Origin of the sequence: Citrobacter sp. On2M, from assembly GCF_018035235.1 — a bacterium.
GTDB lineage: Bacteria > Pseudomonadota > Gammaproteobacteria > Enterobacterales > Enterobacteriaceae > Citrobacter > Citrobacter meridianamericanus.
The window spans coordinates 115344-576716 of the sequence record NZ_WPCV01000005.1 but is presented as its reverse complement, the minus strand read 5'-3'; the positions used below and the strand labels follow the sequence as shown (position 1 = coordinate 576716).

Below are 461373 nucleotides of genomic sequence, written 5' to 3'. Positions count from 1 at the left end.
GTCCGTACCCTGCGACGGGACTTTCGCGAACGGCTGATGTACCTCGACCTTGAGTATCGACGGGGGCAATGCCGCCTGCGCAGTACCGGTGGAGGCGTACAGGGCGAGCTGGATGCGCTGACCTTTGCTCACCGGGCAGGACTGGCCGATATTTTTCCGGGGCTGGACCGGCGTCTGGCGGGCATGCTGCTCACCGCAGGAGGGATGCCCTGCCTGGTGTGGCAGCCCCCACAGTCAGTGTCACCGGCCAGCTCGCTGGTGTTTTACCGCCTCGTCAGTGCCATTACCGCATGCCAGCGGGTACTGCTGCTGGCCGAGGGAGAGCGCTGTGACGGGCTGGCCCCGTACCGCCTGATATCACTCGATGGTTGCTGGTATCTAACAGGTGAACTGAACGGATATATCACCGTGCATCCTCTGACGGCTATTCATGCAGTAACGGTCCTCAATACCACTTTTATCCCGAAAAAACGTCTCAGCCAGCTAACCACACAGGCGGGCTTTATCCGGGCACTTCCGCACTTCAGCTGTATCCGCGAAGTCCTGTCTCCTGGACCCTCTGAGGAGGAGCCGGGCAACACACTGATTTAATTACCTCTGTTAAGAAGGAAAAACAATGACCTGGCATTACGAGAAAAATGGCATACGTCACGACAATGTGACTGAAGACGACATCACCGGCCTGATTATGCGCGGTGAACTGACTGCATCCACTTTGGTATGGCGACAGGGCATGACGGAGTGGCAGCCAATCTCCGCTACCCCGCTGGCTTCGGCGCTGCTCCACAGCACTACACCACCGGCACTGCCAGGAAACCGCATTCCGGGCAGAGTGGTATGGACGCTGGCATTTGCTCCCTTCATTGGTTATGCGCTTGAGCTGTGGACGGCAGGGCTGAACGGAATGTCTTTTGACGAGGCATATGAGGCCGTCTCGGGTGGGCAGTACTGGTTCATCACGCTGCTGCTCAATATCGCACTGGGGTATCTCGATGAACGACGCCTGCGTAAGGCCGGAGTGGATACCACCACGTTCGGCAAACTTGCCTGGCTGGTGCCGTTCTATTTGTGGCGTCGGGCGAAAACCCTCGGTCAGAAACCGGCTTACTTCTGGGTATGGCTTGTGATGCTGGGCCTGACCGTATGGGCCTGAATCACCGCTACCTGATACTTTCTCTGTTAAGGACCAACGTAATGAAAACACTGATTAAAATACTGGGCATTACCGGCAGCCTTCTGCTTTGTGCAGGGGCTCAGGCCCAGCCTTATAACCGGACGCTACCTGCAGTCGTCAATGACAACAACGGGAATATTTTCTGGTGTGATGCGCATCGTCAGGTTACCGGAAAATGCGAAGCCATGTCTGTTGACCGTCTGGGCGGGATGGTCACGGTGCGTTCAGCACCCTTTAAAGACTGCGAAGGCGGCCTGTGGGGCTGGATAACTATTATGCACAACGATGTGTCGAAGGGATTCACCATTACTCCGGACAAGAAATTCGGTCTCACCGTAAAAGACCTGTGCCGTCCGGGCACGGTAGTGACCTTTAAGCCCAACCAGAAGAAGCCGGCATATGACGACCTGGTGGCGCTGTACCAGGGCAAAGAGCTGTTTCGCTACCGGCGCTTCTGATAACACCCGATATCAACCTCCTTCATTTTGCCCGACAGTGGGCTGGATTAATTCAGGAAGAAAACCATGCTGAAAATAATGACCTCTGCTGTACCCGCCTTCATTCTGTCACTTGCCGCATTCAGTGCCGGTGCTGCTCAGCTTCCGGCAAGCCTGATGGATAAAGACAATCCTGGTCAGGAGTACTGGTGCCAGGGAAACGACATCAACACCTCCATGTGCTCACTGACCGGTGTCAGCGACGACCATAAATTTGCTCTGATTCAGGATTTGCCCGGTCCAGCCTGTGAAGATTTAAGTTTCGGGATTATTGACCTGGTATTTAACACCGGACTTAACATCCCTTATGACGGTGGTGACTGCAAGGGAGATGTAAAGGCCGGGTTTGTTCGTGGCACAAAAGATAATGCCCTGTATGTGAAGATTGTCCGGGGCAGCAAAACTTTGCGCCTGTATAAGGTGCAGACGGGTTTTTGATAATCACCCCACACCTGCATACTCCCATAGCCCCTGACGCATCTGCGTCAGGGGCTTTTGCTTTTAAGGTACACCGAATGTCTGAATCTCATATGCTGCCACCGGGACCTTTCACCCGACAGCAGGCCGACGCTATTACCAGCCGGTATCAAAACGTCGCTATAGAAGATGACCAGTGCAGTCACTTCCGCCTGGTAGTTCGTGACTCTGAAGGTCGAATGGTCTGGCGTGCGTGGAGCTTTGAAACCGATGCCGGTGAAGGACTTAACCGCTATATCCGCAAGCCAGGCATCCTCAGAGCATCCTCCTGCTGATCACACCCCTGCATATTCCCATACGCCAGCCATCGTCGCTGGCGTTTTTTATTGACGGAGAATATCCATGACGACACAAACGCAAGGCGAATTGGTGCCCGCTAATGAACCTCAATTTGACCTCACTGCAACACCAGTACCTGACGAACAGCGTCTTGATTTCTGGCCGCTGTACTTTGGCACTATCCCGCAGTGGATAACGCTGGAACCCCGCATTTTCGCCTGGATGGACCGCTTCTGTGATGAGTACAGCGGTGGTATCTGGTCCTTTTACACGCTCAGCAATGGCGGAGCGTTTATGGCTCCCGATGCTGAGGGGGACGATAAATGGCATCTTTTCAACAGCATGAACGGTAATGGTGCGCAAATGAGCGCAGAAGCCGCAGGTATCGCTGTCTGCCTGATTGAATACAGCCATCACGCCTGTCGCACCGAATGCGATGCCATGACGGAGCACTATTACCGCCTGCGGGATTACGCCCTGCAGCACCCTGAATCCAGCGCCATTTTGCGCATTATTGATTAAGGATATTCATGATGGAACAGCCACTTATCCCACAGGCACCGGCACTTCCACTGACCGCACAACGTACGGTAAAACGCGCCTTAACCCTGCTTGACCGACACCTGCGCGAAACAGGCGTGGCATTTACCTCCACTCAGGCTGCCCGTGACTGGCTGAAACTGAAAATGGCGGGGCTGGAGCGCGAAGAGTTTATGGTGCTGTATCTGAACCAGCAGAACCAGTTGATTGCCCATGAAATCCTGTTTGCCGGTTCTATTAGCAGTACCGAGGTACATCCTCGTGAGGTGGTCAAACGAGCCCTGTATTTCAATGCAGCAGCAGTGAACTGGCGCATAACCACCCCTCCGGCGATACCACGCCCAGCCAGGCAGATAAGACCATCACGCAGCGTTTGGTGCAGGCGCTTCAGCTCGTTGATATCCGTGTGCATGACCACCTTATCGTCGGTGGTACGCAGATATTGTCGTTCGCTGAGCATGGTCTGCTTTGAGGTATTACATGAAAATTATCAGTAAACGCCGGGCGATGACAATTTACCGTCAGCATCCGGCCTCACGCATTTTTCGATACTGCACCGGCAGATACCAGTGGCACGGCAGTGTCTGTCATTACACCGGTAAGGTAGTTCCTGACATTCCCGGCGTGCTGGCGGTATACGCCGAACGCCGCCAGGACTGCAACGGGCCCTATGCCTGTCTGATGAGTATCACTCTGAACTGACAATAAAGGTGGTTATAAATGAGCAACATTACATGGGGCCTGCAGCGGGATACCACGCCGCATCTGGGAGCCCGTCTGGTACAGGAGGGGAACCAACTGCATTATCTGGCTGACCGGGCCAGTATCACCGGTAAATTCAGTGACGCCGAATGCCGGAAGCTGGATGAAACATTCCCGCACTTTATCAGCCAGATGGAATCGATGCTAACCACTGGTGAAATGAATCCCCGCCATGCCCACTGTGTCACCCTGTACCACAACGGTTTCACCTGCGAAGCCGATACACTTGGCAGTTGCGGCTACGTATACATCGCCGTTTACCCCACTCAACGTTAACTAACTCCGCAAGAGCAAACATGAAAACTCTACCTGCTACAATTTCGCGGGCGGCGAAGCCCTGTCTGTCGCCCGTTGCAGTCTGGCAAATATTACTGACACGCCTGCTGGAACAGCACTATGGCCTGACACTGAACGACACGCCGTTCGGTGATGAAACTGTTATTAAGGAACATATTGATGCTGGGATTACCCTGGCTGATGCAGTCAACTTCCTGGTGGATAAGTACGAACTGGTTCGTATCGATCGCAGGGAGTTTAACTGGCAGGAGCAATCCCCTTATCTTCGGGCGGTAGATATACTGAGAGCACGACAAGCAACTGGCTTGCTGCGACGGAGCCGTAATAATGCTGTATCGTGAATATTACGGGCGGTATTACTGGCTTTTATCACTACTGGGGGATGCATGCAGCGAGATGAAGTGGGCAGGGAGGCAAATCCTTACCTGACCCATTACCTGACCCGATTCGTATAAAATGAAAAAGGAGTCAGACGATTTCTCATCTAACTCCTTGATATGTCTGGTGGCCCCTGCTGGACTTGAACCAGCGACCAAGCGATTATGAGTCGCCTGCTCTAACCACTGAGCTAAGGGGCCGTGGCGATGGATTATAAAGTAACTCCGCGTTGCAATCCAGACATAAGCGTACGGATGCTGTTTTTATAAACAATGTATTTTCAGTCCGTTATACTTGTTCCTCTGATGTATTGTTCGGAGTAATTATGGTTAAGGACATACTGGCACCGGGGCTGCGGGTGGTATTTTGTGGCATCAATCCGGGGCTCTCTTCTGCGGGTACAGGATTTCCCTTTGCGCATCCCGCGAATCGCTTCTGGAAAGTCATTCATCAGGCGGGATTTACCGATCGTCAGCTTAAGCCCGAAGAGGCGCAACACCTGCTGGACTTCCGCTGCGGCGTGACGAAATTTGTCGACAGGCCGACGGTACAAGCCAATGAAGTGAAGCTCCTGGAGATGCGTAACGGCGGTCGTCTGCTCATTGAGAAAATAGAAGAGTATCAGCCCGCCGCACTCGCAATCCTCGGTAAGCAGGCATTTGAGCAGGGCCTTAGCCAGCGTGGGGCTCAGTGGGGGAAACAGACGTTGACCATTGGCGCGACGCAAATATGGGTATTGCCGAATCCCAGCGGTTTAAGCCGGATCACGCTGGATAAACTGGTGGAAGCGTATCGGGAAGTGAACGACGCCCTGCTCAGGCGGGGACTATAAAGAAAAACGCCACCTTGCGGTGGCGTTTATGCTTAAGCGGCGAGATTAATCGTCGAGGAAGCTACGCAGTACTTCAGAGCGGCTCGGGTGGCGCAGTTTACGCAGCGCTTTCGCTTCGATCTGACGGATACGTTCGCGGGTAACGTCGAACTGTTTACCGACTTCTTCCAGCGTGTGGTCGGTGTTCATATCGATACCAAAACGCATACGCAGAACTTTCGCTTCACGAGCGGTCAGGCCAGCCAGAACGTCGTGCGTTGCGGCACGCAGGCTCTCGGTAGTCGCAGAGTCCAGCGGCAGCTCGAGGGTGGTATCCTCGATGAAATCACCCAGATGCGAATCTTCATCATCGCCGATCGGCGTTTCCATGGAGATAGGCTCTTTAGCGATCTTCAGCACTTTACGGATCTTGTCTTCCGGCATCAGCATGCGTTCAGCCAGCTCTTCCGGCGTCGGCTCGCGGCCCATCTCTTGCAGCATCTGACGGGAAATACGGTTGAGCTTGTTAATGGTCTCAATCATATGCACCGGGATACGAATGGTACGCGCCTGATCCGCGATAGAACGGGTGATCGCCTGACGGATCCACCAGGTTGCATAGGTGGAGAACTTATAACCACGACGGTATTCAAACTTATCAACCGCTTTCATCAGACCGATGTTGCCTTCCTGAATCAGATCCAGGAACTGCAGACCACGGTTGGTGTATTTCTTGGCGATAGAGATAACCAGACGTAAGTTCGCTTCAACCATCTCTTTTTTCGCACGGCGGGCTTTCGCTTCACCGATGGACATACGACGGTTGATATCTTTAACCTGCTCGATGGTCAGGCCAGTTTCTTCTTCAATCTGCTGCAGTTTCTGCAGGCCGCGCTGAACGTCATCTGCCACATCGTGCAGTTTTTCAGACCACGGCTTGTTCATCGCGATTGCTGCGTTGAACCAGGTTTCGCTGGTTTCATTGCCAGTGAACAGAGTGATGAAGTTTTTCTTCGGCATTTTGCACTGCTCAACGCAGAGCTTCATGATCAGACGTTCCTGAGTACGCACGCGGTCCATCATGACGCGCATGCTGTTTACCAGGTAGTCGAACTGCTTCGGCACCAGGCGGAACTGTTTGAACACTTCAGACAGCTTCTGAATTTCTTCCTGCGCGGCTGCATGGCTGCGGCCTTTCGCTTTGATAGTGTCGCGAGTGATTTCGTACTGAGTACGCAGTTCACCGAATTTCTCACGCGCTAATTCAGGGTCGATGCTGTTGTCATCATCGCTGCTGTCGTCGTCCTCTTCTTCATCTTCGTCTTCATCGTCGTCCATCTCTTCCTGAGAGAGTTCAGAACCGACGTGTGTCGCCGTTGGCGCCATGTCTTCTTCCGCGTTCGGATCGACAAAGCCGGTGATCAGATCGGAAAGACGTGCTTCTTCTGCTTCTACGCGATCGTATTGCTCAAGCAGGTAGGTGATGGCTTCCGGGTATTCGGCAACAGAGCATTGAACCTGGTTAATCCCGTCTTCGATGCGTTTAGCGATGTCGATTTCGCCTTCACGGGTTAACAGTTCAACGGTACCCATTTCACGCATGTACATACGGACCGGGTCCGTTGTACGACCTATTTCAGACTCAACGCTGGACAGAACCTGGGCAGCCGCTTCTTCTGCGTCTTCATCGGTGCTGTTGGAGGTTTCAGCAAGCAGCAGATCATCGGCATCAGGTGCTTCTTCCATCACCTGAATACCCATGTCATTGATCATTTGGATGATGTCTTCGATTTGATCTGAATCGACGATATCTTCCGGCAGATGGTCATTGACCTCGGCATAGGTCAGATAGCCTTGCTCCTTACCACGTTGGACAAGAAGCTTCAGCTGTGACTGCGGGTTTTGCTCCATAAGACGGTATCCACACTTAATTCGTTTGATTGGTGTTGGGCGGTAAAACCGCCAACGGCAAAACGAGGGCATACTTATATTTTGCCGCTGCCTCTCCGTGCGGCTGTCGGGGGCTTCCCGATAGGTATTCGGCAGTTAAGCCGTTAAATTCATTTTTTTTCCAGGGCCTGTCTGATTTCCCAGAACTCCCTGCGCTCTTCACTGCTCAAACCGTGCGTGCGATCGCGAGCTATCAACTCTTCCTGTCGCTGTTCAAGCATTGAATCAAAAATTCGGTTTAGCGTGTCGGTGAACATTTTTTCAACATTCTCATCCTTTATATCGTTCCAGGTTGAGAGTTTTTCAAGTGTTGCGTATTCACTTGCTCCGCGATAATTCTCTAACAGTTGACCCGTTGTCAGGCCGGGTTGCGCCACACACAGGTTGACCAGTTCGCTGAACAGGTTGAGCCCCGGTAGCTTTGCCTGAGCCAGCCCATGCATAGGTGGTACAAGTGGTGCCAGATTTGGGTTTTGCACCAGTAGTCCTATAAGTATACGCATAGGCGTCTGTTTTATCTGCTGAGGCGGGCGTACCACGCCACTTTCTGCCTGTTTTGGCATTAAACGATCAAGCGCCGCATCGTCAAAGATGCCCAGCTTCAGTCCCAGCGTCTGGCGCAGCTGAATCCGGTGCGCGTCACCTGGCACCTGGCTTATCAGCGGCAGGGCCAGCGCGGCGAGCTGCGTGCTGCCGTCCGGTGAACTGAGATCAACCTGCGGTAAGAGACTGTTAAATAAGAAGACGGAGAGCGGTTGTGCGTGCTCCATCCGTGCTTCAAAGGCCTCTTTACCCTCTTTACGTACCAGCGTGTCCGGATCTTCACCTTCGGGCAGGAACATAAAGCGTAGCTGACGACCGTCGGTCATGTACGGCATCGCGGTTTCCAGCGCACGCCATGCGGCGTCGCGGCCGGCGCGGTCACCGTCGTAACAGCAAATCACGTTGTTTGTCGCACGGAATAACATATGAATGTGGTCCGCCGTGGTCGACGTACCCAGCGAGGCGACGGCGTAGTTGATACCGTATTGCGCCAGCGCGACAACATCCATATACCCTTCGACAACCAGCAGACGCGGTGGTTCAGCGTTGTGCTGCTGGGCTTCATAAAGGCCATACAACTGACGGCCTTTATGGAAAATATCGGTTTCCGGGGAGTTGAGGTATTTTGGCGTATCGTTACCGAGTACGCGGCCACCAAAACCAATCACCCGGCCTCGTTTATCGCGAATCGGGAACATCACGCGATTGCGGAAACGGTCGTAGGTTCTTCCCTGGTCGTTATTGACCAGCATTCCGGCATCGAGCAGCAGCTTCCTGTTGTCGACATTTCCGCCGAAACGTTTTAAGGCGTTATCCCATCCCGGCGGCGCAAAACCAATAGCAAACTGCTGGACAATCTCGGCACTCAGACCGCGTTGCTCCAGATACTGGCGTGCTGGCTCGGCGATGGGTTGGGCGAAGGATTGCTGATAAAAATCATTTAACCCTTCCATTAGCTGATAGAGATTCTGACGCTGGTGACGCTCTATCTGGCTAAGACCTGTTCCGGCTTCATAAGGCACTTCAAGGTTGTGCATTGCGGCCAGTTCTTCGACGGTTTCCACAAACTCGAGCTTGTCATAGTTCATGAGAAAGTCGACGGCGTTGCCATGCGCGCCACACCCAAAGCAGTGATAAAACTGTTTTTCACCGTTTACAGTGAAAGAGGGGGTTTTTTCGTTATGGAACGGACAGCACGCGTGATAATTTTTGCCCTGCTTTTTCAGCTTTACCCGCGCGTCGATGAGATCGACGATGTCGGTTCTTGCCAGCAGGTCATTGATAAATACACGTGGGATTCGTCCAGCCATATGCCCCGTTATTACACTTCATCCTTCAAACTGTCTCTGCGTTGACTGCACTCGCTCACCCCTGTCACTTACTTAAGTAAGCTCCGGGGATTCACTCGCTTGCCGCCTTGATACAGTGTGAATGATTTTGTGTAATTGCTGATGTATAAACGAAAACAAGCCGCGCATTCCTTCCGGAAGCACGGCCTTACAACTACAACTCAGTCTGAATTGAGAGCTTTGGCTCTCAATAGATTAGTACAGACGAGTACGGCGTGCGTTTTCGCGAGCCAGTTTCTTCGCGTGACGTTTCACAGCAGAAGCTTTAGCGCGCTTACGTTCGGTAGTCGGTTTTTCATAGAACTCACGACGACGAACTTCCGCCAGAACACCTGCTTTTTCGCATGAACGCTTGAAGCGACGCAGTGCTACGTCGAACGGCTCGTTTTCACGTACTTTAATTACCGGCATGTAACTCTCACCTTTAATAAATTCGGTTTGCCGCTGGCATCAACGCCAGCTTATTTCAAAATGGTGCGGAATTTTACTGCAATTGCTGCTGCTTTGTAAAGCACCGACGCGATTTTGAAAGGGACTTTTATAAGGACAAGGAGTATACACGAGCGAAACACCTGGGGCGAACAAAGTTTTACATCAACCCGCATTGGTCCTACACTGCGCGGTAATAAAGCGAGGTAAAACAAGTCATGCGTGTACTGGGTATTGAAACATCCTGCGATGAAACCGGCATCGCCATTTACGACGATGAAAAAGGTCTTTTAGCCAACCAATTGTATAGTCAGGTGAAATTACACGCTGACTACGGCGGCGTAGTGCCAGAACTGGCCTCGCGCGATCACGTACGTAAAACCGTACCGCTGATCCAGGCCGCGCTGAAAGAGGCGGGACTGACGGCAAAAGAGATTGATGCGGTGGCGTATACCGCAGGTCCTGGTCTGGTTGGCGCGCTGTTGGTCGGCGCTACCGTAGGACGCTCCCTGGCGTTTGCCTGGGGCGTGCCGGCAATTCCTGTACACCATATGGAAGGGCATCTGCTGGCACCGATGCTGGAAGATAATCCTCCTGCTTTTCCGTTCGTCGCGCTGCTGGTTTCCGGCGGACATACGCAACTGATTAGCGTCACCGGTATCGGTCAGTATGAATTGCTGGGCGAATCAATTGATGATGCCGCTGGCGAAGCGTTCGATAAAACGGCCAAGCTACTGGGGCTGGATTATCCAGGCGGCCCAATGCTGTCAAAGCTTGCCTCGCAAGGCGTTGAAAAACGTTTTGTCTTTCCGCGCCCGATGACCGACCGTCCGGGGCTGGATTTCAGCTTCTCCGGCCTGAAAACCTTTGCCGCGAATACCATTCGTAATAACGAAAATGACGATCAGACGCGCGCAGATATCGCTCGTGCGTTTGAAGATGCGGTAGTTGATACGCTTATGATCAAGTGCAAACGCGCGCTGGATCAAACCGGTTTTAAACGTCTGGTGATGGCAGGGGGCGTGAGCGCAAACCGTACGCTACGCGCAAAATTGGCCGAGATGATGCAAAAACGTCGTGGTGAAGTATTTTACGCGCGTCCGGAATTTTGTACTGATAATGGGGCGATGATCGCCTACGCGGGCATGGTGCGTTTTAAAGCGGGCGCAACGGCAGATCTTGGCGTGACCGTGCGTCCACGCTGGCCGCTGGCGGAATTACCGGCGGCGTGATTTTTTGCCCGGTGGCGGCTTCGCTTACCGGGCAGACAAAACCGCGGGCTGCCCCCCGGTGATAAACTGCACTACATCCGCAGCATCCCTTTCTCTTCAAGAAACGCGATAATTTTTTCCAGACCCTCTCCGGATTTTAAATTACTGAACGTCCACGGACGCTCGCCGCGCATACGCAGGGTATCGCGTTCCATCACCTCCAGCGAGGCACCGACGTATGGGGCCAAATCGGTTTTATTGATCACCAGAAAATCGGATTTAGTGATCCCCGGACCACCTTTGCGTGGGATCTTCTCGCCTTCGGCAACGTCGATCACATAGATCGTCAGATCTGCTAATTCCGGACTGAAGGTGGCGCTCAGGTTATCGCCGCCGCTTTCTACAAAAATCAGATCCAGATTGCCGAATTTCTCGCTTAATGCCTCTACGGCAGCCAGATTCATCGATGCATCTTCGCGGATAGCGGTATGCGGGCAGCCGCCGGTTTCCACACCGACGATCCTGTCTGGCTCCAGTGCGCCCGCTTCGGTGAGAATGCGCTGATCTTCTTTGGTGTAGATATCGTTGGTGACTACTGCCAGTTGATAGCTGCTGCGCATGGTTTTACATAACGCTTCCAGCAGCGCCGTTTTGCCCGAACCGACCGGGCCGCCAACGCCTACGCGCAGGGGATGCTTGCTGTTACTCATTTTTTCTCCTCAGGAGCGGAATAATCGGGAATATTGCGTTTCATGCCGGGCAGATGCGATTGCAGCCAGCGGCGTTGCGGAGCCGAGACTGGCATCAGGACACGCCAGCGCCTGTGCCAGGCCCTGCGCATAGCGATCGCATAGCGCAATAATCAAACGCTGGGCTGCCTGTTGACCAAAGGGAACCAGTTTGACGCCAGCCATCACTGCGCTCTCAATCCAGCTGTAGCCGAGGCTTAACGCCAGTTCGGTCAGGGGGATTTTCCAGCGCACACCCAGCCAGGCCATGCCGCAAAGCTGGCTGTCGACAAAGAGCGTTCGCCACTCCCGCGAGCAATCTGCTTCCCAATCGGTGACCAGTCGCGTAAACGCTGCGCCCCGACAGCGTTCTTCATCCCGCAGTTCGCGGGTTTCCCGGCAGGCCAACAGGTAAGCGGTCCAGCGGCGCGCTGCGGTGAGATCGCCCTGCTCGCAGGCGCGATACAGCCTCGCCAGCAGCGGTAGGTCGACGGTAAAAAAGTTCTGCTCCATCTGCTGAATTTGCCAGTCAGAGAAGTCATCGACGCTTTTCACCCAGCCGATTTCCACCGCCCATTCCAGGCCCTGGGACCAGGTAAACGACCCCACCGGGAGCGCGCTGCTGGCGAGCTGCATCAGACGTAGCTGTTGGGTGTTATGCATCAGTGTGCATGCCCGTGATGATGCCCGTGGGATTCACTGGCATAAGCGCCTGCTTCCGGTTCAAACGGTAGCTGAGCGAACGTCACCTCGAGGTTGAACTGGCGCAGCATGGCGTCCAGCACGTGATCGTGGTGGTAGCGCAGCTCATCGGGCAGAATTTGCAGCGGAACGTGGCGATTGCCGAGGTGATAACAGGCTTTGGCGAGCAGGAAAGGATCGACGCAGTGCACCACGGAAACCGACTCCGGCGCGGCGATCACTTCGATCACCTCGCTGCCATCTTCGGTGGCCAGCAGGTCGCCACCGCGTAACAGCAAACCGCGCGGTAGCATCAGCCCGGCTTCGCGACCGTCGTTCAGCGCTACTCTGGCGCGACTTTTTACGCGCATATCAATGGGTAGCGTGACGCTTGCGGTGACGCGGTGGGCGTGGTCAAGGCGTTGGGTCAGGTAGATCATCGTCACTCCTCAAAACAGAAAATAGCGTTGCGCCATCGGCAAAACGTTTGCCGGTTCGCTGGTAATCAGTTCGCCATCAATACGCACCTCGTAGGTCTGAGCATCGACAGTGATATTGGGTTGCAGGTCGTTGTGGATCATGTCGGCCTTTTTCACCGTTCTGCACCCTTTGACAACGGCGATGGCGCTTTGCAGGTTGAGCTGCTGCGGGATGTTTTGCGCGTCAGCGGCCTGAGAAATAAAGGTCAACCGGGTGTGATGCCGCGCCGCACCAAGTGCGCCAAACATCATGCGGTAATGTACCGGCTGCGGGGTGGGAATCGAGGCATTGATGTCGCCCATCGGCGCACAGGCGATCATCCCGCCTTTAACGATCGTCGCCGGTTTTACGCCAAAGAATGCCGGTGACCACAGCACCAGATCGGCCAGTTTGCCAGGTTCAACGGAGCCGACTTCATGGGCGATACCGTGGGTTAGCGCCGGATTGATGGTGTATTTGGCGACGTAGCGTTTAACGCGCAGGTTGTCGTTGTCGCCGGTTTCTTCAGCCAGTGGGCCACGCTGCGCCTTCATACGGTGTGCCACCTGCCAGGTGCGCAGGATCACTTCGCCCACGCGCCCCATTGCCTGTGAATCGGACGAGGTCAGGGAAAACGCGCCAATGTCATGCAGCACATCTTCGGCAGCGATCGTTTCCCGGCGAATGCGTGATTCGGCAAAGGCCACGTCTTCGGCGATATCCGGATCGAGATGGTGACAAACCATCAGCATATCGAGATGCTCGTCGATGGTGTTGATGGTATAAGGCAATGTCGGATTCGTGGAGGAGGGCAGGATATTCGGATGTGCGCAGGCGGTAATGATATCCGGCGCATGACCGCCGCCCGCGCCTTCGGTATGGAAGGTATGAATGGTACGATCGCCAATCGCCGCCAGCGTATCTTCCACGAAACCGGATTCATTGAGCGTGTCGCTGTGGAGTGCCACCTGGATGTCCATCTCGTCGGCCACGGTCAGCGCGCAGTCGATAGCGGCAGGTGTGGCGCCCCAGTCTTCGTGGATCTTCAGGCCAATGGCACCGGCCGTGATTTGCTCGCGCAGGGCGTCAGGGTTTGAGCCGTTACCCTTGCCCAGCAAACCAATATTAACCGGCAACGCGTCTGCCGCCTGCAGCATGCGCGCGATGTACCACGGACCCGGCGTACAGGTGGTGGCGTGAGTTCCGGCGGCCGGTCCGGTGCCGCCGCCTACCATCGTCGTCACGCCGGAAACCAGCGCTTCTTGCGCCTGCTGCGGGCAGATCCAGTGAATATGCGTATCCACGCCGCCCGCGGTGACGATCTTACCCTCCCCGGCGATGACTTCAGTTCCCACACCTATCGGGATCGTGACGTTGGGCTGAATATCAGGGTTGCCCGCTTTGCCGATGGCGAAGATCCTGCCAGCTTTGATGCCGATATCCGCTTTCACGATCCCCCAGTGATCGACGATCAACGCGTTGGTTATTACCAGATCCACACACGCTTGCGCGCACATTTGTCCCTGACCCATACCGTCGCGGATCACTTTGCCGCCGCCGAATTTGACCTCTTCGCCGTAGGTGGTGAAGTCTTTTTCCACCTCGATCCACAGGTCAGTATCCGCCAGTCGCACCTTATCGCCGGTGGTTGGGCCAAACATGTCGGCGTACGCCTGCCGGGAAATTTCACTCATTATCTGCCTCCAGCGCGCCCATCACTTCGCTGCGAAACCCGACGATCCTTTGTGCGCCAGCGACGCGCACCAGTTCGACTTCGCGTTTTTGTCCCGGCTCAAAACGTACCGCCGTGCCCGCCGCAATGTTCAGACGAAAGCCGCGTGCGGCCAGCCTGTCAAAGCGCAGTGCCGGGTTCACTTCAGAAAAGTGATAGTGCGATCCCACCTGGATGGGTCTGTCGCCATGATTTTCCACCACGATCGTGCAGGTCTCCCGCCCTTGGTTGAGCGCGATATTGCCTTTTGCGATTTGATATTCACCTGGGATCATTACCGCTCCTTAGACGATCGGGTTGTGGACGGTGACCAGCTTCGAGCCGTCCGGAAACGTGGCTTCAACCTGAATATCCGGGATCATTTCCGGTACGCCTTCCATCACCTGATCGCGACGCAGCACGTGACGTCCGTCTTCCATCAGTGCGGCCACGGTTTGCCCGTCGCGCGCGCCTTCCATGATGAAAGCGCTAATCAGCGCCACCGATTCCGGGTAGTTCAGCTTCAGCCCGCGGGCCAGACGACGTTCCGCTACCAGTGCGGCGGTAAACAGCAACAACTTATCTTTTTCTCTGGGAGTCAGTTCCATAAGGGTTCTCTTAGGTTTGCCAGATTCGCGGTAGTACAGGCGTTTTATGTGTCAGCAGCGGGCGCAGGAATTGCCAGATGTCACGCATAACGCGCTGTACAATCAGGTTGTCGTCGGCAAGAAAGCGGATTGTCAGCAGCGAGTCATTAAGCGTTGCTCCGGCGTAATCGCCAAGTGATGTAAGCCGTTCGCGCGTGCCCTCCAGCATGTGTTCGCTGGCCGGATAACACAGCAACGTGCCGACCCAGGGATGATGCGCAACGCCACTCAGGTCTCCCTCCTGCAACTGCAAGCGTTCTATCAGCAGCGGCTGGCCATCCCGCCACACTTCCAGACGGTTTTGCAGCACGCCGTGGCTGAAGATTTCTTGCATAACCGGTCGCCCGAGACACAGTAGATCCCAGGCCAGCAAGCGACTCTCTGATGCGATGTGAAAGACGGACTGAATAACAGCGTTGGCGCCGGGAAAGAGGATCGTATCCTGCGGCAGCCACTCCAGCGTGGCATTCGAAGCGAGCGTGAAATGCTGGTGCAGCAACGCTTGTGGCCCACGACTGCGATAAAACTTGCCCGCGCCGGGCTGGGTGATTAACGCATGGCTGTTTTCGTCGAGTGTGACGGCAATATGAAGCTCATCTCCGCCAACGATCCCCGCCGGTGGATGAAGCAAATAGAGGTGACAGACGTCCTCTTCCGGGTAAAACGGACGCTGAACCGTCAATGGACCATGATGACGCGCCGAGGCGAGCACCGTTTTGTGCCCAGTGCGGGTAAAATGCAGATCCAGTTCGGCCTGCCAGCCCCTTGTGAGTGTCTCGTGCGCAACCGTGTCCAGAGCGTTTCTCTTATCAGCATGAGGGTGTTTGCATACAAAAAAGTATGCCTCAGCGCATCGGGAAATCGATCATATGAGAAGCTTATGGATTAAGGGGCGACAATACGCCGCCCCACCAGGGTTTTACAGTAAAACGAGGGGCATCCAGACCAGACCGGTGATCACCAGCAGAACGAGAAAAATCAGGCCAAAAATAGCGCCGAGCCGCCAGTAATCCACCGTCGGCAAATAGCCGCTGCCGTAGTAGATAGGGCTAGGACCGGTGGCGTAAGGGGTCAGAATGCTGCCCAGACCAATGGCGGCACCAACCATCAGGCAGAAGACCGGTAATGGGATTTCCGGCATCGCCAGCGCGGCGGCAATCATCATTGGCGCCAGGGCAGAGGTATACGCCGTGGCGCTGGCAAAGAAGTAGCGTAGCAGGTAGAACACCACGATGAGCGCCACCATCACCATCATCGGCGAATAGCCGCTCAGTCCTCCCGCCAGCAGTTTGCCAAACCAGGAGATAAAGCCGGTGTTGTTCAGTCCGGTGGCGAGCGTGATCAGCGAGGCCAGCCAGAAAAAGACGTTCCACGCGGCTTTATTACTGACGATGTCATCCCAACTGATGATGCGCAAAACCAGCATCAAGGCCACTACGCTGTATCCGACCATCGCGGCGTCAATAAAATCGCCGCCGAAGATCCACAGTACCAGCGCGCCGACCATCAGCACCAGCATCTTTTTCTCGCGAGCGCAGAGCGGTCCCATCGCTTTTAGCTCTGTATCCGCCCAGCGTGGAACCTGATCGCCGGATTTCAGTACCGGTGGGTACAACACATACGCCAACCACGGCACGGTCAACACCAGCAAAATGCTCAGCGGCAGCATGCCTAAGAACCAGTCGCCCCAGCTCAGCGCCGTGTGGGACGCACCTTTCATCAGGCCGATCAACAGCAGGTTCGGTGCCATCGCCGTTAAGAAAATGGCGCTGGTGACGCAGTCGGCGACAATGCCCATCCACATGATGTATGAGCCAATGGAGCGTGAACTGGTACTATTGGGCTGTGAGTTATACAGCGGCGGCAGGTTGCGGATAATCGGGTAGATTATTCCGGCTCCGCGCGCGGAGTTGGAAGGTGTGACGGGGGCGAGGATAAGCTCAGAGAACATCACCGCATAGCCGAGAAACAGCGTCCGGTGCCCCATCTTTTTCACCAGCATCAGCGCGATACGCCGACCGAGTCCGGTTTTCTCATAGCCGGTACCAAACATAAAGGCCGCGAAGATCAGCCAGATAACCGAGTTTGAAAAGCCAGATACCGCCCACGACAGTGATTTGGCGGTAAATTTAAAACCGTCCTGCGCGAGTTGCTCCGGGCTGAACAGCAGCCACGGTGAAAGGACGGCGATGATCGAAATGCCAATCATCGCCACTACCGCGCCCGGTACAGGTTCCAGAATAAGCCCGACAATCACACCGGTAAAGACGGCAAAATAGAGCCATGTATGACTCTCAAGACCGGTGGGGACGGGAAGAACAGCAATAATGGCGATGACCACCAGCGGAGTCAGGTATCGCCACCAACCAGCTAAAGGTGCCATTGTTGTACCCCTGCGAAGAGGGAGAGGCATTACGCCCCTCCGGGAGGGTTATTTGATGTAGTGCACGTGCTCGCAGATTTCATCGACGATAGGATCGCGACGTTCAGCGAACTGCTTTTTGTTTTCGGCAATCAGGTTATTGCCGTGGGTATCGATGGAAACGATCAGCGGGCCAAACTCTTTTACCCGGCATACCCACAGAGATTCCGGCATGCCGAGTTCGGTCCAGTGTACCTCTTCAATTTCTTCAACCTGAGTTGCCGCCACGACCGCACAGCCTGCCGGGAAGATGACGTGCAGCGCTTTGAACTGCTTACAGCCTTCTTCCGTCAGCGGTCCCATGCCGCCCTTGCCGACCACCAGCTTGACGCCCGTCTGCTCGATAAAGTCTTTCTCAAACGCTTCCATACGCATGCTGGTAGTTGGGCCAACGGAGACCATCTCCCATTTATCACAGTTCTTACGGACGATCGGGCCCGCATGGAAAATGGCTTTGCCGTTCAGGTCATAAGGAATCGGGCGCTTCAGTTCGATCAGTCGGCGGTGGCAAACGTCACGGCAGGTCACCAGCGTGCCGCTCAGGTAAATGACATCGCCAACGCGAATGTCTGCCAGATCTTCGGCTTTGATCGGGGTTGTGAGGATCTTTTTCATAACGCGCTCCGGGTGTGAGACAGGTTTTCGAAGGAGAGGTCGGCATGAACCAACAGCGTGCCGCGACGATGCGCCCAGCAGCCGGTAGAGACGGCAACGCCGATAGTCGACGGGTGGCGCGCGGCGGATTCGATATGCACGCCCATCACTGAGCTATTCCCGGTCAACCCTTGCGGCCCAATGCCCAGACGGTTAAGCCCTTCTTCCAGACGCAGTTCCAGCTCAGCCGCTTTTGGGTTTGGATGGCGTGATCCGATAGGGCGTAGCACCGCTTTACGAGAAAGCACGGCAGCGGTTTCTACAGAGGTGGCTATACCCACACCTACCAATACCGGCGGACAGGCGTTAACAGCCAGCGTGGAGATATTTTCGAAGACAAATTTCACCACGCCTTCATAGCCTTCAGAAGGCATTAACACTTTTGAGCGCCCTGGCAGCGTACAGCCGCCGCCTGCCATGTAGACTTCGATTTCCGCGTCATCATTATCAGGGATGATGTCCCAGGTGACCCACGGCACGCCCGTACCGGTATTTTTTCCGGTATTCACTTCGTCAAAAATCTCAACCGCGTTATGGCGCAGCGGCGCTTTTACCGTGGCATCTTCAACGGCCTGCTTCAGAATGCTTTGCAGTTCGCCAAGTAGCGGAAAACGGGAACCGACCTTCACGAAGAACATAATCTCCCCGGTGTCCTGACAGGCAGGGCGGTTCAGGTCGATTGCCTTCTGCATGTTGTCAAACATGGTGTGGTAGATGATTTTACCCATCGGCGAGGTTTCGCCTTCACGCAGCTGTTTTAATTTATCCACAACATCGTCAGGCATGCGGGTAGAAATCATGGCGGTAAAGTCGGCGACAATGTTCGTCAGCGTAGTTATCGCATGTTGGTTATTTTGATTGCTCATCTTATTAACTCCAGTTCTTTTATTTGTCTGGAAATAAATTCTCCGCCACAAACTACCACTAAAAATGTGGTTTTATATTATTTGGCACTGTGAATATCTAATTAACAGTTCGTGAATGATGTCCAGATAAGGCAATAAAAATTGCGGCAGAGCAGGGTTTAATACGCATGAGAGAATTACACTGCGGTTAATCACATTACGGATTACCGATCATGCTGAACACGTATCCCCTGGCGAAAGACCTGCAGGTGCTGGTTGAAATTGTTCATAGCGGCAGCTTTAGCGCCGCCGCCGCGACGCTGGGCCAGACGCCTGCGTTTGTGACGAAGCGCATTCAGATCCTTGAGTCTACGCTAGGGGCTACGTTGCTAAGCCGCTCGGCACGCGGCGTGGCGCTAACGGAGAGTGGTCAACGTTGCTATGAACACGCGCAGGCGATCCTCGCAAGCTATCAGCATTTGGTCGATGACGTTACGCAACTCAAAACGCGTCCGGCAGGGATGATTCGTATCGGCTGTAGCTTTGGTTTTGGGCGCAGTTATATTGCACCGGCAATTACAGAATTGATGCACAGCTATCCTGAATTACAGGTACATTTCGAACTTTACGATCGGCAAATTGATTTGGCGCAGGATAATATCGATTTGGATATTCGCATCAATGATGAGATTCCTGATTATTATATTGCGCATTTGTTAACGAAAAACAAAAGGATATTATGCGCGGCACCGACGTATTTACAGAAATACGGTGAGCCGACGACGTTACCAGAATTAATTCGACATGATTGCCTGGTCACCAAAGAACGGGATATGACTCACGGGGTGTGGGAACTGGATAACGGTCAGGAGAAAAAGTCGGTTAAGGTGGCGGGACATCTTTCTTCTAACAGTGGTGAGATTGTGCTGCAGTGGGCGCTGCAGGGAAAAGGGATTATGTTGCGTTCCGAATGGGACCTGCAGCCATTTCTGGCTAGCGGGGAACTGGTGCGGGTGCTGCCGGACTATGCGCAAAGCGCCAATATCTGGGCGGTTTATCAGGAGCCGCTGTATCGCAGCGTGAAGCTTCGCGTGTGCGTGGAGTTTCTGGCGACGTGGTGTCAGCGTCGATTAGGCAAGCCGGTGGAAGGGTATCACATCCCCGAGGCCGGATAAGACGCCGACGCGTCACTATCCGACAATAAAATCACTCGGGGTCTTTTTCGCGTTTTTTCTTCAACTTGGTCCAGATCTTCGGTTCCTGACGACGCCACAGGCGCTGAATGTTGTCATGGTGACGAAGCAGAATTAAGCACGACAACATGGACACCGGGAAAGTGAACTGGGGATTGAACCACCAGACGTAAAAAGGGGCAATCAGCGCGCTGACAATAGCGCCTAACGACGAATAGCCGCTTAACAGGACGGTTAACAGCCAGGTTCCGGCCATCACGCCGGTTAAATCCCAGCCAATCGGCGCAATTGCGCCAAAGGCGGTGGCAACGCCTTTCCCACCTTTAAAACCGAAGAATACCGGCCAAATGTGTCCCAGACAGGCGGCGATTGCGATCAATCCCAGCCAGAAGGGGCTGATGCCTAGCGCATAGGCACCCCAGACGGGTAACATACCTTTCAGGACGTCGAAAATCAGCACCGCGACGGCGGCTCCCTTGCCACCGATTCGCAATACATTCGTCGCGCCCGGATTCCCAGAACCACTGTCCCGCGGGTCCGGCAATCCAGCAAGGCGGCATACCAGAATAGCACTGGAAATTGAGCCACAGAGGTACGCGAAGATAATCATTCCAGGCGCGATTGCACTCATAAGCTGTTCCGTTTTGAAAATGTCGTGTAAAACGCTACTTCTGTGGATAATACGCATATTTCGCCGGAAGTGGTATCCGGGTTAGCCAAAAAGCAGGCAGGTCGTGATGGATATTGTATTTATAGAGCAACTTTCCGTAATCACCACTATCGGTGTTTACGACTGGGAACAAACGATTGAACAGCAGTTGGTGTTCGATATCGAAATGGCGTGGGATAACCGCAAAGCGGCTAAAAGCGATGATGTGGCTGATTGCCTGAGCTATGCTGATATTGCACAAACGGTTGTTAACCATGTGGAAGGTGGGCGTTTTGCGCTGGTAGAACGTGTGGCGGAAGAGGTGGCGGATATGCTACTTAGCCGCTTTAATTCACCATGGGTGCGGATCAAACTCAGTAAACCTGGTGCGGTAGCCCGTGCGGCAAACGTCGGGGTCGTCATTGAGCGTGGCAATAATCTGAAAGAAAATAATTAATTTAATAATTTCTAAATCAAACGGGTATAAAAGAGTCCTTTCGTCGGCTCTTTTTTGCCGTGGTTTCTCTATCTAGGGGTTTATTAATGAGTGATATGCACTCGCTGCTGGTGGCGGCAATTTTGGGTGTGGTCGAAGGATTGACGGAATTTTTACCCGTTTCCAGTACCGGCCATATGATTATTGTTGGCCACCTGTTGGGTTTTGAGGGTGATACCGCAAAAACATTCGAGGTGGTGATCCAGTTGGGGTCTATTCTGGCAGTGGTGGTGATGTTCTGGCGACGTTTGTTTGGCCTGATCGGCATTCACTTCGGCAAGGACCCACATGAAGGGACAGGCAAAGGTCGGCTGACGCTGGGACATATTCTGTTGGGGATGATTCCGGCCGTTGTACTGGGACTGGTGTTCCACGACACCATCAAGTCGCTGTTTAACCCGATCAACGTGATGTATGCGCTGGTGGTTGGGGGCGTGCTGCTGATTGCCGCAGAATGCCTGAAGCCGAAAGAGCCGCGCGCGCCAGGTCTGGATGATATGACCTATCGCCAGGCGTTTATGATTGGCTGTTTTCAGTGTCTGGCGCTGTGGCCGGGATTTTCTCGTTCCGGTGCGACGATTTCTGGCGGTATGCTGATGGGGGTGAGCCGTTACGCGGCTTCTGAGTTTTCATTCCTGCTGGCGGTACCGATGATGATGGGCGCCACGGCGCTGGATCTTTACAAAAGCTGGTCGTTCCTCAGCGCATCAGATATACCGATGTTTGCAGTTGGCTTCGTGACGGCATTTATTGTGGCGCTGGTCGCGATCAAAACCTTCCTGCAGCTGATTAAGCGCATTTCGTTCATTCCGTTTGCGATTTACCGCTTTATTGTGGCCGCTGCCGTTTACGTCGTGTTCTTCTGATGACTAACCTGGTGCCGGATGGCGGCGTTCCGCCTTATCCGGCCTGGGGGTGATATCCGTTCAGGCGGTGGGTTTAGGACACCGCTTCTCCTTCCAGTTAGCCACCGCTGCGATGCGACGTCGGGTCAGTTCTTCACGAATTGCCTGACCTTTGAATCCCGCTTCCACGACATCTTTCGTGGGTACCGCCTGCGCAACCTGCCAGGCCTCGCGCAACAACCTGCCTTGCGGGTAATCCGCCGCTTCAAAACCGGTTCGCCCACGCACGTCGGCCTCGCTGGTCAGGGCGATTTGCTCCACGCGCTGCGGTTTACGCCAGGCATCGATGGAATCAAACAGCTTAACGATGGTTTTCGGCTGCAGGATCGGGAAGGTATGAATCAGGTCGTGGAACTCAGCCACCAGTTTGGCTAAATCACGGATGTCATTCGGCACGCGCAGGCGCTGACACAGTTGCTCGACCAGCTTAACGCCCGCCGGACCGTGGCCGTGATGGCGCGGCCATAGCGCTTTAGGCGTTAATGCTTTGCCAAGATCGTGGCACAGCGTGGCGAAACGCACGTCGACCTCCGGGCTTAACATGGCTGCCATCGACAGCGTCATCAGCGTGTGAATGCCGGTATCAATTTCCGGGTGCCATTGCGCGGGCGCAGGGACGCCGAACAGGGCATCCACTTCAGGAAACAGACCGCGCAGTGCGCCACAGTCGCGCAGGACCTGAAAAAAAACGTGTGGATTACGGGTGGTTAAGGCGCCTTCCGTTTCTTTCCACACGCGCTCTGGCGTCAGGTGTTCCAGCTCGCCAGCGGCGTTCATCTCGCGCATCAGCGTCATGGTTTCGTCGGCAATACGAAAGCCGAGGTGTGCATAACGGGCAGCAAAGCGCGCCACGCGCAACACGCGTAGCGGATCTTCGCTAAAAGCAGGGGAAACATGGCGCAGCAGGCGGTTTTCCAGATCGTCGAGTCCATTATACGGGTCGATAATCTCCCCGTCGTCATCGCGGGCCATTGCGTTGATGGTCAGGTCGCGACGCTGAAGATCGGCCTCCAGCGTCACATCTGGCGCGGCGTAGCAGGTGAATCCGGTATATCCTGAGCCTGATTTACGTTCAGTACGTGCCAGCGCATACTCTTCCCGGGTTTGCGGGTGCAGAAACACGGGAAAATCGCGACCTACCTGCTGGTAACCCGCGTTGAGCATTCCTTGCGGCGTGGCGCCGACTACGACCCAATCTTTATCTTTAATCGGTAGCCCTAATAACGCATCCCGAACTGCACCACCGACCAGATAAATCTTCACGCCACTTTCCTTTTGAAAAAAACATTCCTTAATCATATGTCAGTGTGGCGGAGAAGGCGATTCAGTTCATCCAGCGATCTTTGCGTTTACGGCTTGGGATCATGTGTGGCAGAACCAGACCGAGCAGCAGACCAAGACCCAGCACGCCGCCGCCATACATAAACCATTGCATGATGATAGTACGCTGCTTGTCATCAAGCTGAAGGTTGGCTGCGCTCACCTTCTTTTGCGCCACGATAAGTTCGTTCTTCAGCTTCTGGTTTTCTTGTTTCAGCCCGTCAATCACGCTGTCGCTTTGCGCTACCTTTTGCTGCATGTCGGCGGTACGCTGATTCCATGTGGTATCGATATTATTGAGCTTATCGGTCAAGGTCTTAACCTGGTTTTCCAGGTCGGGAACGCGGGTACGCAGGCTCGGCGTACTGTTCAGCTCTTTCAGTGGGATCCAGGCGGTACGTCCGGTGCTGTCTTTCACCTGGGCGTAGTTGGTGTTGGCATCGGTCTGTAATAGCGTGACTTCCTCGCCGGCGTTAACCGTACCCACGAGGCGATAATTATCTCCCGGACCGCTGCGGACCCAGGTGTTCAGTTCGTCAGAGACATAGCGCTTTTCTTCGGCATGAGAGACTGCAGTGGCGCTAAGTGCGAGTAAAGTTAATCCAATCAGGCGTAATTTTGGCATCAGGCTGTCGTTATTGTCATAGAAAGTGGAACGATAGTAGTGGCATCAGTGTCTCTACGCAAAGCATTCGACATCAATCGGAATCATCTGTGTCCTTTTTGCCACCACCCGAAACTTTTACGCCCGTCAAATTGCTCGTTGCATGGCAATTTGGCGCAAAATACTATCTACTGACCATAAAGAACGAACTTAGTTCGCAGTCAGTTTTCTCAACTGTGACATAACCCATAAGTACAAGACCATGGCCCAGGAAATCGAATTAAAATTTATCGTCAATAGTGACGCTGTAGATGCGCTGCGTGAATGTCTGAATACGCTGGAGGGAGAGCATCATGCGCCCAGCCAGTTGCTGAATATTTACTACGAAACGCCGGATGCGTGGTTGCGTAATCACGATATGGGGCTGCGTATTCGCGGTGAAAACGGTCATTACGAAATGACCATGAAAATTGCCGGACGCGTAACGGGCGGCCTGCATCAGCGACCGGAATTTAACGTTGCGCTGAGCGCGCCTGAGCTGGATCTCGCCTTGTTCCCAACGGAAGTCTGGCCAGATGGCGAACTGCCTGCTGAACTTGCCTCTCAGGTGCAACCACTGTTCAGCACCGATTTTTACCGTGAGAAATGGTGCCTGGATGTTGACGGCAGCCGTATTGAAATCGCCCTCGATCTCGGGGAAGTAAAAGCGGGCGAATGTGCTGAACCTCTCTGTGAGCTTGAACTTGAGCTGCTAAGCGGCGATACCCGGGCGGTACTGAAGCTGGCAAACCAGCTGGTTTCGCAAGCCGGTCTACGCCAGGGCAGCCTGAGCAAAGCGGCGCGCGGCTATCATCTGGCTCAGGGGAATGCGCCGCGTGAACTCAAACCGACGCGCATTTTGCAGGTTCCGGCGAAGGCGAGTATTGAGCAGGGGATGGAAGCGGCGCTGGAGCTGGCATTATCACAGTGGCAGTACCATGAAGAGTTGTGGGTACGCGGCGTCAAAGGGGCGAAAGCCGAGGTTTTGGCTGCAATGGGGCTGGTACGCCACATTCTGATGCTGTTTGGTGGCTGCGTGCCACGAAAAGCGAGCGCTCACTTACGTGATTTGTTGACCCAGTCGGAAGCGATCATCGCGTCTGATGTGTCTGCCGTTTCGGCGGTTTACAGCACCCAAACGGCGATGGCCAAACTGGCGTTAACCGAATGGCTGGTGACCAAAGGGTGGCAGCCGTTCCTTGATGCGAAGGCGCAGGGTAAAATTGCCGACTCCTTTAAGCGTTTCTCGGATACGCATCTCTCACGCCATGCCGCTGAACTGAAAACCACTTTCGCTCAGCCGTTGGGCGATAAGTACGTCGATCAGCTGCCGCGCCTGACGCGCAATATTGATAGCATGCTGATGCTGGCGGGATACTACGACGAAAATGTCGCATCGGTATGGATCGCCAACTGGCAGGGCTTACGTCACGCCATTGCGGCCAACCAATATATTGAAATTGAACACTTCCGCAACGAGGCGATCGCGCTGGAACCGTTCTGGCTGCACAGCGGAAAACGATAATTAGGGTTGAGGCCTCAATACGCAAAGGATGTCCCATACATGAAGCAGCTCTCTTCACCGTTACAGCAGTACTGGCCGACCGTTGTTGAGCGGCTGCCAGCAGCAATCTCTGAGTCCTCGCTTAGCGTGCAGGCGAAGTCAGTGCTTACATTCAGTGATTTTGTCCGCGACAGCATGATTGCCCATCCCGAATGGCTGTCTGAGCTGGAAAGTACGCCACCTCAGGCGGATGAATGGCAACATTATGCCGAGTGGTTACAGCAAGCATTGGTCGATGTCAGCGACGAAAACACGCTGATGCGTGAGCTGCGCTTGTTTCGCCGTCGTATCATGGTGCGTATCGCCTGGGCGCAGACACTGTCGCTGGTGACCGAAGAGAGTATTTTGCAGCAGCTAAGTCATCTGGCTGAAACGTTGATCGTCGCCGCGCGTGACTGGTTATACGCCGCCTGCTGTCGCGAGTGGGGAACGCCCTGTAATCCTGAAGGTGTTGCGCAGCCGCTGCTGATTTTAGGTATGGGAAAACTCGGCGGCGGCGAGCTGAATTTTTCCTCTGATATTGACCTGATTTTTGCCTGGCCGGAGCACGGCAGTACGCAGGGCGGGCGTCGCGAGCTGGATAACGCGCAGTTCTTTACTCGCATGGGGCAGCGGCTCATCAAGGTGTTGGATCAGCCCACAATGGATGGTTTTGTCTATCGGGTGGACATGCGTTTACGCCCGTTTGGCGACAGCGGCCCGCTGGTGCTGAGTTTCTCTGCGCTGGAAGATTATTACCAGGAACAAGGGCGCGACTGGGAACGTTATGCGATGGTCAAAGCCCGCATTATGGGCGATTCCGACGGTACCTACGTCAGTGAACTTCGCGCGATGCTGCGGCCATTTGTCTTCCGCCGCTATATTGATTTCAGCGTGATCCAGTCTCTGCGAAACATGAAAGGGATGATTGCCCGTGAAGTGCGCCGCCGAGGCCTGAAAGACAACATTAAGCTGGGGGCGGGCGGTATTCGTGAAATCGAATTTATCGTGCAGGTATTCCAGCTTATTCGCGGTGGGCGCGAGCCGTCTCTGCAATCCCGATCGCTGTTACCGACGCTCAGCGCCATCAATGAATTGCACCTGCTGTCTGATACCGACGCGGAACAACTGCGCGCAGCCTATCTCTATTTGCGCCGCCTGGAAAATCTGCTGCAAAGTATCAATGATGAGCAGACCCAGACGCTGCCGGGCGATGAACTGAATCGTGCGCGACTGGCGTGGGGGATGAACGTTGATGACTGGCAGCAGTTAACCGATGTGCTGGTCAATCATATGGACAATGTGCGCCGGGTATTCAACGAGCTGATTGGCGATGACGAAGCTGAAACCCAGGAAGAGTCGCTCTCTGAGCAGTGGCGCGAACTGTGGCAGGACGCATTACAGGAAGATGATACCACGCCGGTGCTGACGCATCTGGCAGATGACGATCGCCGGCGCGTGCTGTCTCTGATTGCTGATTTCCGCAAAGAGCTGGATAAACGCACTATTGGCCCACGCGGACGCCAGGTGCTGGATCATTTAATGCCGCATCTGTTGAGCGATGTCTGTACGCGTGACGACGCCTCAATACCGCTGTCGCGCATCACTCCGCTGCTGGTCGGCATTGTGACCCGCACCACCTATCTGGAGCTGCTGAGCGAATTCCCGGGAGCGCTTAAGCACCTGATTTCACTCTGTGCCGCCTCGCCGATGATTGCCAGCCAGCTGGCGCGGTATCCGCTGTTGCTCGATGAACTGCTGGATCCGAACACCCTGTATCAACCCACCGCGACGGATGCCTACCGTGATGAGCTGCGCCAGTATTTGCTGCGCGTACCGGAAGATGACGAAGAACAGCAACTGGAAGCGCTGCGACAGTTTAAGCAAACGCAGCTTTTGCGAATTGCCGCGGCTGATATTGCCGGTACGCTGCCAGTGATGAAGGTGAGCGACCACTTAACCTGGCTGGCGGAAGCCATGATCGATGCGGTAGTCCAGCAGGCGTGGACGCAAATGGTCGCCCGCTACGGGCAACCTACCCATCTTGACGAGCGTGAGGGGCGCGGTTTTGCCGTCGTTGGCTATGGCAAACTGGGCGGCTGGGAACTGGGCTACAGTTCGGATCTTGATTTGATCTTCCTGCATGATTGTCCGATGGACGTAATGACGGACGGTGAGCGTGAGATTGACGGGCGACAGTTCTATCTGCGTTTGTCGCAGCGCATTATGCACCTTTTCAGCACCCGCACCTCGTCTGGTATTTTGTACGAAGTGGATGCGCGGCTGCGTCCATCCGGCGCGGCGGGAATGCTGGTGACATCAATCGACGCTTTCGCCGATTACCAACGCAACGAAGCGTGGACGTGGGAGCATCAGGCGCTGGTGCGTGCTCGCGTGGTATACGGCGACCCGCAGTTGACCTCTCAGTTTGATGCGATTCGTCGCGATATCATGACCCTCGTCCGTGATGGAAAAACCTTGCAGACCGACGTGCGTGAAATGCGTGAGAAAATGCGCGCCCATTTGGGCAATAAGCATCGCGATCGCTTTGATATTAAAGCTGACAAAGGTGGCATTACCGACATTGAGTTTATTACGCAATATTTAGTGCTGTGCTATGCGCATGAAAAACCGAAGCTGACGCGCTGGTCGGATAACGTGCGCATTCTGGAATTACTGGCACAAAACGACATTATGGATGAGCAGGAAGCGCTGGCACTTACCCGCGCTTATACAACGCTGCGCGACGAACTGCACCATCTTGCGTTGCAGGAACTTCCAGGCCATGTAGCGCCGGAACACTTCAACGCTGAACGTACGCTGGTGCATGACAGCTGGCAGAAGTGGCTGGTTGCCGAGTGAAGTGTGCTATTATCGCGCGCAAATTTTAAGACCCTCAGAGAATCTCTCAGGAGACAGGAATGAAAGTAACGCTGCCAGAGTTTGAACGTGCAGGAGTCATGGTTGTCGGTGATGTGATGCTGGATCGCTACTGGTACGGTCCTACCAACCGTATTTCACCTGAAGCGCCGGTTCCGGTGGTGAAGGTCGATACCATCGAAGAACGTCCCGGTGGCGCAGCAAACGTGGCGATGAACATTGCCTCTCTGGGTGCAAATTCCCGTCTGGTGGGTTTGACCGGTATTGACGACGCGGCGCGGGCGCTGAGCAAAACACTGGCGGATGTGAACGTAAAATGCGATTTCGTTTCCGTGCCGACGCATCCGACAATCACCAAACTGCGCGTGCTCTCCCGCAACCAGCAGTTGATTCGCCTGGATTTCGAAGAGGGTTTTGAAGGCGTGGATCCGCAACCGCTGCACGAGCGTATTAATCAGGCGCTGGGCTCTATTGGCGCTCTGGTGCTCTCCGATTACGCCAAAGGCGCGCTGGCAAGCGTGCAGCAGATGATTGCGCTGGCGCGTAAGGCTGGCGTGCCGGTACTTATCGATCCGAAAGGGACCGATTTTGAACGCTACCGCGGCGCAACGCTGCTGACGCCCAACCTGTCTGAGTTTGAAGCGGTAGTCGGTAAATGCAAAAGCGAAGATGAACTGGTTGAGCGCGGCATGAAATTGATTGCTGATTTCGACCTTTCCGCACTGCTGGTTACCCGTTCAGAACAGGGTATGACGTTGCTGCAACCGGGCAAATCGCCACTGCATATGCCGACGCAGGCGCAGGAAGTGTATGACGTGACCGGTGCGGGCGATACGGTAATCGGTGTGCTGGCGGCGACGCTGGCGGCGGGTAATTCACTGGAAGAGGCGTGCTATTTTGCTAACGCTGCAGCCGGTGTTGTGGTCGGTAAACTGGGAACCTCCACCGTTTCTCCGATTGAACTCGAAAACGCTGTGCGTGGTCGGGCTGATACTGGTTTTGGCGTGATGAACGAATCTGAGCTGAAACAGGCCGTTGCCAGCGCGCGCAAGCGTGGTGAGAAAGTGGTGATGACCAACGGCGTGTTCGACATCCTGCATGCGGGCCACGTTTCTTATCTGGCGAATGCGCGCAAGCTGGGCGATCGCCTGATCGTGGCGGTAAACAGCGATGCATCGACCAAACGTCTGAAAGGCGAAACGCGTCCAGTCAACCCGCTGGAACAGCGCATGATCGTGTTGGGCGCGCTGGAATCCGTCGACTGGGTGGTCTCGTTTGAAGAAGATACACCGCAGCGTCTGATCGCCGGCATCCTGCCGGATCTGCTGGTTAAAGGCGGTGACTATAAGCCGGAAGATATTGCGGGTAGCAAAGAGGTATGGGCAAACGGCGGTGAAGTGCTGGTGCTGAACTTCGAAGATGGCTGCTCAACGACCAATATCATCAAGAAGATCCAGAAAGACAGCGATAAGTGAGCTCTGACCTGATAGCCGGATAGCGACACTATCCGGCATTATTACGGTTTATTCCTGAGTCACAGCGTTGCTTTCCACAGATTTCAGCGGCTCGGCCAGTGCCGACAGTGAACCGCCGGATAAGCCAATTTCATTTAACAGCGAATCAATCAGCGGCGCTTGTGTACGATAGGCAAGAGCTGCTGATAATGCCTGCTCAGCCAAATTTCCACTGCTTACGTTACCTGCGCTTACTTCACCGACGGCGCCGCCACGATTCAGGCCATCAACCTGAATAATCTTGATTCCGTCGATAGACTTCATTGGCTCAACGGATTTCTCAATAACCGCTGGCAGAGACTGCAGCAGAGCCAGCTTAAATTTCAGGCTGGTCTGTTCGTCGGAAAGCACGTTGATGGCATCGTTGAGCGCACGCTGGGCTTCGGCTTCCGCCAGACCTTTTTTCCGCGTCGCTTCGGCCAGTTCAACAATTGCTGCCGCCTGCAATTCTGCGGCTTCTTTTTCGGCTTTTGCCCGGACGGTCAGTTCAACCGCCTGGGTTTCTGCATCCTGCGCAGCGGCGATCAGCGCAACCTGTTTGGCTCGATCCGCTTCTGCGGTCTGGCGGGTGGTTTCTACGTTCTGCTGGGCGCGAACCGCTTCGGCCAGGGCATCGTTAGCACGCGCTTCGGCCTGAGACTGCTGTTCGGACTTGGCGGCAATGGCGATGGACTTGGTTTGGTTGGCGATCTCCGTTGCCTGCTGCTGTTCGATCTCTTTGATGCGAACTTCACGCTCGGCCTCGACTTTTCTTGATCGCACCGCCTGTTCGCGCTCGATTTCCGTTTCCTGAATCTGGCGTTCGGCAAGAATGCGTGTCTGCTCAGCTTCACGATGACGTTCAGCTTCGAATGCGGCAATTTTGGCGTTTTGCTCGGCCGTGCGGGTCTTCACCTGCTGATCCTGCTCAAGCGTCATGAAGGCTTCCTGCTGCTCGATCTCCAGCTTGCGCGCCAGCGCATCACGGTTTTTCTCGCGCACCGCAACTTCAACGTCCTGCTCGACTTCGTTACGTTCGCGGCGACGGCGTTCTGTTTCCTGGGTCAGCTTGGTCAGACCCTCGGCATCAAAGGCGTTATTCGGGTTGAAATGGACTTTTTCGGTCTGGTTAAAGTTGGTGAGTGAAACGCTCTCGAGTTCCAGGCCGTTTTTGGACAGGTCTTCCGCGACGGTATTTTGTACGCCCTGAACGAAGTTTTCACGCGTATCCTGCAGTTCATGCATGGTCATCTGCGACGCAGTGGCACGCAGGGCATCGACAAACTTATCTTCTATTAGCACACGTAAATCCTCTGGTGACAGCGTTCGCTGTCCCAGCGTCTGTGCGGCGGTAGCAATCCCTTCAACAGACGGTTTTACACGCACGAAAAAGGCGACGACGACATCCACGCGCATACGGTCTTTGGTGATGAGGCTGTCGACAGTCGAACGGCTCACCTCAAGTTTGAGGGTGTTCATGTTGATAGGAATAATTTCGTGGAAGATGGGCATGACAATTGCGCCGCCGCTCATCACCACTTTTTGCCCGCCAAGTCCGGTACGTACAAACGCCTGTTCAGCAGACGCGCGGCGATACAGGCGGGCAAAGATAATCCCGATAATTAATAAGACGACCACCGCCACAATGGCGGTAAACATCCATGAAGGTAACATGCCAAAAACATCATCCATTGTGTTATTCCCTTAAAGTAAAAATTACAAAACATTTGGCCAGGGGTTTAGCTCGGCCAGGTAACGCGTTGCGGAGAGTCGGCAGATAATCAGCACCTTGTCTCCTTTTTTGAATTCTTGGCCTGCTTCAGGCTCCAGCAGCACATAGTGAGTCTGCCCGAACTTATCGGTAAATTTGCCTTCGCAGGGGGTTCCTGCACTTGCGGAATGTCCGGTAATAATCGCCATGCAGCCGATAAACTCATCTTCTGCGAGGGCGGTGGTTTCATCCCGCGGCAGCCAGGGAGCAATGATTTTTCCGCTGTAATGCACGGCAAAGACGGCAAGAATAAAACTCACCGGAGCAAGCAGTAGGTTGCTGAGCGGTACTTGCCATAGCGTGATCGAACCATGTTGAAGAAGGATGCCGAAGAGTCCGAAGAACCCTGCGAGTAAACACAGCACGATAAGTGCGGGAATACGTCCGATATTCAAATAGTGCAGCGCCTGGCCGATATTGCCGGAAGTCAGGGCATCGTAATGTTCAAGATGCGCATCAAGCGCACCCGAAAGGAAATGCCCGAAAATAAGAGAGATGACTTCCAGTAAGCCAATCAGCAGGACAAATGAAATAGCAAACAGGTAGGGGGCGTTATAATCCGTGAATAAAACCAACTTTCTTCCTCCTGCGACCGCGTTCCCTGATAGTGTCAAAAGTAATGGTTTTACCTCTTACTTTTACATGACGTTACAATAACATGCGTTCTCCTTGTCTTGAATCCGAAAAGAGGCACATCCCCCCTCTTAGATTTCGTAGGAAACTGTGAAGCTGGTGGTTTTTTTGCGCACAATATGTGCAGAATAACTTCGCATCCAGGGAAATACTGAAATCAGAAAAAGCATATGGCCTTAGCAGATATTCAATAACTGGAGGGTATGCTCATGAACAGTAGTATGTATTCAATGAACAATTTCGATTTCCTGGCCCGCAGTTTTGCCAGGATGCAGGCTGAGGGCCATCCCGTTGATATCCAGGCGATAACTGGGAATATGGATGAAGAACACCGTAGCTGGTTTTGCAAACGCTATGCGCTGTACTGCCAGCAGGCGACGGAGGCCAGGAAGCTGGAACTGGAACACTAACAGAAAACGGGCCTTGCGGCCCGTTGTCGTTTTTACTCTTGCGGATCGACTGACGGGATCGCGGGGGCAGGCTTAGTTTCTGCCGTTGTTTCACGCGATTCCAGCTCGGTCAGACGTTGCTCAAGCAGCGCCAGCTTTTCACGGGTACGCAGCAAAACCTGAGTCTGTACATCAAACTCTTCACGGCTTACCAGATCCAGACGGGTCAGCTGTGACTGAAGCGTTTGACGAATTTTCTTCTCAACGTCTTCGCCAAACTCGCGGATCCCTTTCGGCATCGACTCATGAACCTGACGAGCAATCTGCTCAATTTTTTTCGGGTCAATCATTGTGGTTTCCCTGAACTGGTACGTGTTGCTGCATATTGTAGTGCGAACTGGCACAAGCATAAACCAGAATTGTGTGAAGCTAAGCCGAGCAAAGGCGTTGATGAAGGTAATCAATAGCGTTATAGTTAACGCGCTTATTCTCAGGGCGGGGCGAAATTCCCCACCGGCGGTAAATCAACTGATGTTGAAAGCCCGCGAGCGCTTTGAGTGCAAACTCAAAGGTCAGCAGATCCGGTGTAATTCCGGGGCCGACGGTTAAAGTCCGGATGGGAGAGAGTAACGATCCAGTCGGGCATGGACCCGCTCACGTTATTTTTTGCCGCTTAGACGGTACTCCTAAGACTGCCCTGATTCTGGTAACCATAATTTTAGTGAGGTTTTTTTACCATGAATCAGACGCTACTTTCCTCTTTTGGTACGCCTTTCGAACGTGTTGAACATGCGCTGTCTGCGCTGCGTGAAGGACGCGGTGTGATGGTGCTTGACGACGAAGATCGTGAAAACGAAGGCGATATGATTTTCCCGGCAGAGACCATGACCGTTGAACAGATGGCGCTGACCATCCGTCACGGAAGCGGTATTGTTTGCCTGTGCATCACCGAAGACCGCCGTAAACAGCTCGATCTGCCAATGATGGTTGAAAATAACACCAGTGCTTACGGTACCGGCTTTACCGTGACCATTGAAGCCGCTGAAGGCGTGACCACCGGCGTTTCCGCTGCAGACCGTGTTACAACGGTTCGCGCGGCAGTTAAAGAGGGTGCAAAACCGTCCGACCTGAACCGTCCGGGGCACGTGTTCCCGCTGCGTGCTCAGGCTGGTGGCGTGTTAACCCGCGGTGGTCATACTGAAGCGACCATCGACCTGATGACGCTGGCAGGGTTTAAACCGGCAGGTGTGCTGTGCGAATTGACTAATGATGATGGCACCATGGCGCGTGCGCCACAGTGCATTGAGTTTGCCGGCAAGCACAATATGGCTGTAGTCACTATCGAAGATTTAGTGGCTTATCGTCAAGCGCACGAGCGTAAAGCCAGCTAATTGTAAGACGAACTGGTGAAATAGCAAAAAGCCGATGCAACGCCATCGGCTTTTTTACGCTTAGTTGTAGTTAATTTTAAATAAAACTACTGTTTCAAATGGCCCAGTCTTCACGGTGTCGCCGGTGACCTGACTTAATTCAGCCTGATAGCTTTTCTCTCTGGTCAGTAATTCTGTGTCAAACTCGGCATATTCAGAGTATGCGTTAAAGGTGGATAAGGTATTATCTTCCATATTGCGTATTTTTAACTGCAAACCATTACCGATTCTTAACGATTTATCATCCTCAGCCAATTCTTCTGTCGTATAAAATGAGGACGAAACTTTAAACGTGTCGGTACACCCGCTTTCTGCACCCTGATTCTTGGTTGTCTTAATGGAAAAGCTTTTGGTCAAGGTTTTGGCGTTAATTTCCATATTATTAAAGGTGCCAAAATCGATGGTTTGGTTTTCCGGAAAAATGTTGAATTTTACGCTGCAGTCCAGTACGCGGATTTGATCTAATCCCGTAACATGATATTTGAGATTGGCAGCATCCGGGCTAACGTTAATACCGCCAACGCCATCAAACTGCACCAGAATATAATCGCCGATACTGCTGGTGTAGTCGTGGGGAGGCATGGATATGATTTTTACGTACAGACGCATACGGGCCACAAACGTTCTCGAGTAGTGCGTATCGTCCGCGTTTCCTGAGCAAAGGTAGTGCTCCCAACCACTGGCTCTGATTTGCGCTGGGGTATAGATCTTAAGCTTCTGATTATCAATGCACTGGTGCGTATCAATGCTGACCGCACCTTGCGTGGCGTCATAATCAATGCCTTCATAGGTGACGCCCAGTTGATAATAGGTATCGTTGACTGAGGTGTAGGGGTTTACCCATGCGTAGACGTTTTCGCTGCTATAAGCATTTTCGGAGGTTGCGTTATCGCAGTAGACGGGGATTTTTATATCGTTGCTTTCCCAGATTTTGTCCCCGGGTTTAGCGTTGTTAGGGACTGCAAACGGCTCGATAGCGGTATAACCTTCAACAGGACCACCGGAGGCTCCCAGATAGCAGTGAACCGCCAGCGCGGAACGAAAAGGGATAGCGATGAATATTAACAACAGAAATAACCGTAGCGTGCGGATCATTTTCTGGCCTCCGGCACGATAAGATCGCACTGACCATAGCATTTCACGTTCAGCATGCGCAGTCCGCCATAATCATCCATATATCCCAGTGCGAATGTATTTCCGTTATAACCGCCGGCATTTAATGTGACAGAGGAAAAAGGGGGAATCATCTTACTGCTAAAGCCCGACAATTGGCTTTTGCTGTCTTTGCCAAAAAAAGCCAACGTAATGTAGTAGGCGGTAGGATTATTGACCAACAGCGTATTTCCCTGCTGACTTATTTTAAGCTGATGTTCGACTTCGACTCCCGGTTTTTTCTTTAATGCCGCGGGTCGCCAGAACAATTTCATGCGGGATTGCAATGCCATTTGTACTACGGCATTGCTACCTTTATTTTCTGGCTCAGGTGGAATTTCCCGGACATTAAAATAAAACAACGATTCCCGATCCTGAGGCAGTGAACGCGCTTTATCCTGCTTAACGATCCTCACTTGTGAAATTGCGCCGGGATTTAACCGCTGGATTGGTGGTAGAGCAACTAAAAAGGTGTCATCTTTATTTCCTTTTTCATCTTCAATCCATGAGTAAGCCAGATAAGGCAACTGCTTGCTCTGATTTTCGAGCTTCAGGCTGCTGGCTTTTTCGTTGCCGTTAAATATTATCCGCGTTCTGTCGGGCTGAATTGCCGCCTGGCAGGTGAGTGATAAGGCGAGTAGTACTATTGTTAATCCTTTGAATAATGTCATTTTTCATCCTTAATTAATGACAAGGTAAAATAAGACCTTGCATGGAGATATCCAGCGAGTCCGGTAATGCGATGGTGCAGGTCTGTTTGTCACCCCACTGCACGGTAAATTGCTGCCTACTGTCGACACCACCAAGCCACGCATGGCCATCTTCGCTGACCATTCCCACTTCGGTATTGCTTTCAATCTGCCGCACGATCGCGCCGAGCGGCGGGAAGTCGCCATTTTCCATTCTGATGCCGACGGTAATATTTTTGCCAGCGCGGGATATCAGCCCTTTGTAGCCAATGGCACCTTCGGTCCAGGTTTGGCGGGTGATCGTTTCATCAACGGTCACGCCGTCAGGCAGATCGTTCATATTGACCGCGATGGTTGAGGGCTGGTAGCTGGAAACCATTGGCACCACCGCATAGCCCAAACTGTTGGTGCGGTTGCTATCTCCCTGTACAGGAATGTCGGCCACGCCATCGGCCCCGACCATGACCCTGGGCTCATTGCCAAAGCTACGACGATGCAACGCGATGCCGCTGCCTGTTGCGGTCATTGAACCGCTCCAGCTTGCGCTGGCGGAAGTATAGTCGCTGGCCGCGTAGCTTCCGGAGAACTGTAGTTCGCCAGCGGGGGTGACATGCTGGTAGTTGCCTCTGAATTGCGCGCCGTTATGTGGCCTGTCGGCTGCGGTTCCTGCGGATACGCCCCAGGTATTATACGGATCGGATGAATCATTCCATGAGAGCGTGTTAGTCGTATTGCTACTGTTACGCATGTCATAATTCAACCGTCGACCAAAGTCGAAGGGAGCGGAGAGCGAAACGTAAACTTGCTTATCGTTATCACTCTCCTCGTAGTGCGTTGTGCTGAAGGATGTTGACAGTGATAAACCTTTCCAGTCGCCAATATCGAAATTAAACCCGGCGGTAACCGATGCGGTAGTGGAGCTGTCGCCATCCCACCATTGCTGACGCAGTGCGCTGACGTACAGATTCATCTGCAGAGGATCAATTGGCTGATTGAAGGCGATGCTTACGGTCTGCTTTTCGTCCTGAGTATCAGCTTCATTGTACTGATGGGCGACAAAGTTGGCATAACTATGAAATTCACGTTCGGAAAAACGGTAGGCGGCGAGTGAGATCTGGCTGTTCGTTGCATCAAAACGTTTACTGTAGTTCAGACGATAGCTGAGACCACTTTCTTCATGACCGTCCTCGAAAGTACTGCGGGAGTGCGTAACGTCAAATGAGAGCGCGCCCAGCCAAAGCATGTTTTGTCCAATACCCACTGCCGCTGAGCGATAATCGTTGCCCGCAGCGAGGATCCCGCCATAGAGAGATGTGTTCGACAGCATTCCCCATGAAGCTTCGCTACTCACGAAGGAGTCATCAATCACGTGATGCGAGATGTCCGGGCGTGCACGACCCGCGGCGATTTTGTAGCGAACTTGCCCTTCGCGGGTCAGGAAAGGTGTGGAGGCTGCAGAAACCTGAAATGTATTGGTTCGGCCGTCTTCTTCGGTGATTTTCACGTCCAGCGTTCCCTGTACCGATTGATTGAGATCGGTAATAACAAAGGGACCAGGGGCAACTTTGGTTTGATAAATTACGCGACCGGAATGGCTAACGGTGACTGTGGCATTGGTTTGCGCGATGCCGCTGATTTGTGGGGCATAACCACGTAATTCCCACGGCAGCATACGGTCGTCGCTGGCCAGAGATGCGCCATTATAGGAAAAGCCATCAAAGATATTGGAGCTTAAATCTGTCTCGCCCAGCGTGAGTTTCGCTCCTATTGTAGGGAGGGGGCGAAAAAGATAGGTACGCGAAATACTTCGCGTCGTTTGGATATTTTCGTCGCTGCGATTTTGGCTGACCTGATAATCGCTGCGTAAGCGCCAGGCACCCATGTTCAGGCCCGCGGTGCCATAGGAGTTTAGATTTTCTGTGCTTCCACCTGTGTCGGGGCGATAGGTGCTGGCGAATAGGTTGTAGTCGAACAGCAGACCGTTCACACCATGATCCCAGCTTGAGGGGGGCATCCAGCTTTCTGACTTCCATGCCAATAAAACCTGGGGGACACTGATATCCAGGCGTTGATTTGCCATATCTAAGTTGAAGGCAATATCGTTGTATTCGGCAAAATCTATGCAATCGTGGTGTACTGGCAGTGAATTTAAAATCTTTTCTTTCAACCCCAGTTGCCTGGCGAGGTCAGAAGGAATACAGACGGCAACGCTCTCGCCATGTTTTTTCCAGGTCAACTGGCGGCCTGATGATATTTGGTTTTTATTCACAGCGACGGTAACAAAGTAGCTCCCTGGCGCTATTGCGGAATCATCTTTTAATAGCGAGAGATCAACACTGTTACGCATGGATTTATCCAGCACGTTCAGGTTGAATTCGACGGCCATAGCTGAAAATGACAACAGCAACCCACATCCGCAGGCCGCAATCTTGCAGGTATTCATGGCAATCCTTACCTATACCCAAGCGTTACAAGTGTTAAATGGTGGCCATCCGGCCACCATTGCGTGACTACTTATAAGTGAGTCTGTAGGTTGCCGTTGCGGCGACAGCACCTACGGTGACATCCGTTGAGCCAATTTTTTGCATATAGGCCATAAAGGGAAGGATTTGGGTTGCGGAGGTGGAGATTAAATCAATGCTTTTGGCTGTTCCCAGAGTAATATTTGTACTTGATTTGTCCAACAGACGTACGCCAACATTCTGCGCGCCGCTGGCGAAGGTATTGCTCAACAGGCTGGTGTCTTCCGTTGTAACGCTGTCGCTGTTGAAGGTGACTTCGACTTTACTCACGGGTACGTCGCTGCCATTGTTCGAGTTTGGCAGATTGCAATTGATCAAATGCAGGCTTGAATCTACCGCATCAGAATGCCCGTTAGTATTAATGTAGGAGGCAGGCACTTCACCCAATTCGACCTGCTTATCAATATCGTCAGGTTGAATAGCGCATGGCGCGTTGATAACGGTACCGGTGAAGGTGATTTTGCCGCTACCGCCGTCAACATCGGCGAAGGCATAGCTGGAGGTTAATGTGGCAATAGTAAGAGCCAATAACGCCTTATTTACTGATTTCATATACATTCCTTTAGTGGTGAAAATATCCTTGATATACAAGTCAAAGCACGCCGCTTTTTTTAAAATTATATCATCAGGTATTCCCTGGATGTTCGTGCTTGCACTGAATTCAGAATTTGCCCCGCCACTAATTAAATTTAAATATATATAAATTTAATATTATATTTGCTTTAGTGCTAAAAATCGGAATGTGTGAGGTTTTATTATGTTTTCTTGTACCAGAAGCAGAAAGATATTTCTTTAAAACTGTGAGCTGAATGCACTATTTTTCTTAAAATCAGAATATATCAATATGGAAAAATTATCATTGATGTTAAGAGAAGATAAATTTGGAATGTTTTTAATTCGAAAGGGGGAATACCAATTGAATTGTATAGCTAATGTGAGAAAAGCAGAAGTCTGGATGCAGACCTCTGCTTTAGTATTAGCATTCTAATTATTTGATTCTGGTCATTTTTAAAGCCCAGGCACAGCTCATTATCACCAACAGTAGCAAACATAGGCCAAAGGTCAGTAAGCAAGCCTGTGCCATGTTCATAAAATGCCACGGTGGAAGCAGATACCAGCCTTCAGACTGTTGGTATAGATCGATAAATCACGTTTGCGTACCATAGTGTCACGGTCTTTCTGATATTCGATAACCGAGGTGATGGGACTATAGAAATCGTAACTGCGCTCTTTGCCGTATTCCCAGATTTGCTGAACGGTACCTTTTTTCTCGTCAACTTTATATTCGACGAAACGAGAGTATTTCATCGTCGGCAATGCCGGTTGTTCGAGCCCACGACCATCGCCGTTGTCAAAGATGGTTAATGTTCCTTTGCTCGAGAGCCATGCGGTGTGCTGTGTATAAGTAAAATCGAAATCGGTGTTTTCACACTTGCCGTTTTCGTCACATTTTAGCGCATTGCCTTTACTATCAATCGGTTTTAACAGCTTGCTTGCCAGCGCCTTATTCCAGCCTTTCGACGGAGCGAGGATCCATTTCACCTGTTTATCGCGACCGATTTTGACGACGCCCTGATGGCGGGAAGAGATAATAATGGAGTCATCTTTGGCATCATAGGCAATGGAGTTAACATGCGCCAGTTACGACCCGCACCCACTCCGAGGGCGTCACCGTAAGGAGTATCTGGCTCCAGTTTCGCCTGTTGACCGGCATGAGCGAGGTCAACGTTGACGCTACCGCGCTTGCGTCCAGTGCACCCAGAAGCGCATCACGCATCGGATCAAGTATTTTTGTCAGATCCCATACGTCAACCACACGACCTGACTTGTCTACTTCAATTATCTGATCGCGGATAGTTTGCACATGGATGCCATCTTCTTTGCGATAATCGCGTTTGCCCGCGCGAAGCAACATGGTGTCGTTGATTGTTTCGAGCGATTCATGCGACGCGCGGCGTTTCCCGGATACCCATCAAGTAACCGCGCTTATTGATATCCATGTCATGGCCATTGTAAAAGGTATCTTGATCCAGCCACCAACGATATTCACCTTCCGTATCGACGATAAAGGTGAAGGGGGCAATGTCAAAGGGTAATGCCCGCCCGCAGGACCCGCATCCAGAATGCCGGCATTTTTATCTTTTTCGCCATGCCAGTGGAATTCCGCCCCTTGTGCCGTGAAGATATGGGTATTCACCAGATAGAGACGATCTTTAAAACCAGGCGCTACCTTAATAACTTTCGTTTGCTGTAAATCGGAAACAGAACTATTATCCATGTAGTGATTAACGATGGCGGACGTTTGCACCACATAATCATCCTTCATGGCTTTGCCATTTTCTTTATATTCAACGGTGACCTTATTAGCAAACTTTTGATAAAGACCAAAAATAGGCACGCCGTCATAGGTTGCTAATGATTCTTTGCCAACAGTATAAGTAACAGGAACTCCTTTCTCGCCTTTGCCATGAACGGTGACTTTAACATCTGAAATAACGTGACTGTCTAATTCAACCAGTGCGGTAAGTGGGGCGTTTCCATAAAGATCAACGACTATTGCGCCCAGATTCCCTGCGGGTTGGCGGATTGAAAACCCGCGGCAAAGGAATTTCCAACAGTTAATCTAAACGTCAGTGCCAGAGTGCCTGCGAGAAGTGTTTTTCGATATTGCCTAAACATGGATATATCTCCTTATATTACCTATAAAAATAATCTCAATGAATATATTATGTTTTTAAGGTATGGCTAAAAATGAAAAAGGTACTACTGATGTCACTTTTATTATGGGTATATAAATATTGATGAAGTGTATTATTTTACAAGATCTAATTTTTATTGTTTTCTGGATAGTATGAGTGAGGTATTTTAAGGACAATGTTTATTATTGCTTAGTGTGATCTCGTCGACAGAGTTTTATTTTTTATAACTGTTTTCGCTATTGGCATAGCTGCTGGTTTATATGATCGAAATCATATATTTGTTTCTGAAATATGCCACTATAGGGGTATGTCAGAATAAGCTTATGTAAAATTTTAACGTTAAATGTTTAATGATGTTAAATGTTAAGGGTAAAAGAATGTTTATTGCCTGGTATTGGATCGTATTAATTGCACTCGTTGCATTGGGTTATTATTGCCATATGAAGCGTTATTGTCGGGCATTCCGACAGGACAGAGACGCATTGCTTGAGGCACGAAACAAACTCTTCCGTCGTTCTGGAGAAGATAACAGCGTGATTAAGGAACAGGAATAGTCCTTCACGTTCTGCTATGGATGAGCGGATGCTGTAAAATAGCAGGGTGGCATCCGCCCTCTGGATTATCCGATTCCCATGGACTGGAGGATGACGAGACTTAACCCCATCACCGACATTCCGCACAGGACCCCATAGCTGGGATTATTATTTGGGTCGATCTCTTTTGCCAGTGGCATCAATTCATCGACTGACAGCGCCACCATGATTCCGGCGACCGCCGCCATTATTGCCGCCATTACCACCGGTGAAATCAGACTACCAAGAATTAACCACGCCAGCACGCCGCCCAGTATTTCCGCCATTCCCGAGATCCCGGCCCAGAATATCGCGGTACGTTTTGAACCCGTGGCGGCATAAACGGGCCCGGCAACGGCTAAACCTTCAGGTATATTATGTAATGCGACAGCAAGCGCAATGCCAAACCCCAGTTCGAGGTTGCTGCTGGCGGTAACAAAAGTCGCAATCCCTTCCGGGAAATTGTGCAGGCTAATGCCGAGCGTAAGTAAAATAGCGGTACGTTTAATGGAGCTGGGTAGAGGTTGCTTTGTTTTCTGTACCAGATCCTGAGGGTGGGCGTGTGGCAATAGACGATCCAGGCCAAAATAGCCCAGCAAGCCAAAGATAAACATCCCGTAGCCCAAAACTGGGGACATGCCTTCAGCAGCCAGAGCGGCGGGTAGCATCTCCATCAGGGAGATCAGTAACATTATCCCGGCGGCGAAGCCTAAAGAAAAGGCGAGAACGCGGTTGGAGGGCTTTTGCCCTAACACACCGAGAAATGCGCCAATAAACGTAGCGGCACCTGCCAGTAAAGTCAGAAGTAAAGGTACTGACATCGACAAATCAAACTCCTTATCAATCTACCTTTCGGGCCAGATCGTCAAAATAACTGATGATCTTCATCATGGTTATCTGAGTTCTTCATCAACCGAATAAGCGTATTGTGATGGTATCAAAATGACTCCCTCAGTAAGGATATCATCATGTCTTCAACTCGTATGCCAGCATTGTTTTTGGGCCACGGCAGCCCGATGAATGTTCTGGAAGATAACGTTTATACCCGTGCCTGGCAGCAACTGGGGGAAACGTTGCCACGTCCGAAAGCCATCGTGGTAGTCTCAGCGCACTGGTTTACGCGCGGCACTGGTGTAACCGCGATGGAAGCACCTAAAACGATCCACGATTTCGGTGGTTTTCCGCAGGCGCTGTATGACACACATTACCCGGCACCGGGCTCGCCAGAACTTGCGCAGCACCTGGTTGATTTACTTGCTCCTGTGCCCGTCGCGTTAGACAAAGAGGCGTGGGGTTTTGACCACGGTTCATGGGGCGTGCTGATCAAGATGTACCCGAATGCCGACATCCCGATGGTGCAGTTAAGCATTGATAGTACAAAACCGCCGGCCTGGCATTTCGAAATGGGTCGTAAGCTGGCAGCGCTGCGCGATGAAGGTATTATGCTGGTGGCCAGCGGTAACGTGGTGCATAACCTGCGCACAGCACGCTGGCACGGCGAGAATACACCGTATCCGTGGGCGACCTCATTCAACGATTATGTTAAGGCAAACCTGACATGGCAGGGACCGGTTGAACAGCACCCGCTGGTGAACTATCTCGATCATGAAGGTGGATCGCTGTCGAATCCAACGGCGGACCACTATCTGCCGCTGCTGTATGTACTCGGCGCGTGGGATGGCAAAGAGCCAGTGACTATTCCTGTTGATGGGATTGAGATGGGTAGCCTGAGTATGTTGTCAGTGCAGGTGGGATAAAAACGTAGGCCCGGTAAGCATTAGCGATACCGGGCACAGCGAATTACTCGACAAAAATATGCGGATAGAAACGGGAAAGATCCTGTGTGATCAGCGCGCGGTCTTCGCGAATGCCGATACCTGCAGGTTGATCGTTGATTAGCCAACTGCCGATCAGCATGTAGCTGTCGCCGAACTTCGGTAGCTGATGGAACTGCTGCACGATCATTCCCTCTTCACCGTACGGACCTTCCACCGCTTCGATCGTTTTACCGTTCTCAACGATCGACACGTTAGCGCCTTCACGCGAGAAGATCGGTTTCACGACGAATTTCTCCATCTGCGGATGGTCGTCTTCGGCGAAGTACGCCGGCAGAAGATTCGGATGGTTCGGGAACATTTCCCACAGCAGCGGTAACAACGCTTTGTTGGAGATAATGCTCTTCCAGGCCGGTTCCAGCCAGCGGACGCCGGCATCTTCCAGCTTAGTGGAGAACATCTCGCGCAGCATAAATTCCCACGGATAGAGCTTAAACAGGTTGGCAATCACCTGATCCTCTAAATCCGTGAACTGACCTTTTTCACCAAGACCAATATCTTCAACATAAAGGAATTCAGTGGCGATTTCTGCTTCGGCAGCGCAATCCTGCAGATACTGGATCGTTCCGCGATCTTCAACGGTATCGCGACAACAGGTCAGATGTAGCAACTGAAAACCATATTGCTCACGCAGTGCGGTGAAGCGCTCGATCAGCTTTTCCTGCAGACTGTTGAACTGATCGCTGCCTTCCGGCAAATTGCCTGCATTGAGCTGATCTTCCAGCCAAATCCATTGGAAAAATGCAGCTTCGTACAGCGAGGTGGGCGTATCGGCGTTGTTTTCTAAAAGCTTAGGTTCACCGGTTCCATCCCACGCCAGATCGAGGCGGGAATAGAGCGACGGTTGCTGTGTCAGCCAGGACTGACGGACAAAGCCCCAGGTATGCTTCGGAATGCGAAATTTGGTCATCAGCTCGTCGCTGGCAATGACCTTTTCAACCACCTTGAGGCACATCTGATGCAGCTCAGCGGTGACCTCTTCCAGCTTTTCGACCTGAGCAAGCGTCAGCTTATAGTATGCGTCTTCACACCAGTACGGCTCGCCGTACATGGTGTGAAAGTTGAAACCGTATTCGGTGGCCTTATCGCGCCAGTCCGGGCGCTCGACAATACTGACTCTTTCCATGACGATCAGCCACCCATTGAACGTGTGGTAGTACCGCTTGCGCTACGCTGCATGGTGCTTTGTTTAGCGACTGATTCACCAAATCCGCCGCGGGTTACGGTAGAGGTGGTGGCTGGTTTCGGCGCCATGGCAGTTTTGGGTACGGTCATGGTGCGACCCGGCGTTGCTGCACCGTAGTTTTTGCCGCTGGCGTCAGTATATTTGCCGTATGCAGGGCTGGCTGGGTTTTTCGAGCTGAACAGCGGTTGCTGAGCGCCCATTCCGCCGCCCATCAGTCGGCCCATCATGTAGCCGGCCATCAGCGGCATCCAGAAGCTGCCGCTGCTTTGGTTCTGCGCCTGAGCCTGGCCTTCACCGGTCGGCGCCATGCCTGCTTGCGCAGGTGCCTGCTGGCACTGGCCTTCGCCGAATTCAGCAATACAGTCTTCGCGAGTGGCGTATTTTGGCGCGGTGCGTTCGGCTTCTTTCAGCGCGTTGTTAAACGCGGTGGTACATTCAGCGCTTTTACCCGGATTAGCCGCAGAGCAGTCGTCCGCATTTTGATAAAGCGAAACCGTTTCGTCACTCTTTTCACAGCCCGCGAGCATAAACACTGCGGTAACTGCCAGGGCGACAGGAGTCAGGTGGCGCGCGCTCCAGCTTTTGCGGAACGAGGCGTGATGTATCGATTTTGTCCGTTTCATTTTTGTCTTCCAGGACCCAGTGGTAAACACAGTAAATAATGCTCAGGATAGAGGATGACTGGTCGAAATTGAAGCGGGAAGAGGCGAGAATGCGCAGGAAGAGGCGGATCTTTACGTTGCCTTACGTTCAGACGGGGCCGAAGCCCCGTCTTCAGCATCAATTACGGAACGGGTTGTTACCGTTGCTGCTGGTTGAACGTGCAGCCGTCGGCTGAGCCGCAGGCAGATTGCCAGTGCCGTTATAGTCATTCACGGCGGCATCTTGTTGAGGATTTTGCGGTGCCACGGTATCCGGCGTTGTGGATACCGGTTTACCCAGCGTATTGTTCAGCGCCACCAGATCCTGCTCGTTCAGCGTACCGAGCGCAGATTTGACGTTTAGCTGGTTGATAAGATAGGTATAACGCGCATTAGCCAATTGTTGTTTGGCGTTGTACAGCGTGGTGGTGGCATCCAACACATCTACAATGGTACGTGTACCTACGGAATAACCGGCTTCCATCGCATCCAATGAGCTTTGGGCAGAGACAACCGCTTGTTTGTACGCGTTAATGCTACTAATGGAGGCATTAATGTTGTTGAATGAAGAACGAACGGTCTGCACCACGCTACGGTGCGCGCTTTCCAGTTGTTCACTCGCGCCAACAAAGTTGTACTGCGCTTGTTTCACCTGCGAGTTAACCATTCCGCCCTGGTACAGTGGCAGCGAGAAGCTCAGGCCGATTTTGTTCTGACCCATGTTGCTGTCGTCATACTGGGAGCCGGTTGCACCACGGGTTTTAGATCCACTATAAGAGGTGTCAGACACGCCGGTAGAGGCGGTTAAATCCAGCGTTGGTAAATGACCGTCCTGCGCCTGACGAATCTGTTCGCGCGCCAGATCCTGGCTCAAACGTGCCTGCAATAAGGTCAGGTTGCGGTTTTCCGCTTCTTTCAGTAGCGCATTCACCGCCTGCGGTTTGTTGGTTTTAAAGCCATCAACGTTCAGCGAAGCCAGTTCCGGGTAGTAGTTACCGGTCACCTGACGCAGCTGTTCTACCGCGTTATCCAGATTGTTACGTGCAGTCACTTCATTCGCTAATACGGTATCGTATTGTGAGCGGGCGTTTTGTACGTCAGTGATGGCGACCAGGCCAACGTTAAAACGCTGAGTGGTCTGATCTAACTGACGATAAACCGCATCTTTCTGTGCCTGGGTGTACGACAGCACGTCAATCGCGTTCAGTACGTTAAAATAAGCGGTGGCGGTATTCAGGATCAGCGTTTGCTGATCGGTCTGGTACGTCACGTCCTGGATGCCCGCTGATTTTTCTTGCAGCGTCAGGGCACGCCATTTAGACATGTCGAACAGCGTCTGAGTCAATTGTAATGACGCGCTGGTAGCGTTGGAGTTGACGCCGTTTGCATCACGGTAGCCATTGCTGTAGGTGTAATCGGCACCTAAACCCAGTTGCGGCAGTAATGGGCTACGCGCTTCGTTAATTTTTTCGAATGCAGCATCGCGATCGGCGGCCGATTTACGCAATTCCGGGTTGCTCAGGCGTGCTTGCTGATAAACCTGCATCAGGTTTTCTGCCTGGCTCAAAGTACTGAACCCCGACAGGCTCAGGCCGATAAGGATGGGGAGCAATTTCTTCATTTGCATTCCTTGTTGTGAAGCAGTATTTAGCGCTGATCAAATTATAAAAATATTTGCTGATTCTAGCAGAATCTGCCACTGCAAAAAGTTGGCGTTACGTGCCATACGGCGTTAATTTGCATCAATTTAACACAAGGGCGTTCAAACATCAGTCAAACTACCTTGAAATTCACATTTTAATCACTATTGGTTTCAGGACAGAACAATGCGTAAACCAGACAACTTGCCAATGACTTTCACTAAAAATGATGTAGAAATTATTGCACGAGAAACGCTATACCGCGGTTTTTTTTCACTGGATCTTTATCGGTTCCGTCATCGCCTGTTTAACGGCGGTATGAGCGGTGAAGTAAAGCGCGAAATTTTTGAGCGCGGACACGCGGCAGTCTTGCTACCCTTTGACCCTGAGCGGGACGAAGTTGTACTGGTCGAGCAGATCCGTATCGCGGCGTTTGATACCAGCGAAAGCCCGTGGCTACTGGAAATGGTGGCCGGCATGATCGAAGAGGGCGAAACCGTTGAGGATGTGGCCCGTCGTGAAGCGATGGAAGAAGCCGGGCTGGAAGTTAAACGCACGAAACCCGTTCTGAGCTATCTGGCAAGCCCAGGTGGTACCAGTGAGCGCCTGTCTATTTTAGTTGGCGAAGTGGACGCCACGACCGCGAGCGGAATTCATGGTCTGGCTGATGAAAACGAAGATATTCGTGTTCATGTGGTGAGCCGGGAGCAGGCTTATCAATGGGTAGAAGAGGGGAGAATCGACAACGCGGCTTCTGTCATCGCCTTGCAATGGTTACAGCTGCACTATCAAGAGTTAAAAACTGAGTGGAAAAAATGAAGCGTTACACACCTGACTTCCCTGAAATGATGCGCCTGTGCGAAACCAATTATTCGCAATTGCGCCGCCTGCTGCCGCGTAATGACGCAGCCGGTGAAACAGTGAGCTATCAGGTAGCAAACGCACAATATCGGTTAACGATCGTGGAATCGACCCGATACACTACGCTTGTCACGATCGAACAAACGGCACCGGCTGTCACTTACTGGAGCCTGCCGTCATTAACCGTGCGCCTGTATCATGACGCGAGGGTGGCTGAAGTGTGTTCAAGTCAGCAGATCTTTCGCTTCAAAGCGCGGTATGATTATCCAAATAAAAAGTTGCATCAACGCGACGAAAAGCATCAAATTAATCAGTTTCTGGCCGACTGGTTACGGTACTGTTTAGCACATGGAGCGATGGCGATTCCGGTTTATTAGCGTCGTGAAACCTAAGGACACCATTTGGAAAGCCTGTTAACCCTTCCTTTGGCTGGTGAGGCCAGAGTCAGGATCTTACAAATTACAGACACTCACCTGTTTGCCGAAAAGCATGAAACGCTGCTGGGTGTGAACACCTGGGACAGCTATCAATCCGTACTGGATGCCATACATGCAGAGTCGCCTGAGTACGATCTGATCGTCGCGACGGGGGATTTGGCGCAGGATCAATCCGCTGCGGCTTATCAGCATTTTGCTGAGGGCATCGCAAGCTTTCGTGCGCCCTGCGTTTGGTTACCGGGTAATCATGATTTTCAGCCGGCAATGTACAGCGCGCTTCAGGACGCGGGCATTTCTCCGGCCAAGCGCGTTTTCATCGGCGAACAGTGGCAAATATTATTGCTCGACAGCCAGGTGTTCGGCGTTCCCCACGGTGAATTAAGCGAATTTCAGCTCGAATGGTTGGAACGTAAACTTGCCGATGCGCCTGAGCGCAATACCTTGCTGCTTCTGCATCACCATCCTCTGCCCGCGGGCTGCAGCTGGCTCGATCAGCATAGCCTGCGCAATGCCGCGGAGCTGGATAACGTACTGGTGAACTATCCGCGCGTGAAATATCTGCTGTGCGGGCATATTCATCAGGAACTGGACCTGGACTGGAACGGACGCCGTCTGATGGCGACGCCGTCGACCTGCGTGCAGTTTAAGCCGCATTGTTCCAACTTCACGTTAGATACCATCAGCCCCGGCTGGCGGACGTTGGAGCTTTTTGCTGACGGGACGTTGCAGACTCAGGTTCGCCGTCTGCAGGGTAATCGTTTCCACCCTGATACCGCTTCAGAAGGCTACTGATGTCTACGCTTCTCTATCTTCACGGATTTAACAGTTCTCCTCGTTCGGCGAAGGCGTGCTTACTGAAAAACTGGCTGGCGGAGCATCATCCGCACGTAGAGATGATCGTACCGCAGCTACCACCGTATCCGGCCCAGGCTGCAGAGATGCTGGAATCGATCATTCTTGAACATGGCGGAGAGTCGTTGGGTATTGTCGGCTCCTCGTTGGGCGGCTATTACGCCACCTGGCTGTCGCAATGTTTTATGCTGCCAGCCGTGGTGGTGAACCCCGCTGTACGGCCTTATGAACTACTGGTCGACTATCTCGGTCAAAACGAGAACCCCTACACGGGGCAGCAATATGTGCTAGAGTCACGCCATATTTACGATCTTAAAGTCATGCAGATTGACCCGCTGGAAGCGCCGGATTTGATCTGGCTGCTTCAACAAACGGGCGATGAAGTGTTGGACTACCGCCAGGCGGTGGCGTATTACGCCTCCTGCCGTCAGACAGTTATTGAGGGCGGAAACCACGCATTCACGGGCTTCGAAGATTATTTCAACCCGATTGTCGATTTCCTTGGACTGCACAGTTTCTGACGATCAATTCGAATTGCTTATTTAAACCATGACGCAAACTTATAACGCTGATGCCATTGAGGTACTCACTGGGCTTGAGCCGGTACGCCGTCGCCCAGGGATGTACACCGATACAACCCGTCCGAACCATCTTGGACAGGAAGTGATTGATAACAGTGTGGATGAAGCACTGGCGGGCCACGCGAAACGCGTGGACGTGATCTTACATGCCGACCAGTCTCTGGAAGTCATTGATGATGGCCGCGGCATGCCGGTAGACATTCACCCTGAAGAAGGCGTTCCGGCGGTAGAGCTGATCCTCTGTCGTCTACACGCGGGTGGTAAGTTCTCCAATAAGAACTACCAGTTCTCCGGCGGCCTGCATGGGGTAGGGATCTCCGTGGTCAACGCCCTGTCGAAGCGTGTCGAAGTGAACGTGCGCCGCGACGGGCAGGTGTACAACATCGCGTTTGAGAACGGTGATAAGGTGCAGGATTTACAGGTAGTCGGTACCTGCGGTAAACGCAATACCGGAACCAGCGTGCACTTCTGGCCGGATGAAAGCTTCTTTGACAGCCCGCGCTTTTCCGTTTCGCGCTTAACGCACGTACTGAAAGCCAAAGCGGTACTGTGCCCGGGCGTTGAGATCACCTTTAAGGATGAGGTCAACAACAGCGAACAGCGCTGGTGCTACCAGGATGGTCTGAATGACTATCTGAGCGAAGCGGTGAATGGCCTGTCGACGCTGCCGGAAAAACCGTTTATCGGTAATTTCAGCGGTGAAACAGAAACCGTGGACTGGGCGCTGCTCTGGCTGCCGGAAGGCGGCGAGCTGCTGACCGAAAGCTATGTGAACCTGATCCCAACCATGCAGGGCGGGACGCACGTCAACGGCCTGCGTCAGGGCCTGCTGGATGCGATGCGCGAGTTCTGCGAATACCGCAATATCCTGCCGCGCGGCGTGAAGCTATCGGCGGAAGATATCTGGGATCGCTGCGCGTACGTTTTGTCTGTGAAAATGCAGGATCCACAGTTTGCCGGTCAAACCAAAGAACGTCTGTCTTCACGTCAGTGTGCGGCGTTTGTTTCTGGCGTGGTGAAAGATGCCTTTAGCCTGTGGCTGAACCAGAACGTGCAGTCAGCCGAGCTGCTGGCTGAGATGGCGATTTCCAGCGCCCAGCGTCGTCTGCGCGCGGCGAAAAAAGTGGTACGTAAAAAGCTGACCAGCGGTCCGGCGTTGCCGGGGAAACTGGCGGACTGTACCGCACAGGATCTCAATCGCACTGAATTGTTCCTCGTCGAAGGTGACTCGGCGGGTGGCTCGGCCAAACAGGCGCGCGATCGTGAATATCAGGCGATCATGCCGCTTAAAGGTAAGATCCTTAACACCTGGGAAGTCTCTTCCGATGAAGTGCTGGCCTCACAGGAAGTTCACGATATTTCGGTGGCGATCGGCATCGATCCGGACAGCGACGATCTGAGCCAGCTGCGCTACGGTAAGATCTGTATTCTGGCGGATGCGGACTCCGATGGCCTGCATATTGCCACGCTGCTGTGCGCACTGTTTGTGAAGCACTTCCGCACGTTGGTGAAACACGGTCACGTGTACGTGGCGCTTCCGCCTTTATACCGTATCGACCTGGGTAAAGAGGTGTATTACGCGCTAACGGAAGAAGAGAAAGCGGGCGTACTGGAGCAGTTAAAGCGCAAGAAAGGCAAGCCGAACGTCCAGCGCTTTAAAGGTCTGGGTGAAATGAACCCGATGCAGCTGCGCGAAACGACGCTGGATCCGAACACCCGTCGCCTGGTACAGCTCATCATCGATGATGAAGACGATCAGCGTACCAACGCCATGATGGATATGCTGCTGGCCAAGAAGCGTTCTGAAGATCGTCGTAACTGGTTGCAGGAGAAGGGCGACCTGGCGGATCTTGAAGGTTAATTGACCGTTGAATGCCGGAAAAGCAATGTGCTTTCCGGCGTTATTGTTTATGCCGCTTGCGATACTGCAACGGCGTCTCGCCAATGCCTTTGCCGAAGGCGCTGATAAAGTACGTTACCTCCGAAAATCCCACCTTTTTAGCAACTTCCCGCACGCTGATTTCACTGTGTAACAGCGCTTCACATGCTTTTCGCAGTCGCAGCGTATTGAGATAGTCAAGAATGCTCTCGCCCGTTTCCATCTGGAAGCGTCGGGAAACATAGCTTTTTGATTTATTCAGCTCCTGCGCCAGCGCTGCCAGACTAAATTTGTGAGTGTAATGCTCATCCAGCCAGAACATCACCTGACTGGCAATACCGCTGCTAATTTCCGGCATATTGCCATTATCGTCGGGTAACAGGCCGAGTAAGTTGACTAACAAACAAGCAACCTGTTCTGTATTTAGCGGTTTCTGAGTGACCATTTTTTCATAACGGCTGAAGAGAAAATCAACATGCGGATGAACATCCGCCGCGTCGACGACCCATGCTTCACTGCCGCGAATGCTCAGATTTTGCAGATGCTGCTGAGTGTGTGGCAAGTCGCGAAGCACCTTCAGCACCGCATGTTGATCGAGATGAATGATGGTACGCCGATAACTATCCCGTGCCTGCTCATCGACCCAGATCTTGTGTAGAGTAAACGGCGGGAAAAAGAACATGCGTCCCGGTCGCATGGTGAACTGCTTATGGTCAACCGTGACCACGCCAAAGCCTTCTTCCACATACAGCACTTCCAGACACTGATGCCAGTGGTGATAACGCACGGTATTAGCGAATAAACGACTGAACGATGCAACCGCATCATTGAGGGCGATCAGCTCCAGACGTTCTTGCGGTGAGGATAAAGTCATAGTGCAATAAATTTAAATTTTTGCCGCCGAATGGTAATTTATAAACCCTATTTTTAAATTTTCTCAATCGCTGTTTTACTTTAATTCTGGTGGTGTGATTGACGTAACATTTCTGCTGGTCTGCGATTCACTATTCTTTAGCCACTTAATTCAGAGGGGCAGAGTATGTGGTCAGCAACTGAAGAAAAATCAAATCCATTGTCATCACGCAAAGACGTAATGTGTGCGGTTAACGCCATTTTACGTGCGCTGGATCGGCAGTTTCCGGCGGGGCAGGCTCAGTTTTCTCTTGGCAATACCTGTGCTCACTACAGCGCGGATATTGCCAGTATGGAAGGGCTTTCCCGGGCGTTGTGGGGGCTATTTCCGCTGATGGCTGGCGGGGCTAAAGTGCCGTTTGCCGAAAAGTACATTCAGGCGATAAAACTCGGTACTGACCCACAAAGCCCACATTACTGGGGAGATACCGGTCCTTACGATCAGCGTCTGGTTGAGATGGCGGCTTATGGCCTGGGTCTGGCATTGTTACAGACGCAATTAACGGAGCATTTCTCCCTGAGCGAACGCGAGAATCTGCACCGCTGGCTGAATCAGATAACCGACTCGCAAATGCCGGACAGCAACTGGAACTATTTTGCGATTATCGTTCAGCTTGGTTTCAAGCGTGCGGGTATGCCTTACGATCAGGCGGCTATCGATCGCCGCTTTGAGCTGATGGAAGCCTACTATCTTGGCGACGGTTGGTATTCCGATGGTCCCGGTCGACCGAAAGATTACTACATCTCAATGGCTTTTCACTTCTACGGCCTGTTGTATGCCACCCTCAGCCCGGATGATACCGAACGCGCTGTCGTTCTGCGTGAACGTTCGCGCTTGTTTGCAGAAGATTTTATTTACCTGTCCGCCGCTGACGGCGCATCGGTGCCATTTGGTCGCAGCCTGACCTACCGTTTTGCCATGGTTGCCTTCTGGAGCGCGGTGGCGTTTGCCGAACTGGATGTTCTTTCGCCAGGCATAATCAAAGGAGTGATCCTGCGTCATTTGCGCTGGTGGCAGAAGCAGCCGATTTTCGATCGTGATGGCATTCTGACGCTGGGGTTTGCCTACCCGAATCTGGCGATGTGTGAAGACTACAACTCGCCGGGATCGCCTTATTGGGCATTGAAGGTCTTTTTGATTCTTGCACTGCCGGAGGATCATCCATTCTGGCAGGCTGAAGAGCTGGCGCTACCGCGACTCGCTGAAAAATGCGTTATCCCCCATGCTGCGCAGATCCTGCAGCATAGTGAGCATTCTGAGCATGTCATGATGCTGACCTCAGGCCAGCTTGAACTGAACAACTACGTTAATACCGAAGCCAAATACACCAAATTTGCTTACTCCAGCCGCTTTGGTTTCACCATTGAGCGTGGCCGTTACGGCATCAAGCATGCAGCCTGTGACTCTATGCTGCTGTTGGCGGACGGTGATGGCTACTATCGTGGCCGCCGTCAGTGCGACGAGGTTCAGGTCGATGAGAATTATATCTGGTCCCGCTGGTCTCCCTGGCATGACGTCATGATTGAGACCTGGCTGATTCCGTTTGGCGAATGGCATCTTCGCCTGCACCGTATTAACAGTGCGCGAACGCTGCAAACGGTGGAGGGAGGATTTGCGGTGATGAAAGCCGAGCCTCGGTTACGTGAGCGTGGATGTCTCCTTGCGGCATGCAACGGAACCAGCGTTATCGTTGATCTGTCGCCGTCCATATTTCGTCAGCCAGATAGCGTGGTCACGCCACCGAACAGTAGCATCATGTTCCCGGAATGCGCGTCGATTCCTGTGTTGACCAGCGAAATCCCGCAGGGCCAAAGCTGGCTTTGCTGCGCCGTGAGCGCCAGCGGGCAGCAAAGACAGTACGCCACCGTTCCGCAGCTATCTATCAACAATAACCAGGTTGTTATTCAGCAGCCTGAAAATGCACGCCAGTTGTCGTTCTTTTTATAGCGAGGGTGGTATGAAAAATAATTCAACGGGAAATCGGACTGAATATTATAAAATAAGCAGTTTTATATTCCTCTATTTCTTTACCTGGTCTGCAAGTATTGGCTTGTTGGCTATCTGGTTGGGGCAAAAGGCGCAGTTGAGCGGTACGGTGATCGGCACCGTATTTGCTGTGAATGGTATATTCTCGGTTATTCTGAAACCTATTTATGGCTATATCCTCGATAAAATAGGTATGAGTAAATATCTGCTCTATTTCGTCGTGGTGATGTCAGCGTTAATGGCACCGTTTTTTATTTATGTCTATCAGCCATTATTACTCTCCAATACCATGCTGGGTATTATTGTTGGCGCGATTTACTTGAGCTTTGCATGGTATGCCGGGGTGGCTGCCTGTGAATCTTATTCTGACCGATACAGCCGTCTGAACGGCATGGAGTTTGGGCAGATCCGTATGTGGGGGTCGCTTGGCTGGGCGGTGGCGTCATCGTTCTCTGGCCTGCTGTTTAACCTCTCACCGGCCTATAACTTTATGCTCGGCAGCCTGGCGTCAGTGGTGATGCTGGTTGTTCTGGTGAGTCTGAAAGTCAATGTCAATGCGGCCAATGCCTCGGAGGTGCTAACCAAAGAGAAGATCGCACCCGCGGATGTTTACGCCCTGCTGCGTAATCGCAAATTTTGGGCATTCTGCCTGTACGTTGCGGGCGTGGCGTGGATGATGTTTATCGCGGAGCAGCAGTTCTCCCGGTACTTCGTTACTTTCTTTGCCGATGTACATGAAGGGAACGCCGTCTTTGGTTATCTGGGCACCGTACAATCGGGAATGGAATTTTTCATGTACATGGTCATTCCGCTATTCGTCAATTATGTTGGTGCGAAGCGTGGCCTGCTGATTGTTGGGACGCTGGTGGGCGCACGACTGGTTATCTCAGGCCTGTGCGACTCCCACCTGCTCATTTCTGTGCTGAAGCCACTATACGGTCTGGAGATCTGTTTATTACTGGTTTCTGTCTTTAAATATATTGCCGAGCATTTTGATAAACGTGTCAATGCGACCATGTATTTACTGGGTTATCAGGCCATGCTGTATGTCGGTAACGTGGTGGTTTCCTCTCCCGCCGGATTAATGTACGACCGGATAGGCTTTGAGAAGACATATATCATTATGGGCATTGTGGCGCTGACTTTTACATTGATATCGGCATTTACTTTATCTGCCTGTCAGAGTAAACGAGGCAAAAATATCGCTCTCGATATTGCTGAAAATAACCCTGCAAAATAATTTACGTCATAAGGAACCGAAATATGTTAAATCATATCGTTGAGGAATCGTTGCGCACATTTCCTGGCAGTCCGGTTAATCCCGGCAGTTTTCAGGATCAAATAAGTTGCGCCCGAGAACATGTCCTCGAATTGATTAGCCGTCATTTAACGGAATTCGGTGAACAATTCCCTGCCGAAACCTGTGTGCAAGGTTATTACCCACTGACAGAGAATGTGGAATGGACGACCAGCTTCTGGACCGGGCAGTTATGGCTGGCGTGGGAAATGAGTGGTGAGAGCAAATTTCGTGAGATGGCGGAGAAGCATGTGCGTTCGTTTGGCCTGCGTATTGCCGGACGCCACGATACCAACACCCACGACCTGGGATTCCTCTACACGCTTTCCTGTGTGGCGGCCTGGCGGTTGACGGACAATCGCGATGCTCGAGGTTTTTCCCTGATGGCGGCTGAAGCGCTGTTGGAGCGTTTTCATGAAAAGGCGCAGATCATCCAGGCGTGGGGCGATCTTCGCGATCCCGATCAGGCCGGACGGATGATCATTGACTGCAATATGAATCTGCCGCTGCTGTACTGGGCGAGCGAGCAAACGGGCGATCCGCGTTTTGCGAATGCGGCGAAGGCCCACGTTGCGCAGGCAGCCAAATATCTGATCCGCCAGGATGCGTCGACCTTCCACACCTACTATATGGACGTGCAAACCGGCGCGCCGCGTTATGGTAATACCCAGCAGGGCTATGCTGATGATTCTTGCTGGTCGCGTGGGCAGGCATGGGGGATTTATGGTTTTCTGCTGAGCTATATTTACACTGGCGATAAACAAATGGTGCAGTTGTCGAAAAAGCTGGCCAACTACTTTCTTAATCGCCTGCCGGAAGATGCCGTTTGCCACTGGGATCTGGCATTAGTCGGAACCGATGCGCTGCGCGATTCATCTTCGGCGGCGATTACCGTCTGTGGTCTGCTGGAGCTGATTAAACATCTGCCGGTGACCGATCCGGATCGCGAGCGCTATCAACAGTGGGCGATGGGGATCATGTCCTCGCTGACCAGGCATTATCTGATGGGTAAAGATGAACAGGGGAACGGGCTACTGAAACACTCGGTGTATCACCTGTCGAGCAACAAAGGGGTCGATGAGTGTGCAAGTTGGGGGGATTATTTCTACGTTGAAGCGTTAATGCGCTTCACTCAGAGCTGGAAGCTCTACTGGTAAGGAGTGCCCGGTGGCGCTGCGGTTGAATGCCGGATGGTGGCCTAAAACGCCTCATCCGGCAACTCGGCAATCTTAAATGCCTGACTCCAGAATACGGATATTCATGTCCAGCACATCGCCTTTCACTGCTTCGCTATAGGCTTTCATATGCGGTGTTTGCAAATGCGCTTCAAGGTGCGCAATGCTTTCCCACTGTTCAACCATCACGATTGAGTCCGGTGCCGTGGTCTGAAAACTGACGCCAGCAGCATGATCGACCATCGGCGCGTAGCCGTGACAACCTTCTTCTTTCAGTACGGTCGGAACGATTTTAGCGAACTGGTCAAGTACCGCCTGGCGGTGATGTTGACCTGGACGTGTACGGATTTCTGCAATAACGGTAAGCATGGTTAACTCCTTCTAATTCCAGGTTACCAGTTAACCAAAAATTTCGTTCAGATGCTTGCGATATTCTGCGATATAACGCGGGACGTCTGGCATTTTAATCACGTCATTGGTGATAAAGGTCGGCAGCGCTTCCATTCCCAGGAACTGGTTTGCTTTATGGAACGGGAGATAAACGCCATCAACGCCAACGCCATGGAAGAACTGGTCTTTTTCAGTGAAGGCTTCCATCGGTGCGTTCCAGGTCAGAGACAGCATGTAGGTTTTGCCCTGAATCAGCCCGCCGGATCCGTATTTTTTAGACGCATCTGAACGTGTGCGGCCATCGCTGGCGTACAGCGTGCCGTGCCCTGCGGTGAATACATCATCAATGTATTTTTTCACCGTCCACGGCGCGCCCATCCACCAGCCAGGCATTTGCCAGATAACCGTATCTGCCCAAACAAAATTCTGCACTTCTGTTTGTGCGTCATAGTCGCTGTCTGCGCGTACGACTTTAACATCATGCCCGAGGTCGCGCAGGAAGCCGTCCGCGACCTCGGTCAGGGTGTCATTTAGTTGGCCATTGGAATGGCCGAATTTTTTCGCACCATTGATAATCAGAATGTTGCTCATGTTGTGTCCTCAAAGAATAACGTTTGAGGGCGATTTTACCCCTACCAGCACTGCGGTGAAATTAGCAAAATGTGCAAAGTCTTTTGCTACGTGAGCAACAATAATGCAATTACCAACTGACTTTCGCTTCAAACCCACCTTCCGGCGCATTGCTAAACGAGGCTGACATTCCATGCAGCGTCGCAATACGACGGACGATTGACAGGCCGAGGCCGCTGCCGGTCACGCTTTGTCCCGGGGGACGATAAAAGCGTTCACCGATGTGCGTCAGGACTTCCGGCGCAACGCCTGGCCCGTTATCTTTAATGCTGAAATTTCGGGCGTTGAGCGTCACTTCCACAATGCTTCCCCGCGGGCTGTAGCGAACCGCATTATCCAGGAGATTGCGGACCATCAGGCTGAGCAACAGTGGTTGCCCGGTGCGTGTAATGTCGTGCGCGTTAATCTGCAAACGCACATCGATGTGGGCCTGCTGCGCCGGATGGTAGATGTCCATCACTGCAGATTGCAGGAGCTGCTCCAGCGAGATTTCCGCCACATCCTGAAGATTATCGAGGGAGTCGAGGCGCGAAAGCGTCAGTAGCTGATCGACCAGACGCGTGGCGCGGTCAATTCCCGTTTGCATCTGCATTAACGCTTTTTGTCGTGCCTGCGGATCATCGTCGGACAGCTGCACCACTTCGGTCTGTACTTTCAGCGCGGTCAACGGGCTGCGCAGTTCGTGGGCGGCATCTGAGGTAAAGCGCCGCTCGCGTACCATGGTGGTATGAATACGTGTAAAAAGTTGATTGAGCGATTCAACCAGTGGGCGTACTTCGCTTGGCACACCTTTCGGGTCGAGCGGCTCTTCCGATTCCGGTGAACGCCAGCGCAGAGCCTGCGCCAGTTTTTTTAACGGCCTGAGTTCGCGGCTCAGCATGACCACCAGGATCAGCAACATGAGCGGCAGCGCAATCAGCCAGGGCGTTAGCTGAGCGGTGACGATCGACAGCGCCATATCCTCCCGATACTCCCATTCCTGACCCACCACGATGCGGTATTTACCGTCTGCGGAATTTAGCCACAGAAAGCGCCACGGATCGTTGTCGCCATTGAGTTGGCCATCACTAAAGCCTTCCCGGCTGTAGCTGTAGGGAATATCCTGGCCTTTATCGCCATCGTGCAAGACCATTTTGCCGTCGGTGGAATAGATGGCAAACGCCAGCGCGTCATCATCAATATGGCCGTGCTTCAGCTTCTTCGGCGTGCGGGCCATATTATGAGACGTAGTAACGTCGCTGATATCCAGCGTGCTGAGACGCTTGGCGAACAGCATCAACTGCGTATCAAACAGCTCATCGACATTATCGGTGGTCTGCTTCCAGGCCACAAAGCTGGAAACGGCCCAGGTCGCAGATGCAAGAATCAGAAAAATCAGTGTTAGCCTGATGCGCAGGCTGAGGCGTTGTGTGAGTTTCATGCGTCACCCAGGGTATAACCAATGCCATGCACGGTACGGATAAAGTCGCTGCCGAGCTTACGGCGTAGGTGATGGACGTGTACCTCAACCGCATTACTGGAGACGTTTTCATCCCAGTTATACAGTTTTTCTTCAATATGTTTGCGGGGGAGTACGCGCCCTTTGTTGCGCATCAGTAGTTCCAGCAGTGCGAACTCTTTTGGCTTGAGTGATAATGGCTCATCTGCGAACGTGGCGACCAGCGCGCCGGGGTTAAGCGTCACCTGACCGTGGCGCAGTTCGCTGGTGGCCTGGCCGCTGGCACGGCGCACCAACGCCTCCAGCCTTGCGGCAACTTCGATCAGCGCAAAGGGTTTACACAGATAGTCATCCGCGCCGAGGCGCAGACCTTCCACGCGTTCCGCCAGCGCGTCACGGGCGGTCAGAATCAGCACCGGCTCTTGCTTCCCGTTGGCTCGCCATTCGCGCAAGATGTCCCGCCCATCTATGCCTGGCAGCGTCAGGTCGAGGATCACCGCATCATAAGGGGCGCTGTAGAGCGCTTCTTTTCCCTGACGACCCTCAGTAAACCAGTCGATGCTGAAACCCATTTTACTCAGACCTGTTTTCAGGCCGTCGCCAATCAACGTGTCATCTTCTACCAGTAAAATACGCATATGCTCTTCCCTGCGGTCACTCTCATTACCGTCAAGTAAACCTGTGGCTACAGCCTCTGTACAGCAAAAAAAGTATCTTTTTTTGCCTTAAGAACTTGTTAAGGATTAACTTATTTAATAGTCGTAAACCAACATGAAAGGGAGACATGACGATGAAAAAATTAGCTGCAATGGTTGCCGTAATGGCACTGTGTTCCGCACCTGTTCTGGCCGCGCAGCAGGGCGGCTTCTCTGGACCGACAACGACTACACAAAGCCAAAACGGCGGCTTTGTTGGCCCTAACGGCAGCAGCACGACGGTAGAAAGCGCCAAATCGCTGCGTGATGACACCTGGGTTACCCTGCGCGGGAACATTGTAGAGCGCATTTCCGACGACCTGTATGTGTTTAAAGATGCGACTGGCACAGTGAATGTCGATATCGACCACAAGCGTTGGAACGGCGTAACCGTCACGCCGCAGGATGTGGTTGAAATCCAGGGTGAAGTGGATAAAGACTGGAACTCCGTTGAAATAGACGTGAAACAGATTACCAAAGTTGCCAAATAATCCTCATCAGGGCCGCATTCGTGGCCCTTTTCTTTGTGACTCAACACGCCAGATAGGGTAGTATCTGCGGCAATATTGCCCTTCAATAAAGGGGTACAAAGTTGAGGAACCACGATTAATGAGCGATATGGCAGAGCGCCTGGCGCTGCATGAATTCACGGAAAACGCCTATCTGAACTACTCCATGTACGTCATCATGGACAGGGCGTTGCCGTTTATCGGCGATGGTTTGAAACCCGTTCAGCGTCGCATCGTGTACGCGATGTCCGAGCTGGGGCTGAATGCCAGCGCCAAATTTAAAAAGTCCGCCCGTACCGTCGGTGACGTACTGGGTAAATACCACCCCCACGGCGACAGTGCTTGCTATGAAGCGATGGTGCTGATGGCGCAGCCGTTTTCTTACCGTTATCCGCTGGTTGACGGGCAGGGGAACTGGGGGGCACCGGACGATCCGAAATCCTTCGCGGCAATGCGTTATACCGAATCCCGCCTGTCTAAATATGCGGAAGTCCTGCTGGGTGAACTCGGCCAGGGCACGTCGGATTGGGTGCCTAACTTCGATGGCACCATGCAGGAGCCGAAGATGTTGCCTGCGCGTCTGCCGAATATTCTGTTAAACGGCACTACCGGTATCGCCGTTGGTATGGCGACGGACATTCCGCCGCACAACCTGCGTGAAGTGGCTAAAGCAGCGATCACCCTGATTGAGCAGCCGAAAACGACGCTGGATCAATTGTTGGATATCGTGCAGGGGCCGGATTATCCGACCGAAGCAGAGATCATTACGTCGCGTGCGGAGATTCGTAAGATTTACGAAAACGGACGCGGCTCCGTACGTATGCGTGCGGTATGGTCGAAAGAAGACGGCGCGGTGGTGATTTCCGCGCTGCCGCATCAGGTTTCCGGGGCTAAAGTGCTGGAGCAGATCGCCGCTCAAATGCGCAATAAAAAGCTGCCGATGGTCGACGACTTGCGCGACGAATCGGATCACGAAAACCCGACCCGTCTGGTGATTGTCCCACGCTCCAATCGCGTGGATATGGAACAGGTGATGAACCACCTGTTTGCGACCACCGATCTGGAAAAAAGTTACCGCATCAACCTGAACATGATCGGGCTTGATGGGCGTCCGGCGGTGAAAAACCTGTTGGAGATCCTCACTGAATGGCTGGCGTTCCGCCGCGATACCGTGCGTCGTCGCCTCAACTATCGTCTGGAAAAAGTGCTTAAACGCCTGCACATCCTCGAAGGTTTGCTGGTGGCGTTCCTCAACATTGATGAAGTGATCGAAATTATTCGTCATGAGGATGAACCAAAGCCAGAGCTGATGTCGCGGTTTGGCATTTCTGAAACCCAGGCTGAAGCCATCCTCGAGCTGAAATTACGCCATCTTGCCAAACTCGAAGAGATGAAAATCCGCGGTGAGCAGGATGAGCTGGCGAAAGAGCGCGATCAGTTGCAGGGCATTCTGGCCTCCGAGCGTAAAATGAGTAACCTGCTGAAGAAAGAGCTGCAGGCTGACGCCGAGGCCTATGGTGACGATCGTCGTTCTCCGCTGCAGGAGCGTGAAGAAGCGAAGGCGATGAGCGAGCATGACATGCTGCCGTCTGAGCCGGTGACTATTGTGCTGTCCCAGAGTGGCTGGGTGCGTAGCGCGAAAGGCCACGACATCGATGCGCCAGGATTAAGCTATAAAGCGGGCGACAGCTTTAAGTCGGCGGTGAAGGGTAAGAGCAACCAACCGGTAGTGTTCGTTGACTCGACCGGACGCAGCTACGCCATCGACCCGATTACGCTGCCGTCGGCGCGTGGTCAGGGTGAGCCGTTGACCGGGAAGCTCACGCTGCCGCCAGGCGCGACGGTTGAGCACATGCTGATGGAAGGCGACGACCAGAAACTGCTGATGGCATCCGACGCGGGCTATGGTTTTGTCTGCACCTTCAATGACCTGGTAGCACGTAACCGTGCGGGTAAAGCATTGATTACGCTGCCAGAAAATGCGCGCGTTATGCAGCCGGTAGTGATTGAAGATGAAACCGATATGCTGCTGGCGATTACTCAGGCCGGTCGCATGTTGATGTTCCCGGTAAGCGATTTACCGCAGTTGTCGAAGGGCAAAGGGAACAAGATCATTAATATCCCCGCAGCGGAAGCGGCAAAAGGCGAAGATGGTCTGGCGCTGCTCTATGTGTTACCGCCGCAAAGCACGCTGACTATCCACGTCGGCAAGCGCAAAATTAAACTGCGTCCTGAAGAGTTGCAAAAAGTTACCGGCGAGCGTGGTCGTCGCGGTACGCTAATGCGCGGCCTGCAGCGTATCGATCGCATTGACATTGATTCGCCTCGACGCGCCAGTCACGGCGACAGCGAAGAATAACGCTACCGTCCAGCTCTCCCTGTTTTCGCGCAGGGAGAGCCAACGTTAAAAATTCCCGTGAAACCGTTGTTTATTCGAGCGTTGCGATTAACAATACGCTTTTCCTTAAGAGCCGTTCTTAACAAAGCCCTAACCTGATGCCGAGTTGTGCATCCGGTGACGTAAAACGCCAGGTTCTTAGGCCTTTAGAGGTTGTTATGCTATATATTTTTCGTGTCATCATTACTGTTATTTACTGCGTTCTGGTCTGTATCTTCGGGTGCATATACTGTCTGTTCAGCCCACGAAATCCTAAACACGTCGCCACGTTTGGCCACATGTTTGGCCGCCTGGCTCCCCTTTATGGTCTGAAGGTCGAATGCCGCATGCCGGCAGACGCGCAGAACTATGGTAATGCTATCTATATTTGTAACCATCAGAACAACTACGACATGGTTACCGCTGCGAATATCGTTCAGCCGCCGACGGTAACGGTAGGTAAAAAAAGCCTGCTGTGGATCCCGTTCTTTGGCCAACTTTACTGGCTAACCGGTAACCTGCTGATTGACAGAAACAACCGCGCAAAAGCGCACAGCACCATTGCAGCCGTGGTTAACCATTTCAAAAAACGTCGCATTTCTATCTGGATGTTCCCGGAAGGAACACGCAGCCGCGGTCGCGGTTTGTTGCCGTTTAAAACCGGTGCGTTTCACGCGGCGATTGCGGCAGGTGTCCCGGTTATTCCGGTGTGCGTTTCAACAACCTCGAACAAGATAAATTTAAATCGCCTCAATAATGGTCTGGCGATTGTCGAGATGTTGCCGCCGGTGGATATTAGCCACTTTGGGAAAGATCAGGTTCGTGAACTGGCAGCGCATTGCCGTACGCTGATGGAACAAAAAATCGCAGAACTCGATAAAGAAGTTGCTGAACGGGAAGCCGCCGGTAAGGTTTAATCCGTGCTATTCGGGTTTTTTACAGGAAAAGATTTCCTGTGTGTTAATCGCCAGTTTTTCATGGAGTTTATATGTCATTCAGTCGGCGTCAGTTCATTCAGGCATCGGGGATCGCACTGTGTGCAGGTGCTGTTCCGCTGAAGGCTAATGCTGCCGGTCAGCAACAACCGTTACCCGTACCTCCGCTGCTGGAGTCCCGTCGGGGGCAGCCGCTATTTATGACGCTGCAGCGCGCGCACTGGTCCTTCACGCAAGGCACGCGCGCACCTGTCTGGGGAATTAACGGTCGCTACCTGGGACCGACAATCCGCGTCTGGAAAGGGGATGACGTCAAGCTTATCTACAGCAACCGTTTGACTGAAAATGTCTCGATGACTGTCGCCGGTTTACAGGTACCTGGCCCGCTAATGGGCGGCCCGGCACGCATGATGTCTCCTAATGCGGATTGGGCGCCAGTGCTGCCGATTCGGCAGAATGCCGCCACGTTGTGGTATCACGCCAATACACCAAATCGTACAGCCCAGCAGGTCTATAATGGCCTTGCCGGGATGTGGCTGGTTGAGGATGAAGTGAGTAAATCGCTGTCTATCCCCAATCACTACGGGGTGGATGATTTTCCGATCATTATCCAGGACAAGCGTCTGGACAACTTTGGTGCGCCGGAATACAGCGAACCCGGCAGCGGTGGTTTTGTTGGGGATACGCTGTTTGTCAACGGGGTGCAAAGTCCGTATGTCGAGGTTTCTCGTGGCTGGGTGCGCTTGCGCTTGCTCAATGCCTCAAACTCGCGCCGTTACCAGTTGCAAATGAGCGATGGCCGTGCGCTGCATGTGATTTCCAGCGATCAGGGCTTTTTACCTGCGCCCGTTTCGGTGAAGCAGCTCTCGCTGGCGCCTGGCGAGCGCCGTGAAATTCTGGTGGATATGACTAACGGTAATGAGGTCTCTATCACCTGCGGTGAGGCGGCCAGCATTGTCGACAGGATCCGCGGATTCTTTGAGCCTTCCAGTATTCTTATCTCCACGCTGGTATTGACGCTGCGTCCGACTGGCCTCCTGCCGCTGGTGACCGACAGCCTGCCAATGCGCCTGTTGCCAACGGAAATCCTCAGCGGTTCGCCGATTCGCAGTCGTGACATCAGCCTGGATGATGATCCTGGTATCAATGGTCAGCTGTGGGACGTCAATCGCATGGATATTACCGCTCAGCAAGGCTCCTGGGAGCGTTGGACGGTGCGGGCGGATATGCCCCAGTCTTTCCATATTGAAGGCGTCTCGTTCCTGATCCGTAATGTGAATGGCGCGATGCCGTTCCCGGAAGACAGAGGCTGGAAAGATACCGTTTGGGTCGACGGCCAGGTTGAATTACTGGTCTACTACGGACAACCTTCCTGGGCCCATTTCCCGTTTTACTTTAACAGTCAGACGCTGGAAATGGCGGACCGTGGTTCGATCGGACAGATGTTGGTGAACCCGGCGCCATAATGCGCCGGGATTTCCGTTACGCCCGCCAGAACATGCGCGAGAACAGGATTAGAATGGGGTAAATCTCCAGACGCCCCAGGATCATGGCCGCGCACATCAGCAGTTTTGCTTCATCGTTCAAAGTACCAAATGTCGTTGCGGTGACGCCAAATCCCAGACCCATGTTGTTGATGCAGGCGGCGACGGTGGCAAAAGAGGAGAAAAGATCGTAGCCCATCAGATTGAGCGCCCAGATAAAAAAGCTGGTGAACAAAACGTAAAGAAAGAAGAAGCTCCATACCGAACGCACCACGCGGTCGCTTACCACGCTATTACCCACTTTGATATTCAGTAAAGCGCGAGGATGTGCGAGTTGGTGTAGCTCCTGACGGCACTGCTTGAACATAATTAAAAAGCGCAGCACCTTAATCCCACCGCAGGTCGAGCCCACGCAACCGCCGAAGAAACTGGCGCTGAGCAGCATAAAGATGGTATGCGAGGGCCACTGCGCGTAATCCGCCGTGGACAGGCCATTATCCGTCAGCATGGAGCTGGCGAGAAAAAAGGCATGCACCAGACTGTCCGTTATCCCATACATGCCCGCCCGCCAGACCTGCCAGGTGGCGATCACGGTGACAACCAGCGCAATAAGCAGAAAGAAACGCAGTTCGGCATTGCGACGAAAGGGTTTGAAGGTACGTTTCGCAATAGCCACGTACCAGAGGGTGAAGTTAAAAGCAGACAACAGGGAAAACACCCCAGCGACCAGCTCAATCGCATGGCTGTCATAGAAGCCGATACTCTCACTGCGCGTGGAAAAACCGCCGAGGGAGACCGTCGACAGCCCATGGCACAAGGCGTCGAAAAACGACATCCCGGCTGCCCAGTAGGCCAGAGTACAGATTAGACCCAAAATGACATAGGTCAGCCACAGCGTACGTGCAGTATCGGCAAGTCTTGGCGTGAGGCGTTCTTCTTTAAAGGGCCCCGGCATTTCAGACTGATACAGCTTCATGCCGCCGATACCCAAAAGCGGTAATACCGCCACGGCGAGGACAATAACCCCCAGTCCGCCAATAAAATTGAGCTGGGCCCGATAGTAGAGATACGATTTCGGCAACGCGCTGACGTCGTGAATCACCGTTGCACCCGTGGTGGTTATACCGGAAACCCCTTCAAACAGGGCATCGGCAAAAGAGAGATTTAAGCCGTCGTCCATCCACATCGGCATCGCGCTGATAAACGAAAACAGCAGCCAGAACAGAACGATAATGACGAAGCCATCCCGGGTTCGTAGTTGAATACCCGCATGCTTGGTTGCCAGCCATGCGCCGCCGCCGAGGGTAAAGAAGGTCATAAACGTGCTGAAAAAAGCGAAAAAGCTCCGCTCTTTGTTTAACAAAGCAATGGTCATCGGTGGCAGCATGGAGAAGCTGTAGAGAAGAACCAGAAATCCGCACAGGTGAACAACCACCCGTAACTGGGAAATATGCAGTGAATCGTTGAGTCGCAATGAAAAATCCCCCGCCAAAAAAGAGTGACCTCAGTTGGTCGGCATGGCGTTAATAATGATGGATCAAAATGGGCTGCGTAAAATTTAACAATTTATAAATCTTTCTACTCGTCTGGTTCAGACTCCACTTCATTTCTTGCCGACATACAGCGTATAATCCCCGGCCTTTGATTATTTTTTTACCATTTTTGGAAGCACTATGAGCGCAATATCCCTGATCCAGCCGGACAGAGACCTTTTCTCCTGGCCGCAGTACTGGGCTGCCTGTTTTGGCCCGGCACCGTTTTTGCCGATGTCACGCGACGAAATGGACCAACTTGGCTGGGATAGCTGCGACATCATTCTGGTTACCGGCGATGCCTACGTCGATCACCCCAGCTTTGGCATGGCAATTTGCGGCCGTATGCTGGAAGCTCAGGGCTTTCGTGTTGGGATTATCGCCCAGCCGGAGTGGAACAACAAAGACGATTTTATGCGTTTGGGTAAACCGAACCTGTTCTTTGGTGTAACCGCAGGCAATATGGACTCGATGATCAACCGTTATACGGCCGATCGCCGACTGCGCCATGACGATGCCTATACGCCAGACAACGTGGCGGGCAAACGCCCGGACCGTGCCACGCTGGTCTATACCCAGCGCTGTAAAGAAGCATGGAAAGATGTGCCGGTTATTCTCGGTGGTATTGAGGCCAGTCTGCGCCGTACCGCGCACTACGACTACTGGTCTGATACCGTTCGTCGCTCCGTGCTGGTGGATTCAAAAGCCGACATGCTGATGTTTGGTAACGGTGAGCGCCCGCTGGTGGAAGTGGCGCATCGTCTGGCGATGGGGGAAACCATCGATCAGATCCGCGACGTGCGTAACACTGCGATTATGGTTAAAGAAGCACTACCGGGCTGGAGTGGGGTGGATTCCACGCGCCTCGACACGCCGGGCAAAATTGACCCGATCCCGCATCCGTACGGCGAAGATCTGCCGTGTGCCGACAACAAACCGGTCGCCCCGAAAAAGCAGGAAGCGAAAGCGGTAACGGTACAGCCGCCGCGCCCGAAACCGTGGGAAAAAACCTACGTGCTGCTGCCATCTTTCGAAAAAGTGAAGGGTGACAAAGTGCTGTATGCGCATGCGTCGCGTATCCTGCACCACGAAACCAACCCAGGCTGCGCGCGTGCGCTGATGCAAAAGCATGGCGATCGCTACATCTGGATTAACCCGCCAGCTATTCCGCTTTCTACCGAAGAGATGGACAGCGTCTTTGCGCTGCCGTACAAGCGCGTGCCGCACCCGGCGTATGGCGATAGTCGCATTCCGGCCTACGAGATGATCCGTTTCTCGATCAACATTATGCGTGGCTGCTTTGGCGGCTGTTCGTTCTGTTCGATCACTGAGCACGAAGGCCGCATCATCCAGAGCCGCTCTGAAGATTCGATAATCAATGAGATCGAAGCCATTCGCGACACCGTTCCGGGCTTTACCGGCGTGATTTCCGATCTCGGTGGCCCAACGGCGAACATGTATATGTTGCGCTGTAAGTCACCGCGTGCTGAGCAGACCTGCCGTCGTCTGTCCTGCGTTTACCCGGATATCTGTCCGCATATGGATACCAACCACGAACCGACGATTAACCTTTATCGCCGGGCGCGTGATTTGAAAGGCATTAAAAAGATCCTCATTGCTTCCGGTGTGCGCTATGACATCGCGGTTGAAGATCCGCGCTATATCAAAGAGCTGGCGACCCACCACGTTGGCGGCTATCTGAAGATTGCGCCAGAGCATACTGAAGAAGGCCCGCTGTCGAAGATGATGAAGCCGGGGATGGGCAGCTACGATCGCTTTAAGGAGCTGTTCGATACCTACTCTAAACAGGCGGGTAAAGAGCAATACCTGATCCCATACTTCATCTCCGCGCACCCGGGTACGCGTGACGAGGATATGGTGAATCTGGCGCTGTGGCTGAAACAACGTCGTTTCCGTCTGGATCAGGTGCAGAACTTCTATCCATCGCCGCTGGCGAACTCCACAACCATGTATTACACCGGGAAAAACCCGCTGGGTAAAATTGGTTATAAGAGTGAAGATGTGGTGGTGCCGAAAGGCGATAAGCAGCGCCGTTTGCATAAAGCCCTGCTGCGTTACCACGATCCAGCTAACTGGCCGTTAATCCGCCAGGCGCTGGAAGACATGGGTAAAAAGCATCTGATCGGCGGTCGTCGTGAATGTCTGGTTCCGGCGCCTACGCTGGAAGAGATGCGTGAAGCACGTCGCCAGAACCGTCATACCCGTCCTGCGTTGACCAAGCATACGCCAGTGGCTCATCAGCGCCAGACGCCTGCCGCGAACAAAAAACGCGGCAAAGTTGCGGGGCGTTAATGCCAGATTGAATGCCGGATAAGGTACAAATGCTTTACCCGGCAATCACATCCAACGTTATGCCTCACGAATTCTGGCCGCTAATGCGGCCAGTTTTGCATCATCCGCTCGTTCGTGGTCGTGTGATGACAGATAGCCTTCATACTGCTCGAAAAATTTGGTCTGCCGCGACTCAATCGGTTTCCAGTGGGGGAGATCGCCAGTACCGTGCATAGGGCTTAATTTGCTGTGCACATGGTCTACGCCGAAACCTTCGAAGAACATCCCCGTACGACTGACATCCGGGAAAGCCTTATCCAGTTTCTTAGCCACTTTTTGGGTTGCCATCATCAGGTCAGCCAACGCCTGCGGCGGCATATCGAAGGCATAGCTGGGGTAATGCTTTTTCGGGATCACCACGGTAAAACCGTCAGTGTTCGGGAAAATAGACAGAAAAGCCAGATGGTGCTCGTCTTCCCAGACCTTATGGCAGGGGGCTTTGCCTTCAACTATTTGACAGAAAATACAGGTCATTCCTTTTCTCCGCAGTAAGGTATGTCGTCAGGACGCAGTCAGTTTAGTACAGACCCAATACCTTCCACCACATCAACCCCACGGTGATAAACACCGCCTGGTTAAACAGGCTGATGATAAAGCCTGTGCGCCACCAGACGCCCGTTGGAACGTACCCTGCACCAAACAGGATTGGACCGCGAGCGTGGGTGTACTGGGTGAGCGAGCAGTACAAACTGCTGGTGAAGGCCAGCATTAGCGCCGTGGGGGCAGCGGGGATGTTCAAATGCAGACCGACGCCGAGGAAAACGGCGTACAGCGCGGCAATCTGTGCATTGCCGCTGGCAAAAAAGTAGTGAGTATAGAAATAGGCGGCGTTCAGCAGCAGCAGGACGATTACCCAACTGGTACCGTGCATGGTGCTGCTCAGGCTGTCACCGATCAGATTGCCAAACCAGGTGGTAAAACCCAGTTTTTTCAGCTGGTTTGCCATCATCAGCAGCGCGGCAAACCAAATCAGTGTGTCCCAAGCGCCTTTTTCACTTTTGACGTCTTCCCAGCTCAGAACACCGCTTAGTAATAAAATAGACAGTCCCACGAACGAGGCAGTGGTGGCGTCGACGCCTAACGTATCGCCAAAAATCCACAGCACCAGCAGCACGCCGACGGTAGCCAGCATCAGCCATTCCCCACGAGACATCCGACCCATTTCCACCAGCTCTTTACGCGCCAGATTCGGGGCATCTGGTGTGTGTTTAATTTCCGGGCGTACAATCCAGTAGACCAGCAATGGAACCAGCAGTAAGGAGACCAGGCAAGGCAGCAGCGCCGCCATGAACCAGCCGCCCCAGGTCAGCGTGACGCCCGCATTGGCCGCCAGCTTCACCGCTAACAGATTGCCAGTGTAGCCGGTCATAAATAGTGCGGCAGTAACGTCGTTGACGTTGCCAATACAGGTGATAAGAAAGGTACCGATTTTACTGCGGGACTCATCTTCCGGATTCGAATGAAAACTGCGCGCCAGGGAGTCGGCAATGGGGTAGATGACGCCGCCGCAGCGTGCCGTATTGCTCGGCATTGCGGGGGATAGAATCAGATCGGCAAAGGCCAGACCGTAGGCGAGTCCGAGAGTGCGTTTGCCAAGCAAACGGATCATCTGCAGCGCAATACGTCGTCCGAGGCCTGTTTTGATAAACCCGCGGGCAATCATAAAAGCGACGACGATAAGCCAGATAAGCGAACTGTTCAGTTCGCTTAGCGCTGTGGTGATAGCGCCGCTGGCGGTTTTATCTCCGGCAGCATAGGCGAGTGCAAAAACCGTAATTCCAATAATGCCGACTGCGCCGATGGGTAACACTTTCGCCACGATAGAGGCGATGGTGGCGACGAAGATAATTGCTGAATGCCAGGCTGGCGTACTTAGCCCTGTCGGCGGGGTAAGCTGCCACAGTCCAGCGGAAATGAGTGTTATAAGAATCAATGGGATCCATTTGACACTATTGCTTTTTTTCTCAGTCACGGTTACGCACCTATAGGTGTTATAAATATATTCATATCATGAATATATTTACTGAATAATTAACAGGTTATGTTGCGTAATGCTGCTCCAGGGATTGCAAGAAATACATCAATATATGTGTGTGAATTGTTTCCTGATATTTCAAATCAGAAAAGGCCCGACGAGAGTGTCGGGCTGGAAGGAAGGGGTTAACCGCCGAACTGGTCTGGATCGGGTCCCAGACGTTTACCCTGATCGAGTTTCGCGATTTCGCCTAATTCATCTTTATCCAGGCGGAAGTCCCAGACGTTAAAGTTTTCTACGATACGCGCAGGAGTGACCGATTTCGGAATCACCACCAGGCCGCTATCCAGATGCCAGCGGATGACAATCTGCGCGGGTGATTTGCCATATTTCTCTGCGAGGTCACGGATTATCTTTTGATCGAAGACATCTTTGCCGCCCTGCGCCAGTGGACTCCAGGATTCGGTCTGGATTTTATGTGTGGCGTTCCAGGCGTGCAGTTGGCGTTGTTGCATGAGCGGGTGAAGTTCTATCTGATTAATCACCGGAGGTACGCCGGTTTCATCCATTAGCCGCTGGAGATGGTTTATCTGAAAGTTGCACACGCCGATGCTCTTAATCAGCCCTTCTTTTTGCAGGTCGATCATGCTTTCCCACGCTTCAACGTAGTGGTCGATCGCCGGAACGGGCCAATGCATCAGGTACAGATCGAGGTAATCAAGCTGGAGTTTCTCCATGCTTTCGAGTAAGGCTTCCCGGGGGCGTTTCTGGTCATCATTCCACAGCTTAGTGGTAATGAATAACGCTTCCCGCGGCACGCCTGCATCGCGTATTGCTTTGCCGACACCTTCTTCATTTTTGTACGCTGCCGCGGTATCGATTGAGCGATACCCCACTTCCAGCGCTTTATGAATGGCGGTGATGACTTCTTCGTTGCTTGCCTTCCAGACCCCCAGGCCCAGTTGTGGCATGACGTTGCCATCCTGTAGTTTTATAATGGTTGGAGTGGTCATAATTCCCCCCTTAATGTCTGTCACCGGAACATACTCCGGTGACATAGGTGTGACTTAAGCCTGGTATAAATACCCAAAAACGAAAGGTGGAGGTCAAAAAACCTTAGCGGGCAGCTTCGTAAATCCGACGGCTGACGTCGAGCGTAATGTCCTGATGTTCTCCCAGTTTCGTATTCCCATGGGCTTCCAGTTTTTCCAGTAACGCCGGGATAGAACTGCCGTCCAGACCGTAGTCAGACAGGCGAGTCGGTACGCCCATTTGCTCGAAGAAAGCGCGGGTTGCTGCAATGGCGGCATCGATGCGCTGGTCATCGCTTCCTTCGGTGATATTCCACACGCGTTCAGCATACTGCAGCAGTTTGGCTCGCTTGGCATCGCGTTTTTCATTCCACAGCGCAGGCAGAACGATGGCCAACGTTTGGGCATGATCGAGACCATGCATTGCGGTCAGTTCGTGACCCAGCATATGCGTTGCCCAGTCCTGCGGTACGCCTGCACCAATCAGGCCGTTGAGTGCCTGGGTTGCCGCCCACATGACGTTTGCACGGACGTTGTAATTTTCCGGCTCCTGCAATGCTTTCGGGCCTTCTTCGATAAGCGTCAGCAGAATGCCTTCGGCAAAGCGATCCTGAATTTTCCCGTCGACCGGATAGGTCACATACTGCTCAACGGTATGAACGAACGCATCCACGACACCGTTAGCAACCTGACGCGGCGGCAGTGTATAGGTGTAAACCGGATCCAGCACGGCAAATACCGGCTGCACAAACGGGGTCATAAAGGCCAGTTTATCGCCAGTTGTTTTACGTGAAATTACCGCACCGGAGTTAGATTCAGAGCCGGTAGCTGGCAGGGTTAATACGGAGCCCATCGGGATGGCGCTTTTTACGTCATTACCGTGGGTTTCCAGAATACGCCATGGATCAACGCCGTCCGCGTACTGTGCCGCAGCCGCGATGAATTTGGTGCCATCCAGCACTGAACCACCGCCCACCGCCAGCAGGAACGTCACTTTCTCATCACGTACGATTTTTACCGCGTTCATTAGCGTTTCATAAGACGGGTTCGGCTCAATACCGCCAAACTCAATCACGTCCAGACCTTTTAGCGCGTCCTGAACCTGTGCCAGAACGCCGGTTTTTTTCACGCTGCCGCCGCCGTAGGTAACCAGTACGCGAGCGTCCTGAGGGATTTGATCGCGCAACTGTGCAATTGCGCCTTTACCAAACAGAATGCGGGTTGGGGTATGGAGATTAAAATTGTTCATTGCTCGTTCCCTTATGTGGGTAAAAAAGAGGGCAGGAGAGTATCTGCCGGATGATGAACATTGTGGTCGTCAGTCGCGTAGCTCTCAATGCTCATTTCTGCCGATGCCTTGCCCATTTCTACAGACGACTGGAGAAAAAGTATAAATCTGCGCATTATGGCAGGGTTACAAACCGATGATGAACTGGTGCTCTATGAACCGTGATGAGATCTGCCTTCTGCTGACAGATAAAATTAAGCAGTTGAAAAATAATGAAAATAAACTCAGCGAACTGCTGCCAGATGTTCGTCTGCTCCACGGTACTGAGCCGGCGGCGCGTACACCGGTGATGTATCAGCCTGGCATCATATTTCTCTTTTCGGGGCATAAAATTGGTTATATCAATGAACGCGTATTTCGTTATGACGCCAACGAATATCTGTTGCTGACAGTACCTTTACCCTTTGAATGTGAAACGTATGCGACGCCGGAGGTTCCACTGGCCGGTATTTACCTGAATGTCGATATTCTGCAATTGCAGGAGCTGTTGATGGACATTGGGGAAGACGAGCTGTTCCAGCCCGCCATGGCGGCCAGCGGGATCAACTCCGCGACGCTCTCTGACGAAATTCTCTGTGCCGCTGAGCGTCTGCTGGATGTGATGGAACGGCCGCTGGATGCGCGTATTCTGGGAAAACAGATCATTCGCGAGATCCTCTACCATGTGCTGACCGGGCCGCGTGGCGGCGCGTTACTTGCGCTGGTTAGTCGCCAGACGCATTTCAGTTTGATAAGCCGGGTGTTGAAGCGAATAGAAACCAAATACACCGAAAACCTCAATGTAGAACAGCTGGCGGCAGAAGCGAACATGAGCGTGTCGGCGTTTCATCATAATTTTAAAGCGGTGACCAGCACATCGCCGCTGCAATATCTCAAGAGTTATCGGCTGCATAAAGCACGGATGATGATGATCCACGACGGAATGAAGGCCAGCGCGGCCGCCATGCGTGTCGGCTATGAGAGCGCATCGCAATTCAGTCGTGAGTTTAAACGTTTCTTTGGCGTAACGCCGGGAGAGGATGCGGCCAGAATAAGAATGATGCAGGGGAGTTGACTTCTTGTCGGCCTGACAGGTACACCGTACGCCTTAAAGCTGCGTGCTATAAGGCGAAATGCCGGAGATTATCCGGCCTACGGATGCGATTCAGGCGCTACAGTATTTTTTTTTAATCACCACGAACAGCGTTCCCAACAGACCTGCGGTTAACAGGGCAATCGGCAGGATCATTAAAAAGGTCATCACCTGATCTTCATGGCGTTTGACGAACGGGATCATGCTCAGCGCATAGCCGAAGCCGGTGACGACCGTGACCCACAGCAGTCCGCTCAGCCAGTTAAAAAACTGGAATCGACGATTAGGAAGCCCTGAAATACCCGCCATTGTTGGCAGCAGGGTACGAACGAATGCCAGAAAGCGTCCGGCCAGCAGCGCCATCAACCCATGTTGATCAAACATACAAGTGGCACGCTGATGATACTTTTCAGGTAATTGCGCCAGCCAGCCTTTTACCGTCCGCGTGTTGCCCAGCCATCGTCCCTGAATGTAGCTCAGCCAGCAGCCCAGACTGGCTGCGGCGGTCAGAATAGCTATGGTAGGTAAAAAACTCATCACGTCCTGAGCGATCAGTGCACCTGCCAGCAATAACAGGCTGTCTCCGGGTAAAAAGGAGGCGGGCAGCAGGCCATTTTCTAAAAACAGTGTGGCGAACATAACGAAGTACACCACGCTCACAACGTGTGGATCCGCCAGCGCGGCAAAATCGTGTTGCCAGAGCGCGGAGACAATATCTTGAATGACTACCATGGACTTTCCTGTGGAACAGCGTTTATGTGTGGATTGTACTCCTGAATTGTCCGGTATGCCTTGATCCCGGACGCAACAATTGCAGACTTTTCCACCAGAAGTGTCTGCATATATGTCCATCTATGGCAATTTTACTCGATTCGGGCAAATCCTGCGGCTAAATCGGCAATCAGATCGTCAACATTCTCTAAACCGATATGCAGACGGATGAGCGTTCCACTGAAGTCCACCTCGCCTTGTGGACGAATTGCCGCAATGTGCTCCGGCTGATTAGCGAGAATCAACGACTCAAAGCCGCCCCAGGAGTAAGCCATGCTGAACAGGTTGAAGTGATCCATATACGCGCTCAGCTCCTCATGATTGAGTTTCTTATTCAATACGAACGAGAACAGACCGCTGCTGCCGGTGAAATCACGCTTCCAGAATTCGTGACCCTTACTGCCGGGTAGCGCTGGGTGGTTCACGCGGGCGACCTGCGGATGGCTGGCCAGGCATTCGGCAACCTTTACGCTGCTTTCATGATGCTGACGCAGGCGTACGCTCAGCGTACGCAGTCCACGGCTGGTCATATAGGCAGTATCGGCATCCAACATTTGTCCCATCAGATACGCATTTTCGCGCAGTTGATCCCAGCAGCGGGCATTGGATACCGCCGTGCCGACCATGCCATCGGAATGACCAATCAGATATTTGGTGCCAGCCTGAATAGAAACATCGATGCCAAAATCCAGCGCTTTGAACAGCACCCCGGCAGCCCAGGTGTTATCAATCATGATGATCGCGTCAGGTGCAACGCTTCTGACGGCGGCAACAATAGCCGGAACATCATGCACTTCCATGGTGACAGAGCCAGGCGATTCCAAAAATACGACTTTGGTGTTCGGCTGCATGTGCTTCACTATATCGGCGCCAACCAGCGGATCGAACCAGCCGGTGGACACGCCAAGCTTGCCGAGAATTTTTGTGCAGAAATCCTGGCTGGGTTCATAGGCGGTGTTGGTCATCAGCACATGATCGCCTTGCTCCACAAAAGCGAGGATGGTGTTTGCCACGGCTGCCGCGCCGCAGGGGAATAAGGCGCAACCTGCCCCGCCTTCCAGTTCACACATCGCCTCCTGCAGGGAGAAATGCGTCAGGGTTCCGCGACGTCCGTAAAAAAGTGCGCCGTTAGCCCGGTTATGGGTAGCCTGTTTTTTGGCCTCTAAGGTGTCAAAAACCAGCGAAGAAGCGCGCTGGATCACGCTATTTACCGAGCCCAGCGTGTACTTTTTACTGCGCCCTGCATGCACAAGTTTGGTTTCAAGTTGTTTATCTGCCATGTTGTTTGACCTGTTTTTATACGTCTGGATGTCTAAACTACCATGAATCAAAGATGACGCATCCCGCAGAACAGGCATACAGTAGAAAATAATCTCAAACTGCGTCTGGTGACTTTTTTACTGCGTAAGCGCAAGGAAAAGAAACCAAAGGTGCGGCACTATGTAAATAGTAATGAGAACGACTATCAATTCGACGTCGTTTTGATATCATTACGCACAGATTTTGTGACTTGCGTCCTGGAGATACAGAGTGGGTAATAATTTGATGCAGACGGACCTTTCCGTCTGGGGTATGTATCAGCACGCCGATATCGTGGTTAAGTGCGTGATGATTGGGCTGATTTTGGCGTCAGTGGTCACCTGGGCAATTTTCTTTAGTAAGAGCCTTGAGTTCTTTACTCAGAAACGCCGCCTTAAGCGCGAGCAGCAACTGCTGGTGGATGCTCGCTCTTTAGACCAGGCAAGTGAGATTGCCGCAGGATTCGATGGCAAAAGCCTGGGCGCGCTGTTGATTAACGAGGCGCAGAATGAGCTGGAACTGTCTGAAGGTAGCGACGACAACGAAGGTATTAAAGAACGTACTGGTTTCCGTCTGGAGCGTCGCGTCGCGGCGGTAGGGCGTCATATGGGGCGCGGTAACGGATACCTGGCGACCATCGGGGCTATCTCTCCGTTCGTGGGGCTGTTCGGTACGGTATGGGGCATCATGAATAGCTTCATCGGGATCGCGCAAACCCAAACGACCAACCTGGCCGTTGTTGCGCCGGGTATCGCAGAAGCGCTGTTAGCCACCGCGATTGGTCTGGTTGCAGCAATTCCTGCAGTTGTTATCTATAACGTTTTCGCACGTCAGATTGGCAGCTATAAAGCGATGCTGGGCGATGTCGCGGCGCAGGTGCTGTTGCTGCAAAGTCGCGATCTCGACCTGAACGCTAGCGCATCCGCGCATCCGGTACGTGCTGCGCAGAAATTACGTGTAGGATAATGTTCCATGGCAATGAGCTTTAATGAAAACCTGGACGATAACGGTGAAATGCATGAAATAAACGTGACGCCGTTTATCGACGTTATGTTGGTTTTATTGATCATCTTTATGGTGGCTGCGCCGTTGGCAACGGTGGATGTGAAGGTGAATCTCCCTGCTTCCACCAGCACACCGCAACCGCGTCCGGAAAAACCGGTTTACCTGTCTGTGAAAGCCGATAAGAGTATGTTTATTGGCAACAACCAGGTGACGGACGATACCATGATTAGCGAGTTAAATACGCTGACTGATGGCAAGAAAGACACTACGATCTTCTTCCGTGCGGATAAAACCGTCGATTATGAAACCATGATGAAGGTTATGGATGCTTTGCATCAGGCGGGGTTCCTGAAGATTGGTCTGGTTGGTGAAGAGACTGTAAAAGCGAAGTAATCCTCATTGCCGGGTGGGGGGGCGCCTTACCCGGCCTGCAGCTCCTGATTCAACGTTCTCCACTCGCCCTTATCTGTCTTCATCCAGGGCGACTGTCGTTATCCTGGTTGGCTCGTAGTTGCCTTCAGACAGTTTACACGTCAGGCGAAGGGTGGCTGTTTCTCGCCTGAGAATATGCTGATATGCGCTTTCCAGCCGGGTCATTATTTTGTCCCGCAGTTCCGGTTGCTGCTCCATAATGGCCTCAATGGCGGCGCCGTAGATCTCTTCTTTAGCTTGTAGCGCATAAATCTCACGGCGATTTTGCCATTTCATTCGTACCAGCGCGGCGGGGATAGAAACAATCTCCTGAGCGACGCTTTCCAGCGTCGCGTTTTTATTGGCAATCAACACGGCTAAATTTTGCTTTAAGACAAACTCATCGCTTTTATGGTCATCTAAAGCCAAATAAACATTATTATCCTCAATATCTTTCATTTTATTTCTTTTCCAGAGAATAAAAAATAGGATCGCTGGTTTCACGTGTGATTAAATTAAGCCAAATTTTATTACCTTGCTCATTTATGATAGCTGTTTTTGTGGACAAAATTTTACTTAATTCTTGAGCGTTAATGTCGCCTTCTGCTTGTAGTGAATTGAGCAAGCGAGTGAATGACTCAATTTTCGCGGCACGAAACAAACGCTCTTTTAAATGACGATCACACTCTTCAAATAACATATTGCGTGCCTGACCGGTAGCTGTAGCGCTAATCAAAATATCGGGTTCGTAATCGCTTAACGTTCTCTTTCCCTGATTCAAATTTTCACTATTATCTACGGGTTCAGTATTGGTAGATGGACTGGATAAGTGAAAATGCGAGGGAACAAGATGCTCGGGAAGCATGTTGAAATATCCTTTGATGCCAATGATATGTTGTTTTAAATAAATCAGGCCGCGTTGACAATAGCATGGCGTAATTTTAAAATCAAAAAAAATGGAGCCAGTATATGAACAGTATATTTTATTCTGTTATAACCCTGCTATTGCTGACCTGCGGGGTGCTTTTTTTTATGCGCAGTGCAAATAAAAACCGATATGCAGAAAATGGACATTCTGAAAACCAGCCGGAAATGCTGAGTAAAGAAGAAGGCGAGGACCATTTCTCGGTATTGATGAATTCGATTACCCCAGTCTGGTATTGGCGCGTTAATCACGAATATATCGATTTTATCCACTCCACGATCAAACGGATGACAATGGTGGAGTTGAATGAGATTCCTGGATTATTTGATGCACAGCGGCGTTGCAGCGACCTCAACTCTGCGGTGTATAAATATTACGACAATATTAAAAAACGCTGTTTGAGCGGTGAGAAGGTCCCGCATGCTGACCTGGACGTGCTCAACCTGCGTCAGTGCTTCAGGGAGTTCAGTCTTGAGGCTTATCCTGCACTTGTCGCGCTGGTCTGGCCGGAGTATCAACGCCCGGAGATCAACGCGGAAGAAGTGTGAGGGGACTGTCGGGTCTGCATTACGTGCCGGGGAGGTTAACGACACCTTCCGGCACGGAGTGATAAACAGCTATTTGTCCGATGAGGCCTGCCACAGGTTCAGCTTACCGTCTGCGACGTGCTTATCGATCTGCGCCAGTTCTTCGGCACTGAACGTCAGGTTCGCCAACGCCTGAACGTTTTCCTCCAATTGCTCCGGCCGGCTGGCGCCAATTAACACCGAAGTCACCCGGTTGTCTTTCAGCAGCCAGCTTAAGGCCATTTGCGCCATCGACTGCCCTCGCTGTTGCGCCATCTCATTGAGCAAACGCAGGCTGGTAAGATTTTCTTCCGTCAGCATGTTTTCCGTCAGCCCACGGGCTTTTTTCCCTTCACGTTGCATGCGTGAACCTTCCGGAATGCCGTTGAGGTATTTCCCCGTCAGCAGCCCCTGGGCCAACGGCGTAAATGCGATACAGCCCATGCCGTTGGATTCCAGTGTATCCAGCAAACCGCTACTGTCTACCCAGCGGTTAAGCAGGTTGTAAGAAGGCTGGTGGATCAGCAACGGAATTTTCCACTCCCGCATCAGCTCGGCCATTTTCTGCGTACGCTCCGGGGAATAGGATGAGATACCGACATACAGCGCTTTACCGCTTTGCACCGCATGGGCCAGGGCTGAGGCGGTCTCTTCCATTGGCGTATTTTCGTCAACGCGGTGTGAGTAGAAGATATCGACATAGTCGAGGCCCATGCGTTTCAGGCTCTGGTCGAGGCTGGCGAGCAGGTATTTGCGCGAACCGCCAGAACCGTATGGACCTGGCCACATGTCATAGCCTGCTTTGCTGGAGATGATCAGCTCATCACGATATTGTGCAAAATCCTCGCGCAGTAATCGGCCAAAATTCTCTTCTGCGCTGCCCGGAGGCGGTCCATAGTTATTGGCTAAATCAAAATGCGTGATGCCTAAATCAAATGCTTTACGCAGCAGGGCGCGCTGTGAATCCAGCGCCTGAACGTGCCCAAAACTGTGCCATAAACCCAGCGATAGCGCGGGTAAACGCAAACCGCTGCGCCCACAGTAACGATAGAGCATCTGCTCGTAACGTTCAGGATTGGCAAACCAGGCCATGAGATCTCCTTAGTGCAGGTGAATTTCGAAACAACGTTTCTATTCTAGCGGGTTCCCGCTGAAGATCCCGTTCACCAGGTCACACTGGGATGAAAAACTGGGTAAAAACAGACCACTGTGTTTTGCGTATAAAAACATCAATCAGGAGCGCTGCCATGCCGCGTTTAACTGCGAAAGACCTTCCACAAGAGTTACTCGATTACTATGACGGTATCCAAATTAATGAGGGGACCTGCTTATGAGGAGGCACTCAAGGCCAATAAGAGAGTCTATGAGGCATATATCTATCCCGGCGTTAATCATGGTTTTCATAATGATTCGACACCACGTTATGATAAGACTGCTGCTGATTTATCCTGGAAACGCACTCTTACATGGTTTAATGAATATTTACGATATAAAACAAAGGATTATTAAATGATTTAGGCTAATCATCTGAATAGTAATGCTAGCTAATTTCATTAGCATTCATGTTGATATAGTGTAAATAGATATTGAATGTACTTAAGAAAGTAAAAAAATAAAGAACGCATTATATCTTCTCTGTTGCCTGCCGATAACAAGGATAAGTATCGCCTGATGGCGAATTCCTCATCAATGGCAAGGAAATTATTATGCGTTTGCTGAAAAACTTCACTATTCGTATTGTCATGTTGGCAATACTGGGACTTTTTTGCCTGCTCTGGTCGGGCGTGGGTTTATTCAGTCTTCATTCTTTATCAAAAATATCTGAAGGCAATGATATTGACCGTCATCTCGTCCATCAGATGACGGTGCTCAGTCAGGGGAACGATCAGTACTTTCGCTTCGTTACGCGGTTAAGTCGCGCCATGGACGTCAAAATGAGTGGCGGAACGCCTGATTTTGCGCCGGCGCAGCAGTCCCTTGAGAACATGAGCAAAAAACTCCAGGAGATGAAAACATTGTCTCCAGGCCCCATGGATCCGGAAGTTGCCGCGGCGGTACTGACGAAGTGGCAGACGCTGCTGGACAATGGCGTGATCCCGCAAATGCAGCTGGCAAAGCAGGGCACGCTCACGGCCTTTGCGGAACATGCCAGCACCATAACGCCAGCGCTGAGCCGTGAATTTGGCGCCAGTGCCGAACGTTTTAACGCCACGGCAGGAGAGCGGCTTGATACCACCCGTGTTATGGTCGATGGCAAAACGTCTATCATCCGGACGTTAATTATTACTGCCGTGATCCTCGGTATTGCCCTACTGTTCTTTACCGACCGTTACCTCGTCGCCATGATGGTGAAACCTCTGGGACGCATCCGTCAGCAGTTCCAACAGATTGCGCAGGGCGATCTCAGCCATCCTATTGAAGATTTTGGGCGTAACTGCGTGGGCCAACTGGTGCCGTTACTATGCGCGATGCAGGACAGCCTGCGCGAAGCCGTCAGTACCATTCGTTCAGGTAGTGACAACATCTGGCGAGGAGCTACGGAAATTTCCACCGGTAATAACGATCTCTCCTCACGTACTGAAGAGCAGGCTGCGGCGCTGGAAGAGACCGCTGCCAGCATGGAGCAACTGACCGCCACGGTAAAACTTAACGCCGAAAATGCGCGTGAGGCCAGCCAGCTTGCCGATACGGCGACAGAGACGGCAGGTAAAGGCAGCACGCTGGTTTCTGAAGTGGTTGAGACGATGGATGGCATTGCCGCCAGCTCGAAACAGATCGCCGAAATTACGTCTGTTATTAACAGTATTGCTTTCCAGACCAACATTCTGGCGCTTAACGCCGCAGTTGAAGCTGCCAGAGCGGGCGAGCAGGGACGTGGTTTTGCCGTCGTTGCTGGTGAAGTACGTAACCTTGCCAGCCGGAGCGCCGGAGCGGCGAAAGAAATTGAGACGCTGATTGGCGAATCGTCGCGTCGTGTCGATCAGGGCGCTCGTCTGGTTAAAGAGACGGGATTAACCATGGAGGCAATTCTCCGCGGTGCCACCGAAGTGACCGTTATCATGAAACAAATTGCCTCTGCCTCGGAAGAACAGAACAAGGGCATCTCGCAGGTGAGTGTGGCGATCACCCAGATGGATAGCGTCACGCAACAGAACGCTGCATTGGTTGAGCAAGTCTCTGCCGCGGCTGTGGCGCTGGAACGACAAACGGAAGAGCTGCAACGCTCGGTGCAACAGTTCCGCCTGTCTGCGAATGATGTGCAATACGCTGCTGCGAATACCACTTCCCCTTCAGCAGACAGCAAAACGTCTGCGGCCGCCAAAACGGACGAGTGGGTGTCCTTTTAAGCAGGCGCAAAAAAGTACGTGAAACCTCTGGCCTTTGCTTAAAAAATCGCTATATAATTTATTATATAGCGATTGGGGGTTACGCATGGACAATCATTTTGGAAAAGGTCTGATGGCCGGATTAAACGCGTCAAGCGCGGATAGCGCCCGTATGGTGGCCAATTTTTGTGCTGATTATAAACGCGGTTTTATACTGGGATTTTCACATCGTATGTTTGAAAAAACGGGCGATCGGCAGCTTAGCGCGTGGGAGGCGGGCATCCTCACGCGCCGCTATGGCCTGGATAAAGAGATGGTGATGGATTTCTTTAAAGAGAACCAGTCCAGTACGACAATTCGGTTTTTCATGGCTGGCTATCGGCTCGAAGCTTGATCCGAAAGGGGTATTCCGTTGCTTTAATTAATTACACTATTGACCAACACCTTCGTTTTGTTGCTCCGTCGAAGTAATATATCGCACATAACCATATAAAAAGTGTGGTAAATGGCGCGCCGATCGCAATATGCAACATGCGAATGGTGCAAAATAAAAAGCCAGGTCTTCGCAACGGAATAACTATAAAATGACTGGAGATAACTCTCTCATCAATTCGAACGGCATCAATCGCCGTGATTTCATGAAGCTTTGTGCAGCACTGGCCGCTACCATGGGGCTCAGTAGCAAAGCCGCCGCAGAAATGGCCGAATCAGTTTCTCGTCCTCAGCGCCCACCAGTTATCTGGATTGGTGCTCAGGAGTGTACGGGTTGTACTGAATCGCTGCTTCGCGCGACACACCCTACAGTGGAAAACCTCGTTCTGGAGACCATCTCTCTCGAATACCATGAGGTACTCTCTGCCGCCTTCGGCCACCAGGTTGAAGAGAATAAACATAACGCTCTGGAGAAGTACAAAGGGCAATATGTTTTGGTTGTAGATGGTTCTATCCCACTAAAAGATAATGGTATTTATTGCATGGTTGCCGGTGAGCCGATCGTGGATCACATCCGCCGGGCCGCTGAAGGCGCTGCCGCTATCATTGCCATCGGTTCTTGCGCCGCGTGGGGTGGTGTTGCTGCCGCTGGCGTTAACCCAACGGGTGCAGTCGGCTTGCAGGAAGTTCTGCCAGGCAAAACCATTATCAACATCCCCGGCTGTCCGCCGAACCCACATAACTTCCTTGCAACGGTCGCGCATATCATCACTTACGGTAAGCCGCCGAAGCTGGATACCAAAAACCGTCCGACATTCGCCTATGGCCGTTTGATTCACGAACACTGCGAACGTCGCCCGCACTTCGATGCTGGCCGTTTTGCGAAAGAGTTTGGCGATGAAGGCCACCGTGAAGGTTGGTGCCTCTACCATCTGGGCTGTAAAGGACCAGAAACCTACGGTAACTGTTCAACGCTGCAATTCTGCGATGTTGGTGGCGTGTGGCCGGTGGCTATCGGTCACCCTTGCTACGGCTGTAACGAAGAAGGCGTCGGTTTCCATAAAGGTATTCACCAGCTTGCTCATGTAGAAAACCAAACGCCACGTTCCGAGAAACCTGACGTCAATATGAAAGAAGGCGGCAATGTTTCTGCCGGAGCGATTGGGCTGCTTGGCGGCGTAGTAGGACTGGTTGCCGGTGTCAGCGTGATGGCGGTTCGTGAACTGGGGCGTCAGCAGAAGAAAGATAACGCTGACTCACGGGGAGAATAACCGTGAACAGACGTAACTTTATTAAAGCAGCCTCCAGCGGGGCATTGCTGTTGGGCGCCGCGCCGTCCATCAGCCATGCGGCTGCAGAAAACCGTCCGCCGATCCCTGGTTCTTTGGGGATGCTCTATGACTCGACGCTGTGCGTAGGCTGCCAGGCCTGTGTCACCAAGTGTCAGGATATCAACTTCCCGGCGCGTAACCCGGAAGGCGAGCAGACCTGGTCGAACAACGACAAACTGTCTCCGTATACCAATAACATCATCCAGGTGTGGCGTAGCGGAACAGGTGTGAACAAAGACCAGGAAGAAAATGGCTACGCATATATTAAGAAACAGTGCATGCACTGTGTCGATCCGAACTGCGTCTCCGTTTGCCCGGTCTCCGCGCTGAAGAAAGATCCGAAAACCGGCATCGTCCACTATGACAAAGATGTCTGTACAGGCTGTCGTTACTGCATGGTTGCCTGCCCGTACAACGTGCCTAAGTACGACTACAACAACCCGTTTGGTGCGCTTCACAAATGTGAACTCTGTAACCAGAAAGGCGTTGAGCGTCTGGACAAAGGCGGTTTACCGGGTTGTGTTGAAGTGTGTCCTGCCGGTGCGGTGATTTTTGGTACCCGTGAAGAGCTGATGGCTGAGGCGAAAAAACGTCTCGCGCTGAAGCCTGGCAGCGAATACCACTATCCGCGTCAAACGGTGAAAGCAGGCGATACCTACCTGCATACGGTACCGAAGTATTACCCCCATCTGTACGGTGAGAATGAGGGGGGGGGTACGCAGGTTATGGTGCTGACGGGTGTTCCTTACGAGGATTTGGATCTGCCGAAACTGGATGATCTTTCAACCGGTGCGCGTTCCGAACATGTTCAACATTCCCTGTACAAGGGCATGATACTACCCCTGGCTGCGCTGGCGGGCTTAACCGTGCTGGTTCGTCGTAACACGAAAAACGACCATCACGATGGAGGAGACGATCATGAGTCATGATCCTAAACCGCTGGGCGGAAAAATAATCAGCAAACCGGTCATTATTTTTGGGCCGCTTATCGTCCTGTGCATGCTCCTGATCGTGAAACGTCTGGTCTTCGGATTGGGTTCAGTCTCCGATCTGAACGGCGGTTTCCCATGGGGGGTATGGATTGCATTTGACCTGTTGATTGGTACTGGCTTTGCGTGCGGCGGTTGGGCGCTGGCGTGGGCGGTGTATGTTTTCAACAGAGGACAATACCATCCGCTGGTACGTCCGGCGCTGCTGGCGAGCCTGTTTGGCTACTCGCTGGGCGGTCTGTCGATCACCATTGACGTCGGTCGTTACTGGAATCTGCCGTATTTCTACATTCCGGGTCACTTCAACGTGAACTCGGTACTGTTCGAAACGGCGGTCTGTATGACCATCTATATCGGCATCATGGCGCTGGAATTTGCTCCGGCTCTGTTTGAACGTCTGGGGTGGAAAGTTTCTCTCAAGCGTTTGAATAAAGTGATGTTCTTTATTATTGCCCTCGGCGCGCTGCTGCCAACCATGCACCAGTCTTCAATGGGTTCATTGATGATTTCTGCGGGTTATAAAGTACATCCGCTTTGGCAAGCTTATGAAATGTTGCCGCTTTTCTCGGTATTAACCGCCTTTATTATGGGCTTCTCGATCGTCATCTTTGAAGGCTCGTTGGTACAAGCTGGTCTGAAAGGTAACGGCCCTGACGAGAAAAGTTTGTTCATCAAGCTGACGAACACCATCAGCGTGCTGTTGGCGATTTTCGTGGTTCTGCGCTTTGGCGAACTGATCTATCGCGACAAGCTGTCGTATGCGTTTGCAGGCGATTTCTACTCAGCCATGTTCTGGCTTGAGGTCGTGCTGATGGTCTTCCCGCTGGTGGTGCTGCGCGTCACTAAGCTGCGTAACGACTCGCGCATGCTGTATCTGTCTGCGCTGAGCGCATTGCTGGGTTGTGCGACATGGCGTCTGTCCTATTCGCTGGTGGCGTTCAATCCTGGTGGTGGCTACCACTACTTCCCGACCTGGGAAGAACTGTTGATTTCTATTGGTTTTGTGGCTATTGAGATTTGTGCATACATCGTACTCATTCGTCTACTGCCGATACTTCCTCCTTTAAAACAAAACGATCAAAATCGTCATGAGGCGAGCAAAGCATGAGCCAGAGAATTACTATTGATCCGGTAACCCGTATTGAGGGTCATTTACGCATCGACTGCGAAATCGAAAATGGCGTGGTATCTAAAGCATGGGCTTCCGGTACCATGTGGCGCGGCATGGAAGAGATTGTGAAAAACCGCGATCCGCGCGATGCCTGGATGATTGTGCAGCGTATCTGTGGCGTTTGTACGACCACTCACGCTATCTCTTCCGTTCGTGCTGCAGAAAGCGCGCTGAATATTGATGTTCCGGTAAACGCACAGTATATCCGTAACATCATTCTGGCCGCGCACACCACGCATGACCATATTGTTCACTTCTATCAGCTCTCAGCGCTGGACTGGGTGGATATCACCTCTGCGCTGAAGGCCGATCCAGCGAAAGCGTCTGCCATGCTGAACGGTGTGTCCTCCTGGCACCTGAACAGCGCAGAAGAGTTCACTAAGGTTCAGAACAAGATTAAAGACCTTGTTGCCAGCGGTCAGTTAGGTATTTTTGCCAACGGTTGCTGGGGTCACCCGGCAATGCAACTGCCGCCGGAAGTGAACCTGATTGCGGTCGCTCACTACCTGCAGGCACTGGAATGCCAGCGTGATGCCAACCGCGTTGTGGCGCTGTTGGGCGGTAAAACGCCGCACATCCAGAACCTGGCAGTAGGGGGGGTTGCTAACCCAATTAACCTCGACGGTCTTGGCGTGCTGAACCTTGAACGCCTGATGTACATCAAGTCTTTCATTGATAAGCTGAGCGACTTCGTTGAGCAGGTTTACAAGGTAGATACTGCGGTTATTGCGGCGTTCTATCCTGAGTGGCTGGAACGTGGTCAGGGTGCGGTTAACTATCTGAGCGCACCGGAATTCCCGACTGACGGTAAAAACGGCAGCTTCCTGTTCCCGGGGGGTTACATCACCAATGAAGATCTGTCGACCTATCGTCCGATCACCTCTCACTCCGATGAGTACCTGATCAAAGGGATTCAGGAGAGTGCGAAACACGCGTGGTACAAAGACGAAGCGCCGCAGGCTCCGTGGGAAGGTACAACGGTTCCTGATTACACCGGTTGGTCAGATGACGGTAAGTACTCCTGGGTTAAAGCGCCGACCTTCTACGGTAAAACGGTTGAAGTGGGGCCGCTGGCCAACATGTTGTGTAAACTGGCGGCCAAACGCGAGTCTACTCATGCCAAGCTGAATGAAATCATCGCGATTTACACCAAGCTGACCGGTAAAACTATCGAAGTGTCGCAGTTGCACTCTACGCTGGGCCGTATTATTGGTCGTACCGTTCACTGCTGTGAACTGCAGAACGTTCTGCAGGATCAGTACAACGCGCTGATCGTGAACATCGGTAAAGGCGACCACACCACCTTCGTGAAACCGGATATTCCGGCAACGGGCGAATTCAAAGGTGTTGGTTTCCTCGAAGCGCCGCGCGGTATGCTGTCTCACTGGATGGTGATTAAAGATGGCATTATCAGCAACTACCAGGCGGTTGTACCGTCAACCTGGAACTCTGGCCCACGTAACTTTAATGATGAAGTGGGACCGTATGAGCGCTCGCTGGTAGGAACGCCGATTGCCGATCCAAACAAACCGCTGGAAGTGGTTCGTACCATTCACTCCTTCGACCCTTGTATGTCATGTGCGGTGCATGTGGTGGACGTTGACGGGAACGAAGTGGTCTCAGTTAAGGTTCTGTAATGCGGATATTAGTCTTAGGGGTCGGCAATATTTTGCTGACCGACGAAGCCATCGGGGTACGTATCGTTGAGGCATTAGAGCAACGGTACATCCTGCCAGACTTTGTTGATGTTCTGGACGGTGGTACGGCTGGGATGGAGCTTCTCGGCGATATGGCGAACAGAGATCATCTGATCATTGCTGACGCTATTGTGTCGAAGAAAAACACGCCAGGAACGATGATGGTCCTGCGGGATGAAGAGATCCCGGCGTTGTTTACCAACAAAATCTCACCGCACCAGCTTGGCCTGGCCGACGTTTTGTCGGCCCTGCGTTTCACCGGCGAGTTTCCGAAAAAGCTGACGTTAGTCGGCATTATTCCGGAATCGCTGGAGCCGCATATCGGGCTAACGCCAACGGTCGAAGCGATGATTGAACCTGCGCTTGAGCAGGTTCTTGCCGCGCTTCGCGAATCAGGCGTTGAAGCGATCCCTCGGGAGGCGGCTCATGTCTGAGGAGTTTGTCGGTTTTCAGACGGCCCCGAAGATGCAGATTCAGGCAGCGTTTGAAGAGGTTGCCCGGCGCTCGATGCACGATCTTTCTTTTCTGCATCCGAACATGCCGGTATATGTCTCTGATTTTACTCTGTTTGAAGGGCAGTGGACGGGGTGTGTTATCACACCCTGGATGCTCAGCGCACTGATTTTCCCTGGACCAGACCAGATCTGGCCGGTACGTAAAGTCAGCGAAAAAATCGGGCTGCGTCTACCGTATGGCGAGATGACCTTTACCGTTGGTGAACTGGAGGGCGTATCGCAATACCTTTCCTGTTCACTGATGTCACCGCTTTCGCACAATATGTCGTCGCAGGAAGGCGTACGCTTGACTGACGATTGCGCGCGAATGCTGTTATCGCTGCCGGTGAGCGATCCAAATGCGCCGCAGCTCAATCGCCGCGCGCTGCTGCTGGGTCGTCGGAACTGCGAAAATGCATGAGCTGTCCCTTTGTCAGAGCGCGGTTGAGATTGTTCAACAGCAGGCAGAGCAGCACGGTGTCAAACGAGTAACCGGCGTTTGGCTGGAAATCGGGGCGCTCTCCTGCGTTGAAGAGAGCGCCGTGCGTTTCAGTTTCGACATCGTCTGTCAGGGGACGCTGGCGCAAGGGTGTGAGCTGCATATTGATTACAAGCCAGCCCAGGCATGGTGCTGGGATTGCAGTCAGGTTGTGGAAATCACCCAGCATGATGCGCAGTGCCCACATTGTCAGGGGGATCGTCTGCGAGTTGATGCGGGCGATTCACTGAAAGTGAAAAGTATTGAAGTCGAATAACCCATAGGTTGCTATGGGGCGGAGTCAGATATGTGTATTGGAGTCCCTGGTCAGGTTCTGGCCGTTGGTGAAGATATTCACCAACTTGCGCAGGTTGAAGTGTGCGGCATCAAACGTGATGTCAATATTGCCCTGATTTGTGAAGGTGATACGGCTGAGCTGGTCGGGCAATGGGTGCTGGTGCACGTAGGGTTCGCCATGAGCATCATTGATGAAGATGAAGCTAAAGCCACGTTAGACGCACTTCGCCGCATGGAGTACGACGTCACCAGCGCGTGACAACCGGTTTGTGCCTCATAGTGCTGCGCTTATCGGGCCTATGCCTTAGATGTAGGCCCGATAAGGCATTTATGCCGCCATCCGGCATCTTGCGTTAGCCCTGGCGCTTATCTTCGGTGCTGGTGTCGAAGTCGCTGGCGTCATGGCGCTCATGAAGCTGCTCGTTCAGCGGTCCGTTAGTGCGGTTTACAATCCGACCACGTTTAACCGCCGGACGCGCTGCCACCTCTTTTGCCCAGCGCTGTACGTGCTTGTAGCTTCCGGCGTCAAGGAACTCTGCCGCGTCGTACACGTTGCCCAGAACCACATTACCAAACCATGGCCAGACCGCCATATCGGCAATGGTGTATTCATCTCCGGCGACAAACTGATGCTGCGCTAGCTGTTTATCCAACACGTCGAGTAAGCGCTTGGCTTCCATGGTGAAGCGATTAATCGCGTATTCAATTTTAACCGGCGCATAATTATAGAAGTGACCAAAGCCACCGCCAAGGAACGGGGCAGCGCCTTGTAACCAGAACAACCAGTTCAGCGTTTCTGTACGCTTAGCCAAATCCTGCGGCAGGAAATAACCATATTTTTCCGCCAGATAGAGTAGGATTGCGCCAGATTCGAATACGCGAACCGGTGGGTTTTGCGAGTGATCGCGTAGCGCCGGGATCTTCGAGTTCGGATTCACCTCCACAAAGCCGCTGGAAAACTGATCGCCATCGCCAATGCGGATGAGCCAGGCATCGTATTCCGCGCCCTTCACGCCCTGTGCTAACAACTCCTCCAGCATAATCGTCACTTTCTGCCCATTTGGCGTTCCCAACGAATAGAGCTGCAGCGGATGTTTGCCAACCGGCAGCGTTTTCTCGTGGGTGGCGCCGGAAACAGGGCGGTTGATATTGGCGAACGTGCCGCCGTTCGATTTTTCCCACGTCCAGACTTTCGCGGGCTGATAGGTATTGTCTGACATAGTGATCTGCCTTCTGAGTGGTTGTTTGATGCAGTGTAGCAGCCAGGTAGAACTCAATTTAACAGATTGGGACTTTATGCCGTTTTGTGCTGAAAGGGGAAGATAAATCTAACCCGTTCATTGTACCTGGCCCGTACTCCATGAAGAGGAAATCAATGTTGCACGGAAATTGCTACCGTATTCACCATCAAAAATTGGTGGTGAATAAGCAGTAATAATGAAAAAAGGTGTTCCAGGAGTAAGCGGTTATCAGGGCCCGGCGGGTGGGTGGGGCGCGGTAAAAGCCGTTACTGCTTCGCTGTTTTCGCAAAAGGCTGTCGCCCGCGACATTATCGCGATGTTCAAAATGAACCAGGTTAAAGGGTTCGACTGTCCAGGCTGTGCGTGGCCGGACCCAGAGCATCGGGCGCCAATGGAGTTGTGCGAAAATGGCGTTAAGGCGGTCTCCTGGGAGACAACCAACAAGAAAGCGTCACCGGAATTTTTCAGCCGTCACCCGGTTTCCGCACTCTGGCACTACAGCGATTATGAGCTGGAAAATATCGGTCGTTTGACGCATCCCATGAAATACGATGCCGCATCAGATACCTGGCGAGCGGTGGATTGGGATATCGCATTTCAGGAAATCGGCGAGCGTCTGCACAGTTATGATTCAGCCCAGCAGGTTGAGTTTTACACCTCCGGCAGAACGTCAAATGAGGCGGCGTTCCTGTATCAACTGTTTGCCCGCGAATATGGCAGCAGCAACTTCCCTGATTGCTCAAACATGTGCCACGGACCGACCAGCGCAGGGCTAACGCCGGCTATCGGCCTTGGAAAAGGGACCGTTGAACTTGAGGATTTTGACCACTGCGATCTGGTGATTTGTATCGGGCATAACCCAGGCACTAACCATCCGCGCATGCTGACCACCTTACGCGACGTTGCCAAACGCGGGGCTAAAATTATCTCCATTAATCCGCTGAACGAAAGGGGGCTTGAGCGCTTTAGCTTCCCGCAAAGTCCGAAAGAGATGTTCACCGGTCAGGCGACGGCGCTGAGCCACGACTACTACCAGGTAAAAATGGGCGGTGACGCCTCGCTGCTCAAAGGCATCATGAAGGCGCTGATCGAAATGGATGAGGCACGGATCTTACTGGATCAACAACCGACGCTCGATCATGCGTTTATCGATGATCACACTGCCGGATATGCCGCGTTGTATGATGACTTACGCCAGCGTAGCTGGGCGGAACTGGAACAGGACTCAGGCCTGACGCGCAGTCAGATGGAAGATCTGGCGCACAGCTACAGTAAATCCAGTGCCACTATCGTTTGTTATGGTCTGGGCATCACCCAGCATAAAAACGGCACTGAGAACGTCCAGCAACTGGTAAACCTGCTGCTGCTGAAAGGCAATATAGGTAAGCCGGGGGCGGGGATCTGCCCGTTGCGCGGTCACTCTAACGTGCAGGGCGATCGTTCCGTGGGTATTAACGAAGCGGCGTCCGAAGAATTCCTGCAACGCCTTGAGACGCATTTCTCTATCCGCGTTCCGCGCAAACATGGCCGCTCCAGCGTGGAGAGTATTCGCGCCATTGAGCGCGGAGACGTAAAAGCGCTTATCTGCATGGGTGGTAATCTGGCGGTGGCGATGCCGCAGCCGCAGCGTACCTTTGCGGCGATGAAAAAGTTGGATCTGCAGGTTCACGTTGCGACCAAACTTAACAGATCGCATTTGCTGCTGGCAAAACATAACTACCTGCTCCCCGCGTTGGGCAGAACCGAGCGCGACATGCAGGCGACGGGCATTCAGTCGGTGACCGTCGAAGACTCGATGTCGATGGTTCACGCGTCCTGTGGCGCGCTGAAACCGGCTTCCCGCTGGCTAAAATCAGAGCCCGCGATTGTGGCGGGCATGGCGCGCGCCACGCTGCCGCTTTCGCCGGTAAACTGGGAAGCGTTGACCGGGGACTACGCGCTGATCCGTAATGCCATTGAAGCCGTGATCCCGGCGTTCCACGACTACAACGCCCGTATTGCTGAACCGGGCGGGTTTCGTATGGATACCCCTGCATCGCGCCGTGAATGGCGAACGGTAAATGGCAAAGCCAACTTTATCGTCAGCCATCAGCGGGCGGTAGAGCGGGAGAACCAGCCTGCTGCTGCGCTTGTGCTGGCGACGCTACGCAGCCACGATCAGTACAACACCACGATTTATGGTCTGAACGATCGCTATCGTGGCATTACTGGTCGTCGGGATGTGGTGTTTTTAAGCGCCCAGGAAGCGGCGGCTCGTGGTCTGAGCCAGGGTGATGTGGTTAACGTTCAGGCGCTGGACGACAACGGTCAGCCGTGTGCGGATCGCATCATGTACGGTTTAACGGTGGTGATTTACAACATGGCGGAGGGCTCAATTGGCGCGTATCTGCCTGAAGCGAATGTCCTGCTCTCGTTGGACGCGGTGGATACACAAAGTTTGACTCCGGCCTATAAAAGCGTGCCGGTAATCCTTACCCAGGCGTAGATCCTGCTGTGAATTTTTCGCCTCTGAGCGCCAGCCGCTGCGTTGAGGTGTATGATGGTGTCGACCTCTGTCCGGTTAGTGTCGCAGAGCAGGCAATCAGAGCGAAAAATTCACGCCAACCTGCTCAGGCTGTATTGTTTTGAGGTAAGGTGCATGAGCAAAGGAACGACCAGTCAGGATGCCCCATTCGGGACATTATTGGGCTACGCCCCAGGCGGCGTAGCAATCTACTCTTCAGATTACAGCTCCCTTGACCCACGGGACTACGACGATGATGCGGCATTTCGCAGCTATATCGACGACGAATACATGGGCCACAAATGGCAGTGCGTAGAGTTCGCACGCCGCTTTCTCTTCCTTAACTATGGTGTGGTCTTCACCGATGTAGGCATGGCCTGGGAGATCTTCTCCTTACGCTTCCTGCGTGAAGTGGTGAATGACAATATCTTGCCGTTACAGGCATTTCCCAATGGTTCACCCCGCGCACCGGTAGCAGGCGCGTTGCTTATCTGGCAAAAAGGCGGCGAATTTAAAGATACCGGCCATGTGGCGGTCGTCACCCAGTTGCTGGAAAACAAAATCCGTATTGCCGAACAGAACGTGCTCCATACGCCGCTGCCTCCCGGACAGCAGTGGACCCGCGAGCTGGAGATGGTGGTTGAAAACGGTTGCTACACTCTGCGGGATACCTTTGACGACACCACCATCCTTGGCTGGATGATCCAGACCGAGGATACTCGTTACAGCCTGCCGCAGCCGGAAATCGCCAATGACTCGCTGAAAATTGGCGGTGCGCGACTGGAAGATAACGGACAGTTTGACGGTAAATGGCTGGATGAGCAGGATCCGCTGCAAAAAGCCTACGTGCTGGCCAACGGCCACGTCATTAATCAGGATCCGCATCAGTACTTCACCATTACCGAGAGTGCCGAGCAGGAGCTGATCAAAGCCACGAACGAGTTGCACCTGATGTACCTGCACGCGACCGACAAGGTACTGAAAGACGACAACCTGTTGGCGCTGTTCGATATTCCGAAAATCCTCTGGCCGCGACTGCGCCTTTCCTGGCAGCGTCGTCGGCATCATATGATTACGGGGCGTATGGATTTCTGTATGGATGAACGCGGGCTGAAGGTGTATGAGTACAACGCCGATTCCGCATCGTGCCATACCGAAGCCGGTTTGATCCTCGAAAGATGGGCTGAGCGGGGCTACACAGGGCAGGGACACAACCCGGCTGAAGGGTTGATCAACGAACTGGCGGGTGCCTGGAAGCACAGCCGCGCGCGTCCTTTTGTCCACATCATGCAGGACAAAGATATAGAGGAAAATTACCATGCACAGTTTATGCAGCAGGCGCTGCGTCAGGCTGGGTTTGACAGCAAAATTCTGCATGGCCTCGATGAGCTACGTTGGGATGATGCCGGTCAACTGATTGACGGTGACGGTCGCCTGGTGAACTGTGTCTGGAAAACCTGGGCGTGGGAAACTGCGATAGAGCAGGTGCGAGAGGTTAGCGAAACGGAGTACGCCGCGGTGCCAATTCGTACCGGGCATACCAATCAGGAAGTGCGTTTAATCGACGTGCTGCTGCGCCCGGAAGTGCTGGTCTTCGAACCTCTTTGGACGGTGATCCCAGGCAACAAAGCGATTTTGCCGATCCTCTGGCAGCTTTTTCCGCATCACCGCTATTTGCTTGATACCGATTTCACGGTTAATGAAGAGCTGGCGCAAACCGGTTATGCGGTGAAACCTATTGCAGGACGCTGTGGCAGCAACATCGATCTGGTGAGTCATCAGGAAGAATTGCTGGATAAAACCAGCGGTAAGTTTGCCGAGCAGAAGAACATTTACCAGCAGCTTTGGTGTCTGCCAAACATTGCCGGTAAATATATTCAGGTTTGTACTTTCACCGTAGGCGGTAACTACGGCGGGACCTGCTTGCGCGGCGATGAGTCGCTGGTGATTAAAAAAGAGAGCGATATCGAACCGCTGATTGTGGTAAAGGAAGAGTAATCTTTTGGCATGTTTCTGATTGCAATACGAAAGCCGGAGTCTATCTCCGGCTTTTTTTAATTTACAGTTAACTTGGTGCTGATTATATTTAAATAAGTTACGTAGTGTATATATAAATTCATAAGTATTTTCTTGGGTAATGTTTTATAGCTTAAATGCATTTGGTTGATGAATGCTTTTAACGATGATTAATTCCTGCTGCTTGTATTAAATAAATGTTTTATTGATTTTGATTTTAAATAAATATCACTAATATGTTATTTGGTTGATTAGTGATGCCGATCATGTTTTCCCGCGTGGAATATATCGGATTACATCGACATACTAATTATAATCATTAATTGTCATTAACGGTCATTGTTGACTGCCCACAGAAATGACGTTGTAAGAAACACGTTGAGCAATTGGAAAAGTGCTCCGTCAGGAAATGCAAAACATCGGCAGGAATCGCCGGTCTGAGAGGGACGTATGGGTGACAGTTTTCAGAGTGAAGTGCCGACGGCACGCGTTAATATTAAGTTAGATTTACATACCGGAGGCGTGCAAAAAAAGGTTGAATTGCCGTTAAAGCTTTTGACCGTGGGGGATTTCAGTAATGGTAGAGAACAACGACCATTATCGGAGCGCGAAAAGGTTGATATTAATAAGAATAATTTTAACGATGTGTTGGCTAAGTTCTCACCAGTAGTTAATCTGAGTGTTAAAAATACGTTGGCTGGCGATGACAGAAAAGACGATATTAACCTTACCTTTAAAAATATCCGCGATTTTGAACCCGAACAGGTCGCAAGGAATATCCCACAATTACGCGTTTTGTTAGCTATGCGTAACTTATTGCGTGACCTGAAATCTAACTTACTCGATAACGCCGCTTTTCGTCGCGAGCTGGAAATCATCCTTAAAGATCCAGCCCTGAGTCAGGAACTGCGTGAAGAACTGGCAACCATGATGCCGAAAGAGATTTAACGCTATACAGGGTTTCCTCCGCTTAATCGGCAGGAATAGTAAAGGATCATAAAAGGAATATGCTGATGTCTGTTCAGGAACATACTTCTTCAGTCGCGACCACCACGACCAGTGAACGCAGCGTTTATCAGTCTCTCTTTGACAAAATTAATCTTGCCCCGGTTTCGACATTAAAAAATATCGATGCGTGGCAGAGCGATGAAGCGCTATCTGATGCCGCGCCGGCTGAACGCGTGACCGCTGCGATTCAGGTTCTGGTCTCATGTCTGGCGGATGCTGCGCAGCCCCTGGAACGTCTGGATAAAACGCTGCTCGATGAGCAGATTGCTCGCCTGGATAAGCAGATTAGCGACCAGGTTAATGAAGTTATGCATCATGTAGAATTTCAAAAACAAGAATCGCTCTGGCGTGGTTTGCATTCGATGATTACCGGCATCGATTTTCGCCGAAATGTCCGTGTAGAAATGATGGATATCAGCAAGGATGCGCTACGTGATGATTTTGACGACGCGCCGGAGCTTATTCAGAGTGGGTTATACCGTCATGTTTATATTGAAGAATATGACCAACCAGGCGGCGAACCCATTGCGGCAATGATTTCAGCGTACGAATTTGATAACAGCCCGCAGGATATTGCACTGCTGCGCAATATTTCTGGCGTCTCGGCTGCCTGTCATATGCCGTTTATTGGTTCCGTGGGGCCTAAATTCTTCCTGAAAGAAAATATGGAAGAAGTCGCGGCCATAAAAGATATCAATGATTATTTCGAACGTGCTGAATACATCAAGTGGAAAGCATTTCGTGATAGCGACGATTCACGCTATATCGGGCTGACTATGCCGCGTGTACTGGGGCGTCTGCCGTATGGCCCTGATACCGTGCCGGTACGTAGTTTTAACTATGTTGAAGAAGTTAAGGGGCCGGATCACGAAAAATATCTGTGGACCAGCGCCTCTTTCTCTTTCGCTGTGAACATGGTGAAAAGTTTTATCAAGAATGGCTGGTGCGTCCAGATCCGTGGGCCACAGGCGGGCGGTGCGGTTAAAGATTTGCCTATCCATTTGTACGATCTGGGTACAGGTAATCAGGTGAAAATCCCGTCTGAGGTAATGATTCCGGAAACCCGTGAGTTTGAATTCGCTAATCTCGGCTTTATTCCGCTTTCATATTATAAAAATCGTGATTACGCCTGCTTCTTTTCTGCTAACTCGGCTCAAAAACCTGCGCAGTTTGATACTCCGGAAGCGACGGCTAACAGCCGGATTAACTCACGTCTGCCATATATCTTCCTGCTTTCTCGTATCGCTCACTACCTGAAAATCCTGCAGCGGGAAAATATTGGCACGACTAAAGATCGCCGTCTGCTTGAGCTTGAACTTAATAACTGGCTGCGCAGTCTGGTAACCGAAATGACCGATCCTGGCGATGACTTGCAGGCATCACACCCGCTGCGTGATGGGCGTGTCGTGGTAGAGGATATTGAGGATAACCCCGGTTTCTTCCGTGTGCGCCTGTATGCCATTCCGCATTTCCAGGTTGAAGGTATGGACGTCAGTCTGTCGTTAGTTTCACAAATGCCTAAGTCGAAATCTTAACGACGCAGCGCACAGGAGGTGCGATGAAGATCTACCGTCCGTTATGGAGCGAGGGGGCCTTTCTGGCTCCCCAGCAGTTTCAGCAGCAGACACGTTGGGATGCCTATGTCGCTGACGTAGTGGCACACATGTCACTTTCCTCACCATGGGGTGTCATCAGCGCGGAGTTTGACGAAAGTGCGCTAACGGTTTCCCGTTTGAATCCCGTTAATCTGGTGGTGCGCTTTCCTGACGGAACGTTAGTGGATACAGGTATTTCAGATAACCTGCCTCCGGCGTGTGATTTATCGCACCTTGCTGGTTACAACAGCGTTGATATCGTGCTGGCATTGCCACTGCTTTCGGCTAATGGCGGTAATCTTTCATCAGGCAACGGCGTTAGCCGCCCGTGTCGCTGGCAGCAGGAATGGCTGCCAGTGCAGGATCTTGCAGGCCAGGAAAGGACTGATATGGCGGTGCTGCGGCATGCTATTACCCTTCGGTATGCCCACGACGATAACAGCGCTTATCTGACCTGTCCGGTAGCTTGCCTTATTCGTAATGCTCAGGGGCAATGGGAGCTGGCACGCGATTTTTTACCCCCCTCGCTTTCACTCTCAGCGAGCCCCTCATTAATCAATTCGCTCGGTGATTTGGTACACCGTATCCAGGCCCGTTGTCGCCGCCTGATGGCCTTGCGCCGTGAAAGTAATGAACGAATGGCGGATTTTGCGGTAGCAGACGTTTCATTATTTTGGCTGCTGAATGCGCTTAATAGCTCGGAGCCTGTTCTGAAAGAAATGCTGCAAAACCCAGGCCGTCACCCCGAGCTTTTGTGGCGTGAGCTGGCGCGGTTAGCCGGCAGCCTGCTGACCTTTTCATTAGAAAATGATGTCAGCGTTGTACCTCCATACCAGCACGCAAATCCGCAGCAGGTATTCCCGCCACTGTTTGCACTGCTGGTGGAACTACTGGAAGCCAGCCTGCCATCTCGCGTTGTCGCGATTGAACTGACGCAGGAGCGACAGTTCTGGTATGGCGCTCTGTCGGATGCCCGACTGCGTGAAGGCGCTGATTTTTATCTGTCCGTTCGTTCGGCTCTTCCAGCGCATGTCCTCCTGACACAGTTTCCACAACTGTGTAAAGCCGGGAGTCGGGCTGATGTGTCAGATGTCGTCAATGTGGCACTCAGCGGCATTCCATTAAAACCGCTGACGCATGTACCCGCCGCTATCCCACTACGACTGGAAAATCAATATTTTGCTCTTGAGATTAATCATCCAGCCGCCCAGTCCATGCTGGACGCCGGTAATTGCGCTTTCTATGTGCCGGGAACGTTGGGAGAGATTCAACTTGAGCTATTTGCAGTATTAATGGATTGAAATAAATGAATAAGGATATTGATCAGGTGTTCTGGCCAACCTGGCTTGCTGTAAGCCAATTACGCGATGGGTCGGAAGTCGACGATGGTGCTGCTTTCTATCGCCGGGCCTGCCAATGGATTGATTCTGCACGTAAAGCATTGCGTGACATGGGATACAGCGAACACAGCGTTGAGCACATGCTCTATACGCAATGTGCATTACTGGATGAAAGCGTGTTGAACCGCAACCGTCAGGATAGCGGTTATATCACCTGGCTTGCGACACCTTTACAGGCCCGCTATTTCAACACCACCAATGCCGGGGAAGAACTTTGGGAGCGCATCCGTACCGTTCTGCGCGAGCCCGTTCCTGACACCGCCGTATTAACCTGTTTTTATCGCGCAATCACACTCGGTTTTGTGGGGCGCTATCGTGAGCAAGGTGACGAACGTCGTGAAGATGTTCTTGAAGCGCTGGCGACTCAGGCGATGCCTTTTAAATTAAAGCACGATGCGCCAGTCATCATGCGGGCTTCCGGCTTCTCTGGCGGTAAGCGCCGCTGGTGGCTGGCATGGCTTGTCGGCGCGCTGGCGTTAGGTGCTTTATGGCTCACATTTTCTCATGTCTTACAAGGGCAGATTGCTCAGCTTATTGGGCAGGGTTAAGACATGGCTCAGTTGCGAGGGATCGTGAACTATGTACTGGCGACCGTGCTGGCTTTGTTGCTGGTCTGGGGATTCAGTCCGTTAAGTGCGAGTGTTCGCAGTGGTCTTACCGTCTTTATTTTACTGCTTTCCATTCCTGGAATCATTTATGGCTGGCGCCAGTATGGTCGGTTGACGTCTGCGCATTCTGCTCATGACATTCCTCTCCCTCCAGAGAGTTTCAGTGGGCCTGTTGTGCTGGTATGTGGCGATACTGCCCCCTTATTTGCCGGACGTGGCGATTCCTGCGAGAGTTCACAGGGGTGGTATTTATCTGTTCAATCCCCGGAGCATTATAATGCTCTGGTTCGTCGGATAGCTGTGCAGCGCCCGGGGCTTCTTATGCGCGTTTCCGTGATGCTGGCGTTAATCCCGGAACGGCATAATGATGGTGATGCGCTTAAGCACATGCTACTCAGTTGGCGGCGGGTGGTGACCCAGAGTCGGCGTTGGTTATCAGGTATACCGCCATTTTGGCTGTGTTGTTGGCTGAATTCTCCTCAATGCAATGAGACTGTACGTTGGTTTATTCGCACTCCTCAGGATGCTGAAGTGCAGTCGGCTACAGGACTAGATGATTGTGTTCCTTTCTCATTGCAAGAGCACTCGGCTCGCCATTCTCATCTTACACATGCCGTATGGTTAGATACCTTACTGGGTTGGCTGAAGAGGGTACAAGGCGACGCAGGGCACCATGTTCCGCCACTTTTCTCTGCTTTACGGGTTACGTGTTTCACCTCATTAGCGGTCTGTGAAAATAATCTGTGGCAACGGCATATTACCGATCAGACAACGATTTCTCCTGCGGCTTCTGCAGGGTCCGAGCTGCTGCCTTTTCCTGATTTAGCATTGCCTTTTTTATCCCGCCGCCGGGCGCTGACAGCATTGCAACGAACGGTGGGTATAAGTGGTCTGCTATGCGGCATTTTTGTCGGACTGGCGATGACATGCAGCTTTATCAATAACCAGCATCTCATCAGGGTCACAAACGATCATCTGACGTTATACCGCCATCTTAGCGGCAATACTGTCGAGCCAAAGATTCAGGCCCAGGATCAACTTCGTCGGGATGCGCAGCGGCTTGATCGCTGGTATCGGCGCGGCGAACCCCTTTCTCTTTCAATGGGATTGTACCAGGGGATGAGATTGATCCCACCTTTGCAGGCCGCAATCAGCGACTGGTTGCCACCTGAAAAACCAAAAGCGACCTCCCCGCAAACCGTGCGTCTCGACAGCATGTCGCTGTTTGATACGGGCAAATGGGCGCTAAAAGCGGGTTCAACAAAAGTACTCATTCGAGCTTTGGTCAATATCAAAGCCAGACCCGGTTGGCTGATAGTCATTGCCGGGCATACCGATGATGTGGGTGACGATAAATCTAATCAGCAGCTCTCTCTCAAACGTGCGGAATCTGTTCGCGACTGGATGCGTGATACCGGTGACGTCGCAGAGAGCTGCTTTGCCGTTCAGGGTTACGGTGAATCACATCCCTACAAAACCAACGATACGCTGGAGGGTCGGGCTGCCAACCGCCGTGTAGAGATCAGTCTGGTTCCGCAGGCTGATGCCTGTCGGGTACCGGGAATGAAGGAACCGTCACCGGAAGGCGGTGACGCATTAGCGAAGTAAAAATGGAGAAAGAGTTATGGCAATTCCAGTCTACCTTTGGCTGAAAGACGACGGCGGTGCGGATATCAAAGGCTCTGTTGACGTGAAAGACCGTGTGGGCAGTATCGAAGTAGTGGCTCAGGAACATAACCTGTACATCCCTACCGATAACAACACCGGTAAGTTGACCGGGACGCGTATCCATACCCCATTTCTTTTCACGAAGGAAATCGACGCCTCCAGCCCGTATCTGTACAAGGCTGTAACGACCGGTCAGACCCTGCGCCAGGCAGAGTTCAAATGGTATCGCATTAATGATGCGGGTCAGGAAGTGGAATACTTCAACACCACGCTGCACAACGTGAAAGTGGTGAAAGTAAACCCAGTGATGTACGACATCAAGGATCCGGCTAAAGAGAAGCACAACCACCTGGAGCAGATTGAACTGCGCTACGAGAAGATCGTCTGGACGTATAAGGATGGCAACATTATTCATTCTGACGCCTGGAACGAGCGTACCACCGCGTAATGCACTAACGGATGAGGATTTCCTCATCCGTTTTTTTATGCCCTCTGCTGAGCGTCCGGAGTGAGGGTTAGGCAGAGAGTATCAACGTCACTTATTACCTTATGGGCATTGGATTAAGGCTACGGGCGGTAGCGTGCCTGAATACAGGGAGTCAGGAACCAAATGGAACACCAGTCAGCAGTGTTATTACGTCGTCTCAATCCTTACTGTGCTCAGGCGCTTGAAGCGGCAGCATCGTTATGCCAGACGCGCGCGCATGCAGAAATCACGCCTGAACACTGGTTACTGAAGTTGCTTGAGCAGGGGGAGGGCGATATTACCGTCATCGCTCGTCGCTATGAATGGGATATCGACAATCTCTGGCAGTCGCTGCTGGCGCATCTGGATGTTCAGCCTCGTTCCGTGAAAAGCCGTCCACAGTTGTCTGATGCGCTTCTTTCTTTAATGCAACAAGCGTGGCTTTGCGCCGCAACGGATGAAAATTCGCAGATACGGGGTGTGCATCTGCTGATGGCACTGGTAGGCAAGCCTTCACTACTGAAGTGTGATGGCCTGTGGCCTCTTCTGAGCGCCGGACATACTCAACTGGAACGCCTCCTGCCGCTATTAAATGTCCAGTCTGATGAGCGGCCGGAAAGACAGCAGGAAGCCGCTCTGGCGCAGATTTCTCCTGATGATGAATCGCGTCCTGGCCTGGCTCAGTCGACGTTGTCGCCAGCATTACAAGGCGTGCTCGATAAATTTACGCAGGACGTCACTGCGAAAGCGCGTGCCGGCGATATCGACCCGGTATTTGGTCGCGATAATGAAATTCGTCAAATGGTGGATGTGCTGTCCCGTCGGCGAAAAAACAATCCCATTCTGGTCGGAGAACCCGGCGTCGGCAAGACCGCTCTGGTGGAGGGGCTGGCGCTGCGTATTGCGGAAGGTAACGTGCCGGATAGCCTGAAAGCGGTGACGTTACGCACGCTGGATCTTGGGCTGTTACAAGCTGGCGCAGGGGTGAAAGGTGAGTTTGAGCAGCGGTTGAAAAATATCATTGATGCCGTTCAACAATCGCCAATACCGATTCTGCTCTTTATCGATGAAGCACACACCATCATTGGGGCCGGTAATCAGGCGGGGGGCGCTGACGCAGCCAATCTGCTAAAACCCGCTCTGGCCAGAGGTGAATTACGAACCATCGCGGCGACCACATGGAGCGAATATAAACAGTATTTTGAGCGTGATGCTGCGCTGGAGCGGCGTTTTCAGATGGTTAAAGTGGATGAGCCGGATGATGACACTGCTTGTTTGATGCTGCGCGGTCTGAAATCACACTATGCGGAACACCATGGCGTTCACATCACTGACGACGCGGTTAAAACCGCTGTTACGCTCTCCCGCCGCTACCTTACCGGGCGGCAGTTGCCGGACAAAGCCGTCGACCTGCTGGACACCGCAGGTGCAAGAGTGCGGATGAGCCTTGATACCGTTCCGGAACCACTGACGCGTTTGAGGTCGGAGATCACCGCGCTTGAAATTGAAAAGCAGGCGTTGCTTGCCGATCTCGCGCTAGGAAATGGTCAGCATGGTGAAAGGCTGGCGAGCATTGAACAGCAGGAAAATCGTCTGCTTGTCGAGCTGGATGAACGCGAAACCCAGTATGGCCAGGAATTATCGCTCACCGAGCAACTGCTGGCCAGCCGCCGTGATATTTCCCGTCAGGCGGAAACGGTTGAATTGCAGCAGCAGCTTAGTGTGCTTCAGCAGGGGCATCCTTTACTGTTTCCGGAGGTAGACGCGCGCACTGTCGCAACGGTGATCGCCGACTGGACCGGTATACCGTTGTCTTCACTAATGAAGGACTCCCAGGCAGACTTGCTGACGCTTGAAACTCAGATGGGAAAACGCGTTGTCGGACAGGATTATGCGCTTAATGCCATCGCGCAACGACTGCGCGCATCAAAAACGGGTCTTACGCCGGAAAACGGCCCGCAGGGTGTGTTTCTGCTTACCGGACCAAGTGGAACCGGCAAAACGGAGACGGCACTGGCCCTGGCCGACATTCTGTTTGGCGGTGAAAAATCGCTGATCACTATTAATCTGTCTGAATATCAGGAGCCGCACACCGTGAGTCAGCTCAAGGGCTCGCCTCCGGGATATGTGGGTTATGGTCAGGGAGGGATCCTGACCGAAGCCGTGCGAAAACGTCCCTATAGCGTGGTGCTGCTGGATGAAGTAGAAAAAGCGCATCGTGATGTCATGAACCTGTTTTACCAGGTATTTGACCGTGGCTTCATGCGTGACGGCGAAGGTCGTGAAATTGATTTTCGCAATACCGTTATTCTGATGACCTCCAATCTTGGCGGCGACGCAGTGATGCAACTGCTGGAAGAACAGCCGGAAACCACAGAGTCTGAGTTGCACGAACTGCTGCGCCCACTTTTGCGCGACCATTTTCAGCCAGCACTACTGGCTCGCTTCCAGACGATTATCTACCACCCGCTCGGTGAACCAGCGTTACGTACGATTGTACAAATGAAGCTGGATCAGGTTAGCCAGCGATTGCAGCGCCACTACGGTATCACCACGACGATATCCGAGAACCTTTTTGATGCCCTGACAGCCGCTTGTCTGCTACCGGATACGGGGGCGAGGAATATTGATAGTCTGCTCAACCAACAAATCTTGCCTGTGCTTAGCCAGCAGTTGTTAAAGTATCTTTCCCGGCAGCAAAAACCTCAGCAACTTACTTTAAGTTGGCGTGATGAAGAGGGAATTATGCTGGAATTTAATGATGAGTAAACGTAACGATATTATTGAACCTTACGAGTGGACATCGGATCGTAAAACGGGGCTCGTTTATAGCGAAATATTGGGATGGATAGATATAGGCCATGCGCAGGGAAGCGATATTAAAAACCTACTGTTAGATATAAAACGAGGTGAATCAAGTCGTGATGGTTATTATGAAGTCACCTATAGCCAAAAGATGTTTGTATATCATCGCCAGTTTGGTACAGGAAAATTTGTTAAGTGGCGTATCAAACAAGGTTTATCTGCATGTGAGAAAAGCAGCGTTGCGTTAGCTATGATGATGATGACGGCGCGCTTGTTTGAAAGTTTGCAATCTAATTGGTGTTTTAGTTGGTATACCGACAGTGGATTTAGCGGTGAGGATCTTACATCCGATCTTTTAGGCTTCTACCGGGCAATCCTTCCCTCAAACTACCAGTCAAGACTGAGCTTAGTCAGTAAAGAGCGGGCACTGAGTAGATGGGATTTTTATGGGCCGATAGGTAAATATAAGAATAAAGGATTTTTACCATTACTGTTTCCAGATCCCCTGGATAACTGTGCTGTCCATAAACCCTATAAAGGAAGCCTGCCTTCATTTATGACATGGGTGCAACCGTGGAGTGATTTCACTTCGGGTCGGGTAGAAATTATCACCGGGGATGGCGGTTATTATTCATTCTTGTCAAGGTGAATGGTAATGAACTACTGTAAAATAATACTGGTGACGATTGTTTTTATTTCCTTGTCACCGCTGTTAATACCTTGGCCAGATAAATTAGAATATCGGGAAAGCGATTTTTTTGATTACTATTTCTATACTGATGTGGACATCAAGCAGGCTCCAAGGATATCAAATAATTATTACTTTGAATATATTTCTCCTGATGGAAGTACACGGGAAACAAATCTTATTATTTTTTACGGTGGTGATGCGGGCATTATTCGTGATTATCTGACAGGTCTTGGCTTTCATCACTATGATTATATTGATAATGGAAGAGAAGAGCTTTGGATATCAAATGACAACCGTCGATTTACTTTTTCCATTGTCACTAACAAGAAAAAAGATTTAGTCAGTTTAATAAAGATAATGCGTTGAGGGTAAGTTTTCGTTCTGGAAGTGACTCTTTATAAAATTACAGGGGTTAAATATATGGGAATGGATGAATCACTTGGCGGTGGGATGTCATTTATATCTGAAAATACGTTGAATCGTTATCAATTGTATATCCCTTCATGCAAGTCAGTGCTGGATGTTATTAACTTTAATGGTACAGAGGAAATGAGTTCGCTGTATCGATATGTAGTACATTTTTCCAGCCAGGATAAAGACATTGCGGCCGAATCGATACTTGGAAAATCAACGGCATTGACCATGGGAATGGGGAAGTTAAGTGAGTTAACTGCCCGCAAAATGGTACATGGTATTGTGACATCTTTCCATCGTATCAGTGGTTCAAAAGACCAGGCAATCTATCAGATAATCATTGAACCTTTTGTCGCGTTGTTGAAAAACCAATTTCGCACACACCGCTTCTTTATTAATATGTCAGTTCCTGAAGTTGTTACTAAAATTTTACAAGAACATGGTTTAAAAGACTGGGAGTATAATTTTGATTTGGTAATGGAATATCCCAAAAGAGAACAAATTAATCAGTATCAAGAGAGCGATCTGGTTTTTATTGAACGTCTGCTTTCTGAAGTTGGAATTTTCTTCTTCTTCAGGCTTCAACCTGATGCTGGCACTGAGGTCATCTACTTTGCTGACAAACAAAGCGCATGGGAGTTTGGCAAAACATTACCGCTGAATAGCCCTTCCGGAATGAATGACAATGGCATCGACTCAGTCTGGGATATTCAGTTCCAACAGTCTACGGTGCAGGCATCGGTTACTGCCGGGGACTATAACCATCGCCAGGCTCAGAAAATATTATTTTCTGCACAAACTGATATGACTTACGGTGAAGGTGACGGGGTGACTTACGGGGATGTTTACCACTATCGTCCACGTCATCTTGAAACGGGTGATAAGGTTTCGCCATCGCCTGAGACAGGGAATTTTTGGGCGCGTCTGGAACATGAACGTTACCTCTCCTCACAAGCGACAATCACGGGATTATCGACCGATGTTAGCCTCAGCCCGGCTCAGGTCCTGAATATTACGGAATCCACATCTGTCCCAACGCTTCCTGCCAGTGTGCGTAACAACTTGCTGGTTACGGCGGTTTCATTCAGCGCAAGCCGAAAGGAAGCGCTTCAGGTGGTGTTGATGGCGACCGTTTACAGTGAAACCCGCTGCTGGAGACCACCGCTAAAACCTCGGCCAGTGATTAGCGGCACGCTAATGGCACGTGTTTCAAGCCCGAAAAAGAATGATCAATATGCTCATTTAAATCAGAGCGGGCTTTATTGGGTTAAGTTTGATGCGGATCGCGATGATAAACAGCAGGGTTACGAGAGCATGCCAGTTCGTCTGGCCAAACCCTACGGCGGCGACACTTACGGGATTCACTTCCCGCTGATACAGGGCACAGAAGTGGCGGTGGCGTTCCATGAAGGGGACCCGGACCGGCCCTATATCGCGCATGCGCTGCACGACTCCCGGCATCCGGACCACGTGACACAGGCAAACCACACCCGCAACGTCATTCGCACACCCGCGAATAATAAGCTGCGCATGGAAGACAAACGGGGCGAGGAGCACGTCAAGCTCAGCACCGAGTACGGCGGCAAGACGCAGCTGAACCTGGGGCATAACGTGGATGCACAGCGTGCGCTGCGGGGCGAGGGGGCCGAGTTGCGCACGGATGACTGGGTGGCGGTACGCGGCGGGAAAGGGGTTCTGATAACCGCAGAGATGCAGGCGGAAGCCGTGGACCGGATGCTGGAGATGGACGGTGTGATACGTCAGCTTGAACAGGCGTTGTCACTGGCAAGGAGCCTGCAGCGGTCAGCGGAGACGGCAAAGGCAACGGCGGGAGACACAGCGAGCCAGCAGGCGCTGAATGATGCGCTGGAGGAACTGGCTCAGCCGGGTCTTATTCTGCATGCGCCAGTGGGCGTAGGGATGATGAGTGCGAAGGCCGTACGGGTGTCCTCGGGAACGGACAGCGTGGGGATCATGTCGGGGCACAATACGGACATCAGTACCGGCAGGTCATTTACGGTGGCGGCGAGCGATACGGTGAGTCTGTACGCACAGGAACAGGGAATGCAGCTGTATGCGGCAAAGGGAAAAGTGGATATTCAGGCCCAGGACGATGAAATGGGTGTGACGGCGAAGAAAGATATCACGGTGAGCAGTACAGAGGGAAAAATCACCGTGAACGCCAGCGAGGAGCTGTTACTGAGCTGTGGCGGGGCGTATATCCGGCTGAAAGGGGGGAATATCGAACTGGGATGCCCGAAGAATATCCTGCTGAAGTCGGTAAATGTGCAGAAACTGGGAGCCACGAGTCTGAATACTCCTGTGGAGGAATTACCCCGCGGTTTTTGTGAAGGTTTTACTGTTAAAAATAAAGAAACAGGTAAGCCAATTCCTTTTTCTCAATATCGGATTACCACAGGTGAAGGAGATATTTATGAAGGTGTGTCAGATCAATACGGCAAAACACTGCCAATATATACCGCAACCCCAACAAAACTAAAATTAGAACAAGTAAAAAAAGGTAATTCATAAAATGTGGTTTATGAGGTGAGAGTATGAACTATAATAATGTTAATAGATCTTTTGTTGCACTTCTTTCTATTTTTTTTATTGTATCGTGTAAGAGTTATGATGTAAGAATGCTAGAGGCAATGTCTGAGTCAGGTGATCATAAGGCTCAGGGTAATCTTGGCTTTATGTATCAATATGGTTATGGTGTTCGGGCAAATTATAATGAGTCTTTAAAGTGGTATAAACTTGCGGCAAGTGATGGTGATCCTCTTGCTGAAGGTACAGTAGGCAGGCTTTATTTTGAGAAACAAGATTATAAAAATGCTCTTCCCTGGTTTAAAAAGTGTGCCTTGCATGATATCCAATCTGGTACAGAAAGAAAAACAGAACAGACTATTCTGGCTTGTCAGGGAATGGTTGGCACAATGTATTTATATGGACAAGGCGTTCCAGTAAATAAACCGGAAGCTAAAGTATGGCTGAAAAAGGCAGCAGATCAAGGAGAAGGGTCTGCACAATGCTATGTCGGTGATTTTTATTATCTCGATCGAGATTATAAATCAGCCTATCCTTATCTCCAAAGTGCCCTGGAAAAGGGCTGCGCGAATGCAGCAAAATATTTGAGTGATATGTACAATAATGGCTTTTTTGTTGAAAAAGATAGTCAGCGAGCGAAAGAATTATACGAAAAATATCTCCGCCTCAAGAGTTATGACTAGGATGTCATATTCGTTATTTACACAATGAAATTATAAATGACAGGAATTTTAATTCATCCCTGTCATCTGGCTGTGTATTCGACAGATTATGTTTATCTCATCGCAGATATTCTTAACTGAAATAAACGAAAAGGAATTCTAATTATGACAGAAGTGACAACATCTACTCAGTGCAAATACCCTGATTTTTTTATAGAACATGAGGCATTTGATTGGGTAGAGTTCCAGTTAGTGGACGAATTAGGTGATGCCGTAGCCAATATGGAGTGGTTTGCCGAAAATGATGCTACAAGGTGCGGTTTGATTCCACGCTATACTGGCTATAGTGATGCCAATGGAATAATAAAGATTAAAGATATACATCCATTACCTTTGACATTAAAAGTCCAGTCTCAGCCTTTGGTTGATGAGATGGAGAACCGAGCCTTACGATTTGAAAGAGAAGGCTTTAATTCAGAGGTAAAAAAACTCTCCTCTGAGAATAACTATGGATACCAATATATCAGGGTTGGACAACTTTGCAATGTCAGACCAAAACTAGATAAATGGAATGAAATTGTTCTACCAGATTTTCATTTCCCTTTGGATAAAACGTATAAAGGCGTTACCGTTCATGTGGCGGACCTTAATAAACGTACGATGATCGAAATTTGTCCATTCCGTGCATGGACACTAATTTTGCATCATACCGCGAGTTACTCTCTGACCAATGCTTATAACCTGGGCATTATGGCCGATTTGGCTTACAGTTATGACTCCGAAACTGATCGTAATTCGGTGTATGGATTCTTTTGTATTCAATGTCTGGATCTGTCATCTGTTCCTGTTTTTGAAGATGGCAAACATCGATTCCCTGCTATTGTCACCGATGTTCCTTTTCGTGAACGGCATTCTAAACCCATTTTTATGGATACGGCAGATGAAGAGGAAGGGGAAACTCAGCTATTTTATGTTACGACGAAAACGCAGGCGATTGTGGCCTGGCGTGGTACAGAGATGAGTAAGCTCAGTGATTTATGGACAGACGCAAGTTTTATGCCGGTAGAGTGTTTTGATATTGTTCCTGAAGGAAAGATTCACGGTGGTTTTTTACAGGCATACCAGATTGCGAAGAAAAACTATTCTAAGATATTTAAGCAGATTACGGATGATGGAAAAACATTGGAGCTATTTATCTGCGGACATAGTCTGGGAGGTTCGCTTGGGCTGATTCACAGCGCAGAAATAAGAGATCTTAATCCTTTGCTGTATACGTATGGTATGCCCCGGACGTTGACCGCTTCTGCCGTTAAATTTTTAAAAAATCTCACCCATTTCCGTCATGTTAATGATGCTGACACCGTCCCAAGCGTTCCGCCTGATGCGAATCTCGATAACTGGTTTTATGACTTATGGGGGCCGGTAGGTGGCACGCTGGGTTTTTTCTGGTCGGTAATAGAACTCATGCCTCAAGCGCTAGGGTTGAAGTTTTGGGAATGTTTTTGGCATCATGGAAGTATTGCCGTATTTTTTAACACCACCCAAACGACGGAATGGAAGGAGTGTAAAGTACCCAACAACCCTTCTTCATGCCGCAGGATCCGTAAACGACTTCCTGTTGAGACCAGATTGTATTTGGTTCCTGAACTTATTTTAGAGGCCAGCCAAAAGGCGAATGAAGCACAAAAAAGATTTACGCAGTTATTAACAAAGATAGATAAAGAAGACTGGTTTCCTCCCTATACTAACCCTGATTTAGATCATGCAACGAACCTTGGCAGACATTCCATGCCAGATCAATATTTGAGTTATCTTAATAACCAACTTAAAGAATGTACTCAGCCAACGTTGATCATGATGAGGAAAATAAAAAGAGAGAGATTTTTAAAGCAAATGAAAACGTATGAAAATAGTTCCCCAGTGGAAGAGTTTACAAGAAATAGTGCTTTCATTGAAATTCATGATGTAGTCGCATCGACGCTGGATATGACGCGTGGGGTTAAGGGAGGAAATGAAGCTCTGGAATATATAAAACCACTTAACCTTGAGGAGTTTGAACTATGATTGAGAAATATTTTATTTTAACCTTGGTGATTATCTTATCGGGTTGCGTTTCAGAGCGGAACCGGACATTATCTCCACCAGAAGATACCCAATGGGTTACAGTGGGCGTAAAAATACCTGCCGAACTGCTCGTGCTCCCATTGAAGGTAATTTATCGTTCAGAAATATGTAAACGCACCCGACATAATTCATCCGGAGAAGCTTATGAAGTTCCCGGGTATAACTCAATGGAATTTCCGTTATCCCCAAAAGATAGTACAGAGAATTTCTTTGATGTGAAACTTGCCCGGCAAGGCGGGGGGCGTTGTCAATGGCACCTGTCTGTGGCTGATATACGGTTGCAATACAAAAATACCGTACAGTTTGGCCAGGGTACGGAGTCGGTGTTAAAACGCATCAGGCTGGCATTTGATTACCTTGCGGTGAATCAAGGTGGTGGTCATCAAAGAATCAACAGCGATGGTTTAATTTCAAAAGATTATTTTCCATATTTAAGTGAGGGTTTTATTGGTGGTTATGAAAAAAACATATGGATATATGATGGCGAAATGAACGAGCGGTACTCCGCATTAAATATCAATTCTATTATATTTTATCCCCTGTTACATTCAGATAAATTAGTCCGGAGCATAGGCCCGAAAAAGAAAGAGAAAGGAGTTTACGGGACGTTGATTTATCCTGACGGTACGACTGTTCCGAAAACAGAGACCTTCCCTGACATTGACGTATTGAAGCAATTTATAAAATGATGAAGGACAGATAAATCGATTATATTTTCATAAGTATAGTTCTCTTTTTTCATTTCAACCGTTTTAAGTTAACTATCTGTTTATGGATTAAAACTTTGTCGAGGGATTGGTAGATGATATGGAAATATTTATTTTTCGCTCCACTGGTAATCTTATCGGGTTGTGTTTCAGAGCGGAACCGGACATTATCTCCACCAGAAGATACCCAATGGGTCACGGTGGGCGTAAAAATACCTGCAGAACTGGTTGTGCTTCCATTGAAGGTGATTTATCGTTCAGAAATATGTAAGCACACCCGGCATAATTCGTCCGGGGAAGCTTATGAAGTTCCCGGGTATAACTCAATGGAATTTCCGTTATCCCAAAAAGATAGTACAAAGAACCTCTATGATGTGAAACTTGCCCGGCATGGCGGGGGGCGTTGTCAATGGCATCTGTCTGTGGCTAATATACGGTTGCAATACAAAAATACTCTACAGTTTGGTCAGGATGTAGAGTCGGTAGAAAGTAGCATCAGGCTGGAATTTGATTACCTTGCGGCGAATCAAGGTGGTGGTGATCAAAGAATCAACAGCGATGGTTTAATCTCGAAAGATTATTTTCCATATTTAACTGAGGGTTTTATTGGTGGTTATGAAAAAAACATATGGATATACAATGGCGAAATGGACGAGGGGTACTCTGCGTTAAATATCAATTCTATTATATTTTATCCCCTGTTACATTCAGATAAATTAGTCCGGAGCATAGGCCCGAAAAAGAAAGAGAAAGGAGTTTACGGGACGTTGATTTATCCTGACGGTACGACTGTTCCGAAAACAGAGACCTTCCCTGACATTGACGTATTGAAGCAATTTATAAAATGATGAAGGACAGATAAATCGATTATATTTTCATAAGTATAGTTCTCTTTTTTCATTTCAACCGTTTTAAGTTAACTATCTGTTTATGGATTAAAACTTTGTCGAGGGATTGGTAGATGATATGGAAATATTTATTTTTCGCTCCACTGGTAATCTTATCGGGTTGTGTTTCAGAGCGGAACCGGACATTATCTCCACCAGAAGATACCCAATGGGTCATGATGGGAGAACCATGTACTTGAAGAACTGGTCGTGCTGGCGGGGTTATATTAGATGAATATTGATGTGGGGATATTAGTGAAGAAACTTGGTAAGCCGTATCGAGAAATTTATAGCTAAGGCTTATAGGAGTGGCTGTAGCTTACATATTACCAGCTCCAGAACAAAATATTACGGCTTCATTTGATTATAATATTCATTTGTATAAATAATGACTTTTTGTTTATTGGAACATGCCAAAGGAATTCACACTGCGCAGGAAAACGGTTGGATGGGAATGAGTGAGTGTGCTGAGATGTTTTATTAACATCAGGTATTAATAATTTTTGATGTGCTAATTAAGTATGTTAGATGGAATTCTCTTTATTAAACGGAGTTAACGCTATGAATATGGAAATAACATCAGGGCCCACGCTTAACCGCTACAGTTTATCGGTTTCTTCATGCCCGCATGAACTGGATGTGGAACGTTTTGAGGGGCTGGAGCAGTTAAGCGTCCGTTACCATTATTCAGTCCGTTTTACCTGCAGCGCTTCAGAGCTGACTGCCGGTATGTTCCTGAACCAGCCGGCTTTGCTGACCATGAAAGGCGGGGAATTACTGCATGCCCTGCCCGTGAAATTCGTCCACGGCGTCGTGACTCATTTCCGGCGTCTGACGGAGTCGCGCGACCAGGTCAGCCATGAAATCATCATTGAGCCTTATCTCTCCCTACTGGATAAACAGTTCCGCACGCACCGTTTTTTCATAAACAAATCGGTCCCGGAAGTGGTGGGTGAAATCCTGCAGGAACACGCCCTGCACGGCTGGGAGTATGACTTCACGCTGACGCAGAGTTATCCGAAGCGTGAGCAGATAAATCAGTACCAGGAGAGCGACCTGGCGTTCATTGAGCGTCTGCTGGCGGAAGTGGGGATATTTTACTTCTTCACGCTGCAGCCGGATACCCGGACGGAAGTGGTGCATTTTGCAGACCAGCAGAGTGCCTATGAGTTTGATAAACGGCTGACGCTGAACAGCCCGTCAGGAATGAGCGACAGCGGGGCGGATTCCGTCTGGGGGCTGAACATCCTGCACCAGGTGGCACCGGCGGGAGTGACGACAAAAGACTATAACCACCGCGAAGCGCAGAAGGTGCTGCAGTCGGCGAGGGCGGATACCGTCAGTAGAATGCGTAATGCCGGGCTGCTGGGACTTGCCGAAGGCGCCGAGCTTCTGGAGGCATTACTGACGCATCACTGGAGTGCAATATGGCCGCAGCAAACCCATGCCCGCGTTGAAATCCTGACATGGCTGTCAGCCCGTTTACAGCAAGAATTGCGTACGTTAACGCTATCCTATGCTGATTTATCCGTGGTGTATCGGGTTGAACAGCGTTTAAAACATGCCTGCGAAGTGCTGCAACGGCTTGAACTGAAAGCGCTGAGTAAACTGGAGGTCGTCGTTACCTGGATGCATAACGCAGCTTTACGCCTGGAGAAGTCAGAAGCGGATTCGGGCTCAGCCGTTTTGATGATTCCGGCTTATGGCTCAACCAATAACGCTGAGATCGCTTTGCCCCAGCTGATCTTTGTGGTGAATGAACCCGCGTCGTCCGGGCAATCAAGCACAGCGGTTTTTGCTACTCAAACCGATCACGGAACCCGACGGATGTGGCTGGGGTTTGTCATCGGAGTTATGGTGACTGCGCTAGTGAGTTCAGGCGCTTATCTTGGTATTACGCATATGCGATCTGACGAATATGCGCTGATCAAGCCATTGCCGCAGGTGTTGACGCCTGAACAATTGTCCACATTGAAGCAATCCTCAGATTTGGGAGAGCGGAAACAGGAATTTTTCGCGGCTGCGCAAGGGCAATTGGATGTTATATCCCGCCAGTCACCTCTGTGGTCGAGGGAATATGCTGCATCATTAGCACAGCAGTTAGCCACCCTGTGGCCGGAAGAATCGCAGACTACGGAATTCACAAGCAGATTACAAAAACAGTTAACTACGGAAGCGTTGCCGGAAAGCGCACTGCAAAACTGGCATCAAGCCCAGCAGGGACTGGAAGCGTTAACCGCTCAGCTAAATGCACTCGACGAGCGCAAAGGGAAATATCTGACGGGGTCTGAGCTGAAATCAGCCATTTTCACTATTCGCCGCCAGCTTGACCAGGCACCGCCTACAGAAGAGTTATTACGTCAAATCGATGAGGAATTAAGCCTACAGGGGAGTGTATCACCTACGTTGTATCAGCAGCTCGATATGCGGCTTAATCAGCTTCTTAATCGCTATGCGCTGCTGAAACAAGATGCTATCCGAGGGAGATAGCACTGGAAATCAGCTATCTAAATATCATTAAAAGAATCAGCGCTTTCACTGATTCTGGCTGATGGCATGAGAAAGATTCCCGGCGATTCAGAAGGTTGGGGCAGTATCCATCAAGTCCTGAGCTATGCAGTTCTTTGCATACTTGCTTGATATGAGCATTCAACCGAGAAATTTCGTCAGGGATTATCACTGGGCGTAAATTTTACAATCTCCCTGAATATTTCACTGCCAAGAATCTCAAGCTGATTCATCACCTCATCACTGGCCAGTTCCATTCTTTTTAATGCCAGGGACATATGCTCGTGATCGCCCGAAACAGAATACTCGACTGCCAGAACGCCGGAGTTATGTAACATTTGATGAGGTTCCTCGAGGTTTTTATATCCGGGCAAATGTGCGTAACATTTTCCGTTATCGCCGTAATACCATTTCCCCAGTCTGCATTGACTGTATGATGTCAACGCTTCATCTAATTTATTCTCTGTAAGTTTTTTATATAGATCTATTTTCCATATAACATGGTCCATTTTAATGATACTTAAAAATAGTAAATTTGATATGTAATCAATAATAGATTTCATTGCGGCTGACTTTTCAATTACGCCTTTAATAGAGCAAACAACTTCGTTTATATGTTCAGTTATTCTTGTGATTATTGCTAATTGCGCTTCGATAGATATATCAACCGTGGATCCATTGTTCTGGAGAGTTTCTGTTTGCAAAAATATATGGTTAGTGCATGTTTTGACATTTTCAGCCAATTGTCTAACTTCTTTAGAGATAACGCTGAATCCTCTTCCTGCCTCACCTACTCGAGCGGCTTCAATCGCTGAATTTATTGCAATTAAGTTTGTATGATTGGCAATTTTTTGTATGTCTTTAATTGCATCATTAATTTCAACCAGTGATGACTTTAGATGAGTCATTTGTTTTTTAATTTCTGATGATTCTTTGCCTGCCTCGTTGAACTCAATCACGAGTGATTCAAGAGAATGCATGGCTTTATTATTCTGCTCGTTTAATTCGATTATTTTATCTTTTTCTGTATTTAATTGTTCATAAGTTGAAATTAACGAGGTTCTTATCAGGTTCAGTGTCGATATGCCAGAAGTGAAATGATGGCAGATAATTTTACTATAATTTTCTGTTTTTTGTTCAGCGAGCGAGGTCTCAGCTTCGATGATGTTGGAGGATTTGTTGTAATTATAGCTATTATTTCTTTTGGCAATCTTAGCGATGATTTTCCTGATCATATCATCAATCCTTTTAATAATATTTTTAGGGGGCAATGATTTTATCCGTTTATCGCTTGGGTTATAGCTTTCGTCAATATGTTTTTGGTTAATTTTATTTAATATATCATAATCTCTTGATGTTCATTTTGTTAAATTACTGTACGGAGTGGGATTGTATTTGGTCGTCCTCATTCTAAATTTAAATTTTTCTCTATTAATATAAGTGTTATCTTTCATCTTAACCAAAATATTCTTTCAATATATCTACGTAGTCTGGCTATGAAGATGGATTACAGCATTTTTTTATAAATTGAAAGAACGCGGGAAGTAGCCAGATGTGACGACATAGAACGATTACATACGCAAAACTGAAATTTGATAACTGCGCGTTAAACTTCAATATTATTAATGTGTTTATAATAATGTTGAAATCCTGACTAGTAATAGATTTTGATGTGCAATCACAGTGGTAATCATGGAGGGATTTTGTTTCATAAAATAAAAACACCCTAATAAGGCCTCGTTTGCATAGCATCAAAATTTAACGGTTGAACGGATGTTTTTACGTCCATTTTAATTATTTCTGGTGGCTGACCGTTTACGGACTCGTAGTGAGCACCAGCACTGGTTAAGACCAAAACCCCACCTGTCCAATTTGATCAACCCGCTAACAATTATTTTCACAGGGGTTATTGGTCCCGTAGTTCCAGCTTCCCCCTGAAGACATTCATTACGTCACGTTCAAATACCTCACCTTTGCTCTGATGCAGTTGCTCAAACGTGCTCAGGATATTCTCTTCACTGACTGAAGGAATATCGTCTTTTTCCAGACTGTTGTACCACTATTCACAGACAGCTGCATCCATCACACTGAGCATGCCGGATTTATGCCATTTATCCGAAAACAGTTTCAGAAAATGCAGGCCATGCAGTCCCTTCGTGCTGGACAAAATCGCCTGCTGATTAAACTGAACAAGCTTTTTGAACGCGGCACCATTTTGCCACTGCAAGTGGTCTATCTGGATAAAACTGTGCCTGGCGCCGCTTGATTTTGATGCGATACAAGTTGGTATAACACTTTCGCTGCGTTTGCCGCCACAGGTTCATTATTAGTGCGGCTGACATGGTGTGACGTTAACCCGTAGTCTTGGCATTATCGTGAACCCGTATGCCCGGCGAGGGCGACGGATGATACACAGGTCAGACTAACAGCGTGCGCTGATAATAATATTTTTAAGTAATCTTACAAATGAAAAAATGTTTTCTTATGTTTCAAGTTTTATCGCAATTTAAAATTATTATGCTAAATAAAGCATTAGCATGTCGATTTTAGTCTTTGAGATATGCTGTCATTGATCAAATAATATGTTGTTATTTTTTAAGCAAACGAGAAAACGATAAGCATATTTTTCGATATTCAAAGCGGAAGTATTCCGTATTGGAATATTTATATTCGTTGATTTTTGTGAGGTCAGTTGCATAACATTCTTTACTGTATTTTAAGGAGATGTAATGAGCAGCACAAAATTAACCAATATTACCCGCAGCCGTAAAATTGTAGACTCATTGTTATATCAATGTGACATCATTATAAATGGCGATAAACCTGGCGATATAAAAGTCCATAACCCCCAGTTTTTTAAACGTGTTTTAAAAGAAGGTTCAATGGGATTAGGCGAATCCTACATGGATGGATGGTGGGACTGCGAGTATCTTGACTCATTTTTTTATAAATTATTAAACAAGCGAATCGATAGCAAAGTTACGGGGAACTTCCATGATGCGGTTTATTATGTTGTTTCCAGGATAATTAATTTACAGTCTATTTCACGTTCCCGAAAAGTAGCCAGAGTACATTATAATCTTGGCAATAATCTCTTCGAATCGATGCTTGACCCATGGATGCAATATTCTTGTGCATATTGGAAAGATGCTTATAATCTCGAACAAGCACAGGTTAAAAAGTTATCGTTAATTTGTGATAAATTAATGTTAAAACCAGGGATGAAGGTTTTAGATGTTGGTTGTGGGTGGGGCGGGTTAGCTTCATTTATAGCTAAGAAATATAATGTTTCTGTAACAGGAATAACGATTTCGGACGAACAAAAGAAACTCGCTGAAGACAGATGTGATGGATTAGATGTCGTGATAGAACTCACCGATTATCGGGAGTTACAAGGAAAGTTCGACAGGATTGTATCTGTAGGTATGTTTGAGCATGTTGGATTGAAAAACTATGATATATTTTTCAAAAAAATGCATGACATCTTAACAGATGATGGATTATTTTTATTACATTGCATTGGTAGCAATCAGTCTGGAGGTGGGGTAGATCCATGGATAAATCGCTACATTTTTCCTAATGGACGTCTGCCTTCCATACAAGAAATCGTATCATGTACCGAAGGACGTTTTATAATGGAAGACTGGCATAATTTCGGTGCAGACTATGATATGACATTGATGGCATGGGACAAAAACTTTCTTGATAACTGGGAGTATAACAAAAAAGATTATGATGAAAGATTTTTAAGGATGTTCCATTATTATCTTTGTTCTTGTGCTGGTGCATTTAGAGCCAGAGAAATTCAGTTGTGGCAAGTATTATTTAGTAAGAATGGAGTCAGAGGCGGACTTCGTGTAGCTCGATAGATTGAATCAGATGTAATACAAGGTTAATATGAATAATACTTATTATCGTTCAATGTTTAACAACTCATACCAAGGGATGGTGGCGCTAGCGACGCTTTTTGATGAGCAGAGTGTCAGCTTTGCTGCGTTTGCACTTGGTATAAGTCAGCCATCAATGAGTAAGTTATTAATGGAGATGAGAAAGGAATTCAATGATTTATTATATATTAAATCAAATAACGTTTACACATTGACGCCAGTGGGTGAAGTATTGTGCTCACTTGTAAAAAATACTATCTATGCAAACCAGTCAATCTTAGAGCAATTAAAGAATGGAGTTAAAAAATCATATAATATAATTTTACCACATTGGTTTAATTTGTACGAAGCTCCTACGTTATTGCAAAAGATTAGAACAAACTATACTGATATTTCACTGAACTTCTACCCACCCTATATCTCTGGTTCTAAAGAAATTCTTGAGAATTTGAAACAAGGAAAGATAGATGTTGCCGTCTGTCATTTCTTTCATGATATACCAGCAGGTTTTCACTCTAACATTCTTGGTTTCTCGGAATTGATTTTTCTATGTAAGAAAAATAACAGCCTGTATGCGAGTGAAATCGATCTTGAAAAAATATGCTCTGCACCACTTCTGGTATACAACATTAGCCCCTATTTATTCAATAGTTTTATTGAGAAAAATGGAATAAACAAAAATACGTTAAATATTCTTATGACGGTGACAAATAACTTTAGACAATGGATTTCGCAACTAACGGACGACGATGTAATCTTAGTTACACTCAGAACGACAGGTGAAGAATTACTGAAAGAAGGAGAATACCGAGAGATCAAATTAAATAATGCAACATCATCTTATGCGTATAATCTTATGTGGCATGAAAGGTCGACAAAAGATCCCGTGCATACTCTGATTCGCGCAGCCATAGTAAATATGAATGGTAATATAGACCTGGAGCATTAATAAATACAATGTCAATTTTAAATTGATGTTGGAAATCATTTTCTAGAGGGTATAGTATGCCATTAACAATCAGTGGATATAGAACCTTTTCTCCATTTAATCCTTCAATACTTGGAGCAATGAGGCAAAGAGCCTATTCTCTTAAAGTTATTGAACCTACGGGTAATGTGATATCTTTTAGTAGTCTCAGTACTTTTTCTAAATTCTTGGGGAAAAATATTTCTTATTTACGCTCACGCGCAATATATGCAGAAATGTTTGTTGGTGATAGTTCGGAAATTATATGGCTCGATGAAAATAAAAATCCCTACACCCTTATATTTACACGAATCAAATAGTTATCATTGTTTTCTGTTATAATATGATCATTATAGCTTCTCATATTATGAGTTTGCTATTATTTAAAATAAACAGCCAGTCATCGCTCCTGATATTAAAATGGATAGGCGTTATTCATTTTTGGATTAGATAACATATCCTATAGGTTGATAATATTAGGATGAATTGAGTTTGTTTTTGTTTAGAAAGGTAATAAGGTTCCCTGAATATTTTATAGATGCTTCTGTTTCGGCGGCCAGTGAATACTCATGTATGCACTGGCTGCTGTTATATTAATGTGTTAACAACCATATTATGCATATATGCAATCATTCCGACTCTCAGGTTTGTCTTCTGAGCATAAAGGTAACTCTTCCCCAGTAAATAATTGCGCGATGTAAACTGCCACCAGGCACTTCAGAGTCACTCTCATATATTCTTACCCTTTGCAACTTACACAGTGATATAGCATTCCCACTTTACTTCATCACAATAATGCTCACTACTGCGATATCATGAAGATTGGGATATATGTAACGACCAGATTTTAACGCAAAACGCAATTAATATCACTAATGGAACTACGAGAGCATAAAAACCAATATATTTATTCAATATTGCAGTAATAAAAGCACCAATAAAAAAATGTAAGATTACCAGGAAGTAATGTAAACTTTCAAATTTTAAATTTGTTTTTTCTTTGCTTTTATTTATCAGAAGAGATTGACATAATTTCGTTATCATTAGTATGTAAACTGATGTCACAACAGAAGTTGATGTTGGAAATTTGGTACCACCGTTTTTAATGATGAAATTTTGAATGTACATAAAGACAAGGCCAATTGTAACTAATGGCATTACGTTAATAGTCGGATGACTTAAAAATAAATTATTTACAATCATATAATTTCCCAGAAGTATGAATGTAATCATCAAAAAACAATTTAACGTAAGGCTTATAGCATAAACATGCCACTGACTTTTTATTTTGCTGATGTATTTATATTCGATAACTTGATGGATCGCACTTATCAAAACCCATATAACAATAATTAAAATATGATAAACAGATTCAAAGTCAAAGTTAAATTTTACGAGTGAAGTTATTCCAAAAACCATGTTTGATGTCATAAACCCTATCAAAGCTTTATATAGATATATGAAGCTCATAACTTCCATACAACCACCTATGTATGACATCAAATAGTGGATCTCATGGTTTGTTGAACGATATATTTTGATATTCATATTCCTCACCAAATACTTGATATTCTTAACTTCATAAAAAATCATCTAATGATAACTCCGGAATGATATTAATTATATCATTTGTTTTATAAATGGTGGAATATTAATATTCCTTGTTCCAATACCTGCTTTAGTGGTAGCGTCAGGTTGTAGAAAATCAATACTGTGTAGAGGTGTCGGAATATGATCAAAACAGCATATATTGTAGAAGATAATGACAAAGCCAGTGTTCTAATAGAACACTCAATTATGAAATCATTTGATGATTCTGAAACAGCAGCATTATGGGCATTTTCGTTAGGTTATAGAGTTTACAAAAAAAGTGTCCTTCATGGAAAAGACTTTTGGGTTAAATACACACCATCTTTCCACAAGGGCTAGATAAGATTTATTATCCTGTGATGTATTCTTGTATAATAAATTTATTGTTTGCTTTGGTCAATGATGTGAAATTTATCTTTCATAGCTTTTTTGTAGTATTTTAAAAATTTATTCATCTTATTTTTATGAGATGAGTATAAATGTTGATGTTTATTATTCCCCCCTTGATAGTCTTAACCAGACGGTTGATATCATTAGTTTCCGTATATTCATTGAGAGGCTTTATCACTGGCCTCTCAACAACCACAAAAATATTTTTATGCTACTGATTTAATTAATATGGTGGATAGTTAAACAAGCCATAATGACGACATCATCGCTATTTTTTTCATAGGAATATTCGTATCAGCTAGCAGAATATAATACCCCCTCCATATATTGTGGGCCGCCAGGACTGAAAAAATACCTTCCAGATGTATTTCAAGCAAAAAAAATCCGGCACGGGAGCCGGATAAAAAAGTAAGATAATTATAATGGGAACTATAGATTTGCTTGTATTGCATGCAGCAGATTATCTCAATTTACGCCAAGTGTCCGCATAACTTTTCTCGCAATTTGTGTCATTTTGTTTCAATGCCATATATAAGAAGAGCCCTGAGAATCTTTTTAAAATAATCACCATTTCAATTCATCTTCCTTCTAAACCACTCCCTCAGTCCATCTTATATTTAACCACCTTAATTACCAGTATATTTTTATGCCGATTAGGGCAACGAAAATGTTTTGTGATTTAAGTCACTTTTTTGTTAATTGGTGATTATTTTGTCATATTTGTATTATCGATCTTATCATCTGATTTCATATTGTTTCATAGATCATAGATCTGACATTCGTATCAATATTGAGAATTTATTTTATTTTCTGCTGAATATGAAAGAAATGTAGATCATAGATCTGTTTTAAATTGATTTGGCAGATCTCTATACTGGGTATTAACAACCTCAACGGAGTTTATTGCTTTTTCCGCCCCCGGCGCGGAAAGGACTTTTATTTACATAAAAAGGGGACCGACGGCCTATGGATACCTCCCGTCATCAGTACCGGCGGAGTTTCGCGCAGGACCTGCAACGACTCTTTCCGGGGCTTACGGTGAAATACACCGACTACTATTACCGACTGACAAACCGCTTTACGCACGATGACCTTATTTTCCTACATCTGCAGGAACCACTGACGGAGTTGACTTTGCACCGAATGATGGCCCTGCGTCGTCGTCAGCCGCCACCTGTATTGTTTGCCGCCCTTATGGATCCGGCTGATGAGGGACGTCGCTGGTTTGCCCGGATATTAGGCTGCGAGATTGTGAATGCTGCCAGCAGTTTCCCTCATATTGCTCTGACATTGAATGCCTATGTCACCGGAGGCGCAGAGCCAGTAGACAGTCCGTTGACCTCACTTAGCGAAGCGGAGTGGTTATCCCTGAAACAGGCGATGTGTGGAATGGGTCTGGGTGAGATTGCACGCCATTACGGTGTGACAACCTCTGCTGTACGTCAACGCGTACGCCATGCGCTGGACAAGCTGGGGATGCCTGGGCGTGTTATGCCGACAGCAATGTTGACACCCGTTACCCGTAATCCAGCCAGCCACCTGACACTGATGGAACTCAGTACTGCTGGACTGAATGATGCGGGCTTCCCGGATATGCAGGAACAGTCCGTACCGGATCATCCTCAGGGGCGGGTCTACCCCTTGAAACTGGCATCAGGTGTTTTCTGAGCCTTCGCTCGGCCAGAATATTTCCGGCTGAGTTTATGTAATTTCATTCCCTTTTTTCGCGCCGCGTCGCGAAAGGGATTTGTGCAGCCTTTTTTCAGACAGCAGGCCGTTGGCAGCGTATTTACGAGGATATTTATCGCATGAGCATAAGGGTGTTTTCCCGTTGCAGTTTACTGTCTTTACGCCCGGTTGCCTTGACCAACCGGGGGATCTTTACCGCCTATTTAGGGCTGGCCGTTATGGTCTTTTGGTCAAATCCTTTTTTCGGAGACGCTCGGGCAGCTCTGCCTATTGAGGGACAAGCTGTCAGGATAAAACCCCAAATCCGTGATTATAAGGTGACGCTGGGAGCGACACGGGTGATATACGACCCGGATAGCCGCGGGGCTGAGTTGTGGATAGAGAACAGTCAGGATTACCCGATGCTAGTCCAGTCCAGAACACTTGATGAAAACCAGAAAGAAAGTGCTCCCTTTGTGGTGACACCGCCGTTGTTCCGCCTTGACGGTAATCAGCGAGGTCGCCTGCGCATTGTACGTACGGGTGGGGAGTTTCCGTCTGACCGGGAGAGCCTGCAGTGGTTGTGTGTTAAGGCCATTCCACCGTCAGGCGGTGATGCCTGGTTGAAGGAGAATAAGAAAGCTGGCGAACCAACCATGCCCGCGGTGGGAATTCAGGTTTCGCTGAACAATTGCATTAAGTTACTAACCCGACCAGCTAGCCTGCATGCCACACCGCTAGATGTGGCCGGTGGTTTGAAATGGCAACGTGTGGGTAATCAGATCCGCGCCCGGAATGACAGTCCTTTTTATATCAACCTGATTTCACTGAAATTAAACGGCGCAGAAGTGTTACAGCCGCACTATATCTCCCCTTACGGCGCGCAAACGTTCAGCGTGCCGGCCGGAGTGGCCAGAGTGAAACGGGTGCAATGGCAGATTATCACTGACAACGGTGGTCAGGGACCAACTTATGATGCCGCCATTAACTGACAGGAGTTCCGGACATGCTGCATTTCCGTCTGTCCTGTGTGGTGGCGCTATCTCTGTCAGGTATCTGGTCCGGTCAGCTCCTTGCAGTACCGTATACCTTTGATCCGTCAATGCTGGACGGTGGTAACTCAATGGTTGACCTCTCTTTGTTTGAAGAGGGGGCACAGATGCCCGGCATCTATCCGGTCAATATCGTGCTTGGCGAAGAGACAGTAGATCGTCGGAACCTGGCCTTTCATCTTCAGCGCGAGCCTGACGGAAAGCGTTCCCTGCAACCCTGTCTGACGGTGGAACAGTTATCGCGGTATGGCATTCGCACGGAGAAATATCCAGGTCTGGCGACAGGAGGAGGAGAAGAAGGTGGCGTGCAGTGTGCACGAATAAACGCTATCCCACAGGGCAGTATGACGTTCGCTTTTTTCCGCCAGCAACTGATTATCAGCGTTCCGCAGGCAGCCCTACGACCCCGTTTTGACGGGATCGCCCCGGAGTCGATGTGGGACGACGGTATTCCTGCGCTGATGAGCGGTTACCAGGTTAGCGTCAACCGGTCACAGCAGACCACGGGCGCAGGCAGCCATATGGATTCGGCTTATTTGCGGCTGACCCCCGGAGCCAACCTGGGCCCCTGGCGGCTACGGAACATCCTCAACTGGCAGCGAAACGGGCAAAGCCCTGGACGCTGGGAGCGGCAGCAGAGCTACGTAGAGAGAGGAATTATTCGGTTGAAGAGTCGACTGACGCTGGGAGAAAGCGCTACCCCGTCGGATGTGTTTGACAGTGTGCCGTTTCGCGGCGTGATGCTCGCAACGGATGAGGCGATGATACCGAGTGCCCTGCGAGAGTTTGCGCCAGCCGTGCGCGGGATAGCCCGGAGTCCGGCGCAGTTGGAGATTCGCCAAAACGGGTATCTGTTGTACAGCCGACATGTTGCTGCTGGGCCATTTGCCGTCACAGACTTGCCCGGAATGATGGGCAGTGGTGACTTGCAGGTCACAGTGGTGGAATCCCAGGGGCCGACGCAGCGGTTCACTGTGCCCTATACCGTACCACCAGTGGCGCTGCGTGCTGGCTATATGAAATACAGCGTGATGGCGGGTCAATACCGCTCCTCAGCAGAAACGGCGGGAGGAGATAGCGGGCGTTCATCTCTGGGCCTGGCGACGCTGATGTATGGCCTGCCGTCGAACGTAACCTTGTATGGCGGGATGCTAGGCGGAGAACGGTACCAGTCCGCATCCCTTGGCGCGGGGCTGATGCTGAGTTATCTGGGCGCGGTATCTGCAGATATCACAGCCACCCGGGGACGATTCCGTGACGGACGGCGTGAAGAGGGAACTGCAATACGGGTGCGTTACAACAAATATCTGGAGGCCACAGGAACAGGTCTGTCGGCTAGCAGTGAGTGGTATCCGACCGGTCGATATCACACGCTTTCAGAAGTGATGGACGATACCCGGGGGGACCTGTCGCCGTTTGATGACGATTTTGGGTGGACGCCACAGCACTTTTCCCCGCGTGACCTTCAGGGGCGGCGTTATGCAACCACCATGCAAGTTAGCCAGACGTTGGGCGAACTAGGGACAATATATGCGTCTGGAAGTCGAACACAATGGCAGGACGGGGAACATGAGGACACGTTGAATACCGGGTATGGCTATAGCTACAGCTGGCGGTACATCAGCATGAATCTGAGCGTCAACTATGTGAGTACCCGTAACCGGAGGGAGAAGATGATGGCGCTGTCAATGAGCGTGCCGTTATCACATTGGCTGGGAGGGTCGCCTTCGGCGAATTATCAGGTCCGTTCCGGAGATGGACAAGTGATCCATTCGGTGGGTATCAGCGGGAGCGGATATGACAGTCGTCTGAACTGGGGTCTGAGCCAGCAGATGTACTCTGGTGGGGAGCGCACGCAAGATGCGGTCCGGGGCCTCAGTGCGGGTTGGACAGGTGGATACGGCAGTGTCTCGGGAAGTTACAGCTACAGTCGCAGCCAGCGTTACATGAGTGCAGAGCTAGACGGCGGAATGTTGATACACCGCCACGGTATCACGCTGGGGCAGACGCCTGGAGACACGACCGGGTTAATAGAAATCCCAGGAGTCGCCGGGGTATCGGTTGGCTATATGCCTGGCGTGCAGACAGACCTCTTCGGTTACACCACAGAGAACACCCTTGCGCCGTACCAGATAAATACAGTCAGTCTGGACGTGTCGACGTTGCCGGAAGATGCGGAGGTGGGACAGACGGATGTGAAGGTGGTGCCGACCCGTGGGGCGGTGATTCGAGCGCATTTTGATCCACGGATAGGTGCCCGCGCACTGATAACACTGACCCGAACTGACGGAATGGCGGTGCCATTTGGTGCATTGGTTTCCCTGGCGGGGACAGCGACAGTAGAGAGCGGTATCACGGGTGACGGCGGGACAGTGTACATGAGTGGATTACCGCCATCAGGGAGACTAACAGCGAGCATGGGAACACATGCCTGTGAGGCATTGTATCAGTTACCAGAAAAACCGGGTGGTGGCGGAGTGTACCGGCTAAAGGCGGTATGTCGAGAGAGTGACCAAAAGGCAATAACGGGAGGGCAGAAATGAGATTCGCGACAGGCCAACTGGTCGCCTGGGGGTTACTGACCGCGCTGCTGCTGGCGATGCTGCCAGTTCGCGCTGAAACGGTAAGAGTGGTACTGCAGATGACCCGTCATACCGTGGCTGGCCCGGTGCGGGCAGGGACAGTACTGGGGCGGGGAGAAATCCGCAGTAGTGTCACGCACAGCGGGTATGCGCTGTGGCTGGATAATGAAACGGACGGCGACCGACCGGGGTGTTACCGGCTGACGGGAAAGACAAAGAGAGCTCATGTCGTGCGCGTGTGCCTGTCGGGTGACGGGTGGTACGCCGGAGATATCAGTCCGGAGCAGCGATGGGTGTACCCAGGCAGCGACAAGCAGGCCAGCTTCATACTGGTTTCGTCTGTTGATCAGACGATTCCTGCGGACACGTATGTGATCCAAGTAAAAGGCGATCTGCGCCAGGAATAAGGCACGTGACGGGCGTGCGAGGGCTGGCAATAGTCAGCGCGTTCATCCCGTCAAATAACGTAGAAAACAGTAAGCATACAACGTAAGGAAAACAGAGATGAAAATACAAAAAACAGTCATGGTCGTTGCACTTCTGTCAGCAGGTCTGATGAGCGGTATTTCGAGCGCCGCGACCTCGTCTGCAGTTACCTGGAACCAAGTCAAAGGTGGAGAACAGCCAATATTATGGGTAGTTAATAAACCGATCGCTTTCTCTTTTACGGTAACCCCCAGCGATATTGTCAGTGTGGACATTGCTGGAGTAGTTAATCTGGGAACCGGCGGCGTTGGTAACTACACAAATGGTCCTCAGGCGGTTGTGGCTACTGCGAAAGGACAGACGTATACAACTTTCCCCGGTGGTAACGTAAACCCTTATGCAGTGGGTTATACCATGCCTGACGGGACTGGGCAGTCATCCGACGAAGCTATGATACTGATATGGGCACCGACTGGAGGCGGTAAAGCACACGAGTGGTCCAAAGCGAAAACCGGAGATGGGGTCGAGACAATTTTCAATAAAGATGAAGCAGGAAGTATATCGGGAATGCTGTATGACATGTCAGGTTCTAGTCCTAAGATGATTACGAATATCGATAAAGTCAAATCAAAGAGTTTCGTTCTGAAACTCGACGTCAGTGCAAACAAGGCCTGATCCCGAGTTAGCTGATTGTCAGTCTGTCGGGCATTTGTCCTGATGGTCCGGGATAAGCATCCTTTACCGGGCCATCAACAGGAATATACCACTGGTCGTATTTGACCAGCCTGCTTACGATGATCTTCTTTCCAAATTTACACGGGCTATTACTTTTGCAATCCCGGCTCATCCGGTAAAACGATTTTGCTGATTCCATTGACTTTTGCCATGGCGGAGTAAAATAGTTTTTCCCATAAACTGTTATTTGCCTGTTACCCACAGCGACTGAACCTGAAGGACCTGGAGCCATTCATTTGTTGGTAATGATTCCCCGAATTTACCTGGCTCCCGGTCAAGGAGGTGACGTATCAGGGGATGGGGGCGGCTTCCGATGAACAGAGCAATTACAACGGCACTGGTATCATCCGGCAGTACGTTAAAAAAGACATCAGCGATCGGGAATACCAGACATGTTGCCAGGATTCCCATTGCTGTTGATAGTATGAGTATTTTTCAGTTCGCAGGACCACCTTAGCCCTTCCCGTATCTGAGCATACGGGAAGGATGACGGAATCAGCGTTTTTTGAAGGCGGTTTTACCGGCAAAGATAGCGGCGTCACCTAATTCATCTTCAATACGCATCAGTTGATTGTATTTCTCAATGCGTTCCCCGCGGCTGGGGGCGCCGGTTTTCAGATGACCGGCTCGCAGGCCGACAGTCATATCCGCAATGAAGCTGTCCACAGTTTCTCCGCTCCGGTGCGAAATAAAGGTTCCCCAGTTGTTATCCTGACACAACTGGACAGCTTCAATAGTTTCACTCAGGGTGCCTATCTGGTTCAGTTTTATCAATGCGGCATTGGCCAGGTTTTCATCGATACCTCGCTGGATATATTTCACGTTGGTCACAAAGATATCATCCCCAACCAGCTCAACTTTATCGCCGAGCGCGCGGTGCAGGATCTGCCAGCCAGCCCAGTCGTCTTCCGCCAGGCCATCTTCAATCAGGACAATCGGGAAATCATTCACCAATTGCTCATAGTAGCGGGTCATTTCGTCGGCGCTGAGTCGGGCATTTTCGGTACGCAGGATATATTTTCCATCGGTGTAGAATTCACTGGAAGCCGGATCCATACAAATAACGATATCTTCGCCCGGGCGGTATCCCGCCTTGTTAATTGCTTCCACGATAAGCTCCAGCGGCTGGCGATTTGAGGAAACAGCCGGTGCAAATCCTCCTTCATCGCCTACACCGGTGGATAAACCTTTTTCCAGCAGAACCTGACGCAGGGCCTGGTAAACCTCGCTACCCCAGCGAATAGCTTCACGTATGGAAGACGCCCCCCACGGTGCAATCATAAACTCCTGAAAATCTGCGCCTTGCCAGCGAGCATGAACCCCGCCGTTAATGATATTCATACAGGGAACTGGCAGCAGATTCGCGCCGACGCCACCCAGATAGCGGTAGAGCGGGGTCGAGGAGAGTTGAGCCGCCAGGCGGGATACTGCCAGCGACACGCCAAGGATCGCATTGGCGCCCAGGCGGCCTTTGTTTTCTGTGCCGTCAAGGGCGATCAGGCAGTTGTCAATTTCCTTCTGGCGGCGTACATCGTAGCCCTGCAGAGCATCGTTAATTTCGGTATTGATACAGCGGACCGCATCCTGGACGCCTTTACCGCCAAAACGGGTCTTGTCACCATCGCGATGCTCGATGGCTTCACGGGAGCCGGTGCTGGCACCGGAAGGAACGGAGGCCCGTGCCATACAGCCACCCACAGACGTCACTTCAACCTCTACGGTTGGGTTGCCACGGGAATCCAGAATCTCTCTTGCGACAATACGTTCAATTTCAAAATTCATAAGTTTGACCTTCTTTTAAGGGGTTGGAATATGTTTAATCAGAACATCAACAGAAAGGTGATTGATGAATTCAAAAGAAAAGGAGGAAAAAAAACCGAACAGGTGATTTTTATGCCCCAGCATGACCAGGTCGATATCTTCGTGCTGCACAACGGCTTCGACGTCACGGAAACGATGAATGCTGACGATGGACCTGACTTCGATATCAACACTGCTGGACTCCACCAGGCGGCTCAGCATTGCTTTTGCATCAATAACGTCTTGGGATTGACGATCTTTGATTAATGAATCACTGGTGTAATCCAGCTCTCGGTAGTCAGCGCTGAGATGGCCGACAGTAATACGGGTCCCCATCTCTTTTGCCAGACCTTCTGCCTGCTCAAGCAACAGCAGGCCGTCAGTTTCATTTTCTACAAGTAACAATGCATGCCGATAAATTTGCATAAATCACCTCTTATAAGAAGCGATGCGGTCGGTCAGCCAGGGGAGGATTTCTTTTTTCCGGCTTGTCATGCCGGGCAGCGACTCCTGGCGGGAACCTGTCAGGCTGCTGTCTGAAAAAAACAACACGGAGTTCCGGCTGGTGATGTCTGTCACCATCAGGATCACCATTTCCTGCGCACTGTTCTTGCTGGTTTTATCTATTTCCTGCAGCAGCGCAGGTAACAGGGGAGTGATATCAGCCATGTTGCGTACCTCAATTTGTGACAACAACAGCGGCACATCATGGATCCGGTAATTTTTGGCGTCACGGTTGAGTAATGCTAATGCGGATTGCCCGGCTATATCTGTTTTGGCACGCAGCAGTCCGGCCACAAACTGGCCATAATCGATGTCGGCGATTTCCCGCAAAACAGCTACGGCTTCCTGATCCTGGATGGTGGTTGTGGGGCTGGTCAGCGCAACGGTATCACTGAGGATCGCCCCCATCAGTAGCACAGCCTGAGCGGCCGTCACCGGCATCGGAATGCCATGCTGAAGGATCGAGAGAATCACGGTTGCGCAGCATCCTACCGCCCGCACCCAGACATCCGGTGGATTGTGAGTAATGAGGGTGCCAATACGATGATGGTCAATGATGCCGATGACGTTGCTGTCCATCAGCGAAGAGGGCCCTTGCTCCGCATCTGTAAAATCAACCAGCCATACGGTTTTATCAGTCAGGTCGGCGGTGAGTAAATCGGGCTGTGAAACACCTGCGACGTTTAGGATATATTGGGTCTCTGGGGTGATCTCTCCAAGACGCCATGGGGTTGCAGGACGACCTGTGTAATTAAGCCAGTCAGCCACAACCAGCGCGCTGCAGACAGCATCACTGTCAGGATTTTTATGACCGAAGACATAGATTGAATTCTCTCTTTGAGAAGAGAGAGATTTTGCGGTAAGCGGTAATATGGTTTTATTTTGCATAGCGATACCTGACATACATGCCCGTAATAGGACTAATTTAACTGTATATCAGGCGTCATCATCCGGTATTGAAAACACCGGCGGTTGGGAAAGGTGGAACACCATCACCTTGTAAAACCATCTTATATGGGGCTTTGTATTAAATCAATATTAATTGTTGCGCTCTGATTTTGTGGTCATTCTGAATCATATTGATATCGTAGGCATAACACCCAAAAGATGACTAAAGCTAAATCAATCAGAGTGAAAAATGTTCGGCTTGATATAGGGATTGTTGTTGAGAGCTGGGGGTAGAGTTAGTGCTGGTGGTTCGCGTTTGACTTCAGACCGGACAAAGACCGGATATAGCCATGCAGTAATGAATCTGTCAGCCAGGTACTCATGTGAAATATAGTGTCGATTGGGGATTTGAAGTCTGACAGACAGGGCTATAGCGACCAGAGGGGCTGGTAGCTGCTCAAGAGAAATGCTCATGCTGGATGGTAGAAGCAGGGTAGGGGCATCAGCGGGCATCTCGACCAGATATCTACCGGAACCCCAAACGCAAAAAACCAGCCCTAAGGCTGGTTTTTCTAAATAGTGGTGCCCGGACTCGGAATCGAACCAAGGACACGGGGATTTTCAATCCCCTGCTCTACCGACTGAGCTATCCGGGCAACGAGGCGCATTAAACCCGATTCGCTTCGCTTCGTCAACGAAATTTCTTCAAATCAATGCAGACTGCACAATCTATCACCACATTGCTGGTATTGCACGCATTCTCAGGCAAAAAATGCTGTCCACGCGGCGGAAAGCGGCATTGCCAGCAGCAGGGCAGGAAGCATATTCACAACCGCAAACATTTTGATGCCGCAAATCCGCAAACCGGTTGCCAGTAGCAACAGTCCGCCTACAGCGCTGAAATCAGCCATCATGGCGGGCGTCGTCAGAGGCAAAATTAGTGCAGCACAGGTGGCAAGCGTCAACTGAATTGCCAGCATCGGTATGAAAATGGCAGACACGGCGATCCCTAGCGAGCAGGCGAAGATAATAGCGGTGAAGAAATCGAGAAATGACTTGGCGATTAAAATATTAGGATCGCCGGTCATCCCTTCATGGATCGCCCCGAATATCCCGGTCCCGCTGGCGCAAAACAGCACGATGATCGCCACATAGTTTTGGATAAAGGATTCGTGTGTAACGTTGGTGTCCGAGCGGGTGAAAAGCTGTTGCGCTTTGGCTACTGCGGCATTGATTCCTTTTTCCAGATGGCAGAATTCGCCAATTAATGCGCCGACCAACGTTGCCAGAACCATCACCGGCAAGTTAACGCATTTGATAACCAACAAGATACCAATTCCCAACGAGCACAACCCGAATATTGAGGTCATTGAGATCCGAATACGTTCGGGTAAGTGCTGGCTGAGCAGCGCGCCGAGAACGCCACCAAATAAAATGGCGCTGGCATTAATAAACGGTCCGATTACCACATTAGCTCCTGCATACCCATTATCGTCTTGATGCTAAAGGCAATTAGCTGGGTGAAATTATGTTTCAGATTGAATTATTATGCCGCTATTTTAAGACGAAATGCTTGTTTATCTGTGAGGTTTAAGCACAGGATTTTATCTTGCGCCTGTAGGTGAAAGGTGCCATGATTGCGCGAATTTTATCCTGTCTGAATGGGGCTGCCTGGGATGATATTACTTCCCCTACATCGCCTTCAACATCGCCTTTTTGCGCGACGTTTGCCCCTTTCTGCGACTTATCTTCACGCTCTCACCATGCGGTGAGGGCAGCGTACGCTCACTGCAGGATAACAGTAAAATCAGAGGCTATCTGCTTTTACTGATGTCTGGCGGTCGGGGCTGGTAACCAGTTTGACCCGTCATTTCGTGGGCAAAGCAATGCGGCTTTGTCCGGGACTTTTGATTTTCCCGAAACGGGTTATTGCGCTTATGAAATCAATGAAAATTGCCGCCAGTGGTGAACTGGCTTCTCGTCTTTCCAGCCATCGCCAGGTGGTTTCACTGGACAGCACCGATTTTACTGACGTTGCGGCAGTCGTCATTACCGTTGCGGACAGCCGCAGTGGGATCCTGGCCTTGCTGAAACGTACCGGTTTTCATATACCGGTGTTTTTGTTCGCAGAGTCTGATGTCGATGTGCCTGCGGGCGTTAACGTGGTGATTCACGGTCAGCCTCAGGACTGGCTGGAGCTGGAGTCTGCTGCCTGTCAGTATGAGGAAGCATTGCTGCCGCCGTTCTATGACACGCTCACCCAGTATGTCGAGATGGGGAACAGCACGTTTGCTTGTCCGGGGCACCAGCACGGTGAGTTTTTTAAAAAGCATCCGGCGGGACGACATTTCTACGAGTTCTTTGGCGAGAACCTGTTCCGCGCGGATATGTGCAACGCTGACGTTAAACTGGGCGATCTGCTGATTCATGAGGGATCAGCGAAACATGCGCAGAAATTTGCCGCGAAAGTTTTCCATGCGGATAAAACCTACTTTGTGCTGAATGGGACTTCTGCGGCGAATAAAGTGGTGACCAATGCGCTGCTGACACGCGGCGATCTGGTGTTGTTTGACCGCAACAACCATAAGTCCAACCACCACGGCGCGCTGATCCAGGCGGGTGCGACGCCGGTTTATCTGGAAGCGGCGCGTAATCCATTTGGTTTTATTGGCGGTATTGATGAGCACTGCTTTGATGAGGCGTATCTGCGCCAGCAACTGCGCGAAGTTGCGCCGCACAAGGCTGACCAGCCGCGTCCGTTCCGTCTGGCGATCATTCAACTGGGTACCTATGATGGTACGATCTACAACGCCCGACAAGTGATCGACAAGATCGGTAGTCTGTGCGATTACATCCTGTTTGATTCTGCCTGGGTTGGCTACGAGCAATTTATCCCGATGATGGCCGATGGGTCACCGCTGCTACTGGAGCTCAATGCTGACGATCCGGGGATCTTTGTCACCCAGTCGGTACACAAACAGCAGGCCGGATTCTCGCAAACCTCGCAGATCCACAAAAAGGATAACCATATTCGTGGTCAGGCGCGATTCTGCCCGCATAAGCGTCTGAATAATGCGTTTATGCTGCATGCTTCCACCAGTCCGTTTTACCCGCTGTTTGCGGCGCTGGATGTGAACGCCAAAATCCATGAAGGCGAGAGCGGTCGTCGGCTATGGGCGGAGTGTGTGGCGCTGGGGATCGAGGCCCGTAAAGCGATTATTGCCTGCTGTAAGATGATTCAGCCGTTTATTCCTCCGGTAGTTGATGGCAAACCGTGGGAAAGCTATCCAACGCCGGTGATCGCCAGCGAGCGCCGCTTCTTTAGCTTTGAACCGGGCGCTAAATGGCATGGTTTTTCCGGCTATGCGCGCGACCAGTATTTTGTTGATCCCTGCAAGCTGTTGTTAACCACTCCAGGCATTAATGCGCAAACAGGACAATATACTGAGTTTGGTATTCCGGCGACGATTCTGGCGCATTACCTGCGTGAAAACGGTATCGTGCCGGAGAAATGCGACCTTAACTCGATTTTGTTCCTGCTGACCCCGGCAGAAAGCCCCGAGAAACTGGCGCAACTGGTGGCGATGTTGGCGCAGTTTGAGCAGCATATTGAGGACGATACGCCGCTGGCAGACGTGCTGCCCTCCATCTTCAACAAGTATCCGGTACGTTACCGGGATTACACGCTGCGTGAACTGTGTCAGGAGATGCACGATTTATACGTCAGCTTTGATGTGAAGGATCTGCAAAAAGCGATGTTCCGCCAGGAGAGTTTACCTGCCGTGGCGATGAACCCGCAGGATGCCAACAGCGCCTTTATCCGTGGTGATGTAGAACTGGTGCGTATTTGTGATGCCGCAGGTCGCGTTGCTGCAGAAGGTGCGCTGCCTTATCCTCCGGGCGTGCTGTGCGTGGTACCGGGTGAAGTCTGGGGCGGGGCAGTGCAACGTTATTTCCTGGCGCTGGAAGAGGGCATAAACTTGTTGCCGGGCTTTTCGCCGGAGCTGCAAGGCGTTTACAGTGAAACGGATGCAGACGGTATTAAGCGTCTGTATGGATATGTTGTGAAGTAAGCACAAAAAAAGCGGGTTACCTTTTGGTAACCCGCTTTTCTCTGCGTAAACGTTAGTGCGCGATAGTTTGGGTGCCAGCCGGAACGCGTACGTGTTTGTATTTAAACAGCGCCACGAAGGCAAAAGCCAGAACCAGCGAGTAGCCAGCGAAGATCAGCCATACGGTCTGCCAGTCGGTAATACCGTTCAGCGTATAGTGTTCAACCACTTTACCGCTCACCAGACCGCCAAGAATACAGCCGAAGCCGTTGGTCATCATCAGGAACATACCTTGTGCGCTGGCGCGGATTTCAGGGCGAACTTCTTTCTCTACGAACACCGAGCCAGAGATGTTGAAGAAATCGAAGGCGCAGCCGTAAACAATCATCGACAGAACCAGCAGCACGGTACCGAACGGCGTTGGATCGCCGTAGGCAAACAGGCCGAAGCGCAACATCCACGCCACAATACTGATCAGCATTACATTCTTAATACCGTAACGGCTCAAGAAGAATGGGATGGTCAGGATAAACAGCGTCTCGGAAATCTGCGAGATCGACATCATCACCGAGGCGTGTTCAACGATGAAGCTACCGGAGAACAGCGGGTTGTTATCGAAGCTGTGCAGGAAGGTATTACCGAACATATTGGTAATTTGCAGCTCAGCGCCCAGCATCATTGAGAAGATGAAGAAAATCGCCATGCGCTTGTTTTTAAACAGCGCGAAAGCATCCAGGCCCAGCATGGACGACCAGCTCTGGTTTTTCTGCTGGTTAGCAACCGGAATATGCGGCAGCGTCAGCGTGAACAGCGCCAAAACAACGGACAGCGTGGCACCGATATACAGCTGCATATGACTCAGCTCGAAGCCGGAGAAGCTTACTCCCCACATCGCCATAATAAAGCCGATGGTGCCCCAAATACGAATTGGCGGGAAGTCTGTAACGATATCCATCCCGGCTGACTGCAGGCGATAGTAAGAAATGGTGTTGATTAACCCCAGCGTTGGCATATAGGCCAGGGAGTTAAGCAAGATCACAAAGAACATGGCACCAGGGGTGGTGACTTCGGCTGCGGCGAACAGCGTGGCTGCGCCGACCAGGTGACAAATGGCGTACACCCATTTCGCACTGATCCATTTGTCGGCCACGATCCCTAACAGGGTAGGCATAAACACGGCGGCGATCCCCAGCGAGCTATACACTGCGCCAATGGATGCACCATCGAATTTTAGGGTGACAAACATATAGGAGCCGAGGGTAGTGAGCCAACTACCCCATAAGCAGAACTGCAGAAACGAGAGCACTTTCAGCTGCAGCTTAAGATTCATGTTAATTTCCTCACACCGTAATGCGGATGAATGTTTTAAAAGGCACATTTGCCGGGGCTTGATGATGTGATTCTATCAACGAGAGACACTCTTTTTTTGTTACCTGTGACAAATATTTGCAAACAATTTCTGATTGCAAAGCAAAAGAGTGATGGAGTTAACACTTTACCCTCTTCTGGCCCCGTTTTCCGGGGCAGGAGAGGGGATATATTAGCGGCGTCGATATGATTTTTGTGCGGAATTGACCTTGTAAAGGTATCGGCGTGATTCGGCAGACGGATGTCGGGTGGTCAGCGTTTGATAAACGTCCCCCGGGGTCATGCTGTTGATAATATTTGCGGCCTGAATTTTATCGTTCGAGAAAACGCGTAGCACGCTGCCCGCACCGCCGTTATACGCGGTGATCACCGCATAGCGACGGGAGGTTGGATTATCAATGCCGCCTAAATAGACATTATTGAGCATTGCCAGATAAGCGGTACCGGTATCAATGTTGCTGGCCGGGTCAAACAGGAAGCTACGGCTCGGCGTGCCGGAGCGCCCCTGCGAACGAAATACATCTTTCCCGGCGCTGTGTTGCACCACCTGCATCAGCCCCAGCGCATCGGCATGGCTGACCGCATACGGGTTAAATGAGGATTCGGTTTGCATGATGGCCAGAATCAGTGACTCATCGACGCCATACTTACGCGAAGCCTGACGCACCATGCCGACGTATTTATGGGCGCGCTTATCAAGGTGGTTCGGTACCAGATTGATTGTCACGCTATAGATGATGCGAATACCGTTGCTGCGGCTTTTCAGGCGCGTTTTCAGCAGATAGTCAGCGAAATTGGTGGCGCGGCCCTCCCAACGAATTGGCTGGCCAGTATTATCGACCACTTGCCCGTACAGGAACGGCTCTTTGGAAATCTTAATGTCGTCGACATCGGAATAGAGGTCGATAGACCCCGGATCATCGCCCATCAGCAATGTCTTGATAATCGCCCGACGCAGGTGTCCGGCGGGATCTGTCCCGGCTATGGTTTCGACGGTTATCGTGCCGTCATCAAAGTTGATATGGCTGCGGGTTTGATACTGATCGGTATACTTTACGTAGTCCTTTGGACCCGCAATCAGCACTTCCTTAAACCCCCACAGATTCTCAATGTTATGGGCAAATTGCCCCATCAGAATATCAAAACCGTTGGTATCCTTGACCCAGGCTTCGTTATAGGAATCGCCTTTTTTGGTCGAACTGGAACAGGAGATGAGCAACGGCGCAATAACGGCAAGCGCGAGAAATTTTTTCATCATTCCGGGAGTGCGTGTTGTGTTTGTTATTTGCAAGGACCAGATTAAATCGTAGGCCGGATAAGCACAGCGTCATCCGGCAACGGCTCTTATGACTCTGGTGTATAGCCTTCAATATGCACATCTTTGCCTTCAAACAGGAAATTGATCATCTCCTGCTCAAGCAGTTTACGGTGCTCAACGTTCATCATATTAAGCTTCTTCTCGTTAATCAGCATGGTTTGCTTATGCTGCCATTGCGCCCATGCTTCTTTAGAAATTTCGTTATAGATGCGTTTCCCCAGATCGCCCGGGTACAGCTGAAAATCCTGGCCTTCGGCTTCGCGTTGCAGGAAAGTGCAAAAAATTGTTCTGCTCATAAAAAATCCTCTCTATCGACCGGTACGTTAAACGTGTGTACCGGCACGTAATTGCTGTAACAAACGCTCCACGGGGGCCGCCAGTCCGACCGACGGCGGTTGCGCTAAGTTATACCAGAGCACGTTGCCTTCATCCATGCATGAGCTGAACGAAGACACGGGAAGCCACATAGGCACAATATCTAAGTGGAAATGGCTAAAGGTATGGCGAAACGCATTAAGTTGGGTCAGATTATCTGCGTTAATTTGCCGTTGCGCCAGCCAGTTGCGCAGCCCGTTTTCATCGTCAAACTGCGGAAAACAGTATAAACCACCCCATAAGCCGCTGGGGGGGCGCTGCGCGAGCAATACTTCGTCATTATGCTGCATCAGTAAAAAATAGCCCGTCCGTTCCGGCAGCGTTTGTTTGGGCTTTTTACCCGGGTAAAGCGCCCAGCTTGCATTGGCGCTGGCCACACAGCCATTATCCAACGGACACAGAGAACATTTAGGCTTGGATCGCGTACAGACCATGGCGCCTAAATCCATCATCGCCTGATTAAATCGCTCAACGCCATGGGCGGGCGTCACCTGCTCGCTCAACTCCCACAGCTTCTTTTCGACCTCTTTTTTACCCGGCCAGCCGCTTACAGCATAACAGCGAGCCAGCACGCGTTTGACGTTACCGTCGAGAATCGGAAAATGCTGACCCAGAGAAAGAGAAAGGATCGCGCCTGCGGTTGAACGTCCGACGCCTGGCAGAGCAGCCACCTCATCAAAGGTTTGCGGGAATGTGCCGCCATGTAGCGTGACAACCTGCTGCGCGGCTTTATGCAGATTACGCGCTCGGGCGTAATAGCCCAGCCCGGTCCATAAATGCAGGACTTCATCCAGCGGCGCATGGGCTAAATCTGTTACCGTTGGGAAGCGCGCCATAAAACGCTCAAAATAGGGGATTACGGTCGCAACCTGGGTTTGTTGCAGCATCACCTCAGAGAGCCATACTTTGTAAGGCGTCTTGTCAATTTGCCAGGGTAGCGTTTTCCGCCCGTATTTGTCGTACCAGCTCAACACCTGAGCCGAGAATTGAGACGCTTGCATGATTACCGTTTCATTATTGCCGGGGGCAAGATTGCAGCACAGCGGCAACGGGGTGTAAACCGGAACTTTCCGCTGCCCACTTTCTTCCTTTACTTGCATCCGGCAACTAACTTTGGATAATGCCCGTTTTCAGTACTCAAACACAGCAGACTAAACTTTTATGAAGAACGACGTCATTTCACCGGAATTTGATGAAAACGGCCGCCCTCTGCGCCGGATTCGTAGTTTTGTTCGTCGCCAGGGGCGACTGACCAAAGGGCAGGAACACGCGCTGGAAAACTACTGGCCGGTGATGGGCGTTGAGTTCAGCGAAGAGCCCGTGGATTTCGCTGAACTGTTTGGTCGTGATGCGCCAGTCACTCTTGAAATTGGTTTTGGTATGGGGGCTTCGCTGGTGGCGATGGCGAAAGCGCGTCCGGAGCAAAATTTCCTCGGTATTGAGGTTCACTCCCCGGGTGTTGGCGCGTGTCTGGCTTCAGCGCATGAAGAGGGCGTCGAAAACCTGCGCGTCATGTGCCATGATGCCGTTGAAGTCCTGCATAAAATGATTCCTGACAATTCCTTATCTATGGTTCAGCTGTTTTTCCCTGACCCGTGGCATAAAGCACGTCATAATAAACGCCGTATCGTTCAGGTACCGTTTGCTGAGCACATCTTAAGCAAGCTGAAGCTGGGTGGCGTATTCCACATGGCAACCGACTGGGAAGCTTATGCGGAACACATGCTGGAAGTGATGTCCTCCATTGACGGGTATAAAAACCAGTCAGAGAGTAACGATTATGTACCGCGCCCACAATCGCGCCCGGTAACCAAATTTGAACAACGTGGTCATCGTCTTGGCCACGGCGTATGGGACTTAATGTTCGAGAGGGTGAAATAATGGCAAAGAACCGTAGCCGTCGTCTGCGTAAAAAGATGCACATCGACGAATTCCAGGAAGTAGGATTTTCGGTTGCATGGCGTTTCCCGGAAGGTACATCTGGAGAGCAGGTCGATCAAATCGTTGATGACTTTATCAATGAAGTTATTGAACCGAACAAGCTGGCTTTTGATGGCAGCGGCTATCTGGCCTGGGAAGGTTTGATCTGTCTGCAGGAAATCGGCAAATGCACCGAAGAACATCAGGCAATCGTGCGTAAGTGGCTGGAAGAGCACAAGCTCGAAGAAGTGCGTACCAGCGAACTTTTCGATATTTGGTGGGACTAAGTAGCACAGGGTCGGCAAATGCCGGCCCGATTTGTCTTGAGGGAAAGATATGATGCGCAAAACGCTGCTGGCGGCAGTTCTGACGTTTACGGCGATGGCCGCACATGCAGATTATAAGTGCAGCGTCACCCCGCGTGACGATGTGATTTTGAGCCCACAAACGGTTCAGGTGAAGGGAGAGAACGGCGACCTGGTGATTACTCAGGCCGGAGATATCACCTTCAATGGTAAACAGTACACCCTGAGCGCCGCACAGCGTGAGCAGGCCAAAGATTATCAGGCGGCGTTGCGTAGCAGCCTGCCGTGGATTGACGACGGTGCCAGAGAGCGTGTTGAGAAAGGTCGCGTAGCGCTGGATAAAATCATTGCCAAAGAAGTCGGTGAAAGCAGCAATATGCGCGGGCGTTTAACCAAGCTCGATGCGCAACTGAAAGAGCAGATGAACCGGATCATTGAGCATCGTACTGACGGTCTGACCTTCCATTATAAGGCGATTGACCAGGTTCGCGCGGACGGACAGCAACTGGTGAATCAGGCGATGGGCGGTATTTTGCAGGACAGTATCAACGAAATGGGCGCCAAAGCCGTGCTGAAAGGCGGCGGTAATCCGCTGCAGGGCGTACTCGGAAGCCTCGGTGGTTTGCAGACTTCAATTCAAAATGAATGGAAGAATCAGGAACAAGACTTCCAGCAATTTGGCAAAGATGTTTGTGCCCGCGTCGTGACGCTGGAAAACGATCGTAAAACGCTGGTTAGCACTCTGAAATAATCTTCACCTCTTTTTAACGGCACAGAAACATTCTGTGCCGTTTTATTTTGTATATTTCTGTTTTTTTGATATCCATCTCTAAGAATGACAATTTGATGGAGATATAAATCTGGTTAATTGGATGGCGTCACATTATTCATCTGTGAGATAGACATAATGCTGCAAATTCAAGTAACTGGAGAAATAACATGGAGTTTTTCAAGAGAACGGCACTTGCCGCACTGGTTATGGGTTTCAGCGGCGCGGCGCTTGCACTGCCAAATATCACTATTTTAGCGACCGGTGGGACGATTGCCGGCGGTGGTGATTCCGCGACAAAATCTAACTACACTGCAGGCAAGGTCGGCGTAGAAAATCTGGTTGAAGCCGTACCTCAGTTGAAAGATATCGCCGTGGTTAAAGGCGAGCAGGTGGTGAACATCGGCTCTCAGGATATGAATGACGACGTCTGGTTAACGCTGGCGAAAAAGATTAATACCGAGTGTGATAAAACAGACGGCTTCGTGGTAACACATGGTACGGATACCATGGAAGAAACCGCCTATTTCCTCGATCTGACTGTCAAATGCAACAAGCCTGTGGTGCTGGTAGGTGCTATGCGTCCGTCTACGGGTATGAGCGCTGATGGCCCGTTCAACTTATATAACGCCGTGGTAACCGCCGCAGATAAAGCCTCTGCCAACCGCGGTGTGCTCGTGGTGATGAACGACACCGTTATGGATGGTCGCGACGTGACCAAAACCAACACTACGGATGTCGCTACCTTCAAATCCGTTAACTATGGTCCTTTGGGCTATATCCATAACGGTAAAATCGACTACCAGCGTACGCCTGCGCGTAAGCACACCACATCCACGCCGTTCGATGTTTCTAAGCTGACCGAGCTGCCGAAAGTTGGGATTGTTTATAACTACGCTAACGCCTCCGACCTGCCAGCCAAAGCATTGGTGGACGCGGGGTACGCCGGGATCGTCAGTGCGGGTGTAGGTAACGGTAACCTGTATAAAACCATTTTCGATACGCTGGCAACTGCCGCGCATAAAGGTACCGTTGTGGTGCGTTCATCCCGTGTACCAACGGGCGCCACCACCCAGGATGCTGAAGTTGATGATGCGAAGTACGGCTTTGTGGCTTCAGGCTCGCTGAATCCGCAAAAAGCCCGCGTGCTGCTGCAGCTGGCGCTGACGCAGACCAAGGATCCTAAGCAGATCCAGGAAATGTTTAATCAGTACTAATTGCATAAAAAATGCCCCAACCGTCACGTTGGGGCATTCTCCAGAGATAGCTTGTCTCTGTAACTCTTCGTATTTACATCAACCCCAGCATCTGTGGAATAAACAGAGAGATCTGTGGAATGTATATGATCATCATAAGTGCGACCAGCAATGCGGCGTAAAATGGCAGCAGGGGTTTGATCAATTGCTGAATCTTCACGCCTGAGATTGAACAACCCACAAACAATGCACTTCCTACAGGTGGTGTCAGCAAACCAATACACAGGTTGGCGACCATCATGATGCCGAAATGTACCGGATCCATACCCAGCTCTTGAGCGATTGGCAAGAAAATGGGGGTAAAGATCAGTACTGCCGGGGTCATATCCATAAAGATCCCAACAACCAGCAATACAATATTGATTAATAGTAGAATAATCAGTGGATTATCGGAAATACCCATTAATGTATCACTGATCATATAAGGAATATCGGCATTGGTCATTGCCCAGGACATGCCGACAGAGAAGCCGATCAGTAACAGTACAATAGAGGTCATCACGACTGATTCCAGGATCAGTTTTGGTAAATCACGCCATTTAACTTCCCGATAAATCAGCACCGAGAGAATGAAGGTGTAGATGACAGCAATCGCTGAGGCTTCTGTTGCGGTAAAGATCCCACCCAAAATACCGCCCATCACAATAATGACCAGTAACAGACTCGGTAGCGCATCCAGAAGCGCTTTTACTGCCTGTGCGCAGGTTGGTCTTTCCGACAGGGGATAACCACGGCGTTTGGCGATAATCGCGCATACCACCATGATAGAAAGCCCCATCAGGATCCCAGGTAAATAACCCGCCATAAACAACGAGGCAACCGAAACACCGCCGGCAGTGAGAGAAAACACAATTAACACATTTGATGGTGGGATTAACAGCCCGGTAATACAGGAGGAAACGTTAACGGCTGTAGAGAAGGTTGGATCGTATCCTTGCTTTGTCTGAATAGGATTAAGTGTACCGCCAACGGCAGCAGCAGCGGCAACGGCAGAGCCGGAAATCGAACCAAACATCATGTTTGCCAGCACGTTGACATGACCAAGTGAACCAGGAACTCGTCCAACCATCACCTGCGCCAGGTTAATTAGCCGGATGGCGATCCCACCGCTGTTCATCAGCGTACCCGCGAAGATGAAAAATGGGATAGCCAGTAGGGCAAAATTATCTAATCCATTTGCCAGGCGCTGAGAGACGGTGATAACGGCAACATCCCAGGGAAACATCAGCAGCATGGAGGCCACGGTGGCAATGCCAATAGAGAAAGAGATAGGTACGCCAATAAATACCAGAGCAAAGAAGCAGCCGAATAGGGTAAGTGCGATATAACCGTCCATCAAATTGCTCCCAGAGAAGATTTTTTCAATTGCTGAACATTTTGGTGAATAAACCACAGGGCGTAGAACATCATGACTGCGCCGCTTAGCGGCAGGATGATATACACATAGCCCATCGGTATTTGCATGGCCGCAGAAACTTGTGCCGTTGCCAGTGTTTTATTAATCAGCTTGATACCGCCAGTGACGATGACTGAGCCAGCAAAGCCGAAAATCAGCAGATTAATGAATATGCTCAACAAAGCCTGTTTACGTTTATTGATCGACATGGCCAGTAGATCGATGGACAGGTGGCGTTGGGCACCTACGGTATAGGCTGCACCTAATAATCCGACCCAGATCATTAAGAAGCGCGCCAGTTCGTCAGTTAAGGTACTGGGCTGATTGAGTACGTAGCGGCTAAAAACCTGCCAGACTACGCAGACAACCAGCGCAATCATTACGGTGACCGAAAATGTAGCAATGACGCGGTCTACCGCAAGTTTAAGGCGGTTAAATATCATCATTAGGATCCTGGTGAAACGGGGCCAGTTACTGGCCCTTAAGGTTATTGTGCAGCGTCTTCAAACTTCGCCAGCAGGGCGGCTTGTTTTGGGTCTTTTTTGAAATCATCAAACAGTGGCTGAACGGCAGCACGGAAAGGGGCTTTTTCTACTTTCACGATTTCGCCACCCATGGCTTTTGCCTGAGCACGGGTATCGGCATCGATTTTATCCCACAATTTTTGTTGATAAGCTTCGGAGTTTTTAGCAGCCTGGGCGAGTATTTGTTGTTGCTCTGGCGTCAATTTGTTCCATGTTTTGGTCGAGATAACCAGAAAATCTGGAATAGAGGCATGCTCGTCTTCGGAGAACACCTTGGCAATTTCAATATGGCGGGTTTGTACCCATGACGGGACGTTGTTCTCCGCGCCATCCACTACGCCTTGCTGCATCGCTGTATAAACTTCGCCAAAGGAAATTGGCGTAGGTGATCCCCCCATCAACTCAATCATTTTAATGGTTGTTGGGCTGGGCTGAACACGGACTTTTAGACCTTTTAGATCGTCTGGCTTGGTAATTGGCTGTTTAGCATAAAAACTACGCGTACCGGCAACATAGGCAGACAAAGCAAAGAATCCTTTCTCTTTAGTGGATTCCATAATTTCTTTACCAACCTCACCAAATACAACCTTGTTGAAATGATTTTGATCTTTAAATAAGAAAGGTAAATTATAAATAGCGTAAATATTATCAAAAGACTCTAAATCACTGGCAGAACCTTTGGTCATATCCAGCGCACCATTTTGCAATAGCTCCATTGTTTCACGAGCATTACCCATTTGGCTGCTGGGATAAATTCGCACAGTCATTTTGCCGTCGGACAGTTGTTTCACCTCTTTGGCCATCTCTTCAAAGGCCTGGTGGACAACATGGCTTCGTTCCAGGTTGTGTGCCAGTTTAAGGGTAACTTTCTCAGCAGCATTTACGCCAGCGCTAAGCAACGTCAGTAAGGACGCACAGACCAACGAGCGGGAAAAGGTTCTGATTTTCATAAGTAAGCTCCGTGCTTTAAGGTACAGTAATTGGTTGACATCTCATAATGTCCAAACTGTTTCTGTATGATAAGTCTTCATAGTTGTCAGACATCTATTCGCTATCTTAATCAGATACCTTTCACATGGCAGTAGTTTGATCTTATTTTGTGCGCTGTGTTCAATATATTTACTTTTGAGTGGGGGGGTATTTGAACAACATAAAATAATTAATGCAGGTATTGTTCAGAAATAACTTCTGATATATTCGGTTTTACCGAGTTTATGGTTTTATAGGGCGAAATAAATATGCGCCCGCAGGCGCATCGGTGATTATTCTGCGAGGAACAATTCAAGGAGGGAGTTCAAAAACAGCTTACCGTGTTGGGTAACCTGCCAGTATTCATCGCATTCACTCAGGTAGCCCAGGGCGATAGCTTCATCGATCTGTTGACGAATAACGTCTTCGGTAAGCCCGGTATATTGCGTGAACTCCGCGCGAGGCGCGGCTTCCAGTAGCCGGAAACGGTTCATAAAGAACTCGAATGGTTTATCGGCCTCGGCGACATCACGCTGACTTTCCAGATAACGCCCCTGCATGTACCCGCGCGGATGCCGCGTTTTAGTGGTGCGCAGAATGCGACCGTCAGGGAACGTGACTTTGCCATGGGCGCCACAGCCAATGCCAAGATAGTCGCCAAAACGCCAGTAATTAAGATTGTGCTGACACTGATAGCCCGGCTTCGCATAGGCTGAGGTTTCGTACTGCTGATACCCGGCGGCGGTCAGCAACTGGTGGCCTTGCTCAAAAATATCCCACAGCGCGTCGTCGTCCGGTAATACCGGCGGTCGGGACCCGAACAGCGTGTTGGGTTCGATGGTCAACTGATACCAGGAAAGATGCGGCGGATTGAGCGCGATGGCCTGCTGCAAATCACCCAGCGCCTCTTCCAGCGTCTGATCCGGTAAACCATGCATCAGGTCGAGGTTAAAGCTGCGTAGTCCCAGACCACTCGCCAGGTGCGCTGCGCGTTTGGCTTCTTCCGGCCCGTGAATACGTCCCAGACGTTCGAGCTTGGTGGAGCTAAAGCTCTGTACGCCAATCGAGATACGATTTACGCCAGCGCGTTGATAATCAACAAAGCGAGCGGCTTCCACCGTCCCGGGATTCGCCTCCATGGTGATTTCTGCATCTGCGGCCACATTCAGCCGTGCGCGCACGCCGTCGAGCAGCGTTTGCATTGCCGGGCCAGAAAGCAGGCTCGGCGTACCACCACCGATAAAAATCGTCTTTACTTCACGTCCCTGGGCGTGGGCCACCTCAGAATCGAGATCGCTCAGCAGGTGCTGAACATAGTCGTCATGAGGAACCTCGCCCTTGAGCGCATGCGAGTTAAAGTCGCAGTACGGGCATTTCTGCACGCACCACGGGATGTGAATATAAAGACTTAGCGGCGGAAGCTTAACCATTACGCAGGGCATCCAGCAGCAGCTTCAGCGCCTGCCCGCGGTGAGAAATCGCACTTTTTTCTTCGCGGGTTAGCTCTGCAGCTGTTTTTCCTTCGGACGGCACAAAAAAGATTGGGTCGTAACCAAAACCACCGTTTCCGGCCGGTTCACGGGTAATCACGCCCGGCCAGCTTCCGTGGCACACTAAAGGCGTGGGATCGTCCGCATGGCGCATATACACTAGCACGCAGTGGAATTGCGCCTGACGCTGGTCATCCGGGACATCCCGCAGGGTGTGCAGCAGTTTTTCCAGGTTCTGTCTGTCAGTCGCATCCTCACCGGAATAGCGGGCCGAATAGATGCCAGGCGCGCCGCCAAGGGCATTAACCGCCAGGCCGGAGTCATCAGCAATGGCTGGCAAACCTGTAATTTGTGCGGCATGACGCGCCTTCAGAATGGCGTTCTCAATAAACGTCAGCCCGGTCTCTTCTGCAGAATCAACACCCAGATCCGTTTGGGCAACAACATCAAGACCGAAATCACTCAGAAGAGAGGCGAGTTCACGCACTTTACCGGCATTGCCGGTCGCAAGGACAACTTTTTGCATGGGATACCTAATCAGTTAGTGCCGCAATTTCGGGCGGGATTTGTTGCGGATGAATAATTTTAACCTGTTTATGGCGGCCAAGCTCGCCCTTCTCAATGACGACCTGGCTTTTCGCTACGCGGAACTGTTTGCCGAGAAACTTCACCAGATGACTGTTGGCTTGTCCATCAACCGGTGGGGCGGTAATGGCGACTTTTAGCTCGTCGCCATGTAAACCCACAATACTGTCACGGCTGGCTTTCGGCTGAATGTAGAGCCGTAAAACCAGACCGTCATCGCAGGGTGTTACGGCACTCATAGCGCCATCCACAGCCCCGGCAGCAGTATGTTGCCTGTCGCTTGTAATACTTCCGCGATCCCCATGTTGATGACATAGAGCAGCAGAACCAGGATCATCGGAGAGAAATCGATCCCGCCCATACCAGGAAGGATACGACGAATAGGACGCAACAGTGGATCCGCCAGTTGAATCAGCACGTACTCCACCGGGCTGCGGCCCTGGCTGACCCAGCTCATAATCGCCATCACCAGCAGCACCCAGAAAATCAGCAGCCCAATGGTCTTCAGGACAATCAGTACGGCGGCGATCCAGATGATCGGCTGGAACGTGACCACCTTAAACAGCACGATGGCTTTGATAAAGCTGAGAACGAGTGCAACCAATGCTGATGCGCTGTCAATTGGCCCCATCGGCGGAATAATACGGCGTAACGGGCCGATAATGGGCTGAGTGATTTTCACAATAAACTGCGAGAACGGGTTGTAGAAATCGCAGCGAGACCATTGCATCCACACGCGCAGCAGAAGCGCCATGGTATACAGCTCAATTACCGTTGAGAGCAGGAAGGTCAACGTATTCATGGTGTTCCTTAGTTTTCCTTATTTTTTAGTGTAATCACGAGCACCAAAAATGGCAGTGCCGATGCGCACCATTGTGCTACCCGCCGCGATAGCGGCATCCATATCATCAGACATCCCCAGTGAGAGCGTATCGATATTTGGGTAGCGTGTTTTCAACCCGGCAAATGCTACCGCCATTTGCTGTGCAACTTCAAACTGCCTTACATAATCTGACTCTGGCGCCGGAATAGCCATCAAACCTCGCAGGGTAATGCGCGGCAGCGCGGCGACTTCAGCGGCCAGGGCATCAAGCTCTGCCAACGGAATCCCCGACTTACTGTTCTCATCGCTGATATTAATCTGGATCAGCACATTCAGCGGCGGCAGGCCTTCTGGGCGCTGTTCGCTCAGGCGGGCAGCGATGCGCAGACGATCAATCGTATGGCACCAGTCAAAATGTTCAGCGACCAGACGACTTTTGTTGGACTGCAGCGGGCCGATAAAGTGCCACTGCAGATCGTTGACGCCTTTTTCCTGGAAGTAGCGGATTTTATCCACCCCTTCCTGAACATAGTTTTCACCGAAGGCACGCTGCCCCGCGGTAATGGCTTCTTCGATGGCGCTCGCAGGTTTGGTTTTGCTGACTGCAAGCAACATAACTTCTTCTGAAGACCGCCCGCAACGCGTCGCGGCGGCTGAGATTTTGTCCCGGACATGTGCCAGGTTATGCGCGATATCGTTCATTTTCCGAGGATGTTCATATGAATATGGAAGAAATAGTGGCCCTTAGTGTAAAGCATAACGTGTCGGATCTACACCTGTGCAATGCATGGCCTGCGCGTTGGCGCAGGCGTGGAAAAGTCGAAAGTGCGCCATTTACCGCGCCTGACGTAGAGAATCTGCTGATGTGCTGGCTCAGTGAGCAACAACAGGTACAGTTGCAGGAGCAGGGGCAGATTGATTTTGCCGTTACTCTGACAGACTCCCGGCGGCTGCGCGTCAGCGCATTTGCCCATCAACAGGGAACGTCGCTGGCGTTAAGACTGCTACCGCTGGATTGTCCTCATTTAGACGATCTCCAGACCCCCACGGTCATACCTGAACTGCTGCACAGTGAAAATGGATTAATTCTGGTGACGGGCGCCACCGGCAGCGGTAAATCTACGACCCTGGCGGCGATGGTGGAGTATCTTAATCAGCATAGTGAGGGACACATTCTGACGCTGGAAGATCCTATTGAATATCGCTACACCAGTCGACGTTGTCTGATTCAACAGCGGGAGGTGGGCGTACACTGCACCTCTTTTGCCGCCGGTTTGCGCGGTGCGTTACGCGAAGATCCTGACGTCATTTTGCTGGGCGAGCTGCGCGACGTGGAAACCATTCGGCTGGCATTAACGGCGGCGGAGACCGGACATCTGGTGCTGGCAACGTTACATACGCGCGGGGCGGTGCAGGCTATCGCACGGCTGGTGGATTCCTTTGCAGCAACAGAGAAAGATCCGGTGCGTAACCAGCTGGCAGACAGCCTAAAGGCGGTTCTTTCGCAAAAGCTGGAGGAGGATAAGCAGGGGGGACGCGTGGCGCTATTCGAGCTGCTCGTCAACACGCCCGCCGTGGGCAATTTGATCCGCGAAGGGAAAACACATCAGCTACCCAGCGTGATTCAAACCGGGCAGCAGACAGGTATGCAGTCGTTTGCACAAAGCAAGCAGCAGCGGCAGGCGCTGGGGCGGCTTTAGTAGCCCTGCTCGAAATAGCTTTCCAGGATAATAACGGCAGAAGCGGAGTCCACTTTGCCTTTATTCAATGCCCGATAACCGCCTTGCTCAAACAGGCCTGAGCGGGCTTCGACGGTGCTCAAACGTTCATCGTGCAGCGTTACGGTTACGCCAAAGCGACCATGAATGCGGTTAGCGAATTTACGCGCGCGCGCGGTAAGGGGCTGTTCGGTGCCATCCATGTTGAGCGGCAGGCCGACAATGATTTCATCCGGTTGCCACTCTTTCAGCAGGCGTTCAATCAAATTCCAGTCTGGCGTACCGTCCTGTGCTTTGATGGCGGGCAATGGCCTGGCCGTACCGGTAATACGCTGACCCACCGCGACGCCGATGCTTTTTGTACCAAAATCAAAAGAGAGTAATGTTCCGCTCATCATGCGTGTCCCGCCACGCCGGGCATGGTCTGAATATCTATCCCGATAAGTTTGGCTGCGTCGCGCCAGCGGTCGGCAATCGGCGTTTTAAACAGAATGTTGAGGTCGGCGGGGGCGGTGAGCCAGGCGTTATCCAGTAACTCTTGTTCCAGCTGGCCCTTTTCCCATGATGAATAGCCTAATGCCACCAGCACTTCGGACGGTTGCTCCTGCGTGCCCAGCGTTTCTAATACATCGCGGGAAGTCGTAATGATGGTGTTATCAGAGATGCGAATACTGGACGCAAAGCGCGACGGTGGGGTATGAAGAATAAATCCACGATCTTCTGCCAGCGGGCCGCCGAGCATCACGGGCTTATCCAGACGAATGGCCGGATCGCGTTCTTCTGGAGTAATCTTCAGCTTTTCCAGAATCCCTTCAATTTGTAAGTTTTCCAGAGGCTTATTGACGATAATCCCCATTGCACCGTTCTCATTGTGTTCGCAGATATACACCACGGAACGGCGGAAAATTGGATCCTGGAGAGCAGGCATGGCAATTAGAAAGTGATGCTGTAAATTCATTGTCAGAGGTTCTGTTTCCTGGTTCAAAAAAGCAACAGCGCCCAGTATGCGTACAAACAGGAGCGCTGTCACTATGAGTATTGGTAGGGTCCCTTCTACCGGCGAATTTTTTTATTTTTGCAGACGAGCTTCAATAGCGTCCATCAGCATACCGGTAATCGAAACCGGGAACTCCGCTTCAATCTCGCGAATACAGGTTGGGCTGGTGACGTTAATTTCCGTCAGACGATCGCCAATGATATCCAGACCGACAAAAATCAAACCTTTCGCTTTCAGCGTTGGCCCAATGCGACGGGCGATTTCCCAGTCACTGTCGGTTAAGGGACGCGGCTCGCCACGACCACCTGCAGCCAGGTTGCCCCGGGTTTCTCCACCCTGTGGAATACGCGCCAGGCAATATGGAACAGGTTCGCCATCGACCACCAGGACGCGTTTATCGCCATCTTTAATGGCCGGCAGATAGTTCTGCGCCATGCAGTAGCGGGTACCGTGCTCGGTCAGCGTTTCCGCAATAACGCCAAGGTTCGGATCGCCTTCCTTCACGCGGAAAATAGAGGCCCCGCCCATGCCGTCCAGCGGCTTAAGTATGATGTCGCTGTGTTTTTGCCAGAAGGCTTTCAACTGCGCTTTATTACGCGTGACCAGTGTTTCCGGCGTCAGGTCGGCAAACCATGCTGTGAACAACTTTTCGTTGCAATCGCGCAGGCTCTGCGGCTTGTTGACGATCAGTGTTCCTTTCTCTTCTGCACGTTCCAGAATATAGGTTGCGTAGATGAACTCGGTATCAAACGGCGGATCCTTACGCATCAGAATAACGTCCAGGTCTGCCAACGGGAGATCCTGCTCGCTTTTGAACTCATACCATTTGTCGTAGTTCTGCTCTACGCTCAGGGTACGCGTATGGGCGCGGGCCTCACCGTTAATCAGATAAAGATCGGCCATCTCCATATAATGAATTTCGTAACCGCGACGTTGTGCTTCCAGCAGCATAGCGAAGCTGGAATCTTTCTTGATGTTGATGCTTGCGATGGGATCCATCACGATGCCGAGCTTGATCATTGTTTTTCTCCGTTAGCCCAGATCGCCAAAACGCACCTGTAGCGCGGTAATGGCGGTGAGCGCAGTTGTCTCAGTACGCAGAACGCGAGGTCCTAACAGAATATCAGTAAACTGATACCGTGCGGTCATGGCAATTTCATCTGCCGACAACCCACCTTCCGGGCCAATCAGCAAGCGGATGCGCTCTACCGGGAGCGGCAGCGTGTTGATACTGGCGCTGGCGCGAGGATGTAGATTGAGTTTCAGTCCTGCGTCCTGTTCTGCGCACCATGCTTCCAGATCCATTGCCGGGCGAATTTCAGGCACCCGATTACGACCGCACTGTTCGCAGGCGGCAATGGCGATTTTTTGCCACTGCTGGAGCTTCTTGTTCAGGCGTTCAGTGTCCAGTTTAACGCCGCAACGCTCAGAAAAAAGTGGTGTAATGAGGCTTACACCCAGTTCGATCGATTTCTGGATAGTAAATTCCATTTTTTCACCGCGCGACATCACCTGACCCAGGTGGATATGCAACGGTGATTCCCGATCGTCGAGTTCTGCGTTAAGCACCTTCACCTCCACGCTTTTTTTACTGGCGTGGGTAATTTCGGCGTCGAATACCTGATTGCTGCCATCAAACAGCTGTAGCGGCTGGCCTGGCCCCATACGTAGTACGCGGCCGATATGGTTGGCAGCATCTTCACACAGTGAAATTTGGCTACCGGAAGTGAGTGGCTCTGGGTGATAAATGCGAGGAATGCGCATAGTTAAACATCCGCGTCATGGCCCTGGGCTGCAACAAGCCAGGGCATGGTTAAAAATATTGCCGCTAGTGTAGGTTAGCTCTTTTGCGCCTGGCAAGCGCGTTGCACATAGGGGTTATGATTCCCCTGTACCTTCGCGATGCGTTCGTCGCGCTCACACTCCCAGTCGGTGACCGGATACTGCTTATTCCAGGCGTTAAAAAGCTGGGTTTGCTGGCGGGAGAGCGTCAGGTTGTATTGGTCGCGCATATAAAAATAGGTACGCGCGATGGCGCCACGGGCGCGGGCAGGCGGTTCGGCAACTTTCTCTTTGAAATCAACCTTCATCGCGCACTGCCCATACTGGCCTTCGCCACCGTTCCACTGGCTGTACATAAAGTTTGCGCGATCGCCATTCACTTCACCTACCGCAGGCTGCAGGTTATGCATATCGCTTTCCATTTTGCGATAGACCGGATCTTTAGCGCAGTTTTTACGTCCTCCGTCCTGCCAGCACTGACGCTGATGACCAAACTGCCAGGCGGGGACAACGTGTTCCCATTCAATTCGACTGGCGCGGTTTTCGTTTTTTCGCACTTTATAGCCGCAGGATTCGAGGTCAACGACCCCTTTTTTGCCTTGCCAGTTAATTTTACAGCCACAATAGAAATCGCCAGGCGCATCGGCGTTAACTTTGACGCCCGCCGCTTTTGCCTGAGAAAAGCTGTTGATACCTTCGGCTAAAACCGGGCCTGAAAACGCAGCGGCTAACAGGGCGGCTGCAAAAGAAAGATTACGGTACATCACGAACTCCGTGTCAAAACGAGCCCGCAACGTAGCGAAAGTCATTCCTGTATGCAATCAGTTAGATCAGAAAAGTTCCTGATAATTCTGAAGATTATTCTGCAACCAGCGGTTCGCCGCAGTGAACGCAGCGGTAGGTGGCTTCACCGCGTACCACGCGGTTGTGGCGGCGGATGGTCAGTTGGTGTTCCTGACACTTACAGCGGTAAGTATAGGTCTTACGCTGCACGGATTGCAGTTCGAACTGATGCGTACGCCGGGCAGGTACGCCCAGTACGCTCTCCATCATCCATTTCCACTCTTTCCCGTGCGGCGGCACGCGGCCAAAATACTTCCACACCAGTAAATGCGCCAGTTCATGGGGCACCACTTCGTTAACGAACGCATCAACGTTCTCCATCAGCAGGACGGGATTCAGACGAATTTCGTAGGTTTGTAGCCACGCGGTGCCCGCAGCGGTTCCGCGCTGTTGGTAAACCAGCTTTGGCTCCGGGTAATTGCGTTCGAGCTTGAGATTGGCCTGAGCGAGTTTTTCCCGCAGGCTGCGCATAACGGCTTGCTGGATGGCGATAGGGAGACGGGAGGTTTTCATAACGCCAGAGGATAGTGCGACAGGGAAGGGACTGCAAGAGGAAGGCTTCCCCCCGTGGGGAGGAAGCCTTAGTGATTAGTCGTGTGCGCCAATTTCGCGCAGTTTACGGCCTTTCATCAGGTTACGTTCAATGTGTTCCAGAGAGACATTTTTCGTTTCAGGGATCAGCCACAGAGTCAGGAAGATGAACAGGACGTTCAGACCACCGTAGACCCAGAAAGTGTTGGCACTGCCCAGCGAGTTCAGCATCGTCAGGAAGGTTGCACCGACGATCATATTGGCAATCCAGTTGGTTGCAGTAGAGCAGGTGATACCGAAATCGCGGCCTTTCAGCGGTTGGATTTCAGAGCACAGCACCCAAATCAGCGGACCGGCGCTCATGGCAAAGCCAACGATAAACATCAGCAGCATCAGTACAGCGAGGTATTGTGCGGCCGCCGAGTGAATGCCCACGTGCATCATTGTACCCAGCACGCCCATACCGACGGCCATGACGATAAAGCCGAGGATCAGTGTTGGTTTACGGCCCCAGCGGTCAACCAGGCCAATGGCGATAAAGGTGGCCAGCACGTTGGTCAGACCGACAATAACCGTCCCCCACATCTGCTCGGTGGTGTTGGTGTAACCCGCCAGTTCAAAGATTTTTGGCGCGTAATACATAATGACGTTCATCCCGGTGAACTGCTGCATCACCTGCAACAGAACGCCAAGGAATACCGCGCGGCGGAAGTTGCTGTTTTCTTTAAACAGCGCCCAACCGCTCTGCTTCACCTGCAGGCTTTCACGAATTTCATCCAGCTCGCGTTTGGCTTCTGCGCTGGTATCACGCAGACGCAATAGAACACGTTCAGCATCAACAAAACGACGTTTAGCCGCAAACCAGCGTGGACTGTCTGGCAGGAAGATGACGCCAATTAGCAGCAGCAGGGCAGGGATGATGATTACGCCCAGCATCCAGCGCCATGCGCCGCTGTAGCTAAACGCCGTATCGGAAAGATACGCACCTAAAATACCGATGGTGATCATCAACTGATACATAGAGATCATGCTGCCGCGAATTTTTTCCGGGGCGATTTCAGACAGGTACAACGGCGCGGTATAAGACGCAACGCCTACCGCAAGGCCGAGCAGCACGCGGGAAACCAGCAGTACTTCAACGTTTGGCGCTGCGGCGGAGAACAGTGAACCGGCAACAAACAGAATTGCGCCGATCATCAGGCTCTTTTTGCGCCCCAGTTTGAAGGAGAGCCAACCGCTGCCGACGGCACCCACAGCAGCACCGAACATCATAGAACTCACCACCCATTCCTGAGTGTGTGGGGTAATTTGGAACTCGTCGGTGATGAATGGCAAAGCTCCAGCAATAACACCGATATCCAGGCCAAAAAGTAATCCAGCCAGGGCTGCAAGAAAGCAGACAAAAAATGTCATGGCTTTGTTGGAACGCCCCGTTTTTTTATTGTCAGGCATGATGCCCTCCGGTTGGGTAGCTAGTTTTGTTGATGTTAAGGGTAGGTGAGTACGGAGTAAAAAAATGCGAATCACATCACATTAGTGTAATCGGTTACACTAATATTTATATGGGTTATTGTTTATGTATATGAAAAATAACGATATTTATTTTGCCGAAATAAAGTTAATTGCCTGAATTTAAGACAATGCTGAATTGTAATGTAACGACGATGCAATCATAGTCACAAGGAGATGTTTATTCAGTTTGGATTGAAATTCTGCGGTATGTAATCGCTTTCATTTGTTGTTTAAAACAAGGGAACTTAGCATTGTTCTGGCGATGGGGTATGGAAAAGAAAAGGACATAAAAAAGACCAGCGCGAGGCTGGTCTTCATAAGCGTTGAACTGTGGGGAAATTACTTCAGACCAGCAGCTTCACGCAGCAACTGCGCCTTGTCGGTTTTTTCCCATGGGAAATGCTCGCGACCAAAGTGGCCGTAAGCGGCAGTTTCTTTGTAAATCGGGTGCAGCAGATCCAGCATCTGAATCAGGCCATACGGACGCAGGTCGAAGAACTCGCGAACCAGCAGGGTCAGTTGCTCAGAAGGCACTTTTTCAGTACCGAACGTTTCTACCATGATCGAAGTCGGTTCAGCCACGCCGATTGCGTAAGAAACTTGAATCTCGCAGCGGTCAGCCAGACCTGCGGCGACAATGTTTTTCGCGACGTAACGGGCTGCATAGGCTGCGGAACGGTCAACTTTAGACGGATCCTTACCAGAGAATGCGCCGCCGCCATGGCGCGCCATGCCGCCGTAGGTATCAACGATGATTTTACGACCTGTCAGGCCACAGTCGCCCATTGGACCGCCGATAACGAAACGACCAGTTGGGTTGATGAAGAACTTGGTCGATGCGGTCAGCCATTCAGTCGGCAGTACCGGCTTGATGATCTCTTCCATAACGGCTTCTTGCAGCGATTTCTGATCGATGTCTTCAGAGTGCTGAGTCGACAGAACAACCGCATCAATACCGACGATTTTGCCATCGTCATACTGGAAGGTAACCTGACTTTTTGCATCCGGACGCAGCCAGGATAAGGTGCCGTTTTTACGCACTTCAGCCTGACGCTGCACCAGACGGTGAGCATAGGTAATCGGGGCTGGCATCAGTACATCGGTTTCATTGGTTGCATAACCAAACATCAGACCCTGGTCGCCTGCACCCTGCTCCAGCGGATCGGCACGGTCAACACCCTGGTTGATGTCCGGAGACTGTTTACCAATCGCGCTCAGTACCGCACAAGAGTTGGCGTCAAAGCCCATGTCGGAATGCACATAGCCAATTTCGCGAACCGTGTTACGGGTGATCTCTTCGATATCAACCCATGCGCTGGTGGTGATCTCACCGCCAACTAAAACCATACCGGTTTTGACGTAGGTTTCGCAGGCAACGCGTGCTTTCGGATCCTGCTCGAGGATTGCGTCCAGCACGGCATCAGAGATTTGGTCAGCGATTTTGTCAGGATGCCCTTCTGATACGGACTCGGACGTAAAAAGGTGTTTTGCCATATTTAATTTCACCTAAGGAGAATTTGGTTAGCTCAAACTGTCGAGTGGAATAGCCATGTGTAGAAGATTCTACCATGAGTCTGCAGATGACGGACACTGGCAGTCTGAGTGTTAATCGGTATAGATGGATTAACATCTGGACGGCTATTTTAGGACAGTTCTTCGTCTGATTTCCAGCTTTTTTTGATTGAGGTCGCATTGTACTGAAAATGTAACTGGAAATTTTTCCTGACGGTGCTGGCAATGTGCGTATTTATCTTTTGCTTTTTATGTTCCATATCGGTATAAAACGCGGCGCGCGGCTCATATCCGTCATACTTCAAGTTGCATGTGCGTTGGCTTCCTCGCTCGCCCCAGTCACTTACTCATGTAAGCTCCGGGAACTCCCTGCGTTGCCGCCTTCCCACAACTCGAATTATTTAGGATAGACAAAAGCACACGACGTTTTCATCGTGTTGCCACTTCCAGCCGGGTTAAGACGTTAGCTTTGGCTTGTGGGTTCGTTCCGTCAGGAGCAACCGTGGAGGTGATACGAGATAATGAACCGTTGTATTCTGCTGAATCTGTCGCACCGTTCTGGTGTACATATGTTCCCCGCAATCTGCATCTCTGCTTTGCATACCTGTCGATGTTATATACACAAAATCATTCATGTTGCGTCGAGGCGGCAAGTGAATGAGTCCCCTGAACGTACGAGTAGTACGTGACTGGGGCGAATGAGCGTAGCCAACAAAGAGGCTGCATGAAGGATGAAGTGTATACCCATCTCGGCGTATCTCAGGACTCAAGAGCCGGCTACGGTCACTAAGAACTGAACAAGGGCGCTCTTGGTAAACAAGAGTTTTCTCGTGGTTTCGCCGAACCGTCAGCATTAAGTTCGGTTACGTGTTTACATTGATATGAAAAAGAAACCGGTCGCACAGTCGGAGCGTCAGCACTATCTGCTGCAAATTCTGCCTGTATTTGGGTTGTTATCGCGTCTATGGATTGCGATAGTAGTCAACTGTTTTACACTTGTTAATAAAATTTGAGGTTCGCTATGTCTGACGACATTTCTTTGGGTTCGCCTTCGTCAGCAGGCGAACACGGTGTACTACGCTCCATGCAGGAGGTTGCAATGAGTTCCGAGGAAGCCAGCAAGATGCTGCGTACTTACAATATTGCCTGGTGGGGTAATAACTACTATGACGTCAATGAGCTGGGCCACATCAGCGTGTGCCCGGATCCGGACGTACCAGAAGCGCGCGTTGACCTTGCTGAGTTGGTGAAAGCCCGTGAAGCGCAGGGGCAGCGTCTGCCTGCATTATTCTGCTTCCCGCAGATCCTGCAACACCGTCTGCGTTCGATTAACGCGGCGTTTAAACGCGCCCGTGAATCTTATGGCTACAACGGCGACTATTTTCTCGTTTACCCGATCAAGGTCAACCAGCACCGTCGCGTGATTGAATCGCTGATCCACTCCGGCGAACCGCTGGGGCTGGAAGCTGGTTCCAAAGCTGAATTGATGGCCGTTTTGGCCCATGCCGGAATGACCCGTAGCGTGATCGTGTGTAACGGCTATAAAGACCGCGAATACATCCGTCTGGCGTTGATTGGCGAGAAAATGGGCCATAAGGTCTATCTGGTCATCGAGAAAATGTCTGAAATCGCTATCGTGCTGGATGAAGCTGAACGTCTGAATGTGGTTCCGCGTCTGGGTGTGCGTGCGCGTCTGGCGTCGCAGGGATCCGGCAAGTGGCAGTCCTCTGGCGGCGAAAAATCAAAATTCGGCCTGGCGGCAAACCAGGTGCTGCAGTTGGTGGAAATTCTGCGCGAGCGCGGTCGTCTGGACAGCATTCAGTTGCTGCACTTCCACCTCGGCTCCCAGATGGCGAACATTCGTGATATCGCCACCGGCGTACGTGAATCAGCGCGTTTCTACGTTGAGCTGCACAAGCTGGGCGTGAATATCCAGTGCTTCGACGTAGGCGGTGGTCTGGGCGTGGACTACGAAGGTACCCGTTCTCAGTCTGACTGCTCTGTTAACTACGGCCTGAACGAATACGCGAATAATATCATTTGGGCCATTGGCGATGCCTGTGAAGAGCATGGTCTGCCGCATCCGACGGTAATCACCGAGTCTGGTCGTGCGGTAACCGCGCACCATACCGTGCTGGTATCTAACATCATTGGTGTTGAGCGTAGCGAACACTCCGAAGCCACGCCGCCGGCTGACGATGCGCCGCGTGCCCTGCAAAGCATGTGGGAAACCTGGCAAGAGATGCATGAGCCGGGGACTCGCCGTTCGCTACGCGAATGGCTACACGACAGCCAGATGGATCTGCATGATATTCACGTGGGCTACTCTTCTGGCACCTTCAGCTTGCAGGAGCGTGCGTGGGCAGAGCAGCTGTATCTGAACATGTGCCATGACGTTCAGAAACAGCTCGACCCGAGCAACCGCGCGCATCGTCCGATTATCGACGAGCTGCAGGAGCGTATGGCGGATAAGATTTACGTCAACTTTTCTCTGTTCCAGTCGATGCCGGATGCATGGGGGATCGATCAGCTGTTCCCAGTACTGCCGCTCGAAGGACTGAATCAGGTGCCAGAGCGCCGTGCGGTGCTATTGGATATTACTTGTGACTCCGACGGCGCTATCGACCACTACGTCGATGGTGACGGTATTGCCACGACCATGCCGATGCCGGAATACGATCCGGAGAACCCGCCGATGCTGGGCTTCTTTATGGTGGGGGCGTACCAGGAGATCCTCGGCAACATGCACAACCTGTTCGGCGATACCGAAGCGGTTGACGTGTTCGTCTTCCCTGACGGCAGTGTGGAAGTTGAGCTTTCTGATGAAGGCGATACCGTGGCAGATATGTTGCAATACGTGCAGCTGGATCCGAACACCCTGCTGACGCAGTTCCGTGATCAGGTGAAAAAAACCGATCTGGATGCTGAGCTGCAACAGCAATTCCTCGAAGAGTTTGAAGCCGGTCTGTACGGTTATACTTATCTGGAAGATGAGTAACGATAAATGTCAGGTGGCGCTGCGCTTACCGTTCCTACGAAAGTAGGCCGGATAAGGCGAAGCCGCCATCCGGCAGTCGGAATCCGCGGGGGCAGCATTTGTGGCACTCACTTGAATCCGTACAAAATAACGGCGATAATTTGCCGTAAATATGCAGTTACCAAATCAATCCCTTCCTCGTCGGGCTTAACGACGCGGAGGGGATTTTTTTTCATCGATTTTTAAAGAGGTCAGTACATGAGCACCTTAGGTCATCAATACGACAACTCCCTGGTTTCTAACGCCTTTGGTTTTTTACGTCTGCCGATGAACTTCATGCCGTACGATAGCGACGCCGACTGGGTGATCACCGGTGTACCGTTTGATATGGCAACGTCTGGTCGTGCGGGCGGGCGTCATGGTCCGGCGGCAATCCGTCAGGTGTCCACTAACCTGGCCTGGGAGCACAACCGCTTCCCGTGGAACTTCGATATGCGCGAGCGCCTGAACGTGGTGGACTGCGGCGATCTGGTTTATGCGTTCGGGGATGCGCGTGAAATGAGTGAAAAACTGCAGGCGCATGCTGAGAAGCTGCTGTCTGCCGGTAAGCGCATGCTCTCCTTTGGCGGCGACCACTTTGTCACGCTGCCGCTGCTGCGCGCGCACGCCAAGCACTTTGGTAAAATGGCGCTGGTACACTTTGATGCCCACACCGACACCTACGCGAACGGCTGCGAATTCGACCACGGCACGATGTTCTATACTGCGCCGAACGAAGGTTTGATCGATCCGAATCACTCTGTGCAGATCGGTATTCGTACCGAGTTCGACAAAGATAATGGTTTTACCGTGCTGGATGCGTGCCAGGTTAACGACCGCAGCGTTGATGACATTATCGCCCAGGTTAAGCAGATTGTCGGTGATATGCCAGTGTATCTGACTTTTGATATCGACTGCCTGGATCCGGCGTTTGCACCCGGAACCGGTACGCCAGTGATCGGTGGTCTGACTTCCGATCGTGCAATTAAACTGGTACGTGGTCTGAAAGATCTGAACATCGTCGGGATGGATGTTGTTGAAGTGGCTCCGGCCTACGACCAGTCAGAGATCACCGCACTGGCGGCTGCTACGTTAGCGTTGGAGATGCTGTATATCCAGGCGGCGAAAAAAGGCGAGTAAGCTGTTTTTTGCCGGATGGCGGCGTTTGCGCCGCCATCCGGCACTGTTAACAGATTATTTGATCCCGTCTGCGCTCATGCGATCGCGAATATGTTGCGCACGTTCTGCGGATGCCGGGTGATCGTCAAACATTGAGCTTTGGCGTCCTGCTTCCAGTTTTGCCAGTTTCTCAAAGCTGGTGGCTAAGCCGGCTGGATTGATCCCACGTTTGCGCAACAAATCATACGAGTAATCATCCGCTTCGGACTCCTGGCGCTGGGAGAACTGTGAGTTCACCAGCTTTTCGCCGATATCGCCCAATTGCGACTGCGACAGGCTGCCGACAATACCGCCAGCGGAAGCCGCTGCTGCCCGCACGGCGTTCGTACCCAGCGCAACCTGCATCCCTTTTTTCACGTGACCCAGCGCAACGTGGCCCATTTCGTGGCCGATCACCGCTTCGACTTCGTTGTCGGTCATCATATCCATCAGGCCGCTGTATACGCGGATACAGCCGTTCGCCATGGCAAAGGCATTCACATCTTTCGCCATATACACTTTGTAGTTCACCGGCTGACCGTTAATGTTATCGCCAAGCGCGGCGGCTATTTTGCCAAGACGCGTAGCGTACTCGCTGCCGCTCGGAGCGATAGTAGCCTTGCTGTCCATATCTTTACAGGCCTGATCGCTCAGCGCTTTTACCTGAGCATCGCTCAGACTGTAGGCCTGAAAAGCCTCCGCGCCCGAAGAAAGCAGCCCGTTTGAGTCCATGTTCTGGCAGCCGGTCAAAGCCGCTGCCATGCTCGTAGCAAGCAGTAAAGCGCGAATTTTCATTTTTTCTCTTCCGCACAAGGTCAGGATTATTCTAAAAAATGCGTCGTTTACAGGTGAACCGACGCTCGGCCTAAGTATAAAGAAAAGAACAATAAGCGGGCGAGAAGATTGCGCAACTTTCACGCATGATCCAGAGATTTCTGAAGCGGTAAAAGGATGCTCCATGTACATGACACGCGGCTTGGGTTACATTGTTGGCACTTTTTTCCGGCGTAGCCCAAAACGCGCTGTCGTCAAGTCGTTTAGGGCGTGGCCTTCATTATCCGATCTGGAGTCAAAATGTCCTCACGTAAAGAGCTTGCCAATGCTATTCGTGCGCTGAGCATGGACGCAGTACAGAAAGCCAAATCCGGTCACCCGGGTGCCCCGATGGGTATGGCTGACATTGCCGAAGTCCTGTGGCGTGATTTCCTGAACCACAACCCGACTAACCCGTCCTGGGCTGACCGTGACCGCTTCGTGCTGTCTAACGGCCACGGTTCAATGCTGATTTACAGCCTGCTGCACCTCACCGGCTACGATCTGCCGATGTCCGAGCTGCAGAACTTCCGTCAGCTGCACTCCAAAACGCCGGGCCACCCGGAAGTGGGTTACACCGCGGGTGTTGAAACCACGACCGGTCCTCTGGGTCAGGGCATTGCGAATGCAGTGGGTATGGCTATCGCTGAAAAAACGCTGGCGGCGCAGTTTAACCGTCCTGGTCACGATATCGTTGATCACTTCACTTATGCTTTCATGGGCGACGGCTGCATGATGGAAGGTATCTCTCACGAGGTATGTTCCCTGGCCGGTACGCTGAAGCTGGGTAAACTGGTTGCGTTCTATGATGACAACGGCATCTCTATCGATGGTCACGTTGAAGGCTGGTTCACCGATGACACCGCGAAGCGTTTCGAAGCTTACGGCTGGCACGTGGTTCGTGGCGTAGATGGTCACGATGCTGACGCGATTAAACGCGCAGTTGAAGAAGCTCGCGCAGTAACCGACAAACCATCCCTGCTGATGTGCAAAACCATCATCGGTTTCGGTTCCCCGAACAAAGCCGGTACTCACGACTCTCACGGTGCGCCGCTGGGTGATGCAGAAATCGCGCTGACCCGTGAACAGCTGGGCTGGAAATACGCGCCGTTCGAAATCCCGTCTGAAATCTACGCGCAGTGGGATGCGAAAGAAGCCGGCCAGGCAAAAGAAGCCGCATGGAACGAGAAGTTCGCTGCTTATGCCAAAGCTTTCCCGCAGGAAGCTGCTGAATTCACCCGTCGTATGAAAGGTGAAATGCCGTCTGATTTCGACGCGAAAGCCAACGAGTTCATTGCTAAGCTGCAGGCTAACCCGGCGAAAATCGCCAGCCGTAAAGCGTCTCAGAACGCGATTGAAGCCTTCGGTCCATGGCTTCCTGAATTCCTCGGCGGCTCCGCTGACCTCGCGCCATCTAACCTGACTCTGTGGTCTGGTTCTAAGGCCATCAACGAAGATACCGCCGGTAACTACATCCATTACGGTGTACGTGAATTCGGTATGACCGCTATCGCAAACGGCATTTCCCTGCACGGTGGTTTCCTGCCGTACACCTCCACCTTCCTGATGTTCGTGGAATATGCTCGTAACGCGGTGCGTATGGCTGCGCTGATGAAACAGCGTCAGGTGATGGTCTACACCCACGACTCCATCGGTCTGGGTGAAGATGGCCCGACTCACCAGCCGGTAGAGCAGGTTGCTTCTCTGCGTGTGACTCCGAACATGAGCACATGGCGTCCGTGTGATCAGGTTGAATCCGCAGTGGCGTGGAAATACGGCGTTGAGCGTCAGGACGGCCCGACTGCGCTGATCCTCTCCCGCCAGAACCTGGCACAGCAGGAACGTACCGCAGAGCAACTGGCGAATATCGCTCGCGGTGGCTACGTGCTGAAAGATTGCGCGGGCCAGCCGGAGCTGATCTTCATCGCCACCGGTTCTGAAGTTGAACTGGCTGTTGCGGCATGGGAGAAACTGACTGCCGAAGGTGTGAAGGCGCGTGTGGTCTCCATGCCGTCTACCGATGCGTTCGACAAACAGGATGCCGCCTACCGCGAATCCGTACTGCCGAAAGCCGTTTCTGCTCGCGTCGCTATCGAGGCTGGCATTGCGGACTACTGGTTCAAATACGTGGGCCTGAACGGTGCCATCGTCGGGATGACTACTTTTGGTGAGTCTGCACCGGCAGAACTGCTGTTTGAAGAATTCGGCTTCACCGTAGACAACGTGGTCGCGAAAGCAAAAGAACTGCTGTAACTTCGATTACAGGTGAAAACGGGTCGCTCAGGCGGCCCGTTTTTTAATCGGATTAAATTTAATTTCCTCTGTGCAACTCCCCGTTGTGGATCTGAGTCACAAATATGATATTTAGTGTTATTTGGAATTTGCAATGCATATCACATAATTAATGTTGCATTTTGTTTTTATATTCTCAACTAACTGTTTTTAAAGGCTTCACAAAAAGACATTCCGCGCTGCACGTATTTTCCCCCTCGATTGATTTCATTTTGCCGTACGCGTATTTTATTTTTAACGTTAACTCGTACCCTAAAAATAAAATAAGGAAAATGTATGCGGCTGATTGATTACTTTCCCGAATCATCTATTTCAATAAAAGATTCAGCAAAGAACTGGCAGGAGGCAATTGACTTTTCTATGTCGTCCTTGCTCGCCAATCATTATGTCAATTCAAATTATATTCAGGCGATCAAAGACTCAACGATTAACAATGGTCCTTATTATATTTTAGCGCCTGGTGTCGCTATGCCACACGCTCGTCCGGAATGTGGTGCGTTAAAAACCGGAATGTCATTAACGCTTCTCAAACAGGAAGTGAAATTTTCCGAAGAAGATGAAGGCATCAGATTATTAATCGGATTGTCGGCGGCAAATGCTGACTCTCACATTGGCGCTATTCAGGCTTTAAGTGAATTATTATGTGAAGAGGAAGCGCTAACCGCTTTGTTAGCGGCTAAATCAGAAAAACAACTGGCGGATATTATCGCCTTCGCATAATTCATCGTTTCCTTTCAGGATATTATTATGGAAAACAAGTCTGCTCGTGCCAAAGTCCAGGCTTTTGGTGGGTTTTTGACTGCAATGGTCATTCCCAACATCGGCGCATTTATTGCCTGGGGTTTTATAACCGCATTGTTTATTCCTACTGGTTGGATGCCGAATGAGCATTTCGCCAAAATTGTCGGCCCGATGATTACTTATTTACTGCCCGTCATGATTGGCTCCACCGGTGGGCATCTGGTTGGTGGGAAACGTGGCGCGGTAATGGGAGGCATTGGTTCTATTGGCGTTATTGTTGGCGCGGATATCCCGATGTTCCTTGGCGCGATGGTGATGGGGCCGCTTGGCGGTTGGGTGATTAAGCATATCGACCGCCTGCTGGAAAAACGCATCCCCGCTGGTTTCGAGATGGTTATCAATAACTTCTCTCTGGGTATTGCGGGAATGCTCTTATGTTTGCTGGGATTCGAAGTTATTGGCCCGGCGGTTCTCATTGCCAACAATTTTGTGAAGGAGTGTATTGAAGCGTTGGTTCATGCGGGTTACCTGCCGTTGCTGTCTGTAATCAATGAGCCCGCGAAAATCCTCTTTTTGAATAATGCTATCGATCAGGGTGTCTATTATCCGTTGGGAATGCAGCAAGCTTCTGAAACGGGAAAATCGATTTTCTTCATGGTGGCATCCAACCCTGGGCCGGGGTTAGGCCTGTTACTCAGCTTTGCCATTTTTGGTAAAGGGATGAGTAAAAAATCCGCGCCAGGCGCCATGATTATCCACTTCCTTGGTGGTATTCATGAACTGTATTTCCCGTATGTGCTGATGAAGCCTTTAACCCTGATTGCGATGATTGCCGGGGGAATGAGCGGGACGTGGGTATTCCACCTGTTGGACGGTGGGTTGGTTGCAGGGCCGAGCCCAGGATCAATATTTGCCTATCTGGCATTAACGCCAAAAGGTTCTTTCCTCGCGACCATTGCAGGCGTTACAGCGGGAACCATTGTTACTTTTGTGATTACCTCTGTAATCCTGAAAATGGAAAAGAGTGTAGAAACAGAAACTGAAGATGACTTCGCTGAATCAGCCAGAACCGTCAAGGCGATGAAACAGGAAGGTAAGTTCTCTTATAAAAATATTAAACGCGTTGCTTTCGTCTGTGATGCGGGAATGGGTTCCAGCGCGATGGGGGCTACAACGTTTCGTAAGCGTCTGGAGAAAGCGGGATTGAATATTAATGTAACGCACTATGCTATCGAAAACGTTCCGCAAGATGCAGATATTATTGTAACCCATGCCAGTCTTGAAGGTCGTGTTAAACGTGTGAGTGAAAAGCCATTAGTGCTGATTAAAAACTATATTGGTGATCCTCTGTTGGACGATTTATTTAAACGCATTACTGCGAACTAGCCTTCTTCTATTTTTGGAGTAAGTATGAAAACGAAAGTGGCTGCCATATATGGTAAGCAGGATATTCGGATCCGCGAATTTGAGTTGCCTGCAATTACAGATAACGAATTGTTAGTAAACGTAATATCCGATAGCGTTTGTTTATCCACATGGAAAGCGGCGGCTTTGGGGAGCGAGCATAAACGCGTGCCGGACGATCTGGAAAATCATCCGGTTATTACCGGACATGAATGTGCAGGTATCATTGTTGAGGTAGGAAAAAACCTGACGGATAAATATAAGAAAGGTCAGCGTTTTGTGTTGCAACCCGCGATGGGATTGCCAAGTGGATATTCCGCGGGATACAGCTACGAATATTTTGGCGGTAATGCGACATATATGATTATCCCGGAAGTAGCGATTAATCTGGGATGCGTTTTACCTTACCACGGCTCTTATTTTGCCGCCGCCTCATTGGCAGAACCAATGTGCTGCATTATTGGCGCGTATAACGCGAATTTTCACACCACACCTTACGTTTATGAGCATCGCATGGGGATTAAGCCAGGCGGAAGCATTGCGCTTCTGGCCTGCGCCGGGCCGATGGGTATCGGCGCAATTGATTATGCCATTAACGGCAGTATTCAGCCGTCACGTGTGGTGGTGGTCGATATTGATGAAGCACGACTGGCGCAGGCTAAAAAACTGTTGCCGGTTGAGCTGGCGGCAGAAAAAGGGATTGAACTTATCTATGTGAACACGACCGGCATGGATTCTCCGACCACGATGCTGCGTGCGTTAACTCATGACGAAGGTTTTGATGATGTCTTTGTATATGCGGCAGTACCTGCAGTCATTGAAATGGCCGATGATTTACTCGCGGAAGATGGCTGCCTGAATTTCTTTGCTGGTCCGACGGACAGCAACTTTAAAGTGCCGTTTAATTTTTACAACGTGCACTACAACAGCACTCACGTTGTCGGAACCTCTGGTGGTTCAACGGATGATATGAAGGAGGCTATTGCGCTCAGTGCAACCGGCCAGCTACAACCCTCGTTTATGGTGACGCACATTGGCGGCCTTGATGCGGTTCCGGAAACCGTATTGAATTTACCGGCAATTCCTGGCGGTAAAAAGCTGATATATAACGGCGTAACCATGCCGCTAACCGCCATTGCTGATTTTGCCGAGAAAGGGAAAACTGACCCATTATTCAAAGAGCTGGCGCTGCTGGTGGAGGAAACGCACGGCATCTGGAACGAAAAGGCAGAAAAATACCTGCTGGCACACTTCGGCGTTGATATCGGGGAGGCGGCGATATGATGTCGCTGGCATGGCCGCTATTTCGTATCACGGAGCAGGCTGCGCTGGCAGCCTGGCCGCAAACCGGGTGCGGCGATAAAAACAAGATTGATGGTCTGGCCGTGACGGCAATGCGCGAAGCATTGAACAGTGTTGCCATCCGCGGACGAATCGTCATTGGCGAAGGGGAGATTGATCGCGCCCCGATGCTGTGGATTGGTGAGGAAGTGGGAACTGGCGCTGGACCTGAGGTCGATATTGCCGTCGATCCTATTGAAGGCACGCGAATGGTGGCGATGGGGCAATGCAATGCGCTGGCTGTCATGGCGTTTGCCCCTCGCGGCAGTTTGTTACACGCCCCTGATATGTACATGAAAAAACTGGTTGTTAATCGGTATGCAAAAGGGGCGATTAATCTGGCGCTGCCGTTGGCAGACAATCTGCGCAATGTGGCTGAGGTGTTGGACAAACCGCTGGAGCGACTGCGGATGGTGACGCTGGATAAACCGCGTCTTCAACCGGCGATTGCCGAAGCGACAAGACTTGGCGTCAAAGTCTTTGCGCTGCCCGACGGCGATGTAGCCGCAAGCGTGTTGGCCTGTATGCAGGAAAATCCCTATGACCTGATGTATACCATTGGGGGGGCACCTGAAGGGGTTATTTCAGCTTGTGCAGTTAAAGCGCTGGGGGGCGACATGCAGGCTGAACTGATTGATTTTTGCGCGGCGAAAGGAGATAGCGCAGATAATCGTCTGATTGCGGCACAGGAACGTCAGCGCTGCATGGAAATGGGCGTCGAGATTAACCGTATCTATGCGCTCGACGAACTGGTAGGGGGAAATAAGATCCTCTTCAGCGCGACGGGGGTCACGGGCGGCGATCTTGTGAAAGGGATCCAACAGGTTGCGAATGGTGTGCGCACGCAAACTTTACTGATCGGCGGCGCGGATCGAACGTGTAATATAATAGACTCTCTGCATTCATGGTGATTTATCGGATAACTAATGACGACGCTGACAGAAGACGATGTGCTTGAGCAACTGGATGCTCAAAATAATTTACTTTCGTTTATGACGACGGCACATAACATTTTGCTCCAGAGCATTAAGCGCTTTCTGCCGTCGCTGTTCGTTAATAACGATGAAGAGATCGTGGAATATGCAGTGAAGCCGTTGCTCGCTCAGAGTGGACCGCTTGACGATATCGACGTTGCGTTACGTCTGATTTATGCGCTGGGAAAAATGGATAAATGGCTTTATGCCGACATCACCCATTTTTCCCAGTTTTATCAGTACCTGAACGAGCAGGATAATATTCCCGGTTTTGCCGATGACATCACCTGGGATTTTGTCAGCAACGTGAACAGTATTACCCGCAACGCAACGCTGTACGGCGCGCTGGAGTCAATGAAATTTGCCGACTTTGCTGCGTGGTCCGAGGTGCGCTTTAGCGCAATGGTCAAGACGGCAATGACGCTGGCGGTGACGGCGATTTTAAAGGAATTAACGCCGTGAAAATCGAACTAACGGTGAATGGGCTCCAGGTTGAAGCACATTACCATGATGATGAGATAGAGAACGTCCACAAACCGTTATTACAGCAACTGGCAAAAATACAGGCCGCTAATCCGCAGCGACGTACGATAGTTTTTCTCTGCGCGCCACCGGGTACGGGTAAATCGACGCTGACTACCTTCTGGGAATATCTCTGCGCTCAGGATCCTTGTCTGCCGGAGATCCAGACGCTGCCGATGGATGGCTTCCATCACTACAACAGCTGGCTGGATGCCCATAACCTGCGGGCATACAAAGGTGCGCCGGAAACCTTTGATGTGGATAAGCTTGCGCAGAATCTACGCCAGATAAGGGAAGGGGAAGGCTTCTGGCCGCAATACGATAGGCAAAAGCACGATCCGGTCGAAGAGGCCATACGGGTGACTGCGCCGATGGTGATTGTGGAGGGAAACTGGTTATTGCGCAATGATGACAGATGGCGAGCGTTAGCCGAGTTTTGTGATTACTCGTTGTTTATTCGCGCTCCAGCCAATGCGCTGCGTACGCGACTGGTAGGCCGTAAACTGGCTGGCGGACTCTCACAAGCTGACGCTGAGGCATTTTATGAGCGTACCGACGGACCGAATGTTCGTCGGGTGCTGGAAGATAGCCTGCCAGCAGATCTTATGCTGGAGATGTCGCTTGAGGGCGCATATCGGACGGCGTGAGATTTTTGTTGTGTAGCCGTACTACGCGCGAAAAATGGCGCTGCGTAAATGCAGCGTCATGACTGATCGCTACAACGCTGGCACCACGAGCACGACACACTGCCAGCCAGTTTTCGAAGACGCCAAGCCAGTGCGCATCAAAGTCCCGGCTGGGCTCATCCAGCAGTAGAATAGTGGGGGCGAGGGCTTCCAGGCTGGCGACGGCAACCATGCGTCGTTGTGCAGTATGCAGATCGAGCGGGTGCACGCCGGCGACATCCTCTAACTGACATAATCGCAGCGCCGCCATTGTGCGTTGCGCAATTTCAGTCGCCGGAAGCTTCTGTAGCCGTAATCCGAATGCGACTTCCTCTGCAACCTTGCTGTGAAAAATTTGATTCTCCGCCTCCTGAAACAATACGCCGAGCACCCTGGCACGCTCCCGATTTTTCAGTTGCGCAATCGCGCGATTCTGCACGGTTATTGTGCCGGATGAAGGCGTCAGTAGCCCGGCCATGATGCGCAGAAGCGTGGATTTTCCTGCCCCATTATCGCCCGTTAGCGCCAGCCATTCACCCTCCTGGAGTTCCAGCGAAATATTGTGTAAGCAGTCATCGGTGGCGTTCGGCCAGCGAAAACTGACCTGGTCTAGCGTTAGCATAGTGGTGACAATGCTCCGTCGCGCAGCTGCCATGCCTGCTGGCAGTAGCTGAGAAAAGGTGAAGGGTTGCGTTCGAAAAGTATTACCAAAGCATGTCGTTCCTGTGCCCATTGTTGCAGTCGCGCCAGCAGCATTGCCGTGGCTTGCGCCGTCAGGCGGCTGAACGCTTCATCCAGAATCAATATTTTCGGCTGCATGGCGAGTGCGCTGGCAATGACTACCCGTTGGGTTTCCCCGCCGGAAAGGGTACCGGGATGACGATGGCGCAGGGGCTGACATTCTGTCAGCGTCAGGGCGGCATCTATGCGCTGCATAATTTCAACCTCAGTAAGGCAGAGATTTTCCGGGCCAAATGCCACTTCTTCCTCCACGCTGAAAGTACAACCTGAAAGCTGCAGGTAAGGTGACTGCTGCACAAGCTGGATGGTACTCGACTGCTCGACCAGCGACAGTTGCCCGATGGGATTACCCAGGAGCGTGCCTGTGCCTTCAATATTTCCCGGAAGGAAATCGGGGTACCAGCCAGCCATCAGCTGCGCCAGTGTGCTTTTCCCGCTGCCGTTCTCGCCAAAAACAGCCACCATACACGGTCTGGCGTAATGGAAGTCGTAACAGACGGATGGCCGCATAGCGTGCGTTGGAATATAGCGAAACTGCTCTAACGTAACCATATCCAGACTCCGGTCTCAACCGCCATCAGAACTGCCATGCCGTAGCGGGCCAGACGTTGTAAGGTGCTGTCTGGCGGCGCCCAAAGCGTGGTGCGAGTGCGATGCAGGCGAAATCCCCGCATATCGAGCGCTGCACCGCGAACGGCCAGGTCATTGAGCGCGTTATGGGTAAGCGGCACAATCAATGCCGGTATGGCGCGTAAACGCTGGTACCAGGACTCATCCAGCGGTACGCCGCGTGCGCGCTGAGCCTCATGAATTATTGCCAGCTGTCGTTTGAGTTGTTCAACCACCAGCAGCGGGCCAGCAAACAGGTAGGCAACGCCTGGTGGCAGACGGGAAGCGAACAGAGCACGCATAAAGCGCGAAACCGGTACGTACTGCATCCATATCTGCGATGTCGACACAATGGCCAGGATCCTCAGCCAGAGCGTAACGGCATTGGCCCAGCGCTCTGGCGTGCGTGGCTGTCCGCTAATCCACTCGGTAAGCCATCCGCCGTGTACCAGCCATAGCCCCAGCCCTAAGGGGATCATCAGCCAAAGTACGTATTTCGCTCGCGACCGCGTAGCCTTCATACATAACAAACTGACGAACGTCGCGGCGCCGTACAAGCTGAGCGGCACTCCGGCTGGCAGCAGGAGCGTGGAGCAGGCGGCAAGCGCCCACAGAGTTAACGACGTAAACGGATGCATTTAGCGCACGGCAGACATCGTAGGGAAATGACGCGTGGTGCGCAGCGGAAGTTGTCGCAGCAGCACCCAGACGATGATTGCCGTGAGGATTTTATCGACCAGATTCGCTCCGATGACGGTGATGGCGACGGACTCCACCAGGTTCTGACCGACCGAGTGCATCCAGGCAACAAAAAGATCGGCACCGCTGCCAGTGACGCCGCCAAACAGGGTCGTGCGAATCGGCACGGCAACGAGGGTCACTGCAAGTGTGATGATCACGCCGCTGACCACGACTTTGGGTAAGGTGCGAAACCATCCAGCCCGTGCCAGCCAACCGGCAACCAGTCCAATAACCATCGCCACAGGCGCGAAGGCGGCGGCAATAGGATCGGTCAAAAGCCCCCATAACAGGTTAGTGAGTAATCCGGTTAGCATCCCCACGACCGGGCCTAACAGCACCGCGCTGATCAACGTGCCAATCGAGTCGAGAAAAATAGGCAATTTCAACATGCTGATGAGTTGCCCGCCGACCATGTTGATGGCGATAGCAATGACAATAAGTACCAGAGACTGGCTGGAAAATTGGCGACGCGCCATAGAAGACCTCGAATAAGTGAAGCGTTAGCGGGATGAAATAACCAGTTCGTCATAACCGGAGACGGCGCAGGGCTGTCGGCTGAATGCCAGAGACGCCAACTCGCCAATCACCAGTTCCAGCGTGGTTCGCACGGTACAACCCGGCATCATGTGTCCGCCCAGCATCGCGCCGTGCTGGTCGGCAATCGCCAGATGGAGATGCTCGCCGGTAAGTTCCAGCGTGCCGTTCAGAGAGATAATTTCCCACGTCCCCGTGTGTAAGGTGGTTTCTTCACATCCGGCGAAGCGCAGAGCAACGTTGGTCAAACTGCCGGTGCAACCCGCTATCCAGGCTGCCTGTAGTTGATGTTGCTGGATAAACGCATGTAGCGCTGAAAAGACTTCCTCGCCGGGTAGTAAACGCAGCGCATGAAAGCGAGCTTCAGATGGTTGGGAATAGAATGTTGTCATAGTTGAGGAACTCCGAGACTCGGACGTAGCGCTGATAATATAGACGCGGGTTAAGGCGCTTTCTGATATAAATCAGGATTTGTGACATGGCAATGAAATAATCTTGCTACGGTTATTCGTAATTCTGGAATATGGAATAAAAGTCGCGTTGAAGGACGTTAAAATGTGACGTAAGTCAGATAACTGTGTTCTGTTGCTGGACAATCATTCCTTTTATTCCGCGTTTCGCTTATTCTAGCTGAAGCGTTTCAGTCGATTAAATGTTCGACAATTAACCAATTAGTCGCAGTTTGCGACAGGTAAGGTTTCCCTGAGCGATTTGCTGCATTACTCTGTCTGCCACATCGTTTCTGAGAAATCCTTGCAGGAGACCTATGACCGTACGCGTAGCGATTAATGGTTTCGGTCGCATCGGACGCAACGTGGTTCGTGCTTTGTATGAATCCGGGCGTCGGGCGGAAATCACCGTGGTGGCAATCAACGAACTGGCGGATGCTGCAGGCATGGCGCATTTGTTGAAATATGACACCAGCCATGGGCGTTTTGCCTGGGATGTTCGTCAGGAACGAGACCAGCTCATCGTTGGCGATGATGCGATCCGCATTCTGCATGAGCGAACGCTCGATGCGCTTCCATGGCGCGAACTGGGTGTCGACGTTGTGCTGGATTGTACGGGGGTCTTCGGCAGTCGCGAACACGGAGAGGCGCATATTGCCGCCGGCGCAAAGAAAGTGCTCTTTTCACATCCTGGTAGTCACGACATCGACGCAACCGTTGTGTTTGGCGTTAATCAGGATCAGCTGCGCGCTGAGCACCGGATCGTTTCCAATGCCTCCTGCACCACGAATTGTATAATACCCGTCATTAAATTGCTGGATGATGCTTACGGCATTGAGTCTGGTACCGTCACCACGATCCACTCCGCGATGCACGATCAGCAGGTTATTGATGCTTATCATCCTGACTTGCGTCGCACACGAGCGGCCAGTCAGTCGATCATTCCGGTTGATACTAAACTGGCGGCGGGCATCACGAGAATTTTCCCGCAGTTTAACGATCGTTTTGAAGCGATTGCGGTGCGTGTACCAACCATAAATGTGACGGCGATCGACTTAAGCGTGACGGTGAAAAAACCAGTAAAAGCCAGTGAAGTCAACCAGTTGCTGCAAAAAGCAGCACAGGGTGCATTTCATGGTATAGTTGACTATACGGAATTACCGTTGGTCTCTGTAGATTTTAACCACGACCCGCACAGCGCCATCGTTGATGGTACGCAAACGCGCGTGAGTGGCGCTCACCTGATCAAAACGCTGGTCTGGTGTGATAATGAATGGGGCTTTGCTAACCGTATGCTCGACACGACGTTAGCGATGGCTGCTATTGGTTTCAGGCTCGACGCTTGAGCGTCGACAAAACTTTATGAATCAACGAGAGGATTCACCATGTCTGTAATTAAGATGACCGATCTGGATCTGGCTGGTAAACGCGTTTTTATCCGTGCGGACCTGAACGTACCAGTTAAAGAAGGGAAAGTAACCAGCGATGCACGTATTCGTGCTTCCCTGCCGACCATCGAACTGGCCCTGAAACAGGGTGCTAAAGTGATGGTAACTTCCCACCTGGGTCGTCCTACCGAAGGCGAGTACAACGAAGAATTCTCTCTGCTGCCGGTTGTTAACTACCTGAAAGACAAACTGTCTGCTCCGGTTCGCCTGGTAAAAGATTACCTGGACGGCGTTGAAGTCGCTGCCGGTGAACTGGTTGTTCTGGAAAACGTTCGCTTTAACAAAGGCGAGAAGAAAGACGACGAAGCACTGTCCAAAAAATATGCTGCTCTGTGCGACGTATTCGTTATGGATGCTTTCGGTACCGCTCACCGTGCGCAGGCGTCTACTCACGGTATCGGTAAATTCGCCGATGTAGCTTGTGCAGGTCCGCTGTTGGCTGCCGAGCTGGATGCACTGGGTAAAGCGCTGAAAGAACCTGCTCGTCCGATGGTTGCTATCGTTGGTGGTTCTAAAGTTTCTACCAAACTGACCGTTCTGGACTCCCTGTCAAAAATCGCTGACCAGCTGATTGTTGGCGGTGGTATCGCGAACACCTTCGTTGCTGCTCAAGGCCACAACGTGGGCAAATCTCTGTACGAAGCAGATCTCGTTGACGAAGCTAAGCGTCTGCTGACCACTTGCGACATTCCGGTTCCGACCGACGTTCGCGTAGCGACTGAATTCTCTGAAACCGCACCGGCTACTCTGAAATCCGTTAGCGACGTTAAAGAAGACGAACAGATCCTGGACATCGGCGACGCTTCTGCACAGCAGTTGGCTGACATCCTGAAGAATGCGAAAACCATTCTGTGGAACGGCCCGGTTGGCGTGTTCGAATTCCCGAACTTCCGCAAAGGTACTGAAATCGTTGCTAATGCCATCGCAGACAGCGAAGCGTTCTCTATCGCAGGCGGCGGTGACACCCTGGCAGCAATCGACCTGTTCGGCATTGCTGACAAAATCTCCTACATCTCTACTGGCGGCGGCGCATTCCTCGAATTCGTCGAAGGTAAAGTACTGCCAGCAGTAGCCATGCTCGAAGAGCGTGCTAAAAAGTAAGAATTTAATGGGCAGGGAAACCTGCCCTTATTTTAGCGCGCTTTAGGGCGCGCGCCCTTTCCAAGGCCGAAGATACAGGACTCGTAAAATGTCTAAAATTTTTGATTTCGTAAAACCAGGCGTAATCACTGGTGATGACGTACAGAAAGTTTTCCAGGTAGCTAAAGAAAACAACTTTGCTCTGCCAGCTGTTAACTGCGTGGGTACCGACTCCATCAACGCCGTTTTGGAAACTGCTGCAAAAGTTAAAGCGCCGGTAATCGTACAATTCTCCAACGGTGGTGCTTCTTTCATCGCGGGTAAAGGCGTGAAGTCCGACATTCCTCAGGGTGCTGCAATCCTGGGTGCTATCTCTGGCGCGCATCACGTTCACCAGATGGCTGAGCACTACGGTGTTCCGGTTATCCTGCACACTGACCACTGCGCGAAGAAACTGCTGCCGTGGATCGACGGTCTGCTGGACGCGGGTGAAAAACACTTCGCAGCAACCGGCAAACCGCTGTTCTCTTCTCATATGATCGACCTGTCTGAAGAGTCTCTGGAAGAGAACATCGAAATCTGCTCCAAATATCTGGCACGCATGTCCAAAATGGGCATGACTCTGGAAATCGAACTGGGTTGCACCGGTGGTGAAGAAGACGGTGTGGATAACAGCCACATGGACGCTTCTGCACTGTACACCCAGCCGGAAGACGTTGATTACGCGTACACTGAGCTGAGCAAAATCAGCCCGCGTTTCACCATCGCTGCGTCCTTCGGTAACGTACACGGCGTTTACAAGCCGGGTAACGTCGTTCTGACCCCGACCATCCTGCGCGACTCTCAGGACTATGTTTCTAAGAAACATAACCTGCCGCACAACAGCCTGAACTTCGTCTTCCACGGCGGTTCCGGTTCTACTGCTCAGGAAATTAAAGACTCCGTAAGCTACGGCGTAGTGAAAATGAACATCGACACCGATACCCAATGGGCTACCTGGGAAGGCGTTCTGAACTATTACAAAGCAAACGAAGCTTACCTGCAGGGCCAGTTGGGCAACCCGAAAGGCGAAGATCAGCCGAACAAGAAATACTACGATCCGCGCGTATGGCTGCGTGCTGGTCAGGCAACCATGATCACCCGTCTGGAACAGGCTTTCAAAGAACTGAACGCGGTTGACGTTCTGTAATTCAGTCTGCTGATGACAACAAAAAGGCTTCCGCTGGGAAGCCTTTTTGTTCTTCGCGGTTTACTGTGTCACGCAAGTGCCTTTTTCTCCGGCCAGAATCTGCGGAGCATCTTTCAGAGCGCCGATAAATGCCGCGTTGCCGGTCTGTTTGACAAATTGCATCACCGCCGCCGCTTTAGGCCCCATCGCACCATCAGGTGCAGCAAATGGCGTAAGTTCCTCTACGGTAGCATGTCGTAGTGCACGTGCTTGCGGAGTTCCCCAGTTTTCATACACGGCATCGGCGTCTGTCAGGATCAGCAGATGGTCGGCGTTGATGGATTGTGCCAGAACGGCAGCAGTCAAATCCTTATCAATGACGGCTTCGGTTCCTTGGTAACCATCACCCTGTGCAATAACCGGAATGCCGCCGCCGCCACAGCAAACCACAGTATGTCCCGCATCCATCAGCGTACGGATGGCGTCGCTATCGAGAATTTTCAGCGGAGTTGGTGAGGGAACCACGCGGCGAATATATTGCCCATCGGTTTTCATCTGCCAGCCATAGCGTGCTTCCAGCTCAGCCTGTTGATCCGGTTGATACACGGGGCCAATATACTTACCGGGAGCTGAGAAGGCTTCATCCTGCGGATCCACCTCAACCCGGGTCATAAGCGTTGTGACGGGAGAGTTGCCCGCGGATGACGCCAGTTCCTGAGTAATAGCGAAACCGATCATTCCCTGGCTTTCCGCGACCAGAATATCCAGCGGCCAGGCCGGGGATTCTTTGTATGCTGCATTCTGTAGCGCCAGCAGGCCAACCTGAGGGCCGTTACCATGAACAATGACCAACTGATAGTCACGGGCTAATTCGGCTGCCATCTCAGCAAATACCTGAATGCTCCGCCGCTGGTTTTCTGCGCTCAAAATTTCTCCGCGCTGTAATAACGCATTGCCGCCAAGAGCAATGACAATTCTCTTTTTCATTGAGGACCTCATTATGCAAATTATCTCGCGGTCAAAATAGCGTTTTATTACCTTTATTATGTGATGGGAACGACAGGTCAAATATCTACAAAAATAACTCGATAATTAATTATTATTTAAGTCTTTTTATTTAAATTGCTTTGAAAATGATTATTAGACTTTTTTTAATAATGCTATGGTCAGTTCCCAGGAATTTATAACAATGGATTTTGTGTGACTTTGTTCAAATGAAATGCATTTTTACCCCGATAAGGTAGGCGCAGTTAAAACATCAAACCTCACGTATCGTGTCAGGTAACATGGGGTATTCAGCGGTAATTATTACCGGGAGATTGCTTATGTCTGGTTCATATGAAGTGGCTGAGGCCACAAAGAAAAAGGGAATACCGGCCTGGTGGGTCACCGTTTTCCTGTTCTGGCTCGGATGGATTTTTATGTACGCCGACCGTACGGTGCTCAATCCGGTGATGGGCGAATTAGAAAAGGAATTTGGTTTAAGCGGCACACAGTTAGGTATTCTTAATTCCGTATTCTATTTTTCTTATGCTTTGCTTCAGGTTCCAGCCGGAATTCTGGGCGATAAAATTGGTAAGAAAAAAGTACTGGTTCCAGGATTTATTCTATTTGGTGTTTTCACCGCGGTAACCGGCTGGGCGAAAAGCTGGTATACACTGCTATTTGCTCGTGTGGTAACGGGGGCTGGAGAAGGAACCTACTACGGTCCGCAATACGGTCTCTCTTCCGAGCAGATCCCGAAGAAATATCGTTCTCTTGGCAGTGCGATCATCAACAGTGGTATGGCCTTTGGTATTGCGCTGGGTTTGATGACCTCAAGCTGGCTGGTATACGACCAGGGATATTCATGGCGTATGCCGTTTTATGCGATGGCGGTTCCCTCTGTGTTGGTCGGGGTGGCAATCTGGCTATTCGTGAAAGAGAAAAAACGCACCGCTGACGTCGATGGCGCGCCGGTGAAAAAAGGTAAGTTCAGCGACCTGCTGAAAAATCGTAACTTAATTATCACTTATATAATGGTGTTCTGTAGCCTGTTCGGTTTCTTCGTTATCCTGACCTGGCTTCCCTATTATCTGCAAAATGAGCGTGGAATCGCTGGTAGCGAAACCGGATTTATCTCTTCGCTGGTGGCCTGGATTTCAATTCCTGGCGCGCTGTTATTCTCTAGCCTGTCTGACAAATTAGGCAAACGTAAGCCATTAATTATGTTCCTGGTGCCAATAGCGATTATCAGCATGCTGTCAATTATTTGGATGCCGAATATGACAGGGGTAATCATTGCGCTGTGTGTCTATGGTCTGGTGGGTAAACTGGCGCTTGATCCAGTACTGGTTGCTCTGGTTGCTGACAGCGTGGATGAAAATAACTATAGCACCGCATTTGGTTTATTTAATTTCATCGGCATGAGCTCATCTATTCTTGCCCCCATTATTGCCGGCGCGGCACGTGATATGACCGGAAGCCTGGCTTCCAGCTTTTATGTTTCAGCCACTCTGCTGGCTATCGGTTTAGTTGCAATGCTGTTTTTAAAAGAAAAACGCACATAAAGAGGTAGCGGTAATGATTTACGCCTTTATTAAAAAGGGAAGTTTTCAGGATTCCGTCAGCCTGATGATCATTTCCCGAAAACTCAGTGAACGCCCGGAAGTCGATCAGGTTTCAGTCATGATGGGAACGCCAGCCAATAAATCGATGCTGGATTCCACCGGATTCTGGCACGACGACTTTGCTGACGCCACGCCAAACGATATTTGTGTCGCGGTCCGAACCGAAGGCGAAGAGCCCGGGATATTGGATTTGATCCGTGAGCAGCTGGAAAAAGAGCTGAACGCGATTACCAATGCGTCGGGGAGTTCGCATCAACTGGTTAAAGCACGTCGCTTCGAAAGTGCGTGCCAGAAATTGCCTCAGGCTAATCTGTTGCTGATATCGGTCGCTGGGGAGTATGCCGCGTCCGTTGCCAAAGAGGGATTGTTGGCGAACAAAAACGTGATGCTCTTTTCCGATAACGTACCGCTGGAGCAAGAAGTTGAGCTGAAAACCTTGGCGCGCGAGCGCGGGCTTCTCGTCATGGGGCCAGACTGCGGAACGGCGATGATAGCCGGAAGTCCATTAGCTTTCGCCAACGTACTCCCTGAAGGCGGGATTGGCGTGATTGGCGCTTCAGGCACTGGGATTCAGGAAATTACTTCGCAGATTGCACTGCACCAGCAGGGCGTTAGCCACGCCATCGGTCTGGGGGGCCGCGACCTGAGTGCTGATGTTGGCGGTATCAGCGCATTGACCGCACTGGAAATGCTGGCTACGGATGATGCCACGCGTGTGATTGCATTTGTCTCTAAACCACCGTCACCGCAGGTACGAACCCGCATTATTGCCGCGATGCAAAACGTGGGTAAACCGGTTGTCGCGCTGTTTCTGGGAAGCAAGCCTGAGCAGCGTCGCGAAGGTAACGTCTGGCTGGCGAATTCACTTTCTGATGCTGCACAACTGGCGGTATTGCTGATGCGTGTGGCGCAGCAGAGACAGGTTCAACCTGAAGTGGCAGGTAAAGGTATTTACGGCCTGTACGCCGGCGGCACGTTGGCAGTTGAAGCCGCTATGTTGCTCTCTGCCGGGCTGGGAGTACCCGTTAGCGAAAGCCACGACCAGGGCGTGATGCTTGAAGGCGGTGGTCATCGCATTGTCGACCTGGGGGACGACAGCTACACCTTGGGCAGACCGCATCCGATGATTGACCCTACGACTCGCAGCATTGAGATCGAAAAACTGGCTGCGTTGCCGGATGTGGGCGTACTGCTTCTGGATGTTGTACTGGGCTATGGCGCCTGTGCTGACCCGGCTGGAGCGGTTGTTGAGGCGGTAGAGCAGGTGCGAGCCAAACGTGCCGCCCCGCTGGTGGTGATTGCCACTCTGACCGGAACCGATGCCGATCCGCAGGGGCGCGGTGGGCAGGCGGAGATACTTCGCGAGGCTGGGATAGCGGTGGTAGAAACGCTGGAAGAGGCAGTTTTACTCGCCGTCAACCTGACACATCACCAGGAACGTAGTATCCCGGCATCCCATAGCGCACTCCTTGACGGCGTACAGGTCATTAACGCCGGATTACGCAGCTTTGCGCTGGATCTGCAAAGCAGCGGTACGCCGGTTGTGCATTATCAGTGGGCGCCTGTTGCCGGTGGCAATGCCCGTCTTGCCAGTTTACTCAAACAGTTACATTAAGTTCAGAGGTACGGATATGTATTCATCTATTGCACAGGCCAACGAAGCCATTATCGAACGAATTAAAGCAGCACGTCCTCACTGGGTTGCTGTGCGCCCAGCAAAAGAAGCAGTGGCCGAATTGTCTTCTGGACGCAAATTATTGCACGCTGGCCCGCCGATCGCCTGGGAAGAGATGACCGGCCCAATGCGCGGAGCCTGCATTGGCGCATCATTGTTTGAAGGCTGGGCGGTGACGGAAGAAGATGCCGTGCGGATGCTGGAGCAGGGTGAGATTGATTTTATCCCCTGCCATCACGTTGGTGCGGTAGGTCCGATGGGGGGAATCACCTCCGCTAATATGCCGGTGCTGGTGGTGCGTGACGTAGTGCATGGTAACCAGTCCTGCTGCAACCTCAATGAGGGTATTGGCAAAGTGATGCGATTTGGCGCCTACGGTGATGACGTGCAAAAGCGCTTGCGCTGGATGCGCGACACGCTGGCGCCAGTACTAGAGGAAGCGCTCTCGCAGATGGAAAACGGCGTCGATCTGACAGCAATGATGGCGCAGGCCATCACCATGGGCGATGAGTTCCACCAGCGTAATATTGCCGCCTCTTCTCTGTTACTGCGTACACTTTCTCCGGTGATCGCTGGTCTTGATCGTCCGAAGACGGAAATCATTGAAGTGCTGCAATTCCTGAGCGTCACTGACCAGTTCTTCCTCAACCTGGCGATGGCCTACAGTAAAGCTGTGATGGATGCCGCAGCGGAAATTAAGGCAGGCTCGGTGGTCACCGCTATGACGCGCAACGGTCGTGATTTCGGCATTCGCGTGAGCGGAACTGGCGATCGCTGGTTTACCGCGCCGGTAAATACGCCTCAGGGATTGTTTTTTACCGGCTATAGCCAGGCTGATGCGAATCCGGACATCGGCGACAGTGCCATCACTGAAACGTTGGGGATTGGCGGTGCGGCAATGATTGCGGCACCGGGCGTAACGCGCTTCGTCGGCGCGGGTGGTATGGGCGCGGCGCTGGAAACCTCAGAAGAGATGGCGGAGATCTATCTTGCCAACAACCCGCTGTTCCAGATTCCTTCATGGGATTTCAAAGGGGCATGTCTGGGGCTGGATGTTCGTCGTGTCGTAGAGACAGGAATTACGCCGCTGATTAATACCGGTATCGCGCATAAAGATGCGGGGATTGGTCAGGTTGGGGCGGGAACCGTACGCGCACCGCTTCTCTGTTTTGAAAAAGCGCTTGAAGCGCTGGCCGAACTGCATCACATCACCGCCTGATAGCGAAGGGGCGGCAAAGCCGCCCCGGAGTATTGCTTATGAAGATAATTAATGCTCTGGCCTGCGCTGGGTTTTATCGACTTCCCGATGGCGAATGGAGACGGCATAGCCGTTTTACGCAGGCGATTAACTTTTGCCGTCCTGACGGTGAGTTATTGACGCTGCTCCGTCATGGGAAAGGAATGGGGCCGACAGGCATATTGCTGAGTACCACGCAGTTTCCCCATGTGGAGCAGATTGAATGGCTAATCAAACAAGGAAATACCCTGCGAGGACAGAACATCGAAATTTGCCCGCGTCGCATACTCCAATTTCCAATGAACTCCATCGCCATTGTCCCAGTCGACCTCTCTTTGTGCGCTCACCACAGTGGCCTCTGCGGAGCGCTAAATCAACCGCTTCATACTATGCTGCACTATTCCGAGGTTGTTAAGCAGCTTGATTGTTGGTATTGCGGCATGACCCCCGACTGGAGCTGGCTGATCGGATGTGGACCTGGGCTGACGCCTAGCGGTGATGACATGCTAACTGGCATGCTGGCCGTACTGTATGCAGCAGGGTTTTCTGAGCAACTTCAGTTTTTTTTACCTCCGGCGGTTCAACTGGCAAAACTCACTACATCAGTAAGTTGCAGCTATTTGAACAGCGCCAGAGTGGGAGAGTTTTCTACATCAGTGCAGAAGGTCATACGCGGTTTACAACCGGGGCGTGAGTCTTATTTTGCAATTGCGCATCTGCTTGCTGTTGGTCATACCTCGGGAGCAGATATATTGCTAGGGATAGCAATAGCTCAACAGTGGTTACAGAGGACCGATCCAAGGAGAATGCATGCTCGATCAGGAAACAATACGCACTTTTATTTGGGTTGCAGAGACGGAGAGTTTTTCCCGCGCGGCCAACTCGCTTCATAAAACGCCAGCGGCGATTAGCTATCGTATCAAAACGCTGGAAGAGCAGGTGGGGACTCAACTCTTCATGCGCACTACGCGCACTGTCAGTCTGACATTGGCCGGACAGCATCTGCTAGAGCATTGTCGGCAGTGGCTCAACTGGCTGGATGCGATGCCGGATGAACTTCAGCAAATCAATGCGGGCGTTGAACGGCAGGTGAATATTGTTATCAATAACCTGCTGTACCAGCCGCAAACCACAGCGGATTTGCTGACCTGGCTGCATCAACAGTTCCCCTTTACCCGCTTTCAGATTTCCCGACAAGTGTATATGGGCGTTTGGGATTCACTGCTGTATGACGATTTCCAGCTAGCGATTGGTGTCACCGGTTCGGAGTCGTTGTCCAATAATATTTCTCTGTTACCACTCGGTGACATCAGCTGGCAGTTTGTGGTGGCGCAGAATCATCCTCTGGCTTGCCACCCAGCGCCTGTACTGTCAGACGATATGCTGCGTCGTTACCCGGCGATTAATATTGAAGATACCTCGCGCACGCTTACGCGCCGCGTTGCCTGGCTGCTCAGTGGCCAAAAGGAGATCAAAGTTCCGGATCTCAGCACCAAGCTGGCCTGCCATTTAAGCGGCCTCGGGGTCGGTTTCTTGCCGGAGCGGATGTGTCGTCCTTATGTTGAGTCTGGGGCATTGGTTGCACGTGAAGTAATCAATCCACGTCAGCCGTCACCGCTCTCTATCGCCTGGAAGAATGCTGGTAGTGGAAAGGTGGTCAGTGAAATTGCCGAAATCTTTAAGCAGAAAGATTCACTGGTCTGCGGGTTCTTGCGGATGATTGATCGGCCAACCGATTATTGAGTTTACGAATGCTTTTATTGGATCATGTTGAAAAATGGCATGTTCGGCCTTTTTTGTTTACCTTTAGTAAAGTGTTTTTGTGAGAACGATCTCATGACTTTTTTGACATGACCAAGGAATACTAAATGGAAGATTTGAATGTTGTCGACAGCATAAACGGTGCGGGCACCTGGCTGGTGCGGAACCAGGAACTGCTGTTGAGCTATGCCGTCAACATCGTTGCGGCTATCGCGATTGTCATTATCGGTATGATCGTGGCACGCATTGTATCAAATACCGTTAACCGCCTGATGCTGGCGCGTAAAATTGATGCCACCGTTGCCGACTTCCTTTCTGCACTGGTGCGTTACGGTATTATCGCTTTCACGCTGATTGCCGCTTTGGGCCGTGTTGGGGTGCAAACTGCCTCGGTGATCGCCGTTCTCGGTGCCGCAGGTTTAGCCGTCGGTCTGGCGTTGCAAGGTTCGCTGTCCAACCTCGCTGCAGGCGTGCTGCTGGTGATGTTCCGTCCGTTCCGTGCGGGTGAGTATGTCGATCTCGGCGGCGTAGCGGGAACCGTGCTCAACGTGCAGATTTTCTCCACCACCATGCGTACTGTTGACGGTAAGATTGTAGTGATCCCGAATGGTAAAATTATTGCCGGGAACATCATTAACTTCTCTCGCGAGCCGGTTCGTCGTAACGAATTTATTATCGGCGTGGCTTACGACTCCGATATCGATCAGGTGAAAAAAATTCTCACCGATATCATCCAGTCGGAAGATCGCATTCTTAAAGACCGTGAAATGACGGTTCGCCTGAATGAGCTGGGGGCTTCCTCAATTAACTTTGTCGTACGCGTCTGGAGCAACAGCAGCGATCTGCAAAGCGTCTACTGGGACGTGCTGGAACGCATTAAGCGCGAGTTCGATGCCAATGGTATCAGCTTCCCGTATCCGCAGATGGATGTGAATTTCAAACGCGTGAAAGAGAGCGCTGTAGAATAATTACGCGCCCGGAGGCGCTTTCGCTTTCCGGGCCGACAAAACTTCCTTTCCATTAATTTCCCTAATCTCCGATTAAAATTATCAATTTCCGCTAATGATTTTCTCGCGCTATAGTCTGCTCCTAAGAGAAATAGTTCGGGATAATTAACGTGTTATCGTATTACTTTCAAGGGCTTGCGCTTGGTGCGGCCATGATACTTCCGCTTGGTCCGCAAAATGCTTTCGTGATGAACCAGGGGATTCGTCGCCAGTATCACATCATGATTGCTTTACTCTGCGCTATAAGCGATTTAGTGCTGATTTGTGCGGGGATCTTTGGCGGTAGCGCCTTGCTGATGCAGTCGCCGTGGCTGATGGCGCTGGTCACTTGGGGCGGTGTGGCGTTTCTGCTCTGGTATGGTTTTGGTGCGCTAAAAACGGCGATGAGCAGTAATCTGGAACTGGCCAGCGCCGAAGTAATGAAGCAGGGGCGTTGGAAAATCATCGCCACCATGCTGGCGGTGACCTGGCTCAACCCACACGTTTATCTGGATACTTTTGTGGTGCTGGGGAGTCTGGGGGGGCAACTGGACGTGGAGCCAAAGCGCTGGTTTGCGCTGGGTACCGTTAGCGCATCTTTCCTGTGGTTCTTCGGTCTGGCATTGCTGGCGGCTTGGCTGGCTCCGCGTCTGCGTACTGCTAAAGCGCAGCGCATCATCAATACGCTGGTAGGATTAGTGATGTGGTTTATCGCTTTTCAACTGGCAAAAGAAGGTGTTGCGCACGTTCATGCGTTGTTCAACTAAGTGTTGTCTGATGGACAACGCGGCGAGATCGGCTAAGCTTGCCTGCATGTGCCCTGAGTTTCGGGGTAATTAATGAAACATGGAGGAACGACCGTGAAGTTCAAAATAATGGCCCTGGCGGCATTAGTCGGATTCAGCGCACTATCGGTACAGGCAAATGAGTTGCCAAATGGACCGCACATCGTGACTTCCGGAACGGCAAGCGTGGATGCGACCCCAGACATCGCCACGCTGGCAATTGAAGTGAACGTTGCTGCCAAGGATGCGGCTTCAGCGAAGAAGCAGGCCGATGAGCGCGTGGCGCAATATCTGTCCTTCCTTGAACAGAACCAGATAGCGAAGAAAGATATTAGCGCGGCCAACCTGCGTACCCAGCCGGACTACGACTACCAGAATGGTAAAAGTATTCTCAAAGGGTATCGTGCGGTGCGTACCGTTGAAGTCACACTGCGCCAACTGGACAAGCTCAACGCTCTGCTCGATGGCGCGCTGAAAGCAGGTCTGAATGAGATCCGTTCGGTATCGCTGGGCGTTGCCCAACCGGATGCTTACAAAGATAAAGCGCGTAAAGCGGCAATTGATGATGCAATTCACCAGGCTGAACAGCTGGCTGCGGGCTTTAACAGCAAACTGGGTCCCGTTTACAGCGTACGCTACCACGTTTCCAATTATCAGCCGAGCCCAATGGTTCGGATGATGAAAGCCGATGCCGCGCCTGCTGTCTCTGCTCAGGAAACTTACGAACAGCCGGTTATTCAGTTTGACGATCAGGTTGATGTCGTCTTCCAGATTGAGCCGACGGCGGGGCAGCCAGCCTCAACGCCTGCTAAAACTCAGTAATCGTTCCAGACCCGGCTTTCCAGCCGGGTTTTTTCTGTGAGCAACTGTAAAAATGAGACTTCACATCCGGTCTTTTTTTTCGCCGTAATGAGGATAGGCCATAGCGATTTTTAAGGGGATGCTATGGATATTTTTATCTCAAAAAAGATGCGTAATTTCATTCTGCTGGCGCAAACCAATAACATCGCCAGAGCGGCAGAAAAAATACATATGACCGCATCACCTTTCGGTAAAAGCATTGCCGCACTGGAAGATCAAATCGGCTATACGCTGTTTACCCGCAAAGATAACAACATCAGCCTGAATAAAGCCGGACAGGAGCTGTATCAGAAACTGTTTCCCGTCTATCAGCGCCTTTCTGCCATTGATAACGAAATCCATAACGCTTCTCGCCGCTCGCGGGAAATCGTTATCGGCATCGACAATACCTACCCGACGATTATTTTTGACCAGTTGATCAGCCTTGGCGATAAGTATGATGGCGTGACGGCCCAGGCCGTTGAATTCAGCGAGAATGGGGTAATTGATAACCTGTTCGACCGTAAACTGGATTTTATTATCTCACCGCAGCATGTTTCTCCGCGCGTGCAGGAGCTGGAAAATCTGGCGATCAGCGAACTGTCTCCGCTGCGTCTGGGGTTCCTCGTTTCCCGGCGCTACGAGGAAAAACAGCCGCAGGACCTACTTCGCGAGCTTCCCTGGCTGCAAATGCGCTTCCAGAATCGCGCCAACTTTGAGGCGATGCTGGATGCTTACATGCGACCCTGTGGGATCAACCCGACGATTATCTACCGTCCGTACAGCTTCATGGCCAAGATTAGCGCGGTGGAGCGTGGGCAGTTTTTGACGGTGATCCCGCATTTCGCCTGGCGCCTGGTGAACCCGTCTACGCTGAAATATTTCGATGCGCCAGGTAACCCAATGTACATGCAGGAGTTTCTTTATTCGCTGAAAAATCATCGCTATACCGCCACCATGCTCCAGCATATTGCTGAAGATCGTGACGGTACGGCAAGCTAACCGAGCATTGAGCCTGTTTCCAGAAGGTTGCGATGCAGATCGAACGCATGGCTGAGATCGTGATGGATATGCCCGCCGGGCGCTTTTTCCAGATAGCGGTGCAAATAATCTCTGTAAAGCGGATGCGCACAGTTATCAATAATCGTGTGCGCCCGCTGCATCGGAGATAACCCGCGCAGATCGGCAATCCCTTGTTCGGTCACAATCACCTTAACGCTATGTTCGCTGTGGTCGACATGACTACACATCGGTACGATGGTTGAGATTTTCCCACCCTTGGCAATCGACGGCGCCATAAAGATAGAAAGGTAGGCGTTGCGCTCGAAATCTCCGCTACCACCGATGCCGTTCATCAGGTTCACGCCCGCAACGTGCGTGGAATTGGCATGGCCGTAGATATCAAACTCCAGGCCAACGTTGAGCGCAATGACCCCCAGTCGACGAATGATTTCCGGGTTATTGGAAATCTCCTGCGGGCGCAGCACAATTCGGCTGGCGAAGAAGTCCATGTTGTCGTAAATCTTCTGTAGCGACGGGGCTGAAATGGTCAGACTGGAAGCGCTGGCGCCGGTTATCTTGCCTGTTTCCAGCAGATGTACCACCGACTCCTGCAACACCTCCGAATACATCATAAAGGGCGGGATATCCGGATTCTCCCCCAGTCGCGCCATCACCGCGTTGTTGATATTACCCACGCCGCTTTGTAAGGGCAGAAACTCAGCTGGAATGCGTTTGTGCGCCATTTCTGCCAACAGAAAAGTGACCACGTTATCGGCAATTTGTTGGCTGACCGGATTGGTTTTATCTGACGCTTTTCCGGCATCGGGCAGTTCGGTATCCACCACCGCAACCACTTTCCTGGGGTCTATCTGCACGCACTGGCTACCCACGCGATCCATGGTATGAAAAATGGGCACGCTGTTACGCCGCGGCGGTGCGCCGGGTATTACGATGTCGGCAAACTCTGCCACGCGCGGATTATGGTAATGATTCAGCTCGATAATCACCTTTTTGGCCTGCAGAAGCCACGTGGGCGCGTTACCAATACCGCTGGAAAGCCAAATCCGGCCGTCTGGCGCAATAGCGGAGGCTTCAATAACGGCAACGTCGATCTCGCCAAAAAAGCCGTAATTAACCATCTGTGCGACCTCGCTCAAATGGAGATCGACAAACCTCACCTGGCCCTGGTTAATTTTCTCTCGCAGGCCAGAGGATGTTTGATAAGGCGCACGCCAGGAAACGGCATCCGCCGCAGACAGGGCATCATCAGCAGCGGCACCAATTGATGCTCCGGTCAGCAGGCGGATCTGAAAAGGCTGCCCGGTCTGATGTTGCTCACAGGCGCGTTGGGCAATTGCGGTGGGTAACGCTTTTGGCGAACCCGCGGGGGTAAAGCCGCTGAACGCCACCATATCATCGTGCTGGATAATTTCTGCCGCTTGTTCTGCGCTCATCCGTTTCATGGCCGTCTCCTTCCTCGGACGTGATTAATGGCCGACAAAATTAGGTTTACGTTTTTCCATAAACGCGTTCATCCCTTCCTGATAATCCTCGCTGTCGTACACCGCGCGGCGCATGCCCTGAATACGCTCAAATTCGTCTGAGTTCATGGTGTGCGCTTCCCCCAGCACGCGCAGTTCTTCTTTGATGACGGCGATTGCCAGCGGCGCTTTTTCCGAGATGTGGTGCGCCATTTGCAGGGTGAAATCTTCCAGTTCCTCGGCGGGAACAACATGGTTGAGGATCCCGACCGCCATGGCGCGTTGAGCGGTGATGGGCGAAGCGGTAAAAATCAGCTCTTTAACGATGTGAAAACCGGCGTCGCGCGTCAGGTTGTGAATGCCTACCAGGTTATACGGCACACCGAGGTTGACCGGAGTCATCGAGAAGGTGGAGGTTTCAGCAGCGATGATCAGATCGGAACTCATGATCATTTCAAACGCGCCGCCCCAGACGCTGCCTTCGACCATAGAGATCACCGGCTTCGGATATTTTTGGATCATGCGGGTGATCTGACGCAACGGATCATCATAAGACAGCGGATCGCGACGTCCGGTGGGGAGTTCATGAATATCATGTCCGGCAGAGAACACCTTAGCCCCGCTCGGTGCGCGCAGAATGATGCAGCGAATTTCCGCACGATTGAGGTCGCTCAGCGCCTGCATCAGATCGTCAATAAACACTTTGCTCAGGGCATTGAGCTTGCGGGCGTAGTTGAACTCAATAACCGCGACTTTCTGGATGATGACCACGTTGACGTATTGATAAGACATAATGTTCTCTTTAGTGAAAGTAATGATGCTGGATAAATTCGCTGATATGCCGCAGACCGGTGCGCGGCGACAGATCGTTATTTTTGACGGCCTGTAGCGTCTGCTGGAAATAGCGGTCAAAATCAGTACGGGCAAACAGCAGATGCAGTGCTTCTTCTTCAGCCTGATGGTGTAACCAGTCCACCGCCTGCTGCTGGCGGACTTTTTCCAGTCGACCGCTGGCGGTAATGCATGTTTTAAAGTCGGTTATCGCCTGCCAGACCTCCTCAATACCGCGTTTTTCCAGGGCGCTACAGGTCAGAACCTGTGGCCGCCACTCGTCATATTTGCGGCGCAGAATATGCAGGGCGGATTCGTACATATGACGGGCGATGGCAACGCTGGTACGGTTATCACCGTCGTCTTTGTTGATGACAATCAGATCCGCCATTTCCATCAGGCCTTTTTTGATGCCCTGCAAATCGTCTCCACCGCCGGCAATTTGCAGTGAGATAAAGCAATCCACCATGCCTGCGACTTCGGTTTCTGACTGCCCAACGCCGACGGTTTCCACAATCACCACGTCGAAGCCAGCCGCTTCGCACAGCAGCATTAATTCACGGGCACGCTGGCTGGCGCCACCTAAATGCCCGCTGGACGGAACCGGGCGAATAAACGCAGATTCTGCGCGGGCCAGTTCCGTCATGCGGGTTTTATCACCGAGAATACTGCCGCCGCTGACCGGGCTACTGGGATCCACGGCGATCACCGCCACGCGTAACCCCCGGCGAATTAATAGCATGCCGAAGGCTTCCAGAAAGGTACTTTTACCCGCACCCGGCGTGCCGGTGATCCCTAAGCGCAGGGCGTTACCGGTGAACGGCATAATCGCATCCAGCAATTGCGTACTCAGCGGTTGGTGGCGCGGGTGACTACTTTCGACCAGCGTCATTGCCTGGGCGAGCGTAGCCCGTTCGCCAAGTCGCAAGCGGCGGACGGTATCCTCAAGCGTGGCGGCGTTAATCATGATGCTGACTGATTCGGGTTAACACATCACGAACGCTGTCGAGCATTGGTGTGCCGGGGCCATAAATTGCGGCCACGCCATGCTCGTGCAGGAAAGCGTAATCCTGTGGTGGAATTACCCCTCCGGCGACGACGCATATATCCTCGCGTCCCCAACCTTTGAGCGCGGTGACCAGTTCCGGGATTAATGTTTTATGACCCGCCGCCAGCGATGAGGCGCCAACTACATGTACATCGTTTTCTACCGCCAGGCGGGCGATCTCTTCTGGTGTGGAGAACATCGGGCTGAGATCGACATCGAAGCCGAGATCGGAGTAGGCGCTGGCGATCACTTTCGCGCCGCGATCGTGACCATCTTGCCCCATCTTGGCGATCAGAATGCGCGGGCGGCGGCCATTTTCTGCGAGAAACTGTTCTGTTTGCGCAACAATGGCATCGAACTCATCGGCGGATTTGTCGGACTGGTGGTAGCTTTGCGCAATCACTCCAGTGACGCACTGGCTGGGAACCAGATATCGGTCAAAGGCGGCTTCCAGCGCGTCGGAGATTTCACCGAGCGTGGCGCGAACGCGGGCGGCGTTGACGGCGGCTGCCAGCAGGTTTTCATTATGCTGCGCGGCGTGGGTTAGCGCGGACAGTGCGGCGTTAACGGCATTATTGTCGCGGGTAGCGCGGATATGCTGCAGCGAGGCAATTTGCTCGTTGCGCACCTTCACGTTGTCGATCTCCAGCACCGACGTCTCGTCTTCTTTATCCAGTTTATACTTATTCACCCCGACGATGACGCGCTTACCCTGGTCGATCAGCGACTGTTCACGTGCGGAGGCTTCTTCGATCATCCGTTTAGGCAATCCGGCTTCGATCGCCTTCGCCATGCCGCCAGCCTCATCTATCTGCCTGATGATCGTGCGCGCTTGCTTCACGATTTGGTCGGTCAGAGACTCGACGTAATACGATCCGGCCAGTGGATCAACAGTGCGGCAGATCTCTGACTCTTCCTGAATGATGATCTGCGTATTACGCGCAATACGGGCGGAGAAATCGGTGGGCAGACCGAGCGCTTCATCAAAGGCGTTGGTATGCAGGGACTGAGTACCGCCAAGCGTGGCGCCGAGCGCTTCAATGGTGGTTCGCACCACGTTGTTGTAGGGGTCCTGCTCAGTCAGGCTCCAGCCGGACGTCTGGCAGTGGGTACGCAGAGCGAGAGATTTCGGGTTGGTGGCACCAAAACTGCTGACCGCTTCGCTCCACAAATATCGCGCCGCGCGCAGCATGGCGACGTTCATAAACAGATCCATGCCGATGCCGAAGAAAAACGACAGACGCGGTGCGAAGTCATCAATTTTCAGCCCGGCGGAAAGTGCGGCCTTGATGTATTCAATACCGTCAGCCAGTGTAAACGCCACTTGCTGTACGCAGTTTGCCCCGGCTTCGCCCATGTGATAACCGCTGATGCTGATGGTGTTATAGCGCGGCATATTGCTGGAACACCAGGCGATGATGTCGGCTATAATGCGCATGGAGGGCTTTGGCGGATAAATATAGGTGTTGCGGCACAAGTACTCTTTCAGAATATCGTTCTGAATGGTCCCGGTGAGCTGTTCCGGCGTTACACCTTGTTCTTCAGCAGCGACGATATAAAACGCCAGCACCGGCAGCACAGCGCCGTTCATGGTCATTGATACCGACATCTTATCCAGCGGGATCTGGTCGAACAGTACCTTCATATCCTCGACGGTATCGATCGCCACACCCGCTTTGCCGACGTCACCCGCCACGCGCGGGTTGTCTGAGTCATAACCACGATGGGTGGCAAGGTCAAAGGCGACGGAAAGCCCTTTCTGCCCGGCGGCGAGGTTGCGGCGGTAAAAAGCGTTGGATTCTTTGGCGGTAGAGAAACCGGCGTATTGGCGAATGGTCCACGGCTGCGCGGTATACATGGTGGCGCGTGGACCGCGCACGTAAGGCGGCAGACCGGGGAGGGTGCCTGTTACTTCCAGATTATCGAGGTCCGCTTCGGTGTACAGCGGCTTGATGGCAATCCCTTCCGCCGTCTGTTTTTCCAGGGACTCAACGGTTTTTTCCCGTCGACTGAGTTCTTTGTTGGCGAGTGTTTGCCACTCCTGCACGTTTGCCATTTTCTGCTCCGTATTACGCAATAAGTTGAATCTTTGCGAATACGGTGTGCTTTTTCATTTGGCTTGTCGCCAGCAAAAAATAGCCAACAGGGCGTCGTTTTTTGCCGCGTGGAATATTTTATTTTGTGATGTATTTCAAAGAAGTGGCCGGAATAGCATGAATAGAGGGTAAAGGCTTGTGGGCCGGATAAGGCGTTACGCCGCCATCCGGCACTCTGGCGCAATAAACGGTTTAATCCTGACGCAACACCTTGTGCCCGTATTCCAGCAGCGCGTCGGTAACGTTGCGCATCATGCGGCTTTCCGGTGCAAAACGGTGCCAGTACAGCATCCGACGCTGGAACAGACCTGGCGTTAAGTCGATCAGCTCGCCGCTTTCCAGCTCTTTCTCAATCTGTAAGTGCGGGATCATGCAGCAGGTGGTGCCCTGACGCGCCAACTGCACGAAGGCTTCAGACGAGTTAACGATGTGGCACGGCACGCTTCCCGGCGGCAGGTCGAAGTTTTGTTGCAAGAACGCCTGGTGCATATCATCAAGATGGTCAAACGCTACCGCCGGGGCTTTCAGCAGGGCGGAGCGGGTGACGCCGTTAGGGAAATAACGCTCGGCGAAAGGTTTGGAGCCAACAAACAGGTAGTCCAGCGCGCCAAGTTTATCCACCAGACAGCTTGGCAGTGCCTGATGTTGGATACTCACCGCACCGACCACTTCACCGCGACGCAGACGTTCCTGGGTGCGCGTTTCATCCTCAACTTGCAGGTTCAGGCGAATCGGTGAATTGGCCAGTACCGGGGCTAACGCCGGAAGTAACCAGGTCGCCAGACTGTCGGCGTTCACCGCCAGCGAGAGCAGCAGCGGCGTCGAGCCGGTTTGTTCATCGCCCAACCACTCGTCTTCCAGCAGTTCAACCTGACGCAAAAGCGCCAGCAGTTTCTGCCCCTGTTCGGTAGGGCGTGGTGGTACGGTACGCACCAGCAGCGGTTGTCCGAACATATTTTCAAGCTGTTTTATGCGTTGTGAAACTGCGGATTGCGTAATGCACAGCTTTTGCGCCGCGCGCTCAAATCCCCGTTCACGAATAACCGCATCCAGTGCTTGTAGTGTTCTGTAGTCCGGACGTTTCATTGCTTTGACGCACTCCTGAAATTTTTGCTTGTTCTGCACTATGACACAAATTTAGGTTGGGTAAAGACGAAATCCGCCGCTTGGGAGCGGGTGTGGGGACATTTTTCTGCACAATGTTCTATAATGCGCGTGAATTTTCCCACCATATTCACACCACAGGCGAAACGATCATGACGCAGGATGAACTGAAAAAAGCAGTAGGATGGGCGGCACTTCAGTATGTACAGCCCGGTACCATTGTGGGCGTAGGTACAGGTTCAACAGCCGCACACTTTATTGATGCGCTGGGCACAATGAAAGGTCAGATTGAAGGCGCGGTGTCCAGTTCGGATGCCTCGACCGAAAAACTCAAAAGCCTTGGCATCCACGTGTTCGATCTTAACGAAGTGGACAGCCTTGGCGTATACGTCGACGGCGCGGATGAAATCAACGGCCACATGCAGATGATTAAAGGCGGCGGCGCAGCGCTGACCCGTGAAAAAATCATTGCTTCGGTGGCGAAGAAATTTATCTGCATTGCGGATGCGTCCAAAGAAGTCGATATTCTGGGTAACTTCCCACTGCCGGTTGAAGTGATCCCAATGGCGCGCAGCGCAGTGGCTCGCCAGTTGGTGAAGCTGGGCGGTCGTCCTGAATATCGTCAGGGCGTGGTGACGGACAACGGCAACGTAATCCTCGATGTGCACGGTCTGGAAATCCTCGACGCCATCGCGCTGGAAAACGCCATCAATGCGATTCCAGGTGTGGTAACCGTAGGCCTGTTTGCCAACCGTGGTGCGGATGTTGCGCTGATCGGCACGCCAGACGGCGTGAAAACTATCGTAAAATGATCTGACGGGAGCGTCTTCTCCGGTTAAAAAAATTTTGGCAGGGCAAATTTGGTGACTTGTGTCACGTTTATAATATTGTCCTGCCGATCTCTCCAAAGAAAAAGTTATCGCCAGTATATTCCTCTGACAATCCCCTTTGAATGACATTTCCTCAGCACGGCGACGCAAACGTTCATATTGCCGCAATATTATTTTTTGATATGTTGAAGAGGAGGATGAAAATCCCACACACAACACATTAGTTTGAACAAAAAAGACAGGGTCGGGGAAATGGCAAAGGTATCACTGGAGAAAGAGAAGATTAAATTTCTGCTGGTTGAAGGCGTGCATCAAAAAGCGCTCGAAAGCCTTCGTGCAGCAGGTTATACCAACATCGAGTTTCACAAAGGTGCTCTGGACACTGAACAACTCAAAGAGTCCATCCGTGATGCCCACTTCATTGGCCTGCGATCCCGTACCCATCTGACTGAAGATGTGATTGCCGCCGCAGAGAAACTGGTTGCGATTGGCTGCTTCTGCATCGGCACCAACCAGGTGGATCTGACTGCTGCGGCAAAGCGCGGGATCCCAGTGTTTAACGCGCCATTCTCTAACACGCGTTCCGTTGCTGAACTGGTGATTGGCGAACTGCTACTACTGCTACGCGGCGTACCCGAAGCGAACGCCAAAGCACATCGCGGCGTGTGGAATAAACTGGCTACCGGCTCTTTTGAAGCGCGTGGCAAAAAACTGGGGATCATCGGCTATGGCCACATTGGCACTCAGTTGGGCATTCTGGCGGAATCGCTGGGGATGCATGTTTACTTCTATGATATTGAAAATAAACTGCCGTTAGGTAATGCCACGCAGGTCCAGCATCTTTCCGATCTGCTCAATATGAGCGATGTGGTGAGTTTGCACGTGCCGGAAAATGCATCCACCAAAAACTTGATGGGCGCGCATGAGATTTCACTGATGAAACCGGGCGCGCTACTGATTAACGCCGCGCGTGGGACGGTGGTTGATATTCCTGCGCTGTGTGACGCGCTAGCGACCAAGCATCTGGCGGGGGCGGCAATCGACGTATTCCCAACCGAACCGGCAACCAACAGCGATCCTTTCACTTCGCCGCTGTGTGATTTCGACAACGTGATCCTGACGCCGCACATTGGTGGTTCAACGTTAGAAGCACAGGAAAATATCGGTCTGGAAGTAGCTGGTAAGTTGACCAAGTATTCCGACAACGGTTCTACGCTGTCTGCGGTTAACTTCCCGGAAGTATCGCTGCCGCTGCACGGTGGCCGTCGTCTGATGCACATTCACGAAAATCGTCCCGGCGTACTGACGGCGCTGAACCAGATTTTTGCCGAGCAGGGCGTCAACATTGCCGCGCAGTATCTGCAGACTTCCGCGCAGGTAGGTTACGTTGTTATCGATATTGAAGCGGATGAAGATGTGGCGGAGAAAGCGCTGCAGGCGATGAAATCTCTTCCGGGAACCATTCGCGCTCGTCTGCTGTACTGATTTCCTTTTAACGGGCAGGCTGCTGGCCTGCCCGGCATGTTCCCGGTTTTCCTACCACGCCCAAATTTTGGACGGCGTCACCACCGCAGGCAGCGGGATATCCCACTCTTCAACTGGCAACTTCTCGACTAACTGGCAGTCATGTGCGTAACCCACGGGTTGGATCTTATGCTGCTGCCAGTTTTGTAGCGTACGGTCATAAAATCCGCCGCCCATGCCCAGGCGTTGCCCGTATTCATCAAACGCCACTAACGGTGTAATCAGCACATCCAGCTTTGATAGCGGCAATACGTCGCGTACATCAAGCCGCGGTTCCTGAATTTTTAAGCGATTAGTCACCAGGTCGCTGTGCGGATGATAGTGCAGGAAGAGTAAATTACCGGGGCTGAAGGGATGAAGCACCGGAAGATAGACACGCTTGCCCGCTCGCCACAGCTGATCTATTAGCGGCTGGGTATCGAGTTCGCCATCAAACGAGAGAAACACCGCCACGGTATGCGCGAGTACAACAGGGGGATAACTGAGCATTCGGGTCGCGGCTTGCTGACCGTATTGTCGTTGCTGCTCAGGGGTAAGCGCACGTCGACGCTGACGAATCAGTTGACGAATTTCTTGCCGTGATAAAGGGAGTTCAGATAGTAGCGTCATGGCTGTTGCCAGGTAGAAGGGAATCTCCGAGATGCCGCCGCAGGCTGTAACCCTTGAACCCTTGGTTCAAGGTGAATGTGTCGTCACAGTTTTAAGGCTTCTCGGACGGGCCGAGCATGCTCACCAACCATGGAGCGCCACATTCTTGTGGTATGAAATATCGGCTCAGGGGACTGGCCCGCTTGCAAACATCTCAGAGAAATTTTGTCTTCACGGTCACTCTACCACAGTAAACCGAAAAGTGTTATTCAAAGTTTTGGCCCGTTTTTTCGGTTATGCGACCCTGATCAAGCAACGCCTGTTCGATGGTCTGTTGTAGCATCCGAATACGTTGTTCCATGCTCGCCGCGTACTCACGCGTCTTCGCTTTTTCCTGAGTTAATTCATAGCTGATGTTCAACGCGGCGATGAAAACCAACTGCTCAGTATTTGTGACTCTAGTGCGAACTTTCAGATCTTGCAATCGCTGATTAAGATCGTCCGCAGCCTGATTCAACGCATCCCTTTGTTCAGGCGGGCAATTCACTCGCAGTGAACGGCCAAATATTTGGATATCGACGGGTTGTGCAGACATGCCACCTTCCTGCTGATTGACTGCGCTGCCTTCGTCTCCAGACCTTGGGTCCGCGAAGGGGCGACACTATAGCTACCCTGGTATTAAGATACAAGCCCTTTTCTGGTTCACCAGGGTCCAAAGTGGTAGCATACCATGAATATTCCTCCCTTTGATGACGAATGCTTATGTCTATACAGAACGAAATGCCTGGCTACAACGACGTTAGCCAGTTTTTGAACCAACAAGGGGCTGGATTAACCCCGGCCGAAATGCACGGCTTAATCAGCGGAATGATTTGCGGTGGCAACAACGACAGCTCATGGCAGCCGCTGCTGCACGATCTGACGAACGAAGGTCTGGCCTTTGGTCACGAGCTGGCTCAGGCACTGCTGAAAATGCACTCTGCCACCAGCGATGCTCTCGAGGACGATGGCTTCCTTTTTCAGCTTTATCTGCCTGAAGGCGATGACGTCAGTGTGTTTGATCGCGCCGATGCGCTGGCGGGGTGGGTAAACCACTTTTTGCTGGGGCTTGGCGTTACCCAGCCGAAGCTCGACAAAGTGACAGGCGAAACCGGGGAAGCGATTGACGACTTGCGCAATATCGCTCAGTTGGGATATGACGAAGACGAAGATCAGGAAGAGTTGGAAATGTCGCTCGAAGAGATCATCGAATACGTGCGCGTAGCCGCCTTGCTGTGTCATGACACGTTTACGCGTCAGCAGCCGACCGCGCCGGAAGTCCGTAAACCGACCCTGCATTAAGAACAAAACGCCAAGGAGAGTGTGATGAGCGAAATATCTCAGCAAGAATTCCAGCGCCGCCGCCAGGCTTTTCTGGCACAAATGCAGCCCGGCAGCGCCGCGCTGATTTTTGCCGCGCCTGAAGCGACGCGCAGCGCGGACAGTGAATATCCGTACCGCCAAAGCAGTGATTTCTGGTACTTCACCGGTTTTAACGAACCTGAAGCCGTGCTGGTGCTGATTAAAAGCGATGACACTCATAACCATAGCGTTTTGTTCAATCGGGTTCGCGATCTGACGGCGGAGATCTGGTTTGGTCGTCGTCTGGGCCAGGATGCCGCACCGGCAAAACTCGGCGTTGCTCGGGCGCTGGCCTTCAGCGAAATCAACCAACAGCTTCACCTGTTACTCAATGGCCTGGACGCGGTGTATCACGCACAGGGCGAATATGCCTGGGCAGACGAGATTGTGTGTACGGCACTGGATAAACTGCGTAAAGGCTCCAGACAAAATCTGCATGCGCCCGCCGCAATTATCGACTGGCGCCCAATGGTGCATGAAATGCGCCTGTTCAAATCAGCGGAAGAAATTGCGGTCATGCGCCGTGCCGGAGAGATCACCGCGCTGGCGCATACCCGGGCGATGGAAAAATGCCGTCCGGGAATGTTTGAATACCAGCTGGAAGGTGAGATTCACCACGAATTTACCCGCCATGGCGCGCGTTACCCATCCTATAACACGATTGTCGGCAGCGGTGAAAACGGCTGTATCCTGCATTACACTGAAAATGAAAGTGTAATGCGCGATGGCGATCTGGTGCTGATTGACGCCGGATGTGAATACAAAGGCTATGCGGGCGACATTACGCGTACCTTCCCGGTAAACGGCAAATTTACTCCTGCCCAGCGTGAAATCTACGACATCGTACTGGAATCTTTAGAGACCAGCCTGCGCCTGTATCGTCCCGGGACGTCCATCCAGGAAGTCACCGGCGAAGTGGTGCGTATCATGATTACGGGCCTGGTAAGGCTTGGCATTCTGCGCGGTGAGGTCGACCAACTGATCACCGAAAATGCGCATCGCCCATTCTTTATGCATGGTCTTAGCCATTGGCTGGGTCTGGATGTACATGACGTTGGCGTTTATGGTCAGGACCGCTCACGCATTCTGGAGCCGGGAATGGTGCTTACTGTTGAACCGGGACTCTATATCGCGCCGGACGCCGATGTACCGCCTGCTTATCGTGGTATCGGCATTCGTATTGAAGATGACATCCTCATCACCGAAGACGGCAATGAAAACCTGACCGCCAGCGTAGTGAAGAAAGCGGATGACATTGAAGCTTTAATGGCCGCGGCGAGACTGCAATGAGTGTGATTATCGTCGGCGGTGGTATGGTTGGCGCGACGCTGGCGTTGGCCATTTCTCAGCTTAGCCATGGAACTCTGCCGGTACATCTGATAGAAGCGAGCGCACCCGACACTGATCGCCATCCAGGGTTTGATGCCCGGGCGATCGCGCTGGCGGCAGGGACCTGCCAACAGCTGGCGCGAATTGGCATATGGCAGGCGATTGCCGATTGTGCAACGGCGATCAAAACCGTTCACGTCAGCGATCGCGGCCATGCCGGATTTGTAACGCTGGATGCGCAGGAATACCGTATTCCGGCGCTGGGGCAGGTCGTAGAGCTGCACGATGTCGGGCTGCGTCTGTTTGCGCTGCTGCGTAAAGCGCCGGGTGTAACGCTGCACTGCCCCGACCGCGTAGCCAGCGTGTCACGCACGCAGGAGCGCGTAGAAGTAACGCTGGAAAATGGTGAGATGATTGATGGTCGCCTGTTGGTGGCCGCCGACGGTACGCGCTCCGCACTGGCTACCGCTTGCGGCGTTGACTGGCAGCAACAGCCCTATGAGCAACTGGCGGTGATTGCCAACGTCACGACCTCCATTGTGCACGACGGGCGAGCGTTTGAACGTTTCACGCAATATGGCCCGCTGGCAATGTTGCCCATGTCTGACGGTCGCTGTTCGCTGGTGTGGTGTCATCCGCTGGAACGGCGCGATGAGATTCTGGCCTGGTCCGACGAACGGTTTTGTCGTGAACTGCAAACCGCGTTTGGCTGGCGCTTGGGGCGTATTATCAAGGCAGGTAAACGCAACGCCTATCCGCTTTCGTTAACCTCGGCGCAAAAAGCGATTACCCATCGTACCGTGCTGGTAGGGAACGCAGCCCAGACGCTGCATCCTATTGCCGGACAAGGTTTCAACCTTGGTTTGCGTGATGTGATGAGCCTGGCTGAAACCTTGACCCAGGCGCAGAGCAGCGGGGAAGATGTTGGTGATTATGCGGTGCTGGCACGCTATCAGCAGCGCCGCGAACGCGATCGCGAAACGACGATTGGCGTGACCAACAATTTGGTGTATCTGTTTGCCAATCGCTGGACCCCGCTGGTTGTTGGACGAAATGTCGGGCTGATGGCGATGGAATTATTTACCCCTGCGCGCGATGCGCTGGCGGAGCGAACCCTCGGTTGGGTTGCGCGATAGTCCTGTCACAGCAGGCTATTTTATTTGCCACTTTGGACCAGGGCAGTGCTCACACAAAACTCGACAGAGTTTTGAACGCCCTTCAGGGCGGCCCGAAGGGGGAGCAAAGCGAATCATCCTCACGTACTGCGTGTACGCTTCGGTTGTTCCGCGCTGTCCGTGTCCAAACTGGCTGCAACAATTACGCCTGCTGAGCCAGGCATCAGGAGTGGATTGTGCAAAGTGTTGATGTAGCAATTGTGGGTGGCGGCATGGTGGGACTGGCGGTTGCCTGCGGCTTGCAGGGCAGCGGGTTGCGCGTTGCGGTGTTGGAACAACATGTTCCGCAGCCTTTGGCGGCGGATGCACCTCCTCAGCTTCGCGTATCGGCTATTAATGCCGCCAGTGAAAAACTGCTTACCCGTCTTGGCGTCTGGTCCGATATTGTAGCCCGTCGCGCTTGCTGCTACCACGGCATGGAAGTCTGGGACAAAGACAGCTTTGGCCGTATTGTGTTTGATGACCAGAGTATGGGCTACAGCCATTTGGGACACATTGTCGAAAACGCAGAGATTCATTACGCGCTGTGGCAAAAGGCGCAGCGTTCAGCGGATATCACGTTGCTGGCTCCTGCTGAATTACAGCAGGTGGCCTGGGGTGAGAACGAGGCGTTTCTGACCCTGAAAGATGGTGCGATGCTGACGGCTCGTCTGGTAGTCGGCGCCGATGGCGCTAACTCCTGGCTGCGCAACAAAGCGGATATTCCGCTCACCTTCTGGGATTACCGCCATCATGCGCTGGTGGCGACTATCCGTACGCAGGAAGCCCACGGTGCGGTTGCGCGTCAGGCGTTTCATGGTGAGGGTATCCTGGCATTTCTGCCGCTCAATGACCCGCACCTGTGTTCTATCGTCTGGTCGCTCTCGCCGCAGGAAGCTGAACGTATGCAGCAGGCAAGCGAAGACGAATTCAATCAGGCGCTGAATATCGCTTTTGATAATCGTCTGGGGCTGTGCAGCCTTGAAAGCGAACGTCAGGCGTTTCCGCTGACGGGACGCTACGCACGGCAGTTTGCTGCCCATCGCCTGGCGCTGGTGGGGGATGCGGCGCATACCATCCATCCGCTGGCGGGGCAGGGGGTTAACCTTGGCTTTATGGATGCGGCAGAGCTGATCGACGAGCTTAAGCGGCTACAGCGTCAGGGCAAAGATATTGGTCAGTATCTCTATTTACGCCGTTACGAGCGCAGCCGTAAGCACAGTGCAGCGATGATGCTGGCTGGTATGCAGGGTTTTCGTGAACTGTTTGCTGGCGAGAATCCGGCAAAAAAACTGCTGCGTGATATTGGTCTGAAACTGGCTGATACCCTGCCAGGTGTAAAACCACAGCTCATCCGCCAGGCGATGGGACTGAACGATCTTCCTGAGTGGTTGCGCTAGCGTCCGTAAGGACAATCTTAAGAGTTTGAGACCCGTCACACTTTCCTCTCCCGGCCTGCGCGCCGGGATGCTTCTCTCATTTGAAATAATCTAATTCCACGCCTTTTTTCGCATTAGTTTTTTTTATATTACGTTTTTTTCATAACGCCATTTTTGACATTTTTTCCACATTTAATGTTGATTAATGCGGCGAATTTCAGCTTATCTTTGTTTGTTATTCTAATTTGTCGCTATGATTTTGGGTTTTTATTCTGTCGGCGATTTGGCTATTTTTGGTCATAAGCTAATGTGATGGTTAATTTTGCCTTATGGTTTAGCGTCTGTTTCGGTGGTAAGTTCAGGACAAAGAGAACGTTTGCGTCGTAGCCCCAGGAGCGGCTGCGGTGCTGGGTTTCGTGGTGAAGAATTCACCGCGAAAGAGTTGATAGCCCCGCTTATTCAACGAGGAAAAGATGGCTCAACAGACTCCTTTGTACGAACAACACACGCTATGTGGCGCGCGCATGGTCGATTTTCATGGCTGGATGATGCCACTGCACTACGGTTCTCAGCTTGATGAACACCATGCTGTTCGCACCGATGCCGGAATGTTTGATGTGTCGCATATGACCATCGTCGACCTGCGCGGTAGCCGCACCCGGGAGTTCTTGCGTTATCTGCTGGCAAACGACGTCGCGAAGCTAACGAAGACGGGCAAAGCCCTCTACTCCGGTATGCTCAACGCTTCGGGCGGCGTGATAGATGACCTGATTGTCTATTACTTCACTGAAGACTTCTTCCGCCTCGTTGTAAACTCCGCCACCCGCGAAAAAGACCTCTCCTGGATTACCCAACACGCTGAACCTTACGCCATCGACATCACCGTTCGTGACGACCTGTCGCTGATTGCGGTACAGGGGCCAAACGCGCAGGAAAAAGCCGCTACCCTGTTTACTGACGAGCAGCGCCATGCGGTAGAAGGCATGAAGCCGTTCTTCGGCGTTCAGGCGGGTGACTTGTTCATCGCAACCACCGGTTATACCGGCGAAGCAGGTTATGAAATTGCTATGCCGAATGAAAAGGCGGCAGATTTCTGGCGTGCGCTGGTACAAGCAGGCGTAAAACCTTGTGGTTTGGGGGCGCGTGACACGCTGCGTCTGGAAGCGGGCATGAACCTGTACGGTCAGGAGATGGACGAAGGCATTTCACCGCTGGCGGCTAACATGGGTTGGACTATCGCGTGGGAACCGACCGATCGCGACTTTATCGGTCGGGATGCGCTGGAAATGCAGCGTGAAAAAGGCCACGAACAGCTGGTAGGGCTGGTGATGACCGAGAAGGGCGTGCTGCGTAATGAACTGCCGGTGCGTTTCACTGATGCTTCCGGCAACCAGCAGGAAGGCATTATCACCAGCGGGACATTCTCCCCTACTCTGGGTTACAGCATCGCGCTGGCACGTGTCCCTGCGGGTATTGGTGATACCGCAATCGTTCAGATTCGTAACCGCGAAATGCCGGTAAAAGTGACTAAACCTGTTTTTGTGCGTAACGGCAAAGCCGTCGCGTAATTCATCCTTTTTTGGAGATTGATTGATGAGCAACGTACCTGCAGAACTGAAATACAGCAAAGAACACGAATGGCTGCGCAAAGAAGCTGACGGTTCCTACACCGTTGGTATCACCGAACACGCTCAGGAGCTGTTAGGTGACATGGTTTTCGTTGACCTGCCTGAAGTTGGCTCAACCGTCAGCGCGGGCGATGACTGCGCTGTTGCGGAGTCCGTAAAAGCGGCTTCCGATATCTATGCGCCAGTAGGCGGTGAGATTGTTGCGGTCAACGACGCGCTCAGCGACTCTCCGGAACTGGTTAACAGCGAGCCGTATGCGGGGGGCTGGATTTTCAAAATCAAAGCCAGCGATGAAAGCGAAATTGAATCGCTGCTGGATGCGACCGCATACGAAGCATTGTTAGAAGACGAGTAAATACGCTTCATTTTTCACGTTGCAGGTGTGTTGGCTTACCCGCATACCTGCAACGCGAATTATTTCGCGTATTCAGGTAGTAGAGACACCTACGATTCACTGCACGTTTCAGGAACCATCGCCCATGACACAGACGTTAAGCCAGCTTGAAAACAGCGGCGCTTTTATTGAACGCCACATCGGACCGGACGCCGCGCAGCAGCGAGAGATGCTGAATGCGGTTGGCGCCGAGTCGTTAAACGCGCTGATCGGCCAGATTGTGCCGAAAGACATTCAGCTCGCAACCCCGCCGCAGGTGGGCGAGGCGGCGACCGAATACGCTGCGCTGGCTGAATTAAAAGCCATCGCCGGGCGTAACAAGCGCTTCACGTCCTACATTGGCATGGGCTACACCGCCGTGCAGTTGCCACCGGTTATCCTGCGCAACATGCTGGAAAACCCGGGCTGGTACACTGCGTATACGCCGTATCAGCCAGAAGTGTCTCAGGGTCGCCTGGAAGCGCTGCTCAACTTCCAGCAGGTGACGCTGGATCTGACCGGTCTGGACATGGCCTCTGCCTCTCTGCTGGATGAAGCCACCGCAGCGGCTGAAGCAATGGCGATGGCAAAACGCGTCAGCAAACTGAAAAACGCCAACCGCTTCTTTGTGGCCGCAGATGTCCATCCGCAAACGCTGGATGTTGTGCGCACCCGTGCAGAAACCTTTGGTTTTGACGTCATTGTCGATGATGCGGCAAAAGCGCTGGATCATCAGGATGTGTTCGGCGTGCTGTTGCAGCAGGTTGGCACTACCGGTGAAGTGCACGACTACAGCGCACTGATTACTGAGCTGAAATCCCGCAAAGTTGTGGTCAGCGTCGCGGCCGATTTTATGGCGCTGGTACTGCTGACTGCGCCGGGCAAACAGGGGGCGGACATCGTTTTCGGCTCTGCACAACGCTTCGGCGTACCGATGGGCTACGGCGGTCCACACGCGGCATTTTTTGCTGCTAAAGACGAATTCAAACGCTCTATGCCAGGCCGTATTATCGGCGTCTCCAAAGATGCGGCGGGCAATACCGCACTGCGCATGGCGATGCAGACTCGTGAGCAGCATATCCGCCGCGAGAAAGCGAACTCCAACATTTGTACCTCGCAGGTCCTGCTGGCCAACATCGCCAGTCTGTATGCCGTTTATCATGGTCCGGTTGGCCTGAAACGCATTGCTAATCGCATCCACCGCCTGACCGATATCCTGGCAGTCGGCCTGCAACAGAAAGGATTGAAGCTGCGTCATGCGCATTACTTCGACACCCTGTGCGTTGAAGTAGCCGATAAAGCTGCAGTACTGGCGCGTGCCGAAGCGGCAGAAATCAATCTGCGTAGCGATATTCATAACGCGGTAGGTATTACCCTCGACGAAACCACTACCCGTGAAAATGTTGTGCAATTGCTCAATATTCTGCTGGGCGACAGCCACGGCCTGAACATTGATACGCTGGATAAAGACGTGGCGCTCGACAGCCGTTCCATTCAGGACAGTATGCTGCGTGACGATGCGATCCTCAGCCATCCGGTGTTCAACCGCTACCATAGCGAAACCGAGATGATGCGTTACATGCACTCGCTGGAGCGCAAAGATCTGGCGCTGAACCAGGCGATGATCCCGCTGGGATCCTGCACCATGAAGCTGAACGCGGCGGCCGAGATGATCCCGATCACCTGGCCGGAATTCGCTGAGCTTCATCCGTTCTGTCCTCCAGAGCAGGCAGAAGGTTATCACCAGATGATCGGCCAACTTTCCGAGTGGCTGGTAAAACTGACCGGTTATGACGCAGTCTGCATGCAGCCGAACTCCGGCGCACAGGGGGAGTATGCGGGGCTGCTGGCGATTCGCCATTATCACGAAAGCCGTAATGAAGGCCATCGTGATATCTGCCTGATCCCGGCCTCTGCTCACGGTACTAACCCGGCTTCCGCTCAGATGGCGGGTATGCAGGTGGTGGTGGTCGCTTGTGATAAGAACGGTAACATCGACTTAGACGATCTGCGTGCAAAAGCAGAACAACATGCCGACAACCTCTCTTGCATCATGGTGACCTACCCATCCACGCACGGCGTGTATGAAGAAACAATCCGTGAAGTGTGCGACGTTGTGCACCAGTTTGGCGGTCAGGTTTACCTTGATGGCGCGAACATGAACGCTCAGGTTGGGATCACCACGCCGGGCTTTATCGGCGCGGACGTATCACATCTCAACCTGCATAAAACATTCTGCATTCCGCACGGCGGCGGCGGCCCGGGTATGGGGCCGATCGGCGTGAAATCGCATCTGGCACCGTTTGTGCCGGGCCACAGCGTGGTACAGATTGAAGGGATGCTGACCCGTCAGGGCGCAGTTTCTGCCGCTCCGTTTGGTAGCGCATCTATTCTGCCAATCAGCTGGATGTACATCCGTATGATGGGCGCAGAAGGTCTGAAGCAGGCAAGCCAGGTGGCGATCCTGAACGCTAACTATATTGCCAGCCGTCTGAAAGATGCCTATCCGGTGCTGTATACCGGTCGTGATGGTCGCGTGGCGCATGAATGTATTCTCGACATTCGCCCACTGAAAGAAGAGACCGGCATCAGCGAACTGGATATTGCCAAGCGTCTGATCGATTACGGTTTCCATGCACCGACCATGTCGTTCCCGGTAGCGGGTACGCTGATGGTGGAACCGACTGAATCTGAAAGCAAGGTGGAACTGGATCGCTTTATCAATGCGATGCTGGCAATTCGCGCGGAGATCGACCGTGTGAAAGCGGGTGAATGGTCACTGGAAGATAACCCACTGGTTAACTCACCGCACACGCAAAACGAGCTGGTCGCGGAGTGGAACCACGGTTATAGCCGCGAAATCGCCGTCTTCCCGGCGGGTGTGGCGAACAAATACTGGCCAACCGTGAAGCGTCTTGATGATGTTTACGGTGACCGTAACCTGTTCTGCTCCTGCGTACCGATGAGCGAATATCAGTAATCTGCTGATTCGACTATCTTTTAAAGGCGCTTCGGCGCCTTTATTTTTTGGGAGAAACGTTATGGCTATAGCATTGGTGACGGGCGGCAGTCGTGGCATTGGTCGAGCAACCGCACTGCAACTGGCGCAAGAGGGCTACACGGTCGCGTTGAACTTTCATCACAATATTCGTGCGGCAACGGAGGTGGTGAACAGCATCGCCGCTGCTGGAGGGAAGGCGTTTGCTTTACGGGCAGATATCAGCGATGAAAGCCAGGTGGTGGCAATGTTTGAGTCTATTGACCGTGAAGGCGAGCAACTGACTGCCCTGGTGAATAATGCAGGGATCTTGTTTGAGCAAAGCACGGTCGAAAACTTAACCGCCGAACGAATTAATCGCGTACTGGCAACCAACGTTACCGGCTATTTTCTGTGCTGTCGGGAAGCGGTAAAGCGCATGTCGTTCAAGCACGGCGGTCAGGGTGGATCGATTGTAAATGTCTCTTCGGCGGCATCGCGGCTAGGCGCCCCTTTCGAGTACGTTGATTACGCCGCCTCAAAAGGCGCGGTGGACACGCTCACTACCGGTCTGGCGCTGGAAGTTGCAGCGCAGGGGATCCGCGTGAACTGTGTGCGGCCGGGTCTGATTTACACTGAAATGCATGCATCAGGCAGCGAGCCGGGAAGAGTCGATCGCGTGAAATCTATGTTGCCTATGCAGCGCGGTGGACAACCGGAGGAGGTCGCGCAGGCGATTACCTGGCTGTTGAGCGAGAAAGCATCTTACGTTACGGGGAGTTTTCTGGAGCTGGCAGGCGGTAAGTAGGGACTTGATTGCCGGATGGCGCTGCGCCATCCGGCAAAAAATCACAGGTTCTCGCCGTTGCTGGCAATCACCGCTTTATACCACTCAAAACTCTTCTTCCGCGAACGCGACATATCGCCGGTGCCGTCGTCGTGTTTGTTTACGTAGATAAACCCGTAGCGTTTGCTGTACTGACCGGTGGTAAACGACACGCAGTCGATGCAGCCCCAGGGCGTATAGCCCATCAGGTCTACGCCATCATACGTTACCGCTTTCATCATCTCTTCGACGTGGGCGCGCAGATAGTCGATGCGATAGTCGTCGTTGATGCTACCGTCTTCTTCTACTTTGTCATAAGCGCCAAACCCGTTTTCAACGATAAACAGCGGCTTCTGGTAGCGTTCATACAGCTCACATAAGGCATAGCGCAGACCGACGGGGTCAATCTGCCAGCCCCAGTCGGATGCTTTGACGTGCGGGTTCGGTACGCTGCCCTCAAAGCCGGAAATCGCATCACCGCTGCCACCTTCCGCTTTAACGGCGTTGGTCATGTAGTAGCTGAAACCGAGATAGTCACAGGTACCTTCGCGCAGGATCTGTTCGTCGTTTGCTTCCATTTTGATGTTGAATTCACGACGCCCCCACTCATTCAGAACATAAGAGGGGTAGTAACCGCGCAACTGGACATCGGTGAAGACGTAGCGCTCACGCATCGATTCTTGCGCAAACATCATATCTTCAGGCTTACAAGAGAAGGGATACAGCGGGACCATCGCCAGCATGCAGCCGACTTTCATGTCAGGATTGATGCGACGTGCCGCTTTTACCGCCAGTGCGCTGGCGACAAACTGGTGATGCAACACCTGGTACATGGTCTCTTCCGGGTTTTCATGCTCGGTATACACCACGCCCGAGCAGCAATAGCCAAACAGCGGCGCGCGCCAGTTACGCTGGTTGTTGATCTCGTTGAAGGTCATCCAGTATTTGACCTTGTGCTTGTAGCGCTCAAAAACGACTTCAGCAAAACGGACAAAGAAATCGACGACTTTACGATTGGTCCAGCTACCGTACTGTTGAACCAAATGCAGTGGCATTTCGAAGTGGGAGAGGGTGATGACCGGTTCGATGTTGTACTTCAGCAGTTCATCAAACATGTCGTCGTAGAATTTTAATCCTTCTTCATTTGGCTGGGTTTCGTCTCCTTTCGGGAAGATGCGGGTCCAGGCAATTGACGTACGGAAGCATTTGAAACCCATCTCGGCAAACAGCTTAATGTCTTCTTTGTAATGACCGTAAAAATCGACTGCTTCGTGGTTGGGATAGTATTTACCCTGCACGACGTCCTGAGTAATTTCTCGCGGAACGCCGTGAGCCCCACCGGTCAGGACGTCGCAAATGCTGGGACCTTTGCCACCTTTGTTCCAGCCGCCTTCAACCTGATGCGCCGCCACAGCGCCGCCCCATAAAAAATCGTTTGGTAAGGTAAGTTTTTTCATCTGCGCTCAGTCTCAAATTAATACAATCTGATTTTGAGTCTAACAAAGGAAAGATAAATGTCACGGTATAACAAAATAGCGTAAATGTGATTTGTTACATCAAAAAAACACATTGTTTTTTACGCTATTATTTTCGCCAGCTTGCGCCCGAGTGATTCCAGAATATAAATAACGGGGATCTGCGTGGTTATATCGTATACCCCGGCAATACGTGTTTGTGGAACGTGCCAGGAGATATTAAAGTCTGCCAGCTTCGCCAGGCGAGAGTGTTCATGGCTAGTGACCGACAGAACCTTACAGTTGTGCAGACTAAACTGGCTGGCAAAGCGCAGGATCTCTTCTGTTTCACCAGACACGGAAAGCACGATCGCCAGCGCGTTTCTGGCCATATCGTTAGTTACCGGGAAATAAGGATCATCAATGTGATTACTGAATTTACCGACGTTTGAGAAAAAACGTGCGCCATATTTCGCCAGAGCTCCAGACGTTCCCGCCCCAACGAATATAATACGCTCGGAAGATAATATAATATCAACAGCCTGATCGAGCAGTTTATCGAACTCGTCGTTATTGACGCCTTTAAAGAAACTGATAATTTCGCTGGCACCGAAATTAGCCTGTTGTGGTTCATTCTGCTCTAAATATAATTTGAAGCGTACGCGGAATTCTGAGTAACCTTCACACTTAAGCTTGCGGCAAAAGCGCAGTACGGTAGTGGTGGAAACGCCCACGGCATCAGCCAGCTCGCGAATGGTCATGTACATGACTTTGTCACGGTTTTTGATGACATAGTTGTAGACCAGCATCTCAAGATTGTTGAGACTGGCGATGGCAGCGTGGGAGAACATACTCACAATGGCAAAACTCACTCATCAGACTTCATCTACAAGGAATAATAACATGCAGCCAAATGACATCACTTTTTTTCAGCGTTTCCAGGATGACATTCTGGCCGGACGCAAAACCATCACCATTCGTGACGAGTCCGAATCACACTTCAAAGCCGGGGACATTTTACGGGTTGGGCGCTTCGAAGATGACGGTTACTTCTGCACGATTGAGGTTGTTGGCACCTCAACTGTTACTTTGGATACGCTAACGGATAAACATGCCCAGCAGGAAAACATGACGCTTGAAGAACTTAAACATGTGATTGCCGAGATTTACCCGAATCAGACGCAATTTTATGTGATTGATTTTAAATGCCTTTGATTTAAAGAAACATCTGTTAGTTGAAAAAATAGTTGCAACGCCATGATTTTAAATGATTAATCTTAATGTGATATTTATTTTAGCTAACAGGTGTTCACTGGAACCATTCTCAGTTACGCTAGAGGCGCAATAACGAAAGTGTTCGTTTCTGGGGAGTAACTTATGGTTCAGAAGCCATTAATCGCGCAGGGATATTCGCTGGCAGAGGAAATAGCCAACAGCATCAGCCATGGTATCGGGCTGGTGTTTGGGATTGTCGGACTGGTGTTGTTACTGGTTCAGGCAGTGGATACCAACGCCAGCGCTATGGCCATTACTAGCTACAGCCTGTACGGTGGCAGCATGATCCTGCTGTTCCTTGCCTCAACCTTGTATCATGCGATCCCCCATCAGAGAGCGAAAGTCTGGCTGAAAAAATTCGACCACTGCGCGATTTATCTGCTGATTGCCGGGACCTACACGCCATTCCTGCTGGTGGGGCTGGATTCGCCGCTGGCACGCGGACTGATGATTGTGATCTGGAGCCTGGCGCTAATCGGTATTTTATTCAAACTGACTATTGCGCACCGCTTTAAGGTTCTGTCGCTGGTGACCTACCTGACAATGGGCTGGCTATCGCTGATTGTGGTGTATCAACTGGCGGTTAAGCTGGCGGTGGGGGGGGTGACGCTGCTGGCCGTTGGCGGCGTAGTCTATTCGCTGGGTGTTATTTTCTACGTATGTAAGCGTATTCCTTACAACCACGCGATCTGGCACGGCTTTGTGCTGGGCGGCAGCGTTTGCCACTTCCTGGCAATCTATCTGTACGTTGGTCAGGCGTAATCATTGATGCCGGATGGCGGCTAGCGCCTTATCCGGCCTACAAAACAAAAGCCAGCATGCCTGATAGACGCATCGCAATCAGGCATTATTCATTTACTCTTCCAGCGAATACGGCTGCGGTACGATATGCAGCGTTTTTGCGTCGTCTCGAACGCGGAACACGCTGTCGACTTCCATATCGTTATTCATCACAACCTGCACCAGCACTTGCCCATCAGCCAGCTGCACTGCGGCGAGTATGGTGCCGGTACGACGCCAGTTCTCACCCATTTTCAGCTCCAGGTCTTCACCCGCTTCCGGTACGCGACTGGCCGCTCCTGCCAGAGTCCACATGGCGCGTTTGTTGGCTCCGCGGAATTTTGCGCGGGCAACCATTTCCTGACCGGTATAGCACCCTTTTTTAAAGCTGATGCCGCCTAATGCCTGCAGATTGGTGGCTTGCGGAATAAACTGCGCGCTGTTGGCAGAATCAATAACAGGAATACCCGCTTCGATATCCAGCGCCAGCCACTGTTGGCTGTTATTTAACTCCGCTTCACCACGCAGTTTCTCTGCCAGCGTTTCCGCTGTGGCAGTATCGGTCACTAGTAAGAAGCGTTCGGCTGGGTGTTCAAACCACAATATTGTGGAAGAGCCTTCGGTAATAACCTGCTTATCGCTGCCCGGTAATTCGCTAAAAAGATTGGCCAGTGCCGCACGTGCCTGGAATCCCGCTACGCCCAGCAGGACGCGCTCGTCGTCCGGGGCAATCGCCACTTTCGAAAAGACCGCGTATTTTTTCAGTTCAGTAAGCTGCGCATCGCGCAGGCTACGGCGCTCAACCCAGGCAAAACCGTCACCCTGGCGGAACAGACGCAGGGTGCTCCACATTTTACCTTTGGCGTCACAATGTGCCGCCAACACGTGCTGATGTTCGGTCATCTGGCTGACATCCGCCGTGACCTGACCCTGAATATACTTCTCACTGTCGACACCGGTGATGGTGGCGAGCGCCCAGTCATCGAGCGTCATTAGCGTCAGAGGCAAACGCGTTGACGCGAAAGGCTGGCGAGGAGGAAAAGATGTAAAAGCCATAATAATGTCCTGATTTGCTTAACGCAGTGATAATGACTAATGGTAAAAGAGCTATGGCCCATTGCAAGCGGTTTAAACAGGCTATTTGTGCCATATATTAAGCTTTGCGAGGAGACATCCAAAAATGCTGAATCCTTTGACTTAATGCGGTTTTATTTCGCGAACAAGCTTCCGATTACTGATATTCCCGTCAATGCGCGGGAAAAACACGTTACAATAGCCGGATACTTCGTTTTCGCGAGACAGGGAGAAGAACATGGATATTAACAACAAAGCACGTATTCATTGGGCATGCCGCCGTGGTATGCGCGAGCTGGACATCTCGATCATGCCGTTTTTCGAACATGAATACGACAGCTTAAGTGACGAAGAAAAACGTATCTTTATTCGTCTGCTAGAATGTGATGATCCAGATTTGTTTAACTGGTTGATGAATCATGGGAAACCAGCTGATGCTCAGCTGGAACAGATGGTGCGACTTATCCAGACACGGAATCGGGAACGTGGTCCAGTGGCAATCTGATTTACGCGTTTCATGGCGCGCGCAATGGCTTTCACTGCTCATTCATGGGCTGGTCGCGGTATTTATTTTATTGATGCCCTGGCCATTGAGTTACACCCCATTATGGCTGGTTTTGCTGTCTTTGGTGGTGTTCGATAGCGTACGAAGCCAGCGCCGAATTAACGCCTGTCAGGGCGAGATTCGGCTGTTGATGAACGGTCGTCTGCGCTGGCAGGGGCAAGAGTGGTCTATCGTTAGCGCCCCCTGGATGGTAAAAACAGGCATGATGCTGCGTTTGCGTTCCGATACCGGAAAACGTCAGCATCTATGGCTGGCGGCAGACAGTATGGATGACGCAGAATGGCGGGATTTACGGCGGTTAATACTGCAACAGGCGAAGCAGATGTAGCACTGACGGTAAGGTTGCGACCTTAACCGTCAGTCGGCAGCAACTCAGGACCAGTGCTCGGCCATTTCACCAAGAATTTGCTCGCACCAGGCCTGAATGCGTTCATCGCTGAGGTCGTACTGGTTCGTTTCATCCAGCGCCAGACCAACAAACAGCTGTCCATCGGCAATGACGGGTTTATCGCTGGTGAATTCATAGCCTTCAGTTGGCCAGTAACCCACAAATTTAACGCCTTTTGTAACCAGTTTATCGTGCAGCATACCCAGTGCATCCAGGAACCATTCGCCGTATCCCAACTGATCGCCCATCCCGTAAAGCGCAACAATTTTGCCTTCCAGGTTGAGGTCGTCCAGTTGCGCCCAGACTGCTTCCCAATCCTCCTGAATTTCACCGAAATCCCAGGTCGGGATGCCCAAAATGAGCACGTCATACTGCTCCATTAAGCTCGGGGAATCATCTTTGAGGTTGTGCAGTGTCACCAGTTCGGGACCCAGGATATCGTGGATTTTTTCTGCTGCCATTTCGGTGTAGCAGGTGCTTGAACCGTAAAAAAGACCCATGTTCATGACGTAAACATCTCAATTCTGCTGTAGCGTTGCGGGTAGTGTAACAGAATCGCCGCATTCTCGGCACAATGAGGCATAATGCATCAAAAATGAGAGTGGAATAAGAGGTGCGAGTGGAACAGGATCTGGCGCGCATCGAGCAGTTTCTTGATGCACTGTGGCTGGAACGAAATCTGGCGGAAAATACGTTAAGTGCGTATCGTCGCGATCTGACCATGCTTGTCGAATGGTTACATCACCGCGGTGCTTCGCTGGCGACCGCGCAGAGTGATGACCTGCAAGCATTGCTGGCTGAGCGGATGGATGGGGGATATAAGGCCACCAGTTCTGCACGCTTGCTCAGTGCGACACGGCGCTTTTTTCAGCATCTTTACCGTGAGAAATTTCGCGAAGATGACCCCAGCGCTGCGCTGGCATCACCTAAGCTTCCACAGCGTCTGCCCAAAGATCTCAGCGAAGCGCAGGTAGAACGACTGCTGCAGGCACCGCTTATCGAGCAACCGCTGGAACTTCGCGACAAAGCCATGCTGGAAGTATTGTATGCCACGGGCCTGCGCGTGTCAGAACTGGTGGGGCTGACGATGAGCGATGTCAGCCTGCGTCAGGGCGTGGTTCGGGTAATCGGCAAAGGAAATAAAGAGCGTCTTGTCCCGTTAGGTGAAGAGGCGGTGTACTGGCTGGAAACGTACCTGGAGCATGGGCGTCCATGGTTACTCAATGGCGTATCGATTGATGTGCTGTTTCCCAGCCAGCGCGCGCAACAGATGACTCGTCAAACCTTCTGGCATCGTATTAAACACTATGCTGTGTTGGCTGGAATCGATAGCGAAAAGCTGTCACCGCATGTCCTGCGCCACGCGTTTGCCACGCATCTGCTCAATCATGGCGCTGACCTGCGCGTGGTGCAGATGCTGCTGGGGCATAGCGACCTCTCGACAACGCAGATTTATACTCATGTCGCAACGGAGCGCTTGCGGCAACTACATCAACAGCATCACCCGCGAGCGTGAGTGCTGACAGGAAAGGATAGGTTATGAAAAAACGTTTTATGATGTTCACTCTGCTGGCAACGGCTTTTTCTGGCATGGTACATGCTGACGATGCGGCGATTCGCCAGTCATTAGCGAAGCTGGGCGTTCAGAGTACCGAGATTCAGTCAGCTCCGGTTGCGGGCATGAAAACCGTACTGACCAATAGCGGCGTACTATACGTTACCGAAGATGGTAAACATATTATTCAGGGACCAATGTACGACGTGAGCGGCGCAAGCCCGGTAAACGTCACTAACCAACTGCTGATGAAGCATTTGAACGCGCTGGAAAACGAGATGATCGTCTACAAAGCGCCGCAGGAAAAACATGTCATTACCGTTTTCACCGACATCACCTGTGGCTACTGCCACAAGCTGCATGAAGAGATGAAAGACTACAATGCGTTAGGGATCACCGTACGCTATCTGGCCTTCCCTCGTCAGGGACTGGAAAGCCAGGCAGAGCAGGACATGAAGTCTATCTGGTGTGCGAAGGATAAAAACAAAGCCTTTGACGATGCAATGGCTGGCAAGGGCGTGAAACCAGCGACCTGTGATGTGGACATCGCTAACCACTACGCACTGGGCGTACAGTTTGGCGTCAGCGGTACGCCGGCGATTGTATTGAGCAATGGCTATGTAGTGCCTGGCTATCAGGGGCCGAAAGAGATGAAAGAATTCCTTGACGCACATGCCAAACAAACCAGCGGTAAATAATTCGCGTGAAACAACAGATACAACTTCGTCGGCGTAAAGCCGACGAGACCGCCGAGCTACCTGCCGACCTGCCACCACTGCTGCGTCGTTTGTACGCCAGTCGGGGCGTGCGCAGCGCGCAGGAGCTTGAGCGTAGCGTGAAAGGCATGTTGCCGTGGCAGCATTTAAATGGCGTCGAAAAAGCGGTTGAGATCCTCTATAACGCCTTTCGCGAAGGAACCCGAATCATCGTGGTCGGCGATTTTGACGCCGATGGCGCGACCAGCACGGCGCTGAGCATCCTGGCGATGCGTGCGTTGGGCTGCAGCAACGTTGACTATCTGGTGCCGAATCGTTTTGAAGACGGCTATGGTTTAAGCCCGGAAGTGGTGGATCAGGCCCATGCACGGGGCGCTCAGCTGATTGTTACTGTCGACAATGGCATTTCGTCCCACGCGGGCGTTGAACATGCCAGAACGTTGAAGATCCCGGTCGTGGTGACCGATCACCATCTACCCGGAGACACGCTGCCGGGCGCAGAGGCTATTATCAACCCTAACCTGCCCGACTGTGAATTCCCGTCGAAATCGCTGGCGGGCGTTGGTGTTGCCTTCTACCTGATGCTGGCGCTGCGCACCTTTTTGCGTGACAAAGGCTGGTTTGATGAACGCGGCATTGCACCGCCGAATCTGGCGGATTTGCTCGATCTGGTTGCGCTTGGCACGGTGGCCGACGTGGTTCCGTTGGATGCCAATAATCGCATTCTGACGTGGCAGGGCTTAAGCCGTATTCGTGCCGGAAAGTGCCGTCCGGGTATTAAAGCGCTGCTGGAGATTTCCAATCGCGACCCACTCAAACTGGCTGCCAGCGATTTAGGTTTTGCCCTCGGGCCACGGCTGAATGCGGCGGGGCGTCTGGACGATATGTCCGTTGGTGTGGCGCTGCTACTGTGTGACAACATTGGTGAAGCGCGCGTGCTGGCCAATGAGCTGGACGCGCTCAACCAAACACGAAAAGAGATCGAGCAGGGGATGCAGACGGAAGCGCTGACTCTGTGTGAAAAGCTGGAACGCAGTAGTGATACGCTACCGGGCGGTCTGGCAATGTACCACCCTGAGTGGCATCAGGGCGTGGTGGGGATTCTGGCATCACGCATTAAGGAGCGCTTCCACCGTCCGGTGATTGCGTTTGCGCCTGCCGGCGACGGTACGCTCAAAGGCTCCGGACGCTCGATTCAGGGGCTACACATGCGCGATGCGCTGGAGCGCCTGGACACCCTTTATCCTGGCATGATCCTCAAGTTTGGCGGCCACGCTATGGCAGCAGGTTTGTCGCTGGAGGAGGCGCAGTTTGAGCGTTTCCAGCAGCGTTTCGGCGAACTGGTAACCGAGTGGCTGGATCCCGCCTTACTACAGGGTGAAGTGGTATCAGATGGTGCTCTGAGCGCAGCGGAGATGACCATGGAGGTCGCGCAAATGCTGCGTGATGCCGGACCGTGGGGGCAAATGTTCCCAGAACCGCTGTTTGACGGGCATTTCCGGCTGCTTCAGCAACGCCTGGTCGGTGAGCGTCATCTGAAGGTAATGGTTGAGCCTGTTGGCGGCGGCCCACTGCTGGACGGTATTGCATTTAATGTTGATACCACCTGCTGGCCCGACAACGGTGTTCGCGAAGTTCAGCTTGCCTACAAACTGGATATTAACGAGTTTCGTGGCAACCGCAGCTTGCAGATTATAATCGACAATATCTGGCCACTTTAGCGTCACTAATCGCTATAAAAAAGGGCGTGGATTAGTTACAATCCCGCTCTTATAACCGCATTTTGACTAGTCCAATAAAAGAAATCAGACAATGTTTGAAATTAATCCGGTAAATAACCGCATTCAGGACCTCACGGAGCGCTCTGACGTTCTTAGGGGGTATCTTTGACTATGATGCCAAGAAAGAGCGTCTGGAAGAAGTAAACGCCGAGCTGGAACAGCCGGACGTGTGGAACGAACCCGAACGTGCCCAGGCGCTGGGTAAAGAGCGTTCCTCCCTTGAGGCCATCGTTGATACGCTCGATCAGATGAGCCAGGGCCTGGAAGATGTCTCCGGCCTGCTGGAGCTGGCTGTAGAAGCCGATGACGAAGAAACCTTTAACGAAGCCGTAGCAGAACTCGATACCCTGGAAGATAAGCTGGCCCAGCTGGAATTCCGTCGTATGTTCTCCGGTGAATATGACAGCGCAGATTGCTATCTCGATATCCAGGCTGGCTCCGGCGGTACGGAAGCGCAGGACTGGGCAAGCATGCTGATGCGTATGTATCTGCGTTGGGCTGAAGCGCGCGGCTTTAAGACCGAAATTATTGAAGAGTCTGAAGGTGAAGTCGCGGGTATTAAATCCGTGACCATCAGAATTGCTGGCGAGTATGCTTACGGTTGGCTGCGTACTGAAACCGGCGTACACCGCCTGGTACGTAAAAGCCCGTTCGATTCAGGTGGCCGTCGCCATACGTCGTTCAGTTCGGCGTTTGTCTACCCGGAAGTTGACGATGATATTGATATCGATATCAACCCGGCGGATCTGCGTATCGACGTTTATCGCGCCTCTGGTGCGGGCGGTCAGCACGTTAACCGTACAGAATCTGCGGTGCGTATTACCCACATCCCGACCGGGATTGTGACGCAGTGTCAGAACGACCGTTCCCAGCACAAGAACAAAGACCAGGCCATGAAGCAGATGAAAGCGAAGCTTTATGAACTGGAAATGCAGAAGAAGAATGCCGAGAAACAGGCGATGGAAGACACCAAGTCAGATATCGGCTGGGGTAGCCAGATTCGTTCTTATGTCCTTGATGACTCCCGCATCAAAGATCTGCGTACCGGGGTTGAAACCCGCAACACGCAGGCGGTGCTGGATGGCAGCCTGGATCAATTTATCGAAGCAAGTTTGAAAGCAGGGTTATGAGGAACCAACATGTCTGAACAACACGTACAGGGCGCTGACGCGGTAGCCGACCTTAACAATGAACTGAAAACGCGCCGTGAGAAGCTGGCGAGCCTGCGTGAGCAGGGGATCCCGTTCCCGAACGACTTCCGTCGCGATCATACCTCAGACCAACTGCATGCTGACTTCGATGCGAAAGAAAATGAAGAGCTGGAAGCGCTGAACATTGAGGTCTCCGTTGCTGGTCGTATGATGACCCGTCGTATTATGGGTAAAGCATCATTCGTTACGTTGCAGGACGTTGGCGGCCGCATTCAGCTGTACGTTGCTCGCGACGATCTGCCGGAAGGCGTTTACAACGAGCAGTTCAAAAAATGGGATCTGGGCGATATCCTCGGCGCGAAAGGTAAGTTGTTCAAGACCAAGACCGGTGAGCTGTCTATCCACTGCACCGAGCTGCGTCTGCTGACCAAAGCGTTGCGCCCGCTGCCGGACAAATTCCACGGTCTGCAGGATCAGGAAGCGCGCTATCGTCAACGCTACCTGGATCTCATCTCTAACGATGAATCCCGCAATACCTTTAAAGTGCGTTCACAGATTATGGCTGGCATCCGTCAGTTCATGGTTGGTCGCGGCTTTATGGAAGTCGAAACCCCAATGATGCAGGTAATCCCTGGCGGTGCGGCGGCGCGTCCGTTTATCACCCATCATAACGCGCTGGATCTGGACATGTACCTGCGTATCGCGCCGGAACTGTACCTCAAGCGTCTGGTGGTTGGTGGCTTCGAACGCGTATTCGAAATTAACCGTAACTTCCGTAACGAAGGCATCTCTGTTCGCCATAACCCTGAGTTCACCATGATGGAACTCTACATGGCTTATGCGGACTATAAAGATCTCATCGAACTCACCGAATCTCTGTTCCGTACGTTGGCGCAGAACGTTCTGGGTACGACGGAAGTGCCTTACGGCGAAGAAGTCTTCGACTTCGGTAAGCCGTTCGAAAAACTGACCATGCGCGAAGCGATTCAGAAATACCGTCCGGAAACCAATATGGCCGATCTGGATAACTTCGATTCTGCAAAAGCGATTGCTGAATCTATCGGCATCAAAGTTGAGAAGAGCTGGGGTCTGGGCCGTATCGTGACCGAGATTTTTGAAGAAGTTGCGGAAGCGCACCTGATTCAGCCGACCTTCATTACCGAGTACCCGGCAGAAGTTTCTCCACTGGCGCGTCGTAATGACGAAAATCCGGAAATCACCGATCGCTTCGAATTCTTTATCGGCGGACGTGAAATCGGTAACGGCTTCAGCGAGCTGAACGATGCAGAAGATCAAGCGCAGCGTTTCCAGGATCAGGTTAACGCTAAAGATGCGGGTGATGACGAAGCGATGTTCTACGACGAAGACTACGTTACCGCTCTGGAACACGGTCTGCCGCCGACTGCGGGCCTGGGTATTGGTATCGACCGTATGGTTATGCTGTTCACCAACAGCCACACCATTCGCGATGTGATCCTGTTCCCGGCGATGCGTCCGGTTAAGTAAGATGTGAAATGCCGAATGGCGGCTGATGCATTATCCGGCCTACGATCCGTTACGTAGGCCAGGTAAGCGTAGCGCCATCCGGCAATCAATTCCCGTTGGCAAACTTGCGCAGCAATTCTCGCGCCTTATTATTTGCAACCTGCATTACCATCCACGGGCTAAAGGCCCATGGCGTCGCGTCAATCCCGCTTAAAACATCCTCAAGATTGCTCCATTGGTAATCCATCACTTCATCCGCGTTCGGCTGTAACTGACTGACGATGTGCGCGGTGTAAACCGGGCAGACTTCATTTTCCACTATTCCACTCGGATCCGTCGCGCAATAACGGAAATCAGGATAGACGGGTGTAAGATCGCTAATATCGGCACCCAGCTCGAAGCGAGCGCGGCGGACAATAGCCGCTTCGGTAGTTTCACCCAGCTGTGGGTGTCCGCAAACCGAATTGGTCCAGACGCCTGGCCAGGCTTTTTTGTGCAGCGACCGGCGGGTGACCAGCAGTTGACCTTGCTCGTTAAATATCCAGCATGAGAAAGCGGAGTGCAGGAGGGTTGCGGCGGTATGCGCCGTATACTTTTCCAGCGTTCCACAGGGTTGGTCCTGCTCGTTCAATAAAATGACATGTTCCTGTCGCATTGCGTCCACCCTCAATCTTAAGCACCCATATTATATGCTTAATTAAGGCATATTGATTAACTGAGGGTGTGAAATGCAAGGGCTGACGCTTCGTTGCGCGATATGATTTGGCATCCGGTTTCTGGCTGCTATGATAAAGCGTCTGGAAATGTTGCGAGGTATTGTTTTGAGTGCAGGACGCCTGAAGAAAAATAGCTTAAGTATCGTGATGCTGCTGTGTGTAGGTCTGCTGTTAGTAGGCTGTTCCGGTAGCAAGTCGTCTGATACAGGAAGTTATTCCGGCTCCCTATATACCGTGAAGCGGGGAGATACGCTATACCGTATTTCGCGCGCCACCGGTACCAGCGTGAAAGAGATCGCCCGCCTGAATAACATTCCACCGCCCTATACGATTGAAGTGGGGCAAAAGCTGAAGGTCAGCGGCGGTGCGAAAACCAGTTCAAGCTCTGGCAAAACAACCAAGAAATCCTCGACCAAAACGGCGGCGGTCAGACCGTCTTCATCTGTGCCGCAGTCATCCTGGCCGCCAGTGGGGCAACGCTGCTGGTTGTGGCCTGCCAGCGGTAAAGTGATTCTGCCTTATTCAACCGCGGACGGCGGTAATAAAGGTATTGATATCTCTGCTGCGCGCGGTACGCCGATTTATGCAGCAGGAGCCGGGAAGGTAGTTTATGTCGGGAATCAACTGCGGGGATACGGTAATCTCATTATGATTAAGCACAGTGAGGACTACATCACTGCGTATGCGCATAATGACACCATGCTGGTGAACAACGGCCAAAACGTGAAGGCCGGGCAAAAGATAGCGACAATGGGCAGCTCGGATGCGACGACAGTGCGGCTGCATTTCCAGATCCGCTATCGGGCAACAGCGATCGATCCGCTGCGTTATTTACCGCCGCAGGGCAGTAAACCAAAATGCTAACGGTGAATTAATCGCCAGTCAGACGGTCAGCCCCTTGCCAGGAAGAGCGTAAGGTTTATAATCCCTTACGCACTTCAAAGCGGGCGTAGTTCAATGGTAGAACGAGAGCTTCCCAAGCTCTATACGAGGGTTCGATTCCCTTCGCCCGCTCCAATTTCAGCTGTTCTAAAGTTCTATCATTTCTCCTGTATTCAGAAATCAATAGCAACCTTTTTTATTTCACTACATATGTGTTTTTACGCATGTGATATTGATTTTGTTCCCCACTGGCGTATTCTGATCCGCAAACGAGCAGGGGGAATAATGTCGTTTACTTCCTTACAACTTTTCAAGAATCTGTCTGATGAAACCCGGCTGGGCATCGTATTATTGCTCAGGGAGATGGGAGAGCTGTGCGTGTGCGATCTCTGCACGGCGCTGGATCAGTCACAGCCCAAGATTTCCCGCCACCTGGCAATGCTACGGGAAAGTGGTCTATTGCTGGATCGCAAACAGGGCAAGTGGGTTCACTACCGCTTATCTCCGCATATTCCTTCCTGGGCCGCTCAGGTGATTGAGCAAGCCTGGTTAAGCCAACAGGACGACGTACAGGCCATCGCCAGTAAGCTGGCATCGGCAAACTACTCTGGTAGCGGTAAGGCTGTTTGCATCTAAAAAATTTGCCTGAACATATATGATTTTTCAAATGTGAGGTATTCAGAATGAAAACGTTAACGGTGTTTGACCCGGCAATGTGCTGCAGTACCGGCGTATGTGGCTCAGATGTCGATCAGGTTCTGGTTGATTTTTCTGCTGATGTGCAGTGGCTGAAAGGACGTGGTGTACAGGTTGAACGTTACAACCTGGCGCAGCAGCCCATGAGCTTTGTTCAGAATGAGAAAGCGAAAGCATTCCTCGAAGCATCTGGGGCAGAAGGGCTTCCGTTACTGCTGTTAGACGGTGAAACGGTGATGGCTGGGCGATACCCAAAACGCGCTGAGCTGGCTCGCTGGTTCGGTATTCCGCTGGAGAAGGTAGGGTTAGCTCCCACCAGCTGTTGTGGTGGTAATACTTCCTGTTGCTGAATATGTCAGGGGGACATATGAAATTCATACAGAACATCCCGCCTTACCTGTTCTTTACCGGCAAGGGAGGCGTAGGAAAAACGTCCATTTCCTGCGCGACGGCTGTCCGCCTTGCCGAACAGGGTAAGCGGGTTTTGCTGGTCAGTACCGATCCGGCCTCCAATGTCGGCCAGGTATTCGACCTGGCTATCGGTAACACCATTCGCCCTGTGACAGCAGTTCCTGGACTTTCCGCACTGGAGATTGATCCGCAGGAAGCCGCCCAGCAATACCGTGCCAGAATCGTTGATCCTATCAAAGGTCTTCTGCCTGATGACGTTGTTAACAGCATCAGCGAGCAGCTTTCGGGGGCCTGTACCACTGAGATTGCGGCGTTCGATGAGTTCACTGGCTTATTGACAGACGCTTCCCTGCTGACCCGCTTCGATCACATCATTTTTGATACCGCGCCGACGGGCCACACGATTCGTCTGCTCCAGCTTCCCGGAGCCTGGAGCAGCTTCATCGAAAGTAACCCGGACGGAGCTTCCTGCCTTGGCCCAATGGCCGGGTTGGAAAAGCAGCGAGAGCAGTATGCTCATGCGGTAGAGGCGTTATCCGATCCTGAACGTACCCGCCTGGTTCTGGTTGCACGACTGCAAAAATCTACGCTGCAGGAAGTCGCCCGCACCCATGAAGAACTGGCTGCGATTGGCCTGAAAAACCAGAACCTGGTAATTAATGGTGTGCTGCCCAAAGCAGAAGCTGAACATGACGCCCTGGCCGCTGCGATATGGCAACGGGAGCAGGAAGCACTGGCAAATCTTCCTGCCGGTTTATCCGGGCTACCGACAGATACCCTATTGCTCCAGGCAGTCAATATGGTTGGAGTGGCTGCATTGAAGGGACTGCTGGATACCCGTTCTGAGGTATTACCGTATCCTTCAACGAACGTCCAGTACACGTCTGAAAACCTATCGCTCTCTGGCCTGGTCGATGATATCGCTCGCAGTGAACACGGCCTGATTATGCTGATGGGCAAAGGTGGTGTAGGGAAAACCACGATGGCTGCGGCTATCGCCGTCAGGCTGGCAGACATGGGGTTTGACGTGCATCTCACGACCTCTGATCCTGCTGCGCACCTGAGTACAACGCTGAACGGTAGCCTCAAAAATCTTCAGGTCAGTAGAATCAATCCACATGATGAAACCGAACGCTATCGCCAACATGTCCTTGAGACGAAGGGAAAAGATCTGGACGAAGCAGGGAAACGGCTGCTCGAAGAAGATTTACGCTCTCCCTGTACTGAAGAAATTGCCGTGTTTCAGGCCTTTTCCCGCGTGATTCGTGAAGCGAGTAAGCGGTTTGTTGTTATGGATACCGCCCCTACGGGACACACGCTTTTGTTGCTGGATGCGACCGGGGCTTACCACCGAGAGATTGCCAAAAAAATGGGGAATAAAGGTCATTTTACTACCCCAATGATGCAGCTTCAGGATCCGGATAGAACCAAAGTTCTGCTGGTTACGCTCCCTGAAACCACACCAGTGCTGGAGGCGGCAAACCTGCAGGCTGACCTTGAAAGAGCGGGGATTCATCCGTGGGGCTGGATTATCAATAACAGTCTTTCCATTGCGGATACGCTTTCTCCGTTGCTTTGCCAGCGCGCCCGGCAGGAATTGCCTCAGATTGAGGCTGTCAAGAATCAGCACGCTGACCGTATAGCGCTTGTTCCGGTGCTGGCGTCAGAGCCCGCCGGTATTGAAAAGCTCAGAGAATTGATGCGTTAATTATTTTTGGTTAATGCAGGGCGGCAACGTCGCCCTGTCAGGAGGTTTTATGTTACTGGCAGGCGCTATTTTTGTCCTGACCATTGTTTTGGTTATCTGGCAGCCGAAGGGATTAGGGATCGGCTGGAGCGCTACGCTGGGGGCGGTACTGGCGTTGATTTCTGGCGTTGTCCATTTAGGCGATATCCCGGTGGTTTGGAATATCGTCTGGAACGCGACGGCAACGTTTATAGCTGTGATTATTATCAGCCTGCTGCTTGATGAATCAGGCTTTTTCGAATGGGCGGCATTGCATGTTTCTCGTTGGGGTAACGGTCGTGGCCGTTTGCTCTTTACGTATATCGTTCTGCTTGGTGCAGCGGTGGCGGCACTGTTTGCCAACGATGGTGCGGCACTTATTCTGACGCCAATAGTCATCGCCATGCTACTGGCATTAGGGTTCAGCAAAGGCACGACACTGGCATTCGTCATGGCTGCCGGGTTTATTGCCGATACGGCCAGCTTGCCGCTTATCGTGTCGAACCTGGTGAATATCGTCTCGGCGGATTTCTTTGGTCTGGGATTCACCGAATATGCGTCGGTAATGGTGCCGGTGGATATTGCAGCCATTGTTGCCACACTGGTTATGCTGCATCTTTTCTTCCGCAAGGATATTCCACCGACTTACGACCTGGCTCTCCTTAAGACACCGGCAAAAGCGATTAAAGATCTGGCAACTTTCAGAACCGGCTGGATTGTGTTGATTCTTCTGCTGGTTGGTTTTTTCGTCCTCGAGCCGCTGGGTATTCCCGTTAGCGCGATTGCGGCGGTTGGGGCTGTGATCCTGTTTGCGGTGGCAAAGCGAGGCCATGCCATTAACACCGGTAAAGTGTTACGTGGTGCGCCCTGGCAGATTGTTATCTTCTCGCTGGGGATGTATCTGGTGGTCTATGGCCTGCGCAACGCCGGGCTAACGGAATACCTCTCTTCTGTACTGAACGTACTGGCGGATAAAGGTCTCTGGGCTGCGACGTTGGGTACTGGCTTCCTGACGGCTTTCCTGTCTTCCATCATGAACAACATGCCTACCGTGCTGGTTGGTGCGCTCTCTATTGATGGCAGCACCGCAACCGGTGTTATCAAAGAGGCGATGGTCTACGCCAACGTGATTGGCTGCGATCTGGGCCCGAAAATTACACCTATTGGTAGCCTGGCAACGCTGCTCTGGCTACATGTACTTTCACAGAAGAACATGACCATCACCTGGGGATACTATTTCCGCACCGGGATCATCATGACTCTACCTGTGCTGTTTGTAACGCTGGCCGCGCTGGCGATACGTCTCTCTTTCACTTTGTAATGAGATCCTGAAATGAACAACATCACCATTTATCACAACCCGGCCTGCGGTACGTCGCGTAATACATTGGAGATGATCCGCAATAGCGGTACTGAACCAACCGTTATTTATTACCTTGAGACTCCACCATCGCGCGATGAGCTGGTCAAACTTATTGCAGATATGGCGATCTCGGTACGGGCACTGCTGCGTAAAAATGTTGAGCCTTATGAACAACTTGGTCTTGCCGAAGATAACTTCACTGACGACCAGTTAATTGACTTTATGCTGCAGCATCCGATCCTGATTAACCGTCCCATCGTGGTGACACCGCTGGGAACGAAACTGTGCCGTCCTTCTGAAGTTGTTCTGGATATCCTTCCAGAAGCCCAGAAAGGGGCTTTCGCTAAGGAAGATGGCGAGAAAGTCGTTGATGAAGCAGGTAAACGAGTGCGATAGCAATAGGATAATAAATGCTCTGGTTTTAAGCGTAAATCAGAGCAAATTTCTACTATGATAGAAATTATATTCTGGTGATGTTCAGATGATTTGAATGGTCTGGATAGCATTTATTTTGTTTTTCAACGTTCTATACCTTAATAGTAGTAAATTATATTTTTAGAGAAAACTTGCGTAAAAGTCTATTATGATTTTTATCCGTATTTAGCACTTTGATCATCAACCTTCCAACAACAATTACTATTGTTAAAATTAAAGTAACATCTCGTAAGTTTTTAATGTTTTTATTTCTCATGGACGAAGATTTCAACACCATGGTATAATATGGCGGGAAAACATACAGGTTAATAACTTGTCAGTAATGTAAATAAATTTTCGAGGGGATTATTCCAGTGGGACGTAAATGGGCCAACATTGTTGCAAAAAAAACCGCTAAAGACGGTGCAACGTCTAACGTATATGCAAAATTCGGTGTAGAAATCTATGCTGCTGCTAAACAAGGTGAACCAGACCCAGAATCAAACTCAGCTTTAAAATTCGTTATTGAACGTGCGAAACAAGCCCAGGTTCCAAAGCACGTAATTGATAAAGCCATTGATAAAGCTAAAGGTGGCAGCGATGAAACGTTTGTGCAAGGGCGTTATGAAGGCTTTGGACCCAATGGCTCAATGATTATTGCTGAAACGCTGACCTCCAATGTTAACCGTACCATTGCTAATGTTCGCAACATTTTCAATAAAAAAGGTGGGAATATCGGCGCGGCAGGTTCTGTCAGCTATATGTTCGACAATACTGGCGTGATTGTTTTTGAAGGAACAGACCCTGACCGTATTTTTGAAATTTTGCTTGAAGCTGAAGTTGAAGTGCGCGATGTAACCGAAGAAGAAGGAAATATCGTTATTTATACTGAGTCTACAGATCTTCACAAAGGAATTGCAGCACTAAAAGCAGCTGGCATTACCGAATTCTCTACAACAGAATTAGAAATGATTGCTCAATCAGAAATTGAGCTTTCACCAGAGGATTTAGAAATCTTTGCAGGACTTGTTGATGCCCTTGAAGATGACGATGATGTCCAAAAAGTATATCATAACGTTGCAAATCTCTAATTTTAAATTAAAAGAGTCTGCCATTATGGCAGACTCTTTTAATCTCAATATTTGTTATAAAAAGGTATAGCCAACCAGATACACCTGGAACGGCTTTAAGCAAGCTGATTCCCGGCGTAGTATCACCAGAATAATCAACTGCTATCATTCTTCCGTCAGGCTCGCTATCCGCCAGGCTGGTGGATACCTTCACCCAGGCTGCGTTGAAGTAAAACCGTGTCGAGCCAGCGTCCATGTTTGAAGCCAATGTTCTTCAGCGTGCCGATTTCCGTGAATCCAGCCTGCTGATGGACCTTCAGCGAACCCTGATTATTGCTATCACCGACGATGGCAATCAACTGCCGGTAACCCTGCGTTTCGGCCCAATCAATGACATGGCTTAGCAACGCTTTTCCTGCCCCCTGGCGCTGTGCTGTCGGGTCAATGTAAATCGAATCTTCGAGGGTATAGCGGTAGGCATAACGCTCACGGTAGCGGGTGAGATAGCAATACCCGATGACCTTTTCTTCTTGTAGCGCGACCACCCACGGCAATCCCAGGCTGCGGATTTTTTCCAGGCGTGCCTGCATTTCGCGCAAATCCGGTGGGTCTGTTTCAAAGCTGCCTGTACCGTGAATAACATGATGGGCGTAAATATCGCGTATGGCGGGGATATGCTTTTCTTCTGCGTTAACGATTTTCATTGACCAGCTCCCATTGGCATCTTTATCCAGATTACCTGAAAGTCAGGAGGAGAGGGTAAGTGCAAAAAATTATGCTTCTATTTGCTTTTTCAATGTAAATAGACTTATAGATTGTAGGGAATAAAAATCGATTGCGGTTGATGCTGTCAATAATACGCAAGGTTGGTAAATACAATAACGATCAAAACCATGTACAACTCTTCGCGCGCGTATTCTGCCGGATATCAAAATACTAATTATGGTAGGTTTCAATCATGAGTTAAGAAGTTATTTGATTTCATTGCATTTTTACTGTACTTAGTCACTGCAAGTGACTGTACCTGTATTTTCATTTCATTGACTATGTCTGCTACTTAAAATTAAGTTATATTGTCTACATTGTTGTCTTTACTGTTATCGGAGTCATTATTATCAGAATTTTCTCTATCCGCACATAATAGTTACCGTGCAAACAGTTGCGCAGTGTAGCTATGCTAACCAGCAATAGTTATCATCGTCACAAGGCTTCGTTTCGCAAACTTAATCTAAATCCAGTATTCAATACCAGGTGGATTAGGATAATTTGACCTAAAATACTTTTTTTGCCCAAGAGTATTCTTGTTGCGTAGAAACAACAGGCACTGAATGATAAAATCCCTGGGTTTATACCTCCTTTCCAAGGATTAGAGGATGGGGTGTGGATAGTCAATAAGACGAAAGAATTAATTGCTTCATAACCCTATTACGAAATAAGCGGCAGTGCATCTTACATGGTCGACAACTGTCAGTGAATGACCGTAACTTATTGAAAACGCTTATTTTTACTATGATGTAAGATATAAGGGCAGATATGTTAAGTATGCGTCGACATGCCAATTTTATTAAACGTTTAAAGTCTGTTAGCTGTTTATTTACGGCAAGCGTACTTTTCCCGATGCAAATCTCCGCAGCGGTATCTGATTATGACGCTTTGGTTATTAAAGCTCGGGGAGGTAATAGTGCACCGTTATTGCATTATCTTGAGGATCAGGGAAAGAAAAGCGCGCTAACGCCAAATCAGGTTGCCGACTGGCTGCAGGTTTCCGGTTGGGTTGATAACAACGATAAAACCACCATTGAAATCTGGCTGCAGTATCGTGGGCAGATGGATGTGCCTGCCCGAGGGAAAGTTGCTGCCGCGCGCGCGTATCGTAATCTGAAGAACTGGAATGATTCGTTAGCGGTGTGGAATAGCGTTTTACAGGAAGAGCCTGACAACGTTGATGTACGTACCGGCTGGATAATGACGTTAGCGGATGCTCGCTACAATCAGCAAGCGCTTACTGAAGCGAACAAATGGGCGCAGGCGCATCCGGGGGCTGATTCCGACGCGCTACTTGCCTATGTATATCACTCTCAGGGGAAAAATTGGGACGCGCTGTTGGTTGCCAGCCAGGCGGATGACGTTGAGCCGGGCAACAAAAATGCGCAATCTACGCTGCTGTCTGCGCTGTCAGCAAACCGCGTTTCCGGACCCGCTTTAAATATGGCGGAAGTCGTACCCACGGCGGATCCTGTAAAGCGTCGCCTTGAGCTCGATGCGGCCGCCGAAATGGTGCGTTCTTCCTATACCTCCGCACGTAATGAAGAAGAACGATTCATCGTGGCGGACAAAGCGCTGGCCCGTTATGACCAGTTGCTGACGGCCTGGAAGGATGAACCGTCCGCACAGAATGATGTTCGTCGGGCGAGAATTGACCGCATGGGCGCCCTTCTGGTACGTAAACGAACTTCTGAAGTGATTAAGGAATACGAATCACTGTCTGCGAGCGGCGAAGTGCCAAACTATGCTAAACGCTGGGTAGCATCGGCATGGTTAAGTGAACGCCAGCCGGAAAAAACCGAAGCGATGCTGATGAGCATCTACTACCCCAATGGACCGATTCCTGTGACGCCGCTCGGTCCTGAGGATCAGCAGGATCTGTTCTACGCCCATATTGATAACGAAAACTTTGATGCTGCTAAAAAACAGGTCGAAAACTTAATCAAAGAGAGTCCGTACCTGCGACGCATCTATGGTTCGCCAACGCCGCAGCCGAACGATAACTGGCTGCTCGGGCAGTCGCTGCTGACGCAATACCATATCGCTGCTAATGAACTACCAGAGGCAGAAAAGCTCTCAGAGCATCTGGCGCGAACCGGCTCTGGTAACCAGGGGCTGCGCATATCCTATGCCTCTGTTCTTGAAGCACGTGGCTTGCCGCATGCGGCAGAGAAAGAGCTGAAGCTAGCGGAAGTGATCGAGCCAAGCAACCTTGAGCTGGAGCGTCAACAGGCTTACGTGGCATTGGATCTCCAGGAGTGGAAGCAGGCCGATGAACTAACGGATGACGTTATCGCCCGTAGCCCGGATGATGAAGCGACTCTGCGCCTCGCGCGTATTCGTGATGTTCACAAAATGTCGGAAGTGCGCATTAGCGGCACGCAGGGGATTTCGTCCGATAGCCCAGTCAGCGGTAAGAATGATTTCAACATCAATACGGCTATTTACAGCCCGCCAATTAACGACAACTGGCGACTGTTTACCGGATTCAACTTTGCTACCGGTGAATTTGAAGAAGGGAAGGGAATCAGCCGCGATCTGGCGGCTGGCGCAGAATGGACTTCCCGTGATTACTGGGCGGAAATGGAAGTGTCTGGCCGAAATTTTGGCGATGGTCAGAAGATTGGTGGCCGTCTTTCCGGCTGGCATGACTTCAATGACAACTGGCGCGTAGGCGGTTCGGCCGAGCGCTTATCGCGTAATACGCCACTGCGTGCGCTGCGTAGCGGCGTGTATGCCAACGGCGGAGATATGTTTGTCCGCTGGTATCAAAACGAACGACGTGAATATCAACTGTCGTTTGCCGCCTCACATTTCTCGGACGGTAACGATCGTATCGAATACGGACTCAGCGGAAAAGAGCGCATCTGGACGACGCCGCGCTTCACGCTGGACTTTACTCCGGGCATCGGCGGGAGCACCAACACCAAAGAAAATGTGCCGTATTACAACCCGAAGAGTGATTTTTCCGTGGTACCCGGTCTGAGCGCTGAGCAGGTTCTTTACCGCCACTATGACACAGTGTGGACGCAGCAAGGCCTGGCTGGCGTGGGCGGCTATTGGCAGCAAGGCCAGGACGCAGGCGCTATTGTTCAGGTGGGATACGGACAACGACTCAAATGGAACAACGTCGTAGATGGCGGGGTGATGCTGATTTGGGATAAACGCCCCTACGACGGTAAACGTGAGCGGAATATCTCCCTCGCTTTCGATTTAAATGTCAGGTTTTAAGGATTGTTCATGCTGAAAAGATGCCTGTGGCTTAGCGCATTAATCGCTGGCTGGTTGATGATTACCGCGTGCAGTAGTGCGCACAATACAACGCCTCGTTATGTTCCTCCCGCAGAGAGAACGCCGCTGACGGCTGATCATCCGTGGCCAAAAAATAGCTTCCTGGTACTGGGTTATCACGATGTTGAAGATGGCGCAGCGGATCAGCGCTATCTTTCTGTGCGCACCAGCGCATTGAGCGACCAAATGGCCTGGCTGCGTGATAATGGCTATAACCCGATCAGCGTGCAGCAAATCCTGGACGCCCATGACGGTAAAATCGTACTGCCGGAAAAGGCTGTACTGCTCACCTTTGATGACGGATACAGCAGTTTTTATACCCGAGTCTGGCCGCTGCTGAAAGCCTACAACTGGCCTGCACTCTGGGCGCCGGTAGGCAGTTGGGTCGATGCGCCAGCCAATAAAAAAGTCGATTTTGGCGGCTTAATGACCGCGCGCGATAAATTCGCCACCTGGAAGATGGTCGAAGAGATGGGCAAATCGCCGCTGGTAGAAATTGGTGCGCATACCTGGGCGTCGCATTTCGGTGGTGATGCCAACCCGCAGGGGAGTAAAGAACCGGCGGTGGCGAATCGTCTTTACGATAAGAAAACAGGAACTTACGAAACGGATGAGCAGTATACGCGGCGCATTAATACCGATATTTCACTGATCACCAATAAGATTAAATCGGTGACAGGGAAATCGCCGCGCGCGTGGGTGTGGCCTTATGGTGCGGCCAGTGGCACAACCTTAAATCTGACCAAAGAACATGGCTACAAGATGGCCTTCACGCTCAACGAAGGGTTGGCGAATGCCGCGTTTCTTGATGACATCCCGCGCGTGCTGATCTCTGATAATCCCTCTCTAAAGCGCTTTGCAAGTCAGGTCGCTCAGGTGCGTGAACCGCAGACGATGCGTGTGATGCATGTGGATCTGGATTACGTGTATGACAAAGACCCGACCCAGCAGAAGCGCAACATCGATAAGCTGATCCAGCGCGTTTATGACATGCGCATTTCTCACGTTTTCCTGCAGGCGTATGCCGACCCTAAAGGTGACGGGAATATTCGCGAGCTTTATTTCCCTAACCGCTGGCTGCCGATGCGCGCCGACCTGTTTAACTATATTTCCTGGCAATTACAAACGCGGGCAGGGGTGACGGTATATGCCTGGATGCCGGTTCTGGCTTTCGATCTCGACGCTTCTATTCCACGTGTAACCGCATGGGATCCGAAAACGGGACGTACTGCTATCAATCGCGAGAACTATGTCCGCCTTTCACCCTGGAGCGGCGAAGCGCGTCAGCGCATCACTGAAATCTATGAAGACCTGGCGAAACACGCAAGCTTCAAAGGAATCTTGTTCCACGATGATGCTTTCCTGACGGACTTTGAAGACGCGTCACCGGAGGCGTTAGCCGCCTACCGCGCCGCAGGGCTTCCGGGAAGTATTGAGCAAATCCGTAGCAACCCTCAGACCTTTGAGCGCTGGACGCGCCTGAAAAGTAAGATGCTGATCGACTTCACCAAACAACTGACCCAGTCGGTGCGTAATATTCGCGGTCCGCAGGTGCAAACTGCGCGCAATATTTACGCGATGCCGGTACTGGAGCCGGAGAGTGAGGCCTGGTTTGCGCAGAACCTGAATGATTTCCTCAATACCTATGACTGGACGGCACCCATGGCGATGCCATATATGGAGCAAATCCCGGCCAATGATGCCAACGCCTGGCTCGACAGATTAGTGAATGCCGTTGCACAAACGCCCGGCGCGCTGGACAAAACCGTGTTTGAACTGCAGGCACGAGACTGGCGTAAATCCGGGGACGAGGCAGAAATCAGCGGAAAACAGATCGCCGAATGGATGCGCCAGCTGAAATTAAGCGGTGCAGGTAACTACGGCTATTACCCGGATGATTTCATCAGCGACAAACCTGAGATGTCAGAGATTCGCTCGACGTTCTCCTCATACTGGTACCCGCAAAAATGACCGATCGCATAATTGCTTTCCTGATACTTTGCCTGATGTTCAGCCTGCCGTTTGGCGTGGCTGTCATTTTTACAGGTGAAATGATGTTGAACTTCGTCTTCTTCTGGCCCTTGTTCATGTCTGCACTGTGGATAAGCGGCGGAGCCTATTTCTGGTTTTACCGTGAGCGTCACTGGAAATGGGGAGATAATACACCGCCACCGACCCTGGAAGGGAATCCGCTGGTTTCCATTCTAATCCCCTGTTTTAACGAAGGGATCAATGCGCGTGAAACCATTGGTGCTGCGATGGCGCAGCGATATAAAAATATTGAAGTGATTGCCATCAACGATGGTTCGACGGACGATACATACGAGGTTCTGGAACAGCTGGCCGTGGAATATCCAAGCCTGCGCGTGATTCATCTGGCTGAAAACCAGGGTAAAGCGCTGGCGTTGAAGACCGGTGCGGCAGCGGCGCGCAGTGATTACCTGGTTTGTATTGACGGTGATGCATTACTGGATCGCGATGCCGTCGCCTATATTGTGGCTCCGCTAATCCAGTTCCCGCGCGTCGGTGCGGTGACCGGGAATCCACGTATTCGTACCCGCTCCACGTTAATTGGCCGTGTGCAGGTCGGTGAGTTCTCTTCCATTATCGGCTTGATTAAACGTACGCAGCGAGTCTATGGGCAGATCTTTACCGTTTCCGGCGTGGTGGCGGCGTTTCGTCGCCGCGCGCTGGCGGAGGTCGGTTACTGGAGCCCGGACATGATCACCGAAGATATCGACATCAGTTGGAAGCTGCAATTGCGCCACTGGTCGATATTCTTTGAGCCACGCGCACTGTGCTGGATCCTGATGCCTGAAACGTTAAAAGGACTATGGAAGCAGCGTCTGCGTTGGGCGCAAGGCGGCGCGGAGGTATTTATCGTGAACATGCGCCGCCTGTGGTCGTGGGAGTTTCGTCGCATGTGGCCGTTGTTTTTCGAGTTCTGTTTTTCTACCGCGTGGTCGTTCGCTTACGCGATCAGTATCGTGCTGTTCCTGCTAGGGTTGATGATCCCGATGCCGGACTCACTGTACGTGCAGCATCTGTTCCCGCCAGCCTTTACCGGACTTATCCTTGGCGTGGTCTGCTTAATACAGTTTGCGGTAAGTCTGATCATCGAACGACGCTATGAAAAAGGCATTGGCGCCTCGTTGTTCTGGATTATCTGGTTCCCGGTGGTGTACTGGATGCTAAGTCTTTTCACCACGCTGGTGGCGTTTCCGAAAGTGATGCTCAAACGCAAACGCGGCAGGGCGCGCTGGGTGAGTCCTGACCGTGGCATTGGGAGGATCGAGTCATGAATCAGCCACTGATCTTTACCGAACAGCGTTTTCTGCCAAGGGCGATCGACGTGCTGTTGACGCTGGTTGCCTGGATTGGGTTTATTTACCTGATTTATAAAGGGCTGATCACGGCGCTGACGCACTCGCCCTATATGGGCGTACGACCCTTTTTCACCACGCTGGATACGGTGACGTTTTATATCCTTGTTGCTCTGGTGAATGGCCTGGTGCTGATTGGCTGGGCGAAGTACAACCAGTTTCGCTTCCGGGTGGAACGCCGCAGCCGTAGACCAGGACTGGAAGACCATGAACTGGCGGAAAGTTTACGCATTACCCGTGAGCTGGTGACAGAACTGAACAAGGCGAGAGTGCTGACGGTTCACCATTATGAAAGTGGTGAGATCAGTCATATCGATGTGGACAGGGATATCGCCGATAACCGTCTGCCGCCGCCGACGCCTGCGATGCTGGAGTATTTGCCGCCAGAGCGGGAGCCGTCGTTGCAGAAAAGATCTGAGTGATATTTCTGCTTTCAGCGACCTCCTTCAGCCTCGCATCGGTCTATGATTAGACCCAGACAATAAAAAAATGTGAGGCAATGTCGTGGATAAAGAACTACTGAGTGCCGGTTATCGGGCCTATACCGGCGAGAAGATTGACGTCTACTTCAATACGACGATATGTCAGCATTCGGGAAACTGCGTGCGGGGAAGCGCAAAGCTTTTTAACCTGAAGCGTAAACCGTGGATCATCCCGGATGAAGTGGATGTCGCGACGGTGATTAAGGTCATTGATACCTGCCCGAGCGGTGCGCTGAAATATCGCCAGAAATAAGTGAGGGAACCATGGAGATTCTTGCAGGCCACAATAAGTTTTATGTGAATGATGCTGAGGGCAATCAGATCGCCGAGATTGTCTTTGTGCCGACAGGTGAGCATTTGAGCATCATTGAGCATACCGATGTCGATCCCAGCCTTAAAGGTCAGGGGGTCGGCAAACTGCTGGTGGCGAAAGTGGTGGAGAAAATGCGCGCTGAAAACCGCAAAGTGATTCCGCTGTGCCCGTTTGCCAAACATGAGTTTGATAAGACCCGCGAGTACGACGATATTCGCGCTTGATTATCACACGAGCGCCGGAACGCATCCCCCATCCGGCGCATCACTCCCGATGTAGCAAATCCTGATAAATTCCCGTCAGCACTCCGCTTGGGCCAAATTCCTTTTTAATCCACTGAGTCACTCGACCGGTTGCCGAATGCTGGGTCGCCAGCAGCATCCGTGAGTCCTGACGCGGGTTGTGGATCTGCCGCGTGACCAGCAACGACTTTTCCATCGCCTCGCGCACCATATAGTCCGGCAGAAAACCGATACCCTCACCCAGAATCTGGCACTGGCATTTGGTATTAAAATCGGGAACCAGGATCGACTCCTGTCCGTGTAACAGCCAGCCGACCTTTTTGTTAATGGTGTGCGCGGTGTCTTCCACCATGATGTTCGGGTACAGGCGCAGCTGGCTCTCAGAGATGGGTTCAGGCATAAAGGCCAGCGGATGATCCGGTGCGATCGCAAACGACCAACGGATTGCGCCGATCTCGGTGTAATCAATCCCTCCGCCGTCCAGTAACGTATCGGGCGCACCGATGGCGATGTTGGCGAGGTTGTTGATGATCGAATCCCAGACGCCGTTATACACCTCGGTGGTGACGGTTATCTGGCAGGTTGGAAACTGTTTCTTAAGTACCTGCAGCAGCCGTGCGGTATGCTGCGGGGTGTAGAGCAACTGGTTAATGCAGATGCGCACCCGAGCCTCGATGCCCTGGGCGATGGTATCAATGCTGCGCTTGATGGCGTGGAAATCGTTCAGCAGATCTGTCGCCTTACGGAACAAGTAGCGCCCGGACTCGGTCAGCTCAATGCTGCGAGTACTGCGGGTAAACAGTACCACGTCCAGCCCTGTCTCCATTCGCTTGATGGTGTAGCTAATGGCGGAGGTGGTTAAACCCAGCTCCTCAGCGGCCTTGCTGAAACTGCTGTAGCGCGCCGCCATGGTGAACGCCAGCAGGTTCTCCTCGGTAAAAATTGAATTCATCCTCTCTCCTCCCAGGCCTCAAGGCTACCGCCCCCATACGATGATTGTTGAATGTATTTGTAATCCTTATACAGAGCAATCAGTTTTGAACAGAATTTAACACCAGTTTTACATTTGATTTGAAGGCAATCACACTTCTGTCCTTTAGTTGTAGGCCGCTATCTGCGCAGCATGCCGCTTTTTAACCTGGATGACTGATTAGCGCGTAAAAGAACGTCAGCCATAAGGGAAAGATTGCACTACAGCACGTTTTACTCTCATTATTAAATTATGTTCAACAATCGCCTCGCTAACGATGAATGAAATTTAAGCGGATATTATTCTTATCACTCTGTTGCTATTCTCAGCTTATCGAAATTTTAAAAGCCTTAAAAACTGCAGGAGAGGGACTATGTCAGAGAAAGAACTCATTACTGAATTTTTGCTGGCGGCAGAGCAGGGCAATGCACAGGGATTAAAATCCTGTCTGGCAAAAAATGTGGATATTAATGCCACTAACCGCCAGGGGCGTACCGCCATAATTATCGCCAGTCTGAATAAACATTACGACTGTGTTTCTTTATTGATTGCCGCAGGTGCTGATATTAATAAACAAGATCAAACCTGCTTTAATCCATTCTTGATTAGCTGCCTGACGAATGACTTAACGCTACTGCGTTTGGTATTACCGGCTAACCCCGATCTTAATTGCCTGAGCCGTTTTGGCGGTGTGGGTATTACGCCTGCCAGTGAAAAAGGCCATGTGGACATCGTGCGTGAACTGCTGCTGCGGACCGACATCAATGTTAATCACACCAACTTTGTCGGCTGGACGCCGCTGCTGGAAGCCATCGTGCTGAATGATGGTGGTGCGAAGCAGCAGGAGATCGTCAAGCTGCTGCTCGACCATGGTGCGAATCCGCACATGACGGATAAATACGGTAAATCCCCGCTGGAACTGGCGCGGGAGAAAGGTTACCACGAAATTGCCGAGCTGCTGATTGCGGCCGGAGCCTGACCGAGGAGCGCCACTATCGCTACGCCATCACGGCGATGTGTACGAGCGTTAACCGCAGACGGCGCGTTTCTCGCTTTCCGGGGAATGGCACGGGTTGAACAGGTTTTTTCCCGCGCAGTAAACCTGTTAATACCTGAACCGCAGCAACTGCTGACGTTACTGAGTGAAGATTGTGATAACGCGCCTAACAGCTGTCGGCTGGCGCTGACGCATTGTGAAGACCTGTTTCACTCTGGTGAATGGGTCAGTTTTTCCGAGTCGGGGATAGCCGTTGGCAACGATAAATGGATAGAAACCTCCGGTTGTCTGCGGTGGCGCATACCACGGTGGACGCCAGATACAGTAAGCCTCGCTACAGTCTACTGGCAGCGCTGGGAAGGGGTTATCCGCCAACAGCTAACAAGCGACGACACATTATTTCTGTACCAGGGTGATAACCCGTTTTATCAGGAAATCACCCGTCAATTACTCAATCGCCGACAAAGATTACTGACGGCGTTGCATACAGGAGAAAATATCTCTACAGCGGTCAGTTATTTAATTGGTCTGGGGATTGGTCTGACGCCTTCATCTGATGATTATTTAGTGGGCTTAAGCACTATTCTATTTATTCCTGGACATCCGCTGAGGAAATATCGTGAAGATTTTTTAGCGGCCTTACAATGTGCCGGAAATAATACGACGCTACTCAGCAAAATAACGCTGCAGGAAGCTTTTCATCAACGTTTTCGGGAAAGCGTTGGGCGGCTGGTAAAACATATTATTACTGAGCAACACCCCGTTTCTACACAATATATTATTGACATTAAAAATATTGGCTCAAGTTCTGGCTGCGACATGCTGTATGGCATGGCGGATGCCTGTGCCCTGAGCTACAGGTCCGGAGGGAATTATGTCGATCAGGATAGTTGTTAAAAAGAATACGTATTTTGATTCTGTCTCACTGATGTCTATCTCTACACGCGCAAATAAGCTCGATGGCGTTGAGCAGGCGTTCGTAGCTATGGCGACAGAAATGAATAAGGGCGTGCTGAAGAATCTTGGCTTGCTCACGCCTGAGCTGGAAGAGGCGAAAAGTGGCGATCTGATGATTGTCATTAAAGGTGCCAGCGAAGCGGCGAACGACCAGACGCTGGTGGCGATTGAAGAACTGTTTACGCATAAAGAGCAGGGCGGCCAGCACGAAGCGCGCTATGCCACGCTCGCCAGCGCGAAGAAACATGTTCCTGACAGCAACCTGGCGGTGATCTCGGTCAATGGACTGTTTGCTGCGCGTGAAGCGCGTCAGGCGCTGCAAAATAACCTCAACGTGATGCTGTTCTCTGACAACGTCTCTCTTGAGGACGAGCTGGCACTCAAGCAGCTGGCGCATGAAAAAGGGCTGTTGATGATGGGGCCAGACTGCGGAACCGCCATTATTAACGGCGCGGCGTTGTGTTTTGGCAACGCGGTGCGTCGCGGCAACATCGGAATTGTCGGTGCGTCTGGTACCGGAAGTCAGGAACTGAGCGTACGCATTCACGAGTTTGGCGGCGGGATTTCCCAACTGATTGGTACCGGTGGACGCGATCTGAGTGAAAAGATTGGCGGCCTGATGATGCTTGACGCGATTGGCATGCTGGAGGCTGATCCGCAAACGGAGATCATTGCGCTGATCTCCAAACCGCCTGCGCCAGCGGTGGCGCGCAAGGTGCTGGAACGCGCGCGCGCTTGCCATAAGCCCGTTGTGGTGTGTTTCCTTGGGCGTGAAGCCGCTCCTGCGGATGAAAAAGGCCTGCTGTTTGCACGCGGCACCAAAGAAGCGGCGCTGAAAGCGGTGCTGCTGACCGGCGTTAAAAAAGAGAGTTTGGATCTACATCCGCTCAACTGGCCGCTGATTGAAGAGGTCCGCGCCCGTCTGACCCCGCAGCAAAAGTATATTCGCGGCTTGTTCTGCGGTGGCACGCTGTGCGATGAGGCGATGTTTGCCGCCATGGAAAAACACGCGGAAGTTTACAGCAACATTCATCCGGATCCGGCGTTCCGCCTGCAAGATCTCAACCGCAGCGTCGGGCATACCTTCCTCGATTTCGGTGATGATGATTTCACCAACGGTAAACCGCACCCGATGATCGATCCCACCAACCGCATTAGTCGTCTGTTGCAGGAAGCGCGCGATCCTGAAGTCGGCGTGATCGTGATGGACTTCGTGCTTGGATTTGGAGCGCATGAAGATCCGGTCGGTGTGATGCTCGACGCGATTGTTGAAGCCAAAGCGATCGCTGCCGCAGACGACCGTCCGCTGGAGATCCTCGGCTACGTGTTGGGCACCTCCCTCGATACGCCGTCACTGGAAAAACAGTGCCAGATGCTGACCGATGCAGGCGTCATCTGGGCGAGCAGTAGCACCAACACCGGATTGCTGGCGCGTGAATTTATCTGTAAAGGGGAGGAAGCCTGATGAGCCAGACACTGTTTAACCAGCCGCTGAATGTGATTAATGTCGGCATCGCGATGTTCAGCGATGACCTGAAAAAGCAGAACGTACCCGTGACTCAGCTCGACTGGACGCCGCCGGGACAGGGCAACATGCAGGTAGTGGCCGCCCTGGACGAGATTGCCGATTCGCCGCTGGCAGACAAAATCGCTGCCGCTAACCAGCAGGCGCTGGAACGTATTATCCAGTCGCATCCGGTGCTTATTGGCTATGACCAGGCAATCAATGTCGTGCCGGGGATGACCCGCAACACCATCCTGCACGCCGGACCGCCGATCCGCTGGGAAAAAATGTGCGGCGCAATGAAGGGCGCGGTAACCGGGGCGTTGGTGTTTGAAGGCCTGGCGAAAGATCTGGATGAAGCCGCCGAGCTTGCCGCCTCCGGCGAAATTATCTTCTCTCCATGCCACGAGCATGACTGCGTTGGTTCTATGGCGGGTGTGACGTCGGCGTCGATGTTTATGCACATCGTAGAGAACAAAACCTACGGCAACCGCGCATATACCAATATGAGCGAGCAGATGGCGAAGATCCTGCGCATGGGAGCGAACGATCAGAGCGTTATCGATCGTCTGAACTGGATGCGTGATGTGATGGGACCGATGTTGCGCGATGCCATGAAGCTGGCGGGAGAAATCGATCTGCGCCTGATGTTGGCACAGGCGCTGCACATGGGCGATGAGTGTCATAACCGCAACAACGCCGGGACGGCGCTGCTGATTCAGGCGCTGACACCGTGGATTATTCAGACCGGTTATCCGGTTGAGCAGCAGCGTGAGGTGTTCGAATTCGTCCTTAGCAGCGATTACTTCTCCGGGCCGACCTGGATGGCAATGTGTAAAGCGGCAATGGACGCCGCCCACGGTATTGAATACAGCACCGTGGTGACGACGATGGCGCGTAACGGCGTTGAGTTCGGTCTGCGCGTCAGCGGGTTGCCGGGGCAATGGTTTACCGGTCCGGCGCAACAGGTGATAGGTCCGATGTTTGCGGGCTATAAGCCGGAAGATTCCGGTCGTGATATCGGCGATAGCGCGATTACCGAAACCTACGGCATTGGCGGTTTTGCCATGGCGACGGCACCGGCTATCGTGGCGCTGGTGGGGGGAACGGTCGAAGAGGCGGTCGATTTCTCTCGCCAGATGCGCGAAATCACCCTCGGTGAAAACCCCAACGTCACGATTCCGCTGCTGGGTTTTATGGGGGTACCGACCGCGATAGATATTACACGCGTAGGCAGCACCGGTATTTTGCCGGTGATTAACACCGCAATTGCGCACAAAGACGCAGGGATCGGCATGATCGGCGCCGGAATAGTCCACCCGCCGTTCGCCTGTTTTGAAAAGGCGATCCTCAACTGGCGTGACCGCTACTGCTAATAACAACAATCGGGGCTAACGGCGTTAGCCCCACAGTAGCAAAGCGCAAAACGTTGCTTACCTGCAGGGCTGGGCGATCCCTGAGATCGCAAACGATGCTTAACCTGTGAAGGATATTCCATGAACAGCATAAAACTAGAATGGAAACGTGGTGACTGGGCGGCTTACTTCGGGCTGATGACCAACAACCTGACTAACCTGCTGACAATGATGGGGCTGCTCATTTTTGTCGTCGGGATCCCTACCGAAATTGTGTATGGGCGCATTGCGCCTGCCTTTGGTCTGGCGGTGCTGGTGGCCAGTGTCTGCTATGCCTGGTTTGGCCTGCAGATGGCAAAGCACACAGGGCGTAATGACGTGACGGCACTGCCGTCCGGACCGAGCGCACCGTCAATCTTTACCGTCACCTTCCTGGTACTGATGCCGGTTTATCAGCAAACCAAAGATGCCAACTTCGCGATCCAAATCGCGCTGGTGTGGTGTTTTGTCGAAGCGTTGATCCTGGTGGGCGGCTCCTTCCTGGGCGAGACCATCCGCAAGATGATCCCGCGTACGGTACTGCTTTCTTGTCTGTCCGGCCTGGGATTGCTGCTACTGGCGATGAACCCGATGCTGCAGGCATTTGAAGCGCCGACCGTCTCTTTCATCGTCTTGTTACTGATCTTCATTAACTGGTTCGGTAAGAAGCCGATTTTTGCCCGCATTCCTACCGGCTTACTGCTGCTAATTGCCGGTACGGCCCTGGCGTGGATCTCCGGTTTGCAAAGCCCGGAAGCGATTAAATCCTCGATGTCTTCCTTTGGCTTCAACCCGCCGGAAATTCATGTCGACAGCTTCCTGCAAGGTTTGCCGCACGCGCTGCCGTATCTGGCCTCTGCGGTCCCTTTGGGTCTGGCGAACTACATTTTTGACCTCGAGAACATTGAAAGCGCACATGCGGCAGGTGATGAGTACAACACCCGCAAGGTGATGATGGCGAACGGTTTCGCCTCCATGCTTGGCTGCATGCTGGGCAACCCGTTCCCGGTGACCGTGTATGTTGGGCATGCGGGCTGGAAAGCGATGGGCGCCAGCATCGGCTATACCTTGGCATCTGGTATCACCATGTTCCTGGTGCCGCTGTTTGGCCTGGGCGCGTTTATGCTCGCCATTATTCCGATGACCGCGATCGTGCCGATTCTGGTGTTTATCGGCGTAGTGACCGCCAATCAGGTGGTGCGAGAAACGCCCAAAGTCGAGGTTCCCGTGATCTTCATCTGCCTGTTCCCGTGGATCGCTAACTGGGCGCTAACCATCGTCAACAGCGTGATGGGCGCTGCCGGAACATCTGCGGGGAAACTGGGGAGCGATCTGCTGCACAGCAAAGGTGTCTATTACGACGGACTGGTGCATCTGGGTAGCGGCGCGCCGCTGGCCAGTATGCTGTGGGGCTGCGTCGCTATCTTCGCCATTATGAATAAGCCGTTACGCGGGGCGATTGCCGCAGCCTTTGGGGCGCTGTTATCGCTGTTTGGCGTGATCCACTCCCCGGCGGTTGGCTTTGCTGAAGGCAGCTCGATGATGTTTGTTGTGGCCTACCTGATGATGAGCGGCATGTTTGTCCTCAAGCATGTTCTTGATAGCCGTGAAGCGGTGACTGCGCCTGAGCAGGAACCGTCAAAAACGACCTGAATCGCCTGTAAGCGGAAGATAACACTATGAAAGAACTTGTGGTCGTTGCCATTGGCGGCAACAGCATTATCAAAGATAACGCCAGCCAGTCGATTGAGCACCAGGCTGAGGCGGTAAAGGCAGTGGCGGATACGGTGCTGGAGATGCTGGCATCGGACTACAACATTGTGCTGACACACGGTAACGGGCCGCAGGTAGGGCTGGATCTCCGGCGTGCGGAAATCGCGCACGAACGTGAAGGACTGCCGCTTACCCCACTGGCAAACTGCGTCGCCGATACGCAGGGCGGCATCGGCTATTTGATCCAACAGGCGCTGAACAACCGTCTGGCACGACGCGGCGAGCAAAAGGCGGTCACGGTGGTCACGCAGGTGGAGGTCGACAAAAACGATCCGGGCTTTGCTAACCCGACCAAGCCTATCGGGGCGTTCTTCAATGAAGCGCAGCGTGACGAGCTGCTGCGAGTCAACCCGGGCTGGCATTTTGTGGAGGATTCGGGGCGCGGCTACCGCCGGGTTGTGGCCTCCCCTGAACCAAAACGTATTGTTGAAGCAGAGGCGATCAAAACGCTGACACAGCAAGGCTTTGTGGTGATTGGCGCGGGCGGTGGCGGGATCCCGGTGGTGCGTAGCGATCAGGGGGATTACCAGAGCGTGGACGCAGTGATTGATAAAGATCTCTCCACGGCGCTGCTGGCGCAGGAGATTCGCGCCGACATTCTGGTGATCACCACCGGCGTCGAGCAGGTCTGTATTCATTTTGGCAAACCCAATCAGCAGGCGCTGGATACGGTGGATGTCGCCACGATGACGCGTTATATGCAGGAGGGGCATTTCCCGCCGGGCAGCATGTTACCCAAGATCGTTGCCAGCCTGACGTTCCTGGCGCGTGGCGGTAAGCGGGTGATCATCACCACGCCGGAATGCCTGCCCGCCGCACTGCGCGGTGAAACGGGCACCCATATTGTCCATTCCTGAGAGGAGATGCGAATGAAGGAAAGTAACAGCCGTCGTGAATTTTTAAGTCAGAGCGGAAAAATGGTGACCGCTGCCGCGCTGTTTGGCGCAGTGGCCCCGGTCGCGTATGCTGCTAATCCTGTCGGGAACACCTGCGGGGCGAAGAGCACAATGACGATTAATGATAAGCACTATTACCTTGATAACGTCCTGCTGGAAGTGGGGTTTGATTACGAAAACTCGGTGGTGGTGCATACCCGTACCGCGCTGCAAACTGTTGAAGTCCAGGACGGGAAAATTGTTGCGCTGCGCGAGAATAAGCAGCATCCGGATACGACGCTGCCGCACTACGATGCAGGTGGAAAGCTGATGTTGCCCGCCATGCGCGACATGCACATCCATCTGGATAAAACCTTTTACGGCGGTCCGTGGCGTTCACTGAACCGCCCGGCGGGCACCACCATTCAGGATATGATTCGTCTGGAACAAAAGCTGCTGCCTGAACTCCAGCCTTATACCCAGGAGCGCGCGGAAAAGCTCATCGATCTGCTGCAATCCAAAGGCACCTCGATCGCCCGCAGCCATTGCAATATCGAACCGGTTTCCGGGCTGAAAAACCTGGAAAACCTGCAGGCGGTGCTGGCGCGTCGCCAGTCGGGTTTTGCCTGCGAAATCGTGGCGTTTCCACAACATGGCCTGCTGTTATCAAAATCTGAACCACTGATGCGCGAAGCGATGCAGGCGGGGGCGCATTATGTCGGTGGTCTGGACCCAACCAGCGTGGATGGGGCGATGGAAAAATCACTCGATACCATGTTCCAGATAGCGCTCGATTACAACAAAGGCGTGGATATCCATCTGCATGAAACCAGTCCGGCAGGCGTAGCGGCGGTGAATTACATGGTGGAAACGGTTGAGAAAACCCCGCAACTGAAAGGCAAGCTGACCATCAGCCATGCGTTTGCGCTGTCTACGCTGAACGAACAGCAGGTGGATGAACTCGCAACCCGCATGGCGGCGCAGCAGATTACCATTGCTTCGACGGTGCCGATTGGCACGATGCACATGCCGCTAAAACAGCTGCGCGACAAAGGCGTGGAAGTGATTACCGGGACCGACAGCGTGATTGACCACTGGTCGCCGTACGGCCTGGGGGATATGCTGGAAAAGGCGAATCTGTACGCGCAGCTCTATATTCGCCCGAACGAACTCAATCTGTCGCGGGCGCTGTTCCTTGCAACCGGCGATGTGCTGCCGCTTAACGATAAAGGTGAGCGCGTCTGGCCGAAAGCGCAGGATGAAGCCAGCTTTGTGCTGGTGGATGCCTCCTGCTCAGCGGAAGCGGTCGCGCGAATCTCTCCACGTACCGCGACCTTCCATAAAGGGCAACTGGTGTGGGGGAATGTCGCAAGCTAGTTTGGTTTTCCGCGCAGCGGCAATCGCTGCTGCGCGCTCTTACCGTTAACCGACGATCCCCAGATAGCCGTGAACCCCCATATATACGCCGACCATCGCGATGAGTGCGCTGGAAAAATAGGGCGCTTTACGCGCCAGTGTGTTAAACCCGTTCCAGCGTTTGGCCGCCTGTTGCACGCTGATTGCCGCGGCCACGCCCACCGTTACCAGCGTTATCGCCAGCCCGAGGCTGAAGCACAGCACCATGGTGGCACCCAGCGTGAAGGCTTTGAGCTGGATGCATATCAGCAGCACCGTAATGGCAGCAGGGCACGGGATCAGCCCACCGGTCAGACCGAACAGTAATATTTGGCCGTTGGTGACCTCTTTGCCCGCAAAGCGGCGCTGAATATCGGTGGCATGCGCCCGTTCGTGGGCGTCCTGATACGCTTTCGAACCCTCGCTCAGCCCTGCTAACGCGGCATGGTTATGATCGTGGTCATGATGATGGTGATGATCGTCATCGTGGTCATGATGGTGGTGATGGTCGTCATGATCATGGTGGTGGTGATGCCCGTGATCGTGGTCGTGATGCGTCTGGGCCAGCCAGTTCTGCTCTCCCTGCCAGGTTCGCCAGAACATCCAGAACGCGGTACCAAGAATAATAATTGCCGAGATAAACTGCAGCCAGGGCTCGACGGTCTGGGCAGTAAACGCTTTGCTGATATACATCCCGCCGAGTGCAATCAACCATACCACAGCGGTATGCGACAGCGTTGCCGCCAGTCCCAGCATCACCGCCTGTTTGATGGTTCCCTTAATGGCGATAATAAAGGCCGCCATCATCGTTTTGGAATGCCCCGGTTCAAGGCCGTGTAACACACCCAATAAGATCGCACTGGGAATGAAAAACCAGGCGTTGCCTTGCTGAAGAAGCGTAGAAAATTCACTCATGAGAATGATTCTTAGTTGTTTAATTTCGCCTGATTCTACTCCCCCCCAGTATCAAATACTACCCCCCAGTAGAACGACAATGATATTGTCGCTGTAGTCAGACGTTAAAAAGGTATTGCTATGTCACATACGATCCGCGACAAACAAAAGCTGAAAGCCCGAACCAGTAAGATTCAGGGGCAGGTGGCGGCATTGAAAACCATGTTGGATGAACCGCATGAATGCGCGGCAGTATTGCAGCAGATAGCGGCAATTCGCGGGGCGGTAAACGGATTAATGCGCGAAGTGATTAAGGGGCATCTGACCGAGCACATTGTTCATCAGGGCGATGAAATTAAGCGTGAAGAAGATTTAGATGTAGTTCTGAAGGTACTGGATTCGTACATCAAATAAATCAGTTTAACGGCTCATCCACTTACCGAGGAATGAACCGTTAAACAACACGTTCTAGCCAAAAAACATCACAGATACACACAGCAGACCGACAATCAACGTGACCAGGTTACCCACTGAACGGTACGGTTTCAGCGCCGGGATTAGATAGGTAGATAATGTCGGCATGATAAACAGAATCATGGCGATCAGCGGTCCACTTATCGCGTAAATCATTGAAATAGCATTAGGGTTAATGCAGCAGATGATAAACGTAATGGCCGAAACCAACATAATGGACAGGGCGCGGTTAAAAGCCCGGCTTTTCTTCACTCCCACCTGATGCAACGACGTTTTTACCACTTCCGTTGCCCCTTCAATCACGCCAAAGTAGGTGCCGAGGAACGATTTTGACATCGCCACAACGGCGACAACGATCCCGGAAATCGACAGCCAGGCCGGCGCGTTTGGCATCATCGAAAGCGCTGACAGAATGGTCACGCCTTCATTTTTTGCATCCTCGATATAGTTTGTCGGAATCGAAAGCAAACAGCTGAAAACGAAAAACAGTACGCTCAGGCAGATGATGACGTAGGCTACCTTCATGATTTTTTTGCATTTACCCATGGCCTGCTCGCCGTATTTCTCACGACGGTCGATGGCGAACGTAGAGATAATTGGCGTATGGCTAAAAGCGAAAACCATCACGGGAATAGATATCCAAACCTGATGAAGCGTGTGCCGATCGAAAGACATCTGGCCGGTGAGTAGCGTTGGCTGCCAGCTTCCGGTCAGGTAGAGCGAAAGGAATAAAAAGTATGCGATGAGCGGAAACACCAAAAAGCCCATCACCCGGATGGTAGCTTGTCGACCCATCAGAAAAATTAAATTCAGCACCAGTACCACGCCCAAACTGACCAGCATACGCACGCGAAGATCTATCTCGAAATGTTTTGCCAGCTGTTCGGTGAGTGAATTGGTTATCGCCACGGCGTAGATCAGTACCACCACAAAGAAGGCAATAAAATAGAGGGTGGTGATCAGACTGCCGATCTTCTTACCGTAGTAATGGGTGACTGCGCCAGTGATCCCTTCACCTGCAGAGGTTTTTGACGACAGGATAAACTGGCACAGCGCCTTATGCGGCCAGTAGGTTAAAGGCCAGGCGACGAGTGCGGTGATAAACAACACCACCGCGCCTGCAGAACCCAGCTGTATGGGAAGGAAGAGGGTTCCTGCGCCAACGGCAGTCCCATATAGTGCGAAGCTCCAAAGAGTCTCTTCTTTTGACCAAAATTTCGACATTATTTGAACGTATCAACTATAAAATAAACAAAAAGAAGCGCAATTTACCACAAATGGCAGGGGCTGGGGGAGGTGTGAACAAGCTGGAGGGGGATTGGATGAATAGCCGGAACCAAGAAGATTCCGACTATTGTTTGAGTTATCAGGCAGTAACGCGCTGCTGGCGGCGCTTCATAACGCGCTCGCGTAACGTGTCATATGCCCAGTTATAAAACATGGTGTATGGCAGGAAGAACAGGAAGAAACCTATTTCCAGCGTGAATGCCTGAAGCAGGCTGACGTTCAGCACATACGCCACGATGCTCACCCCGATCACAATAAAACCACTCTCAAAACCTAAGGCGTGGAATGCCCGTACTTTCGCCGTACGTTTCACCAGATGTGACGGCCATAAGCGGTCAAACAGAGCGTTATAAATGATATTCCAGATCATCGCCGTGGTAGCGAGAATAATGGTCAGTCCGCCCATTTCCAGCACCGAGCGCTGCATCAACCATGCGGTGGTTGGTGCGAGGATCGCGGTGGCAATGCCTTCAAAGCAGACGGCATGAAAAATGCGCTCCATTAACGAGCGACGTTGGACTGTATCGTGTTGCATAACCTAAAACCTTCTTTGATGCCTGGATAACGGAATGGTGGCAATTTTATCGTTTTATGTGATATCTAAAAGATAGTATCCATCGATAAAGTAGATAGTTCATGCGTTACTCTCCTGAAGCGTTAACGGCATTTGTAGAGACCGTTTCCTGCGGCTCATTTTCTGCTGCGGCCCGTCGGCTACGCAAAAGCCAGTCCACCATCAGTACAGCCGTTGCGCATCTGGAAGCCGACCTTGGTTTTGCGCTGTTTGACCGTTCATCCCGGCAGCCAAAGCTGACCGAAGAAGGTAAGCGGGTGCTGGGCTATGTGCAGGCAATTTTGACGGCCAGTGAGCGCCTTGATGAGGCGGCGATCTCATTGTCGGGTGAAACGGAAGCGCGCCTGACCTTCGTGTTGTCAGACACGCTGCACCCGGATGTGCTGGAAGAACTGATGGTGCAGTTTGACCGCAAGTTTCCTCATACCGAGTTTGAATGTCTGATTGGCGAAGATGAAGACGTGATCGATCTGCTGCAAAAAGGACGTGCTCAGGTGGGGTTGATCGAAGCGCGGGAGGATTACCCGACCGACATGGGGGTCACTCGTCTGCCGATGCAATCATGGATGGGGTTATATGTTGCGGCTTCGCATCCGCTGGCGGGCCAGGAAAAACTGCAGTGGGAACAGCTCCACACCTGGCGCGAGCTGCGTCTGAATACCTATCTGGAAAGCGGTACCAACGTGGCGCGCGGCCCCGTATGGTCTGCTCCCAACTATTTGTTGCTGCTGAGTATGGCGGTTCAGGGATTCGGCTGGTGCGCGCTGCCTTGCGCGCTGGTAGAAGAATTTGCGGCAGAAAAACCGTTGGTTCAATTGACGCTGCCCGGCTGGCCAAAGGCTATCTCTATCGATCTGTTGTGGAATAAGAAATCCCCGCCTGGCGTGGCGGGAAGTTGGTTGCGCGACCATTTACAGCAGAGTGGCGTTCAGATGACTAATAAATGATACGAATTTCCTTTGTGATAAAAATCACCGTTTTTAAACAACCTTGATAACTATTTTTAACAATCATCTACTATTGCGAGGTTATTTTGCGCTGAGGTGGTGATGAAAGAGGTTGTGATAGTCGGGGCGTTAAGGACACCGATTGGCTGCTTCCAGGGGACGCTGGCGCGCCACTCTGCCGTTGAATTAGGCAGCATGGTGGTCAGGGCGTTACTGGAACGCACGGGCGTGGACGTTCACGCTGTGGATGAAGTGATCCTCGGTCAGGTGCTTACCGCAGGCGCCGGGCAGAACCCGGCGCGTCAGTCAGCCATCAATGGTGGGTTGCCCAATACCGTTTCCGCTATCACCATAAACGATGTCTGCGGTTCGGGTCTGAAAGCGCTGCATCTGGCGACTCAGGCTATCCAGTGCGGCGAGGCCGACATTGTGATTGCGGGCGGACAAGAGAATATGAGCCGCGCGCCGCATGTCCTGACTGATAGTCGCACCGGGGCGCAACTGGGTAACAGTCAACTGGTCGACAGTCTGGTGCATGACGGGCTGTGGGATGCCTTCAACGATTACCATATGGGCGTTACCGCAGAAAATCTGGCGCGGGAATATGGCATCAGCCGTGAACTACAGGATGCCTACGCGCTGCATTCGCAACACAAGGCGCGGATGGCAATTGACGCCGGACGCTTCAAAGATGAAATCGTGCCAGTGGTGACGCAGCGTAACGGGCAATCGTTGGTAGTGGATACCGATGAACAACCGCGCACCGATGCCAGCGCTGAAGGGCTGGCGCGCCTGGATCCTACCTTCGACAGACTCGGTTCGGTCACAGCGGGTAACGCGTCATCTATCAATGATGGCGCTGCCGCGGTGATGATGATGAGCGAAGCCAAGGCGCAGGAGCTGAATTTACCCATACTGGCGCGCATTCGCGCCTTTGCCAGTGTCGGGGTCGATCCTGCGCTCATGGGGATTGCTCCGGTCTACGCGACGCGGCGCTGCCTTGAGCGCGTTGGCTGGCAACTGGCTGATGTTGACCTTATTGAAGCTAACGAAGCCTTCGCCGCGCAGGCGTTATCCGTTGGAAAAATGCTGGAGTGGGATGAACGGCGAGTGAATGTGAACGGCGGAGCTATTGCGCTCGGTCACCCGATTGGCGCATCAGGCTGCCGGATTCTGGTGTCACTGGTTCATGAAATGGTGAAACGTCGGGCGCACAAAGGCCTGGCAACGCTGTGTATCGGCGGCGGCCAGGGTGTGGCACTTGCTATCGAACGAGATTAACGATCTTAGATTTACCGTCTTAAACGCCTTTCTAAGTGTTTCGCTGCACCTGTAAAAAAGCCCTCCAGCAGGAGGGCAAGGCCAGTTACAGAAACATACACTCTAAACACATTCAACTTATCAAAACGTTGTTTCATTTCATGTGATTAACTGCGCACTTTGTTAGAAAAGTTGTCTTTTCGACCGATGATTTCGGCTGAATTTTCCATTTTTATCCCCACTCTTAATGAATGACTCAACTTATCTTATTGTTATTTATCATTTTATTTAAAACGGCTTCGCTATTTATTCGCGCTGGCGTGATCGCACTTACACTTTTGACAATAAGACGCAGAAAAAGTGAAACAACGTTTTACTTATCATTGAAAACCCATTCCGGGAGGGATATCATGAATGCATAAGATAAAACGGAACAGCGTTTTGTTATTCGTTTAAGCATTCACGGTCAATTTATCACTGGAGGTAAATGTGGACGTAAGACAAAGCATCCATAGTGCGCATGCGAAAACCCTGGACACTCAGGGGCTGCGTAATGAGTTTTTGGTCGAAAAAGTGTTTGTCGCAGATGAATACACCATGGTCTACAGCCACATTGACCGCATCATTGTTGGCGGCATTATGCCTGTGGCCAAAACCGTCTCAGTGGGTGGTGAAGTTGGCAAACAGCTGGGCGTAACTTACTTCCTTGAGCGTCGTGAGCTGGGTGTGATCAACATTGGTGGCCCGGGCACGATTACCGTTGACGGTCAGTGCTATGAAATTGGCCATCGTGACGCGCTGTACGTCGGGAAAGGGGCAAAAGAAGTGGTTTTTGCAAGCATCGATGCGGCGAAGCCGGCAAAGTTTTATTACAACTGCGCGCCGGCCCACACGACTTATCCAACCAAAAAAGTCACGCCAGCAGACGTTGCGCCAGTGACGCTGGGCGATAACCTCACCAGTAACCGTCGTACTATCAATAAATACTTTGTGCCAGATGTGCTGGAAACCTGCCAGTTGAGCATGGGCCTGACCGAACTGGCGCCGGGTAACCTGTGGAACACCATGCCGTGTCATACCCATGAACGTCGTATGGAAGTCTATTTCTATTTCAATATGGAAGAAGATACCTGCGTCTTCCACATGATGGGACAGCCTCAGGAAACGCGTCATATTGTGATGCATAACGAGCAGGCGGTGATTTCTCCGAGCTGGTCAATTCACTCCGGTGTTGGCACAAAAGCGTATACGTTCATTTGGGGCATGGTCGGCGAAAACCAGGTCTTTGATGATATGGACCATGTTGCAGTCAAAGATCTGCGCTAGTAGCGGGCGACAGCCTTGCCTGCCTGTGGCGGGCATTATAAAAAATTAAGGATTTACAATGATTTTGAATGCATTCTCTCTTGAAGGTAAAGTCGCTGTTGTGACTGGTTGTGACACCGGTCTGGGTCAGGGTATGGCGCTTGGCCTGGCTGAAGCGGGCTGCGATATCGTGGGTATCAACATTGTTGAACCGACGGAAACCATCGAACGTGTGACCGCACTGGGCCGTCGTTTTTTAAGTCTGACCGCTGACCTGCGTCAAATTGATGGCATTCCGGCGCTGCTGGAGCGCGCGGTGGCGGAATTTGGTCATATCGATATTCTGGTCAACAACGCGGGGCTTATCCGTCGTGACGATGCGATCGACTTCAGCGAAAAAGACTGGGATGACGTGATGAACCTGAACATTAAGAGCGTGTTCTTTATGTCTCAGGCCGCGGCGAAGCACTTTATCGCGCAGGGTAATGGCGGCAAAATTATCAACATCGCCTCTATGCTTTCCTTCCAGGGGGGCATCCGTGTACCGTCTTACACCGCGTCTAAAAGCGGCGTTATGGGTGTCACCCGTCTGATGGCGAACGAGTGGGCAAAACATAACATCAACGTTAACGCAATTGCGCCGGGTTACATGGCGACGAACAACACTCAACAGCTGCGTGCTGATGAACAGCGTAGCGCAGAAATCCTCGATCGTATCCCGGCGGGTCGTTGGGGGCTGCCGAGCGACCTGATGGGGCCTGTCGTGTTCCTGGCATCCAGCGCCTCTGACTACATCAACGGTTATACCGTAGCGGTAGACGGCGGCTGGCTGGCGCGTTAATCAGCTTTCTTGTACCGACAAACCCTGCCATCTGGCAGGGTTTTTTTATATTCGGATCATTAAAATCCATATTGTGGTTATAAATTATTCCATATTACTTTCCCTGTATATGGTTCCTTTATTTTTAATATACATTAATATCAATCAATTAAATTTAATTGAGTGATTATCGATAAATTTTAAAATTGGAATATCCATCACATAACGATGTGGTGCAGCAATTTTATCCATGTTTTTGCCGTTTCCCGCCTGACGCTTCCTGTAAGGGATCCCTTACTTTCAATGCCATGGTTACTCTGTATCTGGCAGGAAAAAATGGTCTCAATTAATAATGATGCTGCTTTAGCGCCGCGCACTGCGCGCGATACGCGACGTATGAATATGTTTGTTTCGATCTCTGCGGCCGTCGCAGGGTTGTTATTCGGCCTGGATATTGGCGTGATAGCCGGCGCATTGCCTTTTATCACCGATCACTTTGTCCTGACCAGCCGTCTGCAGGAGTGGGTGGTAAGCAGCATGATGCTGGGCGCGGCAATTGGTGCGCTGTTTAACGGCTGGCTGTCATTCCGTCTGGGGCGCAAATACAGTCTGATGGCGGGCGCGATCCTTTTCGTCGTTGGATCTCTGGGTTCGGCGTTTGCGTCCAGCGTAGAAATGCTCATTTTTGCCCGCGTGGTGCTGGGTGTTGCGGTGGGGATCGCCTCTTACACCGCGCCGCTCTATCTCTCCGAAATGGCCAGTGAGAACGTGCGCGGCAAGATGATCAGCATGTATCAACTGATGGTGACGCTGGGGATCGTGCTGGCCTTTTTATCTGATACGGCGTTCAGCTACAGCGGTAACTGGCGCGCTATGCTGGGCGTGCTGGCACTTCCGGCGGTGTTACTGATTATCCTGGTTGTTTTCCTGCCAAACAGCCCGCGCTGGCTGGCGGAGAAAGGCCGCCATATCGAAGCCGAAGAAGTATTGCGTATGCTGCGTGATACGTCAGAAAAAGCCCGCGATGAGCTGAACGAAATTCGTGAAAGCCTGAAGCTTAAGCAGGGCGGTTGGGCACTGTTTAAAATTAACCGTAACGTGCGTCGCGCGGTTTTCCTCGGCATGTTGTTGCAGGCGATGCAGCAGTTCACCGGGATGAACATTATCATGTACTACGCGCCACGCATTTTTAAAATGGCGGGGTTTACCACCACTGAGCAGCAGATGATTGCCACACTGGTGGTCGGTTTAACGTTTATGTTTGCTACTTTTATCGCTGTCTTTACGGTAGACAAAGCAGGGCGTAAACCGGCGCTGAAAATTGGTTTCAGCGTAATGGCTATCGGGACGCTGGTGCTTGGTTATTGCCTGATGCAATTTGATAACGGCACGGCTTCCAGTGGGCTGTCCTGGCTCTCGGTTGGCATGACGATGATGTGTATTGCAGGTTACGCAATGAGCGCCGCGCCGGTCGTGTGGATCCTGTGTTCGGAAATTCAGCCGCTGAAATGCCGCGATTTCGGTATTACCTGTTCCACCACCACTAACTGGGTGTCGAACATGATCATTGGCGCAACGTTCCTGACGCTGCTCGACAGCATTGGCGCTGCCGGTACGTTCTGGCTTTACACCGCGCTAAACGTCGCGTTTATCGGGATTACATTTTGGCTCATTCCTGAAACCAAAAACGTCACGCTGGAACATATCGAACGCAAGTTAATGGCGGGCGAGAAGTTAAGAGATATTGGGGTGTAAATGTTGAGACGGAATGTCGGATGACGTCTCATGGAGGCCGGGTAAGCGTAAGCGATACCCGGCTTTTTTATTTAGCACTTTATCCGTGCAGAAAATCTTCGCGAATGGGGGTAAAGGTATCCAGCAGCGTTCCCGGTGTTAAGCAGACGCAGCCATGCATAACATTGGGCTGTTTATACAGGGTGTCGCCTGCTCTAACGATATGTTTTTCGTCACCGATGGTAAATTCAAACTCACCGGACAACACGTAAGTCAGCTGCTCGTGCGGGTGATTGTGCATCGGGCCGATTGCACCTTGCTCAAAGTTTACCTCAACCGCCATCATGTTACCGTCGTGAGCAAGAATGCGCCGGGTAACGCCATTGCCCAGATCTTCAAGCGTGGTCTCTTTATGAAAAATAAACATCCGGCCTCTCCGTTAAATAATAAAACAATGTTTCATTAAATTTATATCATAATAAATCAAAAGAAAATATTGACTAATAGTTGTGGAAAGTTGATCGCATCTTTGGTCCACTGAAAAAACAACAACGAATAAGGGGAAATGATGAAAACGATCGGTCTGTTAGGTGGTATGAGCTGGGAATCCACCATTCCTTATTATCGACTCATTAATGAAGGGATTAAACAGCGTTTGGGTGGTCTGCACTCTGCGCAGATTCTGTTGCACAGCGTGGATTTTCACGAGATTGAAGCCTGTCAGTCAAGCGCTGACTGGCAGCGGGCCGGGGAGATCCTCGCGCAGGCCGCCATCGGACTTCAGCAAGCCGGAGCGGAAGGGATCGTGCTGTGTACCAACACCATGCACAAAGTTGCTGAGGCGATTGAAACTGCCTGTGATGTGCCGTTCTTGCATATTGCCGATGCGACGGGCCGGGCGATACAAAAGCAGCAGATGCGCAACGTGGCGCTACTGGGCACGCGTTACACCATGGAGCAGGATTTTTATCGCGGGCGCTTACAGGCTGAATTTGGCATCAGCACGCTTACTCCTGAAGCTGATGACCGTCAGAGAATAAACCAGATTATTTTCGACGAATTGTGTCTCGGTGAGTTCAATGAAACCTCCCGCGACTATTACCTGAGCGTCATTGATCAGTTGGCGAAACAGGGCGCGCAAGGGGTGATCTTTGGCTGTACCGAGATTGGTCTGTTAGTTCCAGCCGAGCTAAGCCCACTCCCGGTTTTCGACACGGCGGCAATCCATGCGCAAGATGCGGTGGCGTTTATGCTTTCATCTGTGGATGCAAAATAGCCTCCAGCGGATCGATAAGCCTAGGGAGATGGGCTTGCAGATGTGCTGTAAAAGCATCAACCAGCGCTGAGGCGGGGCGATGAAGTGGGTGAATCAGACTGACCGTAAAGGGTACTGAAATACTGAAGCGGCGGATAACGACTCCGCTGCTGGCGTAATCCAGTGCGGTGAGTGGGTTGACCACTGAGATCCCCACACCCGCCCGCACCATCGCGCAAATCGAAGCGGCGCTGTGGGTTTCTATCACCATACGGCGCTTCACCTGATGCTCGTTGAAAAGGGTATCCAGTAGCTGGCGGTAACTGTCGGTCCGCGACAAGCTGATGTAGTTCTCTCCCTGAAAATCCTGCGGCGTTAATACCGCTTTCTTGGTCAACGGATGCCCCTGTGGCAGTACACATACTTCATCCAGCGCCAGCAGCTCGGTGCGTTTTGTTCCGGCAGGCGTTTGCAACGTTTCCGTTAACCCCAGATCGTGGCGCTGTGCCGACAGCCACTCTTCCAGCAGCGGCGATTCCTGCGGCACTATCTGAATATTGACCTGCGGATAGCGCGCGAGAAATGGCTGCAGCAGCGGCGGTAAAAAGGACTGTGAGAATACCGGCAGACAAACAATCGATAATTCTCCCTGGCGAAACTCACGCAGACTCTCAGCGGCGCTCACAATTCTGTCCAGGCCATACCATGAACGTTGCACCTCTTCAAACAGACGTAGCCCCTGTACCGTTGGGTGCAGTCGCCCGCGGCTACGCTCAAACAGCGTTAACCCCAGCACTTTTTCGAATCTTGCCAGTTCCCGACTGACGGTGGGTTGTGAGGTGTGGAGCATGCGTGCGGCTTCCGTCAGATTGCCTGCGGTCATGATGGCGTGGAAAATTTCGATGTGACGCAGGTTAACGGCGGGCATAGCTAATCCTCGAATGATCTAATCCATATCATTTTTGCATAGACTCACGATAAAACGATATTTTTTATTCTTTTCGGGCTGTGGCGTAATCATAAAAAAGCCACTATCGGAGCACAGCATGCCACGCCCACTCAACAGCACAGACACCGACCTGACCGCCGACAATCTGTTACGCCTGCCCGCAGAATTTGGCTGCCCGGTATGGGTTTACGATGCGCAAATCATTCGGGCGCAGATTGCCAAACTCAAACAGTTTGACGTGGTGCGTTTTGCCCAGAAGGCCTGTTCGAACATTCATATTCTGCGCCTGATGCGTGAGCAGGGCGTGAAGGTTGATTCCGTCTCGCTTGGCGAGATTGAACGTGCGCTGGCGGCAGGCTTTGTGCCGGGGAAAGATGAGATAGTCTTTACCGCCGATATGATTGATAAAGCGACGCTTGCGCGGGTACATGAATTGAGTATTCCGGTAAATGCCGGGTCGGTAGACATGCTGGAGCAACTGGGCCAGGTCTCGCCGGGTCATCGCGTGTGGCTGCGCGTAAACCCAGGCTTTGGGCATGGGCACAGTCAAAAAACCAATACCGGCGGCGAAAACAGCAAGCACGGCATCTGGTATAGCTCACTCCCTGCGGCGCTGGAAGTGATTCAGCGCTATAAGCTGAAGCTGGTGGGGATTCATATGCATATCGGCTCCGGCGTAGACTACGCGCATCTGGAGCAGGTATGCGGCGCGATGGTGCGCCAGGTGGTTGAATTTGGTCAGGATCTGGAGGCGATCTCCGCGGGGGGCGGTTTATCAATTCCGTATCGCGAAGGTGAAGAGGCGATCGACACCGATCACTACTTTGGTTTGTGGAGCGCCGCACGAGATCAAATCGCTAAACATCTGGGACACGCCGTCAAACTGGAGATCGAACCCGGGCGCTTCCTGGTGGCGGAAGCAGGCGTGTTGGTGGCGCAGGTGCGTAGCGTAAAAGAGATGGGCAGTCGTCACTTTGTGTTGATCGACGCGGGTTTCAACGATCTTATGCGCCCGGCCATGTACGGTAGCTATCACCATATCTCCGCGCTGGCGGGGGATGGACGTTCTCTGGATCATGCGGCGCAAATTGAGACGGTGGTGGCCGGGCCGCTGTGTGAATCCGGTGACGTGTTTACCCAGCAGGAAGGCGGAAATGTGGAGACTCGTCTGCTGCCTGCGGTGGTGCCGGGTGATTATCTTGTGCTGCATGATACCGGGGCGTATGGAGCTTCAATGTCGTCAAACTACAACAGTCGCCCGCTGCTGCCGGAGGTTCTGTTCGATAACGGCGTGGCGCGACTCATTCGCCGTCGTCAGACTATTGATGAGCTGTTAGCGCTGGAACTTATTTGATTGAATGCCGGATGGCGCTTGCTCGCCATTCGGCATTCAATTACTTAAAGTACGGTCCGGGCGTTACTGAATCACGCAACACCAGTTTGCCGGTAAACGGTGGGATCGGCTCCACGCTTTCGCCGTTGGCCAGCCGGATAGCCTGGTCGATGGCCGTAGTTATCATGGTATCAATCGGCAGATAAACGGTAGACAGCCCCGGCTCCAGCCATTTGGCGCTGGGTGCGTCATCAAAACCAAACAGTGAGACGTCCATTGGGATCCTCAGTCCGGCCTGATGTAACGCTTTTGATGCACCTAATGCCATGTCATCGTTACAGGCGAACAGGGCGCTGAATTTTACCCCTTCCTCCAGCAGTTCAAGACACGCTTCGTAGCCTCGTGTCATCGTGGAATCGCCGTATTTGATCTTGCTCGGATCCCAGGGAATACCGTTTTTTTCCAGCGCCTTACGATACCCCATCAGACGTGATTTGCCGGTAGGGGTATGCCCTGGCACGGTGATGCAGGCAATATCGCGATGTCCCTGCGAGATCAGATAATTAACCGCCTGATACGCGGCGTCTTCTTGTTCGAAGAAAATCGCGCGATCCCGGGCCTGACTGACATCCCGGTTAATGACCAGCAAGGGCATATCAATGCTGTTCATCAGCGACAAAATCGCCTTTTCACTCATATAGCGGGTATAGAGAATAATGGCGTCGCACTGCCTGTCAGCCAGCATTTGTACGGCTTCCAGCTCCCGCTCCGGCGTGTCGTGGCCGTCGGTGACGATCAACTGCTTGCCGTGAGACTCCGTCTGGCGCGAAGCCTGTTGCAGCAGGCGACCAAAGTAGAAGCCATCAAATGTGGAAACCACCAGACCAATGCTGTTGCTGGTGCGATTCGCCAAAGAGCGCGCTAAAAAATTGGGCCGATAATCGAGTGCCTGCATGGCCTTAAACACTTTCTGGCGCGTGCTCTCTTTTACCTGACCCGTGCCATTCAGCACGCGCGAAACGGTCGCTTTTGAGACGCCTGCGTGTCGTGAAACGTCCAACATCGTAGTCATGACGCAATCCTGGTTAATCGTTTGACGTTGAATTCCCTGGCTCTGTCAGCGTCGAAACGGAATGGCGACGCACCAGAGTTGGGTTAAAGATGTGGGTAATTTCAGGCTCGGGACGCTTCTCCGCCAGCGCGAGTGCCAGTTCGGCGGCCTGGGTTGCCATCGTCACGATGGGATAGCGTACTGTGGTCAGACGTGGGCGAACATAGCGGGAAATTAGCACGTCATCAAAGCCAATCAGCGATATTTCTCCCGGCACATCAATGCCATTGTCATTCAATACGCCCATGGCGCCAGCCGCCATTGAGTCGTTGTAGCAGGCTACCGCAGTGAAGTTTTTGCCACGGCCAAGCAACTCGGTCATTGCCTGTTCACCGCCGCTTTCATCCGGTTCGCCGAATGTCACCAGCCGATCGCTTACCGGTATATTGCTCTCCGCCAGCGCGTCGTAATAGCCTTGCAAACGATCTTCTGCATCTGAAATCGTGTGATTGGAACACAGATAACCGATGCGCGTATGGCCTTGCTGAATAAGGTGTCGGGTAGCGAGCCACGCGCCGAATCGGTCATCGAGGGCAACGCAGCGTTGTTCGAATCCCGGAAGAATTCGGTTAATCAAAACCATACCGGGGATTTGCTTCATTAATGAAGCCAGTTCAGCATCCGGGATAATTTTGGCATGGACAACAAGTGCTGCACAGCGGTGGCGAATGAGCTGTTCAATCGCTTGACGTTCCTTCTGTTCGTTATGGTAGCCGTTGCCAATCAGCAAAAAATTTCCGGTGTTATAGGCCACCTGCTCGACAGCTTTAACCATTGCCCCAAAGAATGGATCGGACACATCACCGACCACCAGGCCGATGGTTTCTGTTGATTGTTGTGCCAGCGCCCGCGCATTGGCATTGGGGTGGTAGCTGAGTGATTCCATTGCACTCGTTACGGCCAGACGCGATGCTTCGCTGGCTTTAGGGGAGTCATTGATCACGCGAGAAACGGTGGCGACTGATACACCAGCCAGTCGGGCTACATCCTTTATGGTCGCCATGATAGTACCTGTTGTGGGTAAACGCTTACATTCCGTCAGTGTTACGGAAAATGGCTGACTGTTCAAGCAGATTGCCCGTCAGGACGTCGCAAATGTGAGCGCGCGCGAGCGAGGCAAGACAGAAAAACAGGAAATGCTAATTTTTGCTTACACTTTGCGATGCGCTGTTGCGATTGTTAGCTGGTGGGAGAACGGAGCGGATTGCTAGAGTTGGGATCCCAGAGGTATTGATAGGTGAAATCAACTTTCGGGTTGATCACTAGAATTACACCAGCCTGCGCAGATGCGCAGGTTTTTTTTTATTTTCAGCCTGTCTGTAACAGTAACCGATAATTTACACAACTCGTTGCATTTGGGTTCATTCCTTTGCGTTTTCGCGCTGGCGTATCTGGCTGCTGACGACCACAATCAAGATCCCAGAGGTATTGATTGGTGAGATTATTCGGTACGCACTTCGTACCTGTCTCTTGCACCGACCTGCGCGGATGCGCAGGTTTTTTTTCGGATTGTATTTACCAGTAATCTGTCGCGCCCCTTCTCCAACTCGTATACTCTCCCACCATTGATGGTTATATAATTAATGGCACAGGGAGTTGAGATGCTATTTGGCCTTTTTCGTAATCTGTTTCGCGTGCTTTTCCGCGTTCGCGTCACGGGCGATGTCAGCGCGCTACAGGGAGAACGCGTTCTAATCACTCCCAACCATGTCTCATTTATAGACGGCATCCTGCTGGCACTCTTTTTACCGATTCGTCCCGTCTTTGCTGTTTACACCTCGATCAGCCAGCAATGGTATATGCGCTGGCTAACCCCGCTGATTGATTTCGTGCCGTTAGACCCAACCAAACCGATGTCGATTAAGCATCTGGTTCGCCTGGTCGAACAGGGTCGTCCGGTGGTTATTTTCCCGGAAGGGCGTATTTCTACCACCGGTTCGTTGATGAAAATATATGATGGTGCCGGGTTTGTTGCCGCTAAGTCGGGAGCGACGGTCGTTCCTGTACGCATCGAGGGCGCAGAGCTTACCCGCTTTAGCCGCCTGAAAGGTCTGGTTAAACAGCGATTTTTCCCGCGTATTCAACTGCATATCTTGCCGCCGACCCAAATGCCGATGCCGGAAGCGCCGCGTGCTCGCGATCGCCGTAAAATCGCCGGTGAAATGCTGCATCAAATTATGATGGAAGCCCGCATGGCGGTACGCCCGCGTGAAACGCTGTACGAGTCGCTACTGGCGGCAAAATACCGTTTTGGCGCAGGCAAAAACTGCATTGAAGATGTTAACTTTACGCCGGACAGCTACCGCAAATTGCTGACGAAGACACTCTTTGTGGCCCGTATTCTGGAGAAATATAGCGCCGAAGGCGAAAAAATCGGCCTGATGCTGCCAAATGCGGGGATCAGCGCAGCGGTTATTTTTGGCGCGATTGCGCGTCGACGCATTCCGGCCATGATGAACTACACCGCGGGCGTGAAGGGATTGACCAGCGCCATTACTGCGTCCGAAATCAAAACGATCTTCACTTCCCGACAATTTCTCGATAAAGGCAAACTCTGGCACTTGCCTGAACAGCTTACCCAAGTGCGCTGGGTTTATCTGGAAGACTTAAAAGCTGATGTGACCTTTAGCGATAAGCTGTGGATCTTCTCACATCTGCTGGCTCCGCATCTGGCACAGGTAAAGCAGCAGCCGGAAGAGGCTGCGGTGATCCTCTTTACGTCTGGTTCGGAAGGCCATCCGAAAGGTGTGGTCCACAGCCACAAGAGCATTCTGGCGAACGTTGAGCAGATTAAAACGATTGCCGATTTCACCGCCGATGACCGCTTTATGTCGGCGCTGCCGCTGTTCCACTCTTTTGGCCTGACGGTGGGATTATTCACGCCATTACTGACCGGCGCAGAAGTGTTTCTTTATCCCAGCCCGCTGCATTACCGCATTGTGCCGGAGCTGGTCTATGACCGGAACTGCACCGTGTTGTTTGGTACGTCAACGTTCCTCGGCAACTACGCGCGTTTCGCGCATCCGTATGACTTCCACCGCCTGCGCTATGTGGTAGCGGGAGCGGAAAAACTGCAGGACAGCACAAAGCAGCTGTGGCAGGAGAAATTTGGCCTGCGCGTTCTTGAAGGCTATGGCGTGACGGAATGTGCGCCGGTGGTGTCGATCAACGTACCGATGGCGGCAAAATCCGGCACGGTAGGGCGTATCCTGCCTGGTATGGATGCCCGACTGTTGGCCGTGCCGGGCATTGAGGATGGTGGGCGTTTACAACTGAAAGGTCCTAATATCATGAGCGGCTATCTGCGCGTTGAAAAACCGGGCGTGCTGGAAGTGCCGACGGCAGAAAATGCGCAGGGTGAGATTGAGCGCGGCTGGTACGACACCGGAGACATTGTGCGCTTTGATGAAAACGGCTTTGTCCAGATCCAGGGGCGCGCCAAACGTTTTGCGAAAATTGCCGGAGAGATGGTCTCACTGGAAATGGTTGAGCAACTGGCATTGGCGGTGTCTGCAGACAAAATGCATGCCACGGCGATCAAGAGCGATGTCAGCAAAGGTGAGGCCCTGGTGCTGTTCACTACCGACAGCGAACTCACGCGTGAAAAACTACAGCAGTATGCGCGGGCGCACGGCGTACCTGAACTCGCCGTACCGCGTGATATACGCCACCTGAAGCAACTTCCATTACTTGGCAGCGGTAAGCCGGATTTTGTTACGCTGAAAAGCTGGGTCGACGAGGCGGAAAAACAACATGAGTGAGTCAGTGCACACTAACACGTCAATCTGGTCCAAAGGGATGATGTCCGTGATCGCCGCACAGTTTCTGTCAGCGTTTGGCGATAACGCGCTGCTGTTTGCTACACTGGCGCTGCTGAAGGAGCAATTTTATCCGGACTGGAGTCAGCCAATCCTCCAGATGGTGTTTGTGGGCGCTTACATTCTGTTTGCGCCCTTTGTTGGACAGGTGGCGGATAGCTTTGCCAAAGGCAGGGTGATGATGTTCGCGAACGGCCTGAAGCTGCTGGGAGCGGCGAGTATTTGCTTTGGCATTAATCCGTTCCTCGGGTACACGCTGGTGGGGATTGGCGCGGCGGCGTATTCACCGGCCAAGTATGGCATTCTCGGCGAACTGACCACCGGCGACAAACTGGTGAAAGCCAACGGCCTGATGGAAGCTTCCACCATTGCTGCGATTTTGCTCGGGTCCGTCGCTGGCGGCGTTCTGGCCGACTGGCACGTGATTGCTGCGCTTTCTGCTTGTGCACTGGCCTATGCAGGCGCGGTGGTCGCTAACGTGTATATTCCGAAGCTCGCCGCGGCTCGCCCAGGCCAGTCCTGGCATCTGGGCAAAATGACGCGCAGTTTTTTCTGTGCCGCAACCTCACTGTGGCGCAATGGTGAAACGCGTTTCTCATTGGTCGGAACCAGCCTTTTCTGGGGCGCGGGCGTCACGCTGCGTTTTCTGCTGGTGCTGTGGGTTCCGGTGGCGCTCGGCATCACCGATAACGCCACGCCTACCTATCTCAATGCCATGGTAGCGATCGGGATTGTTGTCGGCGCAGGGGCGGCTGCGAAACTGGTGACGCTGGAAACTGTGTCGCGCTGTATGCCTGCGGGGATACTGATCGGCGTCGTGGTGCTGATTTTTTCTCTTCAACATTCGCTGCTTCCGGCCTACGCGTTGCTGCTGCTTATCGGCGTGTGTGGTGGGTTCTTTGTGGTGCCGCTGAATGCGTTACTGCAGGAGCGGGGTAAGAAAAGCGTCGGTGCGGGCAATGCGATTGCGGTGCAAAACCTGGGCGAAAACAGCGCGATGCTGCTGATGCTGGGTATTTACTCACTGGCGGTTCTGGTGGGGATCCCGGCGGTCGCGATTGGGATTGGGTTTGGCTCGCTGTTTGCGCTGGCGATTGCGGCGCTGTGGATTTGGCAGCGCCGCCGGTAACATTGCCGGATGGCGGCGTTGTCTTATCGGCCTACAGCAAGAACGATATGGAGGCCGGATAAGCGCAGCGCCATCAGGTACACATCATCACGGTGCAGGATAGGTATACACCTGATGCACCGCTTCAATCTCTGCCAATACCTCTTCGCTCAACTCCAGATGTAGACTTTCAACGTTGGTTTTTAGCTGCTCCATCGTCGTGGCGCCCAGCAGGGTGCTGGCGACAAACGGCTGACGCCGCACGAATGCCAGCGCCATTTGCGCAGGATCCAGATTATGGCGTTTCGCGATATCGACGTAGGCAGCGACGGCTTTTTGCGTTTGCTCGCCGCTGTAGCGTGTGAAGCGGCTAAACAACGTATTGCGTGCGCCGGCAGGTTTCGCGCCGTTCAGGTATTTACCGGTTAACGTACCGAAGCCCAGACAAGAGTATGCCAGCAGTTCAACGCCTTCATACTGGCTCACTTCCGCCAGTCCAACCTCAAAGCTGCGGTTCAGCAGGCTGTAGGGGTTCTGGATGGTGACGATACGCGGCAGATCGTGTTTGTCCGCCAGGTGCAGATAGCGCATTACGCCAAACGCGGTTTCATTGGACACGCCGATGTAGCGAATTTTCCCGGCACGCTGAAACTCTGACAATGCATCCAGCGTGTCCAGCAGGGAAACGACCGGGGCGGAGTCCGTCCAACTGTAGCCTAACTTACCAAAGCAGTTGGTCGGGCGCTGTGGCCAGTGAACCTGATACAGATCCAGATAATCGGTTTGCAGCCTTTTCAGGCTGTCGTGCAGCGCTTCACGGATATTTTTACGATCCAGCGCCTGATTCGGGCGAATGCCGCTGTCGTTGTTACGTGATGGTCCACTGACCTTAGAAGCCACAATCAGCTTTTCACGGCTGCCATGTTTGGCAAGCCAGTTACCTACGTATGTTTCAGTAAGACCCTGGGTTTCAGGACGCGGCGGAACCGGATACATCTCGGCAACGTCGATCAAATTTATGCCTTGAGCGACGGCATAATCGAGCTGTGCATGGGCGTCGGCTTCGCTGTTTTGTTCACCAAACGTCATTGTGCCCAGCCCCAGTGTACTGACTTCCAGCGAGCTGTGGGGTATACGGTGATATTGCATAGCCGTTTCCTTTTTATAATCACGACATAAGGATTATAAAAATGGCTGAGGGAAGAGAAAAAGGGAAGTAAAATTGTTAAGGCCAGCGCGCTGCTGACCTCAACCATCAGCGTTCAATGATTTGAGACACATCATCGCGGTTAATCTGCATCGCATTGCCCTGCTGGTCGTGATAGCTCACCAGACCGGTATCATCGTCAATTTCTGGTTTTCCATCGGTCAGGATCATTCGACCATCTTTTGTCGCCATTACATAATCGCTGCTGCATCCGGAAACGGCAAAAGCCAGTCCTACGGCGGAAATCAAAACTGCCCATTTTTTCATCTGCTTATCCTCACATGGCCTGCGTCTTTCAATAGTTTAGTAATAACGCGAAGTTGTGCAGGGTGAAAGCAGTAAAATCTTAAACTGTGAGAAGAGGTAGGTGTGGTGGGCATTCGCTCCCCTTGCGGGGAGCGATGAATTTTATCAGAGCGGATTTTTTTTATTACGCCACAGGTTCAGGGTCTCTACCGCGATAGAGAAGAACATGGCGAAATAGATATATCCTTTCGGAACGTGGACGTCGAAACTTTCCAGAATTAGCGTAAAACCGACCAGAATCAGGAACGAGAGTGCCAGCATTTTCACCGAAGGGTGTCGATCGACAAACTCGCCAATCGGACGTGCAGCAAACATCATTACACCTACGGCAATCACCACCGCCGCCATCATAATAAACAGATGGTCAGACAGGCCAACCGCAGTAATTACGGAATCCAGGCTGAAGATAATGTCTAACAACATGATCTGCACAATTGCGCCCAGGAAAGAAGATACGCGGGTTTTCAGCCCCTCTTCCTCACCTTCAATGGATTCGTGGATCTCCTTACTGGCTTTCCAGATCAGGAACAATCCCCCCAGTAGAAGGATCAGGTCGCGTGCGGATATCTCCTCACCAAACACTTCGAATAACGGGTTTGTCAGCCGCGTTACCCAGGCGATAGAGGCCAGCAGTGCCAGACGCATGATCATCGCCGCTGCAAGCCCAATACGTCGGGCATGATTGCGTTGCGCTGTCGGGAGTTTAGCTACAACCAGAGAGAGGAAAATAATATTGTCGATCCCAAGAACGATCTCCAGCAGCGTCAGCGTACCGAGCGCAAGCCAGGCGTTAGGATCGGTTATCCATGCAAATAACATCGAACAAAGTCCTGCCAAAAAAAAGAAGCGGTAATTATAGGCCCGTAACGCAGCGGGTGAAAGGCCGGAGGAGGCTATTGCGCCTGGAATAAGAAATGTCGCTCAAGCAATGCGTGGGTGAAGTTCTTTTTCAAGTAAAAACCGCGGGGCAGGGTCAGGATGGGTTCGCCATGGGCGCCAATGGCCTCGGTAAGCGCCCGGGCGTTAGCGGCCTTAGGACGCAGTTGCAGTACTTCCCCATGGCGAGCGGTGATGCGTTCGACGTGGCCTAGCACAATCATGTCCATTAACTCTTCCCAGTCCAGACGCAATTGCTGGTCTTCCTCTTCGCTCGGGCTCCATAGCAGGGGAGAACCGACGCGGCGCTCAGCCAGCGGGATGCTGCGTTCGCCTTCTACCGGGATCCACAAGACGCGTTTAAGTTTGTGCCGCACATGGCTGGTTTCCCAGGTGACGCCGGTATTGCCGGTTAATGGCGCAACGCACACAAAGGTGGTTTCCAGCGGTCTGCCAAGATTGTCCACAGGGATTGTCTTCAACTCCACGCCCAGCGCTGCGAAGTCCTGTTCCGGTTTACTGCCCGCGCTGGCGCCGAGCCAGATTTCCAGTAGCACGCCAATCCAGCCTTTATCGCGCTTAAGATCCTTTGGCGTGACGAGCCCCGCCATCGCCGCCAACTCTCCCAACGTGTAGCCTGAAAGCTGCCGCGCCTGGCTCAGCAATTGGGCTTCAGATTCAGGTGGAGAAAGCAACGGATGCAGTTCTGACATCGGGATGACCCTTAGGTGAAAAAATGAGCAATGATTTTATACCGTGTGGATAGAGTTTATCTTTTTCCACATGCTTTATTCAATTCTATGATTTATATTGGTTTTTAAATTCACTTGCGCAGAGTTGCGCAACAGCGAAGCGGGTTTTCCAATTCTGGTCACTGACAATGAACAGGATCTTACACCATGTTATCCACAGAAAGATGGGATAACTGTGAAAAACCCCTACTACTGTTTCAATTTACAGCCTTGACGTGCGACGAAAATCGAATTTTCACACAAATTGTGCCTAACTTATTGGCATAATCTGTGGATAAAACCGACGCTGGTCGATCTTTCATCAGCCTGAAGATCGTGTGCGTGATGCATGTCACATTTCCATGCGTTTATTTGCGATGAATGGTTTTAACTTGATGAATATAGAAGACTATTTTTACTCTGTGACGAATGTCTTATTCGGACTGTTCTGGGTTTTCCCATAGTAATTCCGTACTTCTTCACAACTATATCCACAGAAAAGGTGAATAAAATCGCCTTCGTTGCCCTTCTTCTGTTTATAACTCTGCCCTTAACTGTGAGTTATTCAATTGTTATTAGAATATCGCACCCTTAACAGAGTGGTTTACCGCCCCTCAGGAGTGTGAAACAATCGTTTGTATATAAGGTTTATGTTGAGGTAGTCCGGTGATTGATGACGATGGCTACCGCCCGAATGTAGGGATAGTAATTTGTAACCGCCAGGGGCAGGTCATGTGGGCCCGGCGATTTGGTCAGCACTCCTGGCAATTCCCGCAAGGTGGGATAAACGCAGGAGAGACAGCAGAGCAGGCGATGTACCGGGAACTCTTTGAAGAAGTGGGGCTCAGCCGTAAAGATGTACGGATCCTTGCTTCTACTCGTAACTGGTTGCGTTACAAGTTACCGAAACGTTTGGTGCGTTGGGACACGAAGCCGGTTTGTATCGGCCAGAAACAAAAATGGTTTCTTCTGCAATTGGTCAGCAGCGATGCTGAAATTAATATGCAAACCAGCAGTACACCTGAGTTCGACGGCTGGCGCTGGGTGAGTTACTGGTATCCGGTTCGACAGGTGGTGTCATTTAAACGCGATGTCTATCGCAGGGTGATGAAAGAATTCGCAAGTGTTGTCATGGCGCTTCAGGAGAGCACTCCTAAGCCGCAAAGCGCACCTGCGTACAGACGTAAAAGAGGTTAAGCTACGCAAATTATGCTCACCCGCCTGCGCGAAATAGTCGAAAAGGTGGCCAGTGCTCCGCGTCTGAATGAAGCGCTGAATATTCTGGTTACTGACATCTGTCTTGCGATGGATACAGAGGTCTGTTCGGTTTATCTGGCTGACCACGATCGACGTTGTTATTACCTCATGGCGACCCGGGGACTAAAAAAACCGCGTGGTCGCACTGTCGCACTCGCGTTTGATGAAGGTATCGTTGGCCTGGTTGGCAGGCTGGCGGAACCTATCAACCTCGCTGATGCGCAAAAACATCCCAGCTTTAAATACATTCCTTCGGTAAAAGAAGAGCGTTTTCGGGCGTTCTTAGGTGTACCGATCATTCAGCGCCGCCAGCTTTTAGGCGTTTTGGTGGTACAGCAGCGCGAATTGCGCCAGTACGATGAAAGTGAAGAGTCTTTCCTCGTCACGCTCGCCACGCAAATGGCGGCTATTCTTTCGCAATCGCAGCTAAATGCGCTGTTCGGTCAATATCGGCAAACGCGCATTCGTGCATTGCCTGCCGCCCCCGGCGTGGCGATAGCCGAAGGCTGGCAGGACGCGACGCTGCCGCTGATGGAGCAGGTCTATCAGGCTTCAACGCTGGATCCGGTGCTTGAGCGCGAGCGACTCACCGGTGCGCTGGAGGAAGCGGCGAACGAATTCCGCCGCTACAGCAAACGCTTTACCGCCGGGGCGCAGAAAGAAACGGCGGCGATCTTTGATCTCTACTCGCACCTGCTTTCCGATACCCGTTTGCGCCGAGAGCTATTTGCGGAAGTGGATAATGGCTCGGTGGCCGAATGGGCCGTTAAAACGATCATCGAAAAGTTTGCCGAACAGTTCGCCGCGCTGAGCGATAACTATCTTAAAGAGCGCGCCGGTGATTTACGCGCGCTGGGCCAGCGTCTGCTGTTCCATCTTGACGATTCAGTCCAGGGACCGAATGCCTGGCCGGAACGCTTTGTGCTGGTGGCGGATGAGCTTTCCGCCACCACGCTGGCGGAACTTCCTCAGGACCGTTTAGTCGGCGTGGTTGTCCGGGATGGCGCAGCCAACTCTCATGCGGCAATTATGGTTCGCGCGCTGGGTATCCCTACCGTCATGGGGGCCGATATCCAGCCGTCGGTGTTGCATCGCCGTACGTTGGTGGTGGACGGTTATCGCGGTGAACTGCTGGTCGATCCGGAACCGGTATTGATCCAGGAATACCAGCGTCTTATCAGTGAAGAAGTTGAACTGAGCCGCCTGGCGGAAGACGACGTCAACCAACCTGCACAGTTAAAAAGCGGCGAGCGCGTGAAGGTGATGCTCAATGCGGGTCTCAGCCCGGAGCATGAAGAGAAGCTGGGTAGCCGGATCGACGGTATTGGCCTGTATCGCACCGAAATTCCGTTCATGCTGCAAAGCGGTTTTCCTTCAGAAGAAGAACAGGTTGCGCAGTATCAGGGCATGCTGCAAATGTTTAACGACAAGCCGGTGACCCTGCGTACGCTGGATGTCGGTGCCGACAAGCAACTGCCCTACATGCCGATCAGTGAAGAAAACCCGTGCCTCGGTTGGCGTGGGATCCGCATCACGCTCGATCAACCGGAGATCTTTTTGATCCAGGTTCGAGCGATGCTGCGTGCCAACGCGGCAACCGGCAACCTAAGCATTTTGTTGCCGATGGTAACCAGCATTGATGAAGTCGACGAAGCGCGACGTTTGATTGAACGCGCCGGACGCGAAGTGGAAGAGATGATCGGCTATGCGATCCCGAAACCGCGCATTGGCATCATGCTGGAAGTTCCGTCGATGGTGTTCATGCTGCCGCATCTGACAAACCGGATCGATTTTATCTCGGTCGGAACCAACGATCTCACCCAGTACATTCTGGCTGTCGATCGTAACAATACGCGGGTAGCCAGCATTTATGACAGTCTGCATCCGGGAATGTTACGCGCGCTGGCGATGATTGCACAGGAAGCCGAAAGAAGCGGCATTGATTTGCGCTTGTGCGGTGAAATGGCGGGCGACCCGATGTGCGTGGCCATTCTGATCGGCCTGGGTTTTCGCCATTTGTCGATGAACGGTCGTTCGGTGGCTCGCGTTAAATATCTGCTGCGCCACATCGATTTTGATGAGGCGCAAACGCTGGCGCAGCGCAGCCTGGAAGCGCAGATGGCGACAGAAGTACGCCATCAGGTGGCGGCCTTTATGGAGCGCCGTGGCATGGGGGGGCTGATTCGCGGAGGATTGTAAGCCTGATAAGCTTAGCGCTATCAGGCATTACGGGGGTAAAGATTACTTATACAGATCTTTTACATCTTCCCGGCATCCGCTGCGATCCCCTTGTGCTATCATTCGCACCTTTGGAGCGCCTGAATCATGCAGGCGCGCTTATCAATTGCTGTCTGACTTCAGCGAAATAACAAGAACTTGTGGTGACAGATGACCAGTAGCTATCTGCATTTTCCGGATTTCGATCCGGTCATTTTCTCAATCGGACCCGTCGCGCTTCACTGGTACGGCTTGATGTATCTGGTGGGCTTTATTTTTGCGATGTGGCTGGCGACGCGCCGCGCTAATCGTCCGGGCAGTGGCTGGACCAAAAATGAAGTAGAAAACTTATTGTATGCCGGCTTCCTCGGGGTTTTCCTCGGTGGGCGTATTGGCTATGTACTGTTCTATAACTTCCCGTTATTCCTTGATAACCCGCTGTATCTGTTCCGTGTCTGGGATGGTGGGATGTCCTTCCACGGTGGGCTTATCGGTGTGATCCTGGTGATGATTATCTTCGCCAAACGCACCAAGCGTTCGTTCTTCCAGGTTTCTGATTTCATTGCCCCACTGATTCCGTTTGGCCTGGGCGCAGGGCGTTTGGGCAACTTTATTAACGGTGAACTGTGGGGACGCGTTGACCCGAACTTCAAGTACGCCATGCTGTTCCCTGGCTCTCGCACCGAAGATATTTTACTGCTGCAAACTAATCCGCAATGGCAGTCTATTTTTGATACCTATGGCTCGTTGCCGCGCCACGCCTCACAGCTTTATGAGATGGCGCTGGAAGGGGTGGTGCTGTTTATCATTCTTAACCTGTACATTCGCAAACCGCGCCCAATGGGCTCGGTATCCGGTCTGTTCCTGATTGGCTATGGCGCATTTCGTATCATCGTTGAATTCTTCCGCCAGCCGGATGCGCAGTTTACCGGCACCTGGGTACAGTACATCAGCATGGGGCAGATTCTCTCAATCCCGATGATTGTCGCAGGCATTATTATGATGGTTTGGGCGTATCGCCGTAGCCCACAGCAACACGTTTCCTGAGGAACCATGAAACAGTATTTAGAACTGATGCAAAAAGTGCTGGATGAAGGCACACAGAAAAACGACCGCACCGGAACCGGAACGCTTTCCATTTTTGGTCATCAGATGCGTTTTAATCTGCAGGAAGGGTTCCCGCTGGTTACGACTAAACGCTGCCATTTACGCTCTATTATTCATGAGCTGTTGTGGTTTTTGCAGGGCGACACTAACGTGGCCTACCTGCATGAAAACAATGTCTCCATCTGGGACGAATGGGCGGATGAAAACGGTAATTTAGGTCCGGTTTATGGTAAACAGTGGCGCGCATGGCCTACACCCGACGGCCGCCATATTGACCAGATCACTACGGTGTTAAACCAGCTCAAAAATGACCCGGATTCTCGGCGTATCATCGTTTCCGCATGGAATGTTGGTGAGCTGGATAAGATGGCGCTGGCGCCGTGCCATGCTTTCTTCCAGTTCTATGTGGCGGATGGCAAGCTCTCTTGCCAGCTGTATCAGCGTTCGTGCGATGTGTTCCTCGGCCTGCCGTTTAACATTGCCAGCTACGCCTTGCTGGTGCACATGATGGCGCAGCAGTGCGATCTGGAAGTCGGTGATTTTGTCTGGACCGGCGGCGACACGCATCTGTACAGCAATCACATGGAACAAACGCATCTGCAGCTTAGCCGCGAACCGCGCGCGCTGCCGAAGCTGGTCATCAAACGTAAGCCTGAATCCATCTTTGACTATCGCTTCGAAGACTTCGAAATTGAAGGCTACGATCCGCACCCGGGTATTAAAGCGCCGGTGGCTATCTAACCAGCTTCATGCTGACACAACCGACGCCCGTAAGCGTCGGTTTTTTTTATCTAAAATCACGTTCTTCGGCGTAGATTCCTGAAATAGTGCAACGGCCTGCAACGCGACAAATATTTCCCGTAGCTTGCCGTAGAAACCGAATTTCCCGCTCGTTATTCATTTTCCTCACGCCATACTGGCGGCATGAAAAAACAACAAGGCTACACACTTCTTGGAACCCTGATAGCGATGCTGATCGTCGCGGCGCTTGGTGCATCGGGGCTGTATGGTTGGCAGGGCTGGCAGCAGCAACAGCGACTGTGGCAAACCGCCAGCCAGGTAAGAGATTACCTGCTGCAACTGCGTGACGATGCTAACTGGCGTAACCGAGATCATGTCATCAGCGTGGTTCGGGATGGCACATCCTGGTGTTTTGTCAGCTCTGCGGCTTTGCAAACCACGTGTCGACCTGTTTCGTCTTTGGTTTTTACGCCATTGTGGGACGATGTTGAAATGGCAGAGATAACCCCTTCACTGGCCTTTTTTGGCCTGCGCAATACGGCATGGACCGGACATATTCGCCTGAAAAATGCGGCAGGAGAATGGCGCGTGGTGGTGTCTGGCTGGGGGCGGATCAGGCTTTGTGAGCGCGATGAGGCCAGATTATGTCAGTAAGCGAACGAGGTTTTTCTCTGCTGGAAGTGCTAATCGCCATGGCGATTAGCAGCATTTTACTGCTTAGTTCAGTACGATTTTTACCGGCACTGCAGCAAGAGATTCTGCGCAACACACGCCTGTTAGCGCTGGAAGATGAAATATGGCAACGGGTCTACACCGTAGCGAAGCACCTTCAACGGGCAGGGTATTGCCGGGGAAACTGTGTCGGAGATGGGTTGGTGATATCGGCGAAGGGCGACTGCGTTATTGCTCGCTGGGATGCCAACAGCAACGGCGTTTGGGAGGGCAGTCCCGCGAAAGAGGCCGATGTAATCGGATTTCGTTTACAGGACAAGGTGCTGGAGACCTTGCGAGGAGCAACTGGATGTAATGGAAAAGGGTGGGAGAAAATGACCGATCCAGCCACGATACAGATTGAAGCATTTCAGGTTGAACGGCTGAATCTCAGCGGATATTCACCACTCCTTACTCTGCGTTTGCGCGGAGTGAGTAACGGCGAACCACAAAAGGTTATCGAAGCAGTCTACAGCGTGACAGGATTTAACCTGTGAATCGTGAGCGAGGCGTTTCATCCCTGGGGATGGTCCTGTTGCTGCTGGTGCTCGGTAGCCTACTGCTGCAAGGCGTTAACAGACAGGAGGCCAGTTTTGCTTCACGAGTGGCCACGCAAAGTCAGGCTTTGCAGCGCCAGGCGGTGCTGCAATCTGCTATGGAATGGGGACGTATGCAGCCCTGGAGCATACAACAAGCCGTGCAGTGTCGGCGCTATATCACGCAAGATGCCGTAGTTTGCCTGCGACTGCTGAGCATTAATTTCGTGCTGCTCATTGCCCATCATGAAGGGGGATCGCTATGGCGTCAGGGTATTGTCACCGAGGGCAACCTCGAATTTTTAGCGCATGGCTGGAGCGATTTTTGTCCACTAAAGGATCAAGCGTTATGCCAGATCCCCTGAACAGGCAGCGTGGCTTTAGCCTGCCGGAAGTGATGCTGGCAATGGCGCTGATGATTATGATTGTTACTGCGTTGTCGGGATACCAGCGAGCACTGATGAACAGCTTTATCATCAGAAATCAGTATCAACAACTCTGGCGTCACGCCTGGCAGCAAACCCAGTTGTATCAGTTTTCATCGCCTGTGAACTGGCAGGTTAACCGAATGCAGACAACGCGAGCGGGATGTGTCAGCATCAACGTTAAAATATCTTCACCCTTGGGCAGGCAGGGTCAGATGATGCGTCTGCATTGCCCGAATCGTCAGTAGTCAGGAGTCGCTATGTTAAGGGTCTACCACTCCAATCGTCTGGATGTGCTTGAAGCGTTAATGGAATTTATCGTTGAGCGCGAGCGGCTGGACGACCCCTTTGAACCTGAGATGATCCTGGTTCAAAGCACCGGCATGGCGCAGTGGCTGCAAATGACTCTTGCACAGAAGTTTAGTATTGCCGCCAACATCGATTTTCCGCTGCCCGCGAGTTTTATCTGGGATATGTTTGTGCGTGTGCTACCAGACATCCCGAAAGAGAGCGCGTTCAGCAAGCAGAGCATGAGCTGGAAGTTGATGACGCTGTTACCGCAATTGCTGGATGGCGATGACTTTGCATTGCTGCGCCACTATCTGACGGACGATACTGATAAACGTAAGCTGTTTCAGCTCTCCTCACGCGCGGCTGACCTTTTCGACCAGTATTTAGTTTACCGCCCTGACTGGTTGACCCAGTGGGAGGCTGGAAGACGGGTTGAAGGACTTGGCGAGTCTCAGGACTGGCAGGCGCCGTTGTGGAAAGCGCTGGTAGAATATACCGAGGAAATGGGCCAGCCGCGCTGGCATCGTGCCAATTTATACCAACGATTTATTCAGACTCTGGAAAGTGCGTCCGAGTGCCCCCAGGGGCTGCCTTCTCGCGTATTTATTTGCGGCATTTCGGCGTTGCCGCCGGTTTATTTGCAGGCACTGCAGGCGCTGGGTAAGCACATTGATATTCATCTGCTGTTTACCAACCCTTGTCGCTACTACTGGGGAGATATTAAAGATCCTGCCTGGCTGGCGAAGCTGGTGGCACGTCAGCGTCGACACAGTTTTGAAGAACGGCACCTGCCGCTGTTTCGTGATAGTGAGAAAGTCGAAGGATTATTCAATAGCGATGGTGAGCAGGACGTGGGCAACCCGATGCTGGCTTCGTGGGGCAAACTGGGGCGCGACTACATATACCTGCTTGCAGAACTGGAAAATAGTCAGGAACTGGATGCGTTTGTCGACATTACTCCTGACAATCTTTTGCATAATATTCAATCGGATATTCTGGAACTCGAAAACTATGCTGTGGCGGGCGTTACGCTGGAGGAATATTCCCGTAGCGACAATAAACGAAGGCTGGATCTGAACGATACCAGCGTGACTTTTCATGTCTGCCATAGCCCACAGCGCGAGGTGGAAGTTCTTCATGACCGCCTGCTGGCAATGCTGGAAGCGGATCCAACGCTGACGCCGCGCGATATTATCGTGATGGTGGCGGATATCGACAGCTACAGTCCATTCATTCAATCGGTCTTTGGTAGTGCGCCAGCCGAGCGTTACCTGCCATATGCGATTTCTGACCGTCGGGCGCGTCAGTCTCATCCCGTCTTGCAGGCCTTTATCAGTCTGCTGTCGCTGCCGGATAGCCGTTTTGTCTCTGAGGATGTACTGGCGTTACTGGATGTTCCCGTGCTGGCGGCACGTTTCAATATTGATGAAGAAGGGCTGCGCTATCTTCGCTTATGGGTCAATGAATCCGGGATTCGCTGGGGAATTGACGACGATAACGTGCGTGAACTGGAACTTCCGCCTACAGGTCAGCATACCTGGCAATTTGGTTTAACGCGTATGCTGCTCGGCTACGCGATGGAAAGTGCGCAGGGCGAGTGGCAATCGGTATTACCTTACGATGAGTCCAGCGGTTTGATTGCTGAGTTGGTCGGGCATCTGGCCTCTTTGCTGATGCAGCTAAATCTCTGGCGCAGAGGGTTAGCTCAGGAACGACCTCTGGAAGAGTGGCTGCCCGTATGCCGGGACATGCTTAATGATTTCTTCCTGCCGGACGCGGATACCGAAGCGGCGATGACGCTGATTGAACAGCAGTGGCAGGCTATTATCACTGAAGGTTTAGGGGCCGAGTACGGCGATGCTATACCGCTCTCTCTGTTACGTGATGAGCTGGCGCAGCGTCTTGACCAGGAGCGCATCAGCCAGCGCTTCCTGGCGGGTCCCGTTAACATTTGTACGCTGATGCCGATGCGCTCCATTCCGTTCAAAGTGGTGTGCCTGCTGGGTATGAACGATGGCGTTTATCCGCGCCAGCTTGCGCCGCTGGGCTTTGATTTGATGAGTCAAAAACCGATGCGGGGCGATCGCAGCCGTCGTGATGATGACCGCTATCTGTTCCTTGAAGCATTGATCTCAGCGCAGCAAACGCTCTATATCAGCTACATTGGTCGCTCCATTCAGGACAACAGCGAACGCTTCCCGTCGGTACTGGTGCAGGAGTTGCTGGACTACATCGGGCAAAGCCACTATTTACCGGGTGATGAAGCGCTCACTTGTGATGAAAGCGAAGCCAGGGTCAAAGCGCACATTACTCGTTTGCATACCCGGATGCCCTTCGACGCGCAAAACTATCTCCCGGGGGAACAGCAAAGCTATGCCCGGGAATGGCTACCTGCGGCGAGCCTGTCAGGAAAAGCGCACACGGATTTTGTTCAGCCTCTTCCCTTTGAGATGCCTGAAACACTGACGCTGGAAACGCTGCAGCGATTTTGGGTTCATCCGGTGCGGGCCTTTTTCCAGATGCGTCTGAGGGTCAACTTCCGCTCTGAGGAGAGTGAGATCCCGGACACGGAACCTTTCACCCTTGAGGGATTAACCCGCTATCAGCTTAATCAGCAATTGCTTAATACACTGGTTGAAGAGAACGACGCTGAACGACTGTTTCGCCGTTTTCGTGCGGCGGGCGTGCTTCCCTATGGGCCATTTGGCGAAATTCTGTGGGATACGCAGCGTCAGGAGATGCAGACGCTGGCTGAACGCATTATCGCCTGTCGTCAGCCTTGTCAGAGCATGGAAATCGATCTTACCTGTAACGGCGTGCAAATCACCGGTTGGTTGCCGCAGGTACAAGAGGACGGTTTGTTGCGCTGGCGCCCATCTTTGATCAGCATTGCGCAGGGCGTGCAACTTTGGCTGGAACATCTTGTCTATTGTGCGAGTGGCGGTACGGGAGAGAGCCGATTATTCCTGCGTAAAGACGGGGAATGGCGTTTTCCACCACTGGAAGCAGAACAGGCGCTGCTGTACCTGTCGCAACTCATTGAGGGTTATCGGGAAGGCATGTCATCACCGTTGCTGGTATTGCCGGAAAGCGGAGGCGCATGGATAAAAACCTGTTATGACGCCGCAAATGATGCCATGTTAGATGACGATGAAACGTTGCAAAAGGCGCGCAGTAAGTTTCTGCAGGCCTATGAAGGCAACATGATGGTACGTGGCGAAGGCGATGACATCTGGTATCAGCGTCTTTGGCGTCAACTGGATGCAGGTACGCTGGAGACTATTGTCTTACAGTCGCAGCACTACCTGTTACCGATTTTTCGGTTTAATCAGTCATGATGGTTGTATAAAAATTGCGCAATTTAATGGCTTCCACTATGATGCGCATTCTGTCACGGACTGATTCTTACAAAGAGAAGATGCTGACTTGCTCAGCGCAGAGTCTTGCCCTGTTCAGATCACGTATTTATACGTGTTTTGCAGTGAACAGGTGAATACGTTAATGATGAGGTTTGTGAATGCCCCGCAGCACCTGGTTCAGCGCATTACTGTTGTTCGTCGCCCTTTGGGTTCCCGTAAGTCAGGCAGATACCGGTTGGCAGCCTTTAGCTGAAACCATCCGTAAAAGCGATAAAGACACCCGTCAGTATCAGGCTGTACGCCTTGATAACGGTATGGTCGTATTGCTGGTATCCGATCCGCAGGCCGTGAAATCCCTTTCTGCGCTGGTGGTCCCCGTGGGCTCACTGGAAGATCCGGACGATCATCAGGGGCTGGCGCATTATCTCGAACACATGTGTTTAATGGGGTCGAAAAAATATCCACAGCCGGACAGTCTGTCTGAATTCCTGAAAATGCACGGCGGCAGCCATAATGCCAGCACCGCGCCTTATCGTACGGCTTTCTATCTTGAGGTTGAAAACGACGCGCTGGTGGGGGCGGTAGATCGCCTGGCGGACGCTATTGCCGATCCGTTACTGGATAAAAAATATGCCGATCGCGAGCGTAACGCGGTTAACTCCGAGCTGACGCTGGCGCGTACCCGAGACGGGATGCGTATGGCGCAGGTGAGTGCTGAGACCATTAACCCGGCGCACCCTGGCTCGCGTTTCTCTGGCGGAAATCTTGAGACATTAAGCGATAAACCGGGCAACCCGGTGGTGCAGGCTTTACAAAAATTTCATGAAAAGTACTACTCCGCGAACCTGATGAAGGCGGTGATTTATAGCAATAAACCATTGCCAGAGCTGGCGCGGATAGCGGCTGACACCTTTGGACGCGTGCCGAACAGAAATATCGACAAGCCTGAAATTACCGTACCGGTAGTCACTGACGCGCAAAAGGGCGTCATCATCCACTATGTTCCGGCAATGCCGCGTAAAGTGCTGCGCGTCGAGTTTCGTATTGATAACAATAGCGCGCAATTCCGCAGTAAAACCGATGAGCTGGTGACCTACCTGATTGGCAATCGTAGCCCGGGCACATTGTCTGACTGGTTGCAAAAGCAGGGGCTGGTAGAAGGTATTCGTGCGGACTCCGATCCGGTAGTCAATGGGAATAGCGGCGTGTTAGCCATTTCCGCGACGTTAACCGACAAAGGTCTTGCGAACCGCGATGAGGTTGTTGCTGCAATCTTTAGCTATCTCAATCTGTTACGCGAGAAAGGCGTAGACAAACGCTATTTTGACGAACTGGCACACGTGCTGGATCTCGATTTCCGTTATCCTTCCATCACGCGTGATATGGACTACGTGGAATGGCTGGCAGACACCATGATCCGCGTTCCCGTCGAGCATACTCTGGATGCGGTGAATATTGCCGATCAATACGATGCGAAGGCCGTTGAGCAACGTCTGGCAATGATGACGCCGCAGAATGCGCGTATCTGGTATATCAGCGCGAAAGAGCCGCATAATAAAACGGCTTACTTTGTCGATGCGCCTTATCAGGTAGATAAAATCAGCGACAAAACCTTTGCCGACTGGCAGCAAAAAGCGCAAGGCATTGCGTTGTCATTACCGGAGTTGAACCCCTACATTCCTGATGATTTCACGCTGATTAAGGCGGATAAAAAATACGCTCACCCGGAACTGATCGTTGATGAGCCGGATTTACGCGTGGTGTATGCGCCGAGCCAGTATTTTGCCAGTGAGCCGAAAGCCGATGTCAGCGTGATCCTGCGTAACCCGAAAGCGATGGACAGCGCCCGCAATCAGGTATTATTCGCACTTAACGATTACCTGGCGGGCGTTGCGCTCGATCAGTTAAGCAACCAGGCATCAGTGGGGGGGATTGGTTTCTCTACCAACGCTAATAATGGTTTGATGCTAAATGCTAACGGCTACACCCAACGTTTGCCGCAGCTTTTTCAGGCGCTGCTGAGTGGCTATTTCAGCTACAGTTCAACAGATGAACAACTGGAACAGGCAAAATCCTGGTATGCCCAGATGATGGATTCCGCAGAGAAGGGGAAAGCCTACGATCAGGCTATTATGCCGGTACAGATGCTTTCTCAGGTGCCGTACTTCTCACGCGATGAGCGCCGTAAGCTGCTGCCTTCCATCACCCTGAAAGAGGTAATGGCCTATCGCGATGCCTTGAAAACCGGGGCGCGGCCTGAATTCCTGGTCATTGGCAATATGAGCGAAGCTCAGGCGACGACCATGGCGCGGGATATCCAAAAACAGCTTGGCGCTAACGGGTCACAGTGGTGTCGCAATAAAGATGTGGTTGTAGACAAGAAGCAGTCCGTCATCTTTGAAAAAGCGGGCAGCAGCACGGATTCCGCGCTGGCGGCGGTATTTGTGCCAACTGGCTACGACGAATACACCAGTTCAGCCTATAGCGCCATGTTAGGGCAGATTGTTCAACCGTGGTTCTACAATCAACTGCGTACTGAAGAGCAATTAGGCTACGCTGTATTTGCTTTCCCGATGAGCGTTGGACGTCAGTGGGGAATGGGGTTCCTGTTGCAAAGCAGCGATAAGCAACCATCTTACCTTTGGGAGCGTTATAAAGCGTTTTTCCCGACGGCGGAAGCGAAATTGCGGGCGATGAAACCTGAAGAGTTCGCGCAAATTCAGCAGGCGATTATTGCGCAAATGCTGCAGGCGCCGCAAACGCTGGGGGAAGAAGCCTCGCAGTTAAGCAAAGATTTTGATCGCGGCAATATGCGCTTCGATTCACGTGATAAAATAGTGGCTCAGATTAAACTGCTGACGCCGCAAAAACTTGCCGACTTCTTCCATCAGGCGGTGGTTGAGCCGCAAGGCATGGCGATACTGTCACAGATTTCCGGCAGTCAGAACGGGAAAGCAGAATATGTGCACCCGGAAGGCTGGAAAGTGTGGCAGACCGTCAGCGCGTTGCAGCAAACCTTACCCCTGATGAGTGATAAGAATGAATGATGCCGCTGAGTCCCTTGATCCTCTCCGCTTGCCCCTGACGGGCGAGCGCCTGATTGAAGCCTCTGCGGGCACCGGTAAAACCTTTACCATCGCCGCCCTGTATTTACGTTTGCTGCTTGGACTGGGCGGCTCTGCCGCCTTTCCCCGTCCGCTGACCGTCGAAGAACTGTTAGTGGTCACCTTCACCGAGGCGGCTACTGAAGAGTTGCGCGGTCGTATCCGTAGCAACATCCATGAACTGCGCATTGCCTGCCTGCGTGAAACCACTGACAACCCGCTATACGCCCGTCTGTTAGATGAAATCGCCGATAAAAAACAGTCAGCCCGGTGGCTGCTATTGGCTGAAAGGCAGATGGATGAAGCGGCGGTGTTTACCATTCATGGTTTTTGCCAGCGTATGCTCAGCCTCAACGCCTTTGAATCAGGCATGCTGTTTGAACAACAGCTGATCGAAGATGAATCACTACTGCGTTATCAGGCCTGCGCGGATTTCTGGCGTCGACACTGCTATCCGCTGCCCCGCGATATTGCGCAGGTGATTTTTGAAACGTGGAAAGGGCCGCAGGCGCTGTTAAGGGATATCGATCGCTATCTGCAAGGGGAAGCGCCGGTTATTAAGGCTCCGCCGCCCGATGATGAAACGCTGGCAACCCGGCACGAACACATTCTCGCGCGTATTAATCAAATTAAGCAGCAATGGCGCGATGCCGTTGATGAGCTTGATGGCCTGCTGGAGGCCTCCGGGATTGACCGGCGTAAATTTAATCGCGGTAACCAGGGCAAGTGGATCGAAAAGATCAGCGCATGGGCGCAGGAAGAAACACAAAGCTATCAACTGCCTGATGCGCTGGAGAAATTCTCCCAGCGCTTTTTAGAAGAGCGAACCAAAGCGGGCGGCGTAACGCCTCAGCACCCGCTGTTTGTCGCAATTGATGAACTGCTTAGCGAACCATTAACTCTCCGCGATTTGGTGATCACCCGGGCGCTGGCGGAGATCCGTTTGGCGGTTGCCGAGGAGAAACGCCGCCGAGGCGAGCTGGGTTTTGACGATATGCTCAGCCGTCTGGATGCGGCGCTGCGCAGTGAAAGTGGTGATGCGCTGGCAACGGCGATTCGTACCCGTTTTCCGGTCGCGATGATCGATGAATTCCAGGATACCGACCCGCAGCAGTACCGTATTTTTCGCCGGATCTGGCAACATCAGCCGGATACCGCGCTGCTGCTGCTGATTGGCGATCCGAAACAGGCCATTTACGCGTTTCGTGGTGCGGATATCTTTACCTACATGAAGGCGCGTAGCGAAGTCAGCGCACACTATACGCTTGATACTAACTGGCGTTCGGCTCCTGGCATGGTCAATAGCGTGAATACGATTTTCAGCCAGATGAATGACGCCTTTATGTTCCGCGAAATCCCCTTCAGCCCGGTCAAATTCGCAGAAAAAAACCAGTCGCTTCAGTTTGTTATACACGGTGAAACGCAGCCAGCCATGAGTATGTGGCTGATGGAAGGGGAAAGCTGTGGCGTAGGCGACTATCAGAACTATATGGCGCAGGTGTGCGCCACGCACATTCGCGACTGGCTTAAGGCTGGGCATTCTGGGGCTGCGCAACTGGTCAGCAGTAAAGCGTCCAGGCCGGTACGCGCCTCGGACATCAGCGTACTGGTTCGTAGCCGCCAGGAGGCGGCGCTGGTCCGTGATGCGCTGACGCAACTGGCCATTCCCTCTGTTTATCTCTCCAACCGTGACAGCGTGTTTGAAACGCTCGAAGCGCAGGAACTGCTGTGGGTACTGCAGGCGGTGATGACACCGGAGCGTGAGAACACGCTGCGTAGCGCGCTGGCGACCTCAATGATGGGCCTGAATGCGCAGGATCTTGAAGCGTTAAATAACGACGAAAATGCCTGGGATGCGGTGGTTGAAGAGTTTGATGGCTATCGTCAGATCTGGCATAAACGCGGCGTGATGCCGATGCTGCGCGCGCTGATGTCGGCCCGCCAGATTGCGGAAAACTTGCTGGCGACGGCGGGGGGCGAACGTCGCCTGACTGACATTTTACACATCAGTGAACTGTTACAGGAAGCCGGCTCGCAACTCGAAAGCGAGCATGCGCTGGTGCGCTGGCTATCTCAGCATATTCTTGAACCCGACAGCAATGCCTCCAGTCAGCAGCTCAGGCTCGAAAGCGACAAGCATTTGGTCAAAATCGTCACTATCCACAAATCGAAAGGGTTGGAATATCCGCTGGTCTGGCTGCCGTTTATCACCAATTTCCGCGTCCAGGATCAGGCTTTCTATCACGATCGCAGCTCCTTTGAAGCGGTGCTGGATCTCAGCGATGCCGCGGAGAGCGTTGAGCTGGCCGAAGCGGAACGTCTGGCGGAGGATCTGCGCTTACTCTATGTCGCACTGACCCGTTCGGTATGGCACTGCAGTCTTGGCGTTGCGCCGTTGGTGCGCCGTCGGGGCGATAAAAAAGGGGATACCGATGTGCATCAGAGCGCGCTTGGCCGCCTGTTGCAAAAAGGCGAACCGATGGATGCCGCGGGTCTGCGTGGCGCGATTGAAGCGCTGTGCTGCGATGATATTGCCTGCCAGACGCCAGCACAGCCTGACGGTGAACCCTGGCAGGTTGCGCAGAACGTCAGCGGTGAACTGAGTGCGAAAATACTGCAGCATACGCCCGGCGACAGCTGGCGCGTGACCAGTTATTCCGGTCTGCAACAGCGTGGACATGGTATTGCGCAGGATCTGATCCCGCGACTGGATATCGATGCCGCAGGCGTCGGTGAGGTTATTGAAGAATCAGGACTCACGCCGCATCAGTTCCCGCGTGGCGCTTCGCCGGGTACATTCTTGCATAGCTTGTTTGAAGATCTCGACTTTACCCAACCAGTAGAGCCAGATTGGGTCGAAGAAAAATTGGCGTTGGGTGGTTATGACGCACACTGGACGCCGGTTTTGACCGCATGGTTGGACGCTATTTTGCAGGCGCCTCTCAATGAGAACGGCGTGAGCCTGAGTCAGCTTTCCGCGCGTGAAAAACAGGTGGAGATGGAGTTTTATCTGCCGATTTCGCAGCCCCTGATGGCCAGCCAACTTGATGCGTTGATCCGCCAATACGATCCGCTCTCGGCAGGGTGCCCTGCGCTTGATTTTATGCAGGTGCGCGGCATGCTAAAAGGGTTCATTGACCTGGTATTCCGCCATCAGGGACGTTATTACCTGCTCGATTACAAATCGAACTGGCTGGGCGAAGACAGCTCAGCCTATACACAGCAGGCGATGGCCTCTGCCATGCAGGCGCATCGCTACGACCTGCAGTATCAACTTTATACCCTCGCGCTGCATCGCTACTTGCGCCATCGCATTGCTGATTACGATTATGAACGCCATTTTGGCGGCGTTATCTATCTCTTCCTGCGTGGTGTTGACCGTGAAAATCCGCAGCAGGGAATTTTCGCGACCCGACCAGAGGGGGAGTTGATCGCCTTGATGGACGAGTTGTTTGCCGGTGTGCCGCTGGAGGAGATGTCATGACAATCCAGAAACGATTACTGGAAGCCGTTGAGCAAAAGCAGCTCCGGCCTCTGGATGCCCAGTTTGCACTGGCGGTTGCCGGAAATGATAACCCTGCCGTTGCACTGGCAGCGGCGTTGCTCAGCCGTGAAGCTGGAGAAGGGCACGTCTGCTTACCGCTTTCGCGTCTATCCCGAAGCGAGGACGTGCATCCGCTGTTAAGCGCCTGGCTCGCTGAAGCGGGAGAGCCTGAAGACTGGGCTGAATGCCTGCTGGCCTCCGGGGCGGTAAGCCGTGGCGATCAGCCGACGCCGCTGGTGCTGTACGGCGATCGTTTGTATCTGAACCGGATGTGGCATAACGAACGCGCGGTGGCGCGCTTTTTCGGTGAAGTTAACCACGCCATTGAGGTGGATGAACAACGGCTGATTCACACGCTGGCGGCGCTGTTTCCACCCGTTGAAGGCTTTGACTGGCAAAAAGTGGCTGCTGCCGTAGCGCTGACCCGCCGTATATCGGTTATCTCCGGCGGACCGGGGACCGGAAAAACAACAACGGTGGCGAGGCTTCTGGCGGCGTTGATTCAGATGGCGGACGGTGAACGCTGTCGTATTCGTCTGGCGGCACCCACGGGAAAAGCAGCAGCACGTCTGACCGCCTCGCTGGGCGCGGCGTTGCGTGAACTGCCGCTGACCGATGAGCAAAAGAAGCGCATTCCCGATGACGCCAGTACGTTGCACCGCTTATTGGGGGCTCAGCCTGGTAGCCAACGCCTGCGGCATCATGCAGGAAACCCGTTGCATCTGGACGTGCTGGTAGTGGATGAAGCCTCGATGATCGATTTGCCGATGATGTCGCGCCTTATCGATGCGCTGCCGCCACATGGGCGGGTGATATTTCTAGGCGATCGCGACCAGCTCGCTTCTGTTGAAGCGGGGGCAGTACTGGGAGATATCTGTGCTTTCGTCGGTGATGGTTTTACCCCGGAGCGTGCCCGCCAGCTTAGTCGTCTGACTGAAACCACTATTCCGGCCGGTTCGGGAACTCAGGCGGCTGCTCTGCGTGACAGTTTGTGCCTGCTGCAAAAGAGCTACCGTTTCGGTAGCGATTCCGGAATCGGTCAGTTGGCTGCAGCGATTAATCGTGGTGACAAAGCCGCGATAAAAACGGTCTTCCAGCAGGGATTTAGCGACATCGAAAAACGCTCTCTGCACAGCAGCGAAGATTACTCTGCGATGCTGGAGGAAGCGCTGGCGGGTTATGGTCACTATCTGGATTTATTGCGCGAGCGCGCCGAGCCGGATGCTGTCATTCAGGCCTTCAATGAGTATCAGCTATTGTGCGCCCTGCGGGAAGGTCCGTTTGGCGTGAGTGGTTTGAATGAACGCATTGAGCAGGTGATGGCGCAAAAACGCAAAATTCACCGTGCGACGCATAGCCGCTGGTATGAGGGAAGGCCAGTGATGATCGCGCGCAATGACAGTTCGTTGGGATTATTTAACGGTGATATTGGCATTGCCCTCGATCGTGGGCAGGGTCTGAGGGTATGGTTTGCGCTGCCGGACGGTTCTATCAAATCGGTTCAGCCCAGTCGCTTGCCTGAACATGAAACCACCTGGGCAATGACCGTACATAAATCGCAGGGATCTGAGTTTGACCACGCGGCGTTGATTTTGCCCAACCAGCATTCACCTGTGGTGACTCGCGAGCTGGTCTATACCGCCGTTACCCGCGCGCGTCGTCGTTTGTCGCTGTATGCCGATGAGCGGATATTGAGTGGTGCCATTGCCATCCGCACTGAACGACGCAGCGGATTGTCGGCGCTGTTTAATCAATAACATTTGCTGGCCGGATAAGGCAGTTATGCCGTATCCGGCAACGATCACTACCCTAAATCCGCCATCAGCACTTTTGACCGCCGTTGATAGTTGTACATCTCTTTTTTACTTTCCGGCAGCAGGTCGATATCCACCGGCGTGAAGCCTCGCTCCTGGAACCAGTGAATGCTGCGTGTGGTCAGCACGAACAGCTTGCTCAGCCCCATTTGCCGGGCCTGCGCCGCGATCCGCTCCAGCAACACTTCCCCGCGGGACGAACTACGGTAGTCGGGATGCACAGCCACGCATGCCATTTCACCAATCCGCTCTTCCGGGAAAGGGTACAGAGCGGCGCAGGCGATAGTCAGGTTATCGCGCTGAATAATGGTGAATTTGTCGATCTCCATTTCCAGTTGTTCGCGCGAGCGGCGGACCAGAATACCTTGCTGTTCCAGCGGGCGGATAAGCTCCAGAATCCCGCCGATATCGTTAATGGTAGCGCGACGGATCTGCTCGGCGCTTTCCATTACAATCTGCGTCCCGATGCCGTCGCGGGAGAACAGTTCCTGCAGCAAGGCGCCATCTTCCTGATAGCTGATCAGATGGCAGCGGCGTACGCCACTGCGACAGGCTTTCACTGCTCCGCGCAGGAAACGCACCGTACCGGAGCTGTAATCGCCTTTCTCTTCCTGCAACTCAACGCGAGCCTGAGCTTCGTTAGGAAACAACTCGGAAATAATATCGCCATCATCGTTGGTGACACCCTGAGACGAGCAAAAACCGATCATTTTCTCTGCCTTCAGTTTGATAGCCAGCTGCGTGGCGACCTCTTCTGACGTCAGATTAAAGCTCTCACCAGTGACGGAAACGGCGACCGGGCCCATCAGCACAATCGCGCCGCTGTCCAGCTGGCGGTGAATAGCATCTTCATCAATACGACGAATACGCCCGCTATGGCAGTAATCTACGCCGTCATCAACGCCCAGCGGCTGGGAGATAATAAAATTACCACTGACCACATTGATATGCGCCCCCTGCAACGGCGTATTATTCAGGCTCATCGACAGGCGGGCGGTGATATCAAGCTGAAGTAGCCCCGCAGCCTGTTTGACCAGCTCTAGGGTTTTCGCATCGGTGACGCGCGTGTTTTTGTGGTACACCGGCTCATGATGATGCGCCGCAAGATTGGCATCAATCTGCGGGCGTGCGCCATAGACCACGACCAGGCGGATGCCGAGGCTATGAAGAAGACCAATGTCATTGACGATACTGGAAAAGTTTTCATGCTCGATGGCTTCACCGCCCAGCATAATGACAAACGTTTTTCCCCGATGGGTATTGATATAGGGAACAGAATGGCGGAATCCCTGTACCAGTTCGGTTCTACGCTCCTTCACCACGGTACACCCTCATTGCATGATTATTCGTAATTTGTGTATTTTTATTCTGTTTTAGTCCTGTGCGCAAGCGTAATTTTTACTCATGCTGAAGATTTTTATCAGTAATACCGTGAATATAAAAAGAATGTTTACCCTTTTATAGATGACAGATTATGCGTCATTCGCTAAAGTTTCCGGTCAATTCGGACGTTTTACGTATTACTCAATACAGATTTCTTTTGCTCGGGAGAAGCATGTCGGGATCCAACTCAGCAATCAGTCGCCGCCGTTTACTGAAAGGTGCGGGTGCTATGTGGCTTTTAAGCGTCAGCCAGGTTGGTTTGGCTGCCGCGAGTCAGGTCGTTGCCGTACGTATCTGGCCTGCGTCCAGCTATACCCGCGTCACGGTGGAATCTAACCGTCTGCTGAAATACAAACAGTTTGCCCTGAGTAATCCTGAGCGTGTGGTTGTGGATATTGAAGACGTTAATTTGAACTCGGTGCTCAAGGGTATGGGAGCACAGATTCGTCCTGACGATCCGTATATTAAGTCGGCGCGCGTAGGCCAGTTTGATCCAAAGACCGTGCGGATGGTGTTCGAGCTGAAACAGAATGTGAAGCCGCAACTTTTTGCGCTTGCGCCGGTGGCGGGCTTTAAAGAACGTCTGGTGATGGACCTCTATCCTGCAAATGCTCAGGATGTCCAGGATCCGCTGCTGGCATTGCTGGAAGATTACAACAAGGGCGATCTGGATAAACAGGTGCCACCTGCACAAAGTGGCCCGCAGCCGGGTAAAGCGGGGCGCGATCGTCCCATTGTCATTATGTTGGATCCAGGCCACGGCGGAGAAGACTCCGGTGCGGTGGGGAAATACAAGACGCGTGAAAAGGATGTGGTGCTGCAGATTGCCCGCCGCCTGCGAGCCCTCATAGAGAAAGAGGGCAACATGAAGGTCTTTATGACGCGAAATGAAGATATCTTCATTCCGCTTAAAGTCCGTGTGGCAAAAGCGCAGAAGCAGCGCGCAGACCTGTTTGTCTCTATTCACGCCGATGCCTTTACCAGTCGACAGCCCAGCGGTTCGTCGGTGTTTGCGCTCTCGACCAAAGGCGCAACCAGTACCGCTGCGAAATATCTGGCGCAAACCCAGAACGCCTCGGATCTCATCGGTGGCGTTAGCAAGAGCGGCGACCGCTACGTCGACCATACTATGTTCGACATGGTGCAATCCCTGACCATCGCCGACAGCCTGAAGTTTGGTAAAGCGGTATTAAATAAGCTTGGTAAAATCAACAATCTGCATAAGAACCAGGTTGAACAAGCCGGGTTTGCGGTGCTAAAAGCGCCGGATATTCCGTCCATTCTGGTAGAAACAGCGTTTATCAGTAACGTTGAGGAAGAGCGCAAACTCAAAACGGCGACCTTCCAGCAGGAAGTTGCAGAGTCGATTCTGGCGGGGATTAAAGCCTACTTTGCCGATGGGGCGACGCTGGCGAGAAGGGGATAACAAAAAAGCGCTGAAAAGCGCTTTTTTTACGGATTGCAGATACAAAAAAACACCCGTTAAGGTGTTTAATGTGTTGGTTGCGGGGGCCGGATTTGAACCGACGACCTTCGGGTTATGAGCCCGACGAGCTACCAGGCTGCTCCACCCCGCGTCCGTCTTTTTGCTTCGTATTTCAAACCACATCTGCGTTGGCTTTCCTCGTTCACCTCAGTCACTTACTGGAGTAAGCTCCTAAGGATTCACTGCGTCGCCGCCTTGCTGTGATTTGAACTACTTTGCAAAAATATTACATCAGATTTTAATTGGTTGCGGGGGCCGGATTTGAACCGACGACCTTCGGGTTATGAGCCCGACGAGCTACCAGGCTGCTCCACCCCGCGTCCGTCATTACTCTTCCATCGAGTAACGTTACTGCTTCTGATTTTAATTGGTTGCGGGGGCCAGATTTGAACTGACGACCTTCGGGTTATGAGCCCGACGAGCTACCAGGCTGCTCCACCCCGCGTCCGTGGATGCGCACTATACTCTGCTAATGATTTCATGCAACCCTTTTTTCACCCTGATCACGTTTTTAGGGTGAAAATGAACAAAAACAACGCATTCTGGATTGTTTTTTGCGCAAAATTTGCGTTCGGATAGGTATACGCATTTCATTAGGTTCGGGGGTTTGTTATCTTCGTCTCGCATTCAGGCAACATAAGACGAGAACAATGAAAGGACGTTGGGCAAAATATCTTCTGGCGGGAGTAGTAGTCGCGATGCTCGCCGCGTGTTCCTCAAAACCCACCGATCGTGGGCAGCAGTATAAAGACGGGAAATTTACCCAGCCTTTCTCACTGGTGAATCAGCCTGATGCGGTTGGTGCGCCAATTAATGCCGGTGATTTCGCCGAGCAGGTTAATCAAATTCGCAGCGCATCGCCACGTTTGTACGGTAACCAGAGCAACGTTTACAACGCTATCCAGCAATGGCTACGTGCGGGCGGCGATACGCGCAGTATGCGCCAGTTTGGTATCGATGCCTGGCAAATGGAAGGGGCGGACAACTACGGTAACGTCCAGTTTACGGGCTACTACACGCCGGTAATCCAGGCGCGCCATACGCGTCAGGGCGAATTTCAGTACCCTATCTATCGCATGCCGCCAAAACGTGGGCGCTTACCCAGCCGTGCCGAGATTTATGCGGGTGCCCTGAGCGACAATTATATTCTGGCGTACAGCAACTCCCTGATGGATAACTTCATTATGGATGTTCAGGGCAGTGGTTACATCGATTTTGGCGATGGCAGCCCGCTGAACTTCTTTAGCTATTCCGGGAAAAACGGTCACGCCTATCGCAGTATCGGGAAGGTACTTATCGACCGTGGTGAAGTGAAAAAAGAAGATATGTCGATGCAGGCCATTCGTCATTGGGGTGAAACCCACAGCGAAGCCGAAGTGCGTGAGCTGCTGGAGCAGAACCCATCGTTTGTCTTCTTTAAACCGCAATCTTTTGCGCCGGTCAAAGGGGCCAGCGCGGTACCGCTGATTGGTCGCGCATCCGTGGCTTCTGACCGCAGCATCATTCCTGCGGGCACAACGTTACTCGCGGAAGTCCCCTTACTGGACAATAACGGCAAGTTTACCGGCCAGTACGAACTGCGCCTGATGGTGGCGTTGGATGTGGGCGGGGCGATTAAAGGGCAACACTTCGATATTTACCAGGGCATTGGAGCCGACGCTGGACATCGTGCGGGGTGGTATAATCACTACGGTCGTGTGTGGGTACTGAAAACCGCGCCGGGTGCGGGTAACGTGTTCAGCGGTTAATTGCCGGATAGTGCTGTGCTTATCCGGCCTGGATTATTAAGTAGGCCTGATAAGGCGCAGCCGCCATCAGGCAGTCATATTGCTCGGTATTAATGAATTTGAGGTGTTATGTCTGTGGTTATAAGTGATGCCTGGCGTCAGCGTTTTGGCGGTACGGCGCGTCTGTATGGCGAAAATGCGCTGCAACTGTTTGCCCAATCGCACGTTTGTGTGGTCGGGATTGGCGGCGTGGGATCCTGGGCGGCGGAAGCACTGGCGCGCACCGGCATTGGCGCCATTACGCTCATTGATATGGATGATGTGTGCGTCACCAATACTAACCGCCAGATCCATGCTCTACGCGATAACGTTGGTTTAGCAAAAGCTGAGGTGATGGCGGAACGTATCCGCCAGATTAACCCAGAGTGCCGGGTTAACGTGGTCGATGATTTTGTTACGCCGGACAACGTTGCAGAATATATGAACGCGGGATTTTCGTATGTCATTGATGCGATTGATAGCGTGCGTCCAAAAGCGGCGCTGATCGCTTACTGCCGGCGTAACAAAATCCCGCTGGTGACGACCGGTGGTGCGGGCGGGCAGATCGACCCGACACAAATACAGGTCGTTGATTTGGCAAAAACCATCCAGGATCCGCTGGCGGCCAAACTACGTGAGCGGCTGAAAAGCGATTTTGGCGTGGTGAAAAACAGCAAAGGCAAACTGGGCGTGGATTGTGTGTTCTCGACCGAAGCGCTGGTTTACCCGCAAGCAGATGGCTCTGTATGTGCGATGAAAGCGACGGCTGAAGGGCCGAAACGTATGGATTGTGCATCCGGATTTGGCGCGGCCACGATGGTGACCGCTACCTTTGGTTTTGTTGCCGTTTCACACGCACTGAAGAAGATGATGGCGAAAGCGGCGCGTCAGCATTGAGTTTGATATGCCGGATGGTGACTTCGCTCTCCGGCAAACAACCCTCAAATTTGTCGGGCAACCTCAAAAATCGCCTCGTTCAGGGCATGCAGCCCCTGGCTACGCGAGGCGCTGAGCTGCGTGCGTAAACCCAGCTCGTCAAATAATGCCATTGGCGAATGCGCCAGTAACTCGGTGGCCGTTTTACCTTCGACGGCCGTGAGTAAGACGGCCAACAGCCCGCGCACAATGCGACCTTCGCTATCGCCGAAGAAATGCAGAGTGCCATTCTCATGAAGGCTATGCCCCAGCCAGACGCGGTTTTCGCAGCCCGCAATCTCTTTGGCCTGAGCCTTTAGCGCATCCGGAAGCGCAGGAAGCTGCTTCCCCAGCAGAATCAACTGGCGATATTTATCTTCCCATTGGGTGAGCGGGATAAAGATATTGCGCAATGTATCTTCAGTTACGGTTGTGCCAAACGGGTGTCCGGCGAACAGAGGGCTTGTCATTAATCCACCAATATTTCCAGGGCGCGGTCAACGGCTGCGACCAACGCTTCCACATCATTTTGCGTATTATAAGGTGCAAATGAGGCGCGTAGCGTCCCGGATACGCCCAGTTCTGACAGCAGAGGCTGAGCGCAGTGTTGTCCTGCACGCAGCGCAATACCATATTCGGCCAGCAGCGTCACCATGTCGCTGTGATGAACACCTGCGAAATCAAAGGCTAACAGACTGGAGTCCTGGCAGCGGAAGGACCGAAAACCGGGGCGTTTCGCCAGCGCATCTTCTGCCAGCGTCGCCAGACCACGGCTCCAGTTTTCAGCCTGTGCAGCATCAATGTCATCCAGCCATTCGAGCGCTGCGCTTAGCCCGATAACGCCAGCAACGTTAGGCGTCCCGGCCTCAAGCTTCCATGGCGCAGCCTGAGTGGTGAAACCGTCAAAACTGACTTCACTAATCATCTTACCGCCGCCGAGCCAGGGGGACATGGCTTTCAGCAGTTCCGGTTTTCCGTACAGCACGCCAATGCCAGTGGGGCCGTACAGCTTGTGGCCCGAGAACGCATAGAAATCAATATCTAACTGCTGAACGTCGGCAGGGAAATGGACAATCCCCTGGGCGCCATCGACCATCACCACCATCCCAGCAGCATGGGCGAGCGTAATGGCGCGGACCAGGTCCGGACACCCCCCGGTGACGTTCGACATCTGTCCGAGCGCCAGAATGCGGCTGCGTGGGGTGATGAGTTGCGCGAGGCGCTCAACGTCTGGCAAGAACTGGGCGTTGAGCGGCAGTCTGACGACCTTAGCCCCCGTTTGTTGCGCAACCATTAGCCAGGGAACAAGGTTGGCATGATGTTCCGCCACGCTAACGATAATTTCATCGCCCGGTTGTAAATGCGGCCGCGCATAGCTTTGGGCAACCATATTGATAGCTTCCGTCGTGCCACGGGTCCAGACGATTGTTTTGTCATCCGGCGCGTTAATCAGCCTTGCGACTTTTTCCCGCGCGGCTTCATAGCGAGCGGTCAGGCGCTGTGCTTCGGTAAACTGGCTGCGATGGACGTTCCCGGCGCTGAGGCTATAAAACTGATGGGTAGCCTCAATTACCGCCTGCGGCTTCAGCGCTGTGGCAGCGCTGTCGAGATAAACGCCTGCATCGTTGAGTGCGGGAAATTGTGCGCGAAACTGCGCGGGGTTAAAAGCGTTCATGGTATTCCTCAGTTCAGTAACCCGATCGTGGCGCAAAAAGGGCGCTGATACAAGGGTTGTGCTAACCATCGGAATACTCTGGATATCCTGGCAAAGTCTGCGTAGTGTCTTATGCTAATTAGCGTTAGGCTAGCAATTTAGCCTGTTACGGAGTGTGTTTTTAATAGCATAAATCGCTTTAAGGAGAAGAAGATGAAAAAGACTGCCGCAATTATCTCTGCTTGTATGCTGACTTTTGCCCTGAGCGCCTGTTCCGGTTCGAATTACGTGATGCACACCAACGATGGTCGAACGATTGTATCTGATGGTAAGCCACAGACCGATAATGATACGGGGATGATTTCGTATAAAGACGCTAATGGCAACAAACAGCAGATTAACCGTACCGATGTGAAAGAGATGGTTGAGCTGGATAACTAACCGGTCGTCGTCCATCGACAAAGCGTCTGACAAAAAAAAGCACCGCAATTTGGCGGTGCTACATTAATCACTATGGACAGACAGGGTAAATGTACAGGAAGTGAAAAAGGGTAGCTTTGCTACCATGGTCTGAATCGCAGACCAATTGCAAACACAACAACACAACATCACAACCGTAAGCCAAAAGCCCACCAGAACACGCATTCCGATAAAACTTTTCGTTCCGGCTTCAGGAAGTGCCGCCACTATAGGTATTTGCTGGTAGAACCTCAACGGACAATTTATAATGGCTCAGATAAAAAAAACTAATAGGTTACACCCTGTTAGCTAATTGTTAAATTGATTTAACATCAAAGCCTAAAAGTCATGTCAAAACGATTACCACCCTTAAATGCGTTGCGTGTTTTTGATGCTGCAGCGCGTCATTTGAGCTTTACGCGCGCAGCAGAAGAGCTTTTTGTGACGCAGGCCGCAGTAAGTCATCAAATCAAGTCACTCGAGGATTTCCTGGGGCTGAAGCTGTTTCGTCGACGCAATCGATCTTTACTGTTAACGGAAGAAGGCCAAAGCTACTTTCTCGACATCAAAGAGATTTTTTCGCAATTAACCGACGCGACGCGTAAACTTCAGGCACGCAGTGCAAAAGGCGCGCTTACGGTTAGTTTATTGCCCAGTTTTGCGATCCAATGGCTGGTGCCCAGACTCTCTAGCTTTAATTCAGCTTATCCGGGAATCGATGTCAGGATCCAGGCGGTGGACCGTCAGGAAGACAAACTGGCCGATGATGTTGATGTGGCGATTTTCTACGGACGAGGCAACTGGCCGGGTCTGCGCGTTGAAAAATTGTACGCAGAATATTTATTGCCGGTCTGCTCGCCGCTATTACTTACCGGTGATAAACCGCTAAAGACACCCGAAGATTTGGCAAAACACACACTGTTGCACGATGCCTCGCGCCGCGACTGGCAGGCTTATACGCGCCAGCTTGGCCTGAACCACATTAACGTACAGCAGGGACCCATCTTCAGCCATAGCGCCATGGTGCTCCAGGCTGCTATCCATGGACAGGGAATTGCGTTGGCTAATAACGTCATGGCGCAGTCCGAGATTGAAGCCGGACGTCTGGTCTGTCCGTTTAATGATGTTCTGGTCAGCAAAAACGCATTTTATCTGGTTTGTCATGACAGTCAGGCAGAACTGGGTAAAATAGCCGCCTTTCGTCAGTGGATTCTGGCGAAAGCGGCCACGGAACAAGAAAAATTCCGCTTTCGTTATGAACAATAATTTTACGTAGGGTATTCACATGACCAGCCGTTTTATGCTGATTTTTGCCGCCATCAGTGGCTTTATCTTTGTGGCGCTGGGCGCCTTTGGGGCACATGTTCTGAGTAAAACCCTCGGGGTCGTTGAAATGGGGTGGATCCAGACAGGCCTCGAATATCAGGCTTTTCACACGCTGGCCATCTTTGGCCTGGCCGTCGCCATGCAGCGACGCATTAGCATTTGGTTTTACTGGAGTAGCGTGTTTCTGGCATTAGGGACGGTGCTGTTTAGCGGCAGCCTTTATTGCCTCGCGCTCTCTCATTTACGCCTGTGGGCGTTTGTTACCCCCGTTGGCGGCTTCAGTTTCCTTGTGGGTTGGGCGCTGATGCTAGTGGGTGCTATTCGATTGAAACGTAAGGGCGTTAGCCATGAATAAGGTAGTACTGTTGTGTCGCCCGGGTTTTGAAAAAGAGTGCGCCGCAGAAATTACGGATAAAGCAGGACGTCGGGAAATCTTCGGGTTTGCCCGGGTGAAAGATAATGCGGGTTACGTCATCTTCGAATGCTATCAGCAGGACGATGCCGAAAAGCTCGTGAAAGAGTTGCCGTTTAGCTCGCTGATTTTTGCCCGTCAAATGTTTGTGGTGGGAGAGTTGCTGCAATATTTACCGCCGGAAGACCGCATTACGCCGATTGTCGGCATGTTGCAGGGCGTGGTGGAGAAAGGTGGTGATCTGCGTGTCGAAGTTGCTGACACCAATGAAAGCAAAGAGCTGGTGAAATTTTGCCGTAAATTTACCGTACCGCTACGTGCGGCACTGCGCGAAGCGGGCGTGCTGGCAAAGTATGAAACGCCAAAACGTCCGGTGGTTCACGTCTTCTTTATCGCGCCTGGCTGTTGCTATACCGGCTATTCCTGGCCTGACAATAACTCTCCGTTCTACATGGGGATTCCGCGTCTGAAGTTCCCGGCGGATGCGCCGAGCCGATCAACGCTGAAGCTGGAAGAAGCGCTGCACGTGTTTATCCCTGCCGATGAGTGGGATGAGCGTCTGGCTAACGGAATGTATGCGGTGGATTTAGGAGCGTGTCCTGGCGGTTGGACTTATCAGTTGGTTAAACGCAACATGTGGGTTTATTCCGTGGATAATGGCCCGATGGCGCAAAGCCTGATGGATACCGGACAAGTTACCTGGCTGCGTGAAGACGGATTTAAGTATCGCCCAAACCGCAACAACATTTCGTGGATGGTGTGCGACATGGTGGAGAAACCCGCAAAGGTTGCCGCCCTGATGGCGCAGTGGCTGGTCAACGGCTGGTGTCGTGAGACGATCTTCAACCTCAAACTGCCGATGAAAAAACGCTACGAAGAGGTGTCGCAAAACCTGGCTTACATTCAGGCTCAGCTTGACGAGCATGGCGTAAATGCCCAGATTCAGGCGCGTCAGCTGTATCATGATCGTGAAGAAGTAACCGTACACGTGCGTCGCCTGTGGGCTGCCGTTGGCGGTCGTCGCGACGAACGATAGGTTAAACTCGCAGGCCGGATAAAGCGTCAACGTCTTATTCGGCCTGAATTGTTTCAATCAGCGGCGTATCTGAAACGATATGCGTCACGTCATCCAGATGCCCAATCCGGGCCTCCCCCGAACGATTAAACTTACTTTTATCGATCAGCAATAAAGATTGTGCTGAGCGCTTAAGCAGAATGGACTTGAAGTCGGCGTTTGTGGCATTGGAGTCCCAGAGCGCACCGTCGTTGTCGATCCCCTCACAGGAAAAAATAAACAGGTCAATCTCAAGAGATTTGAGCTGTGAGATGAGCGAGGAGTTAACGTAGCAACCGTATTTTCGCTCAAGGCGACCGCCGGAGCTGATGAGTTGAATGTGTTCACGCTTAGCCAGTTCCTGGCAAATGGGCTGGCTGTTGGTAAAAACGTGAATGTTGATGTCCGGTAGCTGTCGCGCCAGGTACCAGCATGTTGAGCTGGCGTCTAAGGCTATCACCATACCTTCTTCGATCCATGCCAGCGCTTCGCGGGCAATATCCGCTTTGTGGGCATAGTGGCTTTTGAGTCGCATATGAAACGGATCGCCGCTGTCCTTGTTTTCCCGGTGAATAACTTTCGCCCGCCCGTGATTACGTAGCACTTTTCCCTGGGTCTGTAACTCACTGAGATCGCGGCGGATGGTCTCTTTGCTGACGTTCAGTTGCAACGCCAGAGCTTCGGTTGTCAGGCTTTTATGGTTAGTAAGCAGATCTACGATTGCCTGCTGGCGCGCCGCTTTCATGTTCTGATCCTCATTATATGATGAATGCCCGTACCAGACGGGCATTCTGACCAGAGATTACGGCGTTACCCCTTTTTTTAAAAGAATATTCCCGTACTTTGCCCGCTCTCCTGTGATAACGATCGCAAACGCCTTTTGTGCGCGTTCATAGAAGGCGTAGCGATCAATACGCGTAATGTCCGGGCAAGGGGTCTGTAGTGAAAGCGCCTGACGGTAGCGAGCCTCGACGTCGGGATCGAGGGCGTCTCCTTCAACAGCGGCCATCATCACCAGCGGTGGGGCATAGCTGTCCAGTTCAAAGAGTGGAATAACCGCCTGCAGCAGGTCGCTGACTATCAGGCCGTCAGCGCGAATAACCTGCGGCCCCATGCTGTGGGCGGGGAAGTGGGCATCGGAAAAGATAATCTCATCGCCGTGGCCCATTTCAGCCAGCACCTTCAGCAGGTCGGGCGAAATTAAGGGAGATATCGTTTTGAGCATGTTACTCGACTCCTGTGTGTTCGGATTCGGTTTGCGGATAAAAGTAACGGTACTGATACCGCACCTGCGCGCGCGCCTGTTCGGGAGAGGAAAATTCCCCGATGCCTGACCAGGCAAACATCGCGGCACCCGCTACGGTGGTTTCGGCATCATCCAGCACTTTGACCGGCATTTTGAGCACGTTCGCTTTGATCTGATTCCACAATGCGTTGCGGCTTCCCCCGCCAACCAAAAGCAGCTCGGTCGCCTGGAAGTGACCGATTTTTTCCAGCGTGTGCAGATTTCGCTGCAGTTGTTCTGTCAGTCCTTCCAGCGCGGCGCGATAGAAGTGTCCGCGGGTAGTATTGAGCGTGACGCCTTGCCAGCCCGCATTTTGACAGGCCAGCAGGTCGCAGTGCATCTTCACGCCTTCGGCACCTGCCGGGATAGCCCTGGCTTCGTCAATCAGGGTTTGCCATGGGGTATCAGCAGTCCACAACAACTTGCGTACCCATTCGAGGACTCCGGAAGCCAGCCACTGCATACCGGGGTTATTCAGTCCGGGCTGGCTATCCAGTTCACAGGTTGAACCCGCATAATGGCTAAGCTGGGAGGTATCCACCTGCGCACTGCGCACCATCAGAATTTCCCATGTACCGGAAGAGAGCACCGGTTCATTTGGCTGGGCTCCAGCGCCAAATAGCGCAAATTGCGTGTCGTGTCCGGCAGATATGACCGGAATACCCGCCGTAAGCCCAAGCAGGCTGGCGGCCTCCTGTTGCAGAACGCCTATCTGTTCTCCCGCTTCAACCAAACGTGGGAACAGACGGCGCGGTATACCCGTTGCCTGTAAGATGTCATGACTAAAATCGCGCTGCTGGATGTCCAGCATCTGGCTGGTGCCCGCCATGGTGATATCGGTAGTGAACTCGCCGGTTAAACGGTGGTTAATGAGCGACGAGATGAATAGCCAGGCGTGCGCCTGTTCCAGTAGTTGCGGATGGTTTTCTTTTAGCCAAACCAGTTTATACAGTGTGTTGAAGCTAAACGCGCCGACGCCGGAAATTTCCTGCAGCTGCTGCGGTGACATGTAGCGGTGGATATTCTCCATTACCGCCGTGGTGCGTTGGCATTTCCAGCTGATCACCGGATAGAGTTGTTTGCCATTTTTATCAACCAACGCGCCGTCTACGCCAAAGGTGGTGACGGCGATCGCACGAACCTGGCAGGCGGCCAGTTGCGCAGAGAGCCGCTGACTGCAGTCGGCAAAACGTTGCAGAATGGCCTCCAGCGACCACTGATGCCAGGTGCTGTTTTCAGCAGCGATGTCACTGGCGTTTGGGGTCGACGCACGAGCGACAATCTTTCCCTGTCGGTCAACGGCGATAGCCCGTACGTTGGTCGCGCCACAGTCGAGGACCAGGATAACGTCTTGTTTCATAAAAACTCCTGAAACGTTGCCGGATGATGGGGTTAAAGCCGTATCCGGCCTACAAAAGCCACTGCTGTAAGGCCCGGTAAGCTTGCGCCACCGGGCTGAGTCGCATTAACGCTTATAAAGCGGGCCATAGTTCTGGCAGGCGCGGTAATCCTGGCCTTCAGTATCCATACCATGGGCAGCCCAGGAGGAAGGGCGGTAAATTTTCTCATCGATCACGTTGTGCATACACACCGGGATACGCAGCATGGCGGCAAGAGTGATGAAGTCCGCACCCACGTGACCAATCGTCAGTACGCCGTGGTTTGCGCCCCAGTTAGCCATCACGGAATAGACATCGCTGAATGGACCTTTACCGGTTAAGCGCGGGGCAAACCAGGTGGTCGGCCAGGTGGAGTTGGTGCGCGCATCAAGCTGGTCATGCATGTCTTTCGGCAATTCCACGCTCCAACCTTCGGCGATTTGCAGCACCGGTCCCAGGCCCTTGATGATGTTGATGCGGGTCATGGTGAACGGCACGCCGCCTTCGGTCAGGAAGCGAGAAGAGTAGCCGCCCCCACGGAAGTATTCGTGAATAGCAGGACACCATTCGGTTGCCGCCAGGCAATCATCCGCTTCTTTCTGCGAGATTTCCCAGTGCGGTTTCATGGTTGGTTTCCCTTCGCCGTCGCGCTGTTTGCAGGAGCCGTCCAGCGCTGCGGATCCGGAGTTAATCAGGTGAATGATGCCGTGCTCAGCAAGGCCGGTCAGCGGTTTACCCGTGACGCGTTCAACCGCCTCTGGCGACCAGTAGGTACGCACATCGGCAAAGACCTGCGCCGTGCCAGTAAGTTGATGACCGAACAGCATCGCTACACCGTTCAGGCTGTCATTTTCGGTGGCGACAACAAACGGTTCACGTATCCCATTCCAGTCAAAAGAGCTGTTGAGCAGCGCTTCGGCGGTGTCACCATTCGGATATTGATCCGTCCAGTGACGTTGACCCTGAAAGCCTGCGGCAATCGCGTTGTAACCCAGAGATTCTTCGACCAGACCTTTGTCTGCCAGCTTCTGGTTACCCTGCATCATGTCGCGAATGCACATGGCCATCAGCAGACTCTCTTTCAGTACCGCGCGGCTCTGTTCTGCATTGCGTTTATATTGCTGCGCGTTCTGATCCTCGCCGTAGCGGAAGTTTTTGTCCGCCCACGCCAGCGCCATTTCCAGCTCGGTTTCATCATATATTTTCTGGTCAATACGACGACGCAACTCGGTCATATCCACCGCCTGCACCTTCATGCCTAGCCAGGATTCAAAGAAGTTATGGTCGACGATAGAACCTGCAATACCCATAGACACGCCACCGACAGACAGATAGCTTTTGCCTTTCATATTGGCAACGGCTAAACCCGCGCGGGCAAAGCGCAGCAGTTTTTCTTCAACATCAGCAGGAATCGAGGTGTCGTCCGCGTCTTGTACGTCATGACCATAAATGGAGAACGCAGGAAGACCTTTCTGGTTGTGGGCTGCCAACGCGGCCGCCAGATAAACGGCCCCCGGACGTTCCGTGCCGTTGAAGCCCCAGATAGCTTTCGGGCGCATCGGATCCATATCGATGGTTTCGCTCCCGTAGCACCAGCATGGGGTAACGGTAATTGTCACGCCCACGTTTTGACTGCTGAATTTTTCTTCACAAGCGGCAGATTCAGCCATCCCGGCGATGCAGGTGTCGGCAACCACACATTCAATTTGTGCGCCACAGGCATGCCGAAGTTTTTCCGTGATCAGCGTGGCGGTGGCTTTAGCCATATTCATGGTTTGTTCTTCGAGGGACTCACGTACACCCATACGACGTCCGTCAATAACCGGGCGAATACCAATTTTTGGTAAGCTGATTTTTTTCATCACAGATTCCTCACGTTATTCGGATAAATATTTAGTTGGCTGCCGTTTGTGAGCGGAAGCGGGCAAAAATAAAGATGATGGCGAAGCAAAGTGCTGGGACCAGTTCTGCTGTAGGGATATTGCCAGCGGCGTCGCTGACAAAACCCATTACAGGCGTCACAATGCCGCCGCCAATAATGGTCATGACAATAAAAGACGAGCCGTATTTAGTGTCCTGTCCCAGGTTTTTGATCCCCAAAGAGAAAATGGTTGGATACTGAATCGACATAAATGCGCTGCATAACGTCAGAGCCAACAGGCCTATTTGACCACCGGTGAAGGCGGAAATCAGGCACAAGACCATGGCGAGCAGGGCATAAGCGGCCAGCACTTTATGCGGCGCGAAGCGGCTGATAAGCCATGTGCCGGAGAAACGACCGATAAAAAAGCACACCATGGTGCCGGTCAGATAGTTAGCGGCGAAACCTGGGGTCATGCCAGGGATCTCTTCGATAGCGTAACGGATCAGGTAGCTCCAGCAGGCAGTTTGCGCGCCGACGTAGCAGAATTGCGCCAGCACAGCCCAACGCCAGTGACGAATACGCACCAGACGGGAAAGGGATGCGGAGAATGAACTCTGAGCGTTGTCACTGTGGTCGTCACTTTGCAGGGTCGGAAATTTTGTAAACATAATCAGCAGGGCGACCAGTAAAACGACCGCGACGATGATCATATAAGGGGTTTGTACCGATAAAACCAGGCTGTGCTTGTAGGCACTCAGTTGTTCCGGAGCCATTTTATCGAGTACGTCCTGAGATTGATGCGGCACATTAGACAAAATAAGACTTTGCCCAAAAACGACCGCAATAATGGCACCAAATGAGTTAAAAGTTTGTGCCAGATTGAGTCGGAAGTGGCCGCCGCTTTCCGGGCCCAGTACCGTTACAAACGGGTTGGCTGCAGTTTCAAGGCAACCTAAACCAGCAGCGATAATAAATAAACCAATCAGGAACAGGGTGTAATTCATTACCTCGGCTGCGGGCCAGAATAATGCCGCGCCGACGGCGTATAAAAATAGTCCGGTAATAATCCCTGCTTTGTAACTTAATTTTTTCATCAGGATCCCTGCCGGGATTGGAATGATGAAATAACCAAAATAAAAAGCAGATTGAATCAGGCCAGCTTGAAAGTTAGTCAGTGTAAAAGCTTGCTGAAACTGTGGTAATAAGATGTCATTAAGATTATTAGCAACAGCCCAAAGAAAAAACAGAGAGCAGAGTAACGCGAAGGGAATGACATAATTTTTTGTCTGCCCCCGGTCTACTGCACGAAAACTTTGCGTTTGTATTGATGTGTTTCCCATAGCATCCTCATCAGTTCATAAGCATGTTCAACAGCTTAAGAGTAAGGCGGGTGATTTCACCAACCTGCTAATCCAGGTGAGTTCCGGTAATCTGCCAGCCAGAATTGGCCTTCACAAATGAACTCATGAATTCATTTTCAAATAAAAAACGGCTATTAATATGATGACGGTCACACTTATGCTCAGGGCGTGAGTTTATGTGATTATCATCACTTTAATTTCTGTAAAATAATGACCGTTTGAGAAATAAGTTATTAAAACCCACAGAGTAAATGCCCGAATTAATTAGTTGGGAAGAAAACGGGCAGCTTTAACAAATTATTCGCAAATGACCGTTTTATAATGCTTTCATTAAGAACGGACATTTTTACAATATGATATTTATCCTGCTTTTTTTTATTTTGTGTTATTAGTTGATGAAGGTCACAAAATCCAGTGCTAAAAATTCCCTTCTCTTTATTCAGCATGATGATAGTTAGCAAATAGCCGCCTAATTCAACAGAGCGCCGAGGTATTAGCAATGTTCTGTTGTCGCATTTTGACTCACTGAGAGAGGTAAGTAATGGAACGAAATACGCTGGCACGGCAGATTATCGATACCTGCCTGGAAATGACCCGTCTGGGGTTGAATCAGGGGACTGCGGGTAACGTAAGCGTGCGCTTTCAGGACGGGATGTTAATTACCCCGACGGGCATTCCATATGAAAAACTCACTGAATCCCACATTGTCTATATCAATGCTGAGGGACAGCACGAAGAAGGGAAGTTACCTTCCAGCGAGTGGCGGTTCCATATGGCAGCCTATCAAACACGTCCGGATGCTCAGGCGGTGGTTCATAACCACGCCGTACATTGCACGGCTGTTTCTATTCTCAATCGTCCAATCCCGGCAATCCATTACATGATTGCGGCGGCGGGGGGAAACTCTATTCCGTGTGCGCCTTATGCGACGTTTGGCACACGAGAGCTGTCAGAGCACGTTGCGGTAGCGTTGAAAAACCGTAAAGCGACGCTGTTGCAACATCATGGTCTGATCGCTTGTGAAGAAAATCTGGAAAAAGCTCTGTGGTTAGCCCATGAAGTGGAAGTGCTGGCGCAGCTTTATCTCAGTACGCTGGCGATCACCGATCCGGTTCCAGTGCTGGACGACGAGGCTATTGCTATTGTGCTGGAAAAATTCAAAACATATGGATTGCGTATTGAAGAATAGGAGATAAATACGATGGCGAACAGAATGATTCTGAACGAAACGGCATGGTTTGGCCGGGGAGCTGTTGGCGCATTGACCGATGAAGTTATCCGTCGCGGTTATCGCAAAGCGTTGATTGTGACAGATAAAAATCTGCTGCAGTGCGGCGTTGTCGATAAGGTGACTTCCCGAATGGATGCTGCAGGTCTGGCATGGGAAATCTATGCTGGCGTTATTCCTAATCCAACCATTGCAGTGGTGCAGGAAGGATTGGAGGTTTTTCAGCGAAGTGGCGCAGACTATCTGATTGCCATCGGCGGAGGCTCCCCGCAGGATACCTGTAAGGCGATTGGCATTATCAATAATAACCCTGAGTTTGCCGATGTACGCAGCCTTGAAGGGTTATCACCGACGCGTAGCCCGAGTGTGCCGGTTATGGCTATCCCAACCACCGCGGGAACGGCGGCAGAAGTGACCATTAACTATGTGATCACTGACGAAGAAAATCGGCGTAAGTTTGTTTGTGTTGATCCACATGACATCCCACAGGTGGCGTTCATCGATGCTGACATGATGGACGGCATGCCTGCTGCGTTAAAAGCCGCGACCGGCGTGGATGCACTGACGCATGCTATTGAAGGATACATCACGCGGGCGGCGTGGGCGTTGACCGATGCGCTGCACATCAAAGCCATTGAAATTATTGCCGGGGCATTACGCGGTTCGGTTGCAGGTGAGAGCCAGGCAGGTGAAGCAATGGCGCTGGGCCAGTACGTAGCCGGGATGGGCTTTTCAAACGTCGGTCTGGGGCTAGTGCATGGCATGGCACATCCGTTAGGTGCGTTTTATAACACGCCGCATGGCGTAGCGAATGCTATTTTGCTGCCGCACGTGATGCACTACAACGCCGAATTCACCGGAGATAAATTCCGCGATATCGCCCGGGTGATGGGGGTTAAGGCTGAAGGATTAACGTTGACAGAAGCGCGGAAAGCAGCAGTGGATGCCGTCTTTGCGCTTAACCGCGATGTAGGGATCCCCCTGTACTTACGCGACGTTGGTGTACGTAAAGAGGATATACCTGCGCTGGCGCAAGCGGCATTAGACGATGTTTGTACCGGTGGAAACCCGCGTGAAGCGAGTCTTGGTGATATCGTCGAGCTGTACCATACTGCCTGGTAATCACCTGGCGTTTATCTGGCCTACAGGGGACGATAAGTAGGCCGGATAAACGCAGCGCCATCCGGCAATAAGACTACCGCGCTAGCCGTAGCTGCTGTAGGTTTCCATCGATATGTAAGTCCGTTTGCAGCCGTGCGATATCACGACACAGAAACGCCATCTCCTGGTGTATCTCCAGTTTCTTGCGCCACTTCTCCGGTACCTCATCAAGATGCGCGTAAATCCCTTCCAGATGCTGAAACTGCACGAGTAGCTGAGTCGCACTTTTCGGACCAATGCCCGCGACACCGGGCACTTTTGAGCTGCTTATTCCTGCCAGTCCCCAGTAGTCCGGCAATTGTTGCGGAAGCACTCCGAACTCTTTCTCAATGAATGGGGCATCCAGCCAGCGCTTCTGGAAGTAGTCGCGAATGCGCAGCGTAGGGGAGAGCAACTGGCAATAGCCTTTATCAGTGGAGACAATCGTGGCCTGGTGCCCGGCTTGAGTCACCTTTACCGCCAGTGTGGCGGCTAAATCATCGGCCTCATTACCGCTCGACACCCAGCAGCAGACGCCACGCTGTTCAAAAGCGGCCCGTAAGGCGGGCATTTCCTGGTGCAATTCATCAGGCATCGGCGGGCGGCCGGCTTTATAGTCAGGCAATCGTTGATGACGCCAGCCGCTGTTGCGCGCTTCGTCATCAAATACCGCCACGGCGTGGGTAGGCTGACTGTGCACAATCAGCTGATCGAGCGCGTGCTGACACGTCTCCACGCAGGGTGAACCCTGTACGGCGTGAATGCGGCGGATAAGATTCAGTGCATCGACAATGAGCAGGTGGACGGCCACAGTGTTCTCCCTAACAAATCAGTCTGTAGGGTAACATTCACGGCGGGTGGAGGCGAATAGTTGGCAGCAAAACAGGAAGAGGCCTCGCAAAAGAGACCTCTTCAGGGGACTTAATCGCAGGTGACAATCTTCATTGCCAGACCGCCGCGAGAGGTTTCGCGGTATTTGGCGTTCATGTCTTTACCGGTTTCGTACATGGTCTCGATAACTTTATCGAGGCACACGCGCGGCTCACTGGTACGGCGCAGCGCCATACGTGCGGCGTTAACCGCTTTCACGGACGCAATCGCGTTACGCTCAATGCACGGTACCTGTACCTGGCCGGCAACCGGATCGCAGGTCAGACCCAGGTTGTGTTCCATACCGATTTCCGCCGCGATGCACACCTGCATTGGGCTACCGCCAAGCAGTTCAGCCAGACCGGCCGCTGCCATGGAGCAGGCCACGCCGACTTCACCCTGACAGCCAACTTCGGCGCCAGAGATAGAGGCGTTCATCTTGTACAGTGAACCAATGGCGCTCGCGACCAGCATGTAGCGTGCCAGCGAGTTAGCGTTCACTTCGCGGATAAACTTGTCGTAGTAAGCCAGCACGGCAGGAACAATCCCGCATGCACCGTTAGTTGGCGCAGTGACTACGCGTCCACCGGCTGCGTTTTCTTCATTTACGGCCAGTGCGAACATGTTGATCCAGTCAACAACCGCCATCGGATCAGTGGTGGTTTTATCGCTACTAACCAGCATACGACGCAGCGCCGCCGCACGACGAGGAACGCGCAGTTTGCCCGGCAATACGCCTTCGGTGGTGATGCCGCGCTCAATGCCGCTGCGCATGACTTCCCAAACGTTGGCAAAGTGTTGTTCCAGCTCTTCTTTGCTGTGCAGCGCCAGTTCGTTTTGCATCATCAGACCGGAAAGCGACAGGCCGGTTTCCTGGCAATGACGTTGTAAATCAGCCGCAGATTTATACGGATACGGCACGTTTACCGGAGAGTTATTCGGTAAACCAAAATGTTCTTCATCAACGATGAACCCACCGCCAATGGAATAGTATGTCTGGCTGTAAATGGCTTTTTCGCCTGCCAGTGCGGTAATACGCATCCCGTTTTCGTGTAGAGACAAATTGTCCGTATGGAAGTTCATGCACTTGTCGACCGGGAATTCGACCTCATGTTGGCCGTCCGCCAGTAGCAAACGTCCATGAGTATTCACATCCTGGATAAAGGCCGGGATGGCATCAATATCGACGGTATCCGGCAGATTACCCGCCAGGCCCATAATAATCGCGATGTCGGTATGGTGACCTTTCCCCGTCAGAGACAAGGAGCCATAGACATCAACCACTACGCGGGTTACGTCAGTGAGAATTCCGCGTGCAATCAGGTCATCCGTGAATTGTTTGCCTGCTTTCATCGGGCCAACAGTATGGGAGCTGGAAGGGCCAATGCCGATTTTGAAAATATCGAATACGCTAATCATGAGGCGTCCATTGTGTATCGAGGTGCGCCGCCCCAAGGAGCGGCGCAGGGGAATTAACTGAACAGAGAGTAGAAAATAGCGGAGATAGCGATCAGGCCCATAATGACAACGAAGACGTTGCTGATATGGCCGCTGTACTTACGCATTGCCGGTACTTTCTGAATGGCATACATCGGCATCAGGAACAGAATCATCGCGATGATTGGGCCACCCAGGGTCTCAATCATACCGAGGATGCTCGGGTTCAGCGTTGCCACAATCCAGGTGGTGACCAGCATGAACAGCGCAGTGATTTTGTTCAGTTTGTTGATTTCGATGGATTTGCCTTTACCACGCAGAGACTTAATCACCATACCGTTGAAACCTTCACGCGCGCCCAGGTAGTGGCCGAGGAAGGATTTGGTGATAGCGATAATCGCGATGATCGGTGCCATCCAGGCAATGATCGGTGCGTTAAAGTGGTTCGCCAGGTAAGACAGGATAGAGATGTTCTGCTCTTTCGCCGCAGCCAGATCCGCCGGGGTCAGGCTGAATACGCAGCTGAAGACGAAGAACATAACGGTCAGTACCATCATGATGTGAGCGAATGCCAGAATCTTGGAGCATTTCTTCTCAGCTTCATCACCGTATTCTTCACGTTTCGCCACGGCGAAAGAGGAGATGATCGGTGAGTGGTTGAAGGAGAACACCATTACCGGAATTGCCAGCCACAGGGTCAACAGCAGACCGTTGCCGGTGGTTGCTGCAGAGTCAAAGGACAGGGTTTCCAGAACCGCGCCGCTCCACTGAGGGATCAGGTACAGCGCCAGCAGCATCAGGGCTGCAACGAACGGGAATACCAGGATGCTCATCGCTTTCACGATCATCTGCTCGCCGAAACGCACGATGGTCATCATGCCGACAATCAGGATCAGAGACAGAATTGCGCGCGGTGGCGGCGTAATGGCCAACTGGTGGGTCAGGAAGCTTTCCACGGTATTGGTGATTGCTACGCTGTAAACCAACAGAATCGGGTAGATAGCGAAGAAATAGAGCAGAGTAATCAGTTTACCCGCGCCAACACCGAAGTGTTCTTCTACTACTTCAGTGATGTCTTCACCCGGATTTTTACCGGACAGCACAAAGCGAGTCAGGCCGCGGTGTGCAAAGAAGGTCATCGGGAAAGCAAGGATCGCCATGATGATCAGCGGAATCATACCGCCTACGCCTGCGTTGATTGGCAGGAACAATACACCCGCGCCAATCGCCGTGCCGTAAAGGCCCAGCATCCACATGGTGTCTGTCTTGCGCCATGCGCTGCGGGTCTGGCCCGTAACGATAGTGCTGGTTTGAGTGTTTTCCATCTATTTCTCCTGGAGGAAGCTTAAAAAGTCGGGTTTTGGGTCAATCCAATGAAAAAGAACCCGACTGTAAATCAAAATTCGTTGAGCGATTTTTTATGTAATTTTTCGCCGTAATAATTTGCGGGCGGAAAGATACATTTAAGTAATGAATCTATCAGTGATCGCGATCTCAAATGCAATAATCCACCTTTTATGTGGATAAATTTGGACCATTAAGCTGTTAAAAAATAGTCAAAGCGAATTTACTGGCGCGAAGGCTAACATTAACGACATATATCATGAAAGCGAAGGTGCGGGGATACGAGGGTTACGCTACAAAAGATGTTGTTTTTAGAGGAATTTAGCGATTGATAATAATTTCCTAAGATAAATCACGGTTGGATTTTGTAGGCAATCGTTTGCCTTGCGTGTCATTTTTAAAGAAAAATCACTGATATCTATATAATGTTCCGAGCTATGTGACTGGTATCACTAAAAAAAGCCGGGTGGCTGATGCGCCAGCCCCGGCTTCGGTATGGACAAAATTGTCACCGCAAAAGCGACAGCTCGCGGATGTAGGTGGTCAGGCGCTAATCTCGTAGCAAGGGATATACGCAGAGCCTGGTAACTTCATGCGATGCTGTGCGACAAAGCCCTGCAGGAGATCGTCCATGCGGCGCATCATTTCGCGGTCGCCGTGGATTTTATACGGGCCAAACTCTTCAATGGCGCGGATCCCAACTTCCTTCACGTTACCCGCCACAATCCCCGAGAATGCACGGCGCAGGTCGGCCGCCAGTACTTCAACGGGCTGATCCGGGTACAGCTTCAGGTTAGCCATGTTTTCATGGGACGGCTCGAACGGCATCTGCAAATCAGGTGCAATACGAATCGACCAGTTAAAGCTATAGGCATCACCGGTATCGCGGCGGTTCTCTTTCACCAGCGGCATCGCTTTTTTCATCAGGCGCGCCACTTCCGCAGCGTCGTCAATGATAATGCGATAGTGGCGACGCGCGTCTTCTCCCAGCGTGTGCACAATAAATTCGTCCAGCACGCGGAAGTAGTCGGCGCTCTCTTTTGGTCCGGTCAGGATCAGCGGCAACACCTGATCTTTGTTCGCCGGGTTCATCAGGATCCCCAGCAGATACAACAGCTCTTCTGCTGTCCCTACGCCGCCCGGGAAGATGATAATACCGTGGGCGATGCGTACGAATGCTTCCAGACGTTTTTCAATGTCCGGCATGATGATCAGTTCGTTAACCAGCGGGTTAGGTGGCTCAGCGGCAATGATTGACGGTTCGGTCATGCCAATAAAGCGGCTGTCTTTGTATCGCTGCTGGGCGTGACCGACCGCAGCGCCTTTCATTGGCGCTTCCATCGCCCCCGGACCGCAGCCGGTGCAGATGTTCAGTTCGCGCAGGCCTAACTGGGTGCCGACGCGACGAGCGTACAGGTACTCATTTTCGTTGATTGAGTGACCGCCCCAGCAGACGACCATATTAGGCGCTTCACCAACGTGTAGCGCGCGGGCATTACGCAGGATCGAGAATACCAGGTTGGTAATATGCACCGAGCTTTCGAGATCCAGATGCTGAAAACGGCCGGCGTTATGGATTTGACCATTGACGAACAGAATGTCGCGCAGCACGGCGAACAGGTTGGCCTGCAGCGCGCGAATAATGCGTCCATCAACAAACGCATCTTCAGGCGGGTTGATCAGTTCCAGCTTCACGCCCCGTTCGCGGCGCAGCACGTTTATGTCGAAACTTTCAAAGCGTGACAGCAGCTCTTTGCTGTTGTCGGTCAAACTGCCGGAGTTCAGAACGGCAAGCGAACAGTTACGAAACAGTTGATACAGGTCGCTGCTGGCCGTGCGTTTAAGCAATTCGACTTCCAGCTGCGACAACATGTCCATTGAGCCAAGTGGGCTAATATGTGTAATCAAGTAAACTCCTTACGGGACGAGAGACATCATCCTCTATTGATTACAATAGCCCTGGCTTATGACCTTTCACAACCTTGCGCGCGGAATTCGACACGCAAAATTGAGAAAAAAGATTACTGACGTACCAGACGACCGGTTGCCGGAGTGAAATCGGTGTTAGTGCGCCATGGGTTAATGTCCAGGCCGCCACGTCGCGTGTAGCGCGCGTAGACGCTCAGTTTCTCCGGCTGGCAGAAGCGCAGAATGTCATTGAAAATGCGTTCCACGCACTGTTCATGAAACTCATTATGGTGGCGGAAGGAGACCAGGTAACGCAGCAGCTTCTCTCTGTCGATTTTACGTCCGCGATACTGAATTTGTATGGAGCCCCAGTCTGGCTGGTGGGTGATTAAACAGTTGGACTTCAGCAGATGGCTGACCAGCGTCTCTTCCACCGCTTTTTCACCGCTTACGGCATTTTCCAGATACTCAGTGCTGAACTGGTAGTTATCGATGACGATATCCTGATTGTCGATACAGGTGCCGTTAAAGTGGGCTATCGGCTGCCCTTCCATTTCGTCAAGGCGGAACAGCGCCACGCTGACATGGCCTTGAGCACAGGCGCGCAGGTCGTTTTCCAGCGTCTGGCGTACCGCTTCCCAGGAGTCAAAACGGGTCTGGTTAAAACTGTTCAGGTAAAGCTTAAAGCTTTTCGATTCAATCAGGTTGACGCTGGTGTAATCCAGTTCTACATGACCGACCGCGACCTGTGGTAAACCGTTGGCATTCAACCATGACAACTCATACAGCGTCCAGATATCGGCACCGTGAAAAGGCAGATTGTCAGCTTTTAAATCCAACGGATCGCGATTCAGGCTGCGTGGCACGCCCTGAAGCAGGCTGGCATCGTAATTATCCCGGTAATCTGTTGATTTACCGAGAGTCAGGCCGTCAAGCGCCTGATGATTTTCATAAGAGGACATGTTTCACCGTCATAAACCAGATACACTATGCGACAAGTGTATCCTGGCTTTTGTGAAGAGAGAAATCAGTGGACGAATTGACAGCGCAGGCGTTAACAGCCTTTACGACGCGTTATTGCGACGCGTGGCATGAGAAAAATGATAGCTGGCCGCTCAGCGAAGAGCTGTATGGCGTACCCTCTCCGTGTATCATTTCTTCCACAGGCGATGCGGTTTTCTGGCAACCACAGCCTTTTGTTGGCGAAGAAAACGTCAGTGCGGTTGAACGCGCTTTTGATATTGTGATACAACCTGCCATTCACGCTTTTTATACCACTCAGTTTGCCGGGGACATGCACGCACAATTTGCGGATGAGAAACTTACTCTTCTGCAAACCTGGTCTGAAGATGACTTCAGACGCGTACAGGAAAACCTGATCGGCCACTTGGTTACGCAAAAACGCCTTAAGCTCTCTCCTACGCTTTTTATTGCCACACAGGACAATGAGCTTGACGTCATTTCGGTGTGCAATCTGTCCGGTGAAGTGTGCAAAGAAACGCTGGGAACCCGTAAACGGACGGTACTTGCGGCCTCACTTGCGGAATTCCTCACTCAACTTAAGCCAGTTCTGTAATCCAGTTTACTCTGAACCTTGTGAGAGATCTCTTACAAACCCTGTAGGACATTGTCAGATAATGAGTGAAGACTTAATGAATGGGTAAAAATGTAATTCCTTATTATTCATGTTGTTAATGTTTTATTTTCCGCTTTCATACGAAAATAATCTTAAGGGTATGTCTATAAGCGTCTTGTAAGATAAGGCGAAACAGGCGATTCTATACCTGTCGACAAGGAGTCGTACAACGAAGAGAACATCAGGATGATGGCTTTTCGGCAGGACACACCAGGATGGTGTTGCAAGGACAGGCTTCAGGACGAAGCAAAGAGGAAAACGCTGGATGCGTTAAAGGACACCTCCAGGATGGAGAATGAGAGCCGGTCAGGATGTTCGGCGGGTCAGGATGGCCAGGATACTTCAGGATGAAGTTTTCATATCGGGGTGATGTGAGCAGGATGCAAAAGTTCAGGATGAACGCGGTCGCAAGACCACAGGAAAAGTTGTCACGGATGAGCAGGGAGCACTAAAAGTAGCTGGAATGCTGCGAAACGAACCGGGAGCACTGTTTTTACAGTGCTCCCTTTTTTTATTTCCCTTCACTAGTGCTATTCTTCGCGCCAGATTTTTTCATCATTGAGGTTAATTTCATGACGACTCATGACCGTGTGCGCCAGCAGTTACACACGCTTGAAGCGCTACTGCGTGAACATCATCACTGGCGGATGGATGAGCCCGCAGAGCATCTGTTTACCAGCACGCAGCCTTTTTGTATGGATACCATGGAGCCGGTTGAGTGGCTGCAATGGGTATTGATTCCGCGCATGCATATGCTGCTCGATAACGCGCAGCCGCTTCCGCAGGCTTTTGCCGTCGCACCGTATTACGAAATGGCGTTGGCTGCCGATCACCCGCAACGCGAAATTCTCCTGGCGGCATTGCAGGAGCTGGATGCGCTGTTTACCAGTGATAACGCCTGATGCTGGAGATTCTCTATCAGGACGAATGGCTGGTTGCAGTCAATAAACCATCTGGCTGGCTGGTTCACCGCAGTTGGCTCGACCGGGATGAAAAAGTGGTGGTGATGCAAACGGTGCGCGACCAGATTGGTCAGCACGTTTTTACCGCCCATCGACTCGACAGACCAACCTCCGGCGTACTTCTGATGGGGCTATCCAGCGAAGCCGGACGGTTGCTGTCCCAGCAGTTTGAAGAGCATAAAATTCACAAGCGCTATCATGCGATTGTGCGTGGCTGGTTGATGGATGAGGCCGTGCTGGATTACCCGTTGGTAGAAGAGCTGGATAAGATCGCCGATAAGTTTGCCCGTGATGATAAAGGCCCACAGCCTGCCGTCACCCATTATCGCGGCCTGGCAACGGTAGAAATGCCGGTGGCGACCGGACGTTATCCGACCACCCGTTATGGACTGGTGGAGCTGGATCCTAAAACCGGTCGAAAACACCAGCTCAGACGCCATCTGGCGCACTTGCGCCATCCGATTATTGGCGACAGCAAGCACGGTGATTTACGGCAAAACCGCAGCGCCGCGGAGCATTTCGGTTGTCAGCGATTAATGCTGCATGCCAGCCAGCTTGCGCTGACCCATCCTTTCACCGGCGAACCGCTGGTTATTCGCGCCGGGCTGGATGACGTCTGGATGCAGGCATTGTCACAATTTGGCTGGCGTGGACTTCTCCCTGAGAATGAAAGGGTTGAGTTCGTCGAGCGGTCAGGTCAGGATGAGCAGATAGATTCTTAAGTCCCAGGAGATTACGGTTATGGCGGAAATTGGAATTTTTGTCGGCACGATGTACGGAAACGCACTGCTGGTTGCTGAAGAGGCCGAGGCAATTTTGACGGCACAGGGTCATAAAGCCACGGTGTTTGAAGATCCGGAGCTCAGCGACTGGCAGGTATATCAGGATAAATATGTGCTGGTGGTGACCTCAACGACCGGGCAGGGCGATCTGCCCGATAGCATCGTGCCGCTGTTTCAGGGGATCAAAGATAATCTCGGTTTCCAGCCTAATCTGCATTACGGAGTCATTGCGCTGGGCGACAGCAGCTACGTTAATTTCTGCAATGGTGGCAAACAGTTTGATGCGCTGTTACAGGAGCAAAGCGCACAGCGCGTGGGGGAAATGTTGCTGATTGACGCCAGCGAACATCCTGAACCAGAAAGCGAATCCAACCCCTGGGTAGAAAACTGGGGAACCTTGCTCAAATAATCTCTCGCCCGTACGGGCATACAACCCCCATTTGAACCGTAGGCCGGGTCAGGCGAAGCCGCCACCCGGCAATAAAACCCCAATTACGTGAACTAACTTCCACTGCTTTGGGCTTATGCCCCAAACAAATTCTTACTGCCTCTCTAATGTTGTGTTCATGCACGGTGAGGGTAAGAGCCACTCCTTCATATACTTTTCCCGTCAGTTCCCGGAAAGGCAGCGAGTCAGAATAAAACGGCCCTGAGCTGTACCAAAACTGCCACACACTAACCTCTCATTCTGATCACCCTACAGGTGCTGTACAGAATGAACTGGCGACAGCCAAGATTCAGGAGTGCAACAATGAGTTCATTAAGTCAGGCGGCGAGCAGCGCGGAAAAACGCACTAACGCTCGCTACTGGATAGTGGTGATGTTGTTTATCGTCACATCCTTTAACTACGGCGATCGCGCCACTTTATCTATTGCCGGTTCGGAGATGGCCAAAGACATTGGCCTGGATGCCGTCGGGATGGGGTACGTCTTCTCCGCATTCTCATGGGCCTATGTTATCGGTCAGATCCCTGGCGGCTGGTTGCTCGACCGCTTCGGTTCAAAACGTGTTTATTTCTGGTCCATCTTTATCTGGTCCATGTTTACCCTGCTGCAGGGCTTCGTCGATATCTTTAGCGGCTTCGGCATTATCGTTGCGCTGTTTACGTTGCGATTCCTTGTCGGTTTAGCTGAAGCACCTTCCTTCCCTGGCAATAGTCGGATAGTTGCGGCATGGTTCCCGGCACAGGAGAGGGGCACGGCAGTCGCAATCTTTAACTCTGCGCAGTACTTTGCCACCGTTATTTTTGCGCCAATCATGGGGTGGCTGACCCACGAAGTGGGCTGGTCGCATGTGTTCTTCTTTATGGGCGGCCTAGGGATTGTTATCAGCTTTATCTGGCTGAAGGTGATTCATGAACCAAACCAGCACCCGGGCGTAAACCAAAAAGAGCTGGAGTACATTGCTGAAGGCGGGGCGCTGATCAACATGGATCAGGCGGCCGCCAAAGCTAAAGTGCCGTTCAGCGTGAAGTGGGGGCAAATCAAACAGCTGCTGGGCTCACGGATGATGATCGGTATTTACATCGGGCAATACTGCATTAACGCGCTGACCTACTTCTTTATCACCTGGTTCCCGGTTTATCTGGTGCAGGCTCGCGGTATGTCGATTTTGAAAGCCGGTTTTGTCGCTTCGGTTCCGGCCATTTGCGGATTTGCAGGCGGCGTGCTCGGGGGCATTATTTCCGACTGGCTGATGCGTCGTACCGGTTCGCTGAATATCGCCCGTAAAACGCCAATCGTACTCGGCATGCTGCTGTCGATGGTGATGGTGTTCTGTAACTACGTCAACGTGGAGTGGATGATCATCGGCTTTATGGCGCTGGCCTTCTTCGGCAAAGGTATCGGTGCCCTGGGCTGGGCGGTGATGGCTGATACTGCACCTAAAGAGATCAGCGGTCTGAGCGGCGGTTTGTTCAACATGTTTGGCAACATCTCCGGCATCGTCACGCCAATTGCTATCGGCTACATCGTAGGGACCACCGGCTCGTTTAACGGCGCGTTGATTTACGTCGGGGTGCATGCGCTGATTGCGGTGGTGAGCTATCTGGTGCTGGTGGGTGATATTAAACGTATCGAACTGAAACCTGTCGCAGGACAATGATGATGACAACACAATCAAGCCCCGTTATTACCGATATGAAGGTCATCCCGGTGGCCGGTCATGACAGCATGCTGCTAAATATTGGCGGTGCGCACAATGCATATTTCACCCGCAATATTGTGGTTCTTACCGATAACGCCGGCAATACCGGCGTCGGTGAAGCGCCGGGCGGCGAAGTGATTTATCAGACGCTGGTTGACGCTATTCCGATGGTTTTGGGTCAGGAAGTCGCGCGCCTGAATAAGGTGGTTCAGCAGGTGCACAAAGGTAATCAGGCCGCTGATTTTGACACCTTTGGCAAAGGCGCCTGGACGTTTGAGCTACGGGTAAACGCGGTGGCAGCGCTGGAAGCGGCGCTGCTCGACCTGTTGGGCAAGGCGCTCAACGTACCGGTCTGTGAACTTTTAGGGTCGGGCAAGCAGCGCGATGCGGTCACCGTGCTCGGCTATCTGTTCTACGTGGGCGATCGCACAAAGACCGATTTACCGTATCTGGAAAGCACGCCGGGAAACCATGAGTGGTATCACCTGCGTCACCAGCACGCAATGAATAGCGAAGCCGTGGTACGTCTGGCCCAGGCTTCTCAGGATCGCTACGGTTTTAAAGACTTCAAACTCAAAGGCGGTGTACTGCCTGGCGAGCAGGAAATCGACACCGCTCGTGCGCTGAAAAAATGCTTCCCGGATGCGCGTATTACGGTTGATCCCAACGGTGCCTGGTTGCTGGATGAGGCCATCTCCCTGTGTAAAGGCCTGAACGATGTGCTGACCTACGCCGAAGATCCGTGCGGCGCTGAACAGGGCTTTTCCGGGCGCGAAGTGATGGCCGAGTTCCGCCGTGCAACTGGTTTACCGGTAGCAACGAACATGATAGCCACCAACTGGCGTGAGATGGGCCATGCGGTGATGCTGAACTCAGTCGATATTCCGCTGGCCGATCCGCACTTCTGGACCCTTTCCGGCGCGGTACGCGTGGCACAGTTATGCGATGACTGGGGACTGACCTGGGGCTGCCACTCTAACAATCATTTTGATATTTCGCTGGCGATGTTCACCCACGTTGGCGCCGCTGCGCCGGGCACCCCGACGGCTATCGATACCCACTGGATCTGGCAGGAGGGCGATTGCCGTCTGACCAAAAATCCGCTGGAGATTAAGAACGGGAAAATTGCTGTTCCTGACGCGCCTGGACTGGGCGTAGAGCTGGACTGGGATCAGGTTAACAAGGCTCATGAAGCCTACAAGAGACTGCCCGGCGGCGCGCGTAATGACGCGGGTCCAATGCAGTATCTGATCCCCGGATGGACTTTTGACCGTAAACGTCCCGTTTTCGGCCGCCACTAATTTTGAATAAGGACTTAATGATGAGCGCACAATTTACTACCCCAGTCGTGACCGCGATGCAGGTGATCCCGGTTGCGGGTCATGACAGTATGCTGATGAACCTGAGCGGCGCACATGCTCCATTCTTCACGCGTAATATTGTGATTATCAAAGATAACTCCGGCCACACCGGCGTGGGTGAAATTCCCGGCGGAGAAAAAATCCGCAAAACGCTGGAAGATGCGATCCCGCTGGTGGTAGGCAAAACGTTAGGTGAATACAAAAACGTGCTGAATGCGGTACGCAATACTTTTGCCGATCGTGATGCGGGCGGTCGCGGTTTGCAGACCTTTGATTTACGTACCACTATTCATGTGGTTACCGGGATCGAAGCGGCCATGTTGGATCTGCTGGGTCAGCATTTGGGTGTTAACGTCGCCTCTCTGCTGGGTGACGGACAACAGCGTAGCGAAGTTGAAATGCTGGGTTATCTGTTCTTTGTCGGCAACCGTAAAGCGACGCCGCTGCCGTACCAGAGTCAGCCGGATGAGAAGTGCGACTGGTATCGCCTGCGTCATGAAGAGGCGATGACTCCGGATGCGGTAGTGCGCCTGGCGGAAGCTGCGTATGAGAAGTATGGTTTCAACGACTTTAAACTGAAAGGCGGCGTGCTGGCCGGGGAAGAGGAAGCGGAATCTATCGTTGCGCTGGCGAAGCGTTTCCCGCAGGCCCGCGTGACGCTGGATCCAAACGGCGCGTGGTCGCTAAATGAAGCGATTAAAATTGGTAAGTACCTGAAAGGATCGCTGGCGTATGCGGAAGATCCTTGTGGCGCCGAGCAGGGCTTCTCCGGTCGTGAAGTCATGGCGGAATTCCGTCGTGCCACTGGCCTGCCGACCGCCACCAATATGATCGCCACCGACTGGCGTCAGATGGGGCATACCCTGTCATTGCAGTCAGTGGACATCCCGCTGGCGGACCCGCATTTCTGGACGATGCAGGGTTCTGTCCGCGTGGCGCAGATGTGCCATGAATTCGGGTTAACCTGGGGCTCGCACTCTAACAACCACTTTGATATTTCACTGGCGATGTTTACGCATGTTGCGGCGGCGGCTCCGGGCAAAATTACCGCGATCGATACCCACTGGATCTGGCAGGAAGGTAACCAACGCCTGACCAAAGAGCCGTTTGAGATTAAAGGCGGCATGGTGCAGGTACCGGCAAAACCGGGTCTGGGTGTGGAGCTGGATATGGATCAGGTGATGAAAGCCCACGAGCTGTATCAGCAACATGGGCTGGGGGCGCGTGATGATGCGATGGGCATGCAGTATCTGATCCCTAACTGGACGTTTGATAATAAGCGTCCGTGCATGGTACGCTAAGTGAGCTGGGACCGCTCCCAATCGGTGGGCGGTTTTTCTCCTGGTGTATGCTTAACACAGTCAACATGCGTAAGGATGCTTTATGAAAATAGTAATCGCACCGGATTCCTATAAGGAAAGTTTGAGTGCGCTTGAAGTGGCAACGGCTATTGAGATGGGATTTCGTGAGATCTGGCCTGACGCGGATTACGTGAAGCTCCCGGTCGCCGACGGCGGTGAGGGAACGGTCGAAGCGATGGTTGCCGCAACACAAGGTCACCTTGTGCATGTTGATGTTACCGGCCCTTTGGGCAACACGATTCGGGCATTTTACGGTTTATCTGGTGATGAGCGTTCGGCGTTTATCGAAATGGCTGCCGCCAGTGGGCTGGAGCAAGTTCCCGTGGGGTTACGCGATCCGCTGAAAACCACTTCCTGGGGAACCGGGGAGTTAATCCGTCATGCGCTGGACGCTGGCGTTGAGCATATCATTATCGGGATTGGCGGCAGCGCCACCAATGATGGCGGCGCGGGGATGGTACAAGCGCTGGGAGCAAAATTGCTGAATGCGCAAGATAACGATATTGGCCATGGCGGTGCTGGCCTCGAATCGCTCTCGCGGATTGATATATCTCAGTTAGACCAGCGCCTTGCCGCGTGTCGTATTGAAGTGGCTTGCGATGTCACCAACCCGTTGACCGGTGAAGAGGGCGCTTCTGCGGTTTTTGGCCCGCAAAAGGGGGCGACGCCGGAGATGATTACCCGCCTCGATCGGGCGCTTTCGCACTATGCGCAGCTGATCGCTCGCGATCTGGACGTCAACGTGCTGGATCTGGCCGGCGGTGGTGCTGCTGGTGGTATGGGGGCGGCGCTGTATGCCTTCTGTGGCGCACAGCTACGCTGCGGTATTGAGATAGTGACGGATGCGTTACATCTTGACGCCTGCGTTGCGGATGCGGACTTAGTGGTTACTGGTGAAGGACGCATCGACAGCCAGACCATTCACGGTAAGGTTCCGGTTGGCGTGGCAAAAGTTGCAAAGCGTTATAACAAACCGGTGATTGGTATTGCTGGTAGCCTGACGGCCGATGTCGGTGTTGTGCATGAGCATGGGCTGGATGCAGTTTTCAGCGTTATCTATACCATTTGTACGCTGGATGAGGCGTTGAAGAACGCGAGTGAGAATGTCCGAATGACAGCGCGAAACGTGGCTGCGACGCTCAAAGCAGGGCAGCAATTACGTTGAATTTTCAGGCCGGATGCGGTGCTCATTCCGCATCCGGCGATTTTTACCCTAATAAGCGCTTTGCTTCACGGGCAACGTTATCCATTTCATCCAGAAGCTCTAAAAACTCAGGTTCCAGCTCTTCTTCTTTGGTCCCGCTACGTAATTGCTGCTCAATAAGCTGACACAGGTTTTTCATGCGGGGAACGCCGCTATAACCGCAGCTACCGTGCAGCTTATGGATCATATCCACCAGCCCTTCAGGGTTTTCACCGACCAGCTGTTCTTCAATTTTATTACGTACCTCGGGCAGAAAATCGAGCAGCATTTGCAGCATATCCCGCGCCAGATCGTTTTTACCTGCGGCTTGTCTTAATGCCAACTGCCAGTCGAGCGTGGTATTCGGATTGACGATCGGCTCAACGGGGTCAACGGCGAGCGCCCTAAGCGCTGCGCTTGCGCCGGGTTTATAGCGTAACAGCAGATTATGTAGCTTATCTTCCTCGATAGGCTTAGCCAGGTAATCGTTCATCCCGGCGCTGAGCAACTTCTCTTTCTGCCCGGCCATAGCATGCGCGGTGACCGCAATGACCGGCGTCTGTTGTTGATGAGGAAGCTGGTGGATCAGCTCGCAGGCGCGAATACCGTCCATGTCTGGCATCTGAATATCCATCAGGATCAGATCAAACTGCATCTGTTTGGCGCGATCCACTGCCTGGTGCCCGCTGTCGCAGAGCACAACTTGCTGCACTTTATCCTCCAGCAGTGCGCCAATAAGCTTGAGGTTCGCCGGGTTGTCGTCCACTGCCATGACGGTCATCGCGATTTTGCTCTCGTCTGACAACAGCGGATCTATGTTGTGGTTCAGTTGACAATACTCTGTCAATGCAGGCAGTAAACGGGTTGAGGTGAGCGGTTTCAACAGGCACGCCGCCGCGCCGCCCTGTTTCAATTTCTCGGCGTTAATTTGCGCATGGCAAGGCAAGGCCAGTAACAAAAAGTCGGTCATCGCCGCTGCGCTTGCCAGGCGCTCATGCTGCATGGTGAGCGGTTCGCGTAACGTGACCGGTACGCCAAGCAACAGAATATCGTAGTGATCCTTCGGCAGCCCAGAGAATGAAGGGCTGTAAATCACCTCCAGCGGCGTTTCACTCAAGATATCTAATGTGCATTGTGCTGCAGTGGCGTTAGGTTCGACGTAAGCCAGTCGCTTACCGGCCAGACAAAGCGTGGTTGAGCGATCAATGAGAACGTTAGGGTTGAGATCGAGGCTGATATGGAACCAGAACGTGGATCCCCGGTTCGGCTGACTGTGGAAGGAGATATCTCCGCCCATTTCATTGACCAGTTTTTGCGTAATGACCAGGCCCAGTCCGGTACCGCCGTGGCGGCGGGAAATACTGGCATCCGCCTGGCGGAAGGCCTGGAACAGGCGTGACTGATCGCGCTCGGGGATACCAATTCCGGTATCGCGGATTTGCACTTCAATTTGTACTTTTGTATTACTGAGCGCGCGTTTCTCGACCAATATATCGATATTACCGCCTTCGGTAAATTTGATGGCATTGCCGACCAGATTAGTGATCACCTGCTGTAAGCGCAGCGGATCGCCGATGACGTTGTCCGGTACGTCATTCTTAATATTCAGCGTCAGCTCAAGCCCTTTATCGTGGGATGAGTGCGCTAACAGCGTGACGACGTCATCGAGTGTGCTGCGCAGCGGGAATGGGATACTTTCCAGAATCAGCTTGCCCGCCTCAAGTTTGGAGAAGTCGAGCACATCATTGATGATGGCCAGCAGATTGTTGGCCGAGCGTTCAATCGTATTCAGGTGATCGCGCTGCGTGGAGTTGAGCTCGGTTTTTAGTGTCAGACGGGTGAAACCAATCACGCCATTGAGCGGGGTTCGCAGCTCGTGCGACATGTTAGCCAGAAACTCAGACTTAATACGCGCCGCTTCCTGGGCCCGCTTTTTAGCCAGATCCAGTTCGACGTTCTGGATTTCCATCTGTTCCAACGTTTCGCGCAGATCAGAGGTGGCCTGATCGATGTTGTGCTGCATCTCTTCATGGTAGGCCGCAAGTGACATCGCCATCGAGTTAATACCATTTTTGAGCATATCCAGCTCGCCCAGCATGAAACCCTCCACGCGGCTATCGAGCTGTCCTCGTCGTATTCGGTCAACGGTATTCACCATATTGCGAATCGGGCCGGTCACGTCGCGCATCAGGCGCCAGCCAAAAATTAACGCAATCCCGATACAAAACAGCATCATTACGCTGGAGATAAAAATCTCTTTATACTGCTGCAATCTTACTGACTTAAGGTCTAACTCCAGCGCCACGTATCCCAACATATTTTTGTCATTTTTCGCGTCGCTTAAGGCAGATTCATCCGGCGAATACCTTTCCGAGATAATCGGGGTGCGCAGGATCATGATATCTCCGAGTCGCGTGACGCTCAGCTTACGGGGAAACGGTGACCCGGTAGCCAGCTGCATTTCAGACGGATCGAGATGAAAATTGGATGTGACAAACAGTCGGTTATTTTCGTCATAGACAGAAATTGCCCGCACGATATCGGAATGGCGACGATGCAGTACGCTGATCAGTTGGCCGATGGATTCCCTGTTTTGCAGGTTCATGCCATATTCGCTTGAGACCGCGAGTGGCTCAATGATGCTGGCGCCAGCATCTTCCAGTTGACGCTGCAAGTCGTTATAGCGATGCACAACAAAAAAGATACTGAGCAGCAAACCAATCAGGACGGTCGGGGCCAGGATCAGAATCATCATGCGTGCACGCAGGCTGTAGTTGGTCATGGAGTTCCGTTATGGGACAATTAGGGTCACACTGTTAAAAAGAGACATATCTCGTCGATGGCGCAATTCTACTCTGCAAAACGACGCGTGACGACGCGTCAGATCATAACCGTTACCGTCAATGACCTCGATCCTTTTGGTCAGGGTGTTGCTCGCCATAACGGAAAGGCGTTGTTTATACCGGAATTGCTACCTCAGGAAAGCGCCGAGGTGGTGATTACCGAAGATAAAAAACAGTTCGCCCGCGCGCAAGTAAAACGACGTTTGAACAACAGCCCTGAGCGTGAAGTGCCTCGTTGCCCGCATTTTGGCGTGTGCGGTGGCTGCCAGCAACAGCATGCCAGCATCTCGTTACAGCAGCGTAGTAAAAGCGCGGCGTTGTCGCATTTAATGAAATGTGAAGTGTCGGATGTTATAGCTGATACGCCGTGGGGCTATCGTCGCCGTGCACGTTTGAGCCTGAGCTATCGGCCAAAAGAGCAAAAATTGCAGATGGGTTTTCGCAAATCCGGCTCTAACGACATTATCGATGTCAAACAATGCCCTGTTTTGGTGCCCCAGCTTGAGGCGCTATTGCCCCACATCAGGGCGTGCCTGGAAAGTCTACAAGGGTTACGCCATCTTGGGCATGTCGAACTGGTGCAGGCAGGGAGCGGAACCCTGATGATTTTGCGCCACACGGCGCCATTAAGTGCTGTGGATAAAGAAAAACTGGAATGCTTTTCGCATTCTCAGGGGCTGTCTTTGTTTCTGGCCCCGCAAAGCGAGATACTGGAATCAATATCAGAAGAATCGCCCTGGTATGATTCAAATGGACTACGGTTAACCTTCAGCCCGCGTGATTTTATTCAGGTCAATGAAGGGGTAAACCAGCAAATGGTGGCCCGAGCGTTGGAATGGCTCGATGTTCAACCAGGAGAGCGTGTGCTCGATCTGTTCTGCGGAATGGGCAATTTTACTCTGCCGCTGGCGACCCGAGCTGCAAGCGTGGTCGGCGTGGAAGGGGTACCGGCGCTGGTGGAAAAAGGCCGGGAAAATGCGCTGAATAACGGATTACACAATGTGACATTCTTTCATGAAAACCTTGAGGAAGATGTTACCCGGCAGCCTTGGGCTAAAAACGGATTCGACAAAGTTTTGCTCGATCCTGCGCGTGCGGGTGCTGCTGGTGTGATGCAACATATTATAAAATTAGAACCTATACGCGTTGTTTATGTATCCTGTAACCCGGCAACGCTGGCTCGTGACAGCGATGCTTTGCTCAATGCGGGATATGCCATCCGGCGGCTGGCGATGCTCGATATGTTCCCGCACACAGGACACCTGGAATCAATGGTCCTGTTTGAGCGTTTGTAATGAACTTAATACCCATTGGATTTCGGGTTGTAATGCTGTGTGAAAAACAATGGGTTCGGCTTGTCGACTTCGACAGGCCATGCCCCTTAAGGAGAGGACGATGGTTGCGGTAAGAAGTGCACATTTAAATAAAGCTGGTGAGTTTGATCCAAAGAAATGGATCGCGAGTCTGGGGATCTCCAGCCAGCAGTCGTGTGAACGCTTAGCCGAAACCTGGGCGTACTGCCTGCAGCAAACACAGGGGCATCCGGATGCAGAGCTGCTGCTGTGGCGTGGCGTGGAGATGGTAGAAATCCTCTCTATGTTGAGCATGGATATCGACACGTTGCGCGCAGCAATGCTTTTCCCTCTGGCTGATGCCAACGTCGTCAGTGAAGACATCCTGCGCGAGAGCGTGGGCAAATCCATTGTTCATCTTATCCACGGCGTGCGTGACATGGCGGCGATACGCCAGCTTAAAGCCACGCATACCGATTCAGTCTCTTCCGAGCAGGTCGATAACGTCCGCCGCATGCTGCTGGCTATGGTGGATGATTTCCGCTGTGTGGTCATCAAGCTGGCGGAGCGCATTGCTCATCTGCGTGAAGTGAAAGACGCACCGGAAGATGAACGCGTTCTGGCAGCAAAAGAGTGCACCAATATCTATGCCCCGCTGGCTAACCGGTTGGGTATTGGGCAGTTAAAATGGGAGCTGGAAGATTACTGCTTCCGTTATCTGCACCCGGCTGAATACAAACGTATTGCCAAGCTGCTGCATGAACGTCGTATCGATCGCGAACACTACATTGATGAATTCGTCGGTCATTTGCGCTCAGAGATGAAAACGGAAGGCGTCAAAGCCGAAGTTTACGGACGTCCGAAGCACATCTACAGCATCTGGCGCAAAATGCAGAAAAAACAGTTAGCCTTTGATGAACTGTTCGATGTGCGCGCGGTGCGTATCGTGGCGGAGCGTTTACAGGATTGCTACGCCGCGCTCGGAATAGTACATACTCACTATCGCCATCTGCCGGATGAGTTCGATGACTACGTCGCGAACCCGAAACCCAACGGCTACCAGTCAATCCATACGGTTGTGCTGGGGCCGGGCGGGAAAACCATTGAAATTCAGATCCGCACCAAACAGATGCACGAAGATGCCGAACTGGGCGTTGCTGCGCACTGGAAATACAAAGAGGGCACAGCCTCAGGCGCGGCACGCTCCGGTCATGAAGATCGTATCGCATGGCTGCGTAAACTGATCGCCTGGCAGGAAGAGATGGCTGATTCCGGCGAAATGCTGGATGAAGTCCGTAGCCAGGTCTTTGATGACCGGGTTTACGTCTTTACGCCGAAAGGCGACGTTGTAGATCTGCCTGCAGGCTCCACGCCGCTCGATTTTGCTTATCACATCCACAGCGATGTGGGACACCGTTGCATTGGCGCGAAAATTGGCGGGCGCATCGTACCATTTACTTACCAACTGCAGATGGGCGATCAAATTGAAATTATCACCCAGAAACAGCCAAACCCAAGCCGCGACTGGTTGAATCCTAACCTCGGCTACGTGACCACCAGTCGTGGGCGTTCGAAGATCCACGCCTGGTTCCGTAAACAGGATCGCGATAAAAATATCCTGGCGGGTCGCCAGATCCTCGACGATGAGCTGGCGCATTTAGGTATTAGCCTGAAAGAAGCGGAAAAGCACCTGCTGCCGCGCTACAGCTTCAATGAACTGGATGAGCTTCTGGCGGCGATTGGTGGAGGCGACATCCGCCTTAACCAGATGGTGAACTTCCTGCAGGCGCAGTTTAATAAGCCAAGCGCTGCAGAGCAGGATGCCGCCGCGCTGAAACAGCTCCAGCAGAAAACGCAAGCGCCGCAGAGCCGCCGTAAAGACGATGGTCGCGTGGTGGTTGAAGGGGTGGGTAATCTGATGCACCACATCGCTCGCTGTTGCCAGCCGATTCCAGGTGATGAAATTGTCGGGTTTATCACTCAAGGACGTGGTATTTCGGTCCACCGGGCGGATTGCGAACAGCTGAATGAACTGCGCTCGCATGCGCCGGAACGTATTGTTGACGCGGTTTGGGGCGAAAGCTACTCGGCAGGATATTCGCTGGTGGTTCGCGTCCAGGCTAACGATCGCAGCGGCTTGTTGCGTGATATCACCACTATTCTTGCCAACGAGAAGGTGAACGTGCTGGGCGTTGCCAGCCGGAGTGATACCAAACAACAGCTTGCCACCATCGATATGACCATCGAAATCTACAACCTGCAGGTGCTCGGACGCGTGCTCGGCAAGCTTAACCAGGTGCCGGATGTGATCGACGCACGCCGTCTGCACGGTAATTAATACGAACGTAGGCCGGATGGCGGCATAAATGCCTTATCCGGCCTACAGTTACTCAAATCTCCAGGATTGTCACATGAACCAAATCGATCGGCTGCTCGGTATAATGCAGCGCCTGCGTGATCCGGAAAACGGCTGTCCGTGGGACAAAGAGCAGACATTCGCCACTATTGCCCCTTACACTCTCGAAGAAACCTATGAAGTGCTGGACGCGATTGCGCGTGAAGACTTCGATGACCTGCGTGGAGAACTGGGTGACCTGCTGTTTCAGGTGGTATTTTATGCCCAGATGGCGCAGGAAGAAGGGCGCTTCAACTTTGATGATATCTGTGCAGCGATAAGCGATAAGCTTGAACGTCGCCACCCGCATGTTTTTGCTGATGTTTCTGCCAGTAACAGCACCGAGGTGCTAACCCGTTGGGAGCAAATCAAAACCGAAGAGCGCGCTGAGAAGGCACAGCATTCCGCACTCGACGATATTCCCCGTAGTTTACCGGCGTTAATGCGTGCACAAAAAATCCAGAAACGCTGCTCAAATGTTGGCTTCGACTGGAAAACATTAGGACCGGTTGTCGACAAGGTTTACGAAGAGATCGATGAAGTCATGTTTGAGGCGAGGCAGGCTGTTGTCGACCAGGCTAAACTGGAGGAGGAAATGGGCGATCTGCTGTTTGCCACGGTCAATATGGCGCGCCATTTAGGCACTAAAGCAGAGACCGCATTGCAAAAAGCGAACGAGAAATTTGAGCGACGTTTTCGTGAGGTTGAACGAATTGTGGCGGCTCGGGGTCTGGAAATGACTGGTGTTGATCTGGAAACTATGGAAGAAGTCTGGCAACAGGTAAAACGGCAGGAAATTGATCTCTAAGGGATTTCGTCGGTCAAGGGCGATTTGTGTGATTTTTTAAATAACAAGCGCTTGATTTACGTCAAAAACATTTACCCCAAAGGGGCTATTTTCTCACTCCCGATGTTAATGTGAGCCTGGTGAAGAGGAGGAATAATGAAAGTTTGTGGCGCTCGTCATGTTCGGGTATACTACTTTCCCGTCTTGGTAATTCCATCGTTTCACCCTAACTTCTCAGGTCCAGCATGACAACGAACTATATTTTTGTGACCGGCGGGGTCGTATCCTCTCTGGGAAAAGGCATTGCCGCAGCCTCCCTGGCAGCCATTCTTGAAGCCCGTGGCCTCAATGTGACCATGATGAAACTGGATCCGTACATCAACGTTGATCCAGGTACTATGAGCCCAATCCAACACGGGGAAGTGTTCGTTACCGAAGACGGCGCTGAAACCGACCTGGACCTGGGTCACTACGAGCGTTTCATTCGTACTAAAATGAGTCGCCGCAACAACTTCACCACGGGTCGTATTTACTCCGACGTTCTGCGTAAAGAACGCCGTGGCGACTACCTGGGCGCTACCGTTCAGGTTATCCCGCACATCACGAATGCCATTAAAGAACGCGTTCTGGAAGGCGGTGAAGGTCATGATGTTGTTCTGGTTGAAATCGGCGGAACCGTTGGGGATATCGAATCTCTGCCGTTCCTTGAAGCGATTCGCCAGATGGCCGTAGAAATTGGCCGCGAGCACACGCTGTTTATGCATCTGACGCTGGTTCCGTACATGGCGGCGGCAGGTGAAGTCAAAACTAAACCGACTCAGCACTCGGTAAAAGAGTTGCTTTCTATCGGTATTCAGCCAGATATCCTGATTTGTCGCTCCGATCGCGCAGTTCCGGCTAATGAACGTGCAAAAATTGCATTATTCTGTAACGTTCCGGAAAAAGCGGTGATTTCTCTGAAAGATGTCGATTCCATCTATAAAATTCCGGGCCTGTTGAAATCCCAGGGCCTTGACGATTATATTTGTAAACGATTCAGCTTGAACTGTCCGGAAGCTAATCTGTCAGAATGGGAACAGGTTATCTACGAAGAAGCGAATCCGGCAGGCGAAGTGACTATCGGTATGGTCGGCAAGTACATTGAACTGCCGGATGCCTATAAGTCAGTTATCGAGGCACTGAAGCACGGTGGTCTGAAGAATCGTGTCACCGTCAACATCAAGCTGATCGATTCGCAAGATGTCGAAACGCGCGGCGTTGAGATCCTGAAAGGTCTTGATGCAATCCTGATCCCAGGCGGCTTCGGCTACCGTGGTGTTGAAGGTAAAATCGCGACAGCGCGCTTTGCGCGTGAGAACAATATTCCTTATCTGGGCATTTGCCTGGGTATGCAGGTTGCGTTGATTGAGTTTGCACGTAACGTAGTGGGTATGGACAACGCCAACTCCACGGAATTTGTGCCAGACTGTAAGTATCCGGTGGTAGCTCTGATTACCGAATGGCGCGATGAAGACGGTAACGTCGAAGTCCGTACCGAGAAGAGCGATCTGGGCGGCACAATGCGCCTTGGCGCGCAGCAGTGTCAGTTGAGCGACGATAGCTTGGTTCGTCAACTGTACGGCGCGCCGACAATTGTTGAACGCCATCGCCACCGCTACGAAGTCAACAATATGCTGTTGAAACAGATTGAAGCTGCGGGTCTGCGTATTGCAGGCCGTTCCGGTGATGATCAGTTGGTCGAGATCATTGAGGTACCGAATCATCCGTGGTTCGTGGCCTGTCAGTTCCACCCGGAATTTACTTCCACGCCACGTGATGGACACCCGCTGTTTGCCGGCTTTGTGAAAGCCGCCAGTGAACATCAGAAGCGTCAGGCGAAGTAAGAAGTAAATAAGTTAGAACGGCAATGCACCCTTCAGGGTGCATTGTTTGTCTGGAGTTTTAGTTTAACTTGTACTGAGGAAAATCTAATGTCCAAAATCGTTAAAATCATCGGTCGTGAAATCATCGACTCCCGTGGTAACCCGACTGTTGAAGCCGAAGTACACCTGGAAGGTGGTTTCGTTGGTATGGCAGCAGCTCCGTCAGGTGCTTCTACTGGTTCCCGCGAAGCACTGGAACTGCGCGATGGCGACAAATCCCGTTTCATGGGTAAAGGCGTACTGAAAGCTGTTGCAGCTGTGAATGGCCCGATTGCTCAGGCTCTGCTGGGTAAAGATGCTAAAGATCAGGCTGGCATCGACAAGATCATGATCGATCTGGACGGTACTGAAAACAAATCCAACTTCGGTGCAAACGCCATCCTGGCTGTTTCTCTGGCTGCTGCTAAAGCTGCTGCCGCCGCTAAAGGCCTGCCGCTGTATGCTCACATCGCTGAACTGAACGGCACTCCGGGCAAATACTCCATGCCGGTTCCGATGATGAACATCATCAACGGTGGTGAGCACGCTGACAACAACGTCGACATCCAGGAATTCATGATTCAGCCTGTTGGCGCTAAAACCCTGAAAGAAGCTGTACGTATGGGTTCTGAAGTGTTCCACAACCTGGCTAAAGTTCTGAAAGCCAAAGGTATGAACACTGCAGTGGGTGACGAAGGCGGCTATGCGCCGAACCTGGGTTCCAACGCTGAAGCTCTGTCCGTAATCGCTGAAGCGGTTAAAGCAGCTGGCTACGAGCTGGGCAAAGACATCACTCTGGCGATGGACTGTGCAGCGTCTGAATTCTACAAAGACGGTAAATACGTTCTGGCTGGCGAAGGCAACAAAGCGTTCACCTCTGAAGAATTCACCCACTTCCTGGAAGAACTGACCAAACAGTACCCGATCGTGTCCATCGAAGATGGTCTGGACGAGTCTGACTGGGATGGTTTCGCATACCAGACTAAAGTACTGGGCGACAAAATCCAGCTGGTTGGTGACGACCTGTTCGTAACCAACACCAAGATCCTGAAAGAAGGCATCGAAAAAGGCATCGTTAACTCCATCTTGATCAAATTCAACCAGATCGGTTCTCTGACCGAAACTCTGGCTGCGATCAAAATGGCGAAAGACGCTGGCTACACCGCTGTCATCTCTCACCGTTCTGGCGAAACTGAAGACGCTACCATCGCTGACCTGGCTGTTGGTACCGCTGCAGGCCAGATCAAAACCGGTTCTATGAGCCGTTCTGACCGCGTTGCTAAGTACAACCAGCTGATTCGTATCGAAGAAGCTCTGGGTGAACAAGCACCGTACAACGGTCGTAAAGAGATCAAAGGTCAGGCTTAATCCTGTTCTTTAGCTCTTAACGTAAAAACCCGCTGCGGCGGGTTTTTTTATGTCTTTAAAGCAGTAGCGGTAAGGTCGCGCTGGCGGTTTGCTGGCTCACATCACTGTACTTTTCATCCAGCGCAATCAGCGATGTGGTGAGCAGTTCTACCAACAGCATTACTCCCACTTTGGCGTTTAGCGCGCCAGCACTCAATGGACCTTCTGGTTTGGCTGCGACCAGTTGAATATCGCTCAGCGAGGCCAGCGGACTGCGTGGCGTATTACTCAGTGCCAGCACGCGCACGCCTTGCTTACGCGCCAGTTTTACGACGTGCAGCAGATCGCGGGTAGAGCCAGAACTGGATATCGCTACCACGAGCGTGTTTTTGCTAAGCGTAGTGGCATTCATGGCTGCGCGGTGCATGTCGCTGAACAGTTGCGCGGGTTTGCCCAGACGCAGGAGCTTGTAATGTAAATACTCCCCCAGAATGGCGCTGGCAGCCACGCCATAAATCTGTACCGACTGAGCCTGATGTAGCGCCAGAGCAGCAGCTTCCAGTAATGTCCTGTCGAGTAATTTTGCTGTGTCCTGCAGCGCTTGTACGGATTCATTGACTACATTGTCAATTTCATCACCGCTGTGCTCTACCGGCTGTTCTTGCTGGAGATCGAGCGCGAGCGCCATCTTAAATTCGTTGTAACCCTTACACCCCAGCGTACGGCACAGGCGCGTAACGCTTGCCTCGCTGGTATCGCTTTCGCGCGCCAGTTCGGTAATCGTCAGGTAGACAACTTTTGCCGGATCGCTGAGCACGAACTCACCCAGCTTTTGCTGTGTTCGGCTATATCCATCAACGCTCTGGCGCAATCTTAGCAGCAGGTTTTCATTTTCTGACATGCAAAATCCTTAATGCGTTTCTCTGCTGATAGTGTGGCGGAAAGCAGGGGAGAGATGCCAGTCATTTTAAAAAAGTATGATCGGCTTCCTGGTTTTTGATGATAATTTTCATTTTTAAAAATAAATATGGTAAAAATTTTCATCATTGATCGGGAGAGATGAAAAAATGATGCAAATGTTTAGCGGCGCCTCATCAGGGGCATGGTTTGAAAAAGCGCAACGGTTTGGCAAATCGTTCATGCTGCCGATTGCGGTATTGCCCGCTGCCGGATTGTTGTTAGGGATTGGTGGTGCGCTGTCGAATCCAAATACATTAACGGCTTATCCGTTTTTGGATGTCGACTGGTTGCAGGCAATCTTCACAATCATGACCAGTGCCGGTTCCATTGTGTTTGCCAATCTGTCGGTGCTCTTTGCGGTGGGTGTCGCGGTGGGGCTGGCGAAGACAGATAAAGGCACTGCCGGGCTCGCGGCGTTGCTGGCATTTCTGGTGATGAATGCCACCATCAACGCCTTATTGACGCTTAACGGAACGCTGGCACACGAGAATCCAGGTGCCGTAGGCCAGGGGATGACGTTGGGTATTCAGACGCTGGAAACGGGCGTATTTGGTGGGGTGGTGATTGGGCTTGTCACCTGCGCGCTGCATAGCCGTTTCAATAAAGTCTCGCTGCCTCAGTTTCTTGGTTTCTTCAGCGGTTCACGCTTTGTACCGATTATTAGCTCCCTTGCTGCGATAGTCGTGGGTGCCGTCATGACGGTGGTCTGGCCGCATTTCCAGAAACTCATTTTTGGACTGGGTGGTCTGGTGGATGCGACCGGTTATCTGGGCACATTACTTTACGGCTTCATCCTGCGTATGCTTGGCCCACTGGGGTTACACCATATCTTTTATTTGCCGTTCTGGACTACAGCGCTTGGCGGGAGTGAAATCGTCAACGGCCAGTTGGTTGAAGGTACGCAGCGAATTTTCTTTGCCCAACTTGCCGATCCGAATACGCAGCAGTTCTATGCGGGTACCTCGCGCTTTATGTCCGGGCGCTTTATCACAATGATGTTCGGCCTGCTTGGCGCATGTCTTGCGATGTACCATACTGCAAAACCAGAGAATAGAAAGCTTGTCGCTGGACTATTGCTGTCAGCGGCGCTGACCTCTTTCCTGACAGGGATCACTGAGCCTATCGAGTTCTCCTTCCTGTTTGTCGCCCCCGTGTTATACGTCATTCACGCCTTTTTCGATGGTCTGGCGTTTATGATGGCGCATATTTTACATATCACCATCGGGCAAACCTTTTCGGGGGGACTTATCGATTTCCTACTTTTTGGCGTACTACAGGGGGAAGCTAAAACCAACTGGATGTACGTCCCCTTGGTGGGGATCCCGTGGTTCTTCCTTTACTACTTCACCTTCAGCTATTTGATTAACCGCTTTAACTGGCTGACGCCTGGCCGTGAAAACGTAACCCCGATTGAATCCGGTCTGCCGCAAACTGAACGCGCAGCGGCAGTCATCGCCGGGCTGGGAGGCAAAGAGAATCTGGAAGAGGTGGACTGTTGCGCCACGCGCTTACGTGTGACGGTGAAAGAGAGCAGCAAGGTAGATGAAGCTGCGCTGAAAGCGACCGGAGCGCGTGGTGTAATTATTCGCGGCAACGGTGTTCAGGTGATTTATGGCCCGCATGTCACCATCATTAAAAACGAAGTCGAAGAGATCTTATCGTAATGAAAACTGTACTGGATTCCCTGAAAGGTAAATTAATCGTCTCCTGCCAGGCGCTGGAAAATGAGCCCCTGCACAGTCCGTTTATTATGTCGCGTATGGCGCTGGCGGCAGCGCAGGGCGGCGCGGTAGGTATTCGTGCGAACAGCGTGGTGGATATTCGCGCGATCAAAGAGAGCGTCTCCCTGCCGGTGATTGGGATTATCAAGCGCGATTATCCGGGCAGTGATGTGTTTATCACGGCCACGCTCCAGGAAGTGGACGAGCTGATGACCGTTGAGCCGGAGATTATTGCTCTGGATGCGACAGCGCGCCTGCGCCCTGGTGGACAAACGCTGGAAGAATTAGTTATGCAAATCCGCGCTCGCTACCCGTCTGTGCTGCTGATGGCGGATATCGCCACAATAGACGAGGCTGCGACAGCCGAACGTTTGGGTTTTGACTGCGTCGGCACCACGCTCTATGGCTATACCGCAGACACTGCCGGGCATGTGCTGGCGGAAAACGACTGCGGTTTTTTGCGTGAGGTATTGGCGGCGGTCAGCGTGCCTGTCGTGGCAGAAGGAAACGTCGATACTCCGGAACGTGCCGCACGATGCCTGGCATTAGGCGCCCATACCGTAGTGGTTGGGGGGGCTATCACGCGTCCGCAGCAGATAACGGCGCGCTTTGTCGCGGCGATCGCCTCGTAAAGCATCGATGGGGCATGATACTTTGGCGGGGATCTGCGATAATTATCGTTTATCCCCATATTGAGAGCGCTATGCAGTACCCGATTAACGAGATGTTCCAGACCCTGCAAGGTGAGGGTTACTTTACCGGCGTCCCCGCCATTTTTATTCGTTTACAGGGATGCCCGGTTGGCTGTGCCTGGTGCGATACCAAACACACCTGGGATAAGCTTGAGGATCGGGAAGTTTCCCTGTACAGCATCCTGGCTAAGACCAAAGAGAGCGATAAATGGGGGGCGGCGAGCAGTGAAGATCTGCTGGCGGTCATTCAGCGCCAGGGCTATACCGCCCGTCATGTGGTGATAACCGGTGGTGAGCCCTGCATTCATGACCTGATGCCGCTGACTGATCTGCTGGAAAAGAACGGCTTTAGTTGCCAGATTGAAACCAGCGGTACCCACGAAGTGCGCTGTACGCCGAATACCTGGGTGACTGTATCACCGAAGGTAAATATGCGTGGCGGCTATGATGTGCTGTCACAGGCGCTGGAGCGCGCGAATGAAATCAAACATCCGGTTGGTCGCGTTCGCGATATTGAAGCGCTGGATGAACTGTTGGCAACGTTGAGCGACGACAAACCGCGCATCATTGCCTTGCAGCCAATCAGTCAGAAAGAAGATGCGACGCGTTTATGTATTGAAACCTGTATTGCGCGCAACTGGCGTCTGTCGATGCAGACTCATAAGTATCTGAATATAGCCTGATAATTCTGCCGGGGGATTTCACTTACCCGGCCACAGTTTGCTGGTCATTACAGACCGGATAAGACCGCGATGCGTCCCTATCCGGTAATACTACAATCACTCGCCGCGATACACGCAGCCCGCTGTGCAGGTCTCTTTCACCATTACGGCACTCAGCAGAGGGACAATCGGTTTAACCTGATCCCAAATCCATTTTGCCAGCACTTCACTGGTTGGGTTTTCTAGGCCAGGAATATCGTTCAGATAATAGTGATCGAGTCTGTCGTAGGTCGGCTTAAACGCCGCTTTTAACTCAGAAAAATCCATGATCCAACCGGTATGCGGATCGACTTCACCGGTAATTTCAAGACGCACCATAAATGAGTGACCATGCAGGCGACCACATTTATGCCCTTCTGATACATGTGGCAGGCGATGAGCGGCTTCGAAGGTGAAATCTTTAAACAAGGTGGTGGACATTTTTTACTCTCAAGAATGCGAAAAACCGCCGTAGGGTACCGTAAAGTACAATTTTTATCATTAGTTAAAAGGGCGCTAAGCATCAGAACGCTATATTTACGCTGTTAATGTTTAATAACTTTTTAAATATCATATAGTTATTAAATCGTTTTTGTCGTTAATGACTATAACTAAAACAGGTTAGTCCATTTGGTTATTTGTTATTTCTATCCCTTCTTTAATTGTTACTATCCCCGCCGTTAACCTTATCTTCAGTTTGGGTTTTATTGCTGAAATCCGCTTTGCTTACTGGAACATGACAACGCATGACGACACAGGCCCCACCTTCCGCTTTGCTACCGCTAAACCCGGAGCAACTGGCACGCCTTCAGGCAGCCACGACTGACTTCACTCCCGCACAGCTCGCGTGGGTTTCTGGCTATTTCTGGGGCGTGCTGAATCAGCAGCCAGGCAGCAATGCGGTGGCACCAGCGCCTGCCGCTCAAATTCCTGGTATTACGCTTATCTCCGCCTCGCAAACCGGTAATGCGCGTCGAGTGGCGGAAGCCCTGCGTGATGATCTTATCGCTGCGAAGCTCAATGTCACTCTGATCAACGCTGGCGACTATAAATTCAAACAAATCGCCAATGAAAAACTGCTGATCGTGGTGGCATCGACGCAAGGGGAAGGTGAACCGGCGGAAGAAGCCGTGGCGTTGCATAAATATCTGTTCTCGAAAAAAGCGCCGAAGCTTGAGAACACTGCTTTTGCCGTGTTTGGTTTGGGCGATACCTCCTATGAATTCTTCTGCCAGGCCGGTAAAGATTTCGACAGTAAACTGGCTGAACTGGGCGGTGAGCGTCTGCTGGATCGGGTGGATGCTGATGTCGAATACCAGGTCGCTGCCGCGCAGTGGCGCGAGCGTCTGGTTGAGGTTCTGAAAGCGCGTGCGCCGGCTGTACCGTCTGTGCAAGTTGCGGCGAGCGGTGCGGTAAACGAAGTTCACACCAGCCCGTATACCAAAGAAGCGCCGCTGGCGGCGTCACTTGCGGTGAATCAGAAAATCACCGGTCGCGACTCACTAAAAGATGTGCGCCATATCGAAATCGATCTCGGCGATTCCGGTCTGCGCTATCAGCCCGGCGACGCGCTGGGCGTGTGGTATCAGAACGATCCCGCGCTGGTCAAAGAGCTGGTTGAACTGCTGTGGCTGAAGGGCGATGAACCGGTAACGGTTAATGGCAAAACGCTGCCTCTGGCCGAAGCGTTGCAGTGGCATTTCGAGCTGACGGTCAACACTGCAAATATCGTGGAAAACTACGCCACGCTGACGCGCAGTGAGTCGCTGCTGCCGCTGGTGGGCGATAAAACGCAATTGCAGCATTACGCCGCGACCACGCCAATCGTTGATATGGTGCGTTTCTCCCCAGCACAACTGGACGCTGAGACGTTAGTTGATCTTCTGCGCCCGCTGACCCCGCGTTTGTACTCCATTGCCTCTTCTCAGGCGGAAGTGGAAAGCGAAGTACACATCACCGTAGGAGTGGTGCGTTACGACATTGAGGGGCGCGCCCGCGCTGGCGGTGCCTCCAGTTTCCTCGCCGACCGCGTGGAAGAAGAGGGCGAAGTCCGCGTCTTCATCGAGCATAACGACAACTTCCGTCTACCGGCGAACCCGCAGACGCCAGTGATCATGATTGGCCCGGGTACAGGTATCGCACCGTTCCGCGCCTTTATGCAGCAGCGTGCGGCCGATGGCGCGGAAGGTAAAAACTGGTTGTTCTTCGGCAACCCGCATTTCACCGAAGATTTCCTCTACCAGGTCGAATGGCAGCGCTACGTCAAAGAGGGCGTGTTGAGCCGGATCGATCTCGCCTGGTCTCGCGATCAAAAAGAAAAAATCTACGTACAAGACAAACTGCGCGAACAGGGCGCGGAACTGTGGCGCTGGATTAACGACGGTGCCCACATTTATGTCTGCGGCGACGCCAATCGCATGGCGAAAGACGTTGAGCAGGCGTTGCTGGAAGTGATTGCTGAATTCGGTGCAATGGATATCGAAGCGGCGGATGAATTTTTAAGTGAGCTGCGCATTGAGCGCCGTTATCAGCGAGATGTCTACTAATGAGCGAAAAACACCCAGGACCTTTGGTGGTCGAAGGCAAACTGACTGACGCCGAGCGCATGAAGCGTGAAAGTAATTTCCTGCGCGGCACCATCGCGGAAGATCTCAACGACGGTCTCACCGGCGGTTTCCACGGCGATAACTTCCTGCTGATCCGTTTCCACGGTATGTACCAGCAGGACGACCGCGATATTCGTGCCGAACGTGCCGAGCAGAAGCTGGAGCCGCGCCACGCGATGCTACTGCGCTGCCGTTTGCCGGGCGGAGTGATCACCACCACCCAGTGGAAGGCGATCGACAAATTCGCCGCTGACAACACGATTTACGGCAGCATCCGTCTGACCAACCGTCAGACCTTCCAGTTCCACGGCATTCTGAAGAAGAACGTCAAGCCGGTGCATCAGATGCTGCATTCGGTCGGGCTGGACGCACTGGCGACCGCCAACGACATGAACCGTAACGTGCTGTGCACCTCTAACCCATATGAGTCGCAGCTGCATGCGGAAGCTTACGAGTGGGCGAAGAAAATTTCTGAACATCTGCTGCCGCGCACGCGCGCCTATGCGGAGATCTGGCTCGATCAGGAAAAAGTTGCTACTACCGATGAAGAACCGATCCTCGGGGCGACCTATCTGCCGCGTAAGTTTAAAACCACGGTGGTGATCCCGCCGCAGAACGATATCGATCTGCACGCCAACGACATGAACTTCGTGGCGATTGCCGAAAACGGCAAGCTGGTAGGCTTTAACCTACTGGTCGGCGGCGGTCTCTCAATCGAGCACGGCAACAAGAAAACCTATGCCCGCACCGCGAGCGAATTCGGCTTCCTGCCGCTGGAGCACACCCTGGCGGTGGCAGAAGCGGTGGTCACGACTCAGCGCGATTGGGGTAACCGTACCGACCGTAAAAACGCTAAAACCAAATACACCCTTGAGCGCGTCGGCGTCGATACCTTCAAGGAAGAAGTTGAGCGTCGCGCGGGGATCAAATTTGAGCCGATCCGCCCGTACGAGTTCACTGGCCGCGGCGATCGCATCGGTTGGGTGAAAGGGATCGACAATAACTGGCACCTGACGTTGTTTATTGAAAATGGCCGTATTCTGGATTATCCAGGCCGTCCGCTGAAAACGGGGCTGCTGGAGATCGCGAAGATCCACAAAGGCGATTTCCGCATCACTGCCAACCAGAACTTGATCATCGCTGGCGTACCGGAAAGCCAGAAGACGAAGGTAGAGAAGCTGGCGCGCGATCATGGACTGATGAATGCGGTAAAACCGCAGCGTGAAAACTCGATGGCCTGCGTGTCGTTCCCGACTTGTCCGCTGGCGATGGCTGAAGCCGAACGCTTCCTGCCATCGTTCACGGATAAAGTGGAAGCGATTCTGGAAAAACACGGCATTCCCGACGAGCATATCGTGATGCGCGTTACCGGTTGTCCGAACGGCTGCGGTCGCGCGATGCTGGCGGAACTGGGGCTGGTGGGGAAAGCGCCGGGTCGCTATAACCTGCATCTGGGCGGTAACCGTATCGGCACACGTATTCCGCGTATGTTCCGCGAGAACATCACCGAGCCGGAAATTCTTGATTCCATCGATGAGCTTGTCGGGCGCTGGGCGAAAGAGCGCGAAGCGGGTGAAGGCTTCGGTGACTTTACGGTGCGTGCGGGCATTATTCGCCCGGTGCTCGATCCAGCGCGGGATTTCTGGGAATAATGTGAATTGCCGGATGGCGCGCTTATCAGACCTACAGACCTGCTACGCGCGCCATTTGGCAAGGCAAACAGCGAGGAACTTATGTCCAAACTCGATCTCAACGCGTTGAACGACCTGCCAAAAGTCGAGCGCGTGCTGGCGCTGGCCGAAACCAACGCCGAACTGGAAAAACTGAGTGCCGAGGATCGCGTGGCGTGGGCGCTGGAAAACCTGCCAGGTGAATATGTGCTGTCATCAAGCTTCGGTATTCAGGCAGCAGTGAGTCTGCATCTGGTGAATCAGATCCGCCCGGATATCCCGGTGATCCTGACCGATACCGGCTACCTGTTCCCTGAAACCTACCAGTTTATTGACGAGTTAACGGACAAACTCAAGCTGAATCTCCAGGTTTATCGCGCGAAAGAGAGCGCCGCCTGGCAGGAAGCACGTTACGGTAAGCTGTGGGAACAGGGCGTTGAAGGCATTGAAAAATACAATGACATCAACAAAGTCGAGCCGATGAACCGGGCGCTACAGGAACTCGACGCGCAAACCTGGTTTGCTGGTTTGCGTCGCGAACAGTCCGGCAGTCGTGCGCATTTGCCGGTGTTGGCTATTCAGCGTGGCGTGTTTAAAGTGCTGCCGATTATCGACTGGGACAACCGTACGGTTTACCAGTATCTGCAAAAGCACGGCCTGAAATACCATCCGCTGTGGGACCAGGGCTATCTGTCAGTCGGCGATACGCATACCACCCGCAAATGGGAGCCGGGAATGGCGGAAGAAGAGACGCGGTTCTTTGGGCTCAAGCGCGAGTGCGGGCTGCACGAAGGGTGACAGCTAGCAGCCCGGTAACGTTTACATATTACCGGACTGCTTCTTCAGGATTTATCTGCTTTCGCCAGTTCTTTTACCAGCGGCAGCATAATGCGTACCACGTCGCGGCTACGGCGCTCTATCCGGCCCGGTAAGGCTTTATCGATATGCTGCTGGTTATCCAGTCGCACATCATGCCAGCTGTTGCCAGCCGGGAACGAGGCGCTTTTGGCGCGCTGTTGGTAGCCATCTTTCTTGCCCAGGCTCCAGTTAGTCGCTTCAACGGAGAGCACGGCAATACCCGCGTCGTCGAAGACTTCCGAATCGTTACAACATCCTGTTCCCTTCGGATAGTCTTTGTTCAGGCCCGGATTGGTACTGGCTACAATCCCGCGACTATGCGCGATAGCCAGCGCCCGGTCGCGCGTCAGTTTTCGAACTGCTTCCGGGGTTTTCTTACCGCTGTTGAAATAGAGTTTATCCCCGACGATCAAATTATCGAGGTTAATCACCAGCAGCGTGTTTTTCTTCTCGGCGGCACTCATTCGTTTCAGAATGTTTTCTGCGCCGAGTTTGCCTTCTTCCTCGCCGCTGGTGGCAATAAATCGGATGCCGTACTGCGTCGGCACGTCTTTGAGTTTTTCCGCCAGTTCCAGCATTACGCCAACGCCTGCAGCGTTGTCGTCGATACCTTGCAGGGTTAACCCACCCAGATTGGCATCTGAATCGGCGTCGCTTTGTGCAGCGTAGGTGTCGAGATGCGCCATGATAATAATCTGCTGCGGCGCTTTACCTTCATGTGCTGCAATAACGGTGCTTCCCGTTACGTTATGCCAGTTTTTACGGTTATTTTTGGCGGTATAAACATAACGGCTATTAAACGTCCGAATATCACTGCTGTAGCCCATCTGCTGGAATTGCTGACGTATATAATCAGCAGATAACATTTCAGCCGGAGATCCCGTCACGCGGCCCGGGAAAAACGTTGCGATATATCGAGCCTGGGTATTTGCGATATCTCCAGGTTTGGAGGATGTTGCCTGTGCTGGAAGGATAAAACACGCGCCGAGCGCCATGGCAGCAATAAGGTGGCGCGTTGCGGAAAACATAATGAGTCCTTAAATACCAAGCAGAAATTTTCAGCCGCTAGTATGAAACTGTGATCGAGGTAAAACAATTTCATTTGCTCCTAAATGCCCGAAATCCGGTAGCTTAAGCACTTTTTGATATTTGCTTTTCCGGATCGTTATTCCTTTGAGGAACTACTCATTCCAATTCGTAATTTCATTCGCCCTCTTGCCCTCCCTATAGTCAGGTTATCTGAGCATCGTTAGCAAAATAACGGCATTACATAGGAACGGTTATGGATCAAAAACGACTTACCCACCTGCGGCAACTGGAAGCGGAAAGCATCCATATCATTCGTGAGGTGGCCGCCGAGTTTTCTAATCCGGTGATGATGTATTCCATCGGCAAAGATTCCAGCGTAATGCTGCATCTGGCGCGTAAAGCGTTTTATCCTGGCACGCTGCCGTTTCCTCTGCTGCACGTTGATACCGGCTGGAAATTCAGCGAGATGTACGAATTTCGTGACCGTACGGCGAAAGCCTATGGCTGCGAACTGCTGGTGCATAAAAACCCGGAAGGGGTGGCGATGGGCATCAACCCGTTTGTCCACGGTAGCGCCAAACATACCGACATTATGAAAACCGAGGGATTGAAGCAGGCGCTGAACAAATACGGTTTTGACGCCGCGTTCGGTGGCGCTCGCCGTGACGAAGAGAAATCGCGCGCTAAAGAACGCATCTATTCTTTCCGCGATCGTTTTCATCGCTGGGACCCGAAAAACCAGCGTCCGGAACTGTGGCACAACTACAACGGACAAATTAATAAAGGTGAAAGTATTCGCGTATTCCCGCTCTCCAACTGGACCGAACAGGATATCTGGCAGTACATCTGGCTGGAAAACATCGACATCGTACCGCTGTACCTGGCGGCGGAGCGTCCGGTGCTGGAACGCGACGGCATGTTGATGATGATTGATGACGACAGAATCGATCTGCAACCTGGGGAAGTGATTAAAAAACGCATGGTACGTTTTCGCACGCTCGGCTGCTGGCCGCTGACGGGGGCGGTGGAGTCGCATGCGCAGACGCTGCCGGAAATTATTGAAGAGATGCTGGTCTCAACCACCAGTGAACGTCAGGGCCGCGTGATTGACCGCGACCAGGCGGGCTCCATGGAGCTGAAGAAACGTCAGGGGTATTTCTAAGGAGCCGCCATGAATACGACACTTGCACAACAAATTGCTAATGAAGGCGGCGTTGAAGCCTGGATGGTCGCCCAGCAACATAAAAGTCTGCTGCGTTTTTTAACCTGCGGTAGCGTGGATGACGGGAAAAGTACCCTGATTGGTCGCCTGCTGCATGACACGCGTCAGATTTATGAAGACCAGCTTTCATCGCTGCACAACGACAGCAAACGTCACGGCACCCAGGGCGAAAAGCTCGATCTGGCGTTATTGGTTGACGGCTTACAGGCCGAGCGTGAGCAGGGCATCACCATCGACGTGGCTTACCGTTATTTCTCTACCGAGAAGCGTAAATTTATCATTGCGGATACCCCGGGTCATGAGCAGTACACCCGTAACATGGCCACCGGTGCGTCGACCTGCGACCTGGCGATCCTGCTGATCGATGCGCGTAAAGGCGTACTGGATCAGACTCGTCGTCATAGCTTTATCTCCACGCTGCTTGGGATCAAACACCTGGTGGTGGCGATCAACAAAATGGATCTGGTGGACTTTAGCGAAGAGACATTTAACCGCATTCGCGAAGATTATCTTACTTTTGCTGAACAGTTGCCGGGCAACCTGGATATCCGGTTTGTGCCGCTCTCTGCGCTGGAAGGCGACAACGTGGCTTCGCAAAGCGCCAGCATGCTGTGGTACAGCGGTCCGACGCTGCTGGAAGTGCTTGAAACCGTTGAGATTCAACGTAGTGTTGATACGCAACCGATGCGTTTCCCGGTGCAGTATGTGAACCGACCGAATCTGGATTTTCGTGGTTATGCCGGAACGCTGGCCTCCGGTAGCGTGAAGGTCGGGCAGCGCGTCAAAGTACTGCCGTCCGGCGTTGAGTCCAGCGTTGCGCGGATCGTCACGTTTGATGGCGACTTGCAGGAAGCGCATGCGGGGGAAGCGATAACCCTGGTATTGAAAGATGAGATCGACATCAGCCGGGGCGATCTGCTGCTTGATGCCGGCGAGGCTTTGCCGGCGGTACAAAGCGCTGCCATTGATGTGGTTTGGATGGCGGAACAACCACTGTCGCCTGGACAGAGTTACGACATCAAAGTTGCAGGCAAGAAGACCCGCGCACGCGTTGATAGCGTGCAGTACCAGGTCGATATTAATAACCTTACCCAACGTGACGTTGAAGCGCTACCGCTAAACGGCATCGGTCTGGTTAATCTCACCTTTGATGAGCCGCTGGTGCTGGATACCTATCAACAGAACCCGGTAACGGGCGGGCTGATTATTATTGACCGCCTGACCAACGTTACCGTTGGCGCGGGGTTAGTACGTGAGCCAATCATTCAGGAGCACGCGGCGGCTTCTCAGTTCAGCGCGTTTGAGCTGGAGTTTAATGCGCTGGTGCGTCGCCACTTCCCACACTGGGGCGCGCGCGATCTGCTGGGAGGACAATAATGGCGCTGCATGACGAAAACGTCGTCTGGCATGCCCATCCTGTTACACCGCAACAGCGGGAACAACGCCACGGTCATCGTGGTGTTGTGCTGTGGTTTACCGGGCTGTCAGGTTCCGGTAAATCCACGGTAGCAGGGGCGCTGGAAGAAGCGTTGCATAAGCTGGGGGTGAGTACTTATCTTTTGGATGGCGATAACGTGCGTCACGGTCTGTGCAGCGATCTTGGATTTAGTGATGCCGATCGTAAGGAGAATATTCGTCGGGTTGGTGAAGTGGCTAACCTGATGGTGGATGCGGGTCTTGTGGTGTTGACCGCCTTTATCTCGCCGCATCGCGCCGAGCGCAAAATGGTCCGCGAGCGGGTTGGCGAAGGGCGTTTTATTGAGGTTTTTGTCGATACGCCATTAGCAACGTGTGAAGCACGCGATCCAAAAGGGCTGTATAAAAAAGCGCGGGCGGGTGAGTTGCGCAATTTCACCGGAATTGATTCAGTATACGAAGCGCCTGAATCGCCAGAGATTCATCTTAATGGTGAACAATTGGTAACAAATTTGGTACCCCAATTATTAGACCTGCTGAGGCAGGAAGATATTATCAGATCCTGAGACACCCGAGCTCACATGCCCGGTCAGTCACGGTCACAGGATTAGATATGCGTAACAGCCATAACATTACTATTACAGAGTCGGATACCTTCGCCGCCGACGACGAAACCACCTGGTCACTACCGGGGGCCGTGGTCGGTTTTATCGCGTGGTTGTTGGCGCTGGGATTCCCGTGTCTGATGTATGGCCCTAATACACTGTTTTTCTTCATTTATACCTGGCCCTTTTTCCTCGCATTGCTGCCCGTGGCGATTGTCGCGGGTATTGCTTTGCACTCGCTATTGAAGGGACGGTTGCTGCTGAGCATTATCTGCACCCTGTTGGTGGTTGGGGCGATGTTTGGCGCACTATTTCTATGGTTGCTGGGTTAGGTAAACGCCCTTTTTTAACAATCGCCACGTTGTTCACTCTCTGGTCATAATTCAAACCGTAACCAACAATGAGATTATGTTCTCCTTACACGGGGTATACGTAACAATGGGCAAATGTGGTACATTTGCCCGCGTTGTCGCGGCATTCCCGACCGTTGATGTAAAGTTGTCTGCGGAAATTATGGGATGTTAATGCCGTTTTTCAGGGGGCAGGATGGGTAAACTAACGCTGCTGTTGCTGGCTTTATTAGTCTGGCTGCAGTATTCGCTGTGGTTCGGTAAGAACGGCATACATGACTATAGTCGCGTCAACGATGATGTTGCTGCGCAGCAAGCTACAAACGCGAAACTTAAAGCGCGTAACGATCAGCTTTTTGCCGAAATTGACGATCTCAATGGCGGACAAGAGGCTATTGAGGAGCGTGCGCGCAACGAACTTAGTATGACTAAGCCGGGCGAAACCTTTTATCGTCTGGTGCCTGACGCGTCTAAACGCGCTCAGACTGTAGGGCAAAACAATCGATAAACCGTCCAGGGATTTAACATGGCAGCCACTTTATTGGACGTTTGCGCCGTGGTGCCGGCTGCCGGGTTTGGCCGCCGAATGCAAACAGAGTGTCCTAAGCAGTACCTCTCTATAGGCAATAAAACCATTCTCGAACACTCGGTTGATGCGCTGCTGGCGCATCCCCGGGTGACGCGAGTCGTCATCGCTATCAGCCCAGGCGACAGCCGCTTTGCCCAACTTCCACTTGCTGCGCACCCGCAAATTACCGTGGTGGATGGCGGCAACGAGCGTGCCGATTCTGTCCTTGCCGGTTTGCAAGCCGCAGGGGGGGCCCGTTGGGTGCTGGTGCATGATGCCGCGCGTCCGTGTCTGCACCAGGATGATCTGGCCCGTTTGCTGGCAATCAGCGAGTCCAGCCGTACCGGTGGGATCCTTGCCGCACCGGTACGCGACACAATGAAGCGCGCGGAGCCGGGGCGAACAGACATAGCGCATACGGTCGATCGCAACGATTTATGGCATGCGTTGACGCCGCAGTTTTTCCCACGCGAGCTGTTGCACGACTGCCTGACGCGTGCGCTCAATGAAGGCGCAACCATTACGGACGAAGCCTCGGCGCTGGAATATTGCGGCTTTCATCCACAGCTGGTTGAAGGACGTGCTGACAACATCAAAGTCACCCGCCCGGAAGACCTGGCGCTGGCGGAATTTTATCTGACCCGAACTATCTAGACACTTTATCCTTCACGCTGCAACGAGGCAGCTTGAAGGATGATGTGTATACCAGGAGAAGACATAATGCGAATTGGACACGGTTTCGACGTACACGCTTTTGGCGGCGTTGGCCCAATTATCATTGGTGGTGTGCGCATTCCGTATGAAAAAGGATTGCTGGCGCATTCTGATGGCGATGTGGCGTTACATGCGCTAACCGATGCTCTGCTTGGCGCGGCCGCGCTGGGGGATATCGGTAAACTCTTCCCGGATACCGACCCGGCCTTTAAAGGTGCAGATAGTCGTGAATTATTGCGTGAAGCCTGGCGGCGTATTCAGGCCAAAGGCTATACGCTTGGTAATGTGGATGTGACGATTATTGCTCAGGCGCCGAAGATGCTGCCTCACATTCCGCAAATGCGTGTGTTTATTGCCGAAGACCTCGGCTGCCATATGGAAGATGTTAACGTGAAAGCGACCACCACGGAAAAACTCGGTTTTACCGGGCGTGGGGAAGGGATTGCCTGCGAAGCGGTGGCGTTACTCATTAAGGCAACGAAATGACTGCGTTTGAAGATCTGACGTATCTCCATGGCAAACCACTGGGCCATGGCGTCCTGAAAGCAAACCCGGAAGACTTTGTCGTCGTCGAAGATTTAGGCTTTGAACCGGATGGCGAAGGCGAGCATGTTTTGGTGCGTATCCTGAAAAACGGCTGTAACACCCGTTTTGTCGCTGACGCATTGGCGAAGTTCCTGAAAATTCACGCTCGTGAAGTCAGCTTTGCCGGGCAGAAAGATAAGCATGCGGTCACGGAACAGTGGCTGTGCGCGCGCGTGCCGGGCAATGCGATGCCTGATTTAAGCAAATTTGAGCTTGAAGGTTGTAAAGTGCTGGAGTACGCGCGCCACAAGCGTAAGCTGCGTTTAGGGGCGCTGAAAGGCAACGAATTTACGCTGGTGCTGCGTGAGGTGAGTGAGCGAAATGATGTTGAAGCGCGTTTGCAGGCGATTAGCGAGCGCGGCGTACCGAACTATTTTGGCACTCAACGTTTTGGTATCGGCGGCAGCAACCTGCAAGGAGCGTTGCGCTGGGCGCAAAGCGATGCGCCGGTGCGCGATCGCAATAAACGCAGTTTTTGGTTGTCGGCGGCCCGTAGCGCGTTGTTTAATCAGATAGCCAGTGAACGCCTGAAAAAAACAGACTTTAATCAAGTTGTTGACGGCGATGCGCTACAATTATCGGGGCGCGGAAGCTGGTTTGTCGCCACACAGGAAGAACAAACTGAATTACAGCGTCGCGTCGATGAGAAAGAATTGATGATAACAGCGGCATTGCCGGGCTGCGGTGAGTGGGGAACTCAACGCGACGCACTGGCGTTTGAAGAAGCCGCTGTTGCTGATGAAACCGCGCTGCAGTCTCTGTTATTGCGCGAGAAAGTCGACGCGTCGCGTCGCGCTATGTTGCTGTATCCACAACAATTAAGCTGGAACTGGTGGGATGACGTAACCGTTGAGTTACGTTTCTGGCTACCGGCAGGTAGCTTCGCCACCAGTGTTGTAAGGGAACTTATTAACACAATGGGTGATTATGCGTATATTGCTGAGTAACGATGATGGGGTCCACGCACCCGGTATACAAACGCTGGCGAAAGCGCTGCGTGAGTTTGCTGATGTACAAGTGGTTGCCCCGGATCGTAACCGCAGTGGCGCGTCTAACTCGCTGACGCTGGAGTCCTCACTTCGCACGTTTACCTATGATAACGGCGATATTGCCGTACAAATGGGTACGCCTACCGACTGCGTCTATCTGGGTGTGAACGCATTAATGCGTCCGCGTCCGGACATTGTCGTTTCTGGTATTAACGCGGGTCCAAATCTGGGTGATGATGTCATCTATTCCGGTACCGTTGCGGCGGCGATGGAAGGTCGTCACCTCGGGTTCCCTGCGCTGGCTGTTTCACTTGATGGTCATAAACACTACGATACCGCTGCGGCGGTCACCTGCCGTATCTTACGGGCGCTGAGTCGTGAACCGCTGCGCACCGGACGCATTTTAAATATCAACGTGCCGGATTTACCGCTGGATGAGATTAAAGGGATCCGCGTCACCCGCTGCGGCAGTCGTCATCCGGCGGATCTGGTTATTCCACAGCAGGACCCGCGCGGCAATACGCTGTACTGGATCGGGCCACCGGGCGAAAAATGCGACGCCGGGCCGGATACGGATTTTGCCGCGGTCGATGAAGGCTATGTTTCCATCACGCCGCTGCATGTCGATTTAACCGCATACGGCGCACATGAAGTGGTTTCTGACTGGTTAGACAGCGTGGGAGTCGACACGCAATGGTAAGCAGACGCGTACACACTCTTCTTGAACAATTACGTGCGCAGGGCATCAGAGATGAGCTTGTTCTCGATGCGCTCGCCGCCGTGCCGCGTGAAAAATTCATTGATGAGGCGTTTGAACATAAGGCCTGGGACAATATTGCCCTGCCGATTGGTCAGGGGCAGACGATTTCGCAGCCTTATATGGTAGCGCGGATGACCGAACTGCTGGAGTTAACGCCGCAGTCTCGGGTGCTGGAAATTGGAACTGGCTCTGGCTACCAGACGGCGATTCTGGCGCATCTGGTGCATCATGTGTGTTCCGTTGAACGCATTAAAAGTTTGCAGTGGCAGGCGCGTCGTCGCCTGAAGCAGCTTGATTTACATAATGTTTCGACCCGTCATGGTGATGGATGGCAAGGCTGGCAGGCGCGAGCCCCGTTTGACGCTATCATTGTAACGGCTGCGCCGCCTGAGATCCCAACCGCATTGATGATGCAGTTGGATGAGGGCGGCATTCTCGTCTTACCCGTGGGCGATGAGCACCAGTTTTTGAAACGGGTGCGTCGTCGGGGAGGCGAATTTATTATCGATACCGTGGAGGCCGTACGTTTCGTTCCCTTAGTAAAAGGGGAGCTTGCGTAGATATCGGCTGTGAATACCTGGAGTTTTCCTGGATATTCTGGAACAGGTAAGCGTATTGTGACGATGCCTTGCACGGTGATTACGTCATGGGTTTTAACCAATTTTTTTCCTGGGGGATAAATGAGCGCGGGAAGCCACAAATTTACCGTTAGCCGTATTGCGGCATTGTCACTGGTTTCATTATGGCTGGCAGGTTGTTCAAATACCTCGAATCCACCAGCACCGGTCAGCTCGGTTAACGGCGCTGCATCAACGAATACCAGCTCCGGCATGCTGATTACGCCTCCACCAAAAATGGGCTCGACGTCGACGGTACAGCAGACGCCACAGATCCAGCCGGTGCAGCGGCCAACCACACAGCCAACACAAATTCAGCCTGTAGCAGAGCAACCTGTACAGATGGAAAACGGTCGTATTGTATACAATCGTAAGTATGGGAATATTCCGAAAGGTAGCTACACGGGCGGCAGTACTTATACTGTTAAGAAAGGCGATACCCTTTTCTATATTGCCTGGATCACCGGGAACGATTTCCGTGACCTCGCACAACGCAATAACGTTCCGGCCCCGTATGGCCTGAATGTCGGTCAAACTCTGCAAGTGGGCAACGCGTCTGGCGCACCGATTACTGGTGGTAATGCCATCACCCAGGCGGATGCAGCACAGCAAGGAGTTGTGACCAACCCTGCACAAAATTCCACCGTTGCTGTTGCTTCGAAACCAACAATTACGTATTCTGAGGATTCAGGTGAACAAAGTGCTAATAAAATGTTGCCGAACAACAAGCCTGCTGGGACTGTAGTCACAGCGCCTGTAACGGCTCCGGCAGTTAGCGCAACCGAATCAACTGCAAGCTCAACGTCAACCAGTTCGCCAATCTCTACCTGGCGCTGGCCGACTGACGGCAAAGTGATCGAAAACTTTGCGGCTACCGAAGGTGGCAATAAAGGAATCGACATTGCAGGCAGCAAAGGACAGGCTATTGTCGCGACCGCAGATGGACGCGTCGTCTATGCCGGTAACGCGCTGCGTGGTTACGGTAATCTTATTATCATCAAACATAACGATGATTACCTGAGTGCCTACGCCCATAACGATACAATGCTGGTCCGGGAACAACAAGAAATCAAGGCGGGGCAGAAAATAGCTACCATGGGTAGTACCGGAACCAGTTCAACACGCTTGCATTTTGAAATTCGTTACAAGGGGAAATCCGTAAACCCGCTGCGCTATTTACCGCAGCGATAATTCGGCGGAACCAGGCTTTCACGTGCTAGTTCCGTTAGGGATCACGGGTAGGAGCCACCTTTATGAGTCAGAATACGCTGAAAGTTCATGATTTAAATGAAGATGCGGAATTTGATGAGAACGGAGTAGAGGCTTTTGATGAAAAAGCCTTGAGTGAAGAGGAACCCAGTGATAACGACCTGGCTGAAGAAGAGCTGTTATCGCAGGGGGCCACACAGCGTGTGTTGGACGCGACTCAGCTTTACCTTGGTGAGATTGGTTATTCACCACTGTTAACAGCCGAAGAAGAAGTTTATTTTGCGCGTCGCGCACTGCGTGGAGATGTCGCATCTCGCCGTCGCATGATTGAAAGTAACCTGCGTCTGGTGGTGAAGATTGCTCGTCGTTATGGCAATCGTGGTCTGGCATTGCTGGACCTGATTGAAGAGGGCAATCTGGGGCTTATCCGTGCAGTCGAGAAGTTTGACCCGGAACGCGGGTTCCGCTTCTCAACATACGCAACCTGGTGGATCCGCCAGACGATCGAACGGGCAATTATGAACCAAACCCGTACGATCCGACTGCCCATTCACATTGTAAAAGAGCTGAACGTCTATCTGCGTACCGCGCGTGAGTTGTCGCATAAACTGGACCACGAACCGAGCGCAGAAGAGATTGCTGAACAACTGGACAAACCGGTTGATGACGTCAGCCGTATGCTCCGACTCAACGAGCGTATTACCTCGGTAGACACCCCGCTGGGTGGCGATTCCGAAAAAGCGTTGCTGGATATTCTGGCCGATGAAAAGGAAAACGGTCCGGAAGACACCACGCAAGACGATGATATGAAACAGAGCATCGTCAAATGGCTGTTCGAACTGAACGCCAAACAGCGTGAGGTGCTGGCACGTCGCTTTGGTCTGCTGGGGTACGAAGCTGCGACACTGGAAGATGTGGGTCGTGAAATTGGCCTCACTCGTGAACGTGTTCGCCAGATTCAGGTTGAAGGTCTGCGTCGTCTGCGTGAAATTCTGCAGACTCAGGGGCTGAATATCGAAGCGCTGTTCCGCGAGTAAGCACTAGTTCTATCAAGAAAGGCCAGTCTCATTGGGACTGGCCTTTTTCTTTGACGATGTGTCCAGGCCGGGTAAGGAATAGCCGCAATCCGATAAATTACCCCATCATCTTACGCACCAGACGTGTGAACTGCTCACGCTCTTCATCAGATAACCGCCCCAAAAACTCATCATCTACGCCCTTTCCCAGTGGGGTTGCGCTGGCCAGTAACGCTTCTCCTTGCGCGGTCAAATAAACAAACCGCCGACGCTTATCTGCCGGGTCGTGCTCACGCCTGACCAGATCGCGTTTTTCCATTCGGCTCAGCATTTCCGCAAGCGTCGCCTTGGTACAGACTGCTGCCTCGGTCAGGGTAACCTGTTCAATTCCGGGCTGTTCGGCAATGGCGCGCATCACCGCATACTGCGGTTTGGTCAGATCCGGTAATTCATGTTGCCAGCGAGCCGTATGCTGCTGAAAAAGCTGACGTAAAAGGTGGAAGGCTGTGTTTCTTAACGGCATGAGAGCTCCGGAATATCTGTCAGTCTCTATCTTAACGGGTAACGCGTCATAGTTTAACCATTGCTGCTTTAGCAATCTGTGCGAGGTGCTCTTGTCCGGAATGCATCGAGGGAGTATTTTAATAAAATGTTCGTACACGAACAAAATTGAGGGCGAAATGAGACTGATTGTAGGAATGACCGGGGCGACCGGCGCACCGCTTGGTGTGTCGCTACTGCAGGCGCTGCGGGCAATGCCGGGGGTAGAAACCCATCTGGTGCTGTCAAAGTGGGCCAAAACCACCATTGAACTGGAAACACCATACAGCGTCCGTGATGTGTCAGCGTTAGCCGATTATTGCCACAACCCGGCGGACCAGGCGGCGACCATCTCCTCCGGATCGTTTCGTACTGACGGCATGATCATTATCCCCTGCAGTATGAAAACCCTTGCCGGTATTCGTGCTGGCTATGCGGAAGGACTGGTGGGGCGCGCCGCTGATGTGGTGCTGAAAGAAGGGCGCCAGCTGGTACTGGTTCCGCGGGAAATGCCGCTTAGCACTATTCATCTGGAAAACATGCTCGCGCTTTCGCGCATGAGCGTCGCGATGGTCCCGCCGATGCCTGCGTTTTATAACCACCCGCAAACGGTTGATGACATCACGCAGCACATTGTGGCTCGCGTGCTCGATCAGTTTGGTCTGGAACACCCCAACGCCCGTCGCTGGCAGGGATTACGACAGGCGCAGAATTTTGCACAGGAGAATGAATAATGGCATTTGATGACTTGCGCAGCTTTTTACAGGCGCTGGACGACCAGGGACAATTGCTGAAAATCAGTGAAGAAGTCAACGCTGAGCCGGATCTGGCTGCGGCGGCTAACGCGACCGGACGTATTGGTGATGGTGCGCCTGCGCTGTGGTTTGACAATATTCGCGGTTTTACCGACGCCCGCGTGGCGATGAATACTATCGGCTCATGGCAGAATCATGCCATTTCATTAGGCCTGCCGCCCAATACGCCGGTGAAAAAACAAATTGATGAGTTTATTCGCCGTTGGGATAAATTTCCGGTTACGCCGGAGCGTCGTGCCAACCCGGCGTGGGCTGAAAACTGTGTTGATGGTGAGGAGATCAACCTGTTTGATATTCTGCCGCTGTTTCGTCTGAACGATGGTGACGGCGGTTTCTATCTTGATAAAGCCTGCGTGGTGTCGCGCGATCCGCTGGATCCGGACAACTTCGGCAAACAGAACGTCGGCATTTATCGTATGGAAGTGAAGGGCAAACGCAAGCTTGGCCTGCAGCCGGTGCCGATGCATGATATCGCGCTGCATCTGCATAAAGCTGAAGAGCGCGGTGAAGATCTTCCGATTGCCATCACGCTGGGTAACGATCCTATCATCACCCTGATGGGGGCCACGCCGCTGAAGTACGATCAGTCGGAATACGAAATGGCGGGAGCGCTGCGTGAAAGCCCGTACCCGATCGCTACCGCACCGCTTACCGGCTTTGACGTACCTTGGGGTTCGGAAGTGATCCTCGAAGGGGTCATTGAAAGCCGTAAGCGTGAAATCGAAGGGCCGTTTGGCGAGTTTACTGGGCACTATTCCGGTGGTCGTAACATGACCGTGGTGCGTATCGATAAAGTCTCTTATCGCAGTAAACCGATTTTTGAATCGCTGTATCTCGGGATGCCGTGGACGGAAATCGACTATCTGATGGGGCCAGCAACCTGCGTACCGCTTTATCAACAGCTGAAAGCTGAATTCCCGGAAGTACAGGCGGTGAACGCCATGTACACCCACGGTTTGCTGGCGATTATCTCCACCAAAAAACGCTACGGTGGCTTTGCCCGTGCAGTCGGGCTGCGCGCAATGACGACGCCGCATGGCCTGGGGTACGTGAAAATGGTGATTATGGTTGATGAGGATGTTGACCCGTTCAACCTGCCGCAGGTGATGTGGGCGCTGTCTTCGAAGGTCAATCCGGCGGGCGATCTGGTGCAACTGCCGAATATGTCGGTGCTGGAGCTTGATCCTGGTTCCAGTCCGGCGGGGATTACCGACAAGTTAATTATTGATGCTACCACGCCGGTTGCGCCGGATAACCGTGGGCACTACAGCCAGCCGGTATGTGATTTCCCGGAAACGAAAGCCTGGGCAGAAAAACTGACCGCCATGCTGGCCAACCGTAAATAAGGAGTAGCAGATGATTTGTCCACGTTGTGCCGATGAACATATTGAAGTGATGGCAAACTCGCCGGTAAAAGGTGTCTGGACGGTATATCAGTGCCAGCATTGTCTGTACACCTGGCGTAATACCGAACCGCTTCGCCGCACCAGCCGGGAGCACTATCCGGAGGCGTTTCGGATGACGCAAAAAGATATCGATGACGCACCAATGGTGCCGAGTATTCCGTCGCTGCTGGCGGAAGGTAAGCGCTAATACTGAAGGCCCGGGATTCCGGGTCTTTTTTTGCGCGCAGACTCGTAACGTATTGATAAATTGATTTGTTACAGCGGCATCGGGAATAGAATAGCGGCGGGTGCTTGAGGCTTTCTGAGCTTTGAGCATTGGCAAGGTCCCGGAAAGACAAAAGCCCCAAGAGATAGTTCTATCAACCTGAGGCTAGCGTACAAACCTGAACAATTTGGATGTTAGTCTCTTCTTTGCAGGGAGGCAAGACATGCTGACAAAATATGCCCTTGTGGCAATTGTAGTGCTGTGTTTTACGGCGCAGGGATTCACGTTAATGGTGCGAGATTCGTTGTGCGAGTTAAGTATTAAAGAACGTGGTATGGAGTTTAAAGCTGTTCTCGCTTACGAACCGAAGAAGTAGCTACAACGCGGGGGAAACCCCGCGTCTTGATGGTCCGGTACTGTCCTCTCGCACCCATTCCCGTGTAGCCCAATGCCCGATAAGCAAAGCGCCGTCGGGCACTGCATTTTTACACCAGGCTCTTCAACCGATAGATCCACTCCAGCGCCTGACGCGGCGTTAGTGAATCCGGGTCGAGGTTTTCCAGCGCTTCAACGGCGGGGGAGGTTTCTTCAGGCACTGAAAGCAGCGACATCTGCGTACCATCGACCTGGGTCGCGGCAACGTTCGGCGCAATGCTTTCCAGTTCGCGCAGTTTTTGCCGCGCGCGTTTAATAACTTCTTTCGGCACCCCTGCAAGGGCAGCTACTGCCAGACCATAGCTCTTGCTCGCCGCACCATCCTGAACGCTGTGCATGAAGGCGATGGTATCGCCGTGCTCTAACGCATCCAGATGCACATTCGCGACGCCTTCCATCTTCTCCGGTAACTGAGTCAGTTCGAAGTAGTGGGTCGCAAACAAGGTTAATGCTTTGATTTTATTAGCGAGGTTTTCCGCGCACGCCCACGCCAGCGACAGACCGTCGTAGGTGGAGGTTCCACGGCCAATCTCATCCATCAGCACCAGGCTGTTCTCGGTGGCGTTATGCAGAATGTTGGCGGTTTCGGTCATTTCTACCATAAAGGTGGAACGACCCGATGCCAAATCATCCGCTGCCCCCACGCGGGTAAAGATCCGATCGATCGGGCCTATTTCCACTTTCTGCGCCGGAACATAGCTGCCGATGTAGGCCAGTAGCGCAATCAATGCGGTCTGGCGCATATAGGTACTTTTACCGCCCATATTCGGCCCGGTGATGATCAGCATCCGTCGCTGAGGCGAGAGGTTAAGCGGGTTGGCGATAAACGGCTCGGTCAGCACCTGCTCGACCACCGGATGACGCCCCTCGGTAATACGAATGCCGGGTTTATCGGTGAAGGTCGGACAGGTGTAATTCAAGGTATAAGCACGTTCCGCCAGGTTGACCAGTACGTCCAGCTCCGCCAGCGCGCTGGCGCTTTGCTGCAAATCCGCCAGGTGCGGGAGCAGCATGTCGAACAGCTCGTCATACAGCTGTTTTTCCAGCGCCAGCGCTTTGCCTTTTGACGTCAGAACTTTGTCTTCGTACTCTTTCAGTTCCGGAATAATGTAGCGTTCGGCGTTTTTCAACGTCTGGCGACGCACGTAGTTAATCGGAGCCAGATGACTCTGTCCACGGCTGATCTGAATGTAGTAGCCGTGTACGGCATTGAACCCGACCTTAAGCGTATCCAGGCCGGTGCGTTCGCGTTCGCGGATTTCCAGTCTGTCGAGGTAGTCGGTTGCGCCATCGGCCAGCGCTCGCCACTCGTCCAGCTCTTCATTGTAACCCGTGGCAATGACGCCACCGTCGCGAACCAGCACGGGTGGCGCTTCGACGACGGCGCGTTCAAGCAGTTCACGCAGTTCGGTAAATTCGCCCATTTTATCGCGCAGCATTTGCACGGGGGCACTGTCTACGCTTTCCAGTTGTGCACGCAGTTCCGGTAATTGCTGGAAGGCATGACGCATGCGGGCCAGATCGCGCGGACGCGCGGTACGTAAGGCCAGACGCGCCAGGATACGCTCCAGGTCGCCCACCTGTCGCAGCACGGGTTGCAATTCGCTGGTGGTATCCTGCAGCGCGCCGATGGTTTGTTGGCGCTCGGTGAGGATTTTAGTGTCGCGCACAGGCATATGCAGCCAGCGCTTGAGCATACGGCTGCCCATCGGCGTCACGGTGCAGTCGAGTACTGACGCCAGCGTGTTTTCAAAGCCACCTGCCAGGTTCTGCGTGATCTCCAGATTACGGCGCGTGGCGGCATCCATGATGATGCTGTCCTGCTGACGTTCCATGGTGATGGAACGAATATGTGGCAGCGAGGTACGTTGAGTATCTTTTACGTATTGCAGCAGACATCCGGCGGCGCATAATCCGCGTGGGGCATTTTCCACGCCAAAACCAATCAGATCTCGCGTGCCAAACTGTAGGTTTAACTGCTGGCGGGCGGTATCAATTTCAAATTCCCACAGCGGGCGACGACGCAGCCCGCGACGCCCCTCAATCAGCGAAGTTTCAGCGAAATCCTCGGCATACAGCAATTCAGCAGGGTTGGTGCGCTGAAGCTCTGCGGCCATGGTTTCGCGGTCGGCGGGTTCACTGACGCGAAAACGCCCTGAGCTGATATCCAGCGTAGCGTAACCGTAACCTTTACTGTCCTGCCAGATGGCGGCCAACAGGTTGTCCTGACGTTCCTGCAACAGCGCTTCATCACTAATGGTACCCGGCGTGACAATGCGTACCACTTTGCGCTCCACCGGACCTTTACTGGTTGCCGGATCGCCAATCTGCTCACAAATAGCGACAGATTCACCCTGATTGACCAGTTTGGCGAGGTAGTTTTCTACCGCATGGTGAGGAATGCCCGCCATCGGGATTGGCTCGCCCGCAGATGCGCCGCGTTTGGTCAGGGAGATATCTAGCAGCTGAGACGCGCGTTTAGCGTCGTCATAAAACAGTTCGTAAAAGTCGCCCATGCGGTAAAACAGCAGTATTTCCGGATGCTGAGCCTTCAGCTTGAGATACTGCTGCATCATTGGGGTGTGGTTAGAGAAGTCCTTATCAAGTGACTCTTTCATATCTTCTTTGCTCTTTTTTTAATCTTTTTGGGTACCTGGGTAGTCTCATGCAAGCCCCTGGAAACTTGCATAAACCCACAAATTTGTCATTCGAAAGCCGCCTGACGGGCAGTAACGACGAGCTTTGGCTCGGCCAGAATAGTCTATCTTATCACCGACAACGACTGAGATTCACCCGTAGGTTTTGCCGCTACAAAAAATGACATTAAATACGCCTAGTATTTGTGGGAAGGAGTGGAGTTGTAAGAAAGTTTTACAGCGTCATAATTTATTATATCTGTAAATCTTTTTATTTATTTAATTTAAGGTGGCTCACCCTCCCTGTTGCATGTTTACTATTCATTACATAACTAATGATTAATTTAAATATTAACGAGATGGTTTTATTTAAAGGGCAAACTCTAATACGTCACATTTTTTAAAATTTCTGGAATGTACACGCCACAGAAATGATTTAAATCACTTTATTTATTCCTTGCGTATCCAAAATGATGCGGTGATTCTCTACATCAATAAGGAAATGGATATGAGTTTACCCTCTCAGGATAATAAGGTAGGGCCGGGAGCTTATTTTGCTCTGGCATTCGCTGCAGTATTTTTCTCCGGACTACTCGGCGGCAAAGAATGGTATGGCGTATTTGATTTCACCACCCTGAACGGTGCTTTCGGTAAAGTCGTCAGTAAAGCGAGTCTCGAGGGGGATACGCTGACGACAACGACCAGTGCGTTTCGTGGTACCGGCGGTCACGGTGCCATGGATGGTTTTCTCTTTGCACTGGGATTAATTCCTGCTGTCATGTTTGCCCTTGGCATGATCAACGTGCTTGAACACTATGGCGCTTTGCGTGCGGCACGTCGTTTATTAACTCCTCTGCTGCGTCCTCTGATGGGGATCCCCGGAAATACCGGCCTGGCGCTGATCGGCAGCCTGCAGAGCACCGACGTTGGCGCATCGTTAACGCGAAATCTGGCCGACGAAGGCGAAATTACGCAAAACGAAAAAGATATTTTCGCCATGTTCCAGTTCTCTGCTGGGGCAATGATCACCAACTTCTTTTCCTCCGGTGCCATTCTGTTCACGCTGATGGCGGTGGACGGTACTCCAGCCGTGCCAGCGTCTATTGGCGCGTGCGTGGCTGTGATGTTCATTATGAAAATTGTTGGCGCCAATGTAATGCGTCTGATCCTGACTTTTACCAGTAAGAAAACCCAGTCAACTGCTCCAGGAGAAGCATCATGAGCGCACCAACCTCTAATCCGGTTATTACTGATGTTTTTGTCGAAGGGGCCCGTAAAGGCTGGAATATTGCGACAACCAGCACTCTGCCAAACGTGGTGATGGCGTTTATCATCATCAAAGCGCTGGAGATTACCGGCGCGCTGAAAGGGCTTGGTATGGTGTTCGCACCGCTAATGGGTCTTTTTGGTCTTCCCGGCGAAGCCGCAGCGGTATTGATTGGCGGCTGGATGTCGATGGGCGGTGGGATTGGGGTAGCGATTGGTCTGTTTGATAAAGGCATTCTGACCGGCGAACATCTGGCTATTCTGGCACCGGCAATCTATCTGATGGGGTCGCAGGTACAGTATTTGGGCCGCATTCTCGGCGTTATTGGCACCAGCGCTAAACGTATTCCCCTGATGATAATTATCTCCGTTCTGAACGCTTTTTTAGCGATGCTGCTGATGCGCATTATTCTCTGATAAGGAATGACCATGGATTTGGAAAAATACATTAATGAACTGCAAACGCTGGTCAACGTTGACTGCGGAACGCAAACGGTCGCAGGCGTAGCCCATATCGCCGCGGTGATGCGTGATCTCTGGCAGCAGGAAGGCTGGCAAACGGAGCTTGTGGATTTGGGGAGTGAGGTCGGCCCGGCGTTGCTGGTAACTAATAAGCCTCATGCAACACAATACGATGTGCTGCTGGTCGGTCATCTGGATACCGTTTTTCCGCCAGGAACGGTGGCTGAACGCCCGATGAGCCGCGATGAACACCGTCTTTACGGCCCCGGCGTTTCTGACATGAAAAGCGGCCTGCTAAATATTCTCTGGGCTATGCGCTCGTTACCCGCGGAGCATCTGGCGCGTTTATCTATTGCGGTAGCAATGAACCCGGATGAAGAGACCGGCAGCGTTCACTCCAGCGAGTGGATTGCTGCGTTGGCGAAACGCGCACGTTGCGTGCTGGTCTGTGAGGCTGCCCGGGCAGATGGCTCTTTGGTGAAAGCGCGTAAAGGTGTGGGAGGCTATCAACTGACGTTTGACGGTGTGGCGTCTCATGCCGGCAATGAGCCGGAGAAAGGACGTTCTGCCATTACCGCTTTTGCTAATAGCGTACTGGCGATTAATGCATTGACCGACATGACGCGTGGCACCACGCTAAATGTGGGGGTGGTGCAGGGTGGCAGTGCGGCGAATGTGGTGGCAGCGAAACTCCGCGCAGAGTTGGACGTGCGCTTTTGGGACAATGAAGAATATGATCGTGTCCATCAGGCTTTACTGTCGCTCTGCCAGCAAGGTTTTCTTGAGGGCGTGACCACTACGCTTACCCGGGTCAGCCATAAGCCTGCGATGGCTGCGAACGAGGAGACGCAACAGCTGATGGCGCTGGTTGAACGAGCCGGACAGGAAGAAGGGATCGCCGTGACATGGCAGGCCGTTGGCGGCGGTAGCGATGCTAATCTCACTGCGTCACTGGGGATCCCGACGCTGGATGGTTTGGGACCAGTCGGCGCGGGTTTTCACGGTGTTGATGAATGGCTGAATATCTCCTCCATCGAACAGCGAATTCGTTTATTAAAACGTATCATCACGATGTTGTAATCTGCTGATAATATAGCCTCTGACCGGAGGCTATATTCATATCAAAATAAAAAATTAGCTGACATATTATAAAGTATTATTTATACATCACGTAGCTGAAGCTGATTTTCTAAACGCCGATCGCGCAGGGTTGCATAAATAAAAGTAATCACAAACAGCAGTGAAAATAATACGACGATGGTGGGAGCCGGTGCGCTGTCGATGAAAAATGACAGATATACCCCTATAAACGAAGTAACGATCGACATCGCCACCGCCAGCCACAAGGCGTTGGAAAATTTCCGCGTCAGTAAAATTGCAATCGCCCCAGGAGCAATCAGTAAAGAAATCGACAAAATAATCCCGACCGATTTTAGCGTGGCGACAATCGTCAGGGCGATCATACACAACAGGCCGTAATGCAGCACAGTGGTGTTAAGCCCACTGGTCTTGGCCTGATGTGGGTCGAACGCATACAGCAGCAGATCTTTCCACTTCAGCCCAATGATTAGCGCGATCCCCAACGCAATCACCGTTGTTTGCATGATATCGCTCAGTGATATGCCGAGCATATCGCCGAACAGAATATGATCCAGATGCACTTCCGACTGAATGGAAACATACAGCACCAGTCCCGCACCAAACATCCCAGAGAAAACAATGCCCATGATGGTGTCGCGCTTAATGCGGCTGTTATCGTCGAGGTATCCGGTGGCTACCGCGCAGAACAGTCCAGCGACAAACGCGCCAATTGCCAGCGGGATGCCCGCGATGTAAGCCAGCACGATCCCCGGAAAAACCGCATGGCTCATGGCATCACCCATCAGCGCCCACCCCTTGAGCACTAAAAAAACCGATAACAACGCGCAGGGGATAGCCACAATAGTGGAGATGATCAGCGCATTGACCATAAAGCTAAACTGAAAGGGTTCCAGCAGCGTTGTTAAGATCATACCAGCTCCTTATTGATCCTGCGGGCGCGGCGGCGATTCGCCAGCAGACCGTGTTTGGGGGCGAAGACAAACGCCAGCAGGAACAGCAGTGTTTGCAATACGACGATAATTCCGCCGGTTGCACCATCCAGCCAGTAGCTCAGCCAGGCCCCGAAAAAGCTGGTCAGGCTACCGATAGCTACGGCAACCGCCAGCAGGCGAGGAAAACGATCGGTCAACAGCCAGGCGGTGGCTCCGGGCGTGACCACCAGGCAAATCACCAGAAATGCGCCGACGGTTTGCAGGGCGGCTACCGTTGAAACGGAGAGCAGTGTAAAAAACAGCAGCTTCAAACGCCCCGGATTCAGACCGATAGACCGGGCGTGGTTTTCATCAAAAAAGACCACCATCAAATCTTTCCACTTCAATAACAGGATGGTCAGCGATACCACACCGATGATCGCCAGCTGCAGAATATCTTCCGGCGCAATTGCCAGGATATTACCGAGAATAATGGTCTGGATGTTCACCGACATCGGATTGAGCGACACCATAAAAAGCCCGATACCGAAAAAAGACGAAAAAATCAGCCCGATAATCGCATCTTCCTTCAGGCGTGAACGCTGATTGAGAAACAGCATGCTGCCCGCTGCCAGCCCACCGGAAAGAAATGCGCCCAGTGCGAAGGGAAGCCCTAACATATAGGCTCCGGCTACACCCGGCACGATAGAGTGCGATAGCGCATCGCCAATCAGCGACCAGCCTTTGAGCATCAGATAGCAAGAGAGAAACGCGCACAGGCCGCCGACCATCGCCGAAACCCACATGGCGTTGAGCATATACTGGTAACCAAACGGCTCTGTCAGCCAGTTCATGATTATTCCCCCTCGCTTGCCGCGCGTCGCGAAATAAACGGACGTTCATCATCGGTAATCACGTGCTGTTCGCCGCCGCGCAGGGCAACGTGACGCAGGACACCGCTAAATGCCAGCTCGAGATTCTCGGGAGTAAAGGTGGTTTCGGTCGGGCCACTTGCCAGCACCGTGCCCTTAATCATCACCGTGTAATCACAAAACTCGGTGACGGAGCCCAGGTTATGGGTAGAGACCAGCATGGTCCGGCCTTCATCACGCAGTTCACGCAGCAGGTCGATGATCCGGGCCTCGGTTTTCACATCTACACCAGTAAACGGTTCATCCAGTAAAATGACCTGGCCGTCCTGTGCGATAGCGCGCGCCAGAAAGACGCGTTTTTTCTGCCCGCCAGAAAGTTCACCAATCTGGCGATGGCGATAGTCCAGCATGTCGACCCGCGCCAGCGCCGTATCTACGCAGTCGTGGTCGATCTGTTTTGGCCGACGCAGCCAGCCCATATGGCCAAATCGTCCCATCATCACCACATCTTCCACCAGCACCGGAAACGACCAGTCCACCTCCTCTGACTGGGGGACATAGGCGATCAGATTCTGTTTGAGCGCTTTATTAACCGGTTGTTGCAGAATAGAGATTTCCCCCCGCGCCAGACGGACAAACCCCATCAACGCTTTAAATAGCGTTGATTTTCCCGAACCGTTGACGCCGACCAGGGCGGCAATTGAGCCGCCCGGAACCTGAAAAGTGGCATCCCGCAGCGCAGTGTGCCCGTTGCGATACGTCACCGTAACCTGATTCACGGTAATCGCAGATTGACTCATTTTTGGCTCCTTAACCCGTCGTTGATGCCGCTGACGATGGTTTGTGTCGTCACGCGCAGTAAATCCAGATAGGTCGGTACCGGACCATCGGCAGCGCTGAGCGAATCGACATACAGCACGCCGCCGTAATGCGCGCCAGACTCACGAGCGACCTGACGTGCAGGCTTGTCGGACACGGTGCTTTCGCTAAATACGGTGGGGATTTGATGCTCTTTGATCGCGTCGATCACTTTGCGTACCTGTTTGGGCGTGCCTTGCTGATCGGCATTGATTGGCCACAGATACAGCTCTTTCAGGCCGTTATCACGTGCCAGGTAAGAGAATGCGCCTTCGCTGGTGACCAGCCAGCGTTTATCGGCAGGGAGCTTTATCAGTTCATCATGCAGCGGCGCCAGAGTCTGCTGGATTTTCGCTTTATAATTCTCCGCATTTTTCTGGTAGGTGGCAGCATTGTCTGGATCGTATTTCATCAGCGCATCGCGAATGTTATCCACGTAAATGAGCGCGTTCTCCGCTGACATCCAGGCATGCGGGTTCGGTTTGCCGTTGTACGGCCCTTCGCTGATACCCATTGGCTGCACGCCATTTGAGACCATTACCTCCGGCACGCCGGATAAATGCTGATAGAAGCGGGCAAACCAAAGCTCCAGATTGAGGCCGTTGGAGAGGATTAGCTGTGCACCCTGTGCGCGTTTAATATCCCCTGGTGTGGGCTGATATTCGTGAATTTCAGCCCCGGGTTTGGTGATAGAACTGACGTCAGCGGCGTCACCTGCCACATTACTGGCCATATCGGCAATCACCGTAAAGGTGGTTACTACCTTAAATTTTTCTTTCGCCCAGGCAGGAGACAGCGTCAGCGCCGTGATTACGCTTGCAAGGAGAAGCGATTTCAGATGGGGCAGATGCGGCATAGTATCCCTCACAATGAAGTGGTTAATTTATCATCAAATATAGCCTTTGCTATGTTATATAGCACAAGGTATGAGTAAATGAAAATAATTCTTATTTGTGTAGAGTGCTAAGGAATGGATGAGGATATGCGTTTACGCCGACACGATTGTCGGCGTGCAGGGGAGGACAAAGCCGATGATTATGATTTCTGGAACTCAGTGACGGTTTCCCAGGCTACTTGCTGCAAGGCTTTGGCGGTAGCAGGGTTCATGTCCGTATCAATGGGAAGCGCACCGCCGACCGGAGACTGATTATACAGAGTAGCGAAAAATACGCAGGCGGCGAGATATGTTCCTGAAATCGAAGGGTGTACACCATCTTGATAATACAGGTTAATTTCTGGGTGCGTTGTACGCGCTTTCTCGAAAGCCAGACCTACCGGAGCTACATATCCCCCCGTTTTTTGCGCAATCGAGATATAAGCATCTGCCAGTTTTTGGCTATCTTCGGGTTTGTCTTTTTTCGGCCAGGTCATGAAATAGACGACTTTTGCACCGGCTTTATGCGCCATTTCGGCCATTTGGGTTGCAGAGTCCACGAAATTTTGTCGGGTACTTTCTTTCTTTGAAATCGTTTCTGTAGAATTCCCCTGCAGGATGACGACATCCCATTTCTGTAGCGTGTTCTGATAGCGCATATTCTCAATTTGCCAGCCTAAATGACCGCTGGAAATCGTGATCCCCCGATATTTATAGCCTTTGGCGTGATCAGGCAGTAAGGACTGCGTCAAATCCCGCAGGCGGGTATTAATATTATTGTTATAGAAAGTGAAAGAGTTACCATAAAGCGCGACAATTTTATTCTCACCATCCATTTTCGCATATGCGGAAGGCGCTAATAACGTATCCGCTTGAACACAGATACTACTTAAGGCGAAAGTCGTCGCTGCGGCAAGTAATGTTATCTTTTTCATTTTTTATCTCTTAGAAATCATAACGGAGCCCAACGATAAGCGCATCATCATTGGTCTTTTTGTTCTTACTTGCGAACTCTTTATCGTAAGTAAATGATAACCACGTGTCTTTAGCCAATGTTAATTGCGCTTCAGCACGCCAGTCTTCTTTTTCAGCAATATCTTTACCATCTTCATTTAAAAAGCTATATCCGGTAAGAACCTTGACGGTGCCAAAGTTGTAGGAAATGAACGAATCCATCCCTTTATAATTATTATCGCTTTTGTTATCACGAGAAATAGACGTACGTAATGCGGTTACTGCGACTTCATAGGCTTTATAACTGAGTTGTAATCCTCCCATGATTTGATCGTTTTGATTACGTCCATCGGTGGTCACTACCCCGTCCTGTCGTTTATAACGGCTGGCCGCTATCGCCGGTGTAATCCTAAAATCGCCAAATTTGAAAGAATTGCGATAGCTGGCCATCGCGCCGTAATCCAGAGCTTCGTTATCACTGTTGCCGTTACCGGAAACCCATGCCAGTTGAATCTCATTGCCGGCAAATTTGGCGTTCCACTGTACGGTGCCGTCCTGTCGGTTGAACTGGTAAGAGTCATCAATGGTTGTAATGCCATAGCTGTAGATATTGGGGGTGAAGTTTTTGTACTTATCGGTCATTTTCATTACCTGATACAACGGGTTTTTGGTTCTCCCGGTGATCAGTTCACCCCATGTTTTATTCGACAGGCCGACATAGGAATAGCGGGCCTCCATATCGCTTTCGCCGGTATTATTATCATTTTTTTCGGTACGCACCTGCCATTCCAGTCGGCCTACGATTTTAGTCTCTGGCAGAAGATCCAGATCTCGCGTGAGATAAATACCTATACGACCACCTAAATCACTTCGACTTTCACTGCCAGCGAATGAATTCTGACCACTTGCAATTTTGCCCTCAACACGACCATAGATATCCAGCGTATTTCCATCCTTATTATAGACGTTTAAGGCGAACGCCGAGGAACTCATACCCATTAGTAATATTAGTGAATAATTTTTTAGTTTCATGTTATCCCTCAAATCAGCATTAGTTTCCTGACCATAAAAATAAATTTCACAGCGAGGTAATTGTTTGAGGAAAAGGAATGACAGCGATATGGGAATCATTTTTTCTCGTAATGAAATGTGATTATTCGCGCATAACTATCTCTGATTTGGCGATTGTATTAATGGTTCTTATATTTAATGAGTGTTTTTTTTAAGGTATTACGGTGACTTAAATTGTAATGCAGAAGTTACTGTGAACTACATCGCATTTTTACAGAAGGCAAAAACTGAAAATGGGAATATTACATTCTCATGGCCTATTTTGGGGTGGGAATACTATTTTCCCCTATAATTTGGCAGACAAATCCCGCAAAATTGATTAATCACATTTTCGATTATCACGCATTCACTAGCCGGAGAGGCGCTGTATGTACGGGAAGCAAACAACGGTATTTGATTCTGACCTTTATTCATCATTGTTCACTCAGGAGAAGATGCGGGAAATATGGTCTGACGACAATCTGCTGCGTTGTTGGTTGCGTTTTGAGGCGACGGTCGCTCGCGTGCAAAGTGAGCTGGGGATTATTCCTCAACAAGCAGCCGTTGAAATTGAACAAACCTGTCGGGAAATAGAGATTGACTGGCCCACCCTGGCGCAAGAAACAAAAACCGTCGGCATGGCTATAAAGCCGCTGATCGATCAGATCTCCGCCAGTGGAACACCATTGGTAAGTCAGTTTCTGCACTGGGGATGTACCACTCAGGATTTACTGGACTCAGGCATGGCGATGAGATTGCAGCAAACGCTGCAACTGTTACGTGAGCAATTGCTTGATGTTGGCGAAGCCATGAAAACGATGGCGTTACGACATGCTCGCACGGTAATGGTTGCACGAACCAATTCGGTGGATGCTTCTGCAACGACGTGGGGGCTTCATGTTTGCAGTTATCTGGCGGAGATAAACCGCCACCTGACACGTCTACAGCAGCTGTATCCGCGTGCCGTAACCGGACTTTTTGGTGGTGCGGTGGGGAATCTGGCTTCTGTAGGTAAGCAGGGAATGGAAACACGCCAGCGGCTGATGTTAGCGTTGGGTCTGAACGTGCCCTGCGGGATTAATAATGCCAGTCAGGATGCGGTCGTTGAAGTTGTGCAGTTTTTTGCTCTTGTTCACGGCACGCTGTGTCGTCTGGCCAACGATGTCGAAACAATGGGACGTACGCCGATTGCTGAAGTACTTGAGGGAGAGGGCGGTGGCGGATCCAGCACCATGCCACACAAAGTTAATCCACGCGCCAGTAATATGATGCAAACGCTGGCAAGAATGGGGTGGATGTATGCTTCCGGCGCGCCAGCAATGCTGGATCAACAGGATGTGCGAGCAGCCTCTATGCGGGTATTAAACTGGACGATCCTTCCGGAGGCCTCTAATGCGTTATCGACCAGCCTGACACGCGCAAAGAGCCTGCTTTCGCATCTCATTGTTAATGAAGATAAGATGCGCGCTAATTTTGACTGCTCAAAGCACTTTATTATGTCGGAATCGCTGACGATGAAGCTTGCCGCCAAAATTGGCAGAGAGTCCGCTTATAACCTAGTGAAAAAGCTGCTGAAGCATGCAACCGGCGAGCACAGCTTCATGGAGATCGTACAGGCTAGCCCGGAAATCCGCGCGTCATTATCTGGGGCGGAAATTGCTGCCGCCTGCGAGCCGCTGTCATATATCGGGGCTAACGACGCGCTAATCGCTGAGACTATCGCTGAGTTCGATCGCGTGAAAACCGCAGATATTGCCTGATTCGTCATGTCGCCGGGAGGGATAACACTCCTGGCGGTTGGTGGCGCTAAGTATTGTGGGCCGAAGCAGAAAATGTTTCGAAAAAGACGAATAATTCTTCCAGTTGGGCAAAATTACCCTCGCTATCTCCTTTCTCATAAGCCAGATGCAGAATGAGTTCGATAAAAAAGAAGCCAAGAATACGGCTTTGAAAAATGGAATGTACGTCGCTTGGGAGAACAAACTGCAGATCGCAGAACTTACCGTAAGGGTTCGCCTCTGAGTTGGTCACCAACACTACGACGGCATTCTTTTTTCTGAACCATTTTGCAATATTGAGGGCGACCCGGTTAAATCGATAGTAAGAGAAAACAATCAGGACATCCCCTTCCTCAATATTGATGAGACATTTGGGGAGCTCGCTGATGTCCGTCGGTAACAGAGTGATGTTGCTGCGAAAGTACTTTAGCAGTGTACAAAAATGCGTCGCCATGGCATGAGATGATGAAGGGCCGACGACATAAATATGACGTTTATTATTCAGCACCAGATCGATAAACGCATTAAGGCTCTCAATATCAATATTATTTTTAAATTGATTAAATAACTCTGATACTTTGTGGGTGAAATCGGTAACGATAGTTTCGGTGGTAATGCTGGGATTGTTACGCAGTTTGATGTTTTTCTCAAACGGCGCAGATATTTTATTTTTTGACAGCGTGATATCTAATGCCTTACGGAAAGCAGCATAACCCGTAAACCCAATCTTATTTAAAAATCGGCCAATAGTTGCTTTGCTTACCATCGCATTTTGCGAGAGATCAACAATGCCATGATAAGGGAGTTCATTAAAGTGTTTATTAATGTACTCATTAAGTCGGCACTCAGATTCAGTTAGATCACCCATATTAAGAGTCAGTAAGTTATACTCATCCAGACTTAATGTGTTTTTATTGTACATGGATAACACCCGGTTGCTGTTGTATATCAACGTTGTTATAGGATAATACCTTTTCGACGTCAACCATTGAATGAATATCTTGGAAATCCGCATCCAGCCTTTTCTTACGGATGCTACCTTATTCAGATGAGTTGCGATCTTACTCACAAAAAGGGGTGGGAAAACACCTTTCCCGTATTTTACAACCACACAACCCATTACACTTAAATCTCAATATTTGAGTATGTAATACGATAAATTTACGTACATATTATAGCTGCTTATATATAGGTGTAATTTTTTACTATCCTACATAAGCTATGATGATATGACAGGTAACCCTACCCGATTTGTATGGCATAGGAATTGTTATTATGACAGCGTTTATTATAGCTATAGTGATAACAGCTATTGCTGCATGGTTAATTGTGAAAAATTATCAGCCGCAAACTGTTTTATTACTCGCTGGATTGGCATTATTGACCATTACCGTACTGTTTTATCCTGAAAAAAGCATTCTCTATGATAAAGCCAAATCCACGGGATCAACCTGGCTGGATATCTTTAGCTTTGCCAAAGAATCGCTGACCACACAAATTGCGGGTATTGGTCTTATCATCATGGCTGCGGGCGGATTTGCCAGCTATATGGATCACATCAAAGCGTCGAACGCGATGGTTAATATGTGCATTCGTCCGCTACAAGTGATTAAAGCGCCTTACCTTATCCTCGCGCTGGGGTACATCTGTGCGCAGCTTCTGCATGTGGCAATTTCAAGTGCGGCGGGATTGGCGATGTTGCTGCTGGTGACATTCTTCCCGGTTCTGGTCCGTCTCGGAGTCAGTAAAGCCTCTGCGGCAGCGATGATTGGTCTGTGCGCGTTTATGGATTTAGGGCCTGCGGTTGGAACAGCGAATTTGGCGGCCAAGCATGCCGGAATGGAAAGCGCTATCTACTTTGCTCATTACCAGATGCCGGTCGCGGTGGTGGTGATGCTGGCTGTTGCGGTGGTGATTTACTTCACCGCGAAATATTTTGACAAAAAGGATGGCTTCGTGCCGGGCGAGCAAAGTGTCGCGCAAGCGGAAGAAGAGGGTCGCAAGTCTCCCGTTATTTACGCGCTTCTGCCGGTTCTGCCTGTGGTTCTGGTGCTGGTCTTTAGCCCGCTGGTGATCAAATCTATTAAAATTGACGTAGTGACGGCGATGATTCTTGGCGCGGTCGTCGCATTTTTCTTTGAACTGGTGTCAACCCGAGATTTCAAAAGCTGCTGTAAAGGATTACAGGTCTTCTTCAAAGGTATGGGCAGCATGTTTACCAGCATCGTTTCCTTGCTGGTGTGTGCGGATATCTATGCGCAGGGGCTGCAGAAAATTGGCGCAGTGGACTACCTGCTGCAGTCGGTGCAAAACGCAGGTCTGGGCTTTACCAGCATGACACTAGTGATGACCGCGCTGGTGGGAGTAACCGCTGTACTGACAGGCTCTGGCGTTGCTGCCTTCTTCTCTTTCTCCGGCCTGGCCCCCTCCATTGCGGCAAAATTTGGCGAAAGCGCCGTTAATATGATCCTGCCTATGCAACTGATGGCGGGAATGGGGCGCTCAATGTCTCCTGTGGCTGGCATCATTATTGCGGTAAGCAAAGCAGGGGAATGTTCACCGTTTATGATCGTCAGAAGGACGCTGCTTCCAGCGCTGGCCGGTATCGCGGCGATGCTGGTTGCCAACTATGTCCTGATTTGAATCCCGAGAGCCTGTTAATGCAGGCTCTTATTGTTTATCTGGTTGTAATTTATGGATGGCAACGTGACAAACGATGTTTTATACGTCCCGTTTACGGGCAAGTTACTGCTTGAGTCTCCGTTATTGAACAAGGGAAGCAGCTTCACGCAACAAGAACGACATGACTTTAACCTGAGTGGGCTACTGCCTTGCGCCATTGAGAATATTGATGAACAAGCCGAGCGGGCGTATCAACAATATCTTGAGGCTGAATCCCACAACGCCCGGCATATTTATTTGCGTAATATTCAGGATACCAACGAAACGTTATTTTATTATCTGCTGAAAAAGCATCTACCTGAGATGCTGCCAATTGTTTATACCCCGGTAGTCGGGGCCGCCTGCGAAAAATTCTCCTGGATATATCGTCGTGCGCGTGGTGTATTTATTTCATGGCCCGATCGCGATCGTATTGACGATATTTTGCATGATATTCCACGGCACGATATTAAAGTCATTGTCGTCACTGATGGTGAGCGCATTCTGGGCTTGGGCGACCAGGGCGTTGGCGGTATGGGTATTCCTATCGGGAAGTTGTCGCTTTATACCGTTTGTGGAGGGGTAAATCCGGCGAATACGTTACCCATTCTTCTGGATGTCGGCACTAACAATACACGACTGCTGGACGATCCACGCTATATCGGCTGGCGTCATCCGCGTATCACCGGTGAAGATTACTTCGCATTTATTGGCATGTTTATTGCGGCGGTTAAACGACGCTGGCCTAACGTTCTGCTGCAGTTTGAAGACTTCGCCCAGCATACAGCGATCCCTTTGTTGGCGAGTTATCGTGATGAACTATGCTGTTTTAATGATGATATTCAGGGCACGGCGTCAGTGGCTCTTGCAACAATTCTCTCGGGCTGTCGTGGTAGCGGTCGCGACCTCTGCCAGCAACCCATCGTGATTGTAGGGGCGGGCGCGGCAGGATGTGGCATCGCCCAGCATATTATTGCCTGTCGTATATCTGAAGGTATGAGCCAGGCTGAAGCCCGACGGACCATTTTTATGGTGGATCGCGACGGTCTGGTGATGACCACCAATGATGCCTTAGCTGATTTCCAGCAATCGCTGGCGCAACCTCCCGAAGCCTTATCTGACTGGCAGTATGATGGGCAGGCGCCGTCATTACTGGAGGTGATTCATAATGTCAAACCCACGGTGATGCTGGGTGTGTCGGGCCAGGCCGGACTGTTCTCGCAGGAGGTGATTAGCACGATGTATCAATACTGCGATCGCCCGATTGTCATGCCGCTGTCGAATCCCACCTCGAGAATGGAAGCGCGGCCAGAAGATATCGTGCGCTGGACCGAGGGACGGGCCATCATCGCGACAGGCAGTCCCTGCGATGCGGTTGTATTTAATGGGGGTTCCATTCCCGTTGCACAGTGCAATAACGTGTATGTTTTCCCGGCCATCGGTCTGGGGGCTATCGCCAGCGGCGCGACGCGCATAACAGACACGATGCTGATGGCGGCAAGCTGCGCACTGGCCAATGCTTCTCCACTGGTGCGCAATGGTGAAGGTGCTCTGCTACCGGAGGTTAAGACAATCTGCGAAGTGACTCGCAGTGTTGCTTTTGAGGTCGGTAAGGCAGCACAGCATTCCGGTGTGGCGGAGAAGATGAGCGACGAGACGCTGTTGCAGAGTATTAAAGATAACTTTTGGCTACCGCATTATCGACCTTATAAACGCAGAGCTATTTAGTCATTTTTCCTGGAATGATTAACGGCTCTTGGTTGCCTCTATGGTTAAGGTGTATTATTTATGCAACTTAATTATGGAGGCATTATGTCCGGCAAACGTATTGCTTGTGAAAAAATGACGATCCGGAGAATGATCTCACTCTACGAGAGCCATTGTCCGCAGGCTTCAGACGAGCCGGGGCATTACGATGCGTTGTTTGCCTATGCGCAAAAGCGCCTCGATAAGTGCGTATTTGGTGAGGAAAAACCGGCCTGTAAACAGTGTCCGGTACACTGTTATCAATCTACTAAACGCGAAGAGATGAAACAAATTATGCGCTGGGCTGGGCCAAGAATGCTCTGGCGCCATCCGATTCTGACCGTGCGTCATCTGATTGATGACAAACGCCCTGTCCCGGAATTGCCAGAGAAATATCAGCGCAAGAAGTAATTCAGATGCCCGATAAGCGTGGCGCTATCGGGCAATCAGTTAAACCAGCGCATCCTTATCAATGCCCAGGCGTTTCATACGCGAGAGTAACGTGGTGCGCTTCAGTCCCAGGCGCTGCGCTGCACCTTTAGGACCGGCAACCACGCCGTTGGTCTCTTTCAGAACGCGCATGATCAACTGGTATTCGTCCTCGCCATCCTGCGCAACTTCGGTGGCCACTGGTGGTGCGGACGGCGTCAACGCGGCAATATCCGGCAGGGACAGCTGTAGCACGTTGCCTCGGGTAAGCAGAACTGCACGCTCCACCACATTTTCCAGTTCGCGCACGTTGCCCGGCCATTCCATGCTGCTCAGCGTACGCAGCGCTTCGGCAGGAATGCTGTCGATATTGCGCCCCATCCGGCGGGCAATTTTAAAGGTGAAAGCTTTCACCAGCAGCGGGATATCTTCCGGGCGCTCGCGCAGTGGCGGCAGATGGATTGGGAAGACGTTCAGTCGATAGTAGAGATCGTTACGAAACTCGCGATCGGCGACCATCTTTTTCAGATCGCGATTAGTGGCGGCGATCAAGCGAACGTCGGTCTGGATCAGTTTATTGCTGCCCAGACGTTCAAACTCCTGCTCCTGCAATACGCGCAGCAGTTTGGGCTGAAGCTCCAGCGGCATGTCGCCCACTTCATCGAGGAACAGCGAGCTTTTATCGGCCAGCTCGAAACGTCCAATCCGCTGCGTGCTGGCCCCGGTAAACGCGCCGCGCTCATGACCAAACAGGTCGCTTTCCAGCAACCCGGCTGGCATGGCGGCACAGTTCATTTTTACCATCCGGCGGGCGTTACGCCCACTCAGGTTGTGAATTGCGCGGGCAATCAGCTCCTTACCGGTTCCGGTTTCGCCGAGAATCAGGACGGTGCTGTCGCTTTGCGCCACCATTTCGACCTGTTTGAGCACGCTGTACATTGCTTCACTGCGGCCAATGATTTCGCCGAACTCGCTCTCCACGTTGTTAAGTTGTTCTGTGAGCGCCAGGTTTTCATCGACCAGGCGCTCTTTCAGGCGATGAATTTCCTGATAGGCGAGAGCGTTATCTACGGCGATCGCCACGCGTTCGGCGATTTGGCGTAGCAGTTTGAGGTTGGCAGTGGTGAACACTTTCTCTTCGCACTGCGCCAGCTTAAGGACGCCGAGCATAGTATTGCCCGACATCAGCGGCAGCAGACACAGGGTCTGTAGCTGGTTGCCCCAGGTTTCGAACAGCATCCGTTCGTAAGGGGCGAGCGTATCGCGTTCGCTCAGATTAATCAGCAGCATCTCTTTGCTTTTGAACACGCGTTCGGAAAGCGTACCAGCTTCATCCACTTCACTTTGTTCGTGCGCCGGATGATGTTCATCCAGATAGTGGGTGGAATAAATGCTGAGTTTGTTTTTGCGATCGCTGCGTAACACGATGCTGATGGCATCGATGTCGAAGTAGTGGTGGATCTCTTTGGCGACTTCGCTGACCAGTTCGTCAATGTCCAGGCGAGAGAGCACTGCATTGGTGATGGCGACCAGGATGCGAAAGTTATCACGCTCGCGGCACAACAGATCGTAATCGACGTTGTTGCTGACCCGGCTTTGAATTTGTTCAGCTACAACGCCGACTATTTGGGTGAAGGTCTGCAGCCGGTTGTACTCTTTTTCACTCCACGGACGATCCTCGTTACGGATGAATTCACAGCCGCCAAAGATGCGCCCATCCGCCGCCAGCGGCAGCAGGCAGTAGTGGCCAAATTCAGAATACAGTCCGCCAGCGGCCAGCTGTGGCCAGGTTTCAGTAAATTCGTGATAGTTGCAGTGCAGCGCATCGGGGCGGGACAAAATACGGCGTACCGGGCCATGGGCCAGTACTGTTTCGTCTTCATAATCGATGGGTTTACCATTTTCACGCGTCGCAAAATAACGCGCACGCTGCGTTTGTGCCTGCCATAAGACAATAGCCGCACAGTCGGCCAGCGCTGAACGCTTGACCAGCTGCGAAAGCGCCTCGCTGAGAGACGGGAGATCGGGCTGCTGTAATAATGTACGAGTAATATCGAACAGGCCTTGCTGTCCGAGGTCACTCATCGGTGTATACGACATATTGCTTTTCCAGGAAAAGCACCGCAGAACGGTGCGAAAACGGTAAATGAATTATAGGTATAAGTCGTAAATTATTGCCGGATAGCGATTTCAGCTTATCCGGCCTACACGTTGCCGCTAATGGGCTGTTAGCATATACGAGGTAAGGGTTCGGCGTGTGGTAAATCAAGGGTTCGTTTCACGCCGTAGAGTCCGGCAAGACGCACACCCTTGCGCTCTACCACTTCGCCAATCATTGCGGCATCGCGTCCTAACGGATGCGCGCGCAGCGCGGCAAGCGCCGTTTCAGCGGCCTGACGTTCAACGGCAATCACCAGCTTGCCTTCGTTAGCAAAGTTGAGCGCATCGAGGCCCAGCAGTTCGCAAACGCCACGTACTGCAGGCTTCACGGGCAGGGCCGCTTCTGACAGCTCAATACCAAACCCGCATGATGCGGCAAATTCATGCGTTACCGCATTCACGCCGCCACGGGTCGCGTCACGCAGCGCCTTCACGCCGGGGATATCACGTAGCGTCTGGATAAGCGGTGTCAATACCGCGCAGTCACTGACCAGTTCGCCATCAAGACCCAGTTGTTCGCGGAGGTTAAGGATAGTTGCGCCATGATCGCCAAGCGTACCGCTGACCAGCAGCACATCGCCCGCGCTCAGGGTTTGTGCCCCCCAGTGAATGTTAGCCGGGATCGCACCCATTCCGGCGGTGTTGATAAACAGTTTGTCCGCCGCGCCGCGCTGTACAACCTTGGTGTCGCCGGTGACGATGGCAATGCCCGCTTCGCGCGCGGTTGCCGCCATGCTGTTAACGACGGTTTTCAGTGTCTCCATTGGTAAACCTTCTTCGAGGATAAAACCGCAGGAGAGATAGCGCGGGAGCGCGCCGCTGACGGCCACATCGTTAGCCGTACCACAGATAGCCAGCTTGCCGATATTCCCCCCCGGGAAGAACAACGGATCAATAACATAGCTGTCGGTTGAAAACGCCAGACGGTCGCCTTCAGCGACCAGTTGCGCCAGTTCCAGACGTGCCTGATCTTCCTGTTCCGCCAGCCACGGATTCGCAAAAGCCTCCATAAACAGACTGTTGATCAACTGCTGCATAGCCTGACCGCCGCTACCGTGGGCGAGTTGTACGCTGTTCATGCTTCACACTCCTGCTGACGATATTGATACCAGGCGGCACATGCGCCTTCTGAGGAGACCATCAGGGCGCCAAATGCGGTCTCCGGATTACAGGTTTTACCAAACAACGGGCACTGATGCGGTTTGCATCTGCCGGTCAATACTTCTCCGCAACGCGCACGCGGATCGTCATACACCTGCTGCGGTGCTGGCTGGAAATGCGCTTCGGCATCAAAGCGCTGATACTCCGGCGTCAGATGAACACCGGAAGATTCAATTACGCCCAGACCGCGCCATTCGCTGTCGCCATTGACGCAGAAAACGTCGGCAATTGCCTGTTGCGCTAGCGCGTTACCGGCGTCCGGTACCACGCGACGGTACTGGTTTTCTACCTGGCTGTGCGCGGCAATTTTCTGCTCAATCAACATCACCACGCCCTGCAGCAGATCGAGCGGTTCGAAACCGGCGACCACTAACGGACGATGGAAATCTGAGGCAATGAAATTATAGGCATCGGTACCAATCACCATGCTGACGTGGCCCGGCGCTAAAAAGGCATCAATGCCGTTGTCCGGTTGTTCCAGCAGGCTGCGCAGCGTAGGGATAAGCGTGATGTGCTGGCAGAAAAAGTAAAAATTCTGCACGTCACGCTGTTTTGCTTGTTGCAGGGTAATGGCGGTTGTTGGCATGGTGGTTTCAAAACCCAGGCCAAAGAACACAACCTTACGCGTTGGGTTTTCCTGTGCCAGCTTCAGCGCATCCATCGGTGAATAGACGATTCGGATATCCGCGCCGCGCGCCTTGGCTTGTAGCAGGGAACCTTGTTTACCCGGGACGCGCATCGCATCGCCAAAGGTGCAGAAAATCACTTCCGGATGGCTGGCAATTTCTACACAGCTGTCGATTCTGCCCATCGGTAGAACGCAAACCGGGCAGCCCGGACCATGAATAAACTCGACGTTTTCAGGCAGTAATTGATCGAGACCGAACTTGAAGATTGCGTGGGTATGACCACCACAAACTTCCATGATGCGCAGCGGGTGTTCAGCAGTGTAGGGGAGGAGTGCAGCACGTTCACACAGGTGCTCTATCAACTGCATCACCTGTTCTGGTGCGCGGTATTCGTCAACAAAACGCATTATTTTTCCTCGCCATACAGCAACGCGCCGACATCCGGCTCAACGTCAAACATGTTTTGTAGCGCATCGAGCGTGTCGCGCGCTTCTGCTTCATTAATGATGCTCATGGCAAAGCCGACGTGAACCAGTACCCACTGGCCCAAACGGGGTTGACCATGCTCATCGTAGCTACCGACCAGCGTCAGATCGACGTCGCGCTGAATACCGCAAACGTCGACTTTAGCCTGGTTGCCGTCAATGGTGCGGATTTGACCCGGAACACCTATGCACATCGCTGCGTCTCCAGCCAGGAGAGCCATTGGTCCATCCCTTCGCCGCTGGTGGCAGAAATCAGGATGATCTCAATTTCCGGGTTCACTTCCCGGGCGCTGGCGATGCACTTATCTACGTCAAAATTGAGGTACGGTAGCAGATCCACTTTATTGAGCAGCATCAGCGAGGCGGCGGCAAACATATGCGGGTATTTCAGCGGTTTGTCTTCGCCTTCAGTGACGGAAAGCACGGCCACTTTATGGCGTTCGCCGAGGTCGAAACTCGCCGGGCAAACCAGGTTGCCGACGTTTTCAATGAACAAAATACCATTGTCTTCAAGCGGCAAACGCGGCGCGGCGTCAGCGATCATTTGGGCGTCGAGGTGGCAACCTTTACCGGTGTTGACCTGGATGGCTGGCGTGCCCGTGGCACGAATACGTGCGGCATCGTTAACCGTTTGCTGGTCGCCTTCAATGACGGCACACGGCACGTTATCTTTGAGCTTCATCAGCGTTTCGGTCAGCAGCGTGGTTTTACCGGAACCCGGGCTTGAGACAAGGTTCAGTACCAGATGCTGACGAGCGGCAAAGCGGGCGCGGTTGCGTTCGGCCAGACGGTTGTTTTTATCCAGTACGTCAATTTCCACTTCCAGCATGCGGCGCTGGCTCATGCCCGGCGCATGGGTACCTGCTTCACCGTGACCATAGTGCAAATCGCCTTCTTCGGTCTGACTCGGTGTGAAACTGGAGGTTTTCACACCGGTAATATTCAGTGCCGGGCGAGCCGCTGGGGCAAATGGCGCGCTGCGAAACGCCGAGTGGGGATTATGCTCATCACCCTCTATATAAAGGTTGCCTTCAGCGCAACCACATGTCGTACACATCGCTCACTCCTGATCTATTGCTTATTACTAGCTTTTTATGCCGGAAATGACTAAGTCGATATCCGGCATTAATTAATCTTCAGCGTCGCCAATTTCAATTCGCCGAATCTGTAGACCGTCATCGGCCACAATTCTCAGCGTATCGCTGTTGCATTGCGGGCACCGACGCACGCGTTGCGTCAGTAAGGTGACGTATTGCTGACAAGATTCGCACCAACATTCGGCTTCTTGTTCTTCGAGGTGGAGTTTACAACCTTCTGCAAGGGTGCCACGGCATACCAGATCAAAACAAAAGGCGAGAGCGCTGGTTTCTACGCAAGAAAATGCGCCAATTTTGAGCCAGACCCCAGTTACTCGTTTTGCGCCGTGCTGGGTGGCCTGTTGTTCAATCAATTCCAGTGCCCGTTGGCAGAGGGTTATTTCGTGCATACCGCCTCCTGTGAAGTTGCCGTACTAAAAGCAATAAACATGCCAGCTTGGATTTTTTCCAACGTGACAATGACGACGATGACGAAATGACATGTCGTCACTCGTTTTTGATTTTTTATCTGTATGAAAATTAAGGTTTTTAATTTTGGCATGAAATGTGCTTAAAGCTGTTCATCTCTGCTAAACGGGTAACCTGACATGACTATTTGGGAAATAAGCGAAAAAGCCGATTACATCGCTGAACGGCATCGTCGCCTACAGGACCAGTGGCGTATTTACTGTAACTCGCTGGTTCAGGGGATCACCCTGTCGAAAGCGCGTTTGCATCATGCAATGAGCTGTGCGCCGGACAAAGATCTCTGCTTTGTCCTTTTTGAACACTTCACTATCTACGTCACGCTGGCGGATGGCTTTAACAGCCACACCATCGAGTACTACGTCGAAACAAAAGATGGTGATGATAAACAACTGATTGCACAGGCACAGTTGACCATCGACGGTAAAGTCGATGAGCGTATCAACGCCCGCGATCGTGAACAGGTGCTGGAGCACTATCTCGAAAAAATCGCCACCGTCTACGACAGCCTGTATACCGCGGTTGAGAACAATATGCCGGTGAATTTAAGTCAACTGGTTGAGGGACATAGCCCGGCTTAAGCCTCGGGTACTGCCCAGTTTTGTCATGATGCGCTTTCATTCTGCGTCACGACAGTTTAGGGAATGGGCATGTCGAAAAATGTCGAAATGACATTTCGCAGACATGTTTTCGTCAAAAATGACTATCACCTGAGGAATGCCTGGTGAATCGTTTTGTAATTGCTGACTCCACTCTTTGTATCGGCTGCCACACCTGTGAAGCTGCCTGCTCAGAGACACATCGCCAGCATGGCCTGCAGTCTATGCCGCGCCTGAAAGTGATGTTAAATGAAAAAGAATCCGCGCCGCAGCTTTGCCACCAGTGTGAAGATGCGCCTTGCGCCACCGTTTGTCCGGTTAATGCGATTAATCGTGTTAACGGTGCCGTACAGCTGAATGAAAGCCTGTGCGTCAGTTGCAAATTGTGCGGGATTGCCTGTCCGTTCGGCGCGATTGAGTTTTCCGGTAGCCGTCCGCTACACATCCCGGCAAACGCCAATACGCCAAAAGCGCCTCCGGCTCCGCCTGCACCTGCCCGTGTGAGCACGCTGCTGGACTGGGTTCCGGGCGTTCGCGCCATTGCGGTGAAATGCGATCTGTGCAGTTTTGACGAACAGGGTCCGGCCTGTGTGCGCATGTGCCCAACCAAAGCCCTGCACCTGGTGAGCAACATGGATATCGCCCGCGCCAGCAAACGTAAGCGTGAGCTGACTTTCAATACCGATTTCGGCGATCTCACCTTGTTTCAGCAGGCTCAGAGTGGGGATGCAAAATGAGCGCAATTTCACTAATTAACAGCGGCGTGGCTTGGTTTGCGGCTGCGGCGGTTCTGGCATTTCTGTTTTCATTTCATAAACCGTTGAGCGGTTGGATTGCCGGGGTTGGCGGCGCGGTCGGCAGCTTGTGTACGGCGGCTGCGGGTTTAACCGTTCTGACTAATGCGCTGGCGGTGAGCGGCGTGATGCCGTTTATTGGTCACAGTCTGCAAATTACCCCGCTAAATGCCATCTGGCTGATTACGCTGGGCTTGTGTGGCCTGTTTGTCAGCCTGTACAACATCGACTGGCATCGTCATCCACAGGTCAAAGCTAACGGCCTGCTGATAAATTTGCTGATGGCAGCAGCGGTATGTGCGGTGGTGGCCAGCAACCTCGGGACGCTGGTGGTGATGGCGGAAATCATGGCGCTTTGTGCCGTGTTCCTCACCGGCTGCAGCAAAGAGGGGAAACTGTGGTTTGCGCTGGGGCGTATCGGTACGCTGCTGCTGGCAATTGCCTGCTACCTTGTGTGGCAACGTTACGGCACGCTGGAGCTGCGTCTGCTAGACCTGCGCACTCAGGAGCTGCCGCTCGGGTCTGACATCTGGCTGCTGGGTGTGGCAGGTTTTGGCCTGCTGGCCGGGATTATTCCGCTGCACGGATGGGTGCCGCAGGCACACGCCAACGCCAGCGCGCCGGCTGCGGCGCTGTTCTCTACCGTGGTCATGAAGGTGGGGCTGCTGGGTATTCTGTCGCTGTCGCTGCTGGGCGGTAACGCGCCGCTGTGGTGGGGAATTACGCTGCTGGTGTTGGGTATGATCACCGCATTTGTCGGCGGTCTTTATGCGCTGATGGAGCACAACATCCAGCGTCTGCTGGCGTACCACACGCTGGAAAATATCGGCATTATTCTGCTGGGTCTGGGTGCTGGCGTGACCGGCATTTCCCTGAATCAACCTGCTTTGATTGCGCTGGGTTTAACCGGTGGTCTGTATCATTTGGTCAACCACAGCCTGTTCAAAAGCGTTCTGTTCCTGGGCGCGGGCAGCATCTGGTTCCGTACCGGTCATCGCGATATCGAAAAACTGGGCGGGATCGGTAAACGTATGCCGGTTATCTCTCTGGCGATGTTGGTTGGCCTGATGGCGATGGCCGCGCTGCCGCCGCTGAACGGTTTTGCCGGTGAGTGGGTTATCTATCAATCCTTCTTCAAGCTGGGTAACAGCGGGGCGTTTGTCGGTCGTCTGTTAGGGCCGTTGCTGGCGGTTGGGCTGGCAATTACCGGCGCGCTGGCGGTGATGTGTATGGCAAAAGTCTATGGCGTAACGTTCCTTGGCGCACCGCGTACGAAGGAAGCTGAGAATGCCTGCTGCGCACCAATCCTGATGGGTGTGAGTGTCGTTGCGCTGGCTATCTGCTGTGTGATTGGCGGTGTGGCTGCGCCGTGGCTGCTGCCGATGATCTCCTCTGCTGTTCCGCTACCGCTGGAAACCGCGAACACCACCGTTTCTCAGCCGATGATCACGCTGCTGCTGATCGCGTGTCCGCTACTGCCGTTCATCATCATGGCGATTTTCAAAGGTAACCGCCTGCCGTCGCGTTCACGCGGTGCGGCATGGGTGTGTGGCTACGATCACGAGCAGTCAATGGTCATTACTGCGCATGGTTTTGCTATGCCAGTGAAAGAAGCCTTTGCTCCGGTACTCAAACTGCGTAAATGGCTGAATCCGGTATCACTGGTTCCGGGCTGGCAGAATGCGGCTGCGCCGGTGCTGTTCCGTCGCCTGGCGCTGATTGAGCTGGCGGTACTGGTGGTGATTGTGGTTTCACGAGGAGCCTGAGAATGAGTGTTTTATATCCGTTAATTCAGGCGCTGGTGCTGTTTGCCGTTGCGCCGCTGCTTTCCGGTGTTACCCGCGTGGCGCGTGCGCGTTTGCACAATCGCCGCGGTCCGGGCGTTTTGCAGGAATACCGCGACATTATCAAACTGCTGGGGCGTCAGAGCATTGCGCCTGCGGATTCCAGCTGGGTTTTCCGCCTGACGCCGTTTGTGATGGTGGGCGTGATGCTGACTATCGCCACTGCGTTGCCGGTAGTGACCGTTGGCTCACCGCTGCCGCAACTGGGCGATCTGATCACCTTAATTTATCTGTTCGCTATCGCCCGCTTCTTCTTCTCTATCGCGGGACTGGATACCGGTAGCCCGTTTACCGCCATTGGTGCCAGCCGCGAAGCGATGCTCGGCGTATTGGTTGAACCCATCCTGCTGCTGGGCCTGTGGGTTGCAGCGCAGGTTGCCGGTTCGACCCACATCAGCAACATCGCCGATACCATTTATCACTGGCCTGCCACGTATAGCATCCCGCTGATTCTGGCGCTGTGCGCCTGCGCTTTTGCCACTTTTATCGAAATGGGCAAACTACCGTTCGATCTGGCGGAAGCCGAGCAGGAACTGCAGGAAGGCCCATTGACCGAATACAGCGGCAGCGGTTTTGCGGTGCTGAAATGGGGCATTAGCCTTAAGCAATTGGTTGTTCTGCAAATGTTCGTTGGTGTGTTCTTGCCGTGGGGACAGATGGAAACCTTCACAGCCGGTGGGCTGCTGTTGGCGTTGGTGATTGCCGTCGTCAAACTGGTTCTCGGCGTGCTGGTTATCGCCCTGTTCGAAAACAGCATGGCGCGTCTGCGTTTTTGCGCCACTTCACGCGTGACCTGGGCCGGTTTTGGGTTTGCGTTTTTAGCGTTCGTCTCCTTGCTGGTGGCGTGATTTAAGAGAGTTTGAGCATGTCTGAAGAAAAATTAGGTCAACACTATCTCGCTGCGCTGCATCAGGCCTTTCCGGGCGTGGTGCTGGATGAAGCCTGGCAGACCAAAGATCAGCTGACGATCACCGTCAAGGTGAACTACCTGCCGGAAGTGGTGGAGTTCCTGTACTACAAACAGGGCGGCTGGTTGTCCGTGCTGTTTGGTAACGACGAACGTCAGCTGTGCGGCCATTACGCCGTTTACTACGTGATGTCGATGGAGCAGGGCACCAAGTGCTGGATAACCGTCCGCGTTGAAGTCGATGCCAATAAGCTGGAGTTCCCGTCCGTCACGCCGCGTGTTCCGGCTGCGGTCTGGGGTGAGCGCGAAGTGCGCGATATGTACGGTTTGATCCCGGTTGGTTTGCCGGATGAGCGCCGTCTGGTACTTCCTGATGACTGGCCGGACGAACTCTATCCGCTGCGTAAAGACAGCATGGATTATCGTCAGCGCCCGGCGCCGACTACCGATGCTGAAACCTACGAGTTCATCAACGAACTGGGCGACAAGAAAAATAACGTGGTGCCGATCGGCCCGCTGCACGTCACCTCTGATGAACCAGGTCACTTCCGTCTGTTCGTTGACGGCGAGAACATCATCGACGCCGACTACCGTCTGTTCTATGTCCATCGCGGCATGGAGAAACTGGCGGAAACCCGTATGGGTTACAACGAAGTGACGTTCCTGTCAGATCGCGTGTGTGGTATCTGCGGCTTTGCGCATAGCACCGCCTATACCACCTCCGTTGAGAATGCGATGGGCATCGTGGTGCCGGAGCGTGCGCAGATGATCCGCGCCATTCTGCTGGAAGTTGAGCGTCTGCACTCACATCTGCTGAACCTCGGTCTGGCCTGTCACTTCACCGGTTTTGACTCCGGCTTTATGCAGTTCTTCCGCGTGCGTGAAACGTCGATGAAGATGGCGGAGATCCTCACCGGGGCACGTAAAACTTACGGTCTGAACCTGATCGGCGGTATCCGTCGTGATCTGCTGAAAGAAGATATGATCCAGACCCGTCAACTGGCGCAGCAGATGCGTCGTGACGTGCAGGAACTGGTCGATATGCTGCTCAGCACGCCAAACATGGAACAGCGTACGGTCGGTATTGGTCGTCTGGATCCGGAAATTGCCCGCGACTTCAGTAACGTCGGCCCGATGGTTCGCGCCAGCGGCCACGCGCGCGATACCCGCGCCGATCACCCGTTTGTTGGCTATGGTCTGCTGCCGATGGAAGTTCATAGCGAGCAGGGCTGCGACGTTATTTCTCGTCTGAAAGTTCGTATTAATGAAGTCTATACCGCACTGAATATGATCGACTTCGGTCTGGATAACCTGCCGGGTGGTCCGCTGATGGTAGAAGGCTTTACTTATATTCCTCACCGTTTTGCACTGGGCTTTGCTGAAGCGCCGCGCGGAGATGATATCCACTGGAGTATGACCGGCGATAACCAGAAACTGTATCGCTGGCGTTGCCGTGCGGCGACCTACGCCAACTGGCCGACGCTGCGCTACATGCTGCGTGGCAATACCGTTTCCGATGCACCGCTGATTATCGGTAGCCTCGATCCTTGCTACTCCTGTACTGACCGTATGACCGTGGTTGATGTGCGTAAGAAGAAGAGCAAAGTCGTGCCGTACAAAGAACTTGAGCGCTACAGCATCGAGCGTAAAAACTCGCCGCTGAAATAAGGAATCGCCATGTTTACCTTTATCAAAAAAGTCATCAAAACCGGGGCGCCGACGTCGTCGTATCCGCTGGAGCCGATTGCGGTCGATAAAAACTTCCGTGGCAAACCGGAACACAATCCGCAGCAGTGTATTGGCTGCGCGGCCTGTGTGAATGCGTGCCCGTCGAACGCGCTGACGGTTGAAACCGATCTGGTCACCAATGAACTGGCGTGGCAGTTCAACCTTGGTCGCTGCATCTTCTGCGCCCGCTGCGAAGAAGTTTGCCCGACGGCGGCAATCAAGCTGTCGCAGGAGTATGAGCTGGCGGTGTGGAAGAAAGAGGATTTCCTGCAGCAGTCTCGCTTTGCGCTGTGTAATTGCCGCGTATGTAACCGCCCGTTTGCGGTACAAAAAGAGATTGATTACGCCATTGCGTTGCTGAAGCACAACGGTGATTCCCGTGCGGAAAACCACCGCGAAAGCTTTGAGACCTGCCCGGATTGTAAGCGCCAGAAATGCCTGGTGCCGTCTGACCGTATTGAACTGACTCGCCATATGAAAGAGGCCAGCTGATGAGCAATTTATTAGGCCCACGTGATGCCAACGGTATTCCGGTACCGATGACGGTGGATGAATCCATTGCCAGCATGAAAGCGTCGCTGCTAAAAAGCATCAAGCGTTCAGCGTACGTTTACCGTGTGGACTGCGGCGGCTGCAACGGTTGCGAAATCGAAATCTTCGCCACGCTCTCTCCGTTGTTTGACGCCGAACGCTTTGGCATCAAAGTGGTACCGTCCCCGCGCCATGCGGATATCCTGCTGTTTACCGGCGCGGTAACACGTGCCATGCGCTCTCCGGCGCTGCGCGCCTGGCAGTCTGCGCCAGACCCGAAAATTTGTATCTCTTACGGTGCCTGCGGCAACAGCGGTGGTATCTTCCACGACTTATACTGCGTATGGGGCGGCACGGACAAAATCGTACCGGTGGATGTGTATATCCCTGGCTGCCCGCCAACGCCTGCGGCCACGCTGTACGGTTTTGCCATGGCGCTTGGTCTGCTGGAACAGAAAATTCACGCGCGTGCGCCGGGTGAACTGGATGGGCAGCCCGCCGAAATTCTGCATTCGGATATGGTTCAACCGCTGCGCGTGAAGATCGATCGCGAAGCGCGCCGTCTGGCGGGCTATCGCTATGGTCGCCAGATTGCTGATGATTATATGACGCAGTTAGGCCAGGGCGAGCACCAGGTGGCGCGCTGGCTGGAAGCGGAAAACGATCCGCGTCTGACCGAGATCGTTACGCATCTTAACCATGTTGTTGAAGAGGCACGTATCCGATGAGTGAAACGGTGGTGTTCAGCCAACTGAGCCGTAAGTTTATTGATGAGAACGATGCAACGCCCGCCGAGGCGCAGCAGGTTGTCTATTACAGCCTGGCGATTGGTCACCACCTTGGGATCATCGATTGCCTGGAAGCGGCGTTAACCTGTCCGTGGGATGACTATCTGGCGTGGATTGCCACGCTTGCCGAAGGCAGTGAAGCCCGCCGGAAAATGGAGGGCGTGCCGAAGTACGGCGAGATCGTCATCGATTTCAACCATGTACAAATGCTGGCGCGTGCGTTCGATGATGCGCGTGCCGTGCAAACCCCTCAGCAGCAGGAGTGGAGCAAACTGATGCTCAGCATGTTGCACGACATCCACCAGGAAAGCGCCATCTATCTGATGGTGAGGAGACATCGTGACTGACGTTTTATTATGTGTGGGTAACAGCATGATGGGCGACGACGGCGCGGGTCCCCTGCTGGCTGAAATGTGTGTCGCAAATCCTCAAGGCAACTGGGTTGTCATCGACGGCGGTAGCGCGCCGGAGAACGACATTGTCGCCATCCGTGAACTGCGTCCGCAACGTTTGTTGATTGTTGATGCTACCGATATGGGGCTGAACCCAGGTCAAATCCGCATTATCGATCCCGATGACATTGCCGAGATGTTCATGATGACCACTCACAACATGCCGCTGAACTACCTGGTTGATCAGCTGAAAGACGATGTTGGCGAGGTGATTTTCCTTGGTATTCAGCCGGATATTGTTGGTTTTTATTACCCAATGACACAACCAATCAAGGATGCGGTCGATACCGTCTATCAGCGGTTAGCTGGCTGGGAAGGGCACGGTGGATTCTCCGAGCTTGAAGCGCCGGAAGAGTAAACCGTATCAGTGCCGGATGGGAGTGACATCCGGCCTGTTTCCCCGCCTATCCTCGTTACTCAATGGCCTGCTCAATAATTAATTTCCCCTGGGTCACTGACACACTCACTGCTGTTCCGGTAGGAAACCCTGCTTGTTCCAGCCAGTCGCCGTTCAGTGTGAGTGAAGCGTGCCGACTGATTCGTCGCGTGTAACCCGTTTTGGGATCCTCATGGCGTTTTCTGACATATCCAACAGTTAAACGACGGACGGGTTTGGTGATAGCCACTGCTGCTGTGCCATTTTTATCAGACATGCGCGCTTCCTTATGGTGAGCGACCAGGATTAAAAACTACTGAATAAAATGCCAGTAAAAAAGCGTGGGGGCAAACCTGAAACGGGAAGGACGGTTCCACATTTTGAATGCAATAAATGAAATGAAAATACGCACGTCTGCCGGAGGGCTGTGGACCCCTCCGGCAGGCCCTTCACGCCAGATCGACGCCGTTGCTGGCGATCACTTTTTTGTACCACCAGAATGATTTCTTGCGGGTGCGCGCCAGCGTGCCGTTGCCCGTATCATCGCGGTCCACATACACAAAACCGTAGCGTTTACTCATCTCACCGGTTGAGGCAGAAACCAAATCAATACAGCCCCATGTGGTGTAACCCATCAGCGGCACACCATCTTCAATAGCGTCTGCCATCGCGCGAATGTGTTCGCGTAAATAGCTGATGCGGTAGTCGTCATTGATCTCGCCGTTAGCATCAATTTCATCTTTCGCCCCCAGCCCATTTTCCACCAGAAACAACGGTTTCTGGTAGCGGTCATACATCATATTCATGGTAATGCGCAGACCAAGCGGATCGATGCCCCAGCCCCATTCGCTGGCGGCAATGTACGGATTACGCAGCGACTTCACCACGTTGGCGGCGCTGGTATTGCCGGTGTTCATTTCCGCCGAGGCACAGCGTGATGCGTAGTAGCTAAACGAGACAAAATCGACGGTGTTTTTCAGGATATCGTCATCTTCCGGGGCTTTTTCTATCACCACGCCCTTTTCACGAAACACGCGGGCAGAGTAAGCGGGATAAGCCCCGCGCGCCTGCACATCAATAAAGAACAGGTTTTCGCGGTCTTTTTCCAGCGCGGTCCACACATCTTCTGGTTTACAGGAATAAGGATAAAAATTACCGCCAGCCAGCATACAACCGACCTGGTTTTGCGGATTAATTTCATGGGCTATTTTCGTCGCCAGGGCGCTGGCAATAAGTTCGTGGTGAGCGGACTGATATTTCACCTGATCCTGATTTTCACCTTCTTCAAATACCAGCCCGGCGCCTGAAAAGGGGCTGTGCAGCATAATGTTGATTTCGTTGAACGTCAGCCAGTATTTCACCAGCCCATCAAAAGCCTCGAAGCAGGTACGGGCGTAGCGGGTAAAGAACTCAACCATTTTGCGGTTACGCCAGGAGCCGTACTCGGTGACCAGATGCATCGGCACATCGAAGTGACACAGCGTGACCAGCGGTTCAATACTGTATTTTTTACACTCGGCAAATACCGCCCGGTAAAACGCGATACCCTCTGCATTCGGCGTCAGCTCGTCACCGTTGGGGTAGAGACGGCTCCAGGCAATGGAAGTACGAAAAACCGTAAACCCCATTTCCGCCATCAGCGCGATATCCTCTTTGTAGCGATGATAAAAATCGATCGCCTGATGGCTGGGATAAAATTCGTTATCCCGCAGCGCAAAGCGCTTTTCCTGACCCAGCTTGACGGGCATCCGATGTGTGCCGTGGGGGATCATATCGACGGTAGTCAGTCCTTTGCCGCCTTCCCGGTATGCCCCTTCAGACTGGTTGGCGGCCAGTGCGCCGCCCCATAAAAATCCTTGCGGAAAAACAGACATAATTAACCTCAGTTCATACCAGTCAAATGCTGGCTCCATTGATATTGCCCGGTTGTGCGGCCTGGTTTTTTCTGGCCTGCGCGGCTGCATCTTCGACAGGGATATCTTCAAAGCCCAGAATCAGCGTTAATACAAAGGAAAGCACTACCGCCAGCGCCATCACGCCAAACACCCAAACGATGGTCATCGGATTGGCCGGATCGAAAAACTGTACGCTGGTGAACAAGCCAGGAGCCGCCATGGAATGACTCGCCAGCCCGGCCATCCCGGCAACGGCACCGCAGATAAAACCGCTGATAAGGCTTGCAATCAGCGGTCGTTTCAGGCGGATTGCCACGCCATACAGCGCAGGTTCGGAAATGCCCGCCATGATGGCGGAGGCGGCTGCCGCTAACGCCGTCTGACGCAGTTCCGGGTTTTTGGTTTTCCATGCCACTGCCAGCGATGAACCGCCTAACGACAAGTTGGCGCCGATTTCTGACGGCATCACCATGCCTTCTTTCCCGGTTTCAGCAATGGTCTGAATAATGGTTGGGGTGAAGACGCGATGCATGCCGGTCATCACCAGCAGCGGCCACAATGCGCCCATAATGGCCACCGACAGCCAGCCGAGATAGCCGTGAATGGTATAAACCAGCGCGGAAATTGCGCTACCGATCCAGATACCGATCGGGCCAATGATGACGATGGCGAGCGGCGCGGCGATCAGCACGATTAGCATTGGTTTAAGGAAGTTTTTGGTTACCGCCGGAGTGATGCTATCCACCCAACGTTCGATGTATGACAGGCACCAGGTCATCACCAGCGCCGGGATCACCGTGTAGGTGTATTTCACCGCCGTCACCGGGATCAGGGCAAACTCAACGTGCTCACCCTGCGCAGCCTTCGCCATCAGATCGATGAAGCTGGGGTGCACCAGTACGCCTGCGATGGCGATTGCCAGCGACATGTTGGTTTTGAATTTGATAGCGGCCGACGCGGCGACCATCAGCGGCAGGAAGAAAAATGCGCCGTCACCGATAACGGTCAGAATGGTGAGCGTGGACGATCCTTTCTCCAGCACGCCGGTCATTTCGAGGATCATTGCCAGCAGCTTGAGCATTGATCCGCCGATAATAGCCGGGATCAACGGCGACATGGTGCCGATCAGCGCGTCGAGGATCCCCGCGCCAATCCGCTTCAGTGTCAGTCGGGGTTTGGTTTGCGGCTCAGCAGGCTGCATATTGGCAGGCAACAGGCTGACCACTTCGCGATACGCCTGCGAAACGGTGTTGCCGATGATCACCTGGCACTGGTTATCGCTACGCACCACGCCAAGTACGCCAGAGAGCGTCTTCAGCGTCGCGCTGTCGACCTGCGAGTCATCTTTGATAACGAAACGCAAACGGGTCATACAGTGGGTCACTGCTGTGATGTTGTCAACGCCTCCCAGAGCCGTCACAACGGAGCGCGCCAGCGCTGCATAATTCTTGGACATCGGATTTAATCCTGTTTTATCAGTAGGGTACGTTATGTTTTATCCGTTTACGTTGGGTCGCTTTTCTGAGTTATGAAACGCAGGTAGGAAACCGGTTCCACAAAATCATGTTTAAATTATGAATAATGAGCAAGATTTAATTTTGATCATTTTTTGTAATTGTGACCCATATCACTAGATGTCAGCGTCTGCGATTTAGCAGCGAGGACAGCGGCGAAACGGTGCAGTACACTGCGTCACATTAAGAGAAAAGGGATGAGTAATATGACCACTATGCTGGAGGTGGCGAAGCGTGCCGGCGTGTCGAAAGCGACGGTTTCCCGGGTGCTTTCTGGGAACGGCTACGTCAGCCAGGAGTCCAAAGACCGCGTGTTTCAGGCCATTGAAGAGAGTGGTTATCGCCCTAACTTGCTGGCGCGCAGTCTGGCGGCGAAAACCACGCAGACGCTGGGACTAGTGGTGACGAACACCCTTTATCACGGTGTCTATTTCAGCGAGCTGCTGTTTCATACCGCACGTATGGCGGAGGATAAGGGACGTCAGCTGTTGCTGGCTGATGGTAAGCACAGCGCTGAGGAAGAGCGCCAGGCGATCCAGTACTTGCTCGACTTACGCTGCGACGCGATTATGATTTATCCGCGTTTTCTCAGCGTGGATGAGATAGACGATATCATCGACGCCCATAGTCAGCCGATTATGGTGCTTAATCGACGTCTGCGGAAAAACACCAGCCACTGCGTGTGGTGCGATCAAAAGCAGACCAGCTTTAACGCCGTCACTCAGCTCATTGCCGCCGGACACAAAGAGATTGGATTTATTACCGGTTCGATGGATTCACCTACCGGCGTGGAGCGACTTTCAGGCTATAAAGACGCGCTGGCACATCATGGAATTGCGCTTAATAATGAATTGATTGTTAAAGGAAAGTGGACGCCAGCCTGCGGTGCTGCGGGTGTGGATACTTTGCTTTCGCGTAAGGTCAATTTTACCGCGCTGGTGGCCAGCAATGACGATATGGCGATCGGCGCGATGAAGCAGTTTCACGCCCGTGGTGTGTGCGTGCCTTTACAGGTCTCGGTGATTGGCTTCGATGATATCGCCCTCGCGCCATATACGATTCCTGCGCTTTCCAGTGTCAAAATCCCCGTGACGGAAATGATCCAGGAAACGATTGGACGGCTGATCTTTATGCTGGGGGACGGGGTATTTACCCCGCCAAAAACCTTCACCGGTGAACTCATTCACCGCGACTCTGTTGCGCCGCCCGTTTCGTCCTGACGGCTGTCATTTGTCATCGTCACTAGTGACGATGACACGCTTTCCTTGTAGACATCAAAATAAAAAACCTTTAAGAACAGTAGATTAAAATCTGGCACGATTTGTGAATGCTTCGGCAGATATTCTGTCATTGCTGGAGAAATTGATGAACCGTTTCATCATTGCAGACGCCAATAAATGCATTGGTTGCCGTACCTGTGAAGTGGCCTGCGTGGTATCCCATCAGGATAACCAGGACTGCGCATCGCTGACCCCTGAAACCTTTTTACCCCGCATTCACGTCATCAAAGGCGTTAATGTCTCCACGGCGACATTGTGCCGCCAGTGTGAAGATGCGCCGTGCGCTAACGTCTGTCCGAACGGTGCAATCAGCCGTGATAAAGGCTTTGTCCACGTAATGCAGGAACGCTGTATTGGCTGTAAAACCTGCGTTGTGGCTTGTCCTTATGGCGCAATGGAAGTGGTTGTGCGCCCGGTTGTACGTAACAGTGGGGCTGGCCTGAACGTCCGTGCAGAAAAAGCCGAAGCCAATAAGTGCGACCTGTGCCACCATCGCGAGGCCGGTCCTGCCTGTATGGAAGTCTGCCCGACTCACGCGCTGATTTATGTGGATCGCAATAAGCTTGAACAACTGAGCGCTGAAAAACGCCGTCGCGCGGCGCTGGATTCCACCGCATCTTTGCTGTTCTGATATCTGAAAATCCGCGTAAAATACGTGCCTGATGGCGCTGTGCTTGTCAGGTCTACAAAGGAGTAACGTAGGCCGGATAAGGCGAAGCTGCCATCCGGCAAACGGACATTTCAGGGATACATTACCGCGGGAATTCATCATGACAATAAACACCCACACCGGCGTACAGTTGCGTATTCGCGGCAAGGTACAGGGCGTTGGATTTCGCCCCTACGTCTGGCAACTGGCGCAGCGGTTACAGCTGCATGGCGACGTGTGTAACGACGGTGACGGTGTGGTTGTGCGCTTGCAGGAAGATCCGGCGGAATTTATTGCGCAGTTGCACCAACACTGCCCGCCACTGGCGCGCATTGATAGCGTTGAGCGCGAATCGTTCGCCTGGACGCAACAGCCTGCCGATTTCACTATTCGGCAAAGCGCTGGCGGTTCGATGAATACGCAGATCGTTCCGGACGCCGCGACCTGTCCCGAATGTCTGATTGAAATGAGCACCCCCGGCGAACGCCGTTATCGTTATCCTTTTATCAACTGTACCCACTGCGGTCCGCGCTTCACCATTATTCGTGCAATGCCGTATGACCGTCCCTTTACCGTCATGACCTCATTCCCACTGTGTTCACAATGCGAAGCGGAATACCGCGATCCATATGATCGTCGTTTTCATGCGCAGCCTGTCGCTTGCCCAGCGTGTGGCCCGCATCTTGAGTGGATAAGCGCAGATCTGCGGGCGGAAAAAGAAGCAGCGTTGCAGGCGGCGGTATCGCGACTCAAAGCGGGCGGAATTGTGGCCGTTAAAGGCATTGGTGGGTTTCATCTGGTGTGCGATGCGCGCAATGATGACGTCGTCGCGCTGCTCAGGCTGCGCAAACACCGCCCGGCGAAACCGTTGGCGGTAATGCTACCAACTGATGACGGACTACCTGAACCCGCGCGTCGTTTGCTCACAACCCCCGCTGCGCCGATCGTGCTGGTGCAAAAACGCTATGTCGCTGCATTGAGCGAGGGCATTGCGCCAGGGTTAACGGAAGTGGGCGTCATGCTGCCCGCGAATCCGTTACAGCATTTGCTCTTGCAAGAGATGAATTGCCCGCTGGTGATGACCTCCGGCAATCTTAGCGGCAGGCCGCCTGCTATTACCAATGCGCAGGCGCTGGAAGATTTAAGTGAGATTGCCGATGGTTTTTTGCTGCATAACCGCGAAATTGTGCAGCGGATGGATGACTCCGTGGTGCGCGACAGCGGGGAAATGCTGCGTCGTTCCCGGGGTTACGTGCCGGATGCGGTCGCGCTGCCGCCGGGATTTCGCGACGTGCCGCCGATGCTGTGCTTAGGTGCGGATCTGAAAAATACTTTCTGCCTGGTGCGCGGCGAACAGGCGGTTATCAGCCAGCATTTAGGCGATCTCAGCGATGACGGCATTCAGCAACAGTGGCGTGATGCGCTGCGTCTGATCCAGAACATTTATGATTTTACGCCACAGCGTATCGTGCATGATGCACACCCTGGCTATGTTTCCAGCCAGTGGGCCAGTGAAATGAATCTGCCAACCGAAACAGTACTGCATCACCATGCGCATGCTGCAGCATGTCTGGCCGAGCACGGCTGGCCGCTCGACGGAGGTGACGTGATTGCTCTGACGCTGGACGGCATCGGCATGGGGGAAAATGGTGCGCTGTGGGGCGGTGAGTGTTTGCGGATCAACTATCGTGAATGCGAGCACCTTGGCGGCTTACCGGCGGTAGCGCTGGCGGGCGGCGATTTAGCGGCAAAACAGCCATGGCGCAATCTGCTCGCGCAATGCCTGCGTTTTGTTCCTGACTGGCAGCGTTACCCGGAAACATCGGGGCTACAGCATCAAAACTGGAACGTACTGGCGCGCGCCATTGAGCGGGGAATCAATGCCCCGCTGGCATCGTCGTGCGGGCGCTTGTTTGATGCGGTTGCCGCCGCGTTGCATTGTGCGCCGGAATCGTTGAGTTATGAAGGTGAGGCGGCCTGTGCGCTGGAGGCGCTGGCATCGCGGTGTGCAGGTGTTGATCACCCTGTTACGGTGCCGCTTAATGGCAATCAACTGGACTTAGCGATTTTTTGGCAGCAATGGCTCACCTGGCAGACCGACCCTGCAGAAAGAGCGTGGACGTTTCACGACGCGCTGGCGCGTGGTTTTGCCACGCTGATGCGTGAGCAGGCCGAAGCGCGCGGAATTAAAACGTTAGTATTCAGCGGTGGCGTGATGCATAACCGCTTATTGTCGGCCCGTCTGGCGTTTTATCTGCGTGATTTTACCTTACTGTTCCCGCAGCGTTTACCGGCGGGCGACGGCGGGTTGTCATTGGGGCAGGGCGTGATTGCCGCGGCGCGGGTGTTGACGCAAAAATAAAAAAAAGCCCCGGGACTGGCGGGGCAAGAAAAACATGTCGGGGCATACCGACAAGTGGCAACGCACATCCGTGCGCGTGAGGTTAATAAATCAAGCAACGGTACTCTGGACTTACACGGGCAGCGTTTTCAGCAGCGCAAAGGCCTCTTTCATTCGGTCTTCACTGACGACAAACGCACACAGCTGGCCTTCAGCGTTCATCCCTCTGGCCACCATACCCTGCGCTTCGGCGGCAATATGCCAGTTTAGATCGCGGCTCTGGGTTTCCCCGGCCAGATGCAATGGCAACTCCGGGGTTTTGACTTTTACTAACATCGCTGGCAGCTTCAATTGGGCATTGCCGCCGAGCAGGTTCTTCGCCAGATACATGGCGCTCAGTTGAATCGGCTGCAGGAACGGCAGAACCTGACCATTAATTTCCGCACAGTCGCCGAGGGCATAAATGTCCGGGTGGCTGGTTTGCAGATAGCTGTCGACGCAGACGCCACGATTGATGTTCAATCCGGCGCGACGCGCCAGCGCGGTTTCAGGGCGCAGGCCGGTGGCGGCAATCACCGCATCGACTTCTACGTTGCGGCTACGATCGAGCGTGGCGCGAATACCCGAGGCCGTTTTTTCCAGCCCCTGAAGCTGGGATTTCAGCAGCAGATGGACACCCATATCGGTCAGACGATGCTGTAAGCGACTGCTGACTTCCGGCGGCATCAGCGAGGCCAGAATGCTGGCGGCGTTGTCGATAAGCGTTACCGCTTTACCGGCCCGACAGAAATCCATCGCCAGTTCGCTACCAATCAGTCCGCCGCCAACAATCAGCACCCGCCGGGCGTCACGCAGCAGCGTTTCACAGGCGCGATACTCTTGTTGGCTGTTCAATGTAAGCATTAACTCACGCCCGCTAACCGGAGGTACAACGGCTGAAGCCCCCGTCGCCAGCACCAGTTTGTCGTACTGCCACTGCTTGTCCTGACTTTTCACTATGTGGGCATCGGCGTCGATGTCGGTTACCCAGGTATGTGGGAACAGGCGCAAATTAAACTGCTCGGCAAACTCCCCCGCCGACTGGCGGGTGAGGTCGTCTGCACGCTGTGACTGACTGATAACGTGGCTGAGATCGGGCTTGTTGTACTCATCCATGCTGTCCGCGGCAATCAGGGTCAGCGGGACAGTCACATCCTGCTTACGGATATTTTTGACTAACTGGCGGGCGGCGAAGCCCGAACCAATGATGACAATTTCGTGGCTCATTTTGCCTCCGTTGCCAGTACGTCGAAGACGTCTTTACCTAATGAACATTCCGGGCACAGGAAGTTGTCCGGTACGTCGCTCCACGGTGTACCCGGTGCAACGTCCTGCAGCGGTTCACCTTTTGCTGGGTCGTAAATCCACTGGCACACGCTGCACTGCATGCTTGGGCCAAGGTCAGCGGCAGCCGCAGCGGCACAGGCGCACTCTTCTTCTTTGGACAAGGCTTTAACGGGGGTCTCCGGCAGTGGAGCAAGCGCCCACTGACGTGCAATTTCGCGGCCATGCTGGCGGCACAGTTCCAGTGCACCGAGGTCCGGACGCCATTTCGCCTTCAGGCTCAGCGACATCTCGAAACCGGCATCCTGCAAACGCGTGGACAAACGGTCTACCGCACCGCCGCTCCAGCCGTGTGAACCAAAGGCGCTGGCACGCTTGTTACGAAAACGCAGGCCGGTCATCTCTTCCACCAGACCGGCGATTTTCGGCATCATCACGTTGTTCATTGTGGAAGTCCCGACCAGCACGCCTTTAGAGCGGAAGACGTTAGTCAGGACTTCGTTTTTGTCGCTACGGGCGACGTTAAAGATTTTTACCGCCACGTTCGGGTCGACTTCGTTGATGCCCTGGGCAATCGCGTCCGCCATCATGCGGGTGTTATTGGACATGGTGTCGTAGAAAATGGTGATGCGGTCTTCCTGATAATCCGCTGCCCATTTCAGGTACAGCTCAACGATTTGTGTCGGGTTGTCGCGCCATACCACGCCGTGGGAAGTGGCAATCATATCGACCGGCAGGTTGAAGCTGAGGATCTCAGTAATTTTCGGCGTCACCAGACGGCTGAACGGCGTCAGGATATTGGCATAGTAGCGCTGGCACTGTTCGAACAGTTCGGCCTGGTCAACTTCGTCGTTGAACAGGCGTTCGTCGCAGTAGTGCTGGCCGAAGGCATCGTTACTGAACAGCACCGCATCGCCGGTCATGTAGGTCATCATACTGTCCGGCCAGTGCAGCATGGGTGTTTCAACGAAGATCAGCTGTTTGCCGTTGCCGATGTCAAGGCTGTCGCCGGTTTTGACCACATTGAAGTTCCACTCCGGGTGATGGTGGTGTCCGTTAATAGAGTCAATGGCATTAGCGGTGCAGTAGATTGGCGTGTCCGGGATGCAGGACATCAGCTCGGTCAGCGCACCGGCATGGTCTTCTTCCGCGTGGTTAATAATGATGTAGTCGATATCGGCAAGGTCGATTTCACTGCGCAGGTTCTGCACGAATTCACGGCTGAATTTGTGGTCTACGGTATCGATCAGGACATTTTTTTCTTCACGGATGAGATAGCTGTTATAGCTGCTACCGCGCAGCGTTTTGTATTCAGTTCCGTGGAAATCACGCACTTCCCAGTCACGTTGGCCAACCCAATGAATGTTATTTTTAACCAGAATAGACATAACAACCTCAATTAATTCAGCGTTTTTCAAAAAAGATGTTTTGCTAATAGCAGGTTGCATGCCAACTTTTTATTTCTCTGATTTTAAAGATTTTATTTTTTATTGCTCATAAGGTGGTAGTCAAAATGACTATGTTTCTTATTGTCAATATGACAATATGAATTGTCAAAATGACAATGAGGTAGCCATGAGCTTTTCCGTAGATGTGCTGGCGGGCATCGCCATTGAATTACAAAGCGGTATTGGACATCAGGATCGCTTTCAACGCCTGATAACCACCTTGCGTCAGGTACTGGAGTGCGACGCGTCGGCATTGCTGCGCTACGAGTCGCGACAGTTTATTCCACTGGCAATCGATGGGCTGGCCCAGGATGTTCTCGGCAGGCGCTTTACGCTGGAAGGGCATCCGCGTCTGGAAGCGATTGCCCGTGCCGGAGACGTGGTACGTTTTCCTGCCGACAGTGATTTGCCCGATCCTTACGACGGGCTGATCCCAGGCCAGGAGAGTCTGAAAGTGCATGCCTGTATTGGCTTACCACTGTTCGCCGGTCAAAATTTGATTGGCGCGTTAACGCTGGATGGCATGGAACCGGATCAGTTTGATGTGTTCAGTGATGAAGAACTCAGGCTGATTGCCGCGCTGGCGGCTGGCGCGTTGAGCAATGCGCTACTGATTGAACAGCTGGAAAGCCAGAATATGCTGCCGGGTTCGTCGACGGCTTTCGAGCAGGTGACGGAAACCCAGATGATTGGCCTGTCGCCCAATATGATGCAGCTGAAAAAAGAGATTGAGATTGTGGCGGGGTCCGATCTCAACGTACTGATTAGCGGCGAAACGGGGACCGGGAAGGAGCTGGTAGCGAAAGCGATTCATGAAGGTTCACCCCGCGCGGTGAACCCGCTGGTGTATCTGAACTGTGCGGCCTTGCCAGAAAGCGTAGCGGAAAGCGAGCTGTTTGGTCACGTAAAAGGGGCCTTTACCGGGGCTATCAGTAATCGGAGCGGTAAGTTTGAAATGGCCGATAACGGGACGCTGTTTCTCGATGAAATTGGCGAACTCTCGCTGGCGCTACAGGCTAAGCTGCTACGCGTGCTGCAATACGGTGATATTCAACGCGTGGGTGACGATCGCAGCCTGCGTGTCGACGTGCGCGTACTCGCGGCAACGAACCGTGATTTACGCGAAGAGGTGCTGGCCGGGAATTTCCGTGCGGATTTATTCCACCGGCTGAGCGTCTTTCCCCTTTCCGTACCGCCTCTTCGTGAGCGTGGCGAAGATGTGGTGCTGCTGGCAGGCTATTTTTGCGAGCAATGTCGACTGCGACTGGGACTTTCCCGTGTGGTGTTAAGCCCCGGTGCGCGTAGTCATCTGTTGAGCTACGCCTGGCCTGGTAACGTACGCGAGCTGGAACATGCCATTCACCGTGCGGTTGTTCTGGCAAGGGCCACCAGAGCAGGGGATGAAGTGGTGCTAGAGACGCAGCATTTTGCCTTGCAGGATGAAGCGCCTGTAACACCAGCGGCGGAAGGTGTTGCAGAGATCCCGCAACAGCATAATCTGCGTGAAGCAACGGAGTCATTCCAGCGAGAGATGATCCGCCGGGCGCTGGCGCAAAATAATCACAGTTGGGCAGCAAGTGCGCGGGCGCTGGAAACAGACGTCGCCAACCTGCACCGGCTGGCGAAACGTCTGGGGCTGAAGGATTAGATAATACCGGCCTGATAGAAATCCTGCAGGTTGATAGCACCGGTAAGTTTACCGTTTTCATCGACCACCGGTGCTGCAGTGATTTTGCGTTTCATCAGGATCTCTTTGGCGTCAATGGCGCGGCTCTGTGCCTGCAACGTAACGCCGTTGTGGGTCATCGCCTCGCTAACCTGAGTGGTGAGCGCTCCACCGCCAACCAGCCAGCGGCGCAGGTCGCCGTCGGTAAAGACGCCTTTCACCAACGAGTCATCATCACAGACTGCCACCAGGCCAAGACCCGTACGGCTAAGTTCCAGCATCGCGTCCATGACGCTGGTGGTGAGCGTCACCTGCGGTATGGCATCGTCACGACGCATCAGATGATGCACTTTATTTAACAGACGAGCGCCCAGCGCACCCGCCGGATGCGAGCGCGCAAAATCTTCTTCGTTGAAGCCGCGCGCCTGCATTACGGCGATGGCCAGCGCGTCGCCCATCATCAGCGTGTTAACGGTACTGGAGGTCGGTGCCAGGCGCATCGGACAGGCTTCACGCTCAACGGAAATATCCAGCACCGCTTTGGCCGCCAGACCCAGCGGTGAGGTCGGTTTTCCGGTCATGGCCAGCAGAGCGACGGATTTGTCTTCCAGGCGTGGAATGATGAGATCCAACTCTTTCGCGCCGCCGGAGTAGGAGATAAACAGCATGACATCGCGGCTTTCAATCATGCCTAAGTCGCCGTGCAATGCTTCCGCCGGATGTACAAAAAAGGCGGGGGTGCCGGTACTGGCGAGGGTTGCCGCGATTTTTTTGCCAATATGGCCGGATTTGCCAATCCCGGAGACAATCACTTTGCCTTCGCAGTGGATGATCGTATTGGCAGCGCGGACAAAATCATCACCCAGTCGTTCTGGCAGTCGGCTGGCTTCCTGTAGCTCCAGCATTAACGTCTGGCGGCCCGCGTTCAGTAGTGCATCACTCATTGGTTTCTCCGGTTATGATTACTTCAATCCCTTTTGCTTCCAGCGCCTGACGAAACGCAGGGTCGATACCCGCATCGGTAATCAGCTTGTCGACGCTTTCCAGACTGCATACAACATTGGGGCTTTTGCGCCCAAATTTTGATGAGTCAGCCATCAGAATTACTTCGCGAGCGGCATTGCACATCGCTTTGCTGACGCTAAACACTTCATTAAAGGTGGTCACGCCAGCATTGAGGTCAATGCCGTCGGTGCCCATGAAGAGTTTATCAAAGCTGAACTGCTCAAAGGCGTTTTCAGCCAGCTGACCGTGAAATGACGCAGATTTTTTGCGAAAGGTCCCGCCGGGCATCAGGATGGTTTGCTCGTTGTCCAGCTCCGAAAGGGCGTTAACAATGTGCAGGCTGTTGGTCATGACTGTGATGTTGCTAAAGCGCGTGAGCATTGGCACCATCTGCAGTACGGTGCTGCCCGCATCCAGAATAATGGAGTCGCCATCGTGAATAAAACGGACGGCGGCTTCGGCAATCTGCTCTTTTTTATGCGTGTTGATTAGCGTTTTGTGATCGATTGGCGGGTCGGATTCGTCTTTATTTAATACTACGCCGCCATAGGTACGAATGACGGTACCGGCATTCTCCAGAATAACAAGGTCTTTACGAATGGTCGTGCCGGTCGTGTCAAAGTAGTGGGCCAGTTCTTCAACCGAGCATTTTCCCTGCTTTTGCAGATGCTCCAGTATGGCAGCCTGACGCTGACGAGGTTTCATAGGCGTGATTACCCTGACTATAGGTTGCAAAATGATAATTTCGCAAGCTATTAGCATTCACAACGAAATTATCCATGTTTCAGTTTAAGCGCCAATGATAGTGCATTCTGCGATAGCGGATCATGGGGAAAGATCACATCAGGCTGTAAATCATCAAGATGTTTGCCCATTATTGTGGCAATTTTGCCGGGTCTGGCGAATACCGTAAGACCTTTCATAAATAACGTATCAGTTACTCGCTGCTGCTCATCTAGCGCAATGGCGACCACCACTCGGGGTTTAAAACGTCCGCCGGAGCGCCCCACGCCAACCCGACCCTGTTGGCAAAGCCTATCAAACGCCCGATTAAAGCGGGATATTTGCCAGCCCCCTAATGCCAGCTGCAGACACCACGCAATGGCGGCGACGGTAATCAGTGCGGAAACCATTATGTACTCCTTTAATTTTGCCGGATAAGCGTAGCCGCTATCCGGCAATTCAATATTAAAACATCACCTGACCGCCGGTCACGTTGATGGACTGCCCTGTGCAGTAAGAGGCTTTCGGGCTGGCGTAAAACAGCAGCATGTTCAGCACGTCCTGATAATCGCAGCCGCGTTTGAGCGGAACCTTATCAATGTAGTACTGCTCAACTTCGTCTGGCTTAAGTCCAAGTTTGGTTGCATATTGCGGCAATAACGACTGGAACATCGGTGATTTCAGCAGATTGCCAAGCATCAGTGAATGCACGGTGATCCCGTATTCCGCCAGATCCAGCGCCAGTGACTGGGTTAAGCCCACGCCGCCAAATTTTGCCGCGCTATAGCCTGAATTGTGTTTACTGCCCACTTTCCCGGATTTGGAGTTGATCTGGATAATGCGTCCCTGAATACCATCGCGGATCATCAGGCGTGAGAACTCACGTGCGCAGAGGAAGTAGCCGACCAGATTCACCTGCAGCGAACGGTCGAAATCACCGAGCTGAAAGTCGCTGATAAACGCGGCTTTAGCGATACCCGCGCTGTAAACCAGCAGATCGACGCGGCCGAATATTTCATCCACTCCGCGCGATAGCGCCATCACACTCTGTTCGCTGGTGGCATCTGCGCCAAAACCGTAGGCGGTGCCTTCGCCAAACTCGGCGTTAATTTCCTGCGCCACGTTGGCGGCTTTATCGCTTTGAATATCCACCACCGCGACGCGGTATCCTTCTGTCGCAAGCCCACGGCAAAGGAATGCGCCAAGGGTCTGGCCTCCACCAATGACAACGGCAACCTGATTCATCTTTATCTCCTTCAATCTTAAGCAACAAACTTCAAAATACAGCCCGGCGCGATACCGTCTGGCACGGGGCCTGAAACGTGTACGGTGCCGGGGAATTCCGCTTCACTCAGTCCGTCAAAACGCAGGGTGATATGTCCCAGTTCACGTAAGTTTTGTTCTGCCACGCTGCCAACGGCGGTGACCGGGTACTGATGCTGGCCTAGTTCAAACTGGATCCCCGCTTGTAACGAACCGTTCAGCTCGCCGTGGCAATGAATGAAGCAAAACTCCTCGATATCCGCGGGCGCACCTTCACGAAAGGTAATCAACATCTGGTCGCTGAGTGCATCCGGGGCGCTCTGGCCGATGCGGGTGATGGTGGTCTGATAAATCACGGTCATTTTTGAGTGCCTCTTATTGGTAAATAAAGCCGGAAACAAACCAGGCGATGAGAACGGTTGGCGCGCCGGTCAGAAAACGACTCACCAGAACGGATGGCACGCCGACGCGGACCGTGTCCTGACGTGCTTCGGCCAGCGACAGCCCGACAGGGATAAAGTCGCATGCAGCCTGGGCGTTAATGGCGAACAGAGCAGGTAACGCCAGATGCGGGGGAATATTCCCCAAACCAATCTGTACGCCGATCAGAACGCCGATAACCTGGGCGATGACCGCACCGGGGCCGAGGAAAGGCGACAGCAGTGGGAAAGAACAAATCAGCGCCAGCGTCACCAGCCCCAGCGGATGGCTGGCCAGCGGTGCGAGTCCATGGGCGATCCAGTCTCCCAGACCAGAAGCCATAATGATGCCGATCAGCGCCGAGACGAATGCCATAAACGGCAGAATGGTTTTCAGCACGGTATCAATAGTGTCGCGCCCGGCCTGGAACAGAACCGCAACGGCTGAGCCCATGCCCATCCCGACTTTTGCCAACAGACCGTCGCTTTGCTCGGTAATTTTCTTGCTGGTGTCGTAATCGCGGCTCATGCTGCTGTTTGCGGGCGTTGGTGTAGCGGACGCTTCACCGACAACGGTAATGTTTTCTTCTTTTACGCCAGAGACATAGATATCTTCAACAATGAACTGGGCCAGCGGACCGGATTTTCCCGTGGCGTGAATGTTCACCGTCGGGATACGACGTTTTGGATAGATCCCGCAGCGCAGTGTGCCGCCGCAGTCGATGATCGCCACGCCAATTTCATTCTCCGGCGGTTCGCCTTCTTTGAAGCCATCAACGGCCTGCCAACCGGTCAGATTCGCCAGCTTGTCGACAATCGCCGGGCGCGTTCCTGCAGTGATATAGACAATTTTCTTGCCCGGAACGGCATCCAGTTCAAGCGGGCCGCCCCAGCCGCCGGTGCCTTTTTCAATACGAATACGCGTCATGATGTTGCTCCCGCCAGATGTACTTTCTGCTCAAGTTGAATGCCCATTTTTTTCTCAAAGATGGTGGTGGTGAAATCGGTCACCCAGCCACGGAAGAAGTTGGTCACCAGACCGACCAGCAAATAGCTCACCGCGAGCGGACCGAGCGGCAGACCCAGCGTAGTCAGTCCGCTGGCGATCCCCAGATAGACAAACAGCTCGCCAGGGTTGATGTGCGGGAACAAGCCGTTCATTGAATGGCAACTGTAAGAGGCGGCGGCGTAGTAGCTGGGCTTGTATTTTTCCGGCATAAAGCGACCCAGGCTCAGCGTCATAGGGTTACAAAACACAAATGTGCCGATGCACGGCAGTAGCAGGTAGCGGGACAGCGGGTTTCCAGCGCAGCGCTGGGCAAAACGTTCAATACGCTGCTGACCGATAAAGTTAATCAGCGCATTCATGATGACCAGCAAGCTGATCAGCAGAGGAAGAATACCGGTCACCATGCCGGTAAAGACCTCTCCGCCTTTCTGGAACAAGCCGATAAACCACTCAGCCCCGAGTGTGATGGTGTCGATCATTATTCTCTCCTGTAGGGGTTTTTAGTTATCTTGCCAAACGGTAATTTATTTTAATCACATTGAAAGGTTTGAAAGTGTTATTTTGATCTCAAAATGAAAGATAAATATTTTAATTTGAAAGAAAGTGCGTGAAGGCTCGCAATTGTGCCGGGCGGAAGTGCAAGAGGGGGGAAATTCTGTGAAGGAGAGCGACAACTGCTTCCTTGTGTGACGGAGGATGCTTTACCATACTTCCCCCAGGCTGAATTTGTTTAATGGATGTCTCATGTTCAAGCGTCGTTATGTAGCGTTACTTCCCCTTTTCGTATTGCTCGCTGCCTGTAGCAGCAAACCTAAACCTTCAGAGACTCAAACGACTACGGGTACGCCATCCGGCGGATTCCTGCTTGAGCCGCAGCACAATGTCATGCAAACGGGCGGTGATTTTGCCAATAATCCGAACGCCCAGCAGTTCATCGAGAAAATGGTGAATAAGCACGGTTTTGACCGCCAGCAGTTGCAGGAGATCTTGTCGCAGGCTAAGCGTCTGGACTCGGTATTGCGTCTGATGGACCGCCAGGCGCCGACGACACAACCGCCAGCTGGACCTAACGGCGCATGGTTACGGTATCGTAAACAGTTCATCACACCGGATAACGTGCAAAACGGCGTGGCTTTCTGGAACCAATATGAAGATGCCCTGAACCGCGCCTGGCAGGTCTACGGCGTACCGCCGGAAATTATCGTTGGCATTATTGGCGTAGAAACTCGCTGGGGCCGCGTGATGGGTAAAACGCGGATTCTGGATGCGCTGGCGACGCTGTCCTTTAACTATCCTCGTCGTGCGGAATACTTCTCTGGCGAACTGGAAACCTTCCTGCTGATGGCGCGAGATGAAAGCGACGATCCGCTCGATTTGAAAGGTTCTTTCGCGGGGGCAATGGGCTACGGCCAGTTTATGCCGTCTTCCTATAAACAATATGCCGTTGATTTCAATGGTGATGGGCACATTAACCTGTGGGATCCGGTTGATGCCATCGGTAGCGTGGCGAACTACTTCAAAGGTCACGGCTGGGTGAAAGGCGATACAGTAGCGGTTCCGGCAAATGGTCAGGCGCCTGGGTTGGCTAACGGCTTTAAAACGCAGTACAGCATTTCTCAGCTTGCCGCCGCAGGTCTGACGCCGCAGCAGTCATTGGGGAATCATCAGCAGGCCAGCCTGCTACGCCTGGATATCGGTACCGGCTACCAGTACTGGTATGGGTTGCCGAACTTCTACACCATCACCCGCTATAACCACAGTACCCATTACGCGATGGCCGTGTGGCAATTGGGTCAGGCGGTGGCGCTGGCGCGTGTGCAGTAATCACTCCCCCTGCCTACTGGAGGATATCTCTTGTAGGCCGGAGAAGATGCCCTGACATCGCCATCCGGCAGGTCTTATTTATGCAACGGAGCAATTTTTGGAATCCCCCTCGTAAAACGTTCTCGCCATCCCCACATTGGTTATGAAAGTGCTATCTTGTCCGGCATATTTTTTTAACTGACAGAGGCTGAAATGACCGACAGTGAACTGATGCAGTTAAGCGAGCAGGTTGGCCTGGCGCTGAAAGCGCGCGGGGCAACCGTGACGACGGCGGAATCCTGCACCGGCGGCTGGGTAGCCAAAGCGATTACGGATATTGCCGGAAGCTCCACCTGGTTTGAACGCGGGTTTGTGACTTACAGCAATGAAGCCAAAGCGCAGATGATTGGCGTGCGTGAAGAGACGCTGGCCCAGCATGGCGCGGTGAGTGAGCCAGTGGTGGTGGAGATGGCGATAGGTGCGCTAAAAGCCGCCCGCGCGCATTTCGCTGTTTCGATAAGCGGTATTGCGGGGCCGGATGGCGGCAGCAAAGAAAAGCCCGTGGGGACGGTATGGTTTGCTTTTGCCAGCGCAAGCGGCGAGGGGATTACCCGCCGGGAATGCTTTAGCGGCGATCGCGATGCAGTACGTCGACAGGCGACCGCCTACGCGTTACAAACCCTGTGGCAACAATTTCTACAAAATACTTGATACTGTATGAGCATACAGTATAATTGCTTCAACAGAACATTATCTATCACGTTTCGCGGTTTAACCCGAAAGCGGCATGACAGGAGTAATTAATGGCTATCGACGAAAACAAACAGAAAGCGTTGGCGGCAGCGCTGGGTCAGATCGAAAAGCAATTCGGTAAAGGCTCCATCATGCGCCTCGGTGAAGACCGTTCCATGGATGTGGAAACCATCTCCACCGGTTCGCTTTCTCTGGATATCGCATTGGGCGCGGGCGGTTTGCCTATGGGTCGTATCGTCGAAATCTACGGGCCAGAATCCTCCGGTAAAACAACGCTGACACTGCAGGTTATTGCCGCCGCACAGCGCGAAGGTAAAACCTGTGCGTTCATCGATGCGGAACACGCGTTGGATCCCGTTTATGCGCGTAAACTTGGCGTTGATATCGATAACCTGCTGTGTTCTCAGCCGGATACCGGTGAGCAAGCGCTGGAAATCTGTGATGCGCTGGCGCGTTCCGGTGCGGTTGACGTTATCGTTGTCGACTCCGTTGCCGCATTGACGCCGAAGGCAGAAATCGAAGGCGAAATTGGTGACTCTCACATGGGCCTTGCGGCACGTATGATGAGCCAGGCAATGCGTAAACTGGCCGGTAACCTGAAGCAGTCCAACACGCTGCTGATTTTCATCAACCAGATCCGTATGAAGATTGGCGTTATGTTCGGTAACCCGGAAACCACCACCGGTGGCAACGCCCTGAAATTCTATGCTTCTGTTCGTCTGGATATCCGTCGTATTGGTGCGGTGAAAGAAGGCGACAACGTGGTGGGTAGTGAAACCCGCGTTAAGGTCGTGAAAAACAAAATTGCAGCACCGTTTAAACAGGCCGAATTCCAGATTCTTTACGGTGAAGGTATCAACTTCTACGGCGAACTGGTTGACCTGGGCGTGAAAGAGAAGCTGATTGAAAAAGCTGGTGCATGGTACAGCTACAACGGTGAGAAGATCGGTCAGGGTAAAGCGAACGCAACCAACTGGCTGAAAGAAAACCCGGCAACTGCGAAAGAAATTGAGAAGAAATTACGTGAGTTACTGCTCAATAACCAGGATTCAACGCCTGATTTCTCCGTTGATGATAGCGGCGAAGACGTAAAAGAAACGAACGAAGATTTCTGATAATCTGTTTTGAATCGCATGTTTTGAATCGCATATAGTAAAGGGCTGCATATCATGCAGCCCTTTTTCATTTCTGAAGGCTCACTATGACAGACGCAACTTCCCGCCGTTCCGCTTATTCCCGACTGCTTGACCGCGCCGTACGTATTCTGGCGATGCGCGATCACAGCGAGCAGGAACTGCGACGTAAGCTGGCCGCTCCGGTGATGGGGAAAAATGGACCAGAAGAAATTGATGCCACGCCAGAGGATTACGACAAGGTCATCGCCTGGTGTATTGAAAGTCGTTATCTGGATGATGATCGCTTCGTGCAGCAGTTTATCGCCAGCCGCAGTCGTAAGGGCTACGGACCTGCCCGCGTGCGTCAGGAATTAAATCAGAAAGGGATCGCGCGTGAGGCTATTGAGCGAGCCATGCGTGAGTGCGAAATTGACTGGGCAGTGCTTGCACGTGAGCAGGCCGTCCGGAAATATGGAGAACCTTTACCTGTGGAATTTTCAGATAAGGTAAAGGTCCAGCGTTTTTTGCTCTATCGCGGCTATCTGATGGAAGATATTCAGGCAATATGGCGAAATTTTGACGATTGACCGCATACGGGATTTTACTTCCCAGTAAAGAAAACTTATCTTATTCCCACTTTTCGATTGCCAGAGGCGCAGTTTACGTGCCGATGCTGGTAATGACATTTCGTTAGCTTGATTTCTTCAGGATAATTATGAGCAAGAGCACCGCTGAGATCCGTCAGGCGTTTCTCGATTTTTTCCATAGTAAAGGACATCAGGTAGTTGCCAGCAGCTCCCTGGTACCGAACAATGACCCTACTTTGTTGTTTACCAACGCCGGGATGAACCAGTTCAAGGATGTTTTCCTTGGCCTCGACAAGCGTAATTATTCCCGCGCAACCACCTCGCAGCGTTGCGTACGTGCGGGCGGTAAGCACAACGACCTGGAAAACGTCGGTTACACTGCACGTCACCATACCTTTTTCGAAATGCTGGGCAACTTCAGCTTCGGCGATTACTTCAAACACGACGCCATTCAATACGCATGGGAACTGTTGACCGGTGAAAACTGGTTTGCCCTGCCAAAAGAGCGTCTGTGGGTCACCGTCTATGAAACTGACGATGAAGCCTATGAAATCTGGGAAAAAGAAGTCGGTATTCCGCGCGAACGTATCATCCGTATCGGTGATAACAAAGGCGCGGCTTATGCTTCCGACAACTTCTGGCAGATGGGTGATACCGGTCCTTGCGGTCCGTGCACCGAAATTTTCTACGACCACGGCGACCACATTTGGGGTGGTCCTCCGGGAAGCGCGGAAGAAGATGGCGATCGCTACATTGAGATCTGGAACATCGTCTTCATGCAGTTCAACCGTCAGGCTGACGGCACCATGGAACCGCTGCCGAAACCGTCCGTGGATACTGGTATGGGTCTGGAGCGTATTGCGGCCGTGCTGCAACACGTTAACTCCAACTATGAAATTGACCTGTTCCGTTCACTGATTGAGTCCGTGGCGAAAGTTACCGGCGCGACCGATCTGAGCAACAAGTCGCTGCGCGTTATTGCCGACCATATCCGTTCCTGTGCGTTCCTGATTGCCGATGGCGTTGTTCCGTCGAATGAAAACCGTGGCTATGTGCTGCGTCGTATCATTCGTCGCGCAGTTCGTCATGGCAACATGCTGGGCGCGAAGGACACTTTCTTCTACAAGCTGGTTGGTCCGCTGGTAGACGTAATGGGTTCCGCGGGCGAAGAGCTGAAGCGTCAACAGGCTATGGTTGAGCAGGTTCTTAAAACCGAAGAAGAGCAGTTTGCGCGTACGCTGGAGCGTGGCCTGGCGCTGCTGGATGAAGAACTGGCAAAACTGTCCGGCGATACGCTGGACGGCGAAACCGCATTCCGTCTGTATGACACCTACGGTTTCCCGGTTGACCTGACGGCAGACGTTTGCCGCGAGCGTAACATCAAGGTTGACGAAGCGGGCTTTGAAGCCGCAATGGAAGAGCAACGCCGTCGTGCGCGTGAAGCCAGCGGCTTTGGTACAGACTACAATGCGATGATTCGCGTTGATGGTGCTTCTGAATTTAAAGGCTACGAGTACCTGGAACTGAACGGCAAAGTCACCGCACTGTTTGTTGATGGTAAAGCGGTAGACGCCATTAACGCAGGTCAGGATGCCGTTGTCGTTCTTGACCAGACGCCGTTCTATGCGGAATCCGGTGGTCAGATTGGTGATAAAGGCGAACTGAAAGGTGCGGGCTTCGCGTTTGCCGTTAGCGATACGCAGAAATATGGTCAGGCGATTGGTCACATCGGCAAACTGTCTGCGGGTTCTCTGAAAGTTGGCGATGCCGTGCAGGCTGACGTAGATGAAGCTCGTCGTGCGCGTATCCGCTTGAACCACTCCGCAACGCACCTGATGCATGCGGCGCTGCGCGAGGTTCTGGGCACGCACGTGGCGCAGAAAGGCTCGCTGGTTAACGATAAAATTCTGCGCTTTGACTTCTCTCATACCGAAGCGATGAAACCTGCTGAAATCCGTGCCGTTGAAGATCTGGTGAATGCACAAATTCGTCGCAACCTGCCGATTGAAACGAACATCATGGATCTTGAAGCGGCGAAAGCCAAAGGTGCAATGGCGCTGTTTGGCGAGAAATATGACGACCACGTGCGCGTTCTGAGCATGGGTGATTTCTCTACCGAACTGTGTGGTGGTACTCATGCCAGCCGTACGGGTGATATCGGTCTGTTCCGCATTGTGTCCGAGTCAGGTACTGCTGCAGGCGTTCGTCGTATCGAAGCCGTAACCGGTGAAGGCGCTATCCAAACAGTGCATGCTGAGAGCGATCGCTTAAGCGATATTGCGCAGCTGCTGAAAGGCGATAGCCAGAATATCGGTGACAAAGTTCGTTCCGTACTGGAGCGTACGCGTCAGCTCGAAAAAGAATTGCAGCAATTGAAGGAACAGGCTGCGGCGCAGGAGAGTGCAAATCTTTCCAGCAAAGCGGTTGATATCAATGGCGTGAAGCTGTTGGTCAGCGAACTCGCGGACGTTGAGCCGAAAATGCTGCGTACCATGGTTGATGATCTGAAAAATCAACTGGGGTCTACCATTATCGTTCTGGCAACGGTGGTGGAAGGTAAGGTTTCTCTGATTGCGGGTGTGTCTAAGGACGTGACAGATCGCGTGAAAGCAGGGGAGCTGGTTGGTATGGTCGCTCAGCAGGTAGGCGGTAAGGGTGGCGGTCGTCCGGATATGGCGCAAGCCGGTGGTACGGATGCGGCGGCTCTGCCTGCAGCGTTAGCCAGTGTGAAAGGCTGGGTCAGCGCAAAACTGTAATAACTATAAGCGTTAGCGCATGCCGAAACCCCAAGTTACGGCATGCGAATCAACGCTATCGACAACGATAAAGTCAGGTTGAAGTTGTGTATATCGGCTAAACTTAGGTTTAACAGAATGTGATGCCGTGACTGCTTACACTTAGGTGTTTGTCATCGCTTACTTTTTGGCGTTATATGATGGATAATGCCGGGATACAGAGAGACCCGACTCTTTTAATCTTTCAAGGAGCAAAGAATGCTGATTCTGACTCGTCGAGTTGGTGAGACCCTCATGATAGGCGATGAGGTCACCGTGACAGTTTTAGGGGTGAAGGGCAACCAGGTGCGCATCGGCGTAAACGCCCCGAAAGAAGTTTCTGTCCATCGGGAAGAGATCTACCAGCGTATCCAGGCTGAAAAATCCCAGCAGTCCAGTTACTAAGGTTTTCGCGTCTCACCTTTCTGGTGAGGCGCAACCTGATTGAGTTGTCCTTTTTCTTAACTTTTCTTCTTTGCCTTCCTTGTTTTCTCGATTCCCTTACACGTATTGCCGTTCCCTGCGAATTTTCCGTTTGTTCATTGCTTCAGAGAATTGCCAATTTATCTGTTGATAAAACACTCTTTTTGCCGTTTTTGCAGACTAATTGCGCGTGAAATGTGCAAACGATAAAAGCGCTGGAAAAATTGTTTGACTTATAAGTCCCAGAAAGTAATATGTGCGCCACGCAGCGACGATGAGCAGAAACAAGTTCTTCGAAGCACTCGTAAGAGGCGTGTTGGTGAGGTGGCCGAGAGGCTGAAGGCGCTCCCCTGCTAAGGGAGTATGCGGTCAAAAGCTGCATCCGGGGTTCGAATCCCCGCCTCACCGCCATTTGCATCCGTAGCTCAGCTGGATAGAGTACTCGGCTACGAACCGAGCGGTCGGAGGTTCGAATCCTCCCGGATGCACCATCTTCTCTGCAATAACGCATTAGCGTTGTTACGGAAAACGATATCACTTTAGCAGTGATATCAAATCTGCAGTAAGTAAGTTTCCCTGATGCATCCGTAGCTCAGCTGGATAGAGTACTCGGCTACGAACCGAGCGGTCGGAGGTTCGAATCCTCCCGGATGCACCATCTTCTCCGAGACAACAGCAAAACTGTTGTTTCATGGTCTGCGAGATAATCGCGAGCACCAGGGAGGATAACGTTGCTTCAGCAACGGCCCGCAGGGCGAGGCGCAGCCGAGTAATCCTCCCGGATGCACCATCTCTTACTTGATATCACTTATTTCGATATCAATATCGGCAGTAAAGCAAGTTTCCTGATGCATCCGTAGCTCAGCTGGATAGAGTACTCGGCTACGAACCGAGCGGTCGGAGGTTCGAATCCTCCCGGATGCACCATCTTCTCCGAGATAGCAGTAAAACTGTTGTTTCATGGTCTGCGAGATAATCGCGAGCACCAGGGAGGATAACGTTGCTTCAGCAACGGCCCGCAGGGCGAGGCGCAGCCGAGTAATCCTCCCGGATGCACCATCTCTTACTTGGTATCACTTATTTCGATATCAATATCGGCAGTAAAGCAAGTTTCCTGATGCATCCGTAGCTCAGCTGGATAGAGTACTCGGCTACGAACCGAGCGGTCGGAGGTTCGAATCCTCCCGGATGCACCATATTCTCCGAGACAACAGCAAAACTGTTGTTTCATGGTCTGCGAGATAATCGCGAGCACCAGGGAGGATAACGTTGCTTCAGCAACGGCCCGCAGGGCGAGGCGCAGCCGAGTAATCCTCCCGGATGCACCATCTTCTCCGAGATAGCAGTAAAACTGTTGTTTCATGGTCTGCGAGATAATCACCAGTACTTTTCCCCCGTTGAATCATTTCCACCAACACTCAGAACCCTCTTCATTCGCTGTCAGCGACAAAATCAATCAATTACGATAAAATAACGTCTGGTCATTCGGCTTGTGAGAAGACGATGTACGAACGTTATGCGGGTTTGATTTTTGATATGGATGGCACCATCCTGGATACCGAGCCAACGCACCGTAAGGCGTGGCATGAGGTATTGGGGCATTATGGGTTGCGTTTTGATGAACAAGCCATGGTCGCCCTCAATGGCTCCCCAACGTGGCGTATTGCCCAGTCGGTAATTGAATTGAATCATGCCGATCTTGATCCCCATGCCTTAGCGCGTGAGAAAACCGACAAAGTGAGAAGCATGTTGCTGGACAGCGTCCAGCCTCTGCCGTTGGTTGACGTCGTGAAAGCCTGGCATGGGCGTCGGCCTATGGCGGTAGGAACGGGGAGTGAGAGCGCGATTGCAGAAGCGCTGCTCGCTCACCTTGGACTGCGTCGCTATTTTGATGCTGTCGTCGCAGCCGATCACGTACAACGCCACAAACCTGCTCCTGATACGTTTTTGCTCTGTGCTGAACGCATGGGTGTTGAACCGGCGCGTTGCGTCGTGTTTGAAGATGCCGATTTTGGACTTCAGGCGGCGCGTGCCGCAGGAATGGACGCCGTGGATGTCCGGTTATTGTGAGTGATGGACTGTCGCTCCTGTCACTGTTTGCCAGCAGTTTTCTCAGCGCCACGCTATTACCCGGCAATTCTGAAGTTGTTTTAGTTGCTTTGCTGGTCTCCGGGGTAAGTCATCCCTGGGTCTTAGTCTTAACAGCAACAATGGGTAATAGCCTTGGAGGGTTAACTAACGTTATCCTTGGGCGTTTCTTTCCATTGCGTAAAACATCGCGCTGGCAAGAAAAAGCCACTGGCTGGCTGCGGCGCTATGGCGCTGTCACACTATTATTAAGCTGGATGCCGGTTATAGGTGATTTATTGTGCCTGTTAGCTGGATGGATGCGCATCTCGTGGGGTCCAGTTCTCTTTTTCTTATGCCTTGGCAAGGCGCTGCGCTATGTTGTTGTCGCGGCGGTTACGACGCAAGGCATTATGTGGTGGCACTAATTGTGTTGTGAGATAGCCTTCAGGGTAACCAATACCATTATGCTAATTAAAACGATTTTGACAGGCGGGAGGTCAATTTGATCCCGGACGTATCACAGGCGCTGGCCTGGCTGGAAAACCATCCTCAGGCGTTAAAGGGGATTCAACGTGGGCTGGAGCGCGAAACGCTGCGTGTTAATGCAGACGGGTCATTAGCAACAACAGGCCATCCTGAGGTGTTAGGCTCAGCGCTAACGCATAAATGGATAACGACTGACTTTGCCGAAGCGCTGCTGGAATTTATCACTCCGCCAGGCGATGACATTGAGAAAATGCTCACGTTCATGCGCGACCTGCATCGGTATACCGCCAGAAACCTGGGCGACGAGCGTATGTGGCCGTTGAGCATGCCTTGCTATATTGCCGAAGGCCAGGATATCGAACTGGCGCAGTACGGCACGTCTAATACTGGTCGTCTGAAGACGCTGTACCGTGAAGGCCTTAAAAACCGTTACGGCGCATTGATGCAGACTATCTCCGGCGTACACTACAATTTCTCCCTGCCAATGGCCTTCTGGCAGGCGAAGTGCGGCGTAACCGAAGGCGAAGATGCTAAAGAGAAGATCTCTGCGGGCTACTTCCGTCTGATTCGCAACTACTACCGTTTTGGTTGGGTGATCCCGTATCTGTTTGGCGCCTCTCCGGCCATTTGTTCCTCCTTCCTGCAAGGAAAACCGACAACCCTTCCGTTTGAAAAAACTGACTGCGGGATGTACTACCTGCCGTACGCAACATCGTTGCGTCTGAGTGATTTGGGCTATACCAATAAGTCGCAAAGCAATCTCGGAATTACGTTTAACGATTTGCATGAGTATGTGGCAGGATTAAAGCGCGCGATTAAAACGCCTTCCGAGGAGTATGCAGCGATCGGTCTGGAGAAGGAGGGTAAGCGCCTGCAAATCAACAGCAACGTTCTTCAGATTGAAAATGAGCTGTATGCGCCTATCCGCCCGAAACGTGTTACTCGTCGTGGTGAAACGCCATCTGATGCGCTTCTGCGTGGCGGTATTGAATACATCGAAGTACGCTCGCTGGATATTAATCCGTTCTCACCGATCGGCGTTGACGAGCAGCAGGTGCGCTTCCTCGATCTGTTTATGGTCTGGTGTGCTCTTGCTGATGCCCCGGAAATGAGCAGTGATGAATTGCTGTGTACGCGTAAAAACTGGAATCGTGTGATTCTCGAAGGTCGTAAGCCAGGGCTGACGTTAGGTATTGGCTGTGAAGCAGCCCAGTTCCCGCTGCCTAAAGTGGGTAAAGATCTGTTCCGTGATCTGAAACGTGTGGCACAAACGCTGGACAGCATCGATGGGGGAGAGGAGTATCAGAAGATCTGTGATCAACTGGTGGCCTGTTTTGACAATCCTGAACTGACTTTCTCTGCCCGGATCCTGCGGTCTATGATTGATGAAGGCATTGGCGGTACGGGCAAAGCGCTGGGTGAGGCTTACCGAAATCTGCTGCGTGAAGAGCCATTAGAAATATTGCAGGAAGTTGAATTTATTGCTGAAACCGAGGCTTCAAAGCGTCGTCAGCAGGAGATAGAAGCGGCTGATACTGAGCCGTTTAGCGTGTGGCTGGAAAAGCACGCTTGATACAAAAGAAAAAGGCCACTCGGGAGTGGCCAAAATTTCATCTCTGAAAACAGGGATGATGATAACAAATGCGCGTCTTTCATATACTCAGACTCGCCCCGGAACAAAGAGTTCAGATTATTTTAAAAAAATTTATCGGAGGTGGCTAAATGCCGTTGTTAGATAGTTTTACTGTCGATCACACCCGGATGGAAGCTCCCGCAGTCCGGGTTGCAAAAACGATGAATACCCCGCATGGCGACGCAATCACCGTGTTTGATCTACGTTTCTGCATTCCGAACAAAGAAGTGATGCCTGAGAAAGGTATCCATACGCTGGAGCACCTGTTTGCAGGTTTTATGCGTAACCACCTCAACGGTAACGGCGTTGAAATTATCGATATCTCTCCGATGGGATGCCGTACCGGCTTTTACATGAGCCTGATTGGTACGCCGGACGAGCAGCGTGTTGCCGATGCATGGAAAGCGGCGATGGCGGACGTGCTGAAAGTGCAGGATCAGAATCAGATCCCGGAACTGAACGTTTACCAGTGCGGTACGTATCAGATGCACTCTCTTAGCGAAGCACAGGATATCGCGCGTCATATTCTGGAGCATGGTGTGCGCGTGAACAGCAATGAAGAGCTGGCGTTGCCGAAAGAGAAACTGCAGGAATTGCATATTTAGTCTTATTAATTAGCTGTTCTTGTATTGAAATCAACCCCGGCTTATCACCGGGGTTTTTTATTTCGCTATATAATCCAGAGCTATTATATTTACGACGGGAATATAATCTCGTCCAATTAATTCATAACCTGCTAAATAATAAAATGTGATCTGGCAGGCAGAAAATAATGGATAATTAACGATGCCATCTCACACCGATCACATAAATAAAAAAACATAAATAATTAATAGAAAAACATAATGGAATACGCCAGGTATCCAGGTAATAAAAAGACTCTTTTCATTGCTGGTGGATGGGGTTTTTATCAAATCTTATCTGGTATACATTAAACTTTAGGGATAAAAAATGAAGGTGAAATATTTAGCGCTTGTGGTCGGCGCTTGCTTTTCGCATAACCTTTGGGCAGCAAATACCACTATTGAACAGCGTCTTGCCGAGCTGGAGCAGCGCGTGATTAACGCCGAACAGCGAGCCGCAGATGCTGAGTCGCAAATTCGCTCGCTGAAGCAGCAGCAAGTAGCCACAGCGCCGACGGTGCAAGTACAGTCTGCTGAACCCACCGCCTCTACGGAAAATCCACCCAAGTTAACGCTATCCGGTTTTAGCGATATTAAGTTCTATGGCGACGTTGAGTTTAACATGGATGCGGCAAGCCGCTCTGGTAGTCTGACATCAACCCGAACCTCGGCAAATAAAGATTGGGCACCTGGAACGAATGAACGTTGGGATATCAACGGGCGTCTGCTATTGGGGTTTGATGGCTACCAACGACTGAATAACGGTAATTTTGCCGGATTCTCGGTTCAACCTCTGGCAGACCTGACCGGAAAAATGAACCTCGATGATGCGGTGTTCTTTTTTGGTCAGGAAAAAGACTGGAAAATTAAGGTGGGACGTTTTGAAGCGTACGATATGTTCCCGCTGAATCAGGATACGTTTATTGAATATTCAGGTAATACGGCGAATGACCTTTACAGTGATGGCTATGGCTATATTTATATGATGAAAGAGGGGCGTGGACGTAGCGACAGCGGCGGTAATTTCCTGATCAGTAAAACCATCGATAACTGGTATTTTGAAGTGAATACATTGATGGAAAATGGCAGTACGCTCTATACCGAGAAGCAGTACCACGGAATGGACTTAACCAATGATAAAAACGTGGCTTACGTGCGCCCGGTGATCGCCTGGCAAAACGGGCGTTTCTCTACGGCGGTGGCGATGGAAAGTAACGTCGTCAATAATGCCTACGGCTATTATGAGAACGGGAAGTGGATCGATCAGTCCGATCGTACGGGGTATGGTTTTACCATGACCTGGGACGGACAAAAAACCGATCCGGAAGATGGCGCGGTGATTAACCTGAATACTGCTTATATGGACGCGACCGATGAGACCGATTTTACCGCTGGGGTGAACGCGTTGTGGCATCGATTCGAACTGGGCTATATCTATGCGCATAACAATATTGATGCTTTCAATGCCGCTAACCTGGGGGCCGTTTGCGAGGAAGACTGTTGGATCACCGATCCGGGCAGCTATGACATTCACACCATTCATGCCTCATACTTATTCCCTAACGTAATGAATATGAAAAACTTTAATATCTATCTCGGTGCTTATGCCTCATGGGTTGAGGCCGATCCGAACAGTGGCGACAATAGTGAAGATGCACGTTACGGCGGACGCCTGAGATTCAAATATTATTTCTGATGCTGGCCACAATAAAAAAGGGATCCGCAGATCCCTTTTTTTCAGATAGTTAGTGCGCGCCACCGCCGCCGCCTCCCGCGCCGAAGGGGGGTTTAGCGAACCACACCAGACCAAGCAGAACCAGGAAGATCCCCGCCGACATCCAGAAGATTTCGTTGGCTGAAATAATCAGACCCTGATTAGTGATTTGCTGGGCTATCCATCCTGACGCTTGCTGGTGCGTCATCCCTAAATCCTGCAGCTTGTCGTACATTGCCTGAGCATTTGGGTTGTAGGGATTAACGGATTCCGTTAGCTGCGCATGATGCAGCGACTCACGGTTAGTCCACATCGTTGTTGTAATCGATGTACCAATAGAGCCGGCCAGCGTTCGCGTAAAGTTAGACAAGCTCGATGCAGCCGCCAAACGCTCAGGTGGTAAGCCGGACAGCGTGATGGTCGTCAGTGGCATAAAGAAGCAGGCTACCGCGAAACCCTGAATAAACTGCGGCCAGGCCGATGCGCCAAAGTCCATACCCGGTTCGAACGTCCACGCGCGCCAGTAGAAACAGACGGCGTACATAATAAAACTGAATGTCACCAACCGACGCATATCCAGCTTGTGCGCAAAGCGGCCGATAATTGGCGACAGGATCACCGGAATGATCCCTACCGGCGCGGACGCCAGACCGGCCCAGGTTGCCGTATAGCCGTAAACCTCCTGCAATAGCTGCGGCAGCAGGACGATGGCGCCGAAGTAGAGCATATAGGCCAGGCTGATACACAGACAGCCGATGGTAAAGTTGCGCGACTTAAACAGCGAGAGATCGACAATGGGGTGCTCGTCGGTAAGCTCCCAGACGATCAGGAAGCTGATAGCCACCACGGCGACCACCGTCAGGAGAATAATCTCCTGAGAGGCAAACCAGTCCAGCTCTTTGCCACGGTCGAGCATAATCTGCAAACTACCGATACCAATGACCAGCAGTGCCAGACCAATGGCGTCGATGCGCCGCTGCTCGGTTTTTGTTTCCCGACCACGCAGTGTTTGCAGGGTCATCAACACCACTACAGCACCGATTGGCACGTTGATGAAAAATATCCAGCCCCAGTGATAGTTGTCGCTGATGTAACCCCCAAGAATAGGGCCACATATTGGGGCAACGATCACCGTCATCGACCACAGCGCCAGGGCGATGGAACGTTTGGCGGGAGGATAGTTATTCAGTAACAGGCTTTGTGACAGCGGAATCAATGGACCAGCGACAATCCCTTGGATCACGCGGAAGAAAATCAGCATGTTCAGGCTGGTGGACATCCCACATGCCCATGATGCAATGACGAAGGCAGTCGTTGACCATATGAATAGTCTTACTTCACCAAAGCGCTTTGCCAGCCAGCCGGTGATCGGAATTGAGATAGCGTTTGCCACCCCAAATGAGGTGATCACCCAGGTTCCCTGGCTCAGTGAAGAGCCGAGGTTCCCGGCGATAGTGGGGATCGCCACGTTAGCAATGGTGGAGTCCAGCACCTGCATGAATGTCGCCAGGGATAGCGCGATCGTCATAATGACGAGCTGCGCGCCTTCCAGCGGTTTTTGCTGTTGCATCACACGCACCTTTGAATTAGCCCGCGTTGGCCCGCACGATCTCTTCGATCATCTTATTGACCGGAGCAAGGTTGATTTCACGTGCATTACTTTCTGATACCGGCGTGGTGCGGACCTGGCTTGCCAGAATTTGTCCGTCACGATTGGAAGTATCCACCGTAACCAGCGTAGACAAACCGATCCGCAGTGGATGCTGTGCCAACTGCTGCTCATCCAGTTCGATACGTACCGGCAGACGCTGGACGACTTTGATCCAGTTACCGGTCGCGTTTTGGGCCGGCAGCAGTGAAAAGGCGCTCCCCGTCCCCATATCGAGGCCGACAACTTTACCGGTATATTTCACGTCATCGCCATAAATATCGGTGACAACCGTCGCGGGTTGACCAATACGAATATGGGCGAGCTGTGTTTCTTTAAAGTTGGCATCCACCCACAGGTTAGTGGCCGGGACAACCGCCATCAATGGCGTTGTTGGGCTAATCTGTGCCCCTGGCTGTACGGCACGGCGGGATACATAGCCGGTCATAGGGCTGACGATTCTGGTACGTTCCAGCGCCAGCCAGGCATCGCGCACTTCGGTGGCGGCCTGTTGTACGGCGGGTTGATCTTCCAGCTTGCTACCGAGAATCATTGCCTGGTTAGCATTATACTGCTGGATAGCGACATCAAGCTGAGCCTGAGCGCTGGCAACGGCATCACGCGCATGTTGCAGCTCTTCGCGGCCAATCAGGTTGGCGTTGCCCAGCGGGACACGACGATTAAAGTCGCTTTGTGCCTGCGCCAGCGCGGTTCTCTGCACCTCAATGCTGGCCTGTAACTGCTTGCTGTTGATCATCAACTGGTGCGTCTGACGCACGCTGGAAGCCAGCGCAGTTTTGGCTTTTTCAAATGCCTGTTTGGCATCAGTCTGGTCGAGGGTGACCAGCACATCGCCTTCTTTAACAAAATCAGTGTTATCAGCCCAGACTTTTGTCACGCTGCCTGATACCTGCGCCATGATTTGAACCTGATTCCCTGCCACGTACGCATCGTCTGTATCTTCGTAATGACGCAGTACTAAAAACCAATAAATCCCATATGCCACGGCAATGATAATAAAGAGCAAGGTCAAAAGGAGAAGCATACTTTTACGTTTGCCATTCTTCTTGACCGGTTGCTGCGGGGTTTGAGTCTCCGCATTTGCGCTCATGTTGTTCTCCACGATCTTCTTTTTATCACATCGGCTGAGCCGACCTGTTTATCAGACAGGCCAGCAGTATGCGTGCTGGCCTGTCGGTTTTTTCATTTATAAATCTGGATTTCTGAGCGAGTCGACGCCTTAGCGCAGCGCTTCTAACACCGCGCCATCCTGCTCCATCTGATCAAGACGGGTCAGAAGTTTACGGGTAATTTGCTCAAGCTGATCTTTTTCGGTGGTGCTAAGAGATGACCAGAGCTGGTGCAGGCAGTTATGCTGAGGCGGTAACACCTCCTGCAAAAATGCATGGCCTTTCTCGGTCAATTGCAGATGCAGACAGCGGCGATCGTTATCGCTTTCACGACGTTCGATCCAGCCACGTTTTTCTAACTCATCCGCGATGCGGGTAGCGTTAGTACGTGACGATCCAAGCGCGCAACTCAGTTCAGAAGGCTGAATACTGTGGTTTTCCTGAGACTCCAGCGTAATTAACGCCATAAACAATGTCTCGTTAATCCCTTGAGCTTTCAGCATCTTATTGCGGTTTTCCAGCAGCTTGCCTTGCATGTGCATGCAGAGACGGGTCAGAAGCACTTCCTGATAAGGGAACTCTTCGTAGCGGCTGGCGCGAAATTTTAGCATTTGTTCAATGGGCGTAAACGAACTATCCATTTGGGTATAACCTCATTAATTTCAGCTGATATAGTAACGACAGTGACAAATAAAGTAAATGTATTATTTATTTAAAATGATTTTTTTTATCTATAATCCAACCAGCATTTTCCAGGCTAATCCATAGCCCAGAGCACTCAGTAACGTTGGAATGATGATGCTGCGGGTCTTATAGAAGCTTGCGCCCAGTATGACAAACCCCACCAGTGTAGGCACAAACCGACGAGTGTCGTGCATCACTTCCGGTGCGGTAGACACCACCAGCAGGGCGCAAATTGATGCAATGCCAATGGTGTCGAGTAATATCCCCATCGCGCCACGCTTCGCCGGGCGAACATTCCCCACGCCAAGACGAAGCGGCAAATAGCGGAAACAGTAGTTAACACAGCCGACCAGCAGGCCAAGCAGCAGAACCTCATAGCTCATCAGGACCTCCTTGCCAAAATGACTGGATGAGTGCGGTCAGACATCCGCAGACAATGCCTGAAAGGATAGCTGCTGGAATGGAAAACAGCGTAACGCCAGCTAACGCCCCGGCCAGTGCAGCAGTTACGCAGAGCGCCTGTTGACGCTGGAAAGAGGCGAGCAGGAAGCTCATGAACAGTGCCGGGAGCATGAAGCCTAACGCCGCCTCAACCGCCGGGTAATCCTTGAGTAAACCGCTGCCGGAAAACGCGCCGATCACCGTACCAAACACCCAGGAGGCCCAGGAGCATAGCGCAATACCGATCATCCAGTTTTCACTCCAGCGCCGGTTATCCCGTACCAGCTTCGCCGTTGCGGCAGCAAAGACTTCATCGGTGAGGCCAAAAGCCCATAGTGCGCTTTTGGGCTTGCTCAGTCGCTGGGCGATGCGGCTGCGCAGGGAAGGGCCATACAAAATATGACGGACGTCCATCGCCATAACAGTAAGGGCCGCGACCCACAGTGAACTGCCAGCGGCGAGCATCGTGGTGATGACAAACTGGCTGGCTCCAGCATAGATAATGCAGGAGAAAAAGACGCTTTCAACGGGACTAAAGCCAAGACGAGTGGCACTAAGACCAAAAGCAAAAGCGACTGGAATATAGCTGATGACTATCGGCAGGCTATCTTTGAAACCTTCAGTTAGCGTTGCAGAACTGGGTTCAGGTTGGGGAACAGGGCTTTCCATAGGGCTATAGGCTTCATTACCGAAATTAATATAACTTGGTTCAATGAGTTATAACCTTAGCAGACTGATGGGCTCCTTAACACCCTGCGGAGCCCAATCAACGGTAAACATGCGCTATACGCTTAATTTACGGCTTCCTGGCGGTGAAAACCTCGCCACCAGACTAACAGGTTGAGTATGGCAACGGTCATACCTGCCAGACAAACGCCAGCCCACCCGGCGTGCTGCCAGGCAGAAGCTGAAATCAGCGAACCGGCCGCCCCGCCGATAAAATAGCTGGTCATGTATCCGGCGGTCAGGCGATTACGTGCGTCTGGGTGAATGCGATAGATAACCGTCTGGTTGGTGATATGTACACCCTGAACGGTGAGATCCAGTACCAGGATGCCGATAATCAGCATGGGTACGGAACTATGCCCCAACCAGATGGCCCACCAGGAGAGCAGCAGTAATAACAAACCTGCAGTGGTGGTGAGATGCGATTTTCCCTTATCGGCAAAACCACCCGCCGGACGCGCACCTAACGCTCCGGCAGCGCCAGCCAGGCCAAACAGTCCGATGGTGCCTTCGGAATAGTTAAACGGCGGTGCAGCGAGCAAAAACGCCATTGAGGTCCAGAGAATACTGAAATTAGCAAAGGTCAGGCAGCCCAGCATCGCGCGGGTACGCAGCAATTTATCATGGGTAAACAGACTGAATACGGAGCCTAACAGCTGTGGATAGTTAAGATGAGTCTCTGATTTCATCTTCGGCAGGCCGCGCCACAGCGCAATCGCCATCAGCGCCATTAATACCGATGCGACCCAAAATACGGTACGCCAGCCGCCAAGATTAGCCAGTAATCCCGCTACGGTGCGCGCCAGCAGAATGCCCAACAGCAGACCGCTCATAATTGTGCCGACAACCTTACCGCGCTTGTCCGGCGTCGCAAGCGTTGCCGCCAGCGGAACCAAAATTTGTGCCACGACGGAGAACAACCCGGTCAGAGCGGTGCCGAGGATCAGCATGGCCAACGACTGGCTGCTGGCGGTAATCAGCATGCCGCCTGCCGCTAACAGTGTCATAGAAACGATCAGCATTCGACGCTCAAACATATCGCCAAGCGGGACTAAAAACAGCAGGCCGGCGGCATAGCCAAGTTGGGCAGCGGTGACGATAAACCCTGCAGTACTGGCAGATAGCGAAAAGTTACGCGCAATGGTGTCGAGCAGCGGCTGTGCATAATAGTTACTGGCGACGGCAAGGCCGGTGGCGATAGACATTAACAGGATTAGCGAAGGGCTAAGTCCCTGAGTGGTTTTCGTCATGGTTTTCAACTGAATAATGGATTGCAGAAAACAATCATAACGGAAGTGATTAAATGTTGCTGATTTGTTGGGTGATGGATTGTGCGGTTTAGAGGAGATAGAGGGAAGCAGGCCGGATATGCCTTAGCGTATCCGGCACTCAGGCGATGTTATTTCTGCGCAGCCAGCGCTTCATTCACCCAGCCGTCGAACTGTTGCTGGTGGGCTTTGATCCAGCCGTCAACGTGACCCTGTACGTCAGCTTCCGAGGCTTTCCCATCATGCATCATCGCGTTCTGCGCGTTAATATCTGCCAGCGGCAGCTTCATGATAGCGAACAGTTTCGCGGCGGCCGGGTTTTTCTCCGCCCAGGCTTTATTGGCGACGATATGCATCGTGTTCACCGGGAAGCCGTAGTTGGCACCGTTTGGCAGTTTGGTATCAATGCCTTTCTGTTCGCCTGGCAGGGAAGAGAACGGCACCTGCAGCCAGACCACATCTTTACCCGGTTTCATCACGTCGCTTACCCAGTACGGTGTCCAGGTGTAGTAAAGAATGGGTTTGCCTTCTTTAAAACGCGTAATGGTGTCGGCCATCATCGCCGCATAGTTCCCGTGGCTGACCTCGACGGTTTTTTCCAGATCGAAGGCTTTGTTCTGGTGGTTAATAACCGCTTCACAGCCCCAGCCCGGTGAGCAGCCCATCATGTCTGCTTTTCCATCGCCGTTGGTGTCAAAGATTTTGGCGATCTTCGGATCTTTTAACTGGGCGATGTTGGTGATTTTGTACTGCTCAGCGGTTTTTTTATCGATCAGGTAACCCTGTGCTGCCCCCGTAACGAATACCCCCTCGCGATAAAACTTTTTATCTCCGCCCGCCGCGGCGTACATATCATCATGCAGCGGCTGCCAGTTCACAGCGGTAAACGTTGCATCGCCAGAGGCAATGGAGGTATAGCCGACGTTGTAGTCAACTTCGCTGGTTTTGTTAACGGTATAACCCAGCTTCTCCAGCGCGCGGGCGACCAGCTGCGTCTGGAAAGATTCTTCAGAGATAGTGCTCTGGATTGGCTGTACGGTGATGCCTTTGCCCGGCAGGTCAGAAGCGAAAGCGCTGGTGGAGACAAGGGTGGCAAACGCTGTGGCAATAATGATTTTCTGTCGCATCGTTGTTCCTTATTGCACTTCATCCTTCAAGCCGCCTCTTTGTTGGCTGCACTCATGCACCCCAGTCATGTACTAGTTGTACGCTCCCGGGGATACATTCGTTTGCCGCCGCGATGCAACTTGAACGATTTTGCGCAAGTTAATGAATTGTAGGCCCGGTAAGCCATGCGCTACCGGGCAACGGGTGAATTACTTCGTGAAAGGGCGAGTGATAAGCCCAACGGGACCTGTGGTGTACCAGCGGCGGTTGCCACGGCTACGCGAGTCGCGACCGACGGCCTGCGTCAGGCGGTCGAGAATGATGGCGAGGATCACAATCCCAACTCCGCCAACGGTGGCAAGCCCCATATCCAGACGACCGATGCCGCGCAGAACCATCTGACCCAGTCCGCCGACGGCAATCATCGAGGCGATGACGACCATTGAGAGCGCCAGCATCAGCGTCTGGTTAACCCCGGCCATAATGGTGGGCATTGCCAGCGGGAGCTGCACTTTAAACAGCATCTGGCGCGGGCTGGCACCAAACGAGCGTGAGGCTTCAATCAGATCGGCTGGCACCTGGTTAATCCCCAGAATGGTCAGACGCACAATTGGCGGCAGGGCGAAGATAATCGTCACCACCACGCCCGGGACGTTACCAATACCGAACAGCATGACAATCGGCACCAGATAGACGAACGCAGGTGTGGTTTGCATCGCATCCAGCAGCGGGCGAACAATTTTTGCCGCCCGAGGGCTACGTGCTAACCAGATCCCCATCGGCAGACCGATCACCACGCAGAACAGCAGCGCAGTCAGCACCAGTGCCAGGGTTATCATGGCCTGCGACCACGCGCCGATGGCACCGATTGCAATCAATGAAATCAGCGTAGCAACGCCCATTCCAACGCCGGAAATCTGCCAGGCAATCAAGGCGAACAGGATAATCGCCGCCGGGGCTGGCATACCTAACAGCAGCTGTTGAAAGCCGTTGAGAATGTAATCCACCGGGACACGAATGCCCTGGAAGACCGGACGGAAATGAGTAACAACCCAGTCGATCCCCTCAGTGACCCAGCTATCGAGCGGGATCAGCGTTTTATGGAACGGATCCATAATATTGAAATGCTCTGGCGCCGGCGCGGGGGCGCTGGTCAGCCAGTCCGCGCCACCGCCGTCAGCGGGCGCACCGGATGGCGTACTCCAGGCATCGGCAGTTTGTGCGGCGCTGTCAGTCGCTGGTGTGGTATCCCACGGATTAGTTTGATCAGCCATTGTTTACCCCCTCACGATCTAAAGCCTGTAACAGCATGCGTTTTGAAATGACGCCCACATACTGCTGTTCCTCATCAACAACCGGCACCGCGCACGGGGCCTGGCCGACATGAGAAAGCAACTCGCTGAGAGGAGTTTGTGCATCGACGGCTAGCGGTTCATCGATCAATGCCGCTTCAATACCTTGCGCCTGACTTAACGCTGTTTTTAATGAGTCGATAGAGACAACACCGACGAATTTGTTGCCTCGCTCGATCACATAACCATATTCGCGATCTTTGTCCTGCAATAATTGCAGCGCAGAACGTGGGCCCACCCCGGGCGTTTTTCGAATTAAACCCTCGGGGCTACGGCGCGATATATCTTTCGCACTGAAGACCTGGCTAATATCAACGCCACGGAAGAAGGTGCGGACATAATCATTGGCCGGATTATTCAGAATTTCATCTGGCGTACCGACCTGCACCACTTCACCGTTTTGCATAATGGCAATTCTGTCGCCAATACGCATGGCTTCGTCGAGGTCGTGCGAAATAAAGACCACGGTACGTTGATGCTTCGACTGCAGTTTTACTAGTTCATCCTGCATCTCTGTACGAATTAAAGGATCGAGTGCTGAGAAAGCCTCATCCATTAATAAGATGTCAGGATTAATGGCTAACGCACGGGCAAGTCCCACACGCTGGCGCATCCCTCCGGAGAGTTCATCCGGGTATCCGTGAGCGTAATTCTCCAGACCAACCTGACGTAGCGCATCTAAGGCTTTTTCACGACGTTCATCGGCGCCAACACCGGCTAATTCCATACCGAATGCCGTATTGTCCAGAACCGTCATGTGCGGCATCAGGGCAAAGGACTGGAAGACCATCGCAATCTTTTTTCTGCGCACCTCGCGAAGCTCGGCATCGGATATCCGGGCGATGTCTACACCGTCAATCAATACCTGTCCGCGGGTGGGTTCAATCAGGCGATTGAGAAGGCGTACCATTGTGGATTTACCCGAACCAGATAATCCCATGATGACAAATATCTCGCCTTCTTCAATGGCCAGACTGGCGTTCTTAACGCCAAGCGATAGCCCTGTTTTATCCAGAATCTGCTCTTTTGAAAGTCCTTTTTCAATATATTTGAAGGCTCTCTGCGGATGCTCTCCAAATATCTTATAGAGATTTTTAACTTCTAATTTAATTGCCATGCAATAGAATGATTCCTGTTATTTGTTTATATCGATATATTACCTGATGGAAATAGTGACCTTTTTCTACCCTAACATACTGAGAATCTGAGACAACCCTGAATTTGGCTGTGGCACGAATATTGCCGAAGGCCAGGTGGCGGGATTTCCCATGATATAAGGGCTGAACGCGAATGTGAGTTGCTTGATATTTTTTGTAAATGGCAAGGGAAAAACGCCTGAATTGATGAAATGCAGGCGAATAATGCGGCTGGTATTGAGTGTAGATCACACAATTATATTTGCGCGATAAAAGTGTGATCCTGTTAAAATATTTCCGCGAAAATTGTAAGGAATTTCCCGCGAAAATGAGTGCTAGAAATTCCAGTCGTCGTCTTCAGTTTCGACCGCTTTTCCCATCACGTAAGATGAGCCAGAACCCGAGAAGAAATCGTGGTTTTCGTCAGCGTTAGGCGATAGTGCGGCAAGGATTGCCGGATTGACCTCCGCCATTTCTGGCGGGAATAATGCCTCATATCCCAAATTCATTAATGCCTTATTGGCGTTGTAACAAAGGAAGGCTTTGACGTCATCTACCCAACCGGTCTTTGCATACAATTCTTCCGTATAGCGCGCTTCGTTATCATACAATTCCATCAACAGGTCGAAGGCAAAATTCTTTAACTCCTCACGTGCGGATTCGGAAATATGTTCCAGACCTTTTTGAAATTTATAACCAATGTAATACCCATGAACGGCTTCATCACGAATGATCAGACGAATAAGATCGGCAGTATTGGTCAATTTGCCGCGGCTGGAAAAATACATCGGCAACCAGAAACCGGAATAGAACAGGAAAGATTCCAGAAACACGCTGGCAATTTTCTTCTTCAGCGGTTCGTCGCTGGCGTAATGTGCCAAAACGATCTGTGCTTTGCGCTGGAGTGGGGGACTTTCTTCACTCCAGGCGTAAGCCGCATCCACATCTTTGGTCTGGCACAGGGTGGAAAAAATAGAGCTGTAGGAACGGGCGTGCACCGCTTCCATAAAACTGATATTCGACAGCACCGCCTCTTCATGCGGTGTTAATGAATCTGCCATTAATGCTGGCGCGCCGGCAATATTCTGAATGGTGTCGAGCAGCGTCAGCCCGGTAAAAACGCGGATCGTCAGTTGCTGTTCAGCAGCGTTCAACGTTTGCCAGGCCGGGATATCATTGGAAAGCGGAACTTTTTCCGGTAGCCAGAAGTTACTGGTCAGGCGATTCCAGACTTCGAGATCTTTATTATCCTCAATCTTGTTCCAGTTGATGGCGCTAACGCGGGATAATGTCATTTTGTTCTCCTTACAGCGCGCATGACACGCAGCCTTCTATTTCGGTCCCTTCCAGCGCCAACTGACGTAGTCGGATGTAGTACAGCGATTTGATGCCCTTACGCCAGGCGTAAATCTGCGCTTTGTTGATATCGCGCGTAGTGGCGGTATCGGGGAAAAAGAGCGTCAGTGAAAGCCCCTGATCGACATGGCGCGTTGCCTCAGCGTAGGTATCGATGATTTTTTGCGGACCAATCTCCCAGGCATCCTGATACAAGGCCAGATTTTCATTGGTCATGAACGGGGCAGGGTAGTAAACGCGCCCGGTTTTGCCCTCTTTACGAATCTCCACTTTCGACACAATCGGATGAATGCTTGACGTGGCATGGTTGATGTAGGAGATAGAACCAGTGGGCGGAACCGCCTGTAAATTCTGGTTATAAATACCGTAGCGCATCACATCTTCACGCAGTTGCGCCCACATCGCGCGCGTCGGTAGCGTAATGCCGCTGGCGGCAAACAGTGTGCGGACCTTGTCGGTTTTTGGCTGCCAGTCGCCCTGCAGATACTGGCTAAAATACTCGCCGCTGGCGTAGCGGGACTGCTGGAATCCGGCAAAGGTTTTACCGCGCTCGCGGGCGAGCTTCATCGATGTATTCAATGCATGCCAGGTGATGGTGTAGAAATAGAGATTGGTGAAATCCAGTCCTTCCGGCGAACCATAGGCAATCCCTTCCCGCGCCAGATACCCGTGCAGGTTCATCTGCCCAAGGCCAATCGCGTGCGACGCGCTGTTTCCTGCTTCAATCGAGGGTACGCTGCGAATATGGCTCATGTCCGAAACGGCGGTTAAGCCGCGAACAGCTGTCTCCACGGTGCGGCCAAAGTCGGGTGAATCCATGGTATGGGTAATGTTCAACGAGCCGAGATTGCAGGAGATATCATGCCCTGTATGCGCGTAATTGAGGTTTTCATCGTAGGTGGAGGCGCTGTTAACCTGCAAAATCTCTGAGCACAGATTGCTCATATTGATCCGACCGGCAATTGGATTGGCACGATTCACCGTGTCTTCAAACATGATGTATGGGTAGCCTGACTCGAACTGGATCTCTGCCAGCCGCTGGAAGAAATCGCGGGCGTTAATGTATTTTTTGCGTACGCGTTCGTCGGCGACCAGTTCGTCATACCGTTCACTCACGGCGATATCACCGAACGGTTTGCCGTAAATGCGTTCCACGTCATACGGTGAAAACAGCGCCATCCGGGCATTTTCTTTCGCCAACCGGAAGGTGATGTCGGGGATTACCACGCCAAGCGAGAGCGTTTTGATACGGATTTTTTCGTCGGCGTTTTCACGTTTAGTATCTAGAAAACGCAAAATATCCGGATGGTGCGCGTGCAGGTACACCGCGCCCGCGCCCTGACGCGCACCGAGCTGATTTGCATAAGAAAACGCATCTTCCAGCATTTTCATGACCGGGATCACCCCGGAGGACTGGTTCTCAATGCGTTTAATGGGCGCACCCGCCTCGCGCAGGTTAGAGAGCAAAAAAGCCACGCCGCCGCCGCGTTTGGAGAGCTGCAGCGCCGAGTTGACCGCGCGTCCGATTGACTCCATGTTGTCTTCAATACGTAACAGGAAACAGGAGACCAGCTCGCCGCGTTGCTGTTTACCGCAGTTTAAAAAGGTTGGCGTGGCGGGCTGAAAGCGCCCGGAGAGCATTTCATCGGTCAGTTGCGTCGCAAGCGCTTCATCGCCCTGCGCCAGAGTGAGCGCCACCATCGTCACCCGATCCTCAAAGTCTTCCAGATAGCGCTTACCGTCGAACGTTTTCAGCGTATAGCTGGTGTAGAACTTCCATGCGCCGAGGAATGTCTGAAAACGGAATCCACTGGCGTGGGCGTGGTCAAATAGCTTCAGCACAAACGCGCGATTGTAGCGGCTTAACACGCTGGCATCGTAGTAGCCTTCATCCACCAACGTTTCGAGACGCGCCTGCTGGCTGGCAAACGCCACCGAATTGGGGCGGACGTGGGCGGCAAAGAAAGCCTCCACCGCCTGATGGTCTTTGTCGAACTGAATGCGCCCGGCTTTATCGTACAGATTCAGCATGGCGTTCAGGGCGTGATAATCCAGCGTCTGCTGCATTACACGTTCTGCGGTTGTCGTTGCCAAAATTCGCTCACTCCTTTTCGAACGTTGTTGATATCGCTTTGGGTGCCCATTAGCTCAAAACGATAAAGCCACGGCACGCCGCATTTTTGTGAAATGACATCACCCGCGCGACCGTAGGCATCACCGAAATTGCGGTTGCCGGAGGCGATCACGCCACGGATTAACGCCCGGTTGTGCGTATCGTTTAAAAAGCGGATCACCTGTCTCGGAACAGCGCCAGCCGTGCCGCCACCACCATAGGACGGCACGATTAAAATGTAAGGTTCGTCTACCCGGATCCGCTCGCGTTCATTAAGCGGGATGCGAATGGCAGGCATCCCCAGACGCTGCATAAAGCGGTGCGTATTTTCGGAGCTGCTGGAAAAGTAGACGAGTTGACTCATGCGCTGACCACTTGAGGTTCAGGACGCAGACGGTTGATCATATCCGGGCGAAATCCTGACCAACTGGTTTCCCCTGCGACCACGACCGGTAGCTGGCGAAAGCCTTGAGCGCGCAAGCTATCAGCCTGGTCGGGCTGTAAATCGACGTTCACCATCTCAAAGTCGAGGCCACGGCTTTCCATCGCTTTCTTGGTGGCGTGGCACTGAACACAGTTATTTCGAGTGTAAATAACAATGAGCATGATTCGTATTTCCATTGAAGGGTGAAAGAATGACGCGACAGACAGCGTCAGGTTGTGTGCATCTTGATACAGATGATACTAGATGTAGTTTTAAAAATATTCAACCATACAAGATATGGGAATTTTAGGTTGATTAGGGCATGAGTGAGGAGTGTGGCGGGGAAGAAGATTGTTGCCGGACAGAGCTATCCGGCAACCGATAAATCACATGCGCATTCCCACAGCCAGGCGGTTAAAGCAGTTCATCAGGCTAATGGCAAACGTCAGGTCGCTAATTTCTTTCGCGCTAAAATGGTCGAGCAGCGGCAGATAAACATCGTCTCCGGCATGGGTGCTGGCGATATCGGTGACGGACTCGGCCCACGCCAGCGCCGCACGTTCCTGCTCGCTGAAGTGGTGACTCACCCGCCAGCCTGCCAGCGCGTCCAGTTTAGCCTGCGCAACGCCTGCTTTGCGCAGCGCTTTACTGTGCATTTCCAGACAAAAGGCGCAGCCGTTGATTTGCGAGACCCGCAGGTAAATCAGTTCCGTCAGCGTAGGTTCCAGCGCGCAGTTCTCCAGCGCTTTGCTTGCCTGAACCAGAGCGTTATAGATTTCAGGACTGAGTTCATAATAGGGCTGGCGTAACATGGTCATGGTATTTCTCCTCGTTTGGATAACCCGCAATGTAGCACTATAATGGACTGCTACAGAGAGCCATATTGTTGCAAAAAAAGCAGACCATAAATGCCGCGCTATCAACAAATCGCCCGCCAGTTAAAAAATGCCATTGAGACAGGTGAACTCAAACCAGGCACAAGATTGCCCTCCAGCCGGACGTGGTCCCAGGAACTGGGGGTTTCGCGTTCGACGGTGGAACATGCCTATGCCGAGCTGGTGGCTCAGGGCTGGCTCGCGCGGCGAGGACAGGCAGGAACATTTGTCAGTGAGCAATTGCGCCTGGAAAAGGCACCTGCGTCTCCCACGATCTTCGCCGGAGAAAACCCCAGACCGCAAGCTTTTCAGATGGGATTACCCGCACTCGATCTCTTCCCACGTGACGTCTGGGCGCGAGTGATGGGTCGGCGTTTACGCACCCAAACGCGTTTTGATCTCGCGGTGGGCGATGTTTGCGGCGAACGCGCGTTACGTCAGGCGATTGTGGATTACCTGCGCGTTTCACGCAGCATTGAGTGCCAGCCGGAGCAGATTTTTATTACGTCAGGCTATGCGGCATCAGTAACGTTAATTCTGCGCGCTCTGTCTCAACCTGGTGAGGGAATGTGGGTCGAAGATCCCGGCTTTCCGCTGATTCGGCCCGTGGTGGCTCAGGAACAGATTGAGCTGATGCCGGTGGCGGTGGATAGCGATGGTCTGGATGTCTGCGCTGGGATCCGCGACTTTCCACAGGCGCGTTTTGTCATGCTCACACCCGCACACCAAAGCCCGCTGGGTGTGGCCCTGTCATTAGACCGTCGCCATCGGTTGCTGGAGTGGGCGGCTCGCGAACAGGCGTGGATTATTGAAGATGATTACGACAGTGAATTTCGCTACCACGGTAAGCCGTTACCGCCACTTAAAAGCCTGGATGCGCCCCAGCGAGTGATTTATGCCGGCACGTTCAGTAAATCGATGTTTCCGGCGTTGCGCACGGCATGGTTGGTGGTCCCTCTGACTCAGGTCGAACGTTTTCGTCAGCAGGCGGCGCTAACGGCCTGTAGCGTTCCGGTTTTATGGCAGCAAACGCTGGCGGATTTTATGCAAGATGGTCATTTCTGGCGGCACTTAAAACGCATGCGCCAGCATTATGCCGAGCGGCGTCAGTGGATGGAGAACGCCCTGACTGAACAAGGATTCAGCGTCATTCCTCAGGAAGGGGGGATCCAACTGGTGATGACCGTAGAGGGAGATGATGTTGCGTTAGTGCGCAAAGCGAATCAGGCCGGGCTTGCGGTTCAGGCGTTGAGCCGTTGGCGAATAACTTCGGCTGGAAAGGGGGGGATCTTGCTGTCGTTTACCAACATCAGCTCGGTTGTAATGGCGCAACAGGCGGCAAATCAACTGCGGCTGGCACTGACATAATCTGTATGGTTCTTACGATATTCGTCCCACCCTGGTCACTCGTTTATGGACTTTTCTGAAAGCGTTGCTAATGCTGAATCAGGTAAGGTAAGCCCGCAGTAAAAGATAACGAGGAAAATAATATGTATTTACGACCTGATGAGGTGGCGCGCGTACTTGAAAAAGTGGGCTTTACCGTTGATGTAGTGACTCAGAAAACGTATGGCTATCGTCGTGGCGAAAATTATGTGTACGTTAACCGTGAAGCACGCATGGGACGTACCGCATTAATTATCCATCCCACGCTAAAAGAGCGAAGCTCTTCGCTGGCAGAACCTGCGACGGATATTAAAACCTGCGATCATTACCAACAATTTCCACTGTATTTAGCCGGTGAGACACACGAACACTATGGTATTCCGCACGGCTTTAGCTCGCGAATTGCGTTGGAGCGTTATCTGAGTGGGTTGTTTGGCGACGTTAGCTCAAACTAATAATGCGACTGGCAGGGCCAGTCGCGAAGAGACCTGTCAGGCTTTAGCCTGGTGATAGCTGCTGACCTTAAACAGGCGGCGGCAATAATCAAGAAAGTAGCCATAGACCGCGCCCATCAGCATTGATACCACGATATTCGAACTGACTGCAGCCGTAATCTGGTGCCAGTCTGCGCCAACCGTCAACAGAATAATCACATACACTGGCGACTGGAAGGTGACATAAGCCAGCACGTCCGCCAGATTTTTCCCCCACCCAGCCTGCGTGGTTTTGCGTGCCGCGCGCATAAATAAATCGCGGTACATGCCGTATGGCCACGCGATCAGTATGTTAATGGGGATAGCAACGAGTCTGGAGTACAGGGACTGTTCGAAGCTCATTCCTGAAAGGAATATTTCGATCAACATGTTCACGACAGAACAATAAACAACCATCGCGAACGTGTCTGCTACTGCATGACGCAAGCGTGACTGCGGAGAGAACATGTTAATGCTCCTTGTAAAAAGAGAAAAAAAGGTTTTGAATACCTTTCTGCTAGTGATTTGTCTTGCTGAATTCGCGTTTAAATAGGATATCTGGCTGGATAATAACTATCAACTAGCTTAAAATTTTTATTTATTACCTTTTTGTCGATAAAATGCTCTGTAATGGTGTGTTTTTTGTTCGTTTTGGTGTTTTCGTTGCTGGGTTAAGAAAAAATGTTTTAGATCAACTGGTTATGGTTATTTGTTTTTATGAATTTTTTGCGCTCCTTTTCTGAATGTTGACCAATGTTCAATATATCTACTCGTCGATTCTGCGCGATAGTGTGGCCTGGTTATCAAGTGACGCATCGAGATACCTTGAAGGTATATTTATCGTGGCTATCAGAGGAACGGAAATATTATATAGATAATATAAAAATTGATACCATAAATACCTGTGTTGGATTTTTGTTTTATAACATACGAATAAATTAGACTGGAAATATAATAGGTAGTTGCATACAATATTTAGCGTAATACCATTTTTATGTTTTACGTTAAAGAGGTTTTGTTAATATGAGTTCAATGTTAAAAAACTTAAATAATATCCGCTCGCTGCGAGCAATGGCTCGAGAATTTTCTGTTGAAGTGCTGGAAGATATGCTTGAAAAATTCAGAGTTGTGACCAAAGAACGGCGCGATGAAGAAGAACAGCTACAGCGCCAACGTGCAGAACAGCAGGAAAAAATTAATACCTTGCTGGCGCTGATGCAGGCAGACGGGATCAATCCGGAAGAGCTGCTGAGCATAACGTCTGTGACGGCACGTTCAGTTAAAAAACGTCTGCCGCGCCCGGCGAAATATCGTTTTACCGATCTCAATGGTGAAACAAAAACATGGACTGGACAAGGTCGCACACCGAAGCCAATTGCCGAGGCGCTGGCTGCCGGTAAATCGCTTGATGACTTTTTGATCTAATTATGAATGCGGTGAGGGTGTCCTCACCGCTTATTTTCAGCAAACGCCGAAATCACCTTCTTCGGTATATCGCGTCACATCAGCCGCTTTCAGCGTGAATTTCTCACCGCTTTCATTACTGGCTTGTACCGCCACAATTTGATCGTCATTGACTTCGACAACTTTCAGTTTGGGGCCGCCCATGCGCGGTTGAACCAGATCGCCAGGTTGAAACATAGTGCACTCCTTTATTTATCGCAGAACTCACCATAGATCACGTCAATCGGCGGGTACAGCGCTGTTTCAAGGTTTACCGCTTAATGAGTACGTCGGTTCCAGGGCATGATGTCCAGTAATCGTGCCATGCCGCAAAAGCCGGTCACACCAGCGAGTATCAGCCCCGCGCCGACAAAACCGCTCAGCAGGAAGAAGGCGCTATTGACGGCGTAACCCAGTATGACGCCGAACAGGGCAAGGCTACCTGCGGCTATCTGCACCTGACGCATCAGCGGTAACGGTTGTGAACTGTCTTTTGCCACCGGCAAACCTGCAGATTTCCAGCCGTCAATTCCGCCCTCCAACAACCAGACCTGCGCAGGAGCGGCAAGAGCACTCAGTTTTGTCGCCGCGTTTTGTGTACGTTTGCCAGACTGACAGTGAAAGATAATCTTTTCGGCGCGGAGATTCGCAGGCAACGCCCCATGCTCGAGCGTCGATAACGGGGCCAGATGCGCCTCAGGGATATGTTCGTGCAGATACTCGTCAGCATCGCGGATATCAATCAGTTTTGCGCCTTGTGCGACCAGCGTCTGCGCTTCGCGTGGGGAAATCGTCCCAATAGTCATGATGGCTCCTTATGGGCAATAAAGTGTCTTTAATGTGGCGATCAGCGAATTCACGGCCGCATTTTTGATGGAGTACAGGATGCGCTGGGCATCGCGTTGGCTGTCTATCAGGCCTTCTTCTCGCATACGTGCCAGGTGCTGCGAAGTGGCGGAGGGACTGAGGCCGGTAATACGGGCTAACTCGCCCGCGCTGGTACCGGGCGAACCGCAGAGCATGCACAAAATCAGCAACCGCTTCGGGTTACTCATCGCTTTGAGCAGAGCGGCAGCCTGTTCCGCGCTGGCCTGATGTTGTTCAAGTTCTGTCATATGTATTTAAGCATAATCTAAATTAAGTAAATTCTAAAATAAAAAATCAACCTACGCCAGCGTCAAAAGCGTAAAAGAGGGTAAAACAACAGGGCGAGACGGGAGGAGTTAGCTACACTGATTAGTCTTAGAGATAAAATCTCTTTTTAAACAATGGTTAATTTTTTGCTTGTAGGGAGTATGTATGGGTTTCTGGAGAATCGTTTTTACTATTATTTTGCCTCCGCTCGGCGTGCTGCTGGGTAAAGGATTCGGTTGGGCTTTTATTCTCAATATCGTTCTGACGCTGCTGGGCTACATCCCAGGTCTGATCCACGCCTTCTGGATACAGACGCGTAACTAATTCCCCTTCTACAACGGCGCTTTGGCGCCGTTTTCGTTGTGCTCCTTTCTCCTCTGCTACACTTTTCAGGTTGATTGTTTATTATCGAGGTGGATATGGGTCTCTTCAATTTTGTAAAAGATGCGGGTGAGAAACTGTGGGATGCGGTCACTGGAAATCATGACACAGCCGATCTGGCAAAAAAAGTGCAGGAACACCTGAATAAAACCGGTATTCCAGATGCGGATAAAGTGGACGTCCAAATTAACGAAGGCAAAGCCACCGTTTCTGGCGATGGATTAAGTCAGGAGGCGAAAGAAAAAATCCTGATAGCGATTGGTAATATCTCTGGTATTGCCAGTGTCGACGACCAGGTTAAAACCTCTGCGCCCGCGAGTGAAAGCCAGTTTTATACCGTGAAATCGGGGGATACCCTGAGCGCTATTGCCAAACAGGTTTACGGCAACGCTAATCTGTATAATCAAATATTTGAAGCAAATAAACCGATGCTGAAAAGCCCGGATAAAATTTATCCCGGGCAGGTTTTACGTATTCCGCAACAATAATAATGTTCAGGTTTATTGCGTCAGCAATTTGCCGGACATCGCCTGTTGAATAATCGGAATCGGCGTCAGCAGGTGCTGACGCATTAATTCGCTGGCTCGCGGGGCATCGCGTGCCAGAATTGCTTCGATCAGCGTTTGGTGCTGATCGTGTTTATCTTCCAACATCTCAACCGACAGCACCGTTTTTCGCAGCCAGATAAACCGGTAGCGCGCCGCCAAATCGAACAGTCGTTCGCGCATTTGCAGCAAATATTGTGAACCGCAGCCGGAGACAATCGCTGAGTGAAACGCCTGATGGCGCTGATCCCACTCGTCGAGCATCTGTTCACTGGCGTCAATCGCTTCAAGCTTAGCGAGCATATGCGCCCGCGCCAGAATTTCAGCTTCCCAGGCATCGTCGCCGCGTTCAATCGCCAGCGCGACCAGCATGGCCTCCATATTGGCGCGGGCATCGAAAATATCGAGCAACTCCTGCTCGGACATTGGGGCGACACGATATCCTTTCTGATTGACCACCGTGACCAGCCGCTCGGCAACCAGTTGCGAAAGCGCTTCGCGTAGCGGTCCCACGCCAAGATCATAACGCGAGGTCAGCAGGCTCATACGCAGTTTTTCATCAGGCTGATACACACCGCGGATGATGTCGTTCTTCAGCCAGCGGTATCCATCAATGGCCGTCGGTTGGTGAATGGCGGTCATGGTTTCACTCCTGAACGGATTTCCCGGCCTGAGCCGGGAACAGGTTTAATGCGTATTTTGCAATGGTGCTTTTTGCCACGATAGCAGTTTTTTCCAGCGCGACATAATGGGCACGGTACAAATAATTCCTATGGCTAACAACCCGGTAGAGATAACTTCCAGCTGTTGTGCCGGGCGAAACAGCATTACCACCAGCACAAAGATAATAAACGCGATCACCAGCCAGGTTAGCCACGGATAAAGCCACATTTTCAGTTTGATTTCACCACCTCGCGCCAGCAGGATTTTACGCATCCGCAGTTGGGAAATCGCAATCACCAGATACACCAACAGTGCGATGGCGCCGGAGCTGTCGATCAGGAATTTGAATACTTTGGCCGGGGCATAATAGTTGACGACCACAGTGAGAAAGGCGGCACCTGTCGACAGTAACACTGCAACATAAGGCGTTTTACTGCGGTTTGTTTTGCCCATAAAAGCGGGTGCATCGCCGCGACGACTCAGGGAGTAGAGCATGCGTGATGAGGTATACAGTGCGGAGTTCAGACAACTAGTCACCGACAACAAAATGACGCAGTCCATGATCAGCTTCGCATGTGGGATATGCAGTAACTCCAGCACTGAACGATAAGAGCCCACTTCTTTCAGTCCCGGCATGTTCCATGGGATCAGCGCCACTACCACGAAAATAGAGCACAGATAGAAGATGGAGATACGCCAGATAACCGAGTTGGTGGCGCGGACGATGTGTTTATCCGGGGTATCGGATTCGGCGGCGGCGATAGTGACAATTTCCGCGCCCATAAAGGAGAACATGGTGATCAGCATCGCGCTGAGCACAGCGCCGAAACCGTTGGGCATGAAGCCGCCATGATCCCACAGGCGCGAAACCCCACTGACTTCGGCATAAGGGTAGAAACCGCTAATCGCCACCGCGCCGAGGGTTATAAACGCCAGAATGGCAATCACTTTGCACAGCGCCAGCCAGAACTCGAACTCACCATAATTTTTGACGCTCAGCAAATTACTGCCGGTTAATGCCAGCGTGATAACCAGAGAAAACAGCCAGATAGGGATGCCCGGGACCCAGGAGTGAAGAATAATGGCGGCAATATTCGCTTCCAATGGGATCACCAACACCCAGAACCACCAGTACAACCAACCGATGGTATAACCTGCCCACGGGCCGATGGCCTTATCGGCATAGGTAGAAAACGATCCGGTATCCGGGGTGGCGACGGCCATTTCGGCCAGCATACGCATAATCATCACCACCAGTAACCCAGCGAACAGGTACGCTAATAGCACTGCGGGACCGGCTTCTGCTATCGCCACGCTTGAACCGACAAATAAACTTGCGCCGATAACTCCGGCAATAGACAGCATGGTAACGTGGCGTGATTTCAGCCCGCCCCCTAAATCATGTGATTGTGACACTTGCCCCATCGTTTAAACCTCTCGAAAGTATTGCACTTGGGAGAGCACCCCGGCATTCCCGCGCCGGGGCACGCGTATTATTGTTATTGATTTGTTTGCCGGATAAGGCGCATTTGCATCGCCATCCGGCTCGGATGCAGGGGTGTTAACCTTGCTTCGCCTCGGCAAAACATTGAGCGATGATGTCCAGCCCCTGGTGGATTTGCGCATCTTCAATGGTCAGCGGGACAAGGATGCGCAGGACGTTGTAGTAAGGCCCGCAGGAGAGCAGGATCAGTCCTTTATCACGCGCACGCGCGACAATTTCGGCGGTCAGTTTGGCGTCTGGTTTTGCATGGTCGCCATCTTCGAACAGTTCGATAGCAATCATCGCCCCCAGCCCGCGAACGTCGCCAATCTCGCGGTGGGTTTCCGCAATAGCCAGCAGACCTTCACGCAGGGTTTGCCCCAACTCGTTGGCTTTTTGCAGCAGATTTTCCTGTTCGAAAATGTTCAGTACCGCCAGCGCGGCGGCACAGGCAATCGGATTACCAGCATAAGTACCGCCCAGCCCGCCCGGTGGAATAGCGTCCATGACGTCGGCGCGTCCGGTCACGCCCGCCAGCGGGAAACCTCCGGCGATGGATTTTGCGAAGGTGGTGAGATCGGGCGCAACGCCCATCTGTTCCATGGCAAACAGTGTACCGGTACGGCCCGCGCCACTCTGGACTTCGTCAGCAATCAGCATGATGCCGTGCTCATCACAAATGGCGCGCAACCGTTGCATAAAGGCCGGTGAGGCGGCGTAAAAACCCCCCTCGCCCTGAACAGGTTCAATCACGATGGCGGCAACGTCTTCCGGTGCGGCATCATTTTTGAAGATGCGATGAATGCTGGCGATAGCATCGTCGTCACTGATGCCATGCAGCGGGCACGGGTAAAGCGCGCGATACACATGGCCAGGCATCAGCCCCATTCCGGCAGAGTACGGGTTTACTTTCCCGGTCAGAGACAAAGTGTAATGGGTACGACCGTGGTAAGCGCCGCTAAAGGCGATTGTGCCGGTGCGTTTGGTGGCGGCGCGGGCGATTTTTACCGCGTTTTCCACCGCTTCAGAACCAGTCGTTACCAGCAGAGTTTTCTTGGCAAAATCGCCCGGCACTTTCTTGTTCATGATTTCGCACAGCTCCAGGTAAGGCTCATAGGCCAGCACCTGGAAACAGGTATGGGACAGTTTTTTCAACTGCGCTTCTACCGCAGAGACAATCTGCGGGTGCAGGTGGCCGGTGTTTAGCACTGCGATACCACCGGCAAAATCGAGGAATTCGCGGCCTTCAACGTCCCAGACCCGACAGTTTTCTGCTCGCTCGGCGAAAATAGGGTGGATCTGTCCTACGCCACGGGGAACGGCGTTGCTGCGACGTTGCATGAGTTCTTTGTTGGTGCTCATCAGGTGTTCTCCAGTATTTGTTTTATTAAAGGCCGATGCACATGTATTTGATTTCTAAGTAGTCTTCGATGCCGTATTTTGAACCTTCACGGCCAAGACCGGAGGCTTTGATTCCTCCAAATGGAGCGACTTCGTTGGAGATGATGCCGGTGTTAATGCCGACGATGCCGTATTCCAGCGCTTCGCCAACCCTGAAAACGCGGCTCAAATCACGGGCGTAGAAATAGGCTGCCAGACCAAACTCGGTGTCGTTGGCCTGAGCGATGACATCTGCTTCGTCTTTAAAGCGAAACAGCGGCGCCAGTGGGCCAAACGTCTCTTCTTTGGCGACCTTTGCGTTGTCAGGCACATCCACCAGAATGGTGGGCTGGAAGAAGTTCCCGCCGAGCGAGTGAGGTTTACCGCCCGCGATAATGCGCGCGCCTTTATCCAGGGCATCGGCGATGTGCTCCTGCACCTTGGCGACCGCTTTTTCGTCGATCAACGGTCCGGTGGTGACGTCAGGTTGCAGACCATCGCCGAGGTGCAGTTTGCTCACAGCCTGCTGAAGTTTTTCGGCAAAACGCTCATACACACCGTCCTGCACGTACAGACGGTTGGCACAGACGCAGGTCTGCCCGGCGTTACGGAATTTCGAGGCCAGCGCGCCTTCCACGGCTTTGTCGAGATCGGCATCGTCAAAGACGATAAACGGTGCATTGCCGCCCAGTTCCAGCGACACTTTTTTGATGTCTTTGGCGCACTGTTGCATTAACTGACGACCAATTTCGGTTGAACCGGTAAATGACAGCTTGCGCACCAGCGGGTTGCCGGTCAGCTCGTTACCGACTGCGCTGGCTGAACCGGTCACCACGCTGAAAACGCCTGCCGGGATCCCGGCGCGATTAGCAAGCTCTGCCAGCGCCAGTGCGGAGAATGGCGTCTGGCTGGCGGGTTTGAGCACCATGGTGCAACCTGCCGCCAGCGCCGGACCTGCTTTGCGGGTGATCATCGCCGCCGGGAAGTTCCACGGCGTAATCGCGGCGGTAACGCCGATCGGCTGTTTGATGACGATCAGGCGTTTGTCAGCCTGATGGCCAGGTATCGTATCGCCATAAATGCGTTTGCCCTCTTCGGCAAACCACTCAATAAAGGAGGCGGCGTAGGTAATTTCGCCTTTGGCCTCCGCCAGTGGTTTTCCCTGTTCCAGGGTCATCAGACGGGCGAGATCGTCTTGATGCTCAATCATCAGATTGAACCAGCGGCGCAGAATGTTGGCCCGCTCTTTGGCGGTCAGCGCACGCCAGGCGGGCAGCGCGCGGTTGGCGGCGTTAATCGCTTCGCGGGTTTCATCCGCCCCCATTTTTGGTACGCTACCCAATTGCTGACCGTTGGCGGGGTTGGTCACCGCGAGGGTCTCGCCGCTGTTGGCGTCACGCCAGTTGCCGTCGATCAGTGCCTGCTGGCGAAATAAGGTTGGATCGTTAAGTTGCATAATTGCTTCCTGTCTTCATCGTTTTAGCGGGTGAATGCGGCGTGTAATGTCTCCACGCTACGTGCCGCACGCAGCGTGCGTCCGGGATTACTCTGGTTCTCAAGCAGCGCATGAACTTTACTGACAATATGCGCGCCGATAGGGATTGCTGACGTTGCCGCAGGAGAAGGGGCATTACAGGTATGAATTGAACGTGGCGTGGTCACAAACAGAAAATCATCGATCAGTTTGCCGTCAGGTGATACCGCCTGTGCCCGCACGCCCGCAGGCCAGGGCTGCAGATCGTGTTGTGTCAGGCTCGGGCAGTACTTTTGCACCAGTCGCAGATAACCGCTTTTGCACAACGAATTCTTCATTTCGCCAAGCCCGGATCGCAGGTTGTTTTGCAGCACGCGGCGAATACCGGAAGAGCCGAAGATCTCCAGCGTATCGCTCAGTGAGAAGTCGCGCTTACGGTAGCCTTCGCGTTTAAACGCCAGCACCGCGTTGGGGCCGACCGTGACGCTGCCGTCGATCATCCGGGTCAGATGCACGCCGAGAAACGGCATCTCCGGATCGGGGATCGGGTAAATCAGATGATTAACTATCTGGTTATGTTCTGATGCCAGACGAAAGTATTCGCCACGGAACGGACATATGATAAAGCCGGGTTCGACACCGAGCATTTTCACCAGTCGATCCGCCATCAGCCCGGAGCAGCTAATTAGCGTCGCACCTTCATACTCCTGACCCTGACGCGTATGGACGATCACCCCCGCGGCATGCTCTTTCAGCGCGCTGACCTCGGCGTTGTAAACAATCTCACCGCCCTTGGCCTGGAAAATCTTCGCCATCGCGGCGGTCACTTCACGGTAGCTGACGATCCCGCTCGACGGGACGAAAATACCGCCCAGACCGGTGATATTCGGTTCACGCTCGCGAAGCTCTTGTGCATTCAACCATTCACGCTCAAGGCCGTTAGCGGCGGTGCGATCCCATAGCGCACGCATGCGCTCCATTTCCAGAGAGGAGGTGGCAACCAGCATTTTTCCGCAGACGTCGTAGCGGATGCTGTTTTGATCACAAAAGGCTTTGGTGGCGCGATTTCCGGCCAGGCAAAACTGCGCCTTCAGGCTGCCAGGCGTGTAATAGACCCCGGCGTGGATCACACCGCTGTTATGGCCCGTCTGGTGACAGGCCGGGCCGGACTCTTTTTCCAGCAGCGCGATTCTGGCGTCCGGATAGACATCAATCAGTTGCATGGCGGTCGACATGCCGATAATACCGCCGCCAATAATCACAAAATCATACATCCGCTTTTTTCCTTCGCGCTTACTGATGGGTCTGGTAGTGGTTGGTCGCGTAAGCGAAATAACCACGCTGGCGCATCAGTTCGCGGCGCAGGTCAGGATGCGAGGTGAAACGATCGCGACCGTGTAGCCAGAACAGGTTGTTGATCAGCAGGAATTTACCGACTGAAACCGGTACGGAAATAATGCTTTTGCTGGTTTCCAGCGCGTCGGACAGGTCGCTCAGCCAGACGCCTTCTTCATAGTCTTTTGGCTGGACGAACTGGTCGATGTAACGCATTACCGGACGACCCTGCTGGTCAACGTCAAACACCGGATGGAACACTTCCTGGCTCACGTTTTTGCTTGGCGGCGCGGCAAAGCGCATGGGGCGGCGTGCCAGCGGATGGGTAAAGTACTGCTCCAGATGTTCCCAGTCGTCGAGGTGCAGCAGCAGCGAGTTACCGCCGGTCATGTTCTGCTCGTCAATCTTCATCATCAGTACATAGTCTGTTACCTCTTCGAGGTAGGTTCCGTCGTTATGTAGCTCCATAACACGGTGCGGCTGACGCAGATAGCTGTCTGAGTTATCGACATTTTTCACTACAAAACGTGCATAGTATTGCCCACTCATCGCATCAAAATTGGAGCGTCCAATAAGATGCGCAACCGCCGTCGCCAGCTTGACCATCTCTTCTGCCTGCGCCACATCATCCACGCCAACGGCATTGATCAGCAGTGCGCCTTCGGCACGATCGAGCAACGTTTTCAGCAGCAGAGGTTGCAACTGATTGCCGCAAAGGTCATCAAGGATTTTGCCGACTTTGAATCGCAGGAAGGATTTGTATTCCAGTGCCTGTACCGGCCACTGCGCCACGGCTTGCAGAAATTGCTCAGTGGTCTCAGCGGAAAAAGTCAGCTCGAGCAGGCGTGGGGACTGGGCTGATGGTTTCAACGTGAAACCGCTGTAGTGCTGGGCTGGATCTTCTGCGTTAGGTTTTACGGCAGTCAGTGCGTTCATCAAATCGTTCCTCTCAGTAGATTGTCAGGGAGATATGGCGCAGCTCATTTCGTAGCCATAAATTAAAAATATCTACATTTTTGAAAAACGCGCACAGAATGAGCTTCTTTGTTTATTATTTGTGATCAAAAGCAACAATTATTTAACATTGCAAACGGTGTGGATATCACGGGGTGAGGCGGGAAGGCGAGCTATCAGGCGTCATACCAGCAGATTTTTTGTCTATCTAACTTTTTGGTTATTAATGAATTTTTTGAGTGGTGCCACGTGTTCCACGTGGCCAATTAGTCTTTTTCTTCTTCAGATTTATGGCGACTGCTTTGATTGCTCAGTTGCGCTATTGGCAGAGACCGAATACGACTGTGAATACTCGGCGTAGAAAGGGTAGATGGTAATAATATCGTCGCTAATACTCTGTAACTGACGCAGTTTAACTGAGAAGTAACTTAATGAAGTTTTATTCGCGTTGCAGGCATCTTTGCGTTTCTTCCCGACGACCAGGAAATCTTTTAGTGCTGCAATATTATTCCTGCTGTTGATGCGAGCGATTTTAATTAAAACATTGAAATGTTCTTCGCTGAGGCTTCCATTTGACAAAGAACGATAGCTACGTGGACGGCAGTGTGACTGAGAAGGATGGCGCTGTGACATAAAAGGATCCATGGCTTTGGTTTCAAAAGTTCATTTTTTGCCATAGAAAAATATAAAATTTAATAATTTGTAATAACTCTAATTTAATCTAAAATCCGTAAAAATCAATAATCTAATTTTATATAAATTTATATAAAAAATGATATATATAACGAGTTCATTATTGTGAAGCATGAGCGAATGATTAAGTGTTTATCGATCCTGGACGGCGATGTATAGAGTAGGTTTTCAAGTGTTTTTATGAAATTTTGCGGTGGTGATTATTTTCCTTTGGTTGATGAAACATATTGTTACATTTTAACTTGAGTTATGGATTATTCTTTGTTTAGCGATATATTTTATTAAATTTATATAACTTTTATTTGTAATAACGATACGTGCATTTTTATATCACAATTCGTTAACTATTTTATTAACAATTTACTGTGTATTTGTTAGGTTGAATAACAAAAAAAATAGCCACTTTTTTTCCATGTTTACACTTGGTCTTATTTTACTATCATAATACAAAGTTAAATATGGCTGGGATAGATGGATGATTAAATGAAGTATACTTTATCAGCAAAGATATTCATTAGTGCTCTGGCTGTAAGCACAGTTTTTATCGCATGCTTGCTTTCCTGGATTGTCACTTTGTAAATGTGGGGTGAAAAAATGAGCTCTAATGAAGAAATTGATTTATTAGATTTTATAAAGTATGCCTTTAATAAATATCTACTAATATCATTTATCGTGTTTTTCTGTATTGTAATAGGTGGCGTGTTTTGTTACATCAATAACGATAAGGTGACGTTAACACTTGATATTACACCGAAAGTTTACTCACCATTTTTTTACACTTCATGCAACGATGATGTTGAATGCCGTAATGAAATATTCAAAACATTATTGGTGTCCAGAGTTGATAGTCGCTTTAGTGTCAATGAAAATAAAAAAAGTAATACCCTGAATCTGAAAGCCTTGGTTTCCAGGAATGAAGCAAATGAAATTGAGAACTCACTGCTCTCTCTTAACGCCGCACTCAATGCATGGTATGCAGATGATGTCGACAACGTATTGCAGGAGTTAAATGCGCGGCACGCTGATAATAAATCAACAGAGACCCTATCGCGTGCCTATCTAATCGCAGTGGCAACGAAACGTTATTTGGATAAGGGCGATATTGTTATTATATCAGAGCCGGTAGTGGTGGCTCGATACAATACTACTATGGTTCTTTTATTGTCAGCGCTTGTAGGACTTATTTTTTCTTTGTTATTGGTGATGTTAAGCTACCATAACCGTCAAGAAGAAAATAAATGTATAAATTGTCAGTTTAATATTAAGTAAACTGCTCCACTTAACGTAATTACGCCCCTGATGATTTGCATCGATAAGGGGCGTTAAAATATTCATTAACGTATAGAGGAGAGGAACTTAAAATGGAGTAGAATGATTTTCTCAAGTATCTACATTAAAAGCTAGCTATGACATTTTTGAATTCATGAAGATGATTCAATTTTAAATAGTTTAGACCTGCTTTCCTGTGCGCATACAATGTTGGTGGTGTACGTCCAGTCTTTTCTGCAATCTCTTTTATCTCAACACCTATAAATGAGAGCCATAATGCTTCCCATTGATATTTTGTAAGCCCCAATATGCCGTTAGCACAGTGAGGATGACGGGAGCGAAGATAAGTACTTCTTTCAATGGAATCTTTTAAATCCGCAATCGGCGTTCTGATGTCATAGGCCCTCAGTCCGGTCATATCGACAAAACGTCTTTCATTCGCATTTTTTTGATCATATAACACAATGCCTTTCCAGCCGTAGTTGTTGGAAATCTTACGCGTCATATCGAGCATTTTGATACGTTGTTTAAGGGTACTACCCGTGGTTACTAGCAACATGATGCCGATGCTTGCTGATGGATAGCAAAACGCGGGCGAAAGGTCTGATTCATTTATCCATGTGAAATCCACCAGGTTCTGGATGGCTAACTTCAGATAGCTATTAGCCGATACGCACACGATCTTAATATTATTACTCATTTTATATGAATTAGGTAAGTTAATTAATATTTGCACAATACCAAGGGTACATCTGTACGACGGAGCGACTAATGCGTTGCAATTGCCTGAGTTTAATTGACAGACAACTCTGTGAGATGCCGCTGATAAGACAAGCTTCATTTCGTTTTAATCCATTAACTAAATGAAGTTCGAGTGCGTATATAATCTTTTCACTATATATACTGGATATATCAATAAGCAAATGGAAATGGGTTTTATCTACCATTCCTGGTGTTAGGGTCCCTGGCGCTGGAATAGAAGAGTAATGTTCTGCAAAGCCATCCTTAATGTTCATTTCTTCCTCATGGCGCAAAATGATAACTATTGGCTTGAATGGTTCATTGATGAACTCTTCTTTAATAATAGCTTTAACATTGATTTAGTAAATAGCTCACAGTTTTATATTTGGCATTTTTGCGGGTTGATTTAATTCAGGGGTTACAAAAAATCCAATAAAATCAATTGTGAAGATGTTTTTTTGTTAATTATAACATTATGTGTTTTGATGAATTTGGCGATAATGCTCCTGGTATTTATTAAATAATGATAAAGGTTTAATCAATATAATAGAAAATTGATGTTTATTAAATGTTAAATTTATTAAAAATAATATAATTTGAATAAAAATCTAATAATTACCATGTGGACTAAAATGTGCATCGATCTAACATAAGAAATGTGCAATGCATTGCCAGACAACCGTCTGGTGGAAATTAACTCTTTTGTGTGATGAAAGCATAAGTACTTCTGGTAACTGGATGTGTAAGCCATACGAGTATAACTTTTTAAAAATCTCTAAGGCACCTACGTTAATTTTTTTTAGGAGGATTACTTGCTATTATGAAAATTATAATTTTTTTTGTGTGTGGTAACAATATCGACACAAAATAGTGAATTTTATGTCAATAATAAATTTTATACATCTGGCTGATGAGTAATTTAATTTTCTTAGAAAACATACAGTTGTATTATGACTAATAAACTTTATTTGCAAAGGAAAGATAAATAATATAAAAATGCCAGAAATATTCATCACCTGGATAAGTATGAACAAAAAAACGTATAGATTTAGTAATGGGTGGATTATTGGTTTTTATGTTATATTGATCGTCTTGTATTTGGGCGTGGGGTTATGTCTTTCGCAATTTAAAATAAGTGTAAAAAACGTCCCGCAAACAACATACTTAATCGTCATTGTGGGACTGTTGTTTCTCTATGCAATAATGTTTTTGTTTATGCTGTTTCAATATCTATGTCGAAAAGAGTTATCCTATATCTTTATTCTGGGTATAGCATTTATTAGCTGTGATATCTATTTTATTGAAACGATCTATATTGTGCAGGCGCTGATTAATGATAGTGTTTCAATCGAACAGAGAAGCAATGACATTGCTATCTTTTACTACTTTCGGCAATTGAGTTTTATCATTACGCTGTGTATCGGCATTAAAGCGTATAGAAACGATACGATTGTCATTGAGGATAAACAAAAGAAGCCGATACTGGAGATGATAACGGTCATCGTTGTGGTCGCAATAGGTATTCTTGCTCATAATTTATCAAGTTATAATCCCGATGTCGTGATAGATATCACCTGTTTAAAAGACGATCTGGTGACGTTGCATTGGGAATTAAGATACATTTATTCGTTAATTGCAGGTTGGGCCATAGCTTTAGTCTACCTTACATTGAAAACCCGATTGAACAATGCGTTGTGGGTCAGTATCGCTCTGATGTGCTGCTCGGCGATATTAACCAATTTATTACTTATCACTCTTGATGAGTACAGTATGTATATCTGGTACGTCAGTCGCGGACTTGAAATAATAAGCGCATTATGCGTAATCTCAATTTTAATGTTTAATACTTTCCTGCTACTAAAAAGAGAAACGGAATCCTCTATGAGAGATGCACTAACCAAAATTTATAATCGTAAGCTGTTCTATAAAACACTTAACTCTGCCATGCTACGTGGAAATGTTTGTGTGTTGATGCTTGATATTGATAAATTTAAGAGGATTAACGACACTTATGGACATCAGGAGGGAGATAAGGTGATCGTCTCCATCGTTTATATCATTAATAAATCGATTCGTGACTCCGATGTATTTGCTCGGGTGGGGGGAGAGGAGTTTGGCATTTTATTAAAATGCAATGATAAACAGGAGGCTATGGTGGTGGCTGAGCGGATTCGACAAAATGTAGAAAAACTCACGTTACCGCCAAATGTATTTGGTATTAAAGAACAGATGACCATAAGCATCGGGGTTTATTTTAGTTCTCCGAAAGATGAATCGGGTGATAAAGTCGTTTCCTATGCTGATGCTGCACTTTACGCCGCAAAAAATGCAGGCAGAAATAAAGTGATGTATTACTGCGGTCCCCACGAGCTAACGTGTCCGTGCGTACAGCCATAACCAGCAGTATGTTAGCCGGCCAACAACGCCATCGCGTAGTTGGCCGGCAATATTGACTAACCTGCATCTACCTGCGGTTTACTGTTACGTTTACGGATCAGGCGCAGCACCGGCGGGACCACAATAACTACTACCGCCATTACCAACAGCACTTTTGCCACGCCGCTGGCCCACAGAATATCCATACTCCCGTTACTGATGGACAGCGCCCGGCGCAGGTTCTGCTCCAACATTTCCCCGAGAACGAAGCCTAAAATTAACGGCGACATCGGGAAGTGCATTTTACGCAATATGTAGCCCAGCACGCCTAAGGCAACCATCAGCACCAGATCGAAGGTGGTGCTGTGGACGGCATACACGCCCACGGCTGAAACCGCTGCAATAGCCGGTACTAAAAACCACAGCGGGATGGTCAGCATACGGGTAAACAAACCGATCAGCGGGATGTTCATCACCAGCAGCATCACGTTGGCAATCAGCAGCGCTGCAATCAGCCCCCAGACGATATCCGGCTGCTCGGTAAACATGGCCGGCCCCGGTGTGATGTTGTAAAGCGTTAGCGCGCCCATCATTACCGCCGTGGTGCCGGAACCCGGCACGCCGAGCGTCAGCATCGGAATGAACGAGCCGCAGGCCGAGGCGTTGTTTGCTGCTTCGGGGGCCGCCACTCCGCGTATATCACCTTTACCGAAGCTGTCGCTGTTGCCGCTGAGTTTTTTCTCCGTCATGTAGGTGATAGCACTCGCAATGGTCGCGCCTGCGCCGGGCAGGACCCCGACGAAAAAGCCAATCACCGACGAGCGCAAGGTTGCGCCAGCGCACTGCGCGCCTTCTTTAGCGTTAAATAGCATGCGACCCGTTTTACGCACCAGCGTCTGGCCACTGCTGGTATGTTCCAGCATTAACAATATTTCTGAGACAGAGAACAGCCCAATCACCACCACGATAAACTGCACACCGTCGGAAAGATGGACACTGTCAAAGGTAAAGCGATAAACCCCGGTATTGGCGTCTACGCCGACGGTCGCGAGTCCCAGACCGATGAGCGCTGCCAGAAATGATTTCAGCGGATTTTGCGCCATCATGCTGCCGAGGCATGCAATGGCGAAAACCATTAAGGCAAAGTATTCAGCCGGACCGAAGGCCAGCGACCACTGGGCTAATGCCGGGGCAAACAGAATGATGCCGCCGATAGCGATGAGCGAACCAAAGAAAGAGCTGACCGCAGAGATAGAAAGCGCCACACCACCGCGGCCTTGCTGCGCCATCGGGTAACCATCCAGCGCGGTCATAATCGCCGCCGCATCGCCGGGCACGTTCAGCAAAATCGACGAGATTCGCCCGCCGTATTCACAGCCGATATAGACTGTCGCCAGCAGGATCAGTGCAGACTCAGCAGGCAGGTGCAAAGCGAAGGCCAGAGGCAGGAGGATCGCCACACCGTTGATTGGCCCCAGTCCAGGCAACAGCCCGACAATGGTACCGACAAAACAGCCAATCAGGGCGATGACCAGGTTTTCCGGCGTCATGGCCACCGCGAAACCTTGTGAAAGATAAATCCAGGTATCCATCGTTTCTCCGTTAACCCAGCCAGGCGCCGAGAGGTAAGGTGACGTCAAGCAGGCGGTCAAAGGCATACCACAGCAGAATGCCGAGCACCGCGCCCGAAATACCCGCAGCCGGAATGGTTGCGCCGAACAGCATGCCAATCACTACGGTGAGAATGGCGGTGGCGATGGGAAAACCGAGCCATTCGAAACCCCAGGCGTACATCAACAGCACAATTACCATCGTCAGCAGCTTTTGCAGCACGTGACGGCGGGGCCAACTGATAGTGTCGGGATGGCGCAACAGCAGCGCCACGGCACAGACCAGCATCAGACTGATAATGCCAAGCGGAAAGGGACGCGGCCCAACTGGCTCATAGCTATATTCGCTGGTGATTTGCCAGGCCACGAACAGCCCGGCTATACAGAGCAACAGCCAGATACCTGCAAAAATACGATCGCTCATCATCTTTGCCTCTGTGCTTATTTCGCCAGACCGAAGGCTTTCGCCTGCTCACGATAATCCGTGACCTGCTTCTTCACGTACTCGTCGAGCTGCTTCCCGCTCATGTTGAACTCGAACAGGCCACGGAGATCGCGCTGCTTTTTAAACTCATCGGTTTGCTGGAGTTTGTTAAAGGCATCGACCCACCACTGATACTCGGCGTCGCTGACTTTTGGCCCAACGTAGAAACCACGGATGATCGGCCACACGAGGTCATAGCCTTGCTCTTTGGCGGTGGGGACGTTGGCTAACTGGCCCGGCAGACGTTGATCGGAGAACACCGCGAGCACGCGGATTTTGTCGCCGTTGAGATACGGCACCATCTCACTGAGATCGCCGGAAACTACCTGAACGTGATTCCCCATCAGCGCGGTAACCGGTTCGCCGCCGCCTTCAAAGGCGACGTAGCGCATTTTGTGCGGATCGACGTTTGCTTTTTGCGCCAGTAGCGCCGACTTCATCCAGTCCTGACTACCAATAGAAGCTCCCGCGCCAATCACCACGCTGTTGGGATCTTTCTCCATCGCCGTCAGCAGGTCTTTCAGCGTTTTCCACGGTGAGTCCTGGCGTACGGCAATCATGCCGTAGTCAGTGCCTACGCTTGCCAACCAGCGGACATCATCCACGCCGTAGCGACCAAACTTGCCTTGTGACAGGTTCAGCAGCGAGCCGCCGGAGAAGGCAACGACGGTACCCGCTTCGGCAGGACGTTGCGCGACGATAGCGTTATATGCCACAGCTCCCACGCCACCGGGCATGTAGGTTACGCGCATCGGTTTTTCGATAGCGCCGGTTTCCATCATGCTCACCTGAATCAACTTACAGGTGAGATCAAAACCACCGCCGGGTTTAGCAGGGGCGATACATTCCGTGCGCGATGGCGCTTGTTCCGCCAGAACAGAGGTACTCATCAATAACATGCTTACAGTAAGGGTACGAAGTAATTGTTTTTTCATTATTTATCCTCACGCCGGATGACCGGATTTCAGGTACGGAAGATTATTTTTGTGATTATGTGAGCCGATGTGTAGCAGTTCGGTTGCATGATTGTTAAAACATTAACCTTTCAATTCCCTTTCAATGCGGCAGAAACTTTACAGGATGTGATATGCGTCTCTTATTAGCGGAGGATAATCGTGAGTTAGCTCACTGGCTGGAGAAAGCGCTGGTGCAAAACGGTTTTGCCGTCGACTGCGTTTTTGATGGCCTGGCGGCCGATCACCTTTTACATAGTGAAACGTACGCGTTGGCGGTGCTGGACATCAATATGCCGGGGTTGGATGGCCTTGAAGTCGTTCAGCGTCTGCGCAAACGCGGGCAGACGCTTCCCGTTCTGCTGCTGACGGCGCGCAGCGCGGTGGCCGATCGGGTGAAAGGATTGAACGTTGGGGCCGATGATTATCTGGCAAAGCCGTTTGAAATCGAGGAACTGGATGCCCGGCTGCGGGCCCTGCTACGGCGCAGTGCGGGGCAGGTACAAGGTATACAGCAATTAGGGGAACTGGCGTTTCACGATGAAGGCTATTTTCTCTTGCAGGGGCAACCGCTGGCACTCACCCCGCGCGAACAGGCATTGCTTACGGTGCTGATGTATCGTCGATTGCGACCGGTTTCGCGTCAGCAGTTATTTGAACAGGTCTTCAGTCTAAGCGATGAGGTCAGCCCTGAAAGCATTGAGCTGTACATCCATCGTCTGCGTAAAAAGCTACAGGGAAGCGATGTGCGTATTGCCACGCTACGCGGCCTGGGCTATGTGCTGGAGCGCAGCGATGAAGTGGGTTAAACCCCAATCGTTGTATCTGCAACTGCTGATGTTTCTGGGCCTGCCGCTCCTGTTGTTGTGGGGGCTGTCGGCATTTAATAGCTATGTCAGCGCGCTACAGGCGGCGACGCAGGCGTATGACCGGACGTTGCTCTCGTCTGCCAGAACTGTCTCCGAGCGGCTGGTAGTACGCAATAAACAGTTGGAAGTGAATGTGCCGTGGGTGGTACTGGACAGCTTTGAACTGAATATGAACGACAGATTGTATTACAAGGTGGTCGATCCAGCGGGGAAGGTTATCTCTGGTTATGACGATTTACCTGCGATGCCGCCAGCAACTTCGCGCACGCGGCTTTATCCGGCGCTGGCGTGGTTTTATCACACTGAATATCGTGGCGAGGCCATTCGCGTAGCGCGCCTGCTGCAGCCCGTCAATGAGGGCGGTATTGTCGGCATGGCTGAGATTTATGTCGCCGAAACGCTGCAATCGCGACGTTATCTGGCGCGGCAGCTGTTGTTTTCATCGTGGGTTTCGCAAGGGCTGCTGGTGCTGCTCACGCTGGTGCTGGTTGGCTGGCTGCTGCGCCGGGTATTACGCCCGATGCGCCAGCTGTCTTCGCTGATGGTGCGTCGTGAGCCGGGGCTGCTGACGCCGCTGCCGGAGCTGTTGCCGTGGTCGGAAACCCGCCTGTTGATCGTGGCATTCAACCGCTATCTGGACCGACTTCGCGGCCTGATCTCTCGCCAGGAGCGCTTCAGTGCGGATGCTTCCCATCAGCTTAAAACGCCGCTGGCAGTGCTGAAAACTCAGGCGGCGGTGGCTCTGGCCAGTCAGCAACCGCAGCAGTGGTATGAGAGTTTACAGGCTATGAGTACCACGCTGGATAACACCATTCAACTGACTGAAAGGCTGTTACAGCTGTCGGCGGTGAAGCGTAAAGAGCAAGGAGAAAGGCACTTTTCACCGGTTAATTTGTATGAGGTAGTGCAAACCAGCTGTTTCACGCGACTGGCGCAGGCGCGCAGTAAAGGGATCGATCTGGGCTATGAAGGGGAACAGGACGCGGTGTGGGTTGAGGGCGATGAAGTCCTGCTCGGGGAACTGTGCGGAAATCTGCTGGATAACGCACTGAAATACACGCCGCCGCATGGCGTAGTGACTGCCCGACTGCGGCGAGAGGGAGAAGCAGTGGTATTTGTGGTTGAAGATAGCGGGCCAGGCATTGATGAACAAATGGTGCATCAGGCGCTGCTCCCGTTTCATCGCCTGGATAACGTCGGCAATGTTCCCGGGGCAGGAATCGGTCTGGCGCTGGTCAATGACATTGCTCGTCTGCACCGCACGCACCCGAAGCTATCACGGAGTGAAGCACTAGGTGGGTTAAGCGTACGGATGCGTTTTTTATGTCTGGAGCGAGAAGAACAGGGGCGCCCTGCGCCCGTTATTTAAAGGTCATCGTCGCATTGACTAGCCCGTAATACGGCTGACTTATGGCCGTCGAGTTTCAGAATTGGTGGCGTAATTAACATTGCAAGTTAGCTGGCGTCTCAACGGGATTACCCTTATCCAGCCACGTCTGTACCATATCTGGCTTGTCTGTATTATTGTTGACGTCAAACATCGCCACTTTATCATTCTCATTATAAATAATGCGAATTTGCCTCAAGTTAATTGCGCTGTGTGTGGTGCTAACGACGCACAGCAACAGATAAAAGGATACTTTATTCATCAGGTGTACTTTCCAGACTCAGGGAACAGTGCCATCCATAGCATCAACGTCCGTTATTCGCTGCTGCGCCAGTATTCGCGACAAGCAAAGCGACCAGCATACTGCTGATGAGTAAAGTTTTTTTCATCATAACTCCGTTAAATTTATTATTTACCCAGAAGATTACTTGTCAGAGGCACAAATTCAGCTGGAGTACATCAACGTCAAAAAATGATGTAGGGCTTCATTTGAAATGAAACGATTAACGTGCGTAAATCGCTCAGCAAGTCATCCGCTGCGGATGCTATTTATTTGCGATAAGTAAGTAAACTAAATTTTTTGAAATGATTAAGTAGCTTTATGAGGCTTTTGTATATATGCCTTAACAAAGGTGTGTAAAAATTTATTGGAGTGGTTTGCTCTATTTTTAACAAGTTTTTAATGTTGTCATTTATTCTCTTTTGTTTATTTTCATAAACATGTTGATGAGTGCTGAAAATTCTGGTGTTAAAGGTGTTTGCACGCAGAATGTTGACATTAGTGATATGTAATACATATTTTTAGTATGGGTAATGATAACGTTGCTAATTATTATGCTGTGAATGTATTGCTATGTTCTTTTTATAACGAATATTATTAATATAATTAATGATTATCTCTGTCGTTCACCGGGGCTTTTGCTGCAGGGCGTAACACTGTCAGGGTTGGAAGAAGTGTTACTGCTTGTAAGGTTAACCTGTTGTCAGGTGGCATCACTTGATTCTATCTGCTCATAGCTTATGGGTTGTGATCTGTCAATGGCAATTATGTTGCAATTAGCCATATTTTTATATGATACAATCAAAAATAAACGTCAATAAATGCTTAATTTAATCAATATGTTAAGTTTATGTGGTGCGAAACTCATCACATTGTATTACATTGTTTTTTACATTTACTGACAGTGTGCCATTGCGTTTTTTAGACTTGTGATATAATTAGCAACATTAAATGGGAAAAAAATGATTAAAGATCAATAAATAATAGGCTGAGCTATGCTTAAAAACTCGCTAAAGATTAGCAGCCAGGGATATCCAGTCTTTCTAAAACTGGTCGATTTCATTGTTATCAATGCGACGTTAATCTTTAGCGCCCATCTGCTGGGAGTGGAGCCCTTTAACACTATTGCCATCCTGAGCATTCTGTTCTCAGTTTTTTATTTGCTATTTGCTGAATACATCAAAATGTATCAGCAAAAGATTAAAACAATCGGTCTGCGAAACCAAAAACGGTTGGTTGTTTGTACGCTTCTGGCCATTTTTTGTAACGAGCTGGTCACTGTCGCCGTGGCTGAACCTGAATCGCTCGGAGCCTTAGACCGACTGCCTGCGCCTTTTTATTCAGCGATTATTTACTGGTACTTCATTCCATTACCTTTTCTTTATTACATTCGCTTTTTCATTTTTAAATATTCAACGAAAAAGAGTATGCGCGTAGCGATTATTGGTCTGACTGACAATGGTCTGGCCGCAGAAAACGCGTTAATGAACGAATACGCCAACATCACATTAGATTTGTCATTTTATGATGAGCGCGCCTTATCCCGTTGTGGAGATATCGTTGATAAAGTCAAAAGCCCCTTTCGTGGCCCGGTGATTAATCTGGTCGAGGAAGCCAGGCAGGGCAATATCGACGAAATCTATATCGCTTTACCGATGGTGGCCTTGCACCGTATTCGTCATTTCCTGGCGATGATGTCAGACACCACCGTCGATACCTATATTGTCCCGGATTTCTATACCTACAGTAACAACATGTCCAAGTTGCGCTCCATCCACAATCTGCAAACTATCGGTATCTTTAGTTCGCCGTTTGAAGGGGCGGGGTCGTTTATTAAGCGAGCGGAAGATCTGGTGCTGGGCAGCATCATTATGGTGATGATTTCTTCACTGATGTTGGCAATAGCCATTGGTATTAAACTCACTTCCCGCGGGCCGGTATTTTTCAAACAAGATAGGTATGGCCTGAGTGGGCAAAAAATTAAGGTCTGGAAGTTTCGCTCGATGCGTGTGATGGAGAACGCCGATACGGTTATTCAGGCGACAAAAAACGATCCACGTGTAACGAAATTCGGGAGTTTCTTGCGCCGTACCTCGCTTGATGAACTCCCGCAATTTATTAACGTATTGCAGGGAAGTATGTCGATTGTCGGCCCCAGACCCCATGCGGTTACGCATAATGAGCAGTACCGCAAACAGGTCGAAAATTACATGATCCGCCATAAAGTGAAGCCTGGGATCACTGGGCTTGCACAGATCAACGGTTTCCGCGGGGAAATCGATGCGCTTTATAAGATGGAAAAACGGGTTCAGTACGATATTGAGTACATTCAAAACTGGTCGTTATGGCTGGATATCAAAATCATCATTAAAACTATTTTCAAAGGATTTGTCGGTAAGAATGCATACTAAATTGATAGTGATTACCGGAATCGTGATATCGCAGCCCGCATGGGCTGATTTAACCCCGAAATCACACATTGGCTTTGCGGGAATCGACTTCCAGGGCAAGGTCGCTGTGGATTATGGTTATAATGATAACGTTTCTTATCAGCCACATAGCAGCGATGCTATCGGCTCCTCGTTTCAGAGCGCAGCGCCTGTACTGAGTATGATCGGAGAGCGCGATCAGGATAAGTATTTACTGATGTACTCCGGAGATTATCGTAACTACTCCAGTGATTCCGCTGATAACTATAACGATCATTTTTTCCGTTTTAACGGTGCCTGGCGGTACGGGCTCAAGCATGGTCTAACCCTCAATCTGGAAGATACGCTTGGGCATGAATCCCGTGGCCGCGGTATTACCGAGGGTTTTCTCCCGGGCCAATTCGAGCAGTATGGGATTACATCTCCACTGACGACGAATTTTATCAACAGTGAATTGCGTTACAGTTACGGCGCACCTGATGGGCGTGGGAAAGCTGAACTGGCGTTGTTGTATAAAAAACTCACTTTCGGCAACACGTCTGATGTACGGGACAGCAGTGACGATTTCTACAATTATATTCAGGAACAGGAATGGCACGAAAATAGCCTGGTGGCAGAAATTTTTGACCAGTACACATCCAGGACGCGCTTTCGCTATAGCTTTATTACTAACCAACGTCACTATGATAACAACTCAGAAAAAGACACAAATGAGTATTATTTACTGTATGGCCTGAAATCGCAGTTAACGGGGAAAACCAATGTCGACATGAATATTTCATGGTTGTACAAGACATTTGAAAACAGTGCCAACTCGCAGGATTTTAATGGTCTAAACTGGGACATAAAAGGAGAGTGGAAACCGTTACAACAGTCTGTATTCACCGTCCACTCGGCGCAAAGCATTAAAGACCCATCGGAAGTTGGGGGATATATTTTAGTGACCCAGTATGGTCTTTCTTACCAGCATTTCTGGTTAGGCAACCGTTTTTCTACCTTACTGGATTACTCATTTACCTCGGAAGATTATAAAAAACAGAATAAGGATCGACATGATAAAGATGGAGTATTTAGCGTAACCATGAGCTATGACTACACGCCGTCGGTTAATTTTGAGATTAAATATCAAATAGATACATTGAATTCGAATAAGGATACTGACTCGTTTTATATCGGTCCCAACGACAATCAGGAAGTCATTAGAACGTTGGGTTATGATAATTCTATGATTATGCTTAAAGCTAAGGTTCAGATCTAAAATGAAAATAATAGAACTGTGCGCGGTTTTGCTATTCAGTATCCTGATGGTCGGATGCACAACGTCCAGCCCGAGATTAATGGACGATCCTGCTGCTGTTCAGCAGGATTACCGGCTTGGCGCGGGGGATACTGTCAATATCGCTGTTCATGGCCAACCCGATATGACGATGCGGTTTATTTTGGATAAGAGTGGCGAGATTAATTTCCCATTCGTGGGTGCTCTTAAATTAAACGATAAAACCGTCGATCAGGTGACTAAAGAATTAACTCAGCGTCTGACTGGAGATTATTTTACCACTCCGATGGTGACAGTGAGTATTGCCGAGTTCCGTAAATACTATGTTTCTGGCGAGGTGAAAAGTCCGAATGGATACGCCTATGAGCCAGGTCTTACCGTCGAGAAGTCTATTGCGCAGGCGGGGGGGTTTACAGACCGTGCAGACCGTCAAGATATCAACATTCGCCTGTCGGGTAGCAATCAGCTGCTTGAGAATGTCGATTTAACGCACTCTGTTCATCCTGGGGATGTCGTGATTATTGGCATGGGGTTCTTCTAACGATGAAACTATCTATAGTGGAAAACGGCAAAAAACGAGAAAGCACTGTCGAATTCTCCCGCTTTGCTAAAGAGTTGAAAAAGAACGCCTGGAAAATCGCGCTAGCCGGTATCGTTGCCGGGGTCGTTGCTTATCCGTTAATCAGCATGATGTCCTCAAAGTATGTGTCAACGGCAACGGTGCTGATTAAGGCGCAGGCCGATAACGTTTCTCCGTTTCCACAGGTTGATGGTTTCGATTCAACGCGCAGTGGTTACTATGAAACGCAATACGCGTTGATGCATTCACGGATTGTGCTCGAGCAAGCCGTTCGCGATATGAAGCTGGATGAGAACCCAGAATTTATCGGGGAAAAAACCGATGCTCAAGGGGCGGATAGCAGTGAAAGTCGGCAACTGAGAATAGAGCAGGCGCTGAAAACGTTGTCGAAAAACCTGAATGTCATTGGTATTCGTACAACGAACCTGGCCTCGATTACCTATGAATCGACTTCGCCTCAGGTTGCGGCGCACATCGCCAACGGTGTCGCGCAGGCTTTCATCAACTATACGGTGGAGCAAAAGCGTCTGAAAGTGGAGCAAGCCCGCAAACTGAATTATGAAAAAATGGAAGAAATTCAGAAGTCGATAGCGAAGCAAAAAGAAGATATGGAGAGTTATCTGAAAAATGCCGGGCTGCTGACCTTTCGCGGTATTGATGGTTTTGAAACCGAGCAGTTAAGTATCGTGACCAATCGCCTGGCCGATGCGACTCAGCGTCGTGTTGCCGCGGAATCTGTCTATAACGAGGTGAACGGGGGAGGGAAGTCCGCTGAGAGTGTTATCTCGCTACCTTCGGTCTCTAACCACGCCCAGATTCAGGATTTACGCATTGCGTTAATTCAGGCGCAGCGTACGTTGTCTGAATTGCGCAAAGTCTATGGGCCAAAAAACCCGGCCATTTTAAAAGCAGAAGCTGATGTGCAGTCGATCCAAAGCCAA

The 461373-nt window shown here is 51.9% G+C and carries 428 protein-coding genes, 11 tRNA genes, 1 other RNA gene, 8 pseudogenes and 2 riboswitches (2 of these 450 running past the window's edge); of the genes and pseudogenes, 262 read left to right on the top strand and 186 right to left on the bottom strand.

Annotated elements, in window-relative coordinates; translation table 11 throughout:
- The 10 genes and pseudogenes from On2M_RS20715 to On2M_RS20670 all read left to right on the top strand — a co-directional run.
- On the top strand, positions 1-591 hold the 3' portion of the coding sequence (locus tag On2M_RS20715; protein ID WP_210905392.1) for a DeoR family transcriptional regulator. Its footprint begins 120 nt before the window's first position; 591 of the gene's 711 nt are visible here — the last part of the coding sequence; its start codon lies beyond the left edge, outside the window; it ends in the stop codon at positions 589-591.
- A 25-nt stretch (positions 592-616) separates the two neighbouring features.
- Positions 617-1153: a DUF4339 domain-containing protein gene (locus On2M_RS20710; RefSeq protein ID WP_210905391.1), complete on the top strand. Its 537-nt coding sequence runs from the start codon at positions 617-619 to the stop codon at positions 1151-1153.
- 41 nt (positions 1154-1194) lie between these two features.
- Entirely contained in the window at positions 1195-1632 is a 438-nt protein-coding gene (locus tag On2M_RS20705; RefSeq protein WP_181553989.1) for a hypothetical protein, read from the top strand.
- A 66-nt stretch (positions 1633-1698) separates the two neighbouring features.
- Entirely contained in the window at positions 1699-2109 is a 411-nt protein-coding gene (locus tag On2M_RS20700; RefSeq protein ID WP_116605315.1) for a hypothetical protein, read from the top strand.
- Positions 2110-2186: 77 nt separating this feature from the next.
- Positions 2187-2423: a DUF905 domain-containing protein gene (locus tag On2M_RS20695; RefSeq protein ID WP_181553990.1), complete on the top strand. Its 237-nt coding sequence runs from the start codon at positions 2187-2189 to the stop codon at positions 2421-2423.
- Between the two features lie 67 nt (positions 2424-2490).
- A complete protein-coding gene (locus tag On2M_RS20690) occupies positions 2491-2949 on the top strand; it encodes an antirestriction protein (protein ID WP_181553991.1) in 459 nt (152 codons plus the stop codon).
- An 8-nt stretch (positions 2950-2957) separates the two neighbouring features.
- Positions 2958-3439 (top strand): annotated as a pseudogene (radC, locus tag On2M_RS20685) (DNA repair protein RadC).
- A gap of 8 nt (positions 3440-3447) precedes the next feature.
- Positions 3448-3669 carry a DUF987 domain-containing protein gene (locus tag On2M_RS20680; protein WP_047062281.1) on the top strand — a complete coding sequence of 74 codons (222 nt, stop codon included), beginning with the start codon at positions 3448-3450 and terminating at the stop codon, positions 3667-3669.
- 18 nt (positions 3670-3687) lie between these two features.
- Complete coding sequence (locus On2M_RS20675; RefSeq protein WP_181553993.1) at positions 3688-4005, top strand: type IV toxin-antitoxin system YeeU family antitoxin; 318 nt, start codon at positions 3688-3690, stop codon at positions 4003-4005.
- Between the two features lie 20 nt (positions 4006-4025).
- Positions 4026-4367 carry a TA system toxin CbtA family protein gene (locus tag On2M_RS20670; RefSeq protein WP_181553994.1) on the top strand — a complete coding sequence of 114 codons (342 nt, stop codon included), beginning with the start codon at positions 4026-4028 and terminating at the stop codon, positions 4365-4367.
- A 161-nt stretch (positions 4368-4528) separates the two neighbouring features.
- Here On2M_RS20670 and On2M_RS20665 read toward each other — a convergent pair.
- Positions 4529-4604: transfer RNA gene (locus tag On2M_RS20665), tRNA-Ile, on the bottom strand.
- 125 nt (positions 4605-4729) lie between these two features.
- On the opposite strand from On2M_RS20665, the gene mug reads away from it, so the two are divergent.
- Positions 4730-5236: a G/U mismatch-specific DNA glycosylase gene (mug, locus tag On2M_RS20660; RefSeq protein ID WP_187259032.1), complete on the top strand. Its 507-nt coding sequence runs from the start codon at positions 4730-4732 to the stop codon at positions 5234-5236.
- A gap of 45 nt (positions 5237-5281) precedes the next feature.
- On the opposite strand, the gene rpoD is transcribed toward mug, so the two are convergent.
- From rpoD to rpsU, 3 genes are all read right to left on the bottom strand, one after another.
- Entirely contained in the window at positions 5282-7126 is a 1845-nt protein-coding gene (rpoD, locus tag On2M_RS20655; protein WP_151217760.1) for an RNA polymerase sigma factor RpoD, read from the bottom strand.
- A gap of 149 nt (positions 7127-7275) precedes the next feature.
- Positions 7276-9018: a DNA primase gene (gene dnaG / locus On2M_RS20650; RefSeq protein ID WP_151217759.1), complete on the bottom strand. Its 1743-nt coding sequence runs from the start codon at positions 9016-9018 to the stop codon at positions 7276-7278.
- Positions 9019-9252: 234 nt separating this feature from the next.
- Positions 9253-9468, bottom strand: a complete 216-nt coding sequence (gene rpsU, locus On2M_RS20645) for a 30S ribosomal protein S21 (protein ID WP_001144069.1) — start codon at positions 9466-9468, stop codon at positions 9253-9255.
- A 236-nt stretch (positions 9469-9704) separates the two neighbouring features.
- Here rpsU and tsaD point away from each other — a divergent pair, with 236 nt between their 5' ends.
- Positions 9705-10718 carry a tRNA (adenosine(37)-N6)-threonylcarbamoyltransferase complex transferase subunit TsaD gene (gene tsaD / locus On2M_RS20640; protein ID WP_003024694.1) on the top strand — a complete coding sequence of 338 codons (1014 nt, stop codon included), beginning with the start codon at positions 9705-9707 and terminating at the stop codon, positions 10716-10718.
- A 71-nt stretch (positions 10719-10789) separates the two neighbouring features.
- Here tsaD and ureG read toward each other — a convergent pair whose 3' ends face one another.
- The 10 genes from ureG to ttdA all read right to left on the bottom strand — a co-directional run bounded on the left by ureG (position 10790) and on the right by ttdA (position 18865).
- Positions 10790-11407 carry an urease accessory protein UreG gene (gene ureG, locus On2M_RS20635; RefSeq protein WP_151217758.1) on the bottom strand — a complete coding sequence of 206 codons (618 nt, stop codon included), beginning with the start codon at positions 11405-11407 and terminating at the stop codon, positions 10790-10792.
- A 9-nt stretch (positions 11408-11416) separates the two neighbouring features.
- Positions 11417-12088, bottom strand: a complete 672-nt coding sequence (locus On2M_RS20630; RefSeq protein WP_187253275.1) for an urease accessory protein UreF — start codon at positions 12086-12088, stop codon at positions 11417-11419.
- Complete coding sequence (gene ureE, locus On2M_RS20625; RefSeq protein ID WP_187259029.1) at positions 12088-12546, bottom strand: urease accessory protein UreE; 459 nt, start codon at positions 12544-12546, stop codon at positions 12088-12090. Before ureE ends, On2M_RS20630 begins: the two co-directional genes overlap by 1 nt.
- 9 nt (positions 12547-12555) lie before the next feature.
- On the bottom strand, positions 12556-14259 hold the full coding sequence (gene ureC, locus On2M_RS20620) for an urease subunit alpha (protein WP_210905390.1): 1704 nt from the start codon (positions 14257-14259) through the stop codon (positions 12556-12558).
- The gene (locus On2M_RS20615) at positions 14252-14572 is read right to left on the bottom strand and encodes an urease subunit beta (protein ID WP_210905389.1); all 321 of its coding nucleotides are present in this window, start codon (positions 14570-14572) and stop codon (positions 14252-14254) included. The genes ureC and On2M_RS20615 overlap by 8 nt, the downstream gene beginning before the upstream one ends.
- 9 nt (positions 14573-14581) lie before the next feature.
- Positions 14582-14884, bottom strand: a complete 303-nt coding sequence (locus On2M_RS20610; RefSeq protein WP_003024678.1) for an urease subunit gamma — start codon at positions 14882-14884, stop codon at positions 14582-14584.
- Between the two features lie 10 nt (positions 14885-14894).
- A complete protein-coding gene (locus On2M_RS20605) occupies positions 14895-15719 on the bottom strand; it encodes an urease accessory protein UreD (protein ID WP_210905456.1) in 825 nt (274 codons plus the stop codon).
- 123 nt (positions 15720-15842) lie between these two features.
- Entirely contained in the window at positions 15843-17306 is a 1464-nt protein-coding gene (locus On2M_RS20600) for an anion permease (protein WP_151217755.1), read from the bottom strand.
- Between the two features lie 48 nt (positions 17307-17354).
- On the bottom strand, positions 17355-17960 hold the full coding sequence (ttdB, locus tag On2M_RS20595) for a L(+)-tartrate dehydratase subunit beta (protein ID WP_210905388.1): 606 nt from the start codon (positions 17958-17960) through the stop codon (positions 17355-17357).
- Complete coding sequence (gene ttdA, locus On2M_RS20590) at positions 17957-18865, bottom strand: L(+)-tartrate dehydratase subunit alpha (protein WP_016150995.1); 909 nt, start codon at positions 18863-18865, stop codon at positions 17957-17959. Before ttdA ends, ttdB begins: the two co-directional genes overlap by 4 nt.
- Before the next feature lie 212 nt (positions 18866-19077).
- Here ttdA and On2M_RS20585 point away from each other — a divergent pair, with 212 nt between their 5' ends.
- On the top strand, positions 19078-20019 hold the full coding sequence (locus tag On2M_RS20585; protein WP_210905387.1) for a LysR family transcriptional regulator: 942 nt from the start codon (positions 19078-19080) through the stop codon (positions 20017-20019).
- A gap of 31 nt (positions 20020-20050) precedes the next feature.
- Here the strand turns inward: On2M_RS20585 and plsY are convergent, their stop codons facing one another.
- A complete protein-coding gene (plsY, locus tag On2M_RS20580; RefSeq protein ID WP_151217751.1) occupies positions 20051-20668 on the bottom strand; it encodes a glycerol-3-phosphate 1-O-acyltransferase PlsY in 618 nt (205 codons plus the stop codon).
- 106 nt (positions 20669-20774) lie between these two features.
- Between plsY and folB the strand changes: the two genes are divergently transcribed.
- Together folB and bacA are read left to right on the top strand one after the other, a co-directional pair.
- Positions 20775-21143: a bifunctional dihydroneopterin aldolase/7,8-dihydroneopterin epimerase gene (gene folB, locus On2M_RS20575; protein WP_151217750.1), complete on the top strand. Its 369-nt coding sequence runs from the start codon at positions 20775-20777 to the stop codon at positions 21141-21143.
- A gap of 86 nt (positions 21144-21229) precedes the next feature.
- Positions 21230-22048, top strand: a complete 819-nt coding sequence (gene bacA / locus On2M_RS20570; RefSeq protein ID WP_151224367.1) for an undecaprenyl-diphosphate phosphatase — start codon at positions 21230-21232, stop codon at positions 22046-22048.
- A gap of 60 nt (positions 22049-22108) precedes the next feature.
- Here bacA and On2M_RS20565 read toward each other — a convergent pair whose 3' ends face one another.
- Positions 22109-23350: a multifunctional CCA addition/repair protein gene (locus On2M_RS20565; protein WP_210905386.1), complete on the bottom strand. Its 1242-nt coding sequence runs from the start codon at positions 23348-23350 to the stop codon at positions 22109-22111.
- Positions 23351-23411: 61 nt separating this feature from the next.
- Positions 23412-24032 (bottom strand): TIGR04211 family SH3 domain-containing protein, encoded by a 621-nt coding sequence (locus On2M_RS20560; protein ID WP_048232822.1) that lies wholly within the window; start codon positions 24030-24032, stop codon positions 23412-23414.
- Positions 24033-24273: 241 nt separating this feature from the next.
- On the opposite strand from On2M_RS20560, the gene On2M_RS20555 reads away from it, so the two are divergent.
- The 3 genes from On2M_RS20555 to hldE are packed head-to-tail and all read left to right on the top strand — an operon-like array spanning position 24274 to position 29948.
- A complete protein-coding gene (locus On2M_RS20555) occupies positions 24274-25575 on the top strand; it encodes an inorganic triphosphatase (protein ID WP_210905385.1) in 1302 nt (433 codons plus the stop codon).
- Between the two features lie 39 nt (positions 25576-25614).
- Positions 25615-28455: a bifunctional [glutamate--ammonia ligase]-adenylyl-L-tyrosine phosphorylase/[glutamate--ammonia-ligase] adenylyltransferase gene (gene glnE / locus On2M_RS20550; RefSeq protein WP_210905384.1), complete on the top strand. Its 2841-nt coding sequence runs from the start codon at positions 25615-25617 to the stop codon at positions 28453-28455.
- 59 nt (positions 28456-28514) lie between these two features.
- Positions 28515-29948 carry a bifunctional D-glycero-beta-D-manno-heptose-7-phosphate kinase/D-glycero-beta-D-manno-heptose 1-phosphate adenylyltransferase HldE gene (gene hldE / locus On2M_RS20545; protein WP_151217746.1) on the top strand — a complete coding sequence of 478 codons (1434 nt, stop codon included), beginning with the start codon at positions 28515-28517 and terminating at the stop codon, positions 29946-29948.
- Between the two features lie 48 nt (positions 29949-29996).
- On the opposite strand, the gene On2M_RS20540 is transcribed toward hldE, so the two are convergent.
- Both On2M_RS20540 and On2M_RS20535 read right to left on the bottom strand, forming a co-directional pair.
- Entirely contained in the window at positions 29997-31658 is a 1662-nt protein-coding gene (locus On2M_RS20540; protein ID WP_210905383.1) for a flotillin family protein, read from the bottom strand.
- Between the two features lie 24 nt (positions 31659-31682).
- Positions 31683-32312, bottom strand: coding sequence for an OB-fold-containig protein (locus On2M_RS20535; protein ID WP_151224363.1), 630 nt, complete (start codon positions 32310-32312; stop codon positions 31683-31685).
- A 261-nt stretch (positions 32313-32573) separates the two neighbouring features.
- Between On2M_RS20535 and glgS the strand changes: the two genes are divergently transcribed.
- Positions 32574-32780, top strand: a complete 207-nt coding sequence (gene glgS / locus On2M_RS20530; protein ID WP_086523459.1) for a cell surface composition regulator GlgS — start codon at positions 32574-32576, stop codon at positions 32778-32780.
- A 32-nt stretch (positions 32781-32812) separates the two neighbouring features.
- Here the strand turns inward: glgS and ubiK are convergent, their stop codons facing one another.
- Positions 32813-33109, bottom strand: a complete 297-nt coding sequence (gene ubiK, locus On2M_RS20525) for a ubiquinone biosynthesis accessory factor UbiK (RefSeq protein WP_151217743.1) — start codon at positions 33107-33109, stop codon at positions 32813-32815.
- 132 nt (positions 33110-33241) lie between these two features.
- Positions 33242-33391, top strand: a riboswitch (FMN riboswitch).
- Between the two features lie 105 nt (positions 33392-33496).
- Between ubiK and ribB the strand changes: the two genes are divergently transcribed.
- Complete coding sequence (ribB, locus tag On2M_RS20520; RefSeq protein WP_151224361.1) at positions 33497-34150, top strand: 3,4-dihydroxy-2-butanone-4-phosphate synthase; 654 nt, start codon at positions 33497-33499, stop codon at positions 34148-34150.
- Between the two features lie 60 nt (positions 34151-34210).
- Here ribB and On2M_RS20515 read toward each other — a convergent pair whose 3' ends face one another.
- The 6 genes and pseudogenes from On2M_RS20515 to On2M_RS24390 form a co-directional block, all read right to left on the bottom strand.
- Positions 34211-35284 (bottom strand): type 1 fimbrial protein, encoded by a 1074-nt coding sequence (locus On2M_RS20515; protein WP_187259018.1) that lies wholly within the window; start codon positions 35282-35284, stop codon positions 34211-34213.
- The gene (locus tag On2M_RS20510; RefSeq protein ID WP_210905382.1) at positions 35281-36012 is read right to left on the bottom strand and encodes a molecular chaperone; all 732 of its coding nucleotides are present in this window, start codon (positions 36010-36012) and stop codon (positions 35281-35283) included. The genes On2M_RS20515 and On2M_RS20510 overlap by 4 nt, the downstream gene beginning before the upstream one ends.
- Positions 36013-36025: 13 nt before the next feature.
- Positions 36026-38473, bottom strand: a complete 2448-nt coding sequence (locus On2M_RS20505) for a fimbria/pilus outer membrane usher protein (RefSeq protein WP_210905381.1) — start codon at positions 38471-38473, stop codon at positions 36026-36028.
- Between the two features lie 67 nt (positions 38474-38540).
- A complete protein-coding gene (locus On2M_RS20500; RefSeq protein WP_151217740.1) occupies positions 38541-39104 on the bottom strand; it encodes a fimbrial protein in 564 nt (187 codons plus the stop codon).
- A 436-nt stretch (positions 39105-39540) separates the two neighbouring features.
- Positions 39541-39699, bottom strand: a pseudogene (locus On2M_RS20495) (disulfide bond formation protein B); the annotation flags it as partial.
- A gap of 14 nt (positions 39700-39713) precedes the next feature.
- Positions 39714-41231: pseudogene (locus tag On2M_RS24390) on the bottom strand (aryl-sulfate sulfotransferase); the annotation flags it as partial.
- 397 nt (positions 41232-41628) lie between these two features.
- Here On2M_RS24390 and On2M_RS24385 point away from each other — a divergent pair.
- Positions 41629-41805, top strand: coding sequence for a hypothetical protein (locus tag On2M_RS24385; protein ID WP_003838138.1), 177 nt, complete (start codon positions 41629-41631; stop codon positions 41803-41805).
- 65 nt (positions 41806-41870) lie between these two features.
- Here On2M_RS24385 and zupT read toward each other — a convergent pair whose 3' ends face one another.
- The gene (zupT, locus tag On2M_RS20485) at positions 41871-42644 is read right to left on the bottom strand and encodes a zinc transporter ZupT (protein ID WP_151217739.1); all 774 of its coding nucleotides are present in this window, start codon (positions 42642-42644) and stop codon (positions 41871-41873) included.
- A 147-nt stretch (positions 42645-42791) separates the two neighbouring features.
- On the opposite strand from zupT, the gene ygiD reads away from it, so the two are divergent.
- Positions 42792-43580, top strand: a complete 789-nt coding sequence (ygiD, locus tag On2M_RS20480) for a 4,5-DOPA dioxygenase extradiol (RefSeq protein WP_210905380.1) — start codon at positions 42792-42794, stop codon at positions 43578-43580.
- 43 nt (positions 43581-43623) lie between these two features.
- Here the strand turns inward: ygiD and On2M_RS20475 are convergent, their stop codons facing one another.
- The 3 genes from On2M_RS20475 to tolC all read right to left on the bottom strand — a co-directional run bounded on the left by On2M_RS20475 (position 43624) and on the right by tolC (position 47106).
- Positions 43624-44784 carry a glutathionylspermidine synthase family protein gene (locus On2M_RS20475; RefSeq protein WP_210905379.1) on the bottom strand — a complete coding sequence of 387 codons (1161 nt, stop codon included), beginning with the start codon at positions 44782-44784 and terminating at the stop codon, positions 43624-43626.
- Positions 44785-44789: 5 nt separating this feature from the next.
- Positions 44790-45467 (bottom strand): DUF1190 family protein, encoded by a 678-nt coding sequence (locus On2M_RS20470; RefSeq protein WP_003024591.1) that lies wholly within the window; start codon positions 45465-45467, stop codon positions 44790-44792.
- A gap of 157 nt (positions 45468-45624) precedes the next feature.
- A complete protein-coding gene (gene tolC, locus On2M_RS20465) occupies positions 45625-47106 on the bottom strand; it encodes an outer membrane channel protein TolC (protein WP_151217736.1) in 1482 nt (493 codons plus the stop codon).
- A gap of 205 nt (positions 47107-47311) precedes the next feature.
- Between tolC and nudF the strand changes: the two genes are divergently transcribed.
- From nudF to parE, 5 genes are read left to right on the top strand one after another with little or no spacing between them, the layout of a single operon-like run.
- A complete protein-coding gene (gene nudF, locus On2M_RS20460) occupies positions 47312-47944 on the top strand; it encodes an ADP-ribose diphosphatase (RefSeq protein ID WP_151217735.1) in 633 nt (210 codons plus the stop codon).
- Complete coding sequence (locus On2M_RS20455; protein WP_151217734.1) at positions 47941-48363, top strand: DUF1249 family protein; 423 nt, start codon at positions 47941-47943, stop codon at positions 48361-48363. Before nudF ends, On2M_RS20455 begins: the two co-directional genes overlap by 4 nt.
- Before the next feature lie 24 nt (positions 48364-48387).
- Positions 48388-49215 (top strand): 3',5'-cyclic-AMP phosphodiesterase, encoded by an 828-nt coding sequence (gene cpdA / locus On2M_RS20450; RefSeq protein ID WP_187253262.1) that lies wholly within the window; start codon positions 48388-48390, stop codon positions 49213-49215.
- Positions 49215-49796, top strand: a complete 582-nt coding sequence (gene yqiA / locus On2M_RS20445) for an esterase YqiA (protein WP_003024575.1) — start codon at positions 49215-49217, stop codon at positions 49794-49796. Before cpdA ends, yqiA begins: the two co-directional genes overlap by 1 nt.
- 28 nt (positions 49797-49824) lie before the next feature.
- Positions 49825-51717: a DNA topoisomerase IV subunit B gene (gene parE / locus On2M_RS20440; RefSeq protein ID WP_210905378.1), complete on the top strand. Its 1893-nt coding sequence runs from the start codon at positions 49825-49827 to the stop codon at positions 51715-51717.
- 40 nt (positions 51718-51757) lie between these two features.
- Here the strand turns inward: parE and On2M_RS20435 are convergent, their stop codons facing one another.
- The gene (locus On2M_RS20435; RefSeq protein ID WP_210905377.1) at positions 51758-52609 is read right to left on the bottom strand and encodes an AraC family transcriptional regulator; all 852 of its coding nucleotides are present in this window, start codon (positions 52607-52609) and stop codon (positions 51758-51760) included.
- A 165-nt stretch (positions 52610-52774) separates the two neighbouring features.
- Between On2M_RS20435 and On2M_RS20430 the strand changes: the two genes are divergently transcribed.
- Genes On2M_RS20430 through On2M_RS20420 form a run of 3 tightly spaced genes read left to right on the top strand, consistent with a single transcriptional unit; the run spans position 52775 to position 57088 of the window.
- Entirely contained in the window at positions 52775-54595 is a 1821-nt protein-coding gene (locus tag On2M_RS20430) for a DUF2264 domain-containing protein (protein ID WP_210905376.1), read from the top strand.
- A gap of 10 nt (positions 54596-54605) precedes the next feature.
- Positions 54606-55874 (top strand): oligosaccharide MFS transporter, encoded by a 1269-nt coding sequence (locus On2M_RS20425; protein ID WP_151217729.1) that lies wholly within the window; start codon positions 54606-54608, stop codon positions 55872-55874.
- 23 nt (positions 55875-55897) lie between these two features.
- Positions 55898-57088 carry a glycoside hydrolase family 88 protein gene (locus On2M_RS20420; RefSeq protein ID WP_210905375.1) on the top strand — a complete coding sequence of 397 codons (1191 nt, stop codon included), beginning with the start codon at positions 55898-55900 and terminating at the stop codon, positions 57086-57088.
- A gap of 72 nt (positions 57089-57160) precedes the next feature.
- Here On2M_RS20420 and On2M_RS20415 read toward each other — a convergent pair whose 3' ends face one another.
- From On2M_RS20415 to qseB, 4 genes are all read right to left on the bottom strand, one after another.
- Positions 57161-57475, bottom strand: coding sequence for a putative quinol monooxygenase (locus On2M_RS20415; protein ID WP_003024557.1), 315 nt, complete (start codon positions 57473-57475; stop codon positions 57161-57163).
- A 30-nt stretch (positions 57476-57505) separates the two neighbouring features.
- Positions 57506-58087, bottom strand: a complete 582-nt coding sequence (locus tag On2M_RS20410) for an NAD(P)H-dependent oxidoreductase (RefSeq protein WP_151217727.1) — start codon at positions 58085-58087, stop codon at positions 57506-57508.
- Between the two features lie 109 nt (positions 58088-58196).
- Positions 58197-59546: a quorum sensing histidine kinase QseC gene (gene qseC / locus On2M_RS20405; protein ID WP_187259012.1), complete on the bottom strand. Its 1350-nt coding sequence runs from the start codon at positions 59544-59546 to the stop codon at positions 58197-58199.
- A complete protein-coding gene (qseB, locus tag On2M_RS20400; protein ID WP_151217725.1) occupies positions 59543-60202 on the bottom strand; it encodes a quorum sensing response regulator transcription factor QseB in 660 nt (219 codons plus the stop codon). The genes qseC and qseB overlap by 4 nt, the downstream gene beginning before the upstream one ends.
- 152 nt (positions 60203-60354) lie before the next feature.
- On the opposite strand from qseB, the gene On2M_RS20395 reads away from it, so the two are divergent.
- The 4 genes from On2M_RS20395 to ftsP all read left to right on the top strand — a co-directional run bounded on the left by On2M_RS20395 (position 60355) and on the right by ftsP (position 65546).
- A complete protein-coding gene (locus On2M_RS20395; RefSeq protein ID WP_005123105.1) occupies positions 60355-60750 on the top strand; it encodes a YgiW/YdeI family stress tolerance OB fold protein in 396 nt (131 codons plus the stop codon).
- A gap of 118 nt (positions 60751-60868) precedes the next feature.
- A complete protein-coding gene (gene parC / locus On2M_RS20390) occupies positions 60869-63127 on the top strand; it encodes a DNA topoisomerase IV subunit A (RefSeq protein WP_151217724.1) in 2259 nt (752 codons plus the stop codon).
- A 197-nt stretch (positions 63128-63324) separates the two neighbouring features.
- Positions 63325-64062: a 1-acylglycerol-3-phosphate O-acyltransferase gene (gene plsC / locus On2M_RS20385; RefSeq protein ID WP_060854968.1), complete on the top strand. Its 738-nt coding sequence runs from the start codon at positions 63325-63327 to the stop codon at positions 64060-64062.
- Positions 64063-64133: 71 nt separating this feature from the next.
- Positions 64134-65546: a cell division protein FtsP gene (ftsP, locus tag On2M_RS20380; protein ID WP_210905374.1), complete on the top strand. Its 1413-nt coding sequence runs from the start codon at positions 64134-64136 to the stop codon at positions 65544-65546.
- Positions 65547-65562: 16 nt separating this feature from the next.
- On the opposite strand, the gene On2M_RS20375 is transcribed toward ftsP, so the two are convergent.
- Positions 65563-67038, bottom strand: a complete 1476-nt coding sequence (locus On2M_RS20375; protein ID WP_151224351.1) for a TrkH family potassium uptake protein — start codon at positions 67036-67038, stop codon at positions 65563-65565.
- Between the two features lie 199 nt (positions 67039-67237).
- Between On2M_RS20375 and On2M_RS20370 the strand changes: the two genes are divergently transcribed.
- Positions 67238-69409 carry a YgiQ family radical SAM protein gene (locus tag On2M_RS20370; RefSeq protein WP_003024532.1) on the top strand — a complete coding sequence of 724 codons (2172 nt, stop codon included), beginning with the start codon at positions 67238-67240 and terminating at the stop codon, positions 69407-69409.
- A gap of 57 nt (positions 69410-69466) precedes the next feature.
- Here On2M_RS20370 and On2M_RS20365 read toward each other — a convergent pair whose 3' ends face one another.
- The 4 genes from On2M_RS20365 to yqhD form a co-directional block, all read right to left on the bottom strand.
- Complete coding sequence (locus On2M_RS20365; RefSeq protein WP_151217721.1) at positions 69467-69922, bottom strand: HIT family protein; 456 nt, start codon at positions 69920-69922, stop codon at positions 69467-69469.
- A 43-nt stretch (positions 69923-69965) separates the two neighbouring features.
- A complete protein-coding gene (locus tag On2M_RS20360) occupies positions 69966-71420 on the bottom strand; it encodes a DASS family sodium-coupled anion symporter (RefSeq protein ID WP_210905373.1) in 1455 nt (484 codons plus the stop codon).
- A 188-nt stretch (positions 71421-71608) separates the two neighbouring features.
- Positions 71609-72436 carry a 2,5-didehydrogluconate reductase DkgA gene (gene dkgA, locus On2M_RS20355; RefSeq protein WP_151217720.1) on the bottom strand — a complete coding sequence of 276 codons (828 nt, stop codon included), beginning with the start codon at positions 72434-72436 and terminating at the stop codon, positions 71609-71611.
- A 103-nt stretch (positions 72437-72539) separates the two neighbouring features.
- Positions 72540-73703, bottom strand: a complete 1164-nt coding sequence (gene yqhD, locus On2M_RS20350; protein WP_151217719.1) for an alcohol dehydrogenase — start codon at positions 73701-73703, stop codon at positions 72540-72542.
- A gap of 193 nt (positions 73704-73896) precedes the next feature.
- Between yqhD and On2M_RS20345 the strand changes: the two genes are divergently transcribed.
- Entirely contained in the window at positions 73897-74796 is a 900-nt protein-coding gene (locus On2M_RS20345; RefSeq protein ID WP_029139662.1) for an AraC family transcriptional regulator, read from the top strand.
- A gap of 90 nt (positions 74797-74886) precedes the next feature.
- On the opposite strand, the gene yghB is transcribed toward On2M_RS20345, so the two are convergent.
- Positions 74887-75546, bottom strand: coding sequence for a DedA family general envelope maintenance protein YghB (gene yghB, locus On2M_RS20340; RefSeq protein ID WP_187253254.1), 660 nt, complete (start codon positions 75544-75546; stop codon positions 74887-74889).
- Between the two features lie 131 nt (positions 75547-75677).
- Entirely contained in the window at positions 75678-76865 is a 1188-nt protein-coding gene (gene metC / locus On2M_RS20335) for a cystathionine beta-lyase (protein ID WP_210905372.1), read from the bottom strand.
- 250 nt (positions 76866-77115) lie between these two features.
- Here metC and exbB point away from each other — a divergent pair, with 250 nt between their 5' ends.
- Positions 77116-77850: a tol-pal system-associated acyl-CoA thioesterase gene (exbB, locus tag On2M_RS20330; protein WP_151217716.1), complete on the top strand. Its 735-nt coding sequence runs from the start codon at positions 77116-77118 to the stop codon at positions 77848-77850.
- Positions 77851-77856: 6 nt separating this feature from the next.
- On the top strand, positions 77857-78282 hold the full coding sequence (gene exbD, locus On2M_RS20325; protein WP_151217715.1) for a TonB system transport protein ExbD: 426 nt from the start codon (positions 77857-77859) through the stop codon (positions 78280-78282).
- A 69-nt stretch (positions 78283-78351) separates the two neighbouring features.
- Here exbD and On2M_RS20320 read toward each other — a convergent pair whose 3' ends face one another.
- Positions 78352-78759 (bottom strand): cytoplasmic protein, encoded by a 408-nt coding sequence (locus On2M_RS20320; RefSeq protein WP_210905371.1) that lies wholly within the window; start codon positions 78757-78759, stop codon positions 78352-78354.
- 1 nt (position 78760) lies between these two features.
- A complete protein-coding gene (locus On2M_RS20315) occupies positions 78761-79165 on the bottom strand; it encodes a hypothetical protein (protein WP_187253251.1) in 405 nt (134 codons plus the stop codon).
- Between the two features lie 104 nt (positions 79166-79269).
- Between On2M_RS20315 and On2M_RS20310 the strand changes: the two genes are divergently transcribed.
- Positions 79270-79773, top strand: a complete 504-nt coding sequence (locus On2M_RS20310) for an RNA helicase (protein WP_187259008.1) — start codon at positions 79270-79272, stop codon at positions 79771-79773.
- A 69-nt stretch (positions 79774-79842) separates the two neighbouring features.
- Here On2M_RS20310 and On2M_RS20305 read toward each other — a convergent pair whose 3' ends face one another.
- Positions 79843-80883, bottom strand: a complete 1041-nt coding sequence (locus On2M_RS20305) for an aldo/keto reductase (RefSeq protein ID WP_187253250.1) — start codon at positions 80881-80883, stop codon at positions 79843-79845.
- A gap of 191 nt (positions 80884-81074) precedes the next feature.
- Between On2M_RS20305 and On2M_RS20300 the strand changes: the two are divergent.
- The 11 genes and pseudogenes from On2M_RS20300 to hybG all read left to right on the top strand — a co-directional run.
- A pseudogene (locus On2M_RS20300) lies at positions 81075-81300 on the top strand (dienelactone hydrolase family protein); the annotation flags it as partial.
- 197 nt (positions 81301-81497) lie between these two features.
- Positions 81498-83138, top strand: coding sequence for a methyl-accepting chemotaxis protein (locus On2M_RS20295; protein WP_210905370.1), 1641 nt, complete (start codon positions 81498-81500; stop codon positions 83136-83138).
- Positions 83139-83223: 85 nt separating this feature from the next.
- Positions 83224-83511 (top strand): DUF2623 family protein, encoded by a 288-nt coding sequence (locus tag On2M_RS20290; RefSeq protein ID WP_151224347.1) that lies wholly within the window; start codon positions 83224-83226, stop codon positions 83509-83511.
- A 190-nt stretch (positions 83512-83701) separates the two neighbouring features.
- Entirely contained in the window at positions 83702-84820 is a 1119-nt protein-coding gene (hybO, locus tag On2M_RS20285; RefSeq protein WP_040233985.1) for a hydrogenase 2 small subunit, read from the top strand.
- A gap of 2 nt (positions 84821-84822) precedes the next feature.
- Positions 84823-85809: a hydrogenase 2 operon protein HybA gene (hybA, locus tag On2M_RS20280; protein WP_187253248.1), complete on the top strand. Its 987-nt coding sequence runs from the start codon at positions 84823-84825 to the stop codon at positions 85807-85809.
- The gene (gene hybB, locus On2M_RS20275) at positions 85799-86977 is read left to right on the top strand and encodes a Ni/Fe-hydrogenase cytochrome b subunit (RefSeq protein ID WP_115601464.1); all 1179 of its coding nucleotides are present in this window, start codon (positions 85799-85801) and stop codon (positions 86975-86977) included. Before hybA ends, hybB begins: the two co-directional genes overlap by 11 nt.
- Positions 86974-88677, top strand: coding sequence for a hydrogenase 2 large subunit (gene hybC, locus On2M_RS20270; protein ID WP_003024476.1), 1704 nt, complete (start codon positions 86974-86976; stop codon positions 88675-88677). Before hybB ends, hybC begins: the two co-directional genes overlap by 4 nt.
- Entirely contained in the window at positions 88677-89171 is a 495-nt protein-coding gene (locus On2M_RS20265; RefSeq protein ID WP_003024473.1) for a HyaD/HybD family hydrogenase maturation endopeptidase, read from the top strand. The genes hybC and On2M_RS20265 overlap by 1 nt, the downstream gene beginning before the upstream one ends.
- Positions 89164-89652 carry a hydrogenase-2 assembly chaperone gene (gene hybE / locus On2M_RS20260; protein WP_210905369.1) on the top strand — a complete coding sequence of 163 codons (489 nt, stop codon included), beginning with the start codon at positions 89164-89166 and terminating at the stop codon, positions 89650-89652. Before On2M_RS20265 ends, hybE begins: the two co-directional genes overlap by 8 nt.
- Positions 89645-89986, top strand: coding sequence for a hydrogenase maturation nickel metallochaperone HypA (gene hypA, locus On2M_RS20255; protein ID WP_003024462.1), 342 nt, complete (start codon positions 89645-89647; stop codon positions 89984-89986). The genes hybE and hypA (On2M_RS20255) overlap by 8 nt, the downstream gene beginning before the upstream one ends.
- Positions 89987-90016: 30 nt before the next feature.
- Positions 90017-90265 carry a hydrogenase maturation factor HybG gene (gene hybG / locus On2M_RS20250; protein ID WP_003024459.1) on the top strand — a complete coding sequence of 83 codons (249 nt, stop codon included), beginning with the start codon at positions 90017-90019 and terminating at the stop codon, positions 90263-90265.
- Positions 90266-90359: 94 nt separating this feature from the next.
- Here the strand turns inward: hybG and yghU are convergent, their stop codons facing one another.
- A complete protein-coding gene (yghU, locus tag On2M_RS20245; protein WP_210905368.1) occupies positions 90360-91226 on the bottom strand; it encodes a glutathione-dependent disulfide-bond oxidoreductase in 867 nt (288 codons plus the stop codon).
- Between the two features lie 217 nt (positions 91227-91443).
- Between yghU and On2M_RS20240 the strand changes: the two genes are divergently transcribed.
- The 18 genes and pseudogenes from On2M_RS20240 (at position 91444) to On2M_RS24450 (ending at position 115838) form a co-directional block, all read left to right on the top strand.
- Positions 91444-93732 (top strand): FdhF/YdeP family oxidoreductase, encoded by a 2289-nt coding sequence (locus On2M_RS20240; protein WP_210905367.1) that lies wholly within the window; start codon positions 91444-91446, stop codon positions 93730-93732.
- A 153-nt stretch (positions 93733-93885) separates the two neighbouring features.
- Complete coding sequence (gss, locus tag On2M_RS20235; protein WP_187253246.1) at positions 93886-95748, top strand: bifunctional glutathionylspermidine amidase/synthase; 1863 nt, start codon at positions 93886-93888, stop codon at positions 95746-95748.
- 468 nt (positions 95749-96216) lie between these two features.
- Positions 96217-96714, top strand: coding sequence for a type VI secretion system contractile sheath small subunit (tssB, locus tag On2M_RS20230; RefSeq protein ID WP_210905366.1), 498 nt, complete (start codon positions 96217-96219; stop codon positions 96712-96714).
- A gap of 65 nt (positions 96715-96779) precedes the next feature.
- Complete coding sequence (gene tssC, locus On2M_RS20225) at positions 96780-98309, top strand: type VI secretion system contractile sheath large subunit (protein WP_187253245.1); 1530 nt, start codon at positions 96780-96782, stop codon at positions 98307-98309.
- Positions 98310-98332: 23 nt separating this feature from the next.
- Positions 98333-99670 (top strand): type VI secretion system baseplate subunit TssK, encoded by a 1338-nt coding sequence (tssK, locus tag On2M_RS20220; protein ID WP_210905365.1) that lies wholly within the window; start codon positions 98333-98335, stop codon positions 99668-99670.
- A gap of 5 nt (positions 99671-99675) precedes the next feature.
- A complete protein-coding gene (tssL, locus tag On2M_RS20215; RefSeq protein WP_210905364.1) occupies positions 99676-100317 on the top strand; it encodes a type VI secretion system protein TssL, short form in 642 nt (213 codons plus the stop codon).
- Positions 100318-100320: 3 nt separating this feature from the next.
- A complete protein-coding gene (locus On2M_RS20210; RefSeq protein ID WP_210905363.1) occupies positions 100321-101985 on the top strand; it encodes an OmpA family protein in 1665 nt (554 codons plus the stop codon).
- A 16-nt stretch (positions 101986-102001) separates the two neighbouring features.
- Complete coding sequence (gene tssD / locus On2M_RS20205; protein ID WP_003024437.1) at positions 102002-102493, top strand: type VI secretion system tube protein TssD; 492 nt, start codon at positions 102002-102004, stop codon at positions 102491-102493.
- A 162-nt stretch (positions 102494-102655) separates the two neighbouring features.
- Positions 102656-105280, top strand: a complete 2625-nt coding sequence (tssH, locus tag On2M_RS20200) for a type VI secretion system ATPase TssH (protein ID WP_210905362.1) — start codon at positions 102656-102658, stop codon at positions 105278-105280.
- Positions 105273-105965: a hypothetical protein gene (locus On2M_RS20195; RefSeq protein ID WP_151217907.1), complete on the top strand. Its 693-nt coding sequence runs from the start codon at positions 105273-105275 to the stop codon at positions 105963-105965. The genes tssH and On2M_RS20195 overlap by 8 nt, the downstream gene beginning before the upstream one ends.
- Positions 105966-105971: 6 nt before the next feature.
- Positions 105972-106373, top strand: a complete 402-nt coding sequence (locus On2M_RS20190) for a hypothetical protein (protein WP_210905361.1) — start codon at positions 105972-105974, stop codon at positions 106371-106373.
- 54 nt (positions 106374-106427) lie between these two features.
- Entirely contained in the window at positions 106428-108953 is a 2526-nt protein-coding gene (gene vgrG, locus On2M_RS20185; protein ID WP_210905360.1) for a type VI secretion system tip protein VgrG, read from the top strand.
- Between the two features lie 23 nt (positions 108954-108976).
- On the top strand, positions 108977-109651 hold the full coding sequence (locus On2M_RS20180) for a tetratricopeptide repeat protein (RefSeq protein ID WP_210905359.1): 675 nt from the start codon (positions 108977-108979) through the stop codon (positions 109649-109651).
- A 144-nt stretch (positions 109652-109795) separates the two neighbouring features.
- On the top strand, positions 109796-111694 hold the full coding sequence (locus tag On2M_RS20175) for a lipase family protein (protein ID WP_210905358.1): 1899 nt from the start codon (positions 109796-109798) through the stop codon (positions 111692-111694).
- The gene (locus On2M_RS20170) at positions 111691-112443 is read left to right on the top strand and encodes a hypothetical protein (RefSeq protein ID WP_210905357.1); all 753 of its coding nucleotides are present in this window, start codon (positions 111691-111693) and stop codon (positions 112441-112443) included. The genes On2M_RS20175 and On2M_RS20170 overlap by 4 nt, the downstream gene beginning before the upstream one ends.
- 113 nt (positions 112444-112556) lie before the next feature.
- Positions 112557-113309: a hypothetical protein gene (locus On2M_RS20165; RefSeq protein WP_210905356.1), complete on the top strand. Its 753-nt coding sequence runs from the start codon at positions 112557-112559 to the stop codon at positions 113307-113309.
- Positions 113310-113909: 600 nt separating this feature from the next.
- Positions 113910-114683: pseudogene (locus On2M_RS24455) on the top strand (phage late control D family protein); the annotation flags it as partial.
- Positions 114684-114695: 12 nt separating this feature from the next.
- On the top strand, positions 114696-115838 hold the full coding sequence (locus On2M_RS24450; RefSeq protein ID WP_348772790.1) for a VasL domain-containing protein: 1143 nt from the start codon (positions 114696-114698) through the stop codon (positions 115836-115838).
- A 176-nt stretch (positions 115839-116014) separates the two neighbouring features.
- On the opposite strand, the gene On2M_RS20150 is transcribed toward On2M_RS24450, so the two are convergent.
- Positions 116015-117091: a methyl-accepting chemotaxis protein gene (locus On2M_RS20150; RefSeq protein WP_187258993.1), complete on the bottom strand. Its 1077-nt coding sequence runs from the start codon at positions 117089-117091 to the stop codon at positions 116015-116017.
- A gap of 609 nt (positions 117092-117700) precedes the next feature.
- A pseudogene (locus tag On2M_RS20145) lies at positions 117701-117960 on the bottom strand (DUF4942 domain-containing protein); the annotation flags it as partial.
- Positions 117961-117999: 39 nt separating this feature from the next.
- Here On2M_RS20145 and On2M_RS24380 point away from each other — a divergent pair.
- The 4 genes from On2M_RS24380 (at position 118000) to On2M_RS20130 (ending at position 121030) form a co-directional block, all read left to right on the top strand.
- Complete coding sequence (locus On2M_RS24380; protein ID WP_255588854.1) at positions 118000-118122, top strand: hypothetical protein; 123 nt, start codon at positions 118000-118002, stop codon at positions 118120-118122.
- A 463-nt stretch (positions 118123-118585) separates the two neighbouring features.
- A complete protein-coding gene (cfa, locus tag On2M_RS20140; RefSeq protein WP_187253229.1) occupies positions 118586-119725 on the top strand; it encodes a cyclopropane fatty acyl phospholipid synthase in 1140 nt (379 codons plus the stop codon).
- Positions 119726-119753: 28 nt separating this feature from the next.
- A complete protein-coding gene (locus tag On2M_RS20135) occupies positions 119754-120692 on the top strand; it encodes a LysR family transcriptional regulator (protein ID WP_151218373.1) in 939 nt (312 codons plus the stop codon).
- Positions 120693-120748: 56 nt separating this feature from the next.
- On the top strand, positions 120749-121030 hold the full coding sequence (locus tag On2M_RS20130; RefSeq protein WP_151218372.1) for a hypothetical protein: 282 nt from the start codon (positions 120749-120751) through the stop codon (positions 121028-121030).
- Positions 121031-121523: 493 nt separating this feature from the next.
- On the opposite strand, the gene On2M_RS20125 is transcribed toward On2M_RS20130, so the two are convergent.
- A complete protein-coding gene (locus On2M_RS20125) occupies positions 121524-122210 on the bottom strand; it encodes a DUF1275 family protein (protein WP_255588852.1) in 687 nt (228 codons plus the stop codon).
- Positions 122211-122441: 231 nt separating this feature from the next.
- Between On2M_RS20125 and On2M_RS20120 the strand changes: the two genes are divergently transcribed.
- The 6 genes from On2M_RS20120 (at position 122442) to On2M_RS20095 (ending at position 129093) form a co-directional block, all read left to right on the top strand.
- A complete protein-coding gene (locus On2M_RS20120) occupies positions 122442-122639 on the top strand; it encodes a hypothetical protein (RefSeq protein WP_151218371.1) in 198 nt (65 codons plus the stop codon).
- Between the two features lie 1017 nt (positions 122640-123656).
- Positions 123657-124358 carry a sigma factor-like helix-turn-helix DNA-binding protein gene (locus tag On2M_RS20115; protein WP_151218370.1) on the top strand — a complete coding sequence of 234 codons (702 nt, stop codon included), beginning with the start codon at positions 123657-123659 and terminating at the stop codon, positions 124356-124358.
- Positions 124359-124498: 140 nt separating this feature from the next.
- A complete protein-coding gene (locus tag On2M_RS20110; RefSeq protein ID WP_151218369.1) occupies positions 124499-125350 on the top strand; it encodes a fimbria/pilus periplasmic chaperone in 852 nt (283 codons plus the stop codon).
- 14 nt (positions 125351-125364) lie between these two features.
- Entirely contained in the window at positions 125365-127953 is a 2589-nt protein-coding gene (locus tag On2M_RS20105) for a fimbria/pilus outer membrane usher protein (RefSeq protein WP_210905355.1), read from the top strand.
- Positions 127950-128399 (top strand): AfaD family invasin, encoded by a 450-nt coding sequence (gene afaD / locus On2M_RS20100; protein WP_151218367.1) that lies wholly within the window; start codon positions 127950-127952, stop codon positions 128397-128399. Before On2M_RS20105 ends, afaD begins: the two co-directional genes overlap by 4 nt.
- Positions 128400-128496: 97 nt before the next feature.
- Positions 128497-129093, top strand: coding sequence for a hypothetical protein (locus tag On2M_RS20095; protein ID WP_151218366.1), 597 nt, complete (start codon positions 128497-128499; stop codon positions 129091-129093).
- 88 nt (positions 129094-129181) lie between these two features.
- Here the strand turns inward: On2M_RS20095 and On2M_RS24300 are convergent.
- The 6 genes and pseudogenes from On2M_RS24300 to On2M_RS20070 form a co-directional block, all read right to left on the bottom strand.
- Positions 129182-129265, bottom strand: a pseudogene (locus On2M_RS24300) (restriction endonuclease subunit M); the annotation flags it as partial.
- A 383-nt stretch (positions 129266-129648) separates the two neighbouring features.
- The gene (gene eno / locus On2M_RS20090) at positions 129649-130935 is read right to left on the bottom strand and encodes a phosphopyruvate hydratase (RefSeq protein ID WP_151218365.1); all 1287 of its coding nucleotides are present in this window, start codon (positions 130933-130935) and stop codon (positions 129649-129651) included.
- A 15-nt stretch (positions 130936-130950) separates the two neighbouring features.
- Positions 130951-131379, bottom strand: a complete 429-nt coding sequence (locus On2M_RS20085) for a universal stress protein (RefSeq protein ID WP_151218364.1) — start codon at positions 131377-131379, stop codon at positions 130951-130953.
- Positions 131380-131382: 3 nt separating this feature from the next.
- Complete coding sequence (locus On2M_RS20080) at positions 131383-132345, bottom strand: DHHA2 domain-containing protein (RefSeq protein ID WP_151218363.1); 963 nt, start codon at positions 132343-132345, stop codon at positions 131383-131385.
- Between the two features lie 42 nt (positions 132346-132387).
- A riboswitch (Fluoride riboswitch) is annotated at positions 132388-132463 on the bottom strand.
- A 462-nt stretch (positions 132464-132925) separates the two neighbouring features.
- Positions 132926-133001, bottom strand: a tRNA-Phe gene (locus tag On2M_RS20075).
- Between the two features lie 105 nt (positions 133002-133106).
- Complete coding sequence (locus On2M_RS20070) at positions 133107-133814, bottom strand: DUF554 domain-containing protein (protein ID WP_151218362.1); 708 nt, start codon at positions 133812-133814, stop codon at positions 133107-133109.
- 468 nt (positions 133815-134282) lie between these two features.
- On the opposite strand from On2M_RS20070, the gene On2M_RS20065 reads away from it, so the two are divergent.
- A complete protein-coding gene (locus On2M_RS20065; RefSeq protein ID WP_151224323.1) occupies positions 134283-136418 on the top strand; it encodes an ornithine decarboxylase in 2136 nt (711 codons plus the stop codon).
- 52 nt (positions 136419-136470) lie between these two features.
- On the opposite strand, the gene On2M_RS20060 is transcribed toward On2M_RS20065, so the two are convergent.
- The 4 genes from On2M_RS20060 to mutY form a co-directional block, all read right to left on the bottom strand.
- Positions 136471-137727 (bottom strand): nucleoside permease, encoded by a 1257-nt coding sequence (locus On2M_RS20060; RefSeq protein WP_003027130.1) that lies wholly within the window; start codon positions 137725-137727, stop codon positions 136471-136473.
- Positions 137728-137937: 210 nt separating this feature from the next.
- A complete protein-coding gene (gene mltC, locus On2M_RS20055) occupies positions 137938-139023 on the bottom strand; it encodes a membrane-bound lytic murein transglycosylase MltC (protein ID WP_049001609.1) in 1086 nt (361 codons plus the stop codon).
- Between the two features lie 86 nt (positions 139024-139109).
- The gene (locus On2M_RS20050; RefSeq protein ID WP_003027126.1) at positions 139110-139379 is read right to left on the bottom strand and encodes an oxidative damage protection protein; all 270 of its coding nucleotides are present in this window, start codon (positions 139377-139379) and stop codon (positions 139110-139112) included.
- A 27-nt stretch (positions 139380-139406) separates the two neighbouring features.
- A complete protein-coding gene (mutY, locus tag On2M_RS20045) occupies positions 139407-140459 on the bottom strand; it encodes an A/G-specific adenine glycosylase (RefSeq protein ID WP_210905354.1) in 1053 nt (350 codons plus the stop codon).
- A 160-nt stretch (positions 140460-140619) separates the two neighbouring features.
- Between mutY and trmB the strand changes: the two genes are divergently transcribed.
- The 4 genes from trmB (at position 140620) to ansB (ending at position 143669) form a co-directional block, all read left to right on the top strand.
- Positions 140620-141339, top strand: a complete 720-nt coding sequence (trmB, locus tag On2M_RS20040) for a tRNA (guanosine(46)-N7)-methyltransferase TrmB (RefSeq protein ID WP_151218360.1) — start codon at positions 140620-140622, stop codon at positions 141337-141339.
- A complete protein-coding gene (locus tag On2M_RS20035; protein WP_016154406.1) occupies positions 141339-141665 on the top strand; it encodes a YggL family protein in 327 nt (108 codons plus the stop codon). The genes trmB and On2M_RS20035 overlap by 1 nt, the downstream gene beginning before the upstream one ends.
- Before the next feature lie 49 nt (positions 141666-141714).
- Positions 141715-142434 carry a DUF2884 domain-containing protein gene (locus On2M_RS20030; RefSeq protein ID WP_187253189.1) on the top strand — a complete coding sequence of 240 codons (720 nt, stop codon included), beginning with the start codon at positions 141715-141717 and terminating at the stop codon, positions 142432-142434.
- A 188-nt stretch (positions 142435-142622) separates the two neighbouring features.
- Positions 142623-143669, top strand: coding sequence for an L-asparaginase 2 (gene ansB, locus On2M_RS20025; protein ID WP_101742768.1), 1047 nt, complete (start codon positions 142623-142625; stop codon positions 143667-143669).
- 73 nt (positions 143670-143742) lie between these two features.
- Here the strand turns inward: ansB and On2M_RS20020 are convergent, their stop codons facing one another.
- The 8 genes from On2M_RS20020 to On2M_RS19985 form a co-directional block, all read right to left on the bottom strand.
- Positions 143743-145044, bottom strand: coding sequence for a TRAP transporter large permease subunit (locus tag On2M_RS20020; RefSeq protein ID WP_151218359.1), 1302 nt, complete (start codon positions 145042-145044; stop codon positions 143743-143745).
- The gene (locus tag On2M_RS20015; protein WP_151218399.1) at positions 145044-145547 is read right to left on the bottom strand and encodes a TRAP transporter small permease; all 504 of its coding nucleotides are present in this window, start codon (positions 145545-145547) and stop codon (positions 145044-145046) included. The genes On2M_RS20020 and On2M_RS20015 overlap by 1 nt, the downstream gene beginning before the upstream one ends.
- A gap of 44 nt (positions 145548-145591) precedes the next feature.
- A complete protein-coding gene (locus On2M_RS20010; RefSeq protein ID WP_151218358.1) occupies positions 145592-146578 on the bottom strand; it encodes a TRAP transporter substrate-binding protein in 987 nt (328 codons plus the stop codon).
- A 312-nt stretch (positions 146579-146890) separates the two neighbouring features.
- Positions 146891-148027: a radical SAM family heme chaperone HemW gene (gene hemW, locus On2M_RS20005; protein ID WP_210905353.1), complete on the bottom strand. Its 1137-nt coding sequence runs from the start codon at positions 148025-148027 to the stop codon at positions 146891-146893.
- Positions 148020-148613 (bottom strand): XTP/dITP diphosphatase, encoded by a 594-nt coding sequence (locus tag On2M_RS20000; protein ID WP_151218356.1) that lies wholly within the window; start codon positions 148611-148613, stop codon positions 148020-148022. Before On2M_RS20000 ends, hemW begins: the two co-directional genes overlap by 8 nt.
- Positions 148614-148620: 7 nt before the next feature.
- Positions 148621-148911: a DUF167 family protein YggU gene (gene yggU, locus On2M_RS19995; protein WP_005123286.1), complete on the bottom strand. Its 291-nt coding sequence runs from the start codon at positions 148909-148911 to the stop codon at positions 148621-148623.
- Entirely contained in the window at positions 148908-149474 is a 567-nt protein-coding gene (locus tag On2M_RS19990) for a YggT family protein (protein WP_003027097.1), read from the bottom strand. The genes yggU and On2M_RS19990 overlap by 4 nt, the downstream gene beginning before the upstream one ends.
- Before the next feature lie 18 nt (positions 149475-149492).
- Positions 149493-150197 carry a YggS family pyridoxal phosphate-dependent enzyme gene (locus On2M_RS19985; protein ID WP_151218355.1) on the bottom strand — a complete coding sequence of 235 codons (705 nt, stop codon included), beginning with the start codon at positions 150195-150197 and terminating at the stop codon, positions 149493-149495.
- A gap of 17 nt (positions 150198-150214) precedes the next feature.
- Between On2M_RS19985 and On2M_RS19980 the strand changes: the two genes are divergently transcribed.
- Positions 150215-151195, top strand: coding sequence for a type IV pilus twitching motility protein PilT (locus tag On2M_RS19980; RefSeq protein WP_151218354.1), 981 nt, complete (start codon positions 150215-150217; stop codon positions 151193-151195).
- On the opposite strand, the gene ruvX is transcribed toward On2M_RS19980, so the two are convergent.
- The 8 genes from ruvX to metK all read right to left on the bottom strand — a co-directional run bounded on the left by ruvX (position 151192) and on the right by metK (position 158372).
- Positions 151192-151608, bottom strand: a complete 417-nt coding sequence (ruvX, locus tag On2M_RS19975; protein ID WP_006686843.1) for a Holliday junction resolvase RuvX — start codon at positions 151606-151608, stop codon at positions 151192-151194. The two genes, On2M_RS19980 and ruvX, sit on opposite strands and share 4 nt — an antisense overlap.
- The gene (locus On2M_RS19970; protein ID WP_003027086.1) at positions 151608-152171 is read right to left on the bottom strand and encodes a YqgE/AlgH family protein; all 564 of its coding nucleotides are present in this window, start codon (positions 152169-152171) and stop codon (positions 151608-151610) included. Before On2M_RS19970 ends, ruvX begins: the two co-directional genes overlap by 1 nt.
- 111 nt (positions 152172-152282) lie before the next feature.
- Positions 152283-153230 carry a glutathione synthase gene (gene gshB / locus On2M_RS19965; RefSeq protein ID WP_003027083.1) on the bottom strand — a complete coding sequence of 316 codons (948 nt, stop codon included), beginning with the start codon at positions 153228-153230 and terminating at the stop codon, positions 152283-152285.
- Positions 153231-153242: 12 nt separating this feature from the next.
- Positions 153243-153974, bottom strand: coding sequence for a 16S rRNA (uracil(1498)-N(3))-methyltransferase (rsmE, locus tag On2M_RS19960; RefSeq protein WP_210905352.1), 732 nt, complete (start codon positions 153972-153974; stop codon positions 153243-153245).
- A gap of 74 nt (positions 153975-154048) precedes the next feature.
- Positions 154049-154756: a deoxyribonuclease I gene (endA, locus tag On2M_RS19955; RefSeq protein WP_151218353.1), complete on the bottom strand. Its 708-nt coding sequence runs from the start codon at positions 154754-154756 to the stop codon at positions 154049-154051.
- Positions 154757-154850: 94 nt separating this feature from the next.
- The gene (locus On2M_RS19950; RefSeq protein WP_151218352.1) at positions 154851-155348 is read right to left on the bottom strand and encodes a SprT family zinc-dependent metalloprotease; all 498 of its coding nucleotides are present in this window, start codon (positions 155346-155348) and stop codon (positions 154851-154853) included.
- A 75-nt stretch (positions 155349-155423) separates the two neighbouring features.
- The gene (gene galP / locus On2M_RS19945; RefSeq protein WP_151218351.1) at positions 155424-156818 is read right to left on the bottom strand and encodes a galactose/proton symporter; all 1395 of its coding nucleotides are present in this window, start codon (positions 156816-156818) and stop codon (positions 155424-155426) included.
- Between the two features lie 399 nt (positions 156819-157217).
- Positions 157218-158372, bottom strand: a complete 1155-nt coding sequence (metK, locus tag On2M_RS19940; protein ID WP_151218350.1) for a methionine adenosyltransferase — start codon at positions 158370-158372, stop codon at positions 157218-157220.
- A 539-nt stretch (positions 158373-158911) separates the two neighbouring features.
- Here metK and On2M_RS24375 point away from each other — a divergent pair.
- The 4 genes and pseudogenes from On2M_RS24375 to speB form a co-directional block, all read left to right on the top strand.
- Positions 158912-159013 (top strand): annotated as a pseudogene (locus On2M_RS24375) (hypothetical protein); the annotation flags it as partial.
- 258 nt (positions 159014-159271) lie between these two features.
- Entirely contained in the window at positions 159272-159403 is a 132-nt protein-coding gene (gene yqgB / locus On2M_RS19930; protein ID WP_151218349.1) for an acid stress response protein YqgB, read from the top strand.
- Between the two features lie 8 nt (positions 159404-159411).
- The gene (gene speA, locus On2M_RS19925) at positions 159412-161388 is read left to right on the top strand and encodes a biosynthetic arginine decarboxylase (protein ID WP_151218348.1); all 1977 of its coding nucleotides are present in this window, start codon (positions 159412-159414) and stop codon (positions 161386-161388) included.
- A 237-nt stretch (positions 161389-161625) separates the two neighbouring features.
- Positions 161626-162546, top strand: a complete 921-nt coding sequence (speB, locus tag On2M_RS19920; RefSeq protein WP_003027056.1) for an agmatinase — start codon at positions 161626-161628, stop codon at positions 162544-162546.
- Between the two features lie 54 nt (positions 162547-162600).
- Here speB and On2M_RS19915 read toward each other — a convergent pair whose 3' ends face one another.
- Complete coding sequence (locus tag On2M_RS19915; protein WP_151218347.1) at positions 162601-163359, bottom strand: M48 family metallopeptidase; 759 nt, start codon at positions 163357-163359, stop codon at positions 162601-162603.
- 279 nt (positions 163360-163638) lie between these two features.
- Here On2M_RS19915 and tkt point away from each other — a divergent pair, with 279 nt between their 5' ends.
- The 7 genes from tkt (at position 163639) to On2M_RS19880 (ending at position 171298) form a co-directional block, all read left to right on the top strand.
- Positions 163639-165630, top strand: a complete 1992-nt coding sequence (gene tkt / locus On2M_RS19910) for a transketolase (protein ID WP_187253181.1) — start codon at positions 163639-163641, stop codon at positions 165628-165630.
- 315 nt (positions 165631-165945) lie between these two features.
- Positions 165946-166389 (top strand): PTS mannitol transporter subunit IIA, encoded by a 444-nt coding sequence (cmtB, locus tag On2M_RS19905; RefSeq protein WP_151218346.1) that lies wholly within the window; start codon positions 165946-165948, stop codon positions 166387-166389.
- A gap of 27 nt (positions 166390-166416) precedes the next feature.
- Positions 166417-167796: a PTS mannitol transporter subunit IICB gene (locus On2M_RS19900; protein WP_151218345.1), complete on the top strand. Its 1380-nt coding sequence runs from the start codon at positions 166417-166419 to the stop codon at positions 167794-167796.
- Positions 167797-167820: 24 nt separating this feature from the next.
- A complete protein-coding gene (locus On2M_RS19895; RefSeq protein ID WP_151218344.1) occupies positions 167821-169098 on the top strand; it encodes a zinc-binding dehydrogenase in 1278 nt (425 codons plus the stop codon).
- Positions 169095-170066, top strand: coding sequence for a class II fructose-bisphosphatase (gene glpX / locus On2M_RS19890; protein WP_151218343.1), 972 nt, complete (start codon positions 169095-169097; stop codon positions 170064-170066). The genes On2M_RS19895 and glpX overlap by 4 nt, the downstream gene beginning before the upstream one ends.
- A gap of 15 nt (positions 170067-170081) precedes the next feature.
- Positions 170082-170591 (top strand): MltR family transcriptional regulator, encoded by a 510-nt coding sequence (locus On2M_RS19885; RefSeq protein WP_210905351.1) that lies wholly within the window; start codon positions 170082-170084, stop codon positions 170589-170591.
- The gene (locus On2M_RS19880) at positions 170588-171298 is read left to right on the top strand and encodes a nucleoside/nucleotide kinase family protein (RefSeq protein ID WP_151218342.1); all 711 of its coding nucleotides are present in this window, start codon (positions 170588-170590) and stop codon (positions 171296-171298) included. The genes On2M_RS19885 and On2M_RS19880 overlap by 4 nt, the downstream gene beginning before the upstream one ends.
- On the opposite strand, the gene On2M_RS19875 is transcribed toward On2M_RS19880, so the two are convergent.
- The 5 genes from On2M_RS19875 to On2M_RS19855 are packed head-to-tail and all read right to left on the bottom strand — an operon-like array spanning position 171255 to position 174333.
- Complete coding sequence (locus tag On2M_RS19875; RefSeq protein ID WP_210905350.1) at positions 171255-171938, bottom strand: ATP-binding cassette domain-containing protein; 684 nt, start codon at positions 171936-171938, stop codon at positions 171255-171257. The two genes, On2M_RS19880 and On2M_RS19875, sit on opposite strands and share 44 nt — an antisense overlap.
- Positions 171932-172609, bottom strand: coding sequence for an energy-coupling factor ABC transporter ATP-binding protein (locus On2M_RS19870; RefSeq protein WP_210905349.1), 678 nt, complete (start codon positions 172607-172609; stop codon positions 171932-171934). Before On2M_RS19870 ends, On2M_RS19875 begins: the two co-directional genes overlap by 7 nt.
- The gene (locus tag On2M_RS19865; RefSeq protein WP_210905348.1) at positions 172597-173304 is read right to left on the bottom strand and encodes an energy-coupling factor transporter transmembrane component T; all 708 of its coding nucleotides are present in this window, start codon (positions 173302-173304) and stop codon (positions 172597-172599) included. The genes On2M_RS19870 and On2M_RS19865 overlap by 13 nt, the downstream gene beginning before the upstream one ends.
- Positions 173305-173883 (bottom strand): ECF transporter S component, encoded by a 579-nt coding sequence (locus tag On2M_RS19860; protein WP_003027040.1) that lies wholly within the window; start codon positions 173881-173883, stop codon positions 173305-173307.
- 24 nt (positions 173884-173907) lie between these two features.
- Positions 173908-174333, bottom strand: coding sequence for a PPC domain-containing DNA-binding protein (locus tag On2M_RS19855; protein ID WP_187253178.1), 426 nt, complete (start codon positions 174331-174333; stop codon positions 173908-173910).
- Positions 174334-174707: 374 nt separating this feature from the next.
- Between On2M_RS19855 and epd the strand changes: the two genes are divergently transcribed.
- The 3 genes from epd (at position 174708) to fbaA (ending at position 178107) form a co-directional block, all read left to right on the top strand.
- Positions 174708-175736 carry an erythrose-4-phosphate dehydrogenase gene (gene epd / locus On2M_RS19850; protein WP_003027035.1) on the top strand — a complete coding sequence of 343 codons (1029 nt, stop codon included), beginning with the start codon at positions 174708-174710 and terminating at the stop codon, positions 175734-175736.
- Between the two features lie 39 nt (positions 175737-175775).
- Positions 175776-176939: a phosphoglycerate kinase gene (pgk, locus tag On2M_RS19845; protein ID WP_003027032.1), complete on the top strand. Its 1164-nt coding sequence runs from the start codon at positions 175776-175778 to the stop codon at positions 176937-176939.
- A gap of 88 nt (positions 176940-177027) precedes the next feature.
- On the top strand, positions 177028-178107 hold the full coding sequence (gene fbaA / locus On2M_RS19840) for a class II fructose-bisphosphate aldolase (protein WP_151218337.1): 1080 nt from the start codon (positions 177028-177030) through the stop codon (positions 178105-178107).
- Between the two features lie 60 nt (positions 178108-178167).
- On the opposite strand, the gene On2M_RS19835 is transcribed toward fbaA, so the two are convergent.
- Positions 178168-179073 carry a carbamate kinase gene (locus On2M_RS19835; RefSeq protein WP_151218336.1) on the bottom strand — a complete coding sequence of 302 codons (906 nt, stop codon included), beginning with the start codon at positions 179071-179073 and terminating at the stop codon, positions 178168-178170.
- Between the two features lie 338 nt (positions 179074-179411).
- On the opposite strand from On2M_RS19835, the gene On2M_RS19830 reads away from it, so the two are divergent.
- The 9 genes from On2M_RS19830 (at position 179412) to On2M_RS19790 (ending at position 188981) form a co-directional block, all read left to right on the top strand.
- Positions 179412-180635, top strand: a complete 1224-nt coding sequence (locus On2M_RS19830; protein ID WP_151218335.1) for an MFS transporter — start codon at positions 179412-179414, stop codon at positions 180633-180635.
- A gap of 13 nt (positions 180636-180648) precedes the next feature.
- Positions 180649-182310 carry an acyl-CoA synthetase FdrA gene (locus tag On2M_RS19825; RefSeq protein ID WP_210905347.1) on the top strand — a complete coding sequence of 554 codons (1662 nt, stop codon included), beginning with the start codon at positions 180649-180651 and terminating at the stop codon, positions 182308-182310.
- 16 nt (positions 182311-182326) lie between these two features.
- Positions 182327-183589, top strand: a complete 1263-nt coding sequence (locus tag On2M_RS19820; protein ID WP_151218333.1) for a DUF1116 domain-containing protein — start codon at positions 182327-182329, stop codon at positions 183587-183589.
- Between the two features lie 38 nt (positions 183590-183627).
- A complete protein-coding gene (locus On2M_RS19815) occupies positions 183628-184500 on the top strand; it encodes a DUF2877 domain-containing protein (RefSeq protein WP_187258976.1) in 873 nt (290 codons plus the stop codon).
- Complete coding sequence (gene allS, locus On2M_RS19810) at positions 184418-185350, top strand: HTH-type transcriptional activator AllS (RefSeq protein WP_151218332.1); 933 nt, start codon at positions 184418-184420, stop codon at positions 185348-185350. Before On2M_RS19815 ends, allS begins: the two co-directional genes overlap by 83 nt.
- A 125-nt stretch (positions 185351-185475) precedes the next feature.
- The gene (locus On2M_RS19805) at positions 185476-186336 is read left to right on the top strand and encodes a small-conductance mechanosensitive channel MscS (RefSeq protein ID WP_151218331.1); all 861 of its coding nucleotides are present in this window, start codon (positions 185476-185478) and stop codon (positions 186334-186336) included.
- Positions 186337-186485: 149 nt separating this feature from the next.
- Positions 186486-187121, top strand: coding sequence for an arginine exporter ArgO (gene argO, locus On2M_RS19800; RefSeq protein WP_003027005.1), 636 nt, complete (start codon positions 186486-186488; stop codon positions 187119-187121).
- 93 nt (positions 187122-187214) lie between these two features.
- Positions 187215-187961, top strand: a complete 747-nt coding sequence (locus On2M_RS19795) for an oxidative stress defense protein (RefSeq protein ID WP_151218330.1) — start codon at positions 187215-187217, stop codon at positions 187959-187961.
- A gap of 123 nt (positions 187962-188084) precedes the next feature.
- Positions 188085-188981 carry a LysR family transcriptional regulator gene (locus On2M_RS19790; RefSeq protein WP_151218329.1) on the top strand — a complete coding sequence of 299 codons (897 nt, stop codon included), beginning with the start codon at positions 188085-188087 and terminating at the stop codon, positions 188979-188981.
- Here the strand turns inward: On2M_RS19790 and On2M_RS19785 are convergent.
- The 5 genes from On2M_RS19785 to argP all read right to left on the bottom strand — a co-directional run bounded on the left by On2M_RS19785 (position 188978) and on the right by argP (position 195523).
- On the bottom strand, positions 188978-190444 hold the full coding sequence (locus tag On2M_RS19785) for an acetyl-CoA hydrolase/transferase family protein (protein ID WP_187253176.1): 1467 nt from the start codon (positions 190442-190444) through the stop codon (positions 188978-188980). The genes On2M_RS19790 and On2M_RS19785 overlap by 4 nt on opposite strands.
- 24 nt (positions 190445-190468) lie before the next feature.
- Positions 190469-191254: a methylmalonyl-CoA decarboxylase gene (scpB, locus tag On2M_RS19780; RefSeq protein ID WP_005123332.1), complete on the bottom strand. Its 786-nt coding sequence runs from the start codon at positions 191252-191254 to the stop codon at positions 190469-190471.
- A 10-nt stretch (positions 191255-191264) separates the two neighbouring features.
- Positions 191265-192260 carry a methylmalonyl Co-A mutase-associated GTPase MeaB gene (meaB, locus tag On2M_RS19775; RefSeq protein WP_151218328.1) on the bottom strand — a complete coding sequence of 332 codons (996 nt, stop codon included), beginning with the start codon at positions 192258-192260 and terminating at the stop codon, positions 191265-191267.
- Positions 192253-194397 (bottom strand): methylmalonyl-CoA mutase, encoded by a 2145-nt coding sequence (scpA, locus tag On2M_RS19770; RefSeq protein ID WP_151218327.1) that lies wholly within the window; start codon positions 194395-194397, stop codon positions 192253-192255. Before scpA ends, meaB begins: the two co-directional genes overlap by 8 nt.
- Before the next feature lie 232 nt (positions 194398-194629).
- The gene (gene argP, locus On2M_RS19765) at positions 194630-195523 is read right to left on the bottom strand and encodes a DNA-binding transcriptional regulator ArgP (RefSeq protein WP_003026988.1); all 894 of its coding nucleotides are present in this window, start codon (positions 195521-195523) and stop codon (positions 194630-194632) included.
- 170 nt (positions 195524-195693) lie between these two features.
- On the opposite strand from argP, the gene rpiA reads away from it, so the two are divergent.
- Together rpiA and serA are read left to right on the top strand one after the other, a co-directional pair.
- Complete coding sequence (gene rpiA, locus On2M_RS19760; RefSeq protein WP_016154364.1) at positions 195694-196353, top strand: ribose-5-phosphate isomerase RpiA; 660 nt, start codon at positions 195694-195696, stop codon at positions 196351-196353.
- Between the two features lie 270 nt (positions 196354-196623).
- The gene (gene serA, locus On2M_RS19755; RefSeq protein WP_151224307.1) at positions 196624-197856 is read left to right on the top strand and encodes a phosphoglycerate dehydrogenase; all 1233 of its coding nucleotides are present in this window, start codon (positions 196624-196626) and stop codon (positions 197854-197856) included.
- 51 nt (positions 197857-197907) lie between these two features.
- On the opposite strand, the gene On2M_RS19750 is transcribed toward serA, so the two are convergent.
- The 3 genes from On2M_RS19750 to zapA form a co-directional block, all read right to left on the bottom strand.
- Complete coding sequence (locus On2M_RS19750; RefSeq protein ID WP_151224306.1) at positions 197908-198504, bottom strand: 5-formyltetrahydrofolate cyclo-ligase; 597 nt, start codon at positions 198502-198504, stop codon at positions 197908-197910.
- A gap of 19 nt (positions 198505-198523) precedes the next feature.
- Positions 198524-198707, bottom strand: a non-coding RNA gene (gene ssrS / locus On2M_RS19745) — 6S RNA.
- A gap of 41 nt (positions 198708-198748) precedes the next feature.
- Positions 198749-199078, bottom strand: a complete 330-nt coding sequence (gene zapA, locus On2M_RS19740) for a cell division protein ZapA (protein ID WP_003026980.1) — start codon at positions 199076-199078, stop codon at positions 198749-198751.
- A gap of 167 nt (positions 199079-199245) precedes the next feature.
- Here zapA and On2M_RS19735 point away from each other — a divergent pair, with 167 nt between their 5' ends.
- From On2M_RS19735 to On2M_RS19700, 8 genes are all read left to right on the top strand, one after another.
- Entirely contained in the window at positions 199246-199824 is a 579-nt protein-coding gene (locus tag On2M_RS19735; RefSeq protein ID WP_086523442.1) for a YecA family protein, read from the top strand.
- Positions 199825-199848: 24 nt separating this feature from the next.
- A complete protein-coding gene (gene pepP, locus On2M_RS19730; RefSeq protein ID WP_151218324.1) occupies positions 199849-201174 on the top strand; it encodes a Xaa-Pro aminopeptidase in 1326 nt (441 codons plus the stop codon).
- The gene (ubiH, locus tag On2M_RS19725) at positions 201171-202349 is read left to right on the top strand and encodes a 2-octaprenyl-6-methoxyphenyl hydroxylase (RefSeq protein ID WP_151218323.1); all 1179 of its coding nucleotides are present in this window, start codon (positions 201171-201173) and stop codon (positions 202347-202349) included. The genes pepP and ubiH overlap by 4 nt, the downstream gene beginning before the upstream one ends.
- Positions 202350-202564: 215 nt before the next feature.
- Complete coding sequence (gene ubiI / locus On2M_RS19720; protein ID WP_187253174.1) at positions 202565-203767, top strand: FAD-dependent 2-octaprenylphenol hydroxylase; 1203 nt, start codon at positions 202565-202567, stop codon at positions 203765-203767.
- 452 nt (positions 203768-204219) lie between these two features.
- A complete protein-coding gene (gene gcvT / locus On2M_RS19715; RefSeq protein ID WP_151224304.1) occupies positions 204220-205314 on the top strand; it encodes a glycine cleavage system aminomethyltransferase GcvT in 1095 nt (364 codons plus the stop codon).
- Between the two features lie 25 nt (positions 205315-205339).
- A complete protein-coding gene (gene gcvH / locus On2M_RS19710; RefSeq protein WP_005123344.1) occupies positions 205340-205729 on the top strand; it encodes a glycine cleavage system protein GcvH in 390 nt (129 codons plus the stop codon).
- A 124-nt stretch (positions 205730-205853) separates the two neighbouring features.
- Complete coding sequence (gcvP, locus tag On2M_RS19705) at positions 205854-208727, top strand: aminomethyl-transferring glycine dehydrogenase (protein ID WP_187253172.1); 2874 nt, start codon at positions 205854-205856, stop codon at positions 208725-208727.
- A 61-nt stretch (positions 208728-208788) separates the two neighbouring features.
- On the top strand, positions 208789-209532 hold the full coding sequence (locus tag On2M_RS19700) for an SDR family oxidoreductase (RefSeq protein ID WP_210905346.1): 744 nt from the start codon (positions 208789-208791) through the stop codon (positions 209530-209532).
- A 41-nt stretch (positions 209533-209573) separates the two neighbouring features.
- On the opposite strand, the gene bglA is transcribed toward On2M_RS19700, so the two are convergent.
- Together bglA and On2M_RS19690 are read right to left on the bottom strand one after the other, a co-directional pair.
- A complete protein-coding gene (bglA, locus tag On2M_RS19695) occupies positions 209574-211007 on the bottom strand; it encodes a 6-phospho-beta-glucosidase (RefSeq protein ID WP_210905345.1) in 1434 nt (477 codons plus the stop codon).
- Between the two features lie 119 nt (positions 211008-211126).
- Entirely contained in the window at positions 211127-211855 is a 729-nt protein-coding gene (locus On2M_RS19690; protein WP_187253347.1) for a MurR/RpiR family transcriptional regulator, read from the bottom strand.
- A 52-nt stretch (positions 211856-211907) separates the two neighbouring features.
- Between On2M_RS19690 and yqfB the strand changes: the two genes are divergently transcribed.
- Positions 211908-212219: a N(4)-acetylcytidine aminohydrolase gene (gene yqfB / locus On2M_RS19685; protein ID WP_003026949.1), complete on the top strand. Its 312-nt coding sequence runs from the start codon at positions 211908-211910 to the stop codon at positions 212217-212219.
- 162 nt (positions 212220-212381) lie between these two features.
- Positions 212382-213041: a hemolysin III family protein gene (locus On2M_RS19680; protein ID WP_187253170.1), complete on the top strand. Its 660-nt coding sequence runs from the start codon at positions 212382-212384 to the stop codon at positions 213039-213041.
- Between the two features lie 93 nt (positions 213042-213134).
- Here the strand turns inward: On2M_RS19680 and ygfZ are convergent, their stop codons facing one another.
- Positions 213135-214115: a tRNA-modifying protein YgfZ gene (ygfZ, locus tag On2M_RS19675; RefSeq protein WP_187253169.1), complete on the bottom strand. Its 981-nt coding sequence runs from the start codon at positions 214113-214115 to the stop codon at positions 213135-213137.
- Positions 214116-214371: 256 nt separating this feature from the next.
- On the opposite strand from ygfZ, the gene sdhE reads away from it, so the two are divergent.
- Complete coding sequence (sdhE, locus tag On2M_RS19670) at positions 214372-214638, top strand: FAD assembly factor SdhE (RefSeq protein ID WP_016154349.1); 267 nt, start codon at positions 214372-214374, stop codon at positions 214636-214638.
- A complete protein-coding gene (locus On2M_RS19665) occupies positions 214619-215026 on the top strand; it encodes a protein YgfX (RefSeq protein ID WP_151218319.1) in 408 nt (135 codons plus the stop codon). The genes sdhE and On2M_RS19665 overlap by 20 nt, the downstream gene beginning before the upstream one ends.
- Before the next feature lie 44 nt (positions 215027-215070).
- On the opposite strand, the gene fldB is transcribed toward On2M_RS19665, so the two are convergent.
- On the bottom strand, positions 215071-215592 hold the full coding sequence (fldB, locus tag On2M_RS19660) for a flavodoxin FldB (protein WP_210905344.1): 522 nt from the start codon (positions 215590-215592) through the stop codon (positions 215071-215073).
- 113 nt (positions 215593-215705) lie between these two features.
- Here fldB and xerD point away from each other — a divergent pair, with 113 nt between their 5' ends.
- The 5 genes from xerD to lysS all read left to right on the top strand — a co-directional run bounded on the left by xerD (position 215706) and on the right by lysS (position 221795).
- Positions 215706-216602 (top strand): site-specific tyrosine recombinase XerD, encoded by an 897-nt coding sequence (gene xerD, locus On2M_RS19655; protein ID WP_187253168.1) that lies wholly within the window; start codon positions 215706-215708, stop codon positions 216600-216602.
- A gap of 23 nt (positions 216603-216625) precedes the next feature.
- Positions 216626-217339 (top strand): bifunctional protein-disulfide isomerase/oxidoreductase DsbC, encoded by a 714-nt coding sequence (dsbC, locus tag On2M_RS19650; RefSeq protein ID WP_210905343.1) that lies wholly within the window; start codon positions 216626-216628, stop codon positions 217337-217339.
- Positions 217340-217344: 5 nt separating this feature from the next.
- Complete coding sequence (gene recJ, locus On2M_RS19645) at positions 217345-219078, top strand: single-stranded-DNA-specific exonuclease RecJ (protein WP_187253166.1); 1734 nt, start codon at positions 217345-217347, stop codon at positions 219076-219078.
- Positions 219079-219169: 91 nt separating this feature from the next.
- A protein-coding gene (prfB, locus tag On2M_RS19640) for a peptide chain release factor 2 (protein ID WP_096878465.1) occupies positions 219170-220268 on the top strand; the annotation gives its coding sequence in 2 pieces (ribosomal slippage) (positions 219170-219244 and positions 219246-220268; 1098 coding nt in all).
- A gap of 9 nt (positions 220269-220277) precedes the next feature.
- Positions 220278-221795, top strand: a complete 1518-nt coding sequence (gene lysS / locus On2M_RS19635) for a lysine--tRNA ligase (protein WP_005123357.1) — start codon at positions 220278-220280, stop codon at positions 221793-221795.
- An 85-nt stretch (positions 221796-221880) separates the two neighbouring features.
- Here lysS and idi read toward each other — a convergent pair whose 3' ends face one another.
- Complete coding sequence (idi, locus tag On2M_RS19630; RefSeq protein WP_151224302.1) at positions 221881-222429, bottom strand: isopentenyl-diphosphate Delta-isomerase; 549 nt, start codon at positions 222427-222429, stop codon at positions 221881-221883.
- A gap of 166 nt (positions 222430-222595) precedes the next feature.
- Between idi and actS the strand changes: the two genes are divergently transcribed.
- From actS to On2M_RS19590, 8 genes are all read left to right on the top strand, one after another.
- Positions 222596-223354, top strand: coding sequence for an amidase activator ActS (gene actS / locus On2M_RS19625; protein ID WP_187253165.1), 759 nt, complete (start codon positions 222596-222598; stop codon positions 223352-223354).
- Between the two features lie 79 nt (positions 223355-223433).
- Positions 223434-223507 (top strand) — tRNA-Gly (locus tag On2M_RS19620).
- Between the two features lie 150 nt (positions 223508-223657).
- On the top strand, positions 223658-224008 hold the full coding sequence (gene arsR / locus On2M_RS19615; RefSeq protein ID WP_210905342.1) for a transcriptional regulator: 351 nt from the start codon (positions 223658-223660) through the stop codon (positions 224006-224008).
- A gap of 47 nt (positions 224009-224055) precedes the next feature.
- The gene (gene arsD, locus On2M_RS19610; protein WP_000855179.1) at positions 224056-224418 is read left to right on the top strand and encodes an arsenite efflux transporter metallochaperone ArsD; all 363 of its coding nucleotides are present in this window, start codon (positions 224056-224058) and stop codon (positions 224416-224418) included.
- 17 nt (positions 224419-224435) lie between these two features.
- Positions 224436-226187, top strand: a complete 1752-nt coding sequence (gene arsA, locus On2M_RS19605; RefSeq protein WP_210905341.1) for an arsenite efflux transporter ATPase subunit ArsA — start codon at positions 224436-224438, stop codon at positions 226185-226187.
- 49 nt (positions 226188-226236) lie between these two features.
- Positions 226237-227526, top strand: coding sequence for an arsenite efflux transporter membrane subunit ArsB (gene arsB, locus On2M_RS19600; RefSeq protein ID WP_151218312.1), 1290 nt, complete (start codon positions 226237-226239; stop codon positions 227524-227526).
- Positions 227527-227538: 12 nt separating this feature from the next.
- Positions 227539-227964 (top strand): glutaredoxin-dependent arsenate reductase, encoded by a 426-nt coding sequence (gene arsC / locus On2M_RS19595; RefSeq protein WP_151224297.1) that lies wholly within the window; start codon positions 227539-227541, stop codon positions 227962-227964.
- Between the two features lie 392 nt (positions 227965-228356).
- Positions 228357-229073, top strand: a complete 717-nt coding sequence (locus On2M_RS19590; RefSeq protein WP_151218310.1) for a YebC/PmpR family DNA-binding transcriptional regulator — start codon at positions 228357-228359, stop codon at positions 229071-229073.
- Between the two features lie 164 nt (positions 229074-229237).
- On the opposite strand, the gene On2M_RS19585 is transcribed toward On2M_RS19590, so the two are convergent.
- Positions 229238-229756, bottom strand: a complete 519-nt coding sequence (locus On2M_RS19585) for a GNAT family N-acetyltransferase (protein ID WP_151218309.1) — start codon at positions 229754-229756, stop codon at positions 229238-229240.
- A gap of 829 nt (positions 229757-230585) precedes the next feature.
- Between On2M_RS19585 and pgaA the strand changes: the two genes are divergently transcribed.
- The 6 genes from pgaA (at position 230586) to On2M_RS19555 (ending at position 237510) form a co-directional block, all read left to right on the top strand.
- Positions 230586-233048 (top strand): poly-beta-1,6 N-acetyl-D-glucosamine export porin PgaA, encoded by a 2463-nt coding sequence (gene pgaA / locus On2M_RS19580; RefSeq protein ID WP_210905340.1) that lies wholly within the window; start codon positions 230586-230588, stop codon positions 233046-233048.
- A gap of 9 nt (positions 233049-233057) precedes the next feature.
- Entirely contained in the window at positions 233058-235079 is a 2022-nt protein-coding gene (gene pgaB, locus On2M_RS19575) for a poly-beta-1,6-N-acetyl-D-glucosamine N-deacetylase PgaB (protein ID WP_210905339.1), read from the top strand.
- Positions 235076-236410, top strand: coding sequence for a poly-beta-1,6-N-acetyl-D-glucosamine synthase (pgaC, locus tag On2M_RS19570; RefSeq protein ID WP_151218307.1), 1335 nt, complete (start codon positions 235076-235078; stop codon positions 236408-236410). Before pgaB ends, pgaC begins: the two co-directional genes overlap by 4 nt.
- On the top strand, positions 236407-236913 hold the full coding sequence (gene pgaD, locus On2M_RS19565) for a poly-beta-1,6-N-acetyl-D-glucosamine biosynthesis protein PgaD (protein ID WP_151224294.1): 507 nt from the start codon (positions 236407-236409) through the stop codon (positions 236911-236913). Before pgaC ends, pgaD begins: the two co-directional genes overlap by 4 nt.
- Positions 236914-236995: 82 nt before the next feature.
- A complete protein-coding gene (gene yjdI / locus On2M_RS19560) occupies positions 236996-237226 on the top strand; it encodes a 4Fe-4S mono-cluster protein YjdI (RefSeq protein WP_151218306.1) in 231 nt (76 codons plus the stop codon).
- An 11-nt stretch (positions 237227-237237) separates the two neighbouring features.
- Positions 237238-237510: a GNAT family N-acetyltransferase gene (locus On2M_RS19555; protein WP_210905338.1), complete on the top strand. Its 273-nt coding sequence runs from the start codon at positions 237238-237240 to the stop codon at positions 237508-237510.
- 40 nt (positions 237511-237550) lie between these two features.
- Here On2M_RS19555 and On2M_RS19550 read toward each other — a convergent pair whose 3' ends face one another.
- Positions 237551-238480, bottom strand: a complete 930-nt coding sequence (locus On2M_RS19550; RefSeq protein ID WP_151218305.1) for a LysR substrate-binding domain-containing protein — start codon at positions 238478-238480, stop codon at positions 237551-237553.
- Positions 238481-238871: 391 nt separating this feature from the next.
- Here On2M_RS19550 and On2M_RS19545 point away from each other — a divergent pair, with 391 nt between their 5' ends.
- The 7 genes from On2M_RS19545 to On2M_RS19515 all read left to right on the top strand — a co-directional run bounded on the left by On2M_RS19545 (position 238872) and on the right by On2M_RS19515 (position 247375).
- The gene (locus On2M_RS19545) at positions 238872-239477 is read left to right on the top strand and encodes an ankyrin repeat domain-containing protein (RefSeq protein WP_151218304.1); all 606 of its coding nucleotides are present in this window, start codon (positions 238872-238874) and stop codon (positions 239475-239477) included.
- Between the two features lie 84 nt (positions 239478-239561).
- The gene (locus On2M_RS19540; protein ID WP_210905337.1) at positions 239562-240392 is read left to right on the top strand and encodes a DUF2877 domain-containing protein; all 831 of its coding nucleotides are present in this window, start codon (positions 239562-239564) and stop codon (positions 240390-240392) included.
- Positions 240370-241917: an acyl-CoA synthetase FdrA gene (gene fdrA, locus On2M_RS19535; protein WP_151224291.1), complete on the top strand. Its 1548-nt coding sequence runs from the start codon at positions 240370-240372 to the stop codon at positions 241915-241917. The genes On2M_RS19540 and fdrA overlap by 23 nt, the downstream gene beginning before the upstream one ends.
- Positions 241917-243332, top strand: a complete 1416-nt coding sequence (locus On2M_RS19530; RefSeq protein WP_151218301.1) for a DUF1116 domain-containing protein — start codon at positions 241917-241919, stop codon at positions 243330-243332. Before fdrA ends, On2M_RS19530 begins: the two co-directional genes overlap by 1 nt.
- A 120-nt stretch (positions 243333-243452) precedes the next feature.
- Entirely contained in the window at positions 243453-245003 is a 1551-nt protein-coding gene (locus On2M_RS19525; RefSeq protein WP_187253158.1) for a xanthine permease, read from the top strand.
- Between the two features lie 26 nt (positions 245004-245029).
- A complete protein-coding gene (locus On2M_RS19520) occupies positions 245030-245980 on the top strand; it encodes a carbamate kinase family protein (protein ID WP_151218300.1) in 951 nt (316 codons plus the stop codon).
- A 12-nt stretch (positions 245981-245992) separates the two neighbouring features.
- Positions 245993-247375: an amidohydrolase family protein gene (locus tag On2M_RS19515; RefSeq protein WP_151218299.1), complete on the top strand. Its 1383-nt coding sequence runs from the start codon at positions 245993-245995 to the stop codon at positions 247373-247375.
- A 45-nt stretch (positions 247376-247420) separates the two neighbouring features.
- Here the strand turns inward: On2M_RS19515 and On2M_RS19510 are convergent, their stop codons facing one another.
- Positions 247421-248308, bottom strand: a complete 888-nt coding sequence (locus tag On2M_RS19510; RefSeq protein ID WP_151218298.1) for a nickel/cobalt efflux protein RcnA — start codon at positions 248306-248308, stop codon at positions 247421-247423.
- A gap of 120 nt (positions 248309-248428) precedes the next feature.
- Here On2M_RS19510 and rcnR point away from each other — a divergent pair, with 120 nt between their 5' ends.
- Positions 248429-248701 carry a Ni(II)/Co(II)-binding transcriptional repressor RcnR gene (rcnR, locus tag On2M_RS19505; RefSeq protein WP_003825567.1) on the top strand — a complete coding sequence of 91 codons (273 nt, stop codon included), beginning with the start codon at positions 248429-248431 and terminating at the stop codon, positions 248699-248701.
- 54 nt (positions 248702-248755) lie between these two features.
- On the opposite strand, the gene On2M_RS19500 is transcribed toward rcnR, so the two are convergent.
- The gene (locus On2M_RS19500) at positions 248756-249985 is read right to left on the bottom strand and encodes an amino acid permease (protein ID WP_210905336.1); all 1230 of its coding nucleotides are present in this window, start codon (positions 249983-249985) and stop codon (positions 248756-248758) included.
- A 142-nt stretch (positions 249986-250127) separates the two neighbouring features.
- Positions 250128-250583 (bottom strand): multidrug/biocide efflux PACE transporter, encoded by a 456-nt coding sequence (locus On2M_RS19495; RefSeq protein WP_040232158.1) that lies wholly within the window; start codon positions 250581-250583, stop codon positions 250128-250130.
- 101 nt (positions 250584-250684) lie between these two features.
- Here On2M_RS19495 and On2M_RS19490 point away from each other — a divergent pair, with 101 nt between their 5' ends.
- The 5 genes from On2M_RS19490 (at position 250685) to araE (ending at position 256709) form a co-directional block, all read left to right on the top strand.
- Complete coding sequence (locus On2M_RS19490) at positions 250685-251569, top strand: LysR family transcriptional regulator (protein ID WP_210905335.1); 885 nt, start codon at positions 250685-250687, stop codon at positions 251567-251569.
- A 102-nt stretch (positions 251570-251671) separates the two neighbouring features.
- Complete coding sequence (locus On2M_RS19485) at positions 251672-252850, top strand: acetyl-CoA C-acetyltransferase (RefSeq protein WP_151224288.1); 1179 nt, start codon at positions 251672-251674, stop codon at positions 252848-252850.
- Positions 252851-253318: 468 nt separating this feature from the next.
- A complete protein-coding gene (kduI, locus tag On2M_RS19480; protein ID WP_151218295.1) occupies positions 253319-254155 on the top strand; it encodes a 5-dehydro-4-deoxy-D-glucuronate isomerase in 837 nt (278 codons plus the stop codon).
- A 58-nt stretch (positions 254156-254213) separates the two neighbouring features.
- Positions 254214-254975, top strand: a complete 762-nt coding sequence (kduD, locus tag On2M_RS19475; protein ID WP_003033923.1) for a 2-dehydro-3-deoxy-D-gluconate 5-dehydrogenase KduD — start codon at positions 254214-254216, stop codon at positions 254973-254975.
- 315 nt (positions 254976-255290) lie between these two features.
- Positions 255291-256709, top strand: a complete 1419-nt coding sequence (gene araE / locus On2M_RS19470) for an arabinose-proton symporter AraE (protein ID WP_151218398.1) — start codon at positions 255291-255293, stop codon at positions 256707-256709.
- Positions 256710-256788: 79 nt separating this feature from the next.
- Here araE and On2M_RS19465 read toward each other — a convergent pair whose 3' ends face one another.
- Positions 256789-257115, bottom strand: coding sequence for a cupin domain-containing protein (locus tag On2M_RS19465; protein ID WP_151218294.1), 327 nt, complete (start codon positions 257113-257115; stop codon positions 256789-256791).
- 141 nt (positions 257116-257256) lie between these two features.
- Between On2M_RS19465 and On2M_RS19460 the strand changes: the two genes are divergently transcribed.
- Positions 257257-257964 (top strand): aspartate/glutamate racemase, encoded by a 708-nt coding sequence (locus tag On2M_RS19460; RefSeq protein ID WP_151218397.1) that lies wholly within the window; start codon positions 257257-257259, stop codon positions 257962-257964.
- On the opposite strand, the gene On2M_RS19455 is transcribed toward On2M_RS19460, so the two are convergent.
- Complete coding sequence (locus On2M_RS19455) at positions 257936-258871, bottom strand: LysR family transcriptional regulator (protein ID WP_210905334.1); 936 nt, start codon at positions 258869-258871, stop codon at positions 257936-257938. The genes On2M_RS19460 and On2M_RS19455 overlap by 29 nt on opposite strands.
- 118 nt (positions 258872-258989) lie before the next feature.
- On the opposite strand from On2M_RS19455, the gene lysA reads away from it, so the two are divergent.
- Positions 258990-260246 carry a diaminopimelate decarboxylase gene (gene lysA, locus On2M_RS19450; RefSeq protein ID WP_210905333.1) on the top strand — a complete coding sequence of 419 codons (1257 nt, stop codon included), beginning with the start codon at positions 258990-258992 and terminating at the stop codon, positions 260244-260246.
- A gap of 40 nt (positions 260247-260286) precedes the next feature.
- On the opposite strand, the gene On2M_RS19445 is transcribed toward lysA, so the two are convergent.
- Both On2M_RS19445 and galR read right to left on the bottom strand, forming a co-directional pair.
- Positions 260287-261297, bottom strand: coding sequence for a LacI family DNA-binding transcriptional regulator (locus tag On2M_RS19445; RefSeq protein WP_151218291.1), 1011 nt, complete (start codon positions 261295-261297; stop codon positions 260287-260289).
- Between the two features lie 13 nt (positions 261298-261310).
- On the bottom strand, positions 261311-262339 hold the full coding sequence (galR, locus tag On2M_RS19440; RefSeq protein WP_187253150.1) for an HTH-type transcriptional regulator GalR: 1029 nt from the start codon (positions 262337-262339) through the stop codon (positions 261311-261313).
- A 598-nt stretch (positions 262340-262937) separates the two neighbouring features.
- On the opposite strand from galR, the gene aas reads away from it, so the two are divergent.
- Together aas and lplT are read left to right on the top strand one after the other, a co-directional pair.
- On the top strand, positions 262938-265097 hold the full coding sequence (aas, locus tag On2M_RS19435; protein WP_187253149.1) for a bifunctional acyl-ACP--phospholipid O-acyltransferase/long-chain-fatty-acid--ACP ligase: 2160 nt from the start codon (positions 262938-262940) through the stop codon (positions 265095-265097).
- Positions 265090-266283 carry a lysophospholipid transporter LplT gene (lplT, locus tag On2M_RS19430; RefSeq protein ID WP_210905332.1) on the top strand — a complete coding sequence of 398 codons (1194 nt, stop codon included), beginning with the start codon at positions 265090-265092 and terminating at the stop codon, positions 266281-266283. The genes aas and lplT overlap by 8 nt, the downstream gene beginning before the upstream one ends.
- A gap of 87 nt (positions 266284-266370) precedes the next feature.
- On the opposite strand, the gene On2M_RS19425 is transcribed toward lplT, so the two are convergent.
- The 4 genes from On2M_RS19425 to mutH form a co-directional block, all read right to left on the bottom strand.
- Positions 266371-267411, bottom strand: a complete 1041-nt coding sequence (locus On2M_RS19425) for an NADP(H)-dependent aldo-keto reductase (protein ID WP_151224285.1) — start codon at positions 267409-267411, stop codon at positions 266371-266373.
- 106 nt (positions 267412-267517) lie between these two features.
- Entirely contained in the window at positions 267518-267736 is a 219-nt protein-coding gene (gene ygdR, locus On2M_RS19420) for a lipoprotein YgdR (RefSeq protein ID WP_000758660.1), read from the bottom strand.
- A gap of 144 nt (positions 267737-267880) precedes the next feature.
- Positions 267881-268594: a TerC family protein gene (locus tag On2M_RS19415; protein WP_187253148.1), complete on the bottom strand. Its 714-nt coding sequence runs from the start codon at positions 268592-268594 to the stop codon at positions 267881-267883.
- Between the two features lie 74 nt (positions 268595-268668).
- On the bottom strand, positions 268669-269364 hold the full coding sequence (mutH, locus tag On2M_RS19410; RefSeq protein WP_210905331.1) for a DNA mismatch repair endonuclease MutH: 696 nt from the start codon (positions 269362-269364) through the stop codon (positions 268669-268671).
- Between the two features lie 684 nt (positions 269365-270048).
- Here mutH and rppH point away from each other — a divergent pair.
- The 12 genes from rppH (at position 270049) to recD (ending at position 288431) form a co-directional block, all read left to right on the top strand.
- Positions 270049-270579 (top strand): RNA pyrophosphohydrolase, encoded by a 531-nt coding sequence (gene rppH / locus On2M_RS19405; RefSeq protein WP_003825602.1) that lies wholly within the window; start codon positions 270049-270051, stop codon positions 270577-270579.
- A 12-nt stretch (positions 270580-270591) separates the two neighbouring features.
- The gene (gene ptsP / locus On2M_RS19400) at positions 270592-272838 is read left to right on the top strand and encodes a phosphoenolpyruvate--protein phosphotransferase (RefSeq protein ID WP_151218287.1); all 2247 of its coding nucleotides are present in this window, start codon (positions 270592-270594) and stop codon (positions 272836-272838) included.
- Between the two features lie 189 nt (positions 272839-273027).
- The gene (gene lgt / locus On2M_RS19395; protein WP_003825606.1) at positions 273028-273903 is read left to right on the top strand and encodes a prolipoprotein diacylglyceryl transferase; all 876 of its coding nucleotides are present in this window, start codon (positions 273028-273030) and stop codon (positions 273901-273903) included.
- A gap of 6 nt (positions 273904-273909) precedes the next feature.
- A complete protein-coding gene (gene thyA, locus On2M_RS19390; protein WP_151218286.1) occupies positions 273910-274704 on the top strand; it encodes a thymidylate synthase in 795 nt (264 codons plus the stop codon).
- Positions 274705-274887: 183 nt separating this feature from the next.
- On the top strand, positions 274888-275358 hold the full coding sequence (locus On2M_RS19385) for a prepilin peptidase-dependent protein (protein ID WP_210905330.1): 471 nt from the start codon (positions 274888-274890) through the stop codon (positions 275356-275358).
- Positions 275349-275912: a prepilin peptidase-dependent protein gene (locus On2M_RS19380; RefSeq protein WP_210905329.1), complete on the top strand. Its 564-nt coding sequence runs from the start codon at positions 275349-275351 to the stop codon at positions 275910-275912. Before On2M_RS19385 ends, On2M_RS19380 begins: the two co-directional genes overlap by 10 nt.
- Positions 275909-276316, top strand: coding sequence for a DUF2509 family protein (locus tag On2M_RS19375; protein WP_151218283.1), 408 nt, complete (start codon positions 275909-275911; stop codon positions 276314-276316). The genes On2M_RS19380 and On2M_RS19375 overlap by 4 nt, the downstream gene beginning before the upstream one ends.
- On the top strand, positions 276301-276624 hold the full coding sequence (locus tag On2M_RS19370; protein ID WP_151218282.1) for a prepilin-type N-terminal cleavage/methylation domain-containing protein: 324 nt from the start codon (positions 276301-276303) through the stop codon (positions 276622-276624). The genes On2M_RS19375 and On2M_RS19370 overlap by 16 nt, the downstream gene beginning before the upstream one ends.
- 12 nt (positions 276625-276636) lie before the next feature.
- Positions 276637-280005: an exodeoxyribonuclease V subunit gamma gene (gene recC, locus On2M_RS19365; RefSeq protein ID WP_210905328.1), complete on the top strand. Its 3369-nt coding sequence runs from the start codon at positions 276637-276639 to the stop codon at positions 280003-280005.
- A 179-nt stretch (positions 280006-280184) separates the two neighbouring features.
- Positions 280185-283073 (top strand): pitrilysin, encoded by a 2889-nt coding sequence (gene ptrA, locus On2M_RS19360; protein ID WP_187258942.1) that lies wholly within the window; start codon positions 280185-280187, stop codon positions 283071-283073.
- Positions 283066-286614 carry an exodeoxyribonuclease V subunit beta gene (gene recB / locus On2M_RS19355; RefSeq protein ID WP_210905327.1) on the top strand — a complete coding sequence of 1183 codons (3549 nt, stop codon included), beginning with the start codon at positions 283066-283068 and terminating at the stop codon, positions 286612-286614. The genes ptrA and recB overlap by 8 nt, the downstream gene beginning before the upstream one ends.
- Entirely contained in the window at positions 286611-288431 is a 1821-nt protein-coding gene (gene recD / locus On2M_RS19350; RefSeq protein ID WP_210905326.1) for an exodeoxyribonuclease V subunit alpha, read from the top strand. The genes recB and recD overlap by 4 nt, the downstream gene beginning before the upstream one ends.
- A gap of 47 nt (positions 288432-288478) precedes the next feature.
- Here the strand turns inward: recD and argA are convergent, their stop codons facing one another.
- Positions 288479-289810 (bottom strand): amino-acid N-acetyltransferase, encoded by a 1332-nt coding sequence (argA, locus tag On2M_RS19345; RefSeq protein ID WP_008785703.1) that lies wholly within the window; start codon positions 289808-289810, stop codon positions 288479-288481.
- 233 nt (positions 289811-290043) lie between these two features.
- On the opposite strand from argA, the gene amiC reads away from it, so the two are divergent.
- Positions 290044-291297, top strand: a complete 1254-nt coding sequence (gene amiC / locus On2M_RS19340; protein WP_032937467.1) for an N-acetylmuramoyl-L-alanine amidase AmiC — start codon at positions 290044-290046, stop codon at positions 291295-291297.
- Positions 291298-291371: 74 nt separating this feature from the next.
- On the opposite strand, the gene On2M_RS19335 is transcribed toward amiC, so the two are convergent.
- The 3 genes from On2M_RS19335 to On2M_RS19325 form a co-directional block, all read right to left on the bottom strand.
- A tRNA-Met gene (locus On2M_RS19335) sits at positions 291372-291448 on the bottom strand.
- Between the two features lie 152 nt (positions 291449-291600).
- Positions 291601-291677: transfer RNA gene (locus tag On2M_RS19330), tRNA-Met, on the bottom strand.
- Between the two features lie 48 nt (positions 291678-291725).
- Positions 291726-291802, bottom strand: a tRNA-Met gene (locus On2M_RS19325).
- 205 nt (positions 291803-292007) lie between these two features.
- On the opposite strand from On2M_RS19325, the gene mltA reads away from it, so the two are divergent.
- Positions 292008-293105 carry a murein transglycosylase A gene (mltA, locus tag On2M_RS19320; RefSeq protein WP_187253140.1) on the top strand — a complete coding sequence of 366 codons (1098 nt, stop codon included), beginning with the start codon at positions 292008-292010 and terminating at the stop codon, positions 293103-293105.
- A 108-nt stretch (positions 293106-293213) separates the two neighbouring features.
- The gene (gene tcdA, locus On2M_RS19315) at positions 293214-294020 is read left to right on the top strand and encodes a tRNA cyclic N6-threonylcarbamoyladenosine(37) synthase TcdA (RefSeq protein ID WP_151218275.1); all 807 of its coding nucleotides are present in this window, start codon (positions 293214-293216) and stop codon (positions 294018-294020) included.
- 44 nt (positions 294021-294064) lie between these two features.
- Here tcdA and csdE read toward each other — a convergent pair whose 3' ends face one another.
- Both csdE and csdA read right to left on the bottom strand, forming a co-directional pair.
- The gene (gene csdE, locus On2M_RS19310) at positions 294065-294508 is read right to left on the bottom strand and encodes a cysteine desulfurase sulfur acceptor subunit CsdE (RefSeq protein WP_187258938.1); all 444 of its coding nucleotides are present in this window, start codon (positions 294506-294508) and stop codon (positions 294065-294067) included.
- Positions 294508-295713, bottom strand: coding sequence for a cysteine desulfurase CsdA (gene csdA, locus On2M_RS19305; RefSeq protein WP_187253138.1), 1206 nt, complete (start codon positions 295711-295713; stop codon positions 294508-294510). The genes csdE and csdA overlap by 1 nt, the downstream gene beginning before the upstream one ends.
- A 192-nt stretch (positions 295714-295905) precedes the next feature.
- On the opposite strand from csdA, the gene On2M_RS19300 reads away from it, so the two are divergent.
- The 4 genes from On2M_RS19300 to rlmM all read left to right on the top strand — a co-directional run bounded on the left by On2M_RS19300 (position 295906) and on the right by rlmM (position 298925).
- Positions 295906-296133, top strand: a complete 228-nt coding sequence (locus On2M_RS19300) for a YgdI/YgdR family lipoprotein (protein ID WP_151218272.1) — start codon at positions 295906-295908, stop codon at positions 296131-296133.
- A gap of 366 nt (positions 296134-296499) precedes the next feature.
- Entirely contained in the window at positions 296500-297417 is a 918-nt protein-coding gene (gene gcvA / locus On2M_RS19295) for a glycine cleavage system transcriptional regulator GcvA (RefSeq protein ID WP_151218271.1), read from the top strand.
- Between the two features lie 19 nt (positions 297418-297436).
- Positions 297437-297832, top strand: a complete 396-nt coding sequence (locus On2M_RS19290) for a DUF423 domain-containing protein (RefSeq protein ID WP_005130969.1) — start codon at positions 297437-297439, stop codon at positions 297830-297832.
- Entirely contained in the window at positions 297825-298925 is a 1101-nt protein-coding gene (gene rlmM, locus On2M_RS19285) for a 23S rRNA (cytidine(2498)-2'-O)-methyltransferase RlmM (protein ID WP_003034040.1), read from the top strand. Before On2M_RS19290 ends, rlmM begins: the two co-directional genes overlap by 8 nt.
- Before the next feature lie 34 nt (positions 298926-298959).
- Here the strand turns inward: rlmM and fucR are convergent, their stop codons facing one another.
- From fucR to fucP, 5 genes are all read right to left on the bottom strand, one after another.
- A complete protein-coding gene (gene fucR, locus On2M_RS19280) occupies positions 298960-299688 on the bottom strand; it encodes an L-fucose operon activator (protein WP_151218270.1) in 729 nt (242 codons plus the stop codon).
- Between the two features lie 57 nt (positions 299689-299745).
- Positions 299746-300168: an L-fucose mutarotase gene (gene fucU / locus On2M_RS19275; RefSeq protein WP_187253135.1), complete on the bottom strand. Its 423-nt coding sequence runs from the start codon at positions 300166-300168 to the stop codon at positions 299746-299748.
- Position 300169: 1 nt separating this feature from the next.
- Entirely contained in the window at positions 300170-301588 is a 1419-nt protein-coding gene (fucK, locus tag On2M_RS19270) for an L-fuculokinase (protein ID WP_210905325.1), read from the bottom strand.
- Positions 301589-301693: 105 nt separating this feature from the next.
- A complete protein-coding gene (fucI, locus tag On2M_RS19265) occupies positions 301694-303469 on the bottom strand; it encodes an L-fucose isomerase (protein WP_151218267.1) in 1776 nt (591 codons plus the stop codon).
- A gap of 31 nt (positions 303470-303500) precedes the next feature.
- The gene (gene fucP / locus On2M_RS19260; RefSeq protein WP_151218266.1) at positions 303501-304811 is read right to left on the bottom strand and encodes an L-fucose:H+ symporter permease; all 1311 of its coding nucleotides are present in this window, start codon (positions 304809-304811) and stop codon (positions 303501-303503) included.
- 562 nt (positions 304812-305373) lie between these two features.
- Between fucP and fucA the strand changes: the two genes are divergently transcribed.
- On the top strand, positions 305374-306021 hold the full coding sequence (gene fucA / locus On2M_RS19255) for an L-fuculose-phosphate aldolase (protein ID WP_151218264.1): 648 nt from the start codon (positions 305374-305376) through the stop codon (positions 306019-306021).
- Between the two features lie 12 nt (positions 306022-306033).
- The gene (gene fucO, locus On2M_RS19250; protein WP_210905324.1) at positions 306034-307182 is read left to right on the top strand and encodes a lactaldehyde reductase; all 1149 of its coding nucleotides are present in this window, start codon (positions 306034-306036) and stop codon (positions 307180-307182) included.
- A 73-nt stretch (positions 307183-307255) separates the two neighbouring features.
- On the opposite strand, the gene xni is transcribed toward fucO, so the two are convergent.
- From xni to queF, 5 genes are all read right to left on the bottom strand, one after another.
- Complete coding sequence (gene xni / locus On2M_RS19245) at positions 307256-308011, bottom strand: flap endonuclease Xni (protein ID WP_151218262.1); 756 nt, start codon at positions 308009-308011, stop codon at positions 307256-307258.
- 110 nt (positions 308012-308121) lie between these two features.
- A complete protein-coding gene (locus On2M_RS19240) occupies positions 308122-309489 on the bottom strand; it encodes an L-serine ammonia-lyase (protein WP_151218261.1) in 1368 nt (455 codons plus the stop codon).
- 53 nt (positions 309490-309542) lie between these two features.
- Positions 309543-310832, bottom strand: a complete 1290-nt coding sequence (locus tag On2M_RS19235; RefSeq protein ID WP_151218260.1) for an HAAAP family serine/threonine permease — start codon at positions 310830-310832, stop codon at positions 309543-309545.
- Positions 310833-311394: 562 nt separating this feature from the next.
- Positions 311395-312759, bottom strand: coding sequence for a nucleotide 5'-monophosphate nucleosidase PpnN (gene ppnN / locus On2M_RS19230; RefSeq protein ID WP_151224277.1), 1365 nt, complete (start codon positions 312757-312759; stop codon positions 311395-311397).
- A 113-nt stretch (positions 312760-312872) separates the two neighbouring features.
- The gene (gene queF, locus On2M_RS19225; protein WP_151218259.1) at positions 312873-313721 is read right to left on the bottom strand and encodes an NADPH-dependent 7-cyano-7-deazaguanine reductase QueF; all 849 of its coding nucleotides are present in this window, start codon (positions 313719-313721) and stop codon (positions 312873-312875) included.
- A gap of 68 nt (positions 313722-313789) precedes the next feature.
- Between queF and syd the strand changes: the two genes are divergently transcribed.
- The 8 genes from syd (at position 313790) to On2M_RS19185 (ending at position 322172) form a co-directional block, all read left to right on the top strand.
- Positions 313790-314335 (top strand): SecY-interacting protein, encoded by a 546-nt coding sequence (gene syd, locus On2M_RS19220; protein WP_151218258.1) that lies wholly within the window; start codon positions 313790-313792, stop codon positions 314333-314335.
- A gap of 632 nt (positions 314336-314967) precedes the next feature.
- Positions 314968-315297 (top strand): YqcC family protein, encoded by a 330-nt coding sequence (locus On2M_RS19215; RefSeq protein WP_151218257.1) that lies wholly within the window; start codon positions 314968-314970, stop codon positions 315295-315297.
- Positions 315297-316079, top strand: a complete 783-nt coding sequence (gene truC / locus On2M_RS19210) for a tRNA pseudouridine(65) synthase TruC (protein ID WP_151218256.1) — start codon at positions 315297-315299, stop codon at positions 316077-316079. Before On2M_RS19215 ends, truC begins: the two co-directional genes overlap by 1 nt.
- 19 nt (positions 316080-316098) lie before the next feature.
- Entirely contained in the window at positions 316099-316548 is a 450-nt protein-coding gene (locus On2M_RS19205; RefSeq protein WP_003846536.1) for a flavodoxin, read from the top strand.
- Between the two features lie 342 nt (positions 316549-316890).
- A complete protein-coding gene (gudP, locus tag On2M_RS19200; RefSeq protein WP_003034105.1) occupies positions 316891-318243 on the top strand; it encodes a galactarate/glucarate/glycerate transporter GudP in 1353 nt (450 codons plus the stop codon).
- Positions 318244-318245: 2 nt separating this feature from the next.
- Positions 318246-319586, top strand: a complete 1341-nt coding sequence (locus On2M_RS19195; protein ID WP_210905323.1) for an enolase C-terminal domain-like protein — start codon at positions 318246-318248, stop codon at positions 319584-319586.
- A gap of 20 nt (positions 319587-319606) precedes the next feature.
- On the top strand, positions 319607-320947 hold the full coding sequence (gudD, locus tag On2M_RS19190; RefSeq protein WP_151218254.1) for a glucarate dehydratase: 1341 nt from the start codon (positions 319607-319609) through the stop codon (positions 320945-320947).
- Positions 320948-321029: 82 nt separating this feature from the next.
- The gene (locus On2M_RS19185) at positions 321030-322172 is read left to right on the top strand and encodes a glycerate kinase (protein WP_151224275.1); all 1143 of its coding nucleotides are present in this window, start codon (positions 321030-321032) and stop codon (positions 322170-322172) included.
- A 43-nt stretch (positions 322173-322215) separates the two neighbouring features.
- Here On2M_RS19185 and barA read toward each other — a convergent pair whose 3' ends face one another.
- A complete protein-coding gene (barA, locus tag On2M_RS19180; RefSeq protein WP_210905322.1) occupies positions 322216-324972 on the bottom strand; it encodes a two-component sensor histidine kinase BarA in 2757 nt (918 codons plus the stop codon).
- 57 nt (positions 324973-325029) lie between these two features.
- Here barA and rlmD point away from each other — a divergent pair, with 57 nt between their 5' ends.
- The 5 genes from rlmD to eno (On2M_RS19155) all read left to right on the top strand — a co-directional run bounded on the left by rlmD (position 325030) and on the right by eno (On2M_RS19155) (position 332776).
- Positions 325030-326328 carry a 23S rRNA (uracil(1939)-C(5))-methyltransferase RlmD gene (gene rlmD, locus On2M_RS19175; protein ID WP_210905321.1) on the top strand — a complete coding sequence of 433 codons (1299 nt, stop codon included), beginning with the start codon at positions 325030-325032 and terminating at the stop codon, positions 326326-326328.
- A 100-nt stretch (positions 326329-326428) separates the two neighbouring features.
- Positions 326429-328663, top strand: a complete 2235-nt coding sequence (gene relA, locus On2M_RS19170) for a GTP diphosphokinase (RefSeq protein WP_151218250.1) — start codon at positions 326429-326431, stop codon at positions 328661-328663.
- Positions 328664-328736: 73 nt separating this feature from the next.
- The gene (gene mazG / locus On2M_RS19165) at positions 328737-329528 is read left to right on the top strand and encodes a nucleoside triphosphate pyrophosphohydrolase (RefSeq protein ID WP_151218249.1); all 792 of its coding nucleotides are present in this window, start codon (positions 328737-328739) and stop codon (positions 329526-329528) included.
- Between the two features lie 224 nt (positions 329529-329752).
- Positions 329753-331390 (top strand): glutamine hydrolyzing CTP synthase, encoded by a 1638-nt coding sequence (pyrG, locus tag On2M_RS19160; protein ID WP_003034127.1) that lies wholly within the window; start codon positions 329753-329755, stop codon positions 331388-331390.
- Between the two features lie 87 nt (positions 331391-331477).
- Positions 331478-332776, top strand: a complete 1299-nt coding sequence (eno, locus tag On2M_RS19155) for a phosphopyruvate hydratase (RefSeq protein ID WP_151218248.1) — start codon at positions 331478-331480, stop codon at positions 332774-332776.
- A 55-nt stretch (positions 332777-332831) separates the two neighbouring features.
- Here eno (On2M_RS19155) and On2M_RS19150 read toward each other — a convergent pair whose 3' ends face one another.
- Positions 332832-333656 (bottom strand): MurR/RpiR family transcriptional regulator, encoded by an 825-nt coding sequence (locus On2M_RS19150; protein WP_151218247.1) that lies wholly within the window; start codon positions 333654-333656, stop codon positions 332832-332834.
- A 166-nt stretch (positions 333657-333822) separates the two neighbouring features.
- Here On2M_RS19150 and On2M_RS19145 point away from each other — a divergent pair, with 166 nt between their 5' ends.
- The 3 genes from On2M_RS19145 to queE all read left to right on the top strand — a co-directional run bounded on the left by On2M_RS19145 (position 333823) and on the right by queE (position 336811).
- Complete coding sequence (locus On2M_RS19145; RefSeq protein WP_210905320.1) at positions 333823-335379, top strand: maltose/glucose-specific PTS transporter subunit IIC; 1557 nt, start codon at positions 333823-333825, stop codon at positions 335377-335379.
- Complete coding sequence (locus On2M_RS19140; RefSeq protein ID WP_210905319.1) at positions 335379-336068, top strand: N-acetylmannosamine-6-phosphate 2-epimerase; 690 nt, start codon at positions 335379-335381, stop codon at positions 336066-336068. Before On2M_RS19145 ends, On2M_RS19140 begins: the two co-directional genes overlap by 1 nt.
- 71 nt (positions 336069-336139) lie before the next feature.
- Positions 336140-336811 carry a 7-carboxy-7-deazaguanine synthase QueE gene (gene queE / locus On2M_RS19135; protein WP_187253124.1) on the top strand — a complete coding sequence of 224 codons (672 nt, stop codon included), beginning with the start codon at positions 336140-336142 and terminating at the stop codon, positions 336809-336811.
- A gap of 96 nt (positions 336812-336907) precedes the next feature.
- Here the strand turns inward: queE and queD are convergent, their stop codons facing one another.
- The gene (queD, locus tag On2M_RS19130) at positions 336908-337270 is read right to left on the bottom strand and encodes a 6-carboxytetrahydropterin synthase QueD (protein ID WP_210905318.1); all 363 of its coding nucleotides are present in this window, start codon (positions 337268-337270) and stop codon (positions 336908-336910) included.
- A 305-nt stretch (positions 337271-337575) separates the two neighbouring features.
- Here queD and cysJ point away from each other — a divergent pair, with 305 nt between their 5' ends.
- The 3 genes from cysJ (at position 337576) to cysH (ending at position 341903) form a co-directional block, all read left to right on the top strand.
- Positions 337576-339375, top strand: coding sequence for an NADPH-dependent assimilatory sulfite reductase flavoprotein subunit (gene cysJ, locus On2M_RS19125; RefSeq protein WP_210905317.1), 1800 nt, complete (start codon positions 337576-337578; stop codon positions 339373-339375).
- The gene (gene cysI / locus On2M_RS19120) at positions 339375-341087 is read left to right on the top strand and encodes an assimilatory sulfite reductase (NADPH) hemoprotein subunit (RefSeq protein ID WP_210905316.1); all 1713 of its coding nucleotides are present in this window, start codon (positions 339375-339377) and stop codon (positions 341085-341087) included. The genes cysJ and cysI overlap by 1 nt, the downstream gene beginning before the upstream one ends.
- Before the next feature lie 81 nt (positions 341088-341168).
- Entirely contained in the window at positions 341169-341903 is a 735-nt protein-coding gene (cysH, locus tag On2M_RS19115; RefSeq protein WP_151218233.1) for a phosphoadenosine phosphosulfate reductase, read from the top strand.
- A gap of 44 nt (positions 341904-341947) precedes the next feature.
- Here the strand turns inward: cysH and On2M_RS19110 are convergent, their stop codons facing one another.
- Positions 341948-342991 (bottom strand): aminopeptidase, encoded by a 1044-nt coding sequence (locus tag On2M_RS19110; RefSeq protein WP_151218232.1) that lies wholly within the window; start codon positions 342989-342991, stop codon positions 341948-341950.
- Positions 342992-343245: 254 nt separating this feature from the next.
- Between On2M_RS19110 and cysD the strand changes: the two genes are divergently transcribed.
- The 12 genes from cysD (at position 343246) to rpoS (ending at position 353064) form a co-directional block, all read left to right on the top strand.
- Positions 343246-344154, top strand: a complete 909-nt coding sequence (cysD, locus tag On2M_RS19105) for a sulfate adenylyltransferase subunit CysD (protein WP_151218231.1) — start codon at positions 343246-343248, stop codon at positions 344152-344154.
- 9 nt (positions 344155-344163) lie between these two features.
- The gene (gene cysN, locus On2M_RS19100; protein ID WP_210905315.1) at positions 344164-345591 is read left to right on the top strand and encodes a sulfate adenylyltransferase subunit CysN; all 1428 of its coding nucleotides are present in this window, start codon (positions 344164-344166) and stop codon (positions 345589-345591) included.
- Complete coding sequence (cysC, locus tag On2M_RS19095) at positions 345591-346196, top strand: adenylyl-sulfate kinase (protein ID WP_187253121.1); 606 nt, start codon at positions 345591-345593, stop codon at positions 346194-346196. Before cysN ends, cysC begins: the two co-directional genes overlap by 1 nt.
- Positions 346197-346243: 47 nt before the next feature.
- On the top strand, positions 346244-346567 hold the full coding sequence (locus On2M_RS19090) for a DUF3561 family protein (protein WP_151218229.1): 324 nt from the start codon (positions 346244-346246) through the stop codon (positions 346565-346567).
- Positions 346568-346781: 214 nt separating this feature from the next.
- On the top strand, positions 346782-347093 hold the full coding sequence (ftsB, locus tag On2M_RS19085) for a cell division protein FtsB (protein ID WP_151218228.1): 312 nt from the start codon (positions 346782-346784) through the stop codon (positions 347091-347093).
- Positions 347094-347111: 18 nt separating this feature from the next.
- Entirely contained in the window at positions 347112-347807 is a 696-nt protein-coding gene (gene ispD, locus On2M_RS19080) for a 2-C-methyl-D-erythritol 4-phosphate cytidylyltransferase (protein WP_151218227.1), read from the top strand.
- Positions 347808-347873: 66 nt separating this feature from the next.
- The gene (ispF, locus tag On2M_RS19075; protein WP_151224260.1) at positions 347874-348353 is read left to right on the top strand and encodes a 2-C-methyl-D-erythritol 2,4-cyclodiphosphate synthase; all 480 of its coding nucleotides are present in this window, start codon (positions 347874-347876) and stop codon (positions 348351-348353) included.
- Positions 348350-349399 carry a tRNA pseudouridine(13) synthase TruD gene (gene truD, locus On2M_RS19070; protein WP_151224259.1) on the top strand — a complete coding sequence of 350 codons (1050 nt, stop codon included), beginning with the start codon at positions 348350-348352 and terminating at the stop codon, positions 349397-349399. Before ispF ends, truD begins: the two co-directional genes overlap by 4 nt.
- Positions 349380-350141, top strand: coding sequence for a 5'/3'-nucleotidase SurE (surE, locus tag On2M_RS19065; protein WP_151218225.1), 762 nt, complete (start codon positions 349380-349382; stop codon positions 350139-350141). The genes truD and surE overlap by 20 nt, the downstream gene beginning before the upstream one ends.
- Positions 350135-350761 (top strand): protein-L-isoaspartate(D-aspartate) O-methyltransferase, encoded by a 627-nt coding sequence (locus tag On2M_RS19060; RefSeq protein WP_151218224.1) that lies wholly within the window; start codon positions 350135-350137, stop codon positions 350759-350761. The genes surE and On2M_RS19060 overlap by 7 nt, the downstream gene beginning before the upstream one ends.
- Before the next feature lie 120 nt (positions 350762-350881).
- On the top strand, positions 350882-352009 hold the full coding sequence (gene nlpD, locus On2M_RS19055; protein ID WP_151218223.1) for a murein hydrolase activator NlpD: 1128 nt from the start codon (positions 350882-350884) through the stop codon (positions 352007-352009).
- A gap of 62 nt (positions 352010-352071) precedes the next feature.
- Entirely contained in the window at positions 352072-353064 is a 993-nt protein-coding gene (gene rpoS, locus On2M_RS19050; RefSeq protein ID WP_000081498.1) for an RNA polymerase sigma factor RpoS, read from the top strand.
- Positions 353065-353161: 97 nt separating this feature from the next.
- Here the strand turns inward: rpoS and On2M_RS19045 are convergent, their stop codons facing one another.
- Positions 353162-353566, bottom strand: a complete 405-nt coding sequence (locus On2M_RS19045; protein ID WP_151218222.1) for a MarR family transcriptional regulator — start codon at positions 353564-353566, stop codon at positions 353162-353164.
- Between the two features lie 157 nt (positions 353567-353723).
- Between On2M_RS19045 and On2M_RS19040 the strand changes: the two genes are divergently transcribed.
- From On2M_RS19040 to On2M_RS19025, 4 genes are all read left to right on the top strand, one after another.
- Entirely contained in the window at positions 353724-354317 is a 594-nt protein-coding gene (locus tag On2M_RS19040) for a non-oxidative hydroxyarylic acid decarboxylases subunit B (protein ID WP_210905314.1), read from the top strand.
- A complete protein-coding gene (locus On2M_RS19035) occupies positions 354317-355744 on the top strand; it encodes a non-oxidative hydroxyarylic acid decarboxylases subunit C (protein WP_210905313.1) in 1428 nt (475 codons plus the stop codon). The genes On2M_RS19040 and On2M_RS19035 overlap by 1 nt, the downstream gene beginning before the upstream one ends.
- A 10-nt stretch (positions 355745-355754) precedes the next feature.
- Positions 355755-355991, top strand: a complete 237-nt coding sequence (locus On2M_RS19030) for a non-oxidative hydroxyarylic acid decarboxylases subunit D (protein ID WP_210905312.1) — start codon at positions 355755-355757, stop codon at positions 355989-355991.
- A 241-nt stretch (positions 355992-356232) separates the two neighbouring features.
- Positions 356233-356385 (top strand): Hok/Gef family protein, encoded by a 153-nt coding sequence (locus On2M_RS19025; protein ID WP_187258911.1) that lies wholly within the window; start codon positions 356233-356235, stop codon positions 356383-356385.
- Positions 356386-356494: 109 nt separating this feature from the next.
- Here On2M_RS19025 and mutS read toward each other — a convergent pair whose 3' ends face one another.
- Positions 356495-359062, bottom strand: a complete 2568-nt coding sequence (gene mutS, locus On2M_RS19020; RefSeq protein ID WP_210905311.1) for a DNA mismatch repair protein MutS — start codon at positions 359060-359062, stop codon at positions 356495-356497.
- A 520-nt stretch (positions 359063-359582) separates the two neighbouring features.
- Between mutS and On2M_RS19015 the strand changes: the two genes are divergently transcribed.
- Genes On2M_RS19015 through On2M_RS19005 form a run of 3 tightly spaced genes read left to right on the top strand, consistent with a single transcriptional unit; the run spans position 359583 to position 361888 of the window.
- Entirely contained in the window at positions 359583-360302 is a 720-nt protein-coding gene (locus On2M_RS19015; protein WP_151218218.1) for a nucleoside recognition domain-containing protein, read from the top strand.
- A complete protein-coding gene (locus On2M_RS19010) occupies positions 360299-360763 on the top strand; it encodes a YjiG family protein (protein WP_151218217.1) in 465 nt (154 codons plus the stop codon). The genes On2M_RS19015 and On2M_RS19010 overlap by 4 nt, the downstream gene beginning before the upstream one ends.
- Before the next feature lie 12 nt (positions 360764-360775).
- A complete protein-coding gene (locus On2M_RS19005) occupies positions 360776-361888 on the top strand; it encodes a M20 family metallopeptidase (RefSeq protein ID WP_151218216.1) in 1113 nt (370 codons plus the stop codon).
- A gap of 80 nt (positions 361889-361968) precedes the next feature.
- Here On2M_RS19005 and sitD read toward each other — a convergent pair whose 3' ends face one another.
- From sitD to On2M_RS18975, 6 genes are all read right to left on the bottom strand, one after another.
- On the bottom strand, positions 361969-362820 hold the full coding sequence (gene sitD, locus On2M_RS19000) for a metal ABC transporter permease (protein WP_210905310.1): 852 nt from the start codon (positions 362818-362820) through the stop codon (positions 361969-361971).
- Positions 362817-363674, bottom strand: coding sequence for a metal ABC transporter permease (sitC, locus tag On2M_RS18995; protein WP_210905309.1), 858 nt, complete (start codon positions 363672-363674; stop codon positions 362817-362819). Before sitC ends, sitD begins: the two co-directional genes overlap by 4 nt.
- A 2-nt stretch (positions 363675-363676) precedes the next feature.
- Positions 363677-364492 (bottom strand): manganese/iron ABC transporter ATP-binding protein, encoded by an 816-nt coding sequence (gene sitB / locus On2M_RS18990; protein ID WP_210905308.1) that lies wholly within the window; start codon positions 364490-364492, stop codon positions 363677-363679.
- Positions 364489-365406, bottom strand: coding sequence for a metal ABC transporter substrate-binding protein (locus On2M_RS18985; RefSeq protein WP_151218214.1), 918 nt, complete (start codon positions 365404-365406; stop codon positions 364489-364491). The genes sitB and On2M_RS18985 overlap by 4 nt, the downstream gene beginning before the upstream one ends.
- Before the next feature lie 179 nt (positions 365407-365585).
- Complete coding sequence (locus On2M_RS18980; protein ID WP_151218213.1) at positions 365586-366359, bottom strand: DUF4886 domain-containing protein; 774 nt, start codon at positions 366357-366359, stop codon at positions 365586-365588.
- Between the two features lie 10 nt (positions 366360-366369).
- Positions 366370-367410, bottom strand: a complete 1041-nt coding sequence (locus On2M_RS18975; RefSeq protein WP_151224253.1) for a porin — start codon at positions 367408-367410, stop codon at positions 366370-366372.
- Between the two features lie 407 nt (positions 367411-367817).
- On the opposite strand from On2M_RS18975, the gene On2M_RS18970 reads away from it, so the two are divergent.
- Positions 367818-369188 carry an adenylosuccinate lyase family protein gene (locus On2M_RS18970; protein ID WP_151224252.1) on the top strand — a complete coding sequence of 457 codons (1371 nt, stop codon included), beginning with the start codon at positions 367818-367820 and terminating at the stop codon, positions 369186-369188.
- A 46-nt stretch (positions 369189-369234) separates the two neighbouring features.
- Here the strand turns inward: On2M_RS18970 and On2M_RS18965 are convergent, their stop codons facing one another.
- Positions 369235-370128 carry a MurR/RpiR family transcriptional regulator gene (locus tag On2M_RS18965; protein WP_151218210.1) on the bottom strand — a complete coding sequence of 298 codons (894 nt, stop codon included), beginning with the start codon at positions 370126-370128 and terminating at the stop codon, positions 369235-369237.
- 353 nt (positions 370129-370481) lie between these two features.
- Here On2M_RS18965 and dcuC point away from each other — a divergent pair, with 353 nt between their 5' ends.
- The 3 genes from dcuC to On2M_RS18950 all read left to right on the top strand — a co-directional run bounded on the left by dcuC (position 370482) and on the right by On2M_RS18950 (position 374024).
- A complete protein-coding gene (dcuC, locus tag On2M_RS18960) occupies positions 370482-371849 on the top strand; it encodes a C4-dicarboxylate transporter DcuC (RefSeq protein WP_151218209.1) in 1368 nt (455 codons plus the stop codon).
- 51 nt (positions 371850-371900) lie between these two features.
- Entirely contained in the window at positions 371901-373595 is a 1695-nt protein-coding gene (locus On2M_RS18955) for an NAD-dependent malic enzyme (RefSeq protein ID WP_151224251.1), read from the top strand.
- A gap of 84 nt (positions 373596-373679) precedes the next feature.
- Positions 373680-374024, top strand: coding sequence for a nitrous oxide-stimulated promoter family protein (locus On2M_RS18950; protein WP_210905454.1), 345 nt, complete (start codon positions 373680-373682; stop codon positions 374022-374024).
- Positions 374025-374063: 39 nt separating this feature from the next.
- Here On2M_RS18950 and flhA read toward each other — a convergent pair whose 3' ends face one another.
- The 6 genes from flhA to hypA (On2M_RS18920) all read right to left on the bottom strand — a co-directional run bounded on the left by flhA (position 374064) and on the right by hypA (On2M_RS18920) (position 379963).
- A complete protein-coding gene (flhA, locus tag On2M_RS18945) occupies positions 374064-376142 on the bottom strand; it encodes a formate hydrogenlyase transcriptional activator FlhA (protein ID WP_187253108.1) in 2079 nt (692 codons plus the stop codon).
- Between the two features lie 128 nt (positions 376143-376270).
- A complete protein-coding gene (gene hypE / locus On2M_RS18940; protein ID WP_210905307.1) occupies positions 376271-377281 on the bottom strand; it encodes a hydrogenase expression/formation protein HypE in 1011 nt (336 codons plus the stop codon).
- Positions 377278-378399, bottom strand: coding sequence for a hydrogenase formation protein HypD (hypD, locus tag On2M_RS18935; protein ID WP_151218207.1), 1122 nt, complete (start codon positions 378397-378399; stop codon positions 377278-377280). The genes hypE and hypD overlap by 4 nt, the downstream gene beginning before the upstream one ends.
- The gene (hypC, locus tag On2M_RS18930; RefSeq protein ID WP_151218206.1) at positions 378399-378671 is read right to left on the bottom strand and encodes a hydrogenase 3 maturation protein HypC; all 273 of its coding nucleotides are present in this window, start codon (positions 378669-378671) and stop codon (positions 378399-378401) included. Before hypC ends, hypD begins: the two co-directional genes overlap by 1 nt.
- A complete protein-coding gene (hypB, locus tag On2M_RS18925; protein WP_151218205.1) occupies positions 378662-379534 on the bottom strand; it encodes a hydrogenase nickel incorporation protein HypB in 873 nt (290 codons plus the stop codon). Before hypB ends, hypC begins: the two co-directional genes overlap by 10 nt.
- Positions 379535-379606: 72 nt before the next feature.
- Positions 379607-379963 carry a hydrogenase maturation nickel metallochaperone HypA gene (hypA, locus tag On2M_RS18920; protein ID WP_042310587.1) on the bottom strand — a complete coding sequence of 119 codons (357 nt, stop codon included), beginning with the start codon at positions 379961-379963 and terminating at the stop codon, positions 379607-379609.
- A gap of 198 nt (positions 379964-380161) precedes the next feature.
- Between hypA (On2M_RS18920) and hycA the strand changes: the two genes are divergently transcribed.
- From hycA to hycI, 9 genes are all read left to right on the top strand, one after another.
- The gene (hycA, locus tag On2M_RS18915; RefSeq protein ID WP_151218204.1) at positions 380162-380620 is read left to right on the top strand and encodes a formate hydrogenlyase regulator HycA; all 459 of its coding nucleotides are present in this window, start codon (positions 380162-380164) and stop codon (positions 380618-380620) included.
- 143 nt (positions 380621-380763) lie between these two features.
- Positions 380764-381375, top strand: a complete 612-nt coding sequence (gene hycB, locus On2M_RS18910) for a 4Fe-4S dicluster domain-containing protein (protein WP_210905306.1) — start codon at positions 380764-380766, stop codon at positions 381373-381375.
- Positions 381372-383198, top strand: a complete 1827-nt coding sequence (gene hycC / locus On2M_RS18905) for a formate hydrogenlyase subunit 3 (RefSeq protein WP_151218203.1) — start codon at positions 381372-381374, stop codon at positions 383196-383198. Before hycB ends, hycC begins: the two co-directional genes overlap by 4 nt.
- Positions 383199-383200: 2 nt before the next feature.
- Positions 383201-384124: a respiratory chain complex I subunit 1 family protein gene (locus tag On2M_RS18900; RefSeq protein WP_210905305.1), complete on the top strand. Its 924-nt coding sequence runs from the start codon at positions 383201-383203 to the stop codon at positions 384122-384124.
- A gap of 17 nt (positions 384125-384141) precedes the next feature.
- On the top strand, positions 384142-385851 hold the full coding sequence (gene hycE / locus On2M_RS18895; protein ID WP_005130590.1) for a formate hydrogenlyase subunit HycE: 1710 nt from the start codon (positions 384142-384144) through the stop codon (positions 385849-385851).
- Positions 385852-385860: 9 nt separating this feature from the next.
- Entirely contained in the window at positions 385861-386403 is a 543-nt protein-coding gene (gene hycF, locus On2M_RS18890; RefSeq protein ID WP_003846595.1) for a formate hydrogenlyase subunit HycF, read from the top strand.
- Complete coding sequence (gene hycG / locus On2M_RS18885; RefSeq protein ID WP_151224246.1) at positions 386403-387170, top strand: formate hydrogenlyase subunit HycG; 768 nt, start codon at positions 386403-386405, stop codon at positions 387168-387170. Before hycF ends, hycG begins: the two co-directional genes overlap by 1 nt.
- Complete coding sequence (locus On2M_RS18880; RefSeq protein ID WP_005130585.1) at positions 387167-387577, top strand: formate hydrogenlyase maturation HycH family protein; 411 nt, start codon at positions 387167-387169, stop codon at positions 387575-387577. Before hycG ends, On2M_RS18880 begins: the two co-directional genes overlap by 4 nt.
- Positions 387570-388040 (top strand): hydrogenase maturation peptidase HycI, encoded by a 471-nt coding sequence (hycI, locus tag On2M_RS18875; RefSeq protein WP_151224245.1) that lies wholly within the window; start codon positions 387570-387572, stop codon positions 388038-388040. Before On2M_RS18880 ends, hycI begins: the two co-directional genes overlap by 8 nt.
- A gap of 55 nt (positions 388041-388095) precedes the next feature.
- Here hycI and On2M_RS18870 read toward each other — a convergent pair whose 3' ends face one another.
- The 3 genes from On2M_RS18870 to ascF all read right to left on the bottom strand — a co-directional run bounded on the left by On2M_RS18870 (position 388096) and on the right by ascF (position 391409).
- Positions 388096-388335, bottom strand: coding sequence for a SymE family type I addiction module toxin (locus On2M_RS18870; protein ID WP_151218200.1), 240 nt, complete (start codon positions 388333-388335; stop codon positions 388096-388098).
- 172 nt (positions 388336-388507) lie between these two features.
- A complete protein-coding gene (locus On2M_RS18865; protein WP_151224243.1) occupies positions 388508-389932 on the bottom strand; it encodes a 6-phospho-beta-glucosidase in 1425 nt (474 codons plus the stop codon).
- Positions 389933-389954: 22 nt separating this feature from the next.
- On the bottom strand, positions 389955-391409 hold the full coding sequence (ascF, locus tag On2M_RS18860) for a PTS cellobiose/arbutin/salicin transporter subunit IIBC (protein ID WP_151218199.1): 1455 nt from the start codon (positions 391407-391409) through the stop codon (positions 389955-389957).
- Positions 391410-391673: 264 nt separating this feature from the next.
- On the opposite strand from ascF, the gene On2M_RS18855 reads away from it, so the two are divergent.
- From On2M_RS18855 to hypF, 3 genes are all read left to right on the top strand, one after another.
- Positions 391674-392687, top strand: a complete 1014-nt coding sequence (locus On2M_RS18855) for a LacI family DNA-binding transcriptional regulator (RefSeq protein WP_210905453.1) — start codon at positions 391674-391676, stop codon at positions 392685-392687.
- A gap of 145 nt (positions 392688-392832) precedes the next feature.
- Positions 392833-393378, top strand: a complete 546-nt coding sequence (gene hydN, locus On2M_RS18850) for an electron transport protein HydN (protein ID WP_003037366.1) — start codon at positions 392833-392835, stop codon at positions 393376-393378.
- A 139-nt stretch (positions 393379-393517) separates the two neighbouring features.
- A complete protein-coding gene (gene hypF, locus On2M_RS18845) occupies positions 393518-395758 on the top strand; it encodes a carbamoyltransferase HypF (protein ID WP_151218197.1) in 2241 nt (746 codons plus the stop codon).
- A gap of 111 nt (positions 395759-395869) precedes the next feature.
- Here the strand turns inward: hypF and norW are convergent, their stop codons facing one another.
- Positions 395870-397003 (bottom strand): NADH:flavorubredoxin reductase NorW, encoded by a 1134-nt coding sequence (gene norW, locus On2M_RS18840; RefSeq protein WP_151218196.1) that lies wholly within the window; start codon positions 397001-397003, stop codon positions 395870-395872.
- Positions 397000-398448 carry an anaerobic nitric oxide reductase flavorubredoxin gene (gene norV, locus On2M_RS18835; protein WP_151218195.1) on the bottom strand — a complete coding sequence of 483 codons (1449 nt, stop codon included), beginning with the start codon at positions 398446-398448 and terminating at the stop codon, positions 397000-397002. The genes norW and norV overlap by 4 nt, the downstream gene beginning before the upstream one ends.
- Before the next feature lie 187 nt (positions 398449-398635).
- Between norV and norR the strand changes: the two genes are divergently transcribed.
- Positions 398636-400156 (top strand): nitric oxide reductase transcriptional regulator NorR, encoded by a 1521-nt coding sequence (norR, locus tag On2M_RS18830; protein ID WP_151218194.1) that lies wholly within the window; start codon positions 398636-398638, stop codon positions 400154-400156.
- Here norR and gutQ read toward each other — a convergent pair.
- From gutQ to srlA, 7 genes are all read right to left on the bottom strand, one after another.
- Positions 400153-401118: an arabinose-5-phosphate isomerase GutQ gene (gutQ, locus tag On2M_RS18825; RefSeq protein ID WP_187253100.1), complete on the bottom strand. Its 966-nt coding sequence runs from the start codon at positions 401116-401118 to the stop codon at positions 400153-400155. The genes norR and gutQ overlap by 4 nt on opposite strands.
- The gene (locus tag On2M_RS18820) at positions 401111-401884 is read right to left on the bottom strand and encodes a DNA-binding transcriptional repressor (protein ID WP_003037350.1); all 774 of its coding nucleotides are present in this window, start codon (positions 401882-401884) and stop codon (positions 401111-401113) included. The genes gutQ and On2M_RS18820 overlap by 8 nt, the downstream gene beginning before the upstream one ends.
- A 68-nt stretch (positions 401885-401952) precedes the next feature.
- Positions 401953-402312: a transcriptional regulator GutM gene (gutM, locus tag On2M_RS18815; protein WP_151218192.1), complete on the bottom strand. Its 360-nt coding sequence runs from the start codon at positions 402310-402312 to the stop codon at positions 401953-401955.
- A 55-nt stretch (positions 402313-402367) separates the two neighbouring features.
- Entirely contained in the window at positions 402368-403147 is a 780-nt protein-coding gene (gene srlD / locus On2M_RS18810; RefSeq protein ID WP_151218191.1) for a sorbitol-6-phosphate dehydrogenase, read from the bottom strand.
- A gap of 17 nt (positions 403148-403164) precedes the next feature.
- Positions 403165-403527: a PTS glucitol/sorbitol transporter subunit IIA gene (gene srlB / locus On2M_RS18805; RefSeq protein ID WP_151224239.1), complete on the bottom strand. Its 363-nt coding sequence runs from the start codon at positions 403525-403527 to the stop codon at positions 403165-403167.
- A gap of 13 nt (positions 403528-403540) precedes the next feature.
- A complete protein-coding gene (locus tag On2M_RS18800; RefSeq protein WP_210905304.1) occupies positions 403541-404512 on the bottom strand; it encodes a PTS glucitol/sorbitol transporter subunit IIB in 972 nt (323 codons plus the stop codon).
- A complete protein-coding gene (srlA, locus tag On2M_RS18795; protein WP_003037339.1) occupies positions 404509-405072 on the bottom strand; it encodes a PTS glucitol/sorbitol transporter subunit IIC in 564 nt (187 codons plus the stop codon). The genes On2M_RS18800 and srlA overlap by 4 nt, the downstream gene beginning before the upstream one ends.
- 265 nt (positions 405073-405337) lie before the next feature.
- Here srlA and mltB point away from each other — a divergent pair, with 265 nt between their 5' ends.
- From mltB to On2M_RS18715, 16 genes are all read left to right on the top strand, one after another.
- Positions 405338-406417, top strand: coding sequence for a lytic murein transglycosylase B (mltB, locus tag On2M_RS18790; RefSeq protein ID WP_032947148.1), 1080 nt, complete (start codon positions 405338-405340; stop codon positions 406415-406417).
- A gap of 192 nt (positions 406418-406609) precedes the next feature.
- The gene (gene pncC, locus On2M_RS18785) at positions 406610-407107 is read left to right on the top strand and encodes a nicotinamide-nucleotide amidase (RefSeq protein WP_151218188.1); all 498 of its coding nucleotides are present in this window, start codon (positions 406610-406612) and stop codon (positions 407105-407107) included.
- 92 nt (positions 407108-407199) lie between these two features.
- Positions 407200-408264: a recombinase RecA gene (gene recA, locus On2M_RS18780; RefSeq protein ID WP_003037330.1), complete on the top strand. Its 1065-nt coding sequence runs from the start codon at positions 407200-407202 to the stop codon at positions 408262-408264.
- 86 nt (positions 408265-408350) lie between these two features.
- Positions 408351-408851, top strand: coding sequence for a recombination regulator RecX (recX, locus tag On2M_RS18775; RefSeq protein WP_151218187.1), 501 nt, complete (start codon positions 408351-408353; stop codon positions 408849-408851).
- 128 nt (positions 408852-408979) lie between these two features.
- On the top strand, positions 408980-411607 hold the full coding sequence (gene alaS / locus On2M_RS18770) for an alanine--tRNA ligase (RefSeq protein ID WP_151218186.1): 2628 nt from the start codon (positions 408980-408982) through the stop codon (positions 411605-411607).
- A gap of 237 nt (positions 411608-411844) precedes the next feature.
- A complete protein-coding gene (gene csrA, locus On2M_RS18765) occupies positions 411845-412030 on the top strand; it encodes a carbon storage regulator CsrA (protein ID WP_000906486.1) in 186 nt (61 codons plus the stop codon).
- Between the two features lie 336 nt (positions 412031-412366).
- Positions 412367-412459, top strand: a tRNA-Ser gene (locus tag On2M_RS18760).
- A 3-nt stretch (positions 412460-412462) separates the two neighbouring features.
- Positions 412463-412539: transfer RNA gene (locus On2M_RS18755), tRNA-Arg, on the top strand.
- A gap of 90 nt (positions 412540-412629) precedes the next feature.
- Positions 412630-412706, top strand: a tRNA-Arg gene (locus On2M_RS18750).
- A gap of 192 nt (positions 412707-412898) precedes the next feature.
- Positions 412899-412975 (top strand) — tRNA-Arg (locus On2M_RS18745).
- 192 nt (positions 412976-413167) lie between these two features.
- Positions 413168-413244, top strand: a tRNA-Arg gene (locus On2M_RS18740).
- A 307-nt stretch (positions 413245-413551) separates the two neighbouring features.
- Positions 413552-414118 (top strand): fructose-1-phosphate/6-phosphogluconate phosphatase, encoded by a 567-nt coding sequence (gene yqaB, locus On2M_RS18735; RefSeq protein ID WP_151218185.1) that lies wholly within the window; start codon positions 413552-413554, stop codon positions 414116-414118.
- Positions 414115-414543, top strand: a complete 429-nt coding sequence (locus On2M_RS18730; RefSeq protein WP_151218184.1) for a YqaA family protein — start codon at positions 414115-414117, stop codon at positions 414541-414543. Before yqaB ends, On2M_RS18730 begins: the two co-directional genes overlap by 4 nt.
- Before the next feature lie 77 nt (positions 414544-414620).
- Positions 414621-416177: a glutamate--cysteine ligase gene (gene gshA / locus On2M_RS18725; RefSeq protein ID WP_210905303.1), complete on the top strand. Its 1557-nt coding sequence runs from the start codon at positions 414621-414623 to the stop codon at positions 416175-416177.
- A gap of 149 nt (positions 416178-416326) precedes the next feature.
- On the top strand, positions 416327-416842 hold the full coding sequence (gene luxS / locus On2M_RS18720) for an S-ribosylhomocysteine lyase (RefSeq protein WP_151218182.1): 516 nt from the start codon (positions 416327-416329) through the stop codon (positions 416840-416842).
- A 346-nt stretch (positions 416843-417188) separates the two neighbouring features.
- Positions 417189-418556 carry a carbohydrate porin gene (locus On2M_RS18715; protein ID WP_210905302.1) on the top strand — a complete coding sequence of 456 codons (1368 nt, stop codon included), beginning with the start codon at positions 417189-417191 and terminating at the stop codon, positions 418554-418556.
- Between the two features lie 49 nt (positions 418557-418605).
- On the opposite strand, the gene emrB is transcribed toward On2M_RS18715, so the two are convergent.
- The 14 genes from emrB to On2M_RS18645 all read right to left on the bottom strand — a co-directional run bounded on the left by emrB (position 418606) and on the right by On2M_RS18645 (position 432777).
- A complete protein-coding gene (emrB, locus tag On2M_RS18710; protein ID WP_151218180.1) occupies positions 418606-420144 on the bottom strand; it encodes a multidrug efflux MFS transporter permease subunit EmrB in 1539 nt (512 codons plus the stop codon).
- Between the two features lie 16 nt (positions 420145-420160).
- Complete coding sequence (emrA, locus tag On2M_RS18705) at positions 420161-421333, bottom strand: multidrug efflux MFS transporter periplasmic adaptor subunit EmrA (protein WP_151224236.1); 1173 nt, start codon at positions 421331-421333, stop codon at positions 420161-420163.
- Positions 421334-421462: 129 nt separating this feature from the next.
- Complete coding sequence (emrR, locus tag On2M_RS18700) at positions 421463-421993, bottom strand: multidrug efflux transporter EmrAB transcriptional repressor EmrR (RefSeq protein ID WP_003037300.1); 531 nt, start codon at positions 421991-421993, stop codon at positions 421463-421465.
- Positions 421994-422083: 90 nt separating this feature from the next.
- Positions 422084-422419 (bottom strand): L-valine transporter subunit YgaH, encoded by a 336-nt coding sequence (ygaH, locus tag On2M_RS18695; protein ID WP_151218178.1) that lies wholly within the window; start codon positions 422417-422419, stop codon positions 422084-422086.
- Positions 422409-423146 (bottom strand): AzlC family ABC transporter permease, encoded by a 738-nt coding sequence (locus On2M_RS18690; protein WP_151218177.1) that lies wholly within the window; start codon positions 423144-423146, stop codon positions 422409-422411. Before On2M_RS18690 ends, ygaH begins: the two co-directional genes overlap by 11 nt.
- 122 nt (positions 423147-423268) lie before the next feature.
- Positions 423269-424453 (bottom strand): MFS transporter, encoded by a 1185-nt coding sequence (locus tag On2M_RS18685; RefSeq protein WP_187253094.1) that lies wholly within the window; start codon positions 424451-424453, stop codon positions 423269-423271.
- A gap of 149 nt (positions 424454-424602) precedes the next feature.
- The gene (gene proX, locus On2M_RS18680) at positions 424603-425598 is read right to left on the bottom strand and encodes a glycine betaine/L-proline ABC transporter substrate-binding protein ProX (RefSeq protein WP_151218175.1); all 996 of its coding nucleotides are present in this window, start codon (positions 425596-425598) and stop codon (positions 424603-424605) included.
- 189 nt (positions 425599-425787) lie between these two features.
- Positions 425788-426852 (bottom strand): glycine betaine/L-proline ABC transporter permease ProW, encoded by a 1065-nt coding sequence (gene proW / locus On2M_RS18675; protein ID WP_210905301.1) that lies wholly within the window; start codon positions 426850-426852, stop codon positions 425788-425790.
- Positions 426845-428047 carry a glycine betaine/L-proline ABC transporter ATP-binding protein ProV gene (gene proV, locus On2M_RS18670; RefSeq protein WP_151218173.1) on the bottom strand — a complete coding sequence of 401 codons (1203 nt, stop codon included), beginning with the start codon at positions 428045-428047 and terminating at the stop codon, positions 426845-426847. Before proV ends, proW begins: the two co-directional genes overlap by 8 nt.
- A gap of 354 nt (positions 428048-428401) precedes the next feature.
- Positions 428402-429361, bottom strand: coding sequence for a class 1b ribonucleoside-diphosphate reductase subunit beta (gene nrdF / locus On2M_RS18665; protein ID WP_151218172.1), 960 nt, complete (start codon positions 429359-429361; stop codon positions 428402-428404).
- 10 nt (positions 429362-429371) lie between these two features.
- Positions 429372-431516 (bottom strand): class 1b ribonucleoside-diphosphate reductase subunit alpha, encoded by a 2145-nt coding sequence (nrdE, locus tag On2M_RS18660; protein WP_210905300.1) that lies wholly within the window; start codon positions 431514-431516, stop codon positions 429372-429374.
- The gene (gene nrdI, locus On2M_RS18655; protein WP_210905299.1) at positions 431489-431899 is read right to left on the bottom strand and encodes a class Ib ribonucleoside-diphosphate reductase assembly flavoprotein NrdI; all 411 of its coding nucleotides are present in this window, start codon (positions 431897-431899) and stop codon (positions 431489-431491) included. Before nrdI ends, nrdE begins: the two co-directional genes overlap by 28 nt.
- A complete protein-coding gene (nrdH, locus tag On2M_RS18650) occupies positions 431896-432141 on the bottom strand; it encodes a glutaredoxin-like protein NrdH (protein WP_151218170.1) in 246 nt (81 codons plus the stop codon). The genes nrdI and nrdH overlap by 4 nt, the downstream gene beginning before the upstream one ends.
- Before the next feature lie 204 nt (positions 432142-432345).
- Positions 432346-432777, bottom strand: coding sequence for a carboxymuconolactone decarboxylase family protein (locus On2M_RS18645; RefSeq protein ID WP_151218169.1), 432 nt, complete (start codon positions 432775-432777; stop codon positions 432346-432348).
- 90 nt (positions 432778-432867) lie between these two features.
- On the opposite strand from On2M_RS18645, the gene On2M_RS18640 reads away from it, so the two are divergent.
- Positions 432868-434202: a PLP-dependent aminotransferase family protein gene (locus tag On2M_RS18640; protein WP_210905298.1), complete on the top strand. Its 1335-nt coding sequence runs from the start codon at positions 432868-432870 to the stop codon at positions 434200-434202.
- A 122-nt stretch (positions 434203-434324) separates the two neighbouring features.
- Positions 434325-434675, top strand: coding sequence for a DUF2002 family protein (locus On2M_RS18635; protein WP_061068432.1), 351 nt, complete (start codon positions 434325-434327; stop codon positions 434673-434675).
- 36 nt (positions 434676-434711) lie between these two features.
- Here On2M_RS18635 and alaE read toward each other — a convergent pair whose 3' ends face one another.
- Positions 434712-435161 carry an L-alanine exporter AlaE gene (gene alaE, locus On2M_RS18630; protein ID WP_151218168.1) on the bottom strand — a complete coding sequence of 150 codons (450 nt, stop codon included), beginning with the start codon at positions 435159-435161 and terminating at the stop codon, positions 434712-434714.
- Between the two features lie 555 nt (positions 435162-435716).
- Between alaE and stpA the strand changes: the two genes are divergently transcribed.
- Positions 435717-436118 (top strand): DNA-binding protein StpA, encoded by a 402-nt coding sequence (gene stpA / locus On2M_RS18625; protein ID WP_210905297.1) that lies wholly within the window; start codon positions 435717-435719, stop codon positions 436116-436118.
- A gap of 36 nt (positions 436119-436154) precedes the next feature.
- Here the strand turns inward: stpA and On2M_RS18620 are convergent, their stop codons facing one another.
- The 3 genes from On2M_RS18620 to On2M_RS18610 all read right to left on the bottom strand — a co-directional run bounded on the left by On2M_RS18620 (position 436155) and on the right by On2M_RS18610 (position 437251).
- On the bottom strand, positions 436155-436334 hold the full coding sequence (locus On2M_RS18620) for a hypothetical protein (RefSeq protein ID WP_151218167.1): 180 nt from the start codon (positions 436332-436334) through the stop codon (positions 436155-436157).
- Between the two features lie 80 nt (positions 436335-436414).
- Positions 436415-436942 carry a rhodanese family protein gene (locus On2M_RS18615; RefSeq protein ID WP_151218166.1) on the bottom strand — a complete coding sequence of 176 codons (528 nt, stop codon included), beginning with the start codon at positions 436940-436942 and terminating at the stop codon, positions 436415-436417.
- A 9-nt stretch (positions 436943-436951) separates the two neighbouring features.
- Positions 436952-437251, bottom strand: coding sequence for a metalloregulator ArsR/SmtB family transcription factor (locus tag On2M_RS18610; RefSeq protein ID WP_210905296.1), 300 nt, complete (start codon positions 437249-437251; stop codon positions 436952-436954).
- 184 nt (positions 437252-437435) lie between these two features.
- Between On2M_RS18610 and On2M_RS18605 the strand changes: the two genes are divergently transcribed.
- Together On2M_RS18605 and lysM are read left to right on the top strand one after the other, a co-directional pair.
- Positions 437436-437594, top strand: coding sequence for a YqaE/Pmp3 family membrane protein (locus On2M_RS18605; RefSeq protein WP_003037242.1), 159 nt, complete (start codon positions 437436-437438; stop codon positions 437592-437594).
- Between the two features lie 95 nt (positions 437595-437689).
- Positions 437690-438139, top strand: coding sequence for a peptidoglycan-binding protein LysM (lysM, locus tag On2M_RS18600; protein WP_137376263.1), 450 nt, complete (start codon positions 437690-437692; stop codon positions 438137-438139).
- 12 nt (positions 438140-438151) lie between these two features.
- Here lysM and csiR read toward each other — a convergent pair whose 3' ends face one another.
- The 7 genes from csiR to On2M_RS18565 all read right to left on the bottom strand — a co-directional run bounded on the left by csiR (position 438152) and on the right by On2M_RS18565 (position 446118).
- Positions 438152-438838, bottom strand: a complete 687-nt coding sequence (gene csiR / locus On2M_RS18595; RefSeq protein WP_151218165.1) for a DNA-binding transcriptional regulator CsiR — start codon at positions 438836-438838, stop codon at positions 438152-438154.
- Positions 438839-438883: 45 nt separating this feature from the next.
- On the bottom strand, positions 438884-440284 hold the full coding sequence (gene gabP, locus On2M_RS18590; protein WP_187253086.1) for a GABA permease: 1401 nt from the start codon (positions 440282-440284) through the stop codon (positions 438884-438886).
- 136 nt (positions 440285-440420) lie between these two features.
- Positions 440421-441704: a 4-aminobutyrate--2-oxoglutarate transaminase gene (gene gabT, locus On2M_RS18585; protein ID WP_151218164.1), complete on the bottom strand. Its 1284-nt coding sequence runs from the start codon at positions 441702-441704 to the stop codon at positions 440421-440423.
- A 25-nt stretch (positions 441705-441729) separates the two neighbouring features.
- Positions 441730-443178, bottom strand: coding sequence for an NADP-dependent succinate-semialdehyde dehydrogenase (gene gabD / locus On2M_RS18580; protein ID WP_151224231.1), 1449 nt, complete (start codon positions 443176-443178; stop codon positions 441730-441732).
- Positions 443179-443201: 23 nt separating this feature from the next.
- Positions 443202-444470, bottom strand: a complete 1269-nt coding sequence (lhgO, locus tag On2M_RS18575; RefSeq protein ID WP_210905295.1) for an L-2-hydroxyglutarate oxidase — start codon at positions 444468-444470, stop codon at positions 443202-443204.
- 19 nt (positions 444471-444489) lie between these two features.
- Positions 444490-445467: a glutarate dioxygenase GlaH gene (gene glaH / locus On2M_RS18570; protein WP_151218162.1), complete on the bottom strand. Its 978-nt coding sequence runs from the start codon at positions 445465-445467 to the stop codon at positions 444490-444492.
- Between the two features lie 306 nt (positions 445468-445773).
- Positions 445774-446118, bottom strand: coding sequence for a PapB/FocB family fimbrial expression transcriptional regulator (locus On2M_RS18565; protein WP_044713312.1), 345 nt, complete (start codon positions 446116-446118; stop codon positions 445774-445776).
- A gap of 654 nt (positions 446119-446772) precedes the next feature.
- Between On2M_RS18565 and On2M_RS18560 the strand changes: the two genes are divergently transcribed.
- Positions 446773-447447: a hypothetical protein gene (locus On2M_RS18560; RefSeq protein ID WP_151218161.1), complete on the top strand. Its 675-nt coding sequence runs from the start codon at positions 446773-446775 to the stop codon at positions 447445-447447.
- A gap of 124 nt (positions 447448-447571) precedes the next feature.
- Here On2M_RS18560 and On2M_RS18555 read toward each other — a convergent pair whose 3' ends face one another.
- Together On2M_RS18555 and On2M_RS18550 are read right to left on the bottom strand one after the other, a co-directional pair.
- Positions 447572-448078 (bottom strand): hypothetical protein, encoded by a 507-nt coding sequence (locus tag On2M_RS18555; RefSeq protein ID WP_199991621.1) that lies wholly within the window; start codon positions 448076-448078, stop codon positions 447572-447574.
- Positions 448079-448166: 88 nt separating this feature from the next.
- Entirely contained in the window at positions 448167-448394 is a 228-nt protein-coding gene (locus tag On2M_RS18550) for an adhesin biosynthesis transcription regulatory family protein (protein WP_229235785.1), read from the bottom strand.
- Between the two features lie 820 nt (positions 448395-449214).
- Here On2M_RS18550 and On2M_RS18545 point away from each other — a divergent pair.
- Positions 449215-450585, top strand: a complete 1371-nt coding sequence (locus tag On2M_RS18545; RefSeq protein WP_187253083.1) for a sensor domain-containing diguanylate cyclase — start codon at positions 449215-449217, stop codon at positions 450583-450585.
- Positions 450586-450641: 56 nt separating this feature from the next.
- Here the strand turns inward: On2M_RS18545 and On2M_RS18540 are convergent, their stop codons facing one another.
- Genes On2M_RS18540 through On2M_RS18530 form a run of 3 tightly spaced genes read right to left on the bottom strand, consistent with a single transcriptional unit; the run spans position 450642 to position 453593 of the window.
- Entirely contained in the window at positions 450642-452156 is a 1515-nt protein-coding gene (locus tag On2M_RS18540; protein WP_151218160.1) for a tripartite tricarboxylate transporter permease, read from the bottom strand.
- Between the two features lie 10 nt (positions 452157-452166).
- The gene (locus tag On2M_RS18535; protein WP_087050849.1) at positions 452167-452601 is read right to left on the bottom strand and encodes a tripartite tricarboxylate transporter TctB family protein; all 435 of its coding nucleotides are present in this window, start codon (positions 452599-452601) and stop codon (positions 452167-452169) included.
- 14 nt (positions 452602-452615) lie between these two features.
- Positions 452616-453593 carry a tripartite tricarboxylate transporter substrate binding protein gene (locus tag On2M_RS18530; RefSeq protein ID WP_210905294.1) on the bottom strand — a complete coding sequence of 326 codons (978 nt, stop codon included), beginning with the start codon at positions 453591-453593 and terminating at the stop codon, positions 452616-452618.
- A 152-nt stretch (positions 453594-453745) separates the two neighbouring features.
- Here On2M_RS18530 and tctD point away from each other — a divergent pair, with 152 nt between their 5' ends.
- Together tctD and On2M_RS18520 are read left to right on the top strand one after the other, a co-directional pair.
- The gene (tctD, locus tag On2M_RS18525) at positions 453746-454420 is read left to right on the top strand and encodes a transcriptional regulator TctD (RefSeq protein ID WP_003826032.1); all 675 of its coding nucleotides are present in this window, start codon (positions 453746-453748) and stop codon (positions 454418-454420) included.
- Positions 454407-455849, top strand: coding sequence for a sensor histidine kinase (locus tag On2M_RS18520; RefSeq protein WP_210905293.1), 1443 nt, complete (start codon positions 454407-454409; stop codon positions 455847-455849). Before tctD ends, On2M_RS18520 begins: the two co-directional genes overlap by 14 nt.
- A gap of 73 nt (positions 455850-455922) precedes the next feature.
- Here On2M_RS18520 and On2M_RS18515 read toward each other — a convergent pair whose 3' ends face one another.
- Positions 455923-456129: a fimbria/pilus periplasmic chaperone gene (locus tag On2M_RS18515; RefSeq protein ID WP_247605045.1), complete on the bottom strand. Its 207-nt coding sequence runs from the start codon at positions 456127-456129 to the stop codon at positions 455923-455925.
- A gap of 1013 nt (positions 456130-457142) precedes the next feature.
- On the opposite strand from On2M_RS18515, the gene On2M_RS18510 reads away from it, so the two are divergent.
- The 4 genes in view from On2M_RS18510 to On2M_RS18495 are tightly spaced (at most 2 nt apart) and all read left to right on the top strand, a layout consistent with a single transcriptional unit that may run on beyond the window.
- Positions 457143-458558 carry an undecaprenyl-phosphate glucose phosphotransferase gene (locus On2M_RS18510; protein ID WP_151218158.1) on the top strand — a complete coding sequence of 472 codons (1416 nt, stop codon included), beginning with the start codon at positions 457143-457145 and terminating at the stop codon, positions 458556-458558.
- Positions 458548-459834 (top strand): outer membrane beta-barrel protein, encoded by a 1287-nt coding sequence (locus On2M_RS18505; protein ID WP_210905292.1) that lies wholly within the window; start codon positions 458548-458550, stop codon positions 459832-459834. The genes On2M_RS18510 and On2M_RS18505 overlap by 11 nt, the downstream gene beginning before the upstream one ends.
- A 1-nt stretch (position 459835) precedes the next feature.
- Positions 459836-460393, top strand: coding sequence for a polysaccharide biosynthesis/export family protein (locus tag On2M_RS18500; protein WP_151218156.1), 558 nt, complete (start codon positions 459836-459838; stop codon positions 460391-460393).
- Between the two features lie 2 nt (positions 460394-460395).
- On the top strand, positions 460396-461373 hold the 5' portion of the coding sequence (locus On2M_RS18495; RefSeq protein ID WP_187253081.1) for a tyrosine-protein kinase domain-containing protein. Its footprint extends 1152 nt past the window's final position; the window shows 978 of its 2130 coding nt (coding positions 1-978); it begins with the start codon at positions 460396-460398; its stop codon lies off the right edge, out of view.

Bases quoted from the DNA above. Each gene is read 5' to 3' on its own strand.
- On2M_RS20710 (WP_210905391.1), top strand. From the start codon at position 617: ATGACCTGGCATTACGAGAAAAATGGCATACGTCACGACAATGTGACT.
- On2M_RS20705 (WP_181553989.1), top strand. From the start codon at position 1,195: ATGAAAACACTGATTAAAATACTGGGCATTACCGGCAGCCTTCTGCTT.
- On2M_RS20700 (WP_116605315.1), top strand. From the start codon at position 1,699: ATGCTGAAAATAATGACCTCTGCTGTACCCGCCTTCATTCTGTCACTT.
- On2M_RS20695 (WP_181553990.1), top strand. From the start codon at position 2,187: ATGTCTGAATCTCATATGCTGCCACCGGGACCTTTCACCCGACAGCAG.
- On2M_RS20690 (WP_181553991.1), top strand. From the start codon at position 2,491: ATGACGACACAAACGCAAGGCGAATTGGTGCCCGCTAATGAACCTCAA.
- On2M_RS20680 (WP_047062281.1), top strand. From the start codon at position 3,448: ATGAAAATTATCAGTAAACGCCGGGCGATGACAATTTACCGTCAGCAT.
- On2M_RS20675 (WP_181553993.1), top strand. From the start codon at position 3,688: ATGAGCAACATTACATGGGGCCTGCAGCGGGATACCACGCCGCATCTG.
- On2M_RS20670 (WP_181553994.1), top strand. From the start codon at position 4,026: ATGAAAACTCTACCTGCTACAATTTCGCGGGCGGCGAAGCCCTGTCTG.
- mug (WP_187259032.1), top strand. From the start codon at position 4,730: ATGGTTAAGGACATACTGGCACCGGGGCTGCGGGTGGTATTTTGTGGC.
- rpoD (WP_151217760.1), bottom strand. From the start codon at position 7,126: ATGGAGCAAAACCCGCAGTCACAGCTGAAGCTTCTTGTCCAACGTGGT.
- dnaG (WP_151217759.1), bottom strand. From the start codon at position 9,018: ATGGCTGGACGAATCCCACGTGTATTTATCAATGACCTGCTGGCAAGA.
- rpsU (WP_001144069.1), bottom strand. From the start codon at position 9,468: ATGCCGGTAATTAAAGTACGTGAAAACGAGCCGTTCGACGTAGCACTG.
- tsaD (WP_003024694.1), top strand. From the start codon at position 9,705: ATGCGTGTACTGGGTATTGAAACATCCTGCGATGAAACCGGCATCGCC.
- ureG (WP_151217758.1), bottom strand. From the start codon at position 11,407: ATGAGTAACAGCAAGCATCCCCTGCGCGTAGGCGTTGGCGGCCCGGTC.
- On2M_RS20630 (WP_187253275.1), bottom strand. From the start codon at position 12,088: ATGCATAACACCCAACAGCTACGTCTGATGCAGCTCGCCAGCAGCGCG.
- ureE (WP_187259029.1), bottom strand. From the start codon at position 12,546: ATGATCTACCTGACCCAACGCCTTGACCACGCCCACCGCGTCACCGCA.
- ureC (WP_210905390.1), bottom strand. From the start codon at position 14,259: ATGAGTGAAATTTCCCGGCAGGCGTACGCCGACATGTTTGGCCCAACC.
- On2M_RS20615 (WP_210905389.1), bottom strand. From the start codon at position 14,572: ATGATCCCAGGTGAATATCAAATCGCAAAAGGCAATATCGCGCTCAAC.
- On2M_RS20610 (WP_003024678.1), bottom strand. From the start codon at position 14,884: ATGGAACTGACTCCCAGAGAAAAAGATAAGTTGTTGCTGTTTACCGCC.
- On2M_RS20600 (WP_151217755.1), bottom strand. From the start codon at position 17,306: ATGGCACCTTTAGCTGGTTGGTGGCGATACCTGACTCCGCTGGTGGTC.
- ttdB (WP_210905388.1), bottom strand. From the start codon at position 17,960: ATGAAAAAGATCCTCACAACCCCGATCAAAGCCGAAGATCTGGCAGAC.
- ttdA (WP_016150995.1), bottom strand. From the start codon at position 18,865: ATGAGCAATCAAAATAACCAACATGCGATAACTACGCTGACGAACATT.
- On2M_RS20585 (WP_210905387.1), top strand. From the start codon at position 19,078: ATGCTGAACACGTATCCCCTGGCGAAAGACCTGCAGGTGCTGGTTGAA.
- plsY (WP_151217751.1), bottom strand. From the start codon at position 20,668: ATGAGTGCAATCGCGCCTGGAATGATTATCTTCGCGTACCTCTGTGGC.
- folB (WP_151217750.1), top strand. From the start codon at position 20,775: ATGGATATTGTATTTATAGAGCAACTTTCCGTAATCACCACTATCGGT.
- bacA (WP_151224367.1), top strand. From the start codon at position 21,230: ATGAGTGATATGCACTCGCTGCTGGTGGCGGCAATTTTGGGTGTGGTC.
- On2M_RS20560 (WP_048232822.1), bottom strand. From the start codon at position 24,032: ATGCCAAAATTACGCCTGATTGGATTAACTTTACTCGCACTTAGCGCC.
- On2M_RS20555 (WP_210905385.1), top strand. From the start codon at position 24,274: ATGGCCCAGGAAATCGAATTAAAATTTATCGTCAATAGTGACGCTGTA.
- glnE (WP_210905384.1), top strand. From the start codon at position 25,615: ATGAAGCAGCTCTCTTCACCGTTACAGCAGTACTGGCCGACCGTTGTT.
- hldE (WP_151217746.1), top strand. From the start codon at position 28,515: ATGAAAGTAACGCTGCCAGAGTTTGAACGTGCAGGAGTCATGGTTGTC.
- On2M_RS20540 (WP_210905383.1), bottom strand. From the start codon at position 31,658: ATGGATGATGTTTTTGGCATGTTACCTTCATGGATGTTTACCGCCATT.
- glgS (WP_086523459.1), top strand. From the start codon at position 32,574: ATGCTCATGAACAGTAGTATGTATTCAATGAACAATTTCGATTTCCTG.
- ubiK (WP_151217743.1), bottom strand. From the start codon at position 33,109: ATGATTGACCCGAAAAAAATTGAGCAGATTGCTCGTCAGGTTCATGAG.
- ribB (WP_151224361.1), top strand. From the start codon at position 33,497: ATGAATCAGACGCTACTTTCCTCTTTTGGTACGCCTTTCGAACGTGTT.
- On2M_RS20515 (WP_187259018.1), bottom strand. From the start codon at position 35,284: ATGATCCGCACGCTACGGTTATTTCTGTTGTTAATATTCATCGCTATC.
- On2M_RS20510 (WP_210905382.1), bottom strand. From the start codon at position 36,012: ATGACATTATTCAAAGGATTAACAATAGTACTACTCGCCTTATCACTC.
- On2M_RS20505 (WP_210905381.1), bottom strand. From the start codon at position 38,473: ATGAATACCTGCAAGATTGCGGCCTGCGGATGTGGGTTGCTGTTGTCA.
- On2M_RS20500 (WP_151217740.1), bottom strand. From the start codon at position 39,104: ATGAAATCAGTAAATAAGGCGTTATTGGCTCTTACTATTGCCACATTA.
- On2M_RS24385 (WP_003838138.1), top strand. From the start codon at position 41,629: ATGTTTATTGCCTGGTATTGGATCGTATTAATTGCACTCGTTGCATTG.
- zupT (WP_151217739.1), bottom strand. From the start codon at position 42,644: ATGTCAGTACCTTTACTTCTGACTTTACTGGCAGGTGCCGCTACGTTT.
- ygiD (WP_210905380.1), top strand. From the start codon at position 42,792: ATGTCTTCAACTCGTATGCCAGCATTGTTTTTGGGCCACGGCAGCCCG.
- On2M_RS20475 (WP_210905379.1), bottom strand. From the start codon at position 44,784: ATGGAAAGAGTCAGTATTGTCGAGCGCCCGGACTGGCGCGATAAGGCC.
- On2M_RS20470 (WP_003024591.1), bottom strand. From the start codon at position 45,467: ATGAAACGGACAAAATCGATACATCACGCCTCGTTCCGCAAAAGCTGG.
- tolC (WP_151217736.1), bottom strand. From the start codon at position 47,106: ATGAAGAAATTGCTCCCCATCCTTATCGGCCTGAGCCTGTCGGGGTTC.
- nudF (WP_151217735.1), top strand. From the start codon at position 47,312: ATGCGTAAACCAGACAACTTGCCAATGACTTTCACTAAAAATGATGTA.
- On2M_RS20455 (WP_151217734.1), top strand. From the start codon at position 47,941: ATGAAGCGTTACACACCTGACTTCCCTGAAATGATGCGCCTGTGCGAA.
- yqiA (WP_003024575.1), top strand. From the start codon at position 49,215: ATGTCTACGCTTCTCTATCTTCACGGATTTAACAGTTCTCCTCGTTCG.
- parE (WP_210905378.1), top strand. From the start codon at position 49,825: ATGACGCAAACTTATAACGCTGATGCCATTGAGGTACTCACTGGGCTT.
- On2M_RS20435 (WP_210905377.1), bottom strand. From the start codon at position 52,609: ATGACTTTATCCTCACCGCAAGAACGTCTGGAGCTGATCGCCCTCAAT.
- On2M_RS20430 (WP_210905376.1), top strand. From the start codon at position 52,775: ATGTGGTCAGCAACTGAAGAAAAATCAAATCCATTGTCATCACGCAAA.
- On2M_RS20425 (WP_151217729.1), top strand. From the start codon at position 54,606: ATGAAAAATAATTCAACGGGAAATCGGACTGAATATTATAAAATAAGC.
- On2M_RS20420 (WP_210905375.1), top strand. From the start codon at position 55,898: ATGTTAAATCATATCGTTGAGGAATCGTTGCGCACATTTCCTGGCAGT.
- On2M_RS20415 (WP_003024557.1), bottom strand. From the start codon at position 57,475: ATGCTTACCGTTATTGCAGAAATCCGTACACGTCCAGGTCAACATCAC.
- On2M_RS20410 (WP_151217727.1), bottom strand. From the start codon at position 58,087: ATGAGCAACATTCTGATTATCAATGGTGCGAAAAAATTCGGCCATTCC.
- qseC (WP_187259012.1), bottom strand. From the start codon at position 59,546: ATGAAACTCACACAACGCCTCAGCCTGCGCATCAGGCTAACACTGATT.
- qseB (WP_151217725.1), bottom strand. From the start codon at position 60,202: ATGCGTATTTTACTGGTAGAAGATGACACGTTGATTGGCGACGGCCTG.
- On2M_RS20395 (WP_005123105.1), top strand. From the start codon at position 60,355: ATGAAAAAATTAGCTGCAATGGTTGCCGTAATGGCACTGTGTTCCGCA.
- parC (WP_151217724.1), top strand. From the start codon at position 60,869: ATGAGCGATATGGCAGAGCGCCTGGCGCTGCATGAATTCACGGAAAAC.
- plsC (WP_060854968.1), top strand. From the start codon at position 63,325: ATGCTATATATTTTTCGTGTCATCATTACTGTTATTTACTGCGTTCTG.
- ftsP (WP_210905374.1), top strand. From the start codon at position 64,134: ATGTCATTCAGTCGGCGTCAGTTCATTCAGGCATCGGGGATCGCACTG.
- On2M_RS20370 (WP_003024532.1), top strand. From the start codon at position 67,238: ATGAGCGCAATATCCCTGATCCAGCCGGACAGAGACCTTTTCTCCTGG.
- On2M_RS20365 (WP_151217721.1), bottom strand. From the start codon at position 69,922: ATGACCTGTATTTTCTGTCAAATAGTTGAAGGCAAAGCCCCCTGCCAT.
- dkgA (WP_151217720.1), bottom strand. From the start codon at position 72,436: ATGACCACTCCAACCATTATAAAACTACAGGATGGCAACGTCATGCCA.
- yqhD (WP_151217719.1), bottom strand. From the start codon at position 73,703: ATGAACAATTTTAATCTCCATACCCCAACCCGCATTCTGTTTGGTAAA.
- On2M_RS20345 (WP_029139662.1), top strand. From the start codon at position 73,897: ATGAACCGTGATGAGATCTGCCTTCTGCTGACAGATAAAATTAAGCAG.
- yghB (WP_187253254.1), bottom strand. From the start codon at position 75,546: ATGGTAGTCATTCAAGATATTGTCTCCGCGCTCTGGCAACACGATTTT.
- metC (WP_210905372.1), bottom strand. From the start codon at position 76,865: ATGGCAGATAAACAACTTGAAACCAAACTTGTGCATGCAGGGCGCAGT.
- exbD (WP_151217715.1), top strand. From the start codon at position 77,857: ATGGCAATGAGCTTTAATGAAAACCTGGACGATAACGGTGAAATGCAT.
- On2M_RS20320 (WP_210905371.1), bottom strand. From the start codon at position 78,759: ATGAAAGATATTGAGGATAATAATGTTTATTTGGCTTTAGATGACCAT.
- On2M_RS20315 (WP_187253251.1), bottom strand. From the start codon at position 79,165: ATGCTTCCCGAGCATCTTGTTCCCTCGCATTTTCACTTATCCAGTCCA.
- On2M_RS20310 (WP_187259008.1), top strand. From the start codon at position 79,270: ATGAACAGTATATTTTATTCTGTTATAACCCTGCTATTGCTGACCTGC.
- On2M_RS20305 (WP_187253250.1), bottom strand. From the start codon at position 80,883: ATGGCCTGGTTTGCCAATCCTGAACGTTACGAGCAGATGCTCTATCGT.
- On2M_RS20295 (WP_210905370.1), top strand. From the start codon at position 81,498: ATGCGTTTGCTGAAAAACTTCACTATTCGTATTGTCATGTTGGCAATA.
- On2M_RS20290 (WP_151224347.1), top strand. From the start codon at position 83,224: ATGGACAATCATTTTGGAAAAGGTCTGATGGCCGGATTAAACGCGTCA.
- hybO (WP_040233985.1), top strand. From the start codon at position 83,702: ATGACTGGAGATAACTCTCTCATCAATTCGAACGGCATCAATCGCCGT.
- hybB (WP_115601464.1), top strand. From the start codon at position 85,799: ATGAGTCATGATCCTAAACCGCTGGGCGGAAAAATAATCAGCAAACCG.
- hybC (WP_003024476.1), top strand. From the start codon at position 86,974: ATGAGCCAGAGAATTACTATTGATCCGGTAACCCGTATTGAGGGTCAT.
- On2M_RS20265 (WP_003024473.1), top strand. From the start codon at position 88,677: ATGCGGATATTAGTCTTAGGGGTCGGCAATATTTTGCTGACCGACGAA.
- hybE (WP_210905369.1), top strand. From the start codon at position 89,164: ATGTCTGAGGAGTTTGTCGGTTTTCAGACGGCCCCGAAGATGCAGATT.
- hypA (WP_003024462.1), top strand. From the start codon at position 89,645: ATGCATGAGCTGTCCCTTTGTCAGAGCGCGGTTGAGATTGTTCAACAG.
- hybG (WP_003024459.1), top strand. From the start codon at position 90,017: ATGTGTATTGGAGTCCCTGGTCAGGTTCTGGCCGTTGGTGAAGATATT.
- yghU (WP_210905368.1), bottom strand. From the start codon at position 91,226: ATGTCAGACAATACCTATCAGCCCGCGAAAGTCTGGACGTGGGAAAAA.
- On2M_RS20240 (WP_210905367.1), top strand. From the start codon at position 91,444: ATGAAAAAAGGTGTTCCAGGAGTAAGCGGTTATCAGGGCCCGGCGGGT.
- gss (WP_187253246.1), top strand. From the start codon at position 93,886: ATGAGCAAAGGAACGACCAGTCAGGATGCCCCATTCGGGACATTATTG.
- tssB (WP_210905366.1), top strand. From the start codon at position 96,217: ATGGGTGACAGTTTTCAGAGTGAAGTGCCGACGGCACGCGTTAATATT.
- tssC (WP_187253245.1), top strand. From the start codon at position 96,780: ATGTCTGTTCAGGAACATACTTCTTCAGTCGCGACCACCACGACCAGT.
- tssK (WP_210905365.1), top strand. From the start codon at position 98,333: ATGAAGATCTACCGTCCGTTATGGAGCGAGGGGGCCTTTCTGGCTCCC.
- tssL (WP_210905364.1), top strand. From the start codon at position 99,676: ATGAATAAGGATATTGATCAGGTGTTCTGGCCAACCTGGCTTGCTGTA.
- On2M_RS20210 (WP_210905363.1), top strand. From the start codon at position 100,321: ATGGCTCAGTTGCGAGGGATCGTGAACTATGTACTGGCGACCGTGCTG.
- tssD (WP_003024437.1), top strand. From the start codon at position 102,002: ATGGCAATTCCAGTCTACCTTTGGCTGAAAGACGACGGCGGTGCGGAT.
- tssH (WP_210905362.1), top strand. From the start codon at position 102,656: ATGGAACACCAGTCAGCAGTGTTATTACGTCGTCTCAATCCTTACTGT.
- On2M_RS20195 (WP_151217907.1), top strand. From the start codon at position 105,273: ATGAGTAAACGTAACGATATTATTGAACCTTACGAGTGGACATCGGAT.
- On2M_RS20190 (WP_210905361.1), top strand. From the start codon at position 105,972: ATGAACTACTGTAAAATAATACTGGTGACGATTGTTTTTATTTCCTTG.
- vgrG (WP_210905360.1), top strand. From the start codon at position 106,428: ATGGGAATGGATGAATCACTTGGCGGTGGGATGTCATTTATATCTGAA.
- On2M_RS20180 (WP_210905359.1), top strand. From the start codon at position 108,977: ATGAACTATAATAATGTTAATAGATCTTTTGTTGCACTTCTTTCTATT.
- On2M_RS20175 (WP_210905358.1), top strand. From the start codon at position 109,796: ATGACAGAAGTGACAACATCTACTCAGTGCAAATACCCTGATTTTTTT.
- On2M_RS20170 (WP_210905357.1), top strand. From the start codon at position 111,691: ATGATTGAGAAATATTTTATTTTAACCTTGGTGATTATCTTATCGGGT.
- On2M_RS20165 (WP_210905356.1), top strand. From the start codon at position 112,557: ATGATATGGAAATATTTATTTTTCGCTCCACTGGTAATCTTATCGGGT.
- On2M_RS24450 (WP_348772790.1), top strand. From the start codon at position 114,696: ATGCGTAATGCCGGGCTGCTGGGACTTGCCGAAGGCGCCGAGCTTCTG.
- On2M_RS20150 (WP_187258993.1), bottom strand. From the start codon at position 117,091: ATGATCAGGAAAATCATCGCTAAGATTGCCAAAAGAAATAATAGCTAT.
- On2M_RS24380 (WP_255588854.1), top strand. From the start codon at position 118,000: ATGCAGTCCCTTCGTGCTGGACAAAATCGCCTGCTGATTAAACTGAAC.
- cfa (WP_187253229.1), top strand. From the start codon at position 118,586: ATGAGCAGCACAAAATTAACCAATATTACCCGCAGCCGTAAAATTGTA.
- On2M_RS20135 (WP_151218373.1), top strand. From the start codon at position 119,754: ATGAATAATACTTATTATCGTTCAATGTTTAACAACTCATACCAAGGG.
- On2M_RS20130 (WP_151218372.1), top strand. From the start codon at position 120,749: ATGCCATTAACAATCAGTGGATATAGAACCTTTTCTCCATTTAATCCT.
- On2M_RS20125 (WP_255588852.1), bottom strand. From the start codon at position 122,210: ATGTCATACATAGGTGGTTGTATGGAAGTTATGAGCTTCATATATCTA.
- On2M_RS20120 (WP_151218371.1), top strand. From the start codon at position 122,442: ATGATCAAAACAGCATATATTGTAGAAGATAATGACAAAGCCAGTGTT.
- On2M_RS20115 (WP_151218370.1), top strand. From the start codon at position 123,657: ATGGATACCTCCCGTCATCAGTACCGGCGGAGTTTCGCGCAGGACCTG.
- On2M_RS20110 (WP_151218369.1), top strand. From the start codon at position 124,499: ATGAGCATAAGGGTGTTTTCCCGTTGCAGTTTACTGTCTTTACGCCCG.
- On2M_RS20105 (WP_210905355.1), top strand. From the start codon at position 125,365: ATGCTGCATTTCCGTCTGTCCTGTGTGGTGGCGCTATCTCTGTCAGGT.
- afaD (WP_151218367.1), top strand. From the start codon at position 127,950: ATGAGATTCGCGACAGGCCAACTGGTCGCCTGGGGGTTACTGACCGCG.
- On2M_RS20095 (WP_151218366.1), top strand. From the start codon at position 128,497: ATGAAAATACAAAAAACAGTCATGGTCGTTGCACTTCTGTCAGCAGGT.
- eno (WP_151218365.1), bottom strand. From the start codon at position 130,935: ATGAATTTTGAAATTGAACGTATTGTCGCAAGAGAGATTCTGGATTCC.
- On2M_RS20085 (WP_151218364.1), bottom strand. From the start codon at position 131,379: ATGCAAATTTATCGGCATGCATTGTTACTTGTAGAAAATGAAACTGAC.
- On2M_RS20080 (WP_151218363.1), bottom strand. From the start codon at position 132,345: ATGCAAAATAAAACCATATTACCGCTTACCGCAAAATCTCTCTCTTCT.
- On2M_RS20065 (WP_151224323.1), top strand. From the start codon at position 134,283: ATGAAATCAATGAAAATTGCCGCCAGTGGTGAACTGGCTTCTCGTCTT.
- On2M_RS20060 (WP_003027130.1), bottom strand. From the start codon at position 137,727: ATGAATCTTAAGCTGCAGCTGAAAGTGCTCTCGTTTCTGCAGTTCTGC.
- mltC (WP_049001609.1), bottom strand. From the start codon at position 139,023: ATGATGAAAAAATTTCTCGCGCTTGCCGTTATTGCGCCGTTGCTCATC.
- On2M_RS20050 (WP_003027126.1), bottom strand. From the start codon at position 139,379: ATGAGCAGAACAATTTTTTGCACTTTCCTGCAACGCGAAGCCGAAGGC.
- mutY (WP_210905354.1), bottom strand. From the start codon at position 140,459: ATGCAAGCGTCTCAATTCTCGGCTCAGGTGTTGAGCTGGTACGACAAA.
- trmB (WP_151218360.1), top strand. From the start codon at position 140,620: ATGAAGAACGACGTCATTTCACCGGAATTTGATGAAAACGGCCGCCCT.
- On2M_RS20035 (WP_016154406.1), top strand. From the start codon at position 141,339: ATGGCAAAGAACCGTAGCCGTCGTCTGCGTAAAAAGATGCACATCGAC.
- On2M_RS20030 (WP_187253189.1), top strand. From the start codon at position 141,715: ATGATGCGCAAAACGCTGCTGGCGGCAGTTCTGACGTTTACGGCGATG.
- ansB (WP_101742768.1), top strand. From the start codon at position 142,623: ATGGAGTTTTTCAAGAGAACGGCACTTGCCGCACTGGTTATGGGTTTC.
- On2M_RS20020 (WP_151218359.1), bottom strand. From the start codon at position 145,044: ATGGACGGTTATATCGCACTTACCCTATTCGGCTGCTTCTTTGCTCTG.
- On2M_RS20015 (WP_151218399.1), bottom strand. From the start codon at position 145,547: ATGATATTTAACCGCCTTAAACTTGCGGTAGACCGCGTCATTGCTACA.
- On2M_RS20010 (WP_151218358.1), bottom strand. From the start codon at position 146,578: ATGAAAATCAGAACCTTTTCCCGCTCGTTGGTCTGTGCGTCCTTACTG.
- hemW (WP_210905353.1), bottom strand. From the start codon at position 148,027: ATGGTTAAGCTTCCGCCGCTAAGTCTTTATATTCACATCCCGTGGTGC.
- On2M_RS20000 (WP_151218356.1), bottom strand. From the start codon at position 148,613: ATGCAAAAAGTTGTCCTTGCGACCGGCAATGCCGGTAAAGTGCGTGAA.
- yggU (WP_005123286.1), bottom strand. From the start codon at position 148,911: ATGAGTGCCGTAACACCCTGCGATGACGGTCTGGTTTTACGGCTCTAC.
- On2M_RS19990 (WP_003027097.1), bottom strand. From the start codon at position 149,474: ATGAATACGTTGACCTTCCTGCTCTCAACGGTAATTGAGCTGTATACC.
- On2M_RS19985 (WP_151218355.1), bottom strand. From the start codon at position 150,197: ATGAACGATATCGCGCATAACCTGGCACATGTCCGGGACAAAATCTCA.
- On2M_RS19980 (WP_151218354.1), top strand. From the start codon at position 150,215: ATGAATATGGAAGAAATAGTGGCCCTTAGTGTAAAGCATAACGTGTCG.
- ruvX (WP_006686843.1), bottom strand. From the start codon at position 151,608: ATGAGCGGAACATTACTCTCTTTTGATTTTGGTACAAAAAGCATCGGC.
- On2M_RS19970 (WP_003027086.1), bottom strand. From the start codon at position 152,171: ATGAATTTACAGCATCACTTTCTAATTGCCATGCCTGCTCTCCAGGAT.
- gshB (WP_003027083.1), bottom strand. From the start codon at position 153,230: ATGATCAAGCTCGGCATCGTGATGGATCCCATCGCAAGCATCAACATC.
- rsmE (WP_210905352.1), bottom strand. From the start codon at position 153,974: ATGCGCATTCCTCGCATTTATCACCCAGAGCCACTCACTTCCGGTAGC.
- endA (WP_151218353.1), bottom strand. From the start codon at position 154,756: ATGTACCGTAATCTTTCTTTTGCAGCCGCCCTGTTAGCCGCTGCGTTT.
- On2M_RS19950 (WP_151218352.1), bottom strand. From the start codon at position 155,348: ATGAAAACCTCCCGTCTCCCTATCGCCATCCAGCAAGCCGTTATGCGC.
- galP (WP_151218351.1), bottom strand. From the start codon at position 156,818: ATGCCTGACAATAAAAAAACGGGGCGTTCCAACAAAGCCATGACATTT.
- metK (WP_151218350.1), bottom strand. From the start codon at position 158,372: ATGGCAAAACACCTTTTTACGTCCGAGTCCGTATCAGAAGGGCATCCT.
- yqgB (WP_151218349.1), top strand. From the start codon at position 159,272: ATGAAAAAGAAACCGGTCGCACAGTCGGAGCGTCAGCACTATCTGCTG.
- speA (WP_151218348.1), top strand. From the start codon at position 159,412: ATGTCTGACGACATTTCTTTGGGTTCGCCTTCGTCAGCAGGCGAACAC.
- speB (WP_003027056.1), top strand. From the start codon at position 161,626: ATGAGCACCTTAGGTCATCAATACGACAACTCCCTGGTTTCTAACGCC.
- On2M_RS19915 (WP_151218347.1), bottom strand. From the start codon at position 163,359: ATGAAAATTCGCGCTTTACTGCTTGCTACGAGCATGGCAGCGGCTTTG.
- tkt (WP_187253181.1), top strand. From the start codon at position 163,639: ATGTCCTCACGTAAAGAGCTTGCCAATGCTATTCGTGCGCTGAGCATG.
- cmtB (WP_151218346.1), top strand. From the start codon at position 165,946: ATGCGGCTGATTGATTACTTTCCCGAATCATCTATTTCAATAAAAGAT.
- On2M_RS19900 (WP_151218345.1), top strand. From the start codon at position 166,417: ATGGAAAACAAGTCTGCTCGTGCCAAAGTCCAGGCTTTTGGTGGGTTT.
- On2M_RS19895 (WP_151218344.1), top strand. From the start codon at position 167,821: ATGAAAACGAAAGTGGCTGCCATATATGGTAAGCAGGATATTCGGATC.
- glpX (WP_151218343.1), top strand. From the start codon at position 169,095: ATGATGTCGCTGGCATGGCCGCTATTTCGTATCACGGAGCAGGCTGCG.
- On2M_RS19885 (WP_210905351.1), top strand. From the start codon at position 170,082: ATGACGACGCTGACAGAAGACGATGTGCTTGAGCAACTGGATGCTCAA.
- On2M_RS19875 (WP_210905350.1), bottom strand. From the start codon at position 171,938: ATGCTAACGCTAGACCAGGTCAGTTTTCGCTGGCCGAACGCCACCGAT.
- On2M_RS19870 (WP_210905349.1), bottom strand. From the start codon at position 172,609: ATGGTTACGTTAGAGCAGTTTCGCTATATTCCAACGCACGCTATGCGG.
- On2M_RS19865 (WP_210905348.1), bottom strand. From the start codon at position 173,304: ATGCATCCGTTTACGTCGTTAACTCTGTGGGCGCTTGCCGCCTGCTCC.
- On2M_RS19860 (WP_003027040.1), bottom strand. From the start codon at position 173,883: ATGGCGCGTCGCCAATTTTCCAGCCAGTCTCTGGTACTTATTGTCATT.
- On2M_RS19855 (WP_187253178.1), bottom strand. From the start codon at position 174,333: ATGACAACATTCTATTCCCAACCATCTGAAGCTCGCTTTCATGCGCTG.
- epd (WP_003027035.1), top strand. From the start codon at position 174,708: ATGACCGTACGCGTAGCGATTAATGGTTTCGGTCGCATCGGACGCAAC.
- pgk (WP_003027032.1), top strand. From the start codon at position 175,776: ATGTCTGTAATTAAGATGACCGATCTGGATCTGGCTGGTAAACGCGTT.
- fbaA (WP_151218337.1), top strand. From the start codon at position 177,028: ATGTCTAAAATTTTTGATTTCGTAAAACCAGGCGTAATCACTGGTGAT.
- On2M_RS19835 (WP_151218336.1), bottom strand. From the start codon at position 179,073: ATGAAAAAGAGAATTGTCATTGCTCTTGGCGGCAATGCGTTATTACAG.
- On2M_RS19830 (WP_151218335.1), top strand. From the start codon at position 179,412: ATGTCTGGTTCATATGAAGTGGCTGAGGCCACAAAGAAAAAGGGAATA.
- On2M_RS19825 (WP_210905347.1), top strand. From the start codon at position 180,649: ATGATTTACGCCTTTATTAAAAAGGGAAGTTTTCAGGATTCCGTCAGC.
- On2M_RS19820 (WP_151218333.1), top strand. From the start codon at position 182,327: ATGTATTCATCTATTGCACAGGCCAACGAAGCCATTATCGAACGAATT.
- On2M_RS19815 (WP_187258976.1), top strand. From the start codon at position 183,628: ATGAAGATAATTAATGCTCTGGCCTGCGCTGGGTTTTATCGACTTCCC.
- allS (WP_151218332.1), top strand. From the start codon at position 184,418: ATGCTCGATCAGGAAACAATACGCACTTTTATTTGGGTTGCAGAGACG.
- On2M_RS19805 (WP_151218331.1), top strand. From the start codon at position 185,476: ATGGAAGATTTGAATGTTGTCGACAGCATAAACGGTGCGGGCACCTGG.
- On2M_RS19790 (WP_151218329.1), top strand. From the start codon at position 188,085: ATGGATATTTTTATCTCAAAAAAGATGCGTAATTTCATTCTGCTGGCG.
- On2M_RS19785 (WP_187253176.1), bottom strand. From the start codon at position 190,444: ATGAAACGGATGAGCGCAGAACAAGCGGCAGAAATTATCCAGCACGAT.
- scpB (WP_005123332.1), bottom strand. From the start codon at position 191,254: ATGTCTTATCAATACGTCAACGTGGTCATCATCCAGAAAGTCGCGGTT.
- meaB (WP_151218328.1), bottom strand. From the start codon at position 192,260: ATGATTAACGCCGCCACGCTTGAGGATACCGTCCGCCGCTTGCGACTT.
- scpA (WP_151218327.1), bottom strand. From the start codon at position 194,397: ATGGCAAACGTGCAGGAGTGGCAAACACTCGCCAACAAAGAACTCAGT.
- argP (WP_003026988.1), bottom strand. From the start codon at position 195,523: ATGAAACGTCCGGACTACAGAACACTACAAGCACTGGATGCGGTTATT.
- rpiA (WP_016154364.1), top strand. From the start codon at position 195,694: ATGACGCAGGATGAACTGAAAAAAGCAGTAGGATGGGCGGCACTTCAG.
- serA (WP_151224307.1), top strand. From the start codon at position 196,624: ATGGCAAAGGTATCACTGGAGAAAGAGAAGATTAAATTTCTGCTGGTT.
- On2M_RS19750 (WP_151224306.1), bottom strand. From the start codon at position 198,504: ATGACGCTACTATCTGAACTCCCTTTATCACGGCAAGAAATTCGTCAA.
- zapA (WP_003026980.1), bottom strand. From the start codon at position 199,078: ATGTCTGCACAACCCGTCGATATCCAAATATTTGGCCGTTCACTGCGA.
- On2M_RS19735 (WP_086523442.1), top strand. From the start codon at position 199,246: ATGTCTATACAGAACGAAATGCCTGGCTACAACGACGTTAGCCAGTTT.
- pepP (WP_151218324.1), top strand. From the start codon at position 199,849: ATGAGCGAAATATCTCAGCAAGAATTCCAGCGCCGCCGCCAGGCTTTT.
- ubiH (WP_151218323.1), top strand. From the start codon at position 201,171: ATGAGTGTGATTATCGTCGGCGGTGGTATGGTTGGCGCGACGCTGGCG.
- gcvT (WP_151224304.1), top strand. From the start codon at position 204,220: ATGGCTCAACAGACTCCTTTGTACGAACAACACACGCTATGTGGCGCG.
- gcvH (WP_005123344.1), top strand. From the start codon at position 205,340: ATGAGCAACGTACCTGCAGAACTGAAATACAGCAAAGAACACGAATGG.
- gcvP (WP_187253172.1), top strand. From the start codon at position 205,854: ATGACACAGACGTTAAGCCAGCTTGAAAACAGCGGCGCTTTTATTGAA.
- On2M_RS19700 (WP_210905346.1), top strand. From the start codon at position 208,789: ATGGCTATAGCATTGGTGACGGGCGGCAGTCGTGGCATTGGTCGAGCA.
- bglA (WP_210905345.1), bottom strand. From the start codon at position 211,007: ATGAAAAAACTTACCTTACCAAACGATTTTTTATGGGGCGGCGCTGTG.
- On2M_RS19690 (WP_187253347.1), bottom strand. From the start codon at position 211,855: ATGTTCTCCCACGCTGCCATCGCCAGTCTCAACAATCTTGAGATGCTG.
- yqfB (WP_003026949.1), top strand. From the start codon at position 211,908: ATGCAGCCAAATGACATCACTTTTTTTCAGCGTTTCCAGGATGACATT.
- On2M_RS19680 (WP_187253170.1), top strand. From the start codon at position 212,382: ATGGTTCAGAAGCCATTAATCGCGCAGGGATATTCGCTGGCAGAGGAA.
- ygfZ (WP_187253169.1), bottom strand. From the start codon at position 214,115: ATGGCTTTTACATCTTTTCCTCCTCGCCAGCCTTTCGCGTCAACGCGT.
- sdhE (WP_016154349.1), top strand. From the start codon at position 214,372: ATGGATATTAACAACAAAGCACGTATTCATTGGGCATGCCGCCGTGGT.
- fldB (WP_210905344.1), bottom strand. From the start codon at position 215,592: ATGAACATGGGTCTTTTTTACGGTTCAAGCACCTGCTACACCGAAATG.
- dsbC (WP_210905343.1), top strand. From the start codon at position 216,626: ATGAAAAAACGTTTTATGATGTTCACTCTGCTGGCAACGGCTTTTTCT.
- lysS (WP_005123357.1), top strand. From the start codon at position 220,278: ATGTCTGAACAACACGTACAGGGCGCTGACGCGGTAGCCGACCTTAAC.
- idi (WP_151224302.1), bottom strand. From the start codon at position 222,429: ATGCGACAGGAACATGTCATTTTATTGAACGAGCAGGACCAACCCTGT.
- arsR (WP_210905342.1), top strand. From the start codon at position 223,658: ATGTCGTTTACTTCCTTACAACTTTTCAAGAATCTGTCTGATGAAACC.
- arsD (WP_000855179.1), top strand. From the start codon at position 224,056: ATGAAAACGTTAACGGTGTTTGACCCGGCAATGTGCTGCAGTACCGGC.
- arsA (WP_210905341.1), top strand. From the start codon at position 224,436: ATGAAATTCATACAGAACATCCCGCCTTACCTGTTCTTTACCGGCAAG.
- arsB (WP_151218312.1), top strand. From the start codon at position 226,237: ATGTTACTGGCAGGCGCTATTTTTGTCCTGACCATTGTTTTGGTTATC.
- arsC (WP_151224297.1), top strand. From the start codon at position 227,539: ATGAACAACATCACCATTTATCACAACCCGGCCTGCGGTACGTCGCGT.
- On2M_RS19585 (WP_151218309.1), bottom strand. From the start codon at position 229,756: ATGAAAATCGTTAACGCAGAAGAAAAGCATATCCCCGCCATACGCGAT.
- pgaA (WP_210905340.1), top strand. From the start codon at position 230,586: ATGTTAAGTATGCGTCGACATGCCAATTTTATTAAACGTTTAAAGTCT.
- pgaB (WP_210905339.1), top strand. From the start codon at position 233,058: ATGCTGAAAAGATGCCTGTGGCTTAGCGCATTAATCGCTGGCTGGTTG.
- pgaC (WP_151218307.1), top strand. From the start codon at position 235,076: ATGACCGATCGCATAATTGCTTTCCTGATACTTTGCCTGATGTTCAGC.
- pgaD (WP_151224294.1), top strand. From the start codon at position 236,407: ATGAATCAGCCACTGATCTTTACCGAACAGCGTTTTCTGCCAAGGGCG.
- On2M_RS19555 (WP_210905338.1), top strand. From the start codon at position 237,238: ATGGAGATTCTTGCAGGCCACAATAAGTTTTATGTGAATGATGCTGAG.
- On2M_RS19550 (WP_151218305.1), bottom strand. From the start codon at position 238,480: ATGAATTCAATTTTTACCGAGGAGAACCTGCTGGCGTTCACCATGGCG.
- On2M_RS19545 (WP_151218304.1), top strand. From the start codon at position 238,872: ATGTCAGAGAAAGAACTCATTACTGAATTTTTGCTGGCGGCAGAGCAG.
- On2M_RS19540 (WP_210905337.1), top strand. From the start codon at position 239,562: ATGGCACGGGTTGAACAGGTTTTTTCCCGCGCAGTAAACCTGTTAATA.
- fdrA (WP_151224291.1), top strand. From the start codon at position 240,370: ATGTCGATCAGGATAGTTGTTAAAAAGAATACGTATTTTGATTCTGTC.
- On2M_RS19530 (WP_151218301.1), top strand. From the start codon at position 241,917: ATGAGCCAGACACTGTTTAACCAGCCGCTGAATGTGATTAATGTCGGC.
- On2M_RS19525 (WP_187253158.1), top strand. From the start codon at position 243,453: ATGAACAGCATAAAACTAGAATGGAAACGTGGTGACTGGGCGGCTTAC.
- On2M_RS19520 (WP_151218300.1), top strand. From the start codon at position 245,030: ATGAAAGAACTTGTGGTCGTTGCCATTGGCGGCAACAGCATTATCAAA.
- On2M_RS19515 (WP_151218299.1), top strand. From the start codon at position 245,993: ATGAAGGAAAGTAACAGCCGTCGTGAATTTTTAAGTCAGAGCGGAAAA.
- On2M_RS19510 (WP_151218298.1), bottom strand. From the start codon at position 248,308: ATGAGTGAATTTTCTACGCTTCTTCAGCAAGGCAACGCCTGGTTTTTC.
- rcnR (WP_003825567.1), top strand. From the start codon at position 248,429: ATGTCACATACGATCCGCGACAAACAAAAGCTGAAAGCCCGAACCAGT.
- On2M_RS19500 (WP_210905336.1), bottom strand. From the start codon at position 249,985: ATGTCGAAATTTTGGTCAAAAGAAGAGACTCTTTGGAGCTTCGCACTA.
- On2M_RS19495 (WP_040232158.1), bottom strand. From the start codon at position 250,583: ATGCAACACGATACAGTCCAACGTCGCTCGTTAATGGAGCGCATTTTT.
- On2M_RS19490 (WP_210905335.1), top strand. From the start codon at position 250,685: ATGCGTTACTCTCCTGAAGCGTTAACGGCATTTGTAGAGACCGTTTCC.
- On2M_RS19485 (WP_151224288.1), top strand. From the start codon at position 251,672: ATGAAAGAGGTTGTGATAGTCGGGGCGTTAAGGACACCGATTGGCTGC.
- kduD (WP_003033923.1), top strand. From the start codon at position 254,214: ATGATTTTGAATGCATTCTCTCTTGAAGGTAAAGTCGCTGTTGTGACT.
- araE (WP_151218398.1), top strand. From the start codon at position 255,291: ATGGTCTCAATTAATAATGATGCTGCTTTAGCGCCGCGCACTGCGCGC.
- On2M_RS19465 (WP_151218294.1), bottom strand. From the start codon at position 257,115: ATGTTTATTTTTCATAAAGAGACCACGCTTGAAGATCTGGGCAATGGC.
- On2M_RS19460 (WP_151218397.1), top strand. From the start codon at position 257,257: ATGAAAACGATCGGTCTGTTAGGTGGTATGAGCTGGGAATCCACCATT.
- On2M_RS19455 (WP_210905334.1), bottom strand. From the start codon at position 258,871: ATGCCCGCCGTTAACCTGCGTCACATCGAAATTTTCCACGCCATCATG.
- lysA (WP_210905333.1), top strand. From the start codon at position 258,990: ATGCCACGCCCACTCAACAGCACAGACACCGACCTGACCGCCGACAAT.
- On2M_RS19445 (WP_151218291.1), bottom strand. From the start codon at position 261,297: ATGACTACGATGTTGGACGTTTCACGACACGCAGGCGTCTCAAAAGCG.
- galR (WP_187253150.1), bottom strand. From the start codon at position 262,339: ATGGCGACCATAAAGGATGTAGCCCGACTGGCTGGTGTATCAGTCGCC.
- aas (WP_187253149.1), top strand. From the start codon at position 262,938: ATGCTATTTGGCCTTTTTCGTAATCTGTTTCGCGTGCTTTTCCGCGTT.
- lplT (WP_210905332.1), top strand. From the start codon at position 265,090: ATGAGTGAGTCAGTGCACACTAACACGTCAATCTGGTCCAAAGGGATG.
- On2M_RS19425 (WP_151224285.1), bottom strand. From the start codon at position 267,411: ATGCAATATCACCGTATACCCCACAGCTCGCTGGAAGTCAGTACACTG.
- ygdR (WP_000758660.1), bottom strand. From the start codon at position 267,736: ATGAAAAAATGGGCAGTTTTGATTTCCGCCGTAGGACTGGCTTTTGCC.
- On2M_RS19415 (WP_187253148.1), bottom strand. From the start codon at position 268,594: ATGTTATTTGCATGGATAACCGATCCTAACGCCTGGCTTGCGCTCGGT.
- mutH (WP_210905331.1), bottom strand. From the start codon at position 269,364: ATGTCAGAACTGCATCCGTTGCTTTCTCCACCTGAATCTGAAGCCCAA.
- ptsP (WP_151218287.1), top strand. From the start codon at position 270,592: ATGCTCACCCGCCTGCGCGAAATAGTCGAAAAGGTGGCCAGTGCTCCG.
- lgt (WP_003825606.1), top strand. From the start codon at position 273,028: ATGACCAGTAGCTATCTGCATTTTCCGGATTTCGATCCGGTCATTTTC.
- thyA (WP_151218286.1), top strand. From the start codon at position 273,910: ATGAAACAGTATTTAGAACTGATGCAAAAAGTGCTGGATGAAGGCACA.
- On2M_RS19385 (WP_210905330.1), top strand. From the start codon at position 274,888: ATGAAAAAACAACAAGGCTACACACTTCTTGGAACCCTGATAGCGATG.
- On2M_RS19380 (WP_210905329.1), top strand. From the start codon at position 275,349: ATGTCAGTAAGCGAACGAGGTTTTTCTCTGCTGGAAGTGCTAATCGCC.
- On2M_RS19370 (WP_151218282.1), top strand. From the start codon at position 276,301: ATGCCAGATCCCCTGAACAGGCAGCGTGGCTTTAGCCTGCCGGAAGTG.
- recC (WP_210905328.1), top strand. From the start codon at position 276,637: ATGTTAAGGGTCTACCACTCCAATCGTCTGGATGTGCTTGAAGCGTTA.
- ptrA (WP_187258942.1), top strand. From the start codon at position 280,185: ATGCCCCGCAGCACCTGGTTCAGCGCATTACTGTTGTTCGTCGCCCTT.
- recB (WP_210905327.1), top strand. From the start codon at position 283,066: ATGAATGATGCCGCTGAGTCCCTTGATCCTCTCCGCTTGCCCCTGACG.
- recD (WP_210905326.1), top strand. From the start codon at position 286,611: ATGACAATCCAGAAACGATTACTGGAAGCCGTTGAGCAAAAGCAGCTC.
- amiC (WP_032937467.1), top strand. From the start codon at position 290,044: ATGTCGGGATCCAACTCAGCAATCAGTCGCCGCCGTTTACTGAAAGGT.
- mltA (WP_187253140.1), top strand. From the start codon at position 292,008: ATGAAAGGACGTTGGGCAAAATATCTTCTGGCGGGAGTAGTAGTCGCG.
- tcdA (WP_151218275.1), top strand. From the start codon at position 293,214: ATGTCTGTGGTTATAAGTGATGCCTGGCGTCAGCGTTTTGGCGGTACG.
- csdE (WP_187258938.1), bottom strand. From the start codon at position 294,508: ATGACAAGCCCTCTGTTCGCCGGACACCCGTTTGGCACAACCGTAACT.
- csdA (WP_187253138.1), bottom strand. From the start codon at position 295,713: ATGAACGCTTTTAACCCCGCGCAGTTTCGCGCACAATTTCCCGCACTC.
- On2M_RS19300 (WP_151218272.1), top strand. From the start codon at position 295,906: ATGAAAAAGACTGCCGCAATTATCTCTGCTTGTATGCTGACTTTTGCC.
- gcvA (WP_151218271.1), top strand. From the start codon at position 296,500: ATGTCAAAACGATTACCACCCTTAAATGCGTTGCGTGTTTTTGATGCT.
- On2M_RS19290 (WP_005130969.1), top strand. From the start codon at position 297,437: ATGACCAGCCGTTTTATGCTGATTTTTGCCGCCATCAGTGGCTTTATC.
- rlmM (WP_003034040.1), top strand. From the start codon at position 297,825: ATGAATAAGGTAGTACTGTTGTGTCGCCCGGGTTTTGAAAAAGAGTGC.
- fucR (WP_151218270.1), bottom strand. From the start codon at position 299,688: ATGAAAGCGGCGCGCCAGCAGGCAATCGTAGATCTGCTTACTAACCAT.
- fucU (WP_187253135.1), bottom strand. From the start codon at position 300,168: ATGCTCAAAACGATATCTCCCTTAATTTCGCCCGACCTGCTGAAGGTG.
- fucK (WP_210905325.1), bottom strand. From the start codon at position 301,588: ATGAAACAAGACGTTATCCTGGTCCTCGACTGTGGCGCGACCAACGTA.
- fucI (WP_151218267.1), bottom strand. From the start codon at position 303,469: ATGAAAAAAATCAGCTTACCAAAAATTGGTATTCGCCCGGTTATTGAC.
- fucP (WP_151218266.1), bottom strand. From the start codon at position 304,811: ATGGGAAACACATCAATACAAACGCAAAGTTTTCGTGCAGTAGACCGG.
- fucA (WP_151218264.1), top strand. From the start codon at position 305,374: ATGGAACGAAATACGCTGGCACGGCAGATTATCGATACCTGCCTGGAA.
- fucO (WP_210905324.1), top strand. From the start codon at position 306,034: ATGGCGAACAGAATGATTCTGAACGAAACGGCATGGTTTGGCCGGGGA.
- On2M_RS19240 (WP_151218261.1), bottom strand. From the start codon at position 309,489: ATGATTAGCGTATTCGATATTTTCAAAATCGGCATTGGCCCTTCCAGC.
- On2M_RS19235 (WP_151218260.1), bottom strand. From the start codon at position 310,832: ATGGAAAACACTCAAACCAGCACTATCGTTACGGGCCAGACCCGCAGC.
- queF (WP_151218259.1), bottom strand. From the start codon at position 313,721: ATGTCCTCTTATGAAAATCATCAGGCGCTTGACGGCCTGACTCTCGGT.
- On2M_RS19215 (WP_151218257.1), top strand. From the start codon at position 314,968: ATGACGACTCATGACCGTGTGCGCCAGCAGTTACACACGCTTGAAGCG.
- truC (WP_151218256.1), top strand. From the start codon at position 315,297: ATGCTGGAGATTCTCTATCAGGACGAATGGCTGGTTGCAGTCAATAAA.
- On2M_RS19205 (WP_003846536.1), top strand. From the start codon at position 316,099: ATGGCGGAAATTGGAATTTTTGTCGGCACGATGTACGGAAACGCACTG.
- gudP (WP_003034105.1), top strand. From the start codon at position 316,891: ATGAGTTCATTAAGTCAGGCGGCGAGCAGCGCGGAAAAACGCACTAAC.
- On2M_RS19195 (WP_210905323.1), top strand. From the start codon at position 318,246: ATGACAACACAATCAAGCCCCGTTATTACCGATATGAAGGTCATCCCG.
- gudD (WP_151218254.1), top strand. From the start codon at position 319,607: ATGAGCGCACAATTTACTACCCCAGTCGTGACCGCGATGCAGGTGATC.
- On2M_RS19185 (WP_151224275.1), top strand. From the start codon at position 321,030: ATGAAAATAGTAATCGCACCGGATTCCTATAAGGAAAGTTTGAGTGCG.
- barA (WP_210905322.1), bottom strand. From the start codon at position 324,972: ATGACCAACTACAGCCTGCGTGCACGCATGATGATTCTGATCCTGGCC.
- rlmD (WP_210905321.1), top strand. From the start codon at position 325,030: ATGGCGCAATTCTACTCTGCAAAACGACGCGTGACGACGCGTCAGATC.
- relA (WP_151218250.1), top strand. From the start codon at position 326,429: ATGGTTGCGGTAAGAAGTGCACATTTAAATAAAGCTGGTGAGTTTGAT.
- mazG (WP_151218249.1), top strand. From the start codon at position 328,737: ATGAACCAAATCGATCGGCTGCTCGGTATAATGCAGCGCCTGCGTGAT.
- pyrG (WP_003034127.1), top strand. From the start codon at position 329,753: ATGACAACGAACTATATTTTTGTGACCGGCGGGGTCGTATCCTCTCTG.
- eno (WP_151218248.1), top strand. From the start codon at position 331,478: ATGTCCAAAATCGTTAAAATCATCGGTCGTGAAATCATCGACTCCCGT.
- On2M_RS19150 (WP_151218247.1), bottom strand. From the start codon at position 333,656: ATGTCAGAAAATGAAAACCTGCTGCTAAGATTGCGCCAGAGCGTTGAT.
- On2M_RS19145 (WP_210905320.1), top strand. From the start codon at position 333,823: ATGATGCAAATGTTTAGCGGCGCCTCATCAGGGGCATGGTTTGAAAAA.
- On2M_RS19140 (WP_210905319.1), top strand. From the start codon at position 335,379: ATGAAAACTGTACTGGATTCCCTGAAAGGTAAATTAATCGTCTCCTGC.
- queE (WP_187253124.1), top strand. From the start codon at position 336,140: ATGCAGTACCCGATTAACGAGATGTTCCAGACCCTGCAAGGTGAGGGT.
- queD (WP_210905318.1), bottom strand. From the start codon at position 337,270: ATGTCCACCACCTTGTTTAAAGATTTCACCTTCGAAGCCGCTCATCGC.
- cysJ (WP_210905317.1), top strand. From the start codon at position 337,576: ATGACGACACAGGCCCCACCTTCCGCTTTGCTACCGCTAAACCCGGAG.
- cysI (WP_210905316.1), top strand. From the start codon at position 339,375: ATGAGCGAAAAACACCCAGGACCTTTGGTGGTCGAAGGCAAACTGACT.
- cysH (WP_151218233.1), top strand. From the start codon at position 341,169: ATGTCCAAACTCGATCTCAACGCGTTGAACGACCTGCCAAAAGTCGAG.
- On2M_RS19110 (WP_151218232.1), bottom strand. From the start codon at position 342,991: ATGTTTTCCGCAACGCGCCACCTTATTGCTGCCATGGCGCTCGGCGCG.
- cysD (WP_151218231.1), top strand. From the start codon at position 343,246: ATGGATCAAAAACGACTTACCCACCTGCGGCAACTGGAAGCGGAAAGC.
- cysN (WP_210905315.1), top strand. From the start codon at position 344,164: ATGAATACGACACTTGCACAACAAATTGCTAATGAAGGCGGCGTTGAA.
- cysC (WP_187253121.1), top strand. From the start codon at position 345,591: ATGGCGCTGCATGACGAAAACGTCGTCTGGCATGCCCATCCTGTTACA.
- On2M_RS19090 (WP_151218229.1), top strand. From the start codon at position 346,244: ATGCGTAACAGCCATAACATTACTATTACAGAGTCGGATACCTTCGCC.
- ftsB (WP_151218228.1), top strand. From the start codon at position 346,782: ATGGGTAAACTAACGCTGCTGTTGCTGGCTTTATTAGTCTGGCTGCAG.
- ispD (WP_151218227.1), top strand. From the start codon at position 347,112: ATGGCAGCCACTTTATTGGACGTTTGCGCCGTGGTGCCGGCTGCCGGG.
- ispF (WP_151224260.1), top strand. From the start codon at position 347,874: ATGCGAATTGGACACGGTTTCGACGTACACGCTTTTGGCGGCGTTGGC.
- truD (WP_151224259.1), top strand. From the start codon at position 348,350: ATGACTGCGTTTGAAGATCTGACGTATCTCCATGGCAAACCACTGGGC.
- surE (WP_151218225.1), top strand. From the start codon at position 349,380: ATGCGTATATTGCTGAGTAACGATGATGGGGTCCACGCACCCGGTATA.
- On2M_RS19060 (WP_151218224.1), top strand. From the start codon at position 350,135: ATGGTAAGCAGACGCGTACACACTCTTCTTGAACAATTACGTGCGCAG.
- nlpD (WP_151218223.1), top strand. From the start codon at position 350,882: ATGAGCGCGGGAAGCCACAAATTTACCGTTAGCCGTATTGCGGCATTG.
- rpoS (WP_000081498.1), top strand. From the start codon at position 352,072: ATGAGTCAGAATACGCTGAAAGTTCATGATTTAAATGAAGATGCGGAA.
- On2M_RS19045 (WP_151218222.1), bottom strand. From the start codon at position 353,566: ATGCCGTTAAGAAACACAGCCTTCCACCTTTTACGTCAGCTTTTTCAG.
- On2M_RS19040 (WP_210905314.1), top strand. From the start codon at position 353,724: ATGAGACTGATTGTAGGAATGACCGGGGCGACCGGCGCACCGCTTGGT.
- On2M_RS19035 (WP_210905313.1), top strand. From the start codon at position 354,317: ATGGCATTTGATGACTTGCGCAGCTTTTTACAGGCGCTGGACGACCAG.
- On2M_RS19030 (WP_210905312.1), top strand. From the start codon at position 355,755: ATGATTTGTCCACGTTGTGCCGATGAACATATTGAAGTGATGGCAAAC.
- On2M_RS19025 (WP_187258911.1), top strand. From the start codon at position 356,233: ATGCTGACAAAATATGCCCTTGTGGCAATTGTAGTGCTGTGTTTTACG.
- mutS (WP_210905311.1), bottom strand. From the start codon at position 359,062: ATGAAAGAGTCACTTGATAAGGACTTCTCTAACCACACCCCAATGATG.
- On2M_RS19015 (WP_151218218.1), top strand. From the start codon at position 359,583: ATGGATATGAGTTTACCCTCTCAGGATAATAAGGTAGGGCCGGGAGCT.
- On2M_RS19010 (WP_151218217.1), top strand. From the start codon at position 360,299: ATGAGCGCACCAACCTCTAATCCGGTTATTACTGATGTTTTTGTCGAA.
- On2M_RS19005 (WP_151218216.1), top strand. From the start codon at position 360,776: ATGGATTTGGAAAAATACATTAATGAACTGCAAACGCTGGTCAACGTT.
- sitD (WP_210905310.1), bottom strand. From the start codon at position 362,820: ATGATCTTAACAACGCTGCTGGAACCCTTTCAGTTTAGCTTTATGGTC.
- sitC (WP_210905309.1), bottom strand. From the start codon at position 363,674: ATGAACTGGCTGACAGAGCCGTTTGGTTACCAGTATATGCTCAACGCC.
- sitB (WP_210905308.1), bottom strand. From the start codon at position 364,492: ATGAGTCAATCTGCGATTACCGTGAATCAGGTTACGGTGACGTATCGC.
- On2M_RS18985 (WP_151218214.1), bottom strand. From the start codon at position 365,406: ATGCCGCATCTGCCCCATCTGAAATCGCTTCTCCTTGCAAGCGTAATC.
- On2M_RS18980 (WP_151218213.1), bottom strand. From the start codon at position 366,359: ATGAAAAAGATAACATTACTTGCCGCAGCGACGACTTTCGCCTTAAGT.
- On2M_RS18975 (WP_151224253.1), bottom strand. From the start codon at position 367,410: ATGAAACTAAAAAATTATTCACTAATATTACTAATGGGTATGAGTTCC.
- On2M_RS18970 (WP_151224252.1), top strand. From the start codon at position 367,818: ATGTACGGGAAGCAAACAACGGTATTTGATTCTGACCTTTATTCATCA.
- On2M_RS18965 (WP_151218210.1), bottom strand. From the start codon at position 370,128: ATGTACAATAAAAACACATTAAGTCTGGATGAGTATAACTTACTGACT.
- dcuC (WP_151218209.1), top strand. From the start codon at position 370,482: ATGACAGCGTTTATTATAGCTATAGTGATAACAGCTATTGCTGCATGG.
- On2M_RS18955 (WP_151224251.1), top strand. From the start codon at position 371,901: ATGGATGGCAACGTGACAAACGATGTTTTATACGTCCCGTTTACGGGC.
- On2M_RS18950 (WP_210905454.1), top strand. From the start codon at position 373,680: ATGTCCGGCAAACGTATTGCTTGTGAAAAAATGACGATCCGGAGAATG.
- flhA (WP_187253108.1), bottom strand. From the start codon at position 376,142: ATGTCGTATACACCGATGAGTGACCTCGGACAGCAAGGCCTGTTCGAT.
- hypE (WP_210905307.1), bottom strand. From the start codon at position 377,281: ATGAACAGCGTACAACTCGCCCACGGTAGCGGCGGTCAGGCTATGCAG.
- hypD (WP_151218207.1), bottom strand. From the start codon at position 378,399: ATGCGTTTTGTTGACGAATACCGCGCACCAGAACAGGTGATGCAGTTG.
- hypC (WP_151218206.1), bottom strand. From the start codon at position 378,671: ATGTGCATAGGTGTTCCGGGTCAAATCCGCACCATTGACGGCAACCAG.
- hypB (WP_151218205.1), bottom strand. From the start codon at position 379,534: ATGTGTACGACATGTGGTTGCGCTGAAGGCAACCTTTATATAGAGGGT.
- hypA (WP_042310587.1), bottom strand. From the start codon at position 379,963: ATGCACGAAATAACCCTCTGCCAACGGGCACTGGAATTGATTGAACAA.
- hycA (WP_151218204.1), top strand. From the start codon at position 380,162: ATGACTATTTGGGAAATAAGCGAAAAAGCCGATTACATCGCTGAACGG.
- hycC (WP_151218203.1), top strand. From the start codon at position 381,372: ATGAGCGCAATTTCACTAATTAACAGCGGCGTGGCTTGGTTTGCGGCT.
- On2M_RS18900 (WP_210905305.1), top strand. From the start codon at position 383,201: ATGAGTGTTTTATATCCGTTAATTCAGGCGCTGGTGCTGTTTGCCGTT.
- hycE (WP_005130590.1), top strand. From the start codon at position 384,142: ATGTCTGAAGAAAAATTAGGTCAACACTATCTCGCTGCGCTGCATCAG.
- hycF (WP_003846595.1), top strand. From the start codon at position 385,861: ATGTTTACCTTTATCAAAAAAGTCATCAAAACCGGGGCGCCGACGTCG.
- hycG (WP_151224246.1), top strand. From the start codon at position 386,403: ATGAGCAATTTATTAGGCCCACGTGATGCCAACGGTATTCCGGTACCG.
- On2M_RS18880 (WP_005130585.1), top strand. From the start codon at position 387,167: ATGAGTGAAACGGTGGTGTTCAGCCAACTGAGCCGTAAGTTTATTGAT.
- On2M_RS18870 (WP_151218200.1), bottom strand. From the start codon at position 388,335: ATGTCTGATAAAAATGGCACAGCAGCAGTGGCTATCACCAAACCCGTC.
- On2M_RS18865 (WP_151224243.1), bottom strand. From the start codon at position 389,932: ATGTCTGTTTTTCCGCAAGGATTTTTATGGGGCGGCGCACTGGCCGCC.
- ascF (WP_151218199.1), bottom strand. From the start codon at position 391,409: ATGTCCAAGAATTATGCAGCGCTGGCGCGCTCCGTTGTGACGGCTCTG.
- On2M_RS18855 (WP_210905453.1), top strand. From the start codon at position 391,674: ATGACCACTATGCTGGAGGTGGCGAAGCGTGCCGGCGTGTCGAAAGCG.
- hydN (WP_003037366.1), top strand. From the start codon at position 392,833: ATGAACCGTTTCATCATTGCAGACGCCAATAAATGCATTGGTTGCCGT.
- hypF (WP_151218197.1), top strand. From the start codon at position 393,518: ATGACAATAAACACCCACACCGGCGTACAGTTGCGTATTCGCGGCAAG.
- norW (WP_151218196.1), bottom strand. From the start codon at position 397,003: ATGAGCCACGAAATTGTCATCATTGGTTCGGGCTTCGCCGCCCGCCAG.
- norV (WP_151218195.1), bottom strand. From the start codon at position 398,448: ATGTCTATTCTGGTTAAAAATAACATTCATTGGGTTGGCCAACGTGAC.
- norR (WP_151218194.1), top strand. From the start codon at position 398,636: ATGAGCTTTTCCGTAGATGTGCTGGCGGGCATCGCCATTGAATTACAA.
- gutQ (WP_187253100.1), bottom strand. From the start codon at position 401,118: ATGAGTGATGCACTACTGAACGCGGGCCGCCAGACGTTAATGCTGGAG.
- On2M_RS18820 (WP_003037350.1), bottom strand. From the start codon at position 401,884: ATGAAACCTCGTCAGCGTCAGGCTGCCATACTGGAGCATCTGCAAAAG.
- gutM (WP_151218192.1), bottom strand. From the start codon at position 402,312: ATGGTTTCCGCACTGATTACCGTCGCCGCCATTGCGTGGTGTCTGCAG.
- srlD (WP_151218191.1), bottom strand. From the start codon at position 403,147: ATGAATCAGGTTGCCGTTGTCATTGGTGGAGGCCAGACCCTTGGCGCA.
- srlB (WP_151224239.1), bottom strand. From the start codon at position 403,527: ATGACCGTGATTTATCAGACCACCATCACCCGCATCGGCCAGAGCGCC.
- On2M_RS18800 (WP_210905304.1), bottom strand. From the start codon at position 404,512: ATGACGCGTATTCGTATTGAAAAAGGCACCGGCGGCTGGGGCGGCCCG.
- srlA (WP_003037339.1), bottom strand. From the start codon at position 405,072: ATGATCGACACCATCACACTCGGGGCTGAGTGGTTTATCGGCTTGTTC.
- mltB (WP_032947148.1), top strand. From the start codon at position 405,338: ATGTTCAAGCGTCGTTATGTAGCGTTACTTCCCCTTTTCGTATTGCTC.
- pncC (WP_151218188.1), top strand. From the start codon at position 406,610: ATGACCGACAGTGAACTGATGCAGTTAAGCGAGCAGGTTGGCCTGGCG.
- recA (WP_003037330.1), top strand. From the start codon at position 407,200: ATGGCTATCGACGAAAACAAACAGAAAGCGTTGGCGGCAGCGCTGGGT.
- recX (WP_151218187.1), top strand. From the start codon at position 408,351: ATGACAGACGCAACTTCCCGCCGTTCCGCTTATTCCCGACTGCTTGAC.
- alaS (WP_151218186.1), top strand. From the start codon at position 408,980: ATGAGCAAGAGCACCGCTGAGATCCGTCAGGCGTTTCTCGATTTTTTC.
- csrA (WP_000906486.1), top strand. From the start codon at position 411,845: ATGCTGATTCTGACTCGTCGAGTTGGTGAGACCCTCATGATAGGCGAT.
- yqaB (WP_151218185.1), top strand. From the start codon at position 413,552: ATGTACGAACGTTATGCGGGTTTGATTTTTGATATGGATGGCACCATC.
- luxS (WP_151218182.1), top strand. From the start codon at position 416,327: ATGCCGTTGTTAGATAGTTTTACTGTCGATCACACCCGGATGGAAGCT.
- On2M_RS18715 (WP_210905302.1), top strand. From the start codon at position 417,189: ATGAAGGTGAAATATTTAGCGCTTGTGGTCGGCGCTTGCTTTTCGCAT.
- emrB (WP_151218180.1), bottom strand. From the start codon at position 420,144: ATGCAACAGCAAAAACCGCTGGAAGGCGCGCAGCTCGTCATTATGACG.
- emrA (WP_151224236.1), bottom strand. From the start codon at position 421,333: ATGAGCGCAAATGCGGAGACTCAAACCCCGCAGCAACCGGTCAAGAAG.
- emrR (WP_003037300.1), bottom strand. From the start codon at position 421,993: ATGGATAGTTCGTTTACGCCCATTGAACAAATGCTAAAATTTCGCGCC.
- ygaH (WP_151218178.1), bottom strand. From the start codon at position 422,419: ATGAGCTATGAGGTTCTGCTGCTTGGCCTGCTGGTCGGCTGTGTTAAC.
- On2M_RS18690 (WP_151218177.1), bottom strand. From the start codon at position 423,146: ATGGAAAGCCCTGTTCCCCAACCTGAACCCAGTTCTGCAACGCTAACT.
- On2M_RS18685 (WP_187253094.1), bottom strand. From the start codon at position 424,453: ATGACGAAAACCACTCAGGGACTTAGCCCTTCGCTAATCCTGTTAATG.
- proX (WP_151218175.1), bottom strand. From the start codon at position 425,598: ATGCGACAGAAAATCATTATTGCCACAGCGTTTGCCACCCTTGTCTCC.
- proW (WP_210905301.1), bottom strand. From the start codon at position 426,852: ATGGCTGATCAAACTAATCCGTGGGATACCACACCAGCGACTGACAGC.
- proV (WP_151218173.1), bottom strand. From the start codon at position 428,047: ATGGCAATTAAATTAGAAGTTAAAAATCTCTATAAGATATTTGGAGAG.
- nrdF (WP_151218172.1), bottom strand. From the start codon at position 429,361: ATGACATTATCCCGCGTTAGCGCCATCAACTGGAACAAGATTGAGGAT.
- nrdI (WP_210905299.1), bottom strand. From the start codon at position 431,899: ATGAGTCAACTCGTCTACTTTTCCAGCAGCTCCGAAAATACGCACCGC.
- nrdH (WP_151218170.1), bottom strand. From the start codon at position 432,141: ATGCTCATTGTTATTTACACTCGAAATAACTGTGTTCAGTGCCACGCC.
- On2M_RS18645 (WP_151218169.1), bottom strand. From the start codon at position 432,777: ATGACCATGTTACGCCAGCCCTATTATGAACTCAGTCCTGAAATCTAT.
- On2M_RS18640 (WP_210905298.1), top strand. From the start codon at position 432,868: ATGCCGCGCTATCAACAAATCGCCCGCCAGTTAAAAAATGCCATTGAG.
- On2M_RS18635 (WP_061068432.1), top strand. From the start codon at position 434,325: ATGTATTTACGACCTGATGAGGTGGCGCGCGTACTTGAAAAAGTGGGC.
- alaE (WP_151218168.1), bottom strand. From the start codon at position 435,161: ATGTTCTCTCCGCAGTCACGCTTGCGTCATGCAGTAGCAGACACGTTC.
- stpA (WP_210905297.1), top strand. From the start codon at position 435,717: ATGAGTTCAATGTTAAAAAACTTAAATAATATCCGCTCGCTGCGAGCA.
- On2M_RS18620 (WP_151218167.1), bottom strand. From the start codon at position 436,334: ATGTTTCAACCTGGCGATCTGGTTCAACCGCGCATGGGCGGCCCCAAA.
- On2M_RS18615 (WP_151218166.1), bottom strand. From the start codon at position 436,942: ATGACTATTGGGACGATTTCCCCACGCGAAGCGCAGACGCTGGTCGCA.
- On2M_RS18610 (WP_210905296.1), bottom strand. From the start codon at position 437,251: ATGACAGAACTTGAACAACATCAGGCCAGCGCGGAACAGGCTGCCGCT.
- On2M_RS18605 (WP_003037242.1), top strand. From the start codon at position 437,436: ATGGGTTTCTGGAGAATCGTTTTTACTATTATTTTGCCTCCGCTCGGC.
- lysM (WP_137376263.1), top strand. From the start codon at position 437,690: ATGGGTCTCTTCAATTTTGTAAAAGATGCGGGTGAGAAACTGTGGGAT.
- csiR (WP_151218165.1), bottom strand. From the start codon at position 438,838: ATGACCGCCATTCACCAACCGACGGCCATTGATGGATACCGCTGGCTG.
- gabP (WP_187253086.1), bottom strand. From the start codon at position 440,284: ATGGGGCAAGTGTCACAATCACATGATTTAGGGGGCGGGCTGAAATCA.
- gabT (WP_151218164.1), bottom strand. From the start codon at position 441,704: ATGAGCACCAACAAAGAACTCATGCAACGTCGCAGCAACGCCGTTCCC.
- gabD (WP_151224231.1), bottom strand. From the start codon at position 443,178: ATGCAACTTAACGATCCAACCTTATTTCGCCAGCAGGCACTGATCGAC.
- lhgO (WP_210905295.1), bottom strand. From the start codon at position 444,470: ATGTATGATTTTGTGATTATTGGCGGCGGTATTATCGGCATGTCGACC.
- glaH (WP_151218162.1), bottom strand. From the start codon at position 445,467: ATGAACGCACTGACTGCCGTAAAACCTAACGCAGAAGATCCAGCCCAG.
- On2M_RS18565 (WP_044713312.1), bottom strand. From the start codon at position 446,118: ATGTCACAGCGCCATCCTTCTCAGTCACACTGCCGTCCACGTAGCTAT.
- On2M_RS18560 (WP_151218161.1), top strand. From the start codon at position 446,773: ATGAGCTCTAATGAAGAAATTGATTTATTAGATTTTATAAAGTATGCC.
- On2M_RS18550 (WP_229235785.1), bottom strand. From the start codon at position 448,394: ATGGTAGATAAAACCCATTTCCATTTGCTTATTGATATATCCAGTATA.
- On2M_RS18545 (WP_187253083.1), top strand. From the start codon at position 449,215: ATGAACAAAAAAACGTATAGATTTAGTAATGGGTGGATTATTGGTTTT.
- On2M_RS18540 (WP_151218160.1), bottom strand. From the start codon at position 452,156: ATGGATACCTGGATTTATCTTTCACAAGGTTTCGCGGTGGCCATGACG.
- On2M_RS18535 (WP_087050849.1), bottom strand. From the start codon at position 452,601: ATGATGAGCGATCGTATTTTTGCAGGTATCTGGCTGTTGCTCTGTATA.
- On2M_RS18530 (WP_210905294.1), bottom strand. From the start codon at position 453,593: ATGAAAAAACAATTACTTCGTACCCTTACTGTAAGCATGTTATTGATG.
- tctD (WP_003826032.1), top strand. From the start codon at position 453,746: ATGCGTCTCTTATTAGCGGAGGATAATCGTGAGTTAGCTCACTGGCTG.
- On2M_RS18520 (WP_210905293.1), top strand. From the start codon at position 454,407: ATGAAGTGGGTTAAACCCCAATCGTTGTATCTGCAACTGCTGATGTTT.
- On2M_RS18515 (WP_247605045.1), bottom strand. From the start codon at position 456,129: ATGAATAAAGTATCCTTTTATCTGTTGCTGTGCGTCGTTAGCACCACA.
- On2M_RS18510 (WP_151218158.1), top strand. From the start codon at position 457,143: ATGCTTAAAAACTCGCTAAAGATTAGCAGCCAGGGATATCCAGTCTTT.
- On2M_RS18505 (WP_210905292.1), top strand. From the start codon at position 458,548: ATGCATACTAAATTGATAGTGATTACCGGAATCGTGATATCGCAGCCC.
- On2M_RS18500 (WP_151218156.1), top strand. From the start codon at position 459,836: ATGAAAATAATAGAACTGTGCGCGGTTTTGCTATTCAGTATCCTGATG.